Source organism: Halomonas sp. BDJS001, from assembly GCF_026104355.1.
In the GTDB taxonomy this organism is placed as follows: domain Bacteria; phylum Pseudomonadota; class Gammaproteobacteria; order Pseudomonadales; family Halomonadaceae; genus Vreelandella.
The window spans coordinates 1-461,373 of sequence record NZ_CP110535.1 but is presented as its reverse complement, the minus strand read 5'-3'; the positions used below and the strand labels follow the sequence as shown (position 1 = coordinate 461,373).

The window sequence follows — 461,373 nt, the reverse complement described above, 5'->3', positions numbered from 1 at the left end:
CGCCTGAACCGCAAAACCACTGTCAGCTTGTGGAAGCATCGGATCATCGACGAGCGCAGCACTCTTAGTCTCAAGAGACGCTTCCTCTCTTGGCTCTGGAAGCGTCTCTTGAGACGTATCACTCTCTGGCACCACATCTAAATCAATCGTCATGCCTGAATTGGGTAGCACACTGCCGGACTCATCCATCGCTTCAATGCGCATCTTAAGCCTTCCCAACGCTGGCATAGGCAAGTTTTCGAAAACGAAGGGGCGTTCGAAACTCTCAAATACCGAGACTTCATTACGCGCATCTTCCCACGCCAAGCGTATGGCCTTGATAGACGACTCCCACGGGCTGGGATGTGGAACTACGTGTAACTGATGGTCATGAAACGTATCTCTACCCCAGCGCCCGCCTTCATGAACGGTTCCCAGTAAAGACTTCGCCTGACCGGAAACAAATGACATTGAAAACATGGTCCACCTCACGGTTTTCATTAGAATTTTGCAAACGCACCAGCGCGTGCGCCTGGGAGTAACCACCAACCTTTGTTACAACGATTGTTACAATATTCTCTTCCAACACCGCTTTGCAGGCAGCCTTAAACCGCTGACAAACCGGAGCGACACTTCGTGAGTCTAATCGAGCTTTTGGGGGTAGCAAGCGGTGGCGAGAAGCACCGTTTTGTATCTAATTGTTACAACAAGTCACCAAAATAATATTAATAAAGTCAATGTAATCAACCTCATATTAATAATCACATAGAAACACTGAGCGTTAAGCGGGGATATTGTGACAAAAAAAACAAGCGTTTTTCAGTAGAAAAATACCCCCTCGCCTGACGGTGAATCTCACCGATTAGAAAAAACGCACACTACTTATCACCTCAAACAAAACTAAAAAATTAATAGCTGCCTTTAAAAATAAACTGATACGATAAATAACAAATAAATTACATATTGATTACAAAAGAGTGGCATTGCTTTCAAGATAGGTAGGTGGTCAACAGGCGATGCCCCTTTCATGGTGACCCACATTACTGACTGACAAAGGTGCGGTTGTTAGTCATAGCTGGGCCTAAAGAACCATCCAACAATGCCCTGGAGCTCAGCCATGTTGAATTCACGCGAGGGGACAGATCTGCAGAAAGTGCTGAGCACCTGCCGAAGCAGTTTCCTTTACGTTGGCCTATTCAGTTTGTTTATTAACTTGCTGATGCTCGTGCCGCCCCTCTACATGCTGCAGGTTTACGACCGGGTCATCACCACACGAAGCCAGGAAACACTGCTGATGCTGACCCTGGTTGTGGTCTTTCTTTTTGTGGTCATGGGCGGGCTAGAGTTAATGCGTTCGCGCATACTCGTAAGGATCGGTAACAAACTCGATGTACAGATCAGTCAGCGTTTGTATTCGGCCATGTTTAAACGCTCACTGATGATGCCCGGCAAGCCCTCGGCGCAACCGTTGAATGACCTGACGACACTTCGTCAATTTCTTTCCGGCAATGGCCTGTTTGCTTTCTTCGATGCCCCTTGGGTACCGATCTATATCGGTGTGCTTGCGCTGTTCCATCCCTGGTTTGGGCTCTTCGCCTTGGGGGCAGGCATCATCCTGGCGACACTTGCCATCATTAACGAAGTCACCACCAAATCGCTTCTGAACGATGCCAACAGTCAGCATGTGATGTCCCAGGACTTAGCCAACAGCAATCTGAGAAACGCAGAGGTGCTCCACGCCATGGGTATGCTGCCCGGGATCATGGGGCGGTGGAGCGCTCGCCATCGCGAATACCTGGTTCTGCAATCCAGAGCCAGCGATAGAGCCGGGCTGATCACCAACACCTCCAAGGTGCTAAGGCTGATGTTCCAGTCGTTGATTCTTGGCTTAGGGGCTTATCTGGTACTTGGGGGAGACCTGACGCCCGGCATGATGATTGCCGGATCTATTCTGATGGGGCGGGCACTGGCGCCTATCGATCAAATGATTAACGGCTGGAAGGGGTTTGCTGGCGCTCGTACCGCCAAGGCGCGCCTAGGGGAGCTACTGGCGGCGATACCTGCTGAAGAGCCGCGCATGCCACTTCCCAAACCTAAGGGGCGTCTCGCGCTTGATGGCGTCACGGCAGCGCCGCCCGGACAGAAGCTGGCCACCCTACGCGATATCAACCTAACCATCGCCAAGGGCGAGCACATCGCCATCGTGGGGCCCAGCGCCTCCGGCAAGTCGACGCTTGCGCGTGTGGCGCTGGGTATTTGGCCGAGTCAGTTCGGCTGTGTTCGCCTGGATGGCGCCGATATCACCCAGTGGAACCGCATGGCACTGGGGCCCCACATTGGCTACCTGCCCCAGGATATTGAACTCTTCGATGGCACGATCTCGGAGAATATTGCTCGCTTTGACGAAGTCGACCCTGAAGCAGTGGTACTGGCGGCGCAGAGAGCCGGTGTGCATGACATGATTCTCGAACAGCCGAACGGCTATGACACTTGGCTCTCCCATGGCGGTAATGCCCTCTCCGCAGGCCAGCGCCAGCGTATCGGCCTGGCGCGGGCGCTGTATGGCCAACCCGTACTGATAGTTCTGGACGAGCCCGATGCCAATCTGGACGATGCCGGGGAGCACTCGCTTGCCCACTGTCTGGTTCGGCTGCGTCAGGAAGGCACCACAGCACTAATCATTACTCATCGCTCGCTCCTGCTGAGAAATGTTGATCGGGTATTAGTGTTGAAAGAGGGCCAGATCGCCTCACTTAAACCACCCACTAGAGTAGCGCCGGTGACCCAAATGACAGCTGACGGTGGCCGACCCGTGTCGCCCCAGCGCGTGACGTCGCTTAAACCCAGTGCACGCGGCCGCCATGGCGGCGAGGAGGCTCGGTCATGAACCTGCAAAAGTCACCAGACAACAATACCGCCGCTGAGAAACCCGATGCGCTGCCGGTTGAGGATACACGCTACCGCCGACTGGGGATCGCCATCCTGATTATCGCCGTGGGTGGCTTTGGCAGTTGGTCAGTGTTCGCTAACCTTGCGGTCTCGGTTGTGGCGCCAGGCTCCGTATCAGTAGAGAGCTTCACCAAGACCGTGCAGCACTTGGAAGGCGGTATCGTCAAAAGTATCGAGGTAGAAGATGGTGATCATGTTGAAACGGGCGATATCCTGATGGTGTTGGACGATACCCAGGTACGCTCACAGCTGCGGGTCACCCGCTCTGACTATCTCATCAGCCGAGCGACCGAAATCCGACTACTGGCTGAGTTGAGCGACGCCGAAACGCTCCACTTTCCCGAGGAGTTGACCACCTCGGACTATCCCCGTGTGAGGGAGGTGCTTGAAGTACAACGCCGTTTATTCGATTCCCGACGGGAGTCGCTCACAAGCACGCTTGCTTCTCTTGATGAACAGATGGTGCAAATGAATGAGCAGATTGAGGGGTTGATCAATACCCAGACCATCAATCAGCGCCGTATCAGCTCGCTTGAGGGCGACGCCGCCAACCACCGAAAACTGTTTCAAAACGGCATGATCAGCAGTCAGCGGATGCACGAACTGGAGCGCGAGAGCCTCGAATATCAAAGCATCAATGCCCAGCACGCCTCAGAAGTCGCCCGCCTGCATTCGCAAATCAGTGAAAATGCGCTGCAAAAACAGGTTCGCCTGCAGGAGTTTCAGCAGCAGGTAGGCGAAGCCCTACGCCAGACCCAAGCCGAAGTGGCCGACGCCGAAGAACGTCTCACCGCCCTAATGGATAAGGTGAACCGCACGGAGGTGCTGGCACCGGTGTCGGGAACGGTGGTAGGGCTGAAAGTGCATACGCTGGGCGGCGTTATCCGTTCCGGTGACCCTCTGCTTGATATTGTGCCAACCGATGTGGGCTTTATTGTAGAAGCCAAGGTGCCAGACCATGATATCGACCACCTTTATATGGGCCAGCCTGCCGAGATACGTTTCAGCGCTTTCAACCAGCGCCTTTCAAATATCATCGACGGCGAGGTTATCCACGTCAGTGCCAACAGTTTCGAGGATGAAGCGACCCGGGCCCGCTATTATAAGGTGCGCCTGCGCGTCACCACCGTAGGGCAAGAAAACATGACCGAAACCATGAAATTGCTCGCTGGTATGCCAGCTGAAGTGATGCTGCGTACAGGCGAAAGAAGTTTTTCGAGCTACTTGGCCAAACCCATCAACGACATGTTGGCCCGAGCCATGCGTGAAGATTGACGGTTTTTGCATGTGCAGTTGCAGGTTAAACGTTCTCAGACATCTTCTCTGTATTATCGGCGCTAATCCTGCTGTTCACGCCAGCGATCCCAATCTGGTGTAGACCCAACCATCTCAAAAAGGTGCTCCAGAAAAGCGCTTACCTTACGGTTGTGTAGGCGACGCTGAGCATAGAGCACGTGGATCTCGCGCCTGCCCGGCATAACTTCGCACTCCCACGCTTCGAGTATCGGCACCAGTGCGCCGGATGCCAATTCGTCAGCGATCAGCCAGGTGGGAAACATCACCAGCCCCTGCCCCATTAATGCGGCGCGCACCAAACTTCCGGCATCGTTGCTGTAGAGGCTGCCGTCGACTTTATAAGTGCAGGCTTGTGACTGATTAGCAGTATTGAAATACCAGCGCTGGCGGCCCATTTCGCCCTGGTAGAGTAAGCAGTCATGCTGGCTCAGATCGTCCGGGCGGGTGGGCGTACCACAACGTTGCAAATAGTCGGGCGCCGCGGCCACCACATAATTCATTGGCGCTAGGCGGCGCGCCACCAAGGTGGAATCCGCCAATGCCCCAACGCGAAAGGTGATATCGATGCCCTCGCGCACCGGGTCGGTCAGTTGATCGGTCAACATCAGTTCGGCTTTGATCGCCGGGTAGCGGCGCTGGAAGTGATGCAGGATCGGCACGATTTGGCGCTGGCCGAAAGCCACCGGGGCGTTGAGACGTAGCACGCCGCTAGGCTCGGTATTGGGCGCCATTAGCGCTTCGGTCGCCAGGTCGAGCCGCTCCAGTATCTCGCGAACTTCCTGATAGTAGCGCCACCCCGCTTCGGTCAGCGTCACAGCCCGGGTATGGCGGTAGAACAGCTGCTGGCCAAGCGCCTCCTCTAAAGAGGCAATCTGACGTGAGACCGACGACACCGCCCGATGAAAATGACGTGCAGTGACGGTAAAGCTGCCGGTCGCGGCGACGCGCTCAAAGATACGTAGCGCATTGAGATCCATCAAGTTGCTCCTCCCGCAATAAAGATTTCCGATTTTTCCAATTGTAGCAATGATCCTTGGAGACCAGACTGCTTTTCATCGGACACAAAGCACATGTCCGCTGCCCGTTCCGAAAAACTTGTCTGCAAAAGGAGTTAACCATGCGCAAAGGCACAGCATTAGTCGTCGGCGCTACCGGTATTACCGGCGGCAACCTAGCCAGCTACCTCACCGCTAGCGGGTGGAGTGTCTACGGATTATCTCGTCGCCCCTCTGATCAAGCAGGAGTCATTCCCGTCGCTGCCGATCTGCTAGATCGCGAGGCCACCTCTGAAGCATTGGCGGGGCTACCCATCACCACGTGTTTTATTGCACTTGGGTGCGTCGTGACAATGAAAAGGCTAACGTCGAGGCCAACGGCGCAATGATGCACAACTTGCTCGACGCTCTGCAGGGCGCAAGCTTGGCGCACGTCTCGTTGGTGACTGGCACCAAGCAGTACCTGGGTGCCTTTGAGAACTACGGTAGCGGTAAAACCGAGACGCCGTTTCGTGAATCAGCCCCCCGCGTCCCTGGCGAGAACTTCTACTACACCCTCGAAGACATCATGTTCGCGACGGCGGAGCGTGACGGCTTTAGCTGGAACGTGCACCGTCCGCACACGGTGATCGGCTATGCCCGGGGTAACGCCATGAACATGGGCGTGACGCTGGCGGTTTACGCCTCTATCTGCAAGGCAACGGGTAAACCGTTCACCTTCCCTGGCTCGCAGGTGCAGTGGAACGCCTTGACCGATCTAACCGATTCGCTGGTGTTAGCGCGGCAGATGGAGTGGGCGGCGACCACGCCCGGCGTCCACAATGAAGCCTTTAACACGGTCAATGGCGATGTATTCCGCTGGCGTCGACTGTGGCATGAAATTGGCGAATTCTTCGAGCTCGAAGTAGCGGACTGCCCGGAAACACCGCAGCCGCTAGAGACGCAAATGGCCGATATTGCGCCTACCTGGGCCGAGATTGCCAAACAAAAAGAGCTCGTTGAAGCCGATGTCACCCAACTGGCTTCCTGGTGGCACACCGATGCCGACCTGGGGCGCGAGCTTGAGTGCGTCAACGATGTCACCAAGTCCCGTGACTTCGGCTTTGACCACTTCCGCGAAACACGCGCAGCGTTTTTCGACCTGTTCGCCCGCCTACGCGCGGAGCGCATCATTCCTTAAGCAATTTCAGAAACAATCTCAGAAGCAGTGCCAGAAACAGTAGCTCCACCAGGGCGCCTAACCGCGCCCAGTTTCTGTTTTATCAAGTTCACGCCGCTTGAAACCCACTAGCAGTGAGTTTTATTTCCCTTCTTTTCCTTGAATCCACCGGCATATGCCTGCATATCATGGGGAACTATTGTTCATTTTTTGATGCCGAGTCTACCCATGCAGATTATTGATCCCCGCTCAGGTAAACCGCTAACTGCGGATACCGGAAATGCCGACGCTCCCGCGCCTGACGCTAACCAGGCAGCGGTGCGCCCTGAAGAAGTTATTATCGAGCTCAATGCTGGCAATATTCAGCAGGTGCTGGAAGCCTCCATGCAGGTGCCGGTGCTACTGGGCTGCTACTCGCCGTCCAACGCTAGCAGCAGCACTCTCCTCACGGTGCTAGAGAAGCTGGTGGTTGAGTACGCAGGCGCTTTTCTGCTCGGCAAACTCGATATTGAAGCAAACCCCGAAATCGGCGGCCAATTGGGCGTGCGTTCAGTGCCCGATGTGAAGCTGATTAGCCAAGGCGGCCTAGTGGATGGCTTCCAGGGTGCGTTGCCGGAGAAAGAAGTGCGCGAGTGGCTCAATCGCTACTTCCCAGCCACCGGTGAAGCGCCGCCCACCCCGGAAGAGCAGGCGGAAGAAGCGCTTAAATCCGGTGACACCGCCGCTGCCCACGAGATATATCAAACCCTGATGGGCCAGTATCCAGAGCACTATGCCTACCAGGTAGCCTTCGCACGGGTATTGGTGGCCGAAGGGCGCGGCAGTGAGGCCCGTGAAGTACTCGATAACCTGCCCCCGGAAGAGCGCGACGCGGCACCTGCGCGTGGCGTACGCGCCAGCATCGAGTTTAGCGAGCAGGCACTCTCAGCAGAAGAGATTGCGGCCCTGGGTGATCGTACCGATAGCGAAGCGCAGTACCAGCGCGCCCTGCGCCAAGTGGCCGACGGTCATTACGATGAAGGGCTCGAAGCGCTGCTGGCGCTGATGAAGCAGGATCGCGCCTATAACGATGACGCGGCGCGCAAAACGCTGCTGCAGGTGTTCGACGCCCTGGGCGCCGACCACCCGCTGACCGTAGCTTACCGCCGTAAACTCTTTGCAATGCTGTACTAAGATCTTCTGAAGGCTTTCAATTCCGCTTCAGCAGGGAATCCATACGTGACAGCGCTGCTTCCAGCTGGGAAGCGGTGGTACCAAAGTTAAGCCGCACAAAGCCGGGGCTGCCAAAGGCCGCCCCATCCGAAAGCGCTACTCCCGCCTCTTTTAGCAGCGTCTTATGCGGCGCATCGCCTAGCCCTACCTCGCGCATATCCAGCCAAGCTAGATAGGTCGACTCCGGCGCACTCCAGCGCACGCCCGGCCAAGCCGCTACGCGCGCCTGCAGCGTCCCACGATGTTCACGTAGCACGCTTAACAGTTCCTGGCGCCACGGCTCACCATGTCGATACGCTGCTTCCGCCGCGACCAAGCCGAGCACGTTTCCATCGGGAAGTAGCCCTTTGGTAGCCGCTGCAAACCGCTCACGCAGTGCAGAATCGGGAATCACCGCACAAGCGCTGGTTAAACCCGCTAGGTTAAAGGTTTTCGACGGTGCCCATAGTGTAATGGTGCGCTTCGCTAATAGAGGAAATGCCGCGGCTAACGGGCGGTGCTGGGCGCCTTCTTCTAATAAAAGGTCACAGTGCAGCTCATCGGAGACCACCCACAGGTCGTGGCGCTCAATCAGCTCAACCAGCGCAGCAAGCTCCTCATGCCGCCATACTCGCCCCGTAGGGTTGTGGGGTTGGCACCACAGCAGCAAGCGCGTACGCGGCGTAATAGCGGCCTCCAAGGCAGCAATATCGAGCTGCCAAGAACCATTGGGGGTTGAAGGCGCTGCTAGCATCGCTTGCTGGGGCAGTCGCCCGGTGCGCTTTGCAACCTCTAAAAATGGCGGGTAGATAGGCGCCACCGTCAATACACCGTCACCTGGTTCGGTCAGCGCTAACGCCGCCAGGTGCAAGGCCGGCACGACGCCCGGCAGCCACTGCTGCCACGCCGGCTGAATAGGCCAGTCATAGTGGTGTGCGCTCCACTGACACAGGGTTTCTGTTAACGTAGCAGGCACTTCGCCATAGCCATAGACACCGTGGGCCACCCTGGCCTGCAAGGCATCAATCACCGCGGGCGGGGAGCGAAAATCCATATCGGCGACCCAAAGGGGTAACACATCGTCGCCGTAACGGTGCCACTTTTGCGATGCCCAGCCACCTTCTGGGTGGCGTCGCTCCACAGGCGTGGCAAAATCGTAGGCCATGACAAATCTCACTCATTGAATAGGGGTTGTGCCAAGCATGCCGCAAGATGACTTTTATACCAAGATGCGCGCTGGGCTATCTGCGCTGCTGCGGCAATGGCGCTCGTTAGGCCAAGCGGATAGTGACCAACTAGCGCTTATTTTGGCTGAAACAGCGCGGGTAGCGAAATTAGGCACGCCTGATGCCACGCCCAGCGGCGCCACCCTTGAGCAGTGGAGCCAAGATGAGCTAGGGGAAATGCCGCTATGGGCGCCGCGCACGGCGGTTTTTCTGCTCAATCAAATGCCCGCTCGCCCAACCCCCGATAGCGACGCTGAAGCCTGCGCCTGGGCGTACTGCTGGCTGCGCAACCGTTCGTTTGATTCACTGCAAGCGGCGCATGAAGCGCTCCCTGCGCACTTAAAAGCGCCTCTGGAAGAGGCGCTAGAGGCCGCCTGGCGCGACCAACAGGGGCTGCGTTTAGTATAAGCAAGCACTTGACCAAGCGCTTGCTTGGGGTAATCCTGAATAACCCTGTGATGCCAATAACCACTCCTAACCCCGCATAACAATAAGGATACGTCATGTTTACCCGCACCATTGAGCCTGCGTTTTACGATACCGACGCTTTAGGGCATATCAATAACACCCGCTTGCCCGCATGGTTTGAGCTTGCCCGCAATGACCTGTTCAAACTCTTCACCCCTGACTTAAACCCTAAGCAGTGGCGCTTGATTATGGCCCGTATGGAGGTCGACTACCGTGCTGAACTGTTTTACGGTCACGATATCGAAATACGGACTTACTTAACGCGATTAGGCAATAGCTCGTTTACGGTGACCCAAGAGGCGCGGCAGCATGGCAAGCTCACTAACCTAGGGCATACCGTTATGGTGCAGTATGACCATCAGGCCAAGTGCGCCATGCCTATTGAGGGTGACCTGCGCGAGGCGCTAACGTCACATCTGCAAGACGCGCCTGAGCCCGCCTGATTGACGCTGCCCCGCGCTGACGGGGCAACAGGAGCCTGATAATGGCAATCCGCTACAACCTCTGGATAGACCCTGACAACGTCGCCCAGCATCGCGCCGTGGAGGCAGACCTTGAGCGCTATTTTATTGAGCGCTTTGCCGACTATCCGCATATCCGCTTGTTTGGTGCCGACCCCTACGATTATGATGCCCCCTTCAATCGCCTTTATGACGTGCTAATGGCACGAGCCGCTGAATACTGTGAGCGGACGTGGTGCTATGTCGCGTCGCCTGAACAGCTCAATCGCTGCTTTTTCCGTGCCGTTGGCCGCTCGACTAAATTTGTTCAAGACGACCGTTCGTGAGAGACCAACCCAATGGTGATACGCACCAACCAAGCGCCTGACGAACGTCAGCTCGCCATTATTGCCCAGCAGCTTGGCCGCGCACCGCGTGGCATCGAAGCGGTCGCCGCCACCGACGGTGAAGGTACGCCGCTAGTACTGCGCATGGCGCCGATTGTTGATAGTAAACCCTTTCCTACCCTGTATTGGCTCTGTTCTGATGTGCTGAAAGTTGAGATTTCCCGCATCGAAGCCGTTGGGGTTATCAAAGCACTCGAACAACGCCTACAGGAAGAGCCCGAATTTCTTGAGGCTTACCAACAGAGCCATCGCGACTATGTGACCGCCCGCTGGGACGCTATGAGCGATGCTCAGCGTGCAGAAGTCGCTAAGCTAGGTTACACCAAGGTGATGACCGAGCGTGGTATTGGCGGAATCAGCAACTGGCACCAGATACGCTGCCTGCACACCCAATACGCCCACCACCTTTGCGGTGACAATGTGATTGGGCAGTGGATGGATGAGCACTACCAGGTAGACCGCTGTTTACCCTAACCCCCTTGGTAAGCTCGTGGTCTTTTTGGCTACCATTTTAGCTACGCTCATTTTTTAACGATAGGGAATAAACGAATGGCTCGAATTTGCGTTTATCTTGGCTCCCGTGAAGGTAACAGCCCTGCCTTCCGCCAGGCGACCAATCAACTGGGACGCACGCTCGCTGAACGCGGCCATACTCTGGTATATGGCGGAGCACGTGTTGGCCTGATGGGCGAGCTGGCTAACGCAGCACTTGAGGCTGGTGGTGAAGTCATAGGTGTCATGCCCGACCACCTGGTGGAGCGCGAACAGGCCCACTTTGGCTTAAGTGATCTGATTCGGGTGCGCAATATGCACGAACGCAAAGCCACCATGGCGGCCAACGCCGATGCGTTTATTGCCTTACCTGGCGGGATCGGCACCTTGGAAGAGCTGTTTGAAATATGGACATGGGGCTATCTGGGCCTGCATGAAAAACCCATGGGGTTGCTGAACATTGACGAGTTCTATTCGCCGCTGCTGACTTTTTTAGACAGCACGGTTAATCATGGCTTTTTGGCATCTCCCACCCGCGAGATGCTGTTAGACGCGCCGTCACCCCATGACTTGCTTGAGGCGCTGGAAGCCAAACTATAAAGCTGATGAGAGGGAGAGTTACTAACGTCCCGGGTGCTCGGTGAGCTTGCGGGTATGCTGATAGGTAAGCTGCAGTAAGCGGGCATCTTCACCTGCCCGGTGGCGGTGAATACCCCGTGCGGCGATCAACGCTTCTTTGGTGTCGCTCCACACTGCCTGCTGCTCCTCGCTCAGCAAAATTCTTAACGCCTCAAGGCGAAACCGCGGCAGCATACCCGCGTGATGAAAGAGCAGCGATAGCCAGGTATTGTCGTAACCCCAGCTATCGCTGTACGCCTTACCCAGCTCGCGCAGCTCATCGTTCAGCCAGTGGGCGACCTGGCGTACCGGGTAGCCCTCTTGAACAAGGCGCTCACGCGTAATGCCGTGCAGCAACTCGGCTTTAGGATCCCAGTGCGTCCACTCCTCCAGCGGTTGAATGAGAAAAGCGCAGCAGCTTCCGTCGGCGCGGGCGATGCCTACTTCGATGGGGTAACTGCCACGCCCAAATCCGGACGCTTCAATATCTAGTACTGTGGGTAGCGTCTCGGACACAACCTTCCTCACTCAATCAAAACGCGGTAACGCTTCATGCAGCGGCCACATCATTTAGTGTCGACTGATCCGCCTGTCGCTGCCAGTAAGCCGCTCGCTCGCCATCTACCGCCAAGCCTAGCTCACCCAGACGATAAGCGCGGGCAAGCCGCTCCGCCGCTAGATAGTGCCCCGACTGAGCGGCACGGGCGTACCACGTGACCGCATAGTCTTCGCGGCGCGGGTATTGAGCACAGCCGTGCTCGTGGATTTGCGCCACCTGGTACTGTGACTTTACATCCCCGGCATGGGCCGCTTCCAGAACGTACCGCGCGCCGCGCGCTTTGTCCTGGGGCGTCTGACTGCGGTGAAACAGCATATGACCATAAACGGAGAGCGCGTCAGGGTGACCCGCCTCCGCACAGCGCTTAAACAAGCGCATCGTTAAACGCTGGGTGCGCGGTGAACGCGGCAGCAACCAGTGATTATGAAACAGCCGTTCAGCTAGGCGAAACTCTAGCCGAGTAAACAACGTTGATGCCTGCAGCATGGCAAACCACCCTGCCTATCTGTTGGAACCTTGGGCCAGCAGTCATGAGATAGCTGCCAACCACACGAGAAACCGGCCTTTAGCCGGTCGATGGGCTGGCAAGCATACGCCTGCCTTTGCGACGACTCAACCCCATTAATTTGCTGCTTGCAAAGAGCCTCGCTACCATGCCATGCAGACGCCGTTTACCAGCCTGGTAATGGTGGCTTATCTTATGGCAATTCCGCCTTAGTAAGGAGATGAACATGCAAACGCGCCCACTTGGCAGAACCGGCCTGGAGGTGAGTCGACTCTGCTTAGGCACGATGACGTTTGGCGAGCAAAATAGCGAAGCTGAAGCCCACGAACAGCTTGATAGAGCCGTGGCGTTTGGCATCAATTTTATTGACACCGCAGAAATGTACCCCGTTCCCCCCATGGCCGAGACCCAGGGCTTAACGGAACGCTATATCGGCAGCTGGCTAAAGCAGCGTGGCGCCAGAGACGATCTGATCATAGCCACCAAGGCAGCAGGCCCAGGGCTTGACCATATCCGCGGTGGCCCGCGTTTAACCCGTGAGCATATTCATCAGGCCATCGACACAAGCCTGGAGCGCCTGAATACCGATTATGTCGACCTTTACCAGTTGCACTGGCCCGACCGGCAAACTAACTTCTTTGGCAAGCTAGGCTACGTACATAGTGAAGACGAAGACGCGACGCCGTTAGAAGAGACGCTCACGGCGCTGAAAGAGCTGGTTGATGCCGGGAAGGTGCGGGCGATAGGGCTCTCTAATGACACCCCTTGGGGCGTAATGCGTTCACTGCAGCTCGCCGACAAGCTCGATTTACCCCGCGTAGCCTCTATTCAAAATCCCTATAACCTTCTCAACCGCTCTTTTGAAGTTGGTTTGGCTGAAATCGCCCACCGTGAAGATGTCGGCCTACTTGCTTATTCACCGCTAGGGTTTGGGGTACTCTCAGGTAAATATCTGAATGGCGCGCAGCCACCTAAAGGCCGCTTGACGCTGTATGAACGCTTCAAGCGCTACACCTCGCCTGAAGCCGAAGCCGCCACCCAGGCTTACGTTGCGCTCGCTGAAAAGCACGAGCTAGATCCTGCGCAAATGGCGCTGGCGTTTGTTAACTCGCGCAGCTTCTTGACCAGCAATATCATTGGTGCGACCACCATGGAGCAGTTGGAAAGCAATCTTGCCAGCGAGAGCCTCAAGCTGGACAACGAAGTGCTAGAGGCAATTGAAGATATTCACCGCCGTATGCCGAATCCCTGCCCTTAACAACAGCCCTTAAAAAAAACAGCCGGCTTTCACAAGGCTATCACCGCTATAGCCTCGACCTTTGCCGAGGCTTGGTATACTGAGCCAACTTATATCAGGCTTTTATTTATCAGGGCACGACCAGGAGCATGCGATGCTGAGTGTTATCTCTCCCGCCAAAACGCTGGATTTTGAAACCCCACCGACCACAGAGCAAGTGTCACAACCCGACTTTCTGAAACACAGCCAAGCGCTTATCACTATTTTGCGCGACTACTCGCCGCAGCAAATCAGCGAACTTATGGGTATCAGCGATAAACTGGCGGGGCTTAATGCGGCGCGTTTTGAGGAGTGGCGCCCTCCTTTCACGCTGGGCAATGCCAAACCCGCTGCGCAGGCTTTTCAGGGCGACGTCTATACCGGCCTGCAAGCAGAAAACTTCAGCGAAGCGGAGAATCGTTATGCACAGTCACATCTGCGCATACTTTCTGGCCTATATGGCCTGCTACGGCCGCTGGATTTGATTCAGCCCTACCGGCTGGAGATGGGCACCAAACTGCCTAACAGTGCCGGTAAGGATCTGTATGCCTATTGGAAGCCCATCCTGACGCCCGCACTCAACGAGGCCATTGCGGAAAGCGGCTCCAACGTGCTGGTTAATCTCGCCTCCAATGAGTACTTCAAAGCGGTAGATACCAAGCAGCTTAATGCCCGGATCATTACGCCGGTGTTTAAAGATGAGAAAAACGGCACCTTTAAAATCATCAGCTTCTACGCCAAAAAAGCACGTGGACTGATGAGCGCTTGGCTTATCAAGGAACAGGTCAACGATCCAGATGGGCTCAAGGCGTTCGATGTGGCAGGCTATCGTTTCGATGCATCGGCATCCCAGGGGGATACCTTCGTTTTCATTCGTAAAGAAGCCGATCGCTAAAGGGAATGGCCTAATAGAAGCGTACGGGGCGTGATGCGCGCGGCTTTAAAAAGCGCTGGTGCGCCTCTTTAAACAGCGCTGTATCGCAGCGGTGTAGCCACTCATAAGCCACCATATCCGCTGTCACCGCCACAGCACCGCTTGCGCAAGCGCGTTCACGGGCAAACGCAGCCTCTTGCGGGCGGCGGCTGGCAGAGGCTTCGCTAAGCCAGTACAGCTCGTAGCCTGCCTCTAATAGCCCTAATCCCGTTTGCAGCACGCAGATATGCGCTTCTGTTCCACACAGTACAATCTGTGTTTTACCCGTTGCGTTTAGCGCTTCACGAAATTCAGTTTCCGCCATGGCCCCAAAATGCTGTTTCTGCCAGAGCTGATAGTCATTTAGGCGGGCGAGCAGTGACGCTGAGGAGCCCCCCAGTTTTTCTGGAGACTGCTCGGTTAACCAAACCGGCACCTCAAGCAGGCACGCCATTTCGCCTAGCCAAGCAGCCTCGTTAACGGCTTCTTGACCACCATCGATCACAGGTAGCAAACCGGCCTGGAAATCGACCATTAACAGCAAGCTTTTATCGCGTTGTAGTAGCACGTTGCCACCTCATTTTTATCGTTATTTAGACTAACCATAATAGACGCGATACAAACAATAAAGCAGCCGCTTTTCAGCGACTGCTTCGGTTAACTCATCAAACAAATGCTTGGCCTAGTTCTCGGCCGCCTCTTCCATATCTTCGCCGAGCTCTTCCATGCTCTCACCGGCATCTTCTGCGGCGTCATCAATGTTTTCACCCGCTTCTTCAGCAGGGCCTTGATCGTCACAAGCGATCAGTCCGCCCGCCATCAAAGCCATAAATAGAGCGATTGCTAACTTCTTGGCTACTTGCGTCGTCATACCGTTTCTCCTCCTGAGATTTTACTTCTGGGCACGTGCAGCATAATACTAGATGCTGCGTGGCAACAATACCATGCCGAATGCACAAGCTATTGTTATTCTTGGCATAAAATGCCGAAAAATCGCACGTTAGTGTGAGGTGTGAGGCAAAAAAAATCCCCCAAGGCGCAAGCCCCGGGGGATTTTTCATAATAAGTGCCTGACGATGACCTACTCTCGCATGGGGAGACCCCACACTACCATCGGCGCTAAGCGGTTTCACTTCTGAGTTCGGCAAGGGATCAGGTGGTTCACGCATGCTATGGTCGTCAGGCGTAACTGTTAATGCATATCATACTGACTAGGGCTAAATTGTGCTCGTCTCATTGCTTGCCGCCCTGGCGTTATGTCGCTGGGGCCACACGCTGCATATCCGGCTTTCATTGACGTCATCATCACGACCAGACCCCTTGGGTGTTATAGGGTCAAGCCTCACGGGCCATTAGTACACGTTAGCTCAACGCCTTGCAGCGCTTCCACACCGTGCCTATCAACCAGCTGGTCTCGCTGGGCCCTTCAGGAGGCTCTAGGCCTCAGGGATGTCTCATCTTGAAGGGGGCTTCCCGCTTAGATGCTTTCAGCGGTTATCCCGTCCGACCATAGCTACCCGGCAATGCCACTGGCGTGACAACCGGAACACCAGAGGGTCGTCCACTCCGGTCCTCTCGTACTAGGAGCAGCCCTTCTCAAACATCCAACGCCCACGGCAGATAGGGACCGAACTGTCTCACGACGTTCTAAACCCAGCTCGCGTACCACTTTAAATGGCGAACAGCCATACCCTTGGGACCGACTTCAGCCCCAGGATGTGATGAGCCGACATCGAGGTGCCAAACACCGCCGTCGATGTGAACTCTTGGGCGGTATCAGCCTGTTATCCCCGGAGTACCTTTTATCCGTTGAGCGATGGCCCTTCCATACAGAACCACCGGATCACTAGAACCTGCTTTCGCACCTGCTCGACGTGTCTGTCTCGCAGTCAAGCACCCTTATGCTCTTGCACTCATTGCACGATGTCCGACCGTGCTGAGGGTACCTTCGTGCTCCTCCGTTACTCTTTAGGAGGAGACCGCCCCAGTCAAACTACCCACCACACACTGTCCTCGATCCGGATAACGGACCTGAGTGAGAACGCCAATGATGCCAGGCTGGTATTTCAAGGTTGGCTCCGCCCGAACTGGCGTCCGGGTTTCTAAGCCTCCCAGCTATCCTACACAGGCAACATCAGCGTCCAGTGTGAAGCTATAGTAAAGGTTCACGGGGTCTTTCCGTCTAGCCGCGGGTACACCGCATCTTCACGGCGATTTCAATTTCACTGAGTCTCGGGTGGAGACAGCGTGGCCATCATTACGCCATTCGTGCAGGTCGGAACTTACCCGACAAGGAATTTCGCTACCTTAGGACCGTTATAGTTACGGCCGCCGTTTACCGGGGCTTCAATCAAGAGCTTCGCCTTGCGGCTAACACCATCATTTAACCTTCCGGCACCGGGCAGGCGTCACACCCTATACGTCCGCTTGCGCGTTAGCAGAGTGCTGTGTTTTTAATAAACAGTTGCAGCCACCTGGTATCTTCGACCGGTTCGGGCTAGGAGAGCAAGTCTCTTCACCCTACGCCGGCGTGCCTTCTCCCGAAGTTACGGCACCATTTTGCCTAGTTCCTTCACCCGAGTTCTCTCAAGCGCCTTGGGATTCTCACCCTGACCACCTGTGTCGGTTTGGGGTACGGTCGCACATGATCTGAAGCTTAGAGGCTTTTCCTGGAAGCGTGGCATCAGTGACTTCCTGACCGTGGTCAGTTCGTCTCGTGTCTCGGCCTTAAAAGAGTCCGGATTTACCTAAACTCTCAGCCTACTCACTTTCACCAGGACAACCAACGCCTGGCTCACCTAGCCTTCTTCGTCCCCCCATCGCAACCATGTCCGGTACGGGAATATTGACCCGTTTCCCATCGACTACGCCTTTCGGCCTCGCCTTAGGGGCCGACTCACTCTGCTCCGATTAGCGTCGAACAGAAACCCTTGGTCTTCCGGCGAGGGAGTTTTTCACTCCCTTTATCGTTACTCATGTCAGCATTCGCACTCGTGATACCTCCAGCAGACTTCTCAATCCACCTTCATCGGCTTACACGACGCTCCTCTACCGCTCATCCGAAGATGAACCCGTAGCTTCGGTACCTGGTTTAGCCCCGTTACATCTTCCGCGCAGGCCGACTCGACTAGTGAGCTATTACGCTTTCTTTAAAGGATGGCTGCTTCTAAGCCAACCTCCTAGCTGTCTGAGCCTTCCCACATCGTTTCCCACTTAACCAGGATTTCGGGACCTTAGCTGACGGTCTGGGTTGTTTCCCTTTTCACGACGGACGTTAGCACCCGCCGTGTGTCTCCCACGCGTTACTCACCGGTATTCGGAGTTTGCCTCGGGTTGGTAAGTCGGGATGACCCCCTAGCCGAAACAGTGCTCTACCCCCGGCGGTACTACGTGAGGCGCTACCTAAATAGCTTTCGAGGAGAACCAGCTATCTCCGAGCTTGATTAGCCTTTCACTCCGATCCACAAGTCATCCAAATCTTTTTCAACAGATCCTGGTTCGGGCCTCCAGTTGATGTTACTCAACCTTCACCCTGCTCATGGATAGATCGCTCGGTTTCGGGTCTATATCCAGCGACTGTGTCGCCCAGTTAAGACTCGGTTTCCCTACGGCTCCCCTATACGGTTAACCTCGCCACTGAATATAAGTCGCTGACCCATTATACAAAAGGTACGCCGTCACCCAACAAGTGGGCTCCGACTGCTTGTACGCACACGGTTTCAGGATCTATTTCACTCCCCTCTCCGGGGTTCTTTTCGCCTTTCCCTCACGGTACTGGTTCACTATCGGTCAGCCAGGAGTATTTAGCCTTGGAGGATGGTCCCCCCGTCTTCAGTCAAGGTTTCTCGTGCCCCGACCTACTCGATTTCACATGATCAGATTTTCGACTACGGGGCTATCACCCGCTACGGCCACGCTTCCCAGCGTGTTCGCCTAATCAGTCTCATGCTTAAGGGCTGGTCCCCGTTCGCTCGCCGCTACTGGGGGAATCTCGGTTGATTTCTTTTCCTCAGGGTACTTAGATGTTTCAGTTCCCCTGGTTCGCCTCGTACCCCTATGTATTCAGGGCACGATACTCATCTTATGATGAGTGGGTTTCCCCATTCAGAGATGTCCGGGTCACAGGTTGTTGCCACCTCACCGAACCTTATCGCAGGCTACCACGTCTTTCATCGCCTCTGGCTGCCTAGGCATCCACCGTGTGCGCTTCATTGCTTGACCCTATAACCCGAAGGAGTCTGGATGTCGCAATGATAACGTTCTATTTTGCCGGATACGCTTGAGACGTATCACAATTTAAGAAGCACACCTTACGGTGTGTTCTTGTCAGCATGATATACATTGTTAAAGAGCAGCTGTTCAATGAACAGTGATAAGACGACGCTTAGCGTACGACTTATCAATGGTCACGAAACATCAACAAACGGCATGTCAAATAAGAACTTAATGGTGGAGCCAAGCGGGATCGAACCGCTGACCTCCTGCGTGCAAGGCAGGCGCTCTCCCAGCTGAGCTATGGCCCCATTGATACGCTATTTTTCCGGGAAATTTGTGTGAGACTAGGCGCTTCAGTGCGACGCATAGCCTGCTATGCGAGTAGTGAAGCAACGACGTATCACGCAAATTTGGTGGGTCTGGGCAGACTTGAACTGCCGACCTCACCCTTATCAGGGGTGCGCTCTAACCAACTGAGCTACAGACCCGGTTAATTCAGCCATCCCCAAGAATCTCAGGCTCACCAGCTGACCTCACCCTGCTTTCCATTTAAGGTCAGGGGGTGCGCTCTAACCAACTGAGCTACAGACCCAAGAGGGAATCGTGCTTAAACCGTTTGCTCTATATCTGATCAGGTAATTCATTGTGGACGCTTACTAACTGTGACGCATCGTTTAAGGAGGTGATCCAGCCGCAGGTTCCCCTACGGCTACCTTGTTACGACTTCACCCCAGTCATGAACCACACCGTGGTGATCGCCCTCTTGCGTTAGGCTAACCACTTCTGGTGCAGTCCACTCCCATGGTGTGACGGGCGGTGTGTACAAGGCCCGGGAACGTATTCACCGTGACATTCTGATTCACGATTACTAGCGATTCCGACTTCACGGAGTCGAGTTGCAGACTCCGATCCGGACTGAGACCGGCTTTAAGGGATTCGCTGACTCTCGCGAGCTCGCCGCCCTTTGTACCGGCCATTGTAGCACGTGTGTAGCCCTACCCGTAAGGGCCATGATGACTTGACGTCGTCCCCACCTTCCTCCGGTTTGTCACCGGCAGTCTCCTTAGAGTTCCCACCATTACGTGCTGGCAAATAAGGACAAGGGTTGCGCTCGTTACGGGACTTAACCCAACATTTCACAACACGAGCTGACGACAGCCATGCAGCACCTGTCTTACAGTTCCCGAAGGCACACCAGAATCTCTTCCGGCTTCTGTAGATGTCAAGGGTAGGTAAGGTTCTTCGCGTTGCATCGAATTAAACCACATGCTCCACCGCTTGTGCGGGCCCCCGTCAATTCATTTGAGTTTTAACCTTGCGGCCGTACTCCCCAGGCGGTCGACTTATCGCGTTAACTTCGCCACAAAGTGCTCTAGGCACCCAACGGCTGGTCGACATCGTTTACGGCGTGGACTACCAGGGTATCTAATCCTGTTTGCTACCCACGCTTTCGCACCTCAGTGTCAGTGTCAGTCCAGAAGGCCGCCTTCGCCACTGGTATTCCTCCCGATCTCTACGCATTTCACCGCTACACCGGGAATTCTACCTTCCTCTCCTGCACTCTAGCCTGACAGTTCCGGATGCCGTTCCCAGGTTGAGCCCGGGGCTTTCACAACCGGCTTATCAAGCCACCTACGCGCGCTTTACGCCCAGTAATTCCGATTAACGCTTGCACCCTCCGTATTACCGCGGCTGCTGGCACGGAGTTAGCCGGTGCTTCTTCTGCGAGTGATGTCTTTCCTAATGGGTATTAACCACTAGGCGTTCTTCCTCGCTGAAAGTGCTTTACAACCCGAGGGCCTTCTTCACACACGCGGCATGGCTGGATCAGGGTTCCCCCCATTGTCCAATATTCCCCACTGCTGCCTCCCGTAGGAGTTCGGGCCGTGTCTCAGTCCCGATGTGGCTGATCATCCTCTCAGACCAGCTACGGATCGTTGCCTTGGTAAGCCATTACCTTACCAACTAGCTAATCCGACATAGGCTCATCCAATAGCGGGAGCCGAAGCCCCCTTTCTCCCGTAGGACGTATGCGGTATTAGCCTGGGTTTCCCCAGGTTATCCCCCACTACCGGGCAGATTCCTATGCATTACTCACCCGTCCGCCGCTCGTCAGCGGGTAGCAAGCTACCCCTGTTACCGCTCGACTTGCATGTGTTAGGCCTGCCGCCAGCGTTCAATCTGAGCCATGATCAAACTCTTCAGTTTAAAATCATTGTGATCCTTACTCGCTCTCTAAGGACTAGCCGAAGACAGCAAAAGCGGATCAAACTTGGCTCAAGGTTCAAACGAATTCATTCAAAACAGATCCTAAAGGACGAATCCTTTAAAACCCTATTGCTTGAGTCGCTTGCCTTGATATTTGGTGATTTGCCACCAACATCAGCAAGCGCCCACATGAATTACCTGATCAAATTGTTAAAGAGCTGTTTCGCTGTCACGATCACTTTGAAAGTGATCTGCCCGCCGTTGAACCGGCTTGCCTCAGCGAGGAAGGCGTATTCTACGCATTTCCTGATGGTTGTCAATCGCTGTTTTTTTAGCGACTGAGGCGAGCGATACAACTTGCTCTAACCTCCTGACAAACCAAGGCTTTTACACCTTATGCACCGCTGGTAACGCTTGGCGTCCCCGGCAGCGGATGCGTACTTTACGGGCTCAAAGCCGGGTTGGCAAGCGGTTTTTAATATTGACCTTAATTGAAGCACAAACGCTGCCATTAGGCACCGCGTATTGAGTCTGGCACCAGCGAATCCAGCCCAAGCTCGGCAATACTACGTGCCCCAGTTAGCGTCATTGCTACCCGCATCTCTTTTTCGAATAACTCGAGTAGATGGGCAACACCCGCCTCTCCGGCAGTAGCCAGTGCGTATATGTAAGCACGCCCAAGCAATACGGTATCGGCCCCCATGGCAACCATACGCACAACATCGAGCCCGCTACGCACACCGGAATCAGCCAGAATGGCCAAGTCACCTTTTACTGCATCGGCGATAGCAGGCAAAGCACGTGCAGTAGAGGGAACACCATCAAGCTGCCGCCCACCATGATTGGAGACAACAATGCCATCCGCGCCGAAGCGAACCGCATCACGAGCATCTTCAGGGTCGAGAATCCCCTTAATGATCATCGGGCCATCCCACTGCTCGCGAATCCACTCCAGATCTTTCCAAGAGATGGACGGATCAAAGTTATCACCCAGCCAGGCAATGTAATCCTCAAGCTCCGTTGGCTTACCGCGATAGTCAGACACATTGCCCAAATCATGGGGCCGACCATTAACACCTACATCCCAGGCCCAAAAAGGGTGTGCCGCTGCTTGAAGCATGCGCCGCATTGGGCCTCGCTTACCACTCATACCTGAATGCGCATCGCGATAACGCGCTCCCGGCACGGGCATATCGACGGTAAAGATAAGCGTCTTGACGCCCGCGGACTTGGCTCGCTCCAGAACATGCTTCATAAACCCTCTGTCTTTCAACACATAAAGCTGAAACCAGATAGGTCGATCCACTGCAGATGCCACTTCGCCGATTGGACACACCGACACTGTCGATAGTGTAAACGGTATACCTTTATTAGTAGCCGCCCGCGCCGCCTGTACTTCGCCGCGTCTAGCGTACATACCCGCCAGCCCCACCGGCGCCAAAGCTATCGGCATGGCAAGTGTTTCACCGAACAACTCTGTCTCTAGTGATAGCGACGACATATCCTTCAATACACGTTGACGCAGCGCGATACCGACCAAGTCCTCGACGTTACGACGCAATGTATGCTCCGCGTAAGATCCGCCGTCGGCATAATGAAAGAGAAAGGGCGGGATACGACGTTTAGCGGCTTGACGGTAGTCCGTGGATGCAGAAATGATCATGGATAGCCCTGTGTGATAGCCCTGTTTGATAGCCCGATACACTGGGCGCGCTAGACACCGACGCCCGAAGCGGGAAATTGGTTTTACCAATTTACAAAAAAACAGCATCAACAGTAGTGAGCCGCACTAAGCGTGTCAAATACTGATGCCGATTTGAACGTTCAAAAACGCCATACTTTAGTTCAAAGGCACTATGTAGTATGTGCTATTAACTAAATCCTACTCTGCCAAATATCAGTCCCTAACTGCTTGAGAAAAGATTCGATAGCTTTTAATATTGGTCTTACCAATTACAGGGCCTTATAGACATGAGCTATTCACTATGAGCTATCCACCGCTCCGCCAACAGCGCTTGGCCGATGTTATTACTGAGCGCTTAGAAGCCATGATGCTGGAAGGCAGCTTAAAGCCAGGCCAGCGCTTACCCCCTGAGCGTGAATTAGCTGAACGGTTTGGCGTCTCGCGCCCCTCGCTACGAGAGGCCATCCAGAAATTAGCCGCTCGTGGCTTACTCACCAGTCGACAGGGCGGCGGTACTTTCGTAAACGACGACCTTAGCAATGGCTATACTGATCCGCTGCTGGAAATGCTTTCTCGCCACGATGAGTTTAACTTAGATTTGCTTGAATTTCGTGATGCCATGGAAGGAATATCCGCCTACTACGCCGCTCTTCGCTCTACACCTGCCGACAAATCCGTTTTGATTCAGCGTTTTGAAGAGCTCGATGGCGGTTTTGCCGGCGCGGATCCTATTCAGGAAGCTAAACTAGATGCGGCGTTTCACCTTGCGATTGCCGAGGCGGCTCACAATGTTCTACTACTGCATACCATTCGTGGCATTTTCCATCTGCTCGAGAAGAGCATTGTAAATAACTTGGCCCATTTATTCGCCAAGGAGGGTTCGCGCAGCCAGTTGATGCAACAGCACCGCGCCCTGCTCAATGCCATTTTGGAGGGTCGCGCGGAGGATGCACGGGCTCGCGCCCATGAACACCTGGTATTTGTTGAAGAGGGACTGCTTGAGATGGCCCGTGCAGAGACACGGGCTCAGCGCGCCCTCCGCCGCGCTCAAGGCAGTAGCAAGACGACAGCATGAACAGCGCTGGCGTGAATAATCAAGTTCCTGCGCCTTTACCTCTGCGATGGCGACGCCTATGGCTGCTGGTCATTTCGCTTGGCTTGCTATTGTGTATGTGGCAGGCAGCCCAACTGGCGCGGGAACAAGCGCTGTCTAACTTACAGGACGATGCCGAAAACGAGTTGCGCCTCTCTGCTGCAAACTTAAACGGCTATTTATTGCGCTACGACTACCTACCGCAAATGCTGGCCACTCGGGAAGGCGTGCAGCGCTTTTTGGCCTCTCCCGACAGCCAAGACCCCATGCCGCTCAATATGCTACTGGATCGTTTCCGCTTTACAGCGGGGGTTTCAGATGTCTATTTACTCAATCGTGAGGGTGACACAATAGCCGCCAGCAATTGGCACCGCCCAAACACCTTTATTGGCCAGAATTATGCTTTTCGCTCCTATTACACCGATGCCATCGCCGGCGGCCAGGGGCGCTTTTTTGGCTTAGGCATCAAGTCGCTTGAGCGGGGCTACTACTTTTCATCGCCCGTGTGGCTAGACGACACCTCACCGGACGCACAGCCAGATGGCGTCCTTGTGGTGAAAGTACTCTTAGATGATGTTGAAGAGAGTTGGGCAGAGCAGGATGCCGAGCTGTTTGTCACCGATAGTGACGACATTATCTTCATGGCCAGCCACCCCGAGCTGCGCATGAACGCCCTCTATCCGCTGACCGACGAGCAACGACAAAGCCTGCGGGCAACGCGCCGATACGCCATGGAGCCGTTGACCCCTTCGGGCATTGAAGTCAATGCACCGTACCGCCAGGGTAGCCAGCTGGTCAGCTTCTCCCAGGGCCCTCTGAGCGGCGGCGACTACCTAAGCTTGACCCGGCATATTCCTGAATTTGGCTGGCAAATGCACATTTTAAAACCGCTAACACCGGTGATTAGCGCCCAATGGATTGCCGCTCTCATGGCAGGCGGCCTCTACGGCGTTGTCACACTCGGTGCAGGTATTGGCTGGCAACGCCTGAGGCTACGCCGTGAGCGAGAAGCGTTTGCCCAACGTGAACGCAACACCCTGGCCCGCGTGCGCGACGAATTAGAGGTCAGCGTGGAACGACGCACCCGCGACCTGGTGGCCAGTAACCAGCGCCTTTCAGATGAAATCGAAGAGCGTCGCCGTGCTGAAGCCAGCTTGCGCCAAACCCAGGACGAACTGATCCAAGCGGCCAAACTTGCTGTATTGGGGCAACTTGCTGCGGGTATTAACCATGAGCTTAATCAGCCGCTGGCGGCTATTCGCGCCTACGCTGAGAACGCCCGTCGGTTTATGGAACTGGCCCGTCACGACAAGGCGGATGCCAACTTGGAGCAGATTGTTGAACTCACCGAACGTATGGCGGATATCAGTGCCCAGCTGCGTCAGTTTTCGCGTAAGAGCAGCGAGCGCCAGGAGACTATTTCGGTACAGGCCTGCATCGACTACGCCCTGCGCTTATTTCAAAGCCGCCTGCGCGAAGGCCATATCACCATTGTACAGAACTGGCCTGCTGAAACCTTATGGGTAAAAGGCGACCTGGTGCGCCTGGAGCAGGTATTAGTGAATTTAATCGGCAATGCGCTCCAGGCGATGAAAGGCGTACCTTCCCCACAACTCACTCTGGGCGCCCATACTCACCAGCAGCAGGTCATTATTAGCGTTAGCGATAATGGCCCCGGCATCCCCGAGGAGCACTTAGGACATATTTTTGAACCCTTTTTTACCACCAAAGCACCGGGAAGTGGTTTAGGCCTGGGGCTCTCGATCTCGTCGCGGATCATGGATGATTTAGGCGGCAAGCTGCAGGCTGCAAATCAGCCCAATGGCGGTGCTAGCTTTACCATTACACTGCCCCACTCGCCCCTAACCCACAACCAGGAGAGCCCCTCTTATGCATGAGCCGTCGACGCTGCCGGTCATGGTGATCGACGACGAACCGCACCTGCGGATCACCGCCAGCCAAACCCTTGAACTCGCGGGCTACACGCCTTACTGCTTTGAATCAGCAGAACAAGCGCTGGCGGCATTGACACCTGACTTCCCAGGGGTAATCGTCAGCGATATCCGCATGCCGGGTATGGATGGCATGGCACTGCTCCATGAGCTACATAGCCGCGACGCCACTCTGCCCATTATCTTAATCACTGGCCACGGCGACATTTCCACGGCCGTAGAAGCCATGCGCGCTGGGGCCTGGGATTTTCTTGAGAAGCCGTTTGCCGGTGATCAGTTGCTGGATGTGGTGCGCCGAGGCATAGAGAAGCGCCAGCTCAGTCTGGAAAACCACCGTCTTAAAGCCGAACTGGAAGTGCAACAAGCAGCGCTTGGCCCGCGCTTAGTTGGCCGCACAGCGGTCATTTCGCGGCTGGCCGCCATGATTCAGCGCATCAGCCAAGTCGAAGCCGATGTACTACTGTTTGGTGAGACGGGAACCGGAAAAGACCTGGTGGCCCGTGCGATTCACGAGCGCAGCGGGCGCCGTAACAGCCCCTTTATGGCGATTAACTGCGGCGCAGTGCCTGAAAACACCATTGAATCGGAGCTGTTTGGGCATGAGAAAGGCGCCTTCACCGGTGCCGTCGAGCGGCGCATCGGCAAGTTTGAGCACGCCAACGGCGGCACGGTGTTTCTGGATGAGATCGAGTCAATGCCCATGGCACTGCAGGTCAAATTGCTGCGGGTACTGCAAGAGCGCAGCGTCGAACGGCTGGGCGCCAATGAAACCGTGCCGCTCGACATCCGCGTTATCGCGGCCACCAAGGTGGATCTCAAAGCCGCCTCCGAAGAGGGGCATTTCCGCGAAGACCTTTACTACCGGCTCAACGTAGTCACCCTGCCGCTACCTGCGCTGCGCGAGCGGCGTGAGGATATCCCCTTGCTGTTCCAGCACTTTGCCGTGGTCGCGGCCAATCGCAGTGGGCTGGAAGCACCGACCCTCGACAGCCACGCCATTGCGGCTCTACTAGCCCATGACTGGCCCGGTAACGTACGCGAGCTGCGTAACCTTGCCGAGCGCTACGTGCTGCTTGGGGCCGCCTTTGATTACCGCCTGGATGCGCTGTTGGAAGGGGTCAATGCCGACACCGAAGAACCTACCCTGCCACGCCAGGTAGAGCTGTTTGAAAAGAGTCTGATCAGCCAATCACTGTCACGCTACCACGGCCGGGTAACCGACGTTTGCCGTCACTTGGGTATCCCACGCAAAACCTTCTACGACAAACTGAAAAAGCACGGTCTCAATGCCGACGACTACCGCCATAGCAGTGAGCCCTGATGCAGCAACTCACCCAAGACAGACCAAGGAGGCGCCCAGGGTATCAACGTTAATGTGGCAATCAACATTAGCAAGTTGGACATCGGTCGACGGCTATCGCCTAGCTTAAGCGCGGTACCAAAGGAGCGCTTGAACCGAGCGCCTTCGAGGTCAACGCTGTATATCTCATCCAAACTCAAGTGGATCAAAAACCCGACCAACGTAGCAGCACCGTGAAACCACGCCAGCCCTTCAGGCTGGTTGAGTAAATTAAAACTTAACGCGGCGGTGAGTAGACTACAAAGCCCACCCGCTAGCAGCGAATGCCAAATACCGCGGTGCACGGTGAAACGCGAAAATAGAATGCCGGCCAAATAACGAACGCAGAAGTAAATTCCCCCGCAGGCAATCAATAATGCTCCCGGCGTCAGCCACGGTTGAAGGAGAAGCGCCCCCAACACCAAGGCAGGCACTGAAAGTAAGTTAAATATCAAACGGATAGAGTGTGATCGGTCAGCATCAATATCAGGCAGAATACCGCCGAACGTGACTAATGCAATCATCACCACCGCTTGGGAGGGCGGCCAAAGCTGGCCTTTCCAGCCTGCGTAAGCTATCAGCATGCCGCCCGCCGCTGCCACCGTAATATGCGTGCGAAAATTAGCCATGACGCGGCATCCCAAAGTCTGCAAAACAGAAAACTGTATAAATTAACAGACTTTTAGCGTTCGCGACATGACTAATTTAAGAAAAAAGGTTGGCTTAGCAATCGCTTAGGGAAAACCTGGATAAAGTCGCTAGCGGGTGACTTCGGCCAGAAAGCGGTCTTTCAATTTAACGTAGTTGCCAGCGGTGTAAGGAAAGAAAGCACGCTCTTTATCTTTGAGTGGCCGCAGTGCTTTAGCTGGGTTACCGGCATACACATAGCCACTTTCCAGATGCTTACCAGGCGTTACCACGGCGCCAGCGGCGATAATGACTTCATCCTCGACGACCGCGCCATCCATCACAATTGCGCCCATACCGACAAGTATTCGGCTTCCCAGTGTGCAACCGTGCAAGATCGCTTTATGGCCGATGGTCACATCATCGCCAATGGTGAGCGGAAACCCTTCCGGGCTGAAGTCACTGGCGTGTGTGATATGCAACACGCTGCCATCCTGCACGCTGGTACGCGCACCGATACGAATACGGTGCATATCGCCACGAATCACCGTCATTGGCCAGACGGAGCAGTCGTCGCCCATCACCACATCACCAATGACCACACTGGCCGGATCAATATAAACGCGCTCGCCCAAGTGGGGCCTTATACCTTGATGCGCTCGTAAGGCACTGCTCATAACTCGCTCCTAGAAGACTCATCGACAGTGGGAGAGTTTCATTCCGCACTATAGCAACCCAGCCATCAAAACAATAAAGGTCAGAGGAATCGACACCCAGCGGATGATATTACGCCACACAAGGTAACCGCTTTCACCAACGCCTAACGCACTGACCACTTTTTCACGGGGCATTACCCAGGCAGCAAACGTCGCGATCAACAGGCCGCCCAACGGCAGGAAAACATCTGGCGGTATACTGCTGACAAGCTCGAAAACATTGCGACCAAATAGCGGCCGAAACTCGGCCAGGGTTGAAAAAGAGAACGCCGATAGCAGCCCGATCAGCCAGACGCTAATAGCCACAATCGCTGTCGAGATACTGCGTCGCAATCCTAAGCCCTGCAGCGTGGCGACCATAGGCTCCGCGAGGTTAATGGCCGATGTCCAGGTGGCCAGCAGCAACAACAAAAAGAACACACTGAGCCATACGGTGCCCCAAGGCAGCTCAGAGAACGCAATGGGGAGAGTCACAAACATTAACCCTGGGCCGTCGGTGGGATCCATGCCCTGGGCAAATACCACCGAGAAAATCGCGATCCCCGCCAGTAACGCCACGCTAATATCGAGCACGGCGACAGCAACCGCTGCTTTCGGCAGGCTCTGCTCTTCCGGCATATAAGCGCCATAGGCCATCAAGGCACAGGCTCCCACCGCCAGCGTAAAGAACGCATGCCCCATGGCATGCACCACCACTGACGGAGTCAGCGCTTCGAAGGAGGGCATGAACAGCCATGACAGCGCCGGGGCAAAGCCATCAGTGGTCGCGGCATAGCCCGCTAATAGCAGCAGCAATAGGTACAGCAGCGGCATTAACAGGTTATTGAGCCGCTCGAGCCCCTTGGCAACGCCTGCCGCCACCACGGTCATGGTCATAAACAGAAACAGCGAGTGATTAAAGATCAGCAGCCCTGGGTTGGCCAAAAAAGCATCAAAACCAGCGCCAATCTCAGCGGCACTGGCACCATTAAAGTTGCCGTTAACAGAAGCGACCAAAAACTCAATCGACCATCCAGACACCACAGAGTAGAACGACAAAATACAGAACACAGTGAACGCACCGAAAAGGCCCAGCCAGCGCCAGTGAGGTGAAGCCCCCGCCTCAGCCGCCAGGGCACCCAAGGCTTGCATCGGCCCGCGCCGACCAGCACGCCCAATCAGTATCTCCGCCATCATCACGGGAATACCCAATAGAAGTACAAAGGCCACATAAATTAGCAAAAAGGCCGCACCGCCGTTCTCTCCGGCCACGTAAGGGAAGCGCCAAATATTACCTAACCCCACCGCAGCACCTGTTACCGCCAGGATAAAGGCCCGCTTTGACCCCCAGCGCTCCAGCGTTTCGCTCATCACATGCTCCTGCCATTGGTGGCATTAAAAGGCGGCAAGACTAGCAGGCGCTTGCGTGCAGGCCAAACCTTGACCGTAAAACCCGACATTCAACATAGTTGTTGAAGCTAACATTGAAACACGGCTCCACCGCCCGCACTGTGTCATTATTATTGCGCTATTTTGCGCACTCCTGACGTTTTAACACCTGTATTTTTAGAACCAGGTCTTTAGAACCAGTGTTTTAGAACCAGGTTTTTAAAAAGCCTGCTACCCGAGGTGCCTATGTCCTCCAATCCCGAGTCCTCCACCACCAATCCGCTGCTTGAAAGCCACGAACTCCCCCCCTTTGGCGAGATTCGCGCCGAGCACGTGGAGCCTGCCGTGGAGACGCTGCTAAGCGAAAGCCGAGAGGCCATTGACCGCCTCGCCGAGCAGGCAGCCGCTACCCCACCTAGCTGGGACACTTTTGCAGCGCCCCTTGAAGCAGTGAATGACCGGCTCACCAAGGCGTGGTCACCGGTCTCGCACCTCAATGGCACTATGAACTCCCCGGCATTACGTGAAGCGTACCAGGCATGCCTTGAGAAACTCTCTGAGTTTGGCACCTGGGTAGGCCAGCACGAAGGGTTATTTCATGGCTGGCAAGCTTTGCAAGAAGGCCCGGCCTGGGAAACCCTAAACGCCGCTCAGCGGCGCACTGTTGAGCATGCCCTGCGTGATTTCCGACTCGCCGGTGTCGACCTTCCCGTGGAAAAGAAAGTGCGCTACGGCGAGATTCAGTCGCGGCTATCACTGCTGTCAAATCAGTTCTCCAATAACGTGCTGGATGCCACTCAAGCTTGGCACAAGGACATCGATAGCCAAGAGACGTTAGCAGGGGTGCCGGAGAGCGCGCTCGATACACTAAAAGCCACCGCCGAAGCGAAAGGCGTTGCGGGCTACCGGATTACCTTGGATTTCCCCAGCTTCTTCCCTGTGGTTAGCTACGCTGACAACCGCGAGCTGCGCCGGGAGGTGTATACAGCCTTTGTTACCCGTGCGTCTGATGAAGGCCCAGATGCGGGTAAATTCGATAACGCTGAGATCATGGAAGAGATCCTGGCGCTGCGCAGTGAAATGGCCCAACTGCTCGGTTTTGCCACCTACGCCGATTACTCTCTTGCCACCAAAATGGCGGAATCCCCCGGGCAGGTACTCGACTTTCTCAACGACTTAGCCCGCCGTGCGCTGCCTCAGGCGAAAGAGGAGTTTGCAGAACTCGCTACCTATGCCAGAAATGAACTCGGCCTGGCGACGCTGGAGCCATGGGACGTTGCCTATGCCAGTGAAAAGCTTCGCGAAGCGCGCCATTCGATCTCCCAGGAGCAGTTGCGGCCTTATTTTCCGGCTCCCCAGGTCGTCGATGGCTTGTTTCAGGTGGTTGAACGCCTTTACGGCGTGCGCTTTGAAGAGGATACCGAGGCACCCCGCTATCATGATGACGTGCGCTATTTCCGCATCACCGAAAACGGCTTGCCGATAGCCGGTTTTTATCTCGATCTCTACGCTCGGGAAGGCAAGCGTGGCGGCGCCTGGATGGCCGACTGTCGAGTACGCCGCCAAACCGAGCAGGGTCTACAACTGCCGGTCGCCTTCCTTACCTGCAACTTCACTGCCCCGGTAAGTGGCCGCCCTGCACTGCTCACCCACGACGAAGTCACCACTCTATTCCATGAATTTGGCCATGGTCTGCACCATATGCTGACCCAGCAGCAGATCGCCGATATTTCCGGCATTAATGGCGTGGCCTGGGATGCTGTCGAGCTGCCCAGCCAATTTATGGAGAACTACTGCTGGGAACGCGAAGGGTTAGACCTACTTGCCAAGCACGTGGATAGCGGTGAACCACTGCCAGCAGAGCTGCTTGAGCGACTCCAGGCGGCCAAGAATTTCCAGTCGGCCATGGGTATGATGCGTCAAATCGAGTTCTCGCTGTTTGATCTGCGCCTGCATCATGAAGTCAGTGCTCCCAGCGCCAGCGACGTGCAAGCCTTGTTAGATGAGGTGCGTGAGGCAGTGTCTGTACTGCCTAAAGTGCCTTTCAACCGCTTCCAAAATAGCTTTGGACACGTATTTGCGGGTGGCTACGCTGCTGGCTACTACAGCTACAAATGGGCGGAAGTGCTCTCGGCAGATGCTTGGAGTGCCTTTGAAGAGGCCGGTATCTTTGATCCTGAAACGGGACAGCGCTTTCGCCGTGAAATTCTTGAGCAGGGCGGCGCCCGTGACGCCGCTGACCTGTTTATCGCCTTTCGTGGCCGTGAGCCGAGCGTAGAGCCACTCTTGCGCCATAGCGGCATCCGCGCCGCTTAAGGCATTTTTAAACACGCTTTTCCATGCGCAGCGCCTTGGGCGCTGCGCGCTAGGAGTCTGTAATGTCAACGGTTAAACGCTTTATTGCCGGTGTCACCTGCCCGCGCTGCGCGGCAATGGATCGTATTCGCGCCTGGGAGCAAAACGGTATTCGCTACCGGGAATGCGTCAGCTGCGATTTCTTCGAGCAACTTCCCATTGAGGAAGACGCGCTTACCGAAATGGCCACCCGAGTCAACCAGGTACGCGAAGATCAGAAGCAACAGGATGTCCAGCCCGTACGTATTCTGGATCCGGGCAAACCCTCGCATTAACCCTCCCAACCGCCAAGGATGGCATGTTCAGTCTTTGCTTACCGTCCCACGGCCAATCGCGAACGAAAGAGACAATTTGTGTGCGGTTATCCACACACCCTAAAGCCGTCATCGTGCGAACACCCGGACACTCCGGCGCTTAAGGCTTGCCACCAAAGTTGAATAAAAAAATTACAAGCAACTGATTTTAAAGTTCTAAACTTTAAATGGCACGACTATCGCTGTTATATACAGGCATACCTGCTTAACGCAGTATCGACTGGCGGTGTTAATTGAAGCCGCCAGTATATAACCCCAATAACAGCTAGGAATTTTCGCCATGCGCAAACATATGCCTAAAACGTTCACGCTCCTCGCCAGCAGCGCCCTGCTTATCGCAGCGGCCAGCAGCGCCCAGGCTCAAGACCGTTCCGATTGGCCCGATAATTTTACCGTGGGTACCGCTAGCCAAGGCGGCACTTACTTCGTTTACGGTTCAGGCTGGGCAAACTTTATCGCTGATGAGTTAGGCGTATCTGGCGGTGGCGAAGTCACCGGCGGCCCAACTCAAAACCTGGCGCTTGTGCACACAGGCGATATGGCGTTTGGCTTGACCACCATGGGCCCCGCGTCTGATGCGGTTAAAGGCGAAAGTCCGCTGGCGCCGGGCATGAAGATGGATAACGTTTGCGCCATGTTCCCCATGTACGAAACGCCATTCTCGATTACCGCGCTTGCCGACAGTGGTATTGAAACAATTTCCGACATTCCTGATGGTGCACGCATCGGTTTTGGTCCGGCTGCCTCAACCTCGGATACCTACTTCCCGGCCATTTTAGAAACCCTGGGCGTTGACTTCGAACGCCGTAATGGCGGCTGGTCAGACCTGGGCGGTCAGTTGCAGGATGGCCTGCTTGACGTTGTTGCCTTCGCGGCCGGTATTCCCATCCCCGCCGTTAGTCAGTTGGAAGTACAAACTGACGTCAACATCATCGAATTTAATGAAGAAGAGCTAGCCACGGTGCTGGAAAACTTCCCCGTTGCTGAGTTTATGATCCCAGCTAGCACTTATGAAACACTCGAAGATGACGCGCGCGCCGTCTCCATGTGGAACTTCGCTATTGCAGGCTGTGATTTACCGGAAGACTTCGTTTACGAAGTGACCAAAGCCACCATGGAAAACAATGACCGCATGCAATCTGTGCATCGCAGCGCGGCGACCACCATCCCAGAAAACATCAAGCACAACACTGTACTGCCGTTCCACCCTGGCGCTGCACGCTGGTACGAAGAGAACGGCTATGACATTGCTGATGACATGATCAACTAAGCAATCGTTACCGTTCTGACTGCCCCGTTTCCGGCCTCGCCGGGCGGGGCAGTTTTCGCTGCTCCTCCCCCTTTGTATGCTTTTGCTGTGAGGGTGAACTCTAATGAGTCACAAAACCGACCAAGACCCCAATGACCTCAAGGACGATGCCCACGCGGCGTCAGCGATACCCGAGTCCATTGCCGATGGTGTCGATGAAGACGTTGTTGAACCCAATCGCCGCCTGTTTACGGGCTGGCAGTTCCTGTTATTTGCGGCATTAGCGATCGCTTACTCAAGTTTCCATCTGATTTCACTCAACGTGTATCCGATGGAAACCTGGTCGTTTCGCATCGTGCATATTGCCGGTGCGCTTATTCTCGGTTACGGACTATTTGCCGGCGCCCGTTTCGCCGATGACGATCACCAGGCATCAGGTGACTGGATAAAGTGGCTTAGCTACGCGTTACTAATCCCCGCCGCCTATTCCCTGGCGCAGGTCTTTTTGATGTATCAAACGCTCAGCGGTGGCGCTATGCGCATCGACCCAAGCGTTGAAAATTGGCACTACGGCTATCCGCTAATGGCGACAACGGCAGCGGCGGTTGTGGTGTCATGGTTTTATCGTCAGGCACAGCATCGCTTCAATCCTGCCGATTTGGTACTGATGGTCTGCGCGTTAGCTAGCGCTGGCTATTTACTGGTGGCTTATAACACCAGTATCCGTATGTCGACGGGCACCTCTTTCGCGCCATCAGGCATTTCCTGGGCGGCTATTGCGGGCTCCCTGCTGATTCTGGAGCTCACCCGTCGGGTAGCCGGTCTAGCACTGGTGGTTATTTCTGCGGTTTTCCTGACCTATGTATTCGCTGGCCCTTATTTACCAGGCTTTTTAGGCTATCCAGGGCTCTCACTACAGCGCTTCTTTAGCCAGGTGTACACGGACGCCGGTATCCTCGGCCCCACCACCGCGGTGTCATCGACCTATATTATCCTGTTCATTATTTTTGCCGCTTTCCTTCAGGCCTCTAAAGTTGGCGATTACTTCGTAAACTTTGCCTTTGCTGCAGCAGGCCGTGCTCGTGGTGGCCCCGCCAAGGTGGCCATTTTTGCCTCTGGCTTGATGGGTATGATTAACGGCACCTCGGCAGGTAACGTGGTTTCCACCGGCTCATTGACCATTCCGTTGATGAAGAAAGTCGGCTATCCCGCACGCAGTGCGGGTGCCATTGAGGCCGCTGCCTCTACCGGTGGGCAAATCATGCCGCCTATTATGGGCGCAGGCGCGTTCATCATGGCTGAAGTGACCGGTATTCCCTATACCGAAATTGCCCTTGCCGCTGTCATTCCGGCAATTCTCTATTTCGCCTCTATCTACTTTATGGTCGACTTTGAAGCCGCCCGTAAAGGCATGCGTGGCATGCGCAAAGATGAGATCCCGCTGTTTTCAAAGCTGGTCAAACAGGTTTATTTGTTTGCGCCGATTATTATCCTCATTGTTGCTCTGTTCATGGGTTATTCGGTGATTCGTGCCGGCACCCTGGCAACGGCGTCGGCCGCGGTAGTTAGCTGGCTCTCACCTAATAAAATGGGCTTTCGTGCAATTCTTAAAGCCCTCCAGATAGCAGGCACCATGTCGATTCAGATTATCGCCGTGTGCGCCTGCGCGGGCTTAATCGTCGGGGTTATCTCATTGACCGGTGTAGGCGCGCGTTTCTCATCGCTGCTGCTTGGTTTAGCCGGCGTGAGCCAGCTGCTGGCACTCGTATTTGCCATGCTGATCAGTATTTTACTGGGAATGGGGATGCCTACCACCGCCGCCTATGCGGTCGCCGCTTCTGTGGTCGCGCCAGGCTTGATCAATATCGGCATTGAGCCGCTGATTGCTCACTTCTTCGTGTTCTACTTTGCGGTCGTCTCGGCGATTACGCCGCCCGTTGCCTTGGCATCCTATGCAGCCGCCGGTATCTCTGGGGACAACCCCATGGGCACCTCGGTAGCGTCATTCAAGATTGGTTTGGCCGCCTTCATCGTGCCGTTTATGTTCTTCTACAGCCCGGCTATGCTGATGGAAGGCTCACCAATGCAGATTTTACGCGTTGGGTTAACTGCGACGCTGGGCATTGTCTTGCTCTCAGGCATGGTACAGAAGTGGTTCTTTGGCCCCGTTAACCTGATGCAGCGTGTCGTCATGCTGGTAGGCGCACTGTTTTTAATCTATGGCGGTATTTATACCGACATTGTCGGCCTTGCGATCGGTACCGTGTTATTCATAATGCAGCGTAAGGCGCACGGAGGGGGTAATAAAACGGCACAAGCTAGCTGATTGATTTAAAACGCTAAGTGCTAAGCGAGAAACCCCGCTCAACCATCGTTGGGCGGGGTTTTTAGTGCGCACAAGCTAGATCAATAAACCGCCTAAGTTAATCGGTCAGATTATCGACGATCTTGAGCACCGGCGCTGCTTGGTTAAGCGTATAGAAGTGCAGGCCTGGGGCACCGCCCTCCAGCAACCGTTGACAGAGGCGGCTCACCACATCGGTGCCAAAAGCGGCAATCGCTTCGCTGTCGTCGCCATAGGACTCCAACTGCTTACGAATCCAACGCGGGATCTCGGCACCGCAGGCGTCAGAGAAACGCGCCAGCTTGGTGTAGTTGGTAATCGGCATGATGCCGGGAATAATCGGCTGTTCGACGCCCAGCGCACGGGCTTTATCAACGAAATTGAAATAGGCATCCGCGGTAAAGAAGTACTGGGTAATGGCCATATTGGCTCCTGCCTTCATTTTACGTGCGAAGTTCTCCACATCCTTATCAAGGTTAGGCGCCTGTGGATGAGATTCAGGGTAAGCCGCCACCGCGATGTCGAAATGGTCACCGGTTTCCGCGCGGATAAACTCAACCAGTTCGTTGGCATAGCGCAGCTCACCAATGCTCCCCATCCCCGAGGGCATATCACCTCGCAGCGCGACCAAGCTATCCACGCCCTCCTCACGATATTGCAACAGCAAGTCACGTAGCTGGGCTTTTTCACTGCCGATGCATGAGAGGTGTGGCGCGGTGCTGATACCGCTCTCGCTGACCTCGCGCACCACCTGACGCGTACGCGCCTGGGTAGACCCGCCAGCACCGTAAGTCACCGAAAAAAACCGTGGTTTGCGTGCGGCCAGTTCATCGCGAACACGGATCAGCTTGTCGCGCCCGGCATCGGTATTGGGCGGAAAGAATTCAAAGCTGATACCTAGCGGATGCTCATGGCTGCTCATGGGACTTCCTTATGAGTGATTAATAATGGTGATATTTTGGGGTATTCTCGCTGTTCCATCGCGCTGGGGCTAATGAAAGATTCCACGCTTGGCCTTTAATTCGGCTCATGTTAGCCATTCATACTATTTTATCGGGAGCCATCATGGATTTAGCACCCAGCGCCTTAATGGGGCCACTGCTGATGTTATTGGGGTATGTTGGGCTAGGCTGGATAGCCGCTCAACGCTTAAAAATAGACCCCCGCCCGATTGCGACACTGCTGGTCTACCTGATTGCCCCCTTTACGATTTTTCGCGCGCTGATGAACGGCGGCCCGACCCCTGGCTACCTTTTGCTCACATTAGCGCTGTTCATTGTGGCAAGCCTGATGGCTCTGGTGGTACAACGCCTCACTCGCCACCGTTTTGGTGAGCAGGAAGCGGCCCTGTTGGCGTTCTCTTCGGGAACGGGCAATACCGGCTACTTTGGCCTACCGATTGCGTTGATTTTGCTGCCCCCCGAAGGTGTCACTCTCTACCTCTTCTGTATGCTGGGGATTAATATCTACGAATTTACCGTAGGCTTTTACCTTAGCGCACGCGGGCGTTTTTCAGTACGTGAGAGTCTGATCAAAATTTCTCGCTTACCGCTTATCTATGCGTTCCTGCTAGCGCTGCTGCTTAGCACGCTCGACGTCGCTATACCCGCTGCGGTAATGAGTTCGCTGGCGGTGTTCCCTGCCACCTATACGCTGCTGGGGATGATGATTATTGGTATGACGCTTAGCCAAGTGACGCTTTCCGCCTGGGATACGCGCTTTGTGGCCACTTGTTTAGGGCTACGCTACCTAATGTGGCCATTGGCCATGCTAGGGGCCGTATTAATCCTGCAGTGGGTCGCGCCACTTTCCACAGAGCTGGCCTTAGCACTGCTGTTAATGGGCGTGGTGCCCATGGCTGCTAATGTGGTGGTGGTTGCGATGGAACTGGGTATACAGCCGCAAAAAGGCGCGTTAGCGGTGCTGGTAACGACACTGCTTGCGCCGCTGCTGATTCCGTTTTATCTCGGTTTAATGCTGCGCCTCACCGGGTTGGGCTAAAAACCAGCAACCCCCGCTTGGCTAAGCTGTGCGGCCATGCGCTGCACTTCCGGGTGGCTGAAAAACGCGACCAGCGCCTCAGCACGCACCGGGCCAACGCCTGGAACGGCTTGCCACTGTTCGCGCTGGTAACTCGCTAACTCATACCACTCCCCGTGAACCGCCTCACTCCCCGGCGGCGCGCCCAGCGCCTTTAGCCAAGCCGAAAACGGCTGACTAAGGGCGACTTGAAATTGCTCAGTGAGCGAGGCGGCGGTGGCCTCGCCAATACCGTAGGCTTGCTGCAGCTGGCGTGGTTCAACGTCCAGCCAGTCGAGTAACTGCGTGACCACACCCGCTTCCATTAGTGCTTGCCAGGTACCTTCACCGATACCCTGCATAGCTAACTGCTCGCCCAGGTAGCTAAGCCGCGCCAGCAGTTGGCTGTCACAGCCGGGGGTTAACTCAAAACAGCTCAGCAGATGATAGCGCTGGGGTGGCGGCGGAGAGAGAGGCGAGCGCTCCTGGGCGTGCCACACCACGTCGCTTAGCTGGGGGATCGTTAGCCCCGCTAGCGTAATCGCCACTTGGTCGCCGGGACGAACATCCAGCGACTCCCAGCGATCCAAGGAGCCTAGCGAGACGCGGCTAATGCGCCGCCCTTCTAACACCACTGGGTTAAGCCACACCAGCGGCGTTACTCGCCCGGTGCGCCCGACGCGAAACTCGATACCGCGCACTTCTGCCAGCGCCTGCTGAGCGGGGTATTTCCAGGCAATGGCCCACTCCGGTGGCGACGATGACCAGCGGCGCACGCCGGGGCGCTCAGCCTGTTTAATTACCACACCGTCGGTGGCAAACGGCAGCGGGCCATTGAACCAGCTGTCGCGCCAGTAGGCGGCATCACGGCGATCATCCAAGGGATGGGTGTAGTCGGCGCTATCAAAGCCCAGCGCACTCAATTGGGCTAAGCGGCTTTCCATGTCGGTCGGGCCATCAGGCCAGCCCCAGACAAACAGGCCAATACGCTCGAGGGTGGCCGCTTCAGGCGAAGATTGTGCCATAGCGCCTGCCACGGCGCCCCGGGCCCCCGAAGAGGGTGAGCGCGACTGAATGTGCTCATCTAACCGCCAATACAGCTCGCCTTGGAGTAGCGCAGACATCGGCTCGGGTAGCGTATTGGGAACGGCGGGGAGCTGTCGGGCACGGGCTGTCCAGTCTTGCCCACTTTCGCCATCGCCACGGCTAACGGCTTCGACCAGCTCACCGTCGGCATAGCGCAGCGTCACCGCGACACCGTCCACTTTGGGTTGAATCCAAAGGTCTTCGCGGCGGCTGGTAAAGCGCCTGACGCCCTCGTCATCGGCTTTATTGAGGCCGCGCTGGGCCGCTGGGTGCGCACGGATGCCGTCGCTACTGGTCACACGGGTGAGCGGACGATGGGGCGTCGTGTCACCCAGGCAGGCCTGCCAACTTTCCAGGCGCGCCAGCGCCTGATCGTACAGCTCATCGGCAATCAGCGATTCACCGCCATCGTGGTAAGCGCGATCCCACTCCTGGATATGTTCGGCAAGCGCCTGGGTCTCCAGCGCTAGCTGCTCCTGAGGCCAGTCGGGGCACTCTTCTGCCTGCGCCGTAAACGCCATGACTAACAGGCCACTCAGCAACCCCACTTTCATCACCCATCGCCCACCCAGCATATCCGCACTCCCTTGATGACAAGAAAAGACACAGTGCCTGCGCCGCCATGCTAAGTTTAACTTAATTCAAAGTATGAACGATGCAATACAAGGCAAATTTTTAACGCGCGAAATGAATATGCAGCCGATCATGGTGAGGGGAGGTTTCTATATGGGCATCTACCGAAAAGACATCACGCAGCAGACGTTGGGTCAACACCTCTTCAGGCGTACCGGCAGCCACGATCTTACCCGCCTGCATAACCAGCAGTCGATCACAGTACATCGCGGCGTGGTTGAGATCATGGAGTGCCATGATACTGGTCATCGGCAGGCTGGAGACCAACCGCAACAGGTTGACCTGATGCTGCACATCCAGGTGGTTGGTGGGTTCGTCGAGAATGAGTTCTTTGGGTGATTGAGCCAGAGCCCGCGCCACATGAGTGCGCTGTTTCTCACCCCCGGAGAGGCTATGCCAGGCATCGTTGCGCTTTGCGCTCATACCGGTTCGCTCCAGCGCTGCGTTGACCGTCGTATCGTCCTCGCGTGTCCAGCCCGATAGCATCGAACGGTGTGGGAAACGGCCCAGTTTGACCACATCGATCACCTTGAGGTTGGCATTGGTCGTGGCGTGCTGTTCGATGAAGGCCACGCGCTGGGCAATGGTTCGGCGGCGAAAGGTTGAAAGCTCCTGCCCATCCAGCAGGACACGTCCGGCATGCGGTCGCTTGAGGCCGGCCAGCAGCCGTAACAGTGAGGTCTTACCAGAGCCATTGGGGCCCAGCACCCCCAGTAGCTTCCCCTGTTCGGCTTCGAAGGAGACACCATCGATCACCGTCTTGGTGCCGATTTTCCAGATCAGTTTGTCGGCCTTGATGCTCATGATGCGCGCTGTAACCGGTAAAGAATGACAGAGAAGAACGGCACGCCCACAAGCGCCGTGACCACACCAATCGGCAGGGATTGCTGCGGAATCAGCACGCGGGAGGCGATATCCGCTACCACCATAAAGATCGCCCCTACGATGGCACAGGCAGGCAGCAGGACGGCGTGGCGTGGCCCCACCACGAAACGCGCCGCGTGGGGAACCACCAGGCCAACGAAGCCAATGGTGCCCACCATGCTGACGATGGTAGCGGTAATGACGGCAGTGAGTGCGAACAGGACGATTCTCGTTCGGCCGACATTGACGCCCAGGGAAGCGGCGGCCTCATCGCCGAAGGCAAAGGCATCCAGCACACGTGCATAGCACAGACATGCGATCAGCCCCAGCCCGACCACGACCAATACCAGAAAAAAATCCGGCCAGCGCACGCCGCCAAAGCTGCCGAGCAGCCAGAACATCACATCCCGCGCCTGCTGAGCATTGCCCGCCGTAGTGACGAAATAAGAGGTTACGGCGTTGAAAAGCTGCGACGCCGCGACCCCCGCCAGAATGGTGCGGTCAGCACCACCGCGCGCACCGTTCGACAGCAGCGCCACAAACAAAAAAGCGGCAAAAGCGCCGATAAAGGCACCCGAGGAGAGCGATACCGCGCCAGCGCCGAGCCCCAAGATTACGATCAGTACGGCGCCCGTGGATGCCCCCGCGGAGATACCGAGTACATAAGGCTCTGCCAAGGGATTACGCAGCATCGACTGCATGATGGCGCCCGCCAGTGCCAGTCCGGCACCGCAGAAGGCGGCCACCAGCGCTCGGCTCAAGCGATAATCCCAAACGATGGCTTCGTGAATACGATTGAGCTCGAACGACGACCAGCCGAGCTTGTTGGTGATCACCGCGTAGGTCGTCGTCAACGGGATTGGCATATCGCCAATCCCGACGCTGATCCCCACCACCAGGGCAATCGCTACAAGCGAAGCAAGCAGCAGGGCTGGTACCCATACCCAGTGTGATAGCCGCTCAGTTGATTGCGGCATCTCAATTGTGACACTCATCTCAGGCCGAGCGCCTCAAGCTGTTCGGCTACCTCTTCGGCACCGAAGATCGTCCTCATTGTCGGATCCATGGCATGTCCATCCATGACCACGATCGCGCCGTTTTTAACCGCCCTCATCTCGCGGGTCGCCGGATCCGAATTGAGAAACTCGATCTTGGCCTCCGAGTTGTCTAAATCCCAGCGATTACGTTCGACGCGAGCCACCACAATGACGTCTGGATCGGCCGCGATGATGCTTTCCCACCCAAGTGCCGGCCACTCCGCATCGGAGTCGATGGCATTGGTTCCCCCGAGCACATCGGCAATAAAGCCGGAGGCACCGTTTTTTCCGCCAAGGTAGGCATCGGCAGACGGCGACGGGCTGGAGAACCAGAAGACAAAGGAGAGCGGGTCGCTATCGCCAGGAGTCTCTTCCCGTAGCACCGCTTCACGCTGCTTTAGATCTTCGATCAGTGCCTGGCCTCGCTCGTCGACGTCGAATATCCGAGCCATTTCGTCGATCTCCTGATACAGGCCGTCCATACTCCAGCGCTGCTCGCGACTGCCGTAACCGAACTTGTCCTTGGCCGCGTCTTCGGCAACGCAGGTGTTGGGGGACAAATAGGTCGTCACCCCCACGTTATCGAAGTCCTCCCGCGTCGCCACTCTGCTGGAGGGGCCGATCAGGCTAGGTAGCGCGGCCGTGACGAGATCCGGATTTTTGGCCAGGATGGATTCGAACGTCGGAAACTCGACCGTCAAGACCTCCACCTTGGCATTGGCCTCGGCCAACTGCGGCAAGACCTGATTGGGCCAGAAGGCAGTGCCTACCATCCTCTCTTCGAGACCGAGCATCAGCATGATCTCCGCACTGGCTTGCCCCAGGCCGATCGCCCGCTCGGGTGCTTGCTCGAAAGTCACCTCCACGCCGCAGTTGTTCAGTGTCAAAGGGTATTGTGTGTTATCCGCCAGCGCCAAGGACGAAGCCAGGCCCAGCAGGGTGGAGAATCCCGTCACAGCAAGAAGACGTGTCATGGAGCACCCATCACTATAGGTAGAGGTGTAACGATTACAGGGGCTGCACTGATCAGATAACGCTAGTAGTGATACGCATTTACCAGCGCGCGCACTATAATCGAAAACCATTCTCATCACAACCTTCATCCATGCGCCCCAACAAAAACGCCCCCTGCGTAAAGCAGGAGGCGCTGAGGGTTGGCTTCAGGCGGCTAAGCGCTTACAAACCGGCAGCCTTACGCAGCGCTTCAGCTTTATCGACCTTTTCCCACGGGAAGGCGGTAAAGGTTTCGGTATGCGCTTGGCCTTTATCGTCGCTCCAGGTGTAGCTGTGTTCGAACGGCGCCCGGCCAAAGTGGCCGTAAGCGGCGGTGAGTTGATACATGGGGTGAAGCAGGTCAAGCATTTTGGTGATCGCGTAGGGGCGCAGGTCAAAGTGCTCGCGAACCAGCGCTACGATCCTGGCATCGTCAATTTTACCCGTGCCGAACGTGTCGATGGAGACAGAGGTCGGTTCGGCAACACCAATCGCGTAGGAGACCTGAATCTCACACTTGTCAGCCAGGCCCGAGGCCACCACGTTCTTGGCCACATAGCGGCCCGCATAAGCAGCGCTGCGATCCACTTTAGAGGGGTCTTTGCCCGAGAACGCGCCACCACCGTGACGTGCCATGCCGCCGTAGGTGTCGACGATGATTTTACGTCCGGTCAGCCCGCAGTCACCTACCGGGCCGCCAATTACGAATTTACCGGTGGGGTTGATATGGTACTGGGTACTCTCATCCAACCACTCAGCGGGGATCACCTGCTCGATGACCTCGCGCTTGATCATTTTGCGCAGGTCTTCTTGGTCAATGTCGGGATCGTGCTGGGTAGACAGAACGATGGCATCGACACCACAGGGCTGGCCTTCGGCGTTATAGCGGAAGGTGACCTGGCTCTTGGCATCCGGGCGTAGCCATGGCAGCAGGCCATTTTTACGCAGCTCAGCCTGACGCTCGACTAAACGGTGGGAGTAGTGGATTGGCGCAGGCATAAATGAATCGGTTTCGTTGGTCGCATAGCCAAACATCAGGCCCTGATCGCCAGCGCCCTGATCTTCCGGCTTACTGCGGTCAACGCCCTGGGCGATATCGACACTCTGCTTGCCTATCAGGTTAACCACGCCGCAGGTCGCACCGTCAAAACCGACGTCAGACGAATTATAGCCAATGCTGATAATCACATCGCGTACGAGGGTTTCTAAATCGACCCAGGCGGAGGTGGTAATCTCGCCGGCAATAATCGCCACCCCGGTTTTCACCATGGTTTCACAGGCAACACGCGCCTGTTTATCCCGGGCGATAATGGCATCTAGCACCGCGTCAGAAATCTGATCGGCAATCTTATCGGGGTGACCTTCGGAGACGGACTCGGAGGTAAACAGGGAATATTCGCTCATCGCGCACTCTACCCTCTGTATGACGGCTGTATAGTAGTCCACAGCATCAGCAGGAAATCATGGCAGGTGACCCCTGCCCGTATTAGTGAAGCGGCAGCATTATTTTTCTACCGCTTCGGGAGGCAGAGTCTACACGCTGTGGGCGATGCTTCCCAGAACGTGATCCTCAGAATTTGCCGCTAGATTTGCCGACACATGGGAAGTCAGCGACAATAGCGCCTTTATAATTTCTGTTTTCAGGCGAGGAGCACCCCCATGCCGTCCCGTTTTGAGCTAGCCAATGCCATTCGCGCCCTCTCCATGGATGCCGTTCAGAAGGCCAAGTCCGGCCATCCCGGCGCCCCCATGGGCATGGCTGATATCGCTGAGGTGCTATGGAATGACTACCTCAAGCATAACCCCGAAGACCCCAAGTGGGCCGATCGTGACCGCTTTGTGCTCTCCAATGGCCACGGCTCCATGCTGCTCTACTCGCTGCTCCACCTGAGTGGCTACGAGCTGAGCCTGGAACAGCTGCAGAATTTCCGCCAGCTTCACTCCCCCACCGCAGGCCACCCGGAATTTGGCTACGCACCGGGCATCGAGACCACCACTGGCCCGCTGGGTCAGGGCTTTGCCAACGCAGTGGGCTTCGCCATTGCCGAAAAAACCCTGGCAGCGCAGTTTAACCGCCCTGGCCACACCATTGTGGATCACCACACCTGGTGCTTTTTGGGTGACGGCTGCTTAATGGAGGGTATCTCCCACGAAGCCGCCTCGCTGGCCGGTACCCAGCAGTTGGGTAAGTTGATCGCTCTATATGACGACAACGGCATCTCTATCGATGGTGAAGTGGAAGGCTGGTTTACCGACGATACCGCCAAGCGCTTCGAGTCCTACGGCTGGCACGTGGTGCCCAATGTGGATGGCCACAAGCCTGAAGAGGTAAAAGCCGCTATTGAACTGGCCAAGAGCCATGATGACAAGCCGAGCCTGATTATCTGCAAGACCATCATTGGCTTTGGTGCGCCCAACAAGCAGGGCAAAGAGGACGCCCACGGAGCGCCCTTAGGCGACGACGAAGTGGCGCTGGCACGCACCCAGCTCGACTGGCCTCATGCGCCGTTCCATATTCCTGAACCGATCTACTCGGCTTGGGATGCCCGCTCTGAAGGCAAGGCTCGCCAACAAGAGTGGGAAGCTCGCTTTGCCCGCTATGCTGAAGCCTTCCCCACGGAAGCGCGTGAATTCAAGCGCCGCATGAAGCGCCAGCTGCCAGCAGAGTTGCCTACCGAAGCCTTGATCGAGCAGGCCCAGGAGCGCGGCGAGACCCTTGCTTCGCGCAAAGCCTCCTTTGAAGTGTTAAATGCCATTGGCCCGAAAATGCCGGAGCTGCTGGGCGGCAGCGCCGATCTGGCGCCGTCGAACCTGACCTTCTGGAAAGGCGCCCAAGCGATTACCCCGGAAGACGCCAGCGGCAACTACCTGCACTACGGTGTCCGTGAGTTTGGTATGGGGGCGGTTATGAACGGCATCGCCCTACACGGCGGCCTGGTACCTTATGGCGCCACCTTCCTGATCTTTATGGAGTACATGCGTAACTCGATCCGCATGGCGTCGTTGATGGGCCAGCAGGTGATTTACGTGTTTACCCACGACTCCATCGGCTTGGGTGAAGATGGCCCGACCCACCAACCCATTGAGCAGCTCACCAGCCTGCGCACCACGCCTAACCTGAACACTTGGCGCCCCTGCGATGCGGTGGAAACCGCCGCGGCCTGGGATGCGGCGATCAAGCGTCACTCAGGCCCCACGGCACTGGTGCTGTCACGCCAGAACCTACCCCATCAGCAGCGCACCAAAGCGCAGTTGGCGTCGATTCAAAACGGGGCGTATGTCCTGAAAGATAGCGAAGGAACACCCGAGCTGATTCTGATTGCCACCGGTTCTGAAGTGGCCCTGGCGATGGACGCCGCTGCGGAGCTTGAGCAGCAGGGCAAAGCGGTGCGGGTGGTCTCTATGCCCTCGGCCTACCGCTTTAACGGCCAGGACGCCGAGTACCGCGAAAGCGTACTGCCCAAAGCGGTCACCAAGCGTATCGCCATCGAAGCCGCCCACGCCGACTACTGGTACAAGTATGTGGGGCTGGATGGCCGCGTCATTGGCATGACCACCTACGGCGAATCTGCGCCAGCGGGGGATCTGTTCAAGCACTTCGGCTTTACCGTCGACAATGTGGTCAAACAAGCCAACGAACTACTCGGCTAAGCCATGCCAGCACTCAGTGGCTTTCTATGGTTGATTAGCTACTGGCTGATCGGTGAAGTGGTGATCCACTTCACCGCTTTGCCGATCTCTTCAGGCGTGATTGGGATGCTGCTGCTCTGCGCAACGCTCGCCGTGCGGGGCCGTGTTCCTAACAGCATTGCCGCTGCCGCTCAGCCGCTGATTGCGCTACTCGCCATGCTGATTATGCCCGGCGTTGTTGGGGTGTTTTTTATCATCGGCGAGCTGGCTGGACAGTGGACGGCTATCCTTATCGCCTTAGTGCTGGGTACGTTACTCAGTGTGGTGACCACGCTGTGGTTGCTCAAGCGGCTAATCGGGCAACCCCATGTCCGGTAACTCCTCGTTGCTCACGCTATTAACCACCACCCCGCTGTTTGCAGTCGGGTTAACGCTGGCTGCCTATTTGCTCGGCAGCCTTCTGTTTCAGCGTTTAAAGCGCCCCTCATGGCTGCCCGCTATCTTGATCGCAGCGCTGCTGCTAGCGGGGGCGTTGGCGCTAATAGGGCTGCCGTACGCCACCTACCAGCAAGGGGCCACATGGTTAACGGTGCTGTTGGGGCCCGCCACGGTGGCGCTGGGCATGCCGCTCTATCAACAGTTGCCGCGGATCGTTGAGCTGTGGCGTCCACTGACGATTTGCTTACCCCTCGCGGCGACACTGGCGGCTTGCTACTCGCTGGGCATTGCCTGGTTACTGGGCAGCTCGAACAACGTACTCGCTTCCATTGCCGCTAAATCAGTGACCGCGCCAATTGCGATCGGCATTACCGAGCAGCTCGGTGGCACCACCGCACTGCTACTGGGTGCACTGCTGGTCACCGGGGTGATTACCATTCCCTGTGTTAGCTTGGCAGCGCGTTGGCTGGATATCCAAGATGATCGCTTGATCGGTTTTGCCCTGGGTCTCAATGGCCACGCCATCGGCACGGTAAGGGCGTTTGAGATCAGTCCTACGGCTGGCGCTTTTGCCTCACTGGGCATGAGCCTGACGGGTATTTTCACTGCGCTGCTGCTGCCACTGGCCTGGCGATTGATCGGCTTGGTCAACTGATGGGCAACGGCAGTTGATGAGAATCGCCCGCTAAAATACGTTATCATCGCAAAGCGTTCTCGACTTTATCGATCATCGAAACACTTTTAAGAGCCACTCCCCCGCATGGCTAATTCTGCTCCCAGGTATCGCATCGCCATTAACGGTTACGGCCGCATCGGCCAGTGCGTCTTACGGGCGCTCATTGAGCGGCACCACCCCGAGCTTGAAGTGGTGGCCATTAATGAATTGTCTGATCTGGCGACCATCACGTACCTGACCCGTTACGACACTACCCATGGTCGCTTTCCCGGTGACGTCGATAACGACGGCCAGGCCCTTATCGTTGACGGCCATCGCATCCAGGTACTCTGCGAGCAAGACCCACGCAAGCTACCCTGGAAAGCGCTTGATGTGGATCTGGTGCTGGAGTGCTCCGGAAGCTTTAAAGATCGCGCCACCGCCGAGTTACACCTGGAAGCTGGCGCCAAGCGGCTACTGTTTTCCCAGCCAGCGGAGAACGATGTCGATGCCACCATTGTGTGGGGCATCAATGAGAACGAGCTAGCGCTGCCTCAGCGCATTCTCTCTGCCGCTTCCTGCACGACCAACTGCCTGGTGCCACTACTGACCGTCCTCGACGAAGCACTCGGCCTGGAGCATGGTGTGACGACGACGATTCATTCGGCGATGAACGACCAGCCGGTGATTGATGCCTACCACCAGACCGACCTGCGTCTTACCCGCTCGGCGATGCACTCTATTGTGCCGGTGGATACCGGCTTGGCGCTCGGCATCAGCCGCTTGATGCCCCATCTTGCGGGCCGCTTTGAGTGTCTGCACGTACGTGTACCCACGATCAATGTCTCGGCCATGGACGTGGCGCTCACCGTCAGCCGGGATACCCACCGGGACGATGTCAACACACTGCTGCTGGCCGCCAGCCAGCAGCGCTTAAAGGGTGTGCTTGGCTATACTGAAGCCCCTATGGCGTCGGTTGATTTTAATCACGACCCTCTCTCAGGCATCCTGGACGCTACTCAAACCCGGGTCGCTGGCAAACGCCTTATCAAGTTGCTGTGCTGGTTTGACAACGAGTGGGGGTTCGCTAACCGTATGCTCGACATAAGCCAGCGACTGGCCAGACTTTCAGCTCAGACATGACCTGTTACAGTCGTTTTTTATATTAGTTATTTCTATTTAACTCAACGACATACACACGAGGATACCGCATATATGAACGTGAAAAAGATGACTGACCTTCCCCTGGAAGGGCAACGCGTGCTGATCCGTGAAGATTTGAATGTGCCTATCAAACATGGCCGCGTCTCCAGCGACGCCCGCTTGCGGGCCGCGCTGCCAACGATTCAAGCCGCCATGCAGGCGGGCGCGAAGGTGATGCTGATGAGCCACTTGGGGCGCCCTACCGAAGGCGAACCCGCTGCTGAATTCTCCCTCGCGCCGGTGGCTGAGCACTTAGGCGAACTATTAGGCCGCCCTGTGCCGCTGATCAAAGCCTATCTCGGTGAAACGCTGGATCTCGCCAATGGCGACGTCGTACTGCTGGAGAACGTGCGCTTTAATAGCGGCGAGAAAAAAGACGATGAGCAGCTGGCAAAACAGTACGCCGCACTGTGCGATCTCTTTGTCATGGATGCGTTTGGCACCGCCCACCGCGCCCAGGCGTCCACCCATGGGGTAGCGCGTTTTGCCCCCAGCGCCTGTGCGGGGCCTCTGCTGGCCCAAGAGTTAGATGCCCTTGAAAAAGCGCTGGCGCATCCCGCCCGGCCCATGGCCGCCATCGTCGGTGGCTCGAAGGTCTCTACCAAACTGGATGTACTCACCGCGCTGGCGGAAAAATGCGATCAACTGATTGTCGGCGGCGGTATCGCCAACACCTTTATTGCCGCCGCGGGATACAATGTCGGCAAATCGCTCCATGAAGCCGATTTGGTGGGCCAAGCGAAAGCGCTGATGGAGAAGGTCTCAATTCCACTCCCGACCGATGTGGTCGTCGCCACTGAATTTTCTGAATCGGCCAAAGCGGTGGTCAAGCCCGTCGATCAGGTGGCTGACAATGAGATGATTCTGGATATTGGCCCAGACACCGCTGCACATTTGGCCAGCATGCTCAAAGACGCCGGCACTATTTTATGGAATGGGCCGGTTGGCGTCTTTGAGATCGATCAGTTTGGTAAAGGCACTCAGGTGCTTGCTCAAGCCATCGCCGATAGTGCAGGTTTCTCTATTGCCGGCGGCGGCGATACCTTAGCAGCCATTGATAAATATGCCATTGCGGATCGCGTTTCATATATTTCTACTGGCGGCGGTGCCTTTCTTGAGTATGTCGAAGGCAAGCAGTTGCCAGCCGTTGAGGCACTCGAAGCCGCCGCCAAACGCGGTTAACATTGTCCGACCTGAAACAGTACGATTTGAACCTGAACGCTCATCACCGTTCAAACTGACAGCTCAATCTTGACAACCCAGTCTCTACCACATAGATAAGGTAATTTCATGGCTTTGATCAGCATGCGCCAGATGCTCGACCACGCCGCCGAATACGGTTACGGCATTCCGGCGTTTAACGTCAATAACCTTGAGCAGATGCGCGCCATTATGGAAGCCGCTGATGCCACCGATTCGCCGGTCATCGTGCAAGCATCTGCCGGTGCACGTAAGTACGCGGGGGCCCCTTTCCTGCGCCATCTGATTTTGGCGGCCGTGGAAGAGTTTCCACATATTCCTGTGGTCATGCACCAGGATCACGGCACTAGCCCTGCAATCTGCCAACGCTCTATTCAGCTCGGCTTCTCCTCGGTGATGATGGATGGTTCGCTGGGTGAGGATGGCAAAACCCCCACCGACTACGACTATAACGTCAACGTTACTCGTCGCGCGGTGGAAATGGCGCACGCCTGTGGCGTTTCCGTCGAGGGCGAGTTGGGCTGCCTGGGCAGCCTGGAAACCGGCATGGCCGGTGAAGAAGACGGCATCGGCGCGGAAGGCAAGCTGGATATGGAGCAGCTGCTGACCGACCCGGAAGAAGCCGCCGAGTTTGTTAAAGCCACCCACGTGGACGCGCTGGCGATTGCCATTGGCACCAGCCACGGTGCTTACAAATTCACCAAGCCGCCTACCGGCGACACGCTCTCCATCCAGCGTATTAAAGAGATCCACGCGCGCATTCCGGATACTCATCTAGTCATGCACGGCTCCTCTTCTGTTCCCCAGGAGTGGCTGGAAGTGATTAACCAGTATGGCGGTGAGATCCCCGAAACGTACGGCGTTCCCGTCGAGGAAATCGTTGAGGGTATCAAGCATGGCGTGCGCAAGGTCAACATTGATACCGACCTGCGCTTGGCGTCTACCGGTGCAGTGCGCCGCTTCCTGGCGGAGAACCCGTCTGAATTCGACCCACGTAAGTTCTTGAAAGAGACCGTTACCGCCATGCGCGATCTATGTATCGCTCGCTACGAAGCCTTTGGTACGGCGGGCAATGCCAGTAAGATTAAACCGATCAGCCTGGAAGAGATGTTCCTGCGCTATGAGCGCGGCGAACTGGCTCCTAAGGTAAAGTAAGCGTATTAATGCCACACTTTCGAAAAAGACGACCAATCGGTCGTCTTTTTTTGTGGCTAATTAAATAGATGTTGCAATGCAGCATTGATGCACCAACACTGGTGATGAGGCCACGACATCTCGTGTTCCAGCAAGGAGGCCACAACGCTGATGAAATCGACAACTCCCCTGTCCCTAATGCCGACTACCCCAGTCGCGATGTTCGATATATGGAAAGTCGGCATCATGGCCTTTGAGCTATGGTCGACGTCTTTATCGACAATCACTATGCGACAGCATTTATGGCAAACACAGCCGTTTTTCAGTCCCAAAATGATGCAAGAAAACCAACGCATGGTCACCGAAAAACTCGAGGCCAGCATGGAGGCTGGCCTCGCCATGCAAAAAGCGCTGCTTAACTCAATGAGCGGTAAGCAAGCCCCCTGGTGGGTTACCAGCCAGCGCACAATGAAGCCTTACCACCAGCGTAGTAGCGCTAACTCGCGCAGGCTCGCCAAGTAGCGCTTAGGCACTGACGTTACTCACTGTCGTCGGTGCCATCCTCGTTATCTTCACTATTTTCCTCTTCGCTGCTATGGATAGCGTCTTCCGGGCTGCCAGTGCCACCCGTACCAGCTTCGGGATTGCGTTCCTCACTCTTACCAGGCTCTAGTTCTACGTCAGCCTCGCCCTCGCTGGAGGCTACCCCTTCATTTTTCTCTTCTTCCTCCTCCTCTTCACGGGCGCGGGCCTGTTCATCAGTGTCATCGGCATCACTGGATGACATATCCTCGTCGCGTTTCACCGACCCCGCTTTAATACCGTACTCCTCTTCAAGTGCTGCATCATCCAAAGGCTCATGCTGCTCACCCTCTGACTCATGGCTATCGGCCAATGCATAGCCCGTCGTCGTTAGTAAAGCAGCGCTGAGCGCAAAAGGTAGCATCCAAGGGGTTAATCGCATTAGGCATTCTCCATGTTGTGTTTATGACTCGATAGTGTATCCCTACCGTCCCTTCGGCGCAGCTTGGCCATTTCCAACGCTTGCACAACTGCACCACTGACGCTAGATGGCTTATAAAAGAAGCCAGAAAAATGAGCGTAGCCGTTTAAGCTGGCTCAAGAGTCGTGTTCAGGCAAGCAAAAAATAACAAAACAGTGTTCACAAATGACGTAAAATCCCGTTCAATAGCAGTATGGATGGCTTCAACTAATACTGGCAGTGCATAAGCCGCTGCAAGGAACCACAATGCCGCTCCCACTTTTGCTGTTTGATTGTGATGGCACTCTTGTCGATAGCGAACCGCTTCTGGCCGAAGAGATGGCTACCGGTCTTAATTCAATCGGCCTGCCTTTCGCGTCTAGTGATTATCTTGGCGAGTTTCGCGGAGCGCGCTTTCGGCGCATCGTTGCTGAACTGCAACAACGCTTTGGTGAGGTTGACCCTGAACAACTTGACCGCATGGAAGCCTCTATGCGGGCCAATCTAGCCACCCGGCTTGCCCAGGAGCTGACTACGATACCCGGCGCCCAAGAAGCGCTGGATACTTTATCGGCGTATCCCAGCGCAGTGGTTTCTAATGGGCCTGAAAGCAAAATTCACACGGCTTTAGAAGCGACCGGGCTTAGCCGCTACTTCGGCAAGCGTTTTTTCAGTGGCTATACCGCCAATTGCTGGAAGCCCGAGCCCTGTCTACATCTACATGCAGCGAGTATCATGGGCTATTCAGCGCATGACTGCATTGCCATAGACGATGCCTTGGTAGGTGTTCGCGCAGCGCTTCAAGCGGGGATGACGGTGATCCATTTAAACCGTTTCCCAGATGCTGAAACAACGCCTGAAAACGCTATTATGATCAGTAATATGTATCAGCTACCCGCTGTGGTGGAGCGACTCACGCGTGAGTACTGGCACACCCCTGTGCCTCAACACTCAATGGGAGGAGGATGATGGGCTCTTTACGCGACCAGCTCGGTGGTCTGGTTTACTCCACCGAACATGGCAAAACTTGCCCTACCTGCCGGGAACCACTTGATACCTGCCACTGCGATGAGCTGAGTGAGCAGCAGCGTCTAGCGGCACTGGATGGCGTTGTACGCATTCGCCGCGAAACGAGTGGCCGGAAAGGCAAAGGCGTGACGACCATTAGTGGCATTCCACTGCCTAGCGAAGAGCTTAAAACCTTGGCAAAAACGCTTAAAAAACGCTGTGGAACAGGTGGAGCCGTTAAAGAGGGTGTTATTGAAATTCAAGGCGATCATCGCGATACCCTGCGTCAAGCATTAAGCGATCTGGGTTACCAGGTTAAACTCGCTGGAGGTTAGGCCTCTACACCACTATGACTTATCGTCAGAGCTTACTACTGGATAAGTCTCTATAGAGCAAGGCACTGCAATGGCTTGGCTGGAATACGTGCTACCCCTGATCTTTCTATTCCCCATGGCAGCAATGGCCAGTATTGTCCTTGCGCTGCGCAGCCTGCATGATGCTCGCGTTCACTCCCCTTTCAACGCTCCCCTTCATGAACCGGGCCAAGCGCTGCGACAGCGTCTTGACAAAGCGTTTTCCAACCTATTTTTAAATGGCGCATTAGGGCCCATTATCAGCCTCGCCCCGCTTGTTTACGGGATGGGGCGCATGCTGTTTGTAGAGCGGCAAGACTGGGTCGAATGGGCACTGTATGGTCTACTCAGCACCTTACTTGTACTGGCGTTTTCACTGCTGCTGGTACGCGACTATCAGCGTATTCGACGCTTAAAATTAGGCTTAGCCTGCGAACTCGCCGTTGGTCAGGAACTTGAGCGCTTGGTTCGCCCGGACGCCCACCCTTACTACGTATTTCACGATGTGCCCACCGATAGCTTCACGATTGATCACGTCGTCGTAACACCTCATGGCGTATTTGTGGTCGAGACACGGGCAAGGACACTTGCCATTGGTACCGATGGCAATGAGCTCAACACAGTGGCAGTGGAGCGCGAACGCTTGCGCTTTCCACACTGGCAAGAGCGTCGACCGCTGCATAAAACGCGTCAGGGAGTTAGCTGGCTAACTCACTGGCTTGAGCGACGCTGCGGTGTGCCCGTGCCCGTACGGGGCGTATTGGTGCTGCCGGGTTGGAAAATAGATAACAGCGAAGCCGCCCCGGACATTCTGGTAGTTAGCGGTGATACGCTTGCAAAACAGATAACCGAGCTGACCCCAGGCCCGCTCAACGATGCCATCCATGACAAGGTCATTAATGTGCTGCTTGAGCGCGCTCAGTTGATGGAGTTGAAGCACCTGAGCCAACCTTCGGTTTAACGCAGTACTCAATCACCGCGCAGACGGCCGCCCATCTCCTGGGCTAGATCCACCGCGTAGTGGTCTGTCATCCCACCGATAAAGTCCAGCATTCGCCGATAGCTATCGTAGAGCGGCCAAGATGGCTGGGGAGTGTTTTCTCCTATCAGGGCCAATACACGCTGGTGTTTAAACGATGAATGCCCTGTATGGTGAAGCTCGTGCGCAGCGCCAATAAAGGCTTCCAACAGAATACCCAGCGTCGTATAAGCGCCTATCTCCAGCTTTGCCTTACGCTCATTCTGAAAAATGCGCTCTCGAGCCAACTGCTTCGCCGCCTGAACGCCCCACCCCAGATCAGGGTGGCACAGCTCTAAAAGGTCATCGCTGAGCGTGCCGCTCAGCAGAGCCTGCTCATGCTGCACGAACACCGCGCCGACATCATTAACCGCGCGCTCCATGGCCGCGCCTCTTAGTAGCGCAATACGGCGACGCTGGGACACATTGCGGGCCTGCATATCGGCATATTCGGGCGGAAACTCGCCGGCAATCTGGCGAAGTATTTCGACTACTTCTTCATAACGCAGGATGCCCATTTCCAAACCGTCTTCCAGATCCAGGAGGGCATAGCAGATATCATCAGCGGCTTCGACAAGCCAAGCCAGTGGATGGCGACACCAGCGCTGTTCGCCCTGGGGTAATAAGCCTACCGCTTCAGCCACCTCTTTGAGCAGCGCCTGCTCTGACTGGTAGGCGCCAAACTTGCCTGCACGCCCGCTGTAGCGAACGGTCCAAGGATATTTAAGCAGCGCCCCCAGTGTGGCCGCTGATAGCCGCATGCCGCCATTAAACTGGTTATATTCGATCTGGGTAATTACCCGAAAGCCTTGGGCGTTACCTTCGTAGGTCAGCAGATCCTCGCGCTCAGCGTCTGAAAGACCTTCTAACAGCCCGCTGCTTTGAGCTCGCTGAAACCAATCGCGAATAGCATACTCGCCGGCATGACCAAAAGGGGGATTACCAATGTCATGGCCAAGGCATGCCGTTTGTATAATGACGCCAAGATCCGCAGGGGTGATCCATTCAGGCAAACGATCATGCAGCAGTTCACCCACAATCATCCCCAGAGAGCGGCCTACACATCCAACCTCTAGCGAGTGAGTTAAGCGAGTATGGATATGATCGTTTTCGGTCAGCGGATGCACCTGGGTTTTGCGCCCAAGGCGCCTAAACGAACCGGAGAAAACAATTCGGTCGTGATCCTTATGAAACGGACTACGGCCGATTTCGCGGGTGCTTGTTGAGCGTTGGTCGTGAAGACGACGTGGGGAAAGCAACTGCTCCCAGCGCATCTGAGTCATGGGCATTCCTCCTAGAGGAGTGCATTCTGACATAAAACGCCGGAAAACCGTACGTTAGGGTGAGGTGAGCGGTGTGAGGTGTGAGGTGTGAGGCAAAAAAATCCCCCAAGGCGCAAGCCCCGGGGGATTTTTCATAATAAGTGCCTGACGATGTCCTACTCTCGCATGGGGAGACCCCACACTACCATCGGCGCTAAGCGGTTTCACTTCTGAGTTCGGCAAGGGATCAGGTGGTTCACGCATGCTATGGTCGTCAGGCGTAACTGTTAATGCATATCATGCTGACTATTAAATTGTGTGCGTCTCATTGCTTGCCGCCCTGGCGTTATGTCGCTGGGGCCACACGCTGCGTATCCGGCTTTTTCATTGACGTCATCATCACGACCAGACCCCTTGGGTGTTATAGGGTCAAGCCTCACGGGCCATTAGTACACGTTAGCTCAACGCCTTGCAGCGCTTCCACACCGTGCCTATCAACCAGCTGGTCTCGCTGGGCCCTTCAGGAGGATCAAACCTCAGGGATGTCTCATCTTGAAGGGGGCTTCCCGCTTAGATGCTTTCAGCGGTTATCCCGTCCGACCATAGCTACCCGGCAATGCCACTGGCGTGACAACCGGAACACCAGAGGGTCGTCCACTCCGGTCCTCTCGTACTAGGAGCAGCCCTTCTCAAACATCCAACGCCCACGGCAGATAGGGACCGAACTGTCTCACGACGTTCTAAACCCAGCTCGCGTACCACTTTAAATGGCGAACAGCCATACCCTTGGGACCGACTTCAGCCCCAGGATGTGATGAGCCGACATCGAGGTGCCAAACACCGCCGTCGATGTGAACTCTTGGGCGGTATCAGCCTGTTATCCCCGGAGTACCTTTTATCCGTTGAGCGATGGCCCTTCCATACAGAACCACCGGATCACTAGAACCTGCTTTCGCACCTGCTCGACGTGTCTGTCTCGCAGTCAAGCACCCTTATGCTCTTGCACTCATTGCACGATGTCCGACCGTGCTGAGGGTACCTTCGTGCTCCTCCGTTACTCTTTAGGAGGAGACCGCCCCAGTCAAACTACCCACCACACACTGTCCTCGATCCGGATAACGGACCTGAGTGAGAACGCCAATGATGCCAGGCTGGTATTTCAAGGTTGGCTCCGCCCGAACTGGCGTCCGGGTTTCTAAGCCTCCCAGCTATCCTACACAGGCAACATCAGCGTCCAGTGTGAAGCTATAGTAAAGGTTCACGGGGTCTTTCCGTCTAGCCGCGGGTACACCGCATCTTCACGGCGATTTCAATTTCACTGAGTCTCGGGTGGAGACAGCGTGGCCATCATTACGCCATTCGTGCAGGTCGGAACTTACCCGACAAGGAATTTCGCTACCTTAGGACCGTTATAGTTACGGCCGCCGTTTACCGGGGCTTCAATCAAGAGCTTCGCCTTGCGGCTAACACCATCATTTAACCTTCCGGCACCGGGCAGGCGTCACACCCTATACGTCCGCTTGCGCGTTAGCAGAGTGCTGTGTTTTTAATAAACAGTTGCAGCCACCTGGTATCTTCGACCGGTTCGGGCTAGGAGAGCAAGTCTCTTCACCCTACGCCGGCGTGCCTTCTCCCGAAGTTACGGCACCATTTTGCCTAGTTCCTTCACCCGAGTTCTCTCAAGCGCCTTGGGATTCTCACCCTGACCACCTGTGTCGGTTTGGGGTACGGTCGCACATGATCTGAAGCTTAGAGGCTTTTCCTGGAAGCGTGGCATCAGTGACTTCCTGACCGTGGTCAGTTCATCTCGTGTCTCGGCCTTAAAGGATCCCGGATTTACCTAAGATCCCAGCCTACTCACTTTCACCAGGACTACCAACGCCTGGCTCACCTAGCCTTCTTCGTCCCCCCATCGCAACCATGTCCGGTACGGGAATATTGACCCGTTTCCCATCGACTACGCCTTTCGGCCTCGCCTTAGGGGCCGACTCACTCTGCTCCGATTAGCGTCGAACAGAAACCCTTGGTCTTCCGGCGAGGGAGTTTTTCACTCCCTTTATCGTTACTCATGTCAGCATTCGCACTCGTGATACCTCCAGCAGACTTCTCAATCCACCTTCATCGGCTTACACGACGCTCCTCTACCGCTCATCCATAGGATGAACCCGTAGCTTCGGTACCTGGTTTAGCCCCGTTACATCTTCCGCGCAGGCCGACTCGACTAGTGAGCTATTACGCTTTCTTTAAAGGATGGCTGCTTCTAAGCCAACCTCCTAGCTGTCTGAGCCTTCCCACATCGTTTCCCACTTAACCAGGATTTCGGGACCTTAGCTGACGGTCTGGGTTGTTTCCCTTTTCACGACGGACGTTAGCACCCGCCGTGTGTCTCCCACGCGTTACTCACCGGTATTCGGAGTTTGCCTCGGGTTGGTAAGTCGGGATGACCCCCTAGCCGAAACAGTGCTCTACCCCCGGCGGTACTACGTGAGGCGCTACCTAAATAGCTTTCGAGGAGAACCAGCTATCTCCGAGCTTGATTAGCCTTTCACTCCGATCCACAAGTCATCCAAATCTTTTTCAACAGATCCTGGTTCGGGCCTCCAGTTGATGTTACTCAACCTTCACCCTGCTCATGGATAGATCGCTCGGTTTCGGGTCTATATCCAGCGACTGTGTCGCCCAGTTAAGACTCGGTTTCCCTACGGCTCCCCTATACGGTTAACCTCGCCACTGAATATAAGTCGCTGACCCATTATACAAAAGGTACGCCGTCACCCAACAAGTGGGCTCCGACTGCTTGTACGCACACGGTTTCAGGATCTATTTCACTCCCCTCTCCGGGGTTCTTTTCGCCTTTCCCTCACGGTACTGGTTCACTATCGGTCAGCCAGGAGTATTTAGCCTTGGAGGATGGTCCCCCCGTCTTCAGTCAAGGTTTCTCGTGCCCCGACCTACTCGATTTCACATGATCAGATTTTCGACTACGGGGCTATCACCCGCTACGGCCACGCTTCCCAGCGTGTTCGCCTAATCAGTCTCATGCTTAAGGGCTGGTCCCCGTTCGCTCGCCGCTACTGGGGGAATCTCGGTTGATTTCTTTTCCTCAGGGTACTTAGATGTTTCAGTTCCCCTGGTTCGCCTCGTACCCCTATGTATTCAGGGCACGATACTCATCTTATGATGAGTGGGTTTCCCCATTCAGAGATGTCCGGGTCACAGGTTGTTGCCACCTCACCGAACCTTATCGCAGGCTACCACGTCTTTCATCGCCTCTGGCTGCCTAGGCATCCACCGTGTGCGCTTCATTGCTTGACCCTATAACCCGAAGGAGTCTGGATGTCGCAATGATAACGTTCTATTTTGCCGGATACGCTTGAGACGTATCACAATTTAAGAAGCACACCTTACGGCGTGTTCTTGTCAGCATGATATACATTGTTAAAGAGCGACTGCTATACGCAGTGATAAGGCAACGCCGAAGACGTCTGGCTTATCACTGCGCATCAACAGCTATCTGATCAGGTAATTCATTGTGGACGCTTACTAACTGTGACGCATCGTTTAAGGAGGTGATCCAGCCGCAGGTTCCCCTACGGCTACCTTGTTACGACTTCACCCCAGTCATGAACCACACCGTGGTGATCGCCCTCTTGCGTTAGGCTAACCACTTCTGGTGCAGTCCACTCCCATGGTGTGACGGGCGGTGTGTACAAGGCCCGGGAACGTATTCACCGTGACATTCTGATTCACGATTACTAGCGATTCCGACTTCACGGAGTCGAGTTGCAGACTCCGATCCGGACTGAGACCGGCTTTAAGGGATTCGCTGACTCTCGCGAGCTCGCCGCCCTTTGTACCGGCCATTGTAGCACGTGTGTAGCCCTACCCGTAAGGGCCATGATGACTTGACGTCGTCCCCACCTTCCTCCGGTTTGTCACCGGCAGTCTCCTTAGAGTTCCCACCATTACGTGCTGGCAAATAAGGACAAGGGTTGCGCTCGTTACGGGACTTAACCCAACATTTCACAACACGAGCTGACGACAGCCATGCAGCACCTGTCTTACAGTTCCCGAAGGCACACCAGAATCTCTTCCGGCTTCTGTAGATGTCAAGGGTAGGTAAGGTTCTTCGCGTTGCATCGAATTAAACCACATGCTCCACCGCTTGTGCGGGCCCCCGTCAATTCATTTGAGTTTTAACCTTGCGGCCGTACTCCCCAGGCGGTCGACTTATCGCGTTAACTTCGCCACAAAGTGCTCTAGGCACCCAACGGCTGGTCGACATCGTTTACGGCGTGGACTACCAGGGTATCTAATCCTGTTTGCTACCCACGCTTTCGCACCTCAGTGTCAGTGTCAGTCCAGAAGGCCGCCTTCGCCACTGGTATTCCTCCCGATCTCTACGCATTTCACCGCTACACCGGGAATTCTACCTTCCTCTCCTGCACTCTAGCCTGACAGTTCCGGATGCCGTTCCCAGGTTGAGCCCGGGGCTTTCACAACCGGCTTATCAAGCCACCTACGCGCGCTTTACGCCCAGTAATTCCGATTAACGCTTGCACCCTCCGTATTACCGCGGCTGCTGGCACGGAGTTAGCCGGTGCTTCTTCTGCGAGTGATGTCTTTCCTAATGGGTATTAACCACTAGGCGTTCTTCCTCGCTGAAAGTGCTTTACAACCCGAGGGCCTTCTTCACACACGCGGCATGGCTGGATCAGGGTTCCCCCCATTGTCCAATATTCCCCACTGCTGCCTCCCGTAGGAGTTCGGGCCGTGTCTCAGTCCCGATGTGGCTGATCATCCTCTCAGACCAGCTACGGATCGTTGCCTTGGTAAGCCATTACCTTACCAACTAGCTAATCCGACATAGGCTCATCCAATAGCGGGAGCCGAAGCCCCCTTTCTCCCGTAGGACGTATGCGGTATTAGCCTGGGTTTCCCCAGGTTATCCCCCACTACCGGGCAGATTCCTATGCATTACTCACCCGTCCGCCGCTCGTCAGCGGGTAGCAAGCTACCCCTGTTACCGCTCGACTTGCATGTGTTAGGCCTGCCGCCAGCGTTCAATCTGAGCCATGATCAAACTCTTCAGTTTAAGATCTATGCGGCTCTTACCTGCCACCCGTAAGTGACAGAAGCGAACCAAACTTGGCTCAAGGTTCAAACGAATTCATTCAAAACAGATCCTAAAGGACGAATCCTTTAAAACCTTATTGCTTGAGTCGCTTGCCTTGATATTTGGTGATTTGTCACCAACATCAGCAAGCGCCCACATGAATTACCTGATCAAATTGTTAAAGAGCTGTTTCGCTGTCACGATCACTTTGAAAGTGATCTGGCCGCCGTTGAACTGGCTTGCCTCAGCGAGGAAGGCGTATTCTACGCATTTCCTGGTGGTTGTCAATCGCTGTTTTTTAGCGACTGAGGCGAGCGATACAACTTGCTCTAACCTCCTGACAAACCAAGGCTTTTACACCTTATGCACCGCTGGCAACGCTTGGCGTCCCCGGCAGCGGATGCGTACTTTACGGATTCGCTGCCGGGTTGGCAAGGGCTTTTTGACAGAAAGTTCAAATAAGCGTCACACGGGCGTAACGTTTCTTACCCGCTTGGATAACATAGCTCTTACCTGTCGCCAGCATGGTGTCTTTGGCAACGACGTCGCCATCGACTTTGACCCGGCCATTACCCAACATGTCTTTGGCTTGGGCGCTGTTGTTCGCGAGCTCTGCTCGATTGAGCACTGCTGCAATCGGTGCTTGCTCACTGCCCTCAAAATCAACCGTGACTTCGGGCAGGTCTTCCGGCAGCTCGCCATCGGCCAACTGATTACCCGCCGACTTATGCGCATTGGCGGCCGCTTCGTCCCCGTGGTAACGGGCAATCAGCTCACGCGCCAGCTCCATTTTGATATCCCGCGGGTTCGCGCCCTGCTCAACGCTCTGCTTGAGCGCCTCAATCTCTTCATTCGATTTCAAAGAGAGCAGCTCAAAGTAGCGCCACATTAAGCTATCCGGCATGGATACCAGCTTGTTGAACATGGAACCCGGTGCTTCATCGACACCAATGTAGTTGCCTAGCGACTTCGACATCTTCTGCACGCCGTCCAGCCCTTCCAACAGCGGCATGGTGATGACCACCTGGGGCTCCTGGCCGAAGTGCTTTTGAATCTCCCGCCCCATCAGCAGGTTGAACTTCTGGTCGGTGCCGCCAAGCTCCACATCCGCTTCAAGGGCTACCGAGTCATAGCCTTGTACCAGTGGGTAGAGAAATTCGTGGATCGCAATGGATTGATTGGCTTTATAGCGCTTTTCAAAGTCATCCCGCTCCAGCATACGAGCGACGGTGCTTTGGGCAGCCAGCTCAATCATTTTGGCAGCGGAGAGCTCGCCAAACCATTCGGCGTTAAAGCGCACCTCGGTTTTCTCTGGGTCGAGAATTTTAAACACCTGCTCTTTATAGGTTTCGGCGTTAGCTTTCACGTCCTCTTCGGTGAGCGGTTTGCGCGTCACGTTTTTGCCGGTGGGGTCACCAATACGCCCGGTAAAGTCACCGATCAAAAAGATAACCGTGTGCCCCAAATCCTGAAACTGGCGCATTTTGGTCAGCAACACGCTGTGCCCCAGGTGCAAGTCAGGGGCCGTGGGATCAAAACCCGCTTTGATACGCAGTTTGCGGCCTGAAGCCAGCTTCTTTTTTAACTCATCCTCTACCAGGATTTCATGCGTACCCCGCGACAGCAGCGCTAAAGCCTGATCCACCTCACTCATTGCCTCTCTCCACTATAAAGAACCGCCCATACCGGGCTCAGGTGATAAATAACCGACGATGTTACCATGCTCGTTCGCCTTGGTTGAGCCTTGGTTTAGCGCTGACCCTGGTTTAGCCTCAGCCCCGCTTCGTACGAGTTCGCTTATGAAAACGCCTATCGCTTCGCCGCTTTACTATATTGGCCTGATGTCCGGCACTAGCCTGGACGGTATTGATGCGGCACTTATCGCTATCGAAAATGGCTCGCCGCCGCGTTTATTGGCCACCCATGCCGAACCCATGCCAGATGAGCTACATCGCCTGCTGCTCACACTGTGTCATGCGGAGCAGGTGAGCTTTGCCCAGCTCGCAGCAGCGGAGCACGCGTTCTGCCAATGCCAGGCCCAAGCCGTGCAGCACTTATTAGCGCCCCTTTCAGTGGGTATAGAACAGATCAGCGCCATCGGCAGTCACGGCCAAACCATTGAACACGCTCCCGCAGGCCACAACGGTGGGCCGGCGTATACGCTTCAGTTGGATAATCCAAGCCTGCTGGCAGAAATTACCGGCTGCACGGTGGTCGCCGATTTTCGTCGCCGCGACTTAGCCGCTGGGGGTCAAGCGGCACCGCTGGCACCGGCGTTTCATCAGGCGCTATTTGGGCGAGCAAACGCGCATCAGTTGGTGCTTAATTTAGGCGGCTTTGCCAATCTCACCTGGCTCTCTAGCCAGCCGACCGATCCAGTGATCGGTTTTGATACCGGGCCCGCAAATGTATTGCTGGATGGCTGGTTTGCCCTGCACCAGGGGGGTCGCTTTGACCGAAACGGCGATTGGGCCGCGAGCGGAGAAGTAGACCAGGAGCTGTTGGCTCGATTGTTATCCGAACCTTTTTTCCAGCAGCCGCCGCCAAGAAGTACGGGACGAGAGCTATTTCATATGGATTGGCTACAAAAATATCTCAGCGGTCAGGAAGCCGCCGCCGACGTGCAGGCGACGTTGGCTGAACTTACGGCGGTCAGTGTCGCGCAGGGGATTGAACAACTGAGGATCGATAACGGCCCGCTCACGCTGATCACCGCTGGCGGCGGTGCCCACAACGGTTATTTAATGCAGCGGCTTGCCTATCATCTCCCGCATGCAACGTTCACTTCCCCAGCGGCCTACGGCTGGCCTGAAGACTGGATTGAGGCGGGGGCTTTCGCCTGGCTGGCTCATCAGCGCTTGAACCACCTGCCAGGCAACTTACCTTCGGTCACCGGCGCAGCAGGCCCACGAGTGCTTGGCGGCATTTACGCTTGCTAAGCGATGAGTTTGCGCTGGCGACTAATTTCTTGAGCAGCGGCCGCTCATCTCTCAATGTCATCTTTCAATGCCAAGGTGCCCTTCGCGCTCATTTGCGCTTCTTGCAAACTCACCACGCCCTCTTTCACTAGCCGAGTGAGCGCGGCATCCAGGGTTTGCATACCCAGGCTGCCGCCGGTTTGAATGGCAGAGTACATCTGCGCCACTTTGTCTTCGCGGATCAAGTTGCGCACTGCAGAAGTGGCAATGAGGATTTCGTGGGCCGCTACGCGCCCGCCGCCCTGACGTTTAAGCAACGATTGCGACACCACTGCCTGGAGCGATTCCGACAGCATCGAGCGCACCATTGCTTTCTCTTCGCCGGGAAAAACATCAATGATCCGATCGATTGTCTTGGCGGCAGAGGTGGTATGCAGCGTTCCCAGCACCAGGTGGCCGGTTTCAGCCGCGGTCAGCGCTAAACGAATGGTTTCCAGATCGCGCAGTTCTCCGACCAGAATCACATCCGGGTCTTCACGCAGCGCGCTACGCAACGCATCGGCAAAGCTATGGGTGTCGCGATGCACTTCGCGTTGGTTAATCAAACAGCGCTTGCTGGCGTGGACAAACTCGACGGGGTCTTCAATGGTGAGTATATGTTCGTAACGATGATCGTTAATGTAATCGATCATCGCGGCCAGCGTCGTGCTCTTACCCGACCCCGTTGGCCCAGTCACCAGCACCAGGCCCCGCGGCAACATCGCCAGACGCTCGAACACCTCACCGAGCCCCAGGGCTTGCATGGAAAGCACTTGATTGGGAATGGTACGAAATACCGCCCCCGCCCCGCGGGCCTGGGTGAACGCATTAACACGAAAGCGCGCTACCCCAACGATTTCAAAGGAAAAATCAATTTCCAGGTGCTCTCCGTAGTCGCGCCGCTGTCGATCATTCATGATGTCGTAGATCAATTTGCGCACTTCATTATTATCGATAGCGGGCACATTGAGCCGACGAATGTCGCCATCAACACGTATCATGGGTGGCAAACCGGCCGAAAGGTGCAAGTCAGAGGCATTCTGCTTTGCCGAGAATGCTAGCAGTTCGGTAATATCCATCTCTCTTCCCAGCTGCGGTAAGGTGCTTGAGTATGACAGACATCGCGCTTAACGAGTCACTCGACTCTTCATACGCTCAGGCGCTTAAACGCCTGCGTGATGCATTAGAAGACGCGGGGCGTGCCCAGGACGCCGCCAAGCTACTGGCGGTCAGCAAAACCAAGCCAGCGGCGATGATTCGTCAGGCCTGGCAGTTGGGTCAGCGTGAATTTGGTGAAAACTATTTGCAAGAAGCGCTGGAAAAGCAGACCGAGCTTACTGACCTTGACGGCATTGTATGGCATTTCATTGGGCCGCTGCAGTCCAACAAAACCCGCTCGGTTGCCGAACACTTTGACTGGGTGCACAGCGTCGACCGGCTAAAAATTGCCAAGCGCCTGAGCGAACAGCGCCCAGCGCACCTTGCACCGCTCAATATCTGCCTCCAGGTTAATATCAGCCGCGAAGAGAGCAAAGCCGGTGTGCTGCCCGAGGCGTTAAAGGAATTGGCCAAAGAAGTGGCCACGCTGCCGAATTTGCACCTGCGCGGTTTGATGGCGATCCCCGCACCGGCAAAGGATATCAGCGCCCAGCGCCAGCCATTGGCTGCACTTCGCGAGGCATTCACCGCCTTACAAAGCAGCTTGCCAGACGCGCCCCTTGATACGCTCTCGATGGGCATGAGCGACGATTTAGAAGCGGCGATACAGGAAGGCGCCACGCTGGTGCGTTTGGGCACCGCGATTTTCGGCGCTCGCCCATCAGCTTAGACGAAAAGTAGCCCGCTTTTTTACGTAGAACACTTTTACTAAAGGGACACCTACCATGGCGAATAAGATTACCTTCATTGGGGCCGGCAATATGGCCAGCGCCATTATCGGCGGCCTAATCGACAGCGGCGTCGAGCCCGCTACGATTACCGCCACCGCACCGAATGACGACGAACTGGCAGCGATTAAACAACGCTTAGGCATCAATACCGACACCGACAACAACGCGGCGGTGGCTGAGGCCGATGTGGTGGTGCTCGCGGTGAAGCCACAAATCATGCGCAACGTATGCGAAGCGCTGCGCGACAGCATTCAGCAACAGCAGCCGTTGGTGATCTCGATTGCGGCAGGCCTTTATGCTGACACTATCGACCAGTGGCTGGGTGGTCATAATGCCATGGTTCGCTGCATGCCTAATACACCTTCGCTGGTCGGTTATGGCGCCAGCGGCCTCTATGCCAATGCGAAGGTTAGCGATGCCCAGCGCGAGATCGCCACCCAGCTTATGGAGGCAGTAGGTATTGTCGAGTGGGTGGAAGAGGAAGCCCTGTTAGACGCAGTGACCGCTGTTTCTGGTAGCGCCCCGGCCTACTTCTTTCTGATGTTTGAAGCCATGGAGGAAGCCGCGGTTAAACTCGGCCTACCTGCCGCCACTGCGCGCCGCCTGGCGATTCAAACCGCGCTGGGTGCCGCCACGATGGCGCAGCAGAGCGATAAAGACCCGGCCACGCTGAAACAGAACGTTATGTCGCCGGGCGGCACCACCGAACGTGCTATCCACCATATGGAAGAGGCACAACTGCGCACCATCATTGCCGACGCCATGCAGGCCTGCGCAGACCGCGCCCAGGCAATGGCCAAGGAATTGAGCGGCAGCTAAACACAGCCATTCGGCGAGCACAGCCGTTAAGCGACGAATCATCAAGGAGACATAATAATGGGCAATGAATTGGGCAGTGCAGGGTTAATGCTGGTAAATACCCTCATCAATATTTACCTTTTTTTACTCATGCTACGCTTTCTGCTACAGGCGTCGCGGGCAGATTACTACAACCCGTTAAGCCAATCGGTGGTCAAGATCACCCAACCGGTGGTGGGTCTGTTTCAAGGCTTTTTAGGCCCCGTTGCGGGTCGCTTCGACCTCGCTACGTTAGCGGCAGGCTTTGTGTTAAAAGTAGTCAGCATCATCGCCATCTTTATGGTCATTGGCGTGGGCATGCCCCCCATTGCCGGGTTGATGATTGCCGGTGTAGCGGCCCTGGCGAATGCAATTTTAAAAATCTACTTCTTCGCCATGATTGTGATGATCATCTTAAGCTGGGTAGCGCCCAACGCCAGCCACCCAGGCGCGCTGCTGGTGATGCAGCTGGTGGAGCCCATTATGGCGCCGGTACGCAAAGTGATCCCCCCGCTGGGCATGATTGATCTCTCGCCTATCGTGGTGTTTATCGCCATTAATCTGGTCGATAGCTTGGTGGTCGGCGCACTGATTCGTGCGGCGGGCATTTCCGGGGCACTGGTCGGGCTCTGATCACGGCTGTCTGCCAGCTCTTTGTGCAATGGATCGCTTCGGCTTGATTCATTTAGACGTACTTTTTAGCAGGACTCGCGCCTTCAATGCCTGATTCAGATACGCATGCGTTTGCAGATCGACCGGCGGGTTCCGTCGGCCTGGTCACTCCGCACGTGGCACGCTTCGACACGCCGCTCGCCCTCGCCTGCGGCAAAGTGCTGCCCGCCTACGAGCTGATTTACGAAACCTACGGCACACTTAACGCTGATCGCACCAACGCGGTGCTGATTTGCCATGCCCTCTCAGGCCACCACCACGCCGCGGGTTATCACAGCGAAGAGGATCGCAAGCCCGGTTGGTGGGATGCCCATATTGGCCCTGGTAAAGCAATCGACACCAACCGCTTTTTTGTGGTTTCGCTCAATAACCTGGGCGGCTGCCATGGCAGCACCGGGCCGGTCAGCCATAACCCCGAAACCGGTCGCCAGTGGGGGCCTGAATTCCCCATGGTCACGGTGAGCGATTGGGTGGCCAGCCAGGCACGGCTTGCCGACCACCTGGGGATTGAGCGCTGGGCCGCCGCGGTGGGCGGCAGCCTGGGCGGCATGCAGGTCATGCAGTGGACAATGACTTACCCAGAGCGGGTGGCCAACGCCGTAGTCATTGCTGCCACGCCGCGGCTCTCGGCGCAAAATATCGCTTTTAACGAGGTGGCTCGCCAAGCGATTCGCTCTGACCCGGAGTTCTTTGACGGCTGGTACGCTGAGCACGACACCGTGCCCAAGCGCGGGCTAAAGCTAGCGCGCATGGTGGGGCATATTACCTACCTCTCGGAAGACGCCATGGGCAGCAAGTTTGGCCGCGACCTGCGCAGCGACGACCTTAACTTCGGTTTCGACGTTGAGTTTCAGGTGGAGTCCTACCTGCGCTATCAGGGCGACACCTTCTCCACCGCCTTTGACGCCAATACCTACCTGCTGATGACCAAGGCACTGGACTACTTTGATCCTTCCGCCACCCAGGGGGGCGACTTAGCCAAAGCCCTGGCCCCCGCGCAGTGCCCGTTTTTGATTGTCAGCTTTACCACCGACTGGCGGTTTCCGCCCTCCCGCTCCAGGGAACTGGTCGATGCGCTTACCCGGGCAGGCAAGTCAGTCAGTTATGCCAACATCGAATCACCCCATGGGCACGATGCTTTTTTACTTTCAGCACCGCGCTACGACGCCATCTTCAGCGCCTTTATGACCCGCGCTGCTCGGGAGCTAAAGCTCGCTGAAGCGGGCGATGACCAAGCGGGCAACGTGGGAACGAGCTCAGAGGAGACGCCATGATGCGCGCCGATCTAGAATTGATATACGACTGGGTACCCGAAGGCGCCCACGTGCTCGACCTCGCCTGTGGCGACGGCGAACTGCTGGAAACACTGGCGAATAATAAGAACGTAACCGGCTATGGCTTAGAGATCGACCATGACGGTATTAATGCCTGCGTGGCCCGTGGCGTCAGCGTAATTGAGCATAACCTGGATGACGGCTTAAGCAGCTTTTGCGATAACAGCTATGACCAAGTGATCATGACTCAGGCGCTGCAAGCGCTGCGCCGCCCGGACAAGATGCTCGATGAAATGCTGCGCGTCGCCGAAGAGGGGATTATCACTTTCCCTAACTTCGCCTACTGGCGCCACCGTGTGCACTTGGGCCTGCGCGGCTATATGCCGGTCTCCAAATCGCTGCCTCACGCCTGGTATGACACGCCCAACATCCACCTGTCTACATTTAATGACTTTGAGCATCTATGCCGGAAAAAGGGCTTGGTGATTGTTGATCGTGCGGTGGGCGTGGGAGATCATCAAGGTCACTGGAAATCGCGGCTATGGCCCAACCTGTTTGGTGAAATTGCCATTTTCCGCGTTCGCCGGCGCTAGACGTCAACACTCCATTGATAGGTCATCCAAGGAGCCTCACCATGTTACGCAGATTAATGATCGGTGCCGCCCTTGTCGGCACGCTGTTCGCCGCCGCTGGGGCCCACGCGGAGCAGTTCGTCAGCGTGGGCGATTACGAGATTCACTACAGCGCGGTGAACAGCAGTTTTTTGACCCCAGAGGTGGCCCAGGCGAACAACCTCCAGCGCAGCGCTAACCGCGGCCTGGTCAATGTAAGCGTTCGCGAACGTCAGGACGATGGCACTACCCGTCCCGTTAACGCCAGCGTCCAGGGTCACGTTAGCGGCTTGACGGGTACCCAAGAGTCGCTCAGCTTTCGCACCGTGCACGACGGTGATGCCACCTACCATCTAGCGCCGTTTACCCTGCGCGACGATGAGAACATGCACTTTGAGCTAAGCGTGCGCTACGACCGCAACGCCGCCCCCGAGCCGGTGAATTTTATTCAGCGTTTTTATATTGATCGCTAGGCACTACTGTATAGCTCTCGACATGCCGTGGGCAGATTGTCGCAAGGGCGCTGTAAACCCATCCTTGGGCGCTACTTTCGCCATCTGATCGCCATGGATGGCGTGAATGCCGGAATTGAAGGGAATAGTTTCCGGCCATGGCGAAAGACCCTTGCTTACAACTACCCACGGCCTCTGGTTAAATTCCAACGCAGACAAACTATCTACAGTCGCACAGGCAGGTGGCGGGTTAACCCTACGCCGATGGGGCGCCCCTGCTTCCGCTCCACGTCAATGCCATAGGCCAGCACTTCCACCCCGCAGGCAGCGGCCTCCGCCAGGGCTGCCGAGTAAGTGGCATCAATATGCGCAGCGGCGGCCACGTCAGCAATACCTTCGTGGGCGACACAAAACAGCAGCACTGCCCGTTCACCCTGCTCTGCCAACACACGCAGCGAATGCAGATGCTTGGTGCCGCGCACGCTTACCGAGTCCGGAAAGTAGCCGTGGCCGTCCGGCTCTTTGAGGGTGACCTGCTTCACCTCGATATACGCCCGTCCTCGCTCTGGATCGTCCAGCCTAAAATCGAGCCGGGCATCGGCCACTTTCACCTCTCGACGCAGCGTGGCGTAGCCTGCCAAGGGCGCTAACTCACCCGCCTCCAACGCCGCCTCCACAATGCGGTTAGCGCGGCCGGTATGCACCGAGGCGAGCGCCAACTGTCCATCGGCTTGGGGTAGCTCGATAAACTCCCACGTCCAGGCAAGCTTGCGTTTAGGGTTGTCACTGGGCGACAGCCACACGCGGCACCCCGGCACGTTCACCGCCTTCATGGAACCGGTATTCGGGCAGTGGGCCACCACCTCGCGGCCATCGTCTAAACGAATATCGGCTAGAAAGCGTTTGTAACGTTTGAGTAGCGTGCCTGGCACAAGCTCGGGGTAGCTGAGCATCACAGCCTGCCCACAAAGCGGGCAATCCGCGCTACCGCCTCTTCCAGGCGGGCAACGTCATTGGTAAACGCAATGCGCACATGGTGCTCACCGCCACGTACGGCAAAATCAATACCTGGGGTAATCGCCACGTTCTCCTCCTGCAATAAGCGATCGCAAAAGGCCTGGCTGTCGCGGCTATAGCGGGAGATATCCAGCCACAGATAGAACGCGCCCTGGGGTGGTAGATCCGGCGCCAGCCCCAAGCCTGCCAGCCCCTCCAGCAGCACCTGGCGGCGCTCTTTTAGGGTTTCACGGCGCTGTTCAAGAATATCCCGACACTCGGGCGTAAACGCCGCCAGGGCGGCATGCTGCGACGGCGTCGCCGCGGCCAGAAACATGTTCTGCGCCAGCCGCGTTAATGGCTCCACCGCATGCTCCGGCGCCACCAGCCAACCCAGGCGCCAGCCGGTCATGCCAAAATATTTGGAGAAACTGTTGACCACAAAGGCGTTGGCTGAGAGCGAGGTCGCCGACAGCGGTGACTCGTCGTAGTTAAGGCCCTGATAAATCTCATCGACGATCACCTCGCCTTCGCGCTCAGCGACCGCTGCCAGTACTGCAGAGAGCTGTTGCGCGCTCAACGTGTGGCCGGTGGGGTTAGAGGGCGACGCCAACATCGCCAGACGAGTATCCTCACGCCAGTGCTGGGCGACCAGTGCAGCGTCCAACTGCCAGCCGCTCTCACGACCCACGGACACCGCATCAATCTCGGCGCCCGCCAGGGCCATAAAGTGCCGGTTACAGGGGTAGTTGGGGTCAGCCATTAACACCCGTGAGCCACTTTCGACGAGTAGTTGGCTAGCCAGCAGCAGTGCGCCCGACGCGCCGGGCGTTACCAAAATGCGCGCCGGATCAACCGTAGCGTTAAAATGCTCGGCGTAATGCCCGGCGATCGCCTCGCGCAGCGCAGGGAGCCCAGCCGCTGGGGTGTAGCGGGTATGGCCACTGGTCAACGCCTGCTGCCCGGCCGCGATAATCGGCTCGGGGGTAGCAAAATCCGGCTCGCCCACTTCCAGATGAATCACATCGTGCCCGGCCGCTTCCCGTGCCTGGGCCATTTCCAGCAAATGCATGACCCGAAAAGGGGCAACGTGATCGACACGCGAATTCCAGGCCATAACGGCTCCTTCATCAATTCATTTTTAAAACGGGGTAAATATTGAAAAACTAACTAAAACATGGCGCTAGTCATATTCAAGGCCAAACAATCGTCGAAAGCTCACCATTATGCTTGCAACCCAGCCATTTTTCAGCTAAACAAGCATCCCTTTGGCGTGAGATCGTGACAATCGCTCATGGTCGATCAGTAGTCACATATGTAAGGGGCAGTCCCATGCCAGTAGCAGAAAAGAAACCGGAAGCGTCCAAGTCCTTCACCCCGTATGAGCCAGCGCCGGGTGAAGAGTATATGAACGAGCAGCAGCTAGCGCACTTCCGTCAGCTGCTGCTGGATTGGAAACAGGATCTCATGGAAGAGGTGGATCGTACCGTACGCCACCTGCAGGAAGATGCGAATAACTACGCCGACCCCGCCGACCGCGCCACCCAGGAAGAGGGCTTTAGCCTGGAACTGCGCACTCGGGATCGCGAGCGTAAGCTGCTCAAGAAAATTAACGAAACCATCGATAAAATCGATGATGATGACTACGGCTTCTGCGAAGCCTGCGGCGTTGAGATCGGCATTCGCCGTTTAGAAGCTCGCCCCACCGCCACCCTCTGCGTGGACTGCAAAACCTTGGCAGAACTCAAGGAGAAGCAGCTCGGCGGCTGAGCACTAACACAACGTTCTACTTGAACGCGGGCACCTTAGGGTGCCCGTTTTTGTTGGCAGCGCTTGCCTGAACCACCAAGGACGACGCTACAATGAACGACTCAATTGGCTACCGTGGCCGCTTTGCACCTACGCCCTCAGGCCCGCTGCACTTTGGCTCTTTGGTCGCCGCTTTAGGCAGCTACCTGGACGCCCGTGCGGCACAGGGGGAGTGGTTGGTACGCATTGAGGATATCGACCCGCCCCGCTGCCCCGATGGCGCGGCGAGCACGATCCTGCGTCAGTTGGAAACCTTTGGCCTGGAGTGGGATGGGAGTGTTGTGTGGCAGCACACCCGTGATGCGGCTTATCAAACTGCCTTAGACCAGCTGATCCAACTCGGTATTGCCTACCCCTGCAGTTGCTCCCGTAAGCAGTGGCAGGCGTTTGATATCTACCCCGGCTGGTGCCGCGATGGCGTTTACGACCCCACCAAACCAGTGGCCTGGCGGCTACGCAGCGACCTTGGCGAGCGCCCTATTCAATGGCAAGACCGGCTATTCGGCGCGCAGCAGTTTGACCCCGCTGAACTGGGCGATGTGGTATTAAAGCGCAAAGATAATCTATGGGCCTACCAGTTGGCCGTGGTAGTCGATGACGCCGAACAGCAAATTACCGATGTGGTGCGCGGGCTCGACCTGCTCGATAACACCCCCTGGCAGCGCCAGTTGCAGAGTGCGCTTGGGCTACCGCAACCACGCTACCTGCACTTACCACTGATCGTCACTGCTGAAGGTCAGAAGCTCTCGAAGCAGAACCTGGCCCCCGCCCTGGCAGAAGATGAGCGGGGAGTACGGCGGCAGCTCTTTCAGGCCCTGGCAGCACTTGACCAAGCACCGCCTCAGGCGCTTGCTGCTGAGTCCCCGGCGACTCAGCTACACTGGGCGGTAGACAACTGGTCACTTGAACAACTGCGCCCAGCGAAGCACCGTTCAATACCGCCCTCCTCATCAACAGGAGATTGATATGTACGTCTATCGCATCATGCTGTTTCTGGTGTTTGGTGGCTATCTGCTCTCTCCGCTACTGATGAATGGCTGGAGCGACCCGGAGGCCGCCTGGTACCGGCCCTTTGCGATTTGGGGTGGTTTAATTGCGTTAACCCTCTGGCTGGAGCAGAAGAGGAAGCTTGATGAACGTTGAGATAGTCGGTGTCCTACTGCTGGGGCTGGGCTATTTAGCGCTGCTGTTTGGCTGCGGTTTTGTAGTAGAACGCGGCTGGATACCGGTGCGCATTACCCGCCATCCCATTGTCTATACCCTTGCCCTGGGGGTTTACGCCAGCGCCTGGGCGATTTACGGCAGCGTGGAAATGGCCGCCCATGCCGGGTTTGGCTTCCTCGCCTACTACCTGGGCGCAGCGGGTGCCTTCTTGCTGGCCCCCGTGCTACTCGTGCCTATCCAGCGCATCACCCGCACCTATCAACTAACGTCGCTGGCGGATCTGTTTGCTTTTCGCTTTCGCTCCCGCTGGGCGGGCACGCTGGTCACCCTGGTCAGTCTGCTGGCAGTGCTGCCCCTACTCGGTATTCAGGTACAAACCCTCAGCGAAGCCATCAATATCATCACCGTCAGCCAAGCGGGGGGCAGCGTTGCACTGCTTTTTTGCGCGGTAATCGCCGCTTTCGCGGTGATTTTCGGCGCCCGCCACAGCCAGTCTCATGGCCGCCACGATACCCTGCTAAGCGCCATCGCGTTTGAATCGATTGTTAAGCTGCTGGCGATGCTGGGACTAGGGGCTGTTGCCATGTGGATGGTGTTTGACGGCCCCGGCGACTTACAGCGTTGGCTGGAAGGCCCTGGCGCAATCCTCCAGCAGCAGACGCCCAAACTTGACCCTGCTCAGTGGCGCACCCTGCTGCTGCTGTTTTTTGCCGCAGCCTTCATGATGCCGCATCTGTTTCATATCAGTTTTTCAGAAAGTCTATCGCGGCACACCCTGCTACAAGCAAGCTGGACGCTGCCGCTGTTTCTGCTGCTCATGGCGCTGCCCGTGCCGTTGATTTGGTGGGCGGCACAATCGATCAACCCTGACATTCCCATCGCCGCCTATGCCGCCTACCTAATGAGCGAGCACTGGTGGGTGGGGGCAGTGGCATTTATCGGCGGGTTAGCCGCCGCTAGCGGCACCATGATTATAATTGCGTTGGCGCTTTCTGGCATGGTGCTTAATCATATTGTGCTGGTAGCGAGGCCCCCGGAAGCACGCAGTGATCTCTACGGCTGGTTGCTGTGGCTACGCCGTGGGCTCGTGGTCGCGGTGATTATCGGCGGCTGGGTGTTTTACCAATGGGTGGGGCGCCATCATGGCCTCATCGGCTTGGGGTTAGCCGCCTTTGTCGGCATGGCTCAGTGCCTGCCCGGCATGCTGGCACTGCTCTATTGGCCGGGAGCTAACCGTAAAGGCATGGTGATTGGCCTGATCGCCGGTGTCGGCGTATGGCTATGGGGCCTTTGGCTGCCGCTTATGTTTTCGCTCCCCGTACCGACGCTACCCATTACACCGCTTACCGACACTGGTGCACCGGTTTGGTACAACGTCACGTTGCTGTCGTTAGCGGTCAATATCCTGCTGCTGATTGTGATATCGCTGTTCACGCGTATTTCTGAAGGTGAGCAGTCCGCCGCAGAGGCGTGCTCGGTGGATGCCGTTATCCGCTCCAAACGCTTTCCACTGGAAGCCGCCACGGCCAGCGACTTTTCTACCCACTTAGCCCACGCACTCGGCGATGAAGCAGCCAGCCGCGAAGTGAACAGGGCCCTGCAAGCGCTCAACTTAACGCCCCAGGAGCGCCGCCCCTATGCCCTGCGCCGCTTACGTGACCGAATTCAGGCAAACTTGTCTGGTTTGATGGGGCCTTCAGTGGCTCGGGACATCGTCGATCGCTACCTGCCCTACCGCCATGACGACACCCCGGAAACCGACGATATTCACTTTGTCGAGAGTCGACTGGAAGCTTACCGCTCGCGACTAACAGGGCTAGCCCGTGAGCTCGACGGCTTGCGCCGTCACCACCGGCAAACCCTGGCCTATCTGCCTGTCGGGCTGTGCGTTCTGGGGGATGACGATGAGCTCTTGATGTGGAATCAGGCGCTCTCGCAGCTCTCGGGAATTAGCGGTGAAAGTGTGATCGGCTCACGCCGCGATAGCCTGCCAGCCCCCTGGCCCAGGCTCTTGGGCAGCGCGTTAGATGCCACGCCAGGCCCGCTCTACAAGCAAGCGGTGGCGCTGCACGGCCGGGACTACTTCCTGACCCTGCACAAAGCCATTCTCAGCGGCAATGACAGCCGTGGCGGCAGCGTCATCCTGATTGAAGACCACACCGAAATGAAGTGGCTGGAAGATGAGTTAGTGCATGCCGCGCGGCTCGCCTCTATCGGCCAGCTAGCCGCCGGGGTCGCCCATGAAATTGGTAACCCGATTACCGGCATCTCATCTCTGGCGCAAAATCTCCGCTACGACACCAACGATCCTGCCCTGCTGGAGACCGCCGACCAAATCCAGCAGCTTACTCAAAGGGTCACCAAAATCGTTAACTCATTGGTTGGCTTTGCCCATGGGGGGCGCCAGTCGGTGCCGCTGCCCGCCTCGCCGGTGGCGCTTGCATCGATTAGCGAAGACGCACTGCACTTGATCCATCTCGCCCGCTCGGGAGAGGATGTTATCCTAACCAATGAGACACCCGACGATGTGGTGGTGCGTGGCGATGCCCAGCGATTAACACAAGTGATGGTCAATCTGCTCAGTAATGCCAGGGATGCCTGTGGTCTGGGAGGAGAAGTTCACATTACCGCAGGATGCCAAGGGCAGCTTGCCTGGTGGCGGATAGTCGATAACGGTCAGGGCATCGACCCACGGGTACGAGACCACTTATTCGAGCCCTTTACCACCACCAAACCCGCCGGCGAGGGCACCGGCCTGGGCCTTTCTCTGGCCTACCAGATTATCAATGAGCACCAGGGTAAAATAGACGTGGCCTCGCCACCCCCGGGACAGCCTCGCGGCACGGCCATTACGCTATGGTTGCCGCTTTACCAACAGGATGATCAGCCAACCCATGCCCAGGATTCTGATTGTTGAAGATGAAGCGATTATTCGCAGCGCATTGAAGCGGCTGCTGGAACGTCACGACTATACGGTCAGCGAAGCAGGCAGCGCTGAGGAGGCCTGCCAGCTTGAGCTCACCGGTTTCGATCTCATTATTAGCGACCTGCGCCTACCGGGCGAACCGGGCACGACGCTGATCGCGGCAGCCGTGCCCGTACCGGTATTGATCATGACCAGTTATGCGAGCATGCGCTCGGCGGTAGAAGCACTCAAACTAGGCGCGGTGGACTATGTCGCCAAGCCCTTTGACCACGCGGAGCTGCTTGAAACCGTTGAGCGGATCCTGCATAAGCAGTCCATGCAACAGAGCCCTCCGCCGGATATCACCGATGCAGGCGGCAGCCGACAAACCATGATCGGCAACTGCGTCGCCATGCAGCAGGTCTACACCCGCATCAGTAAAACCGCCCCCGCCGATGTCACCGTACTGATTCTCGGCGAGTCCGGCACCGGTAAAGAACTGGTGGCACGCGCTATTCACCAGCAGAGCAAACGCGCCAAGGCACCGCTGATCTGCGTCAACTGTGCAGCGATTCCTGAAACGCTGATCGAATCCGAACTGTTTGGTCATGAGAAAGGCGCTTTTACCGGCGCCAGCGCTGCGCGCACCGGGTTAGTCGAAGCCGCTGATGGCGGCACGCTGTTTTTGGATGAGATTGGCGAGCTTCCATTGGATGCCCAGGCACGCCTGCTACGCGTTTTGCAAGAGGGTGAAATCCGCAAAATCGGCTCGGTCGAAACCCGCCACGTTAACGTCCGTCTCATTGCGGCCACTCACCGTGATCTGCGGGCGCTGTCGAAAACCGGCGAGTTTCGCCTCGACCTTTACTACCGCCTGAACGTGATGCAGATCGAGCTGCCTCCCCTGCGCGAGCGTGAGGATGACGTGCTTGAGATCGCTGACATCCTGCTCGACAAAGCGTGTAAACGGCACGAGCGCACGGGGCTGCGCCTATCCCGCGCAGCCCGTCAGGATCTGCGCGACTACCCATGGCCGGGCAATGTACGCGAGTTGGAGAATGCCCTTGAGCGCGGGGTAATTCTTGCCGAAGGACATCTGATCCACCCGGATGATCTGGGACTGGCACCGGCTACCCCTCGCCCCCATACACCGCCCGTTAATGCCTCAGTTAGCAGTGGCAGCGGGGATAAAAACGCCGAAGAGAATGAAGACGACCTCTCTTTAGAAGATTACTTCCAGCACTTTGTGCTTGAGCACCAAGACCAAATGAGTGAGACCGAACTGGCACAAAAACTGGGTATTAGTCGTAAAAACCTCTGGGAGCGGCGCCAACGTTTGGGGATACCGCGCAAAAAAACCGCCCGTCGCCCAGGCTAACCCCCTGGGCAATGCTATCCGCTCATGCCATCACACACTTACGACTATCGTCTAATATACTGATTTAGATAAGAAATATCCTGCCTGACGCTACCCAGGCACTGTTACCTTCCCACACAACACCGCGCACAAACGGACGCAAAAGGGGTAACACTTCTCGCGCTACAAAGTTCCGCGGTGACTTAAAAAACTCCAACCTTCTGAAATTTATAATTTATTAAATAGGTGGCACAGGGTCTGCAGTATTACTGGGTAAGAAAAACAAACTGGGCATAGCGGTAGGTCGCCAATAAAAACAACATGACCTCACCCCCACCTGAGCCACAACAAGAACAACAGGGCCAGGTAGAGATAACGGTACTAATAAAAACAACAGGCTTGAATCTCATTACTTGCTTGCGCAGGCAACACAGGCGCAGCGAACAATAATAAAAGCAGCAAGTGGCCCGATAAGGACGCGACGTACAACGTGACTCGGCATCCTAACAACAACAATAGCTGTCAGTGTGTGCACCCCGGCGCCAATAATAATTCCCCGGGGGGAGAAAAGTTCGCGGTTGGATTATTGTTTTGAATACGAGGCGGTCGGAACTACCGTGCTCCTCACGCCTACCGACTGTGGTGCGTATTCAGGGCGATGTGCCATCATGAAGAAAAATAGCAGCACGGACGCTGATTGATTGCTTGATAGGGGAGGCTCTCTTAGCCTCCCCTTTCCGTGTCTGTCCACTATAAAACTCGATGCAAAAGGCTGTGAGCATCACGCGCTGGCGTCAAGTGCTTTGCAAGCCGCTCTTTGCAAGCCATAGAGGGTCGGCTACACTCAGCCATTCGTGGTTTATGTTCAGTACTCGTTTGAAGTGTTTTCTAACGACTATGTTTACGACCATTTTTTCGTATCCTGCGAGTTGAAATCGTCGCATGTTTAAAGGATTTACCCGTTTCCTACACAGCCCGGGGGAGCAATTGAAAACCTTGCTTGATCCCCAAGAGAGCAGCACCAGCGCCCTTGCTCCGCGCAACATCCCTCGGTCCGAGCACCCTGTTTCTCGCCAGCATATTAGTGATGCCGCGTTAAAAGTGCTTTATCGCCTTAGCGGTGCCGGTTACGACGCCTATTTAGTAGGCGGCTGCATACGCGATGCGCTGCTTGGCAAGATGCCCAAGGATTTTGACGTCGCCACCAACGCCACTCCCGAGCAGGTTCGCGATCTATTTCGTAATTCGCGCCTGATTGGCCGCCGTTTTCGGATTGTCCACGTGCGCTTTGGCCGCGAGGTCATTGAGGTCACCACTTTCCGTGGCAAACCCCAAGACGAGCATGGCGATCACATTGCCCACCAGTCCGATGAAGGGTTACTGCTACGCGACAATGTGTGGGGCAATATTGAAGAGGACGCGCTGCGCCGCGACTTCACCGTTAATGCGCTCTACTACAATATCGCCGATTTCAGCATCACCGATTTTGCCAATGGTGCCGAAGACATCAAGACCCGCACCCTGCGTCTGATTGGCGATCCGGCGACACGTTACCGCGAAGATCCGGTCAGAATGCTACGGGCGGTGCGCTTTGCGGCTAAGCTCGACTTTACGCTAGACCCCGCCACCGAAGCGCCAATGTACGATCAGGCGCCGCTGCTGCTGCAGATTCCTCCTGCACGTCTATTCGATGAAGTGCTCAAGCTGTTTATGTCGGGACACGGCTTGGTCACCTTCCGACTGCTTAGCCACTACGGCCTGTTTGGCATGCTGTTCCCCGAGGCTGAAGAAGCCATGGCCGATGCCGCCTGGGCCGAAGAGCTGATTGAGCAGGCGCTGACCAACACTGATAAACGTATCGCCGAAGAGCGCCCGGTTACCCCGGCCTTTCTATTGGCAGCCTTCTTATGGGCGCCGGTCAAGCATCGTCAGGAAGCGCTGGAGCAAGAGGGCATGCCCCCTATTCCCGCCCTGCAAGCAGCAGCTCAGCAGGTGGTCTCTCGTCAGTTAGAGTTCACCTCGATCCCCAAGCGCTTTGGCATTCCCATGCGGGAAATTTGGGAATTACAGCAGCGTCTGCCCCAGCGGCGCGGTAAAAAAGCCTTTCAAACCCGGGAGCACCCGCGCTTCAGGGCCGGCTATGATCTGCTGCTGCTACGCGAACAGGCAGGCGAAATACCCAGTGGTTTAGGCGAGTGGTGGACGGCATTTCAGCGCGGCGATGAGCACGAACAGCGTCGCTTACTGCAAAAAGTGGGTGGCGACCCCGCCAGCCAGGGTGATCGTCGTCGCAAACGGCGCCGTAAGCCGAGCGCGCCAGAGTAGTGGGTGCTTCTCCCCAGCTCGCCTATATTGGCTTGGGTAGCAATCTAGAGTCGCCTATCGAGCAGGTTCGCGAGGCCCTCAACGAGCTGGCAATGCTACCACTAAGTCGATTGGTGGTAGCCTCATCGCTCTACGCCAGCCGCCCTGTGGGCCCACAGGATCAGCCGGACTTTATCAACGCCGTAGCGGCGCTGGAGACACACCTCTCGCCACTGGCACTGCTTGATCAGCTTCAGGCGTTAGAGCAGCAGCATCGCCGCCGCCGCCAGCGCCACTGGGGGCCTCGAACGCTCGATCTGGATCTACTGCTCTACGCCAACGACGCTATCGACACGCCTCGGCTACGCGTCCCCCACCCGCAAATGACTGCCCGGGCCTTTGTACTGCTCCCCCTTGCCGAGATCGCCCCCTCTCTAGATCTGCTCCAACAGCCGCTATCCACATGGCTTGAGCAAGTTGAAAACCAAGGCTTGGAACGCTTATCTAACGCCTAGTGTGCGGCTAACGCTACCTTTTGACACAAATCTCGACACCGACACCCCATTCAGGTAACAATCACCGGTTACGCCACTTCGCGCATGCAGGGATGCAGCATCAATAATGGTCGGCTGCCTATGTCGCAGCGGCCTCACGTAAAACATGAGAGCACGCCATGAAAACCGTCACCCTAAGCACGCTGCAGGCCTATAAGCAGGCTGGCGAGACGTTCAGTTGCCTAACCGCTTACGATGCCTCCTTTGCCCACGCGGCAAGCCAGGCGGGCATTGATGTCCTGCTGGTCGGTGATTCGCTGGGCATGGTGCTACAGGGCCATAACAGCACTCTCCCCGTCACCATTGACGATATCGTTTACCACACCCGCTGCGCGGCACGTGGCAAAGGCCACAGCCTGCTGATGGTGGATCTGCCGTTTATGAGCAACGCCACCACCGAGCGCCTGTTGGAAGATGCCGGTGCCGTGATGCGCGCGGGAGCGGAACTGGTCAAGCTGGAAGGTGAAGCGTGGATGGCCGATGGCATACGTGAACTTACCCGCCGCGGCGTACCGGTATGTGCACACCTTGGGTTAACCCCGCAAACCGTGCATCAGCTAGGTGGCTATAAAGTGCAGGGCCGCGATGCCGCTCATGCGGAACGCATCATTAATGACGCAAAAGTACTTGTCGAGGCAGGCGCTTCGGTGATTCTGCTCGAGTGCGTTCCTGCCAGCCTGGGCAAAGCGGTTACCGCTGCGCTGGATGTACCGGTGATTGGCATTGGCGCAGGGCCGGATACCGATGGCCAGATCCTGGTAATGCACGATGTGCTTGGCGTTACCCATGGCCGTACGCCGCGCTTTGTAAAAAACTTCATGGCTGAGGCTGATAGCATTCAAGCGGCTTTCCAGCACTACCACGAAGCCGTCAAAACCCGCGCCTTCCCGGCTCAAGAGCACTGTTTCTAAGCACCGTTTCTAAAAACCGTTTTTAAGAACCGCTTTTAACAGCCGTTTTAAGACAGCTCGACTATCGCCCATTTTTTGTTATTGACACGAAACGACTATGCGCACTTTGCGAGATATTGATCAGCTACGCAGCACGCTGCGAGATTACCGCCAACGGGGCCAGCGTATTGCCCTGGTACCCACCATGGGCAACCTACATGCCGGGCACCTGGCACTGGTCGCCTGCGCGCGCAAGCACGCCGACATTGTGGTCGCAAGCCTGTTTGTCAATCCGATGCAGTTTGGCCCAGGCGAAGATTTAGACGGCTACCCGCGTACCTTTGATGCCGATCAAGCGCAGCTTATCAAAGCCGGTTGCGACGTGCTGTTCGCCCCGGCGGTAAGCTCGCTCTACCCCAACGGCTTGGACGCCCAGACCCGCGTGCATGTGCCCGTGGTGGGCGAAGGGCTGTGCGGCGGCTCACGCCCCGGCCATTTTGACGGTGTCTCCACCGTGGTCAGCATGCTGTTTAATCTGGTACAGCCAGACGTCGCCTGCTTTGGGGAGAAGGATTACCAGCAGCTGGCGGTGATTCGTAAGCTGGTGTGTGATCTGCATATGCCTATCGAGATTATCGGCGTGCCCATCGTGCGCGCAGAAGATGGCTTGGCACTGTCATCACGCAACGGTTATTTAAGTAGCGAGGAGCGTGCAATCGCCCCTGCGCTTTATCGCACGCTGTGTACGCTTCGCGATGCCTTAGCGCGCGGGGAACCTATCGAAAAGGTACTACGCCAGGGCCATACCGCGCTGTATGATGCGGGCTTTACGCTGGACTATCTGGAACTGCGCGATGCCACGCTAGGCCCCATTAACCTAGCAACCCGCCATGCGGTACTGCTGGTCGCCGCCAAGCTGGGCCCGGCGCGATTAATCGACAACCTCACTGTTCAACTCCCGGCCAGCGCTGCCAGAGAATAAACAAACAACGGGTAACAATAGGAACTCACATGCATACCATCATGCTCAAAGCCAAGCTGCACATGGCACGCGTCACTCACGCGGTACTCAACTACGAAGGCTCCTGCGCCATCGACGGCGACCTGCTGGATATGGCGGGCATTCGTGAAAATGAGCAGATCCAGATTTACAACGTCGAGAATGGAGAACGCTTCACCACTTACGCCATTCGCGGCGAGGAAGGCTCCAAGCTTATATCGATCAACGGCGCTGCGGCCCACCTCGCCGCGCCGGGCCACCGGATCATTATCTGCAGCTACGCCCACTACTCTGAAGCAGAGCTGGAAAAGCATCAGCCCGCGCTGGTGTATCTCCAGGAAGGCAACCACGTCAGCCACACCAGCAATATTATCCCGGTGCAGCTGGCCTGATCACAACTGGCCTAATCTTAGCACCTCTAATGCTTTCTTCTGACGGGCCACATGTTGGCCCGTTTTTATTTGCCCATAAAGGTTTATTGCCGCAACGCATCACCATCCCCTATGCTGAAGGGACGGCTGACAGAGTAAGAATAAAAGAGAACGGCTGACAGAGCAGGCCTATCGGGCATCTGGCATCAGACTGTCTGTTAATCACTTCAGGAGTCATTTTATGCAAGAAGTAGTCATTGTTGCGGCACGCCGCACCGCTGTGGGCGCTTTCGGTGGTTCCCTCGCAGGCATTCCCGCGAGCGATCTGGGCGCTCTGGTGATCAAGGATATCCTCGCCTCCACCGGCGTTGCTCCCGATCAGGTTGACGAAGTGCTACTGGGTCAGGTGCTCACCGCAGGCGTTGGCCAAAACCCAGCGCGACAAGCGGCCATCAAGGGCGGTCTGCCAGACTCGGTACCGGCCATGACCATCAACAAAGTGTGTGGCTCAGGGCTTAAAGCACTGCATCTCGCCACTCAGGCAATCCGCTGCGGCGATGCCGAGCTGATTCTGGCCGGCGGCCAGGAGAATATGTCCGCTTCGCCTCACGTACTGCCCAATTCCCGCAACGGTCAGCGCATGGGCGATTGGAAGGCGATTGATTCCATGGTGCACGACGGCCTGTGGGATGCGTTCAACAACTACCACATGGGCATTACTGCCGAGAACTTAGCCGAGAAGTACGGTATCACCCGCGAAGCGATGGACGAGTTCGCCGCGGCGTCACAGCAGAAAGCCGCTGCCGCCATCAAAGAAGGTAAGTTCAAAGGCCAGATCGTGCCGGTGGAAATTCCCCAGCGCAAAGGCGATCCGGTGGTATTCGACACCGACGAAAACCCACGGGAAGTGACCGCCGAGAAGCTTGGCGGCATGCGCCCTGCGTTTAAGAAGGACGGTACCGTTACCGCCGGTAACGCCTCGGCGCTCAACGACGGCGCGGCAGTGGTGATGCTCTGCTCCGCCGAAAAAGCCAAGCAGCTGGGGCTAGAGCCGCTGGCACGCATCGCCGCTTACTCCAACGCAGGCGTTGACCCCGCCATTATGGGTATCGGCCCCGCACCGGCCACCCGCCGCTGCCTGGAAAAAGCCGGCTGGAGTCTGGACGATCTGGACTTGGTGGAAGCCAACGAAGCGTTTGCCGCCCAGGCGCTATCCGTCAATAAAGAGCTCGGCTGGGATACCTCTAAAGTGAACGTCAACGGCGGCGCGATCGCCCTGGGCCACCCCATCGGTGCCTCCGGCTGCCGCGTACTGGTCACGCTGCTCCACGAAATGATCGCCCGCGACGCCAAAAAAGGCCTCGCGACGCTGTGTATCGGTGGCGGTCAGGGTGTTGCGCTGGCTATCGAGCGTCCTTGATTATTGTCTGAGGTAACGCCAAACCAATGCCCCCGCTGCTTACGGGGGCATTTTTTTGTGCCTCCTGGTTCAACGCGTTTTCTGGCCAACTACCTTGGCTGGCGTGCTTAGTACCAACAGCGCCCCCAGCAGGAATAATCCTGATGCGGCCCACATGGCGATGGGTAGGCTAGTACTGTCAACGATACGCCCGCCGACCATCGCCCCCAGGCCAATGGACATATTGAAGGTAAACGCCATCAACGCTGTAGCGGCTTCGGTATTGGGTGCGGTGCGTAGAATCCAGGTTTGAATGCTGACCGAGACGCTGCCGAACACGGCGCCCCATACCATAAGCAGTATCACGCCACTACTCGGCTGCACCCCTAGCAAAGGAAATACGGCCACGACAAGGAGCAGCAAGCTGGGAATCGCCAGCACTGCGCGGTAGGGGTGCCGCCCGGCAAACATACCCGCCGCGATATTACCCACAATGCCCGCCGCCCCGTAAAGCAGCAGCAGACTGCTCACATGGCGCTGGGAAATACCGCTGATCTCTTGCAGGATGGGGCTAATAAAGGTGTAGGCAGCAAAGTGGCCAACCACCACAAAAGCCGTGGTTAACACCGCTACCCGCACGCCACGATTTGTAAACTGCTGGGCGAGGACTTTAAGCCGCACAGGCTCCCGTGGCGGTAACGGTGGTAGCCAACACCACAGCGCAGCGGCCGTTAACAGGCTTAGGACACCCAGCGCCCCAAAGGCGACTCGCCAGTTGCTGAGATCCCCCAGCAGCGTGCCCAGTGGCACACCCAGCACCGAGGCCGCCGCGACACCACCAAAAATCATCGTCATCGCTTTTGGCACCTGAGCCTCTGGCACCAGGCGTGGGGCAATGCTGCCCGCCACCGCCCAAAAGCCACCAATACTAAGCCCCACCAGCACGCGGGCGGCAAGTAACAGGATAAAGCTGCTGGCCAATGCCGATAGCAGACTCCCGGCCACCATTACGGCCATCAATACCGTGAGCATAATGCGCCTGTCCAAGCGCCCCACCGCTACCGGCAACAAAGGGGCTGAAAAGGCAGCGACCACACCGGGCACGGTGACCATTAAGCCTGCCATGCCTGGGGTAACGCCCATTGAATCGGCCACTTGAGAGAGCAACCCAATCGGCAGCTGCTCAGCGGTCACCAGTAAAAAAATGCCGATCATCACGGCCACCACCGCCCACCAACGCGGCGCTTGTTGCTGCTCCATCTGCTGCTCCCTGACTGTCTAAATCCCGGCGCACAAAGCGATACCTAATCACAAAACAATTCTTTGCTAAAATAGTATCTAGCAAAAAAGTGCTTTGCTAAAACAGCACCTAGCAAAAGCATTACCTAGCAAAAACAGTTCTTAGCAAAAACAACGCCCCCGCAGCCAGAGGCTACGAGGGCGGTATCAGAAACCTAGATTACGATTTAAATCGTCGCTTCGGTTTCCGCTGCTTCCGCGGTAAAAGCGGCTTTCTCTTCTTCGGTGATCTCTTTCATCGACAGCTTAACGCGGTTGCGGTTGTCGATATCCAGAACCTTAACGATCACTTCATCGCCTTCGTTCAAGAAGTCGCGCACGTTGTTAACGCGTTCGGCAACGATTTGCGAGATGTGCACCAGGCCATCGGTACCCGGCATGATATTAACGAAGGCACCAAAATCGGCAATACGCACGACCTTGCCCCTATACAGCTTGCCGATTTCCGCTTCAGCGGTAATCGCCAGTACGGTGTCGATGGCGCGCTTGGCGGCGGCTTTATCTTCCGCGTAAATACGCACGGTGCCATCGTCGTCGAGATCAATAGAGGCGCCGGTGTCTTCGCAGATTTTGCGAATGGTTGCGCCACCTTTACCGATAACGTCACGGATCTTGTCCGGATCGATTTTGATCGTTGCCATGGACGGCGCGTTGTCGGAGACATCGCTACGGCTCTGGCTGATAACGACATTCATCTGCTCGAGAATACTCAGTCGCGCAGTCAGTGCTTGCTGCAGCGCGAGCTCCATAATCTCTTCATTGATGCCTTCGATCTTGATATCCATCTGCAGGGCGGTAATGCCCTCTTCAGAACCAGCGACTTTAAAGTCCATATCGCCAAGGTGATCTTCATCACCCAGGATATCAGTCAAGACGGCAAAACCGTCATCGTCTTTCACCAGGCCCATGGCAATCCCGGCGACCGGTGCTTTCAACGGCACGCCTGCATCCATCAAGGCCAGCGAAGAGCCGCACACAGAAGCCATGGAGCTTGAGCCATTGGACTCGGTAATTTCAGACACCACACGAATGGTGTAAGGGAAAGCTTCTTCGGATGGCAGCATCGCCTGGACGCCACGACGCGCCAAGCGACCATGACCGATTTCACGACGTTTCGGGCCACCTATAAAGCCCGCTTCGCCTACTGAGAAGGGAGGGAAGTTGTAGTGCAGCATAAAGCGGTCTTTACGCTCGCCTTCCAGGGACTCGATCAGTTGGGAATCACGCAGGGTACCCAGCGTCGCCACGGCAATCGCTTGGGTCTCACCACGGGTAAAGATGGCGGAACCGTGGGCTTTGGGCAGCACACCGACTTCGATGGCCAGCGGGCGAACGGTCTGGTTGTCACGACCATCAATACGCGGCTCGCCTTTGATAACCCGTGAACGCACCACGCGTTTCTCCAGGCCCGCAAAAGCACCTTTCACTTCGTCGCGACTGAATTTGTCATTCACCGGCTCGCCTTCGTCGGCAGCCAGTAGCTCAATCGCCTGCTCTTTCAGCTCAGCCAGTGCATCCTGGCGCTGCATTTTGTCGGTGATGCGGTAAGCATCGCCCACTTTCGCTTCAAAGGCATCGGCCATGGCGGCTTTCAGCGCCTGGTTCTCTTCGGCAGCCTGCCACTCCCAGCGCGGCTTGCCCGCTTCGGCAACCAGCTCGTTGATCGCCGTAATGGCAACCTGCATCTCTTCGTGCGCGAACAGTACGGCGCCCAGCATTTCGTCTTCAAGCAGCTCTTTAGCTTCAGACTCAACCATCAGCACGGCTTTTTCAGTACCGGCGACGACCATGTCCAGCTCAGAGGTGGCCAATTCTTCAACCGTGGGGTTGAGGAAGTAGCCTTTGTCTTCGTTAAAACCAACGCGGGCTGCGCCAATCGGGCCACTAAACGGCACGCCAGAGATGCTCAGCGCCGCCGAGGTGCCAAGCAAAGCAGCGATATCCGGATCGTGGTTGCGGTCGGTGGAGAGAACGGTACAGACGACCTGCACTTCGTTCATAAAGCCTTTGGGAAATAGCGGACGAATCGGGCGATCAATCAGCCGCGAGGTCAGCGTCTCTTTCTCAGTGGGACGACCTTCGCGCTTGAAGAAGCCGCCAGGAATCTTGCCCACTGCGTAGGTTTTCTCTTGGTAGTGTACCGAGAGGGGGAAAAAGGGTTGGCTCGGGTTAGCCTCTTTACGAGCAACCACGGTACACAGTACAACGGTGTCATCCATGGTAACCATGACAGCGCCGGTGGCCTGGCGAGCAATACGCCCGGTTTCGAGCGTGACGGTGCTACGACCGTACTGGAACGTTTTCTTTACCGGATTCACAGCGACTTCCTTCAGCATTATCAATATCTACTTGTCTATTCGTTTAGGTCGTTTTGACTCGTAACCATTCTAGGCGCTGGAGCGCCATAGGGCTACCAGTTCTCTATTTGCTGTTAAACAGGAAACATAAAAAAACGGGCAGCCCACAAGGAGCTGCCCGCTTCTAATCGTTGCCGTTAACGCTTAACGACGCAGACCCAGACGCTGAATCAGGGACTGATAGCGTTCGAAATCTTTACGCTTTAGGTAGTCCAGCAGCTTACGACGCTGGTTAACCATGCGGATCAGACCACGACGAGAGTGGTGATCCTGTTTGTTGGTCTTGAAGTGATCCTGCAGGCCATTGATGTTGGCGCTCAGCAGGGCAACCTGCACTTCAGGGGAACCCGTATCGTTATCGCCGCGGCCGTATTCGGTGACGATCTCGGCCTTCTTCTCAGCGGTTAAAGCCATCTGTATCTCCAGTAAGCAATATGCCTAAAAATGAATGGGTGAGACCACGCATATTTGCAGTCTCAAGCTACTATTTTACGTCTTGCATCTTACTATTTTCACGTAGGCTGCGGCTTCCTTGCAACTAGCCTTACGAGATAGCGACAGTACTTAACAGCCGCTTTGGTGCCACTTCCTGGGCACCTTTCACTACGCCAAGGCCGATAAACGTCTCGGCGTAATAAAGTCGGGCTACTTCGTCCGGGGCTAATGCGCCGGTTTCGAGAGCAGCGGGCTGGCCGTGGGCCAAACGAGAATGGGCGGTGTCGTCTACCGTCAGTAACGGCAAATGATCCACCAGCACATCCACGGGCATAAGCTCAGCTTCCAGTGCCGCTTGGTCGGCCAATGCTTCCAAGGCCTCTAGCGTCCACATCGCGTCGGCTAAAAAGGGCCCCGTTTTGAGCCTTCTTAGTTGACTGATGTGCGCGCCACAGCCAAGCGCTTGGCCAATATCTTCGGCTAACGTGCGGATGTAAGTGCCTTTACTGCAGCTTACTTCCAGCTCGAAAGCAGTGTCTTCAAACGCTAGCAGGCGCGCATCATACACGCTTACGCGCCGGGCTGCACGCTCTACCTGCTTGCCTTCACGGGCCAACTCGTAAAGTTTTTTGCCGTTATGCTTTAAGGCCGAGTACATCGGCGGCACTTGGTCAATCTCACCGCGAAAACGGCTAAGCACAGCCTCCACGTCATCGACGCTTAGGCTGGGAACCTCGTGCTGCTCCATCACCGTACCTTCCGCATCGCCGGTATCGGTGATCACCCCCAGTTCAATCCGGGTGCGATACACCTTGTCGGCTTCCAGCAAGTGCGACGAGAACTTGGTCGCTTCGCCCAGGCAAATCGGCAATAAGCCGGTTGCCATTGGGTCTAGCGTGCCGGTGTGCCCGGCTTTTTGGGCCTGGAACAGTCGGCGGACTCGCTGCAATGCATGGTTACTGGAAACGCCCTTGGGCTTATCCAGCAGCAGTACGCCATTAACCGGCAAGCCGCGACGTTGACGCGCCACTAGCGAGTTTCCTCACTCTGCTCGGCATCGCTGTCACCCTTATCGTCTTGATAGCGTGCACGATCCGTCGTCACCGCCTCATCAATCAATGAAGAGAGTTGCTGACCGCGCACCACGCTTTCATCGAAATGAAAACGCAGCTCCGGTACATGACGTAGCTTGATGCGCTTGGCAATCTGACTTCTTAGAAAACCGGCGGCGCGCTTAAGCACCTGCAGATTCTCTTTAATACGCTCGGGCTCTTGCTCACCCAACAGCGTGACATAGACATCAGAGTAGCCAAGGTCGCGGCTAACGGTGACACCGCTGACCGTGACCATGCCTAAACGTGGGTCTTTCACTTCGCGTTGGATCAATACCGCCAGCTCCTTCTGGAGCTGGTCGGCTACCCGGTCGGTACGCTTGAATTCGCGCATGTTTAGCTCCTCGCAGCCTTACAGGCTACGCTCGACCTTCACTTGGTCGAAGACTTCGATCTTATCGCCGACTTGGACATCGTTGTAGTTCTTCACGCCGATGCCACACTCCATGCCGTTGCGCACTTCCTGTACATCGTCTTTGAAGCGGCGCAGCGATTCGAGCTCGCCTTCGTAGATCACGACATCGTCACGCAACACGCGGATCTTCTTATTACGATGCACGCTGCCTTCAATCACCATACAGCCGGCGATGGCACCAATCTTCGGTGCACGGAACACATCGCGCACTTCGGCAATACCGACGATCTCTTCTTTCCACTCAGGTGCGAGCATACCGCTCATCGCCTGCTTGACCTCGTCGATCAGCTGGTAAATAACGCTGTAGTAGCGTAGATCCAGACCTTCGCGCTCAACGATCTCGCGGGCAGCAGCGTCAGCACGGACGTTAAAGCCGACCACGATGGCTTCTGACGCAAGCGCCAGGTTGGCATCGGTACCGGTGATACCACCGACACCTGAAGAGACCACGGCCACTTCCACTTCACCGGTAGAGAGCTCTTCCAGGGCGCCTTTGATCGCTTCCAAAGAACCTTGAACGTCGGCTTTGAGGACGATGTTGACCTTGGCCACTTCGTCTTGGCCCATCTGGCTGAACATGTTCTCCAGCTTGGCCTTCTGCTGACGCGCCAGGCGCACTTCGCGGTATTTGCCTTGACGGAAGTTAGCCACTTCGCGGGCTTTCTTCTCGTCGGCCACGACCATAAAGTCATCACCGGCGTCCGGGGTGCCGCCCAAGCCTTGAATCTCTACCGGCATGGCCGGGCCAACCTCGTCTACTTGCTGGGCAAGTTCGTTGGTCAGCGCACGCACGCGGCCGTAGTGCAGGCCAGCCAGGACGATATCACCCTTTTTCAGCGTACCGTTCTGAACCAGTACAGTAGCGACCGGACCACGACCTTTATCAAGGCGTGACTCAACCACTACGCCTTTACCCGGCGCAGACGGAACGGCTTTAAGCTCAAGCACTTCAGAGACCAGTTGGATCGCTTCCAACAACTCTTCAATACCTTCACCGGTTTTGGCGGAAACGTGAACAAACTGGGTGTCACCGCCCCACTCTTCCGAGATCACGCCGTGCTGCGAAAGCTCGTTCTTGATGCGGTCAAGATCGATGCCAGCTTTATCGATCTTGTTGACCGCTACCACCATGGGTACTTCAGCGGCTTTAGAGTGCTCAATCGCTTCAATGGTTTGCGGCATCACGCCATCGTCGGCAGCCACCACCAGAATGACCACATCGGTCGCCTTGGCACCGCGGGCACGCATGGCGGTAAACGCCGCGTGGCCTGGGGTATCCAGGAAGGTAACGCCACCGTGGTTATCTTCCACGTGGTAGGCACCGATATGCTGGGTAATACCACCGGCTTCACCGGTGGCCACCTTCGCTTTACGGATATAATCCAGCAGCGAAGTTTTACCGTGGTCAACGTGCCCCATTACAGTAACAACGGGTGAGCGCGTGATCTCTTCGCCTTCATAGGAGATGCCTTCGAGCATTTCCGTTTCCAGCGCATCGTCTTTTACCAGCTTCGGCGTATGGCCCATCTCTTCTACCACGATCGCAGCGGTATCCTGATCGATGGTTTGGTTGATGGTTACCGCCGCGCCCATGTTAAACATGGCCTTGATCACTTCGTTGGCCTTGATCGACATTTTGTCGGCCAACTCCGCTACGCTGATCGACTCAGGGATCGATACTTCACGCACGATGGGCTGAGTTGGCTTCTGGAAAGCGTGCTTTCCATTGCCGCTCTGGCTGCCACCACGGCGACCACCGCGACGCTGCTCGGCACGTTTCACCTTCTTGCCGCCACCGCGTTTGCGCTCTTCGCGATCACCCCGATCTTCATCGTCGCGACGACCTTTATTCTTCGCTGCCGTCTTCTTCGGCGGAGCGGTACGACGGTCAGTGCGGCCCTCTTTGGGCGGCGCTGGCGGCATATCGTCACCGGAAGGCGTGTCGTCGATCTCAAGATCGGGCACTGGGATATCCGGCGCTGCAGACGCTTTTTCAGCTTTTGGCTTGGTCTCAGCCGGCTTCTTAGCGGCTGCCTCTTTCTTTGCCGCCGCCTCTTCAGCTTCCTTAGCTGCCTGGGCCTTCTGCGCAGCCGCTTTTTCTTCGGCTGCACGCGCATCGCTTACTTTACGCTCTGCTTCGGCTTCCGCCATATCGCCCACTAGCTGGCGCGGGCCGGTGTAACTAGGCTCCGGCGCTTTCGGCTTTTCCTCTTCGGCGCTTTTGACGTAAGTCTTTTTCTTACGTACCTGCACTTCAATGGTTTTACCGCGCTCGCCGGTATTGATACGGCTACGGGTTTTGCGCGTCAGCGTGATGCGGTTTTTACCCGCTTCAGCGGTGTCGCTACCGCCGTGGCTCTTCTTCAAAAAACTCAGCAGCTTCTGCTTATCTTCTTCAGACACGGCATCACTTTCTCGAGCGTGCTTTAAACCCGCTTCCTTCATTTGCTCTAGCAGGCGAGGCACATCACGGCCCACCTTTACTGCGAAATCTTTAACTGTCATATCTGACATATTGACCCTCCTCAGCCCGTGACCTGTTTACTGTGTGTTCGAATCCGATGCGTCATCGATTTCAAACCAGGGCGCACGGGCAGTCATGATCAGTGCCGCTGCGCGCGCTTCGTCCAACTCCTCGATATCGACCAGATCGTCGACAGACTGCTCGGCGAGATCTTCCATAGTGACAATGCCGCGGCTGGCGAGAATGAAGGCCAAGTGGCGCTCCATGCCATCCATCTCCAGCAGATCAGCTGCTGGCTGGGCACCGTCTAGCGCTTCTTCCGAGGCAATGGCCATCGTCAGCAGCTCGTCTTTCGCCCGTGCGCGTAGCTGCTCGACCAAATCTTCATCGAACTCTTCGATTTCGAGCATCTCTTCCATCGGCACGTAGGCGACTTCTTCCAGGGTAGTGAACCCCTCTTCCACCAACAGGCGAGCGACATCTTCATCCACATCGAGGTGCTGGATAAAAGAGTCCACCAGGCTATCAATCTCTTGATCGCGCTTAGATTCCGCTTCCTCTTCGGTCATGACATTAATTCGCCAGCCGGTAAGCTCAGAAGCCAAACGCACGTTCTGCCCGCTCCGGCCAATGGCCTGAGCAAGGTTATCTTGCGCCACGGCCACGTCCATTGCGTGGGCGTCTTCGTCAACAAGAATAGACCCAACATCGGCAGGCGCCATGGCGTTAATCACTAACTGTGCGGGGTTATCGTCCCAAAGCACGATATCGACACGCTCGTTTTGCAGCTCCGAAGAGACTGCCTGCACACGCGAACCGCGCATACCCACACAGGCACCCACAGGATCGATGCGACGATCGTTGGTTTTTACCGCAATTTTGGCCCGTGAGCCGGGGTCCCGCGCAGCGCCTTTGATCTCAATCAACTGCTCGGCGATCTCTGGCACTTCAATTTTGAACAGCTCGATGATCAGCTCCGGGCACGTCCGCGATAGCTGCAACTGGGCACCGCGTGCGTCTGGATCCACTTTGACCAACAAGGCGCGTACCCGCTCGTTCATGCGGTAACGCTCGCCGTGAATCATTTCATTGCGCGGCAGGAACGCCTCAGCGTTTTCGCCCAAATCAATGATCAGGCCATCACGGGTGGTCTTTTTAACGATGCCCGCCACCAGCTCGCCTTCACGATCAGCATATTGGCGCACCACTTCAGCCCGCTCGGCTTCGCGCACTTTCTGTACGATAACCTGCTTGGCGGTTTGTGCAGCGATACGGCCAAACGAGGCATTTTCGATGCTTTTTTCCACCACATCGCCCAATTTCAGCGGTGGGTCGCGCTGTTCGGCAATGCTCTGTTTAATTTCGTAATCTGGCGTTTCGAATTCGTCATCTTCCACCACTGTCCAGGTGCGGAAGGTTTCGTATTCGCCAGTGCGACGGTCAATATGCACGCGCACATTGGCTTCTTCTCTTTCAAAACGCTTGCGTGACGCGCTCGCAAGAGCGGCTTCTACCGCCTCGAAGATGACATCACGCGGGACGCCCTTCTCATTGGAGATCGCGTCAACGACCATTAAAATTTCTTTACTCATGCGTATGCCTCGCCAGAAAACCTATCCTTATGTGCATCACCCCGGCAGCCTGCCGGCAGCGCCGCCACTCGGTCAATCGTCGAACTGCGGTACAATGTGAGCAGAATCAATACTCTCAATTGGAAAGCAGTACTCTTCGCCATCCAGTTGCAGGAGCACTTCATCCCCCTCTACACCGACCAAAAGCCCCTGATACTTGCGCCGCCCATCAAAGGCAGTGCGCAGTTTCAGCGCGACGTGATGACCTTGAAAGCGGGAAAACTGATCCAGGGAATACAAGGGGCGTGCCATACCGGGCGAAGAGACTTCCAACCGGTACTCACCGGCAATGGGGTCTTCTACATCCATAACGGCACTGACTTGGCGGCTAATATCTGCGCAGTCTTCCACGCTGACGCCACTCTCGCGCTCAATATAGATCACCAGACGCGAATTTTTGCCCTGGGAAAGATGCTCAATGCCCCATAGCTCAAAGCCCATGGCAGCAACAACAGGTTCTATCAGCGCGTGAAGCGCAGCGTGTTTAGTGGCCACAGACAAAGCTCCTATAGCCGTTGCATCAGGCACCTGGCCAGGAGTTATTAGATAAGCTAGGTGGCTGATTGGCGTTACTCGGGAATGTGTCTCCGTTTTCCGGACGACATCCGCTATTAAAGTGTTCGTGCTAACGCTATTCTTACTAACAAGGCGGCGCCAATAGTCCGCGCACAAGCGCACTTGCCAGTCAAAAGCTGCTAACAAAAAGCCCCTTCACTGGAAGGGGCTTTTTGAAAGAAACCTTGTGTACCATTTCTTAAGTACTACTTCCAGTACTGTCTTAGCAACATGCAGCAGGCTGTGCCTGAAGCGACTGTTATTTTCTATACAACTTCAGAATAACAATCTAGAACACGTTACTAGAAAATGGTAGCGGGGACCGGATTTGAACCGATGACCTTCGGGTTATGAGCCCGACGAGCTACCAGACTGCTCCACCCCGCATCAATCTAGGTCGACGATAATAGACACAAACACTACTTACGTCAAGAACTTCTTGCGTCAAGCTGTCTTTTTCGCCTCAGGTGCCAAACTTGGCATTCTGGCAACAAAAGAAACATTCTGGGAAGCTGGTGAACCAGCAAAACAGATGGTGCCGAAGGCGGGACTTGAACCCGCACGACCATACGGTCACTACCCCCTCAAGATAGCGTGTCTACCAATTCCACCACTTCGGCAACAGGGGAGGCTAAAAAACAGACAGCTACTTACTCGCTGCTTTCCTCTAGCACTGGCGCGGCATTATCCACGTCTGCTGGCCTGTCGTCAAGCGTTGGAACGCTTTGCTGCTGCTCGATCAGGCGCGAGTCGGGAATCCCGGCTTCTGGCGCTTGGCCTGCCTGGGTAGCAAAATAAGCCAACGCCATCGAGGTGACGAAAAAGCCCGCCGCCAACACAGCCGTCGTGCGCGACAGGAAGTTACCGCTACCCCGCGAGCCAAATACCGTTTGTGAAGCACCGCCCCCGAAGGCAGCGCCGGCCTCGGCACCTTTACCCTGCTGAAGCAGAATGAGTACCACCAGGGCGACCGCAATCACCACATGGATCATAAGAATTGCAACTTGCATGGCGTTATCCTGCTGACTGACAAATGGCATAAAAATCATCGATCTTGAGTGAGGCTCCGCCCACTAGACCGCCGTCGATATCGGGCTGAGCGAGCAGCTCAGCCGCATTGCTTGCGTTCATGCTGCCACCGTAAAGCAAGCGCAGTTGCTCAGCGAGCCCCTTATCGAAGCCCGCTTGGTAGGCACGGATGCCTGCCATCACTTCCTGGGCCTGCTCAGGGCTGGCCGTACGCCCAGTACCAATGGCCCAAACGGGCTCGTAGGCAATCACGACCTGCTTGCGCTGATCGGGCTCTAGGCGAGACATTACATAGCCCACTTGACGAAGCACTACATCCATCGTGCGGCCTGCGTCGCGCTCCTCTAGAGACTCACCTACACAAAGGATCGGCTTGAGATCAACATTTAAGGCTGCCAAAAGGCGCGCTAAAATTTGTTCATCGTTCTCTTTGTAGAGCTGGCGTCGCTCGGAGTGCCCCACCAACACATAAGAGACCGCAAACTCTTTTAGCATGCGACCACTGACTTCGCCGGTATGCGCCCCAGAGTGAATGGGGTTCAATGTTTGTGCGCCTAACGACAGCACCGTCCCTTCAAACGCGTGTCTCGCCGCATCCAAATAGGGGAACGGCGGAATAATAACCACATCCAAGTTCGTTGGCGATACGGCGGCAGAGAAGGCCTGACCGAACTCATTGATCAACGCCACGGAACCGTTCATTTTCCAGTTGCCGGCGATTAAAGGCGTACGCATCGACTCTCCTCACTCATGGTGGAGCGAAATGGTATAGGAGCGGCCTTGTCAAGACAACCGCTGTTATGCTTACAGGCTGGGTTTACCCAACCTGTTTACTAAACCTATTTATTAAACCTGCTGGCGGAACCGGTTTTCTGTGCTACTTGGTGGTACTTAGCTAGTTAAGCAGTGCCTGTACCTGGTCAGCTAGGGTGCGCGCCAGTTGATCGACATCTAAATGGGCGCGCCCTTCCACCATTACACGGATGAGCGGCTCAGTGCCTGAGGGGCGCAGCAACACCCGGCCCTCATCGCCTAGCTCATGCTCTAACGCAGCTACCGCCTGTTGGAGTGGCGCAGAAGCCATTACCTCTTTGGCGTTGGCATGGGCGGGTAAACGTACATTAACCAGCGCCTGGGGTACTTTTTCCAGCTCTTTTAACAGTGTCGGCAGGCTCTTCTGCTCGCGCATCATCAATGCCAGTACTTGTAGCGCAGAGACGATCCCGTCACCGGTGGTCTGCACGTGGGCGCACACGATATGCCCCGACGACTCTCCGCCTAACTCCCAACCATTAGCGGCCATACGCTCCATCACAAAGCGGTCACCCACTTTAGCGCGTTCAAAGGGGATCCCCAGCTTTTCCAGCGCCATCGATAGGCCAAAGTTTGACATCAGGGTGCCCACCACGCCGCCTTGAAGCAAACCACGCTCGTGACGATCTCGGGCAATCAGATAGAGAATATCGTCGCCATCGACTTCACGCCCGTCGCCGTCTACCAGCAACACGCGGTCGCCATCGCCATCAAAGGCAATTCCCAAATCAGCATTTTGCTGAATAACAGCGGCACGCAGAGCCGCGGGATGCGTTGACCCCACCTGCTGGTTAATGTTTAACCCATCAGGCGCAGAGCCAATGGTGGTGACATCAGCCCCCAGCTCGCGAAAAACATTGGGGGCAATATGGTAAGTAGCGCCGTGAGCACAATCCAGAACGATTTTGAGCCCGTGAAGGCTAAGCCGATCGGGCAGCGTCGATTTGCAAAACTCGATGTAGCGACCCGCGGCGTCGTCGATGCGGGTTGCCTTACCCAACTGTGCGGCCTCCGCCGTGGTTAACGGCGCCTCCAGCATCGCTTCAATGCGATCTTCCGTCTCATCAGGGAGCTTCTTACCCTCGGCGGAGAAGAACTTGATGCCATTATCGTCAAAGGGGTTGTGCGATGCCGAAATGACGATGCCTGCATCAGCCCGAAATGTGCGCGTTAAATAAGCGATCCCTGGCGTGGGCATTGGCCCCAGCAGTGATACATCGACACCCGCGGCCGAGAGCCCAGCCTCCAGGGCGGACTCGAACATATAGCCGGAGATCCGCGTATCCTTACCGATCAGCACCCGCGTTCGCCCTTTATCTCGGCGCAGTACCTGTCCCGCCGCCCAGCCCAACTTGAGCATAAAGTCGGCGGTAATCGGCGTTTTTCCCACCGTCCCGCGAATACCATCTGTCCCAAAATAGCGCCTTGTCATGCGTCAAACTCCTTGTTAAGCGGCGGCTCGCAGCCTTCTTGTAGTACCGCCCACGCCATATTGACTGCGTCGACCGTTGCAGCCACATCATGCACGCGCAAAATATTTGCCCCACGCTCAACCGCCATGGCAGCGAGCGCCAGACCACCAGAGAGACGCTCCTCCACTGGGCGGCCCAACACTTTTCCAATCATACTTTTGCGTGACATACCCACTAGCACCGGGAGCTCCAGCGATTGCAGAGACTCCATGTATTTGAGTAAGCGTAGATTGTGTTCAACGGTTTTGCCGAAGCCAAAACCAGGGTCTATCAATAGACGATTGCGGCGCAGACCGGCCGCCTCGCACTCGGCAACCCGACGGGACAAATACGCCGCCACTTCATCTTCAATCGGACGCTGATAAGCAGGTGCCTGCTGCATATCCTGAGGTTCGCCCTGGCGATGCATCAAGCAGACAGGTAAGCCACTCCCTACTGCGGCCAACAGGGCACCTTCGCGCTCTAATGCGCGGACATCGTTAATCATGCCCGCGCCCAACTCGCTCGCCTCGCGTATCACCGTCGGGCAACTGGTATCTACCGACACCAACGCATCCAGCTCGCGCACCAGAACTTCCACTACAGGCGCGACCCGATCCAACTCCTCCTGGGCACTAACCGGGCTAGCCCCAGGGCGGGTAGACTCGCCGCCCACGTCTATCATTGCCGCCCCTTCAGCCAGCATCCGCTCGGCGTGGCGCAGCGCGTCATCCAGCGCTACATGCTGCCCACCATCGGAAAAGGAGTCAGGGGTGACATTGAGAATACCCATCACACGGGGAAAGGAGAGATCCAACAGATGGCGTCCGCAACGCAGCTGGAACGCGCTTTCTGCGCTTCGTGCCAAGGACGTGTCCAGAATTGATTTCATGCTGCAGCTGATCAAGAAAAGAAACATTGCAGTGATGTGTACACAGCATACCAAAAAAGGCGCCCCATGACGGGGCGCCTTTTCTCATAGGGGGTGACTGGCGGTTATGGGCCAGCAGGGCCGCCTAGCGGGTCGGAGGGGCGACGACGCGGCTCGTCGTCATCCTCTTCGCCATCACCACCTCCAGAAGCATCGCTGCCTGATGTGCTAGAGGCATCGTCTTCCGCCTTTGTCTTCTGCTTATCATCATTGACGGGCGTACCACCACCGGATGAGTCACCGTCGTCCCAGCCTTCCGGCGGGCGCGGTTCGCGACCTTCCATGATGTCCTTCAACTGCGCGGCATCAATGGTCTCGTACTTCATCAGCGCTTCGGCCATGGCATCCAGCTTATCGCGATTATCGGTCAGGATCTGGCGCGCCTGCTCGTAGCAATCGTCGATAATTTTGCGCACTTCCTTATCAAGACGCGTGGTGGTATCACCCGACTTCATCTTGCCGCCACCCTGGCCGGGGCCACCGAGGAACTGATGCGACTCGTCCTCGTCGTACATGATCGGCCCCATTTCCTCAGACAGGCCCCACTTGGCGACCATGTTGTGAGCCAGCTCAGTAGCGCGCTTAATGTCGTTAGAGGCACCCGTGGTCACACCGTTCGGGCCTAGCGTCATCTCTTCGGCAATACGGCCGCCAAACAGTGAGCAGATTTGCCCCAGGATTTGCTGGCGGGAGAGGCTGTAGCGATCCTCTTCCGGCAGGAACATGGTGACCCCCAAGGCGCGGCCGCGGGGAATAATCGTGACTTTATAGACCGGATCATGGGAAGGCACGACCAGACCGATAATGGCGTGGCCTGACTCATGATAAGCCGTATTGAGCTTCTCTTTATCGGTCATGACCATCGATTTGCGCTCAGCGCCCATCATGATCTTGTCCTTGGCGAGCTCTAGCTCTTCCATGGTGACCAAGCGCTTGTTACGCCGTGCGGCAAACAGGGCGGCTTCGTTAACCAGGTTGGCCAAGTCAGCCCCGGAGAACCCCGGTGTACCACGCGCAATCAGCTGCGGTTTTACATCATCACCCAGCGGCACTTTACGCAGGTGAACACCCAGAATGTGCTCACGGCCACGGATGTCCGGCAAGCCGACGGTGACCTGACGGTCAAAACGGCCAGGGCGCATCAAGGCAGGGTCAAGTACGTCCGGACGGTTGGTCGCGGCGATAACAATGACGCCTTCGTTGGCTTCAAAACCATCCATTTCAACCAGCAACTGGTTCAACGTCTGCTCGCGCTCGTCGTTACCGCCACCCATGCCAGCACCGCGTGAGCGGCCTACCGCATCGATTTCGTCGATAAAGATAATGCACGGCGCCTGCTTCTTGGCCTGTTCGAACATGTCGCGCACACGGGATGCACCAACACCAACAAACATTTCAACGAAGTCAGAACCCGAGATGGAGAAAAACGGCACTTTCGCTTCACCAGCTATGGATTTTGCCAGCAGCGTTTTACCAGTACCCGGAGGGCCTACCATCAACACGCCGCGGGGAATCGTGCCGCCCAGGCGCTGAAACTTAGTCGGATCACGCAGGAAGTCGACCAACTCTTCGACTTCCTCTTTGGCTTCATCACAGCCCGCCACGTCGGCAAAAGTGGTTTTGATCTGATCCTGAGAGAGTAGCTTGGCCTTCGACTTACCAAAGCTCATCGGGCCGCCTTTACCACCACCGGCACCGCCCTGCATTTGGCGCATGAAGAACATAAAGATGCCCAAAATCAGCAGAATCGGGAAGCTGGCGATAAGCAGCCGCGTCCAGATACTTTGCTGTTCTGGCTCTTTACCCACTACCGTCACATTGTTGCTCAGCAGGTCGTCCATCAGCTTAGGATCTTCCGCCGCAGGGCGGATGGTCTGAAACTGAGAGCCGTCCGTGCGCTCACCACGGATGGTATAGCCATCAATGGTTACGCTACGTACCTGCTGATTTTGCACCTGCTGCACAAACTGAGAGTAGTTTGTGTTTTGCGGTGCGCTTTCCGTACTGAAATTATTGAACACTGTCAGTAGGACGGCCGCGATGACCAACCACAGAATCAGGTTCTTCGCCATATCGTTCAAGGGGCTACCCTCATTACAAGAATCTGTCAGTTAAACGCTGATGCGTCATAAAGCCTTCTACCCATAAGCTTAGTATTAAGACATTACATCAACATCAAGCGTTCAACCATTGCCAAAGCGTCTTATGCCTCGGGCCATCTGCGTCACGCGCACTTATGGCGACTAATGTGACACACGTTGCGCATGCCTGTCTGGCAATCGCGCTGATAAATCTTGGCTATGAACCACGCGGGCAGTGTCCGCTCTCAAGACCCATTTCAAACACCCTCTTGAGAACCGTCACCCGCGAAACCCTTCAGCCAGAAAATAGACCTCACGGGAACGTGCCCGGGAGGCATCTGGCTTGCGAGTCACCACTTTGTTAAAGCTGCCACGCAGCTCTTTCAAATAGGCGTCAAACCCTTCCCCCTGAAACACTTTAGCTAAAAATCGACCACCAGGTGACAACGTTTCGCGGGCGAGCTCTAACGCCAGCTCCACTAGGTACATCGCCTGAGGCTGATCAATCGCTGCCATGCCACTCATATTGGGGGCCATATCCGACATCACAAGGTCTACCCGGCGATTATCCAGGCGTTTTAGTATCGCCTCTAGCACCGCCTCTTCAGTGAAATCACCTTGAATAAAGTCCACACCTGCTAGCGCATCCATCTCCAGGATGTCAGAAGCAATCACCACCCCTTCAGGCCCGACCCTCTCTGCCGCAATTTGGCTCCACCCGCCGGGGGCGGCCCCTAGATCAATCACCGTCATGCCAGGGCGCAGCAGTTTATCTTTTTCATCCAGCTCAATCAGCTTATAACTGGCTCGGGAACGGTAGCCATCTTGCCAGCTCTGCTTCACATACTGGTCGTCAAAATGCTCCTTCTTCCAGTTATTGCTGGTCTTGCTGACGGAATGTTTTCGGTTCGGGGGCTTTTGCTGCATGTGGGAATCTAACACTGGAATAAGAGATGGGCGCATTCACGCGATCGCTTTCACTCGGTGGCGTTTCACCGTAAGATGGAGCGTTAAGCGCTAACCGGGATACCGCAAGATACCATGAGCTTGTCACAGGCACAAAAGAAAGCATTTCGTAGCATAGGCCACCATCTTAACCCAGTGGTCACCGTTTCTGAGAACGGCGTCTCCGAAAATTTGCTCGCAGAACTCAACCGCGCACTCACCGATCACGAATTGATCAAAGTGAAACTCGCCATTCCTGAGCGTGACGATCGCGCGGCCATAATAGCCGAACTGATCGCCAACAGCCGCGCAGACCTGGTGCAAACCATTGGCAAAATGGCGCTACTGTACCGCAGAAACCCACAGGTGAATCCAAAGCTTTCCAATGTTACCCGCTTTGAGAACCACCACGGCCGCCATTAAGCGTTAAATGAAACGCGGGCCAATAACGTCTCGCCTCACGAAAACGCCCCTTCAACCAACCCATTGGGTCAATTGAAGGGGCGTTTTTTTATTACACGTGCTCGACGCTACCTACTTCGTACTCCACATCACCGCCGGGGGTTTTGACCACCACGACATCACCCTCCTCTTTGCCGATCAGGGCACGGGCAATCGGAGAGGTGACCGAGATGCGACCAGACTTAATATCGGCCTCATCTTCACCGACGATGCGATAAGTCACCTCTGCATCGGTATCCAGGTTCATCAGGGACACGGTCACACCAAAAATCACTTTGCCGGTTTTCGGCAGCTTAGTGACATCAATCACTTGCGCAACGGAGAGCTTACTTTCGATCTCCTGAATGCGCCCTTCGATGAATCCTTGCTGCTCGCGAGCGGCGTGGTACTCGGCGTTTTCTTTAAGATCGCCGTGCTCCCGCGCTTCGGCGATGGCCGCGATCACCTGCGGACGAGCTTCGCTTTTAAGGTGGTCGAGCTCTTCACGAAGGCTTCTTTCTCCCGCAACTGTCATCGGGACCTTGTTCATTGACTTGCTCCTGCATGCAGATCCTGAAGGCGCCGCACCGTAATCTCCCTACCGTACTCAAGCGCCATGCAAACAGCATTAGCGCCCGCCAAGGTGGTCGCATAGGGCACCTTGCGCGAGAGAGCAGTACGGCGAATGACCGAAGAGTCGTTAATAGCCTGACGACCTTCAGTAGTGTTCACAATGTAGGCGATTTCGTCGTTCTTAAGCAGATCGACGATATGGGGACGACCTTCGTAGACTTTATTGACGTGCTCAACGGCAAGCCCGGCAGCTTCCAAAGCAGCCGCTGTTCCCCGTGTTGCACATAGCGTAAAGCCTAATGCTAACAGAGAACGACCCACTTCGATAATCCCCGTCTTATCCGGCTCGCGCACAGAGAGGAACGCCTTACGCTCCCCCGTCAGCGCAGGAATCGCCTCACCAGCGCCCAGCTGGGCTTTAAAGAAGGCCTCTGCGAAGGTATCACCGGATCCCATTACTTCGCCGGTAGACTTCATTTCCGGCGACAGAATCGGATCGACACCGGGGAATTTATTAAACGGGAAGACCGCCTCTTTAACACTATAGAAGTGCGGCACGACCTCCTTCTCAAAGCCCTGCTCAGCCAGGGTTTTACCGGCCATGCAGCGAGCGGCAATCTGCGCCAGCGAAGTGCCGATACACTTGGAGACAAACGGCACCGTACGCGAGGCACGTGGGTTGACCTCAATCACATAGATCTCGCCATCCTGCCAAGCGAGCTGAACGTTCATTAAGCCTTTCACGCCCAACTCAACGGCCATCTGCTTGACCTGATGGCGCATCTCGTCCTGCACATCCGCAGGCAGCGAGTAAGGTGGCAACGCGCAGGCGGAGTCGCCGGAGTGAACGCCCGCTTGCTCTACGTGCTGCATAATGCCGCCAATCACGACCTGCTGACCATCCGATACTGCATCGATATCGATCTCGATCGCGGCACTCAGGAAGTGATCCAGCAGCACCGGCGAGTCGTTGGAGACTTTCACCGCGTGGGTCATGTAATTCTCAAGCTCGGAGGCGTCGTAGACGATCTCCATGGCCCGGCCACCCAGCACGTAGCTGGGGCGCACCACCAGCGGGTAGCCAATCGCCTCGGCTTTATCGAAGGCTTCCGCAAAGCTGCGCGCGGTGGCATTGGGCGGCTGCTTCAGGCCCAGCTTGTCGATCATTACCTGGAAGCGCTCACGATCTTCAGCGCGGTCGATGGCATCCGGCGTGGTGCCAATAATCGGCACACCGGCGGCCTCCAGCTCACGGGCCAGTTTCAGCGGCGTTTGACCACCGAACTGAACGATCACGCCTACCGGCTTCTCTTTGTCGGCGATCTCCAGCACGTCTTCCAGCGTTACCGGCTCAAAGTAGAGACGATCAGAAGTATCGTAATCGGTAGAGACGGTTTCCGGGTTGCAGTTGACCATGATGGTTTCATAGCCGTCGTCGCGCATGGCGAAGGCGGCGTGAACGCAGCAGTAGTCAAACTCGATCCCCTGGCCGATCCGGTTGGGACCACCGCCCAGTACCATGATCTTCTGGCGATCAGAGACATCCGCTTCGCACTCCTCTTCGTAAGTGGAGTACATATAGGCGGTATCCGAGGCGAATTCCGCCGCACAGGTATCAACGCGCTTATAGACCGGGCGAATACCGGCGGCCTGGCGGGTCTGACGAAACTCTTTTTCAGTCACGTTCAGCAGCTTGGCCAGGCGCGCATCGCCGAAGCCTTTGCGCTTGAGCTGATAGAGCTCACGGGCTGAGAAATCGCCCAGCGTGCGTTTGGCGACGCTGTTTTCGGTGAGCACCAGATCTTCCAACTGCACCAGGAACCAAGGGTCGATATTGGTCAGTGCAAAGACGTCCTCAACGCTCATGCCTGAACGCATGGCATCCGCCACATAGAAAATGCGCTCGGCACCGGCGGCCTGTAGCTCACCCTGGATAATCGCCATGTTGTCGGGCGTAAAGTCGGTAATCACCGGATCAAGGCCGTCGTTGCCGGTTTCCATGCCGCGCAGGGCTTTCTGCAGCGACTCCTGGAAGGTGCGACCAATGGCCATCACCTCGCCCACCGACTTCATCTGCGTCGTCAGGCGGTCATTGGCCTGAGGAAACTTCTCGAAGGTGAAGCGTGGAATCTTGGTCACCACGTAATCGATAGACGGCTCAAACGACGCCGGGGTGCGGCCACCGGTAATATCGTTCTGCAGCTCATCCAGGGTATAGCCCACCGCCAGCTTGGCGGCGATCTTGGCAATCGGGAAGCCAGTCGCTTTAGAGGCCAGCGCCGAGGAACGCGACACCCTTGGGTTCATCTCGATAACCACCAAACGACCGGTCTTGGGATCCATGCCAAACTGGACGTTAGAACCACCGGTTTCGACACCAATCTCGCGCAGTACCGCGAGGCTGGCGTCACGCATGATCTGATACTCTTTATCGGTCAGCGTTTGCGCCGGAGCCACGGTAATGGAGTCACCGGTGTGAACCCCCATGGGGTCGAAGTTCTCAATCGCGCAGACGATGATGCAGTTGTCGTTCTTATCACGCACAACTTCCATCTCGTACTCTTTCCAACCCAGCAGCGACTCATCAATGAGCAGCTCGTGGTTGTTGGAGAGCTCAAAACCGCGGGTGCAGATCTCTTCGAACTCTTCTTTGTTGTACGCCACGCCGCCGCCGGAGCCGCCCATGGTGTAGGAGGGACGAATAATGGTCGGGAAACCAAGCTCAGCCTGAATCTCCCACGCCTCATCCATGGTGTGGGCCACTTTCGCTTTCGGGCACTCCAAGCCAATACGCTTCATAGCCTGATCGAACAGATCGCGGTCTTCGGCCATGTTAATCGCATCGGCGTTGGCACCGATCATCTCGACGCCGAACTTCTCCAGCACGCCATGCTTCTCTAGCTCCAGAGCGCAGTTGAGCGCTGTCTGGCCACCCATAGTGGGCAGAACCGCATCCGGGCGCTCAGCTTCGATGATCTTTTCCACCGCCTGCCAAGTGATCGGCTCGATGTAGGTGGCATCGGCCATGGCCGGGTCGGTCATGATGGTGGCAGGGTTGGAGTTAACCAAAATCACCCGGTAACCCTCCTCGCGCAGCGCTTTACACGCTTGGGCGCCGGAGTAGTCGAATTCGCAGGCCTGGCCGATCACAATCGGGCCAGCGCCAATGATCAAAATAGAGTTGATGTCGGTACGCTTAGGCATAACGGTTCCCGCAAAATTGGTGACGATGAGCGACAAAAAATGACGATAAGGCGATCTGACAGCGCAATGCGCTAGCTTCGGGTCTGCATCATCGCGACGAAGCGATCAAACAGCGGTGCCACATCCCGCGGGCCTGGGCTCGCTTCCGGGTGGCCCTGAAAGCTGAACGCCGGTCGGTCAGTGCGCTCAATCCCTTGCAAGGTGCCGTCGAACAGCGAGCGGTGCGTTGCGCGCAGATTGGCAGGCAGGGTCGTTTCGTCTGCCGCAAAGCCGTGGTTCTGGCTGGTGATCATCACCGTGCCAGTGTCCAGATCCTGTACCGGGTGATTGGCACCGTGGTGGCCGTGGCTCATCTTGACTGTCTTCGCACCGGAAGCCAGCGCCAGCAGCTGGTGGCCCAGGCAGATACCAAACACCGGAATATCGGTTTCCAGTACTTCCTGGATAGCTTTAATCGCGTAATCACAGGGCTCCGGGTCTCCTGGGCCGTTGGCTAAAAAGATGCCATCCGGGTTCATCGCCAGCACCTCAGCAGCAGGTGTTTGTGCGGGTACCACCGTCAGGCGGCAGCCACGAGCGGCCAGCATGCGCAGGATGTTGAATTTCACCCCATAGTCGTACGCCACCACATGGTAGGGGCGCTCGCTTTTAGTCGCATCGGCGTAGCCTTCACCCAACGTCCACTCACCTTCCGACCACTGGTAAGCCTCTTTACATGACACCTCTTTGGCTAGATCCATGCCCTTCAGGCCTGGGAATGCCTTGGCGGCTTCCAGCGCCCGCGCCACCGCATCATCGCCCTCAGCGTCGGCACCGGCCAGAATCGCCCCGTTCTGAGCGCCCTTATCGCGCAAAATGCGCGTTAGGCGGCGGGTATCAATATCGGCAATGCCCAGCACGTTCTGGCTTTTCAGGTAGTCCGACAGCGACTGCTCAGAGCGGAAGCTGCTGGCCATAAGTGGCAGATCGCGAATCACCAAGCCAGCTGCGGCAATAGAAGCGGACTCAATGTCTTCAGCGTTAATGCCGGTATTGCCAATATGGGGATAGGTGAGGGTAACGATTTGGCGGGTGTAGGAGGGGTCGGTGAGGATTTCTTGATAGCCGGTCATGGCCGTATTGAACACCACCTCACCACTGGTTAGTCCGTCCGCGCCAATGGCGATACCGTGGAACACGCTGCCATCTTCCAGGGCCAATATTGCGGGTTTGCTCAATGCGGGGTTATTCAAAACAAGATCCTCCCATGCTGGTGGGAGCCTGTGGGGCGCAGGCTCAGCAATTTCTTGATTATCCACGACGTAAAACTATCGCCAATAACATCTATCACTAGTAAAACTGGGGTCGTAAAAAAGCGGGACGAAGCCGATAAAAAGAATCGGTTTCATCCCGCTTGTTGTTCGATGCCCTTCAGAGCCGCTCGCTAACCATCAAAACTGCTAGCGGGCTCGGGGCAGGCTTTGGGCTGGCCAACGCAACAAGCGCGCCGTCTAGGATTTCCAGGCCACCCGGCCAAAATTTTTGAAATGTTACAGGAATTCTCGCCCCAAGACTACCCCCTAAAGCGCATGTTGACACTCACTGGTCAGACGTTGAACATGGGTACCTGCCTAAGGTTTCGCAAGGGAAACACGAGTGAGTACCCACATCAGCATCGAAGATGCCGCGTTAATGCTTGGAGTAAGCCCCCAGCACGCTAGATCCCTTTGCCGGAAACAGACACTAAGGGCAGAAAGAATCGGCAGCACCTGGGTGGTCGATGCTGAAAGCGTCCAACGGTATCAGCAGGAAGCCGAGCAGCGCATCGCACAGGATCACCCCGCCTACTTTGACACTTCCGCCAACATGGATAAGCCAGTCGCCTTGAGCTTTTTTTCCGGTGCCATGGGGTTGGATTTAGGCATTGAAGCCGCAGGATTTGATATTCGTCTGGCCTGCGAATTCGACAAATACTGCCGTCAAACGATTCTGCTCAATCGCCCCAATACAGCCTTACTCGGCGACATCAATGATTACACAGCCGCACAAATTTTAGCCGCGGCGCAGCTCGATGCAACGAGTATTGACTTGATGGTTGGCGGCCCGCCCTGCCAGGCGTTTAGCACCGCAGGCAAACGAAAAGCCTTTAACGATGATCGCGGCAACGCCTTCCTAAAGTTTATCGATCTCGCCATCGAGCTACAGCCACGCTTTCTGGTCATTGAGAATGTGCGCGGGCTACTCTCCTGCCCGATGGATCACCGTCCCCATAGCCAGCGCGGCCCTGGCTTCCCCGACCTCTCACTGGACGAGATGAAAGGTGGAGCGCTTAATTTCGTGCTCTGCCTACTGCAGAAAGCCGGTTACTCATGCAGCTTTAATCTGTATAACTCGGCGAACTTTGGCACCCCGCAAACCCGTGAAAGAGTCATCATCATCTGCTCACGGGATGGCAGCGCAGCACCCTTTTTGCAGCCAACCCACTCTGAGCACGGCAGCCATGGGTTACCTAAGTGGAAAACCTTCAAAGAGGCGGTCACGGGTCTACAAAGCCACACCCACCTTAACTTTCCAGAAAAACGCTTAAAGTATTATCGTCAGCTGAAAGCTGGGCAGAATTGGCGCGCGTTGCCCCTCACTTTGCAGCAAGAAGCATTGGGTAAATCCTTTTTTTCCGGCGGTGGCAAAACCGGCTTTTTAAGGCGCCTAAGCTGGGATAAACCCTCTCCCACCCTGGTGACCCACCCCGCCATGCCTGCGACAGATCTGGCCCATCCAGAAGAAGACCGCCCCTTATCCATAGAAGAGTACAAACGCATCCAGGAGTTTCCCGATAGCTGGCAATTGGCGGGGCCGTTGGTGCAACAGTATAAACAGGTGGGCAATGCGGTTCCCGCCAGCTTAGGTTACGCGGTCGGCAAGCTGGTGAAAGACCTGCTCGCCAACAGCGCAACGGCACCGCCTGAGGATTTTAAGTTCTCACGCTACCGGGAGACCTCTCACTACGAGTGGCGCCACGCCTTCGAGCGGCAGCAAAAGGCACGGCAGCCCAGCCTATTTTGAAGAAGCGCCTTAGCCTGCTGGTTAAAAAGCTAGGGCGCTATCAATCGCCCCGCTAGCTCAGCTCCAACACATCCTGCATATCGTAGCGGCCACGCTCTTTGCCCGCGACCCAGCGCGCGGCACGTACTGCGCCTTTGGCAAAGGTCATGCGGCTGGAGGCTTTATGGGTGATTTCGATGCGCTCGCCTTCGGTGGCAAACATCACCGTGTGCTCACCGACAATATCGCCCGCGCGCACGGTGGCAAAACCGATCTCTTTATCGCTGCGCGGGCCGCACTGCCCGACTCGTTCAAACACACCGTGCTCTTTTAGGTTACGACCAAGACTGTCGGCAATGACTTCGCCCATTTTGATCGCGGTGCCGGAAGGCGCATCAACCTTATGACGGTGGTGGGACTCGATCACTTCAATGTCATAGCCTTCATCACCCAGCGCTTTAGCAGCGGTTTCCAGCAGTTTTAGGGTTAAATTAACCCCTACGCTCATATTGGGCGCGAACACCATGGCCACCTTATCGCGGTAGCTATCAAGCTGGGCCAGCTCATCATCGCTCATGCCAGTAGTGCCAATCACGATACGCTTACCGTGCTCGGCGCAGAACGCCAAGTTACCAAGCGTGACCTGGGGAGCGGTGAAGTCGATCAGCACATCAAAGTCATCGACAATCGACGCGAGGGAGTCGACCGCGACAACGCCACGCTTCCCCATCCCGGCAAGTTCGCCAATGTCGGCGCCCGCCAAAGAGCTGCCTGGCTCCACGATTCCACCGGCTAGCGTTGCCTCAGCCTCTTGCTCTACAGCATTTACCAACGTCCGGCCCATGCGGCCAGCCACGCCTACAATGGCAATTCGGGTCATGCGAACTCCTGCGCTCTCGGTTTCGGTGCGTAAGACTTGTGTTTTCAAAATCAGCGCGATTATAGCAGACCAGCCATGGTCTAGTTCTCCCAAACAATTGCCAGCTCTTCGTCACCGGCCATACGCACCAAGTGGCGCTCGACAACCCCCTCCAGCTCGTCCAAATGCTCCTCTTCGAGGGTTTCCAGGGCGACCACTAACTTATCGGCCTCAGCCACCATGACGCAGGTGCCAGTGGCAAACGTAATGGTCGCTTGCTGGTCGCTCTGTTCGACCTCCAGCTTATGCGCCCAGTGCTTGCAGAGCCGATTGATCAAACGCTCGGCGGAAGGCGTGACAATTTCAACTCGAGATAAAGGCATGATGACTCCTCCAGAAAAGCATTCATAAAATACCTACCAGCGTAATGCCCGCAGTGACCAGCACCAAGCAGCGATTGGCAATAGACTGGAACGGCACGTTTCCGCGCAGCTGCAGCTTATCGACTAAATAGCCATTTAAGCCGTCGCCCCTCCATCGCCGCAAGTGCCACCCCTGACAACATAAGCGGTAGCGCGAGCAGGAAGCCACTGGAGACCGGTATGCCAAACAGCACCCAATCGGCAATCACAGGCCAGACCAGCGCCACATACTCAAAGGGAGCCAGCCGAGAGACTTCGGCATAGCGAAACGCCAGCGTCATGGCGATGTGCCCCGCCCCGCCAAACAAACCCGAAAGCACCAAAAGCGCAAACTGGGTGTGATTAAGCGAGGCCCAACCCAGCGGCAGCGTTGCCAGCCCGGCTAGCGCTGCCACTACGATAAAGTAGAAGGCTATAGAACCGGCGGTTTCGGTGCGTGAGATACGCCGAACGGTCAGCAGCGCTCCGGCGGTCAATAGCGCCCCAAGCGTCCCCAGCACATACCCCAGCAGCCGCCCATCGCTTTCGCTTGAGTTAAGCCCAGGGAACACCAGCACAGCCATACCCGCAAGGGCCAGCACAACAGCGCCAGCACGATAGAAGGAGAACTTTTCGCCCAGAAGCAGCACGCCACCTATCGCCATTAACACTGGCGCCAGCTGAATCAACAGCGTCGCCTCAGCCACCGGCAAGAACGCCACGGCAGAAAACGAGAAGAACATCGCCGCCGCGCCCAATCCAGAGCGCAATAAATGACCCAGTGGTCGGCGGGTAGCCAACGCTTTGGGAAACTCCTGGCGGAGCATTAAAAAGATGACGATCGGGAAGAGGGCAAACAGCGAACGAAAAAATATCGACTGCCCCACTGGCACTTCGTCACTGACGGCTTTAATACACACCAGCATGCCGGTAAACAGGGCACCTGACAGTATCCGCAACCCAATTCCCTTTATGGGCTTATCCTGAAGGTTATCCATCGCGCGCCGCATCCCCTAAATAGCAAAAACCCCCGGCGAACCGAGGGTTTTTGAACAAAACAACTAACTGCTTACCATTATTACAGCTTTACGGCTTCATATCTTCAAAGAAGCTCTTCACGCTGTCGAAGAAGCCGGTTTTCTTCGGCGAGTGGTTGTGGCTGTTGCTGTCGTCGAAGCTCTTCTGGAGCTGGCGCAGTAGGTCGCGCTGCTCGTCGTTAAGCTTGACGGGGGTTTCCACGACCACTTTGCACAGCAGGTCGCCGGGCATACCACCGCGTACAGGTTTCACGCCTTTACCGCGCAGGCGGAACAGCTTGCCGGTCTGGGTTTCCGGCGGAATCTTCAGCTTCACGCGGCCGTCGAGCGTCGGCACTTCAAGTTCGCCGCCTAGCGCTGCGTCGACAAAGTTGATTGGCACTTCGCACTGCAGGTGCTTACCGTCACGCTGGAAAATGTGGTGCGGCTTAATGGCCACCTGCACATACAGATCCCCTGGCGGACCACCGTTCACGCCGCTTTCGCCTTCGCCATTCAGGCGAATACGATCACCGGTATCGACGCCAGGCGGAATCTTAACGGACAGCGTGCGCGTCTCGCGTACGCGACCTTCGCCATTACACTTATGGCAGGGCACTTTGATGTGCTGGCCAGAGCCATGACAGGTCGGGCAAGTTTGCTGCACGGCGAAAAAGCCCTGCTGCATACGCACTTGGCCGTGGCCGTGACAGGTCGGGCAGGTCTCTTTCGAGGAGCCTGGCTCGGCGCCACCGCCATCGCAGCGGTCACACTCGATATGCCGCGGCACGCGAATATCCACCGTGGTGCCTGAAACGGCGTTCTCTAGATCCAGTTCTAGGTTATAGCGCAGGTCGGAGCCACGTGCCGGGGCATTGGGCCCACGGCGGCGACCACCACCTCCGCCAAAAATATCGCCAAACACATCGCCAAAAATGTCGCTGAAATCGCCAGCGCCTGCGCCGCCGAAGCCACCGCCACCACCTTGGCCATCAACGCCTGCATGGCCGAACTGGTCATAGGCAGCGCGCTTTTCGCCGTCACTAAGCACTTCATACGCTTCGGACACTTCGCGGAATTTTTCCGCAGAGGTTTTATCGTCCGGGTTTCGATCAGGGTGGAATTTTTGCGCCAGACGGCGATAGGCCTTCTTGATCTCTTTCTGATCGGCCCCTTTTTCGACACCCAGGACTTCGTAATAATCGCGTTTGGACATGGGCCCTACGCCTCCTGGTTAGCTACGCACTCAACTGCACTTTAGCGACATACACATTTAGCTACGTACTTAGCTAAATACCTAATTACGTGCGTCTTTATCCCGGAAACAGCAACGCGGGAGTAAGCTCCCGCGTTACCGCGTTCCTTGGCAGAAAGAGGATGTTACTGCTTTTTCTGATCGTCGTTGACTTCTTCGTACTCGGCGTCAACCACATCTTCTTCAGGCTTGGCACCGGCATTCTCGGCACCTTCACCGCCCTCTTGCTGCGCTGCTTCTGCCTGCTCGGCGTACATTTTCTGGGCAAGCTTGCCAGAGGCTTCGGTCAATGCATCCAACTTCTTCTGGATGTCATCCTGGTCGTCTGTTTTAACGGCCTCTTCCAGCTCGCTGATGGCAGTTTCAATCGCCTGCTTCTCGTCGTCAGTGGCTTTATCACCAGCCTCTTCCAACGTTTTGCGTGTGGCGTGAATCATGCCATCGGCTTGGTTACGCAGCTGTACCAAAGCCTCGAACTTTTTGTCCTCTTCCGCGTGGGCTTCCGCGTCGCGAACCATCTGTTCGATCTCTTCGTCCGACAGACCGCTTGAGGCCTTGATAATGATGGACTGCTCTTTACCCGTCGCCTTATCTTTTGCCGATACGTTCAGAATACCGTTGGCATCCAGGTCAAAGGCGACTTCGATCTGCGGCACACCGCGCGGTGCAGGCGGAATATCGGCAAGGTCAAAACGACCCAGCGATTTGTTCTGCGCAACCTGCTTGCGCTCACCCTGGACGACGTGAATGGTCACGGCCGTCTGGTTGTCATCCGCAGTTGAGAAGGTTTGGGTCTTCTTGGTCGGGATGGTGGTGTTCTTGTCGATCAGCGGCGTCATCACGCCACCCAGGGTTTCAATACCCAGGGTAAGCGGGGTAACGTCGAGCAGCAGCACGTCTTTAACGTCACCGCCAAGTACGCCACCCTGAATCGCAGCACCCACAGCCACGGCTTCGTCCGGGTTAACGTCTTTGCGTGCTTCTTTACCGAAGAAGTCAGCCGCTTTCTTCTGCACCATCGGCATACGCGTCTGACCACCGACCAGGATCACCTCGTCGATCTCAGAAGCAGACAGGCCAGCGTCTTTCAGTGCCATTTTGCACGGCTCAAGCGAGCGCTGAACCAGCTCTTCTACCAGCGACTCCAGCTTGGCACGGGTCACCTTAACGTTAAGGTGTTTCGGGCCAGTGTTGTCAGCGGTGATGTACGGCAGGTTCACATCGGTCTGCTGGGCACTTGAGAGCTCAATCTTGGCTTTCTCAGCAGCTTCTTTGAGACGCTGCATGGCCAGATTGTCGCCGGACAGGTCAATGCCGCTATCAGACTTAAACTGGTCAACCAGGTAGTTGATCAGCGCCAGGTCGAAGTCTTCACCGCCCAGGAAGGTGTCACCGTTGGTGGCCAACACTTCAAACTGGGTTTCGCCGTCAACGTCAGCAATTTCGATAATCGAGATATCGAAGGTACCGCCACCCAGGTCGTAAACCGCGATGGTTTTGTCGCCACGGGTTTTGTCCATACCGTAAGCCAGTGCAGCAGCGGTCGGCTCGTTGATGATGCGCTTAACATCCAGACCGGCAATGCGGCCAGCATCTTTGGTTGCCTGACGCTGGCTGTCATTGAAGTAGGCCGGTACGGTAATGACCGCTTCGGTGACCGCTTCGCCCAGGTAGTCTTCGGCGGTCTTCTTCATTTTCTTCAGCACTTCCGCGCTTACCTGCGGCGGTGCCATTTTTTTACCTTTTACTTCAACCCAAGCGTCACCGTTGTCAGCCTCGCTGATTTTGTACGGCACCATCTTGATGTCTTTCTGGACGACGTCGTCTTTAAAGCGACGGCCAATTAGACGCTTGATGGCGTACAGAGTGTTTTCTGGGTTAGTCACAGCTTGGCGCTTAGCCGCCTGACCAACCAGCGTTTCACCATCATCGGTATAAGCGATGATAGACGGCGTCGTACGGCCGCCTTCGGCGTTTTCGATAACTTTAGCGCTGTCACCATCGAGCACGGCCACACAAGAGTTAGTGGTGCCCAGGTCGATACCAATTATACGTCCCATAGCAATACCTCGAATTCGGTTGTTACAAAACTGAAAATTTAGTCTTTAAAGCTTGTCTGCGGGCTTCCCCGCGGGGTTGCCCTTTATTTGGGGGCCGCCGCTGACATTTCAAGGGCTTTTTTTCACACTCTTATTTCACACTCTGTGCCGCCAGTGGCTTAATCGGCTTTTTTGCTGACGACGACCATCGCCGGACGCACCAGGCGGCCATTGAGCAAATAGCCTTTCTGCATAACATCCATCACGGTGTTCGGATCGAGATCCGGGTTAGGCACCATGGTCATGGCTTCGTGTACCTGCGGGTCGAAGGGTTCACCGTGTGGCTCAATGCTTTCAACGCCGAACTTATTGAGCACATCCAGCTGCATTTTCAAGGTCATGGAGACACCTTCGCGGTGAACTTCCGATGCCCCCTCTTCCATGGTTTCAAGAGCCTTTTCCAAGCTATCCACCACGGGAAGCAGCTCTTTAACGAACTTCTCCAGGGCAAACTTGCGCGCCTTTTCCGCTTCCTGCTCGGCACGGCGGCGCACGTTTTGCGCTTCAGCGGCGGCGCGCAGGGCTTGGTCTTTGGCGTCGGCCAAGCTCTGCTCTAACTCCTCTACCTGGGCAGCCAGCATTTCCGCTTCAGGGTTATCGGAACTGCCTTCCAGCGGCTCTTCGTCATTGATCAGCCCTTCCAGCTCGCCTTCCATCAAGCGCTCTTCCGCCACTTTCTCAGCCGCTTGTTCAGCGCCCTCGGCTTCATGCTCGTGGCGTGTGAGTTCGTCATCCAACGGAGTTTGCGGTTCTTTCGCCATGTTTTGCTCCTAAAAAGTAGGGCGCGGCCATGCTGGCGGCGCGCGAAGAAGTAAGCTTCAAAATCACTCGCTTTAACTATCTATGCACGCTATATGGGGGCCATAAATTCCATCTCAAGAGGTGCATTGAAGTGAGTTATTAACTACTGTATAAATCAACAACTATTGGATAAGTATCCAGCTTCTGTGCTGAACCGCCTCGGGAGGCGCCATGCTTACTCAGCTAGCTATTCAAGATTTCGCCATTGTCGATCACCTGGAACTCGACTTGTCCGGCGGCATGACCGCGATTACCGGAGAAACCGGGGCGGGCAAGTCGATTCTATTAGGCGCCCTTGGGCTTTGCCTGGGCGAGCGCGCCGACGCTGGCAGCGTGCGCCATGGCCGCGAGCGTACCGATCTCTCCGCACGTTTTGACATTCAGCACCTGCCCGCCGCCGTCGAGTGGCTAACGGCCCGGGAACTGCCGACAGAGGAGTGCTTGCTGCGCCGCGTGGTCACCGCCAATGGCCGCTCCAAGGCGTGGATCAACGGCCAACCCGCGACGATCTCCGACCTCAAATCTCTCGGCGAGCAGCTGATTCAGATTCATGGCCAGCATGCCCATCACGCGCTGATGCGCGAAGAGACCCATCTCGCCCTGTTAGACGATTATGCAGGCTTAAGCGGTGCCACCGCTCAATTAGCCGATACCTTCCGCGAGTGGCGCAATGCGCGCCGTCAGTTGAAGAAGCTGAGTGAAGAGGGCAGTGAAGTAGAGGCCAAACGGCAGCTGCTGCGCTACCAGGTAGAGGAGCTGGATCAGCTCGGTTTAGCGGAGGGTGAGCTAGCCACGTTAGAGGAAGAGCAGCACAGCCTGGCGCATGCGGAGGAGACCCTACGCGAAACCCAGTTTGCCGCCGACTGCTGCGCCAGCGACGAGGGCGGCGCACTCTCTTTGCTCAATCAAGCGTTCGCCCACCTAAGCGCGCTGCCAGGCAGTGATAAAGGCACCCTGGCCAATACTCTGGCCATGCTGAGCGATGCGCGCATTCAAGTGGAAGAGGCTGCCAGCGAACTCAACCGCCTCGCCAGCACTACCGAATTAGACCCTGAACGGCTCGCCTGGGTGGAAGAGCGCATGAGTGACGTCCATCGCATCGCCCGCAAGCATCACATTGCTCCTGAAGAGCTATACGCCCTGCATGCGGATCTGCAGCGTGAAGTCGCTCAGCTCGAAGAGGGTGGCAATGACCTGGAGGCCCTTAGTGCACGGGTCGTCGAGTTACGTGAAGCGTACCGCCAAGAGGCAAAAAAACTCACCGAGAGCCGTCAAAAAGCCGCGCTTCGCTTGGGCAAAGAGGTGCAGCAGCAGTTGGGCTTCTTGGCCATGGGCAAAGCTCGTTTTGAAGTGGAGGTCACTGCCAAGGACGCCCCCTCCCCTGAAGGCCTTGACCGCGTGCAGTTTTTGATTAGCGCCAACCCTGGCCAGCCCGCGCGCCCATTGACCAAGGTCGCCTCCGGCGGCGAATTGTCGCGGATCAGTCTGGCCATTCAAGTCGTCGCAGCGACCCACTCAACGGTGCCCAGCCTGGTATTTGACGAAGTAGATGTGGGTATCTCGGGCGCCACCGCAGAGATCGTTGGCCAACTGCTGCGCAAACTGGGCGAAAACGGTCAGGTCATGACCGTGACACACCTGCCTCAGGTGGCGGCACAGGCCCACCAGCATCTGCATATCGCGAAACAGGCGAAGCGCGACACTACGCTAACTCAGATGGCACTACTTGATGAGCAAGGACGCATCAGCGAACTGGCGCGCATGCTAGGGGGTGTGAAGCTTTCTGACCAAACCCTCGCCCATGCGCGCGAGATGCTCCACGCTAGTCAGCGCCCGCCACATTGAAACGCCCCTAACCCACTGGCCGAATGCACTAAGCGAATTCGGCCCAGTAGATGAGGGGCGCTTACATTTCAAACAGCGACTAGCGTTTTCGACTAGCAGCGACCTGAGAACGTTATTTCTTGTTCGTCGGCCCACTGTCCTGGCGCGTTACGTCGGAACCGCGCGGGCGCACATATAACACCAGGGCATGATCCACTAGTTCGTAGCCGTGCTCTTCAGCAATTTCTTGCTGACGTCGCTCGATGATCTCATCAACAAATTCAATGATTTCACCGCTTTCAAGGCACACCATGTGGTCATGGTGATCCTCTTGGGTCATCTCGAATACCGCATGTCCTCCGTCAAAATTATGACGAATGACCAAACCCGCCGACTCGAACTGAGTCAATACGCGGTATACGGTTGCCAAGCCAACATCTTCGCCCGCGTCAATCAGTGTTTTGTACACTTCTTCCGCGCTAAGGTGGTGCTGACCCGAAACATTTTCGAGAATTTGAAGTATCTTGACGCGCGGCAGGGTCACTTTCAGACCGGCTTTGCGCAATTCATGGTTCTGATCGGCCATGGTCGCTCTTCGCAGTAACTGGTTAGGTCGGGTATGATCAACCGAAACCACGATAGTGAAGAATAGGCCCAAATGCAAAAATTGACTCAAATCATCACGCTCTCCGTTGCCCTTACTGTCATTAGCGGCTGTAGCTACGTAGGCGTGTACAAGCGCGATATCCCCCAAGGCAACCTGGTCACCCAGGAGATGGTTAGCCAGCTTCAGCCAGGCATGACCCAAGAGCAGGTGACTTATGTGATGGGCAGACCGCTGCTGGAAGCGCCCTTTGACGCCAGCCAGTGGGATTATGTATTTCGTTTAGATAAGGCGTATGGCGATGTAGAGCAGCGACGCGTAACACTCACCTTTGACCGCCAGGGGCGCCTAGCGAACATTGAGCAAGAAGGCGATCTATCCAAACCACTGCCACTTGAAGGTGAGAGCGGCATGGGGCCTGCAACGGAAGGGGTTGACCCAATGGATGCGCTCCCTGAAGAGAGCACCCAGACGCGACCGCCCGAGGGCACGCAGCCTGTTCAACAGCCTTAACGCTTCGGGTCGCTCGCTTGGCGCTTAGCGCGTTCCAGGCGAGCGGCCTTGGGGTCGATCGCTAACGGGCGGTAGATTTCGACCCGATCCCCGTCGCGTAATAGATGGGTATCAGGTTCGCGGATCGCTTTACCGAAGATGCCTAGCGGTGCTTCAGCAAACGTATCGCCGGGCACCTCAGGAAAATGCTTGGGCAAATCGGCCAAGGCAACAGCCTGTCGTGCGGTAGTGCCCTCAGGGACGCGTAGCGCCACTATGCGCTGTTTAAAAGGCAACGCAAAGGCGACCTCAACTGTAAGCGCTTCAGCGCCCATACAGCTCGTTTGCGCGCTTGGTGAAAGCATCGACTAGCTGGCCAGCGATTTGCTGAAAGAGTTTTCCGAACGCCATACCAAGCAACCGGTTGGCGAACTCAAACTCCATCTCAAGGCTCACTTTGCAGGCGTCCTCTCCCATGGGGATAAATAGCCAGCGACCTTTTAGCCGTTTAAAAGGCCCTTTTACCAGCGACAGCTCAATACGTTCCGGCGCAAAAAGTTCGTTGCGCGTGGTAATGGTTTGTTCGACACCGGCGCGACCCAGGGTCATTTCGCCGATCAGATGCACATCATCATGCTCAAGCAGACGCGCCTGACGGCAACCTGGCAAAAATTCCGGGTAGCGTTCGAAGTCGTTGACCAGGTCGAACATTTTCTGGGGGGTGTGCCGCACTAAGGCGGAACGATTGACGGTTGGCATTGACCTCTCCGCTGACTTCACAGTGCCCAAAGCGTATCATGGGAAACATTTTTCAGACCCTAAATGGTATCACGCCTCCCCAAATAACGAAGGGGAAGCCACTGACAGATTAATTATGAGGTTCCATGGCCACTAAGAAAGGTAACAGTAAGGGCCCAGGTAGCAGCGTTATTGCCCAGAACAAGAAGGCACGGTTTGAGTACCACATCGACGAAACCTTCGAAGCGGGCCTGGCGCTGGCAGGCTGGGAAGTGAAAAGCCTGCGCGCGGGCAAAGCTCAGCTCACCGATACCTACATTCTGGTTCGTAACGGCGAAGCGTTCCTGCTAGGTAGTCATATCATGCCGCTCAATACGGCCAGCACCCACGAGATTGCTGACCCGACCCGCACCCGCAAACTGCTGCTGCATCGTAAAGAGATCGCCAAAATCTTTTCGATCACCCAGGACAAGGGCCACACCTGCGTGCCCCTTAAGCTCTACTGGAAGCGCAATAAAGTGAAGTGCGAACTGGCACTGGTGACCGGTAAACAGCTGCATGACAAACGCGCGACCGAAAAAGATCGTGACTGGAGCCGTCAAAAAGGTCGAATTATGCGGGAACATAATAAGGCATAACTGGTCAATCAGATGTGAGCACGTTAGAATGCTCACCTGAAATAAGGGGGCGACATGGTTTCGACGCCGGTGACAACCCTTGCGGTGCATGCCGAGAGCGTGATGTATCTCGTAAATCCCACATCACGAAAAATAGTCGCAAATGACGAAAACTACGCTCAAGGCGCGCTAGCAGCTTAAACACTGTTAGCTTCTTGTCTGGCCCCAAGGTGATGTGCCTATTCATCGCTGAGGGGATACGAGCTAAAGCTGATAGGATCGCGTTTGGTGGTGTCTTCTCGCCAAGCGCTAAACTTTAGAAGACTCGCGTGGCTGAATCCTGACCGTCGGAGTCAGTCGCGCTAAACTAAATGACGGAATCTAAGCATGTAGAGCCAATAGGCGCGTGCTGGCGGACGCGGGTTCAATTCCCGCCGCCTCCACCAGACACCCCTACAAATCAAGCACCTTCAGGTGCTTTTTTTGTGCCTGTGGGTTGAAAAGGGCTAACCAAGCACGCTTTTTAGAGGATATATTGACTCTCCGAAAAACGGACTGACTTTGGTCTAGTGATCCCAGCCCATAAGTTGCCAAGACTAGACCTCATTATCGCCAATCCACGCTCCATGCACACCGGCGGGCACCCAGGCAGGCAGTTCGATCGCAGCGACAGGGCCCGCGCCGATCTGTATTGCGTCCAGGATCCACAGCTCCGCTACGTTACTACGCAGGTCAGTGACATAGGTTAATAACCATCCGTCATCTTCGCCACGACCCTGTGGGTCGGGAACGAAGCAGGGCTCACCCGCATACACACCTACAGGAAGGTCAAGCACCCAGCGCCGATCGTACTCCATGTCATATTTGACGATACCGTAACCGGCGCGCGCCGCGTCAGGGAAAACCACCGCATAAGCGAAGCGGTTTTGCCGCCCTGTGAAGCCAGGATGAATCATAGGAAATTCAATCGTAAGGTCATCGAGCAGCCCAACACTCGCCGCTCCTTGTTGCAGATCGATTGTCCAACGGCTGCGCTTAGCCCCACTGACAGGCGCGGCTCCCTGAGGCGCGGTACCATTGATAAAGGCTGAGGCTTTCCCCCAAGCGGCTTCGTCAAAGAACGGCCCCTCGACCACAAGGAGGCCATCTGCGTCTTCCCAGGCATTGGAGAAGTGCAGCATGTAATAGGGATCAACGTCGATCCATTGCACTCCCCCTTTGCTGCGGTCACGCGGCATAACGCCTATCCGGCCGCGGTACTCCCTCTGCCACGTATAGGGAAAAGCAAGCTCGGAATGTAGATCAAGCGCGACGTTGGGGTCGAACCAAATCACATAGTTCTCAGTGATGGCGAAGTCATGAATGACAGAACCATTTGGCCCTTCAATCACCTCGCTATGTACCAGCCGCCCCGAGGCATCCGCCACGTGGTAGGTCAAGTACGGCGGGAGAGGCGAATTGCCGAAGAACAGCATCTCGCCTGTGCGGGGGCAGATCTTGGGATGGGCAGTCATCATAGTCTTTAAAGCACCGCCAAAATCGTAGGCGCCGATCGTTTCCAGTTCAGGCGTGATCTCGAAGGGTAAGTTGACCTCTTGAAGGGCCAGAATACGCCCCGCATGGGCGATCACGCTGGTACCGGCTGCACTCGCATGGAGGTTGATCGTCTCGTGATCGACAAACAGCGGCTCCCCCTCCAGCGCTGCGTTTTGACCCAGCGATTGCGGTACCACTCAGCGCGCCCGCCCGAGATGCGTAACCCGTGGATCATGCCTGAACCATAGAACCAGGCGCCTGGATTGATGCCGTCCTTCGGGTTATGACCATTGCGGAAGTAGCGCCCTGACAAAGTGGGCGGGATGGCGCCGCGTACCGGCAGGTCAAAGGCCGTCGTCTCCCTGTTAACGGGGCGGAAATGCCCGTCGAGAAAGCCTGGAACGGGGCCGGGGCTGCTGCCACTCTTGGCTAACGCTTCGAAGCTCAGGATGGAGGTTGCGAATGTGCTTGCCGCGAGGCCGCTTGCCATACGCAGTATATCGCGTCTGCTGTAAGTCATTGAGCTGCTCTCCTTGGCTCAAGCGCTTTCACCCCGAGCGCTGTACTGCTTACGATCCAGCGCTTGAGTGTGGCGGCATACTCGATCGCAGCGGCATCAAGCGCTTCCGCTGACAGCTTGTTGGCCTGATAGAGAACAAAAGGCTCGGCCCAGGGCAGGCCACAGCGATGCGCAGTGGCCTGCAGCGGGGCGAGAAGCGCATTCATTGTGAACATGTTGCGCCCGCCGGGACGGTAGGCGTCTGGTATATTGCCAGCCGTTGCGGCCACCATGAGCGGCTTGCCTTCCAACATACGCCCTTCAGACTCGTAGGCGATGTAGAACATCCTCGTCAGCACGGCATCCTGCCAGGCTTTCAGCAGCGGAGGCGTGGAGTACCACTGGATGGGGAACTGCAGCACGATACGGTCGCATTCAAGCAGCCGCCGGGCCTCGCGCTCGCCGTCTTTGGATAGATCGATGCCACGGGGATAGATGGCTTGCATATCGACGAGCTCCACGGCGGGTAGCTTGGCCGCTGCCGCAGCTAGCGCAGCATTGGCCTTCGAGTGCGCAAGATCGGGGTGGAACAGAAGAATAAGCGTCTTAGTCATGGGGGTCTCGCCTCCTTTAGGTAACTGCAGGGAAACGATGCACCCACGACAAAAATTACTCCAATCGATTAATAATATGTTCTATTATTTGTTTCATGAATCTTCGCTCTCTCGACCTCAACCTGCTCGTTGTCCTTGATGCGCTTCTGGATGAGGCGCACGTCAGTCATGCTGCCGATAAGCTGGGTATGTCACAGCCTGCCGCCTCCGCCGCACTGCAGCGCTGCCGTTATCTCTTCCGTGATGAGTTGCTGGAGCGCGGCCGCGGTACAATGCGCCTAACCCCAAAGGCCGAGGCGCTGCGTGCGCCGCTGAAATCGCTACTTGCGGAGGTGGTGAATCTTGTTGACCCACCCAAGGTGCCGCTGGCTGAAATACGCAAAAAAGTGCGGGTCGCCATGGCAGACTATCCGGCGGTGTTCGTAACCGCGCCCTTGCAGCAGGAACTGCAGCGCTCAGCTCCTGGCGTCGATATAGTGATCCAGCCCTGGCATGGCGCCGAGGCCGCACGCCAGGCACTCATCGACGGTTCGACAGACCTCGCCATCTCCGTTTTCCCATCTGTCGAGGAAAAATTGCATCGTGAAGAAGTGTTCGTTGAACACTATGTCGTCGCCATGCGCGCCGGACACCCTGCCGCCGCCGATTTCAACCTGAATACCTGGCTGAAATACTCGCACATCATCGTCTCCGGGCGCGGTGAAACACGGACGTCGCTGGATACGGAGCTGGCCAGGCTAGGCAGCTCACGTCGGGTTGGTGCGGTGGTACCAAACTTCCAGATGGTGCCTGCGCTGCTGCAGGGATCCGATATGATCGCCATGCTGCCTTCCCGTGTCGTAGCTGACTTCACAGCCCTGATCTCTCTACCGCCCCCGGTGCAGGTACCCGGCTTTACCCTGCACTTGGCATGGCATCTGCGCCATGAGAAGGATCCTGTCGTTCGACACGTTGCTGATATTCTTATCGAACTGCTTCAGTGATGCCACCAGGCGATACCCAACCCGCAATCTGGGAGAGAATGTTCCAGACCACAGTGGTTATAGCGATTTCTGTAGCTGACATGAGGCTACTACGTCGACCAGAAAGCGCCTAGCGCTGAGCTTAGCGGTGACCTTGTACGGGGACGAAGCCGCAATAGAGTAGACGTCGCCGTGCCTGTGATTGTTAGGAACTGCCAATTCCTCTTGTAGCGAGATGATGTCCGCTACGCCACCGGCAATGAGTCACTGCTGCCCCAGTCGGCCCAGGAACCGTCATACAGCGACAGCTGAGTATACCCGGCCAGCTCGGCTGCCAGTAGGATGATGCAGGCGGTGATGCCGGAACCACAGGAAAACACCAGTTGGTGACCGTTGCTGGGCTGAAGGGAGGGAGCGAGGTGGGCAAACGTTGACGCCAGCTGGCTGGCTGGCTTGAACCGATGACCCTCCAGCACCTCTGTAAACGGCAGGTTGAGGGAATTGGGGATGTGACCACCGCGCACACTAGGCCTGGGTTCTGGCGCTTGCGCCAGGAAACGTGCCTGTGATCGCGCATCGATGACCGTTACTCGCTCGTCCTCCAGATGCTGGAAAACGTAGGCAGAATCTCGAACCAGGGTGTGGTCGAGCTTGCCAACCACGCTGCCATGCTTGGCCGCATCTGCCACCGAAGCAGAATCGATGTCCCGCCCTTCTGCCAACCACTGCGGCAGGCCGCCATCTAGAACAAACACCTGTTTGAGGCCCATAGCCCGCATAATCCACCAGGCTCGTGGTGCCGAGTAGATACCCTGATCGTCGTACAACACCACCAAGCTCTCGGGCTGGATGCCCAATCTACGGGCCTCCGCCGTGAACTGCTCTTCCGTCGGGAAGGCGTGAGCTTGGGGAGCCCCGGTATCGCAAAGTGCTCCTTCCAGGTCGATCCGGAAACTTCCCGGGATCAACATCGGACGGTCATAAACGATCGGCTCCTTGCCAACGACATTGGCCATACTAGCGTCGATCAGCACCAAATGTTCGTTATCCAGATTGTCCTGCAGCCAGTCGGTGGTCACGAGGGGGGAAGGCATGGCGTTCTCCAGTCTAGGTCGACATGCAACAGTACATGATCGCGGACGGGCGAGACCAGCAAGTTGACGCGGATCGCGTAATCCGCAGTATGCTGATCGACGAGCTGCAGAGCACCGGGCATGCCGATTGGATCAGGTGCGGGAGCCGAGTCCATATCGCCTTTTTCTCCAGTGATGGTGGTAGGCTGATTAACGCTTTTTACTCCACTTACGAGGATCAATGCGCCCTTCGTACATGGGTAATTCCAGCACCGGGTCGTCCTCCCGGAATTGAGACCACATTCGGTTCAAGCCCGCAGTCCCGAAGGTACGCACACGCTCGACCTCATCAATGTTGAGTACATCGGTGAGAATGCCCGAAGTCGCTCCGGACATCCGCGCGCGGATGCGGCCTTCGGGATCGACGATTAAACTCTGACCCTCCCCCGCAGGCGCGGCTGAATTAGCGCTGACCATATACACCTGGTTGAAAATAGCATTGGCTTGCACAAGGATTTGCTCTTGAGCGCGGTCGCAGGTAGTGGTGGCCACTTGGTTGATGATCACTTCCGCCCCCAGCCAAGCGAGCTGGCGCACCGTCTCGGGAAACCAGATGTCGTAGCAGATGGCCAGGCCGACCCGGCCTATGCCCGGCACCTCGAACACTTCAAAGCGATCTCCCGGTTGATAGGGCTCGTAAGGTCGCCAGGGGAAACACTTACGGTAGGCAGCCACTCGCTCACCTTCGGGCGAATACACCGGTGCGGTGTTGTACAGATGCCCGTCCTCTCCCCGCTCGCATACTGTGCCGGGCAGCAGCCATACCCCCAGGTTGCGGGCGATACGTGATAAGTGCTGGTGACGGGGGCCATCAATTGGTTCAGCCGCGGCTTCCAGTTGCTCCTTGCGCTGCTGAGGCGTACCCGTGGCGCCGCATAAATAGAGCTCCGGATAAACCACCATCCTTGGCGGTTCAAAATCAGCCCCGAAGTCGCTCAGATGTACCGCCAGCTCGGCCTCGAAGTCCAGCAGTTCGGAGTCAATGCCGTGCGGCCGCGAGGCTTCCTGCACCACAAGGACAGGCAAATTTCTGGACATGGTAGATCTCCGTTTACAGGGTTGCTTTTGCCGAAGCGGGCGCTGACTCGGACTCTGAGTCATCAAAGGCCACTTCCGGCGGCTCGCGACGGAAGAAACGAGTCAGATAAGCCAGCTGGGCGAGGCCAATGGAAAGCCAGATCAGCCCAAGAATAAAGGCGTTGATATCCAGCTTACTCATCAGCCAAAGGTTGACCAGGGCACCGATGAGCGGCACTAACATCCCTCGAATCACACCATACTGGCGCTTTGCATCGGCGTCTTTGCTCACCAGAAAGATCACTGACAGGTTAACCATCGTGAAGGCGATGAAGGCGCCGAAGTTGATAAACGAGGCAGCCGATAACACATCAAGAAACAAAGCAATAATGCCAATGGCGCCCGTTAACACGATGTTGAATACCGGCGTATGAAAGCGCGCGTGCAGCCCACCGAACAGCTTCGGCGGCAATACTGCGTCCCGCCCCATGGCAAACAGCAGCCGAGAGGCGCTTGCTTGGGCGGCCAGGCCAGACGTGAACTGAGCGAGCACCATACCGGCCAAAAAGATAGCGCCAAAGAGATCTGCACCGATGGTCGTGGCAATTTCGAAGGCGGCTGAATCGGAATTTACGAAGTTGCTGCCAGGATGCACCAGCTGCGTTGTGTAACCCACTAGCACGTAGATACCGCCGCCGATCAGAGCGGTAAGCATAATGGCCTTGGGGATATTGCGCTTTGGATCGATGGTTTCTTCGGTCAGTGTGGTGACGGCGTCAAAGCCAAGGAAAGAGTATGCGGCCACCGCTGCGCCCGCGGCAATCGCGGTGAAACCAGCCTCTTCACCCAAGAACGGCCCCAGGCTAAAAAGCGAATCAGTGCCACCAGTCGCAAATACGTGACGAATTGAAAGCAGTACGAAGAACGCGATCACCAGTATTTGGAAGACCATCAGCAACGAGTTCACTTTGGACGCAAGCTTGATGCCATAGATATTCAAAAAGGTGGTGATCCCGATGAAGCCGAGCAAGAATATCCAGCTCGGTACTTCCGGAAAACGCGCGTTCAGATAAGCAGCGCCGATCAACCATATCACCATCGGCAGAAAGAAATAGTCCAGCAGCACGCTCCACCCCACCATAAAGCCAACGCGCGAATCGATGGCTCTGCGTGCGTAGGTGTAGGCAGACCCGGCTACCGGATAGGTGCGCGCCATAATGCCGTAGCTGTAGGCCGTGAAGAGCATAGCAGCGGTGGTAATAAGATAAGCGGTGGGTACGGCGCCATTGCTAGTGCTGGCAATTACCCCGAAGGTGCCTAGCACGATCAATGGCGTCATATAGGCGAGGCCAAACAGCACCACCGCTTTAAGGGATAGGGTTCTTTCCAATTTGATATTGTTATCCGTCATGATCCATCTCCAGGAAACGCTGCAACCGACAGCGGACAATCGCTGAGCCGGCACAAAACGAAGAGGTGGTTGATCAAGCCAGCCGCCGGAGCTAGACCAGCTTGCTACCGTTAATGATCGGCTAATACCCTCAGTTGCTGGCGTTGCAGCTGTCCAGCTAGACTGAGAGGCTTAGTAGCCGACCTATCTAGAACGGTATTGGCAGCTCATCGGATCGTATATAACCCCAGCGTGGTATGGGTCTGCAGATGTGAAATGGGTGACGCATAGCGAAATTGACGAAGTACTGGCCAATACCCTCATGGCGTTGGCAACCCCTGCATTGCCGCAACATTTCTCCGGCTTGGTGAAACACCTAGCGGCATTCGATAACTTGATCATCATCGCCTATCACGGCGAACAGCGGCCAGCTGTGCTCTATCGGGAATACACTGACCCTGTCGTTTATCTACCCATGGATAGCCAATATCTAGGGGGAGATTACCTGCTGGATCCGTTTTACCGCGAGCACCTCAGAGGTGGTGTGCAGGGCATACGTCGATTGAGGGACATAGCACCCGATCACTTTCGACGCACGCATTACTATAAGAATTACTACCAGCAGACCACGCTGCTAGACGAGGTGGCGGTGTTCGCCAACATCAACACGGATATTACGCTAACCGCTTGTTTTGTTAGAGATCGATCAAGTGGAAGGCCCTTCAATAGGCGTCAACTTGAGTCGCTGCAACAGTATGAGGCTACACTCAGCACTCTACTGAAAAAGCACTGGCAAGATTACCGCTTTGAAGGTGTGATTAAAGCGGCTCCAGCGCCGCTAGAGGAACGCCTAAGGGAGGCATTGGTTCAACAACACGACATTCGGCTGAGTCCACGTCAAGCGGAAGTGGCTCTGTTTATTCTAAGAGGCCACTCATCCCTATCCATCAGCCTTCACTTAAACGTCAGCCTCCAGACGGTTAAGGTCTTCCGCCGCCAGCTCTACGCCAAGTGCTGCATTTCGTCCCAAGCGGAACTTTTCGCGCTACTGATGCCGCTGTTCGCACAGTTAACAGGACATAAATGAGCTATGGCCGTTGCTGCTATTATCTAGCAGCTCAATTGAGCCACTTTAGATTCTGCTTATCATCCTCAATAACTTTGAAGTGATCGTGCTTTAGGTTCAGCACATAGCTATCTCGGGCATTACCCTGTTTGTCGTTAGTGCGCTGTAAATACGCATGAAGATTTTCAGGCGTACACATGGCTTTTATTTTATTGATAGTGGCCGCCCAAATTCCTTCCATTGCTTTTACTTCCGCTGTTTTCCCATAACCACTTACCATTTTTACCGCTATCCAGTTCACATGGTAAAGAACGATGATGCCGGGATATAACTGATAGTACCTATCCACATCGATTTTATTTAACGTTACTGCGTACTGAGGATCAACGCCGTACTTGTGTGATTGGAAAAACGGTGTCGTTTGGCTTTTAAGGTCGACGTACCTGCCTGATTCAGTATGAATAAAATCGGGTACTGTTGGGTCACGTAACTTTTCTTCATTGAGCCTCAAGCCCAATTTTTTACCATACAGCGCTAGGAAACGCGTTTCCAGACGCTCTCCGTCTTTACACCACTCTTGTTTTTTTTGTAAATCGTTGTGGATAAGTTCATTGCCATCTTTGTCATAAAGCGTATAGGTGGCCATACCCGCTCCTATATTTCCGTCACTTTATTATTGGGCAGCTTCTTAACCCTCCCTGTTGAGAGCTTCAGGCGCCACCTTAAATTAATTTAGAAATAAAATCATATCTGCCGAAATGGAGCAATAGGCGCACCTATATCCGGTGTCGCCAGTAGGCCATGCAGGAGGGGTTCAGCACTGGAGGTGGTGAGAAAGCAAAGCGTCGGCACCTGGCCAGCGCTTTGCTTTTGTTATTAAAAGTGACACGAAAGTATTTGAAGGTGTATTCGTATCAACCGATGCAGCTTAATGCGCTACCATTTCTTCAACAATCTCCTCACCGCTCAGCGCCGATGGGTAATATGTCGGCCAGTGGGTAACTTCGTCTAAAAGGGCTTCGCGATCATCGCCCCAGTAGAGATGGTAGTGATGAGCATCGGTGGGATAGATACTGTGGTCGCTAAACTGGATATATTGGGGCAGATCGTCGGATGCTCCTTCCAACTCGAAAATAAACCGTACGCCGCGATTCCCCGCTTGATAGGTTAAAATTTCATAGCCATCGTATTGGTATTCGCCTGTTCTCTCTTCGCCGTTTTCAAAGAAGGTGACGCTGCTTCCGTCAATGACGATACGCTCCACATCCGTTTGATACCCGGTGTCGTAGTACGCTTTGTACTCTTCAGCCGTCTTGTCACCATTGTCTGCTTTATGCGCAAACACTTCGTCGAGGGTGCCGTCTTGCAGGTAGGGATAAACGGACTGCCAATCGCCTTCCCAATCAGAAAGCGCACGATCCTTAACCTGATCATCATCAAAATAGCCTGAGTAGATATCGCTATCGTGGTCGTGGTCGTGGTCGTGGTCGTGGTCGTGGTCGTGGTCGTGGTCGTGGTCGTTATGAGTATGGTCGTGATCATGCTCATGGTCATGATCGCTGGCGTTAACGCTCTGAATGCCTGTCAGTATCAAAGCACTCAGTACCAATACGCTGGCGCCCTTAAGTGGCAATGCTGTCATATCCGATCTCTCCTTTTGCCGATTGCAAAGTAATGCATCTTCGCCATAAAGGTATATTATAACATCACAACAATCAAACCCATTCTTGCCTCAACCTGACTCCAGCACACAGAAGGTACGTCTAAAGGGAGGAAACACTTTTAACAGGCGCAAACGCATCGGGCCCCGCCAAAGCGGGGCCCGATCATCGAATCTAAACGATTCGAGAACTTAAATAATCGCTAGGATTAAGAAAGCAGCTTGATGTTTGAAGCTTGAAGGCCTTTCTGACCTTGGGTAACGTCAAAAGAGACGTTAGCGCCTTCAGGCAGAGTTTTGAAGCCATCAGACTGAATTTCAGAAAAATGAGCAAAAACGTCATCGCTGCCGTCAGAAGGAGCAATGAAACCGAAGCCCTTAGAATCGTTGAACCACTTAACTGTGCCAGTTGCCATGATATTAAATCCTTTTCGCAAGTCGCGAATTGTAGAAATCCTGGTATTACCCAGATAAATAGTGAGTAGAACAAGGAATACAATTACAGACTACCGAAAGAATTCGAATGTTTCTGGAACCATGCTTGCTTGCTAACTTACTAACTGCGCACATCCTGTCACGTCGTCAACAGCAGGTCAAAGCCTTTATGTTTTTTATTTTGTTGTTCTGCTGTCATCAGCATTCAAAAATCGCGCAAATTATCAAAAATAGCCTTAATCTTGCCAGTGAGCTAGGCACTACTAATTCGTCCGCCTAGCGCGCTTGGCTTTCCCGGCAAAACCGTGTCATTCGCGGCCTGGCGAGCACTTTAGAAGAGGTTTTAACATGCTATATGGTCTTAGTTTGTTGGCAGGTATTGCGCTATTGACTCTCGGAGGGGAGTCGCTCATTCGCGGCGCGGTGGCTGGGGCGCGAAGAGTCGGCGTTTCGCCACTGCTAACAGGGCTTGTGGTGGTGGGGTTTGGTACTTCGGCCCCTGAACTCGTCGTTTCGATTGATGCCGCGATGAACCAGCAGCCTGACATTGCGGTTGGCAACATTGTGGGTAGTAATATCGGCAATATCTTATTGATTCTGGGCATGTGCGCGGTTATTTGCCCGATGGTGGTTCAACCATTAGCGCTGCGCCGGGATGGCTTTGTGATGGTGCTGGCTAGCCTGCTGTTTATTGGACTCTCCTTCGGCGGTGCGCTAGGGCGTATAGATGCGGGAATTTTTATAACAGGGCTCGTCGGCTATCTTATTTGGGCCTATGTCAGTGAAAGCCGCCACCACATTCCAGCCGCGGAGATGCACGCTTCAGAAGCGGAGGAGATGACGAAGCTGCCCACCACAGGCTGGATGATCGCCGTAGCGCTAGTGGTTGGTTTAGGCATGCTGATTGGCGGCTCACAGCTACTCTTGTACGGCGCCATTGGCTTGGCCCAGGCTATGGGTATTTCCGAAGCGGTGATCGGCTTAACCATCGTCGCCGTGGGTACCTCACTGCCGGAGATGGCCGTATCGGTCATCGCTGCACTGCGCCGTCATGCAGATGTTGCCGTTGGAAATATTCTGGGCAGCAATATTTTCAACCTGTTAGGTATTCTGGGTATCTCCGCGTTTTTACAGCCGTTGCCCCTTGCGCCACGCGTGGCCCTGTTTGACCAGTGGGTAATGCTGGGCGCTGCGGGCATACTGGTGCTGTTTTTGTATACCGGTATGCGCCTGTCTCGCTGGGAGGGAGCCGTGCTGCTCGCAGGCTACGCCGCTTATATAGCGTTAAGCTTTACAATCTTTTGAAGTAAGTTGCTTTGTGGGCCGGTTGTCGGGGAGCTAAAAAAGTTAGCGCACAGCGTCAGCTATCTCGCTCCCCGCTTCCTGATAGTAACGCAGCGCCCCTGGATGAAGGGTATCGGCCATGTTTGCCAGCATTTCGGGGCTAATACTGCTCCACCATGGGGCGTCCTCCGCCAGGGTTTCATGATGCTCCCAAAACGTTTTGGTAAGCGTATAGGCCGTCTCTTCGTCCATCGCGGTTGTGGTGTAGGCAATCACGGGAAGCGACGTCGTATGGACATCGTTGTTGATACCAGGATAAGTGCCGCCGGGTATCGTTTGGCGTGACGCCCCGGTTTGCTCAATTTGTTCGTCGGTCAGGCTGACCAACGAGATAGGCAGACTGCTGGCCGCCTCAAGCACACTGGGAGAGGGATAGGCACTTGCGGTAACAAAACCATCAATCTGTTCGTTTTTAATCGCATCAGGCCCGCTATTAATCGCCGCATCCGCGATGCGTACGCGGTCTTCCAGGCCAAACAGCGTCAGGTACCGAGTGGCCTCACGGGCACTAAAGGTGCCGCGTCCAATCAATATATGTTTATCTTCTAGCGCAGAAAAATCGATGCTGCCTTTATCGCCTGCAAGCACAAAGTGCATGGTCATCGAGGGCAGCGGAAACAGGCCTCGGATCTCCTGGAAACGAGGGTGCGGATGTTCTGCAAACGCCCCCTCACCAGCCATCGCCTGCTCAATTAAAACGGCCGGGGAGGTAAACACGTAATTGCCTTCGCGAGCCGATACTTCCATCACGTTTTGTATAGAACCCTGGCTCTCTTCGAGGGTGAGGATAATGGCTTCGCCAGTCCCCTCGCGAATGGCATCAGAGAGCTCTACGCCCATTAGGTAGTAGGCCGTACCCGCCGCGGCTGACTTATAGGTCACACGAGTTTCAGCCTGGATATCGAAAGCGACACATAAAAGAGCCAGCGTCGCTATCGATGTACCAAGTGCGCGGCACTGGGAGGAGAAGAGGTTGCGCATCGTGTTATTCCTTAGCGTATCCAATGGCCGTCGCTGACAGGCCTCGTTTTATCGTCACCCGCTGTTTTTGAGCAAACGCTTGGTGAACAAGCTTTTCAGTCTGAGTGGGAGCGTGGCGCAACTCAACATAGCACGACTGGCTTCAGGCGGGCACTTGCGGCCCTTCCTTCATTGTCTGCCCCGATCCACGGAGATATTTTCAAAAACAAATATTAGCGAAAAAAGATATAAATTATGGATCTTATTCAATAATGCTATGCGGCAATAGTATAATACCAAACCCACTGTTAGCTTTTTTTATAAAACGAATACTAAAGATTTTACCATTACCTAAAAGATTAATTTCCTAAAAAAAGATGCTATTACCTTAAGAAGAACTCCTTTCGTTCGTTTTAATAAGGTATTGCGGCGCAATATAGACTGATAAAATAAGGCCGTTTTTACACCACTCCTGACAACTTGACCATGAGGAAGAACGTCACATGCCTACGTTGTGCCAACCCTCTTGCCAGCCTCGATTATATCGTCGCTGGCTTTTTTTGTTAGCGGCCTTACTATTAGGCGTAAGTCCCAGTGCTTTTGCAGTAACCGGTGAGCTGGATCTTACCAGCTCTACCGTGGGCTTTTTCGCTGTAGCGATCTTCGTCCTGGCCTATGCGTTGGTCATGGCGGAAGAAAAGATCCATATGCGCAAGTCTAAACCGGTGTTAGTGGCAGCCGGTATTATCTGGAGCCTCATCGGCTGGGTGTATGTCCAAAACGGCATGTCGGAAGCGTCCGAGTACGCTTTCCGCGTTACGCTTTTGGAGTTCACCGAGCTGATGCTGTTCTTACTTGTGGCCATGACCTATATCAACGCCATGGAAGAGCGCCGAGTCTTTGATGCGCTGCGCTCCTGGATGCTGCGCAAGGGCTTCAACTACCGCACGCTGTTTTGGCTAACCGGCGGCCTCGCCTTTCTACTCTCACCGATTGCCGACAACCTCACTACCGCACTGTTGATGTGTGCGGTAGTAACCAAAGTGGCCGAAGGGGATCAGCGGTATATCAACTTAGCCTGTATCAATATCGTCGTGGCGGCCAACGCCGGGGGCGCGTTTAGCCCTTTTGGCGACATTACCACCCTAATGGTATGGCAAGCGGGCATGGTGGAGTTCCAGGAGTTCTTCATTCTGTTCTTCCCCGCCCTGGTCAACTTCCTGATTCCCGCCTGCATCATGAGCGTGTTTATCAAGGATGAAAAACCCTCCAGCGTTTATGAAGATGTGTGGCTAAAGCGTGGCGCCCGGCGCATTGTGTTGCTGTTTTTACTGACGATTGTCACCGCCGTGTTATGTCACGTTGTGCTCCACCTTCCCCCGGTGCTTGGCATGATGACCGGCCTGGGCTACTTGCAGTTCTTTGGTTACTACCTGCGCCGCAGCCTGCCTCGATCCCTGGAGCGCAAGCGCGAACGCTATAGTCGCCGTGGCGACAACAAGAAGCTTGAGCAATTGGGTGGCGTGGTGCCGTTCGATGTGTTTAACCGGGTGGCGCGAGCCGAGTGGGACACACTGCTGTTCTTCTATGGGGTGGTAATGTGCGTTGGCGGACTGGGCTTTATGGGCTATCTCGGCTTGCTGTCCGAAGCGCTGTATACCGGTTGGAACGCCACCGCCGCCAACATCGTATTGGGTGTCGTTTCGGCCGTGGTGGATAACATTCCGGTGATGTTTGCGGTGCTGACCATGGAGCCGGATATGTCCCATGGTCAGTGGCTACTGATTACCTTAACGGCGGGTGTCGGGGGCAGTTTGTTATCGATTGGCTCCGCGGCCGGTGTGGCGGTAATGGGTCAGGCAAGGGGCTCCTATACGTTTATGGGTCACTTGCGCTGGTCGCCGGTTATTCTGCTCGGCTACATCGCCAGTATTTTGGTTCATATGTGGCTTAACGCCGACAGCTTTGCACTGTTCAGCTAAGCCAGTCGCCCAGTTAAGCCAGACACATTAATAAGCACCACCCTCGCCCCTTTTCAGCATTCTGGAAAGGGGTTTTGCTATAACCCCTTAATAAGTCTCGAACAGATACTCAATCGGGGTCGGGCGGCCAAATAGGTAGCCTTGATAGCGATAGCAGCCGTGGCCTCTTAGCCAGTCAAGCTGCTCTTTTTTCTCCACCCCTTCGGCGACCACGGTCAGGCCCAAGCTCACCGCAAGCAGAATCGTGGTATCGACAATCGCGGCGTCTGTCTTATCGGTAAGCAGCTCGTGAATAAACGATTGATCAATTTTTAACTCGTCCAGCGGCAATCGCTTCAGATAACTCAGCGATGAGTAGCCCGTGCCAAAGTCATCCAATGCAAAACGAATCCCCTTGGCCCGCAGTTGCAACATCGTGTTGCGGACTCTCACCGGCTCTTGCATCAACAGGCTCTCGGTGACTTCGAGCACCAGGCGGTTCGGCGGCGCCTGAGTTTCAGCCAACAGCGCTTCAACATCACGCACGAACTCCGGCTGCTGAAACTGCACTGAACTTACATTGACGGAGATACTTAACGGCGAATAGGCGGCTTGACGCGACCACTTCGCCAGCTGTTCGCAGGCGGAGCGCATTACCCAATAACCGATCGGCACAATCAGCCGATTCTCCTCCGCAAGCGGAATAAACGTCGCGGGCGATACCCAGCCGCGCTGAGGGTGAAACCAGCGCAGTAAGGCTTCTACGCCGATGGTGACGCCCTGATGGTCAACCTGCACCTGGTAATGCAGCGCCAGCTCGTTGCGTTCAAGCGCCTTGTGCAGGTCGGCTTCTAAGCTCGCTCTTTCCAGCACGCTGGTTTGCATATCGGTATTAAAAAAGCACAGCCCATTACCGCCCGCTCTTTTCGCCTGCTGCAACGCCATATCAGCCTGCTGCAGCACGCTATCCATACTGTGCTCACCTCCTCCCGTAAACAGTGAAATACCAATACTGGCACTGATCGGCAACGAATGGCTGTTTCTTAATTGCGCAATCGTCTCTAATAGTTGGCGCGCCACACGCTCGGCTTTTAGCGCAGCGTTCGCCTGTTGCTCGCCCAGATTATTGATCAGCACCACAAACTCATCGCTGCTAAAGCGAGCCAGCGTTTCCTCTGCGTCAAGCCGCTGGCGTAACTGTTCGGCAACGCTAATCAATAGCTGATCGCCACTATCATGGCCCTGGATGTCATTCACTAAGCGAAAGTTATCCAGATCAATGACCATTACCGCGCTATAGGATGCCGCCCACTCTTCATGGGCAATAGCAGCCGTTAAGGAATCCATCAGCAGCCGCCGATTGGGCAGCCCGGTTAGCGAGTCATAGAAGGCCAGGTAGTGAGTGCGCGACTGCATTTCCAGGTAGTCAGTCAGTTCGGTCGATATACCGCACAGGCAAGGGGCTGCACCGGGCGACATGGAAAGCGGCATTTTAATTGATAAGAAAGTTCTTACCCGGCTTTCGCCTTGCAAGACATTGCTCTCCTCTACCGTCACTTTTTTACCTGACGCCAATACGTTGCGATCAATCTGCTTGATCTCGGCGGCGCTTCCGGCGTCAAAAAAGGCTTCATCGCGCTTGCCGATGATTTTGTCTGCGGGCAGGCCAAATAGCTCGCTGATGCGGCGATTAACGTATTGGTACTCTAAGGTGGGAGACTTGATATAAATAAACGCATCGACACTATCCAGGATAGTCGCCAGCATCTCTTTATTGGTTTGCAGGAGCGCCCGGTTATGCTGCATACGCCGCTTGAGCAATAGATTGCCCAGCAGCGCCAAAAGGAGAAAAACAAGCAGCAAGGCGATACCCCAACGCCCAAGGTAGTCGTCAATGCTGCGTAGCAGCTCCACCGGAAGAGCGGCAGATGAGGCGAAATAGTACATAGCGACTGTTCACTGACCAGGCATGGTAAGCGGGCCTGCCCGCTCTACCACCCGTTGCCAAGCGGCGTCTTGCTCAATGCGTGACACAAAAGCGGCTATGGCAGGATGCTGTTCCAGTGACTGTACGGCGGCCACTGCCTGGAGCGGAAAGCTCATTTGCATATCGGCGCCGCTAGGCCACGGCCCGGCAAAATTACCTTGCGCCAACAAGTGTTGGTTAATAAAACTCAGGTGCTGTTTAAGCTGCGGCGTGAGGAAGCGCTTACTTACCGTATCGCTGATTCCCTTGGCCAGTGGCTTAATCAGCCAGGGTGACTGTTTGGGAATTTGGCTAAACACCAGCTGCATCACCAGCAGCGGCATGAGTGACCCTTCGGCATAGTGCAACCAGTAGCGGTAATCCACCCACTCAGGCATATCATCCGACGAAGGTTGGCAGCGGCCCTGCCCGTAGCGCTGCAGAAGGTAATCAATGATCGCTCCCGACTCAGCCACGGTGAAATCACCATCGGTAATCACCGGCGATTTACCCAGTGGATGGATTTTTTTCAGCGAGTCTGGCGCTTGCTGTGTTTTGCCATCGCGTTGGTAAACCACCAATTCATAGTCCAGCTCAAGGGTTTCAAGTAGCCATAGGGTACGGTGCGAACGAGACTTTTCCAGATGGTGAACGTGAATCATAAACACTCCATGGGCTGAGTTGTACGCCAGCATTGCACTGGCGTCACTTATCCTTTTCTATAGGCACATTTAGCTTAGTACCATAAAGCCCATCATCATAGGATCAATAGTATCAACGCAGCATTGATCGCTATGAAGGCGTGAACAAAAGCAAGTTTATTAATCAGTTACGTTATGATCGGTGTGCGTGACGCCACCGCGCCAGCAGATCCAGCGGTGACCACTTCCCCTGCAGCCAGGGCGCTAGTAAACGCATAGAGAGTGGAATAAACACAAACACCATCACAGGCGTGAGCATTAGAGTGCTCACTACTACCCGCGGCACCAGTGTCCAATCGGCCAAAACGCCGCCGAATACAAATTGAAAAATCAGCGAGATAGGAAAGAACGCCAGCCATACCGCCACGGCCTGCTTCCAGCGCGGCGGTGCGCTGCTACCGGTTTGAAACCACGCATCCAACCCGGTGGCCCGGTGCTCGTGAGGTGCTTCGTATAAGCCTTTGCCGCGCGCCAACCAAGCATGGCGTGAGGCGGAGTGCTCCCAAGCGGCTAAGGTTTCGCTGCTGCTAAAGCGGAATATGATCTGGTATTCATCGTCGTCAGCCGGAGGCGCCAAGACGCCGGAGCCTAGGTAGCCCGCAAAATCGGCGGCCAGTTCGCGCCCTTCAGTAAGCCAACGATTAAAATCAGCGTAGCGGCCGTGCTCAACGCGACGAGCCACCATCAATGTGACAGGTGAGGCAGACATGGTATATCTCCAAATGTGTCCACAGCCAGCGCCGGGTAGGCAGGCTGTTTGCTTTCAAGGGGGTAACCCTGAAAGTCAGAATGGCCACATTATACAAGCAATGTTGATGCCAGGTGTGAATGCTACGCTATGGCAGTTTAGGCGGCGTAGATTCTCGCCGAGGCACGGGGCTGGGACGCTCGCCGCGTTGAAAAGCGCATACATGAATATAAATATCCACAGCACTGCGAATGGCATCTGCTTCTTGGGGGTCGGGGTCTACTACCGGGCCGGTATACTCACCTTCGCTGCGTAGTACGACTTCTAGCTCGGTTCGGTAACGGTCGAGCAGGTGTTCCAGGTTGATGCGTATACGATGAACTTCCAGACTAAACGCCTGACGTTGATCGGTGCGCTTAAGGATGTCCAGAGGGTTTGAAGCAGTTTCAATCAAGCTCTCTAGCGTAGCGAAAACTAACTTTTCAGCACTGTTTAAATTGGGAATAATGGAATAAATGAGGTCATTTAAAGTGATCGGTGTTCCATGGCGGTGCATAGGCAGCTCAACGTCCGGTTAAGGGGTCAATGCTAATCAATCGGCCCTGCTCAGAAAAACTTAATCGATAAATACCGTGCACACCGTCACGACCGACTATGCGCCTAATCGCCTCGGCGGGAAATATTACCCAGCGGCCATCCACACTGCGGGCACGTACGCGGGCGATGCGCCCCTCATAATGAGCCAAGCACTCCTCATAATTAAGATTAATGACTACATCAATGGTTTGCATAGGGTTGGCAATAAGATAGGGCTGGCATAAGAGTGTCATCGTGCCGGAAAAGTAGCGGTATAACACTGCAAAAACTTGCACTGTCGGTATCGCTCGCTAATACTTCATGGTATCCCAACTCGTACTTAGTCGGTAATGACCTATGGCCGTTTCTTCCATTAGCACCGTTTCCCACGCTGCCTGGACATATCCTTCAGCGAATACAATGTCCCCGCGCGTTGAGCAAACCGCCAAAGGCCGTGCACTTGAAGAAGATACGGCGTCTACCGATGATCCTAAAACGACTAGCACTAGCGAAGAGAGCAGCAGCGCCGAGGCTGGCCCCAAACGGGCGGACGGCACGCCCATGGCGCCGGAAGAGATTCAGCTACTCGAACAGCTTAAACAGACAGACCGCGAAGTACGCCAGCATGAGATGGCCCACCAAACAGTGGGCGGCGCCTATGCGGGCGGTGCCAGCTACGAATATGAAGTCGGCCCTGATGGCAAACGCTACGCGGTAGCAGGCGAAGTGCCGATCGATTATGGCCCGGTGCCCAACGACCCCCAAGCCACTATTGAAAAAATGCAGACTGTGATCGCCGCGGCCATGGCGCCTGCCGACCCGTCCCCTACCGATTACCAAGTGGCTGCCCAAGCGCGTCAGTACCTGCTCGAGGCCAAGCTGGAAGCCTCCATGCAGCGCAGTGAAATGAACCAAGCCCGCAGCGACGGCGCCGCAGCGACATCCTCCACTGCTACACCTTCCACCACACCCTCCGCGGATGAATCAGCCGCTGGCGAGCTAGCCGCCTAAGGGTTCGCCTCTGCGAGAGAGTTCCACTCTTCACGGCTGGGCCAATTCGCCAACCAGGTAGGCAGCGACTCGGCGGGCATTGGCCGAGCAATCCCGTAGCCTTGGGCTAATTCACAGCCTAGCGCCATCAAGGCTTTGGCATGCTCTAAGGTTTCTACACCCTCCGCCAGCATGGGCCGCTTAAAGCGATTCGCCATGTAAATGACGCTCTCCACAATCGCCATATCGTCTTGATCACTGAGCATATCGCGGACAAAACTCTGATCTATTTTGATCAGACTGACCGGCAGCTGCCGCAGGTGGGTTAACGACGAAAACCCGGTGCCAAAGTCATCAATAGCAAAGCTCACTCCCAGTGCCTGACAGCGCGACATATTTTGCAGTGCGGCCTGAATATCATGCATCGCCGCACTCTCCAGCACTTCGAGTTTGAGCATCGCTGGCGATACATTGGGATGACGTGCCAAGAGCTCGCCCAGCCGCTGACTAAAATTGCTCACCAACAGATGCGTAGGGCTTATATTCACATTGATGGGTAGCGCGATGCCTTGAGCCTGCCATATGGTCAACTGGCGCAGCGCCTGCTCAATGACCCACTCGCCAAGCTCCACTTCCAACGGCGTGGTATCGATGGTGGGTAAAAACTGCCCCGGCGCAAGCAACCCCTCTTCCGGGTGCTGCCAACGAATCAGCGCCTCTAGGCCGACCACTTGACCGCTGCGCATATCGACCTGAGGCTGATAATAGAGGCGCAGTTCATGGTTATTGAGGGCATCAATAAAACGCTGCCGCTGCTCATGGCGCACCTGCAGCAAGCGGTCATGGTTGGGATCAAACAAATGAAAGGTATCGCGGCCACGCTGCTTGGCACGGTACATCGCCTGATTGGCATGCCGTAAGAGCACATCGCCCTGAACGTGGTCATTGGGGTAGAGCGTCACTCCCAAGCTTGCCGTCAGATGGATGCTCTGCCCCTCTATCATCAGCGGCTGGCGGATAGAGGCTAGCAGCTTCTCAAAAAAATCGTCGTCTACGACATGATGGAGTAACAGCACAAACTCGTCACCCCCCACCCGCGCCAGCACATCATCGCCAAACAGCAGATGACTTATACGCTGGGAAAAAGATGAGAGCAGCGCATCACCCACAGTGGCGCCAAGACGGTCATTGATATTCTTGAAGAAATCGATATCCAGCGAGCACACCGCCAAAGGTAGCTGTTTGGCATCTGCATGCTGCATCGACTCGTGGATCAATTGCGTCAACAGTTGCAGGTTGGGCAGCCCGGTTAGGGCATCGAAATAGACTTCCCGATTAAGGTGTCGGGCATGAGCGGGAATGGCCGAAAGATCCGCCAGCACAATCACATGATGATCGACCTCTCCGTGCTCATTGCGCACGCGATTAATCGACATCATCCCAGGATAAAACTGCCCATCGTGGCTACGGTAACTCACTTGGCTTTTACTGCGGTCACGCAACTGAAATTCTTCACGCATCAAACGCGTGGTGCGGCTATCATCCAGCGGTAAAATACTGAAGGCTTCCGGTGTTTTGCCCTTTACATCCCCCTGGGTAAACCCCGTTAATTCACAAAAAGCGGGGTTGACCTCCACCACCCTATTTTCCGCATCGGTGATAATGATCGCCTCATTGGCATAGCAAAATACCGATTCAGCGGGCGACACTGTTTGGCTGACGGATGCTGTCGGCATCATGTTCGAGCTTGGCAGTGAAGATGTTGGCTGGGAGTAGTGTTGAGACAAAGACTGTTCCTTCGATACCTTCGAGGATTTATACATACGTCTTTGCTCTCCTCATCATTTTATAGAGCCTTCGCCAAATAAATTCGTTGTTAAATAGAGCCGTTATTAGGTAAATAGAGTCGCTATTATGAAGGCAGTGGTGCTGCTAGCCATAATAACACCCTATGACGGCGAAGGTACTTTGCGCTGCAAAGTACCTTATCGGCTGACGAGGAAATAAGTTAAGGGGCAGGGCTGGCGGCGCCCAAAAAGCGCGCCTGCCAGTAATCGATCTCTAACGGCACGCTGACTACTGCACGGCCCTTACCAGGTGCATGAATCATTTGGCCATTGCCACGATAAATTCCGACGTGGGTCGCTTTGCGACGGTCGCCAAAGAAAAGCAGATCTCCAGGGCGTGGGGCGTTAGCGCGTGGCAAAGCGCGAAACTGCTCATCGGCGGTACGCGGTACACGAATACCCGCCGCCCGGTAGGTCATTTCCACTAAGCCAGAGCAGTCCAGGCCATCGGGGGTATTTCCCCCCAAGCGATACGGTGTGCCAATAGCCTGCTGTGCATGGGAGAGAATCAACGCACGCTCCATTGAGAGCCCTGCGCGGTTAGGCGGCGCCTCAATGGGGGTCAGTTCGCGACTGGCACAACCCGCCAGCATCAGTATCAACAGGCTGGTAAGCAGCCCCCTTCCCGATAGAGCCAACCCGCAAGGTAGAAGCCACAGACGAACCGATATCATGGACAACCGCTCCGATAAACCCGCTTGCCTTCATGATGGCGCAAAGCCTGCCTAGCCGCCAATGATTAACGGCCGATCCACTCCACAAAGCTGGTTGCCCCCAGCGCATGGCGCTCATGGCGCACCCGGCTCATTGCCGCGTAGGGTAAATCCATTGTTAATACCCGCGCAAGCGGCTGCTCGATCACCTGACGCAGCAGCCCATTGCAGACAAATAAGTGCGCCACCACCAGCACATGCTTGCCCGGCGGATTACTTAACAGCTGCTGCCAGGCCTCGGCTAATCGCGCGTCGAAGGCTTGAAGGGTTTCGCCACCGGGGGGAGACACCGCGGCAGGATCGAACCAAAAGGCACTCATTCGCTCGGTGCCCTCTTCGGCAAACACCTGGGCGTGGGTTTTGCCTTCCCACCGCCCCAAGTGCAGCTCGGCAAAAGCCTCCTCCAGTTGAACAGGCAGCCCAAACTCTTCGCCCAGCCATAGGGCAAATTCACGACAGCGAGTTAACGGCGAGGTCACGATCGCATCGTAGGGCAAATGCCCGTCGACCGTCTGCCGCATCACGGCATTGGTGACCTGCTGCCAGCCGGTTTCACTCAACGGGTGGTCGGTGGAGCCGCGCAGCATACGCCCGCCTACCGGTTCACCGTGGCGCAGTAAATCAATCGTCGTGATCTCCGCGTCGGGAAAACGCATACTCGCCTCCTGGGTGGCTAAACTCAGTTAAATAATTCAGTTAAATAATTGCGTGACGAACCCGTGCGGAGATCCACTCGGAGATCAACACAGTAGCGAAAATCATAATAAAAATGACGCTAACCTGATTCCAGGCGAGGCTGTTGATCGAGGCATTCAACTGCAGGCCAATCCCGCCTGCGCCCACCAAGCCCAATACCGTCGACTCGCGAATATTAATGTCCCAGCGGTAAACGCTAATCCCCGCAAACGCAGGCATCACCTGGGGCAGCACGCCATAGTTCATCACCTGCATGCGGCTCGCGCCGGTCGCGCTAATTGCCTCGACGGGGGTGGGGTGGATCTCTTCAATCGCTTCGTAAAGCAGCTTGCCCACAAAGCCGATAGAGCGTAGGGCGATAGCGATAATCCCTGCCAGCACGCCAGGGCCGAGAATGGTCACCAGCAGCATTGCCCAAATCAACGAGTTAATGGAGCGCGATGAGACAATGATGACCAGGGCGGCGCTGCGCACCAGCGGATGCGGCGTGGTGTTACGGGCGGCTAAAAATGCCACCGGAAACGCCATCATAATCCCTAGCGCGGTGCCCAAAGTGGCGATATTGATGGTGTCCCACATGGGCTTCCAGAGCACATTGGCGTAGCCCCACTTGGGAGGGGTCATGCGGCTGATCAGATCGGCGCCCTGGCGGCCGGCATCTTCCACAAACACCCACATGGTGTTGTCGGAAATCATCTTCCAGCAGAGCAGAAACAGGCTGACACCTGCCAGCCAAGCCAGATACTGTAGCCATTGAGCGTGGGTGGTGCGCCGCCGCCAAACCGGCTGACCCTGGGGTGTAGTGGAAACAGGCATGTAAACTCTCGACAAATTAAGGGGCCAGAAAAGGCTGATCTAGCAGTGACTGAATCAGCGTTTACTGAGTCCAGCGGCGAACATGACTAGAGCTATATTCACATAGCAGCACGATAGCGATGATGATCAGCAGAATCGCCGCGGAAGTGTCGTACTCATAGCGGCTCAGCGAAGTATTCAACGTGGCGCCAATGCCGCCCGCGCCGACAATGCCGATTACAGAGGACTCACGGAAGTTGATATCCAGGCGGTACATGGAGAGCCCGATCAAGCGCGGCATCACCTGGGGCTGCACGGCGTGATTCATGGTCTGCCACCAGCTGGCGCCCGTGGCACGCACCGCTTCCACCTGACGCCAATCCAAGTCTTCGATATCTTCCGCCAGCAGCTTGGCCATAAAGCCAATCGTCGCGAAGGCCAGGGTGATCATGCCCGCAAACGGTCCAAAGCCGAACATCACCACAAACAGAATGGCGATGATGATCTCCTGGAAGGTGCGCGAAACGGCGATAATGCCGCGACACACGAAATAAACCGGTAGCGGTGAGATATTGCGCGCCGCCCCTAAGCCCACGGGTATTGCCAGCAGTACACCCAGTACCGTGGAGGTGAGCGTCATGGTCAAGCTTTCCAGCAAGCCCGCGACGATATCGTCGTAGCGGCTGACAAAGTCAGGCTGCATAAAGGCGCCTAAAAAATTAACCGCCCTGCCCGCACCTTCCGCCACCCGCGCCCAGTTCACCTCTACCGAGGCTAGCGCCAAAAACAGATACACCACCGCGCCGATGACCAGCCCCCAGCGCAGGCGGGGACTTTCGATCAGCGGGAGTCGCCGCCACTCACCGTGCTGGGCCGCCTGCTGACGTGCCTCCTCGTTCATCGTACTGCCCCCGCTTCGATTGACGACATCACCCGTGCATACGGAGGATCAACCGGTGCATCATCTGCCGCTTCATCGTCCATAGGCTCCGGCGTGGTGTCCCACTCCTCTTCGCCATAGATCGTGGTGAGCATCTCGCTGTCGAGTTCGCTGGGCAGGCCATCAAATACGATTTCTCCAGCGCGCAGGCCGACAATACGGTCGGCAAACTGCTGGGCCAGAGCCACGTCGTGAATATTGATAATCGCTGCCAGTTCACGCTCTGCGCATAGCTCGCGAATCAAGCGCATGATTTGGCGCGAAGTTTTCGGGTCGAGGCTGGCGGTAGGTTCATCCACCAGCAGCAGCTTGGGGCTTTGCAGTAACGCCCTGGCGATACCGACCCGCTGGCGCTGGCCACCGGAGAGGGCATCGGCGCGCTTGTCGATGGCATGGGTCAAGCCTACCCGCTCTAACAGACGGAAGGCTTCGACCACGGCCTCCTGGGGGTAGCGGCGCAGAAAACTGCGCCAAAAGCCTACATACCCAAGCTGACCGGAGAGCACATTTTCCATCACGGTAAGGCGGTCTACTAACGCATACTCTTGAAAAATCATGCCCATGGAGCGGCGAGCATGGCGCAGTTTATGGCCCGAAAGTTTGGTCAGCTCGATGTCTTCCAGACGGATGCTGCCCTGAGTAGGCTCGACCAACCGGTTAACGCAGCGAATCAGCGTGCTTTTACCCGCGCCAGAAGGCCCGATCAGCGCCATCACTTGGCCTTTGGGCAGCGTGAGTTCAATATCCTTCAGCGCCCTATCCCCGGTAGGGTAGCGCTTGCCTACGCCACTAAGTGTCAACATCGTTCCACCTCATATGTATAGCTAAACGGCCAGAAGGTGAGCCCTCCTGGCCGAATAATTGCAGATTGCAGATTGCCGACTGATTAATCGCAGTCGTAGGTCACACCGTTGGCGTCGGCGATAGTGCGAATAACGGCCCAGTTTTCCTGGTAAGTAATCGGAATAAACTGCGCTTCGCCAGAGTTGGCGAACTCCGCCTCAAGGGGCGTGCCTTCCCAGTCGTAGCTAAAGAAAGCGTCCTGAATTTTCTCGGCAAGTTCCGGGTTCAGGTTATTAGCCAGACCGTAGGCAGTGGTGGGGAAGGTATCGGAAGTATAAATAATCTCGTAATCACCTTCGTCAACCACTCCGCGGGAAATCATCCGCTTGCCAACGGAGTTAGCAATGGCTGCCGCGTCGTAGTCTTCGTTGACCACGCCGAGAATGGAGTTGTCGTGAGAACCAGAGAACGCGGTTTCAAAATCTTCACCCGCTTCCATGCCGTACTCAGAGCGCAGCAGTGCAGAGGGGGCGCGGAAGCCTGAGTTAGAGGTCTCGGAGGTAAACGCTAGCTGACGCCCCGCCACGTCTTCAACAGATTCAATGCCGCTTCCTGGGTAGGTGATGATCTCCATCTCGTAACCAAAGCTGCCATCTTCAGCGGCCATCATGGCGAAGGGACGGAAGCCACCGCAGTTAACCGCCACCGGTACGCCGCCGGTATTAAAGCCAGCGACGTGCAGGCGTCCAGCGCGCAGTGCTTCCTGCTGGGCAGCGTTGGATTGTACCGGGAAGAATTGGACTTTTTTGCCGGTGGCTTCGCTCAGGTGATCCAGAAAGTCAGACCAGACATCCGCGTAAACCGCGGGATCTTCAACCGGGGTATAGGCAAACACCAGGGTATCCGGGTCAACCCACTGTGACTCGTCGCTGGGAACATCGGCGATCATGTCGCCATCACTATCCACATAGCGTGATGAAAGATCCGCAGAGGCGTTTACAGCGGCCAAGGCGAAGGCACTGGCAACGGCGGCACTGAGTAACGTGCGGGAGAGGGATAATGTTTGCATGGGTCACCTGTAACGTTCTGTAGAGTTGTTAAAAGATGACAACATCCTGACGACTCCAGATGACAAAAATGGGGCACTTATATGACCACTTCGTGACGTTTTGACGCAGGCATCTTTAATGTGTGGCTTGAGCAGCATCGTGACCGCGACGCTCCACGAACAGACTGTTGCCAGGGATTTTTTTGGCTTGATGCTTCAGCTCGGAAAGTTCACCCGCTATATCCAGCGATCGACAGTTGGTCGCATCGGGGATGGGCTTCACCGCAATCGAGACACTGACAAAAGGGTAAAACGTCAGTCTATTTTGTCGGTTTTCGATGTAAATCCCGCCCTGAAGGCGGTCGGCTTCTTCATAGAAACCCGGTGCCATCACCTCGAATGAGTGCAGAATTTGCTTACAAACACTTTCCCAGTGCTCAAGCGGCAGCAGCATCATGAAATCGTCACCGCCAATATGGCCGATAAATCCCCCGGCGTTCTCTACCTGGGCTTGCAGCAGCCGCGATAGCGAAATAATGATGTGGTCACCGCGGGCGTAGCCATAGGCGTCGTTAAAGGCTTTAAAGTTATCCAAATCAACGTAGGCCGCGGCAAACCCGCGTTCGGCGGCTAAATAGGCAGCCAGGGTTTCATTAATCAGAATATTCCCCGGTAGGCCGGTCAGTGGGTTGGCATGCCGCGCTTGGCGCACCTGAATCGCGGTAATCTCACGTAACAGGTCAACGATATTGCCCATCCCCAGGTAGTCACCGTTAGCCTTAACGATAACAAAGTCCTCCTGCTCGATATCCCGGCTATCGGTCAGCTTCTGGCTCAAAACCTCAAGCGGGGTATCCGCTTCAGCCACCAGCATGCGTGCATCAGCAACGTCCAGCACACGGCGCTTGGCATAAAGTGAATGGCTGTAGGGGTTGGTAAACAGGGTTAAAAATGCATTGCGGCGCACCACCGCTACGGGCTTGCCATTCTCCAGCACGGCCACACAGCGCAAGCTGGGCTGTTGACGAAATCGTTCGGAGATATACGGCACTGCGCAATCCGTGGTGATGGCCTCGGTAGCCCGCAAAATTGAGCGGGCGGTGCGGCCAGCGGGACTTTTTAAATGGGTGGTCGCCGGCAGCAGCATATTGAGTTCCAACGGCGGCTGCTGGGTGGGTCGGGCAAAATAGAAGCCTTGCAGCAGCGCGAGGCCGCGGTCGAGCTCCCACAGGCAGAGGTGCTCGGCGGCGGTCTCCACACCTTCGGCAATGACCTGGCAATCCAGACTACGGGCCACATCGAGGATCGAGCGTAGGAATTCTCGCTTGGCAGGATCCTGATCGATGCCGGAGATAAAGTGGCGATCGAGCTTAACGAAATCGGGGCGCAGCTCAGACCAGTGGCGCAGGCTTGAGTGCCCGGCACCGAGATCATCCAGCGCCACCTGGAAGCCCATGGTGCGGTAGTGATCCACCGCCTGGCGCATTAGCTCATAGTCATGGATGGGCACATGTTCAGTGAGTTCGATCACCACCCGCTCTGGGGGCAAACCGCTGTCACGGATAAAGCCAAGGGTTAAGCCTTCGCGAAAGTCGCGCTCCACAATCGTCAGCGGCATCACGTTAAGAAACAGCAAACCGGGCAGGTCGAGCTCTGCAAAACGCTGTATGGCGAGGCGCCGACAAAGCAAATCTAACTCGACTAACTTCCCGGCCTGGGTAGCCACCTCAAACAAACGTAACGGGGAGTACAGCGGCGAGGTTTTAGGCCCTCGGATCAGTGCTTCGTAGCCATAAATCGCCTGCTGGCTGGCATCCACAATGGGCTGAAAAAGCACATGCAACTCTTCTTGTGCAATGATTTTTTTTAGCCACTGCGCTTCTTGTGCGGTCATTTGCCTGCTGCCCTCTGCTGCCACCCTAATCACCAGCGGTGGTGTCGATGATGCGTCACCTTCCCTGGAGGCTGTTGATAAGCTGCAAGCGTGCGTCATTTTTGTGACGCTATCATGACAAACATCAAGGACGTCAGGCAGTTGGCGCTAAACAGAGGTCATGAAAGGATCTTCTCGGGAGCAGGAAAGAGAACCTCGCCGCCGTCAGCGTCGAGCTGACGGATGTTGATCGGGCGGCCTTTCTCGTCAAGGGTCACTAAGCCAATGCCGCTGGCATTCCACAGCCGTTCACCGGCGCTGGCGCGATCGGGATCACGGGGGTGAACGCTTAGCTTACGGCGCTTGGTAAACCAGTTAAGCGGTGACCACGGCGCGTAGAGCCAACGGTTGAGCCGATCAAAGGTATTGAGTAGCTGCTTGGGAAACGTATTCTTGATGCCGCTGGAGGTAATCTGCCACAGGTGAGGAGCGCTTTTTCGCCGACGTACCAAAATGTCGTAGACAAACGAGTAGTGCACATCTCCGGATAAAATCACATAGTTGCCTGGGGTCTTGGAGTGCTGCCAAATCTGCAGCAGCGTATTGGCTGCCCCGCGGTGGGCCATCCAGTTTTCAGCATCCACCACCAGCGGCTTACCGGCAAGGGTGAACAGCTTTTGAATTCCCTCTATCAACTTGACGCCGAACATCGGCGCGGGAGAGACAATCACCGCGCTCTTGAACCCCATTAGCGCCTGTTGCATCTCCATTAGCGCCTCCCAGTCCATCAAGCCCGAAGGCCGGTGGGGGCTGCGCTCACTGCGCCAGCGGCGGGTGCGGGTATCCAGCACAATCAGCGCGGGGGTGCCCGGCACCTGAAACTCCCAGCCCTGAAAACGCAGCAGCTGTTCAATCAGCCCATCCTGCTCGGCACAGACTAGCGGCTGGTCGCCATCGCCCAGCAGAGTGGAGGCGTGGTGGACTAACGGGTTCATTTTACCCGGGTCGTTACCCCAGGCTTGGCAGAGCAGATAGGCCACCAGGGCATTACCGATAATGCGTTTAGAGAACGGGTGACCGTAGGCGGCGCGCTCCCAGTCGGAGGTTAAGTTCCAGTCGTCGGTGACATCGTGGTCGTCAAAGATCATCAGGCTGGGCAGGTGCGCCATCAGCCGTGCGCACTGGGGCAACCCCGCAACAAAGTCATCGATCACCGCCTGCTCCTGACGATACAGCTCGGCATCTTTGTCGTTTAAGTCAGGCGGCGTAGGCGCAATCACTTGCCAGGGCGTCGGCGACCACACCAGGCAGTACATGGCGAGCATTTCGGCTAGTGTCATCAAGTGGTTATGGGCATTCGCCGAGGTAAACACGGGCTTTTTGACACCGCCGAAGAAGCGTTCGCGCAGCGCCACGTTGCTGGTCACATCCGGCAGTAGCTCTGCACGGCGATAGTAGCTATCCGGCGAGCGGTAGAGCGCTTGGCTATCGTCGACCGTCGCGCCTTCCAGCCACTCATCCACCAGCCCTAACCGTTCAATCAACGCATGCACTGCCCGCAGCATCGGCCCGGCCACATCGTCGGCGTACACCTGATCACCGGTCATCAGCAGCCAAGCGGGCCACTCGGTGGGCGCTGCCTGCTGCTCAGACAGCCAACTGTCGGCGCGCACCAGGCCATCGGCACTGGCGTGATGAGGCTTGCGGCAGGAGCCGTGCATCAGGCGGTGATGGCGCGAGGCAACCACAAAGGCGGGATAGGCGGCACCGTCATAACACAGCCACGGTGCCCACTCGGGCAAAGAGCGCCACTCGCCCTGTAGAGTTTCCACCTGCAGGTCATACTCGATGCGCTCGTCGCAGGGCAGCGGCGATTCAAGCCCACAATCGATTAGGTAGATAAAGGCCCGCTGGCCGATGGGGATGCACTGCTGGTGATGCGCCAAGCCAATCGACTGGCTATCGGCGTGCCCTGGGCGCAGCACCAGTGTCATGTTCAGTGGCCGAGTGGCGACGAGCCAAAGTACCAGCCGTGCAGCGCTGATGCGTCTTAATAGGGGGCCGGCGACTATATCGGGCAGCGTATCTGTGCGATTCATTCGGTGCGGTCTCCATTATTTACACGCGACGATTACCCGCGACGACGGGCAGTGCCACCGCCACGTTTAAACCGCCAGTGCTGGCGCGGCTAAGGTGCAGTTGGCCGCTGTACAGGGCAACAAGGTCAGTCACAATGGCCAAACCCAAGCCACTGCCCGAGCGCTGTTCATCCAACCGTTTGCCGCGCTGCACCGCCTGCTGGCACTCTGCTTCCGACATACCAGGGCCATCATCGCTAACGGTCAAGGTTAACTGCTGCCCTTCACTCTCTACCTGTAGCTGCACATCGCTATGCGCCCAGCGCAGCGCGTTATCCATTAGGTTACCCACCAGTTCTTGGATATCCTGCCCATCCATGTGCACATTAATCTCACCCGTCCAGGTTTGGCGCAGCGCAATGCCACGCCGCTGGGCAAGCCTGGCCAACCCATTGAGCAGCGGCGCCAGGGTGGCATGTAAATCGATGGGCGCAAAGCGTATCCCCTCTCCCGCTGCCGATGCCCGCGCCAGATGATGGCGTACCGCGCTATCTACGCGTTCTAGCTCAACCTCCCAGGCGGCGCGGTTCGTTTCCGGCAGTTGGCGTAGCTGCAGGCGCATCACGCTCAGCGGGGTTTTCAGCGCATGGGCTAGGTTGCCAGCGGTATGGCGGCCGCGCTCGATCAAGCGCTGATCGCGTGCCAGCACCGCGTTCATTGAGGCGGCAAGCGTCGCCAACTCGTCAGGCAAACGGGTGTCTAACTGCTCGGCACGCCCCTGCTCTACCTCATGCAGGTTGGCGTGCATGCGGCGCAGTGGCGCTAGCCCCCAGCGTACCTGGAGCGCCAATACGCCAAGTAACAGCACGCCCAGGCCGACTAAACCGCCCCACAGCAGGCGTTGAAATTCGCCAATATCGCGGGTCAACACATCGTCCCGGGCGGCGACGCTAATATGCAGCGGCGCTTCTAACGGCGCCAAATAGATATCGCGCTCCACCACTCGCAGCGATTGCCCCGGGGGCCAGGTATCGAGCGAGCGCTAAGGGTGTCGCTATCAATCACCGGCAGGCGCTGATCCCACAGTGAGCGCGAGGCGAGGGTGCTCTCCTCGCCATCGGTGATTTGCCAGTACCAACCGGAGTAGACGTTGTCAAAACGCGGGTCGCCCAGGGCCCAGTCGTGAACAAGCTGTTGTTCTACACGGTCGTAGGTAACGCCCGCCATAATGACGTTGAGAGTAGCCTCCAGACGCTCGTCGAACGCCTGGGTGGCTGAGGCGCGGTAATGGTGGGAGAGCAGCGTGCCCGCAACAGGCAGCGCCAACCCCACCATCACTAGTACGGCCAGCAGCAGCCGCACGCTGATAGAACGTTTTGCCCAGCGATCTTTCCATGCGGTGGTGTCTTGTCTCATTCGTTAGCAGGCTCTTCTGCTAATAGCCGGTATCCCTGGCCACGCAGGGTGGCAATGCGCCAACTGCCCAGCTTGCGGCGCAGGCGGCTGACCTGAACATCGATCACGTTGGAGTCCGGCTCGTGGTCGCGGTCATAAACGTGCTCCGAGAGTTCGGTGCGGCTCACCACCCGCGGTGCGGCGTGCATTAAATAGCCGAGCAGGCGGGCCTCCTGGGCGGTTAACCCCACCGGTCGACCTGCCAAGGTAACGTGTTGGGTGTGGGTATCCAAACTCAGCTCACCCACTTTCAGTACTGGATGGGCGTGGCCGTGGCTGCGACGCACAAGGGCACGTAGGCGAAACAGGACTTCCGCGGACTCAAAGGGTTTTGTGACGTAGTCATCCGCCCCGGCAGTAAATCCGGCCGCTTTATCGGCCCAGCGCTCCCGGGCGGTAAGGATCAACACTGGCAGGTCGATACCATCTTCCCGCCATGCCGAAAGCCAGCGGGTGCCATCGCCATCGGGTAGACCGACATCCAGAATCAGCGTGTCGTAGGCTTCCGTGCGCACCAGAAAATCGGCTTCCTGGCCAGTCGCCGCATGCTCTACCAGCCAATCTCCGTCGCGCAACGCTTGGCTAAGTTCACGGGCAAGCGCTTGGTCATCCTCTACCAACAAACACTTCATCGGCTAACTACCCTTTTTTGGCAAGTGACATCAACAGGCTAGCGGCGCATATCATTGATACGCACCCCCTCAATGGCCATCAATTGGCCGTTATGACCATCAAACTCGAACTCGACAACCTGGCCCTGGGGGCCAAGCAATTTGATCTCATACTCGACGTACCCCCCTTCGCGCTCCACCTCAACCTCCAACACTTCACCGATGTAGTTAGCTTCCAGCCAATCCAAAATAGTGTCGAGGGGCACGACCTCGCCGCGGCGTACTTCTCCGTGTAGTGACTCCCAATGCTGGTCGCCCACCGCGCTACCCGCCAGCAACAGCACCAAGGTTAACCCAGTGACGTTGCAGCGAGAGCCACGCGGGACGCTGCGCAGTAGCTTTTTGAAGTGGCGTAGGATTTTACTCATAGCGTCAGCATGCCAAAGGCAACATGAACGTTAGATGAACAGCTTTGTCAGCTTAAGGAAAGTATCGTGGTGATATAAATCCACTGTCGCATTCGCTGAATGCCGTTCATTCAATCTCGTACAGATACGTAAAGAAGGAATTTGCTATGAACACCATGAAAAAAATGCTGCTGATCCCGACCTCTGCGCTGCTGCTTGCTGCGGCTGCCGGTAGTGCCCAGGCCGATTCACTGCCGATGGATCGCATTGATGACGTATTGAGCCACGCCAATGAGTACGGTTTCAGCCACTACGAAGAAATTAGCATTGAAAGCCGGGGCCGCTTAGAAGTGGAAGGTTGGCTGGACGATGAGTGGTACGCCGACGTGGAATTCTCACTCGATAACGGTGAGACCCTACAAGAGAAACGTGAGCGCCTGATTAGCGGTGCCTGGGGTATGAGCGAAGACGATATCCGTCAAGCACTGGACGTGGCTAGCCAGGAGGGTATGGTTGAATTTGAAGATCTCGATATCGATAAGAGCGGCATCATCGATATTGAAGGCCGCGGTGAAGATGGCCGTGAGCTAGAAATCAGCGTGCGTCAGGGCTCTGCCGAAGTGACGCAAATTGACCGCGATTAATTTTTCCAGCTAGTCGCTTTGCGGGCTCCCCACGGGGAGCCCGCTGCGTTTATGGTAGGCTGATAAAGCATGTCGCTAAATTGATAGTGCCGACCTTATCAGGGTATTGAGGAGAAATCTGTGCTGAACGAAGGCGTTAACGGTGCGCTGGAGAGTGAAGAACTCGGCTCGTCGGCGCTAGCTTCAGGCGTCGGCAACTCAGTGCCGTGCAACCCCGAGCTGGGCGATTCAGCGCTATTCAGTTCAGCACTATTGAGTTCCGTGCTACGCGACTTAGCCTGGCTGGTCGCCACACCTGACCTTGTGGAGCTGCCACCACCGATTCCCTGTGGAGGCCGGCCAACACTTAAAGAACTGGGATTAGTGGGTGCACTACTGCCCTGGCTGGGTCAACTTGGCCGGCCACCGCTAACGGCCCTGAATGGGAGCCGCGCGACGCGTATGGGGCACTACCACGAACGCCTGTGGCATACGTTGTTGGATCACGCACCCAATACGCGATTGCTCGCCCGAAATGTCCGAATCACCCGACAGCGCAACACCCTGGGCGAGCTGGATATGCTGTACAGAACCCGCGACAATCCAGCGCCGATCCATTTAGAAGTCGCTATCAAGTTCTACCTGGGGCTGCCCGAAGGGCCTGGAGCAGCCAATAGCCAAAGCCGCTGGATTGGCCCCGGCGGGTTAGACAGCCTGGCGCTTAAGTGCACTCATCTGCAACGTCACCAACTCCCCCTTTCCACCACGGCGCCCGCACTGGAAACCCTCGCGCATTGGCTTACGCCACGGGATCTGGGTGGTTCTGATCTGCGTTTAGGCGAACAGTTAACTCAGCGGCTGGCGATGCCCGGCGTGCTTTACTACCCCTGGCATGCCGCTATGCCAGCACCGGAAGGCGCGACGGCAGATCATCGCCGCGGTATCTGGTGTTACTTGCGTGACTGGCCGACCCTATCAGCCAGCTTTTCCGCCATGCCGAGTATGGTAGGGCTGGAAAAGCCCCACTGGCTGGCACCGCCGCCAGCCAGCGTTTTTCGCCCTGCGGCAGAGGTACTGCCAACCGTGATTGATCGGGTCAATACCTGGCGCTCCCCCCAGCAAGTAATGCTGTGTTACCCAACGAGAGAGCACGGTGAACAACGCTACCAGCGGCTATTTATAGTGCCCGATGACTGGCCTCGACAAGTGCCTCTGCCGCCCCGCGTTCGCGACTAAATAACAGTCAGAGCCCCCTAGATAACCACTAGATTATCGCGATGGATCAGCTCATGGGCTTCTACGTAGCCCAGGATAGCCTCAATCTGGTGACTTGGCTGACCGGCCAACTGGCGCGCTTCATCAGCGCCATAATTCACCAACCCTTTGGCCACAGACGCACCCTGCTCATCCACACACACCACCATATCGCCGCGCTTAAAGCTGCCCTGCACACTGCGCACACCCACTGCCAACAGGCTAGAGCCTTTATCGCGCAATACTTTGACTGCTCCCGCATCCAGCACCAGTGTGCCGCGCACCTGCAGTTGACCCGCCAGCCAGCGCTTACGCGCCGCCATGGGCACTTGGTCAGGACGCAGCAGCGTGCCCAGAGCTTCGCCCGCCATTATCCGGTTGATTACGTCGGGCTGGCGGCCACTGGCAATCACCGTGACCGCCCCGGAGCGCGCCGCTAACTGCGCCGCGCGTACTTTGGTACTCATACCGCCCCGCCCCAGCGCGCCACCGCTGCCTGCCACGGCGGCTAAGCGCGGATCGTCGGCGCGCCCTTCGGCAATCATTTGGGCATTGGGGTTGTGGCGGGGGTCGGCGTCAAACAGGCCTTCCTGGTCGGTCAGCAGCAGCAGCGCATCCGCTTCCAGTAGGTTAGCCACCAGTGCGCCAAGGGTGTCATTATCGCCAAAGCGAATCTCATCAGTGACCACGGTGTCGTTTTCATTGATCACCGGCACCACGCGCATCTCTACCAGCGTACGCAGCGCCGAGAGCGCATTCAGGTAGCGTTTGCGGTTGGAAAGATCATCATGGGTAAGCAGAATCTGCGCGGTGAGTATACCGTGGCGGGCAAAGTGCTGCTCGTAGCATTGAGTCAGGCCATTTTGGCCTACCGCCGCTGCTGCCTGCAGCTCATGCACCGCGCTGGGGCGCACCTGCCAGCCAAGACGCACCATGCCCGCCGCCACCGCGCCAGAAGAGACCAGTACCACTTCAATCCCCTGCTGGTGCAGAGCGGCAATTTGATCTACCCAACCACCGATAGCGGGTTCGTCCAGGCCGCGGCCATCATTCGTCAGCAGCGCACTGCCAATCTTCACCACGACCCGCCGCGCGCGGATGAGCGCGCTGCGCCCCAGGATTTGCTCGTTACTTTCCATGCGACCCCCCCTCAATCAGACGCTGGCAACTTAATCATATACTTACAATTTGATCAGACGCCCATAAAAGAGGCCGCGCGAACGCAGCCCTTTTAAGCTTACTACCTTACTGACAACCGAGTGCACCCGCTCAATATCACTAAGGGGCGTACTCGACTTCAACATCATAATCATCGTCATCGAAGTCTTCGTCATCTTCATCGTCGCGCTTACGCCGACGACCCAGACGCGCTTCCGTACGTGCGACCGACTCCTCTTCCATGCGGCGGCGCATCTCTTCTTCGCGTGCCAGCGCTTCTTCATCTTCGTTTTCAAGACGGCGCTGTTCGGTCAACCAGCGGTAGGCCGCTTGCACCAATTTATCGGTGCCGTCGCTGCTGATCGCCGAAATACGGAATACCGGGCCTTCCCAGTTGAGCGCCTGAATAATCTTCTGGGCGCGCTCTTCACGCTCATCTTCCGGCAGCAGGTCAAACTTGTTCAGCACCAGCCAGCGTGGCCGCTCAGAAAGCGCCGGAGAGAACTGCCCCAGTTCATGGACAATCGCCTTGGCTGCTTCAACCGGGTCAGACTCATCAAACGGCGCCACATCGACCACGTGGAACAGCAGTCGCGTACGGGTAAGGTGCTTCAAGAAGCGCAACCCCAAACCGGCACCGTCTGACGCCCCTTCGATCAAGCCTGGCACATCGGCCATTACGAAGTGCTCATGCATCCCCAGCTTTACCACGCCCAAGTTGGGCACTAGGGTCGTAAACGGGTAGTTGGCGACCTTGGGCTTGGCAGCAGACACCGAGCGAATCAGCGTCGATTTGCCCGCGTTAGGCATGCCCAGCAGGCCCACATCGGCCATTACCTTCATTTCCAGGCGCAGGTTACGGCGGTCACCTTCGGTGCCTGGTGTCGTGCGACGCGGTGCGCGGTTGGTCGAGGATTTAAAGTGGATATTACCCAACCCACGCCGACCACCTTCGCCTACCAGCACCACCTGACCGATTTCGGTGACATCGGCAATGACTTCCAGGGTGTCTTCATCGATCACAGTGGTGCCCACCGGCACTTTGACGTGCAGGTCTTCGCCGGCCTTACCGCTCATTTGACGGCCCATGCCGCCCTGCCCATTCTGGGCTTTATAGAAGCGCTGGAATTTAAAATCGATCAGGGTATTAAGGGCATCGTCACCAATCAGGTAAACGCTGCCACCGTGACCGCCATCGCCCCCGTCGGGGCCGCCCCTGGGCACATATTTTTCGCGGCGAAAGCTCAGACAGCCATTGCCGCCTTTGCCCGCCTCAACAATAATCGAGGCTTCATCGACGAACTGCATTGGATTCTCCCGGCCGCTTCCGCCGCCCTAATATGCACTGCTGTTTACCAAATCTTTTTCCAACCCTTTATTGCCACCCGAATACTGATAAAGACATCGTGGTAGAGGGTACTGGAAAAGAGATTTGACCGACAAAAAAGCCCCGCCATAGCGGGGCTTTTTCTCTCGCAACCGCGAGCATAGCTCTAGCCGCTTAGGCAGAAACGATGCTAACGAACTTGCGGTTTTTCGGGCCTTTGGTCTCAAACTTCACAAAACCGTCGCTCAGTGCGAACAGCGTGTGGTCACGACCAAGGCCAACGCCTGTGCCCGCGTGGAAACGCGTGCCGCGCTGACGCACGATGATGTTACCCGCAGTCGCCGCTTGGCCACCGAAGAGTTTTACACCTAAGCGTTTGGACTCGGAATCGCGACCGTTACGCGTGGAGCCTGCTGCCTTTTTATGTGCCATTGCAAAATCCTCCTAAGGGAATTGACCGCTTACGCAGAAATTCCGGTAATTTTGACTTCAGTGAACCACTGGCGGTGGCCCTGACGCTTCATGTGGTGCTTACGACGACGGAACTTGATAATGGTGACTTTATCGCCACGGCCGTGGGAAACCACTTCGGCGGAGACTTTAGCACCACTGATCATCGGCGCACCGATGTTGAAATCATCGCCGTCAGCGACCATCAGCACTTCATCAAACTCAATCGTTTCGCCGGTAGCGACTTCGATTTTCTCGAGCTTGAGGGTTTGACCTTCTTGAACGCGGTACTGCTTACCACCGCTTTTGATAACTGCGTACATGTCGCTCTCCGGACTGTCGTTAATGCCGTTCTAACGTTTAAACGGCACTCATCTCCTACGCTCTTTCGAGTCGTGCTCTTATCGACCTGCTGCGAGTGGCGCCCCTTTTGGAGCCATCTGACAGGGAGCAAGATGAGTGGGTCGCGGATTATAACGACTATCGTCTCTTACCACAAGACCACCGGCCGTTGTCAATTGTCACTACCCTCCGTTTATAACGGCATATAATAGTGCGGCCACCGTGCGTGTCTTGACGCCTAACAGGCAGCCCCATAGCATGACCCCCATTATGGGCGGGACTTACCGCCTCAATCTGCCGCGATGAACGTATCCCATGACCGCTAACGTCTCCTCAGCACAGCCTGACAGCCCCACGCCTTCACCGCTGCACGCCGTGGTGGCCGATGATTTTGCAGCCGTCAACCGGACAATTGTCGAGCAGCTCAACTCTAAAGTGCCCTTGGTTGAAACAATCGGCCAATACATTACCGAAAGCGGCGGCAAGCGCCTGCGCCCTTTATTGGCACTCCTGGCCGCCCGCTCACTCGACTATACCGGCGACAAGCATATCCCGCTGGCTACATTGATTGAGTTTATGCACACCTCCACGCTGCTCCACGACGATGTGGTGGATGAGTCGCATATGCGCCGGGGCAAGAAAACCGCCAACGACGCCTGGGGCAATGCGCCGTCGGTACTGGTCGGCGACTTCCTCTACGCGCGCTCGTTTCAGATGATGGTCGATGTGGGCTCAATGCGCATTATGGCGATCCTGTCCGGCGCTACCTGCATCATCGCGGAAGGTGAAGTGCTGCAGTTAACCAACATCGGCAACCCCAGCATCTCCGAGGCAGATTACTTCGAGACCATTCTGGGCAAAACCGCCATGCTGTTCGAAGCGGCTTCCCATAGCGGTGCCGTGCTGGCAGAGGCAACGCCGGAACAGGAGCGCGCGCTGCAGTATTATGGCCGCTACTTAGGTCTTGCCTTCCAGTTGATTGATGACCTGCTGGATTACCAGGGCGACGCCGATGCCATGGGCAAAAACGTGGGCGACGATCTCGCCGAAGGCAAGCCGACGCTGCCGCTGATCCACGCTATGGAGCAAGGCACGCCGGAACAGGCCAAGCTGATTCGCCAGGTGATTCGCAATGGCGGGCTTGAGCAGCTCGACGCCGTACTGGACATTATTCACGCCACAGGCGCACTCGACTATACCCGCCAGCGCGCCGAAGAGATGGCCGACAAAGCCCTGCAGCAGTTGGACGCCCTACCGCCCAGCACCTACCGCGACAGCATGGCCCAACTGGCCCGCTTAGCGGTTGATCGCCAAGCATAAAAATTGCTAGAACACACCGCCGGGGACTTGAAAAAACACGCTTGGCTAAGTATTATCCACCTCCGTTGTTGGGCGCAGACAAGCACGGCTCGGCAGCTATCGGAATATAGCTCAGCTTGGTAGAGCGCTGCCTTCGGGAGGCAGAGGTCGTAGGTTCGAATCCTGCTATTCCGACCAAAAATTCCAGAAAAAACGGCCACTTAGCAAATACAGCAAGTGGCCGTTTTTTGTTGGTAATGGCTCTAGGTAGCAAATAGGTAGCAAAATAAAAACATTGGAAGGGAGGTAGCTAATGGCAATGTCATCGCAAAAGTTCACCCGCTTCACCTACCGCCTACGCCAGGATAAGAACGGCGACCATTACGCCTGGTTTGAAATCCGCTCACAGAACCGGCGCGCCAAGATCGGCTTACTACCTTCAGAAACCGATGAGCTATGGATTACCTACGCTGAAATGCCTTATTCCATGGCGCATCTGGTCGATGATCGAACCTGGGATGCCCACCGAAAACCCATCTTAGAAATGCTTGCCGCTCACTACCTCACGCCGTTTAGCTAGGCACTGCAAAACTGCATAAATCTGCGTGAAAACGCATAAAAACAACACCCCTTATAGCCACCCTGCCGCCCAGCACTGGCGCGGTCTGAGTGCCTGCCGCAGGGGTGCATAAAAACCACTACATTTAGCGCGCGGGCGGGGCGGGGTGACGATGGCGCGGCGTGGGTAATGAAGACCTAGTCTGGCGTCTGGTTAAGCATCCCCTCTAACTCAAGAACCTTAGCATCACTTTCTAAACTGCCGATCAAACTCCAGCCAAGGTGAGTAAACATAGCTCCAAAAATTGTCGCCCCGAAACCCATTAGGCTTGACTGAAAAAGTAGAGCAAACCCTTTTAACCCTGTGTCATAGAGCGTTTTAATATCATTAAAATAAATGTGTCCTACTAGCAGGTACAACGTGTATGTTCCTAAAAAAAATAACGCTACACCTGCTAAAAGAATAAAACGCCGCTTAGAAACTCTATACCCATACGCCATTCCTCTGGCAATTTTATCCTTCTATGAATTTTCATTTCGTGTGTAGTGAAATCACATGTCACTGCTGGGGAGGCTTGACCAAAAATCATCAACGATTCCCTAGGCCCCCAATTAGTTGAAGCAATTTTCTCAATTAACTTAGCCGATACTTTCTTTTTGAATGCCTTGTAAAAAGCATCCTCAAGCCTCAATTGAGAACAGAGTTTTCTCCGATCATTTTGATAAACACTTAACGATTCAATCACTTCGTCGAGCTTTGGCTTTCTGTTTAAAAGCCTAGGAATCAAGGTAAGCAATACTTCAACCATTGTTTGTTTCCATCCAAAAGACAATGAATAAGCCGCCCCTTTCGGAGCGGCTTGGCGTTGGTTAGATAGCTGGCTAGAGGTTTAGCGGTTAGTGATGATGAGCTCTCCGCGTGGCTCGGTCGCTTGCTGCCCCACAGTATACCTAATTAAAGTTGTTTGTAGAGTTAGCCCTTTGAAAGCATCGCGCATCTCCGGCGTGTCGTTGACGCTGATCACAAACTGACCCTGCCCTGTTCGGGCGAGCTCGCCCATGCGGTAGTACTCTTCCAACGGGAAGTCGCAGCCGTATCCGGCGGTGCCCCAGTATGGCGGGTCGAGATAGAACAGCGTGCCTTTCCGATCATAACGCCGGATGCACTCTGCCCAATCCAGATGCTCGACTACCGCCCTGGATAAGCGTAGGTGGGCATCGCTGAGATCTTCCTCAATGCGCAGTAGGTTCATGCGCGGCGGTGATACCGCCGAGGTGCCAAACGTTTGGCCGCTGACCTTGCCGCCAAAGGCCAGCTTCTGCAGGTAGAAGAAACGCGCTGCTCGTTGGATATCGGTTAGGTGGCGTGGGTCGATCTCTTTTTGAGTGAGGTACTCTTCGCGGCTAATCAGCCCCCACCGGAACTGCTTCACCAGTTCATCAGGGTGGTGCTTCACGATGCGGTAGAGGTTAACCAACTCTCCATGCGCATCGTTGATCACTTCCACTTTGCTGGGTGCTTTCATAAAGAAGAGCGCTGCCCCACCGCAGAATGGTTCCACGTAGGCAGTATGCGGTTTAAACAGCGGTAAGATCTGTTTGGCCAAGCGGCGTTTGCCGCCCATCCAGGGCAAAATCGGTCGATTCATCATCCTTGAATACCTGTTCATACATACAGTTTTAGGGTATAGTTTTTTTATCGCTTGCGGGGCCGGATGCTCCCTTTGTTTTCAAGGATGAAAGAGCGATTAGCGCCTGGAATGCCAGGCGCTTTTTTATGCCTGAAGATCCAGCAAATACGGATCGAACCTCACCACCTCTTCCCCCACATGCTCGTTTATCTCTTTAAAAGTGGCTTGGAGTGGTTCTAGCTCGTTGGCCACATACACCTTGGCGGCTTTTTCCGCATCGCCAAATCCGGCGGCGTTTTGAGGCACCACGCCCATTAGCTGTGGCGGGATTCGATGCCCAGCCAATTGGTCGTCTCGGGTGATGTTTTTGATGTTGTAGAACTCGTCTTTGGCCGCGACCTCTGAGACCGGGATGATCTGCACACCGTCCTTTTTGCCCCTGGGGGAGTAAAGGAACAGGTTGCGGAAGTTGCCCGGGCCTTTGCTGTTTTTCAGCGCCTTACGCATGTCGTCGATGTCTTTTTGATCGTGAGCCGGGTCGTTGACGTACATGATGAAGCCCGCGTGGCTGCCGTTCAGGTAGTAGCGGCGGCGGAAAAGGGTGGCGGATTCGTTAAGCCAGGCGCTTTGTAAGCTGCCGATATAGTCCGGTACCCCGTAGATGGTTTGATCGATATCCGGCTCTAATAGGTGAACGGTTCGCCCGGCGGGAAGCTCTACCCGTTCCATATAATTGGGTACCCACCAATAGCGGTCATTCTCACCGCGACGCATATACTTAGCGCCGCGATGCTGCAAACCCAGCCGCCTCCCTAACCGCCCGCGCACGTCCTCAAGGTAGCCGTTACCAAACACCAAGTAGTCGAGGGCCAGCGAGCTAAAGGTACGGCGATTCAGCAGCGGGTGGGGAATAAAGGTTTTCAGCAGGATATTGCGCTTCACCTGCAAGGCGCTGCCGTGGTGGGCAGTGGCCCGGTAGCTCTTGGCCAACACGCTTAGCGGGATCGGTGGCTCATACCACTCATCAGGCGTTAGCCACACCCCTTCGTACCAAACATCACGCATGCTGGTGACCGGCTCGGGGTCGCCAAAGGTGAACGCCTCCATCCGCCCGCTGCCGGTGGCCACCGCCGGGGCGGTATCGTTTTGAACCTGATACGCAGGCACGCGAATGCGCGGCTTGGCCGCCGCGGTGTTAATCGTCATCGTCGGAAAACTCCATGATGGAACGCCCAGCGCCTTCACTGGCTGGGCCGTCGAGTGGCTCAAAATGTAGGGCGTGCATGGTGGCCCACGCGAGATCCGCGTGGCCGGTCGCTTTGCTGCGGCCGGAAACATAAGTGAACTGGCGGCCACTGCCGGTCAGCTCTTTTTTGATCGCCATAAAGGAGGCGGCCAGATCCGACCAGCCCGCATCAAACTCCAGCCGGTCTTTACGAATGATCTGCTGGGCCTGCAGCACCATTGAGGTTTTTAGCGAAACGTCATAGCGGTAGCGCACCACCGTGGGGAACCACTTCTCGACGTACTCGGCCACCGCGCCGCCAATGCCGGTGGTGTCGATACCGATGTGGCCAATGTTGTATTTGTCGCGGAAGGATTCGATAAAGGCGGCCTGATCCTCGTAGTCCTGGCCCTTCAAGCGATGTCGCTCCAATACCCGGTGCTTTTCGTTGCTCGAGCGCGCGGGAAGCACCACCACCAGCCCCGCGCCGTCACCATCTTCACCGGTACCGGTGGGGTCGTAGCCAATCCACACTTCCCGATCACCCACCGGGCGAGGCGCAAAGGGCCGGTAGTCGTCCCACACTTCCCAGCTATCGACCATGCAGGCTTTCATCACCGCCAGTGGGAAGGCGCTTTGGCTGTCATCGACAAAGCCACACATCAGCAGGTTGTCGAATTCTTCCGGCGAGTACTCCATGCGCAGCTGCTCAAGATCGAACAGATCACAGCCGCCCTCGATAGCATCCAGCACCGTAACGATCTGCCGCCAATGGCCATCCGGGCACAGCTTGCCGTTCTTCAGCGCCTCATGGCTGACATCAAACTCGGCGCGCTCGGATTTTTTACGCCGCTTATTGAACAGCTCACCGTTCCAGAACGGGTACCCCTCATGGCCAACGCTGGAAGGCGTACTGAAATACGTCTGCCGCCACTTTTTATGCATGGCCATGCCAGACGTAACCTTCCTGAACTCGGCAAAGCGGTGAATCCAGAAGTACTCATCCAGATAAACATCACCGTGATAGCCCTGAGCGGTTTTCGAGTTGGTACCCAGGAAGTGCAGCTCGGCGCCGTTATCTAAAACAATCGGGTCACCTTTAAGCTCCACATCGCACACCTCTTTAACGAACTGCACGATGTAGTTGCGGAAGATATGCGCCTGGGCGCGGCTGGCAGAAAGAAAGATCTTATTGCGCCCGGTTTTGAACGCATCGACGATCGCCTCCCGGGCAAAGTACCAGGTGGCCCCAATCTGGCGGCTTTTGAGAATGTTACGGATGCGGTGCTTCTGACCCGCTTCCAGCCACACCGCCTGGTACTCAAACAGCGATTCCAGAAACGCCGCATTCAGCGCCTCGACCTGCTCTTCTTCCAGAGCGTTACGCCGAGGCTTCTTCTTCGGCCCGGCATTACGGCGTTCGATGTTGGGATTTAGATCCGCCTCGCTGCCGGTGTCGTGATACTTGCGAATCCTGGCCAGCCGCTCAATCTGCCGACCCAGCAAGTCAATTTCCTTGTAATCGACCGGCTCTTTTTTCGGCTTGGTGATGAGCTGCACCATGCGCGCTTCAAGCGAATGCTCTACCCGCTCGGTGGGCGTTAGATCGTCCCACCGATCGCGCGCTTTCCAGCTGTGAATGGTGGCGGGCTTCTCACCAATCAGCTTGGAAATATGCGAAACCCGCCACCCCTGCCAATACAGGTGGCGGGCGGCCATACGTGGGGATTCTTTAAGTTCGATGGGGGCTGTCGTCGTCATGTCGCCAGCGTACCCGCCGCGCGCGAAGCCCACGCCTGCCGCGCCTTGTGCTAGCCCGCCCGCACAACGCGCAACCGTTGAGCCAAAACGCTTACACGCGGAACCTGAGCGCACATCAACCGCCGCCCCGCTCAGGAAGCCCAACATGTCTGGAAAAACTAAAAAATTCCGCGTCGCCACCGAAGGCGCAACCACAGACGGCCGCGAGATCCAGCGCGAATGGATCGAGCAGATGGCTGCCAACTACGACCCCAATAAGTACGGCGCCCGCGTCTGGATGGAGCACATCCGCGGCATGACGGCCGACAGTGTTTTCAACGCCCTCGGCGATGTGCTCTCGGTAGAAGCCCGCGAAGTCGAAGACGGCAAACTGGCCCTGTTCGCCGAGATCGATCCCACCGACGAACTCAAGGCCATCAACAAAAAGCGCCAAAAGGTCTACAGCTCCATTGAGGTCAACCCCAAATTTGGCGACACCGGCGAAGCCTACCTGGAAGGCCTGGCGGTCACCGACTCCCCCGCCTCGCTGGGTACCGAGATGATCAAGTTCAGCCGCGAAGCGGGCAGCGCCTCGCCACTGGCCAGCCGCAAGCAGCACGCCGAGAACGTATTCACCGAAGCGGTAGAGATTGAACTCGACTTCAGTGAAGAGAAGCCACCGGCTGCCGAGGGCCTGAAAGCCAAGATCGCCGCACTGTTCAACCGCCAAGACACCAAAACCGCCAAAGGCTTTGAAACCTTCCGCACCGAACTGGAAGGCACCTTGGAAGTGGTCGCTGAGCACTACAACGCCCTGGCCGACGAACTGGAAGCGCGCCCCACCGCCGACCAGTTCAGCCAGCTGCAAACCGCCCACGACGATCTTAAAAAACGCTTCGAAGAGCTCTACACCCAGCTCGACAACACGCCGGACACCTCACGCCGCGCCCCCGCTACCGGCGGCGATGCCCAGCTAACCGACTGCTAAGCGCTGGCCACACCCTCCAACGCCACCACTTCAAGGAAACCCAATGCGCAACGATACCCGTAAAGCCTTTAACGCCTTCAAAACTCGATTAGCCCAGCTTAACGGCGTCGACAACACCGGCGAACAGTTCAACGTCGAGCCCAGCGTCCAGCAGACGCTGGAGAGCAAGATGCAGGAATCCAGTGCCTTCCTGGGCCAAATCAACGTCATTGGCGTGGATGAGATCAAAGGCCAGAAAGTCGGCCTGGGCGTCTCCGGCCCCATCGCCGGACGCACCAACGTCGATGAAAAAGACCGCAGTACCCGCGATGTCACCGAGCTAAGCGATACCACTTACGAATGTGTCAGCACTGAATTTGATACCCACATTCGCTGGGCACAGCTGGACGCCTGGTCACGCTTCCCGGATTTTCAGGCGCGCATCCGCAACGCCATCATCAAACGCCAGGCGTTGGATCGCATCATGATTGGCTTTAACGGCACCAGTGCCGCAACCGAGACCGACCCCGTTGCTAATCCGCTGCTTCAAGACGTCAACAAGGGCTGGCTGCAGAAGTATCGCGAACACGCCCCCGCCCGCGTACTAACAGGAGGAAAGACGGCGGGGAAAATCGTCATCGACAAGCGCAAACAGGAAGACGGCGATGGCAAGGTCGTTGGTATCAAGGGCGACTATGCGCATTTGGATGCCTTAGTAACCGATGTGGTCAACGAAATGATCGACCCCTGGTACCGGGAAGACACCGCCCTGGTGGCCATCATGGGCCGCAAAATGCTGGCCGATAAATACTTCCCCATGATCCAAGAGTTCGCTGAAACACCCAGCGAAGCCCGCGACCTGGATATGTTGATCAGCCAAAAGCGCGTCGGTGGCCTGCAAGCCGTGCGCGCCCCCTTCGTGCCCGACGGCTCCCTGCTGATTACCTCGCTGGCCAACCTCTCACTGTACTGGCAGTTGGGCAGCCGCCGCCGTCATGTCATCGACAACCCCAAGCGCAACCGCATCGAGAACTACGAATCCAGCAACGACGCCTACGTGGTTGAGGATTACGGCTTCGGTTGCCTGGTCGAAAACATCGAATTTGCAGAGTAAGGGGAACCGATGAAAAGCCCAGCCCGTAAACACTACGAGCAAGTGACCGCCGCGAAAGCGGCGGGCGCTGCCACCCCCGGTCAGCAGCAAGCAGGTGAGCAGTACGAGCTCCACGCCGCGGCGCTTTATGAAGCCACGCGCACGCTGAAAAGCATCAAATCGATCCAAGCCAAAATCGAGAAAAAGCGCGAGCTGCTGCCCGACTTTCTGCCCTATGTGGAAGGCGTGTTAAGCGAAGGCAACGGCGCCAAAGACGACGTGCTCATGACCATGATGGTCTGGTGCATCGACGTGGGCGATTTTGAAAAGGCGCTCGCCATTGGAGCCTATGCCGTGAAGCACAACATCGACACCCCCGACCGCTACGCTCGGGACACCGTCAGCATCCTGGCCGAAGAGATCGCCGAAGGCGTTAAAAGCGCCTTGGCCAAGGAAGATGCCGACGCCGATGCCCTCGCCAACGTCATGGCCCGCGCCGCCGCCATCGTGGATAACCACGATATGCACGATGAGATCAAAGCCAAGCTGCACAAGACTTACGGCTACGCCCTGCGCGCCGCCGAAGATGCTGAAGGCGCGCTTGATCAACTCAAGGCCGCGTTAGCGCTGGATGAACGTATTGGCGTCAAGCAAGACATCCAAAGGCTGGAAAGCCAACTCAAAAAACAGGGTGGCCAGGCCAAGGCCTGACACCAACCGAGTCGCACCCCGACGGCAAGGGGGCACCGCCCAGCAAGGGCTTTTAGCCTCGCGCGAAGCGGTCCACCCCCTTCTTTAACAGGTCGCCAACATGAACATGCTAGGCCACGCCACCAACCCACCCAGCCCAACGCTGGAAATCATCATCAACAATGGCTTCTGGCCGGATATCGACCCTAACGACTTCCGCGAAGAGGAGCGTGTGAGCGGCATCACGCCGCCGCGCATCCGCCAATCGCTGCGCGCCGCCGTGGCCGATGTTAACCGCCAGTTGGCCAACTACCAGCACGCGCACCAACAAGCGGGCCGCATGGCCTGCGATGCCATACCGCCGGAACCCTGGCAATCGCCCGGCGATATTCAGCTGCTCTACCTGCGCGCGGTTTACGCCCAAGCCCAGGCGGATCTTTTGGAGCGCTACCGCGACGCCTCCGCTACCGGAAAAGGCGACGAACGCGGCGAAGCCAAAGACCTGGCCGCCGATGACTACCGCGCCGATGCCCGTTGGGCCATCGCTGAATTAGTCGGCCGCAGCCACACCACGGTCGAGCTGATATGAAGCGCACCGTGTACGCCCACCAAGGGGAAACGCTAGACGCTCTGCTCTACCGCGTATACGGCAAAACTGCCGATATCACCGAGCAGGCACTGCGGCTAAACCCGCACCTGGTGAATCAAGGGCCAGTGCTGCACGAAGGCACGCCGGTCACGCTGCCGCCGCCACCGGAAGCACGCGACACCACCCAACCGCCACTCCAGCTTTGGAACTGAGGAGCTCATGAGCCAACCGTATGAAATCACCACCGAGAGCGTCAAAGTCGCCCCGCCGGCCATTGTCTCCCTACTGCATATGGGCGGCATGACACCCGCCGATTGGGTCACGGTGTTAACGCTGCTCTACTTGGCGCTGCAAATCGGCCTGCTGCTGCCGCGCTACTTAAAACGCATCCGTAACTACCTAGAGGAGCGCCGCCGTGAGTCTTAAACGTCGCCTTACCATCGGCGCGACGGCTGGAGCGCTGAGTATTGCCACCGCCGTGGTCTCCTACTACGAAGGCTACCAGCCCACCGCCTACCGCGACCCGGTCGGTGTGGCCACTATCTGCTATGGCCACACCGCCACGGCGCGCATGGGGCAAACGCTTAGCCAGGAACGCTGCACTCAGCTTCTGCAGGCAGATCTTGGCCACGCCTTTACGGCGGTGGATCGCCGTGCCCAGGTGGATCTGCCGCCGCCCACCCGCGCCGCGCTGGCCTCCTTTGTTTACAACGTGGGGGAAGGCGCCTTTGCCCGCTCCACCCTGCTGCGAAAACTCAACGCCGGGGATCTACGCGGCGCCTGCCATGAGCTAAGCCGCTGGGTCTACGCCGGTGGCAGAAAGCTAAACGGCCTGGTCAAACGCCGCGCCACGGAACGCGAACTGTGCTTGAAAGGCATCGAGCAGGAGTCCGCGTCATGACCCGCCTACTCACTGCCCTGGCCATTCTGCTGTTGGTGGTGCTGGTCACCTGGGCGCTTTGGCAGCGCAGCAACGCCGCCGATGCCCGCGCCGAACTGGCCGAACAGCGGCTGGCTGAATCCCACTACCGAGAACAAAAAAGCCTGGTGATTATTGATGCGCTTTGGGAAAACGCCCGCCGTCTGGAAGCCCAACGCCGCACCCTGGCAGAACAGCAGGCCGCGCTTAGCCACACCGCCGCCAACCGCTTGGCCACCATCGAGGAGCTACACCGTGAAAATGAAACACTTCGCGCTTGGGCTACCGCTCCCTTGCCTGATGCTGTTAGCCGGATGCGCCGCCGCCCCGCCGTCACCGGCGCCGACGCTTATCACCAATCACTGCGCGACGCCGAGCCCCTGCACGCTCCCCGCGAGTAACCCAGAAACCAACGGCGAACTAGACCTGCAGCTGGAACGCACCGAAGCCGCCTGGGCACAGTGCGCCGCCGAAGTGGATGCCATCATCCTTTGCCACAGCGAAGCACCGCAATGATCAAACTCCAGTCCCTACGCCAACACCTGCTCGCCTCGATCCCTGAACTAAAGCGCAACCCCGAGCAGCTGCACACCTTCGTAAACGACGGCAAGATCAAGTTCGCGCGCGGTACCAACCTAAGCCACCAATACACGGTCGACGCGCAAATCATCATCACCGACTACAGCGGCAGCCTAGACACGGTGATGATTCCCCTACTGCAGTGGCTTAACAGCTACCAGCCGGATCTCGATCCCGACGAAGCCGTCCAGCTCGAAGCCGAGATCCTCAATAACACCAGTTGGGACTTGGCCATCACCGTGCGCCTAACCGAGCGCGTCGTCGCCAAGGTGAACTGTGAAACCGGCCGCATAGAATCCGAACACCGTATGCCGGAATACCCGGTGGACGCCTGCCCGGCGAAAAGCTGGCAGTTGTACGTCAAAGGCCCAAGCGATGCGGAGCATGTGCTGAAGAGCGAATGGCAAAGCCCAGGCGGCGGCGAATGAGTGACGACCTCCAGCAACTGGAAAGCTGGCTAACGCCGCTCATCAACAAGCTCAGTCCTAAAGAGCGCCGCGTGCTGGCTCGGGAAGTCGCGCGAGATCTACGCATCGCCAACCGCGAACGCATCAAGGCCCAAACCAACCCCGACGGCACGCCGTTTGAACCTCGCTCCGAAATACGTGGGCGAAGCGGCCGCATCCGCCGAAAAGCCATGTTCACCAAGCTACGCACCGCCAAATACCTGCGCATCAAAACTACGGCAGACACCGCCGAAGTGGGTTTCCTTGGTCGCATTAACCGCATCGCCCGCGTACATCACTACGGCCTCCGCGACCGAGTCGAGAAAGGCGGCCCACAACACCAATACGCCCGGCGTGAGCTGGTGGGTATCACACCGGCCGACCGTGAACGCACCGCTGAGAACGTTCTCAACCACCTAATGCCTCCCAATCGCTAGGTTGCGTTTCTTGTGCGTGGTACTACAATTCAGTATCATTTTAGTATGAAACGAAAACACGCCAAGACACTGGCTGCTATTTTTAGCCGACCCACTCCCGGCACCATTGCCTGGAGTGATATCGAATCGCTATTCAAGGCGATGGGGGCAGAGATCCAGGAGCGGGAAGGGTCGCGTATTGCCGTTGTATTGTTTGATGAAGTGCGTGTTTTTCATCGCCCGCACCCATCACCGGATACCGATAAGGGCGCAGTGGCCAGCATACGCAAATGGTTAGAAGAGAACGGAGAGACGCCATGAATAACATCATGATCATTGACGGCTATCGCGCCGTCATCCAGTACGACCCCGACATTGAAATGTTCCGTGGCGAATTCATTGGGCTGAGCGGCGGAGCCGACTTCTACGCCGACAGCGTTGCCAAACTACGCGACGAAGGCGAAATCTCGCTGCGTATTTTTCTGGAGGAGTGCCAGAAGCGCGGCATTAAACCCACCAAGACCTACTCTGGCAAGTTCCAGGTGCGCCTACCGGAAGACCTACACAAACACGCCGCCGACGCCGCCACCGCCAAAGGACAAAGCCTTAATCAGTTTGTGGCCACCGCTATTGAGCACGAACTTTCTGTGTGACTGCGTCGGTTTTGGCCCCAAGGGCGTAGCCCTAATCAACGAACCAGACCCATAAAAGCCTAACGCCCCCAGCCAAGCCTGGGGGCGTCACTTGTCCTATCCTCCCCGCACAACGCCCGCCGCTACCCATCCGCGCGTAACGCCACCACCATTAGCGGCATGACTAACGCCGCCGAACTACTCCGCCTAATACATAACCTGATCCGCTTTGGCACCATCGCCGAGGTGGATCACGGCAATCCCGCCGCCGACCCGCCGAAACCGCCGCGCGTGCGGGTAGACATTGGCGATATGAAAACCGGTTGGCTGCGCTGGATCGAAACCCGCGCGGCACCACACGCACCTGGTGCCCGCCAACGGTCGATGAGCAAGTCATCGTTATTTCCCCCGGTGGGGATCTCAATGCAGGCGTGGTGCATACCGGCTTGTTTCGTGACCTGCACCCGGCTCCCAGCGATAACGGCGACCACTTCCACGCGGTGATGCCTGACGGCGCGGTGATCGACTACAACCACGTTGAGCATCATTTGAAGGTCGACATTCCTGGCGACATCACCATCAACGCCACCGGCGAGATCCGCATTACCGCCAGCGGCGATATGCACCTCAAGGGCCGCAATATTTATGAGAACTAAGTCTGTAAAAGCCAGGGGGCTATCACATGGGCGTTAAAACCAGCGATGAAAACGCTATCAACTACACCGACGACTTCGCGCAAATGATCGCCGTCGGCGAGCAGATCCGCGACGAACTTACGCTGATTCGTGAGGCGCTTTATGCCGGTAAGCAAGCAGACGGCAATTCACTGGCCACCAGCCAACACGCCATTGCCCAGGCCATTGAGCATATCCGGCAGCGGGCCAGCCAAGAGCAGCTGGGCATTTTCACGCGCCCCATCACGCAAGGCGATGGCGGCCTAAGCCGCGCCGCGATGATCAACGCGCTCAAACAGTCAGACCAACTCGACAACGTTCGCCAGGAAATGGCGGCCCCCACGCCGCTATAGGAGAACACCATGCCCGCTGCTACCCGCCAAGGCGATATATGTACCGGCCACGGCTCATGCTCACCACGGCCGTCAGTGTCAGGATCACCGAATGTGTTTGTGAACAGCATCCCCAGCCACCGCGTGGCCGATGCCTGGGCGCGTCACTGCTCCCATGAATCCGTACTAGCAGCGGGCTCCAAAACGGTCTTCGTAAACGGCCGCCCCAAAGGCCGCGTTGGCGACCCGGTCGCCTGCGGTTCGCTGGTGGCCACCGGCTCGCCCAATGTGTTTGTAGGGGGCTGACCATGGCAGGCATGCGCACATCAAACGGCCACTTAGTTAGCGGGCTGGCCCATATCCAGCAAAGCATCCGCGACATTCTCACTACCCCCATTGGCACCCGCGTGATGCGTCGGGAGTACGGCTCACTGCTGCCGGAACTGATCGACCAACCACTTAATGACACCACCTTGCTGCAAGCCTACGCCGCCAGCGTGATGGCCATTACCCGTTGGGAGCCAAGAGTGCGCGTGCTGCGCGTTAACCGGCAAGTGGATGCCAGCCAACACGGCCGCGCCCTACTCGGGATCGATGCACAAACCCACGATGGCCAGCGCCTACACATCGAGGTGCCATTCTCATGAGCACGCCGATAGATCTCTCTCAGATCACACCGCCTAACGTCATCGAACCGTTGGACTATGAAGCACTGCTTAGCGAGCGAAAGGCGCGACTAATCGAGCTCACGCCCATTGATGAGCGCGACGATCTCGCGGCCACACTCGCGCTTGAAAGCGAACCGCTTACCAAGCTGCTGCAGGAAAACGCCTACCGCGAACTGCTACTGCGCGAACGCATTAACGACGCCGCCCGCGCCGTCATGCTTGCCTATGCCGCCGGTGGGGATCTCGATCAGCTAGGTGCTAATTTCCAAGTCACGCGTCTAATGCTCGACCCCGGCGACCCCAACGCGGTGCCGCCGGTACCGCCCACCTACGAACACGACCGCGACTTTCGCGCCCGCATCCAATTAGCGTTTGAAGGGTTATCCGTGGCTGGCCCCATCGGCGCCTATCAATTCCACGCCGCCGCTGCACACCCAGATGTGCGCGATGTCGCGGTGGAAAGCCCCGAACCTGTGGATGTGGTGCTCACCGTGCTATCCCGTAAGAACGATGGCATCGCCACACCTGCATTGCTCGATACCGTGCGCGACTACCTGGAGCCTTTCCGGCCGCTGACCGACCGGCTCACCCTGCAGCCCGCTGATCGTACCGACTACACCATCAACGCCACGCTGACCTTGCGCCCCGGCCCCGATGCCGAGCTGGTGATCGAGGAAGCCCGCCGAGAGCTAAACACCTACACCGACGCCCGCTACAAGCTCGGCACCTGGGTGACCCGCTCCGGCATTAGCGCCGCGCTCACCGTGCAAGGCGTCGAAAACGTCACCCTGCATAACTGGCAGGATCTACGCAGCCAACCCCACCAGGCGCCCCGCTGCACCGCGATTCACCTCGCCACGGAGCGGCTGCCATGATGCACCTGTTACCGCCTAACCGTAGCCTACTGGAAGCCCGCGTTGCCGCCTCGCACCCGCTGGCTCTACCGGTACCGCTGCGCACGCTCTGGAACCCGGCCACCTGCCCGGCGGAACTGCTGCCGTTCCTCGCCTGGGCGTTTTCCGTAGATGTATGGGAAGCCGACTGGCCAGAGGCCACCAAGCGCGCCGTGATCGCCGAAAGCTTTGCCGTGCACCGCATCAAAGGCACCCGCTTAGCCGTGGAAAAAGCCCTCGCCGCCATGGGCATCAAAGTCACCCTAACCGAGTGGTTTGAACAGCAGCCCACGACCCGCCGCGGCACCTTCCGCGCCCGGCTGCACCTCAATGACAACCGCGAAGTCGCCGACCAGCTCAGCGGCACCTTTTACCAGCAGATTCACCACGCCATTCAAAGCGCCAAGAACCTGCGCAGCCACTACGATTTTTCGCTTTCCGCTGACTTCGGCCCTGGCCGTGTTGGCGTGGCCAGCGCCCAAAGTGCCGCCGGTTTAGCCCGCAACGATGCCCGTCCGACCCAACCACCACTTGAGATCGCCGCCAATGTGGCCGTGACAGCAACGCATGAGGCCGGTGCACTGACTCGCCGCGCGGCACAGGTAACGGCTGACGCCACGCTTTCACCGGCATGGCTCGCCATTATCGGTGCCTGCCGTGGGTTGGCCGTTACTCGCAGGCTCATGGCCAACGCCCCCAATACCGACCTACCCGATGCTGTGGCCCAGGCCAACCTCCCGGCAGCGTCGCTGTTAGTCGCCGGTGCCTATCGCGGGCTGGTCGTCACTCGTCGGCTCATGGCCAACGCACCTGATACCGACCTGCCCGATGCCGTGGCCCAAGCCAACCTCCCGGCGGCTTCGCTGTTAGTCGCCGGTGCCTGTCGCGGATTTGCCATTACTCATCACACCATGGAGAGCACCACATGACAGCTCTGGTACCCGTTATTACCACGGCGGGCCTCGCCGCCGTATTCAATGCCGAGAACGATGGCCTCGCCGCACGTATTACGCATATCGCCATTGGTGACAACGCCCGCAATCCCGGCAAGAACGAATTCAAGCTGGTTAACGAACGCAGGCGCGTCAGCATCGCCGATGGCCAACGCGTCAGCCCCCATCAAATTCACCTCACCGGCGTAGTGGATGGCGATGGCCCCGAGTTCTGGGTGCATGAAGTGGGGTTCTTTCTGGAAGACGGTACCCTGCTCGCCGTCTGGTCTGATTCCCAGCCGCTAGCCTACATCTCCAACGCGGTACCGCTGCTGCTGGCGTTCGACCTGCGCCTCGATGCCCTGCCCGCTGAATCCGTCACCGTGGAAGGCACCGGCGCGAACCTCTCGCTGGCGGCATGGGGTGAGCAGTACACCGCCAACGCGGCGGCCATCGTTGAGAACATGGCCCGGCAAGTGAATCTTCTCTTCCGCGTGCAAGAGTTAGAGAAACGCGCATGAGTACTCAGGCCCCCACGCTCTCCATGGTCGCCGGTACCACCTTCCGCTTTAGCGCGACCTGGGCCAGCGACGACCCCAACTCCGCGCCGGTGGATCTCACCGGCTGCGAAGCCACGTTCGTGGTGGCCACGACTCAGGGCGCGCCGCTGCTAACTTGCGAAACCGATAACGGCATCGAGCTGACACCCAGCGAAGGCGGCATCAACGTGCACATCCGACCCGAGCAAACAGCGGGCGCCGTATCGCCCGAGTGGTCGGGCGCACGTTATGAGCTGCGCATCACGTTCCCGTCCGGTGATGTGTACAGCCTGTTACGTGGCCACTTTCAGCTAACGCCGGGGGTGATCCATGGCTAACGCCACCCGCTTAACCATCACCATGCCCGCTCGTTCGGTAACGGTTCGGTTGCCCGCGCCGCAGCGTTTCCAATTGATCAGCCACGGCACCCAAGGCCCGCCCGGTACCCTCTCGCCAGAGATCCTGGCCCAAGTCGCGGAGGCTCGGCAAGCCACTCACCAGATCGATAGCGTCTTGGCCGCACTCACCGACGCCATTAGCTACCACGGCGGCATGATCGCCGCCCAGGAGGACGCCACCCCATGAGCTTTGATGAAAATCTCATCGCCCTGCGCCAAGCCGTCACCCACACCCTGGGAGTGATCGACGGCAAGCTGCGCAACAAGGCGAATAAGGCAGACGTGCCCACCACGGCGCAAATTGACGAGCGTGTTCAAGCGCTGATCGGCAGCGCGCCGGAAACCCTGGACACCCTCGCCGAGCTGGCCGAAGCCCTGGGCAATAACCCCAACTTCGCCACCACCATCACCGAAGAGCTGGCCAAGAAAGCCACCAAAACCCAGGTCGGTGAAATGGAAACCCAGTTCGGCGAAGCCCTTACCGCACTAACCGACGCCTTCACCCAAGGCGCCGCCACTATTCAAAACAGCACACCAAGCGAACAGGAGGCCACATGAGCCTAGAAAGCCAAATCACCGCGCTGGTTAGCGCCGCTAATAAGTTGACTACTGAAGTCGCCAATAAGATGAAGGGGATTGATCAGAAGGTTGATAAAGCGGAGAGTAAATTCAAAAACTTTATCGATGTAGACTTTCCGAAGCACATTACCTCTTCGCTTGAAAGATCTATTTATATCAATCCAATAGATGGCAATGATGCCAATGACGGTAAATCGCAAGGAGAAGCCATAAGAACGTTGAGCAGGCTAACGGAACTAGCTAGCCCACAAGGATTTGTTTACAAAACGCTTAACTTACGCTTTTTGCGCGGTCAAACCTACTTTCTCGAAAGCGGTACCGCAACGGCACAAGAAACTATCGATGTACGGTTTTTTGGTAATTATAGTGATGATGCGACCACTGAACTGATACAAAGTAAAAACTCAGCAGGCGTCGCTGATTCAGTTTTCCGATGCAGCCATTTCACCCTCATCGGAAGTGATATCGACGGGGATAAAGCATTTTTACGCACAGCAATCATCACGAGAAGCGACGATGAAAGCGGTTCTTTTCATAGTGGAGTCACATCGTCTGTTGGGGGTGGTAGCCAGGGACACTCAAGAGCCTTCTTGAAATCTCAGGACAGCCAGGGAGGGGACTTTGGATTCATTGAGGTGTCAAACTGCACGGTTGAAATAAACAGCTGCCCCTTCCTTAGTTACAGAACGACTCTTTCTGACAATACAAACACTCGCATTCCCACTATTAAGCTAACGCGATACGGAAGAGTGTTGAGGAATAATAACCTTTCACCTTTGCAGAGATTAAAGCACCACCAGTACTTTGTTAGTTCAAACGCTAGCTATCTCGACTTTGCTATCGACTTTAGGGCCAGTGGCGCTGTGATTTCCGGCTTCGGCTCGGCAGGCGAGCTGTTTAACACAGAAATAGAAAAAAGGTATTTAATTCTAACTTCCGCTGACCTTAGTGCTTAACACTTAGCACTTATTCAGCCGTATGGAGATCAGATATGATTATTAAAAAGTTACATGTGGGCGATGACTTGCTGCTTGACTATGATACTCAGAGTGAGACGCAGCCCCTAGAAAAGGTCATTGAGGCAGCAAGGCTGCAACTTGGCCGCAAAATCGACACCGCCGCAGGCAACGCCCGCGCCGCCTTCGTCAGCCCCGGTAGCTATATCGATCAGGAGTACCTGCTGGCCAAGCAGGAAGCCAGCGAGTGGTTAGCAGGCGGCAAGGATGAAACGGCCATCCCTTCCAGCGTCAGCGACCACATGGCCATGTTTGAGGTCAGCGCCGAAGCTGCCGCCACAGAAATCATCGCCACCGCCGAGCAATGGGAAACCGCCCTGCGCGACATCCGCAACCTACGCCTGGGCGGCAAAGCAGTGGTCAGCCGAGCGGAAACCATCGAAGCGGCAGAGGCCGCCGCCCAGCAAGCGATTGAGCAGCTCAACCGCTACCGGCCGCCGGAGGATTAAGTAAATCGCTATAGAACACGAAGCCCACCAAATGGTGGGCTTTTCTTGATATTTTCAAAAATCACTAGTCAAGACCGCTATTACAGCAATGTCAATCTTTTACCAACTCCGCATAATACTTAAAAACTTCTCCTATAGCCGGTATTAAAAAGAAATGAATAAGCCACATTAAAACCGCAGTAACAAATACAAAAACAAACCAGAATAGCCAAGAACTAGCAACCCTCTCCCTCAAAAACCATTTACATAATCGCTTAGCTTATATGTACTAAAAATAACCTGAAGAACAATCAAGCTAAATAAAACGTAAGCAACCACTTTAATTGTAGTATTCCCTACAGTTTCTCCAATTTGATTTAACAACCCCGCAAGAGTTATTCGAGTTACATAATCGAACACTGATTTATTAATTTTGGAAAGCTTTTCAAATATTAATAACTGATGATCTATTTCTTTTTTATCCATAGCATAATTACTCATCTAGTTAAAATTAATGGTGGCTGATGTTACACCTTTGGTTTGTCGAAACCAATCGGCACAACGCCCGCCACTACCCTCCCGCGCGAAGCCTGCCCACCATAGCAGCACACCTCAACCGTACCCGCTTGAACCTGCGCAGGAGACAAGCATGGCCCAGGATTACCATCACGGCGTCCGCGTCGTCGAAATTAACGAAGGCACTCGCCCCATCCGCACCGTGGCCACCGCCGTTATCGGGCTGGTGGCCACTGGCCCGGAGGCGGATGCCGAACGCTTCCCCCTCGATACGCCGGTGCTGGTCACCGATATTTATAGAGCCATTGGCGACGCCGGTGCCACCGGCACCCTGGCCCGCTCGCTGCGCGCCATTGTCGAAGAAACCCGCGCCCTGTGTGTGGTGGTGCGCGTGGCAGAAGGCCAGGACGAAGGCGAAACCACCGCCAACGTGATTGGCAGTGTCACGCCCACCGGGCAAAAGACCGGCATCCAGGCACTGCTGGCCGCCGAGCAGCGCTTTGGTGTGAAACCGCGCATCCTCGGCGTGCCGAATCTGGATAACGAAAACGTCGCCACCGCCCTGATCAGTGTGGCCATCAAGCTGCGCGCCTTCGCCTACGTGGCCGCCCACGGCTGCGAAACCAAAGAAGAAGCGGTGATGTACCGGGAGAACTTCGGCGAACGTGAAGCCATGGTGATCTGGCCCAACTTCCAGAACTTCGACGTCAACGCCCAGGAAAGCCGCCCACTCTCCGCCGTTGCCAAGGCGCTCGGCCACCGCGCACGGTTGGATAACGAAATCGGCTGGCACAAAACCCTATCCAATATGCCCGTGAACAGCGTCACCGGCATTACCCACGATGTGTTCTGGGATCTCCAAGATCCCGCCACCGATGCTGGTTACCTCAACGCCGCCGAGGTCACCACGCTCATCAACAAAAGCGGCTTCCGTTTCTGGGGCTCCCGCACCTGCACCGAAGACCCACTGTTCGCGTTTGAATCCTACACCCGCACCGCCCAGGTGCTGGCCGACACCATCGCCGAAGCGCATTTGTGGGCAGTGGATAAGCCGATGCACCCCAGCCTGGTGCGCGACATTATCGAAGGCATCAATGCCAAGTTCCGCGAACTCACCCGCAAAGGCTACATCCTGGGCGGTGAAGCCTGGTTCGACCCCGAGTTGAACAGTAAGGAAGTGCTGAAGAGCGGCAAGCTCTACATCGACTACGACTACACGCCGGTGCCCCCGCTGGAAAACCTCATGCTGCAGCAGCGCATTACCGACCGCTATCTGGTCGATTTTGCCGACCGCATCAACGCCTAACAGGAGCAACTGACCATGGCACTCCCTTACATTCTTAAAGACTTCAACCTGTTCGGCGACGGCAACAACTGGCAGGGCCAAATTCCCGAACTCACCCTGCCCGAGCTGGCCCGCCGCATGGTCGAGTACGAAGGCGGCGGCATGGAAGGCCCGATCGAAGTCGACCAGGGCAACGAACTGCAGGAATTCGAGTGGACGGCCGGGGGCATGATTGTCGATATCTACGAAAGCTACGGCAGCCCCATCCACGACGCCGCCATGCTGCGTATGACCGGCTCTTACGAATCCGACGAAGACGGCGGGGTTATCCCGGTCGAGATCGTCATGCGCGGCCGCCACAAGACCATCAACATGGGTGACGCATCAAAGGGCGACAACAACCAAATCAGCGTCACCACCACCCTTTCGTACTTCAAGTTAATCGTCGATGGCGAAGAGGTCATCGAGCGCGACGTGCCTGGCTTCATCTTCAAAGTTCGTGGCAAGGATCGCTTGGCAGAGCGCCGCGCCGCCCTGGGTGTGTAAAGCACCTCCACCCAACGGCCACCCCGGTGGCCCTACCCCTTTTCTTTTATAGGACACGACCATGATCGATAAGACCGAAAACCAAAGCACCGACACCCAAGCAGTTGAGAAACACGAAGAGCAAACCACCGCTGCCGCCCCAGGCGTGCCGACCGAAGTAGTGCCACTGGAAACCCCGCTGCAGCGTGGCAAAACCACGGTAAAAGAAATCACCGTGCGTAAACCCATGTCCGGCGGTATGCGTGGCGTCAGCTTGGTCGACATCATGAACTTCGAAGTTACCGCCCTGCATAAAGTGTTGCCCCGCATCACTACGCCACCGCTCACCGAAGCCGAGGTGAAAACGCTCGATATCGTCGACCTCATTCAGCTCGGCACGGCGCTCAACGGTTTTTTGATCCCAAAGAAATTCAAGGAAACCGAGGCCTAGCCCTTCAAAAAAGAGCCCTTCCCGAGTTCGTAGAAGACGCCATGGCGGATCTCGCCATGGTGTTCCACTGGGAACCCAGCGCCATGGACAACATGGAACTCGAAGAACTCATGCAGTGGCGCGAACGCGCCCGCAAACGCCACGAAGGCAGCAAGCCAAACGGTAAACGCAACAAATAGGAAAACAGCCGATGTCGCGTAATCTACGCCTGCAAGTCATGTTGAACGCGGTAGATCGCGTCACCGGCCCCCTAAAGCGAATGCGCCAAGGTGCCGGGCAAACCGCCCAAGCCATGCGCGAAACCCGCGACCAGTTAAAAGACCTGCAGCGGCAACAAAGCGACCTCACCAGCTACCGCAAAGCCAACGCCGCTCTGCGCACTAACACCCGCGCAATGCGCGACGCCCGCGAACGCAACCGCCAGTACACCCAGGCGCTCGACCAACAGCGCGAAGCCCACGCCGGTATTAAATCCGGCCTGACCGTTGCCCGCCGGGAATACGACCGGCTAGCCCGCGAGCTACTCAAAACCAAGCAGCCCAGCGACCAGTTGACCGCCTCGCTGGAACGCGCCCGCGTGCGCCTCCACGGTCAGCAGACCGAGTTCGACCGCTCCGCCCGCGCGATGCGGGAATACCGCAACCGAACCCGTCATGCGGGCGAAGAGATCAAGCGCCTTACCCAAAACCACGCCACCCAAACGGAGCGAATCCGCGGGCTAAAAACGCGGCTTGATGAAGCGGGCATCAGCACCGACAACCTCGGGCGCAGCGCCCGGGAGCTGCGCACCAAAGAGGAACGCTTAAACACTGCGCTGCAGGAACAGAAGCGCCACCTTGCCGAAGTTGCCGAACGCCAGCGGCGCTTAACCCAGGCCCGCGACCGCTACCAAAACGGCATGGCCAACGTCGCCCGCGCCCAAGGCGTGGGCATGGGCATGTTCGGCACCGGCATCGCCCAAGGCTACGCCGCCTCTCGCCTGTTAACGCCTGGCGTTGCCTGGGCGGAACAGATGAGCACCCTACAGGCCGTTGGCCGCTTTGATGCAGACGACGAACGTTACCAAGGGCTACGTCAGCAATCCCGCGACCTGGGGTCAACCACCGCCTTCAGCGCAACCGAAGTGGGTGCAGGCCAAGAGTTTCTACTACGCGCAGGTATGAGCGCAGGGGCCATTCAGGCCTCAATGAAAGACGTGCTCGCGCTATCGCTGGCCAACAATACCGAGCTGGCCCGCGCGGCGGACATTGCCTCCAACATCGCCGGGGCGTTCAAGGTCGATATGGAGGCGGAAGGCGCCATGGCCCGTGTCGGGGATATTCTTTCCGGTACCGCCAGCCGCGCCAACGTTAACCTGGAAATGCTCGGCGAAACCATGAAGTACCTGGGCGGCGCCGAAGACCTCAAGCTCACCATGGAACAAGCCGCTGCCATGTCGGGCATTCTCGGCAACATCGGCATTCAGGGTAGCCAGGCCGGTACCACCATGCGCGCCATGATGAACCGGCTCACCAACCCCGCCGCCAAGGGCGCGGCCGCGATTGAAAACATCGGCCTGCAAATATCCGACGCCAACGGCAATATGCGCGCCATGCCCGATATTCTGCGTGATATCAGCCAAGCCACGGCGGATCTGGGCAACGTCGAACGCAAAGCCATCATGCAGGACATCTTCGGCGTAGAAGCGGGCTCCGGCATGGCGGAACTGGTCGACGCCATGGGCGGTGGCCAGCTGGATGACATCATCAATGCCCTGGGCGACAACATGGGCGAAAACGCCCGTATGGCCGAAGTCATGGCCGACAACATCGGTGGCGATTTAAAGAACCTGCGCAGCGCCTGGGAAGAAGTTGGCATCAGTATTACCGACACCAACGACGGCCCCCTGCGTGACCTGGTGCAGAACATCACCGCCATCACGCGAAGCGTCGGCGACTGGATCAAAGCCAATCCCGAGCTGGCAGGCACCATCGCCAAAGTCGCGGCGGCCATGATCGCCCTGGCCACCATCGGCGGCGCTGTCACCATGACGTTTGCCAGCATTCTCTCCCCGCTGCTGTTCGCACGCTTTGCCATGTCCACCCTGGGCATACAAGCAGGCGTGCTAGCCCCGGTGTTAAAAACAGCGGGCGCCGCCCTGTTTGCCGTAGGGAAAGCGCTAACCATCGGCCTACTCGGCGCACTCAAAGCAACGGCGGTATTCCTCGCCACCAACCCGATTGGCTGGGCCATCCTGGCCATCGCCGCCACCGCGCTGGTGATTTACAAATACTGGGAACCCATCAAAGGGTTTTTCCTGGGCCTATGGCAGCAAGTGAAAGACGCCTTTGGTGACGGCATCGGCGGCGTTACCCGCCTGCTGGTCAACTGGTCACCGCTTGGCTTGCTCTATAGCGGCATTTCATCCGCGTTAGGCCGCCTGGGGATTGAGCTGCCCGACTCTCTGGCCGAGCTGGGTAGCAAGATGATCGGCGGCCTATCCAACGGCATGAACAGCGCCATGGGCTGGGTGCGTCAATCAGCGGGTAGCGTATGGTCAACGGTTAACGCCGCCTTTGGCGATGGCATCGGCGGCGTGTCGCGCCTGCTCATCAACTGGTCACCGCTTGGGCTGCTGTATAGCGCCTTCACCAATACCCTCGAACGCCTGGGCATTTCAGTGCCGGAAAACTTCCGCAGCCTGGGCGGCTTTATTTTCGACGGCCTGCTGGGCGGGCTGACCGAAAAGCTCACCGCCCTGCGCGAGCGGATAACCAACATCGCCTCCAGCGTGGCCAACTGGTTCAAAGGCGTGCTCGGCATCAACTCCCCCAGCCGTGTGTTTGAAGGCTTCGGCGTCAATATCGTTGAAGGCATGATCAACGGCATCGGCAGCATGATCGGCGCCTTGCGTGACCAAGTGATGGGCATGGCGGGCAATATCGCGGGCTGGGTGCAAGACGCCATGGGTAGCGCGCTGGACTCACTCAGCAGCGGTGCCAACCGTGCTATCCAACTAGGAAAGGATACCGCCGCAGGCTTAGGGCAAGGCATACGCGACGGCGCCAATCGCGCCACGGAAAGCGCCGCCAATCTCGCCAACGACGTCACCAGCACCGTGCGCGGTTGGCTGGATATCCACTCCCCCAGCCGCGTGTTTGCCACCATTGGTAACTACGTCTCCCAAGGCCTGGCCAACGGCATTGAAGCCGACGCCGATGGCCCCGTTAAACAAGTGCGCAGCCTCGCCAGCCATATGCGTGACGCCGCCGCCGGGCTAATGCTGGGCGCCGGGGTCGCATCCCCCGCTATCGCCCTGGAAGTGGAGCGGCCAACACTGCCCGAACTTCCCGAGCTGGGCGCATTAGAGATCCAGCGCCCCGAGCTACCCACGCTCTATAGCGAGCTGGCCAAGCCCGAAACGCCCGCCCTTGATGCGCTACGCATCGAGCGGCCCACGCTGCCCGCATTACCCGAACTGGGCGCGTTAGAGATCCAGCGCCCAGAGCTACCCACGCTCTATAGCGAGCTGGCCAAGCCGGAAATGCCCACGCTTGATGCCCTTCGCATCGAGTGGCCAGAACTTCCCCAATTCGACCCGCTACGCATCGACACCAGCGGCATACAGGTCGACGCCCGGCCGCCGCTGCAAAGCCACGCCAGCCAGCCCAGCGGCGGGCTAGTGATTCACGGCGGCATCAATATCGAGATCAACGCAGCCCCCGGCATGGATGAACAAGCCCTGGCACGGCTGGTAAACGCCGAAGTACAGCGCGCCCTGCGCGATGCCGAACGCCGCGCCCAGGCAAACCACCGCAGCGCCTTCCACGACATTGATTAAAGAGCAGTGAGGAAATATCACCATGATGATGATTTACGGCATGTTCGTGTTCGCCCTAGACACCGCCGCCTATCAAGAGCTGCAGCGGCAAACCCGATGGCGGCAGGAAGCCCAAGGCCGCGTCGGCCTGCTGCCCGCCCGGCAGTTTCTCGGCCCAGGGGAAGACACCTTCACGCTCACCGGCACCCTTCACCCCCAATTCACCGGTGGCCAACCCCACCTCGATCAGGTGCGCGACATGGCCAGCCAGGGACACGCCTGGCCATTGATTGAAGGCACCGGCAAAAACTACGGTTTCTTTGTGATGGAAAGCCTAAAGGAGCGCAAGGTCGCATTGATGCGCGACGGCGCCGCCCAGCAAATTGATTTTGATATGGTGCTGCATCGGGTAGAAGACGATAACGGCAACCTGCTGGCCATGCTCGGCCCGCTGGCCGGTATGGCCATGCGCGCCGTGCCGAGGCTCGTGTAATGATTCCTGCTCGCCGACCCGCCTATTCAATCGGCGGCATGGCCGCCACCGGCCGCCTGCAAAGCCTGACTATCACCGACCGGCGCGGTACCACCACCGACGAACTCACCATGACCCTGGAAGACCACGACGGCCGCCTCGCCATCCCCCCGCGCGGCAAGATCCTGACCGTGGCCCTGGGCTGGGAAGGTGAAGCCCTGGTGGATCGCGGCAGCTTTACCGTGGATGAAGTCGAACACTCAGGCGCGCCGGATGTGCTCACGATCCGCGCCCGCAGTGCCGACCTGCGCAAAGAGAACCCCGCCAAGCGCTGTGAAAGCTATCACGAGAAAACACTCGAAGAGATTGTGGCCACCGCCGCCGGTCGCCTGGGGCTGGCTCCTAATATCGCATCGGCGCTGGCGGGAATATTTATTGATCACATAGACCAAACCGACGAAAGCGACCTGCACTTTTTGCACCGCCTGGCTGAACGGTTTGATGCCCTATGCATGGCCAAAAACGGCAACTTACTGTTTATGCCCATGAACGGCGGCGTCACCGCAGGCGGCACGCCCATCCCCATGCTCACCCTCAAGCGCGGCGTGGGCGACACCCACCGCTATCTCATCGCCGATCGTGAAGAGTTCACCGGCGTGCTGGCTTATTGGAGCGACTTGGAAAGTGCCGAAAGAAAAGAAGTGCTGGTGGGCAGTAGCGACAATACCAAGCGCCTGCGCCACACCTACGCAAGTGAGGCCCACGCCATTGAAGAAGCCAGCGCCGAACTCAAGCGCCTACAGCGCAAGCACTCCGAACTCACCCTGGAACTGGCCGAAGGCCGCGCCGACATCTACCCCGAAACCCCGGTCACCGCACAGGGCTACAAGCCAGAGATCGACGCCACGCCCTGGATCATTGATGAAGTGACCCATAATTTCACGGAGCGGGGGTATACCTGCAGTATTCGGATGGAGACGCGGTGAAATGTATCGCGCTCAATATCAGTCCGCCAAGGTGAGCACTGTGGAAACAAAGCAAAACTTGTAGTTAATAAAAATTAGCAATACCATCAAATTTAGATACTTTTGTATAGCAGTACTTAAAATCTCCAATGTTGCTCAATATATTCATACTGACCCAACCTTGGTGAACACGCTCTTATGCCTCATTAACACGATATGAGTGGATACAATGCAAGCGTTCAGATTGGTCAGTTACACATTATTAGCGTTGGTTCTCATAGGATGCCGGAATGATTCTTCCGATAGCCAAGAAAACAATACAGAGTCGAGCTCAAACGAGAACACTGCATTATTAGCAGATGTGGCTACCAATGCAGAGATCCCCGCAGCATGCGGTAATGGCGGGTTAGCGCTAGGTGATGTCGTGGCCGTCACTGGGGAGCATGACGTTCATGAGGAAGCAGACTTATCTTCTCCTAAAATCAGGAATGACAAGGCCTCTGAAATATTAGGCAGAGATCACTATCATGTGATCGACAATTCAACGACTGTACGTCGCCTATGTGTACAAAGCGATTGGACTGAGGTTCAGATCCAAACCCCGGATTGGCTAACGCATGTAAAAGGCTGGGTTCCCAATGCGGTTCTACGGGAAATAGAGCGCCATGATGATGGTGGTCGCATCTATGTAGAAGACGATTTTTTATGGGACAATGATACTTCGCAGTTTAAACAACAAATTATTGCAACCGTAAACAAGATATCAGTTGAAAACCAGCACTGCAGCCAACTCGACACCGCCTCAATTGCGAAGTCATCTTCTCGCAGTACAACGGGCGACCCCGTCTTTTTTGTGACATGTGGTTCTGGGGCAGATGCATTCAATGTATGGTTCAGGCCCACAGATGCCCAAGATGGAGAGGCTTTTGCAGCACGAGTACCCCTCGAAAAAAATGCGGCTGCTGATGCTTGTGAGCTTGCCGCTAAGCAAGCAGCAATCAATCCCTCTACAGTCAGCTTTTCCCGAATTTGGGATCTAGCATATATTCCCCATGTATCTGGTAGGGCGCGCGTTGTCTCGTCATTCACAGCAAAAAATGCTCTAAATTTAGAATTAAAGTACCGGATTGACTGCCTTTTTGATGGCCCGACTTTGATCGAAACAAATATCATTGAAAGCATGGAGTAAGCCAATAGCGCTAGTTTAGCGCGTCATAACTTACTCCCAGACTCACTTCTCTTATATTTTTAAAGCATAAATTCCTCCGGCCACATCACATGGCCGGGGGATTCAGCATAAGCTTTATTAATAATTACTGTTCTACCCATCCCATCATGATCATTAGTAACGCAGCACTTTCACCCACCTTCATATTAGAAAATAAGCGACGATTCTCTGCTGGATCCGGATCTGGTTCAAAGGCATCATTAAGCTGATTAACCAATTCTTGTGCCAACGGACGCAGGCTATTAACGTCACTAATTTGTCGGCTGATAGCAGCTTTAAAATGTCCGCCTTGATGCATGGTGCTTACAAAATCAGCTGCTGTTGCCAGCTTGTTAGCGTCACTCGCTTGCTGCCATTCCAAAGCACTTGCGCCGTGTAGGTCACCGCCTGAGTACCAGTTAGCCTGGGCAACTAATGAAACACATAAAAGCCAGCCTAAAACGGCAGCTAACGTTACCTTTCTCATTCCCTATCCCCTTTTAATTTTTTGATGAAACAAAACCCCCGGCCACTCCAAATAGCCGGGGGTTTTTATTGCCGCAATCTTCTGGCGAAGCGTTTCCGCCACGCGTGCTATTAAGCGACCACACCACTATGCCAAATTAACTGAGCAACGCATGTAAGCATTTTGCCATCTGTTTGTAAGAAATAACCTACACCGCCCAACACCTAGCCTGTCTCACCACCACCCCGCGATACTGCTTAGCGGTGATAAAACACCCCTGGCCACCAGCAGTGGGCAATAACCGGCAACGGCTACCCACGCGGTGGGATTTAAACAATCGGTACTCCCCTTCCACCTCTGCCACCACCAGATCCCCATGGCCGAACGAACGCGCCTCATCCACCACCAGCACATCGCCTTCCATCCAAAGCCCGCCTGGGCGTGCATCCTCACTGATCTCAACCAGATAGCAGCTGGGTGGAAATTTTCGTCTGTCCATTTCGGCCACTGCTGGGTGCTCCACGCCCACCACTGCTGGCCCCAAGTAATTCACTCGCATGCTATTGCCCTGTGCTTGCCCCACATTAAGCGACGACAATTAATATTTGCCAACCGCCTCCTTAGCGCTAATACTGTATAAAAACACATAATCAAGCAATACATTAGCAAAAATGAATTGCCATAACGTGGCAAGGGCCATAGGCCTGAAATCCACCTTCAACGTGATACACTGTTGATCAAAATCGAGTAGCGCACGGCTCCCACCGTCGCTGCTCGATCGTTTTATTAGTGAGGATATTATGGGCCGTTTCACTTCCCTTGAAATGTGTGCGGGCGCAGGCGGGCAAGCGCTCGGCATTGAGCTGGCTGGCTTTGAACATGAAGCACTCGTTGAAATCGAGCCGCCCGCTTGTGCAACGCTGCGGTTAAATCGCCCACAGTGGAATGTCAGGGAAGAAGACTTACGGCTCTTCAATGGGCTTCCGTACTACGGTGTCGATTTAGTAGCAGGTGGTGTTCCTTGCCCTCCTTTCTCCAAGGCAGGCCAACAACTTGGCGAAGCTGATGAGAGAGACCTCTTTCCCGAGGCAATTCGTCTTGTTGATGAGTGCCGCCCCAAAGCCGTAATGCTTGAAAACGTTCGCGGCCTGATGGATGCACGGTTTGCCGACTACCGCCGCAAAGTAGAGGAGCAGCTCAACGTACTTGGTTATGAAACCGGTTGGCGTCTGCTCAACGCATCTGACTATGGGGTTTCGCAACTTCGCCCCCGAGTGGTGTGCGTTGGTATTCGCAAAGAGCTCTCCGAACACTTCTCATGGCCAGAGCCTTTAAAAGTGGCTCCGCCTACTGTGGGCGAGTTGCTGCTTGACCTGATGCAAGAAGGTGGATGGGAAGGCGCCGAAGAGTGGGCGAAACAAGCCAACACCATCGCGCCCACGTTGGTAGGTGGCTCCAAGAAGCACGGCGGGCCAGACCTCGGCCCCACCCGTGCGAAAAAAGCCTGGGCCGCCTTAGGCGTGAATGGGCATGTCTTGGCTAATGAGCCTCCCGAAAAGGGCTTCGTGGGCATGCCAAAACTCACTCCCAAGATGACCGCCAGAATTCAAGGCTTCCCCGATGATTGGGAAATTTTCGGCAAAAAAACGGCTGCATACCGCCAAATTGGTAATGCTTTCCCTCCCCCTGTGGCAGCAGCCGTCGCATCACAAATCTTTCACGCACTATCGGCCAAACGTATTTACAAGGTAGCGTAATGGGAACATCGGCAGAATTTGGACACCTACGGAAAGCATTTCATGCCGAACTGCTTAAAGCCACACTGACCACTAACGACAAAGGAGTGGTAAGTAACGCCGATAGCAGCAACCGAACCAGTAAAGCCATCGCCAAGGGAATAGCCGATCTATTAAAAGCAGAAACTATTGGCGAACGAATTGCTGGGCAAACATCCGGCAACCAGTTTGAAACCATCTGCGCCCACTTCGTTGAAGCGGCCTTCCTTAAGCTTCAACACCTGCGGCCAGGCACCTGGGATATTCACCAGGTCGGTGGCCGCAACCGTCTCGAAATTGCCCGCTACGAGCAATACGCCCACTTGGTAGCGCTCGATAAAGCCGCAAAGGCAGATAGCGAACTCGCCGCAGCGCTGGGTAGCGATTACACGATTACGCCGGATATCGTCGTGGTGCGTGAAGCGGAAGACGATGAGACCATTAACCGCCATAGCCACCTTGTTGATGATGAGGTCACCACGTTATCCAGCCTTCGCAAGCAAAACGGCGGCCTTCCACTACTGCACGCGAGTATTTCCTGCAAGTGGACAATCCGCAGCGACAGAGCCCAAAACGCCCGTTCAGAAGCGCTTAACCTCATACGCAACCGTAAAGGCAGGTTGCCACATGTGGTGGTCGTCACCGCAGAACCCACCCCAAGCCGACTCGCTTCGATCGCGTTGGGTACCGGTGATATCGACTGCGTTTATCACTTTGCGCTCTATGAGCTTCAAGAAACGTTAGCAACACTGGGCATGGACGATGCGGCGGATCTGTTGTCTGTGATGGTAGATGGAAAGCGGCTTAAAGATATCAGTGATTTACCTTTGGATTTGGCGATCTAATAAGGCGCGTCCATGGGTTCATGGACGCGTTGAACAAAAAAACAGGAAGAGACTGATAAGCATGAGAAAGCATTTTTAACCAGGTGATTTTAAAACAGCATCTGGCACATCAAAAGGACGATCTTGATAGTGAGATAAAAGCCTATGCTCAAGTAAAGCTTTGAATATATCAGGGCAAGTCATTTCACAAGGGTATATTTTACCATCATCCCCAAAATTGATATCCAGTTGAAGCCTATCAATATTTCTTCTTAAGCTTTCTATAAAAGCGTGATCTCGATAGTACCCTTTTTGCTGTATAGCAGCTGCTCGTCTAAGCTGCATTTTGTTGTTATTTACATAATTACTTAAAGGCCCAACATCAGAAAAAATATCTAAAAACTCAGGCTCGGCACATAATTCACTAAAGCTCTCTATATGAGCCTCTTTATACTTAAATACTGACTCGAATTTTGATTTCTCTCTTAACGCTAAAACATGCTCTCCCCAAAAAACAGCATCAAACGTTTTTGCCAGCTCAAACGACTCATCGTTATTTAGCTCAACTGACTCACCTGTATAGCTAAATGACTCATAACTTCTTCTTTTTTTAATAGACCAGCTTTGAGGTGTTTTTTTTAACACCATAAATAATTTCACCCATATGAACAAACTTAGCTATATATAGGTCATTATTCCTCAACTCCTTAATTCTTTTTATCCTATTTTTTTCTTCTTCGTCGGCACAAGAGGAAATTATAATATCGGCATGCGTTAGCTCCAAAGGTATATGTAGCGCACTACACTCATTGTTTTGAGCTAGCAAAGTATATTCATTAATCTCACTAATTCTATCTACTTCACTGATGGCTATTCTCTTGAGCTCTTGCACAATTTCTGGGCCAGTTCTAACCCAACGCCCTGTATACCTCGGGATTTTTTTATCCCTCGCATTTTGGCCGGTTTTAAAAACCCAAAAATGAACATTGGCGCTTTCAAAGTCAAAGCCTTTTAATTCGTTTAATGCTTGATCAATCATTTAGCCCCCTTGACTACCATGACCTCTTGAAGAGATTGAGATTCGAAAAACTCACCTGAAGTTATAGTTATATTGGATAAAACGAGCCCCTTCTTCTGCTCTCTCATGTTTCTAGGAGTTGAACTTTCCTCATAAGAAACCTCATAGAGACGCCAACCCAAAATTGTTAGCATGGGGTTGAGAATAATTCGACCAGATTTATAAGTAATAAAGAAAAGCCAAAAAAAGAATAACAAATAGGCAATTAGCTTTTTTGTATCTTGATAATCAATACTAATAAAAGAAACAACGTATGGTAAAACGTAATTCATTAAGTCAACTGGTATATGCTTGGAGTCTAAGATTTTTATTTCTCTTTCATTCTCGCTTTTGCCAATTAAAAAAAGCGCAAGGCAGAAAGATAAAAGACAAGCCAATAAAACTGGGATACTAATCAAAGGCGTCAAAAGAGGGATAGAACATTCACTACGAGAAAAAAAGAAACTCCAGCAAATTTTCCATGTAAAAAGAGTTGAGTCAAAATCTTGAACAAGCAAGATAATACTTAGCGGGAAATAGGAGCCCATAAAAACTAGTAGCGCGGGTAAAAATTTAAATTGCATTTATCCACCTATTAGAATTCATGAGCCAAAGAAAGGGTTAAATTACAACGTTAAACCACCCGCCCAATCCGAATCTCACACCGCCCCAGAATCTCCACATCATGCATATCCTGAGGCTTGATCATTTCCGGCTGGTAGTGCTCGTTATCACTAATCAAGTACAGCGCGCCGCCCGCCAAGCGCTGCACCCGTTTAATCCGGCGCTCGCCGCTAACCAGTAACAAAAACACGCCTTCCTGTTTCGGATCACGGTTACTGCGATCCACTAACACCCAATCGCCATCGGCCAGGGTGCCATCCATCGAATCGCCACGCACTTTGATGCCCACCACCTGGGCAGGGTCTAGCCCCTGTTCGGAAAGCTCAGCCGTCGAAAAGTACAGCGTGGTTTTTACCGGCTCGCCTTCAAAGCTTCGGCCAGCGCCCGCTGCCGCTTCGATGTCGTACATTTTGACCGGCGAGAGATCTGGCCCTGGCTCCCTTAATGGCATGCCCAGAGGCTGCGACTCAGGAACCGAACGGTTTCCAGTCAATACGTATTGAACATCAACTCCCTGCTCAGCAATGACCGTTAGGTAATCTGCTTTCGGGCTACGTTGACCGCCCTCGTAGAGCATTTGAGTCTTTTTAGTCACTTGGGCAAGGTCACCGAAGAGGGTTTGTGACAACCCTAGCCGCTCCCTTTCCTCTCTAAGCCTTTCACCCAATGAAACCATTTAGTCCTCACAAACCCTTGACATGGAAACCGTTCGGTACCATTCTATTTATGTCTTTTACTTCACTACACAACGCAAGGGAGCCACTGCCATGGCCACACCTGCTGCTAGTCAACCAACGACACTGCCTATTAGGCATACCACGCACAAAGGGCGCTCAACGGGGTGCACCATATTTGCGCGCCAACGCGGAGCCAATCTCTGCCATCGCATCCTCTACTTCCGTCAATCCTTCAGGGGCCTCAATTACACCGTGCTGATCGGCCAGATCACCTTCGTTCAGCAATTCGAAGTGCCGATTACCCAGCCCTATAAAGCGTTCGATCAACGGGTCGGCTCGCAGCGGCTTGCGGATGTTATCGATCTGACGTCCTTCGTAACGGCGATTCGGGTCTTCGATGAAGGCAATCTTGCGGAGTCCGACGGGGCGCGGCGTCACGTCGAGCAACTTACCGTCCGGCGTACGGATAACGGTATGGAACTCGGCCTCAATCATGACTCGTGGCCACTCCCAGATAGCCCAGCCGAACACCTGTTCGCCGCCTATAGCCTCCAGTGCCTCTGGCACGACGACGAAACATTCATTTTCTTCTGCATCCGCCAGGGGCTCATGAGGAACATTTACTGGCTTCCCTCCAGGAACAACCTCCTGGCAGAACACTAGCGTATGCGGCTTACGAATATTGGCTGCTTTCACCCTGCTCCACCTCTAACCCGACCCTTTTAGAGTCTTTTACTTCATTAAGGAAGCCTAACCCATGGCCACCGCTAACACCATTGCCCCAAAGCCGATTTATGCCCCCAAAGGGTGTAATTCGCCAATCATGACCTACCTCACCGAAGCCGAGCGCGGCAGCCTGGAACGTATTACCCAGCTGGAGATGCGTTCGATGTCGGCCACCGCTCGCATGCTCATGCTGCGCGGCATCGCCCAGTACGACCAAGAAACCCTTTCCGCCGATTAACCCGTTGTTCGTGCTTCTGCATAAGGAACGCCGTCATGCACCAAGACACCCGTCGCATCCGTCAACGCTATGCCGCCATCAATTTGGACGACTACGAAGCCAAGTTGATTGACGCCCTGGTCGACTACACCGGCATGTCGAAAGCCACCTTGCTGCGCCAATTGGTGCTGAAAGAAGCGCTCGAAACACTCGGCGTTAGCGACATCGTGAATACCAGTATGGGCCAGCGTGCGTCGTAAAAGCAGCACAAAAAAGGCCCAAAAGGAGCACCCAAAATGCCCCATGAGTTTCGCTTAGCACTGGATGAAGAGCTGGACACCCAGCTGGAGGCAGTGCGGCAACAGCAAGGGCTTGAAACGCTCGACCAAGCCGCGGAGTGGCTCGCCCGCCGACGACTGCGCAAGGGCACGGCCAGCCTCACCGGCCGAGGCCGCGCCCTCTACGAAATAAGGGGGCGCAGTGACTGAACCAGAAGAGCAAGACGATGAATTAGAAGGTGTGCCCACGAACGAAGTCAGTCGGTTGCGAATCGGCTGCCCTCACTGCGGTAGCTACATGAAGGTGCGGACTTCGAAGACGCATCTACCTGACTACCGCGAACTGTATCTGAACTGCACCAACGAGTTCGCCTGTGGGTTCCGCTGTAAGGCCAGCCTAGGAATTATCGAAGAGATCGTTCCGAGCTACCAGCCAAACCCAGACGTGAACATCAAGCAAGGTGCATGGCTAAAGCGGCAGATACGGCTAGAAGAACAAGGCCAGATGCGCCTGGGCATAGAAAACATCACCAAGCCAATAGGTAACCACCATGAACGTCGCACCCATTAACGCTGCAAAAAAACCCTTCGATATCGCCACCGAAGTGCTCTGGCAAAACCGCTGGGATAGCCGCGCCGAAGCGCTGCGCATCACGATCGGCACGCTAGTTCATGACTACGGCATCAGCGAAGCCACCGCCGAAGTGGCCGCCATTCAGGCCTTCGCGGATCTGGATAGCGTCAACCTGGACGCATCCATCGACCTAAACGCCAGCACCTCCCATGTAGTGGTGCTACGTACCCGCAACGGCTGCCCGGTGGTGTTCACCGCCCGCGACCTCGACCGCATGATCCAGCAGGCCCGCGATGCTGGCCTAGCCCAGGTGGTCGATGCCGATACCCGCCGCCCTATCGTTCTCGAGCACTGAGCTGAAATACTGAGAGAGTCCACCATGGCCAACGTGACCCCACTCCCCACACGCAAAGCACCGCCCCGCGTTCACTCAGACCGGGCGGGCTTTGGTGAACTCCGCGCCGAGCTGCACAGCCGCGCGGCGGATCAAGACTTGATCAGCGTCTGGGCGGATCTCCCCTTTCCGGAACGCCGCTTTGTGCTGAAAAGCGCCGGGCTAACCGCGGATGCCACCCAACAAATCAGCCAACTAGCCAAGCCGGAACGCGCTGCCGTGCGTGCCGCCATCCACCGCATGAGCGACTACGCCAGTGGCCTGAAAGATCAACTGCGCAACCGTGCCCAGCACCCCAGCTGTGAGCTGGCCAGCCACGCCCGCCAAGCTCTGGCGGAAGGCAACACCAAGGCCGCCCTGCACTGGCTAAGCCTGATCGAAAAGGGGGTGGCATGAACACTTCTAGCGTTATGCAAAGCCTGTATGAAGTGAAAGCGCGTTTCGACGCTTTGGCAAAACAGCTTGAACAAGCTGGGTACCGAATGGCTGCAGAAGAGTTAAAGCGCGAAGCTGGAAAGTTTGGCTGCCAGCTAACTCAGCTAGAAAGCGTATGTGATGACTACCGCATCGAGATTAGCACTGCGTATGTAATTTCAGAGAAAGGTAGTTTCAAAGCCAGTAAGTACTTGGCAACGCTAGATGCAGCGACACGCAGAGAGGTGATGAAGAGAGAAGCGTATGACTATTGGAAGCGCTTAGAGAATAAAAGGCGTGAGGAATTTTTTGGTGAGCAACGATGACGGCATTGGAACTCGCCTTTGGCCACAGCTCTGGCACCAAAGACTGCTACCTGTACTTAAAGGGCCACTTTGCGCGCCTGCCCTCGCTGGCGGAAAAGCTGGCGGGTGGCTATGTGCACGTTTCCAAACGCCACGGCCACGCCGCTGCTAACCGCTGGTTAGCCCGCAACACCCGCGAGCTCATCGACCCGGCCAACGTTTACCGCCGCTTTCCTGCCATCGCCAAGGATCTGGAGCGCGGCTTTAACGGGCTGGTCAAACGCGCACCCACCACCATCGAAGGCCTACAACAGGGCTGCCGCTGGCTGGCCAGCGTGGAAAAGAATCTGGTGCTGCACGGCCTAAACGTGACCCACGACGATGAAGCGGTCATCAATCACGCCGACGCCCAGGCCACAGCCATCGAGCGCGAACGCAGCAAGCTGATCGGCGGCATCGCCGAGCATAACCGCCGCCTGCGCCTGGGCTTGCTACCGCCACCGCTGAACCTGAAAACACCCAAGGCGCGCACCCTTTCCGGCCAGGCGCGGGAAGTCGCTCTGCAAATCGCGGATTCCCGCAACCCGTTAAGCCCGCCGCTGGGCGTCATTCCATTGATGGCAGTGTTCAACTGGCACCGTGCGCCGGTCATGAGCCTATCCGTCGTCAATGAAATGGCGCTCGTCAAAGCCCGCCACCGTGCACGCCTGCACGGCATCAACCCGCCCAGCCTCAAGCTGAAAAGCGCCGTGCAGTTGGCCAAGCTCACCGACCCTATTTGGTGGCGTCGGCAGCTGCGCCGCCTGGGCGGCCGCCGGTTGGAACAGGTGCAGCGGGAAGCCCACCGCGTGCACAAGCGCGCGGGCATCTACTGCAGCAACGTCACGCTCGACCGCCGCCGCGCACAGAAGAACCGTAACCGCGCCCTGCTCGAGGCATTGGAAGCGATCAACCAGGAAGGCCAGGTTTACACCCTGGCCGAACTCGCCGAGTTGGGCTTATCGAACCCCGACCACCGCCGTGCTGAATTGATGCTGCGTATCAGCGACACCGAAGCGGAGTCCCGCCGCATGGGCCACGTGGGCATGTTCTACACCATCACCGCGCCCAGCCGTTTCCACCCGGTGATATCCGAAAACAGCGTCAGCAACCCGAAGTATGACGGCAGCACCCCGCGCGAAGCCCAAGCCCACCTGCAGCAGGTATGGGCACGCGCCCGGGCTGCGTTGGCCCGAGAGAACCTGGGTATTTACGGCATACGCGTGGTGGAACCCCACCACGACGGCACGCCCCACTGGCACCTGTTGCTGTGGATGAAGCCGGAGCACACAAAGCGCGTAAACGAGATATTGCGCAGCCATGCGGAAGCGGACACCCCCGAAGAGCTGTTCGACCGTCGCGGCAACAAGACCACCGCCCGCTTCAAAGTGGAAAAGATCAACTACGCGAAAGGCACCGCCGCGGGCTACGTGGCCAAGTACATCAGCAAGAACATCAACGGCGAGCAGTTCGTCCGTGATGGCGTGCAAAACGATGACAAAGACCGCTATGGCCATGAGCTAAACAGCGTCGCGCCACGCATTGAGTCTTGGGCGGCGGTGTGGGGCATTCGCCAGTTTCAGTTCGTCGGCCTGCCCAGCGTCACCGTGTGGCGGGAAGTGCGCCGCCTGAACGAAAAGCACATCGATGAGTTGGAAAGCTGGGAGCAAGCCACCCGCCCAGATAAACGCATCGCCGGCCGTTTGGAACAGATTCGCAAGGCAGCTAACGCAGGCCAGTGGGATCAGTTCCTGCGTTTGATGGGCGGCCCCAATCTGCCCCGCAAACAGCGTCCCGTTAAACCCTGGACGATGCCCCGCGTGGATCTCGAACGGGCTGAATTTAGCCACGCCACAGGCGAGGTGCGGGAAGGCGTAGAGGCCAAAGGCCGCCACGGCGAAAGCAAGCTAGGCACCTTCGGCATCGTCGTATCCGACGGCCGGGGTAACGAACACGAATACCTGACCCGCTTCTACCGCTGGCAAGTGCGCGGCAAGTCGCAGCGGCACCAGGGGGTTTCGGGAGGCGGCGAAGCCGCGTCCCCTTGGACTCGTGTCACTAACTGTACGCAGGGGCCGGATATCCAGCCCCGAGAGCCATCCCCCCACGAGAAAAAAGCCCAGCGCGAACGTCTCGAAGAGTGGAAGCGCTCAGAAATTTACCGGGCCGAAGCGGAAGACGCCCATCGCGAAGCCCAGGAAGCCAGAGAAGCCGCGCGAAAACTTTTCGCGCCGTCCAAACCTACCCAGCAGGAAGAGTACTTCCCGCCCGAACTTTGCTAACCGAAGGAAGAACGATGGCAGATAACGCCGACCGCGCCGCGGTCACCATCCAACAAAGCCTGGAGGCCACGCTGGCACGCCGCGCCACGCTCGCCACCCAGGCCGCCAACGATGACTGCGAAGATTGCGGCTACGTGATCCCCGCCCAGCGCCGCAAAGCCGCGCCCTGGGCCACCACCTGCATCGAGTGCCAGGGCATTCGTGAGCTGAAAAACAAGCAAGGACGGTAAACGATGAAAAACCCAATACCCGTCAACCATCGTTTGGCCATTACCTTGCTCGCCGCAGGTTTTGGCCTGGGCGCCGCTTTCCAGCTAGGCGTGAGCACCGTTAGCCACTTCAAACCCCGCGTTGAGGTGATCGAGATCCGCACTCAAGCAAAAGCGGTGCCCAAGGGCATCGCGCAGCGGATCGAGTTTTAGGGGGAAGCATGGAGAAAAATCACGCACCACCCAAAGGCGGCACCGTGGCAAGGCAAGCCGCCATGCTCTGCCAGGATCAAGCCTTCCAGCTCTACCTAGATCGCCGCCGCCGGGCCAAGTTTGGGATTGATGTAAGCGCCCTACCCGACGGTACGCATAACGAACAGGACGCCCGGGATTGGTTAATCGCGGCCTGCCAAATCAACAGCCGCGCCGAGCTGGACAGCAACCCAGCCGCACGCCAAACGTTTCGCATCATTCGCAACCGCTTCAACCGCTGGCGGGCTAAACAGAAAGGAGAAAAGAACCAATGAGTATTAACGATCAACGTGATATCGATAAAGAGCTAGCTGATGCTTTGGCCCGCGCAAAGGCAGGGGTAGACCTGGCAATGATCGAGCTGCCAGATATCGTGGTTTTCCCGCGGCTAATTCCGGCAATGCCCGCGACGGCGCGAAAAGCACGCAGCACCGGCATCCTACTCGGTAGGCCTGGGCCACGATTCGTGAAGCGTGGCCACCATGTGCGCTATCGCTTATCTGACGTATACGCCTGGCTGGAATCAAGCGAGAGCTATTCAAGCACCGCTGAAGCGTCAATGCGCACCGCTACTTCCATCGCTTCGTAACTCCTTGCCTATGACCTCTTTCCCCTGCCCGATCTGAGCAAAAAGCTGTACCGCGTTACGCTTATGGTCGGGCTGGAGGTGGGCATAGTATTTAATCGTCGTCTGAATATCCGAGTGAGCCATCAGCTTGCTCACCGTGAGAAGATCCACTCCCGCCATGACCAACTGACTCGCAAAGTTATGGCGCAGCGTATAAAGCACCATTCCATCGTTAAGCCCTGCCAACTGACGCACCCGCTTCCACGGTTTCCGCATTGCATCTTTGCCCAGCCGTTTGCCCGTAACGGGTGATGAAAACACATAGCCGCTGCTGGGCTTCCCTTGCTGTTCCCACCAAGTTTCCAGCACCTCCAAGGCCGGGTCTGAAAGCGGGAAAGTCTGCGGTTCGGGGGATTGGTGCGCGGTTTTTTCGATGATTTTGCGAATGCTCTTAAACTCGAAACTCACGTGTGGCCAACGAAGGCCAAATAAATCACCTGGTCGAAACCCGGTGTAATACATGAGCAGTAGCCACGGCGCGGCATGATCGACATAGGCTACTCCATCCAGGTCGGGTAAATACCGCTTACCATGAGCCCGGCTGCTTCTGCGTTGCGCCCGCTTTTCCTCTTGGTAAGCGTCCAGACCTGCAAAAAAGGCTTCACGCTCACTAGCTTCCAGGTAACGGCGCCCCTCATCCGCTTCAAGCTGATCGTCCGTAAGCGCTGGCTTTTGGAGTTTGATATCTTTTAGCGGGTTTAGAGTAATGACACCGCGCTTAGCCGCGTGGTTAAGCAGTGTCTGTAGTGCCCCATAGGAACGTTTCAGGGTTTGGTAAGCCTGGGGTTTTACCGGTGGGTCTGCATCTGGGGCTCCCGCCTCTTTTTGAGACTGCCAGCGCTCAACGTCAGCCAGGCCGAGTGTATCCATAGGCTTATCAAGCCACTCGGGAAAGCTATTTTCGATACGTCTTAGGGTAGCGTCGCCATCCTTGCGGCGCTTCTGGTGATCGGCATAATCAGTATGCAGGTAAGATCTAAGCGTTTGTTGCTGCTGGTGTTGCGCTTCGGCTTTCGTCTCTTCAATCACCGCGCGGGGATCGCCACCTTGGGCAACGACAGCCAACGCCTCGCGCGCGGTTTCTCGCGCTTGAGTAGCGGTGAAGACACCATATTTGCCAATGGTGAGCATGCGTTGGTTGCCCGTCTTAGTTCGATAGTAAAGACGAAACGACAACCCCCGCTGGCCGTGGCGAACATGAAAGCCTGCCAGCTCGGTATCAAAAACATCATTGCCAGGTGGTGATTTACTAAGCTCTAATAAAAAACGCGCAGTCAGCTTAGCTTTCTCAGTGCTTTTGCCCACTCCATACTCCGATCAGTCGAAAAACTAGGTAGCAAATAGGTAGCAAGATGAGGATAAAGGGGGTCAACGCCAGCAACAAGTCGAAATGAAAAACACCAAATAAGCCATTGATTTAAATAATATATACTTACCCACAAGTTTCTGGGGATATATCGAGTTATCTTATCCACAGGCCTTCGGGAGGCAGAGGTCGTAGGTTCGAATCCTGCTATTCCGACCAAAAAATTTAGAAAAAACGGCCACTTAGCTAATACAGCAAGTGGCCGTTTTTTGTTGGTAGCAACACTAGGTTCCATATAGGTTCCAAGCTGAAACACAAAAGGGCTAGCAATAAATGACAATGTCATCGTAAAAGCTTACCCGTTTCACCTACCGCCTACGCCAGGATAAGAACGACGACCATTACATCTGTTTTAAAAAATATAACCCCCGGCCATCCGTTGGCCGAGGGCTTTTGGTATCCGTCTCCTTACAGAAAAGCTGATTCCTTCCAGCTCGCGCATCCAAGCGTCCTAAGCAGCATGGCAGATAAATGATCCCGTTTATGTAAGACATTGCCGACAAGATTTGTAAGAAATCTCTTACAACTTTATGGCTAGGATCTTTGATACAGTGGCCTACAATTTCATGGAACGGGGATATAACCTGCAGTATTAGGATGGAAACGCGGTGACGCACGCCATAGCGTTGCCTAGTGAAAGGAAAGCAGGGCATTTCCATGCCATAATGTTTGGCTCTTTTGTAGGAGGCGGCATGGGCATGATTTTTGGTAATATTACTGTAGTCCCAGCTCGTCAACGGGGGCTCAATGACTTTTAATGCTTAGGGGTAAACCTTAATACGAAGCGTGATAAATCCGCCTGCTGATCAGGGGGCAAATCTCGATAACTCGAAAAAGGCGCAGCCTGTATGATGGCTAGTAGAGCTGAATCATTTAACTGGCGGTAATTACTGGCTTGCATAATTTCTATCTTTTTAACCACACCACCATCACTTAATTCTACTTCAACCGTAACAAACTCGTCATTTGACACACCTTCCGGCTGCACCCAAATATGTTCCACCTTCGTGCGCACTTCTCTTATAAAACCTGTAGCCGCGGTGTCGCTATCAGTCATATTAAGCCGATGCATTTGGGCTTCAGCTGGTTCCTGCGAAAGTTGACGTTGCATAGTTTCTGAGGCTAGTGTTGAACTCCCTAGCGTCGAAAAGACAACAGCAGCAAAAAAAGATACATTTCTACTTAAGCTCACATTCCTTCCCCTAGTATTTTTAATATATTAATTCACTTAAAAGTTTTCCTTTTTCTACGTTTTTTTACGTTCCCCACGATCCTCTTCAGAGCTTCGCTGGCACTATTAAGTTACCACTCACGCTGCATAAAAAAAGCATTTGCGGTGGAATCCAGAATTCATAGAGTCAGCGCAGCACTTTGGATCACAAGGTAGAGGCAGGAGAGCCAGTGCCGGTACTCTTTCTGCCTTACCTACCAAAGCGAAGCATGGGATACCGACAACTGAATCAAGTCCAACGATACCAAATTTTGCCTATCTTGAGACAGGCATCAGCCAGTGAAAAATAGCTAAGGTCATTGGCGTCCACAGCAGCATATTAGCCGCGAATTAAAGCCCAACGAGCTGACCAGTGATTATGCACCTGCACAGACTCAATCAGTAAGTGATCCGCGCCGACGTACCACTTCACCGATCCCCCCATAGCGCTCAACTGTTCATGGCCGAACCTGGCTGTTTGAGAAGTAGATAAAAAAACACAAACATAGCATGCTAACAAACATGCTACGATATGCGCTTATGCTTTTCACTCTCCCTCCTTCTCTTGATATGGACAAGACTATTAGCCAATTAACACATATTAAGGCCGTACTGCTGTTTGCCAGCACCATGACCGTGATGTCAGGGGCAATTATCGCGCCTGCACTGCCGGGTATTAGCCGCCATTTTCCCGACCAGCCCCAGGTAGTGATTCAACTGATTCTGACTCTGCCTGCGCTTATGATTACGCTGTTTAGCCCGCTAATGGGCTACTTGGCTGACCGGTTTGGCCGCAAAAAACTGCTGCTGATGATGCTTGGCATCTACGGTTTTGCCGGGGTCGCAGGCTTTTTCATTGATCGCGTGGATCTACTACTAAGCTCCCGCGCGCTGATGGGGATTGCGGTAGCCGGTATTCTGAGTATCAGCACCACACTGGTGGGGGATTATTTCGATAGCACCGAACGCGCCCGCTTCTTGGGGCTGCAAAGTAGCTGCATGGCACTGGGAGGGGTGATCTTTATCAATCTGGGCGGGATACTTTCCGACTGGAGCTGGCGTGGCCCATTTCTACTCTATATTACTGGCGTTTTGCTGCTGCCCTACGCCTGGGCGATTCTTCAAGAACCCAAATCCAGCGGTAGCGTCAGCGCTGGTACAGACGGTGCGCCGGTGAAGGTGGATATCGGGCGCACTGGCCTTGCCTACCTGATCGCCATGATCAGCATGGCAATGTTTTATATGTTTCCCGCCCAACTGCCCTTTTTGCTTTCTCAGCAAGGCCAAGTCAGCGGCATGGCGATTGGCATTGCGCTTTCCATGGCAGCCCTAACGGCCAGTATCGTGGCGTTTTGCTACGGCTACTACAAACCGTTTCTGTCGGTGATGACGATATACGTTTTAGGGTTCCTGCTGGCGGCCGCTGGCTTTTTGATTGTTGGGTTCACCCAGAGTTACGCCATGGCAATCGTGGGTGCGGCGATCTCCGGTTTTGGACTTGGCGCCTTTATGCCCAACACCACCACCTGGCTGATGCGGATCACGCCTCAACGGGTGCGCGGCCGAGTGTTTGGCGGTTTTACCTCGACCTTCTTTTTCGGCCAGTTTATCTCCCCAGTGGTAGTCTCCCCGGCGGTAATTTGGCTGGACTCGCTGCGTAATGTGTTTACCGCCATGGCGGTCGTGTGTGGAGTGCTGGCAATCGTACTGATCATTCTGGGCAAAACAACGCTACAGGCGGACAGTAAGCTTTAAAGGTAGCGCCCCGCTAGCCAGGTGGATGAATCAACCCTACCACGCTAACCAATATCAGCACCGCCCCCAGAACACGGAAGAACAGCCCGGTGTCCGCTTTGAGCATATAGCGGTGGGCTTTCTCGCCTGCCAAATGGCCAATAAAAGCACAAGGCAGCAGCCACAGCTGGTGGATTAACTGTAGATCCACCCCTGCGATAACGAACGACACCATCTTGATCACCACCAGGATAAACCACAGCACGAACATGGTATCCCGCAGTTGCTCTTTGGCCACGTGCGCAGCGAACACCGCCACAATCAGCGGCGCGCCAATCAGTGAGGTACCGCTGACATAGCCGCCTAGCGCCAGCAGCACGTAGTCCACGTATTTGTTTTTACTTTTGAACGGTTTGTTGAGCACATAGCCAATGGCATAGATGAATACAATGCCGAAAATGATGCTGGTCATGACCTGCGCAGGCAGCGTTAACAGCCCTACCACCCCAATTAGCTTGGGGATAATCATGATTTTTAAGGCTTTGGTTAGATAGCCCCAATCGATATTACTCTGTGACGAGGAGCCTCCTGCCCCCTGTTTCTGCAACTGTCGATGCCCGTTCCAAGCAATCCAGCTAGAGAAAATCAGCAGGTGAATGGCGATAATCGGCAGGAAAACCAATGGCTGATTGGTCACCAAGAGCAGGAAGGGCAACGCCAGCACGGCACCACCAAAGCCCAGGCTCGTCCTCACAAAGCCGCTCCAGGCAAAAATCAGCCCGATCAGCACGTACTGGTACCAGAGTAAATCCGTCATTGGCTCGCCTAACCATCGTCGTTATTGAGTAAGAGTGTCCACCGTCCACCAGGGAGGTAGTAGCGCACGTACATTAGATTGTGCGAAACGATCATCCATTAATACCACAACCCCTTCATCTTCTGGACTGCGAATCACCCGCCCCGCCGCCTGCACCACTTTGATCATGCCAGGAATGCGGTAGGTGTAGTCGTCGCCCTGGCCAAAGCGCGCGCTTAAACGTGCCTTAAGCGCTTCGTTGAAGTCGTTAAACGGCGGCAGGCCCAGGGTGGCAATAAAGGCGCCGATTAGCCGGTCGCCGGGCAGGTCGATGCCTTCCGCAAAAGCGCCGCCCAGCACTGCAAAGCCAATGCCTTTGCCACCGGGGGTAAAGCGCGCCAGAAACGCCTCGCGCTGCGCCTCCGGCATCCCGCGGGTTTGGCTGAACACGGGCACGTCTGGGTGCGCTTCGCGAAACCGCGCCAGCGCTGCCGCAAGGTAAGCAAAGCTGCTGAAGAACGCCAAGTAGTGGCCCGGCCTGCGCTGATACTGCTGAACCATGGTCGCTACGATGGGCTCAATGGAGGCATCCCGATCACGGAAACGGGTGGAAATATCGCGCCGTATACGCACCTCAAGCTGGCGGGCAGCAAACGGCGAGGCCACTTCGCGCCAGACCGTATTGTCCGGCAAACCGAGCAGATCCCGGTAGTAGTGAGCGGGCATTAGCGTTGCCGAGAACAGCACCACAGAGTGCGCGGCGTTAAATCGAGCGGCCAGAAAATCGGCGGGTATCAGGTTGCGTAACCCCAGCACCGCCCGGCCACGACCATGACGGGTAAGGTCGCATAGCGAGTGTTCGCCAAAGCGCTCCGCCAAGCGGCAAAAAGCCAGCGCTTCAAACAGCAGTTCCTGGAGCTCAAGCGTCGCATCCTCTGGGTGTTCACCCAAATGATCGGTAATCGACGCGCCCACCTGCTGAGCGGCGGCCACCAGCTTATCGGGCAGCGTCGTGACCAGCCGATAGCCTGGCTTACCCGGCTCGCCTGCCTCCTCCAACCCTGCCTCTTTAATAACGGCCTGCCACTGCCTAGCTAAACGATTCAAAGGGCGGGAGAGCGATGTTGGGGCAGAGCGGCGCACCCGATTGAAACGCTGCTGGTCGAGTTCGGCGCTGTACATGCCCCGAGCGCGCTCCACCAGATTATGTGCTTCGTCGACCAGCACGCCCGTTCGCCATTCATTCGCCTGGGCCAGGCCGTGCAGCAGCGCATGACTATCGAACCAGTGGTTAACGTCGCCGACGATCACATCCGCCCAGCGCGCCAGCTCCTGGCCCAAATAATAAGGACACACATCATGTTCAAGGGCCACCTCGCGCAGCGCTTCCCGATCCAGCCATGCCTGCTCTACGGCGGCTTGGCGGGCCGCAGGCAAGCGGTCGTAGAAGCCCGCCGCCAACGGGCAGGACTCGCCATGACAGGCGCGGTCGGGGTATTCGCAAGCCTTCTCCCGCGCTACCAGTTCCAACACGCGAAGCGGCAACGCCTCCTCATTGTCATGACGGGTACGCAACGTCGTCAGGGCATCCAGCGCTAACCGGCGACCGGGGGTTTTCATGGTCAGAAAAGCGATTCGGTCAAGCTGTTGCCGCGGCATGGCTGAGAGCATGGGGAACAGCGTACCCAGCGTTTTGCCAATACCAGTGGGGGCCTGAGCGAGCAGGCAGCGCCCGGTGCTGGCGGCTTTATATACGTATTCGGCGAGTTCGCGCTGACCGCTGCGAAACGCAGTGTGGGGAAAATGCAGCGAGTGTAAGGCGCGATCGCGGTGCAGGTGATGCTCAGCCTCCTGCTCCGCCCAGGCGAGAAAGCGCTGGCACTGGTCGGCAAAAAAATCCTGCAGTTCCTTGGCGCTGGCCTCCTGACTGAGCAGTGTCTCCTTGCCGCTGGCAATATCCAGATAAACCAGCGTTAAGGTGATACGTTCCAAGCGCGCTCTGCACATAGCAGCGCGCCGTAGACATTCACCTGTGCCCAGTGCAGAGCACGCTGGTTATCGGCCATGCGCTCAAGACTGCCGCGGTAGGTTTTGACTTCTTCCAGGCGGTTGGCCGTGGGGTCAAAGCCATCGGCGCGGCCTGTCACGGTAAGCCCTGCAAAGCTGCCCGACAGCGGCAGTTCTGCAAGATAATCCGCACCGCGTCGGCTAGCCACCAGCGTATGCCCTTGTATGCCTTCCTGGGCACTGGGCGCCGGGGTAAAGCGGTGATCGAGGTCACCTTCACGGGCGGTGAATTCGCACAGCGCCCGCACGGCTACGCGATAGGCCGCACTCATGACGTCGGCTCGGCGCTATCTGCCCAGCGTACGTAACACACCGCGACGGGCATCTCATGACGATGAAAGAATGTGAGCCAGCGGCGCTGGTTATCCTGTAGCCGGTCACCGGGGCCTTTGACTTCGATCATCCGGTAGCGCGGCTCACCCGCGGGTGCGTCGGGCATAAACTGAATCAAATCCGGCAGCCCTGCCCGGTTGGCTTTCAAGTCACCCAGCAAGCGCTCGAAACAGGCCCGTAAATGCTCAGCGGGGAGACACTTGAGCGCCAGCTCAACCAGCGGCTCATCGACAATTGGCCAGTGCACAAAGGGGGAGGCCAGCCCCTGTTTCTCCCGCCATGTCGCCCGAATCACCTCACGATAGCTACCGTCTTCCAGCTGCGCCAGGCAGGCGTCGAAGGCATCGCGCCGCCGGGACACAAAATCGTCGCGGTACAAGTCCGCCGGGCCGTTGTGAAAAGGGTGAAAGAAGGCGCCGGGGAGCGGGGCGAAAATAGCCGACCAGCAGAGCAATCCAAACAGCCCGGTTAGCAAGCTGTTTTCCACGTAGTAGATCGGTGCCTGGGGCTCGCTAAGTGCTTGAACCACGGCGCGCTCCACGCCCTGTGGCCCGGGCAGTAGTAAATCCCAACGCTCATGGGTGGGCTCTGGCTCACTCGGTACCACGGGTAGTTTAAGCCGCCGCTGCAAACGGGGCAGCAGCCGCGCCAGGGCCTGGTGTTCGGTCTCGTTAGGGCTGCTACCCAGCGCCTGGATCACCCGTTCCAAAGCCGCTTGATGTTCGCCCAATCGCTCCAACACACGTAGCTGTCGAATGCGCGCTTCGCTACTATTTGCATCGCCATAGAGTGTCAGCGCAAGCGCGGAGTCACCGCTGCGCTCAGCCTCGCGGCCCAGTTGCAGCAGTAACCGGGCCCGCCGCGTGGCCAGCCAGCGGTTGTCCGACGCTGGCGGCAATTCAAGGTACAGGTCGGCGGGCAGTTCCCCTGCATCAAGGCGTTGGCGCAGGCGGTGGAGTGCTAAATAGGTATCGACCTCCTGGCGCGATTGGAAAGCACGGGAGTGCGGCGTGAACGGCACCACTTCAAAACGCTGCAGACCCAGCTCGGTCAGCACGAACTCGGCCCAGTCCTGGCGCAGGTTGCCAAAGAACATCAGCCGCAGCCGGTCACAGGTCTCCATGACGGTGAGACGCACCACACAATCAGGCGCATTGGGCCACCAGGTATGCAGCGGTACGGTGTGGGTAAGTCGGCCTGCCAGGGTGTCGTAGAGCGCGGTTTTGGCGCTAGTTAGGCTTAACCCAGCGGCGCGAATATCCTCTGCCAATAGCTGACGCAACTCGCCGAGGCGAAGTTGGTTAAATAGCTCTTCAATACTCAGCCCAGGATCACTATCGACCCAGCCAAGCGCGATCAAGGGCGCCATCGCTTCGGCGCTGTCACCTACCTCAGCATAACTGAGCTTGCTGAGCCGAAACAGTTCTCCCTTGCGCATTACCATGCGCACCAGGAGCGCTTGAGAGGCCTGCGGCAAGCTTTCAAACTGTTCAACAAAAGTGAGCTCGCCTGCCGCGAGCAGATCAGCATGGCGCTCCCCCACCCAGGCCAAAACGAAGCGAAAGTTCGTCAGGTAGTAGAGGGGGTCATCGAGGGAGGCGGTCGGTGTCGCGAAAGCACTGTTCATTTATCCATTGTAACAGCGCGACGCCATTGTGACAGTCTCGCCATCATGGAGATTAACCACTTAGTGAGAGCGTTTGAAAGGCGTTATAGGCCGCCACCACCGTTGCCATTTGCGCGGTATGTGCCTGTACAAAGGGCTCGCCGGTTAGGGTTTCATCAGGGTATTCAGTGATCAGCATCAATGGCGTTAATTGATCGGCGTCTTCCGAGCTTAAGTAGGGGAAGCCATTCAACATCGGGAAGGTTAACGCCCCCGCATGGATCTCAAATAGCGCAATTTGCGCGGCATTAAATTCAACCAGCCCAGGCACTTGCGCAAGCTGCTGGGTAACAGCTTCCACCAACTGCTCGGCGGCTGTTTCATAGCCTGGTTGATAGCGCATGATCAAAAAGAATCCCTTGGGAATCGTCCACATCTCAAAGCCGCGGGGCACGTAACCGCTTAACGGCCGCGTCCACTCATGGGCGGGGTAGCCGTGCAGATTGATATTTAGTCCGGCATTACTGAGAGAGAATGCCTGTTCACGAATAGCATGTTCAAATGGCTGCCCAAGCGGCTGGCTCTGGAGGTCATTACCAAAGGCGGTATAGCGCGCCGCGTGGTGCATATGCCGCGGCTGATCGGCGACGAGCCGGCCTTGCAATGCGTAGCCATCAGGGTTTTCCAGCGGCGAGATGACAAAGTGGGCCTCTGGATCACCGTCAAGCTGCCGAGCGGCACGTAAGGCCCCCACTACGCCGGAGGTCTCGTTGGCATGCTGCCCAGCACTGATCATCACGGCACGGTCACCGCCGACGATATAACGCGCCTCTACCGCTCTCCCCGCCCGTGTCTTGGCCTGTAACGCCTGACCACCCAACGCTGCCAATAACGCCTCTATTTGCTCAACGCCGATAGCCTGTTGAGCGCTCTCCAGCTCCACCTCGGCCCGTGGTAGTTGGGAGGCATCCAAAGGCCGTAGGCTGACTTTCAAATAGGCTTGCTCCCCCGGAGAGGAGACTTCCGGCACAATCTGCCCCGGCTGAATGGATCGATCCCCCAGCGCCAACCCTGCTCGCCGCTGAAAATACTCCAGACTAGAAAAATAGAGTTCCTCATGAAGCGCCTCGGCAAGGCTAATATGCTCATCGCCCAGCACTAGGCGGCGGTCGCTACAGGGCAAATGCACCGTAAAATTGAGCTCTTCGAAGTAGGGAGATGCTGCCTGCCACTGGGTTGAGGATAACGTCGCCATCGCCGCTTGAAACAGCGCCTCAAAATCCGTCTCAACAATCGACTCGCTCACCTCTCCACTGGGAGAAATGAGCCGCAGCCAGCCGCAGGGTGAACACTGTGCTTCGTCTACATGATCCAGATGTTGGCGATTAGGCGCTTCAACACAATACGTTTCCACCTCCCCGGTGCTACGCTCCACACGGACACGATAATAAAAAGGCGTAGAGATAGTGGTGGCCGTGGTATCAACTTCCCAGCGTAGCGATACACCTGGCGGAAGTAGCGCCGCCAGCGGGTAGGCTTCCAAAAGAAAGCGACGCGGCGCATGTGCTAACACCGGGTACTCAATGACCAACGACTGCAGCGACGCCCACGAGAACTCCTCTAAAAAGAAATGCACCAGGGGCTTATAGGCACTGCGCAGCCGCGCACTAATACCAGCAGCCTTGAAGGCCGTTTCTGTGGCTTGGCGTTCGGCCTCATCGTCAAACACCCACGCCTCCAACAGATACCCTTGATAGGCAGGTGCGGCATACTCATCAAGCAAGGCATTGGTGGTGCGTGGAAAAGAGCGTTCCAACAAAATCTCGGTAGGGGGAGTGTTGGTCATAGGGAGGTACGTCCAGTCGGATCCAGGGCATCACGTAGCCAGTCACCCAGCAGGTTCAGCCCCAGCACGGTTAACAAAATGGCCACACCAGGAAATACACTAACCCACCATGCTGTCTGCAGATACGTACGCCCTTCCGCCAGCATGCCGCCCCAGCTGGGAATCACCGGATCGACGCCTAGTCCTAAAAACGTCAGGCTGCTCTCAAGCAGAATATTATTGGCGACATTAAGGGTCATCAGCACGATGACGGGGCCAATTAGATTAGGCAACAGATGCTGGAACAGAATACGGATATCCTTCACCCCAATCGCTTTAGCCGCCAGAATAAACTCCCGGTCGCGCAGCGATAGCACCGAGCCGCGTACCAAGCGCGCGTACTGCACCCACTGGGAGATAATCAACAGAATAATCATATTGGTTAGCCCGCCACCAATCACGGCGATAAAGGTAATTGCCAGCAGGATAAAGGGCAGCGCCAGTTGCACGTCGGCAAAGCGCATCACGATCATATCCAGGAACCCACCGTAGTAGCCGGATACCAAGCCCATAATGATGCCGATCACCACCGCACCGAGGGCTGAATAGACGCCGACTTTTAACGAGATTTCACCACCAATAATCACCCTCGCTAGTACATCTCTGCCTAACGGATCAGTGCCTAGCGGAAAGCTGGGCTCTACCAGAGGCGGCGTTAAGCGGTAGGCTAGATTTAGCTCCGAACCACCGCCGGGAAATAGCCAACCCGAGAAGATCACGGCAAATCCGATGCCGCCCACGAGCAGCACGCCAAGGATAAACTCAAGGTTCTTAAAGCGTTTCAATTTGTCGGTTTTGATAGCTGCCGTCATGGTTATTCCTTGCGCACCCTGGGGTCGACCAGGCCATAGGCGATATCAACGAGAAGGTTGATGGAGATGATCATGAACGAGAGCACGGTAATAACGCCTTGTAAGACAGGGTAGTCCCTGGCCGACACGGCTTCGAAAGCCAAGGTGCCTAATCCCGGCCAGTTAAAGACACGCTCGACAACCACGATACCGCCCAGCAATCCACCGAACTGCAAACCAAAATAGGTGATCAGCGGAATGGAGCAGTTACGCAGCGCATGTTTGTAGAGTACGACCGTGTTGGAAAGACCTTTTGCCCGGGCCACCATGATGTACTGAGAGCGCAGGGTGTCCAACATAGTGGTTCGCACTAGGCGCACGTTGGTGGCGGTTAAAATGATCCCCATGGTCGCAGCGGGCATAATGAAGCTGGAGAAGCCCTCCATGCCACTGGGCGGCAGCAGGTTAAAAGTGATGGAGAGCAGCAGCACCAGCATGATGGCCAGCCAGAAGTTAGGAAAAGAGAGCCCGATCAGGGAAAAAATCCTGATCATCTGATCGGGCCACCTTCCCCGCGATACCGCTGCTTTAATACCCAGCGGGATCGATACCACGATAGACACAAACAGTGAAGCAAAAGCCAGCGCCAAAGTGGCGGGCAAGGCCCGACCGATTAGATCGCTGACGGGTGTACCGCCCATAAAGCTACGACCAAAATCACCCACTACTAGACCTTGCAGGAAGCCGACGTATTGAGCCAGGAAGGACTGGTTCAAGCCGAGGGCTTCACGAATCCTTTCCAGATCCGCCTCGGTAATACTTCCCGCCCCTTGGGCCAGCATAACCGCCGGGTCACCGGTTAACCTGATCGCAAAAGAGACGATCAGCGTCACGGCGATTACCACAAAGATGGCCTGCAGTATTCGATAGAGAAGAAATTTTGCCACTATGACCCCAAGCCCGTAACGCTTACATGAAGCTTTTGTAAAATGTCAGCGTAAAGAACCGGCCACCCTTTCAAGCGGCCGGATGACGCTAAGTTTATTCAGCAACGTCCACGTCGGTTAAACGCATGCGGTTATCTGGGGCAGGTTCAAAATTCTCCACCCGGTCACTGACACCATAGAGAGCATTGATGCTATAGAGCGGCATTTCCAAGGCGCGATCCTGGGTATACTGCGCAATCGCCTGGAGCAGCGTTTCTCGCTCTTCCTGATCAGTAATGCTGCGCTGGGCTTCGAGCATTTCATCTAACTCAGCGTCGCTGTCATAAGGATTCCAGCGTTCGCCCGTGTGGTACATCAGGTAAGCGGTATTGTCGAAGTCGAACGTCCAACCGCCCCATTTCTGCTGGAACATCTCCCCAGTGCGGCCTGCCGGGATAATGTCGTTAAGTAGCACATTGGTTTCATATGGCTGGATCGAAGCGGTAACCCCCACCCCCTGTAGGTAAGACGCCACTACCTGGGCCACCTCACCAAAGGTGGCGTCGTTACCGCGCACATCAATCTGTACTGTTGCGCCTTGCTCGACCCCCGCTTCATCCAGCAGTTGACGAGCCTGCTGCGGATCGTACGGCAGGGGCTCCATATCAGGGTCGTTGCCGAAGGACTGGGCACCCTGGAAGCTGGCGATCATTTCGCCCTCACCCGCCAGAATGGAGTCGATAATCGCCTGTCGATCCACGGCCATGATCAAGGCTTTACGCACGCGTTCGTCGGCGGTAATACCGGATTGGGTGTTGAAGCGAATCGCTTCCACCGTCGGCGAAGCCACGCTGACGATGCTGGCCCCGTCGTGGTTATTGATGGTGTCGATCATGCCAATTGGAATCGTCGGCGGAATAACGATATCGACCCGTCCAGCCTGCAGCTCAGCCACGGCGGTGGAAGGCTCTGAGATAAAGCGGTAAGTCACTTCGTCAAGTTTCGTGCACCGCCCCAGTGCTCGGCAAAGGCCTCAAGCTGAACGTCTTCGCGAGGATTATATTCCACTACTTTGAAAGGCCCGGTGCCTACAGGATGGGTATTGAAGTGGTCATCGCCATGCTCAGCTAGATACTCCGGTGGCACGATCATGGCGCCGTAGCCCGCCAGCTTGGTAAGCAGTACCGGGTCGGGTTCGCTGAGGTGAAAATCGACCGTATAGTCATCGATCACTTCCACGCTTTCAATCGCCGTATAGTTGGAGCGCTGAGGGCCTTGGGCCCCTTCATCGCCCAGCAGGCGATCAAAGGTGAACTTTACCGCTTCCGCATTGAAGGGCTCGCCGTTATGAAAGGTGACACCTTCGCGCAGAGTGAAACGGATACGGGTACCGTCATCCAGCTCCTCCCACTCGGTTGCCAAGCCAGGCACTAGTTCTAAATCAGGGCCTCGATAAGTCAAACCATCGAAAATATTAGTGGTGACCGATGCCCAATTCACCAAAAAAGTATCGATGGGATCCCAACTGCCGGGATCTTGCGGCGAAGCAATCGTTAATGAACCAGCCTGCGCAGAGGCAGAAAAGGCAACGCTCAGAGCCATACCGGCGATGGCACCATTGAGCACGCGTTTGTTTTTCTTCATGAAATTACTCCTGTTGTTGTCTCACAGCTTGTGTACCATCAGGCAACTTACTATGACGCCAAACGCTCGGCGCTGCCTACTTCCTGGGCAACGAAATGACCGCTAGCCACCTGCACTAATGGCAAATGTTCTGGCTCATCACCGACTTTACGGATGGGACTAAGAATATCGCCCTGCAGCAACACCCGCTCCCGCCGCTGAGCCGGGTCGGCCACTGGTACAGCGCTTAAGAGCTTGCGGGTGTAAGAGTGCTGAGGCGAATCAAACACCGCCCGACGCTCGCCTAGCTCAACGACTTGGCCAAGGTGCAGTACCGCCACTCGGTGGCTGATCTTTTCCACCACCGCCATGTCATGACTAATGAACAGATAGGCCAAGCCCTCGTCTTGCTGCAACTCCATTAGCAGATGAATGATCTGCGCCTGGATAGAAACATCGAGGGCAGATAACGCTTCATCAGCAATGATCAACTTAGGCTTGGAGGCCAGAGCGCGGGCGATACAGATTCGTTGGCGCTGGCCACCGGAAAACTCATGGGGATAGCGCTCGGCTTGGTCAGCACTCAAACCAACGCGTTCCAGTAACTGGTCTACCCGCTGGCGAATCGCTTTACTACCGTGCAATAAATCGTGCGTACGGATGGGCTCGGCTATCGAAAAGCCAACGGTTTTACGTGGATCCAAGGAGGCAAACGGGTCTTGAAAAATGTACTGCACTTCTTGGCGCAGGCGCATTTTTTCTGCCCGAGACATATCGGCCACGGCCTTGCCACCAAAGCGTATCGTGCCACTGGTGCTTTCCTGCAACTGCTGAATGGTGCGCCCGATGGTCGACTTGCCGGAACCCGACTCTCCTACCAGTGCCAGCGTTTCACCCGGAAAAATAGTGAAACTGACATTTTCCACCGCATGGACACGATGGCTAATCCCCCCAAAGAAGCCTTTACGAATATCGAAACGGGTGACTAAATTTTCAATCTCCACCACCGGGGCTGCATCGGTTCTAGCGGTATCCTGCTGACGACTTTCACCCAGGGTGCGCGCAACATTTCCCTCCAGCACCACTAATGGATCCATGCGTGGAAGGGCTTCGCCCTGCATGCTGCCAAGTTTAGGCACCGCCGCTAACAGTGCTTGGGTATAGGGGTGTTGGGGGCGGGCGAAAATCTCCTCCACTGAGCCCTCCTCGACCTTCTCCCCATGACGCATGACCACTACCTGATCGGCCATCTCCGCCACCACCCCCATGTCGTGGGTGATGAAGATAACGGCCATGCCCAGTTCCTGCTGCAGATCGCGCATAATGGTAAGAATTTGCGCCTGAATGGTGACATCCAGCGCAGTGGTGGGCTCATCCGCTACCAGCAATTTAGGACGACAGGCCAGCGCCATCGCTATCATCACTCGTTGACGCATACCGCCGGATAGCTGATGGGGGTAGCGTTTTAATAGCGATTCGGCATCGGCCAGCCGCACCAGCTTCAAAAGTTTTACTGCTTCGACACGAGCAGACTCTGTCGAAAGCTTTTCATGCAATACCAGTACTTCGGTAATCTGATCACCAATGGTGTAAACCGGATTCAGTGACGTCATTGGCTCTTGGAAAATCATGGCAATCTCTTTGCCACGTATCTTACGCATCGCCTTATCCGAAAGCTGGGTAAGATCTTGTGGTGGGGAGCCATTGGTCTCACGGTAGAACGTTATGGTGCCACTGGTAATCTCAGCATTCATGTACTCCACCAAGCGCATAATCGCCAGTGAAGTTACCGATTTACCCGAGCCAGACTCGCCAACGATTGCCGTCGTTTTACCGGGGTAAACATCAAAACTCAGGTTTTTAACAACCTGGTTGGAGCCAAAATTTACCCCCAAGGAACGAACCGATAGCGCTGGTGTAGTGGTCACAAGATGTATTGCCCCCTGCCCTTAGATAGCGTTTTTGTAAAACGTTAGTCGAGTAGACATATCCTTTCAAACTACTCATCTTGCTAAACTTTTGTCAACATATCGTTATTAAGCACCTACTAATTCGCCTGTCATTAAAAATTCGACCTCCTGCTAAGACATGCATTTCGCGCACAAAAAAAGCCCCATTGCAGGAGCTTTCGACCGCGTTTCGTGTTGATTGGCGTGGTTACCCCACCCGATGCTGCTTAAGCACGGCAAGACTTCGCTCCTCCTCGCTTTGCGGCTGTGAAGGGGCTTGGCGGGTGCCGACCAGTACGTACCACTCGGTTTCGGAAAGGTAGGATTGGCACCAGTGACCGAGATCTGCAGCGCACTCTTCGCGGGTGAGTTGGCCGCTGCGATAGTCGTGGGCGAGGAGTAATAAGTTCTGCCGGGCAGTACGCGCACGGGCATTGCCACCATGCACTTTTACCAACGGGCAGCGTCGATCATAGGCGGCGTTGGTTAACGCATTAAGCCAACGTTCCAGTTCATGTGCCTGAATTCCACCATACACTGCCACGCTTGAGCTCCCTGCCCCGTTGAAAGGGCATTAGCCTGCCCGATTTAGGGGCCGCTGTCACGGTTAACCTTTACCCTTGTTTAGATGCAGTTCAAGACTTTTTATAGCGCTTGTTCAAAACCTTGTAACACGTTGACTACATTGACACCTATTTCATCAACCGCATAGCCCCCTTCCATCAGAAATACGCTGGGTAGGCCTGCTTGGGCCAGGCGCTCACCTAGCGCTGTGAAATCTGCGCTGGTAAAGGTGAAGGCACTTATCGGGTCACCTTCGAAAATATCGACCCCTAGCGATACGATCAGGTATTCACACTCCGCGGCTTTAATTTGCGCCAAGGCTTGTTCAAGTGTGGCCATCCACGTGGTAACACGGGTGCCCGGCGGCAACGGGTAATTGACGTTAAAGCCCTCGCCTTGCCCTTCGCCGTTTTCATCAGCGTAGCCCAAATAGTAAGGAAAGGTAACTTCGGGGTCGCCGTGCAGAGAGATAAACAGCACATCGTCACGCTGGTAGAAAATCTGCTGAGTACCATTGCCGTGGTGAAAATCGACGTCAAGAATAGCGACCCGGCGCTTACCTGCATCCAGCGCCCGCTGGGCGGCAATGGCGGCATTATTGAAGAAACAGTACCCGCCAAACTGATCATAGGCAGCATGGTGGCCCGGTGGCCGACATAGCCCAAAACTGGGTTCACCGGTTTGCAGCGTATGCTCTAGCGCACCTAACGCTACGTCTTTACTCGCCATGGCGGCTTCAAAGGTGCCTTCTGAGATCGAGGTTTCCGCCGCCAAGGCGTAGTAGCCTAGCTGGCCGCTGATAGAGCGCGGAATGCGGTCACTGCGCATGGTTCGCGCTGGCCAAATATTGGGAATGGCCTCACCTTTATGCCCAGCCGCCTGCCACTCTTGCCAACAGTTGGCTAGAAACGTCACGTACTCTTTGTCGTGCACCGCCAACACCGGGGCTAACCCATAAGCGCTGGGGGTACGAATATCGCCAAGCCCGGACTGGCGAAGATGCTTAAGCACTAGATCCAGCCGCTCAGGACACTCAAACGGGGTTACCAGCGCGCCGTCATGCAACTCCGTGCGCGCTTGGCGCAAACGGCTATCCTCTGAGTAAAACGTCAGCATGTGGGCTCCTTAATCGGCATCTAACTGAACAGGCCACTGCTTGGCCCAGCGGCGCTTTTGGCTTGGCGTTTGTTGCTTTAACTGGTATTCAGCCCGGCTTGCGGCCGCGCGGTCATTAAACGGTTCGGCACCCAGCAGCGCAACGGGAGGGTTGGCACGGGTGTAGCGCGCCCCTTTACCCGTACAGTGCGCCTGGTAGCGCTTCGCCAGGTTGTTGGTAATCCCCGTATAGGTGCCGCGCTGGCACTCCAACAAATAAAGATACCATTGCGGTTCGGCTTTCTGAGGCTGAACGATGTCGCTATTCACCGCAACATACCTTTAATTTACGCCCACTACCACATAAGCACGGGGCGTTTCGGCGTGGTTTCAGTCGAGTAAGCGTGGGTGTTCCGTCTATATACCACCAGCGTTGCTGCTCGTTAACGAAGCGGGAGACCTCTTCTAACACGTGCCATCCTTTTTGCACGCGCCCCCTTTCATAAAAACAGGCACGAAAATGCACGTAACCGATATTCTCAATCGGCGGTTCTGCGGAGATGATGAATAGCGACTTCCACTTAGCGTCAGGATCCGGCGCAAGCTCTGCAGGGCGGGTAGAGGGATGCCATGTCGCCAACAGGTAGTCGCTAAGCCCTAGCACAAAAGCCGCATAGCGAGAGCGCATCAAAGCTTCAGGCGTAGGGGCAAGTTCGCCTTGGTGATAACGGCCACAGCACTTATCAAGCGTTAATGGGCTACCACAGGGGCAACTTGGGTCAGTTGTGGAGGTCATAGAAAAGCTCGTTAGTCACATCTTTTATAGCCTAACCGATACGCCCTATGCGCGTCGCCCGACGTGTATGACTATTGTTCGATATTTATGCTGCGTTAGGTATATAGTGGTGGGGCAATACATTCAGACGATGGGGTACGAAACACGATCGATCATTCTTTCCAAAATTTTTGGAGGTTCTCCTATGAAGGTCTTTAAACCGGAATGGCAGTGCACGTTTAGCGTAAACGAAGGCGCGGAAGAATCAGCAACTTGGAAAGAGAAAATCGCGTGGCGACTCAGGGGAGTTGCGGATCGGCTGGAAGGTGGCGGGCGCACGGTAAAAATCGATTACCGCGTGACGCCAGCGGTTAGCCAACAGGAAGTCGATACTTGCTTAGGCAAGGGCTTTGAAGTAACTCAACGCCTGCTAACGCAGTTAGCCCAACAGCAGGCGTGCGAAGATGTGATGCGCCATGCCAAAGCTGAGCTGTTTGAACAACATCCTCAGCACTGAAATGGTAACGCCAGAAATCCCACCCCTTTAACCGGGTGGGATTTTTATTGTGTGGCCATTAACTTGCTTCAGCGGGCCTTTCCAGCGCCCTGCCCATTTTGGCTAGAAAATCCTCGCACGCTTCAAGCTGCTCAATATCGACATATTCATCGGGCTGATGCGCCTGGGCGATGCTGCCAGGGCCAAGAATTATTGTCTGCAAACCCTGCCCCTGAAACTGCCCCGCTTCAGTGGCGTAAGCCACCGCATGGTCGCAGCAACCTGCTGGCAAATGGTCTTTGGCTAAGCGAAGCACCTGATCATTATCGCGATCGGCCAAGCCCGGCACGGTAACGTTAAGCGGCTCGGTGGTGATTTCAACGTGCTTGCCTTTGTCCTGCAGCTCAGCGCTTAGCTGGGCGCAATAGGCCTCAAAGCGCGCATATATTGCGTCGAAGGTGTCCGTGGGCAGATGGCGAATCTCCCACTCAAACTGACACTCCCGGGCCATGATATTGATCGCCGTGCCGCCTTTGATCTTGCCAACGTGTAGGCTGGTATGCGGCACGTTAAAGGCTTCATCGACGCGCCCCTCTTCCACCAGCGCCGCCATAGTGTTCTCAATAAAGGTCACCAACCTTGCCGCTACGTGGATGGCTGAGGTGCCTTGATTGACCTGGCTGCTGTGTGCTTCCTGACCAATCACTGTGGTGCGTAGGTTGGTCGCCCCTTTCTGCGCGACCACTGGCTGCATGCTGGTGGGCTCACCGACAATCACATGGGCGGTGTTGGAGTAGTGCTCGTAAAAGCGCTTAATAAGGCTTGGCGCCCCCACGCAGCCGATCTCTTCGTCATAAGAGAAACCCAGATAAATCGGCTGCTGCAGAGGCGCTTTCGTCCAAGTGGGTACCATCGACAATACGCAGGCGATAAAGCCTTTCATATCGCAGGTACCGCGCCCGTATAAGCGGCCATCGCCACCATCGCGCAGGGTGAACGGATCGCTCGACCACGGCTGCCCCGCCACCGGTACCACATCGGTATGCCCGGAAAGCATCACACCGCCCGGCGCCGCTGGGCCAACTCTTGCGATCAGGTTGGCTTTGGTACCGCAGGGGCTCATCACCCGCTCGGCGCTTACGCCATACTCGGCCAAGAAGCCTTCCACATACTCAATCAGCGCTAGATTGGATTCACTGGAAGTGGTATCGAATGACACCAGCTTCGTCAGTAACGTGATCACGTCAGTCATGCGGCTCTCGTTAGTTGAACTCTTCATATCACCCTACTTTATACCACCCTATCATCGCCCTCCTCCTTTTCCTACTCAGTGGGCCTGCTGGCGGAGAAATGCTGACTGTCACGGCAGGTTCATCGTGCATTCACTAAAACGTCATCTACACTTCTTAATGTTCAGTGCATCCAAAAATCTCAACAAACGCATTGCACGCCTGACTAAGCTCAGGCCCACAAGGAGCTTCTTTATGTCTCGTTTTACACTGCACGCGCTTGCCGTAGGGGTGGCGACGGCAAGCCTAAGCCTGTCTGCTCAGGCGGCAACAGAGATTAGCTGGTGGCACGCCATGGGCGGTCAATTGGGCGAAATTCTCGAAGAAATGACCGAAGAGTTTAACGCTTCACAGGACGACTATCACGTCACACCCAGCTACCGCGGCACTTATACCGAGACGATGACTGGCGCCATTGCCGCCTTCCGCGCCAATGAGCAGCCGCATATCCTGCAGGTGTTTGAAGTCGGTACCGGCACCATGATGAACGCCAAAGGCGCCATCTACCCAGTGTACGAGCTGATGGAAGCGCATGGTCGCGCTTTCGATAACGAAGCTTTCCTGCCCGCCGTCGTGGGTTATTACACCGACACCAACGGCAATATGCTGTCGTTCCCGTTCAACTCCTCTACACCCATCATGTACTACAACCGCGACATGTTTGAGGAAGCGGGCCTGGATCCCGAGCAGCCCCCCGAAACATGGGAAGAAGTGGCCGATTTTTCACGCCAAATCGTCGAATCAGGTGCGGCCCGCTGTGGCTTTACCACCTCCTGGCCTAGCTGGGTGATGCTGGAAAACTTCTCCGCTTGGCATAACGTGCCGCTGGGTACGCTGGAAAACGGCTTTGGCGGTATGGAAACCGAGTTTACCTTCAACAATGAGCTGGTCGCTCGCCATTGGGACAATCTCCACGACTGGCAGGAAGAAGGTGTCTTCAAATGGGGCGGCCCCGGTTCCGGCCCCGACTCTGAGCCGATGTTCTACTCCCAGGACTGCGCGATTTTCTTCGGCTCTTCTGCTTCACGTGCGGATGTCGCCGCCAATTCAGAATTTGAAGTGGGCTTTGGCATGCAGCCCTACTACGACGACGTAGACGGCGCGCCGCAAAACTCGATTATCGGTGGCGCCACCCTGTGGGCACTGCAGGGCCATAGCGACGAAGAGTACGAAGCCGTTGCAGCCTTCTTCGAGTACCTCTCCCAACCCGAAGTGCAGGCGCAGTGGCATCAGCAAACCGGCTACTTGCCCATCACCCAAGCCGCTTGGGATCTGAGCAAAGAGCAGGGCTACTACGATGAGAATCCTGGTGCGGATATTTCGCTGAAACAGATGACCCTTAACGAGCCAACCGAAAACTCTAAGGGCCTACGCTTTGGTAACTTTGTCCAGATTCGCGACATTATCTCCGAAGAGATGGAAGCGGTGATGACCGGTGACAAATCGGGTCAGGAAGCAGCGGATGAAGCAGTCGCACGCGGCAATGATCTGCTCCGTGACTTTGAAGCTGCCAACCAGTAAATAAGCACTCACCTCGCCGCTTGCCCACTTGGGCAGGCGGCGATGTCGTTTATTGATGCTTATATTTACTCACCATTCGCAGAGCTGCCCATGCAAACCAAACGCATGACTTACCCTGGTCGCTTTTTGCCCTACGCGCTGCTGGCGCCCCAGGTGATTGTAACGCTGATTTTCTTTATCTGGCCTGCAGGTCAGGCGCTGTATCAGTCGCTGTTGCGCGAAGATGCCTTTGGCCTTAAAACGACGTTTGTAGGCCTCGAGAACTTTGCTCGACTGTTCCGCGACGGTAGCTATCTCAACTCTCTGTCGGTGACCGCGGTATTCGCCATCGGTACCACACTGCTATCAATGACGGTGGCACTTTTAATGGCCAGCACCGTCAACCGAATGATTCGCTCACGGACGACCTACACCACGCTACTGGTATGGCCCTATGCTATTGCCCCCGCGCTTGCCGGGGTTTTGTGGTGGTTTATCTTCAACCCCTCCATCGGCATTGTGCCCTATATGCTGGAGATGGTGGGTTACCGGTGGAACCACCGTAACTCCGGCAGTGATGCCATGCTGCTGGTAATTTTTGCCGCCGCCTGGAAGCAGATCTCCTATAACTTTTTGTTTTTCCTGGCGGGTTTACAGTCCATCCCGCAATCACTGATTGAAGCCGCCTCCATTGACGGCGCCAGCCCGACGAAGCGCTTCTGGACGATTATTTTCCCGCTGCTCACGCCGACCACCTTCTTCTTGCTGGTAGTTAACGTGGTGTACGCCATGTTCGACACCTTCGCGATCATCCACGCCACCACCGCAGGCGGCCCCGCTCAGGCGACCAATATTTTAGTGTACAAGGTCTACGCCGATGGTTTTGTGGGCCTCAACCTGGGTTCCTCGGCAGCTCAGTCGGTGATTCTAATGGTGATTGTGGTGGCATTAACCATGATTCAGTTCCGCTTTATTGAGCGCCGAGTTAACTACTAGAGAGAACGTTAATGGTTGAAAACCGCCCTTGGGCAAACCTGATAGCCCATATCGTTTTGATCTCTGGCGTCGCGCTGGTGGCTTTTCCGGTGTATGTCGCGATTATTGCCTCGACCCACTCACTCTCGGGCTTGTTGCAGGGCACGCTGCCACTGCTACCCGGCGGTCATGGGATCGAAAACTACACACGCATGTGGCAATCCGGCGTTTCCAACGCCGGCGCACCGCCCGCCGCCCAAATGCTCTGGAACAGCTTTATCATGGCCATGGCAATCACCGTAGGTAAGCTGTCGATCTCACTGCTTTCCGCCTTTGCCATCGTCTACTTCCGTTTCCGCTTTCGGATGTTCTTTTTCTGGATCATTTTCGTCACGTTGATGCTGCCGGTGGAAGTGCGCATCATTCCGACGTTTCAGGTGGCTGCGGATCTTAAAATGCTCAATAGCTTTGCCGGGCTGTCGATCCCACTGATCGCCTCGGCCACCGCGACCTTCCTGTTCCGCCAGTTTTTCATGACCATCCCCGAAGAGATGCTCGAAGCCGCCCGTGTCGATGGCGCCGGACCGCTTAAGTTTTTTAAAGACATCCTGATGCCGCTGTCGGTGACCAATATCGCTGCGCTGTTTGTGATCATGTTTATCTACGGCTGGAACCAGTACCTCTGGCCACTCATTATCACCACCGACCCTGATTACTACACCATCGTGATGGGCATTCAGCGCATGACCTCGGAAGAGAACCCCCAGTGGCAACTGGTGATGGCAGCGGTGGTGATGGCAGCGCTACCGCCGGTGTTAGTGATTCTGTTTATGCAACGCCTGTTTGTGAAAGGCCTGACCGAGACGGAGAAATAAGATGGCCAGCATTACCTTGGAAGGGCTCAAGAAAACCTATAGCGGCGATGTTCAGGCTGTTAAAGGCATCGACTTACAGATTGAAGATGGCGAGTTTGTGGTGCTGGTGGGGCCTTCCGGATGCGGTAAATCCACCCTGCTGCGCATGGTGGCAGGATTGGAAACCATTACCGAAGGCACACTCAAAATCGGCGAACGGGTGGTGAACAAGCTCGAACCCGCCGAACGCGATATCGCCATGGTGTTTCAGAACTACGCGCTCTACCCGCATATGACGGTGTACAACAACCTGGCCTATGGCCTAAAAAACCGCGGCTTTAAAAAAGACGACATTGAAAAACGCGTGCGTGTTGCCGCCAAAATGCTGGAGATCGAAGAGTTTTTGGAGCGCAAACCACGCAAGCTCTCCGGCGGCCAGCGTCAGCGGGTAGCCATGGGCCGTGCCCTGGTGCGCGAACCGGCGGCGTTTCTATTTGATGAGCCGCTCTCCAACCTGGATGCCAAGCTGCGGGTGCAGATGCGGGTGGAGATCAAGCAGCTGCAGCGGCGGCTGAAAACCACCAGCCTGTATGTGACCCACGACCAGCTGGAAGCCATGACACTGGGTGACCGCTTGGTGGTACTGAACGCCGGACAGATCGAGCAGGTGGGCACCCCGATGGAGATCTACGCCCGCCCCGCGTCCATGTTTGTGGCTGGGTTTATTGGCTCCCCCGCCATGAACATGCTGCCGGTGGATTACTTGAACGAACAAGGCGCTAACGGTCTACTGGATAACCTGCCTGACGGCACCGATGTTGTCGGCATTCGACCGGATGATATGCATCTAGCGCCACCCGCAGTCCCCCATCTAATTGTCGACTCTACGCTTGCGCTGTTTGAGGCCGCCGGTGCCGAAAGCCATCTGTACGTGACCCTCGCCGATAGCGACCAGCCCACGGTGATTCGCGTTGCGGGGCAGCCGCCGGTTGCCGAAGGCGAAACCCTGCGGTTTTTTGTGACCCGCGACGCTCTGCACCCTTTTAATAGCACCACGGGTAAACGCACCGGGGATTGAACGCCTGCTCCAAAAAAACAAGACAATAAAAACAAGTCAACGGAGAAACCATGCGCTACGTTTGAGATAGCGAGCATGACGCATTTCTGCGCCTTCAGCCCTTTCTCCGAGTCGCGTACGGATCTCCCTTGATGAGTACTGAATCTTTATACGTTGATGACCTGTATCGTGATCACTCCCGGCGCGTTCAGGCGACGCTGATCCGCCTGCTGGGGGATTTTGAGCTAGCCGAAGAAGCCATGCAGGATGCCTTTGTGGCAGCTGTTCAGCAGTGGCCGGTTAGCGGCCAACCTGACAACCCCACCGCATGGCTGATTCGCACCGGCTACCACTGCGGAATAGACCAAATTCGCCAGCGTAGTACCGCACGCCGAAGGGCTCACTTACTGTTACCCACAGAGCTGCCTACAGAAGAGGCGTTGGATCTTGAACCAACGACTATTGAAGACGACGCCCTGCGGCTGCTATTCACCTGCTGCCACCCAAGTTTGAGCATGGAAGCACGGACTGCCCTGACGCTTCGCGAGATGTGCGGTTTGACCACCGAGCAGGTTGCCAGCGCGCTACTGATGAAGCCTACAACGCTGGCACAGCGTATCGTACGCGCCAAACGCAAAATTCGCGATGCGCATATCCCTTATGCCGTGCCGACCCAAGAGGAACTGCCCGAACGCTTGCCGGATGTACTCCAGGTGATCTATCTGGTCTTCAATGAAGGCTACTCACGTAGCACGGGCGCCAGCGTGGTCGATATCAGCCTGACCCAAGAAGCCATGCGGCTGGGCAATGAGCTGGCACGGTTACTACCCCAGGGTGAGGTATTTGGGCTGATGGCCTTGATGCTGCTTAACGATGCCCGCCGGGATGCGCGCCAGGATAACGACGGCGAGCTGGTAACACTGGATGCTCAAGACAGACGCCTATGGCGCCAAGAGGATATCCAAACCGGCATTGCATGGCTGGAACAGGCGCTGGCGCTCACCCCCGCCGGGTACTACACCCTACAAGCCTCGATTGCCGCCGTACACGCCCAGGCTAGCCGCGCCGAGCTGACTGATTGGGGGCGCATCGTCAGGCTCTACGATGCGCTCTGCCGACGCTTTCCTTCGCCAATCCTGACGCTGAATCGCGCCGTTGCCATTGCCATGAACGGTGCGCCCGACACCGGCCTGAAGTTGCTCGACGACATCGCTCATCACCCGCAAATCAGCCGCTATCATCTGTTCTATGCCGCTAAAGCGGATTTACTGCGCCGCCAAGGCCAGCATGAGGCCGCGCGCAATGCCTATCACCAGGCGCTGCAATTGGCCACCCTGACGCCCGAAAAACGCTTTTTGCAAAAGCGGTTAAACGAACTAGAGCCAACTCCATAAACGACAGCGGGCATTTGGATTAAATAGTGGATAGGGCATTGCTGCCCCGTCCGCTACTGAGATGAACAGTTACCGGCAGTCGTGCCCAAAAACATGCATTAGCCACGCATAGAGATCGACATGCCGCCATAGATATTTGCCTGAACCGCCGGGCGCCGCAGGTACTCATGGGGAAATCCTAGAGGCACCGCGCTGACCTCGTCGAGGCGTGCCAATTGGTCACCCGTCAGTTCCAGTTCGAGTGCGGCCAGGTTGGCTTCAAGCTGACTTATCGAACGCGCGCCAATGATCGGTGCAGCCATATCAGGACGGGTAAGCAGCCATGCTAAAGCCACAGTGGCAGGTGATGTATTTTGTTCTGCAGCGACCCGTTTCACTTCATCAATAATGCGAAAGCTGCGCTCTGGTACGGGCCCCGCCTCGTTTACGATGGCTGCACGGCTACCCCTGACCACGTTTTCGGGTGCGAGTTCGGCACGCTTGTACTTCCCCGTCAGCAGTCCACTCGCCAGCGGTGACCAGGGCATGATACCCATCCCCATTTCACGCGCCATCGGAACCAAGTCACCTTCCACGCTGCGCTCAATCAGATTGTACTCCAGCTGCATTGCAACCATGGGCGACCAGCCCCGGAGATCTGCGATCGCCTGCATCCGTGAGGCCTGCCAGGCAGGGATATCCGACATCCCCAGATAAACGACCTTTCCCGCGGCTACCAAATCATCCATGGCGCGTAGAATCTCCTCCACGGGGGTGGTGAAATCCCAGGCGTGCAGATACAGCAGGTCGATATAGTCGCTGCCCAGGCGAGTCAGGCTGTCTTCTACCGAACGAACCATGCTACGTCTACTGTTGCCTCCAGAATTGGGGTCATCACCGCGCATCGGCAAGGTGTATTTTGTGGCGATGACCAAGCGATCCCGTTTCCCCTGGGCAAAGCGGCCGACAAAGGACTCGGAAGTGCCACCCGTATAGTAATTCGCCGTATCAATGAAGTTGCCGCCATGATCGACGTAGTGATCAAAGAGCGCGCGGGAGGTCGACTCGTCGGCACCGAAGTTCCACTCCGTTCCGAAAGTCATGGTGCCTAGCGCCATAGGCGATATTTTCAGGCCCGAACGGCCCAGCAAGCGGTAATGGTCGAGCTGCATGGGATTCTCCCTTAGCGGTTGGTTTCCGCAATGGTAGGCCTGTTCTTAAACTGACAGAATACACTGATATATTCATGGACTATGAAGCGGAAATAAACAATGAAAGGTAGCGATGTGGCGGAATTGCGCGCCTTTATGGCAATCGTCGAACGTGGCAATTTCGCACGCGCGGCGGGATGGCTAGGCGTTTCGCCCTCGGCACTCAGCCAGACGATCCAGCGGCTAGAGGCACGCTTGGGCCAGCGCCTTTTGAACCGAACCACCCGAACCACGCGGCCAACGGAAGCGGGTCAACAGCTGTACGAGCGAGTTCGGCCCGCTCTGAAGGAAATTTCAGCGGCTCAAGCGCAGCTGCTGGAGCAACAGGACGCGCTTGGCGGCCGGTTGCGGATCAATGCGTCGCGCACAGGGGCTGCTTATGCGCTGGCACCACACCTGGCTAGCTTTGCCGAGACTTACCCTGGCATTGAAGTCGAGATCGTCATCTCGGATCGTTTGGAAAATGTGGTGGCGAGTGAGTGTGATGCCGGGCTACGGCTCGGTGAGAGCCTGGAACAGGATATGGTGGGCGTGCCAGTGAGCGAGCCTCTGCGTTGGATTGCAGTGGCATCGCCGCGCTATCTGGCTCGGGCAGGCACTCCGGAGCATCCCGCGGCTTTGAAGAATCATACCTGTATCAATATGCGCTGGCCCAGCGGAGGGCACCTGTTCCACTGGGAATTCGAGCGCGAAGGGCAGTCCGTACGGGTGGCTGTGACCGGCCCGCTGTGTACCAACGATGTGGCAACGCGGCTGCGTGCGGTCAAGGATGGCCTAGGTATTGGTTATTTCCTTGAGCCGGAGGTGAGGAGCTTGCTGTCGGCCGGCGATGCCGTTGAGGTGCTGGAGGCTTGGTGCCCTAGGGAGCCTGGGTTCTATCTCTACTACCCAGGCAACCGACTGGTTACTCCTCAGCTTCGGGCTTTCCTGGATCATGTCATGGCACGCCGAGAGGAAGTCGTTGCTACGTAATAAGATCATTTAACCTGCCTTCGATAGCAGAAGGAAATCAACCAGATATGCCGATTAACAAAAATAATATCTAGGCTGTGTCGATTTGCGAGCACGTCAAACGACTAGAGAGAGTCACTATCAAGCCTGACTACCCAGGAGGCTCTCAATGAAATTTATGCTGATACGCCGCGCCGACGCCGACACCGAGAACGGCGCTATACCATCTCAGGAAATGCTTGCCGACATGGCCGCTTATAACCAGCGAATGATCGAGGCAGGCGTGTTTTTGAGCGGCGATGGCTTACATCCGACCAGCGACGGATGTCTGATCCGTTTCAAAAACGGTGAGCCCACCCTCATCCCAGGGCCGCTCTCTCCAGCCAGTGAGCGTATTGCCGGTTACAGCGTGTTGGAGGCACCTTCCCTTCAGGCGGCCATTGAGTGGGCCCAGCAGTGGCCCACTCGAGACGCCGATGGCAACGTGACTCTAGAACTACGGCGTTACTTCTCACTGGAGGATTTCGAGCCCGGCGCTGGAATTGAGCAGCATCGTAACCTTGCTCGAGTCCCTGATGCCATGAACGTGCACGTTGCCTTTCCCGGCACCTGCCGGGAGGCCATGCAGTTCTATGCTGATGTCACCGGAGGGCATCTGGAGTGCCTGTTGACCTACGCTGAAACGCCCGCCGCTGAACACTCACCGCCGGAACTCCATGACCGCATCATCCACGCCTCGCTGAACCTACGTGGACGCCGCTTGATGGGCGCCGATATGGCGGCTGAGTGCTATACACCGCCCCAAGGGGTAGAGGTTCAATTGGAGTACCAGGATATCGAGCAGGCCGCACGCACCTTTGCCCAGCTAGCGGAGGGTGGAAAGATCATCATGCCGTTCGAAGCGACCTTCTGGTCACCAGGGTTCGGCATGACGATAGATCGTTTTGGCGTCGGCTGGATGGTAAACGTTCCGTCAGACAACTGCCCCTTGGCCACAGAAGGAGACTCCCCATGAAGTACGTTGCGCTGGTGTATTACCAGGAACAGATTATCAACGCCATGAGCGAACAGGCGTGGCACGACCTCAACCAGGAATGCATTGCTGGGGTTGAGCGCCTGAGCGCCAGCGGCCACTACCTGGGTGGGCAGCCATTACAACCGACAGAGACCGCCACCACCGTACGCGTGCGCGATGGCGAGACGTTAATCTCCGATGGCCCCTTCGCAGAAACCAAAGAGCAACTGGCGGGCTTCTACCTGCTCGAAGCCCACGACTTGAATGAGGCGCTCCAGCTGGCTAGCCGTATCCCACCCGCCCGGCTGGGTAGCATTGAGGTACGCCCCGTTCGAGAACTCCCCCCTAAAGCAGAATAAAACAGTAATAGGAGAACAGCCATGAGCAAGCTTACCCACCCTTATGTCGATGGTTTCGTCGCTGCCGTGCCCACCGCTAATAAAGCCGAATTTATTGAGCATGCCCGCGCCGCGGCCGTTGTTTTCAAGGAGCACGGCGCACTGCGCGTCGTGGAGTGCTGGGGAGACGACGTCCCCGAAGGAGAAGTGACCTCCTTCACCATGGCGGTCAAGCGCAGGGATGACGAAAGCATCATCTTTTCCTGGATAGAGTGGCCATCCCGCGCCGTGCGCGACGAGGGGATGTCCAAAGTCATGGAGGATCCGCGCTTGCAGATGGACGTTAACCCGATGCCGTTTGATGGCAAGCGGCTCATCTTTGGGGGCTTTGAAAGCATCATTGATGAGTAAGCGCTATTTGTGGCCCGGAACTCACTGCGACGCTTCCTGGGCCACACCCTCTTGCGCCACACTCTCTTCAGCGACATCCTCTTCAGCTACATCCTCGTGAGCTATATCATTCATCCGCCCTTCAACCTGGTAGAACACTTCTTTGCGTTCCACCATATAGTCGCGCAGCATCTCCCAATCTGTATTGCCAACGATGGTGTTGCGACCATCTTCATAGGCCGCGCCAAGTACCGTATGCCCGTCGCCGCCAGCAGCGGTAAAGTTATTGGTGGCAATGGTGTAAGTCCGTTCGGGGTCAATCGCCTGCATCGCTCCCTCCTGGGCAACGCTTAGACTAACTACCCGCTCGCCCGACGGCTTGCTGCTGTCGTATACCAGCTCAACACCAGCTGATACCTGCAGAAAACCGCCATCCTCGCCGGGTGCATTGGCCAGGGCGATTTCGAAGGTTTCCAACAGCTCAGCGCCGGTGACGTCAAGCAGCGTCAGGCGATTGCCAAATGGCTGTACGGCGATTAGATCGCCTACGGACACATCACCCCTTTCAATCGCTTCACGGATACCGCCGCTATTCTGAATCGCCATGATCGTCTCGGGGGCTACCTGCTGCGCGGCATGCAGCTGGGCATCGGCGATTAAATTACCCAGCGCTGTTTCATTGGCACGCACGCTCCGTTCATCGCCGCTGCCGTGGCGGGGATTGGGCAGATCGGAGATCGCCTTAGCGCCGATCAAGGTATCCCGCAATGTTTCAATTTCCGCGGTATAGGGTTCAAGCCGCTGAGCCGCGTCAGAATCCGCTTCGCGGTCGTCGGCGGCCAGCAGCTCACCACTGGCATCCACCACCACGCCATTCTCGTCGAAGGTAACCTGCATAACGCCTAGGTGCTGGCCATACTCGCCTGCCTGGCCAATCACCGTCGGTGATGGGAGCTCCTCACCAGTACGGGCCTCACTTAACAGCCTGGGGGGCGACACTTGGGTATGACTGTGACCACCAATAATAATATCGATGCCTTCGACGTGTTCAGCCAGCAGCAGGTCGTTACCCACGCTGGGGTCGCTGTCGTAGCCCAAGTGGGTAAGGGCAATAATCTTGTTAACGCCCTGCTCTTCAAACGCCGCCACCATGGCTTCAGCCGCTTCACGATAATCGCTAATGGTGATGTGTCCAGGGCTGGAGATCGTCTCACTGTCCTGAGTGCTTAACCCAAAGATGCCGATAGGTTCGCCGTTATGTTCAACGATAATACCGTCATAAAGCGCCCCCGCCTGGGGGTCAGCGCTGATTGACTCGCCCAGCATATCAGCAAACTCCGGGCCCTCTGAGAAGTCCAGGTTAGCGCCTACAACAGGAAACTCGGCGCCCGCAAAAAACGCCGCTAACGCTTGATGCCCCTCTTCCAGATCACCCAAATCGAACTCATGGTTGCCCGGCACAAAGGCGTCGTAGCCCATCATATTCATGAATTCGAGGGCATCCTGGCCCTGAAACTCAGTGAAATAGAGCGTGCCTGAGAAGATGTCACCCGCATCCAGCAGCAACCCTTCGCCAAAGCGCTCCTGTGCCTCTTTCAGCGTAGTAACTAGATAGGGGTACTGATCGGTTCGCCCATGCAAATCGTTGGTGTGAAATAGCGTCAGGGTATAGTTATCTGCCAAGGCGGGAGGAACGGTGGCGAATAACGCTGTCCCTAGCGCCATGCCATAGCGGTGAAAACGCATCTAAATGACTCCTTTCATAACGGTGTTAGGACACCTTAGCAGTAAAGATAGACTACCTGCGACATTTCGTCTCCATGGCAAAATTATTACCTTCTCTCCTCTCTTAAGTTTACGGTTAGATAAATAACTCGCCAAGAACAAAGACCGCCTCTTTGAAGACAGCCAAATAAAGCATAAAAAACAAAAACGCTAAAAACCGGTGTGGAATTAACCACACCGGTAAAGATCGAAACATGCGAGCTAACTAAAAGCTAAAGAACTAACGTAAAAAACTAATACAGCACTACTGCTACCATCACCCGACTAATTAGAAGTGATAGCGGGCACCCAGTGCGTAATACACATCTTCCTCAAAATCATTAACAGCATCCAGATTACGATCGTTAAATTCGAGGAACATATCGAAGTTGCTAGACAGCTTGTACATGGAGCCCAGCGCCCAAGCGTTACGCTCGTCGCTTTCGCCATCTACGTCGATGTTGTAGTAGTCGGCGAAGAACTTCCAGGAATCGATAGCGTACGTAGCGCCAACACCGATTTTATCGAAGCCACCACCGTTAACATCATCATCACCGCGGGTTTCATAACCTACACGAGCAGCGAAAGCATCCGTAATAGCAAACTCGCCCGTAGCGCCATAACGCACTTCACCGTTACCGCCACCGCGTACCGTATCTTCCACGTAACCAAGCGCTAAACGAGCTGGGCCTGTTTCGTAAACAACACCACCCTGAGTGGCGATAACCGATCCTTCGGAAGTCTGCTCGGCTTCAGTCAAACCACGCTCAGAGAAGTGCTTGGCAGAAATAACAGCCTGGAAGCCACTCATTTTAGGCGTTTTATAACCAATCGAATCGCCGCGTGCCTGTAGGCCGCCACCCGCAAACTCGTAGCCGCGCTCAACGTAGACATCGAACGGCGTCATTACGTTTTTGTCGTAGAAGCTATCGTAGTTACCGGCCATAAAGGTACCAAACTGCTGGCTTTCCAGACCCAGGTAGCTGTTACGCACCTCATCGAAACCAGAAGAGGTATTACGCTCATCACCTGTAAAGCGCCACTCTACACGGGCGAATGCACGCAGGTCAGAAGAGATCTGGTGGCCAGCGGTAATCCGTAAACGCGAGCCGAAATTACGGAACTCTTCGCCATTATCAACACCGTTATCAATACCGCCACCTTCAAGCCCCATAGCGATACGACCATAAATTTCAAGATCGGTACCGTCTTGATCATAAACAGTGGCAGCTTGTGCTGCGGAGGCGGCCAATAAACCGCTAACGGCTAATGCCAGAGTCGTTTTTTTAAACATGATCGTTCCCATTGAAGTAGTTAATACTTGCGCTTTGCGAAGGCACAATGAAGGACGAATAACGCCTCAACGCAGGGAACCTTAAAGGAGTTATATTTCATTTACTTTAAAGTTTTATTTTTTTGGGAACTTATTTTTTTATTCTTTATTAAACAAAATTGCCATCCAAATTTAACATTGAACTGATAAAGAGGTAGGCAACTCCAGCACTTTATCGCTTAGCCTATTTATTCAGGCGTGTCATCACTTATTCACCTGTTTGTCTCGGCAGTGTCATTCGCCCCGCCCACACTGTAGGAAAACGTGATAAAGGGATGAATCGCTCATGCGGCTCTGCATCGTTAGTGAAACATGGTCACCGGACATCAATGGCGTTGCCCATACATTGAGCCGGTTAAGCTGTGAACTTAACCGGCAAGGAGTGCCGGTTGATGTGATCCGTCCGCGCCCCCGGAGCGCAGGTAACGCAACTGGTATTAACCGGGAGTTACAGGTGCAACGCTTTGCCTTACCTGGTTACACCGATGTCCAGGTGGGGCTGGTCAGGCCCGCTACGCTGCGCCGCTTTTGGCGTAAGCACCGACCAAACATCATCTACGTAGCGACCCAAGGCCCTCTCGGCTGGGCAGCACGCCAAGCAGCGCGGCAACTCAATATTCCCCTGGTAGCAGGCTGGCACACCAACTTCGACCACTACTGTGAAGATTATGGCGTCAATTGGCTGGCTTCGACCACACGGCGCTACCTGCGCTACTTCCATAACGGCTGCGACCTGACGTTAGTGCCTACCCACCAGCAGGCAAAAGCACTGCAGAGTCAGGGCATTCGGGACGTCCACGTTCTTTCACGCGGGCTGGACGGGGAGCGGTTTTCACCTGCCCACCGAGATCCTTCATTGCGCCAACGCTGGGGGGTAAGCGAGCATCAGCCGGTGGCGCTTTACGTAGGCCGATTAGCCGCGGAAAAAAACCTCACCTTGCTACATGAAAGCCTTCAAGCCATGCGCGAGGTACGCCCCGATATCGCCCAGATCATCGTCGGCGATGGCCCCGCACGGGCACAGCTGGAAAAGGCTCTGCCTGATGCACACTTCACCGGTTTCGTGGGGCAGGAATCGCTCGCTCGCCACTACGCCAGTGCCGACCTGTTCATCTTTCCCTCGCTTTCAGAAACCTGGGGGAATGTGGTGGCGGAAGCCATGGCCAGCGGCTTGGCCGTAGTGGCCTACGAGCACGCGGCCAGCGCTGAACTGATTAGCAGCGGCCACAACGGTGTCACCGTACCCGCTGGTAACAGCGCCGCTTTTCAACAGGCAGCAGTTGAGTTGTGCCAACACCCCGCTGACTACGCTCGTTTAGGTCGCGTAGCGCGCTTACGCGCACTTGAGCAAAGCTGGACGAGCATTGCCGAGCAGTTTTTGAATTACCTACACCAAGCCCAGGAGGCCCATCATGCGCCCGCGTCCGCTTGTCGTATTCGATCGTCTTGACCTGCTGGAGTGGCAGTTCTGCCAGCGTATATCTCGGCTATCGATCTACCGCCCCTGGCGCATCACGCTTCAGGCTGCCAGCCGCTTAGGCGACTGGCCTGTCTGGGTGTTACTCATCCTCGCCCAGCCCTGGCTGCAGCCAAACGGCGCCTGGCGTGTCTTGCAGTACAGCGTGCTTGCGCTGTTTGCCGTGGCCATTTATCGGCTGGTGAAGACCCGCTTGTGCCGTGAGCGGCCATTTATTACTTATGGGGAAGGCATCGAGTGCTGTGAGCCGGCCCGCGACCGTTATAGCTTCCCCAGCGGCCACACCATGCACGCGGTGATGTTTAGCGTGTTAGTCGCCGCCCACACACCCTGGCTACTGCCGGTGGTATTGCCATTAACGCTGCTGATAGCGATCTCACGGGTGGGCTTAGGGCTCCACTACGTAAGCGATGTAGTTGCAGGGGCAGCGATGGGCTACGCGTTTGCCTTGGCCAGCCTCTATTGGATGGGATAACCCCCACCGGTTTTCCCATAACTGTTTTCGCGTAATCGATGACTAAGCGCTATGGTTAATCCAACCTTGTCTTTTTTGAACGCACCTACTTATTAGCGGCAGTAGCGGTGCGCCAGCATCAAGGAGTGATGTGATGACCATGACGGTTGGTGAATTATTTATAGCATTAGTCCTCATCGGGTTAGTTCTGTTAGCCAGCAATGCCCTGCGTCTATGGCTTCCCTGGTTAAGACGCCTCTTCCTACCCAGCTCGGTAATCGGTGGTTTGTTACTCTTACTGATGGGCCCTGATGTACTAGGCAAAGCCCTGCCTACCTTTTTTGAAGAAAGTCCCGGCCTGTTTCCTGCTTATGTTCAAGAGAGTTGGGCAGCTCTACCGGGGCTGTTGATTAATGTTGTCTTCGCGGCGCTGTTTATTGGTAAAGCAATCCCTGGGCTGCGCACTATTTGGCTGCGCGCAGGGCCGCAAGTCGTCGTCGGGCAAACCATGGCATGGGGCCAATATGTTGTTGGGTTGAGCCTGGCACTGCTGGTGTTAGTGCCGGTGTTTAATATGAACCCCATGGTGGGGGCATTAATCGAAATCGGCTTTGAAGGCGGCCATGGCACGGCGGCGGGCATGGCCGACACCTTTGAAGAGCTAGGTTTCGAAGAAGGCGCCGACCTGGCTTTGGGGCTGGCGACAGTAGGCATCGTAGCAGGGGTGCTGATAGGTACGGTACTGATCAATATTGCTGCGCGTCGTGGGATTATTAAACTTCAGGATGGGGGGAACCAACCAGAGGATCCCGATGAATTGATGCGTGAAGACGAGCGCCCTTCTACCGCAGAATTCAGCGAATTTAAAAAAGACCTGGAGCAAGAGGCAGGCACCACCGATCCGCTAAGCCTGCATATCGGTTTAGTCGGTATCGCCATTGTGATCGGCTGGTTAATCCTGTCGGGCTTGCAATGGATAGAGCAAGTCACCTGGGCACGCGACGGCGGCCTGGAAATCCTCGCCCATGTACCGCTTTTCCCAATCGCCATGATTGGTGGGGTAATTGTGCAGCTGATTGTGATGCGATTTGGGTTAGAGCGTCACGTATCCAGCCGCACCATGTCACGAATTGCCGGCACCGCGCTGGACTTTACTATCGTGGCTGCGCTCGCCACCCTTTCGCTGACCACCTTAGGTGAGCACTTCCTGCCCTTCTTGCTGCTCGCTGTGGCGGGGATTGCCTGGGGGCTGTTTGTGCTGATCGTTATCGCGCCCCGAGTGATACCGGAAAACTGGTTTGAACGCGGGGTGGGCGATTTCGGCCAATCCATGGGGGTTACTGTGACTGGCCTGCTGCTGATGCGCATGGCAGACCCCAAAAACGAGTCTGGCGCACTAGAGAGCTTTGGTTATAAACAGCTGATGTTTGAACCGATTGTGGGGGGCGGACTGTTTACAGCCGCCGCCTTACCGCTAATTGCCGAATTTGGCGCCTTGGCCGTACTGATTTTGCCGCTCTACTAACCGTGGGATGGCTAGCGTTTGGCTTGCTCTACTTCGGGCGCATGGTGCCAGAACGCGGTAAAGGCCGCTGGAAGAAGAGCTAACGCAACCCAGTGGCTCTACCCAAAAACCGCTACGCCCGCATCAGCGGGCGTAGCGGTTTTATAATTTAAAAACAGAAACTTAAACATCGGGCGGCATATCATCACGCTCATCTATTCTTGCCATAAATGATGTCTTAAACATCATATAGACACCTACACCTGAAAATCCTAAGAACAAAACAAACATGCATAACATCAATGCCATCGCCATAATCTTGTCCCTGATAGTGAGCGGTCGTTACGTTTGCGTTTTCTAACCGCTGCATTTTGATTTCATCGAAGGATAGACCAAAACAATGCATTAATCTGTGCGGTAACGGTGTATGCGAGTTCTGCACAAGCAGATAAAGAATAAAATATTGTTAAATATCAAATACTTAATAAAAATTCAGCACGCAAAAAAACCACCTCATTTTCATGAGATGGCTGTTTCGCATCGCTCCACTCCCTAGTTTGATGAACAACGCCTCCTTGCGCTGCAACCAGTGAGTGGGCTGATTGTCCTTTCACGTCCTGTTAACTTACTTATTGGCTCCCTGCCTTCCTTCTGCCCGTCAGCCCACTCACTCAGTTTTGCTGACACCCAACCTGTCGTTTACCTCTAATCAACTGAAACTTTAAACTACTGAATAATGAATAAATATCTACGCTGCTACTTAGTACCTGCAGGCCCTGAGCCAAACCATGCCAAAATAAAATAATTTTATTTAATAACAATAGCTTAAAAAATTAACAGGATGCCAAAATTCCCTCCTCGACGCTCATCTCCATGTATCGAACTGGCACATGCGACATAAGCATCCCCGGTTGAGACACACTGCAACGCTCCTTGAAACGAAACACATTGAAAAGCGTAGCGAATCGTCACCGTTGGGGGTATTTTGCTTCTATCTACTCACTTGCCTTCAAGGAGACCACTATGAAACGCTCTATCGCTCTTGGCATCGTAATAATGGTGACACTGCTGCTGGTCAGTGGCTGTAATACCATTCGTGGTGCAGGTGAAGACATTCAGCAGGGTGGCGAAGCTATCCAGCGCGCAGCGAGCTAAACATCATGATGACTGTGTATCTATCCCATGGTCTTGAGAGCGGGCCGGGAGCGCTAAAAACCCAGGCGCTTAAAGGCGTTGCGGAAAAGCTGGATGACTGTGAACCGGTAGTTATGGACTATCGAGACATAGCTGAGCCTAAGCTGCGCCTGGAGCATCTGCTGGGGGTATTAGCCAAGCGCGGAGACGACCCTGCCCAGTGTGTGCTGGCAGGCTCGAGCTTAGGAGGCTGGCTAAGTGCGGCGGTTAGCGCTCAACAGCCGGTGTTGGGCTGCTTTCTGCTGGCTCCCGCACTGGGACTAGCCGACTACCCGGAAACGTCACCGATTATTCAGGCGCAGCACACCCATATCATTCACGGCTGGCGGGATGACGTCGTTGCCCCTGAGCCCGTGATCGAACGAGCCCGTCTGCAGCGCTTATCGCTACGCATGGTGGATGACGACCACCGCCTGCACGCCAGCCTGGAGACTATTTTGTTGGATTTTGAGCGCTTTTTACGCCAATGCAGCGCGCCCGCACAGAACCATTAGCAAGCCTAGCTAAAACAAACATTCGACACGCGCCCTCAAAACCTATACAAATGGTGTACACCATAGTGTGGATAGCGAGGAGATTGCTCATGTTAGGCATGTTTAAGCGCGACCCAAAAAAGAAGCTGCAGCAAGAGTATGAGCGCAAACTTCAAGCCGCCATGGAGGCTTCACGTAATGGCGATATGCGCGCCAACGCCACGCTTACTGAAGAAGCGGAAGCATTGCTTGCCGAGATCAGGCGCATTGAGGCGGCAGAATAGCCTTTTCGCCAATAGGCACACATGGCTCACTAGTGGCTTTAGCGCTTTTAGCCTGCTGCACTGGCTATGGAGCTGGCGTACCCTGCCCTCGCCGATACGGTATATATACTCGCTGGCGAGCAGCGATTACTCGTCAGCGAGTGCCGGTAGCAATGTCTTCAATTTACGCGTGAGCGTATTGCGCCCCCAGCCCAGCAGCTCGGCGGCTTCCCCTTTGCGCCCGCCGGTATGTTTAAGCGCTGTCTCGATCAGAATCCGCTCAAAATCGGGCACCGCTTCTTCCAGCAGGTGGGTATGGCCTTCGGCCAGGGCATGATCCGCCCAATCACGAAACGCCGTGCGCCAATCGCCGTGGGCGCTGCTTTCCGAAGCGCTGGGTGAACGCAACTCCGGCGGCAAATCTTCCACCAAAATTTCCCGCCCCGACGCCATGACGGTGAGCCAGCGACAGATATTCTCTAACTGGCGCACGTTGCCGGGCCATGGCAAACGCGTTAGGTGCGCCTCTGCTTCGCTGGTCAATACTTTGATATCCGTGGTCAGCTCTTTCGCCGCTTCGGCTAAAAAGTGCCGAGTTAAGCGGGGGATGTCTTCACGCCGCTCGGCAAGCTTGGGCAGGTGGATACGGATCACGTTCAAACGGTGAAACAGATCCTCCCGGAAGCGGCCATCATCCACCAACACTTCCAGGTTTTGGTGGGTGGCAGCGATGATACGCACATCCACTTTGACTGGCGTATGGCCGCCAACGCGATAGAACTCGCCATCCGCCAGCACCCGCAGTAGCCGTGTTTGCGTTTCAGCGGGCATATCGCCTATTTCATCTAAAAACAGCGTACCGCCATTAGCTTGCTCAAAACGCCCCTGGCGCTGCTGGGCCGCCCCGGTAAAAGCGCCCTTCTCGTGGCCAAACAGCTCTGACTCAATCAAATCACGCGGGATCGCCGCCATATTGAGGGCAATAAATGGCTTGCCCGCCCGCGGGCTATGCTGATGAAGCGCCTGGGCAACGCGCTCTTTACCGGTACCCGACTCACCGTTAATCAGCACTGTGATATGGGAGTGGGAAAGGCGGCCAATGGCGCGGAACACCTCCTGCATGGCGGGTGCTTCACCAATGATCTCGGCATTCAGCCCTTCCGGCACGGTGACCGGACGCTGGCGTTCACGGGCGTGGGCCACGGCGCGACGCACCAGCGCCAGGGCCTCGTCAACGTCAAACGGCTTGGGCAGGTACTCAAACGCCCCGCCCTGATAAGAGGCCACGGCGCTGTCCAGGTCAGAGTGCGCGGTCATCACGATCACCGGCAGGTCGGGGTGCGCCTCACGTACCCGGGACATAAGATCCAGTCCATCGATACCCGGCATACGAATATCGGTGACCAGTACGTCGGGCGGGTTTTCCAACAAACGGGGCAAGGCAACGTCGGCGCGCTCGATACACTCAACGTCCAGGTCAGGTTGCGCTAAAGCGCGCTCCAGTACCCAGCGGATAGCGCGGTCATCATCGACAATGACCACCCGCGCAACATCATTACGTGCAGCCTCAGTCATGACGCTTCTCCGGTGAAATTAACAACCATGGGAATCAGTAAACGAAATTCGGTGTGTCCAGGGCGTGAGTCGCACTCGATCAACCCTTGATGCTGGTGCAAAATCGACTGGGCAATAGAGAGCCCAAGACCACTGCCCTCCGCGCGCCCCGACACCATGGGGTAAAACAGCGTTTCCTGCAGCGCAGGAGGAATACCTGGGCCGTTATCGACCACGGCGACTTCGCTGACCAGCCGGTGGCGTTCAGCCCCCAGGGTGAACTGGCGGCGAGCGCGGGTACGCAGTATTAAAGAAGGCTCCGGTGTTTGCGCATCGCTCATGGCCTGCACCGCATTACGGGCCACGTTGAGCACCGCCTGAATCATTTGCGACTCATCGCCGGAAAGGTCGGGCAAGCTGGGATCGTAATCACGGCTAATCGTCACGCACGGGTGCTCGGCAATCAGCAGCGCCCGCACCCGCTCGAGCACTTTGTGAATATTGACCGGCTCATGTTTAAGAATGCGGTTAGGGCCGAGCATGGAGTCGACCAGGTCGCGCAGCCGATCCACTTCCTCGACGATGATATGGGTATATTCGCGCAGCGCGGGGTCGTCTAGATCCCGCTCCAATAGCTGTGCCGCCCCGCGGATGCCACCCAGGGGGTTTTTGACTTCGTGGGCGAGCCCCCGGGCGAGCACCTTGATGGTCTCCTGGCGGGTGGTGAGCGCCTCTTCCCGGGAGATCTGCATCAACCGATCCCGCGGCTCTACTTCCAGTAACAGCTCATCGTCTGATAACGGCGTCACCGTGTAGTCAACCGTCAGTGGTTCGCTATTCAGCGGCGTAATGCGCGCTTCGCGCTGGGTATAAGGGTGAAACGCATCCCGCGCCTTGGCCAATACATCGTCAATGCTCTCATCCCCGCCAAGTAGTGTATCCAGGCTGATCCCGTGAACACGGCTAAGGCTGACGGCTAACAACGCTTCAGCGGCAGGGTTCATCCAGCGCACGCGCAGCTCGCCGTCTAGCAGCAATACGGCTGTGGTGAGATGCTCAAGCAAACGCTGATGCATAGTGGTGTCCTGAAAAATCACGTCTTCCATCGCCGATACAGACCTACAGGTGGATGCTCCATGAGGGAACTGCAAAAAGCGCGCCAACTACGCTTGCATGCCCATTTGCACGGCTTGCGGGCATTGCAGCGGAAGAGGGTGGATCGTTTTAGCGCACTTGTCGCGCCAAATGCCTCTGACAATGCACCACTTTAGTGCATCCAGATTTTGGAAAGGAGTATATCGAGCTATTTTTTCTGGTAGCGCTTTGCTAATTGCGTCTATGAAAGTGCTTTTAAGGAACCGTAATCGTCACTGTTGCCGTGCGGTGCTGCAAACGTTGGCTGCTATCGAGCAGCTCCGCTTGAAGCTCGTGCCGCCCTGAGGCAAGCCCCGTTAGCCAAAACACATCGCTGTGTAGCGCCGTCTGGCTAATCTCGCCATTCACCAACAGCCGCACCTGATGGTCATCGCGCAACGGTGGCGCAATAGCCACCTCCACCGCGGTCATTCCCTCTTCCATCCGTGCGCCTTGCTGGGGCAGAGCGATCGAGAAGTGGTCATAAGGCATAAAAGGCTGCCCCGGTTTGCCGCTTGGCCGTGTAACGGCAGGTGTTGTGGTGCTGAAATCAGTCGTGCTGGAATTAGCCGTGCCAGTGCGGGTGAGTGCAGCGCTTAGCGCAGGCGGCAGGACAGGCAACGGCGCTAACTCCAAGGCCTCACCACCACGGCCGGGGTTATCGGTGAAGGTAACGTTGCCGTGCTCATCGGTCACCCGGTAAACCGTCTGCCCCCACGCTGGGCCAGCGGCTCCCCCCAAGCCTAGGGCAGCAACCAGTACGCTACTCATGGCCACTGTATTGACCTTGCTCATCGCCGCACTCCTCAGCCCCAACAAAAAAACCCCGCCGTAGCGGGGTTCATTAACCATCGTTGTTACCACCGCTTGCCTGACAGTAACAGCCAGGGGGTGCGTAACGCTGATTAGCAGCTGTACTTAACAGCTGTACTTAACAACTGTAGTACATATCAAACTCGATGGGGTGAGTGGTCATACGAATACGCTCCACTTCTTCCATCTTGAGTTCGATGTAGGCATCGATCATTTCGTCGGTGAACACACCGCCTTCAGTCAGGAACGCACGGTCAGCGTCGAGAGCTTCCAGGGCTTGATCCAGGCTGTGCGCCACTGTCGGTACTGACTTGCCTTCTTCTGGCGGCAGGTCGTACAGGTTTTTGTCCATGGCATCGCCAGGATGGATCTTGTTCTTGATACCGTCGATACCTGCCATCAACATGGCAGAGAACGCCAGGTAGGGGTTGGCAGTCGGATCAGGGAAGCGCGCCTCCACACGCTTGCCTTTCGGGCTAGCGGTGTAAGGAATACGGATTGAAGCCGAGCGGTTGCGGGCGCTGTAAGCCAGCATAACCGGCGCTTCAAAGCCAGGCACCAGACGCTTGTACGAGTTGGTAGAAGCGTTAGTAAAGGCGTTTAGGGCACGGGCGTGCTTGATGATGCCGCCAATGTAGAAAAGCGCCATTTCAGACAGGCCAGCATACTCATCACCGGCAAACTGATTGTTACCATCTTTCCAGAACGACTGGTGAACGTGCATACCCGAACCGTTATCACCGACCAGCGGTTTCGGCATAAAGGTCGCGGTTTTGCCGTAAGCGTGAGCCACGTTGTGGATCACGTACTTCATTTCCTGAACTTCGTCAGCTTTCTTCACCAGCGTGTTGAATTTAACGCCGATTTCGTTCTGACCCGCGTTGGAAACCTCGTGGTGATGAACCTCAACGGTCTGACCAATCGCTTCCAGGGTATTACACATTGCGCCACGAATATCGTGGAAGCTATCGACCGGAGGAACCGGGAAGTAGCCGCCTTTAACGCGCGGGCGGTGGCCCAGATTGCCGCCTTCAACGACACTGTCGGTTGCCCAAGCGCCTTCGTCGGAAGTAATTTTGTACATGGAGCCCTGGATATCAGACTTCCAATGCACTTCGTCAAAGATAAAAAATTCAGGCTCAGGACCGAAAAACGCGGTGTCGCCCAGGCCGGTTGACTGCAGGTAAGCCTCTGCACGCTTGGCAATAGAGCGCGGGTCACGATCGTAACCCTGCATAGTGGCCGGCTCGATGATGTCGCAGCGCAGCACCAGCGTCGCATCTTCGGTGAAGGGGTCGAGGTAACCGGTACCATCTTCCGGGCGCAGAATCATGTCGGATTCGTTAATGCCCTTCCAGCCTTCAATCGAAGAGCCATCGAACATTTGGCCATTCTCAAAGAATTCTTCGTCTACATCGCGGGCAGGCACGGTCACGTGCTGCTCTTTACCGCGAGTATCGGTAAAACGCAGATCTACCCATTTAACATCGTGTTCTTCAATTAGCGCGAGAGTCTTGGCTGACATAGTGTCCTCCGGTATGAGCGTGGCTTAAAGCTAACGACAGTAAGCTACCGATAAAAGTGTTGTTCGACAAAATACGTGCTAAACCGCACGTTTGTCATTCTTGTTCGCTCAACGTTTGCCTGACTTTTTTAACAAATCGCTCAGCGAGCATTTCAGACCGGCTATCGTTTTAGCACGCCGCAAGGCTTATGCCTACGACCCGCTAGCCGCTTGCAAATACAATGCAGAGAGCATGCCAACACTGCACCAATATGGCATCAAAAAACAACAACTGTTTGTTTTATAAATAATAAAAAATGGATTTGAATGCCTCTTGATGACGCATAACGGCTAAAAACGGCCTTAGAAGTCACCTCAAAACCTTATAGCGCACCAAAATAGAACAAAAATAACGACCAATGCTCTTTTATAGTGCAAGCAATGCGCTGAGCACTCTTTTCTGGCCCGCAAGTTTTTTTACTTGCTACTCAAATAAACCAGCTACTACAATAAATTACAAATTGATAGATTTGCTCACAAATGGAGTCGGCAAATGGGGTCGGTCTGCTTTATCGTTGATGCCATGGTGACGGGTGAGATGTTGCCACGCCACTTAAAATCCATACGTGAGTCTGGTGTGGCCGATCACTTACTGCCTATTTTGGTAACGACCACTCAAGCCCAGGAGCGCCTCAGTGCTATTGAACAGCGCTACCACGCGCACTCGCTGATTACGCCAGCGCGGCCCCTGGGCGCCCGCCTCAATAAAGCTGCATCTGCCAGTCAAGCGGAGTGGCTCATCATTGCGCTGCAAAAAAAGCCGCTATCTGCCGACCTCTGGGGCGCACTCTACCCACAGCTCAACACGTATACCCTTGATGCCTTGATCATCGGCTTCACCCGGCCAACGCTGTCGGAACGCATCCTGCGGCGCTTATTAGCAAGTGCTTTGATCTTGCCGCCCTATATTGCCGTTAGACGCGCCTGGCTAGAGCGCTTGGGAGGATTTGACCCAGAGCTTGACGATAACAGCGCGATAGACGATTTTCTGCAGCGTTTGCACGCCTGCCCCACCCGCTTGAAAACCTACAGCGGGCACTTGCTTAGCCAAATGGATGAACCAGACGACGACCCTATGCTGCCTAACCCCGAAGCGGCGGTCACGCCACGTCCCTGACACCCTTTCGGCCAGTTCCTGCTAGCGCTTGCCTTATTGCCGTCGTCAATTTACTTACCTTTAATGGCTTACCTTCAACTGCTTGCCGAATAGCATCGCGCCTGCTGTAGTGGTATTCGCCAGTTTATTAAGCCCCACTGACCCCACCACCCCAACCACCATAAGCAACAGCGCGTAGACGCCAACGGGCAACGATAACGGCTCGACAGCCAGATCGGTGAGCACAAAGAACATGGGGTGAGCCAGATAAATACCGAACGAATATGCATTGACGTGGCGTACCCACAAAGGCGCAGGACGCCCCGCCAAGTAGCGCATGGCGCAGAGTGTAAACAGCACGAAGAAGGGAATGACCCACACCTCTTTGGAAGAGAATGCCAGCCAGCCCGCGAAGGTCGCCGCAATAATCAGCGCCACCATCAGCCCCAACCACAGCGGGCGAGCCATTTGCTGCATCCAGGCGGGGCGTGCCAGCAGCACGCTCTCAGGAGCTAGCGGGTAGTAGCGCACCAGTACCAGCGCCAGGAAAAACACATAGATCCACCCCAACGGCGCGATCCACAGCAGGTAGCCGGGCAGATCGACGTCAAACCAGTAGGCCAACCCCCAATACCCCATGCTGATAATACAAGCGCCCCACAGCCACGGCACCGGGTTCAAGCGCCACAGCTGCCAGCGGGTAAACAACCAGTAGGCCACATAAAACTGCATCGCGATAATCAAAAAATAGCCATGCCAGCCCGCGTAGACATAATACTCAATAGCGTTGGCTATTAACCCCACCGGCTCATCTGATGTCTGCAGCCTCGCCCATTCAGCCGTCGAATAAATAAAGCCATACACAAAATACGGCACCATCACATACTTCACGCGCTGGGCAAGAAAACCTTCCGGCACAGATTTATCGTAGCGAACGGCGAACACAAAAACGGCAATAAACAGGAAAATCGGCGTACCCAAGACCAGTGGTATACGCATTAAATCGGTCGCGACGTTATCGAGGCGTTGATTGACGTGATCTAATAAATGAAACAAAAAAACGGCTATACAGCCGTAAGCACGCAACCAATAGATCTCTTCAATTTTCCGCATTGGGCCTCCCGCCGCTACCTACTCCTACCTTGGTATTTTGCATGGCGATAATGAGTGACGTTGCTGTCTGTCGTATTCGTATATGGCTATGATGAACAATAAAAGCCTTCGCGCTGTCCGACCCCATTGAACAGTTTTAATTCCCGGAGGAGACGTGTTCATCCCCAAGCCACCAGTATTCTCGTACCGATTTCACGCCCTACTCACCGCGTTTATTGGCTGGCTGACGTTCAGTGGGCATTCATTCGCCAGCGAGGTCGAGCACCATCAGTTTTTCTCGCCCACGCTAGGTTACGACTACCCCTACAGTGTCTATTTACCCGATCATTATGACGACCAGGCGACAGATGCTTATCCGGTCGTTTATATGTTGCACGGCTCTTTTGGCACCGACCGCGACTGGGTTTCTCGCGGCAATTTACAGCAGGTGGCGGATAGGTTAATCGCCGCCGGGCATATTCCTCCGGCCGTGTTCATTATGCCCGGCAGCCGCAGTTGGTGGGTGGATGGCCACAACGAACCCGCCCGTAGCGCGTTTTTTAACGACCTAATGCCCCATGTGGAAGCGACCTACCGAGTGGGCCAAGAGCGACATCTGCGCGGCATAGCAGGTCTCTCCGCCGGTGGTTACGGCGCGCTCAATTTTGCCCTGGAGCGACCTGAACTGTTTGCCGCGGTGGCCGCGTTAAGCCCCGCCAGCTACGCCCCCCTGCCACCACGCAACTCCTCCGCCTGGCGCCACCCGGCCTTTCGCAATGAGCAGGGCCAGTTTGATCGCGAGCTATGGCAAAACCTTAACTACACCGCCTATTTGGAAGCGTATCGCCTGCGCGTAACCCCCCGCGGCACTGAAGAAGAGGGCGACCTCTCCCCCGTACCGCTGTATATCAGCGCCGGGCGTAGCGATGTCTATGACGCGGAATTCCACGCCCGCATCCTGCGCCAAACCATGGAGCGCATTCAGCCCAATGACGTGCGCCTCGACCTCTACCCCGGCGGCCACACATGGCAGGTATGGCGGGCCAGCCTACCGGCAGCACTCAACTTCCTGTTTCAGTACGTGGGGCAACCGGTAGTTGAAGCACAAACTGAAGCAGACTCGGAGGAAGTAAGCGGTTGAACGCACTACACTAAAGCAACACCCTTCAAAGCACTTTCCAACACAAGGAAGACAGCGATGCACCAGCATATCGAATGGGACGAACCCGGCAGCGCCAGCGTAGCGGAGTACTTTAAAAACGACCCTGATCACAACGCCCCCGACCCAGGCGACATTATTTCCGCCCGTTATCAAGGCGCCATGGTGCGCATCAAAGTAGAAGCCTACCGAGAAGAGGACGCCGTCAGCATCGGCGAAGTCGCCGCCATCATCGACACCAAAGGTGGCCGCCACCAAAGCCACCACAAGCTGGAAGTCGGCCACATCGTCCGCGTACCTGACGACAAACGCGCCATGGAAAACAGGAAAGACGACGAAAAAGAGACATGAACGATTGAGCAGTTTACAGAGTAGCGTCCACAGCGCCTACTGGCAGATCACCTGCAAGGACGCCCATTCGGTTGGCGTTAGGATAGCAGTGGTCTCGCCTTGGTTGTCTGCAAAACGCTGGGCCTGTGCACCGCGCCAGCTGGAAGCAGGGTGTGTAGACAAACGCTCAGAGAGAGCAATATCACCCGCTTCCAGCCCCTCAATCCGGGCAAAAAAGTTGGCAAATCCTGCCGCATCAACGTGCGCCGCAGCGAGTGTTTCTAAAGCAAAACGGTCTGCCTCGACTTCAGCCTCCCGGCTATAGGCAGCAGTTAGCAAATGCTCACTCACCACTGCGGCGCCCGCCAAGTCACCAAACACCATGGTGAGCAACCCAGTTGCTCCCGCCGCACGTAATGCCTGCCGCATGGGATCTCGTCGCTCTACATGGCCAATTTCGTGCGCCAGCACGCCCGCCACTTCCTCAGGGGTCTCAGCCTCTTCCAGCAAGGCACTCAAAATAACCACCTGCCCACCCGGGGCGGCAAACGCATTGACGTCAGAATGATCAAAAACCTGAACGGCGATTTCGTAGTGCATATCACGCTTAGCTGTCAGCCTTTCCAGCATCGTATTTAGCGCCCCCATCCCCTCAGGAGAATCACAGCGCTGCGTGCTTCCGCTTGAACTGTTTAGCACCCACTCGATTTGCTGGGTAACGGCTTTGCCAAAGGCAACTTCACGCTCGATCGGAATAGCCTCAGCCAGGATATTGGCCATGCTCGGCAAGATAACGAACAGCATCAACACAATGGCCGCCACCGCGCCCGTTCCCCATCCCGCCATGCGCAGCCAGGTTCTCTTACGGACATCGCGGCGGAAAAGATCAGGCTGTGTAGCACGCAACCTGGCAATGAAGTCGTTATCAGTGACGATAAGCCGTGCAGGATCTCTCTCGTCAATAGACGGGACATAACGGGTCAAGGTTAGCTGCGCTTTACTCGAACGATCACTAAGAGCACGAAGATCGGCGAGTTCCCAGCGAACAGGTTCAGCGAGTGAGTCTGCGTGGATGACCAGCACCTGCTGGTCATCAAACACCGTAATGCACACCTCATGGCGATAGGCCGTCACGCCATCAAAGAATTGCCCCTGCAACATTAAAATGCGCCAGCGACATCAAGTGCATCAGCCACGCCCTCAGCACCAACGGCCTCATCTGCCTGACGCTGCTGGATTTGACTTAAAGGCTCGGGATTTATAATGCTGAACGTCTGAACATAATGACCCAGTATAGGCTGAGTAATCATCACCATTTTCATTGCCTGAAACAGCAAAAATAAAAAGATATAGCTCAGCGCAGCACCAATGAATCCAACCGTGACTGACGAGATACCAAAATCAAAAATGGCCGTCATGACACTTACTATAAATATTATAAATAACGACATCACCCCCATCCCGACACTTGCAATTAAGTAGATCCGAACAATCTCCCCCGTTCGTGGCTCAGCCTTAAAGCCAACCTCCTCGCCTAACGTCTTGTGGGATGTCATATAAGCAAAACTCTTAACCTGGTAATGCACAAAACCGATAGCCACCCAGATGCTACCAACAAAAAGAATGGCTGACGCCAAGCCGTCATAACCCCAGGAAAAAGCACCTACGCTTACCAGTAGAATGACGACGCCAATAAACAAATGTATTAGCGCTGAGTAAAGACGCGTCCAAGTTCCACCCTGCTTAATACCAACATCACCATAGTAACTCCGCTCGGCCATATACTGCTCTAACTTGAACGTCGCTAACGGGGCAAGCGCCCCTAGCGTGACGACCGTAAGCAATCGGTAGCCAATGGCACGGATCACATAGCCCCACGCGCCTTTTTCCATACTAAAACGAATGCCGCACCACCGCGTTCGACTCATCATGTATCGGCGCTTCTGATAACTGGCATAAAAGAGAAGAGGCAAAACAGCCAGAATATTTATATACACAACAACCAGATAACGGGTTTGCTCCGCAGGATTAGTAGCACTCGACGAGACGTTAAACATCGAAAGGCCGAAGTAGAAGAGTAACATCTGAAACACGCCGAGATACAATGCCAGGATAACCAGAGCAATGAGGAAGCCAATAAACTTCTCAAGCCCTGTTCCCGTGTACTCCAGAGCAGAATTATTGGCGCTTGTAGAACCCCAAAGATACTGACGGATGCGCGTCGTTTGCCAGAAACGGTAAATCCCCAGAGTAAGGACAGTGAGTAAGCCGGTTTTAAAAACCAGAAAAAAAGCGAAAGACTATCAGGCTCTTGACGAGCGACCACGCTTTGCTGTTCAGGCTCGAAGCGATGAGTATCCATGCAGGAAAGATCCATGTCTTTTAACGTTAGTGATATAGCTTAATTTGACGTCTAGCTTAATAAGTATACCTCAACCCCGCATGGAAGCTAAGTAGGATTTGCCATTAATTGCGATTAGACAACCAGAAATCGAAGAAGGACTCAATGCACGCCGCTTATTACGGTTCATGCACATTTCAAGTAGCCGTGATAAGCCTCAAGCGCAGCTGTGCCAAGGACACATATCTTTAAGTGCACTGCTAATGGGGAGACTCGAACTCCCACATTTTTCCGAGCTACCTGAACGGCAATACCCACATTGCCACTCATTACGGATCATGCACTTTTCGAGTAGCGCGGCGTAAGCGTTAGCGCACCCGCGACGGCGGCCCGGCGCGAAAGCACCGCGCAGCGGTGCCAAGGGCATTTACCTTAAATCTAACTCCCGACCATTTAAATGAGCTTTTTTACTCCACTTTTAACGGTTCATCCCCGCCCGTGCGGGGATCGGATCATCACGCTGCCGCTCACTGCGTGCTGCCGCGGTTCATCCCCGCCCGTGCGGGGATCGGGCGGCTTCAACAGTGGCGCGGTAGTCGTCCCACGGTTCATCCCCGCCCGTGCGGGGATCGGGGAGGTGCCACTTTCATTATTTTCAGTTCCCGCGGTTCATCCCCGCCCGTGCGGGGATCGGGTTCACGTAATCCGCAAACCGCGTCTCTTTTTTCGGTTCATCCCCGCCCGTGCGGGGATCGGCGAGATCTACCCCGACCTAGGCCGTGCGGCACCGGTTCATCCCCGCCCGTGCGGGGATCGGTGATCGAGTGTATATGGAAAATGCCTGGGATACGGTTCATCCCCGCCCGTGCGGGGATCGGGCATGGCCGACGATGCCGCCAAGCTGTTCGAGCGGTTCATCCCCGCCCGTGCGGGGATCGGGGCGGGTATTTCTCAAAGCGGTATCCGAAGATACGGTTCATCCCCGCCCGTGCGGGGATCGGTTTGCGACTTGCGCTCAAACGCATCCCATAGGCGGTTCATCCCCGCCCGTGCGGGGATCGGACGCTGCTTCTACCGCCCATAAGTCAGGTTGACGGTTCATCCCCGCCCGTGCGGGGATCGGTCCGAAGACATGGATGCTAAGACCTTTTTCAACGGTTCATCCCCGCCCGTGCGGGGATCGGCTGACGCTTGACCGCGCTGATTACCTGCCCTGCGGTTCATCCCCGCCCGTGCGGGGATCGGTCGGTCGCTTGGATACGGACGACATGGCCCGCCGGTTCATCCCCGCCCGTGCGGGGATCGGATGGCATGCACCACATGCTCTATTTGCGACGGCGGTTCATCCCCGCCCGTGCGGGGATCGGTGGATTGTGACGGTCTGGATCTTCCCGGCCAGCGGTTCATCCCCGCCCGTGCGGGGATCGGCAGCTACGCGATACGCGATTCTGACGCGATTGCGGTTCATCCCCGCCCGTGCGGGGATCGGCGCGCAAAGAGCGATTGAACGTATGGGTCAGGCGGTTCATCCCCGCCCGTGCGGGGATCGGATTACCGTCCCACTTGAAACCGTAGGGCTCATCGGTTCATCCCCGCCCGTGCGGGGATCGGACTTGTTGTAGACAGTTGATCTACAAGAAGAAAATAGCAGATAAAAAATCTACCAGCTATTTTGCTTACTTTTTAAGCATATCAAATTGTTAAAGAACCAATAAAATCAGCTAGTTAACTTGTGGTGGTAAAAAGCGCACCAAACGTAGTCCGTCATGGTCGACTGGCTCTCGGCGGTTTTCTCCATAGGTTTGAAATTCAAAACCGGATTCATGGTTGCTGGCCCAGGCCATAGCTACGTTGCCATCTTCGGCTAGGGCCTCGACCTGCTCCCAAATCATTTCACGAATACGCCTGCTAACATCGCCCACGTAAACTCCGGCTCTAATCTCCAAGAGCCATACTGCCAACCGGCCACGTAGACGAGGCGGCACGGCTTCTGTAATTACCACGAGCATCGCCATTTATCCGCTCCTATGACCGGCATCGCCGACCGAAGGTGGTTCGGGAATCGCAGGCGGTACTGCATCGGGTGCTGGTGGCGGCGGCTGAATATCACCAGCGGCAAGCACATCTTCGATCATGGGGATTAAGCGTTGGAGTATGTGGGATTGCTTGAATGCATCGCGGCAGGCGATACGAACCTCTCTTTCCGGCATAGGCGGATTGCGCGCCGCGACTCTAAAGGCCGCGGGTACCACCGTTTCAAACTTCACGATGTCGGCAATGTCATAAACAAAACTCAATGGCTTGCCGGTGTGCAGATACCCGATGGCGGGGGCGTAGCCTGCTGCCAAAATAGCCGCTTCGGTAATCCCGTATAGGCAGGCGGTTGCTGCTGATAGGCATTGGTTTGCGACATCCGAGGCGTCCCACTGTTTAGGATCGTAACGACGTCCGTTCCATTTAACGCCATACTGTTTGGCTAATAGTTGGTAGGTTTTGCGCACCCTTGCGCCTTCCATACCACGCAGTTGCTCGATGCTGCGACGCGAAGGCGGCTCTTCACCAAAACGCAGCTCAAACATTTTGCGTACTACTTTAAGGCGCAATTTTTCATCTAGCGCTAGCTGCGCTTGGTACAACAACTTGTCTGATCTCGCACCGCCTGGTTGGCCTGCGCTATATAGCCTTACACCAGCATCACCCACCCAAATCAGTAAAGTTCCGACCGTAGCCGCCAGCTTAATGGCGGCATGAGAAACTCGGGTACCCGGTTCAAGCAACAGGCATGCGACCGAGCCCACCGGGATGTGCATACGCTCGCCATTAACGTCGTCAATGACGACGAAAGCGCCGTCGCGCACATCTATCTGCCCCATCCCGATAAAGATCATCGACATTCGGTCTTTTTCGGGAATGGGCTTTAGTGGAATAAAGCCCATATAGTCTCCTAAGGTCGGCGCAGTAGTAGCAAACCACCGCCAAATGCCTTGGCCCGACCAATACCATGGGCCATGGTTTCGATAAGTTTCCCAGGGTTTGTTACTTCCAGCAGGCCTTCGTAATCCATCGTCGAGAACTGAACCGGCTTGCCGCTGCCTTTGTTCAGCACATGTTGGCGGTAGGCGCCCAGCTCTGGCGTCACCGGCAGGCTAAAGCCCCATGTTTCAGCGCGACTTTCGAGCCACTCACGGGCCTTGCCATTCATAGCATCAACACAGGCTTGGCTGGTGCGTTGACCTGGCGGGAATGGCTTTTTGGCTGCCATTAACACATCCGCGCGCTGGCCGCGCTTCCCTGGCACAGAAACCGCTATCGTGGGGTTAGCGCGCAGGCGAAATGCCAGTCTCTCGCCCGCTTTGAGCTCTGGTGCGTAGGGTTTGCTCTCGGCGGTCAGCAAGCCAGGCACTGATGAGGGTTCACGGTCTGAAAGAAGGTAAAATAGCGGTAGCCCTTTAGGGCCTTTACTCTCTTCGGCTTCTTCCAGCTCTTGCCGAAAAATAAATGGCCTTGGCCCTTCGTAGCCGGGGAATAGCTGCCATAAAAGCTGGTGAGCCGTATAGGCTTCCGCGTTCATTACATCAAACAGCTTTTCGCGGGAGAGCCCGTTCAGGTCAACACGAACGCGTGAGAGATACATTAGCGCGCCTCCTCTGCTGCTATGGCCCGACGAAACTCTAACCGAGGGCCAAACTGCCAGCGGCGGCGATTCAGCGGCAAATCCCACACATCATTGTACTCTGCCGCCTGGCCATCGCCGTCTAACCTACTAGCCTCACCCTCCCAGGCGTATAACGCTTCATCGGGAAAACGCAGCGCCACTTTGTCATTGCCGTAGCGTTTGTTTAAAGGTGGGAAGTCAATATCAAGCGCTTCTTTGAGCGTGCTGCATTCTCGCCGTTGGGGTGCAAGCGGCGCAGCGGGCGGGCAGGATTTGCGCCCTAGATAAAGTGGGTAATAGGGCGTTTTGAGCGCTTGCTCAAGCTCAGAAAGCGTCAGGGTTGCCGCTGGCGTTAGCCAGACGGCCACTGTCCATAGACCATCACAGCGATAATCCCGGCTGGAAAGTATGGTTTTTAGCGCATCGCGCGGCCCGCTTAGCTCTTCTTTGCGGGTGTGATAGCTCACTTTTGACTGCGCAGCGGGCATCTGCACGGTGTGATAGTCACGCATCAGCATACCGGGGGTGTACTGTTTTACGCCCATGGCAATGCTCTCGCGCAGTTGCGTTTGGCCTGCATCGTCATCCCGGCGAACACCTAGTGCGGCCCCAAGCAAACCAAGCACGGCACCTTTACCTGGGTAAGTCGCTATAGGACGCGTTTCACCAACCGCGGCTTCGCCCCAACTGGCAAGCGGCGCATAGAGCCGAAAAATAAGATAGTCGGTCATGCCGCCTCCTTACTGGTCGGTTTTTAAGAAAGCGGCCAATTCAGCAAGATTGCCTTTCTTTACATCACCTTTTAGCTGCGGCCCTTCATAGTCAGGCTCGGCACTGATGACAAAACGGCTATCGGCACCTGGTTCATAAGCATCATCAAACGCTTGTGCTTGGCGCTCCAGACATTTGATCGCATCAAGCGTTTGATCCTGCCCCGTCACGGGCCGCAGGTACGCGGTAGAAAGCGAGCGCGGCTGCTGGTTGCCTTTTTCAGCGAGCACATAGCTTGCATGAGCGCGGGAACCGAAACTATTTTGCTTACCTTTTGGGGAGGTTTTGACAGCAGCTTCCACCAGTGCTGCAATCGCTTGGTCGGCTAATTCACTGTTGCCCTGCAAGTTCTCAACCAACTGCTGACGGTCAATGCAGATATACAGGTAGAACAGCCCGGCACCAAAACCAGATTCACCAATATGTGCAGCACCACGGTCTTTATCACCGCTGTTTAAATCATCGACAGCGGTAAAATAATCATCTTCTACTTCAGCAGCGTGTACGGTGATTGCATGGGCCACTTGGCAGGCAGCATCAACGTTATATTCAGGCACGGCAGCCAGCATACGGCCAAACAGCGCTACATCGGCGGCGGCAGGCTTGTGGCGTAAGAGTTTTAATTCATCATCGTTGGGCTCGCGCTTCTCTGCCGCCAGTGTCTCCACCAGTGCGCTAATTGCTTGGCGTTCTTCCAAGCCAACGTGCACTAGCTGCTCAATCTCAAACTCTTTAGGCTCGCCCTTTTCTACTTTACGCAGCTTGCCAAACACGCCCGCTATTTTTTCTGCGCAAGCCCCCGCCATTTTTTGATCAACACCTTTTTCTACTAACTGATCGTAAGCTTCTTTGCCCAGACGCTTAGTACGCGTGCCCACATGCCCAGCCAGTGCTTCTTCAAAGAGCGCAGAGGTACGCCAAGTACGCTTAAGGCTTTGTGACGAGACACGTAGACGCTTAGCACCACCCATCAAGGCAGTTTTGGGGCGTCCCAAATCATCGCGGTTCAGGTTGGCGGGCGGATAAGAGGTCAGCAGGTGCAGTTGAATAAAGTGGCTCATGGATAACTCCGTTAGTGATTTCCATATAAAACTAGAAAGGGTGATAGTCAGTCGAAAAAATCAGTCGCTGCGATGGCTATAGCGAGACGTTGCCGCGAAATAGTCATTTGCCAGTACAAATCCAAGCCGCTGGGTAGGCTTGGCAGACAAACGTCCACGATGCTCGCGCCACCAAAGTGAGATAACACTCGCCAGCAGTACGACACTGATATCTTTCTTATCCGCAAGCGCCAGCGCACGGCGTAAGCGCTGTATAAACTCCTCAGGCGTACGGCAGGAAAGTAACTGTTGAAAGCGCAGCTCGCTCATCAGCGGTTTGCCGGTTTGCTCTTTTTGCTGGCCAAGGCGTGAGGCTAACGACGCGCTCTTCTTTTCTTCGCGCAACTCCGCTGCGATTAACGCGATGCATGACCAAACTTGCAGCTTTTCATCGCGATAATCCGTTTGTTTCGTCGTCTCCGGCAGCATCGCCCATAGCTCGCGAAAACCTTGGGTTAACATCGCGGCCTCCGCGCTATCACAGCGGCGCAGTACCGCTCGTACACCACGGGGTAGCGGTGGCTGAGGTGTCAATGCTTGCAAAACCTGCGGCGGCAGCGTCAACCGCTGCCACCAACGGCGTAGGGCGGCGGCTTCATCCCGTTTCAAAGCAACGAGTGACTTTTTCTCCGCCTCGGTCAATAAATCTTCTTTCTCGGTTGTGTCCGGCGTTAACACATCACTCATCAGGTGTCTCCTGTCGTGGATGCAGCAGAGGCCGCGTTACGTTTGGCCTGCGCGGAGGGGTCAAAATCACCCTGTTGGATAAAGTCACTCACCACTTTGCTACCTTTACTCTTGCCGCCAAGAAAGCTTTGCAACTGCCTATGAGCAGCGGTGGCACGTTCAAGATCCATGCTTTCCTGGGCGCCGCTTAGTGCCAGTTCTTCAAATACGCTCATAGCTTCATGCTTAAGGGCGAAGTACCAACGCTCTGCGATATCGGGAGGAATATGCGGTGGCGGCGAGTCTTGTTGCAGCACCTGCTGAAGGGCTAGCAGCGCTTTAAAAAACTCAGGCTGGGTTGCATCGTAAAATTGGTTATCAATGGCGCTCATATCGCCTTTGGCATCCGATGGCCGCGAAAACCAGGCGTTTTTGACTTGGGTACGTACCATCCAGGCGATGTTGCGCGAAAGCTCTGTCAGTTGATGAACCCAGGTGCGGAGCCTTTCCTGCTGGCCTCGTGGAATTGCTACCAAGGGCATTTCGATGCTGTACCAACCGCGCGGCTTCATGTTGTCCATGTCGTAGCCAAACACCCATAGGCGCGCCTCTCTCAGCAACGCCTGGATGTCTTCGCCATGCGCTCGCTCTTGTGTCACTAGCTTTTGTTTGTGGATATAGCTTTTCAGCACCGCTGCCGCGATTGCACCACTGCTTTCTTCATCATTCAGCACAAAGCCTGACCAGTGCCGATAGCCAAGCCCACCCGGCTGACCTTTGCTAGAAAGTGGCAGTTCATTGGGCTTTTTGGGATCACGTCGGTAGGGGGTTAGCGGATGTAACCATGGGCCGTCGTAGTTGGCCCCCTGTTTTTTAGCGCGTAATTCGCGCACGACCCGCTCTGTTTTTCGTCCGCAAATATCGCACGGGCATTCATCTGCGTCTTCAAATAGCAGCCGGAAGCGACGCGGCATTGACCAGTAAGCATGCAGGGGGTGGGTGTCTTCAGGTAGCACCTCGGTGCCTTTTTTATCGCTTACCCGCGTATCAGCCATCCAGAAAAATAGTGAAGGTTCTTCTGGATGCGGCGTCGACCACTGTTGCCTTTTCCGGGTGGCTTCTTTCTGCGTAATGACGTTTAGCCATAGGCGCTCCCACAGACTGGCATCTGATGACTCCGGCATTACCAGTGTTGTCAGTGGCCCACCGCCACGCAGGCCCACGCGGATACCGGCACCGCCCGCAGGTGCGTTAATCTGCATGGTGTACAGCGCTATGGCCGCGCAGGCGTCACACATCACCTCAACACGGCCGCGCTTTACGAAAAAGTCAGTATTATTTTTGATGCCATTAGCGCCGGGGGCATCAATTAATAAACCGCTGACGGTGGCGTTGTTTACATCCTCAAGCGGATCAAGATCCTGCATAAAGCGAGGGCTGTCGCCATCCAGTTCAAAAGCGCGACTGAAAGGGGCGAACGCTTTCTCCAACGCCTCAACACTCGGAGGCTCCATTAACCAATCAAGCCAGTCGTCATGAGTTTTCGGCGGCAGTGCGGTTTGCAGCAGACCAATCAGGAACTGATAGGCTGCTCCTTGAAAGTCCGCTCGCGGCAGAGCGAGGTTAATAACATCAGGGTCAGCCACGGCTGAGGGTGGGCGATTCTCTACCTCTCCATCTTTTAACAGGAAGGGTAACCATGGGTCGTTAAGGAGATTCATGTACACCTCGATAGTGTCGTCTGGTGTCGGCGCTTCGTTTACACTGAAAAATATTAGGGTTAGTCATAAGGCGGGGAGGATCAGAACAATGGCGATTCATTATGAGCAGGATGCCTACGCCTGGGCGCTTGAACAGGCGGGGCTGCTGCGGGCTGGAAAACTGGACAAGCTGGATCTGGAGCATCTCGCCGAGGAGATTGAGAGCATGGGGAAAAGCGAGCGACGCGCCTTGATTAGCCAACTGGCCCGCTTGCTGATGCACCTGCTGAAATGGGATCACCAACCGGAACGGCGTTCGCGGAGCTGGCGATTGACGATTCAGGATGCTCAAAGCAAGGTGCAGCGCTTGCTGAAAGACAACCCCAGCCTGAAGGCATCGCTGCCTGAACTGATGAACGACGCCTACGATGACGCCCGCCGGGCTGCGGCTATCGAAATGGATCGGGAACCTCAGGAGTTTCCCGAGCATTGCCTTTACAGCTTTGAAGTAGCGATGGACTTTCAACCCAACGAACATTGAACGCCTCATGGCGTTTGCTCCTTACTACCTAACCTTACGCCCCACTGGGTGTCGTAGTCGCACTCAGGGTCGTCGCTGGGCAGCCAAGGCTGGATGTATTTCAGGGCTTTATAGCGTTCTTGAGTGGCAAGCCACTGGCTTTCATAACGGCTTGGTAACGCTGCCAACTTGGCAGCTTGGCTTTGGCGTAGCTTCACCTGACTGAGCATATCAGCATGGCGGCGCTCACCCGCCCAGAGCGCCAGCTCGTTATCATCGGTCAGTGACAGCAGCACCACATTGACCGTGGGCTCCTCCATCAGCCGTGTGCCTATCTCTTGCTCTTCCTGCCACTGATCGCTTTTTACATAGCCCTCTTCAAGGTTGAGTGCGTTGAAGTTTGCCATCGAGCCCGCCGTTCTCTGCATTCCTTTTTGTTCGTAGCGCGCTGCCTGCAGAGCATCAGGAATATAGTCAGATACGGGCCCGTAAACGCCTTCGATAAGATCTCTAGCCTCCTCGGGCATGCGGATTGCTTCCAAACGACGCAGTACCCGCTGGGTTAACCAGCTTAACGATGTGTCACGGTAAACCGCCTGGGTACCTGGCAGCGTACGCTTGAGCCAATGCTCATCGGGATCTTCCGCCCAGGGCGGCGCTAGTACCAGCAGGCGTGGCAGACAGCGCTCCCCACGCTGATGGCGTTGTAACCGCCCTGCCCGCTGAATAAGCAGATCAATGGGGGCAATATCGCTAATCATCACATCGACATCGCAGTCGAGAGACTCCTGAAATACCTGAGTACTGATCAACACTTGACCCTTGCGTTCTTCAGGCGTTGAATCTTTGCCTAAACGCTCAATGACCTGGGACTCAATGCGTTGCCTATCCACCATGGCAAAGCGGCTGTGGAACAGCAGGCAGCGTTCAGGATCAGGGTGCCGGACTTCGATGGCTTCGAATGCACGAATAGCGTCATCTACCGTATTGCGCACCCAGGCGATGCACTCACCGGCCTCTACTGCTGCCAGCACCGCCTCTATCGCCTGTTCTTCTTCGGTTAGCCAAGCGACTTCAACACTCCTGGACACCTCTTTGCGCGAGCCCAGCGGCAGCTCTAACGGTTGCCCTTCGCTCACATGGGTCAGTAAAGGAAAGTCCTCTTTTTGTGGTTTAGTTTTCGGCAGCCCAAGCCCCGTTTGCCAAGCAGCCATTAGGGCGCTGCGCATAGCACGGGGTAGCGTGGCTGTTAGCAAAATAGCACTACCGCCCTGTCGAGCGTGATAGCTAAGCAGTTGGCTCAGCAGGGTCTGCATGTAATTGTCGTAGGCGTGAACCTCGTCAATCACTAATACCTTGCGCGCCAGCCCATACAAGCGCAGCGACTGGTGGCGAAACGGTAAAATGGCCATCAAGGCTTGGTCGATGGAGCCTACGCCCACTTCCGCCAGCAGCGCCTTTTTACGCGAATCCGCTAGCCATTGATTGCAGCGACTAGTCGCCGATAGCTCGCTGGCGGTGTAATCCAAATCAGCAGGCTGAGGCGCGGCAACGGCGGCGACAAAGTCGTCGTTTAAGTCCCGCGCACCGTGGGCAAGGACAAAAGAGGGAGAGGATTCAGCGGTATAAAAGCGGCGATGCAAATTTCCCAAGCGTGAATACATGGCGTTAGAAGTCGCCATGGTAGGCAGTGCGAAATAGAGCCCATCGCCGTGGCCTGCCGCTAATAGGCGCTGAGTCAAAATACAGGCGGCCTCGGTTTTTCCTGACCCGGTGACGTCCTCCAAGATAAACAACTGCGGCCCATCCGTGAGCGCTACTGTCTCGGCGGTATGCTGCAAGGGCGTTGGCGTAATGGATTGTTTGCCAAACCACTCGGCCATGCCGGCGTAAGGCAACGGTTCGGAAACCTTGTTAAACCCTGTTTCTTCCAATGCTTTCTCAGCATTGTGTAAAGCAATTTGCCAATAATCGGAGAGAGGTAGCTGATCTTGAAGGTAGGGAAAGTGATCCTGGTTCGAGCCCAGCCAGTCGCTTAAGGTTGCCCAGCCTGCGATTGACCAGCTTAGCGTCTGCAGGGCATAAACCCACTGTTCGGAAAACAGCTGCTCGATAGGCCACTCTGGTGGAACAACGTTGGCCCAATCGGCAATAAACTGCCGCGTTGCTTCTACATCATCAGCATGTTCATCACGACAGAAGAACCTCTCTATGTCGATATTGCCTGCGCTTACTGGCTGACCGTGATGGCCAAAAAAGGGTGGCGAGAGAACAGAAAAAGCTGCGCGAAGCGCTTTTCGCTCAGCGCGCGTCAAGCTTGTTGACCACTGCAACGTGCCATCTTCAAACCAGTCTAGCCATTTAGCCTCCCAAACCACGTCACCCAAGCGATCATGGCGCTCGGTATAGGCATATTGCGCAGAGGGAGGGACTAATGCCAAGTTTGAGGTTGGTTGAAAAAGTCCCTGAAAGGCTCGGGCGAACTTACCGATATCGTGTAAACCCAACCAAAAAACCAATAGATTACGTAGTGCATCAGGCTCAAGACTTAGTTGCGCTGCCAAGCGTTGTGTCAGCGGTCTATCCGGCGAAAGTAGCAACCAGCCCACCGCCGCAACATCCAGGTTGTGATACGGCAGTAGATGGCACTCCACATCCTGCCCTTTAGCCTGCGCTTTGCCCCAATAGTGATAGTAACTCACCGCCTCCCCTCCACCGTGTTACCAACACCTCATCTAATCATTCTTTATGCTTAAGCGCCATTGACCTTAGTCATACTTCGCCCCTTAAATCCAACCTCGTCTGATGGGATTTGCGTGCTACGCTTAGCGCTACCGCTCCCCGATATAGGCACTTCTTCATGCATGCTTTTCGTCTTTTTGCCGCGCTGGTAACCACCCTGGTGGTCGTTCTGCCTGCCTCTCTCCAGGCACAAGCCCAGGCACCCACCGGTGGCAGTGGAGTGAGTACGATGAGGTATTTGAGAACGGCGCCAGCCACGCCACTGTTTGGCAGTGGGGGTGGACGGGTATTTACGGCACCAGCCTGGCGGTGAACGCTTACCAATCCAGCGAAGCGAGCGACCCGGATGACCGCTTTGATGCCCGGGTGGGCGTGGTGAAATCCGCCCTGGCCGTGGCTGGCATGCTGACCGACCGCCAGCCGCACCCAGCGGCGCTGGCAGAGTATGAGCGCTTGAAAGCCAGCGGCGATTTAAGCGGCGTGCAGGCGCTGGGCTTGCAGCTCGCCCAAGCCGAACGTGAGCGGCGCGGCTGGGGTGCCCGGGTGAATTCACTCGTGGTGAATGGCGTGGCGGGCGCGGTGATTGCCGCCGATGGCCGGGAAAGCGACGGCGCGATCAACTTTGCCACCGGCATGCTGGTCAACGAGTTGCAAATTTGGACACAGCCCCATCAGGCGTCTTCGGCGATTAATCGCTTCCAACCCGCTAATCTATCACTTGGGCCGATCACGATCCCCGGCGAGTACGCGCTGCATGTGGCGCCTCAACAAGTTGGCGCTACCTGGCGTTACTAGGCTTTTTTACCAAACGGCCCACTTCCTCTCTTATGACATGCCTCTCAAGCGCTGATGGCGGTTTGCCCCCAGCGCTTAATCGTTGCCAGCAAGTTGTGAAAGAGTAAAATAATCAGCAATTTTTTAGCGTTTCTAAACGTTATGTTATAACCTATTTGATACGATACGAGGCCACTTGATGAGTGAGCATACGCACCGCCACAACAAGGAGGGCCCCTGCCACTTCTCCCTGATGTCGCTATCGGCGGTTAAACGACTGCTGTTTGTTGCCGTACCGCTGTTGGCGCTTTGGGTTCTAGTGGTGTGGGCTGGTGGGTGGCTGGGATGAGTCAGCGCTCTTTATCACGTTTACAGCTGCACAACCTGCACTTGGCCCAGGCGCGCCGCACGGTACTGGAACATATAGAGGGCGACTTTAAACCGGGAGCCATTACCGCGCTGATCGGCGCGAACGGTGCAGGCAAAAGTACGCTCATTCAGGCCATTATGGGTGAGCTTCGGCCGATTAGCGGCGAAGTGGTCTGCACCGTCGCGAAAGAGCGCCGGGCCTGGCTGCCCCAGCAGCTGGCGTTAGACCTGACCTTCCCCATGAGCGTGGAAGAGCTGGTGATGACCGGCAGTTGGCCCAGCCACGGTGCATTAACCGGCTACTGCGCGGCGCACTACCGCAAGGGGCGCGAGATTATGGCGCGGCTGGGTATTTCCCACCTGGCCCACCGCCCGCTGGGCGAGCTTTCCGGCGGCCAGCGCCAGCGCGCACTGATTGGCCGCACGCTGATGCAGGAAGCCGAGCTGTTACTCCTGGATGAGCCGTTTGCCAACGTGGATAGCGAAACCGTGGATATTTTGATCCGCATACTGCGACAGATGGCGGATGACGGCGCGACGATTATTGTCGTGCTCCACGATATGGATCATCTGCGCCGCCTGGCCGACGAAGTGCTGATGCTCAACGGCGGCCATGGCCGCTGGGTCGCGCCCAGTGCGCTCAATCACCAACATGCACCCGCTCAGGTGGTGCCGTTTACTCTGGGAGGACGCCATGCTGGATCTGCTTAACGCCTGGTTTGTCAGCCCGTTCGATTACGGCTTTATGCGCCGCGCCGTGGTGGGTGGTTTGGCGCTTTCGCTGGCCGCCCCGCCGCTGGGGGTGTTTTTGGTGCTACGCGGCATGAGCCTGATTGGCGACGCCATGGCCCACGCGATTCTGCCTGGCGTTGCGCTGGGTTTCCTGCTGGCGGGGTTTTCGCTACCGATTATGAGCATTGGCGGGGTGCTGTTTGGGCTAATGGTGGCGCTGCTGGCGGGGGCGGTCTCGAAAATGGGCGGCCAGCGGGAAGATGCCGCCATGGCGAGCTTTTTTATTATCTCGCTAGCCGCCGGTGTGATGCTGATTTCGCTGGGCGGCAGCAGCGTTGATCTTACCCACGTGCTGTTTGGCTCGATTCTGGCGATCAACTCCACCGCGCTGCTGCTGATCGCGGGCATCAGTACGCTGATTGTATTGACCCTGGCGGTGGTGTTCCGCGCCTTGGTGGTGGAGTGTTTGGATCCGCTGTTTTTGCGCGGTCAGAGTCGCCGCAGCGGCTGGGTGCACAGTGTGTTTTTGGGGCTGCTGGTGCTGAACTTAACCGCTGGTTTTCAAACCCTGGGCACGCTGATGGCGGTGGGTTTGATGATGCTGCCCGCCACCTCGGCACGCTTTTGGAGTAAGCGCTTAGAGGGCTTGATCGGCATTGCGATTGTGCTGGCCATGGTGGCGAGTACCGGCGGTCTGCTGCTCTCGTTTCATCTGGATATCCCCTCGGGGCCGAGCATTATTCTGCTGGCGGGGTTTGGTTATCTGTTTTCGGCCCTGTTTGGCCGCTACCACAGCTTGGCAGCCAAACTGCGGCGAAAAACCACGCCGTTAACTGTTGAGCACGGAACCTAATTTTTTAGCCTGCATGTTCCCACGTGAGGCTTAACTGTAAGGAGTGTTGTATGTCGCTTGGCTATTTATCATCCTGGTCGTCGCGTTGGTTGGTGGGCGTTTCCGCTCTGCTGACGCTGCCTGCTGCCATGGCTAATGAGCGCGTTCAGGTGGTAACCAGTTTCTCTATCCTGGCGGATATGGTGGAAAACGTAGGCGGCGACCACGTTGACGTAACCTCCCTGGTGGCTGCCGATGGCGACGCCCACGTTTACTCCCCCAGCCCCGGCGATGCACGCTCCCTGGCCAATGCTGACTTGGTGGTCTTTAACGGCCTGCTGTTTGAGGGCTGGATGGAGCGCTTGATTAGCGCCAGCGACTATTCCGGGGCGGTGGTTACCGCCACCGATGGTATTCAGCCGCTCTCTTTTGCTGAACACGATGACCATGACGGGCACGACCATGAGGGCCACGGGCATGACGAGCATGCTCACGAAGAGCATGGACATGAGGAGCATGGCCATGAGGAGCATGGCCACGACGACCACGATCATGAAGAGCACGATCACGCAGCGCATGCGGATGAGCACGCGGGGCATGAGCATGGTGATGAGGATCCCCACGCCTGGCAGGATATGCAGCAAGCTAAGGTGTATGTGGCCAATATCCGCGATGGTTTGATCGCCGCCGATGCCGATAATGCCGACACCTACCGCGCCAATGCGGAGCAGTACTTACAGGAAATGGCCGAGGTAGACGCCGAGATTCGCGCGCTGATTGACGAAATTCCGGCCTCCACCAGCGTGATTACCGGCCACGACTCCTTTGGCTACTTCTCAAGCGCCTACGGGGTGACCTTCCTCTCCCCGGTGGGGCTTTCCACGGAAGCCGACCCCAGCGGCGCCAGCATGGCGGCATTAGTGGATGTGATTGAGCAGGAGAACGTGAAGGCGCTGTTCCATGAGAACATGACCAATCAGTCGATCATCACCCAGCTCGCCGAAGAGACCGGCCTGCCGATTGCGGGCACGCTCTACGCCGATGCACTGGCATCAGAGGGCGAAGCGAGCACTTACCTTGGCATGATGCGCCACAATGCTCAGGTGCTGCACGATGCACTGGCCCAGCCTGGTCATGAGGAGTCCGGACATGACGACCATGAGCATAGTCACGATGACCATGACCACAGTGAGCATAGCCACTAAGCCGTTGGTACTTAATTGTTGATTGCCGTGAGCAGCCACTCCCGGAAAGAGGCCATGGCGCGGGTTTCCGGGCGTGTCTGCAGGCGCGTCAGCCAGTAACCGCCCAGACTGACCGCGGTGTCGAAAGGCTGTACCAGCGCACCACTGTTCAGTTGGCGGGGGAACATTAGCGGGGGGGCCAGCGCCAAGCCTGCCCCTTGTAACGCGGCCTCCACCATGGCGATTGAGGAGTCAAACACAATGCTATTGGTCATCGGAAAGCTGCCTGGTAGCCCCGCCGCCAATAGCCACTCTGTCCATTCGTCGGCGCGATATGAGCGCAGCCAGGTCTCGCCTAGTACATCCGCGGGGGTGTTAAGCCGGGTGGCGATCTCAGGGGTGCACATTACCGAGAGCGACGCCGGTAGCAACGGCTGCGCTGCCGTACCGTGCCACGCCCCGGTGCCAAAGCGGATCGCAAAATCGAGGCCTTCGCCAGCCAGGTCTGCCCGGTTGTTATGGGTGGAGAGGCGCAAATCGGCATAAGGGTATTTGGCCTGAAAATCCGCCAGCCTTGGCAGTAGCCAACCCACGGCAAAGGTGCCCACCACTCCGACGTTCAATACTTCCCGGTAGCTACTCTCGCCCACCCGATTCAGTGTGTGGGAGATCTGGTCGAATGAGCTCTTCATCACCGGCAGCAGCAGCTCGCCCTCCTGGGTAAGCATTAGCCCCCTGGGCAAACGTTTGAAAAGCGGCACCTTCAACTGTGATTCGAGCAGTTTGACCTGGTGGCTAACCGCCGCCTGGGTAACGTGCAGCTCTTCTGCCGCGCGGGTAAAGCTTAAATGCCTGGCCGACGCTTCAAAGGCGCGCAGCGCCTTCAACGGCAGGTAGGGACGCACCACCTTGACCCCCAAATTTTTCTAATGGCTTATGCAAAATTTCACTGTTTGTGGATTGCCGCAGCGCCCCGTAAGTTAACCACTGTCATACGCTTTGCGGCTGGACATAACGCCCAGCATTTTCCCAGCAATCATCACAACAGGATTTTGGTATGCGTAAGATGTTAGCAGCAAACTGCGGCCTTATCATGACAGGTTCGCTTCTATTCAATAGCTCTGCCTGGGCATCCGACACGCCTGAAAGCGCCGACCTTGAGGCGCTGGTGAACGATACTATCGCGCCGTTGATGGCCGAGCACCGTATCCCAGGGATGGCGATTGCGCTGAGCATCAACGGTCAGCAGCACTATTTTAATTATGGGGAAGCCGATCAGGAAGCGGGTACTCCAGTCACAGAGGAGACGCTGTTCGAACTCGGCTCGATCAGTAAGATCTTCACGGCGGCGTTAACAGGCTATGCCCAGTCCAGCGGTGCGCTCTCGCTTTCCGACCCGGCCAGCCAGTACCTGCCTGAACTGGCAGGCAGCGCCTTCGATGAGATTAGCCTGTTGGAGCTGGGCACCTACACGGCAGGTGAGCTTCCACTGCAGTTCCCTGAGGGGGTACAAAACGAAGAGCAGATGATCGACTTCTATCGCCAGTGGCAGCCTGAGTCCCCCCCTGGCAGTCACCGGCTCTATTCCAACCCGAGCATCGGGCTGATGGGCTATTTAACCGCCCAACGCCTTGGCCAGCCCTACGACACCTCGATGGAAGAAGCGCTGTTCGCGCCGTTGGGGCTCGAACATAGTTTTTTCCAGGTGCCTGACGCACAGCAGGCGAACTACGCCTACGGCTACTCGAAAGAGGACGAGCCCATACGGGTCAACCCTGGCGTGCTGGATGCTCAGGCCTATGGCCTGAAATCCACCGCCGCCGATGTGCTGACGTTTGTGGAAGCCAATATGGGTGCAACGGCGCTTGATGAGCCATTGAGCCAAGCCTTGGCGACTACGCGCACAGGCTACTTTGAGGTTGGCAATATGACGCAGGGCCTGGGCTGGGAAAGTTACGCCTACCCGGTGGCGCTTGAGCAACTGCTAGAGGGTAACTCCCTTGAGATGATCCTGGAGCCCAACCCCGTCGACCGCCTAACCCCGCCGTTAGCCCCCAGGCAGCAGGCACTCTACAACAAGACCGGCTCGACCAACGGTTTTGGTGGCTATGTGGCCTTTGTGCCCAGCGAGCAGGTCGGTATTGTCATGCTGGCCAACCGTAACTACCCCAATCAGGCGCGTATCGAGGCAGCCCACCACCTCCTTTCCGAGCTGACTGAAGCGCCCTAAGTAGGCCACCCGACCACCTAACGCCGCCTGCGGGCGGCTTTTTTATGGCCATATAGCGAAGATCAAACAACCGAAAGTTGCATTTTTTGCTATCAATAAGGAGACTAGTCCCCCTCCTCCCCGTCACTTACCTTCACTGCGAAGAGCCATTCCCATGCGTCTAAACGCCGATTTTAGCCACTTTGCCTGTGTTACCCCGGAAGAGTACCAGTGGGTCGACTCCCCCAGCGCGGGGGTAGAGCGCATGATGTTTGACCGAATTGGTGACGAAGTTGCCCGCGCGACCAGCCTCGTTCGCTACGCCCCCAACACCCAGTTTGAGCGGCATACCCACGGTGGCGGCGAAGAAATTCTGGTACTGGAAGGTGTGTTCGCCGATGAGCATGGGCGCTACGCCGCCGGCAGCTACTTACGCAACCCCATCGGTACCGGCCATACCCCGCAGATTGGCGAAGAGGGCGCGCTGATTTTTGTCAAACTGCATCAGTTTGATCCTAACGACACGCTCCAGCTGGCGGTGCCCGCCCACCGGCTGCCCTGGCAGCCAGACCGGCGCCCGCGCATCGCCTACAAGATGCTGCACACCTACAAACAAGAGCGCACCAGCCTGGAACGCTGGTCGGCGGGCACTTCCATTACCTACCCCACGCTGCTGGGCGGTCTCGAGTTTTTGATTCTGGAAGGCACGCTAAGCGATAGCGAGCAGAGCTACACTGCGGGCACCTGGTGCCGCTACCCGAGCGGTGCAGCGCCAGCGCTAACGGCTGGTGAGGATGGGGTTATGATGTACCTCAAACGGGGGCACCTGCCGCCCGCTTGAGCGGTTAGATTCAGTGTCAGGCGCGGGACAAGCCTAAAAACGGCAGTAGCGTCAGGGCAGCAATAAGTCCCACGGCGAGTAGCACTAGCACGACCTGCAACGGGTGAGCGGCCAAGCGACTCCACAGCGTCTCGGCGTTACCCCGCTCAACCGCCGCCTGGTGCTCGCGTTGGGCGCGCTCAAGGCGTTCCGCCTGATAGGCCTCTAACGCCGCAATGGCAGCGTCATGTTGATGCGGGTTGCGCAGCCAAATAGCATCGACCCCCAGGCGAAAAAAGCCCGCCTGGGTCTCATAGGTATCAAAGCCATGGGCGGCGAGCAGGTCACGCACCTCCATGGCTTCTTCGTCGGTCACATGGCGCAGCCGGAACAGTAGTTCAGCCATTGGCGTGCCTCAGTCGCTTTTCCCTACCATCAGGTCTGCCTGAATCACTTCGATCCAGTAACCGTCCGGGTCTTTAACGAAGATAACATCTTTCATCTTGCCCTGGTCAGCGCGTTTCACAAAGGTCACGTCGTGCTCGTCGAACCACGCCTGGGCCGCTGCCAAATCCGGTACGTTAAAGCAGATATGCCCGAAGCCCTGGGGCTGCGCGTTGCCATCGTGGTAGGCAAAATCTTGCTGGTCTTCAGTGCCCCAGTTGTGGGTCAGCTCTAGCAATCCTTTCTGGCTAAACGTCCAGGCGGTACGCGCTTGGGCATCTTCGGGCACGCTGTCGCTGGGCTCTACATTGGCCAGGAAGTAGAGCGAAAACTGCATCTCTTCGAAATCCAACCGCCGCATTACCTGCATACCAAACACTTTTGAGTAGAACGCCAGTGCTCGCTCAGGGTCTTTCACTCTCAGCATGGTGTGGTTTAAACGAAACCCTTGGGTTTGGGGTGGTGTGGCCACAACGCCGGGATGCTGCTCGCCTTGAAAACTCATTTTGCTCTCCTGTCGCTGATGCTGATCATTAGATCCATTCGCCTCACGTCCCGTTTACCATGGGGGCTTTAGGGCCATAATACCAGCCCTTACAAGCATGTAGGATTCACCAACTCAGTATCACATTAGGCGCACTGGCAATACTAAACAGAAACCCTACACTTATTATTCATAAGCTCTACAAAAAGCAGTTTCCGCAACATGAGTGATGCCCCACCTTTGAGGCGTCCACAGGAGTTTTTCATGAGTGCGATCGATATGACGCTGGGTGACCGCCTGACGCTAAAACAGCTTTCCAATGCGCTTCATAACGGTTTTTCGCCAATTGTTGAAGTCGAGTCGATGGATGGAATCTACAAAGTACGTTTTCATCATGCTAACGGCGTGTCTGAGCTTAGCGATAACAAGGGCCACGTCAGCACTTTCCTGGGCACCGGTGAAATCCGCGATACCCTGGGCCAACTGGGCTTGACCCACGGCGTGCTGACCTTCGCCGACCAGTGTGGTGACGAGATGATTGGGGTAGAGGGTAAAGCGATGACACCTGATGAAATGCTTACCTACGGTACACGTATTTCGTTTCGTTAGATGCCAGAGACCCGGCAAGGTTATCCAATAACGGATACGAGGGCAGGTTGAAGCGAGGGCCTTTCGACCAGGGCCGGAAAAAGTTTCATACATTTCCGGCATTTCCACCCTCCATGGCGGTCAGATGGCGAAAGTAGCGCCCAAGGACGGGTTAACAGCGCCCTCGCGTAAACCTGCGCTCGATAACGAGATGTGCGATGGCGTAGGAGGGCTTTACAGGGCGACTTCAGGCAAGGATAGTAATCCCTCGACAGGGGCGCCCTTCGTTACGGTTGGGCTGAGAAGCACCCTTTGAACCTGAACCGGATAACACCGGCGTAGGGAGTCGTGGTAACGCTTACCACCTCCCTGCCGGGAGGATGCTATGACTCTACGCCCGCTTGGCGATTACCTTGCGACGCTGCGCGCAGCCACACCGCTGGTTCACTGTATGACCAACTATGTGGCCATGAACAGCACTGCCAACCTGCTGTTAGCCACCGGCGCGTCGCCCGCCATGCTGCATGCGCCTGAAGAAGTGGCTGAATTCACGGCTATTTCCGCGGGGCTTTCGATCAATATTGGCACGATCTCCTCCCACTGGGCCGATGCGATGCTGACCGCCACAGCGACTGCTGATCAACACGCAATTCCTTGGGTACTGGATCCCGTCGCCGTTGGCGCCACGCGCTATCGCCAAACGCTGTGCACGCAACTGCTGGCCAATAAACCCAGCGTGATTCGTGGCAACGCGTCTGAAATTCTTGCCCTTAACGGTTTAGCTAGCCAAGGCCGCGGCGTGGACACCACAGCCGCCACCGACCAAGCCGTGGATGCTGCGATAGCGTTAGCGCAAAAACACGGCTGTATTGTCGCGATGACCGGTGAAAGCGACTGGGTGACGGACGGCAAACAGCACTACCGCATTAACGGTGGCCACCCTTTGATGCCTCGCGTAACAACGCTTGGCTGTGGGCTGAGCGCGCTAGTGGCGGGATTTGTGGCTGCCAGCCGCGATGCCCCACTGGGTGCAACGGCAGCCGCACTGGCCTGCTTTGCGGTCACAGGGGAGCGTGCAGGCAGCCACGCCAACGGACCTGGTAGTTTTCAAGTGGCACTACTGGATGCGCTTTATCAACTCACTCCTGACGACCTCACTACTTATGCCCAACTGGAGGCAACCCATGCCGCTTGATCTATCGCTCTATTTGGTCACCGATGCCCCGCTCTGCCGAGAGCATGGTTTGGAACAAACGGTTGAGGCAGCGGTAAGAGGCGGCGTCACCATCGTGCAGTTGCGTGACAAGCATGCCAGCGATGAACAAATGACCGCCCAAGCCAAACGGTTAAAAGCACTTCTGGCGGGCACCGGCGTGCCGCTGATCATTAACGACCGCTTGCAGGTGGCATTAGAAAGCCAGGCAGATGGACTGCATGTCGGCCAGAGCGACGTCGCCGTTCAGGAAGCGCGCCGGGTGTTAGGTGAGCAGGCGATTATCGGCTTGTCGATCAATACCATCGCCCAACTGCAAGCCACGCCGTTTGAGCTGCTTGATTATGTCGGGATTGGCCCGGTGTTTGCCACCCAGAGCAAGCAGGATCACGCCCAGCCCATCGGCTTTGGTGGCTTGGCTGCGCTGGTCAAGGCGTGCCCACTGCCCAGCGTGGCCATTGGTGGGCTGAAAGCGGATCATGCGATTAGCGTACAGCGGGCAGGAGCGAATGGTTTAGCGGTGATATCGGCTATTTGTGGTCAGCCCGACCCTTACCAGGCAGCGCGCGCTTTTCAGGTTTTCCAAGCTGCTTCGGCGTCATGAATCAGTTGGAGCATATCGTCGCTTTTGTGCGGGTAGCCGAGCTGGGTAGCTACACCCGCGCTGCCGAAGCGCTGGATCTTTCCCGCACGCGGGTATCCCGTCAGGTCATGGCACTGGAAGAGACGCTGGGGGCGCGTCTGATACAGCGCACTACGCGACGGCTACACCTCACCGAAGCCGGGGAGCGCTATCTGGTTCGCGCCCAAGGGATTCTGCAAGCGCTCGATGAAGCCGCCGCCGAGGTGGGCCAAGGTACCAGCGATGTGCGCGGGCGGCTGCGGGTGAATGGGCCGATGAGCTTTGGCACCCGCTACCTGGCGCCACTCGTCGCTCAATTTATGCAGGCCCATCCAGCGCTTGAAGTGCGTCTGGATCTGAACGACCGCCGCGTCGACCTGCTGGAAGAGGGGTATGACTTGGCCATTCGTATCGGCAGCCTGCCTGATTCCAGCCTGGTGGCACGACGTCTGACCCGCTGCCGACTGCTGTTTTGCGCCTCGCCGGAGTACCTTTCCATCCACGGTGAACCCCGCAGCGTTAAAGACCTTGCCGAGCACCGCTGCCTGCGCTATCGCAGCGGCCAGCAGAGCGCTGACTGGCAGATTGCCACACAGTCGTTGACGGTCAATGGCCCGCTGGAAAGCAATAACGGCGATGTACTCACCCACGTCGCGGAAGCAGGCCTGGGCATCGCTCAACAGCCCAGCTTTCTGGTTACAGAGAGTATCGCCAGCGGGCGTTTAGTGCCCATTTTGGCCAATGAGCCACCGGTGAGGCTCGATGTGCACGCGCTCTACCCCGCCCGGCGCTACCTGCCCGCCAAGGTGGAGCGCTTTATCGACCTGCTTACCGAAGCATGGGGCGATCCGCCGGTTTGGGAGCAAAACATTGGATTGTCGCCAATTTCGCAACAGTGATGTGCAAAATAAGCTGATTATCTCGATCTTATCCGGCTGTAAAGTAGCGTCATCAACCACTCGATGGAAGCTACTCCTATGACAACGTATACTCACTCCACTCCCGCTTTACAGCCCTCTCTACAGCCCCATGCCATCTCGCTACTGCGTGTTGCGTTGGGTGTGATGGCGCTGGCCCACGGTTTGCTCAAGGTGTTTGTGTTTACCCTGCCCGGCACCGTCGGCTATTTTGAATCACTGGGTTTACCCGGATTTCTGGCCTACTTGACCATTGCAGCCGAAATCGGCGGTGGAGCCGCCCTGATTCTGGGTGTGTACACCCGTTGGGTGAGCCTGGCCCTGGTGCCGGTACTGCTTGGCGCTGCCTGGGTGCATCTTGGCAACGGCTGGATGTTCTCAAATGCCGGCGGCGGTTGGGAATTCCCGATGTTCTGGACGCTGGCGTTAATCGTGCAAGCGGGCCTGGGCAGCGGCCGCTGGGTGTTAAGCCCCCGCTTCGCCTAACACCTAACCCTATTGCCAGCCCTTGCCTCACCGCCAGCGCTGGCAATGCTGCTGTGGAGACTTACTCATGTTACCTAGCCTATTTATCTCCCATGGTTCACCCATGCTGGCGCTTAATAAAACCCCGGCTCACGACTTCCTCCGCGAACTGGGCACACAGCTGTCACCCAAGGCGGTGGTCGTGGTGTCGGCACACTGGGAGAGCCTGGCGCTCAAGGTTAGTACCAGCGCCAAGCCGGAGACCATCCACGACTTTGGCGGCTTCCCACGGGCGCTTTTCGAGTGCCAGTACCCCGCCCCTGGCGAACCTGAACTGGCTGAACGGCTGGCCCTGTTACTGGGCGCCGAGCGGGTAGAGCGTGGCCTTGATCACGGCGCCTGGGTGCCCCTTTCGTTGATGTTTCCTGATGCCAATGTGCCGGTTGTTTCACTTTCGCTACCGGTGCGCTGGAGCAATCAGGAACTGGTCGCGCTGGGCGAGCGCCTGTCGGCACTGCGGGGAGAAGGAGTATTAATTATCGGCTCGGGCAGCCTGACCCATAACTTGCGTGAACTCATGCCCCAGGCGAGCCCTATGCCCGCCTGGGTCGATGAGTTCGCCACTTGGGTAAGCGAGCGTCTTATCGCCAATGATCGCGACGCACTGCTTAGCTGGGAGCGCGCACCCAAGGCCCAGAAGAATCATCCCACCCCAGAGCATTTCCAGCCGCTGCTGGTGGCTATGGGGGCGGGAGGCGAAGCTAGCCAGCTGCACCACAGCGTGGAGCACGGGGTGCTTGCCATGGACGTTTATGCCTTTAGCTGATCGCTACCCCTAACGATTCAGGTGGTTCTGCTTTGGAAGGCGTGAGATCACGCATTAACAGCGCAAACTCAAGCTGTTCAGGAGTGATGCTGATCTGGGGGAGGGGGATTCGTACGCGATGTCCCGAGCCAGGCGCTGCGTTTTGCGCTTCGCCTTGTAAGCTCTCGATATGCTCGAGCACGAAGCGGTGATTGCCACCTGGCAGCATAAGCTCCATGCCATCCCCCACTTCAAAGCGATTTTTAACCTCGACTTCCAAGGTGCCACGAGTCGGATCAAAACCCAGCACTTCACCGACGAACTGTTGGTGAACGCCAATGGAGTGCCCCTGCTCATAGCGCTGGAACTCGCCGTGAACATGGCGCTGATAGAAGCCCTCGGTGTAGCCTCTATTCGCCAGGTTTTCCAGCTCATCCATTAACCGTTTATTAAAGGGACGCCCAGCGACGGCGTCATCAATAGCCTGCCGATAGACTTGCGCAGTACGCGCGACGTAATAATGGGACTTGGTGCGTCCCTCGATCTTTAGCGATGCCACGCCCATTTGCGTCAGCCGAGCCACATGCTGCACCGCGCGCAGATCCTTCGAGTTCATAATGTAGGTGCCGTGCTCATCTTCATAGACAGGCATCAGCTTGCCGGGGCGGGAAACCTCCTCAATCAGCGCCGAGAGCTCGTTCTGGGTGTCGGCGGTTGCGGTGCCAACTCCCTGGGCGGCGATCAATTCGCCGTTGTCATCTTGGGTCGCCGCTATGGTGTTGTACTTCCAGCGACACGCGTTGGTGCAGGTGCCTTGGTTAGGGTCGCGATGGTTGAAGTAGCCCGATAGCAGGCAGCGCCCTGAGTAGGCGATACACAGCGCGCCGTGAACAAAGGTCTCGATCTCTAAGCCTGGGCACTTGTCACCTATTTCACCGATCTCCTCCAGTGACAGCTCCCGAGACAGAATGATGCGGCTAATACCCTGCTGCTGCCAAAATTGGGCGGCAGCCCAGTTGACGACATTCGATTGCACCGAGAGGTGGATGGCTTGTTCCGGCCAACGTTCGCGTACCATCATAATCAGGCCGGGATCCGACATAATCAGCGCATCGGGCCCTGCCTCAATTACCGGCGCCATATCCTGTAGGTAGGTTTTCAGTTTGCTGTTGTGAGGGGCAATGTTGGATGCCACGTAAAACTGCTTGCCCCGGGCATGGGCGTACTCAATCCCGCGATGTAAGTTATCAATTTTAAAATCGTTGTTGCGCACCCGCAGAGAGTAGCGCGGCTGCCCCGCGTAAACTGCATCAGCGCCATAGGCAAAGGCGTAACGCATGTTCTTGAAGGTACCGGCGGGGGAAAGCAGTTCGGGAGCTTGCTTCAGTCGTTCGGGGGCTTGCATAGAGGGTCACCGCGATCAGGACGATGGCACGCAGCGGGCTGCGCCGAAAGGGCTGGATTATAACCAGCCCAAACCCGCCGTTTTGGCAAGCTCACGGCTTCCGTGACCTGGATCAAAAAGTAACCTGTGTTTACGCCGTTGGACGACGTTTCAGGGTCGTGCGCCGGTCATGATACGCCACCGCTAACCCGCTGCCCATTATCAAGGCGCTGCCTACCCAGACCCAGAGATCCGGCATTTCACCCCAAAACCACCAACCCAACAGTACCGCCCAGAGCATAGCAGTGTAATCAAACGGCGCGGCGATGGCCGCAGGGGCAAACCGAAAGGCCAGAGTGATAAACGCAGTGGCCGCAACGCCCAATATGCCCGAAGCGAAAAAACCTACCCAGTGCCAGGGGTGGGGCGTCTGCCACACCCAGGGCAGCGTTAGTCCGGTAATCACCAATGGCACAAAGGTCATATAGAACAGCATCGCCCAGAGGTGTTCGCGGGCGCCGTAGCGGCGTGCGGTAATCATCATTAAGGCATAAAACAGCGCCGCGGCTACCAACACCAGCGCGCCCACCTGGAAGGCGTCACCATTAGGACGCACCACGATCAGCACACCGACAAACCCCACGAGTGATGCAATAAGTACCGGTGGATCAATCCGCTCACCCAATAAAGGCACTGACAACAAAGTGACAAAAAGCGGCGCCACAAAGGCGATCGCTGTGGCTTCTGCCAAGGGTAACAGCGTTAGCCCCCATACGAAGCAGGCCATGGTGGCGGTATAGATCAGCCCGCGCAGGAGATGGACGCCCGGCCGTTTTGTGCGCAGCTTGCGTAAGCCACCGGCAAAATGGGCAAGCAGTGCAATCAGCGGTAGCGATACCAAGGTACGGAAGAAAATAATCTGCAGCGGCGAGTGTACTTCCCCTAACCATTTGGAAACCGCGTCGCCCAGGGCTAAAAACAGAACCCCCAAACACATGCAGAATATGCCTTTCAGTGAGGTTGTCACCGCGATCTCCCTGTCCACTGTTCAACACCCAAAAAAAACAAAAACCCCGCCAATTAGCCATTGACGGGGTGATGACGGCCCATCCTTTTATAAGCTGGCGTTAACGACCATACAGTCCATGCCTTGGGAGTGCAGCTCTCGGCAGGCCTGGCGAGCGCGCTGCTCGTCCAACGCCATTAGCCGGGCGCGATAAACCGGGTTTTGGCCCTCTACCGTGTCCACAGCGACGCGTCCGCCTAAACTCTGGGCGATGCGTTGAGCCGCTTGCTGGGCCAATTGCCGCGCTTGGGCTTCGCGACTAAACGCGCCGACTTGCACACCCCATCCGCCACCCGCTTCGTTATTGGCGGCGGCCATCTGACGTTCCCGCTCAATAAACGCTTGTAGAGGGTCAGGCTGCGGCTCTTCGCTGACGGCAGGGGGGCGCTGAATGGTGACTATATCGGCTAGCTGCTCTTCAAGGTCAACCACCGGCGTCGAGGGGGTGGCGTTGGCCGCTGGCGACAAGGTAGTGGTTTCGACCACCGCTAATAGGGGTTGCTGGGGTGCGGGCTGCGGTGGTGCAACTGGCTGTGCAGGGGGCGCAAAGGCCATAAATTCCCGCGAGAAATCCGTGTCACCCATCCAGTTTCGCTGGTCACGCAGCGATGCGCGCAGGAAGCTGCGGTCGAGTAGGTTGGCCATGTGGGTATCCCGGGACTGGGATGAAAAACCGCCCATCACCACACCGACCAATCGCCGGTTACCGCGCATTGCGGTGGTCGCCACGTTAAAGCCAGAGGCACGAATAAAACCGGTTTTTAGGCCATCGGCGCCCGGGTAGTCACGCACCAGGCGGTTGTGGCTGGTATGCCGGGTGCCGCGGTAGGTGAACTCTTGCAAGCCGAAGTAGTGGTAGTATTGGGGAAAATCCTGCATTACGCGTACCGAGAGCGTTAGCATGTCACGGGCCGTGGTGATTTGGCCATCATCCGGCAAGCCGGAAGCGTTGCGAAAGGTGGTGGCGTGCATGCCCAGCTCGCGCGCCTTGGTGGTCATCATTTGCGCAAAATTCGCTTCGCTGCCGCCGAGGGCTTCGGCGACCACGGCGGCAACGTCATTCGCTGAGCGAACTGCGAGTGCACGAATGGCGGTGTCCACAGGAATCGAGCTGCCGGCAGCCAGCCACAGTTTAACAGCGGGCTTGGCGGCCGCGTAAGCGGAGACAGGCAAGGGTTGATCCAGGCGCAGCGTACCCTCTTCTAACGCTTCAAAAGTGAGATAGAGCGTCATCATTTTGGTCAGCGACGCAGGGTAACGCTGATCGTCAATATTCTCGGCGTAAAGCACTTCGCCATTGTCCAGATCCACGACGATACCCGCGTAACGCGGGTTGTCGGCATGCGCAGTGGTGACCATCGCGAGTATGAGCAGCATTAGCATACTCAAAAACCCTATTGCCGACGCTCCCCCGACAGCGCTTTTTATCCTCGCATACATACCTGCCCCTTGCTTGTTATCAATGCGCTAGTACTAACTACTGTTTGAACACCCTGCCACAGCTTCACTACCATGCCACACTCTAGGGACAACGCAAGGCTTGGGCAGGCGGAATAGCACCGCTCACTACGTTTAATAATATGCCGAGTATAGGTGATTAACAGGCAGTTAAGCGCAGAAAAAGAGAAGATTAATGCGTCCATAAAAAAACCGACCCTCTAGGGGTCGGTTTTCATTCGCTACCAAAGAGGCTCTGGCGCAGAGGATTACTCTTCTGCAGCGGCTTCTTCAACAACCGGACGGTCAACTAGCTCAACGAACGCCATAGGCGCGTTGTCGCCGGTGCGGAAACCGCACTTGAGAATACGGACGTAACCGCCCGGACGCTCGGCATAACGCGGACCTAGTTCGTTGAACAGTTTGCCGACGGCTTCTTTAGAGCGCGTGCGGGCAAACGCCAAACGACGGTTTGCAACGCTATCCTGCTTAGACAAGGTGATCAGCGGCTCGATGACGCGACGCAGCTCCTTGGCTTTCGGCAGGGTTGTCTTAATGACTTCATGCTCGACCAGCGAGACAGACATGTTCTTGAACATGGCCTGACGATGCGAGCTGGTGCGATTCAGATGACGACCACTCTTACGATGACGCATGGTTGTAATTCCTTACCAAACTGGGACTCAAGTCGACGCTCACGCGGAGGCCTTGTCGTCCTTCAGGCTAGCGGGTGGCCAATTTTCCAGCCGCATACCGAGGGACAAGCCACGCGCCGCCAATACGTCTTTGATTTCATTCAAAGACTTTTTACCGAGGTTCGGTGTCTTCAACAGCTCCACTTCTGTGCGCTGAATGAGATCACCGATATAGTAAATATTCTCGGCTTTTAGGCAGTTCGCGCTGCGAACGGTCAACTCAAGATCGTCTACGGGGCGCAATAGAATTGGATCGACATGATCCTCTTCCTCTTCGACTTCCTGCTCTTTATCAGCTTCCAGGTCGACGAAGGCGGCCAGCTGCTCTTGCAGGATGGTCGCACTGCGACGGATAGCCTCTTCCGGATCCAGGGTACCGTCGGTCTCCAGATCGATAATTAACTTATCGAGATCGGTGCGCTGCTCGACACGAGCAGCTTCAACCGAGTAGGAAACACGGCGGACAGGGCTGAAGGTGGCATCCAGCTGCAGGCGGCCAATGGCACGTGTCTCTTCATCAGAGCCGCGCGCGTCAGCCGGCTCGTAGCCACGACCCAGCGCTACCTTAAGCTGAATTTTCAGCTCGGCACCTTCATTGACATGAGCAATGATGTGGTCCGGGTTGACGATTTCGACGCTATGATCAAGCGCAATGTCGCCAGCAGTGACGACGGCTGGGCCCTGCTTGTTCAGCGTGAGCACCGCCTCATCGCGGCTGTGCATCTTGATCGCAACATCTTTCAAGTTCAGGAGGATCTCAATGACATCTTCCTGCACCCCTTCGAGCGCACTGTATTCATGCTCGACGCCGGCGATTTCAGCCTCTACCACGGCACAGCCGGGCATAGAAGAAAGCAGAATGCGACGTAGTGCATTCCCCAGGGTGTGACCAAAGCCACGCTCGAACGGTTCGAGCACGATTTTGGCGTGATGTGCGCTGATTTCTTCGACCTTGATGTCGCGAGGACGGAGAAACTCTGTCACTGAACGCTGCATATGAACACCTTTCAGGCTGCCAAACGGATACTTGGTACTCGGTACGATCTGGCGCGGGGGTTAAACCGCCACCAGATCGACAAGAAACAGAAATGCTGCTTACTTGGAGTACAGCTCGACGATCAGGTTTTCGTTGATGTCGGCAGACAGGTCACCGCGTTCAGGCAGAGCCTTGAAAGTGCCTTCCATCTTCTTGGCGTCGATTTCGATCCAAGCGATATCGCCACGGTTGGCCGCAATGGACAACGCGCTTTGAATACGAGCTTGGTTTTTCGCCTTCTCGCGAATGGAAACAACGTCACCCGGCTTCACTTGATAGGAAGCTACGTTAACGGTGCGGCCGTTCACGGAAATCGCCTTGTGGCTGACCAGCTGACGCGCTTCAGAGCGAGTCGAGCCGAAGCCCATGCGGTAGACGACGTTATCCAGTCGGGATTCGAGCAACTGCAACAATACTTCACCGGTCGCGCCTTTCAGGCGAGCGGCTTCTTTGTAGTAGTTACGGAACTGTTTTTCGAGTACGCCATACATGCGACGTACTTTTTGCTTCTCGCGAAGCTGCAAGCCGTAGTCTGAAAGACGCTGACGACGCTGGCCGTGTACACCCGGGATCTGCTCGGATTTACACTTTTTCTCGAAGGGAGTCACACCACTCTTTAAAAAGAGGTCGGTGCCTTCACGACGAGACAGTTTGCACTTAGGTCCAATATAACGAGCCATGAATCTGTCTCCTTAAACGCGGCGTTTCTTAGGCGGACGGCAGCCATTATGGGGAATGGGCGTCGCGTCTACGATGCTTTGCACGCGGAAGCCGGCGGCATTCAGTGCGCGCACGGCGGATTCACGACCGGGACCTGGGCCTTTAACCAGTACATCTACGTTTTTCACACCATACTCGGCTGCAGCAGTTGCTGCACGTTCGCTTGCCACTTGAGCAGCGAACGGGGTGCTCTTGCGAGAACCACGAAAACCCGAACCACCGGCAGTCGCCCAAGAAAGAGCGTTGCCCTGGCGGTCTGTGATCGTCACGATCGTGTTGTTAAAAGAGGCATGGATATGCGCAATCGCATCCACTACCTGCTTTTTAACCTTTTTACGGTTACTACGCGGGTTAGCCATGTTGATGTCTATTCCTGTCTTTACGCCAGAACGTGCGTGTTATTTGCGGATCGGCTTACGCGGGCCCTTACGGGTGCGCGCGTTAGTCTTGGTCCGCTGACCACGCAGCGGAAGACTACGACGATGACGCAGACCACGGTAGCAACCTAAGTCCATGAGACGCTTAATGTTAAGCGTAACATCACGACGAAGGTCACCTTCTACGGTGTACTTGCCAACTTCAGAACGCAGGGTGTCGACTTCTTCAGAAGACAGATCCTGGATCTTGGCAGTAGGCGCGATACCGGCTGCTGCACAGATGTGCTCAGCACGGGTACGGCCAATCCCGAAGATATAGGTCAGCGAGATCGCCGCATGCTTGTTGTCCGGGATATTGACGCCTGCAATACGGGCCATCAGCTTACTCCGAAATTTGAGCGGCTTGCTCGTTTATTCATCTACAAAAGGCGCAACAGCATACCCCATCAATTGCCCTAAGGCAAGGGGTATGCTGGCACCCGCTTAATACAACCCAGGCTATTAACCCTGGCGCTGTTTGTGCCGTGGTTCGCTGCAGATGACGCGGACAGCGCCATTGCGACGAATGATCTTGCAGTTACGGCACATTTTCTTTACGGAAGCTCGAACTTTCATCGATCTTTCTCCAAAAACCGGCTCGCGGCGCGCCCTCTCTAACTTAATAGGGTTGGACGGCGCCTCAGCGCATGATACCGCCGCTACCGTAGCCTTTCAGGTTGGACTTCTTCATCACTGAGTCATACTGATGCGACATGAGATGCGACTGCACCTGGGCCATGAAGTCCATGATGACCACGACTACGATTAACAACGAGGTACCGCCGAAGAAAAACGGCACGTTCCACGCCACAATCAAGAACTGGGGCATCAAGGAAACCGCAGTGATATACAAGGCACCGAACAGGGTCAAACGTGTCATGACCTTGTCGATATAGCGAGCGGTCTGCTCGCCGGGGCGAATGCCCGGCAGGAAAGCGCCTGACTTTTTAAGATTGTCAGCCACATCCTTGGGGTTGAAGACCAGCGCTGTGTAAAAGAAGCAGAAGAATACCACTGCCGCCGCGAAAAGCAAGATGTAAAGCGGTTGACCTGGGCCTAATGCCTGAGATGCACGCTGCAACCACTCCATACCTTCACCGGCACCTACCCACTGACCAATAGAGGCCGGGAAGAGCAGGATACTGGAGGCAAAAATAGCCGGAATAACACCGGCCATGTTGACCTTCAAAGGCAGGTAGCTACTTTGCCCTGCATACATCTTATTGCCCACTTGCCGCCGCGGGTAATTCACTTTAAGGCGGCGTTGGCCGCGCTCAATGAACACCACAAAGGCGACAGTCGCAATCCCTAACACCGACAGCGCTAACAGCGGCAGAACATTCCAGGCCCCTTCATTACGGGCAAGCTCAAAGGCTTGGCCCACGGCGCTGGGCAGTCCCGCGACAATACCGGCGAAGATCAGCAGCGAAATACCGTTGCCGATACCCTTCTCGGTAATCTGCTCACCTAGCCACATCATAAACACCGCGCCCGATACGAACGTAATCACGGCGGTGAAATAGAAGCTGAAGTCAGCAGTGTACGCGATGCCTTGGCTAGCCAGACCGACGGACATGCCGACTGCCTGGACAAACGCCAGTATCACCGTGCCGTAGCGGGTGTACTGGCTAATCTTGCGGCGGCCAGCCTCACCCTCTTTCTTGAGCTGCTCAAGATGAGGGGAGACCGCAGTCATGAGCTGCATGATAATCGACGCCGATATATAGGGCATGATACCCAGGGCGAGGACACTCATACGCTCCAGGGCGCCACCCGAGAACATGTTAAACATGCCCAGGATGGTGCCCTGTTGCTCCCTAAACAAGGCAGCAAGCTGGTCAGGATTGATACCGGGAACGGGAATGTGGGCACCAATACGGTACACCACGATGGCGAGGAGCACGAAGCGCAAACGCGCCCACAGTTCACTCAGACCGCTGCCCATCGCCGGCATGTTTCCTGACTTGGCCATTTAGTCCTCTACCTTGCCGCCAGCGGCTTCGATCGCTTCACGGGCACCTTTGGTGACCTTGATTCCGCGAACGGTAACCGCTGTTTTCAGTTCGCCAGAAAGGATGATCTTCGCGTGTAGCGTAGCATCCTTCAGCACGTTGGCTTCTTTCAAAGATGCCATGGTGACTTCGCCACCGGCAACTTTAGCAAGCTCAGCCAGGCGCACTTCTTCAGAGACCAGAGATTTTGCAGACGTAAAGCCGAATTTCGGCAAACGACGCTGCAAAGGCATCTGACCGCCTTCGAAACCGGGCTTAACACTGCCGCCACTACGTGACTTCTGACCTTTGTGACCACGGCCACCGGTCTTACCAAGACCGGAACCGATGCCACGACCAACGCGCTTTGCAGCGTGTTTGGAGCCCGGAGCCGGGCTTAGGTTATTGAGTTTCATGGATTACTCTCCCTCAACGCGCACAAGGTAGTTCACCTTGTGGATCATGCCGCGTACGGCAGGGGTGTCTTCCAGTTCAACCGTATGACCGATGCGACGCAGACCCAAGCCTTTAATAGTAGCCTTGTGCTTGGGCATAATGCCGATGGTGCTGCGGATCTGGGTAACCTTGATCGTTGCTGCCATGGTGCCTTACCCCGTGATCGCTTCGACAGACAGACCGCGCTTGGCGGCCACGTCTTCCGGTGCTTGCATGGAGGAGAGACCTTTAACAGTCGCTCGAACCACGTTAACCGGGTTGGTGGAACCGTAGCACTTGGCCAGTACGTCGTGGACACCGGCAAGCTCTAGTACAGAGCGCATGGCGCCACCGGCGATAATACCGGTACCTTCGGAAGCCGGCTGCATGTACACCTTGGAAGCACCGTGACGGGCTTTGACCGGGTACTGCAGCGTATGGCCAGCAAGGTTCACCTTGACCATGTTGCGACGAGCTTGATCCATCGCTTTCTGGATTGCGACAGGCACTTCACGCGCCTTGCCACGACCGAAACCGACACGACCTTTACCATCACCAACGACGGTCAGTGCGGTGAAGCCGAAAATACGACCACCTTTGACCACCTTGGCGACGCGGTTGACCTGCACTAACTTCTCTTGCAGATCACCGCTTTGCTGTTCGTTCTTCGCCATCGTAAAACCCTTTAGAATTCCAGGCCGCCTTCACGTGCGGCGTCGGCCAGCGCCTTAACGCGGCCGTGATACTTAAAGCCAGCACGGTCGAAGGCCACCTGGGTGATGCCTGCTTCTTTAGCGCGTTCAGCAATCAGAGCACCTACTTTAGAGGCCGCATCTGAGTTGCCGGTCGCACCCTCGCGCAGTGCTTTATCCAGCGTAGAAGCACTGGCTAGCACTTTGCCACCATCCGGCGAGATAATCTGCGCATAGATGTGACGCGGGGTACGGTTGACGCACAGGCGATACACGCCCAGCTCGCGGATCTTTGCGCGAGCGCGGCGGGCACGACGGAGACGAGATTCTTTCTTCGCGTTCATAACCCTGCCTTACTTCTTCTTGGCTTCTTTGCGACGCACCTGCTCGTCGGCGTACCGAACACCCTTGCCTTTATACGGCTCAGGGGGACGGAAGGCGCGGATTTCCGCGGCGCACTGGCCGAGCTGCTGCTTATCGGCGCTTTTCAGCACGATAACGGTGTTCTTCGGCGTTTCCGCTGTAACACCTTTAGGCAGTTCGTAGTCGACCGGGTGCGAGAAGCCCAGTGAAAGATTGAGCGTCTGGCCCTTAGCTTGGGCACGATAACCGACGCCAACAATTTCGAGAGTTCTTGTGAAACCCTCGGATACGCCCGTTACCAGGTTCTGAACTAAGGCGCGGGTAGTACCGGCCATGGCCCAGCTCTTGGCAGACTCACTCGGGGCGAAGGTCAGCTGGCCATCTTCTTGACCGACCACTACATCAGAGTGGATGGTCATAGATAGCGTGCCCTGGCCGCCTTTGGCGGTCAGCTGGTCAGCATTGATTTTAATATCAACGCCGGCAGGCACTTTAACCGGATATTTCGCTATGCGGGACATTCCAGCCTCCTAGAATACGGTGCAGATGACTTCGCCACCGACACCCGCTTGGCGCGCGGCACGATCGGTCATGACACCATTGGATGTGGTGACAATCGCGATACCCAGGCCATCGGCAACCTTAGGCAAGTTATCCTTGCCCATGTAGCGGCGCAGGGACGGCTTGGAAACCCGCTGAATGTGCTCAATGACCGGCTTACCCTCAAAGTACTTGAGAGTTACGGTTAGCTCAGGCTTAGTGCCCTCCGCTACCGCAAAGTCGGCAATGTAGCCTTCTTCCTTTAGCACTCGGGCCACTTGCACTTTCAACTTGGAGGACGGCATGGTTGCCGTCTCCTTGGTGGCCATCTGCGCATTGCGGATACGGGTAAACATATCCGCCAGAGTGTCTTGCATGCTCATTTAATGTGCGCTCCTGATAATTCTACGTGGCGTTACCAACTGGACTTTTTCAGTCCTGGAACGTCGCCACGCATGGCGGCTTCACGCAGCTTGTTACGGCCAAGGCCGAACTTGTTGTAAAAACCGTGCGGACGACCGGTAATACGGCAGCGATTACGCTGACGCACCGGGCTTGAGTCGCGCGGCAGTTGCTGCAGCTTCAGCGTCGCCTCGAAGCGGTCTTCCTCAGTCGTGTTCACGTCTGAGATGATCTTCTTGAGTTCAGCGCGCTTGGTCGCGTACTTCGCAACCAGCTGAGTACGCTTAAGCTCACGCTCTACCATACTTTTCTTAGCCATGATCTCGCCCCTATTTCTTAAACGGGAAGTTCAGCGCGGTTAGCAGCGCACGACCTTCCTCGTCGGTGTTGGCGGTCGTCGTGATAGTGACGTCCAACCCCCGGATGCGATCGATTTTATCATACTCGATCTCCGGGAAGATGATCTGCTCACGCACACCCATGGAGTAATTGCCACGACCGTCGAAAGACTTCGGGTTGAGACCACGGAAGTCACGCACGCGGGGAATCGCGATGTAAACCAAACGATCCAAGAAGTCCCACATACGCTCAGCGCGCAGTGTTACCTTGATGCCGATGGGCCAACCTTCGCGCACCTTGAAGCCCGCGATGGACTTACGTGCTTTGGTCACCAACGGTTTTTGACCAGAGAGTTTCTCTAGGTCACCGATGGCATTGTCAATCAACTTTTTATCGTTGACTGCTTCGCCGATACCCATGTTCAGAGTCACTTTAGTGATCCGGGGTACCTGCATAACGTTGGCATAGCTGAACTCTTCTTTGAGTTGAGCTGCTACCTCGTTTTGATAACGTTCTTTCAAGTTCGCCATTTTGCTACCCGACTCGCGTTAGGCGTCGATCTGCGTCTGCGTCGACTTGTAGATACGTACCTTGGTACCGTCTTCCTTCACTTGGAAGCCGACGCGATCCGCCTTACCGGTCTCCGAATTGAAGATGGCTACGTTGGACGCGTGAATCGGAGCCTCACGCTCGACGATACCGCCCTGATTACCCGCCATGGGATTTGGCTTGGTGTGACGTTTAATCATGTTCACACCGGACACCAAAAAGCGGTTATCTAATACCCGCTTAACGGTGCCACGCTTGCCTTTATCCTTCCCGGCGATGACGATGACTTCATCGTCACGTTTGATCTTTTGCATATCCGCCTCGCTCCTTACAGCACTTCAGGCGCTAAGGAAATGATCTTCATGAACTTTTCATTACGAAGTTCACGAGTCACCGGCCCAAAAATACGGGTACCGATGGGCTGTTCGTTGGTGTTATTCAACAAAACTGCCGCATTTCCATCGAAACGGATGAGCGAACCGTCGGGACGACGGACGCCACTACGGGTCCGGACCACGACCGCTTTTAGCACCTGGCCTTTTTTGACCTTGCCACGCGGAATCGCTTCCTTAACCGTGACCTTGATGATATCACCAACGCGAGCGTAACGACGATGTGAACCGCCTAACACCTTGATGCACTGCACCCGGCGCGCTCCGCTGTTGTCGGCGACATCCAGCATTGTCTGAGTCTGAATCATCGGTTTTCTCCAAACCTAATCTGACTGCACTGATTGACAAGCCAGGGGGTTAACCCTTGGCGTGTTCAACCACCTCGACCAGCGTCCAAGCTTTTTTCTTGGAAAGCGGACGGCACTCTTGAATAGAGACCGTATCGCCTGCCTTAGCCTGGTTCGCCTCATCATGGGCGTGCAGCTTGGTGGAGCGCTTAACGTATTTTCCGTAGATCGGGTGACGCTCGCGCCGCTCGATCATGACGACGATGGACTTGTCCATCTTATCGCTCACCACTTTACCGGTGAGCGTACGCTTTGTGTTTTCTTCGGCCATCTCAATCACCTGCCTTCTCGTTGAGCAAAGTCTTAACGCGGGCGATATCCCGGCGGACCTGCTTGAGCAGATGAGTCTGGCTCAGTTGGCCTGTGGCCTTCTGCATGCGCAGGTTAAACTGCTCGCGGAGGAGTTCGAGGAGTTGCTCCTGGAGCTCTCCTGCGGACTTTTCACGAATTTCCTGGGCTTTCATCACATCACCGTCCGTTTCGCAAAGGTGGTGGATAAGGGCATTTTCTGTGCGGCAAGCTCAAACGCTTCACGTGCGAGCTCTTCCGACACGCCTTCAATTTCATACAGGACCCGACCCGGTTGGATCTGGGCAACCCAGTACTCAACAGAACCTTTACCTTTACCCATACGAACTTCGAGCGGCTTCTTGGAGATCGGCTTATCAGGGAAGACGCGGATCCAGATTTTACCGCCACGTTTTACGTGACGTGTGATCGCACGACGGCCTGCTTCGATCTGACGCGCAGTGATGCGGCCGCGACCAGTAGCTTTAAGGCCGTATTCCCCGAAGCTGATCTTGCTTCCGCGATGCGCCAGGCCACGGTTGCGGCCTTTCATCATCTTGCGGAATTTCATACGCTTGGGCTGTAACATCGACTCGCTCTCCCCTTACCTGGAACCTTTCTTCTTGGGCGCGTTGCCGGCAGGCTGCTGTTGCTTAGCCTTGGCACGTACTTCCTCGATACCGCCGAGGATTTCACCCTTGAAGATCCACACTTTGACGCCGATAACGCCATAGGTGGTGTGAGCTTCGTAAGTGGCGTAGTCGATATCCGCACGCAGTGTGTGCAGCGGAACGCGACCCTCGCGGTACCATTCGGTACGTGCGATTTCAGCGCCACCAAGACGACCTGACAGCTGAATCTTGATGCCACCAGCGCCAAGACGCATTGCGTTCTGTACCGCGCGCTTCATCGCACGACGGAACATGACGCGACGCTCAAGCTGACCCGCTACGTTAGCAGCGACTAGCTTGGCATCCAGCTCCGGCTTGCGAACTTCTTCGATGTTCACATGCACGGGAACGCCCATCATCTGGGTGAGATCGCGACGCAGACGGTCGACATCTTCACCTTTCTTACCGATCACGATACCCGGACGGGCAGTGTGAATGGTGATGCGGGCATTGTTCGCCGGACGCTCGATGTGGATGCGGCTAACAGAGGCGCTTTTGAGACGCTCTTCCAGGAAGCTACGCACTTCGAGATCGTTATTGAGCTTATCGGCGTAAGCGCCGCGCTCAGCATACCAGACAGAAGCATGGTCTTTGACGATGCCCAGTCGAATGCCTGTTGGATTGACTTTCTGACCCATCGGTCGACTCCTACTTCTCGGCTACCTTGACGGTGATGTGGCACGTGCGCTTCAAGATACGATCCGCACGCCCCTTGGCACGCGGCTTGATACGCTTGAGCGTCATGCCCTCATCGACGCAGATGGTCGAGACACGCAGCTCGTCAATATCCATGCCGTTATTTTCTTCCGCGTTTGCAATCGCGGATTGCAGCACCTTCTTAACCAGCTTGGCAGCCTTCTTCGGTGAGAAGGTCAGCAGGTCGAGTGCCTCGGCGACAGGTTTACCGCGCACCTGGTCAGCCACCAAACGGGCCTTCTGGGCGGATAAACGAGCGCCAAGCAGCTTAGCTGTGACTTCCATCTCTCAATCCTCTCTGGCTTACCGTTTGGCTTTCTTATCCGCCGCATGCCCGCGATAAGTGCGAGTAGCAGCGAATTCGCCCAATTTGTGGCCAACCATTTCCTCGGATACGTGCACCGGGACGTGTTGGCGACCATTATGGACCGCGATAGTGAGGCCTACCATATTGGGCAGGATCATAGAACGACGCGACCAAGTCTTGATCGGTTTGCGATCGTTCTTCTCCACTGCAGCCTCTACCTTCTTCAAAAGATGAAGGTCAATGAAGGGACCTTTCTTTAGTGAACGTGGCACAGCCGTTACCTCTTAATGTCTTGGCAATTTAGATCAACGCGTCTTATTACGACGACGAATGATCAGCTTGTCGGTGCGCTTGTTCTTACGCGTCTTATGACCCTTAGTCGGCACACCCCATGGGGATACCGGGTGACGACCACCACTGGTGCGGCCTTCGCCACCACCGTGCGGGTGATCGACTGGGTTCATCGCGACACCGCGAACAGTCGGACGCACACCTCTCCAGCGCTTCGCACCGGCCTTGCCAAGTTGACGCAGGCTGTGCTCAGAGTTGCTCACTTCACCCAAGGTCGCGCGGCACTCGGCCAACACTTTACGCATTTCGCCAGAGCGAAGACGCAGGGTGGCATAGTTACCTTCACGAGCAACCAACTGGGCGCTTGTACCGGCACTGCGAGCAATCTGCGCACCTTTACCCGGCTTGAGTTCGATGCAGTGCACCGTAGAACCCAACGGGACGTTACGCAGCGGCAAGGCATTGCCTTTCTTGATTGACGCGTTTACACCAGATTCCAGCACGTCACCCGCGCTGACACCTTTCGGTGCAATGATGTAACGACGCTCACCATCGGCATACTTCAGCAGCGCAATGTGCGCACTGCGGTTGGGATCGTGCTCAAGACGCTCAACGGTGGCAGGAATGCCATCCTTGGTGCGTTTGAAATCGATCAACCGATAGTGGTGACGATGACCACCGCCCACGTGGCGGGTGGTGATACGACCGTAGTTGTTACGGCCGCCGGACTTGGACTGTTTTTCTAACAGCGGTGCATAGGCACGGCCTTTAAACAGTTCCTCACCAACGATCTTGACGACGTGGCGACGACCGGCGGAAGTGGGTTTGGTCTTGACGATTGCCATTATCCGTACTCCTGCCCTTATTCGGCGCCAGAGAAGTCTTCGAGCGTTTCACCCGCAGCCAGGGTCACATACGCTTTGCGGTAACCCTTACGCAGGCCAACGCCGTTCGCAGTACGCTTCGTTTTACCCTTCATGTTCAGTACCTGAACACTGCCGACCTTCTTGCCGAAAAGTGCTTCAACGGCTTTCTTGATCTCGGGCTTGGTAGCATCAGATGCCACCTTGAAAACGTACTGGTTGCGCTCGGCTGCCATTGCGGCCTTTTCGGTCACGTGCGGCCCAAGCAGAACCTTAAATACGCGTTCCTGGTTCATGCCAGCTTCTCCTCGAATTTACGCAGGGCGGAGACGGTAATCAGCACCTTATCAAAGGCGACCAGACTTACCGGGTCAGCTGCCGCGACATCCACCACGTCAACGTGGGGAAGGTTGCGTGCGGCCAAATAGAGCTTTTCGTCAACTTCTTCAGTGACGATCAACACTTTCTCAAGGTTGAGCTCTTTTAGCTTGGCAGCTACCTGCTTGGTCTTAGGCGCATCGACGACGAACTCTTCAATCGCGACCAAACGCTCTTGACGTACCAGCTCTGACAAGATGGAGCGCATCGCTGCACGGTACATCTTGCGGTTAACCTTCTGGGTGTAGTCTTGCGGACGCGCCGCGAAGGTTACGCCGCCGCTACGCCATAGCGGAGAGCGGATGGTACCGGCACGTGCACGACCGGTGCCTTTCTGACGCCACGGCTTTTTACCACCACCACGAACGTCGGAACGACTCTTTTGTGCGCGGGTTCCCTGACGACCAGCCGCCAAATAGGCAGTGACAACCTGGTGAACGAGCGCTTCGTTGAATTCTTTGCCAAAAGTGGCGTCGGCTACTTCAACGGTACCCGCGCCTGCAGCAAGATTCAGATTCATTGGTAATTATCCCCTTCAGCCTGCTTTCACGGCGCTGCGAACGATAACGTCACTACCGGGAGCACCCGGTACGGCGCCTTTAATCAGCAGCAGGTTACGCTCGGCGTCGACACGGACGATCTCAAGGCTCTGCACGGTGCAACGGGCGTTACCCATTTGACCGGCCATCTTTTTGCCTTTGAAAACGCGACCCGGTGTTTGACACATGCCGATAGAACCCGGCGCGCGATGCGACAGAGAGTTACCGTGAGTCATATCTTGGGTACGGAAGTTCCAGCGCTTAACAGCACCCTGGAAGCCTTTACCCTTAGAGGTGCCAGTCACGTCAACCATTTGACCAGCTTCGAAGAGGGATACGGTGATTTCGCCGCCCACTTCAGGAATCTCTTCGCCTTCTGCAAGACGAAACTCCATCAGTGCACGACCAGCTTCAACACCCGCCTTGGCAAACTGACCAGCCTGCGCTTTTGTGAGGTGCTTAGCTTTGCGAGAGCCAGATGTGACCTGAATCGCTGCGTAACCGTCAGACTCGACAGATTTAACGCGTGTAACACGATTAGGATCAACTTCAATAACGGTTACGGGCACAGACGCGCCGTCTTCGGTAAAGACACGGGTCATCCCGGCCTTTTTACCGACTAAACCGATAGTCATACTCAGTCTCCTATAGTGTACGGGGCTATCACCCGCTATGGCTGCCCTTTCCAGAGCATTCCACTAGCACATTGTATGGCGCCTCACGGCGCGGCGGCTGCTGCTCATGCTAACTCTTTACGAAGAGCGATGAACGCTGGGCCGCAAAGTGACTAGTGTAATTAGTTGAGTTTGATTTGCACGTCTACGCCTGCGGCGAGATCAAGCTTCATCAAAGCATCAACAGTTTTTTCGGTCGGCTCAACGATGTCGAGCACACGCTTGTGCGTACGAATCTCATACTGGTCACGCGCATCTTTGTTGACGTGCGGCGAGATCAGAATGGTGTAACGCTCGCGATTGGTCGGCAGCGGAATCGGACCACGAACCTGAGCACCAGTACGCTTAGCGGTTTCAACAATCTCCGCTGTAGACTGATCGATCAGGCGATGGTCGAAAGCTTTCAACCGAATGCGAATCTTTTGGTTCTGCATTTGCCCTAAACTCCAATGGATGTCGACGGCGCGAGCCGTCTACCCACGCATTCAAAGGATGCGCATTATAGGCACGCCAAAAGCCCATGTCAAACATTTGCTGTTGGTGCGCAGAAAAGGGGGCTCATCAGAGCCCCCTTCTTCATTCAAGCATGCACCTTACTTGATGATCTTGGCTACAACGCCAGCACCAACAGTACGGCCGCCTTCACGAATGGCGAAGCGCAAACCTTCGTCCATTGCGATCGGAGCGATCAAGGTAACAACCATTTGTACGTTGTCACCCGGCATGACCATTTCAACGCCTTCCGGCAGCTCACAGGTACCGGTTACGTCAGTGGTACGGAAGTAGAACTGCGGACGGTAGCCCTTGAAGAAAGGCGTGTGACGACCACCCTCTTCTTTGGACAGGATGTAGACTTCTGATTCGAAAACGGTGTGCGGAGTAATGGTACCGGTTTTCGCCAGAACCTGACCACGCTCAACGTCATCACGCTTAGTACCACGCAGCAGGGCACCAACGTTCTCGCCTGCACGACCTTCGTCAAGCAGTTTACGGAACATTTCAACGCCAGTTACGGTCGTCTTGGTGGTGTCGCGGATACCCACGATTTCCACTTCTTCGCCCGCTTTAACGATACCGCGCTCTACACGACCGGTAACAACAGTACCGCGACCAGAGATAGAGAATACGTCCTCGATCGGCATCAGGAACGGCTGGTCAATAGCACGCTCCGGCTCAGGGATGTACTCATCCAGCGCTTTGATCAGATTGGCAACGGCGGTGGTTCCCATGCCTTTATCATCTTCACCATTCAGAGCCATCAGCGCTGAACCAGTGATGATCGGCGTGTCGTCACCCGGGAAGTCGTACTGGTCGAGAAGCTCACGAACTTCCATCTCAACCAGCTCGAGCAGCTCTTCGTCATCGACCATGTCCGCTTTGTTCAGGAACACAACGATGTACGGTACGCCAACCTGACGAGACAGCAAGATGTGCTCGCGCGTTTGCGGCATCGGGCCGTCAGCGGCAGAACACACCAGGATTGCGCCGTCCATCTGCGCAGCACCGGTGATCATGTTCTTGACGTAGTCAGCGTGCCCCGGGCAGTCAACGTGAGCGTAGTGACGCTCTTCAGACTGATACTCCACGTGGGAAGTAGCGATGGTGATACCGCGCTCACGCTCTTCAGGAGCGTTATCGATGGTATCAAACTCACGCCAGTCGCCGCCGAAAACCTCAGCAGACACGCGGGTCAGGGCCGCCGTCAGAGTCGTTTTACCGTGGTCGACGTGACCAATGGTGCCGACGTTGACGTGCGGTTTGGAACGTTCAAATTTTTCCTTAGCCACTGCTATAACCTCTTTACGTTAGCTAACGGTTAACCGTTTTGATTGATGACGGCTTCAACGACGCTGGAGGGCGCCTCGTCGTACTTCGAGAACTCCATAGAGTAGCTCGCACGGCCCTGGGTTTGTGAGCGCAGATCGGTTGCATAACCGAACATCTCACCCAATGGCACCGTCGCACGGATGACTTTACCAGAAGAGGAGTCATCCATACCCTGCACCAGGCCGCGACGACGGCTCAGGTCACCCATGACGTCACCCATAAACTCTTCGGGGGTCACGATTTCGACCTTCATCACCGGCTCCAGCAGCACGGCCTTGGCCTTCCTGGCACCTTCTTTTACTGCCATAGAAGAAGCAATCTTAAACGCAGTCTCGTTAGAGTCCACGTCATGGAAGGAGCCATCAAACAGCGTTACTTTAACGTCGATCATCGGGTAACCCGCGATGACACCGTTTTGAGCTGCTCAAAAGCACCCTTTTCAACCGCAGGTACGTATTCCTTGGGAACCGTGCCACCCACGATTTCTGAGTTGAACTTGAAGAACAGTTCTTCTTCGCCTTCACCCTTCTCTTCTGCTGTCAGCGGCTCGATACGCAGCCAAACGTGACCATACTGACCACGGCCACCGGACTGACGTACGAACTTGCCTTCTTGCTCAATGCTGCCGCGAATGGTTTCACGGTAGGCAACCTGCGGCTTACCGATATTGGCTTCAACCTTAAACTCGCGACGCATACGGTCAACGAGGATATCCAGGTGGAGCTCACCCATACCAGAAATAATCGTCTGGCCGGTTTCTTCGTCGGTTTTGACCTGGAAAGAGGGGTCTTCTTGAGCAAGCTTGCCCAGGGCAACACCCATTTTCTCTTGGTCAGCCTTAGATTTAGGCTCTACGGCAACCGAGATAACCGGATCCGGGAACTCCATACGCTCGAGAACAATCTTGTTATCGATGTCGCACAGGGTATCACCGGTAGTCACGTCTTTCAGACCGATACAAGCGGCGATGTCGCCCGCCAGTACTTCTTTGATCTCTTCACGGGAGTTGGCGTGCATCTGAACGATACGACCAACACGCTCTTTCTTCTGCTTAACGGAGTTGTACACACCGTCACCAGATTTTAGAACGCCCGAGTAGACGCGGATAAAGGTCAATGTACCAACGAAGGGGTCAGTGGCGATTTTAAACGCCAAGGCCGCAAAGGGTGCGCTGTCGTCAGCTTCACGGGTATCGACGGTACCGTCTTTATCGTCGAGCTCACCTTCAATCGCTTTAACTTCCGTCGGCGAAGGCATGTATTCGATAACGCCATCCAGCACTGCCTGAACGCCTTTGTTCTTAAAGGCAGAACCACAGGTCACCAGAACGATATCGTTAGCCAGGGTGCGCGCGCGCAAGCCAGCTTTGATCTCTTCAATCGAGAGCTCACCGCCTTCGAGGTACTTCTCCATCAGCTCGTCAGAGCCTTCGGCAGCGGCTTCGACCATCTCTTCGCGATACTTCTCAGCCGTATCTTGCAGCTCAGCAGGAATATCCACGAGTTCATAATTCATACCCAGGCTTTCCTCATCCCACAGGATAGCCTTCATCTGAATCAGATCGATAACGCCCTTGAAGTCCTCTTCTGTGCCCCAGTTAATCTGGATCGGCACAGCGTTGGCACCCAAACGCTCTTTCAACTGGTTGACAACCATAAAGAAGTCAGCGCCGGTACGATCCATCTTATTGACGAAAACCATGCGCGGAACTTCGTACTTGTTGGCCTGGCGCCATACTGTTTCAGTCTGCGGCTGAACGCCGGAAGAGCCACACAGCACAACGACCGCACCGTCGAGTACACGCAGCGAACGCTCAACTTCGATAGTGAAGTCAACGTGCCCTGGCGTGTCGATAATGTTAATACGGTGTTCAGGGAACTGCTTGCTCATGCCCTGCCAGAAACAGGTAGTCGCAGCGGAGGTGATAGTAATACCACGCTCCTGCTCCTGCTCCATCCAGTCCATGGTCGCAGCACCGTCGTGAACTTCACCCACTTTGTGGGAGAGGCCGGTGTAGAACAGTACACGCTCGGTCGTCGTGGTTTTACCCGCGTCAACGTGAGCGACGATACCGATATTACGGTAGCGATTTAGTGGAGTCTTGCGTGCCACGGTGAAACTCCCGTTTGTTGGCGATGCTCGTTAATTTAGCGGCGTATGCAAGCGAGGCTTATGCGACCGCCGCCACCCCACAAGGGTAGCGGTTAGGTATTACAACTAATCTGTTGTAACGACGCGACTCAGCAAACACTTCGCCATGCTGAACAACGTGCATATAAAAACCATAAAGCCGTACTTAAAAACGCCGTACTCAGGAACGCCGATCTTAGAAACGGTAGTGCGAGAAGGCCTTGTTGGCTTCTGCCATACGATGCACGTCTTCGCGCTTCTTAACGGCAGAACCTTTACCTTCAGCGGCATCCAGCATTTCACCCGCCAGACGCTGCACCATGGTTTTCTCACCGCGACGACGCGCCGCGTCTACCAGCCAGCGCATTGCCAGCGCTTGACGACGAGACGGACGTACTTCAACCGGCACCTGATAGGTCGCACCACCTACACGGCGCGACTTCACTTCGACCATGGGCTGGATGGCTTCCAGCGCCTTGTCGAAGATCTCCAGCGGATCTTCTTTACTACGCTCGGCAACCTTGTCCAACGCACCGTAGACGATACGCTCAGCTATGGACTTCTTGCCGCTGACCATCAGGTGGTTCATGAACTTCGCCAGACGCTCACTTCCGAACTTAGGATCCGGCAGAATCTCGCGTTTAGCTACTACTCTTCTTCTAGGCATGATAAGCCCTCAATTAAGGATCTTTCAGGTAAACCCGGAACTCCTGCAACCTGTGTACGCTTCTCAAACTCCACAAGCGCTGCCCGACCTTACTCTTATCAGACCGTCAAATTCGTAAAAATCGTTACTCAGCATGCCCGATCAACGGACGACGCCGTACAGCCGACCTAGCCCCAGGACTTAAACTTAGGACTTAGGACTTAGGACGCTTAGTACCGTATTTAGAACGACCCTGACGACGATTCTGAACGCCGGAGGTGTCAAGGGCGCCACGTACGGTGTGATAACGCACACCTGGCAAATCCTTTACACGACCGCCGCGAATCAAAACGACAGAGTGTTCTTGAAGGTTGTGACCTTCACCACCGATGTACGAAGAGACTTCAAAGCCGTTGGTCAGGCGCACACGGCAGACCTTACGCAGGGCCGAGTTAGGCTTCTTCGGGGTGGTGGTGTAAACGCGCGTACATACGCCGCGTTTTTGCGGACAGGCCTGCAGCGCTGGCACGTCACTTTTGGTGACGGGGCGCTTGCGCGGCTTGCGCACTAGCTGATTAATCGTTGCCATGGTGTTTAGCTGACTCCAATGGTTGCCTTGGCCTTTTAACAAATACATGCAGTGGATGCGGGCGCACCCACCCCACTGTTAAAGGCTGCGCATTCTAAAGGCTGACCCTAGGTTTCGTCAAGCCTTGCCGGCGGTTTTACCGGCAAGGTGACGCTTTTTCAGGTCAGCTACTCATTTTACTTACTCATGCTACCTACTGCGTTGGGCGCCAGACCTACAGCTCATCGTCAGAGTCGAGAGCGGTCAACTGAGCACCCAGCTCCTGTTCGACTTCGGTAGCCGAAGGATTGAACAGTTGCTCTACGTCTTCGCGCTTGCGACGACGCTCTGCGTGGTGAGTCAAGCCCGTACCCGCCGGTATCAGGCGTCCAACCACCACGTTCTCTTTCAGGCCGCGCAGATAATCGCGCTTGCCGGTCACCGCTGCCTCGGTCAGTACGCGGGTTGTCTCCTGGAAGGAGGCCGCGGAAATGAACGACTCGGTGGCCAGGCTAGCCTTGGTGATACCCAGCAGCATACGCTGATACTTGGCTGGGAATTTCTTCTCTTTTTCAAGCCGCTCGTTCTGCTCCAGTACGCGAACCAGTTCTGCCTGATCGCCAGTAATGAAGTCGGAGTCGCCTGAATCGGTGATCTCTACCTTGCGCAGCATCTGACGCACGATCACTTCGATGTGCTTGTCGTTGATACCTACGCCCTGCAGACGGTAAACGTCCTGTACTTCGGCAGTGATGTACTTGGCAAGTTCCTCAACACCCAGCAGGCGCAGGATATCGTGAGGATTGCTCGGACCATCGGAAATCACTTCGCCCTTCTCGACAGTTTCGCCTTCGAAGACGGCGATTTGACGCCACTTCGGAATCAGCGCTTCAAACGGATCGCCAGACTCCGGAGTAATGGTCAAACGACGCTTGCCTTTGGTCTCTTTACCGAAGCTAACCACACCGCTGATCTCGGCCAGGATCGAGGACTCTTTCGGCTTACGTGCTTCGAACAAGTCAGCAACCCGCGGCAGACCACCGGTGATGTCTTTGTTCGCCGAGGCTTCTACCGGGATACGGGCAACCACTTCACCCACCCCGATCGTCACACCATCGTCGACGGAGATAATGGAGTTACCCGGCAGCAGGTACTGAACCGGGGTGTTAGAGCCCGATACAGAGACGTACTCGCCAGCGCTATCTTGCAGCATCACCATTGGGCGCTTGTCGCGACCAGCCATGGGGCGGGCCGCCGACTCGATCACCTCAATGGAGGAGAGGCCGGTCATCTCATCGACACTGCGGTGCATGGTGACACCCTCGTCGAGATCGATGAACTGCGCCTTACCTTCTACTTCGGCAACGATCGGATGGGTGTGCGGATCCCATTTGGCAACGGTCGCACCGGCGTCGACCACGTCGCCGTCACGTACGGAGAGCTCTGCACCGTAGGGTAGCTTGTAGTACTCACGCTCACGGCCATGGTCGTCGGCAACGGCCAGGGCGCTAGAGCGCGAGACCACGACCAGCTTGCCGTCGGCACGCTCAACGTGCTTGATGTTGTGCAGGCGAACTTTACCGCCGTGCTTAACCTGTACGCTATCGGTCGCAGAGGAGCGCGATGCCGCACCACCGATGTGGAAGGTACGCATGGTCAGCTGGGTACCCGGCTCACCAATCGACTGAGCAGCGATAACACCAACGGCTTCACCGATGTTGACCTGATGTCCGCGAGCGAGGTCACGACCATAACAGGACGAACACACGCCGTGCGGGGTATCACAGGTAATGGTGGAGCGCACGACAATTTCATCCACGCCCATGGTATCGAGCTCGGCACACCACTTCTCGTCGAGCAGCGTATTGCGCGGAATCAAGACTTCCTCGCTACCTGGATCGACGACATCCTGGGCCACGACACGACCAAGCACACGCTGGGAAAGCGGTACGATAATATCGCCACCTTCGATGATCGGGTGCAGGGTCAAGCCATTTTCGGTACCACAATCGACTTCCGTGATTACCAGGTCTTGCGCCACGTCTACCAAGCGACGGGTCAGGTAACCGGAGTTGGCGGTTTTCAACGCCGTATCCGCAAGACCTTTACGTGCACCGTGGGTCGAGATGAAGTACTGCAGTACGTTCAGGCCTTCACGGAAGTTAGCGACGATTGGCGTTTCGATGATCGAGCCATCCGGCTTGGCCATCAGCCCCCGCATACCCGCCAACTGGCGGATCTGGGCGGCACTACCACGGGCACCGGAGTCGGCCATAATGAAGACGCTATTGAACGAGTCCTGCTCAACTTCGTTACCATCACGATCAACGACGGTCTCTTTCGAGATACCGACCATCATCGCCTTGGCAACTTTATCGTTGGCCTTGGACCAGATATCGATAACCTTGTTGTACTTCTCACCTGCAGTAACCAGGCCAGAGGAGAACTGGTCTTCGATCTCTTTAACTTCCGCTTCCGCCGCGTCAACGATCTCGGTTTTTGCTTCGGGGATAACGAAGTCGTTAACACCGATAGAGGCGCCGGACCAGGTTGCCAGACGGAAGCCGGTATACATCAACTGGTCAGCGAAGATGACCGTGGGCTTAAGACCAGCGCGACGGTACACTTCGTTGATCAGGCTGGAGATCGCCTTCTTCTTCATCGGCTGATCGATCAGCTCGAAGGGTACGCCTTCGGGCAGAATGCGGAACAGCAGCGCACGGCCGACGGTGGTATCGTAAATACGGCGGTGGAAGCTGCGCTCGCCGCTCTCTTCTTCGATATCGACCTCGTCCAGACGCACTTTGACCCGGGCGTGCAGCGACACGGATTGGGTTCCAAACGCACGCTCAACCTCGTTGAGGTCGGAAAAGACCATGCCTTCGCCTTTGGCGTTGATCTTTTCGCGGGTCATATAGTACAGACCCAGAACAACGTCTTGCGAAGGCACGATGATCGGCTCGCCGTTAGCGGGCGACAGCACGTTGTTGGTGGCCATCATCAGCGCACGCGCTTCAAGCTGCGCTTCCAGGGTCAGCGGTACGTGTACCGCCATCTGGTCACCGTCAAAGTCGGCGTTGTAGGCGGCACACACCAGCGGGTGCAGCTGAATGGCTTTACCTTCGATCAACAGCGGCTCAAACGCCTGGATGCCCAAACGGTGAAGTGTGGGTGCGCGGTTAAGCAGTACCGGATGCTCGCGGATAACATCGGCAAGGATGTCCCACACTTCCGGCAGCTCGCGCTCGACCATCTTCTTGGCGGCTTTGATCGTTGAGGCGTAGCCCAGCGACTGCAGCTTGGAGTAGATAAACGGCTTGAACAGCTCAAGAGCCATTTTCTTGGGCAGACCGCACTGGTGCAGACGCAGGGTCGGGCCTACGGTGATGACCGAACGACCCGAGTAGTCAACGCGCTTACCCAGCAAGTTCTGACGGAAACGCCCCTGCTTACCCTTGATCATGTCGGCGAGCGACTTCAGCGGGCGCTTGTTAGAGCCGGTGATCGCGCGACCACGACGACCGTTGTCGAGTAGCGCATCGACCGCTTCCTGGAGCATACGCTTCTCGTTGCGCACAATAATATCCGGCGCATTAAGATCGAGCAGACGCTTCAGGCGATTGTTACGGTTGATCACACGGCGGTAAAGGTCGTTAAGATCCGAGGTCGCGAAGCGGCCACCGTCCAGCGGTACCAGCGGACGCAGATCCGGCGGCAGCACGGGCAGCACTTCCATGACCATCCACGCCGGTGCGTTACCGGAGTGGTAGAAGGCTTCAAGCAGCTTCAAGCGCTTGGAGAGCTTCTTGATCTTGGTTTCGGAGTTAGTCTGCGGAATCTCTTCGCGCAGGTGGTTAATCTCTTCTTCCAGATCGATATCTTTGAGCAGCTCTTGGACAGCTTCGGCACCCATTCGGGCATCGAAGTCGTCGCCGAACTCTTCCAGTGCTTCAAAGTACTGCTCGTCGTTCATCAGCTGACCACGCTCCAGCGTGGTCATGCCTGGATCGATAACGACAAAGCTTTCGAAATAGAGCACGCGCTCGATATCACGCAGGGTCATATCGAGGAACATGCCGATACGCGACGGCAGTGACTTCAAGAACCAAATGTGCGCCACCGGCGAGGCGAGCTCAATGTGCCCCATGCGCTCACGGCGCACGGCGGCTTTGGTCACTTCTACGCCACACTTTTCGCAGATGATACCGCGGTGCTTCATGCGCTTGTACTTGCCGCATAGGCACTCGTAGTCCTTTACCGGACCAAAGATCTTGGCGCAGAACAGGCCGTCCCGCTCCGGTTTAAAGGTACGGTAGTTGATGGTCTCAGGCTTCTTCACCTCGCCAAACGACCAGGAGCGAATCATGTCCGGCGACGCCAGGGTAATCTTGATCGCGTCAAACTCTTCGGACTGAGACTGCGATTTGAGTACTTTCACCAAATCTTTCATGGGACGGCTCCTAGCTCTCTAACTCGATATCGATGCCCAGCGAGCGGATTTCCTTCACGAGTACGTTGAAGGATTCCGGCATGCCTGCCTGCATGGTGTGGTCGCCATCCACGATGTTTTTATACATCTTGGTGCGGCCTTCGACGTCGTCCGACTTGACGGTGAGCATCTCTTGTAGCGTGTATGCAGCGCCGTAAGCTTCCAGCGCCCACACTTCCATCTCACCGAAGCGCTGACCACCGAATTGCGCCTTACCACCCAAGGGCTGCTGGGTAACCAGCGAGTAAGAACCGGTAGAACGCGCATGCATCTTGTCGTCTACCAAGTGGTTAAGCTTCAGCATGTACATGTAGCCAACGGTGACCGGACGGTCAAAAGCGTCACCGGTACGGCCATCGAACAGGGCCATCTGACCCGACTCGGGAATGTCCGCCAGCTTCAACAGGTGCTTGATTTCGTGCTCTTTGGCACCGTCAAACACCGGCGTTGCCATCGGCACACCGCCTTTTAGGTTCTTCGCCAGGGCGATGATTTCGTCGTCGCTCAGGGAGTCGAGATCTTCAACACGCGTCCCCTGGGTATTGTAGATCTGGCCCAGGAAGTCACGAATCTCGGCTACTTGCTGACCGCGTGCATCGCGCAGCATGGCTTCGATCTTGACGCCCAAGCCACGTGCCGCCATACCCAAGTGCGTCTCAAGGATCTGACCAACGTTCATACGTGACGGTACGCCCAGCGGGTTAAGCACCACGTCAACCGGCTCACCCTTCTCGTCAAACGGCATGTCTTCGATGGGCATAATCGCCGAGATAACACCTTTGTTACCGTGACGACCGGCCATCTTGTCACCCGGCTGGATGCGACGTTTCACGGCCATGTAGACCTTGACGATCTTCAGCACGCCCGGCGCGAGGTCGTCGCCCTGGGTCAGCTTGCGCTTTTTGTCTTCAAAGCGCTCGTCCATCTCTTTGCGACGGGTTTCCAACTGCTCGTCGGCCTGAGCCAGCAACTCGTTGTAGGACTCATCCTGCAGACGCAGCTTGAACCACTGCTGACGCGGCAACTCATCCAGGTACGCCTCGTCGAGCACATCACCTTTCTTGAGGTTCGGGCCGCCGTTAACGGCCTGGCCTTCAAGGGTGCGCTTTAGACGCTCGAAGGTGGCATCTTCAGCGATACGATAGGTCTCCTGAAGATCCTTACGTACCTCGTCAAGCTGGGTGCGCTCGATCGACAGGGCGCGTGAATCCTTCTCCACGCCGTCACGGGTAAACACCTGAACGTCGATGACCGTGCCTTTCATGCCGGTGGGGGCACGCAGTGAGGTGTCTTTAACGTCAGACGCTTTCTCACCGAAGATGGCACGTAGCAGCTTCTCTTCAGGCGTCAGCTGGGTTTCACCCTTCGGCGTTACCTTACCGACCAGTATGTCGCCGGGGCCAACTTCGGCACCGATGTAGACGACACCCGCTTCATCCAGCTTGGAGAGCGCAGACTCGCCCACGTTGGGAATATCGGAGGTAATCTCTTCAGAGCCCAACTTGGTGTCGCGGGACACACAGGTCAGTTCCTGAATGTGAATCGTGGTGAAACGGTCTTCTTGAACGACCCGCTCTGAAAGCAGAATCGAGTCCTCGAAGTTGTAGCCGTTCCAGGGCATAAAGGCGATACGCATGTTCTGACCCAATGCCAGATCGCCCATATCCACCGACGGGCCGTCGGCGAGAATATCGCCACGTGCCACGCTGTCGCCAGGCCGCACGATGGGGCGCTGGTTCATACAGGTATTCTGGTTCGAGCGGGTGTACTTGGTCAGGTTGTAGATATCAACCCCGGCTTCACCGCCGATGATTTCATCTTCATTAACCCGCACCACGACACGGCGCGCATCAACGGAATCAATCACGCCGCCGCGATTAGCCACCGCACAGACGCCGGAGTCACGGGCAACAAAGCGCTCCATGCCGGTACCTACAAGCGGCTTATCAGCACGCAGGGTCGGTACCGCCTGACGCTGCATGTTAGAACCCATCAAGGCGCGGTTGGCGTCATCGTGCTCCAGGAACGGAATCAATGCCGCGGCAACAGATACAACCTGACGTGGCGATACATCCATTAGCGTCACTTGCTCAGGACGCATAAAGGTGGTTTCACCGCGGTGACGCACCTGCACCAGGTCATCACTCAGCTTGTTGGACTCATCTACCGCCGCTGACGCCTGGGCGATAATGTAGTCGCCCTCTTCGATCGCGGAGAGGTGGACAATGTCATCCGTCAACTGACGGTCAACCACTTTGCGGTATGGCGTCTCAAGGAAACCGTAGCTGTTAGTGTGGCTGTAGGTGGCCAGGGAGTTGATCAGACCGATGTTCGGGCCTTCTGGCGTTTCGATCGGGCATAGACGCCCGTAGTGCGTGGCGTGGACGTCACGTACTTCGAAGCCAGCACGCTCACGGGTCAAACCACCGGGGCCGAGTGCAGACACACGACGCTTGTGGGTAACCTCTGAGAGCGGGTTGTTCTGATCCATAAACTGCGAAAGCTGGCTGGAACCGAAGAACTCCTTCACCGCCGCCGCCACCGGCTTGGCGTTGATCAAGTCTTGGGGCATTAGGCCTTCGCTTTCCGCCATGGAGAGACGCTCTTTGACCGCGCGCTCTACACGCACCAAGCCAACACGGAACTGGTTCTCGGCCATCTCGCCAACGCAGCGAATACGGCGGTTACCCAGGTGATCGATATCGTCAACGTCACCGAAGCCGTTACGAATATTGATCAGCTCGCGCAGCACGTCGAGGATGTCTTTGCGATCCAGCACACCTGAGCCCGTATCGGTATCACGACGCAGGCGACGGTTGAACTTCATGCGGCCAACGCCCGACAGGTCGTAGCGATCCTCAGAGAAGAACAGATTGTTAAACAGCGTCTCGGCAGACTCTTTGGTGGGCGGCTCGCCGGGGCGCATCATGCGGTAGATTTCCACCAGGGCTTCAAGCGCGGAGTTCGTCGCGTCCAGCTTCAAGGTGTCGGAAATAAAGGAACCGCAGTCAAGATCGTTAGTGTAGAGCGTTTCCACCAGGGTAATGCCACCCTGAGCCATACGCTCAAGCACTTCAGGCGTGATCTCGGTATTGCAGGGGCAGATCAGCTCGCCAGTCTTGGAATCAATCTGATCTTTGGCCAGGGTTTTGCCGAACAGGTACTCCATCGGCACATCCAGGCGCTCAAGGCCGGCTTTTTCAAGCTGACGAATGTGCTTCTGGGTGATCCGACGCCCCTCTTCAACGATCACATTGCCTTCGCCATCCTTGATGTCAAAAGTGGCTGTTTCGCCGCGCAGGCGCGACGGAACCAGCTCCACAGAGAAACCGGATTTCTCAATGTGGAAGACGCTGGTTTCAAAGAACTCGGCGAGGATCTCTTCGGTGTTCATCCCCAGGGCACGCATCAGTACCGAGGCCGGCAGTTTGCGGCGACGGTCAATACGTACGAAGACGTTGTCTTTAGGGTCAAACTCGAAGTCCAACCAGGAGCCACGATAAGGAATCACGCGCGCTGAGTAGAGCAGCTTGCCAGAAGAGTGGCTCTTGCCTTTATCGTGATCGAAGAACACACCGGGCGAGCGGTGGAGCTGGGAGACGATTACCCGCTCAGTACCGTTAATTACAAAGGTACCGTTCTCAGTCATCAGGGGGATCTCCCCCATATAGACTTCTTGCTCTTTGATATCCTTGATTGCTTTGTTCGAGGAGTCGCGATCATAGATGATCAAGCGAACCTTGACGCGCAGCGGGGCTGAGTAAGTCACGCCGCGCAGTTGGCACTCCTTAACATCGAACGCCGGCGTACCAAAGCGGTAGCTGACATACTCAAGCGCTGCATTGCCGGAGAAGCTCTCAATCGGAAACACGGACTTGAATGCCGCGTGCAGACCGACCTCGTGACGCTCGTCGGGCGAACGATCTTGCTGGAGGAAGTCGTAATAGGAATCAAGCTGGATCGCCAGCAAGTAAGGCACATCCATCACTTGGGGCAGTTTGCCGAAATCCTTGCGGATGCGTTTTTTCTCAGTATATGAGTAAGCCATCTGTATTCCCCAGCTTGTTCACCATGGGTGACCGATGCGTGGTCATCTGCCCTGCGAGCTTCGTCAGACACAGACAGCAAGCTCCTAAATCGGTAGCTCGCCGTCGAAAATCTAGTTCGATAACTCAGTCGTCGATAACACTGTAGTCGATAACACTATCTTCAATAACGCCATCTTCAATAACGCTTTTACGTTTCTGTCGTGGCCGCTCTCAATGAGCAGTACTGCTGTCGTTCAATATCATCGAGTGTTCGACACCAGCTACAACAGAAAAAGGCCGGCAGCGGGATATCCCGCCGCCAGCCGTGGAAGCTTACGCAGCGCGTAAAGCCGTCCGCACAAGAATTACTTGAGCTCGACGGTTGCGCCCGCTTCTTCCAGCTTGGCTTTAGCTGCTTCAGCGTCGTCTTTAGACATGCCTTCTTTGATGGTCGCCGGAGCGCCGTCAACAGCACCTTTAGCTTCTTTCAAGCCAAGGCCGGTGATCTCACGAACTGCCTTGATCACGTTAACTTTCTTGTCGCCAGCAGACGTCAGAACAACGTCAAACTCAGTCTGCTCTTCAGCCGCCTCGCCACCACCAGCAGCCGGACCAGCCATCACAGCAGCAGCGGCAGAAACGCCGAATTTCTCTTCCATTGCTTCGATCAGCTCGACAACTTCCATTACGGTCATGTCGGCTACAGCATTGATGATATCGTCTTTAGACAGTGCCATTGTTTCATTCCTAACTTTGCGGGAGTCTCGGTCAGCCGAGGACTCAGGATTCATTGCTCGGTTCAGGCAGCGCACTGGTTAAACCATTGACGCCACCTGCAAGAAAACCTGCTTAGGCGGCTTCTTGCTTCTGGTCGCGCAGTGCGGCCAGAGTACGAACCAGCTTGCCAGCGGAGGCTTCTTTCATTACCGACATCAACTTGGCAATTGCTTCGTCGTGAGTCGGTAGGGTTGCCAGACGGTCGATGTCAGCAGCCGGAATCAGCTCACCTTCGTAGGCCAACGCTTTTACTTCGAAGTTTTTGTCCGTTTTAGCAAACTCTTTGAACAGACGAGCGGCAGCGCCCGGATGATCAGTAGAGAAGGCCAACAATGTAGGACCAACGAAGCTATCGTTCAAGCACTCCCACTGAGTGCCCTCGAGAGCGCGGCGAGCCAGCGTGTTACGTACAACACGTAGCTCTACACCATTCTCGCGCGCCTGCTTGCGCAGATCGGTCATTTTACCGACCGTAACGCCGCGAGAATCAGCAACTACGACGGAGAGTGCGCCCTTGGCCGCTTCACTGACCTCGGCAACAATCGCTTTCTTGCCTTCAAGTGCTAGTGGCACAGTGATCACTCCTTCGTGCCGGAACCCAAGAAGGTTCCGGTGGTTACCATCTCTCCCCGCTGTGCTTTACAAAATGCGCTGCAAAGCGGGAAGCCTTGGGGATGGTGCTCACCAGAAAGCCGTTTAAAGCTTAACCAACTGGCGGCCACACCATCTGCGCAGGCGCTTCTGAGGCAATTAAGCCGCGCTGCTGAGTACGAACAAACGTACTGGTCAAGCGCGGCACCTGCGGTCTTTGACGATGCCCAGTCCAGTGATAGCCACTAAACGGGGGACCGCAAAGTTCTTGCTCGGTTCCTACAAAAAATCAACGATGACTCGCTTACGCGAAAGCAGAGTGATCGATTGTCAAACCCGGGCCCATGGTAGTAGACAGGGTCATTTTTTTGAAGTAAATGCCTTTAGACGAGCTCGGCTTGAGGCGCTTCAGGTCAGCAACCAGTGCTTCCAGGTTGCCGTTAATCGCTGAGGCGTCAAAATCCACTTTACCCAGGGTAGTGTGGATAATGCCGTTCTTGTCGGTACGGAAACGCACCTGACCCGCTTTGGCATTTTTAACCGCGGTCGCCACGTCGGGCGTTACGGTACCAACTTTCGGGTTAGGCATCAGGCCACGCGGGCCTAGAATTTGACCTAGCTGGCCTACAACGCGCATAGCATCGGGCGAAGCGATAACGACGTCAAAATCCATCACGCCTTTTTTCACTTGCTCAGCCAAGTCGTCCATACCCACGATGTCGGCGCCAGCTTCTTTAGCGGCATCGGCATTAGCACCCTGAGTAAAGACAGCAACGCGTACATCTTTACCGGTGCCGTTAGGCATAACAGTAGCGCCTCGCACCACCTGGTCGGATTTACGCGGGTCAACGCCCAGGTTGATGGCGACATCAACGGACTCTTTGAATTTAACAGTAGACAGCTCGGCGAGCAGCGCTACCGCTTCTTCAATAGAGTAGGCTTTGGTAGTGTCTACTTTTTCGCGAATAACTTTCGCACGCTTAGACAGTTTAGCCATGATCAGAGACCCTCCACGTTTAGGCCCATGCTGCGAGCACTGCCAGCAATGGTGCGTACAGCGGCATCGAGATTCGCAGCCGTCAAGTCAGGCTCTTTGGACTTGGCGATCTCTTCAAGCTGTTCACGCGTTACGGTGCCGACCTTCTTCTTGTTCGGCTCACCAGAACCGGACTTGATGCCAGCGGCTTTTTTCAGCAGCACGGCAGCAGGCGGCGTTTTGGTAACAAACGTGAAGCTACGGTCAGAGTAGACAGTGATCACGACTGGCGTCGGCAGGCCCGGCTCAATTTCTTGAGTCGCGGCGTTGAACGCCTTACAGAATTCCATGATGTTCACGCCGTGCTGACCCAGCGCTGGCCTACCGGCGGACTTGGATTGGCTTTACCTGCAGCAACCTGCAGTTTGATATAAGCCTGTACTTTCTTGGCCATCTTTAACACTCCAGTTGGGTAATAGCGCCCGAAGGCTCCCCGGTACCAGTGAAACAGCTGACTAGCCATCCCACACGAATTAAAACCTACTGCTTACTCACTACTACTAACTATTCGCTACTAACTATTTACCACTCACCCGTCACTCTTTCTCAACCTGAGAAAACTCCAACTCAACAGGTGTAGAGCGCCCAAAAATCAGCACACTGACATGCAGACGACTCTTTTCGTAATTCACTTCCTCGACGACGCCGTTGAAATCGGCAAACGGCCCGTCAATAACACGCACCGACTGGCCCGGCTCAAACATCGTCTTGGGCCGCGGCTTATCGGTACCATCTTTAACGCGCATCAGAATTGCATCTGCTTCGCGTGACGTAATCGGTGCTGGCTTCTCTTTTGTACCACCGATGAAGCCCATAACACGGGGCGTCTCATTGACGAGGTGCCATGTTTCGTCGGCCATCTCCATCTCGACCAGCACATAGCCAGGATAGAACTTACGCTCACTTTTGCGACGCTTGCCGTCACGCATTTCAACGACTTCTTCAGTCGGCACCAGAATCTCGCCAAAGCGATCCTCCATACCGTACATTTTCACACGCTCGATCAACGAGCGCATGACATGCTTTTCAAAGCCAGAATAAGCGTGAACGACGTACCAACGTTTGGACATGAAAGCTCCTAACCAATGACGCCGGACATCGCCCAGCCAAGAAGAGTGTCGATCAACCACAGCATTAGCCCGACCACCAGAACGGCCACCAACACAATGGCGGTGGTCTGAATGGTTTCGGGACGGGTCGGCCATACAACGCGCTGAATCTCTTTCTTGGCGCTTCTGGCAAGCTCTACTAAATCACGACCCTTGGTAGTGGTTAGCGCGATCAAACCCGCAATCACACACAACACCACTACACCAAGCACGCGGTAGAGCAGGCCAATATCGGCGAAATAGGTATTACCAACAACAGCAACGACAAGCAGCGCTACGACCGCCGCCCACTTGAGCCCGTCATGGCGCGTCTGTTGCACCTCGGCGCCATGTTTTACAGAACCAGGCTTCATAAAAACGAGACTCCTCAGGGTACGGCGAACGATAAAAGAATTTTGGAAAAAGACATACCAACCTGGGGAAGGTTGGCAGGCCAGGAGGGAATCGAACCCCCAACCTGCGGTTTTGGAGACCGCTGCTCTGCCAATTGAGCTACTGGCCTGTATCGTCGTACTGACTTTCTACATTCTACATTTGCTTCTTACTTCTGCCGACAAGCGTCTTTCCAATCGCCTATACAACAGCGGGCGCCATGGTAGCGGAGAAACCCACCCCTGACAACCCCCTCTTTACGCTCAAGCGTCGTATAAACCACCTAAACGCAGAGACAAAAAAAGCGAGCTTCGCTCGCTTTATCTGCAATATGGAGCTCATGGACGGAATTGAACCGTCGACCTCACCCTTACCAAGGGTGTGCTCTACCCCTGAGCTACATGAGCCAAACACATCAACTGGAGCGGGCGGCGGGAATCGAACCCGCACCATCAGCTTGGAAGGCTGAGGTTCTACCATTGAACTACGCCCGCAGAACTTGCCTATAGAATGACAATCCGCTGCACGAGAAACAGTAGCTAACGCCCGCTTACCGGCTTTTCATTCCCAAACACCGAGAAGCTCAGCGCCTGATAAATCTGGTGGAGAGGGAAGGATTCGAACCTTCGAAGCTTTCGCGGCAGATTTACAGTCTGCTCCCTTTGGCCACTCGGGAACCTCTCCAACTGTGGCGGCACATTATGCCAGCCTTCAAAACAGTGTCAAGCTAGATATTTACTTAATTTATCGTAGCTTGCGATGCCAGGGCACCTTCTGCCTGTCTTGGAACGCGCTGCATTCTGTCAAAGCAGCATGGAGAATGCAAGTGCCGCGCGAATCTTTTCTAGCGCCACAGGTTCAGGCACCCGCGGTGCGCCCGACATTTTACCCGCTCGCTCGGCGAAGGTCATCGGAAAGCACGCCTCCAAGCCGCCGTAAACCATATCCGGCCACACCGCATGGGGCACCTGTACGCCTCGCGAAACAACTCGCGCATCGCCCCCTGTCAACAGCATTGGCAGCGCCACACCCTCTTGATCACACACTTCGCTATAAATGCGATTAATGGCACTGACGGCGGCCATATAAATACCGTGGTTAACCGCATCAACGGTTCGCCGCCCCGGCTCTAACAACTCATCGGCCTCGCTTTCAGGATCAATGGCCACATTGCGAGTGCCAAGCTTCAGACTCTCTTTCATCAGCCGCAGGCCAGGAATAATAAAGCCACCCAGGTGCTGGCCGCCTGGCAGCACAAAGTCGATCGTTATCGCGCTGCCGCAATCCACCGCACAGCAACCGCCCGCTAACTGATACCCCGCCAGCGCCCCCATCCAGCGATCAACACCCAGACGCCCCGGCTCTTCGTAGCCGTTAACCACGCCTAGCGCCTCTTGGGTAGAGTGCGCCACATGAACATGGCGCACCCGGCGTCGCAGCAAGGCGACCGTTTCTTCCAGTACTGCCGCCCTGGCAACGCTGGATATCCGCACCGCCTCGACCACGTCAAGATCGGGAATATCGGCCCCTGGACGCCACTCTTCCCGGGTCCACACTGCCCCCCGGGAGCGTATCTCGCTACTCTCGGCATCCTTGAGCCGCCACTTGGACAGCGTGTTGCCGATATCAAGATCCAGAATCATAAACGCCTGCGCACGCTGATCTCACCGCCGGCTAGGCGTCGCGAGTGACCATTTTCGGTAACCCAGAGGTTACCACTCTCATCCACTTCTCCGGCAACGGCATCGCTGACCTGCTCTCCCTGAATCACCCGAATCGGCAGCCCGGCATAGGCGTGGCGCTCATTCCAGGCATCACGCCAGGCGCCAAAACCATCCTGCTCAAAGGTAGCCAGCATGGCCAACAGACCTGCCACCTCCTCTGAAGCCAACTGATTGCGCGAGATATCCGGCAGTCGCTCGAAAAGCGCCGCCACGGGCTGGTCGATAGCGGCTCGTTGCGCTTCGGGCAACCAGAGGTTCATACCAATACCGATAACCACCTCGCAGGGGCCTGCCGCATCCCCAGTTACTTCGATAAGAATACCGGCCAGCTTGCCTAACTCATCGTCAGGCTCATCCCCCTGCTCAGAGAGCAGAATATCGTTTGGCCACTTAAGCTTCGGCGCCACACCATGCCGCTCAAGCACTTGGGCCACCACAACGCCCACCGCCAAACTCAAGCCTTCCAGCACGGCGATACCCGACTCAAAGCGCCAGCCCAGCGAAAGCATTAGGCTCTGCCCCCAAGGCGTCGACCAGACACGCCCGCGGCGTCCACGCCCCGCTGTCTGCAGCTCAACCAGACACACTTCGCCATGCCCTGCGCCCTGCTCAAAGCGTTGGCGCAGATACTCATTGCTGGAGGGTAACTGATCTTCAACAAACAGCCGCGCAAGGTGGTGGCGCGCCTGAGCGGGCAACTGTGCAACGATTTTGGCGCCCTCCAAGGGCTCCAGTCGTTGCGCCAGCTGGTAGCCACGGCCTTTCACCGCGACAATCTCCACCCCAAGTGCTTCCAGTTTTTTTAACTGTTTCCACACCGCCGCACGAGAAATACCCAGCGTTTCACCCAGTTGCTCGCCAGAGTGAACCTCGCCATCGCTTAACAAACGCATCAGGTTGCCGATGGTCATGCTCCTGCCCCAGTGGGAAAAGCGCTAGTCTAGCGGATGCTGGATCATGGCGAAAACATTCCTAGACCAAGGTTGATATGGGAGGCAGTAATATCAGCGAAGCCTTTGGCATGGTAGAATGACTATTGGACGCAAGCCCTGAGCCAAGATGGTCGGCAAATTGCCAGCCCTTGCGACCCGCATTTTCCGACCCGTGGACAAACGGGTGTTCACAAGAGTTCTCTCTCAGCATGCAAAACCAGCAAAACTCCAGCGCGGTTAATAACCTGCGCAACGTCGCGATCATAGCCCACGTTGACCATGGTAAAACCACACTGGTCGACAAACTCCTGAGCCAGTCCGGCACCCTTGACCGTAAAGCAGAAGGTCAAGAGCGCATCATGGACTCAAACGATCAGGAAAAAGAGCGTGGCATTACCATTTTGGCCAAGAACACGGCCATTCAGTGGCAAGACAGCCAGGGTAACGGTTACCACATCAACATTGTGGATACACCTGGGCACGCCGATTTCGGTGGCGAGGTTGAGCGCGTTATGTCGATGGTCGATTCGGTGCTACTGCTAGTAGACGCCGTTGATGGCCCGATGCCGCAAACCCGCTTTGTGACCCAGAAAGCCTTCGCCCAAGGCCTGCGGCCGATCGTGGTGGTCAACAAAATTGACCGCCCCGGCGCACGTCCTGACTGGGTAATCGACCAGATTTTCGATCTGTTCGACAATCTTGGCGCGTCTGATGAACAGCTCGATTTCCCGATCATCTACTGCTCTGCCCTAAACGGCATTGCCGGTATGGATCCTGAAGAGCTGGCGGACAACATGGATCCCATGTTCCAAGCCATCGTCGATATCGTTGAGCCGCCCCAGGTTGAGCTCGATGGCCCCTTCCAGATGCAGATCTCTGCACTGGATTACAACAGCTACGTAGGCGTTATCGGTCTTGGCCGCATCAAGCGCGGCGCGGTGAAACCGAACCAGCAGGTGTCGGTAATCGGCGTTGACGGCAATGTGCGTAAGGGCAAAATCGGTCAGGTCATGACCCATATGGGCCTTGAGCGCGTGCAGACCAACGAAGCCACCGCGGGCGACATTGTCTGCATCACCGGCATCGATGACCTGTCTATTTCCGATACGCTATGCGATCCAGCCAAGGTCGAAGCCCTGCCGCCGCTGTCCGTCGACGAACCGACCGTTTCAATGACCTTCCAGGTCAACGATTCACCATTCGCCGGTAAAGATGGTAAGTTTGTGACCAGCCGTAATATCAAGGATCGCCTTGATCAAGAGCTGATTCACAACGTGGCACTGCGCGTTGAACAGGGCGAAACCCCTGAGAAGTTCAAGGTTTCCGGGCGTGGCGAACTGCACCTTTCGGTGCTGATCGAAACCATGCGCCGTGAGGGCTTTGAGCTGGCCGTAGGCCGTCCTGAAGTCATCATCAAAGAGATCGACGGTGAGAAGCAGGAGCCCTACGAAGAGGTCATCATCGACTGTGAAGAGCAGCATCAAGGCTCGATCATGGAAGAGCTCGGCTACCGTAAAGGCGAGATGACCAACATGCTGCCGGACGGTAAAGGCCGGGTTCGCCTGGACTTCATCATTCCTGCCCGCGGTTTGATCGGTTTCCGTGGCCAGTTTTTGACCCTGACCTCGGGCACCGGCATCCTGACCAGCCGCTTTGATCACTACGGCCCGCTGAAGCCTGAAGCCTCTATCGAGCGTCGTAACGGCGTACTGGTTTCGATGGTCGACGGCAAAGCCCTTGCCTATGCGCTGTATGCGCTGCAAGAGCGCGGCAAACTGATTATCGATCACGCCACGGAAGTCTACGAAGGTATGCTGATCGGTATCAACAACCGCGCTAACGATATGGTGGTTAACCCCACCAAAGGCAAGAAACTCGACAACATGCGCTCCACCGGTAACGATGAAAACATCGTGCTAACCCCGCCGGTTAAGTTCTCTCTGGAGCAGGCCATCGAGTTCCTCGACTCTGACGAACTTGTCGAAGTCACGCCGGCGCATATCCGTCTGCGCAAAAAGCTGCTGAAAGAGACCGAGCGTAAGCGTTTTAGTAAGAAGTAAACCGCTCCAAGCAGTTAGCTACCAAGAAACCCGCGCAAGCGGGTTTTTTTATGCCCTCCCGCTTCTGCACTCACATCAGCCCTCTGCGCCCACCCTTTTGCCATAATCTTTGCCAAGATAGCCCCCTAAACGCAGCCTAAACGCTAATACGCTGGAAAGGCGGCGCGTTCTATCGCACAGTAACGCTAATTTCAGCGCGTCCAAGGCACGCTGACATCGCCACATTCATACAGGCGTTTGGATACTTACCCCCATCCTGACGCCCAAACACGGACACTCTTACCCATGAGCGGTCATAACGTCTGGACGCATAAAGGCACTTTTCTTCTCGCCGCGGTTGGCTCCGCCGTCGGCTTGGGTAATCTTTGGCGCTTCCCCTACCTCACCGGTGAAAACGGTGGCGGTGCCTTTATACTGGTCTACGCGCTGACGATCTTCGCCGTCGGCATCCCGATTCTGATTGCCGAGATCATGCTGGGTCGCACCAGCCGCCAGAGCCCGATTATGGGCATGCGGCATCTGACCAAAACCCATGGCACCTCACGGGCCTGGGAAACCATCGGCTGGCTCGGCGCCGCCTCGGCGTTTTTGATTTTAAGCTTCTACTCGGTGATCGCCGGCTGGGCAATTCACTACACCTGGCTGATGCTGACCGGCTCACTGGTCGGCGCCGATGCACAGACCATTAGCACTGGCTTTGACGCTCTGCTGGCCGCCCCTGGCCTAATGACCCTCTATCACACCCTTTTCATTGCCGCGTCCGCGCTGATTGTCGGTATGGGTATTCATAAAGGTATCGAATCAGGCCTGCGCATTATGATGCCCGCGCTGTTTGTGATTCTGTTGGTGGTGCTGGCCTACGGCGTGATCAATGGCGATATAGGCGCCGCCGCCAGCTTTCTATTTACCTTTAATATCGCCGACCTCAGCCTCGAGGGCTGGCTACAGGCTATGGGCCAATCATTCTTCACCCTGAGCCTGGGGATGGGGGCCATCATGGCTTACGGCGCCTATATGCCCAGCGATGTATCGCTGACCCGCACCGCCTTTGCTGTGGCTATTGTCGATACCGCCGTGGCCATGGTGGCAGGCCTGGCCATTTTTGCCCTGGTGTTTGGGGCTGGGCTGGAAACCGGGCAAGGACCTGGCCTGATGTTTGTTACCCTTCCGCTAGCATTTGCCGAGATGCCGTTTGGCGCTTTGGTAGGCGGTGTGTTCTTTATCCTGGTTCTGGGCGCCGCTATCAGCTCCTCTATTTCGCTGATCGAACCCGTCGCCGCCTTCCTGGTGGAGCGCTTTGATATGACCCGGCCGCAGGCGGTCACGATCATGGTGACCGCCGCCTGGGCGATGGGCTTACTGACAGTGGTTAGCTTTAACCTCTGGGCCGAAGGAACGATCTTCCACACCCTCTTTGGGCGCACGGCTTTCGACTTTATCGAGCTACTGACCAATATCTTTATGCCGGTAGGCGGTCTGCTCATAGCGCTATTTGCCGGCTGGGCGCTAACCCAGAGCGAAGTGATGAAGGAGTTGGGCAGCAGTGTCGCCTGGTTTAAGGTATGGCGTTTTCTAGTACGCTTTGTGGCGCCTGCTGCCGTAGCCTTTGTGTTTTTACGCACCCTTCCTCAAGTGGAGGGCTACCTTATTCCCACCCTTGGCGCACTGCTCATTATCGGTGCCTTTGCAGCCAGCCAGCGGTGGCTAAAAAAACCACGACAAACAACTTAATAACAGTGCGCAGGCGGCTTTGTAGCCGCCTGCATCGCGTGGAGACACCATGACCCCTCTTATTGATGTACAGCACGTCAACAAAGCGTTCGGCGGCCTGCAGGTGATTAACGACTGCTCCATTCAGGTGGAGAAGGGTTCTATTACCGGCATGATCGGCCCCAACGGCGCGGGAAAATCAACCCTGTTTAACCTGATTGCCGGTGCGTTGACCCCGGACAGCGGCCGTGTCCTGCTTGATGGTGAAGATATCACCTCACTCAGCGCCGACCAGCGCTTTCATCGCGGACTTCTGCGCACTTTTCAGATCGCCCACGAGTTCAGCCAGATGAGTGCGCTGGAAAATCTGATGATGGTGCCGCCCAAGCAAGCCGGTGAAGACCTTTTTAGCGCCTGGTTAAAGCCCGGTAGGGTTCGGCGGGAAGAAGCCGAGGTGCGCCGCCGCGCCCTGGAGGTGATCGACTTTGTCGGCCTGCACCACGTGCGTAATGAGCTAGCGGGCAACTTGTCCGGCGGCCAGAAGAAGCTGCTGGAGCTTGGCCGCACCATGATGACCGACGCCAAGGTGGTGCTCCTTGATGAGATCGCCGCCGGGGTAAACCGCACCCTGTTGGGCGATTTGATCGGCAATATTGAGCGCCTGAACCGCGAGATGGGCTACACCTTTCTGGTCATTGAACACGATATGGAGATGATTGCTCGCCTGTGCGATCCAGTCATTGTGCTGGCTCAGGGCAGCGTGATGGTGGAGGGTCATATCAACGATATCCAGAACAATCCTGAAGTCATCGAGGCCTACTTCGGTACCGATGCCGCTTAAGCGTGGCGCTTTCTCCCATTAGCCAATGACTATAATAATGTCGCTGCAACGCGACCTTGCTGGAATACTTTGCTTATGTCATCAACAACCAGGCCATTAATCGACGCACGGGATGTGCACGGCGGCTATGGCGGCATGAATATCCTTAACGGGGTGAACATGACGCTGGAGGCCGATGAGGTCGGTGTGATAGTCGGCCCTAACGGGGCGGGCAAATCCACCATGCTGAAAGCAGTGTTTGGCCTGCTGCATGTCAATCAGGGCGAGATACTGCTTAACGGTCAGCCGATTCAAAACTTACCGCCTAACCAATTGGTACAGCGAGGCATGGGCTTTGTGCCCCAGGAGAAGAACGTTTTCCCCAGCCTTTCGGTGCAGGAAAACCTCGAGATGGGCGCCTTTTTAAAGCCGCAAAACGTCAAGCGTATGCTCGCTCAGGTGTATGAGTTTTTCCCCCCCCTGTATGAAAAGCGCCGCCAGCCCGCCGGCGAGCTCTCCGGGGGGCAGCGCCAGATGGTCGCCATGGGGCGCGCCTTGATGGCCGAGCCCAGCCTGCTATTGCTCGATGAGCCCACCGCGGGGCTCTCGCCGCTTTACATGAATGAAATCTTCGACCGCGTCAAACAGATCAACGCCGCTGGCGTGGGCATTTTGATGGTAGAACAGAACGCCAAACAGGCACTCGCGATAGCCGATAAGGGCTTTGTGCTGGCTGCTGGTCAAAACCGCTTTACCGACACCGGGGCGGCACTGCTCGCCGACCCCGATGTCGCCAAAAGCTTTTTGGGCGGCTAGCCCCAGGGAGATAGACGTGAACGAACTGGTTTTTTTATCAATAATGTGGTGATCTCGGGCAGCGTCAGCGGCTCTATTTATGCCATCGGGGCGATTGGCGTAACGCTGATTTTCAGCATTATGCGCTTTGCCCACTTCGCCCATGCCGACATGATGACCTTCGGCGCCTTTATGGTACTGCTGCTCACCACGCTGTTCCCGGCAGCGGGTGCCAGCATTGGCGTGCCGACCGCGGTTCTGATGCTGCCGCTGGCCATACTGTTGACTGCCGCCCTGGCAGTGGGGATCGACAAAACCTTTTACAAGCCACTACGCGCCCATGGGGTCAAGCCGATCGTGTTGGTAATTGGATCACTGGGGGTCACCTTGATTCTCCAGGGCTTGATCCGCCTGTTTGCGGGCACCGGTGGGCAAAGCCTCTACGTAGATGACCGCAAGGAGATTTTTCGCCTTACCCTTCCCTTTGAGGGCGCCCGCGCGCCGATTGTAGTGACCGAACCGCAAATTTATCTGTTTGTGATTACCATCGTCGCGGTCATCTCGCTACACCTTTTCCTCAATCGTTCGCGGCTAGGCAAAGCCATGCGTGCCATGTCGGATAATCCTGAGCTCGCCCAGGCATCGGGTATTAATACCAATACCATTGTGGCGGTGACCTGGGTGATTGCGGGGGCTTTGGCCGCTATTGCTGGAACACTGCTCTCCCTGGATGTCACCTTCAAGCCCGACTTGAGCTTCTTCCTGCTACTGCCCATTTTCGCTGCCGCCATTGTGGGCGGCGTTGGCCACCCTTACGGCGCCATTGCCGGTGGCTTTGTGGTCGGCTTTGCCGAAACCCTGGCGGTGTTTAACTGGAACGTGCTGCTGCGCCCCTTCCGCGACAGCCTGCCCACCTGGTTAGAGCTACCCTCCAACCTGTCCTTTGTGGGCACCGAGTACAAAATTGTGGTGCCGTTTTTCATTCTTGTGGCCATTCTGGTGTGGCGCCCTACCGGACTCTTTAAAGGCAAGGTGATTTAATGACCAACTCAGAAAATACCCGCAACCCTGCCTACACCCCTGAAGACGCAACGCCTGTCCGTCGCTTCCCGCTACGCGAGCTGATCCTGTTTGGTGTGCTGCTGGTGGCGATTCTGGCGGTCTACGCCATCATGGGCGCCGCCTACAGCACGCGCATGCTGGTTGAAGCCGCCTGCTACGCCATCCTTGCCCTGGGCTTAACGATCCAGTGGGGTTACGCAGGACAGTTCAACGCCGGGGTGATGGGCTTTGTCGCCCTGGGCGGTTTCTCTGCGATGCTGTTCAGCGTGCCGGTCAATGATGCGTTTTGGGGAACCGAACTGCCCGGCGAGCTGGGCCGCGTTTTACTCTACGGCGTGGCAGCGACGCTGCTGGTGATCGGTGCCAGCAAACTGGATCGCCTGGGCGTTCCCAAAAAACTGCGCACGCTTATCGCCGTGTTATTGGCGTTGGTGCTCTATCTGGTAGTGATCAGCTTGCTGCGTGAAGTGACCAGTGAGATACAATCCCGGGCAGGCTTTGTCGGTGGGTTTGGGCTGCCCGCCTGGATCGGCTGGATTGTGGGTGGTGCCTTGGCCGGTGGCGTTGGCTACTTTATTGGTCATATCTGCCTGGGCTTACGCAGCGACTACCTGGCTATTGCCACCCTGGGCATAGCCGAGATCATCAAGGCATTTTTAAAGAACTCTGACTGGCTGACCCGCGGCACCGCCACGGTCTCCCCGCTCCCCTGGCCCACGCCGGGGCCTGCCGAGCTGGGTTTCACCCTCGCGCGCGCGATCTACCTGTCGTTTACCGCAGTGATCATTGCGGTGATCTTCTTTCTGCTCAATCGCGCCTACAACGCCCCTTGGGGCCGCATGATTCGGGCCATTCGTGATAACGAAGTGTCTGCGGCCGCCATGGGTAAAGATATCAACAAGCGTCGCCTGGAGATCTTTGTGCTCGGCTGTATATTGATGGGCTTGGGCGGCGGCATCATGGGCACGTTTAACAGCCTCTTTGACCCTCAGGGCTATCTACCGCTGAACCATACCTTCCTGGTACTGGTGATGGTGATCCTCGGCGGGCCGGGCAATAACCTGGGCACCATTTTTGGCGCCGTGGCGGTGTATATCATCTGGATTATGTCCGAGCCGCTGGCACTCTATTTAATGCAGTTAGCCGTCGCCTTCGGCGAAGGTGCGTTCGGTTGGGATGCACCGGGCAATATGGATAGCCGCGCCCTGCAGGCTCGGGTGCTGGTCATTGGTGTGCTGATCACCATGGTACTGCGCTTTGCCCCCAAAGGCCTGCTACCCGAGAAGATCAAAAGCCACAGTTGATGGGGCAGCTTGGTTGGAGCAGATTGGTATGACTCTGCCGGACTAAGCCCGGCAGGTGGCAGCGGTTGCTGCAAACCACACGCAGTCGCGGGCGCCAAATCTGGCGCGATAGTGAATGCTAACGACCACACTACTTCGCTGACTGCGCCTCCAGCGCTTCAAACAATCGTGCCACTGCTTCAGCGCCGGGATCAATATGCCCCCGGAGCTGTTCGGCGTTGATATAGGCGGCACGCCCCGCGCTGGCCTTTACAATGGTAGCGGTATGCATTGCCCCTGTACGTGCTGCTCTAGCAGCGGAGGCAGTGCTATCGTCGAGGGCATCCAGGGCGGGTTTGAGGGCATCCACCAGGGTTCTGTCGCCTAACTTCGCGCCCCCAATTTGCTGCATCCGCTTGAGCCCCTCCTTCAGCGCAGCAACCCTGGGTAGTCCGCTGGACGCAGCCTCTCCTGCCGCGGAGAAGAAGATAGCCAGCAGCACACCAGAGGAGCCCCCCATGGTCTGGCTAAGCGCCTGCCCTATGGCCCGGTAAAGCTGGGAATGATCGGCCAGAGGCATTCTATCCAGCGCGTTTAACAAGGCTCTGGCGGCTCCAGCGAGGGTTGAGCCGGTATCACCGTCACCGGACTTGGCATCCAGTGCATTCAGATCCGCTTCGGCGTCGATCAGTACCTGGCACCACCTCGTCAGCAAGGTGGCGGTCTGATCATGCCAGGATGGGATAGGTTGAATAGGCAGTAAGCCATCGGGAAGCGGTTGTAGGGTGATTGGCTGGATACTCTTGCAGCCAGGCCAGGCCGTGGGGCCGCAGGCGGCGGCTAGTAAGGCCTCATCATCCCGGGTGAGCGGATACACCGATACAGAAAACCCCTGCATGTCCAGCGACGTCATCATGGGCGCTGGCCCGACGATGAGTTTCAGGCGGCTGGCAATGGAAGACGTCAGAAGCTCGTTGGCGAGTACCGCCATTTCCAGTGACGACGCGCCACCGAGGTTGTTCAGCAGTACAGCATGTGGCTGTTTATCCATGACGGTGGCCAGCTTTGCAGCGACGGCAGCCATGGCGTTTTTCGCGCCGTCGTAAGCAATCTGCTCAACACCCGCCTCGCCATGGATGCCAAGCCCCAGCTCCGCCATCCCATGGGGAATGCGCTGCTCTTTGGGCGAGCCGGGCACGCTACAGGTATCCAGTGACATACCGATGCTGTGGGTGTTTGCGATCACCCGCTTAGCGGCACTGGTCAGGGTTTCAAGCTCGGCACCCTGTTCGGCCAATGCCCCGGCTATCTTATGCACAAAGAGTGTGCCCGCCACCCCCCGAGCTTGTGGAAGGTCGGGCAAGGCAATATCGTCGTCGACCACCACCATGCTCACCTTGTGCCCTAAGGCACGGGCACGCTCGGCGGCCAGCCCGAAATTCAGCCGGTCACCGGTGTAATTCTTGACGATCAGCAAGCAGCCCGCCGATCCGGTAACCGCCAGTATTGCGGCCAGAACCGCATCGACCGAGGGTGAGGCAAAGACGTCACCGCAGACAGCCGCGGTTAGCATACCCTTGCCGACGAAGCCGGCATGGGCCGGTTCGTGACCAGAACCACCGCCAGAAACCAACGCCACTCGGGACTTATCCCAGTCGGCCCGCACCACCACGCGAATATGAGGATAGCCATCCAGGCGTGCCAACTGGCCACCGGATGCCCTGATAAGACCGTCGATCGCGTCAGTGACGGCGTCTGCTTTGTTGTTGATAAATTGCGTCATGATCTCGTCACCTCTGGTTGCTCGTACAGCCTCATCCCGCCCCTACCCGATATAGCCAGATAGCGCACGGTTGGCGCTCTGGGGGCTTGAAATTTTGTCGTTTGCCACCAGCTATTTTTTTATCAAGGGGCAACCCGAGACGTTGAGTATTTCGATTTACGTCATAGGTAGCAAGATCAGATAGGAGGTGACGTATGAATTTGCAAAAACTCTCTCCCTGGAACTGGTTCAAGAGCGAAAATGCCGATACACCGACTCCGCCATCCAGCGTGGAGCCGCGCCGCAGTGAGCTCTCCCCCTTCATGGGTATGCATCAGGAGTTGGATCGCTGGATGGACAGTGTCATGCGGCAGTTCGGCATGCCCTCCCTGGAAAGTCGCGCTGGTGACCTGCCGGGCCTTCTGCAGCCGCGGCTCGATATTGCCGAACACGACAGCGAGTATGTGATCAGCGTCGAGGTGCCGGGGGTCGAGGAGAAAGACCTCGCTATCTCCCTGGATGATAATCGTCTGGTCATTGAAGGTGAAAAGCGCCAGGAGAGCCATAGTGAAGATAATAAGCTCCATCGTATCGAGCGCTCCTATGGTCGGTTCCAGCGCGTACTGGATCTGCCTGGGGATGCCAAGGACGAGGATATCAAAGCCTCTTTCAAGAATGGGATTCTGACGGTACGGGTACCGCGTAGCGAACAGGCCAGGGCGGCTCGCCGTAAAATCCCCATTCAGTAAAAGTGGTTGCTGACGTTATGGGGCTCGCCGACTGGCGAGCTTTTTTTTGCTGCGCCAGGCATGGCGCTGGATGGATTACCTGTAGTGTCGGCTATTTAAGCGATAAACGACCACAAGGTGGGCCATACCAAATAAAAAATGCCCGGCTGAAACCAGCCGGGCACTCTTTCAATCCCAAGCCTTAGAATTAAAGATCAACCTGACCTTTGCTGGTAAAGGTGCCGTCTTCTACAGCCATCTCGACCACTACGCCAGGCACGTCGCCGTTATCATCGAACTCGTGGGAGCCAGAGGCGCCTTCGTAGTTGATCTCGGTGCCTGCGGCAATCAGTTCAACCGCTTTTTCCCACTCGCCAGGCAGAATCACTTCGCCAGGGGCGCTGGAAACGCTGCGCAGGGCTTCTGAAAGTCCTTCGCGCTCGGCGCTGCCGTTCTGCTCAATCGCCAGCGCGATCAGGAAAGCGGCATCGTAAGCCTGGGCAGCAAACACAGCGCTGGGGTCTAGATCAGCAGCTTCGGCAGCTTCAATGAAAATATCGGTACCGGGCAGGTCTGGGCTGCCAGGACGGGTGGCTATCATGCCATCCAACACGTCTGCGCCGATGGCATTGATCAGACTATCGCCCACCATACCGTCAGCGCCAACGTACTGGGTAAACATGCCGCTTTCATAGGCTTGGCGCAGCACGGTCTGACCCGAGGTGTCGGCGTAGGCCAGCACGACGAGAGTATCCACGCCACTGGCTGACAGTGAGCCTAGCTCAGAGCGATAATCCGCGCGGTTATCTTCGTGGGCAAGGTTTTCGGCAATCTCACCACCGCCGGCTTCAAAAGCAGCGCTAAAGGCGTCTGAAAGCCCCTGACCATAATCGTTGTTGACGTAAGTGACCGCCACAGCGTCGATACCTTTTTCAAGCAGCAGCTTGGCGAGGATCTCCCCTTGAAAAGCATCCGACGGCACGGTACGGAAGACCAGATCATTATCGTCCAGCTCCGATACCGCGGGGGCAGTAGAGGCAGGCGATACCATCAACACACCACCGGGGATGGCAGCATTATTAGCCGCGGCAATGGTCGCACCGGTACACAGCGCACCGACGATCGCGGTGACATTTTCCGAGTTGACCATGCGGTCGGCGGCGTTGGAGGCCGCCGAGGCATCGGAGCAGGTGGTATCACCAGACGGCATCACCAGCGTTTGGCCATCTAAAATACCGCCCTGCTCATTGATCTGCTCAACGGCGAGTTGCGCCCCTTCAAAAATCGGTGGTGTTAAACTCTCAATTCCCCCCGTAAAACCGCCCAAGAAGCCAACTTTGACCTCTGCCTGTGCGAACCCGGTCATTGCCAGGGTTGAGGCCGCCACAGCGGTGGCTAATGCGCGTTTATTGATCATGTTATTGGTCGCTCCCAGTGAGATAAGGTTTGTGCATTTTTTTAGTGTGCCCCAGCGGTTAATCGTTAAGGCTGCTATTAATCTGGAACTGGAACGGCAAAAACACAAGCACCGGTTTCTAACGCTAGTTTGCACAATGCACTATAACCAGCGCTCAAGCTTAAGCGTATGGCTTAACCAGGCGTTGAAATGGCGCCAAAAACCCCCTGGTTCAGTGGTTAAAACGTCCATTGCTCCATCGCGCTCCAGATGCCAGTTAAGCTCACCTTCTGGGGTAAGTTCGATACGATAGCTCAGCGCAGGCTCCTGCCCAACGGTCACCAGGTCGTTAAACGCCTTTATAAGGGTGTCACTTCGGGCCAGCACGCCAATTTCAGTATTCCAGTAGATCGACCGGGGATCAGCGTTAAACGAGCCCACGAACAGTTGATCGTCAAAGCTCAATGCCTTGATATGCAGCGCGGAAGCCGAAGCGCCGGGCACACGCATGTCTTCATCCGGGCCCGCTTCCTGTTCGGGGCGCAGCTCATAAAGGGCGATACCGTGGGCGAGCAGCGTTTCACGCCAGGGGGCATAGGCGCCATGCACCACGGCCGCGTCTGTCGACTCCAGTGAATTGGTAATGATCTCGACCATGACACCCTGATCGGCAAGCTGCGTTAATTTTTTCACCCCTTGCTCGGTGGGCACAAAGTAGGCAGAAATAATCACTAGACGCTGGTTAAGCTCGGTGGCATCGGTTAAATCACCTAGCAAGGTATCCCGCCACTCGGGCGTTCCAGCCGTCAGCTTGCCGGGGGCATCCCACATCGCCAGCCCTTCGCCCCAATGCAGGGTCTCCCATGGCGGCGCGCTGCGTGGCTGGCTGCGCAACTGGGTAAAGTATTCCGAGTCGGCATTATCGTCCAGCCACTCTTCCAGCTCCGTGGCAAGGGTTTGCCAGGCGTTATCGGCGACTTGATGATAGCGTTCAATAGGCTGCGCCAAGCCATGGTTCCAATACAGATCAAAACTGCGCGAAAGCTCAGGCACTACTTCGCCGATGGTCGTAAAGTCCAAATCGGCAAAGTTGCGCGAGTCGTTGGCATCGAAATACTCATCGCCCAGATTGCGCCCGCCTACAATGGCGACGCTGTTATCGGCTATCCATAGTTTGTTATGCATACGACGGTGCTGCTGAGCAGGGTTGACCACCGAGGCCAAGACGCGTGTGAACATATGCCCACGGCCCACCGGTAGCGGATTATAAACCCGCACATGGATACTCGGGTGGCTCGCCAGTGCTGCCAAGCGATCACCTTGGCCAACAGCACCGAAATCATCGACCAGCAGGCGCACCCGAACGCCCTCCTCAGCGGCATTCAGCAACTGAGACAGGATGAGCCGCGTCGTTTGTCCCTCACCCAGTAAGTAGGTTTGGATATTCAGTTCTCGCTGGGCTTGGCGAATCAATCCCACCCGAGCAGCAAAAGCTTCCTGCCCATTGGCCAGCAGCGCAAAACCATCGGGTTCTGTCTGTTCCGCTAACGCCTGATAAGCCTGTTCACCCAGCCAAGTACCGCGCCCCTCCTCCAAGGCAAGGGTGGTATGGTGTTCACGCGTCACCGCATGAGTACACCCCGCCAGTAGGCTGCACAGTAACAGTACGCTCAGCCATTGAGTCCAACGGCAAGCCTTAGTCATTGTCATTAAGACGTTCGGCCCAGCGCTTGCGAGCTAAGTTGCGTCGATAAAGACGCACGAGGGCGATGGTTAATGCAGTCGCGACCATCGCCGCAAGCACCACGCCCTGCCAGGGGCGTGCACCGTCCCCCATGACCGTTTCCAGGGTAATAATCAGTATTAAGCCAATCGCTTGGGAGCCGATCGCTAGCGCGCGCAGCTTATCGAAAGCGGGTGGGGGCATAACGTCTCCGTAATTTTCAGCTCGCGTGATATGGTCTCCCAGTGTACCTGCTTCACGGCTTGCTTAAGTGTAAACTTGAATTAAAAACTGAACTGGAAATCCATGAATGCCATCGCCCTCGGCCCGCTACTGATTTCGCTACCACGCCTTTACGCGGTTGGCTGCGCGCTGCTACTGCTACTCTGCGCGCGGCTTTTATTAGGTCTGCCCCGCCCGGCTCAACAGCGCTGGTTTACTGGACTTATCATTGTTTGGCTAGTCGGCGCGCGGGCCGGCCATATTATGCTCAACCTGGAGAGCTATAGCCCCAACCCACTTGAAGCGCTCAAAGTGTGGCAACCCGGCTACCAGGGCCTATGGGGAATGGCGGCAGGCTTGGTATGGACGGCCTGGACGCTACGCGCGCGGTTATTAGCGATGGGCGGTGCCATGGCTATGTTAGTGGCGGCCTCCAGTCTATGGCTAGTGTTGACCACCCTGGCGCCCCTGGGCGATGACTTTGCCGTTGAAACACTGCCGGAGATAACGCTTGAGGATATCGAGGGAAATCAGGTGTCTCTGCCAACGCTAACCGAAGAGAGTGACCTGATTATCGTCAACCTATGGGCCACCTGGTGCCCGCCCTGCCTGCGTGAAATGCCGCTGCTTGAAGAGGCCGCACAGCGCGACGGCGTTAGCGTAGTGGTCGCCAACCAGGGCGAGGATCTGCTACCCATGGTGCGCTACCTGGATGAGCAGCAGCTTGAGTTTCGCTATGCCCTGCGTGACCCCAGCCAGCAGTTGATGGCGCTTTTTCAGGCGCCGGGATTGCCCACCACCGTGCTGTTTGATGGCCAGGGCAACACCCTGGATGTCCACGTTGGCGAACTTACCCGCGCCCATCTGGATCGCTGGTTACAAGATTGATGCCGATACACCTTAATCCCCCCGCTGCTTTGCGTTAGAATCCCCCGCCCTGTTGCCGCCGGTGCTCACTACCGGTGGCATAAGACCCGTTTTGCAGACTCCCCCGAGGCATCATGAGCGATTTTTCTCCCGGCCAACGCTGGATTAGCGACGGCGAAGCTGAGCTTGGGCTCGGCACCGTGCTTAACTGCGACGCCCGTAGCGTTACCATTTTGTTCAGTGCCAGTCAGGAAACCCGTACCTACAACACCCGCCAGGCCCCGCTTACCCGCGTTATGTTCGGCAGTGGCGACCGCGTACTCTCCGCCGACGGCTGGCAAATCGTCGTCGATGACAGTAAAGAGTCGAATGGCCTGATCACCTATATCGGTGAAGACAAGCAAGGCAATCTGCGTGAACTGCCCGAGGCCAAACTCGCCGACACCATGCAGTTCGATCAGGCCCGCGACCGCCTGCTGACCGGCCAGGTCGATCGCAACGACTGGTTTGACTTGCGCTTTCGCACCCTGCACCACTATCAGCGTATTGAGCAGCACAGCGCCCTGGGCTTCTCCGGGCCGCGCATCGATCTGATTCCCCACCAGCTCTACATTGCCAACGAAGTCGCTAGTCGCCACGCCCCACGCGTGCTGCTAGCAGATGAAGTCGGCTTGGGTAAAACCATTGAAGCAGGCCTGATTCTGCACCGCCTACTGCTCAATGGCCGCGTTGAGCGAGCGCTGATTCTGGTACCCGACAGCCTCACCCATCAGTGGCTGGTCGAGCTGCTGCGGCGCTTCTCGCTTAACGTCACGCTGTTAGATGAAACCCAAAGCCAGGCCCACGGCAGTTACAACCCCTTTGAGAGCGCCCAACTGGTGTTAGCCAGCCAAGGCTGGCTGTTTGCCAACCCCCAGCGTCAAGAGCAGGCACTGGCCAGCCAGTTCGACCTGCTGATTGTTGACGAAGCGCACCACCTCGACTGGAGTGAAGAGGGCAGCGGCCCCGGCTACCGGTGCGTCGAACAGCTTTCGGCGGTGATTCCCGGCCTGCTGCTGCTCACCGCGACCCCCGAACAGATGGGCATCAAGAGCCACTTTGCCCGCCTGCGGCTGCTGGATAGCGAGCGTTATCACGACCTTGAGCGCTTCAAAGCCGAAGAGAGTCACTACACCGAAGTGGCCCGCGCCATTGATGCCCTGGAGGCCCTACCGGACGAGCCCAGCGCTCGCGCCCACGTCTCCGCGGTGGCCGATGACCGCGACAGCCAGGCGCTGCTGGCCACGCTATGCAACGATGAAGCGAGTAAAGAGCAGCAGAATACTGCCCGCGCCCAGCTAAGCGAAGCACTGCTGGATCGCCACGGCACAGGCCGGGTAATGTTCCGCAACAGCCGCCGCCACGTGGGGGGGTTCCCTGAGCGGCGTTTAAATTTAGCCCCGCTGGCGCTACCTTCGGCCTACCGCCGGGTAGTGCGCCGCCTGGAGCGCGACGACGACTACCTCGACGAGCTGCTGATCGAGACCGGCATGGATCACCCCGACGTGCTGATCTATCCCGATGCGGCCTATCGCGAGCTTAAAGATGACCCGCTCAACGGCGAAGAGTGGTGGCACATCGACCCGCGAGTCAACTGGCTACTGGAGAAACTCAGCGACGACAGCGAGAGCGGTTTCGCCAACGAAAAAGTCCTGGTCATTGCCCACCACCGGGAAACCGCCGAAGGTCTGGCCGAAGGGCTGCGGGTGCTGGGCGGCTATCATGCGCCAGTGTTCCACGAAGACCTCTCCCTGATCGAGCGTGACCGCGCGGCGGCAGCCTTTGCCGATGAAGACGAAGGCGTACAGGTACTGGTCTGCTCGGAAATTGGCTCTGAGGGGCGCAACTTCCAGTTCTGCCGCCACCTGGTGATGTTCGACATGCCCCAGCACCCGGATCAGCTCGAACAGCGAATTGGCCGCCTGGATCGCATCGGCCAACGCCACGCCATTGAGCTGCATATTCCTACCTTCGAAGGCAGCCCCGGCGAGCGCCTGCTGCGCTGGTACCACGAAGGTATGGATGCGTTCAGTGCCCCGCATGGGGTCGGCAACGAGCTGTTTGATGCCTTTGGTGACGCCCTGGCTGACGCCTTGCTGGATGATGAGGCACTTGAGGAAATTATCGCCGAAACCCGCGCCATGTTTAGCGCCAAGCTGGCAGAACACGATGCGGGCCGCAACCGGCTGCTTGAGCTCAACGCCTGCCGCCCCGCCCGTGCACAAACAGTGATCGACGCGGTGCAAGAGCTGGATGATGACGCAGCCCTACCGCGCTACCTGGAACGGGCGCTGGATATTTTCGGCGTGGATAGCCAGGAGATTGGCAAGGGCTTAATGCACCTGCAGCCCAGCCAACATATGCTCGACGGCCTGCCCGGACTGATCAAAGGCGAAGAGGGCTTTACCGCCACCTACAGCCGCGCCCAGGCGCTGGCCCGTGACGATGTCCAGCGACTCTCCTGGGAGCACCCACTGCTGCGCGAGATGATGGGCCGCGTGCTGGATGGCACCATGGGCAACTCGGCGCTCGCCCTGCTGCGCCACGACGCCATTCCCAGCGGCCGCTTGATGGCCGAGCTGGTGTTCCGCACCCACTGCCCGGCGCCCAAGAAGCTGCACCTTAACCGCTTCCTGCCGCCCACTGCGGTGCGCCTGTTGCTGGATGAATCGGGCGCCAACCTGACCAGCAAGATCTCCTTCACCGGCTTGGGCAAAAACCTCCAGAAGGTTAACAAGTCGCTGGCTCGGGACTTAATCAAAAGCCGCCACGACCAGTTGCGCGAGCTGCTGACCCAGGGTGAAGGCGAAGCCGAGCGCCAGTTGCCCAGCATTGTCGAAAACGCCGAAGCGCGCATGCGCGCTCAACTGGATGCCGAGATTGCCCGCTTAACGGCACTTGCCGAGCACAACCCAGCGGTACGCAGCGCCGAAATCGACGCGTTGAAAAGCGAACGCCAGGCGCTTAGCGAAGCGATTGAGAACACCCGCCTGCGGCTTGATTCAGTACGGGTGATTATCACCGTTGATGCTGACCGCTAAGCTATTGTTGCTTAAAGTATGGCCTCAAGCGCCTTGTCGAGAGTGGGGTATTGAAAGGTAAACCCTGCCTCTTCAAGGCGTGCGGGGCGCATATCGGCGCCGGTCAGCAGCAGCCGCGACATTTCTCCAAAGCCCGCTTTCAGTACAAAGGCGGGTACTGGGAAAATCGCTGGACGGTTAAGCTGCTTGGCCAAGGTCTTAGTAAAGGTGGCATTGGTCACCGGGTGCGGAGCGCTGCCATTGAAAGCGCCGCGCAAGCCCTCTTGATCGATGAGAAACAGGATCGCCGCAACCAAATCGTCGCGGTGAATCCACGGCATAAACTGCTCGCCGCTGCCAAAGCGTCCCCCCAACCCCAGCTTAAATGGCGGCAGCATCTTCTCCAGGCTGCCGCCGCCCGCTTCCAGCACCAATCCAATGCGCACGATTGCCAGCCGCACGCCCATGGCCTCGATAGGTTTGGCAGCGGCCTCCCACTGCTTGCACAGCCGATGAGCAAACTCATCGTTGGGTATTGTTTCCTCGGTTACCACGCGCTTGCCTTGATCGCCGTAGTAGCCCATTGCTGACCCCGATACCATCACCTTAGGCAGCGGCTGGCCGTTAGCTTTGAGCTGTTCGCAAAGCGCCACCAACTGCTCGGTCGCCGCCACCCGGGAGTTAATCAGTTTGGCTTTCTGCTCATCGCTCCAGCGCTTGGCAGCAATCGGCTCACCGGCCAGGTTAACCAAGGCGTCCGGCGGCGACTCAATAAACGCCTGGGCGCTATCGCGAATATCGCAATTGCTCGGCAAACGATCCCGCACCTGATGAGGCGAGCGGGAAACCACCTGCACCTCATGGCCCTGTTCAACTAACTGGCGGCATAGTCGCTGGCCGACAAAGCCGCTGCCTCCGGTGATTAATACGCGCATGGGGTTTGCTCCTGTTGGGTGACATCGTGGCATGCCTTCATGGCGGCACTGTTTATAACTGCTTTAATCACTGCGCTTTATAACTGCTCTATTTATAACGGTTTATAGTTGCATGCTTGAAAAAGAGGCAGATTAGATAAGAAAACAGCGACCAAATTGTACGATTTTTATACAAAACTGCTACAATGCACCTCAATAAAGATTAATTCGAGCGTTTTTACACGTTGCGAGTGCTCATGACCAAACCGCTACCGCCGCTTCCTGACCACCACTCGGTTGCTATCATCGGCGCGGGCATTGCAGGGCTTGCCTGCGGGCAGGTACTGGCCAGTAGCGGCGCCAGCGTCACGCTCTTTGATAAAGCCCGCGGCCCCGGTGGGCGTATGTCGAGTAAACGCCGATCTGTCGCCGTAGTTGACGTAGGCGCTCAGGCATTTAGCGTGCGCGACGCAGCATTTCAACACGCCGTCGATGAGTGGCTTGAGGCTGGCTGCATAGCCGCCTGGCCCACATGTACCTATCAGGCTAGCTCACGGGGCTGGCAGGCGCACGATGATGGCCAAAAACGCTACACCGGGGCGCCCAGAATGAGCGCTTTGACGCGATATATGGCTGATTCGCTAACGGCCATGCCCAATGCCGAGCTGCATACCGGCACCCCCATCGTAGCGCTGGAGCAACCCCCCAACGGCTGGCTGCTATTAGCTGCTGATGAGACTCACCACGGGCCTTATGACCAGATCGTGATTAGCGCTCCGCCTCCCCAAGCCCATGCGTTGGTCAAACCCTGGGACAACGCTTTGGCAGCAGTCTGTACCACCCGAGAGCAGCGTGCCTGTTGGGCGGGATGGGCGCTGTTTGACGGGCCGCTTCCCGCCCTAACCGGAGTTAATCCAGGCTGGCAGATGGCGCGGCTAGACCTCCCGATGCTTAATATAGTATCCCGCAATCAAACGAAACCGGGCCGAGAAACACAGTCGGAGAGTGTCAGCCTGCTAGCGCAACTCGATTGGAGCGAAGCCCACTTAGAACAGCCCGCCGAGTGGGTGGCAGAACAACTACTCACCGCTTTCAAGCGTACTTTCCCCCCTGCCGCCACGTTCCCCAAGCTAATAGAAACGGGCGCGCATCGTTGGCGCTATGCGCAGCCAACAACCCCCTGCGAGTATGATTACTTATACAGTGCGAATGGTTTGGCCCTTTGCGGCGACAGTTTTCGCGGTGGCCGTGTCGAGGATGCCTGGTTATCCGGCCACCGCTTGGGAGAGGCACTAATAGGCCGGTCGGTTCGATAAGCACGAAACTTAAATGATTAAGAAGGATTCTTATAAAGGTTGTACCGGGTAGCGACAAGTTGTACAAATGAGCATACAGTATCGTGCTAATGTTTAGTTTTTAAATCAGGCAATCTTTAAATGGAATATGAATCACCTTCGCTGCGGCGAACAATGACATACCCCTGCAGCGCCGTGCTGCAGATAACGAAGAGGTATTGGCGCCCATGAGTCTCAAGGCGACCCACCCACCCGATACGCCACTCTATCCAATACGCGAGGTTTCTCGCTTAACAGGGGTGAATTCGGTCACGCTACGCGCCTGGGAGCGACGCTACGGACTCATTCGACCCCAGCGCACGCCGAAAGGCCATCGCCTTTACGCCCAGGACGACATCACCCGTATCGAACGCATTCTGCAGTGGCTCAATCGTGGTGTGCCGGTCAGTCAAGTCGCCGACTTGCTTGACCAGCCAGAAACAATTGAGACACCGACACCTGATGCCGGTGACTGGGCCAGCCAGCGCCTGCAGTTGCAAGCGATCACCGAAGCATTGGATCTTGCCAAGCTGGAGGCGTTTTACCATCAGAGTTTGGCGCTCTATCCGTTAAGCGTGGCCATTAATGAACTCTGGCAACCGGTGATCTTAACGTTAGAGGCCAAGTGGGCCGTTCAAGCGGATCAGTTAGTTCGCCGCACCTTGGAAGCGTTTCTGCGCAGCCAGGTGGGCATCCGCTTGCACTATGCCAATCAGGCCACCCGTGGCCCGCTGATTCTGCTCAACGCCATGCCCGACGACCCCGGCCCACTGTGGGTGCTAATGTCGGCGCTAATGGCCAGCGAACAGGGCTACCGGGTGCAGATGCTTGACCACTCACTGCCGCTGGAGGATCTCCCCCAGGCAGTGGCGCGGCTGCATTCATCCATGGTGCTGCTCTCTAGCGGCCAACGGGAGAGCGATAGCTACATAAACCATGCGCTGCCTAAAGCGGCTGAAGCGCTGAACGTACCTATCGGCGTATGCGGCGAAGTGGCCCGTCTGCGTGAAAACGATTTGCGCGATGGGCCGGTTCACATGCTGGGCGATGACCTGCCCCAGGCGATTGCCCGCTTGCGCCCTCTACTGCGCGAGTCTGGCGTACTCTAACCAGCGCGCTTTTATCCTGGCCGTTCGCCCTCCGGTGATCGGCCATTTTTTTGTGCCGCAGGAGCCCCTAGGGGAGGAAGCCTATGAAACGTCAGTTGGTTTGGCTGCGCAGCGATCTGCGCATTGACGACAACAGCGCCCTCGCTGCTGCCGCCGCAAAAGGGCCTGTGATAGCGGTATTTTTACGCAGCATTCCCCAGTGGCAGGATCACGGGCATGGCGCCAATAAGCTGGATTTTTGGGCGCGGGGTGTTGCCGCCGTCCAAACAGCCCTCAACGGTTTGAATATCCCGCTGCTGCATCGTGATATTGAACGCTATGACCAGGCGCCCGAGGCACTGCTTGAGATCGCTCGCCAATATGATGTTGAGCAGTTGCACTTCAATCACGAATACGCCCTCAATGAGCGCCGCCGCGACCAGGCTGTGCAGGACGCCTTTAAACAGGCTGGCATTGCCGCCCATGGCTACCACGATGCAGTAGCGTTTGCCCCCGGCAGCCTGCTAACCGGCAAAGGCGACTACTACGGGGTATTTACGCCGTTCTCCAAAGCGTGGCACAAACAGGTCAGCGCCGACCAGCTGGCGCTACGCGAGACGCCCAGCGTACAGGCTTCATTGGATATTAAAAGCGACCCACTGCCTGCACTGCCCAAATTTGAAAACACCCCCGTCGATGGGCGGCTCTGGCCAGCCGGTGAAAATGCCGCGGCGGATAACTTAGCGCGCTTCCTCCGCTTTCGTGGCCGTCACTATAACGCCCAGCGCGACCTACCCAAGGTGCGCGGTACCAGTGAACTCTCGCCCTACCTGGCGCTAGGTATGATCTCCTATCGCCAATGTCTGCAAGCGGTGATGAGCGAAAATGGCGGTCACCTGGCCGACGGCGATATCGGCCTTACCACCTGGGTCAACGAACTGGTGTGGCGGGAGTTTTATCAGCACGTAGCGGTGGGCTTTCCCCAGGTGTGCCGCTACCAACCCTTTCAGGAGCACACCAAGCAGTTAGCCTGGCGCGACGATGAGGAAGGCTTTCAAGCCTGGTGCGAGGGGCGAACGGGCTACCCTATCGTGGATGCTGCCATGCGCCAGTTAGTGACGACCGGCTGGATGCACAATCGGCTGCGCATGATCACGGCAATGTTTTTAAGTAAGCACCTGCTGATTGACTGGCGGCGCGGAGAAGCCTTTTTTATGCGCCACTTGGTTGACGGTGAATTCTGCGCCAACAACGGCGGCTGGCAGTGGGCAGCCTCAACGGGCACCGATGCCGCCCCTTACTTCCGCATTTTTAATCCCACCACCCAATCCACCCGCTTTGATGCTGAAGGTGAGTTTATTGCCCACTGGCTGTCTGAACTGGCCCACCTGCCCGCAAAAGCACGCCATGCACCGCCCCAGGATCTGCTTAGCGACGTTGATTATCCGGCACCGATTGTAGATCACAGAGCGGCTCGCCAGCGCGCCTTGGAAGCATTTAAGTCGCTGTCTAAATAAATCTATTGTTAACCACTGCTTAAGGAGACCGTGATGGCTGAGCCTGCGGCGTTAGAGGCGTTCTGCGCCTTTTTTAATAAACTAGACAATACCTGTACAGAAAAGCTGTACGAGGTATATACTGGTGATGTTACTTTTAGCGATCCGCTGCATAAGATTGAAGGCCGCGAAGCGTTAGCACGCTACTTTTCAACCCTGTATGAAAATGTTGAGAAGTGCCAATTCCGTTATCACACTCAGCAGTTGCAGGGGCAGCAAGCGTTCGTTACTTGGACCATGACGTTTATTCACCCGCGTTTGGCAGGTGGTAAACCGGTAGAGGTTGAGGGCTGTAGTGCGTTGACCTTTGCTGAAGACGGGCGGGTTCAGCGCCATCGCGATTACTTCGATGCGGGCGCCATGCTCTACGAACAGTTACCACTGATGGGCAGCGTCATTCGCTGGTTAAAAAAACGCTTGGCTTAGGATGAGGAGAGGTTTGATGAGCACCTGGAAAACGCCCCAACGTATCTGGTTAACCGGTGCCACCTCGGGTATTGGCGAGGCCCTGGCCCGTAAGCTCATCGCCCAGGGCCATCAGGTGGTGCTTAGCGCACGCAACGTTGAAGCACTCGAAGCGCTGTGTCAGGGCCACTCTAATGCCTACCCTCTGCCGCTGGACATCAGCGACCGCCAAGCAGTGCTCCAAGCGGGTAACGCCATCCGCGAGCAGCTCGGCGCGTTAAATTTGGCGCTCTTTAACGCTGGCACCTGCGAGTACCTGAACGCTCAGCGGTTCGACATGGAGTTAGTCGAGCGTGTGTTTCGGCCCAATCTATTCGGCACTCTGTACGGCGTTGAAGCCGCACTGCCGCTGTTGCGCGAAGCGCGCAAAGAGGGCCTCCCGGCTAGGTTAGCCGCCACCTCCAGCGCTTCGGCTTATTTACCGCTACCCCGCGCGGAAGCCTATGGGGCGTCTAAAGCCGCGGTCAGTTACTTTTTGGAGTCACTGCGCTTAGACCTTGATCAGGAAGGGATAGATGTCAGCCTGCTTCATCCCGGCTTTGTTAAGACACCGCTCACCGAGCGCAACGATTTTCCCATGCCAATGCAGGTGACGGCAGAGCAAGCAGCCGATGCCATTATCGCAGGGCTGGTGAAGGGCCGGCTGGATATCCACTTTCCGCGCCGGTTTACCTATCTGGTCAAATTGTTGGGCATATTGCCCCCCGCTATGCGCCGTCAGATAGGCCTGCGCATGACCCGCCACCAGCAGGAGTCATCATGAGCGCCCCGGTATCATTAAACGTTGGGCCATCACAGCGTATTGCCATTATCGGTAGCGGCATCAGCGGCATGGCCGCCGGCTGGTACCTCTCCGCCCAGCATGAAGTCACCCTGTTTGAGGCGGATTCACGCTTGGGTGGCCACACTGCCACCATGGACGTGAACGTTGCGGGGCGCTCCTACGCTATCGATACCGGCTTTATTGTCTTTAACGACTGGACCTATCCGCACTTTCAGCGCTTGATGGCCACTCTAGGCGTCGCTTCACAAGCCACCGAAATGAGCTTCTCGGTACACGAGACAGCTCGGGACTTTGAGTACAACGGACATACCTTGGGCTCGCTGTTTGCTCAGCGACGCAATTTATTTAATCCCTCTTTTTACCGCCTGCTGGGCGACATTCTGCGCTTTAACAAGCAGGCCACCAAAGCCCTTGAAAGCCAACAACTGCCCGACAATATGACGCTGGGAGAGTACCTGGATCGCCACCACTACAATCGCGATTTTCAACAGCGCTACTTACTGCCCATGGGAGCTGCCATTTGGTCGGCCAGCATTAGCGATTTACGCGCCTTCCCGCTGGCTTTTTTTGTGCGTTTTTTCCGTAATCACGGCCTTCTATCGGTCAACCACCGCCCTCAGTGGTACACCCTGGTGGGTGGTTCGAAAAGTTATATCCCCCGTCTGACCACGCCCTATGCATCGCGTATTCACCTCAATTCGCCGGTCACCCGGATCATCCGCGACAGCACGGGCGTTGTGATCACCACGCCCTCCGGTACCCAGCGCTTTGACCAGGTGGTGCTCGCCTGTCACGCCGACCAGGCACTCGCCATGCTGGGCGACGCCAGCAGCGCCGAGCAGGAGATTCTTGGCGCCATGCCGTACCAGAATAACGAGGTGGTGCTACACACCGATACCGCCCTGTTGCCGCGCCGCCAGCGCGCCTGGGCGAGTTGGAACTACCGCCTGGATCAGCGCGATAGCGAAGCACGGGTCTCCGTCACTTACGACATGAACATTCTCCAGCGCATAGAGAGCGACACGACGTTTTGCGTAACCCTGAACGACAGCGCCAGCATTGATCCAAACAAGGTGCTTGGCCGCTATACCTACGCGCACCCCCAATTCACTTTGGCAGGTCAGGAGGCCCAGGGGCGGCACGCAGAAATATCCTCTACGGCTTATCGCACCCACTTTTGCGGTGCCTATTGGCGTAACGGTTTCCATGAAGATGGCGTATGGAGCGCACTGCGTGTGGCGCAGGCATTGGGCTGTGATGAGTCGGCCCCGCCGCCCAGCCAGCCATTGGCGTTGCCTGCCCATGAACTGCTAACGCCCCAGGGCGTTGAGGGGCTGGGGTGATGGCTAGCATGATGAGTGAGATAAGCGCTGGAATTTCAACTCAGCCGCGCTCGCGTATTTATCGTGGCACCCTACGCCACCGGCGTTTTACGCCCAAATCCCACACCTTTAGTTACCAGCTGTGGATGGCGTGGCTGGATCTGGATGAGTTACCCGAACTGTTTGATAAGGTGCCCGGCTTTAGCGCCCGCCGCCCTGCACTGGCGCGTTTTCGTCGCGAGGACTATCTGGGCCCGATTGACCGCCCGCTGAAGACCGCCGTGCGGGAAGAGCTTATTCGACAACTGGGCAGTGCACCTAATGGCCGCATCTGCGTGCTTACCCAGCTACGCACACTGGGCTGCGTGTTTAACCCTATTTCTGTCTACTACGCCTACGATCATCTTGGGCGTCTAACAGCAGTATTGAGTGAGGTCACCAATATGCCCTGGCGCGAGCGCACCCGCTACGCCAGCGCGGTGGATCCCCTACGCCATAGCCACCAGGCACATTTTGCTAAAGACCTCCACGTATCGCCGTTTAATCCCATGGAGATGACCTACCGCTGGAAGTTCAATGCCCCCGGCGAAAAGCTCTTTCTGCATATGGAGAACTGGCAGCACCAGCAGTGCCATTTTGATGCCACGTTAACCCTGGATGCCTCTCCTGCCACCCGTGGTGCCTGGCTAAAGACCTTGGCCCGCCAGCCATGGATGAGTCTGAAAACCATCGCGGGCATTCATCTTGAAGCGCTTCGCTTGTGGCTTAAGCGCGTTCCCGTTTATAACCACCCCAAGCGCAAGGAGACTTCAAAGTGACGACCCTGCGTTCCACACCACCTAACCTTCAACCGGTTACCGAAGGCCGCTTAACCAAGTGGTTAAAGCCACGCCTGATGGCCCAGCTGGACGCCTTTCGCGGCGGACGTATCACCCTAATTGAGGGCAATCAGTGTTATCACTTAGGTCAGCAAGGCCCGCTGCAAGTGACCGTGGTGATACGCCACTCCCGGGCCTGGAAGCGTCTCGCCTTTGGCGGCACCGTGGGGGCTGCCGAATCGTACATGGATGGCGATTGGGATGCTGACGACCTGGTCGCCCTGGTGCGCCTGTTCGCCGCCAATCTGGAGCAGGTGAATACTAAAATGGAGAACGGCAGTGCCCGCTTTGCCCGCTGGTTACTGGGTGCCGCCTACCGCTTTCAGCGCAACAGTCTAAGCGGCTCAAAACGCAATATTGCCGCCCACTACGATATCGGCAACGATCTGTTTTCGACGTTTTTAGATCGCCACCACTGGATGTATTCAAGCGCCGTGTTTCCCTACCCGGAAGCCAGTCTGGAAGAGGCCTCTACCTATAAGCTCGATTTGATGCTGGAAAAGCTCGATGTGCAGCCCGAGCATCACCTGCTAGAGATTGGTACCGGTTGGGGAGGACTGGCGATTCATGCTGCCAAAACCCGCGGCTGCCGCGTTACCACCACCACGATTTCCGATGAGCAGCACGCTCATACCGCTCAGCGTATTAAAGAAGAGGGGTTAGAAGATAGAATCACCCTGCTTAAGCAGGATTATCGTCAATTGACCGGCCAGTATGACCGACTCATTTCAGTTGAGATGATTGAGGCGGTGGGGCATCAATATCTCGACACCTACCTCAATAAACTGGATAGCCTGCTGACCGAGGATGGGCAGGTCATGCTGCAAGCCATCACTATCCGCGATCAGCGCTTCGAAGAAGCGAAACGCGATATGGATTTTATCAAGCGCTACATTTTTCCTGGCGGTTTTCTGCCCTCGCACCACGCCATGTTAACCAGCGTTATGCGTAAAACGTCGCTAAACATCGTCGCGCTGGATGAAATTGGCCCGCATTACGCGCGCACGCTGCGCGAGTGGCGTCACCGCTTTGAAGCCAGCCTGGAGCAGGTACGAACGCTGGGCTACGACGAGCGCTTTATCCGCATGTGGCGCTACTACCTGTGCTACTGCGAGGGCGGCTTTATCGAGCGCTCCATTGGCACCTGCCACCTACTGCTGGCCAAGCCCGCGGCAAAACCTACTCCGCTCACAGGCGCACTCTAAATGGCATCACCCAAGTGGCAGGCACTGGTGTTAAATGCACTACGTTTCGAAGCCGGGTGGCTATTGTGTGTCTTGGGCGGTTCGTGGGTTGCTGCGGTGGCTGGCAGCAGCCTGCTAGCTTGGCACCTGTGGCGTTGCGCACGGCCCGGCGAGTGGCGTTTTATCGCTGGATTTGCGCTACTCGGACTGGTCATTGACGGTGGCCTGCAGCTGCTGGGAGGCTTCGATTTTAACGATCAAACCCTGGTATTGGGCCTACTACCGCTCTGGCTGTGGATGCTTTGGCCGCTGTTTGCCACCCTGGTCTATCACTCGCTTGCCTGGCTATGGCGCTACCCGCTGCTCGCCGCGCTGTGCGGCGCCATTAGCGGGCCTCTCTCTTATTACGCTGGTGCGCTGCTGGCAGAGGTGAGTCTTGCTGTCTGGCTACTCCCTGTCCAGGCACTCGTTTGGGGCATGCTCTGTGTGGGAGTTAGCCGTTTTTACCGCGCCTGATTTTCTGCTAAGAAGCGGAGGGAACAATGGCTGGCGCGGGCACCAGACGTTTTTCCAACTCAGCAGCGGCAAGCGGTCGGGCAAAGTAGAACCCCTGCACGGACGTGCAGCCGGCCTTGACCAAGAACTGACACTGCTCTTTGGTTTCAACACCTTCAGCAATTACCCCTAGCCCCATGCCTTCTGCCATCGCCAATACCGCCTTAACGATAGAGGCGTCCGCCTGATCGTGGGGCAACTCTTTAATGAACGCCCGGTCGAGTTTTATTTTGTCCACCGGTAAGCGCTTCAAGTAGCCAAGGGATGAATAGCCGGTACCAAAATCGTCGATGGCAATCGCAAAGCCTTGGTCACGCAGCGCCTGCAGCCGTGGCCCCATATCGCCCGCACGCTCGTCAAGTAACACCGACTCCGTCAGCTCTAAACCAATTTGCGAAGGCTTCAACTGGTAGCGCTTTAGGCAAGTGGTCAGTTGGCTCTCCAGATCGCCTTGAAACAGCTGTAGCGCCGAAATATTGACCCAAATCGTCAGCTTGGGCATAGCGCTATTACGCCAGTGCGCCTGCTGGGCACACGCTTTTTCGATCACCCAGGCGCCCAGTTGGCTCATTAGCCCGTGCCGCTCGGCTAACGGAATAAAGTCGCCTGGGGAAATCATTCCATTCTGTGGATGGCGCCAACGCAGCAGCGCCTCCATGCCGACCAGTTCGCCGCTGCCAGGCTCATGCTGGGTTTGATAGTGCAGTTCCAACTGGTCACCGGAAATAAGCGCGGCGCGTAGGTCACTGAGTAGCGCCAATTGAGGGTTATCCTGCTTATCCAGCGCCGGTCGAAAGCGCTGGCTTAAGTTACGCCCCAGCCGTTTGGCGCTGTAAAGCGCCGACTCCAAGCGCTGGAACAGCACGCCTGAGTCGTTTCCATCTTCGGGCACGCGGCAACTGCCAATCGTCAGCCCTAAGCGCAGCGAGTGGTCGTTGATTTCAAATGGTCGGCTCATATGCTCACGCAGGGTTGCCACCCACTGGTCATGATCGTCAAAGGTGGTAGTACGGATGACCATAAACTCATCGCCACCCAGGCGCCCTACCACGCTCCCGGCCACATAACTGTTTAGCCGCTGGGCAAAGCGAGCTAACAGACGGTCGCCCTGCTCAACGCCCAGACTATCGTTCACCGACTTTAAGCCATCGATATCCACCAGCGCCATATCCAGACTCTCACCAGCGCGCAAATGGCGCAGCCTCGAGGCAAGCAGGTCATGCAAGCGCCGACGATTGGGCAATCCAGTAAGAGGGTCTTCATAGCCGAGACGACGCAGATCGCGCTCACGGGCTTTTTGTGCCGAAATATCGGTAAACAGATTAATAAAATGGGTAATGTTGCCACGTTTATCGGTCACAGCACGGACTTTCAGCCACTCGGGGTACTCATCGCCATGTTTGCGGCGGCTCCACATTTCCCCTTCCCAGCGGCCGGTACTTTTCAGCGTGTTCCAAAACGATTGATAAAAGACTTTGTCGTGGCGCGGGGCTGCCAGCGTCTCCAGCTTCAGCCCCTGAACTTCCTGGCGGGTGTAGCCGGTAATTTCGGTAAATGCTGGGTTTACCACCATAACGCGATTTTGCGCATCGGTGATCACCATGGCATCACTGGCGAGCCTCAATGTATCTTGCGACAGGCGCAAACGCAGCCGCTGTTGACGCATTTGTTTCCAGGCGTCCCAAAGCCCTAGCGCAACTAGCGTGGCAGCCACCATGCGTAGCATCGCATCAGGTATCCAGACACCCGCTGGAAGCGCCGTCAGTGCGACCCAAACTAACGGACGATTGAGAGAAACAGGAAGCCACATGGCGATTCGCTATACCCTATACAAATTAACCTAGATAAAAATTAGCGTTAGGTGCCATGCTGATCATGCCGCCTAATCAGAAACTTGGATACTCTATATTACGGCACTGGGAAATTTATTGTGCATAATCGGCTGTGGATAGAGCCAATCCGCTCACTATAGTGCTATCGGCCAATCCGCTAAAATCTCCAGCAATAGGCGATAAATAGCCAGTTACGTGCATTCAGCGGTTTCGGGAAGTAGACTAGCCTCACAACCAATTTGATATTCGGAACGATTCAGTGACCAAGCAACACTCCTTTGATCGCGAAGAACTGCTGGCCTGCTCCCGCGGCGAGCTATTCGGCCCCGGCAATGCACAGCTTCCGGCGCCTAACATGCTGATGCTTGATCGCATCAAGCACATCCATGAAGAGGGTGGTGAGCACGGCAAGGGCGAACTGATCGCCGAGCTGGATATCACGCCTGACTTGTGGTTCTTTGATTGTCACTTCCCTGGCGACCCCGTCATGCCTGGCTGTTTAGGGTTAGACGCTATGTGGCAACTCGTCGGGTTCTATTTAGGCTGGTTAGGCCACCCTGGCCGCGGGCGAGCACTGGGCTGCGGCGAGGTGAAATTCAGTGGACAGATTCTGCCGGATGCACAAAAAGTGACCTATAGCATTAATATTAAGCGTATTATTACCCGACGTCTTATCTTGGGTATCGCCGACGGCACAGTATCCGTTGACGGACGCGACATTTATCAGGCTAATGATCTGCGCGTTGGCCTATTTACCTCCACTGCGAATTTCTAATCAGGAGGCTCCCATGCGACGAGTGGTAGTCACCGGCCTTGGCATCGTATCGTGCCTCGGCAACGACCAACGACAGGTTCTCGATGCGCTCAAAGCGGGGCGTAGCGGTATTCGTTTTAAGGAAGAGTATGCCGAGCGTGGCTTTCGTAGCCATGTGGCGGGCAGCGTCGATATCGATCTTGACGCACTCATTGACCGCAAACTGCTCCGCTTTATGGGCGACGCGGCGGCCTATGCTTACGTTTCTATGGCCCAAGCCATCGAAGACTCAGGGCTAAGCGAAGAGCAGGTCTCCAACGAGCGTACGGGGCTTATTGCGGGCTCTGGCGGTGCTTCAAGCGCTAACCAGGTTGAAGCCGCCGACGTACTGCGTGAAAAAGGCCTACGTCGCGTTGGCCCGTACCGCGTTACTCGCACCATGGGCAGCACCGTTTCAGCGTGCTTGGCGACGCCGTTTAAGATCAAAGGCATCAACTACTCTATCTCCTCTGCCTGTGCGACCTCTGCACACTGTATTGGCAGTGCGATGGAGCAAATTCAGCTTAACAAGCAGGATGTGGTGTTTGCCGGTGGCGGTGAAGAGGAGCACTGGACGCTCTCTTGCCTGTTTGATGCCATGGGCGCGCTCTCTACCCACTATAACGACACCCCTGAGAAGGCCTCGCGTCCTTACGACCAAGCCCGTGACGGCTTTGTTATCGCTGGCGGTGGCGGCATGCTGGTATTGGAAGAGCTGGAGCATGCCAAGGCCCGCGGCGCCAAGATCTACGGCGAACTGGTGGGTTACGGCGCCACCTCTGACGGCCATGACATGGTCGCTCCTTCGGGCGAAGGGGCTATGCGCTGCATGCGCCAGGCAATGGCAACGGTCGATGGTGATATTGACTACATCAATACCCACGGCACCTCGACGCCCGTAGGCGATGTTGCCGAGCTCAAAGCAATACGCGAAGTGTTTGGCAATACAACACCCGCCATGAGCTCGACCAAATCCCTCACCGGCCACTCCCTGGGGGCTACCGGTGTGCAGGAAGCGATCTACTCGCTGCTGATGATGCAGCACAACTTTGTTGCCGCTTCAGCGAATATCAACGATTTGGATGAGCAGGCTGACGGCTTCGATATTGTCACCGAGCGTCGTGATGACGTGACGATAGAGCGCGCGTTGTCCAATAGCTTCGGCTTCGGCGGTACCAATGCGTGTCTCGTGTTCCAGCGCTTTAACGATTAAAGCCGTTGCAGTGACAAGCATGTGAAAAAGCAGCATGAAAATGGCGCCCTTGGGCGCCATTTTCGTATTGCAAGAAGTCACATCACGCGGCTAGCGAGAGGTAGGCCTAGGCACGTCTGAAATTTCTTGTAGCTGGGCTTCAATCCACGCCTCAACATCTGCAAGTACTTCATCGGGCATACGCCCCTCTGTCTCAATCGGCTTACCAATGCGCACACGCAGAACGCCTGGTTGCTTAACCCAGTGGCGTCCTGGCCAGCGTTCACCAGCATTATGCGCCACCGGCAAGACCGGCACCCCTGCCCGACACGCCACGACGCTGCCACTTTTGTTATAGCGTTTGCGGATGCCTGGATCTACCCGTGTCCCTTCAGGAAAAATCAGTACCGATAGCCCCGAACCCAAACGCTCGACACCCTGAGTAAGTACTTGCTTCATCGCCCGCGCAGGTTTTGAGCGATCCAGACTAATCGGGCGCAGCAAGCGCAACCCCCAGCCAAAGATCGGTAAGCGCAGCAATTCCCGTTTCAGGACAGTACACACCGGTGGCTTCATTACCTGCAGAAATACGGTTTCCCACTCACACTGGTGGTTAGCTTGGATTACACAGGGACCGCTAGGCAGGTTTTCCCGCCCTTGGATGTCGTAACGCACCCCGCAGGCGATACGAAACCACACCATTAAAAAGTAGTTATACAAATTGAGTAATCGGTAGCGACCAGACAGCGGCAGAAACGGGGCAATGGGTAGAAACAGGACGCCGATCATTAGCATGGCCAAAAAGTAGCCAGCGTAAAAAATCAAGCTGCGAACCACATTTATCAAGCCGACGCTCCTGTATCGCTGAGACGATTACTCTCACGGGTTAAACACCACGCATCTAACATACGCCCAGCCTCTAATCGCCACGGTTTCTGATGAACGCCAAACACATCCAACACACGGCGACAGTTTAAGACACGCCGCAGCTTAGCATCATGGTGGTGTTTAAGCGGCTGCACCTCGCCGAGAGTAATCTGCTCGCCGCGCCCCTCCAGGTGTGTTAACAGTTGGGTACGCACCATGGAGGTAAAGGTAAAGGCACTGACCGGTTCGGTGCCAGCAAGATGATAAGCCCCCCAGGCATTGGCCCCGCTGACCTGCTGCTGCAGCATGCCAATTAACGCCATGGCGACGGCATCGGCAGAGGTCGGGCAAAATATCACATCCTCTGCGGCGCGTACCGCCTTACCGACCACCAAGTTACCAATAATGTCATTAAGCCACGCATGACTGCCTTCCAAAGCAAACAGCGGGCCCAAGCGCACAATTAAATGGCGCTGAAACTCCGCGCGGATGCGATCACCGGTCTGAACCAAACGCCGCAAGCTATCATCCCGCGGCGCAGGTACCACATGCTCATCAATAGGTACTTCCAAACCGTCTTCGTAAAGCTGGTCAGAGACACACCATATCAACGCCACATCTTGTGATTGGCAGGCATCCAAGCAGCTATCTACCGCATCGGCATGGGCCGTCACATCCGCTGGCGCCATGTTTAGTGGATGGGCCAACGGTGGAATAATCACGGCGTCAGGCGCTATCGCCTCAAGGCGCGACGCGGTGATGGTCGTCCCTTGCTCTATGACTAACTCTGTATCAGCGCGACGGCTTGCTTCCCGGGCCAATGCCAAGCTTAAGCAGTGTCCGGCATCCAGTATTAGCAGCTTCAAGACCCCTCTCCCTTATCACGCACACTTCCACGCTGCGCGACGACTAGTACGCTCAGAACGGAATCTCATCGTCGAAGTCGTCAAAATTACCCGGATCCGGGCGCCGTAACTGCTGTTTTGCTGGTTGGGCGGTGGCGGTTGATTGCCCTGCTGCGGCGCTGGCTGAGCGGGACGAGGCGGTTGCGGACTCTGCCCGCCGGGGTAATGATTACCGCCTTGGGGTGCGCCACCCTGCGGGGGATAGCCGCCTTGATGATGAGCGGCAGGACTATTTTGAGCCGGTGCATTTTGGGGGGCGTTCTGAGGAGCGTTCTGAGAATAGTTATTCTGCGGAGCGCCGCCGCCCTGGAAGTCACCGCTGCGACCGTCGAGCATCTGCATATCGTTGGCGACGATTTCCGTCGAGTAGCGATCCTGACCGTTCTGGTCTTGCCACTTACGGGTTTGCAGACGCCCTTCAATATAGACCTTGGAGCCTTTTTTCAGGTACTGCTGGGCGATTTCGGCGGTTTTATTGAACATCACCACCCGGTGCCACTCGGTACGCTCTTGGCGCTGACCGCTCTGACGATCCATCCAGGTATCGGTGGTGGCCAGGTTCAGGTTGGCCACGGCGGTGCCGCTGGGGGTGAAACGCACCTCTGGATCCTGTCCGAGGTTACCAATCAAAATGACCTTGTTAATGCCGCGAGCCATAAGGCACTCCTTTAATAGCTGTCATATAGCGTTTATTGCCAGCCGCCGTTGCACATTCATCGGGGACGACTGGATTAAGATTTAGGCGGTGCCATAAGCTTGTTCAACGCCGCCTGATCGAGCTGCTGGCGGTTCACCTTTAAATAGACCAAACGCTCTTCTGGCACCACCATGACGTCTTCGACGCCGACCACATCGGCTAAATGTTCCATCAACAGGTCGAGCGCATCTGCCTGAGTCTCGTGCAGCACCACCACTTCGCTGGAGAGCGGAGGCGGAGAGGGCATCCGCCACATGGCAACCCACCAGCATAGCGCAAGCCCGGCACAGCCAATAAAGACTGCGTTAAGGCCACCGTAATGCGCCAGTAAACCACCTAGCGTACCGCCTAAAAAAGCGCCTAAAAACTGGCTGGTGGAGTAGACCCCCATGGCGGTACCTTTGGCCCCTGCCGGGGCCAACTTGCTGAGCATGGAAGGTAGCGTCGCTTCTAGCAAGTTAAAGCCGGTGAAGAACACAAACAGCCATACAAACAGCCAATAGCTTGGCGAGAGTGGCAGCCCTAGCCCGGCCAGACTAATCACAATAGCGCCGATCGCCATCAGGCACATCAAGCGCATCTGCTGCCGCTTCTCGGCAACAATGATCAGCGGCACCATGGCTACAAACGATAGCGCCATAATGCCAAGATATGCCAACCCATGATACTCAATCGCCACACCGGCGTTTAGCAGACGAAAAGGAACCGCGACGAATATCGCCATCAGCACTAAGTGCAGGGCAAAAATCGACAGATCCAGCCGCCATAAATCGGGGCGGGTGATCACGCTTTTAAACTGCTGGCGATCCATGCCCACATCGCGGTGGCGTCGCCGCCGAGGTGCAGCAGGCACCCAACGCCATAGCACCAGCAGCCCCACCAGGGTCAGCAGTGCGGTAAACCAGAAGATTCCCGCAAGCCCTGCCCAAGCGGCAAGCCAGGGGCCTAGCACCATGGCAATGGCAAACGATACGCCAATGGAGAGCCCTATCGTGGCCATGGCGGCCGTACGAATCTCCTCGCGGGTTTGATCTGCCAGCAGGGCCATAATCGCCGCGGCCACAGCCCCCCCACCCTGCAGTGCTCGCCCGGCAATAACGCCAATAATGGTATCGGATAGCGCGGCAACCACGCTGCCAAGTGCAAATATCACCAACCCCATGGCAATTACCCGCTTACGACCAATACGGTCAGAGAGTAAGCCAAACGGGATTTGCAGCGTTGCCTGGGTTAAGCCATAAATGCCCAGCGCCACGCCCACCAGTAGCGGGGTCGAACCCTCAAGAGTCTCGGCATACAGCGCCAACACTGGCAGCACCATAAACAAACCCAGCATGCGCGATGCGTAAAGCCCGGCCAGACCACTGATCGCACGACGTTCAGAGGCCAGCAATAGTGCGGAAACCTTGCGCATAATTCCCTTTTCTATGGTGGTTAAGCATGGGGTGAGTCAGTTTGGACTTAGACAGCCCCCTATTCTAGCGGTTTGGGCTGGCGCTGGAAACGTCGCGAGTTGCCGCAGGTTATCTTGGGTTATGAAAGCTGTTTTGCCGGGAGGGTGCAGACAAACGTATAATCACGCTTTTGCCGCGCGATTCGAGGTGTTGATGGACAGCATTCTGGTCAGGGGTGCCCGCACCCACAACCTCAAGCAGATCGATGTGGAACTGCCCCGTAACAAGCTGATTGTGATTACCGGCCTCTCCGGCTCGGGCAAATCGTCGTTAGCGTTCGACACCCTTTATGCCGAGGGGCAACGCCGCTATGTGGAATCGCTCTCCACCTACGCGCGCCAGTTTCTGTCGATGATGGAAAAGCCCGATGTGGATCACATCGAAGGGCTATCACCTGCGATCTCTATTGAGCAGAAGTCCACCTCCCACAACCCACGCTCAACCGTGGGCACCATCACCGAAATTTACGACTACCTGCGCCTGCTGTTTGCCCGTGCCGGGACACCCCGCTGCCCAGAGCATGGCGAAGACTTGGAAGCACAGACCATCTCGCAGATGGTCGATCAGGTCATGAACCTTGCCGAAGGCACCAAGCTTATGCTGCTGGCGCCGGTGGTCAAAGGTCGCAAAGGCGAACATTTACAGCTACTGGCCGAGCTGCGTGCCCAGGGCTTCGTGCGCGCCCTGGTCGACGGCCAGGTGCTCGAGCTGGACGACATCGCCCCGCTGGATAAGCGAAAAAAGCACGATATCAGCGTGGTGGTCGACCGTTTCAAGGTGCGTGATGATCTCGCCCAACGTCTGGCGGAGTCCTTTGAAACCGCGCTGAACCTCGCCGACGGCACCGCCATGATCCACTTTATGGACGGTGAACGCGACGATATTGCTTTCTCGTCACGCTTTGCCTGCCCGGTATGCGGCTACTCGCTGGCTGAACTCGAACCGCGCATGTTTTCGTTCAACAACCCGGCGGGCGCCTGTCCCACCTGCGATGGCCTGGGTGTACAGCAATACTTCGACCCCGATAAGCTCATCAGCCATCCTGAGCTATCGCTTGCCGAAGGCGTCATCAAAGGCTGGGATCGGCGCAATATTTACTACTTCACCCAGCTCCAGGCGCTTGCCAAGCACTACGGCTTTGAGCTGGAAACGCCCTGGCAAGAGCTCGCCCACCACCAGCAGGAGGTTATCCTCAACGGTAGCGGCAATGAGCAGATTCCGTTTGTCTATGTGGGCGACCGGGGCCGTAAAGTCACCCGCGAGCACGCTTTCGAAGGCGTTTTGCCCAATATGCAGCGCCGCTATCGTGAAACTGAATCCAACATGGTGCGCGATGACCTGGTCAAATACATCGCCGTGCAGCCCTGCGCGACCTGTAACGGCTCGCGACTGCGTAAAGAGTCGCGCCATGTCTACGTGGACGATCACAATATCGCCGAAATAGTGCGCTTCCCGATTGGTGAAGCGTGGCGCTACTTTGCCGATCTAAGCCTGCCGGGCCGCAAAGGTGAGATCGCCGATAAAATCGTCCACGAGATTCATGCCCGGCTGGAGTTTCTGGTCAATGTGGGGCTGGACTACCTCAATCTGGAGCGCAGTGCCGATACCCTTTCTGGCGGTGAAGCCCAGCGTATTCGTTTAGCCAGCCAGATTGGCGCTGGCCTGGTCGGGGTCATGTATATTCTCGATGAGCCGTCGATTGGCTTGCACCAGCGCGACAATGACCGACTGCTGAAAACCCTTGAGCGGCTGCGGGATTTGGGCAATACCGTGATTGTGGTCGAGCACGATGAGGACGCCATTCGCGCCGCTGATCACGTCCTGGATATCGGCCCAGGTGCCGGCGTCCACGGCGGTGAAATTGTCGCCCAGGGCACCCCGCAAGACGTGATGGACAATCCCAGCTCGCTGACCGGGCAATATTTATCCGGTACCCGGGAAATCGCCGTACCGCCCTACCGCATTCCCGGCAACCCGGAAAAGCAGTTGATCCTGCGCGGCGCCACCGGCAACAACCTGCAGAACGTCACGCTGAGCCTGCCCCTGGGGCTGTTCATCGCCATTACCGGGGTTTCGGGCTCGGGTAAATCGACGCTGATCAACGGCACTTTAATGCCGATTGCTGCCCGCGAATTAAACCGTGCCACCACGCTGACCGCCGCTCCTTATGAAAAGATCGAAGGGCTCGCCCAGCTCGATAAAGTGATCGATATTGATCAGAGTCCGATTGGCCGCACGCCGCGCTCCAACCCGGCCACCTACACGGGTATATTCACCCCCATTCGCGAGCTGTTTGCGGGCACCCAGGAAGCGCGCTCCCGGGGCTATAAGCCTGGCCGTTTTAGCTTTAACGTTAAGGGTGGGCGCTGTGAGGCGTGCCAGGGCGAAGGTATGATCAAGGTAGAGATGCACTTTCTACCGGATATCTATGTGCCCTGCGACGTGTGTAAAGGCAAGCGCTATAATCGTGAAACCCTGGATATCCACTACAAGGGGAAAACCATTCACGAAGTGCTGGCCATGACCGTGGAAGATGCGCTGGAATTTTTTAGCCCGGTACCGGCCATTGCCCGTCGCCTGCAAACCCTGCTGGATGTGGGACTCTCCTATATCCGCCTGGGACAGAGCGCAACGACCCTTTCCGGCGGCGAAGCGCAGCGGGTTAAACTCGCCCGTGAACTGGCCAAGCGTGATACCGGTAAGACGCTATATATCCTGGATGAGCCGACCACCGGGTTACACTTTGAAGATATTCGCCAGCTGCTGACGGTACTCCATCGCCTGCGTGATCATGGCAACACCATTGTGGTCATTGAACACAATCTGGATGTGATCAAAACCGCCGACTGGATCGTCGATCTTGGCCCCGAAGGGGGGTCAGGTGGTGGGCAGATCATCGCCGAGGGCACGCCGGAGCAGATCGCCAAACAGGACGTCTCGCATACTGGCCGCTTCTTGGCACCACTGCTGGCGCGAGGTAATCGAGCGACGAAGCGCGAACCTGCCCACCCTCAGACTAATTAGCAGGGCTATTTAGTAATTTTGGGCAACGTAGTAGGTGGCCACACGGTTTATAGTGGCGAGCAGATAATCGTTAGCAGTATTATCCAATCTTCTGCTGGAGGAATATGTCGTGGGCCAGGAAAACAGCTGTATTATTAAGCACTTTAGTCACTACTGTTCGCTAAGCGAAGATGAGAAAAAACTGCTCATAACACTAGAGGAGAGCCCAACCGATATTAAGTCGGGCACCATTCTGTGGGAAATGGGTGCGCCAGCTAATGAATTCTGTACGCTGAAAAGTGGCTGGGCCTACTCCTACCGTCATCTGGAAAACGGCGATCGTCAGATTCTGGAGGTGTTCCTGCCCGGAGATATTATCGGCCTGCGCGAGTTTGCCTTTTCGCAGCGGCTTGAGAACGTGCGAATGATTGATGACGGCGTAATTTGCCACTTCCCGCACAAACGTATGCTGGAAATATTCCGCCAATCGCTCCCGCTCACCTCGGTTATGTTTGCGATTGGCAGCCGCCAACAGGCGTTAATGACCGAACGGCTGGTTACCTTGGCCAGGCGCAGCGCCCGGCAAAAAATGGCGCATTTCCTTTATGAGATGTATTTAAGGCTGCGCCAAACCAACCCGGATATTAGCAACCAGTTCCGCTTGCCGCTCTCCCAGGAGCAGTTGGCCGATGTGCTGGGGCTTAGCCCGGTTCACGTTAGCCGCACCTTTACCGCACTCAGCGAGGATGGGTTGGTGTTTCGTGATCGCCACCACTTAACGATTCCTGACTTATCAGCGCTAAGTGCCGAAGGGCAGTTTGACGACTGCTATCTCACCGATAACGTTCGCCCCCTATTAGGTGACAGTGAGCAAAAAGCCGCGTGCTGATAAGGCACGCGGCGTCGTTGTAACTGTTGCAACCTTCAACCACACTTAGACCAGCCGCAGCCGGCGTAGCAGGTGGGGCAACCGTCCATCATGATGAGTTCGCCGCGGCACTCGGGGCAGTTACCCACGGTGGCTGGGCCACTGCCTTCAGACTTTTTTCCCGTCTGAGCCTTCTCGCCGATAGGCTCCGCCGCCTCTGTCTCAACGGGAGCATCGGTAGCCTCCTCCTCTTCTGGTTGCCAAGCATGACCATGGGTCATACGGTGAGCATAGCGCTCTACCAGCTGTTCAACCGGCACTTGATTGCCCTCCCGATCCAGAAAACCGCGGCGATAAAGAATCTGCTGAATCGACCAGGCGATTGCCGCGACTTCCGAGTCGTGGAACATTGGCTTGTTCCAACGGTTCATACCGCAGCGCACCAGACCTTTGTCCCAGGCTACTTTGCGCAGGTCTGCCACCGCCTGGGTGACGTAACCACCACGGGCCGCCAGTGATAGACTGCGCATGGTGGCAGTGATCCACTGGTGCTCACTGGAGAGCTGGCCCGATGGGAAGAAAAACTCCACCGGACGCTCAATCACCACGCGCTTACCGCCAATCACGCCCTCCACCGGCATAAACGACACCAGCAGATAAACTTTCTTGCGCCCTTCCGCCCCTACATACGAGATTTTTTCTGATACGGCTTCCAGAGTACCTTCTGGGCGGGAAGGAATCCGCACCGTCAGCGGGTTTTCGTCCTGAAGCTCAGGAACCGGTACGGCGGGCTCCTGCTGCTTAATCCGGTAACCGACAATTTTGGAGGTAATTTCAACAGCCATGGGGATATCTCTCCGTTTCGCATCCGTTTAGCAAAGGTGTGCGTTAATGAATAGGTGGCCCTTAACGCGGCATCACCATTTGCCGTAGGTGCCTTCTTTCAAACCATCGAACAGATTGGCCGCATTATGCTCTTCGCCGTCGTAAACCACCTTCTCATCCCCGGCCAGCTCCAGGGTTTCACCATTTTCTAGCTCAAATACGTAGGTGGTGTTCTTAAGATCATCTTCGCGCACCAGAACGCCCTGGAAGGCTTCCGGGTTAAAGCGGAAGGTCGTGCAGCCCTTCAAGCGGCTTTCATAGGCCTGCAAGTAGAGATCCTGGAACTGTTCGAAGGGGAACTCGGTGGGCACGTTAACCGTTTTCGAGATCGCCGAATCGACCCAGTGCTGGGCGGCAGCCTGAACGGCGACGTGCTGCTCGGGCGAAATGGCATCGGCGGTAACAAAGTAGTCCGGCAGATCGCTGTCCACTGCGTCAGAGGCGATAAAGTGACGGTAAGCGGCCAGCTCAAACGACACCACCTCGACCTGCTCTTTGGTCTTTTTACCCGACTGGATAATATTGCGGAAATAGCGGTGTGAGAACGAAGGCTCGATACCGTTGGAGGCGTTGTTACCCATGGAAAGGCTGATCGTACCGGTCGGCGCGATTGAGCTGTGATGGGTAAACCGCGCACCGTGCTCGGCCAGCTGGGCCACCAGCTCCGGCTCAAGCTCGGCCACTTGAGCCATGTACTGACTATAACGGGCGTGCAGGATACGTCCCGGCACCTGATCGCCTACTTCATAGCCATCTTTGGCCAGCTGAGGCCGCTCGCGCAACATTTTGGGAGTAATGGTGTGCTCCTGCTCAAGCACTGGCGCCATGCCTTTCTCTAACGACAGTTCCAGCGCCTGCTTCCAGCCCTCAATGGCTAAATGGCGACTCACCTCATCGGTGAATACCAGCGACTGCTTGGAACCGTAAGGGATTTTGAGCATGGTGAGCGTTGAACCCAAGCCTAAAAAGCCCATACCGTGGCGGCGCTTGGCTTCGATTTCACGTTGCTGCTGGGGCAACGGCAGGCCAGCAATCTCGACCACGTTGTCGAGCATACGGGTAAAGATCGCCACCACTTTGCAGTAGCGCTCCCAGTCGAAGCGCGGCTCATTGCCAAAGGGGTCAATCACGAACTTGGTCAGATTGACTGAGCCTAGCAGGCAGGCGCCTTCCGGCGGTAACGGCTGTTCGCCACAATTGTGCGCATGAAAGCCATTAGCATCGAATGTATTGATTCCAGGTATCTGGACATCGTAAACCTCTTCAACGCCTACTTCTTTATGCCCCACCACCCGAGCCACAAAGCGCTCGCGATTCAACTCACGTTGATAACTACCTAGCAATTTTTCCAACTTACTCTGCTTATCATGATCGCCAAAACCAATAAGGTCTGCAAAGCGCCGGAGGTTATCACCGCTTATCATTAATTCATGTTGAGGCAAGGTGTTATATGAACGATGACCCCCCTTACCATCAGGAAGATGTCGCTTCACTGCACTACGCCTGTCTTGATATAGAGTGGCGATAACGCCCAAGCGCTGCAGCATCCGCTGAACAGCTTCAAGGCGAGCAAGATCGGACTGAGCCAAGCGAACACTCACACCTTTTTCTTGAGTACCTTGAACCGATCCATCTGCATCAAAAAAGCCACGCAAAAAGCCCACATAACCTTCCGACGACGCCTGTTCCAGCTCAGGTGTAATCGCCTTATTGCCGGGCTGCATGCCCATTTCTATCGCCAGATTTCGTAGTGCCGCGGTTGAAAGACGGTATTCGTTACGGCCACTTACCTTCTGCCAACCTGCGAAATCCGCACGATGAGGAAGGCTTTTTGCAGCCTCTTCTGCTAGCGCCATTATGGAACTGACAGCCTTCCCGAAAAAGTTGTCGCTACCGTTAGCAACCGCTGCTTGCGGCCACACAGATAAAACCGCTTTGTCAGCTTTGAGCGTGCCATCACCGACGAGCAGCCCCAACAGATACCCTTGTGCTTCATTAAGCCTGCCCCCCCACTCGGGAGCATCGCGATGATCATTGAGTAGCACGCGATCACCAACCTGCAGATCGCCTGCGGCACACCACTCGGTTTCTGTGCGATATCTAGTAAAGGCTGACACACGACGCACCCGATGGTCACTGGTCAACTTGAGCGCATAACCTTCAGCCGTTTGCAGACGAATCACAGGTTTTTGAGCTGTTAAAAAGAAGCCATCAGAGCCACTTTGATAAGCTTGGCCATCAATGATTGCCGTAAAAGGCTGGCCAATAAGCTGCGAAACCTGACGCGGCCCCTCCGACGTATGAATCCAAGTATCCGCTGTCACACAGGGGTTGGTGGCACGAATATCTTCGCAGAACCAGTTATTGTTCATGCGGTTGACCTGGTCGATCAGGATAAAGCCCGGCTCGGCGTAGTCGTAGGTGGAGGACATAATGGTGTCCCACAACTCCCGCGCTTTAATCACTTCCACTATGCGACAGGCAACTCGGCCCTCAGCGTCTACCGTGTAGCCTTCTTCAACCACCGGCCAGTCTCGGTAGACCAGGTCTTCCGCTTTAACGTCCTCTTTCTCACCGGGGTGCAGCGGAAAAGCCAGCGGCCAGTCGGTATTGTTCTTGACCGCTTCCATAAACTCATCGGTGATCAGCAGGCTAAGGTTGAACTGGCGTAGGCGCCCCGACTCGCGCTTAGCCTGTATAAACTCGCGCACATCCGGGTGGCCCACATCAAAGGTGCCCATCTGGGCGCCACGGCGGCCACCGGCAGAGGCGACGGTGAAACACATCTTGTCGTAGATATCCATAAACGCCAGTGGGCCGTTAGTGCCCGCGCCAGCGCCGAAGACGAACGCGCCTTTGTGGCGCAGCGTCGAGAAGTCGTAGCCGATGCCTGCGCCGGATTTCAGCGTCATCCCCGCATCAACCACCGAGTCTAGAATATCGCGCATGGAGTCGCGGATGGTGCGGGAGACGGTGCAGTTAATCAGGCTCACCGCAGGCTTATAGGACTCAGCCCCCGCATTGGAAAGAATACGACCGGCAGGAATGGCACCATTTTCCAGCGCCCAACGAAATTTGGGCAACCACTCTTCCGCTTTATCGCCTTCAACCGCTGCCAGCGCACGCGCAACCCGTTCAAACGTAGCACCGACGTCCTGGTCGACGGGTTGGCTATGACGATCCTTAAGACGGTATTTGGCGTCCCAGATCTCCCGCGAGGGGGCCTGCATGGGAACATCGTTAGAGGTCTTCATAGCCTTGGCAGCGGTGCTCATATCGCGAAACTCCTTCACAGCGGGGTGACTATTGGGCTCAAATCAAAGCCACTATACGTGGCATCGGAGTGAAGTATAGACCCGACTTCCAACCACATACGGCACTTTTTTCAAAATTTCCTACCATATATAGAAAAATCAGCGCCTTACACTTTTGTCATCGAGTAACTCGCTATAGACTGTTTTTTTTCGACTATTCGCCCAAGGATTTTGGTTAGATGGCTCAGATCATAACGACGACTCGCGCTCTGCATTTCCACTCGCCTTGGTTAGTCGCGATGGTCATCGCCGTCCCCATGATGGTCGCAACATCCATGGCGAACGCGGCCACGTTTAATACCGACGATGTGGTCATCCACGACCATTGGCAGTCAATGACGCTTTCACTGGGGGGGGAGCGCCACTACCGCGCAGTGGAAACCCACAGCTACTCGGATGCGACGCTAAGCCTGAATGCCACCTCGGGCGTTTGCGATTTACCCTGGCTGGAGATGCGCGTCACCCTTGAACAGCAGCAGGGGGAAAGCCGCGCAGTCAACTTAGTACCCGCCAGGCTGCGCATTGATGAGCAGCCTGTGATTGATACCATGGCGGAGTTTATTACTGAGCGGGGGGATGACGGCTTTTATGCCCACTTTTACCTCAGCGATATGCAGCCCCTGCTAGCGGATATGCGCCAGGGTGAGCAACTGTTTCTTGGCTTTGACCAGGAAGAGCGTGACCCCTGGTATATGACGTTTAGTCTGCAGGGCGCCGACGCGGCGATTAACCGGATGCTCACCCAGTGTGAAGGTAGCGGGGCTCACTAAGGTGCGAGTTTTAAAGCGCCGTAGCAGGCTCTAGCACCACCTCAACGCGATTGCGCCCACCATGCTTAGCGCGATACATGGCATTGTCGGCCCGGGAAATAAGGGTTTTACAGCTGTCACCCGGCTGCCAAACGGCGACACCGATACTCACCGTAATCGTTTGATCAAGCCCCTCTATACGCAGCTCTGCTACCAGCGAGCGCAGCCGCTCGGCCAGGCCAATGGCGGCGCCAACCTCGGAATGGGTCGCCAGCACAATAAACTCTTCGCCTCCCCAGCGCCCCAGATGGTCGCAACCCCGCAGCGAGCTTTCCACTAAGCGCGCCAGAGCCACTAGCACCTCGTCCCCCACGCTATGGCCATGGGCATCGTTGATCTGCTTAAAGTTATCCACATCGAACAAGAGCAGGGCAAAGGCGGCGGCGTAACGCTTGGCAGCTACCAGCTCGGCATTGATCGCCTCTTCAATGCGGTAACGGTTCCACACCTGGGTGAGCGGATCAAAGTGGGCTAATTGCTCAAGGCGCTGGTTGGCCTCGGCAAGGGCTTTGCGCTCGTGTTCCAGGTGCATATTCAATGAGCTAATTTCATAGGCCGAAATCGCCAGCGTCAGGTCTTCCCCCAAGTCTACCGCCGCTAAGCGCTCTACCCGCAGCCACGCTTCACTTCTGCCGACTACCTCTTCAGACCAAGCAACGGAGCCAGTATCACGGCCGGTTTAGGGTTGGTTGTAGGCTGCATCGCCCAATACAGCGTTTCCACCTGCTCAGGGCGTAAAAAAAACAGCCAGGCGCGCTGGGTCGAACTCATTGGCAGCGGCACTGCTAGAGCCCCACACTGCTCGGGCATGGCTAGCGAAGCGGTTAACGTCTCTTTGCCGATTTCGCGCGTGCACCAAGGACCGCTATGTACATGAGTTCTTTCCAGGCGCAGCACAAACTGGCTTATCGCTTCTGGAGTCGGCGTCACACCCGCTTGATAAGCGCCACCATTCACCCACAGCACCACGCCATGGGCGCGAAACAGCTTCATCCAGATAGCCGCCTGCTCATGAAGTAACTGTTGGGGACTTTGCGGCTCGCTGCGCGCTCGCGCACTGAGCACCAGACTATCCTGAACCCGTTGTAGGTAGCGGGCTTCTTGACGCGCCCGTAGCAGCAGCATGCGTTGGGTGGCCATTTGTACGAGGGTGCGAACAGCATCACGCACGGGGGGCTCAACCGAATGCGGCGCAGGTGAGTGGCAAAACACTAGCCCCCATAAGCCGGTATCCCCCTGAATGGCTAAACTGAATGAGCCCCGCACGCCCAGACGGTTTAAATAGCGCTGCCGTTCTGGCGCAGGTGCGCGTAAAAAACTACCGTTAAGGCTCGCTCCCGGGACGGCGGGGATCAGCGTTTCAGTAGGAGCATTAACGTCTTCAATTAACCGTACAGGGGAGTGTTGGTAACTTTTGCGCAAGGCGACAGGGAAGTCGCTGGCAGGAAAGCGTTGACCTAACAGCGAGGGCAGCCGTTTTCCCAATGCTTCTGCGACCATCAAACCATGCCAATCGCTATCGAAATGGCACACGGTGACACGATCATGACCGGTGAGCTGTTGAACAGCGTTAACCAGGCAGTCGAGGAGTTCTTGCTGATGCGTCGCTTCAACCAAATGCCTCAGCCGCTCAGTCACCGTACCCAGCAGACGACGCTTACTACGGGGGTTGAGTGGCTCAATCTCGACAATGACCTGCTCACCCGCTCGATAAGCGTGGATTTGAAAACGTGCGTGTCGGTGCTTGGAACGAATAAACATTAAAGGGCCTGGAAGCCGCTGCTGCCCCTGCAATTCACGACGCACCCGCTGACTTAGCCGTTTCCCCAACACGCAGGCTAGCGTAAGCTGCCCATGTTCAGGGCGCTCAAAACCAATTAAGCGGGTTAAGTTAGTACTAGTAGTTTGGATGCAGCGACAATCGGCATCGACGACCAGCAGGGCTCCAAACGACTGCAATCGCGGGTGGTACATGGACACAAACGTGGCCTCGAAATCTATTCACCCTCGACCTGCTGCCTTAGCAACAGCTCTACGCGACGGTTGGCAGCGCGGCCCTCCGCCGTTGCGTTTGGTTCCATGGGTTGGGTGTCGGCATAACCGACGGCCCGCATACGAGAGATATTGAACCCTTGGCGCTCTAAATGCCTCACCACAGCAATAGCACGCGCTGATGAGAGCTCCCAATTAGAGGGGAAGCGGGCCGTTGAAATAGGCACGCTGTCGGTGTGGCCTTCCACCGAAATCTGACCGTCAAAACGGGTCAGCACATCGATAAGGCTTTCTATCACATCTTGCCCACGGGACGTCAGTACCGCTTGGCCGCTGGGAAATAAAAGGCTGGTATCAATGCGGAGCGTGAGCCCTTCGCGCCCTTGGGAAACGCTGACACCAGGGATATCGAGCCCGTCAAACTGGGGTTGAACCCCTGAATGGCGGGGCTGGATACCGGTGGCCAGAGACGCCAGAGGCAGTGATGATACAGCGCTGGCTGAACGCATGAAAGCAGTATCAGCCGCTTCACCGCCGCCCGGCGGCGTCAGGGAAAGCAGTAGCACAAAAAGCGTGATGAGCAGCGTCAGCACATCTAAATAGCTGGTTAGCCAACCCTCATCGCCATCGCCTGGCGATGGCGTCATTTCCAGTGCATGGCGTGTATCACGGTCAAGCATCTGGTCTTACCCCTTCACCGCCGAACTAACCGACGAATCAGGCCTGGGTTTGACGCTGTTATCACGGATCTCATCGTGGTAATTAGCCACAAAGGAGTTGAGGGTCTCTTCAATAAACGACGGTAGGCGACGCTTGGTAATCAGCGAAATACCCTCCAGTACCATGTTCATGGTAATCAGCCGCTCTTCGGTGCGGCGCTCTAGCTTCACCGCAATCGGCTTAAACACCAAGTTGGCGAGTAAAATGCCGTAGAAGGTGGTGAGCAGCGCCACTGCCATGCGCGGGCCAATGACCTGTAAGTCGCCAGCGTCCATGACCTCCAGCATGTTGACCAGCCCCACCAGGGTGCCGATCATGCCAAAGGCAGGTGCATAGGTCGCCATGGTACGGAAAATTTGTGCTTCAGCATGCTCACGGGCTTTAAGGCGGGCAATGCGCCAGCGCAGCATGTCAAAAATTTCATCCTCTTTGGTATTGGCAATGACCAGTTGGATCCCGGTACGTAAAAACGGATTGCGGGTATGCTCCAACTCGCGCTCGACCGCGCGTACATCGCCTTTAAACCACAGCCGGGACATATCGACCAACTCGCGGATATCGTCACGCATGTAGGTATTTTCACGCCTGAAGACCAGGCCTACCAAGCGTACAACCCGGAGCACCTCTTTCAGTGGATAGCTAATAAAGGTAGCCGCCAGGGTTCCGGTCACCACGATGGCAAGCCCCGGAAAATTGATAAAGCTTTCCGGGGACTCTGCTGTGAAAAACAGCACGCTCACCAACAGCAGTATGCTGGCAAATATGCCTATCAACGTCGAAGGATTCATCCACGGCTCCTTGCCGGTCACAAGTGAGTAAAAAAAACGTTGGCGTTATGCCGAGTCGTGTAAACGCGCGCGTAAACGACTCACGGCTTGGCTGTGCAGTTGTGAAACACGTGATTCCGTCACGCCCAGCACAGCGCCTACTTCCTTGAGGTTGAGTTCTTCTTGGTAGTACAGCGCCATGAGCAGCTTTTCACGCTCGGGAAGCGCTTCAATCGCTTCAATCAGCGTTTGACGCTGCTGACCGTCCAGCAACTGCTCGAACGGTGAATTGCCCAGTTCATTACTGACAGGCTCTCCGCCATCAGCCACTAGTTCTTCAAACGGCAGCAGTTGTCCGCTGTTAGTGTCATTGAGAAGCTGCTGATACTCACTCAGCGGCATCTCAAGGTGTTGAGCGATTTCGTTCTCTTCCGGGGCGCGCCCTAACAATTGCTCTAATTGGCGAACGGCGCTGTCCACCGCGCGCGCTGAACGGCGCACGCTGCGGGGCAGCCAGTCGCGGGTACGTAACTCATCCATCATGGCGCCGCGAATACGCTGACTGGCAAAGGTCGCGAACGTCGCGCCCTGGGTAGCATCGAAACGGCCCAGCGCCTCGAGCAGCCCCACCATCCCGGCCTGAATAAGGTCATCGAGCTCAATACTCGCCGGCAATCGAACCTGTAATGTTAAGGCCTGACGTCGCACCAGTGGCATGTATTGCGTCAACAGCTCATTTTGTTTAATCCTGCCCTGTGCTGTGTACATATTCTCGCCTCGCGGCTAATCAGCCTTCACTGATAGTTCACAATCAATTGCAACCCCTGCACACGTACAGGCCGCTGGCCTGGGCGCAAGGCGAAGCGAAAATGCAGTGGCGCATCGGCAGCCCGCCCCTCAAGCGCAGTGGTAGAACCCCGCATACCAGTTAATGCAACACACTGCTCAGGATGGCAGAGCCAAGCGTTTAATAGTGCACCGGGTGGATGCTGAAATTGCCACTGTATACGCCCAAGCTGGCCTGATTGAAGGTTTCCGACAGCGGGTGGGGAAGCTGTTTTACTACTGCTTGCCCGATCACTCATTGCCACCATCAGCCCTGGTATCTGGCTGCTCCAGCTACCGGGTGCCGCCTGGGCACTCCCTGTTAATCCTGCGATTAGCCCCCCTGCCATCAGTACTAAGACCCGTGGCAGCCTCACTCTTAATAGCCAGCTTAGCATGCTTAGTCTCCTCGGCAGAGTATGCTCATCGTGCAAGTACCAGTAACTCCATATTTAAGTAGTAATCAGCAGCTTCACGCAAGTTATTGAGCAGCCCTTGACGCGGCAAGTGCGGCTCATGGAGCGCTAGTAAACGACGCGGTCCGCCACGTTCATGGAGCTGTCGCAAGGTACGGAACATGACAGCGAAGGTATCGGCATCGCTACTGATCCATAGCGCCCAACGGCTGTATTGCTCGCGAAGCTGAGCAAGGTCGGACGTTTCCGCCATGACGATTCGAATGTCCCAATCATCAGGGTGACCGGCCCAGTGGCGACCTAGCGCTGACCACTGACCGAGGCGTGCTTTAACCTTATTAACGTGCACGGCACCACTACCGGGTAGTCCAACCACCACAAGTGGGATTTTAGGTTTGGGCGGCGCCAACGTTGTTGGCGCTTCCACCGCGGTGGTCGTTGGCATTAAGAAAGATGAGGACTGCTCAGGCTCGGGGACATGCTCTGCTGCCGCCGCATCAACAGCACCCTCCGCCTGCTGCTGTTGGCGCTGCAAGTTTGCCCACTTGCGCAGTCCCGAGGCTTGATCCTGTTCGCTCACGCCACACCCTCTCGACTCACACTGCCCATTTGACGAATCGCATCCCGCGCCATAAAGGCATAGATCAACGCATCGAGCATGCCGGTATCGCGGCGACGGCGACTAGCCCCTAGTAGATTGAGGAGATCGCCACGCAGCGTCTGCGCCTCCTCATCATCGGCAATATCGAGATGGCCGGCGACTGACGCCACACCGCTGGCCATTAACAGGCGAACTTCCGCATTTAAATCACCGCTATCAGCCTCTTTTAGCTGCTGCCACGCGCGCCGGGTCAAGGCAGCCAAGCCTTCGCTTTGCAGCTGGGTTAACAGCAGTGAGAGCACCTCGGCCCCTAACCGAGCTGGGGTAAGCCAGTAGCGGCGCACCACCACTTTGGCGCTTTCCGGATCGCGTACCTCCCCGTACCAGGCGAGCAGAGCACAGCCGCTGGCGTCCTCAACTTCAGCGTAGGCGGTCCATAGCTGCACCGATTGGCCGCGAAAACGTACGCCCACATGGTGCGTAAGCACACTGTCATTAAACAGCTGACGGATCGTCTGGCGCTCGTGGTGAAAGAGTACCCGATGACTGGGGGGGACTTGGCTGACCCAGGTCAAATGCTCGGCTTCTAGCCACGCTAGCGCATCCGATTCGGGAAAACGCGGTAGCAAGTGCACCGCGACACCGCTTGATGAAGACAACGCGGCCATGCGCGGTTGCCACCCTGCAGGATGGCGATGCTGCAGCCAGGGTAGCGCTAACCAGGCACCATTTGTGTCCAGCCCAATGTCGGGCATTGCCCAATCGCAGCCGCGCTCATTACGCCGAGGAGCCCATGCCATGCCTAAGGTGGTATCCGTCGCTGGGTAACCGGCGAGCAGCGCGTCCAGGCGCGTTTCCTGCACACGGCTAGGTAGCGAGGCTAAGTCCCAGATCTCTTCTAATGCCGCAAACCCTGTGACGCGTTGGCGCAATCTCGCCAGTAACGATGATAAACGACGCCCCTGTCCCAGCACATCCCGCGACCAGCGCGGCATCCCCATCGGGACATCCGCACGTTGCGCCCCCTCACGCTGTGGTGTTGCCGTACTCAGTGCTTGATCCACTAGCGCGCCAGGGGCTGCTATCACCATATCTTCGGGCACCTGCTGACCATTGGAACCGAACAGCACGCGCATCCCGTGGCGCATAATAATGTCTAACACTGGTGCCAGACGCCCCGCCTCATCCTGCTTGGTAATAATGCAGTCATCTAACTCTGCGCCCGCCGCTCGCGCGGCTTGACGATAGCGCAGCACAACTTCCTCGAGGGTTTCCGGCTGGCTGGCGGCATTAAGCAGCAGCACCAAACGCACCCGCGAACGTCCGCCCTGGAGGTGGGCAATCTGTTCGATCACTCGTTGGTCACGCTGACTCATACCTACGGTATCGATAATCACCCACTGCTTGCCCTGCAGGCGGCCCAGCAAATCGTCGATGGGTTGCTCTGCATCCAGCGCGTACATCGGGGTGTCCAGCAGGCGTGCATAGATGCGCAGCTGCTCATGGGCACCAATCCGGAAGCTATCAGTGGTGACCAGCGCTACCGGGCGGGTACCGTGACGCATCACAAAACGGGCGGCAAGCTTGGCAGTGGTAGTGGTTTTGCCCACCCCCGTGGGCCCCACCAGGGCGACAATCCCGGTTTGATCAAAAAAGCTTGGCTCATCGCTCAACACGCAGAGACGATCCATCAATTGCTGGCGCAGCCACTGCAGCGGCGCTTCACTGTTGCCGTCTAATCTGGCGAGCGATCCGGGCATTCCCACCAGCAGCTCATCGGTGAGCTCACTGCTAAAACCGACATTCCATAACAGTTGGCGCAGCCTCGCAGCCGTACCGGTGGGCGCCGCTGGCGTTGGTGAAGCAGCATGGGCTGACTGGCTGTTTGCCAGCAGCGCTCGCATATCCTGCATTTCCCGTAGTAAGCGCTCACTCATCGCCTGCATGGGGTCTTGTGTCGGAGGTGGCGGCGTTTCGGTGGGTGCGGGTTCCGGTGAAGGTTCAAAGTGGTCAATGGCTTCATCCGCCATGGCCAAAATTTCAACGCCCCCTTCGGTACGCCGATTGGCCACAATCAAGGCGTCTTCTCCGAGCGTTTCACGCACTTGGCGCATCACATCACGACTATTGGCTCCCACGAAACGTCTAACGCTCATGATTTACCTTTTGCCTATTCTGGAAATGGTCAACGCTAGCCTACCACGGCGTGTCGTCATTAACGTCCGCCGACTATTGTCGTCACTCTTAATGTGCGGTCATCAGGGATTTCAGCCTGGGACAACACCGACATATGGCGTAGACGGCGGCGCAAAAAGCGCGAAAGCACCGCCCGCAGCGAGTGCTGCACAACCAGCACCGGCGGCTCGCCGGAGCTTTCGTGACGCTCCAGCGCCTGCTGCGCCTGAGTCATCAGCGTTTCTGCCAACCCGGGTTCCATGGCGCCGTTACCGTTCATGGCCTGTACCAGCACCTGCTCCAGCTGGGCATCCAGGCCCATAACATTAAGCGTCTCCTGCCCTGCAAACCACTGCTGGACAATGGCCCGCCCCAGAGAAACACGCACCAGCGCCGTCAGTTCGTTAGGATCTTTTTGCTGGGTGGCATACTCCGCCAGGGTATCGAGAATAGTGCGCATATCGCGGATAGAGACATCTTCATCGAGCAGATTTTGCAGGATACGCTGCAACACCGTCAGCGAAATAGCTTTCGGGATCACCTCTTCGACCAGGGCTTTCTGATCATCACCCATTTTATCCAGCAGCTTCTGGACTTCCTGACGGCCCAGCATCTCGGGCGAATGGCGGTGCAGCAGATGGTTCAAGTGGGTCGCTATGACGGTACTGGCGTCCACCACGGTGTAGCCATACACCTGAGCGTGTTCACGCTGGTTGCTATCAATCCAGACAGCGGGCAAACCAAAGGCAGGATCCTGGGTATGGGTGCCCTGCAGCTCACCGGAAACCTGCCCTGGGTTGATCGCCAGCCATTTACCCGGCTGCGCCTCGGCGCGGCCAATCTCGGCGCCTTTCATGGAGAGCACATAGGCGTTAGGCGGCAGCTCCAAATTATCGCGTATATGCACCACCGGCGGCAGGAAGCCTACTTCTTGAGCGAATTTCTTACGCACGCTCTTAATCCGCCCAAGCAACTCGCCTTTTTGGCGCGAATCGACCAGCGGGATTAAGCGATGCCCCACTTCCAGGCCCAGGGTATCGACCAGTTGCACATCTTCCCAACTCGCTTCGGGGGTCTCTTGCAGAGGCACAGGGGCCGCGGCGATCTCCTCTTTGACCAACGCCTTTTCCTTGTGGCGCATAAGAAACCATGCCAAGCCCGCCAAGAGCGCAGTAAAAAATAGAAATACTAGATTGGGCATACCAGGCACCATGCCCAACAGGCCCATCACCACGGCGGCCAAAATTAGTACCTGCGGATTAACGAACAGTTGGCTGAGCATTTGTTGGCCAATATCTTCGTTCGTCTCGGTACTTACCCGGGATACCGTGACACCCGCTGCGGTCGAGATCACCAGGGCAGGAATTTGCGCCACCAGACCGTCACCGATGGCCAGTAACATATAGGTCTGACCAGCAGCGCCAAAGCTCATATCGTGCTGCAGCATGCCAATCATCAGCCCGCCGATGATATTGACCACCATAATGACCAAACCGGCAATGGCATCACCACGGACAAACTTACTGGCGCCGTCCATCGAGCCAAAGAAATCAGCCTCTTGAGCAACCTCGGCACGGCGCTTTTTGGCATCTTCTTCGCCGATTAAGCCGGCATTCAGATCAGCATCGATGGCCATCTGCTTACCCGGCATTGCATCCAGGGTAAAACGTGCACCCACTTCAGCAATACGGCCAGCACCTTTGGTGATAACCATAAAGTTGATGATGACGAGAATCAGGAAGACCACCAGACCCACAGCGAAATTACCGCCGACCAGAAATGCCCCGAACGCTTCAATGACCTTACCCGCCGACGCACCGCCTTGATGGCCCTCCATGAGCACCACCCGGGTAGAAGCCACATTGAGAGACAGACGCAGCAGCGTGGTGAATAGCAACACGGCAGGGAAGGCCGCAAAGTCCAGCGGCTTCTGGGTAAACATGCTGACCATTAACACCATAATGGCCAGCGCGATATTGAAGGTGAAGAGTAAATCCAGAGCAAAGGGGGGCAAGGGCACAATCATCATGCCCAAAATCATTAGGATGAGCAGCGGGCCGACCAGCAGCTTCATGCGCACATCGCTCATCCAGTCACGCCGACCTACTAGCTGACTCAAGCCTTTCATGGTTGCGCCTCATTACCACCGGCGCCTTGCCCGGGGCTTTCCATCTCCGGTGGTACCGGCAGGTTATCGGGGATTGGGGGCACCTCGCCTCCTTGTTTTGCGACTTGCTTGAGGCGATAGGCCCAGGCCATTACTTCCGCCACTGCGGTATACAGTTCAGCCGGCACCTCCGCCTCTAGATCCACGTGATGATAGAGGGCACGTGCCAATGGCGCCGCCTCCAATCGCGGTACACCGGCCTCTTCACCAATTTCGCGAATACGCGCGGCCACCGCATCGGCCCCTTTTGCCACCAGCCGCGGGGCACCCATGCTGCCTTCCTGATAAGTCAGTGCTATCGCGTAGTGCGTGGGGTTGGTAATGATGACGTCCGCATCGGGTACCTTGCTCATCATCCTGCCCCGCGCCATGGCCTGTTGCTGCTGGCGTATGCGCGCTTTCACATGCGGGTCGCCTTCAGACTCCTTATGCTCACGCTTGATCTCTTCCTGACTCATGCGCAGCTTCTTGGCATTATCCCAAAGCTGGAAAGGGACATCGATCAAAATGACCACTATCAATACCATCACCATGAGCCCAGCTGCCTGCGCCGCCATGGTTAGAGCGTTGGTCAGCGCTTGCTGGATAGGCTGATCCATTAGCGCCATAAATTTGCCGATGTTGAAATACAAAAAGGTCGCAGCGACGCCCCCGACCAGAGCCGACTTGGCGATCGCTTTGGCCAATTCGATCAATGCCTGGGTGGAGAAGATGCGCTTTACGCCCTTAATAGGGTTTAGCTTGGAAAATTTGGGCTGCATCGATTTAGCCGATATCAGCCACCCCCCCATCAGCCCGGGCGCAACCAACGCAATCACCGCTAACAGTAAAAACAGCGGCATCATGGCAAATAGCGTGCGCTGACCAAGATCCAGGGCGTTGACCAGCATCGGGGTACTTTCCATTGCTTGGCGACGCTCAAACAAGAAAGCCTGCTCCATCACCGCGCCCAACTGGTCGTAGAGCATTTTGCCCATGCTGTAGAGGCCAACCACACCACCCAGCAGTAGCAGAAACGTGTTTAACTCGCGGGAACGGGCAACCTGGCCCTCTTCACGGGCTTTCTCTTTGCGCCTGGGCGTGGCCTCTTCAGTCTTTTCCTGGTCGCTATCGTTATCTGCCATACGGGTATCCGGCCAGGTGAAGCGAAGCTTATCACGTATTCAGCGTCCATAGGGACGGCTGAATAGCGTGCTTGCACGCCCAGGGGGCGTTTAATAACGCGCGTTAAAAGCCTAATTCGTCCAACAAATCGTCTACCTGGTCTTGTCCAGAGACGGTATCCGGAACATTATCCTTCACTTGCGGCCCATTCAAAAGGTCTTCGTTACGCCGTGCATTGTCGCTTTTCCACTGATCCTCGGCCTTGCGCTGCAGCGTTTCTCGTGCATGGGCGCCCGGCGCGTTATCAATGAGCACCTGAACCAGCTGATGCTCGATCTCATGGATTACGTCCATCATCTTCTTAATCACTTGGCCGGTCAGGTCTTGGAAGTCCTGGGCCATCATGATTTCCATCAGTTCTTTGTTAGTGGCTGACACCACATCGGGCACATCGCTGAGATAAGTGCGGGTCTCGACGACGAGTGCTTTCGCCTCATCCAGCTCTTTCGGCGCTTCAAACCACTCGGCCCAGCGCTTATCCAGCGCCTCCGCCCGGTCTGACAATTGATCCTGCAGCGGCTGCGCACGGTCAACGGCATTGAGCGCTCGATCTGCTGCCTGCTCCGTCATGGTAGCGACATAGTGCAGGCGGTCGCGTGCATCGGGGATGGCTTCAGCCGCTTTCTCAATCTCTTTATCAAGCCCTAATTCACGCATGTTCTCGCGCAGCATACGCGTCAACTTGCCGATGCGATGAATTAGATCTTCAGCGGCTTGTTCGGACGATTGGGCAGAATCGGACTGCTCATTCTGGCTCATAATGTTGTCTCCTCGTTAACCAAGCACATAGGCCCAGTCACTCACATACCCAGTTTGTCGAAGATCTTGTTGAGCTTCTCTTCAAGGGTAGCGGCAGTGAACGGCTTGACGACATAGCCGTTAGCGCCCGCCTGAGCGGCCGCTATGATGTTCTCTTTCTTCGCTTCTGCGGTCACCATCAACACGGGCAGGTCTTTCAGCGCCTCATCCTGGCGGATCTCCTTGAGCATTTCCAAGCCGTCCAGATTCGGCATATTCCAATCGGAAACGACGAATTCAAAATTGCCTGAACGCAGTTTATTAAGCGCATCTTGGCCATCTTCGGCTTCATCTACGTTGGTAAAGCCCAGCTCCTTAAGCAGACTACGCACGATCCGACGCATAGTGGGAAAGTCGTCTACAACCAGGAAACTCATATTCTTATCTGCCATGGGTCATCCTCTAATCAATCAGTATATGGCACGGAGGCGACTGAAAAGTACAGTCAGGGGTTTAAAACGGTCTCTTAGAACTGTTTCTACAGCTGTTCTTCAAAATTCTTCCCACTCTTCATGTTCGTTACGCTTGACGCCGGCCGACTCGTCTGCTGTTGGTCAACCCTGGGAGCAGGCATCGCGTTCGTTATGGGTGACGAAGCGGGTAGCGCCTGATGTGATGCACCTTGCACACCTAATAGCTTAAAGACAGCTACCGCTTGTTCCAACCGGTTGGCCTGCTCCTCAAGCGAGGCCGCCGCCGCAGAGGCTTGCTGTACCAGTGCAGCGTTTTGCTGGGTGACTTGATCCATCTGCCCCACGGCCTGACTCACCTGCTCGATGCCGTCACTCTGCTCCTGGGAAGCAGCAGAAATTTCATCCATGATATCGGTGACGCGGCGTACCGCAGTCACCACATCCGACATCGTGGTGCCCGCCTGCTCGACCAGAGTAGAACCTTGCTGGATCTGGGTCACCGAGGCATCGATCAGGGTTTTAATCTCTTTGGCCGCATCCGCACTACGGCTGGCCAAATTGCGTACTTCCCCCGCCACCACCGCAAAGCCCCGGCCCTGCTCGCCGGCACGGGCGGCCTCTACTGAGGCATTGAGTGCCAAAATATTGGTTTGAAAGGCAATCGAGTCAATAACGCTGGTAATATCAGCGACTTTTTTCGAGCTGGTGGAAATGCCGTGCATGGTCTGCACCACCTGTTCCACCACTTGACCACCGCGTTCAGCCGTGGTGGAGGCGTCAGCTGCCAGGGTGCTGGCCTGGCGAGCATTATCAGCGTTCTGCTTAACCGTCGCGGTCATCTCTTCCATGCTGGCCGCGGTCTGCTGAATCGATGCCGCCTGCTGCTCCGTACGTGAAGAGAGGTCAGCGTTGCCGCTGGCAATCTCACGGGTGCCATGGTGAATTTCGTTACTGCCTTCACGCACCCGACCAACGATATTGATGAGGTTTTGCTGCATTGTGCCCATCGCGCCAAACAGACGACCAATTTCGTTTTTACCCGCTTCTGGCACAGGATTGGTTAAATCCGCCTCGGCTATCGCATCCAGGCGTTGAACCGCTCCTCTTAACGGCGCAATCACCGTGCGGCGTAACCCAAAGTAAATGACCAGGGTCATCGCTAGAACAAAGAGCACCGCCGCAGTTTTGATAATATTAAACAGATGACTCTGGGCTTGCGCATCGGCTCGAATGGTATCTACCCGCTGGAAGCCATAACCAACAAATGCGGTCATACTTTCAGACAAACTCATTAATGGCTCCTCCAACTCCTCGCGCAGGGTGTTGTAGCTGGTTAAATCCATATACTCAAAGGTTTCATGCTGCTGCTTAACCAACCCCATAACAGCATTGAAATCTTCAATAAGGGGTTTTGCCAATGCCTCGCCCTGTGGAGAGAATGAATTTGCCGCAAAGCGCGCAAATCGCTGTTCAGCACGCTCTATACGATTGCCCGCTATATCAACCTGTTCATTGGACTGCCGGGTTTGGCCCACCATCAGGTAGTTAGAAGCCGTTTCCATCGCCAACATGGCCTGGTTTAGCAGCGAGTCAGCGCGGTTAATCTCATTGAGTTGTGCGCCGCTAATATTGCTCAGTGTATCAAGATTGTTTTGTGCATCGCGGTCGGCCACAACACCCAAGCCCGCAATCACTAAAATAAGCACGACAAAGCAGCTAAGTGCCGCAACCACAGCGGCGTGAATACTCAAGTTGCGCAGTAAACGATTCATTGTGAGTTCCCTTGCGAGCTTATTAAGTTTTTATGATTAGTTCTTATACAAACGGCACACTACACACGCTGAGCGCGGCCAGAGGCGGCGATCAGCGCCATCATCCGCGAGGGGATCTCATCCAAAGCCACCACTTCCACCGCCCCCCCCATCGCAATGGCTTCTCGCGGCATACCGAAAACCACGCAGGACTGCTCATTCTGGGCAATGGTGGGCGCACCCGCTTGGCGCATCTCAAGCAGCCCTGCCGCGCCATCCTTGCCCATCCCCGTCAGAATCACGCCGATGGAGTTCTTACCCGCATGCTGAGCCGCTGAGTGGAACAGCACGTCAACGGATGGGCGGTGGCGGTTAACCGGTGGGCCGTCGTCTAAGCGTGCCACGTAGTTAGCACCACTTCGCGCCAGCTTGAGGTGCTGATCGCCCGGTGCGATATAAGCATGCCCAGGTAGGATTCGCTCGCCATCGGTAGCTTCTTTAACGGTAATCCTGCATAGCCGATCCAGTCGTTCGGCAAACGAGCGGGTGAAGCCGCCAGGCATATGCTGGGTAATCAAGATCGCCGGGGCATTCGCCGGTAGCGGCTCAAGCACCGCTCGAATGGCTTCCGTGCCACCAGTGGACGCGCCGATAATAATCAACTTTTCACTCGATACCAGCGGTGCCTTCAAGGCAGCTGGCGGCGGTGTATTTTTATGCCGCGCCTGACGGGGGCGGGAGCGCGCCGCAGCACGCAGCTTTTCGGCAATTTCGTCGGCGTACTCCATCATTCCGTTGCGGATGCCCAGGCTCGGCTTGGCGACAAAATCCAGCGCTCCCAGCTCAAGTGCACGCAGGGTGATTTCTGAGCCGCTTTGGGTGAGTGACGACACCATTAACACCGGCATAGGCCGCAGACGCATTAAACGCTCGAGAAAATCCAAGCCGTCCATACGCGGCATTTCCACATCAAGAGTTAACACATCAGGATTGTGTTGCTTGATCAAATCCCTGGCGGCAATGGGGTCGGGGGCTACCGCAACGACTTCCATATCGGGCTGAGAATTAATAATTTCTGTTAACAAATCGCGGATTAGCGCCGAATCATCGACACACAATACTTTGATCTTGGCTGCGCTCAAAGCACGCCTCCTCTTGCTATAGACGCCTGATGTGTGATTGCAACCGCCGGAGCCACAGCGCCTAAAGCGATCTTAAAGACACGATATTTGTTCATTTTTTGACCACGGTATAAACAGTCTGGCCACGCAGTTTGAACGCATCGCTGATATACGAGAAGTTTTCTGAGTGACCTGCAAACAGCAAGCCATCGGGCTTCATCAGTGGCGCAAACCGTTTAAGAATTTTTGATTGAGTATCTTTATCAAAATAAATCATGATGTTTCGGCAGAACACCGCATCAAAAGGGCCTTTAATCGGCCATTGCGGTGCTAGCAAATTAAGTGGCAGAAACTCGACTAAGGCAGAGACTTCCGGGCGGATCCGGGCAAAGCCTGCATGATTGCCCGTGCCTTTCTGAAAGAACCGCTTGACTCGCGCCTCATCAATTTTGCGTACCTGTTCCAGGGGGTAAACGCCTGCACGCGCCCTGGCCAATGCGTCAGTATCAATATCAGTGGCGATCACTTTGGCTTGTGACGCCTTCGGGCCCAGCGTTTCCAACAACGTCATTGCCAGCGAGTAGGGCTCCTCCCCGGTGGAGGCGGCTGAACACCAAATAGCCACCGGGTCTTGCTTGTTCTTTATATGCTCAGCCAGCAGCGGAAAATGATGCGCTTCACGAAAAAAGGCCGTGAGGTTAGTGGTTAGCGCGTTGGTAAACGCTTCCCACTCTTTAGCTTCTGGCTGGCGCTCAAGGCGTACCAGATAATCGGTAAAGCGCGTCATGCCATGGTGGCGCAGCCGCTTTGCCAAGCGGCTATACACCATTTCACGCTTATGCTCTGCCAACACAATACCTGCGCGCTGATAAATCAGCTCGCGAATACGCGTAAAATCTGCATCAGTCAGTACTAGATCGCGCTCAATCTGGCTGCTTGATGTCCACTGACCAGCGTCTACAACCCGTTCACGTTGTTCGGTCAAAACTCTTCCCACTCCTCTATTGAGGCTGTTTGCCGTTTAACGGGCGACTTATTCGACGGCGCGGTGCTAGGCAGTTGAGCAGCGTGCTTGGTTGCTGTATCTGCTGGCGGACGTAACGCCCCTTGACTATTTAATCGAAATGCTTCCACTGACAGCGCTAGTAACCCTGCCTGCTTCTCCAGGGAAACCGCCGCACGTGCGGTTTCCTGCACCCGCACAGCATTGCGCTGGGTGCCTTGATCCATCTCTGCCACTGCCTGGTTAACCTGGGCAATGCCATGGCTTTGCTCTTCAGAGGCAGCCGATATCTCGTGCATAATTTGGGTCACGCTACGTGCGGCTTCCGCCACTTCGCTAATCGCGGCTTCAGCCTTGGTTACTAAACTAGCCCCCGCGCTCACTTCATGGTTAGAACCATCGATCAGACCACGGATTTCTTGAGCAGCGCCGGCGCTGCGGCCCGCCAGATTACGCACTTCTTCAGCTACCACGGCGAACCCCCGCCCATGCTCGCCTGCACGTGCCGCTTCAACCGAGGCATTCAGCGCCAAAATATTGGTCTGAAACGCAATTGAATCGATCACATTGATAATATCGGCCATCTGCTGGGAGCTTTGAGTAATCCGCTGCATACTATCAACCAGCTGCGTCATCAACTCGCCAGTATTCGTCACCTGGATAGCATTATTATCGGCTAGACGACGGGCTTCTTGAGCGTTTTCGCTGTTCTGCCGCACGGTAGCGGTCATCTCCTCCATGCTGGAAGCAGTCTGCTGCAAAGAGGCCGCCTGCTGCTCGGTACGCGACGAGAGTTCTTCGTTACCACTAGCGATGTCCTGAGCAGCCGGTGTCACCACGTCAATGCCGCTTTTAACGTCGGCGATGATGCTGCTTAGGCTTTTACGCATGGTGTTCAGTGAGTCCATTAACTGACCCACCTCATCGCGGCGCATGGCAGGCACTTTAGCGGCCAAATTACCGCCAGCAATTTGCAGCGTAAAACCTGCAGCGCTTTTTAATGGTCGGGTAATCGCCCGCAAGGTAACCACGCCAATCAAAATAAGTAGCAGCAGGCCAATGCCAAGGACGATGGCCTGGGCGCCCAGCATCGTGGTTTGACCTTGCTGTGCTTCATCGGCCATGGCTTCAGCTGCTTGCTGTTTCTGGGCAATTAGTTGATTCACCATGCCTGAGAGGACGCGGCCCTCGTTGGTCATCACAGCGATTACCGCATCCAGACCGGTAAAGGCTTGGTAGGTCTCTTCCGCCTGCAGGACGCTAGCGGCTTGACCCATACCATTTTGCAAAAATGCCTGTAGCTGTTGATCGAACTCGGCAGCCAGCTCCGTCGCATTGACCTCCCGTGAGTAGTACTCCTGCCAAGCCTCAGCGACCGTCGCAGCATTCTCCTGTACACTTTCTCCCATCTCAAAACGTTGATTGATCAGTTCCATACGCTCCGGCTCAATCATCGCTTGGCGGGTCTGAGCAATGGTTTGGTCGATTTGTTGAAGGCGAATAACGTCACGCAGACCGTCATTATTCAGCTGCCCCAAGCGTTCACCCGATACATTCAAGCCATACAAGCCCAGGCCTCCGCTGATTAACAGCAGAAGTCCAGCCACGACAATCATGCCGACCAACTTGGCACGAATGGTATCCAGGCGAACCCGGGCCAAACGCTTAATCACCCCTTTCTGGCGTAACCGGCCTTTATCTAAGTAGAACCGCTTGTTGCGACCTTCGCGTATGTCAGCGTACGCCTGCTCCGCCTGGGCAATCGCTTCACGACTTGCCTGCACGCGCACCGAGGTGTAGCCCACGACTTGTCCATCTTCGACAATCGGCGTCACACTGGCATTTACCCAGTAGTGGTCGCCATTTTTACAGCGATTTTTGACCAGCCCGCGCCACGTTTCACCCGTTTTGACCGTTTGCCAGAGATTTTCAAAAGCCGCTGGCGGCATATCCGGGTGGCGTATTAGGTTATGCGGCGCACCTATCAACTCTTCATGTTCAAAGCCGCTAATGTCGATAAACGCAGGGTTGGCATAGGTGATGCGACCCTTGGTATCGGTACGGGAGACTAAGAAGTCATCCTCTTTTAGCTCAATTTCACGCTGAGAGACTGGCTGGTTATTACGCATGGTGTTCCCTTATTAGTGTTTTATTGTTAACAAAGAGTTTGTTTGCCCTACCAAACAACTCAAAATGATGCCCACTCCTCGGCCGCTTCTGCTGGCTGTTTGTGTCGAGTGGGAAGGCTTGGCGCTGCCGAAGGCATAAGGGCCGGGGTTGCTGGAGCGCGCTGGACGGAGGCCTCAGTGACCCGAAAGCGCTCCACAGCCTCGCGTAACCGTGCCGCTTCACTTTCTAGTTCGTTGGCGCTTCGCGCGGCCTGCTGAACCAACTGGGCATTCTGTTGCACGACCTGATCCATTTGTGCCACGGCCTGGTTCACTTGCCCTATACCACTGTTTTGCTGCTCAGAAGCGGCGGCGATTTCATCCATAATATCGCTGACGCGCTGCACAGCGCCCACCAGATCTTGCATGGTTTGACCGGCTTGATTGACACACTGGGTGCCGATATCCACCTTGCTGAGCGAGGCATCAATCAGTGTGCGAATCTCTTTTGCGGCAGCGGCACTGCGACTGGCTAAGCTGCGTACTTCCTGTGCCACCACGGCGAACCCCCTGCCATGCTCGCCAGCACGCGCCGCTTCCACCGACGCATTCAGCGCTAGAATATTGGTCTGAAACGCAATATTGTCGATAACGGTAATAATGTCAGCAACTTGATGCGAACTTGCGCTGATATCCTGCATGGTACTGACGATTTCACCGACCTCTTCCCCGCTGCGGCGGGCCGTCAGAGTGGCGCTTCCAGCCAGCTGGCTGGCCTGGCGCGCATTTTCAGCGTTATGGCCCACCGTGGAGGCGAGCTGCTCCATACTGGAAGCCGTCTCTTCTAACGAGGTCGCCTGCTGTTCCGTGCGCGAAGAGAGATCGTTATTACCACTGGCAATTTGCTGTGACCGCTCATAGATTGAGGTACCGCTGGTACGCACGGTGCCTACCGTTTGTGACAGCGAGCCCTGCATATGGGCCATGGCGCTATAAAGCCGCCCTATCTCATTATTACCCGGTGAGGTGATCGCCTGGCTTAAATCCCCTTGCGCCATGCGCTCAAAATAGCCCACCAAACGGTCTAACGGGCGCAGGACATTGGCCGTTACTCCCCAGATAACCACGATAACCGTGGCAATAGTCATTACCACAACGCCGAGTAGCGCCCAGCGAACCGATGCGGCAAAAGCGCCAAAAGCAGCCTGTTGCGCCTGAATATCGTTAGATGCTTGCACGATTGATGCACCATGGTGCAGGGCATAAAGGCCGATACCACTGGCAATTAAGACAAGTACCGAAAGGGTCGCTAATACTAAGCCCCAACTTAAACGTACCGTCATATTGTTCATTAACTGCCGCATTAGCTGTGTCACGCCCTTTTCTCCACGCACAAATGGCACTCGCAAGCACCTTCCGTAGCGCGAGAATGCATCATTAGGTAAAACGGATCAGGCACGCTCCCTGTGCCATGCTTGGGCAGTCTTACTGGTTGCTGGTGCTCTCCACCAGCGCCATCTCGTCGCTGGTGAGCAGTTTATCGATATCCACAAGTACCAGCATGCGGTCATCCAGACTGCCCAGCCCGCTGAGAAAATCAGACGAAAGGGTAACGCCAAATTCCGGTGCTGGCTTAATCTGATCGGGGGTCAGTGTCATCACGTCAGAAACCCCATCTACGACGATGCCAACCACCCGGTCTGCAACATTGACGACGATCACCACCGTCTGGCCGCCATATTCGACCTTATCGAAATGAAACTTAATGCGCAGATCCACGATCGGTACGATAACGCCACGTAGATTGGTAACGCCTTTGATAAAATCTGGCGCATTGGCAATTCGCGTTACGTTTTCGTAGCCACGGATCTCCTGCACTTTCAAAATATCAATGGCGTACTCTTCATCACCCAGTGAGAACACCAGGAATTCGCGATTTTCGGCTTCTGCGGCTAGCACCGCACCATTTTTGGCTTGACTCATGACGGCTCAGCCTCCTTAAAAGATGAAAGGTTTTGATTGTTTACTACTTTTTTGCCTGCCTCTTTTTTATATCGGCTCAGGCGGTGTAAACCAGTAATATCCAGAATCAACGCAACACTACCGTCGCCTAAAATGGTCGCGGCCGAGATCCCAGGTACTTTGCGGTAATTGTCTTCCAGGTTTTTGACCACAACCTGCTGCTGCCCAATCAGTTCATCGACCAACATGGCGTAGCGACGGCCTTCGCCCTGTACGATGACAGCGATGCTTTTGGTGGGATCGGTAATCGCATTCTCGACATTCAGCACTTCGTGAATGGCAATCACGGGCAGATATTCGTCACGTACTTTGATCACCACGTCGTCACCGGCCATGGCGTACATATCGTCTTTAGAGGGCTGAAGCGACTCAAGCACAGTGGAAAGCGGGAGGATAAACGTCTCGCCACCGACCTTAATTGACATACCGTCCAAAATCGCCAGCGTCAGCGGCAAGACGATACGGGTATTGGTGCCCTCCCCCAGCTTCGACTGAATTTCAACGCGACCGCCCATGCTCTGGATATTTCGCTTCACCACATCCATGCCCACGCCACGTCCAGATACGTCGGTCACTTCTTTTGCGGTTGAGAAGCCAGGCGCAAAAATGAGCTGGAACACCTCTTCATCGGTCATGGTGTCCGATACGCTGAGGCCGTTTTCACGCGCTTTGGCAAGCAGCCGATCACGATCCATGCCGGCCCCATCATCGCGCACCTCAATCAGGATATTGCCGCCCTGATGCCGTGCAGAGAGGGTCAGTTTACCGATCCGCGGCTTACCAATGGCTTCGCGCACATCAGGCATTTCCACGCCGTGATCAAGGCTGTTACGTACCAAATGCGTTAACGGATCGGTGATTCGTTCCACCAAGCTCTTATCCAGCTCGGTCGACTTGCCTTCAGTAATTAACTCGATCTCTTTGCCCAGCTTACCGGCCGTGTCACGTACTACGCGCGGGAAGCGGCTGAAGACAAACTCCATGGGGATCATTCGAATCGACATGACCGCTTCCTGGAGATCGCGAGCATTCCGCTGTAGCAAGCTCATGCCATTTTGCAGCGAGGCATTGCCAACTGACTGATCTTCTAAATCGCTAACCGTTTGATCGAGCATCGACTGAGTGATGATCAGCTCACCCACCAGGTTGATAATCTGGTCAACTTTATCTACCGATACGCGAATTGACGACGACTCAGCGGCGGCTTTTTTCGGTTTCTCTTTAGCCGCTTCTTTCGCCGGAGCTTTCTTCGCAGCGGGTTCTGCCAATTTTGTTTCTGGTGCTGGTGCAGATGGCGCTGGTGCTGGCGGCTCGGCCGTCACCTTGGGCTCAACAGCGGCACCCTCTACCGCCGAAATTTCAATCTGATCCGGCTCGATAATAAAGCACATGACAGCTTCAATATCGTCAGCACTGTCGCTACTTTTGAGGATAACCTCGTAGCGCTTTTCGTCGCCGGATTGAGACTGCACTTCGCCGAGCTGCTCTAACTCCTCAACCAGCAAGGCACGGTCTTTATCTGCAACGTTAAGTAGCGCTACTAACAGATGTCCGGCTGCGCCACTCTGTGCGTTAGTGTTTGCTTCAGCGCTTTGTTCCGCACTGACCTCAGGCGCTGGTGGTGCCTTGGTTTCAACAGCAGGGGGAGCCGGCCCATCTAACTGCTGACCGATTTCATCCAGGGCAATTTGTTGCAGCGTTTGGCAAATGCGCTCAAATGCCTCTTGATTTGGCTCCTCTTCGCTGCGATAGGCGTCGAGTTGCTCATGCATGATGTCTTTAGCCTCTAAAAAGGTATCCACGAGATCGGCTCGCAGCGTCAGTTCACCCTTACGTGCATAATCAAGGAGGTTTTCCAAAATATGCGTGGTTTTCTGTAGCACGGTAAAACCAAAGGTTCCCGCTCCCCCCTTGATCGAGTGGGCGGCACGGAAAATAGCATTGAGCTGCTCACTGTCTGGATCGTCAACATCCAGCTCCAGTAAGTGCTGTTCCATATCCGACAGCAGCTCTTCAGCCTCTTCAAAAAAGGTGTCAAAAAAATCCGCTATATCCATGCACCGCTCCACCTTAACGTCGCTTTTATGTGAAAGGCTATGACAGGCTCAGGGTTACTCTTGCGCCTGAGGCTCGTCTTGTTGTGTTGATTCAATTGGCACTTCGGTTGCAGCTTCTAACGCTTCGATTGAAGCCTCCGGCGATGCAGTTCCGGGTTCCATTACCGAGGGATTGCGAATCGCATCAGCAATCTCAGGGAAGAGCACCACCAGCTCTATGCGTCGGTTAATCGGGTCGGTTGGCTCAGTCTCGGGCAACAACGCGCGATCCGCAAAGCCCGATACACGCAGTAGTTGATCTGGATCAAAGCCACCCGCAATAAGCTCACGGCGCGATGCGTTAGCGCGGTCATTGGAAAGCTCCCAGTTACTGTAGCCGCGATAGCCACCCGCATAGGGAACGCTATCGGTATGGCCACTGATACTTAGCTCATTGGGAAGCTCGTTTAACAGCGGCGCAATAGTGCGTAACAGGCTACGCATATAAGGGGCGACCTGATCGCTACCTAACTCAAACATGGGACGCTGATCGGTATCCAGCAGCTGTATACGTAGCCCTTCGCGGGTTAAATCAAAACGCATTTGATTGCGCAACTGGCGCAGCTCGGGATCTCGCTCAATGGCTCGCTCGATACGCTGTTGCAAATTCCTGAAGAAGTTGCGCTCCTGCATGCTTGGGCGAGTGCGCTGAGCGCTATCAATGCGTGCCCGCTCCCCATCGCTATGGGTAGGATCCGGCCCGCCGCCAGGAATTGCACTGGTACTACCAGAGCGATCCCCGCCGGTGATAGCACTGACGAGGGGGGTGCTAAAATATTCCGCTACGCCCCGCCGCTCTTCTTCACTGGCGATACTTAAAATCCACAACACTAAAAAGAAAGCCATGAGAGCGGTCATAAAGTCCGCTAGGGCTATTTTCCAAGCGCCACCGTGGTGGGCATGGACGACTTTTTTGCGCCGAATGACGATCGGACGCTTGTCACCACCCTTACTCATGCGCTACCGGCCTTTTTTGCATCCCTCACGTACTCTTCAAGCTCGATAAAGCTTGGGCGCTCGGCAGTAAATAGTGCCTTGCGGCCAAACTCAACCGCCAACTGCGGCGCGTAACCATGCAAACTGGCCAGCAGCGTGATGCGAATACACTGGAGCATTTTTTCAGCTTCTTTAGCCTGCCGGTCAATGTAGCTTGCAAGGGGGCTGACAAAACCATAGCCCAACAAAATACCCAGGAAGGTACCTACCAGCGCGTGAGCAATCATCTCGCCCATCTGGCTCGGTGAGGCGTCGGCATAGGTAAGTGTTTTAACAACCCCCATCACCGCCGCCACGATGCCGAAAGCCGGCATTGCATCGCCCACTTTGGCAATCGCGTCAATGGGCACATGAGCCTCCTGCTCAAAGACTTCAATCTCATGCAGCATTAGCTCATCGATTTCCATGGGCTCCATACCACCACTAACCATTAAGCGCAGGTAATCCGTTAGGAAATTCATGATATGAGGATCAGCCAGTACTGTAGGATGCTCCTGAAATAGAGGGCTCTCTTGCGGATTATCAATATCCCGCTCAATGCCTAACATCCCCTCACGACGAATCTTGGACAATAATTTGAACTGCAGAGCCATTAGCTCCATATAAAGTGTTTTGTTATATTTTTTTGCGCGCTTGAGCCGGGGCAGAATTTTAAATGTGGCTTTAATCGCCTTGCCATTGTTCGCTGCAATGAATGCACCAACACCAGCCCCGCCAATGATGAGGAGTTCAAGGGGTTGGTACAGGGGGCCTAAGCTGCCACCTGCCAGCACATAGCCACCAAAGACGGACAGCAATACGATTACATAGCCTAGAGGTATCAGCACAAGCAGAGTCCTTGCGGTATTCAGTATTAATGTAAGGGAACCAAAACTTAGCCACCTGTTCTGATGTTTAAGAGTTGTTCCATCCCAAGCATCACTTACACCCGATTATACTAGGGCTAAGCTATTGTCTAATTAAAAAGTATCGCTAACTTTTGCAGCTATCTACGCCGATACGCTCACACTTTACGACCAAGTACTCATCACTACGTCTTATACCCTAATTTTTGCTATTGGTGGCGAGGTCGATGAGGTTGTTACATTTTTTCACTATTCTCTTGCTGTGCTTTGCGTGTTTTCCCCGCCCGTGAAGGTGGCTGACATATGCCGCAGACGTAATGCTGAGCAGGGCTGTGGGCATGCGCCACAAACCGCCCGCCACAGCGTGTGCATAGATTAAGCTGGAGTAAATCACTCTCGAAAAAACGTATTAACGTCCAAGCTCGGGTCAGCCCAAGTACCGGCTCTACCTTTTCCAGCGACATTTGTTCGTCATAGAGCCGATACGCTTTGACAAAGGCATCGATTCGATCGCAACCTGCCGCGTCCTTGAGGCTTAAATAAATATTGTAAAACAGGGACGAATGAACATTGGGAAGCCAGGTAATAAACCAGTCAGTGGAAAAAGGCAGCATCCCCTTGGGGGGAGACATACCCCGCACTTCCTTATAAAGCTTGATCAAACGCGTACGGCTCAATTCTGTTTCTGTTTCCAGCACCTGCAACCGTGCCCCCAGCTCAATCAATTCGATTGCCAACTGCACTTGGTGCATTTCATCGATCAAGCTTTTCTGGCTCATTTTGTGTCCTCCGATGGCATTGGCTCAAATGTTTCTCCAGCCAATAACAACGAGGCATGTAAACCAGCCAGGCCCTGATCGCGAGGATTATCAGTGAGCTGGCGAAGCCGCTCAGCACTCATTTGACTAAACCGGCACAGCAACTGACTGGTTCGCGCCAGCTTGGTCAGTTGGCGCGCGCTCAGCGACACAATCAGATCAGCGACATCGCTATCTATTTTTAATCGAAACATAGCAGCCTCACGATCTTCATCAAGCAAGCGCTGCGCCAGAAGCAAATAAGCTAAATTTATTTCCTGAATTTCATCGAGAAAGTTGGTTTGACTCATGATGTCCCATTAAACGACTCAGGCGCGATGTTGTGACCATTATACTGGCGCCGTTAATGACTTTTTATTACCGAACCTCATGGTTACACACAATGTCTGTAATTGGCTACTCAGGCATTTCACGATGACTTAGCCCTTCTTCTGATAACTCGAACACCCATACCAGCAGTTCTGCGACAATTTGATAAAGGCCCGGGGGAATTTCTGCGTCCAAGTCCAGTTGCATTAAAAGCGCTACCAGCTCGGGGGCATCATGCACATAAATACCCTGGCGATGTGCTTCTGCCATAATACGCTCGGCCAAATCCCCATAGCCTTTCGCCACTACACGAGGCGCGCGATCATTCTCCTGATAAGCCAAGGCAACGGCTTGGCGGCGACGCTCACCCGGCGTTACCATAGGCTGCCTCCGCTTCGATATGGCGTGCGCGAAGCTGCACTTTTTGCAAATCTAAAGCGCTTAGCCGCTTCTCTAGTGCGGGCAACCCGGCATCGATACGCTGATAAACCTCTGTGCTGTCGGTAGTGAAATCGATACTCAGCACATTTCGATAAAGCCAAAGGGATGCATTGAAGGCTCCCAAGTTGGGAACGTCTAGCTGCATATCAGAGCGCCACCCACCATCCTGCTCGCCCTCTTTCTCCTTGCCCTCCGCCCCCTCCTCGCGGGCAGGCAGGTTGATGACCAAGGCCATAAAAATGCCTGCCCAGACATCGCCTTCCCAGCGAATCGTCGGCATCACCAGCATTTCAAGCTGCTGGCGTACGAGACTCTGCAAGCTTTCGTGGACGACCTCGCGAGCTGGGCGATGGGCCATCAACTCTGCGACCTCCCGAGCCTGGCTTATCTCTGCCCTAGCCTGATGCCCGTCGCGCACCTCGGCGGGCGTTGCAACAGAACCAGCCTGGGCGGGGTTAGACGACACCGGCGAAGCCACAGCAGGAGCCTGAGTAGTAGTAGCCGACGCAGCCGTCGAACCAGTTGCTACAAAATGAGGCCCCCCTCCCGCCAAGCGGGCTGCTAAGCCCTGCTCATGGGCTACAGGTATTAGCGGCACATTAGGCAAAATCGTCATTCCCACGCCCTGCACCACTGGCGGAGCTGCCAACGGCGCCAGCGGCGCTGAAGCCAACGCTGCTGGGGAACCAGCAGATGGGGCAGCTGTAGACACAGCAACCGAGGATGCTGCTGTAGATGGAGGTGCAGAAGCTGGAGGCGCCTGCGCAGAGGGAGCCCCACTCAAGCTTGTCGGCAAAAGCGCAGCAAGTGAACGAGGGCCAGGCTGCATCTGCGGTTGGTTCATTAGCTGCTGGCGGGTTCCTTCCCCCTGAAACCAGCGCTTTAGGTGCGACTCATAAAACAGACCACTATCGCGAATACTGGCCTCTAAGCGCGTTGCTACCGCACTCGCCGTTGGGGTTTCCTGACTGCTAACAAGAGGCGCTTCTGGTCGCATTACCGAAGGAGGCGCGGGAAACCGCAGCAGAACATCAGCGATGGTTCTCGCTGCAGGGCTAAAATGTGTCTGTGTAGAGCCCGGGGGGGAGTTCGCCGCATCACCGCGGGGCTGCGTTCGCCCTCCTTCGGCGGGAAGTGGCAACCGTTTTAAATCGCTTAATGGTGACGCCCGCCCATCCAAATTCGCATCGCCCATCACTGCCCGCGGCCCCTGGCCTGGGTGAACAGGCTTTACGGGCTGATCCAGCGCCCGCTGCAACGACAACTCCCCTTGCCGCCCCAGCACCTGGTGCAAAAGCGTATCAATAAGGGGAGTGATACCGCTCACGATGACCTCGTAGCGTCAGGATCATCCGCCTCGTAGGCTACCGCAGTGCCTTGCTGGGGTGCATAAGCACGGTGCAAGTCTCGCTGACGCTGAGAAACTTCAATTAGCTTGCCCAACTCATCACGACGAGACACCAAACGACGCCGAATCTCCACATCATGCTCAAGAATACGCTCAATTAGCTCTACTTTCCGCTGCTGGGCAGCCGCATCAAGCTCAACGTTAGAATCCAGCTCACGCAGTTGCTCCACCAGCACCACATAGCTTGTACGCTGATCAATCAGCTCTGCCCACTGCTCGGCATTGGCAAGTTCATGCATATATTCAACGCGGCTCAATAGCGTTTCATAGCTAGCGAGCAACGTCTGTTGAGCATTTTTATCATGAGCAGGTGTAGATGCTGACATTATTGCCTCACGCGCTCTGCTGTTGACCGATATCACGCCAGGCTGAAGCGATATCTTCGAGAAGGCGCTCGGCCTGGTTTAAGCTCTCTTCATCATTACGCAGATTCGCCGCCAACAGCAGGCGAGCGATATAGTCATAAAGGGAGGCTAAGCGCTCGGCAATTTCGCCACCTTTCTCTTGATCAAGGGCGGCGGCAAGGCCGTTATTAACGATATCAAGCGCTTTCGAGATCGACTTCCCTTTCTCGACTGTATTGCCTGCCTGAATATGAATACGCGCAGCACGGATAGCAGCCTGGGCACCATCAAACAACATGACGATAAGCTGATGTGGGTCTGCCGACATCACTCCGCTTTCTACGCCGACACGCGCATAAGCGTTAGCTCCTCGCCCATAGGCGGCGCCACCGCGAGAGTAAGTCATAAGCGGAACTCCTGTGCGTGGTTTTATGCCCACCTTAGATAGTGAGAAACCACGGATAGTAAAAGACAAAAATAAACGACGTACTGCACTATGAGTAACTATCGGCGCGGATCCAGGTGACTTTAATGACACATAGCGCTTTTTTTTTCAGCATTACTATGACAACAACTAGCGCCTATTGCTCACTAACGCCCCGCTACCGCCCTCAGGTAGACACGGCGATCTCACCTACTGTTCGACCCAGTCGCTCAGCAATATTATCCCGTACAACCACCCCCACATTGTCACGCATGGGCGGCTCAACCTGTGGCGCAAGCAATACCTCAGTGGGGTTGCCCTTAGCATCAATGCGTAATATCCAACCCTGCTGCTGACTGGAGAAGCGCGCCAGCGAGCCCACTGGCAGCCCCTTAAAATGATCGATGTAGCGCTTGATCCAGCGCGTATCAAAGTGGTGGGGGTGCTGCAATAAATGACGATAAATTTGCTGCGCTGTTTTAGCAGACCGATCTGTACGGTCACGACGCATTGCCTCTACGACGTCGACAACAGCACTCGCTTTAGCCAATTCACTGAGGTCAGCCCCACTCAGCCCACCTGGATAGCCGCTACCATCCATGCGCTCATTAATCCCACCAATCACCGCCTGAGCCACTCCTGCCGACAGCCATTGACAGCCCTGCAAACGATCAAGTAGCAATGGAACATGCTCACTGATCGCTTTTCGATGACTCGCTTCAAAGTGTGGCGCTTTAAACAGAACCTGAGGAACCAGCGCTTTGCCAAGATCATGTACGAGACCGCTAGCCACTATCGCCTTGCGCAGCTCGCGGGGCATGCTGGCACCTACAAAATCGAGCAAATGAATGGCTACCGCAATACCGTGGCGCACGATTAAAGGCTCAGGAGATAAACAGCGTGATGCGAATAGCAGCGCTTCGCGATCCTCTTCGTGAAGATCAAGTATGCGATCCGCATAGCGGGAGAGTTGGCGCCCATCGATATCACTACCTTGCTGTAATGCCAGTAATTGCGCATCCAAGTAGGCAGCAACTTTTACCAGCCGACGCGCCATAGGGGTAGCGTAGCGCCTGACGTCACGGCGCCCAAGCAGCTCTCCAGCACCCGATCGCTTGCTTGGCAGGGCGAACAGTGGAGAGGGCTGACGCTCGCCCTGCTCCTCTTTTTTATAGCGAGCCGCCTCGCGCTCTATTTCACATACGAAATACCAAATTTGCCGCTCTTGCTCCGCGCTACACTCAACGAAGCTGAAACCAACACGAAGCAAGTGCCGCTCAGCATCTGTCTTTTGATGACGAGCTTCTCCAAGCACTTCGAAATAAGTCCCATCAGGGAAGGTAAACGCCATCTTCAGAGGATTAGCGGCCTCGGCCAACAGACCGCTGGCCGCCAATGGCAACTCAAGTTGGCAGCCATCTTGGGACAAATCCCGCAGCTCACCCTCTATCTCAACATCATCACCATATAAACCTGCCGACACCACCATCCCCATGCGCAGCTCAGCGCGAAAGGACTCACGACGCTGCAACACGTCCAAGGATGCAGGATAATCGCTGCAACATAAAAAGCGCCCTCCAGCCTGGCGCGTCTCCGTCAGGTGCAGCAGCGGCGTCTGGATTACTTTACCCTGCGCCTGCCCGCGCAAATAGAAAGCAGCCCCACCCTGAAGGTGGTGAAGCAAATAATCAACCGATGAGAGATCCATCACCAGAACCTGCCCCAGGTGCTGCTCCATCAACACAATAGGCTCTGGGCGTGCACCCGGAGCGGCAAGGCAGAGTGACACACCGCCCGTCTCTATCAAGGCATTCAGCAGAGACTCGATCACTGTTGTGCTTGCTATTGTTTCAAACTCATCCTGCTGCGCCACCATTCTCGCCTCACTTACTCTTATGCGTTAATCAATTCACCGCAAAGCGGAGAAGCATATCAGATGCCACCAGCGCGGCGTATGCACAAAAAGCCACTGTTTTCATACTTATCAGGCAGGCTATAGCAAGCAGACACAGGAGGTTATATAGTCGGTACCGACAACAAGCAAACACAACGCCATGCCGGTAAGTGTAAAGTTTTTTAGCATCCTGCCGATAACAGTGTAGAAACGCTTATTAACTAGCAAAAATCCGAGCTATGGCTGCCGTTTCACGCTATTGCACCACTAACTGGCTGCCAAAGCTGACTTTAAAAAGGAACGTGCCCATGAGCTCCCTACCTACCGAAGCAATTCCGACACTGTCATCGACCCTAAGCCATTTAAACCCACGTCAGCGGCTAGAAAACACACTGGCTCAGCTAGCCCCAACGAACACCCAGCTTAAAAACACAGAAACAACCGAGCAGGAAACATCTGCTGACGAACTCGTCCAACCCATTCAGCGCATTAACGAGATTATGCGTCCACATGGCTTAGAGTTCGAATTAAGCGAAGAGACCTCACGCGTGATTACGCGGGTTATAGACAGGGAGTCTGGAGAGGTCATACGCCAGATACCAGCAGAAGAAGTACTCGCCATTGCAGAGCGATTAGAAGAGATGAACGGGCGAATCATTTCCATTGAGGCTTGAGACCAAAAAGCCTAAACCTGCATGTTCATAACATCACGATATGCAGAAACCAAGCGGTTGCGAACCTGAAGCCCCATTTGAAAAGCAACGCTAGCCTTCTGCATATCGACCATTACGTCATTGAGCTGCAAATTGGGATCACCTGCCTGAAAGGCCATCGCCTGACTATTCGCCGTTTGCTGAAGCCGGTTAATACGCTGGATCGACGCCTGCAGCTCGCCGCCAAACCCTCCTTGACCAACAGCGGCTGACGCCTGAGCACCACTAAGGGGCTGCGTGGATGCCGCTTGGGTCGCCATGCCTTGCATCTGTTGTAGCGCAGCCTGTATTGCGGGAGTACTCATACGCTCACCTCAATTCGCAAAAAAGATCTAATGCAAAAAGCCTAACACCAAAGCAACCCACCTCATACGGACAAATGCGCATAAAAAGCGGATCTTATCTTTCCTTTAGGCTCGACTAGCCACCGGATAATGGCCGTCATCACAATTCCGCCTCATCTTTTAGGCGGATAACCGCGATTGACGGATATAGCCTATGCCTTCTTTGGTGATGCGCCTGGGCCGACGCCAGTTTTGCTTGCCCCTTTGTTGGAGGGACGCATGAGCGAAACTGGTGCAACGGCAGGCCGTCAAAACAGTAAGAATCAAGCCGCTCCCCGCAGTGGAAGCACAGGTAGTGGAAATAGCGAACGCGATACCGCCAGCGGCTCGGCTTTTGAGCGAACGTTGAGTCAGTTGCGTGGCAATCCACTCGTCGCACTGCTTATTGCTGGTGCCGCCTCAATTGCTATTGTGGCGGCTCTCTTTATGTGGGCCAGCAGTCCTGATTACCGCGTGCTTTACAGCAACCTGAGCGAAGCTGATGGTGGCAGCATCATCAATGAACTCGACACGCGTGGTATTCCTTACCGGTTCAGTGAAGGCGGCCAGGCGTTAATGGTGCCTAGCGACCAGGTTCATACGCTACGCCTACAGCTTGCAGAGCAGGGTCTTCCACGCGGCGGCAATCTTGGTCTGGAGTTAATGGATAGCCAGGCGTTTGGGATTAGTCAATTTGCTGAGCAGATTAACTATCAGCGGGGCTTGGAAGGCGAGCTGGCCCGTTCAATTGAATCGCTAGGGCCGGTAGAAGGCGTGAGAGTTCATCTCTCCATGGCTAAACCATCGGTGTTTATCCGTGATCGAGAGCCAGCGAAAGCCTCCGTTGTTCTGACCCTTTTACCTGGCCGCGTTTTGGGTGAAGGCCAAGTCAGCGCGATCGTCCATATGGTCTCAGGTAGCGTGCCAGAGCTTGCCGCTGAAGATGTCACCGTGGTGAATCAGGATGGCCGACTACTGTCTGCCGAGACAAGTAATGGAAACGACCTGGATGGGTCACAGCTTGAATATATTACCGAGGTTGAGCGCTCTTACCAGCAGCGTATCGAGCATATTTTAACGCCCATTCTGGGGCGCGATAACGTGCGCGCCCAGGTTGCAGCACAAATAGATTTCTCGCGGCGCGAGCAAACCTCTGAGCGTTACGGGCCAAATCAACCGCCTAATGAAGCAGCCGTGCGTAGCCGCCAGCTAAGCCTTGCTTTTGATGGTGAAGACCCTCTGTCCACAGGCATCCCAGGCGCACTCAGCAATACACCGCCGGGCGCCATACCCTCCCCTATCAACCAACAGGAAGGCGAGCAAGAAGGCGACCAACAGGAAGATGCCCCCCCAGAAGCGTTGCGCAACTTACGTCAAGACGACGTTATCAACTACGAAGTTGATCGCAGTATTGAGCACGTCCAGCACCGGCTCGGCCAAATAGAGCGACTCTCTGCGGCGGTCGTCGTGAACTATCGCACAGAGATGAACGATGAGGGCGAACCCGTGGAGGTTGCCCTAACAGACAACGAAGTGGCTCAAATTGAGCGTCTGGTTCGTCAAGCAATGGGCTTCTCGACCGTGCGCGGCGATGAAGTTGAAGTCGTCAACTCTCCCTTTGCGCGCAGTGCTGAGGAGAGCGTAGAGGTCGATTGGTGGAAAGACCCCAGCGTGCTTTCTCTTGCTGGCAAGGTGGGTCGCTACCTACTGGTTGCGCTAGCGATTTTATTGCTTTACCTGCTGATTTTGCGCCCTTTAATCAAGCGTTATACCCAGCCACCGGTGATGGCGACCGCAACGCCTGGCGGCACGCTGTCTGCTAGCGTAGGCGAGGAAGACGACGAAGACTTAGAGTCGTCAGACGAGACTGATGAGACCTACGCCAAGCCCAAGCGTCGGCGTAAAACCTCACTCTACGAGCATAACCTCAACGACCTGCGTGAAATGGCGCAGGAAGATCCCCGCATGGTCGCGATGATCATTCGTAGCTGGATGAATGCCAATGAGTAGTTCAATTGCTGAAATGAGCGGAGCCCGCAAGAGCGCTGTGTTGTTACTGGCGCTCGATGAAGACAGCGCCGCCGAGGTGTTTAAGTATCTCGGCGCTGCTGAGGTGCAAGAAATTAGTATGGAGATGGCCAAGCTCAATCAGGTCTCACACGAAGAAATGAAAGCGGTGCTGGAAGCTTTCCATAAAGAGACCGAAGAGTTTGTTGCGCTGAACCTCAACTCCAGCGACCACATCCGCTCGGTGCTGACCAAAGCACTGGGTAGCGAGCGCGCGACCAGCTTAATTGAAGATATTCTGGAGACCACAGGCAGCAACTCGGGTATCGACGCACTCAACCTCATGGAAGCGTCCATGGTCTCCGAGCTAATCCGCGACGAGCATCCGCAGATTATTGCGACAATCCTGGTTCACCTGGATCGTCATCAAGCCTCAGATATTCTGGAGCTGTTTGAAGAGAAATTGCGTAATGACGTGGTACTACGTATCGCCACCTTTAGCGGCGTTCAGCCTGCAGCGTTACAAGAACTGACCGAAGTACTCACCAGCATGCTGGATGGCCAGAACCTCAAACGCAGCAAAATGGGCGGCGTAAGAACGGCTGCAGAGATCCTCAACTTGATGAACTCCTCTCAGGAGGAGACAGCTATCGAAACCGTGCGTGCGCACAGCGAAGATCTGGCTCAGAAGATTATCGACGAAATGTTCCTGTTCGAGAATCTGCTGGATCTCGACAACCGCGCTATTCAAATGGTGCTGCAGGAAGTCGATACCAACTCGTTGGTCGTGGCACTCAAAGGGGCTCAGGACGCTTTGGTCGACAAATTCCTGCGCAACATGTCACAGCGCGCCGCCGATTTAGTGCGCGAAGATATGGAAGCCCGAGGCCCCATCCGCGTCTCTCAAGTTGAAACCGAGCAGAAAACTATCTTGCAGGTCGTGCGGCGTTTAGCCGATTCAGGGGAAATCGTTCTGGCTGGCGGAGACGACGAGTATGTCTAATACTCACTCGCCTAAATTTGATCGCCATGGGGATTGGCGCCGCTGGCAGATGGATGAGCTGGCGACCACAAAGAGCAGCCATGCCCCTGACGGCGAAGTGCCAACAGCTCACCAGCGCAAAGTACAGGCGGCACAAAAAGCGGCCGAGCTGGCACGCCAGCGTGAAGAGAGTGAACGCCAGGCACTTTATGAGCGTATTCGCCAGCAAGCACAAAAAGAGGGGTATGACGCTGGCTTTGAACAAGGCCACAAAGAGGGGCTTGAAAAGGGTTTAGAGGAAGCTGCCGAACAGGCAAAAACGGAGTTGGAAGCACAGATTCGCAAAACCGTTGCACCGCTGGAAACGCTGGGCAAGCAGTTTGCGGACGCCCTTGAACGTCTTGATGACACGATTGCCTACGACCTGGTCGAGTTAGCACTCGCCACCGGCAAACAGCTTGCAAGCGATGCCTTACGGGATACACCTGAGCAAATTTTGACCATTGTCCGCGAGCTGCTGCACACTGAACCCCCTCTGGTAGGCCAGCAGAGGCTTTGGCTCAACCCCGATGATCATGCGCTAGTAGAAGAGCACCTAGGCAATGAACTCAGGGCTGCCAATTGGAAACTGCAGCCCGATGACCAACTTGCCCGTGGCGGCTGTCGGGTCACCAGTGCCCAGGGGGAAATTGACGCGACCTTCGAAAGCCGTTGGCATGCTATCCAAGCCCAATCGCGCAAACGCGGCCTCAATTCCCCTCCCTCTTCTAACGTTCCTTCATCGTAGGCGGATACCCATGGCAGAGACCACCTGTCCCCATCAACATCGCTGGAATAAGGCATTGCGACGCACGCAGCAGCGTGTCAGCCATCTGCCTCGCTACCGCAATAGCGGTCGCGTTGTTCGCGCGACGGGGATGGTGATTGAGGTGGTAGGGCTGCGTGTGGCGGTGGGTAGCGCCTGCCGGATTGAATTACCTGGCAGCGATGGTCGGCTGACAGACAGCGATAGGCATGCAGAGGCAGAGGTCGTCGGCTTTTCTGGTGACAAGCTATTCCTGATGCCTCTCGAAGAGGTTATAGGATTAATGCCTGGCGCTCGCGTCGCACCTCTTGATGAAAGCGGCAACAACAGTGCCCGCCGCTTCCCGATGGGTGATAGCCTGCTTGGGCGAGTACTGGATGGTAACGGCAATCCGCTGGATGATCGGGAGAATATAGATGAAATACCCCGAGCAACACTCAGCTCTCCGCCGCTCAATCCGCTTTCTCGGGCGCCCATTGATGCGCAAATTGACGTCGGCATTCGCGCTATCAATGCCCTGCTTTGCGTAGGTCGAGGTCAGCGTATGGGGCTCTTTGCAGGCTCCGGCGTGGGTAAGTCCGTTCTGCTAGGTATGATGGCACGCTACACCAAGGCCGATGTGATTGTGGTGGGTTTGATTGGTGAGCGAGGCCGTGAAGTACAAGACTTCATCGATAATATTTTGGGCCCTGAGGGACGTCGGCGTGCTGTTGTCGTCGCCGCTCCCGCTGACACATCACCGCTGCAGCGCCTACAGGGCGCCGCTTATGCGACTCGCCTGGCAGAAGGTTTTCGTGACGAAGGTCGCGATGTCCTGCTGATCATGGATTCGTTAACCCGGTACGCCATGGCCCAGCGGGAAATTGCCCTGGCCATTGGTGAGCCACCCGCTACTAAAGGTTATCCGCCGTCGGTTTTTGCAAAGCTGCCCGGCTTAGTGGAGCGCGCAGGTAATGCTGAGCGTGGTGGTGGTTCCATTACGGCGTTTTATACCGTACTAACGGAGGGCGACGACCAACAGGATCCTATTGCTGATTCTGCTCGCGCCATTCTAGACGGGCATATCGTGCTGTCGAGAACATTAGCGGAAGCAGGTCACTATCCGGCCATCGATATTGAAGCTTCAATTAGCCGCGCAATGACCTCCATCGCCTCAGCCGATCAGCTTCAGGAAGCACGAGTGTTCAAACAGCTCTTCTCGCGCTACCAGCGTAACCGGGATCTTATCAGCGTGGGGGCCTACAGCCCGGGCCATGATCCCCAGCTCGACGAAGCAGTGAAACGCTTTCCATCGTTGGAAAACTTCCTTCAACAGAATATTGATGAGTGTGCAACGCTTGCGGATGCTCGCCAAGCGCTGCACGCACTGGTAGGAGGACGCACATGAGTACTTCCCAGCTCGAAATGTTAACCGACTTAGCCAGAGGTGCCCGCGACCAAGCGGGTAAAGTACTGGCACAAGAGCGACAAACGGAGCAACAAACGACCGCTCAGTTACAGTCGCTACTGAGCTATCGGGCGGAGTACGCTGAGCGCTTACAGAAAGCGATGCGTGAAGGCATTGACCCTGCCACTATGTACAACTATCAGCAGTTCTTAGCCTCTTTGGACGCGGCCCTAAGCCGCGCTCGACAAGCCTTAGCTTCCCAACAGGCAAGCGTTGAGCAGAGTAAAAAGAACTGGCAACAAGAGCAGCGAAAGCTCTCTTCCTACGATACACTGGCGTCGCGTCGACTATTAGAAGAGCACCGCCGCAGTGAGCGTCAGGAACAAAAAACGAATGATGATCTGGTGACAAGCCGTGCGGCTCGTCAACATAACGACACTCCGCATTAGCGGTGCCAGGGAACTGAATATGAACATCCACCAGTTGCTTTCGGTCAGCCAAAGTTCACCTCAGACACAGTCTCAAGGTGCTTTTAACCGTCAAGACCCAGTCAACGGCTTATTTCGCCAGGCGCTGTTACAAGCGTCTGCTACTCAGCGAAACCCGTCGTCATCTGGGCTTGGTGACATTAGCGCTTCTCAGGCGCCCTTACAGCAAAAACAGCTCGATGCCCTCGGCAATCTTGTATCCGATACATTAGAAGTCGACGCTGAACGTTTGAGTACGGCCCTTGAAACCCTGGGGATTGATGTCAGTGAGAGCGATTTTTCTGAACTTCTCGCCCAGCTACATCTGTCGAACTCAGACATCAGCGCACACACTCTAGGTTTAGGGGGTGAGCAATTCTCTACGCCTCTTGACGAGATTGCTGGCCGTCTCGCACTCATGGCTTCATTTACTGACAGCAGTCTCATATCACAGCAGGCATTGCCGGTTTCTCCAGCAGGGCTCGAAGCGATCGCTGAACAGCTAAATATTAGTCAAACGGAAGCTGCACAGCTGGTCGATACACCTGCGCTTAAAACAATTATCCAGTCTCTCAGCATGGATAACAGCGGGTCTGTGCCGTCTTTCGACGCAGCAGCACTGGAAGCCATTGCTGATCAGTTAAATGTTAGTCAAACGGAGGCTGCGCAGTTGGTGGATACACCAGCGCTCAAAGCAATTATCCAGTCTCTCAGTATGGGGGGCGGTGGGTCTGTGCAGCCTCTCGATCCAGCAGCGCTGAAAACCATTGCTGAACAGTTAAATATTAGTCAAACGGAAGCTGCACAGCTGGTCTCCGCGTTAAATGGCTTGGTTGGACAACAGCAAGGTGCTCAAACATTGTCCGCTGGTTTAGCTCGTTCAACTGATACACGCTCGCCTGTGGCGGAGCTTCAGATGCCCTCTAGGCCACAGCCAGATACTTTTAACACCCAAAATATTAACAACACCATCAACGCAGCCACAAACGTCAGTAGCGAAGCTCTCATGGGCGCTCTACTGGCCGCCGATGGGACACCGAAAGGAAGCCAAAGTGGTGAACAGTTACCAACAGGTTTTGCTTTAAATACTGGCAGTAACTCGCTAGCAATGCCGCAATCCACTCAAACGTATACGCCTGCGTCTACCCCGACAGCTGCCACGTTAGCAACACCTTTTACGAGTCCTGCCTGGTCGCAACAACTAAGCCAACAGTTGGTGCAGATTTCACAGCGGGGCGGCGATCAGCATGTCCAAATGCAGTTGAATCCAGCAGAACTGGGGCCGCTCTCTATCTCACTAAAATTTAGCGAGCAAGGCGCTCAAGCTCACTTTTTGTCAGCCCATGCACAGGTGCGGCAAGTGCTGGAGCAGGCCATCCCCCAGCTCAGGGAAGCCTTGGCGGAGCAAGGCATATCACTGGGTGAAACATCTGTTGGCGAACAGCGCGACCCCAATGACCAAGCTTTTGCCCAGTCAAGCAGCAAGAACGGCACTAAAACCGGCAGCGACAGCGGCGAGATTGGTTTAGATGATGCGACTCGCCAGAACTCCGGAAGTAATCCGCAGGTACTGGATGGGCGGGTAGATCTTTACGCTTAAGTGGCGACACCAGAATTTGTATGGCCTTTCTGGTACTACACATTAGTACGCTAATGAAATAGCTAAACCAAAAGATAGGCTTGCCAAACGAGCCTGTTCATTTCATCACCAGCATGTGCTTTTGGCATAATACTTTGCTAGTGATATGCATGGAGTTCACAGGAATCGCAAATGGCTGAAAAAACCAGCGGGTCAAAAAAACTGCTCTGGATAATGATCATCCTGGTCTTGCTGTCGTCAGCGGGAGCTGCAGCGGCTATTTATATGGTCATGGATCAGCGTGATGGCGGTTCAGAAGATGCTGAAATGCAGCAGGCTATGGAGCGCGAGCCGCCTATCTTCATGCGGATTGAACCTTTTACCGTCAATCTTGCCGATGATAGCTACGGCTCACGCTTACTCTATACAGGCGTGACTCTGCGTGTGGGCAATGAGGAGAGTAAAGCGATTCTAGAAGAGCATATGCCCCAAGTGCGTAGCCGTCTGCTGATGCTGCTATCGGGCAAGCAGGCTGATGAACTTACTTCCCCGGAAGGTAAGCAACAGCTTGCACAGGCAATTGTTGAGCGACTCAACGTCCCGCTGACGGAAAATCAGCCACCGCTTGATTTGCGTGAAGTTTTATTCACCGAATTTATTGTGCAATAACCTCGGGAACTGGAGCCGTTCATGTCACAGGACGATCTACTGTCCCAGGAAGAAATTGATGCCCTGCTGAAGGGCGTTAGCGGAGACGATGAGCCATCGGCTTCATCGTCCAAAGCGCAAGACGAAGCGCGCGTTCGACCTTATGACCCGTCAACTCAGCATCGCGTTATTCGTGAGCGTTTGCATGCGCTTGATTTCATCAATGAGCGTTTTGCACGCTATTTCCGTACTGGCCTGTTCAACCTATTACGGCGCAGTGCAGACATTACCGTAGAGTCGGTGCGTTATCAAAGCTTTAGCGAGTTCTCGCGTAATGTTCCCGTACCAACAAACCTGAACATCGTATCCATGAAGCCGCTGCGTGGCTCAGCGCTGGTGGTATTTCCACCTAACCTCGTTTTTATGGTAGTGGATAACCTCTTTGGGGGTGACGGTCGCTTTGTTACCAAATCGGATGGTCGAGAATTCACGAACACTGAGCAACGTATTATCCAGCGCCTGCTTAATCTCGCCATAGATGCCTACCAAGAGGCGTGGAAAGTCGTTCATCCCCTGGATGTCAGCTTTTTACGTTCAGAAGTGCAATCAAAGTTTGCCAACATCACCAATTCACCCAATGAAATTGTGGTGAATACCAAGTTCAATATCGAAGTCGGCAACCTTTCGAGCAATTTTCAGATATGCATGCCTTACGCAATGATCGAGCCGTTGCGTGACTTGCTGGCCAACCCAATCAATGATAGCAACCACGACCAAGATGGCAGTTGGTCTCGTCGAATGGCGAGTGAGCTACGTCAGTCAGAGGTAGAGTTGGTCGCTGAATTTGCCCAAATACCGAGTCGTATTGCCCACGTAATGGGATTGAAAAAAGGCGACGTGCTACCGTTAGATATTCCAAGCTCCATCACAGCAAGTGTTGACGGGGTTCCCGTCATGGAGTGTGAGTACGGTAGCCAACGCCAGCAGCATGCACTGAGAGTGCTCCATATGATTGACCATGCCGCTATGAATAACGCATCGTCCAAGGACTTCATTAAAGGGTCTACGCGACAGAAAGCCAAGGAATCCAAAGCATGACTGATCCCAATAAGCCTGATCAGAACGTCTCTGACGACGATTGGGCAGATGCCATGTCCGAGCAAGAAGAGCCCACAGCCAGCACCGATGCTGCTAGCGAAGAGGATGATCCTTGGGCGGCTGCAATGGCAGAGCAAGAATCTGCTGAAGCGAGCGAAGAGGAAGATCCTTGGGCAACAGCAATGGCAGAGCAAGAGTCTGCTGAAGCGAGCGAAGAGGAACCCGCCGCTTCACCCACGCCAGCAGCGAAGTCAGCAAGTGACGATATATTCCGCCCGCTAAGCCCGGACAGCGGCTCCTCTCAGGCACGCGAGCTTGAGATGATTATGGATATCCCGGTGAAACTCACCGTGGAATTAGGCCGCACAAAGTTAACCATTAAACAGTTGCTTGAGTTAGCGCAAGGGTCTGTCATTGAGCTTGAAGGCCTCGCCGGCGAGCCAATGGATATCTTGATTAATGGTTACCTGATCGCTCAAGGCGAAGTCGTTGTGATCGAAGATAAATACGGTATCCGTATAACTGAAATCATTACGCCTTCTGAACGTATTCATAAATTGAACCGATGAGCGTTGCAGCTTCCTCAACGCAGAACGGTTCACTCGATGCACTGGGGAACGGTGGCGAGGCACTAATAGGCATGGCTGTTCTAGGTAAGACAGCTGCAGCCTTAGCTCTCGTTATTGCGATCATCCTTATCTGCACAGCGCTTTTAAAGCGCTGGGGCAACCATACCACACGCAATGGCGCCCACCTGCGGATTGTGGGCAGCACTTCCGTAGGTAACCGTGAGCGTATTGTGGTTGTTGAAGTGGAAGATACCTGGTTAGTCGTTGGTGTCGGGGGCGGACGCATCACTAAACTACACGAGCGCCCGGCCCCAGAAGAGCGTACGCCAACCACACCGGCTCCGCCTGCCTCACGCTTTTCGCTTCGCCTATCAAAAGCGCTAGCTGCCGGCCGTCACCGCGACTCATCCTCGCCCACCGATCCACGTCAGACGCCATGAGGCAATGGATGCACCTTTCTTGGCCCTGTGTTTTGAAGAGCTGTGCTTTGAAGAACAATCTCGCTAAGCCACTTTCACTTTGGCTGGTTTTTCTTGTTGCCTGTTTCATAGCAGGCCCGCTGCATGCACAACAGATACCTGGCATTACTTCACAACCGCTAGAAGACGGCGGCCAGCAGTGGTCTCTCTCTCTGCAGACACTGCTCTTTTTAAGCTCGCTAGCGTTTTTACCCTCTATGCTGCTAATGATGACGAGCTTCACGCGCATCATCATTGTGCTCAGTTTATTGCGCACGGCAATGGGTACCCAGGCAACGCCGCCCAATCAGGTACTCTTGGGTGTAGCGCTGTTTTTAACCTTTTTTATCATGTCACCAGTATTGGCTCAGGTATACGACAACGCCTGGGTACCGCTGACGAATGAAACGATTAATTTTGAAGAGTTTTTGCTACTTGCCCAGGAACCCTTTCGCGAGTTTATGCTGGCCCAAACTCGCGAGCCTGACTTAGCCCTGTTCGTACGCTTGGCGGATGTCGGGCCGATGCAAGGCCCAGAAGAGTTACCCATGCGTGTGTTATTACCCGCTTACGTCACGAGTGAGCTTAAGACTGCCTTCCAAATTGGCTTTACTATTTTTATCCCGTTTTTAATCATCGACCTCGTCGTTGCCAGTACACTCATGGCGCTCGGTATGATGATGGTTCCACCCATTACGATTTCGTTACCATTTAAGCTAATGCTATTCATTTTAGTGGATGGATGGCAGCTTATTATCGGCTCGATGGCAGAAAGCTTTTATATGATATAGCGCTTCATTGAGTCATTTTCACATATGACAAGCCGCGTCATTTTATACGGCACACAGGATTCCAACTATGACCCCTGAAATGGTGATGAGCATTGCTTACCAAGGTATGCGTGTAACGCTTCTCCTTGCTGGTCCAATGCTGCTGGCGGCGCTGTTCACTGGTCTAATCATCAGTCTCTTCCAGGCCGCAACGCAAATTAACGAAATGACGCTCACCTTTATTCCTAAGATTCTGGCCGTTTTTACAGTACTGGTATTAGCTGGCCCTTGGCTGATTGGGCTGATCACCGACTTTACCCACCGCCTATTTACCAACATCCCCAGTATGGTGATGTAGCGCTATGGTGGAAGTCACTTTCGCACAACTGCAGGGGTGGTTAGTGGCTTTTTTATGGCCGTTTGCGCGCATTACTGCTTTTATGGCGGCGTCACCTCTATGGGGCCACTCCAGTGTACCTAATCAGGCCAAAGTCGGTCTGGCTGCCCTAATTTCCATTGTCATTGCACCGATTTTACCGGCCATGCCTGATATTGCCATCATGTCATGGGCTGGGATAGGGGTTATGATCGAACAGATCCTTATCGGCTTAGCGATGGGTCTCGTCATGCATATCATGTTCGCGGTCGTTCAAGCCGCAGGGGACTTTATCGGCCTGCAAATGGGCTTAGCATTTGCGAGCTTTTTCGATACATCGAGTGGTACCAATATCATGGTGCTATCACGTATCCTCTATATGATAACGCTGCTCATGTTTTTGGCGCTGAATGGCCATCTGATGGTGCTTGAAACCCTGATCATGAGCTTCCAAACGCTGCCCATTGGCATTGGAACCTTTAACCCGGGTGCTTTTGAGTTACTCGCCCGGTACGCAGGAACAATCTTTGCCTCGGGGATGCTACTGGCGTTACCGCTGGTGGGCTCCCTGCTGACCATCAACCTAGCCCTCGGAATACTCAACCGTTCGGCTCCGCAGCTTACGGTGTTCAATATCGGCTTCCCTACCTCTCTCATCGTGGGTCTTATACTGATGATGGTACTCATGACCGACATTAATCGCTTTTTACAGCGGTTATTTACCCAAGGGTTGAGTTTTATGCAGGGACTAATCGAAACGATGGCACCTTTAAACTAAATATCCCCATGTTTTCGTGAACGACGTTTCACAAAAACACAGGGATCGTTAGAGTTGAGGAGGCTACTTACGCCATTGAAGCGTTAGGCACGTAGCAAAGCCGTTACATATAGTTAAATAGCGATAAGCCTTTAATGTCTACAAAAGCTTTTTGTGCCGCCTGCATACCAATTTGTCGCAAACTATACTCAGAAATTGCTTCGGCGTAATCCAGATCGACTAAATCCGATAACGTTTGATCGTAATTGAGCATTCGGTTACTGCCTACGGCATCGATTACATCAAGCTCATTCAAACGCGCCCCTGCAGAAGCACGCACGGTCAGAACATTATCTAAACTATTGTCCAGATCGCGCATGGCAGTGTTAAGAGTATTGCGCATCTCGGCTTTTTTGGTGGCATTATCAGCAGGGCTTTCTAATACGCGAATAGCTTCTTCCATGGTTCGGAAAAGATCAGGTTTACGCTGCTCGCCATCAGCTTGCGCCACCAGGATTGAATCATCCGCAGCTGGCGTTCCTTCTAGGTTGACCGAAACCCCGCCAAAGCTTACTTGCTGGGCGGTGCCATCTTGATTCCCCGTGTACTCCACACCTGTTAGAGTTGGATCAGCGGGATCAGCAAGTACCCAGTCATTACCATCGAATGTTTCGACATTAAATTCACTGTCACTCGTAAAGGTGATGCGGAAGTCTGTTCCGTAATTAGCATCATTTACATTGTTTATTTGCGGCCCACGAAATGTCACATCGCCTTCATTGAGATCGCCACTTTTTTGCTTTGCTTCTACCACGTATCCAGCACCGCTGGGAACACTTTTAAATATAGTCTCGCCGTTGTCGGCGACTGGCATTAAACGTGTGGCGTCAACACGTTGCTCGCGTACATTACTATCGCCCTTATATTGCACACTGCCATTACCATCTTTGGCGAAAGGGGGTTGGCTATCTTTATAGCCACCAAACAAATAGCGACCATTACCATCGGTAGAATTCGCTTGGCCTATCAGAGTCTCATAAACGCCTTTAAGCTCGCTAGCAATGGACTCGCGGTTTTCGTTAGTTAGCGTGTCGCTAGACGCCTGAATCAACAATCCTTTGGCACTGGTTATCGCATCACTGACGCTGTTAATAATGCTTTCCGTCTGCGACAGCGAATTACGGGCAGATACGCGTGAATCTGAAAACTGCTCAGTCACCGCTTTTGCCTGATCAACACCAATCGCCCGCGAGGCGGCCTGTGGGTCGTCGGATGGATTAACCACGCGGCGGCCACTGGCGATCTGCTGACTCACCCTCATCAGGTCGCTCTGCTGACGGTTCATGGACGCCGTGCTCTGCTCGAACATGGTAACGGTACTAATACGCATCACTTAAGCTCCCGAATTAACCGCGCAGGTTCAAGATGGTGTCCATCAGCGTACCAGCGGTGTCAATCACACGCGCATTGGCCTGATAGTACTGTTGATAGCGAATCAAGTTAGCGGCTTCTTCGTCTAGATTAACCCCTGACTCAGATTGCTGTACGGCACGTAATTGATCGGTCAAGCCCTGACGGGCGTCCAAATTCACTTCTGTGATATTGGTTCTGTTGCCAACATCACTAACGATGGATGCATATGCACCGGTGACCGTTGCCCTACCGCCAACAATTGATTCGGCTTGCAAGTTTTGTAGCGCCAGAGCATTGCGGTTATCACCCGAGTTAGCGTCACTCCGGCTGAGACTTAGAGTGGCAATATCACCAGCGTCGGGAAGCGTATTCAGAGTGAAACTAAGGCCGTCAAAAGTGACCCGATCGCCTTCTTCCAATTCATCTGTAGCCGGATTAAAGGGTTCACCATTTACCGAAATCGCCGTTGCGGGAGTAACAGTCAGCGTCCCATTTTCATCGACTTCCAGCTCATAATCTTCATTGGCAGAGAAAGCACCGCTTGCCGCAGATAGCTGACCAATCTCTAAATCACCTCCTCTTTCAACCAAGCTACTCGCCGCAATTTTGTCTACATCAGCAATATTCACGTCCATTCCATTGGCAGCTCGCCGAACCGGTTGAACTTCAAAGCTATCGCCATCTTGCGGCACACCGCTGAACTGAATGCTGACTCCACCAAAATTTAATTCTTCATCGTCATTCCAGGCGGCTTGATCGAAATCGACAACCTGGCCGTTATCTTTACGGGTCACCACGGGCTCACCAGCCTCAAAACGGACGGTATAATCAGTCGCTCTAAGGGCATCAATCTGGTCAGGGTCAAATTCAGCGCTAGTAATGGTGACGGCGGGCAAGCTATTACCATTATCAGCATAGGTTTGTGGGGCGCGCACTGCAAAGAACTCTTCGCCCTGGTCACCGTTAAGATCCACGCCTAACTTATGCTGCTCATTAAAGGCCATCGCCAATGACACAGACAATTGGCCAATTTGGTTCTGTGTCTTATCTAAGGTTTCTGAACGGAAGGTCATTAAGCCCCCCAATGCTCCGCCTTTGATCGTGGACTCATCTAGCTGAACGACGTTACCACCACCATCCCGATACCCCACCACCGTTCGCTGAGGGTCATAATCGGCTTGTACTGCTTCAAGCTGGAATGAATCAGTGCCTGTTACCAGCGGCTGACCATTGGGCAGGCTAATATTGTAGGTTTTGCCATCCTGAATATTCAGGCGCAAATCCATGCGCTCATTAAGCTCTGATACCAATTGATCACGCTGGTTGAGCAGGCTATTGGGCGCCTCGCCACTGCGCGCACGCGCCAAAGCAATCTCTTTATTTAAGCCAGCGATCTGTTCGGTGGTGTTATTAATCTGGGTAATCTCATCCTTGATCTGGCCATTAATATTGCCCTGCATATCTTGCAGGTAGCCATCAAAGGAGCGGAACTGTGAACTTAGTGTATTGGCTTGGCCAAGCACGCCCTGTCTAGCCGCTGGATCAGAGGGCGAGGCTGCCAGGTCTTCTAGCGATGAGAAGAACCCTTGCATCAGAGGGGCTAGGCCTGCCGCACGATCAGCTAACAGGTTATCGATTTGGGTAACCTGGCCATAGTAAGTGTTTAAAGCACTTGACTGGGTTTTGGCGCTATTTAATTGCTCAGCAACATACGTATTGAACTGGCGCTCGATATCATTGACACGAACCCCACCACCTACGCGACCTTCACCCAACTGAGCCAATTCACGGTTATAACCTGGGGTAAAGATATTACTAATGTTATTACTGCTTGTATTCAGGGCATTCTGCGCCGCATTGAGGCCGCTTAAGCCGATCGAAAACATGCTCATGGTTCAATTCCTTAGGCCGATACCTATCTATTTTTTAAGTATCGGCACTGCGCAGAAAAACTTGAGGATAGGATTAGCGAGAATCGGCTAGCAAGCTGCCGGCTGCGTTAAGTGGGCCCATGGTATTCATGACCGCTACCAGTTTGTCAGCATAGCGTGGATCAGTCGCATACCCCCCGCGCTGCAGCTCTCTCGCCGCCTGTTCAGCGGTAGGGGCCTGCACCACACCGGCATAACGCGGATTGTTGCCAATTAAGCTGGCATAGTCCGTAAAGGCGTGTTCGAACGAATCGTAAACGCGGAAGGTATCGACAACCTGCGTGCGACGTCCATTGATATATTCGTGAGTCACAATATCAGTGGTTTCGCCCTGCCAATGACTGCCGGCTTTGATACCAAACAGGTTGTGACTATTGTTGCCATTACGAGTAGTAATTTCGTGCCGCCCCCAGCCTGTTTCCAACGCTGCCTGAGCAAGGATTAATTCAGCAGGCACGCCGGTAGTCGCACTGGCCGCCTGGGCAGGGGCTGCCAGCGTTTGCATAAATTGACCGATATGGCCGCCCCCATGCTGCTCTCGCTGGGTTAGCGAAGGGTTCTCGACGACACCTCCCCGCTCCACGCCTTGTCGAATAGCCTCTAGCTCGGCTAGGAATTGCCCCTTACCTTGCGCATTAGAAGCTTCGACCGTTCCAGCATTCACCGTATATGAATCGTCAAGCGTACGTGGGGTGCCACGGGGGATACCAGCGATTAATGCTTGTAGCTCTTGATCGGCATTTGGCTGCGCTTTAGAGATGGCACCTTGGCGCTCCAACTGCTCAACCAAAACATCAGCAAGGCCCATACCACGCGAAGCCATTACCTGTGACCACTGTTGATCCAGCATTGATTGATAGGTATCCGTCGCGCTGCTGTTCATCAGCCCTGAACTGGGCGTGGCATCGCGCATACTTTTCATCATCATCTGAATAAAAAGCGCCTCAAACTGCTGGGCTGCGCCATTCACACCCGCCTCAGGGTCGACGCGTGCGGTGTGCTGAAGGCGCTGGAAACCATTCATATCCAGAGCGAATTGACTGGTCATATCACTCGCACTCATTAAATCACCTCTAGCTCAGCACGCAGTGAACCCGACGCTTTTAATGCTTCCAGAATCGACATCAAGTCTTGGGGGGTCGCGCCTAAGGCATTCAAAGCATTGACTACTTCATTGAGCTGCGCGCCCTCTACGATCTGTAGATAAGCCTCTTGCTGCTCAATGTCGATATCCGAGTCGGGAACGACAACCGTCTCGCCCTCGCCAAAGGGGTTAGGTTGGCTAACGCCAAACTGGGTATCAATCATGATTGACAAGCTGCCATGGGCTACCGCCGCCTCTCGTAACGTGACGGCGCTGTTCATTACTACCGACCCGGTACGTGAATTCAGCACAACACGGGCTGGCGCTTCCGTAGGCGTTACCTGAACATTCTCAACACGGGCCATAAAATTGACCCTGGCATTTTCATCATTAGGTCCATCCAGAGCGATTACCCGACCATTACGTGCATAGGCTACCGACTGGCCAAACTCGTTATTAATCGCCGTTACCATACGCTGAACGGTGCCAAAGTCAGAGTCGTTGAGCTGTAATTCAAGCATCCCGCCGTTACCCCCAAGGTTAAGCGGCACTTCTCTTTCAACCAGCGCACCATTGGGGATGCGTCCTGATGCCTGCTGGTTGATCTGAACACTGCTGCCTCCCGCTTGTGCGCCAGCGCCACCTACCAGCATGTTGCCCTGGGCAATGGCATAGGTATCACCATCAGCACCTTTTAAAGGAGTCATTAGAAGTGTGCCACCACGCAGGCTGCGTGCGTTGGCAATAGAAGAAACCACTATATCTAAGCGCTGCCCCGGTCTTGAGAACGGCGGTAGGTCAGCTGTCACCATCACCGCTGCCACATTGCGTAATTGTAAGTTCGTACCAGATGGGACGGTTACTCCCAGTTGAGAGAGCATGTTGGTCAGGCTTTGGCTAGTAAACGGTGCTTGGGTCGTTTGGTCACCGGTACTGTCCAGACCAACCACTAGACCGTAGCCTACCAGTTGGTTATCGCGGACACCGGCAAAGCTTGCCAATTCACGAACGCTTTCCGCCTGGGTGGGTAATGAGAATAGAGCCATTAGCACTATGGCGCCCAGTTGGACAGCCCAAGCACTCATTGTTCGACAACCATTTACCCACAAACGATTAAACCGCATCGCTATAGCGCACTGGCGCTCTTTCATTGGGTGACCCGTCATTGGCAGCTCTGCCATTAGTAGCTTCCCCTAACGTTAGAAGGGTGAGACGTTTAAGAAGAAACGTTGTAACCAGCCCATGTGCTGCGCTTCGTTAATATAACCGTCACCCACATACTCAATACGCGCATCCGCCACCTGTGTGGAAGGGACTGAGTTCTGGGCGGTAATCGTACGAGGGTTAACTACACCAGAAAAACGTATGAACTCGGTGCCCTGATTAATGGCAATTTGCTTTTCTCCACGCACGCGTAGGTTGCCGTTATTCATCACCTCCAATACTGATACCGTAATGGTACCGGTAAAGGAGTTATTGGCCTGCGAACCACCACTACCGGTGAAGTCGTTCTCACCTGAAACATCAAAGCCATACTCTGCAAGCGTATCCAGAACATCAGGCAGCTGTGCTAGTTCCAGACTGGCGCTGCCGCTGCGCCCCGCATTGGATTGCGAGTTTTTACTGGCACTGACTTCTTCATCCAGCACAATGGTCAGAATATCGCCAATGGCACGCGGCCTGCGATCTTCAAAGAGCGGCTGATAACCTTGCCTAGCTTGATAAATAGAGCCATTGGGGATGGGAGGCGGGCGATCAACAATGCTGATCTGCTCTTGTTCACCTACAACCGATGCTCTGGGAATCTGAGCGCACCCGGCAACAACAAGCATTAAAAGCACCAGCCCCGCTAGCGCAATACGACGTGACATGTGGTGCAACTCCAGCATAACGCAACCTATAAAAATTAAGCCCGGTAAGTAACAACCGTTACAGCTGGCTTAAGCGTGCCAACATTTCATCGCTGGTGGACACCGCCTTACTATTGATTTCATAGGCACGCTGGGTCTGAATCATATTGACCATCTCTTCAACAACGTTGACGTTGGATGTTTCGACATAGCCTTGGAACAGGCGGCCTGCACCATTCATACCCGGCATATTCTCATTGGGTGCACCTGAGGCTCCCGTCTCCAGATAGAGATTGCCACCAATACTTTGTAAGCCTGCTGGGTTAATAAAGGTGCTGACGCTGATCTGTCCCACCTCATTATCTATCGCAACGCCCGGCTGGCGTACACTCACCGTGCCATCTTCACCCACATTTACCGACAGCGCGTTGGGTGGTAAGAAAATGGCAGGCTCAACGGGGTATCCATTGGCGGTTACCATTTGGCCATTCTCATTGAGCTGAAAACTACCGTCGCGGGTGTAAGCCGTCGTACCGTCTGGCATTAATACCTGAAAGAAGCCTTCGCCGTTAATCGCCAAATCGCGTGAGTTTTCAGTCTGCTCTAGCCCACCCTGGGTATGCAGACGCTCAGTGGCCACGGCACGTACGCCAGTACCTACCTGCATACCGGACGGCAGCCGATCCTGAATATTGTTTTGAGCGCCGGGCTGACGCATGTTCTGATACAGCAAATCTTCAAACACTGGGCGTGAGCGTTTGAAACCATTGGTGCTCACGTTGGCGAGATTATTTGAGATCACGTCTAGCTTGGTTTGCTGAGACTCCAAACCCGTTTTAGCTGTCCATAAGGACTTAATCATCGTTATGCTCCCTTGACCGACTGACTAACATCAGTTTGGAATGGTCAACATCAACCTTGAATAGATAATATGCCGTTGGCGCGCTGAGCATTTTCGTCAGCCGTACTCAGCACTTTCATCTGCATATCATAGCGTCGGGCCACATCAATCATGGAGACCATGGCATCGACAGCACTGACATTACTGCCCTCCAGGGCGCCACTCACCAACTTGGCGTTTTCGTCAGCAGGCAAGACTCCTGGCTCCCCCTCTTCATTAGGGGGGGCGCGAAAAAGACCATCTTCGCCGCGTGTTAACGCGCCAGCGTCAGGCGTCACCAGTTTAATACGCCCTACCTCGACCAGGGCTTCCGGCCCTACGCCTTCGGGAATGGCACTAATCGTCCCATCAGCACCAATTGATACCTGTGCCCCTTGCGGGATGGCGATGGGGCCGCCTTCGCCCATCACCGGTCGTCCAACGCTTAGCAGCACCCCGTCGCTGTCAATCTGAAGGTCGCCACGTCGAGTGTAGGTTTCAGTACCGTCATTCGCCTGCACCGCCATCCAAGCGTCGTCCTGCATCGCGATATCAAGGGTTCGGCCAGTATATTCAACGGGCCCCTGAGAAAAGTCGCTGCCGGGCGTAGTCGTTACCGCTGAGGTACGCGTTGCCAGTAGCGCTTCGCCCTGAACAGGCACCGCTCGGGCAGCCTGGAGCTGCGCGCGAAAACCAGTAGTGCTCACATTCGATAGGTTATTACTCACTACCGACTGCTGATCCATACTATTCTTGGCACCACTCATGGCGGTATAGAGCATTCGATCCACGGTACTTACTCCTTACCAATATGACCAATCATTAAAGATTAATAATGGTCTGCAGGAGCTCGTCCTGGGTACTGATGGTCTGTGAGTTTGCCTGGTAAGCGCGCTGAGCAACAATCATATCGACAAGCTCACGAGCCATATCAACATTGGAAGTTTCAACTGCACTCGGCTCAATTAAGCCACGCTGTCCGGTACCAGGTGCACCCACTAGTTCTTGGCCTGAAGCACCGGTGGCAGTCCAAAGGTTATCACCGTCTGGCTTCAAACCTTCCGGGTTACGGAAGCTCACCAGTGCTATTTGACCCGCAGCGCGCGACTCTTCGTTGGAGTAGTTACGCATAATGGTGCCATCGTCTTCGATGGTAACGCCTACTAAGGAGCCAGAAGTGTAGCCATTCTGCTCTATATCATTAACCGTGGAGTTATTAGCAAACTGCGATGAGCCAGTAAAGTCTACGTCAATTGCCAGATTTTCAAGTTGAGCCCCATCAAACTCATCTGTATTAAACGTAAATGTAGCTTGCCCACCCGCTTCAAGCCTACCGCTTGCATCAAAATCAAGCGTCGTCAGTCCCGCCACAGCGTAGGTTCCAGCGCCTTCAGGCCCACCTGACATTCTAAGACTGACATCCCACTGATTAGCTGCTGCATCAGTTTTAGTAAAATAGTATGTCAAATTACGCGCATTACCTTGAGAGTCGTAAACAGTGGCATTGGTTGAATAGGAGTAATCATCCGCATCTAAGCCTGCCAAAATTTCCGCTTCGGTAGGAGCAACCAACTCACCTTCACCCGAATCTAAGTTCAACGACACATTTAGCTCAGTAGTAGCGCTTGCAGGTAAATCACCAGATTCGACCCTTAAAGGGTTTACATCGCCACCCGCCTGCACCACACCGTCGGCGTTGGCTGCATAACCCATAATCTGAGCGCCCTGGGCATTCACTAAACGTCCATCAGCGGTCATGGTCAGTTGACCATTACGCGAATAACCCACTTCACCGTTGGGCTGTTGAAAGCGGAAAAAGCCTTCACCGGCAATGGCTAGATCCATATTGCGGTTAGTGGATTCCACATTACCCTGGCTAAAATTCTGCAATACCGTAGAGGTGCGAACACCAAGACCAATACGCGACTCGGCATATACATCGGCGAACTGGACGTTGGAGCTTTTAAAACCAACCGTCTGCGAGTTGGCAATATTATTACCTACCGCACCTAACTTTTGTTGCTGTGCGCTTAGACCACTGAGTGCTTGCGAAAAACTCATGATGTTCCCCTAAGAAAGCTGTGTTTAATCAAATGCTGTGTTTAATTGATAGTTAAAGAATTTGTTTAACGTCATTCAGGCTGATTTGGCCATAGATAGCGCCCAAATCCAGCCTGACGCCGCCACTGCCGTCGTTAGGCGTCACACGGTTGACCACAGCATACTGCAAAGCTGTGGATTCAATCTTTTCACCTTCACCGTCGGTTGCCTCTAACTGCACGGTATAACGGCCACTGGCAGCCGCTTCACCCTGTTCGTTTTTACCATCCCACTCGAAAGACTGAACCCCGGCATCTACTGAGCCCAGATCAAAGCGCCTGATGACTTGGCCACCATCACCCACAATTGTTGCTTTAACGTTCTTCGCCGGTTCGGCAAGCTCTACACCGAAGGGCGTCGTGTACGAATTACCGTCGCTATCTTGCTCCAGCAATACATGCTTGCCGGGCACCATAACGCCTTTGCCAATTAAGCCGCTCGCCTGTAATGCCTGATTGGCATCCATCTGGCTGGTAATGCCCTCTAGCGTGCTATTCAACTCTTCAATACCGCTGACCGTGTTAATTTGCGCTAACTGTGAGGTCATCTCCGAATTTTCCATCGGATTGAGCGGATCCTGATTCTGCAATTGCGTAATCAGCAGCGTCATAAAGCTTTCACGCAGCTCATCGGACTGTCGGGCGGAAAGGCCGTTAGATCCGCCGCCATTGATGTTATTCAATACACTCGTATCAACATTCATGGTTTACCCCTCTCCCAGCGACAGCGTCTGTATCAGCATCTGCTTACTGGTATTAAAGACTTCAACGTTGGCTTGGTAGGAGCGCGAGGCAGAAATCATATTGACCATTTCATGCACGGGCTCAACATTGGGCTTTGCTACATAGCCCTCTTCATCTGCCGCTGGGTGATTGGGCATGTACTCCATGCGCAGAGGCGAGTCGTCCTCCACTACCTCGGTTACACGCACACCGCCAACGCCATAGCGATTACTTTGCGCCTGAGTCTCAAACATCACCTGTTTCGCTCGATAGGTTTCACCATCAGGCCCGGCGATACTGTCGGCATTGGCCATGTTGCTTGCGGTGACATTCATTCGCTGGGACTGGGCGCTCATTGCCGAACTGGCAATATCAAACGCAGAGAACATTGACATCGTTGGTTAACTCCTCACTAATTTGGCCTGGATTATTCGGGCTGCATAGCATTTTTCAGCCCCTGGATACGGCTGTTGAGCATCGTGAGACCGGCTTGATAACGAACAGCGTTATCGGCAAACTGCGTGCGCTCACGATCCATATCAACCGTATTTCCATCCAAACTAGGCTGGTCGGGAATACGGTAAAGTAAATCGGCGTTACCCGCTCCACGCCATGCGGGGCCTTCTCCAGCAATATGATTCTCAGCGGTACGTGCCAATGTTAGACCGCCGCCGGTATTGCTAGAGGCACTTTGAGTACCGTCTACTGCTTTTTTCAACTCACTAGCAAAATCGATGTCGCGCGCTTTATAGTTAGGCGTATCGGCATTGGCAATGTTAGCGGCCAAGACGTCGTGGCGTGCCTGGCGTAGACTCACTGCTTGCTGATGAAAATTAAAGGCAGATTCCAGTTGATCAATCATGCCGACCCTCGCTTGAGGCATAAAATAAAATGGATTTTGTTGATGATGAAGAATACGTTTGGAACTGTCAGCCTAAAGCATGGAACAGCTGGCGTTTCTGCCAGCATTTCGCGTGATACGGCTGCTACCTTTTCGCTACACTGGGCCATGACTCCTCTTCTTATGCCCTCCTTTACTAAGCTCCAAAGCAAGTGACTCCCCATGCTACGACAGCGCTTTACTAAGCCAAGCACGCTTCGCTACTGGCAAGTGATTGTCTTGTTGGCAATCCTAAGTATCTCTGCGTTAGCCAACGCTCAGGCTGATGACGACAACCTTCTTCAACAAGTGCACCAGTTTTTGTACGAGGAGACCCGAGCTTTAGGCGAAGAAGTGGTGATTGACTTACGCCCACCGTCCCCACATTTACCGGAATGCGTCCAACCGGAGCCTTTTTTACCCAATGCCAATCAAGCCCCCTTGGGCCGCGTTTCCGTTGGAGTACGTTGCGGTGAAAACAGTCGGCAAGTCCGCTACTTGCAGGCCCAAATTGATGTCATCGGCAATTACGTGGTGGCCGCTAGAGATATTGAGCGGGGCACACTGATCACCTCAAATATGCTAAGCGAACGCGGTGGCAATCTTGGTGACCTGTCAGCTCAGGCCCTCACTGCGGAAGAAGATATTGTGGGAAAAATAGCTCAGCGCCCCATTCGCAGTGGCAGCGCCTTTTTAGCCCATTATTTACAAGCGCCTCACTTAGTTGAACGCGGGCAGCGCGTTACTGTCATAGCACAAGGTTCTGCTTTCCGCGTTTCACGCGAAGGCGAAGCGCTTGAAAATGGCGCGCTTGGTGAGCGGATCAGGGTTCGTTTTGGTTCGCGGGAAATTCTGACTGCCCGCGTCACTGACCGGGGTACTTTAGTGGTGGATTTTTAACTTACCACCTAAAGTTATACTCAGCCCTGCCGATAGTTATCTTCATACAAGCTACACTAAACGCAAAGCGCATCGACGCTGACGATGAGGCAGACGACGTGAATATTGATAACATTAATTCGCTGTTACGCTCTAACCAAGCCCAGCAGCGCGATGAAACGCAAAAGGCTAATAGCGTGACTCCGGCAACGCCCGGCGGTACAACGCGCGAATCGACTCAATTGAGCCAAACAAGCATCGATGAATCTCAGGATATCGATAGCGCCAAAGTTGAAGAAATCCGTGACGCTATTCGCGAGGGCCGCCTTGAAATGAGCGCTGATCGCATCGCCGAGGGCCTTATTGCAAATCTTAAAGAACTTTAAGGAGACGCTTTAAATGAGCCTTGCATCCTTGCTGACCGATCAACAACAGCGACTTGATGAATTAATTTCGCTGTTGTCCAGCGAGCAAAATTTATTGACGCAAGGAGACATTGACGGTGATGCACTATCAAAAGTCGCACTAGATAAGCAATCGCTACTGGCTGAATTAGAGCGCATAGAGATTGTGCGCCGCAATGTACAAAAACGTCTTGGCTATGCCGAAGGCGCTGACGGCGCCAAAGCGGCAGCCCGCGATGCCCACTGCCTGACAGCCTGGAATAGCTTACTAGAAAAGAGTGAGCGAGCTTCGCGTATGAATGAGTTAACGGGCCAGATGCTGTCTGTTCGAATGAAACATAATCAGGCGATGCTTGACTACATTCGGCAAATAGCAGAAAAAACACTCTATAAGCCGGATGGTCGTAATAGCTCCCAGCCGGGCAGAATCAACGCTTCGGCCTGATCTCCCTCGACAAGTCTCCAACATAGCGTTTCAATGAAAGCCTTCACTAGCAGGATTGCAAAGGCTTCTCATGTTCAGTCTACTGCCTCATCATTTTACTGCGTTGGTCATCGGCGCATCAGGGGGAATAGGGGCTGCCGTTGTTCAGCAGTTACTCTCTTGCTCTCAAGTCGGCAACATAATTGCGGTAAGCCGCCAACCAGCACGGTTTGCCCATCCCCGTCTTACTCATCTAATGCTCGATGTCTCCCAAGAGCAGGATAGGCATGCACTTAAGAAAGAGTTAGCCGCCCAGCCAATTCACTTCTTTTTTAATGCCATCGGCATACTTCATGATGACACACAGCAACTCTTCCCCGAAAAGCGCCTCGATCAGCTTAGCGCCGAAAACCTAGCGCAAACAATGAACATCAATGCCTTTGTGCCAATCTTACTGCTAGCGGCACTAAAAGACTCTTTCAAAGGAACACACCCTGCAGTGATTGCCAGCCTTTCCGCTCGCGTTGGCTCAATCGAAGATAATCAACTAGGAGGCTGGTACAGCTATCGTGCCAGCAAAGCAGCGCATAACATGCTGTTTAAGACAGCATCCATTGAACTCAAGCGGCTGAATAAGCAATCGCTAGTGCTTTGTCTTCACCCTGGCACAACCGACACAGACCTCTCTAAACCTTTTCAAAACCGAGTACCTAGCGAAAAGCTATTTACACCCGCATTTGTAGCAGAGAAGTTGCTAGCAGTCATCGCTCAGCGAACGCCTGAAGATAGTGGTACCTTCTGGGCCTGGGATGGCAAATCTATCGACTGGTGAGGTGGTGTGAGGTGTGAGGCAAAAAAAAATCCCCCAGGGCATCAGCCCTGGGGGATTTTTGGTATAAGTGCCTGACGATGACTAGGGCGGCTCCCCGCTACTCTACATGGGAGACCCCTTGGTTTTCTTCCACACAAACAAAAAACCCAGCCGGATGGCTGGGTTCTTCGTTAAATAAGTGCCTGACGATGACCTACTCTCGCATGGGGAGACCCCACACTACCATCGGCGCTAAGCGGTTTCACTTCTGAGTTCGGCAAGGGATCAGGTGGTTCACGCATGCTATGGTCGTCAGGCGTAACTGTTAATGTACATCATGCTGACGATGGCTAAATTGTGCTCGTCTCATTGCTTGCCACCCTGGCGTTATGTCGCTGGGGCCACACGCTGCATATCCGGCTTTCATTGACGTCATCATCACGACCAGACCCCTTGGGTGTTATAGGGTCAAGCCTCACGGGCCATTAGTACACGTTAGCTCAACGCCTTGCAGCGCTTCCACACCGTGCCTATCAACCAGCTGGTCTCGCTGGGCCCTTCAGGAGGCTCTAGGCCTCAGGGATGTCTCATCTTGAAGGGGGCTTCCCGCTTAGATGCTTTCAGCGGTTATCCCGTCCGACCATAGCTACCCGGCAATGCCACTGGCGTGACAACCGGAACACCAGAGGGTCGTCCACTCCGGTCCTCTCGTACTAGGAGCAGCCCTTCTCAAACATCCAACGCCCACGGCAGATAGGGACCGAACTGTCTCACGACGTTCTAAACCCAGCTCGCGTACCACTTTAAATGGCGAACAGCCATACCCTTGGGACCGACTTCAGCCCCAGGATGTGATGAGCCGACATCGAGGTGCCAAACACCGCCGTCGATGTGAACTCTTGGGCGGTATCAGCCTGTTATCCCCGGAGTACCTTTTATCCGTTGAGCGATGGCCCTTCCATACAGAACCACCGGATCACTAGAACCTGCTTTCGCACCTGCTCGACGTGTCTGTCTCGCAGTCAAGCACCCTTATGCTCTTGCACTCATTGCACGATGTCCGACCGTGCTGAGGGTACCTTCGTGCTCCTCCGTTACTCTTTAGGAGGAGACCGCCCCAGTCAAACTACCCACCACACACTGTCCTCGATCCGGATAACGGACCTGAGTGAGAACGCCAATGATGCCAGGCTGGTATTTCAAGGTTGGCTCCGCCCGAACTGGCGTCCGGGTTTCTAAGCCTCCCAGCTATCCTACACAGGCAACATCAGCGTCCAGTGTGAAGCTATAGTAAAGGTTCACGGGGTCTTTCCGTCTAGCCGCGGGTACACCGCATCTTCACGGCGATTTCAATTTCACTGAGTCTCGGGTGGAGACAGCGTGGCCATCATTACGCCATTCGTGCAGGTCGGAACTTACCCGACAAGGAATTTCGCTACCTTAGGACCGTTATAGTTACGGCCGCCGTTTACCGGGGCTTCAATCAAGAGCTTCGCGCCCTCTACAAGAGAGGGGCTAACACCATCATTTAACCTTCCGGCACCGGGCAGGCGTCACACCCTATACGTCCGCTTGCGCGTTAGCAGAGTGCTGTGTTTTTAATAAACAGTTGCAGCCACCTGGTATCTTCGACCGGTTCGGGCTAGGAGAGCAAGTCTCTTCACCCTACGCCGGCGTGCCTTCTCCCGAAGTTACGGCACCATTTTGCCTAGTTCCTTCACCCGAGTTCTCTCAAGCGCCTTGGGATTCTCACCCTGACCACCTGTGTCGGTTTGGGGTACGGTCGCACATGATCTGAAGCTTAGAGGCTTTTCCTGGAAGCGTGGCATCAGTGACTTCCTGACCGTGGTCAGTTCATCTCGTGTCTCGGCCTTAAAGGATCCCGGATTTACCTAAGATCCCAGCCTACTCACTTTCACCAGGACTACCAACGCCTGGCTCACCTAGCCTTCTTCGTCCCCCCATCGCAACCATGTCCGGTACGGGAATATTGACCCGTTTCCCATCGACTACGCCTTTCGGCCTCGCCTTAGGGGCCGACTCACTCTGCTCCGATTAGCGTCGAACAGAAACCCTTGGTCTTCCGGCGAGGGAGTTTTTCACTCCCTTTATCGTTACTCATGTCAGCATTCGCACTCGTGATACCTCCAGCAGACTTCTCAATCCACCTTCATCGGCTTACACGACGCTCCTCTACCGCTCATCCATAGGATGAACCCGTAGCTTCGGTACCTGGTTTAGCCCCGTTACATCTTCCGCGCAGGCCGACTCGACTAGTGAGCTATTACGCTTTCTTTAAAGGATGGCTGCTTCTAAGCCAACCTCCTAGCTGTCTGAGCCTTCCCACATCGTTTCCCACTTAACCAGGATTTCGGGACCTTAGCTGACGGTCTGGGTTGTTTCCCTTTTCACGACGGACGTTAGCACCCGCCGTGTGTCTCCCACGCGTTACTCACCGGTATTCGGAGTTTGCCTCGGGTTGGTAAGTCGGGATGACCCCCTAGCCGAAACAGTGCTCTACCCCCGGCGGTACTACGTGAGGCGCTACCTAAATAGCTTTCGAGGAGAACCAGCTATCTCCGAGCTTGATTAGCCTTTCACTCCGATCCACAAGTCATCCAAATCTTTTTCAACAGATCCTGGTTCGGGCCTCCAGTTGATGTTACTCAACCTTCACCCTGCTCATGGATAGATCGCTCGGTTTCGGGTCTATATCCAGCGACTGTGTCGCCCAGTTAAGACTCGGTTTCCCTACGGCTCCCCTATACGGTTAACCTCGCCACTGAATATAAGTCGCTGACCCATTATACAAAAGGTACGCCGTCACCCAACAAGTGGGCTCCGACTGCTTGTACGCACACGGTTTCAGGATCTATTTCACTCCCCTCTCCGGGGTTCTTTTCGCCTTTCCCTCACGGTACTGGTTCACTATCGGTCAGCCAGGAGTATTTAGCCTTGGAGGATGGTCCCCCCGTCTTCAGTCAAGGTTTCTCGTGCCCCGACCTACTCGATTTCACATGATCAGATTTTCGACTACGGGGCTATCACCCGCTACGGCCACGCTTCCCAGCGTGTTCGCCTAATCAGTCTCATGCTTAAGGGCTGGTCCCCGTTCGCTCGCCGCTACTGGGGGAATCTCGGTTGATTTCTTTTCCTCAGGGTACTTAGATGTTTCAGTTCCCCTGGTTCGCCTCGTACCCCTATGTATTCAGGGCACGATACTCATCTTATGATGAGTGGGTTTCCCCATTCAGAGATGTCCGGGTCACAGGTTGTTGCCACCTCACCGAACCTTATCGCAGGCTACCACGTCTTTCATCGCCTCTGGCTGCCTAGGCATCCACCGTGTGCGCTTCATTGCTTGACCCTATAACCCGAAGGAGTCTGGATGTCGCAATGATAACGTTCTATTTTGCCGGATACGCTTGAGACGTATCACAATTTAAGAAGCACACCTTACGGCGTGTTCTTGTCAGCATGATATACATTGTTAAAGAGCGACTGCTATACGCAGTGATAAGGCAACGCCGAAGACGTCTGGCTTATCACTGCGCATCAACAGCTATCTGATCAGGTAATTCATTGTGGACGCTTACTAACTGTGACGCATCGTTTAAGGAGGTGATCCAGCCGCAGGTTCCCCTACGGCTACCTTGTTACGACTTCACCCCAGTCATGAACCACACCGTGGTGATCGCCCTCTTGCGTTAGGCTAACCACTTCTGGTGCAGTCCACTCCCATGGTGTGACGGGCGGTGTGTACAAGGCCCGGGAACGTATTCACCGTGACATTCTGATTCACGATTACTAGCGATTCCGACTTCACGGAGTCGAGTTGCAGACTCCGATCCGGACTGAGACCGGCTTTAAGGGATTCGCTGACTCTCGCGAGCTCGCCGCCCTTTGTACCGGCCATTGTAGCACGTGTGTAGCCCTACCCGTAAGGGCCATGATGACTTGACGTCGTCCCCACCTTCCTCCGGTTTGTCACCGGCAGTCTCCTTAGAGTTCCCACCATTACGTGCTGGCAAATAAGGACAAGGGTTGCGCTCGTTACGGGACTTAACCCAACATTTCACAACACGAGCTGACGACAGCCATGCAGCACCTGTCTTACAGTTCCCGAAGGCACACCAGAATCTCTTCCGGCTTCTGTAGATGTCAAGGGTAGGTAAGGTTCTTCGCGTTGCATCGAATTAAACCACATGCTCCACCGCTTGTGCGGGCCCCCGTCAATTCATTTGAGTTTTAACCTTGCGGCCGTACTCCCCAGGCGGTCGACTTATCGCGTTAACTTCGCCACAAAGTGCTCTAGGCACCCAACGGCTGGTCGACATCGTTTACGGCGTGGACTACCAGGGTATCTAATCCTGTTTGCTACCCACGCTTTCGCACCTCAGTGTCAGTGTCAGTCCAGAAGGCCGCCTTCGCCACTGGTATTCCTCCCGATCTCTACGCATTTCACCGCTACACCGGGAATTCTACCTTCCTCTCCTGCACTCTAGCCTGACAGTTCCGGATGCCGTTCCCAGGTTGAGCCCGGGGCTTTCACAACCGGCTTATCAAGCCACCTACGCGCGCTTTACGCCCAGTAATTCCGATTAACGCTTGCACCCTCCGTATTACCGCGGCTGCTGGCACGGAGTTAGCCGGTGCTTCTTCTGCGAGTGATGTCTTTCCTAATGGGTATTAACCACTAGGCGTTCTTCCTCGCTGAAAGTGCTTTACAACCCGAGGGCCTTCTTCACACACGCGGCATGGCTGGATCAGGGTTCCCCCCATTGTCCAATATTCCCCACTGCTGCCTCCCGTAGGAGTTCGGGCCGTGTCTCAGTCCCGATGTGGCTGATCATCCTCTCAGACCAGCTACGGATCGTTGCCTTGGTAAGCCATTACCTTACCAACTAGCTAATCCGACATAGGCTCATCCAATAGCGGGAGCCGAAGCCCCCTTTCTCCCGTAGGACGTATGCGGTATTAGCCTGGGTTTCCCCAGGTTATCCCCCACTACCGGGCAGATTCCTATGCATTACTCACCCGTCCGCCGCTCGTCAGCGGGTAGCAAGCTACCCCTGTTACCGCTCGACTTGCATGTGTTAGGCCTGCCGCCAGCGTTCAATCTGAGCCATGATCAAACTCTTCAGTTTAAAATCATTGTGATCCTTACTCGCTCTCTAAGGACTAGCCGAAGACAGCAAAAGCGGATCAAACTTGGCTCAAGGTTCAAACGAATTCATTCAAAACAGATCCCAAAGGACGAATCCTTTAAAACCTTATTGCTTGAGTCGCTTGCCTTGATATTTGGTGATTTGCCACCAACATCAGCAAGCGCCCACATGAATTACCTGATCAAATTGTTAAAGAGCTGTTTCGCTGTCACGGTCACTTTGAAAGTGATCTGCCCGCCGTTGAACCGGCTTGCCTCAGCGAGGAAGGCGTATTCTACGCATTTCCTGATGGTTGTCAATCGCTGTTTTTTTAGCGACTGAGGCGAGCGATACAACTTGCTCTAACCTCCTGACAAACCAAGGCTTTTACACCTTATGCACCGCTGGCAACGCTTGGCGTCCCCGGCAGCGGATGCGTACTTTACGGGCTCAAAGCCGGGTTGGCAAGCGGTTTTGTAGAAAAATTACAAATTCCCTGTCTTGGAGGAATGAAACCCCTTCGGCACCAGCCTGATTGACGGTTACACTAGCGCTATCTACCGCTCTTTCCACCACTGTGCCGAGGATCGCTATGAGCCACCACTTATTAACTGTCGACTCATTAAACCGCGAAAGCGTAGACCACTTACTGCGTGTGGCTGCGCGCATGGAGCCGATTGCTCAGCGACGCCAGGTAACCCGAGTATTAGAAGGCGCCGTACTCGGTAATCTGTTTTTTGAAGCGAGTACCCGGACGCGAGTAAGCTTCAATGCTGCCTTTTGCCGCTTGGGAGGCAGTGTGTGCGATACCACGGGCTTTACCTTCTCTTCCATGGCGAAGGGTGAGTCGCTATACGATACCAGCCGCGTGATGAGTGGCTACTGCGATGCCATTGTCATGCGTCACCCTGATCAAGGTTCGGTGGCGGAGTTTGCCGCGGCGACCAATGTACCGGTGATTAATGGCGGCGACGGCCCTGGGGAGCATCCCAGCCAGGCACTGCTCGACCTGTATACCATTGATAAAGAGTTTCAACGCCTGGGTAAATCGCTGCCCGGTGCACATATCTTACTCACCGGCGACTTGAAGTACGGCCGTACCGTACATTCACTGATTAAGCTTTTATCCCTCTATGACCCGCTGCGCATTACCCTGGTGTCGCCGCCGGGCCTTGAGATGCCTTCCAAGCTGATTGACTTAGTAGCCTCTCGCGGCCACCGCATTGAGCAGCGCGATTCTCTCGCTAGTGATTTTGCCGATTTAGATGTGGTGTACACCACACGGATACAGAAGGAGCGCTTTACCGACGAGATGAATGAGAGCTTTCAGGGGCTCTCTGACGACTTTATGGTCAATCGTGATTTCCTAGACTACCGCTGCAGTCAAAGCACCATTGTGATGCACCCGCTGCCCAGGGATAGCCGCCCCGGCGCCAATGACTTAAACGTCGACCTTAACGGCGACCCCCGTCTGGCGATTTTCCGCCAAACCGATAACGGTATCCCCGTGCGAATGGCGATTTTCGCGACGCTGCTCAATGTCGATGAACTAATCGAAAAAGAGCTACGCCCCGTACGCTGGTACGTGCCCACCCAAACGGGCACGTTGGATCGATAAAACGCAAAGGTTAAGGAGAGGAATTCAAGACAGACATTATAGAGAGAGGCGCCCGCCAGGTAGGCCTTCCTGGTGGGCGAACCAGCCCTCAAGAATAAGAATAGCCGCGATGCCATCGACACTGTCCTGACGATAGTTGCCTTTATGCCCCGCCTCGCGAGCGATCATTTTTGCTTCCCGCGTGGTGCCACGCTCGTCAACCATTTCACACGGTTTGCCAAAACGGCCATGTAGACGATTACCAAACTTGCGCGCACGAATACTCATATCTGACTCGCTACCGTCCATATTTAGCGGCAGCCCCACCACTAACAGATCCGGCTGCCACTCGCTGAGTAGCCGTGACACGACATTCCAGTCGGGGATTCCATCCCGCGCCGTCAGGGGGGGGAGTTCACGGGCGCTGCGCAGCAGCTCGTTGCCCACCGCTACACCGATACGCCGGGTGCCGTAGTCAAAGGCCAGAATTAAGCGCTGTCCCGCTGCGGCCATCAGGCGTGCCCCGCGTCTCGGGTCATTAGGTTGAGGTCAACACCTAGTAAACCAGCCGCTGCGGTTAAGCGCTCAACGGGTGGGGTGTTGAAGAGCACGCTACTCTGTGCTTCTACCGTTAACCAGCTGTTCTCCTTCAGCTCCTCTTCCAACTGCCCAACTTCCCAGCCTGCGCAGCCTAAGCAGACTAAAAAGTGCTCAGGCCCCTCACCCGCAGCAAACGCTTTCAGAATGTCCAACGAGGTGGTGAGCGCAATACCATCTTCCACCTGGATACTGGAGTCCCACTGTTGGCTATCGCCCACATGAAGAATAAAGCCACGGTCTTTATGCATCGGTCCACCGTAATAAACCGGCGCATTGCGGTATGGGCTTGTCTCTCCACCCAACTCCAGTTGGTCAAACAGCGCTTCAAGGGTGATCTCTAATGGTCGATTAGTGACCACGCCCATGCAGCCGTTGTGATCATGATCGCAAAGATAGATGAGGGTACCGGCAAAATTAGGGTCTTCTAAATGTGGCATCGCCATCAAAAAGTGATGTTTCAAACTTTGCATGCGTCTCCCACTGCCTGCTGGCATCTCAGCAGGCATAGTGTAATGAGTGTAGTTATCAGTAAAGCCGTGCCTAGGCTAATCGACGCTCAATAGCGTCCAGCAATAAACCGGCAATATTAGTGCCCCGCTGATCATCAATTTCACGCACGCAGGTAGGGCTGGTGACATTGATTTCCGTAATATAGTCACCGATCACGTCGAGGCCGACAAACATTAAGCCTTTTTCACGAATCATTGGCTGTACCTGTTGGATTAACCAGCGGTCGTGATCAGTGAGTTCGCGACTCACCCCCCGCCCACCGGCAGCTAGATTGCCACGAGTCTCGCCCGCCGAGGGTATTCGCGCCAACCCAAAGGGAACGGGCTCACCATCGACTAACAGAATGCGCGTGTCGCCATCCTTAATTTCTGGCAGATAGCGCTGGGCCATAATTTGCCGCTGGCCGCGTAAGGTAAGCTGTTCAATGACCGCGCCGATATTGCGACCTTCCGGGCCAATGTGAAAAATACCGGTGCCGCCCATACCGTCCAGCGGTTTAAAGATGACATCGCCATGCTCAGCATGGAAGGCGCGCAGCACATCATCACGGCTGGCGACCAGCGTAGGCGCACAGCACTGGGGAAACTGCTGGGCAAACAACTTCTCATTACACTGCAATAGTGCCGCCGTGGGATTGACCACCAGCACACCTTCGCGCTCAGCAAAGCCCAGCAAATGCACAGCGTTGGTAAAGTCGGCGTCCACGGGCGGGTCTTTGCGCATCAACACAACGTCCAGCTCTACCAGCGGGCGCGCAGAGGGTTCGCCTAGGTCGTACCAGTGACTTGGATCACGATGCACTTTTAGTGGCCGCATTCGCGCGTAGGCCTGCCCTGCGTTCAAGAAAAGATCCTCCTGCTCCATATAGTGCAGGGCGTATCCACGCTCCTGGGCGGCCCATAGCATGGCCATGGTGGTGTCTTTCTTGTAAGCGATGTCGCTGATGGGATCCATCACAACGCCGAGGTGCAGATTTGATTGGCTCATCGGGGGCACTATCCAAACATGAACAATTGATGCTCAGTATGCCGCACTGCCCGCTAGGCTCCAACTGTCCTAGCGAGTGAAACATCAACAGACCCTAGCTAACTACTCGCTGAGCGCGCCGGGCACCAAACGAATAGCATCCGGCTCTAGGGTGATCAACTGCTGCTTATAGAGTCGCCCAATGGCCTGTTTATAGGCGCTTTTACTCACCCCTAAACGGGCTTTAACTTCATGGGCAGGGCTTTTATCCCCCAGCGCCAGATAGCCACCGCTTTCCCGTAGGGCTTGCATTATCTTATCGCCCACCACATCCAAGCGAGCGGCGCCGGGCGGTAGTAGCGAAATATTTAGGCGACCATCATCACGGCGCTGCTTTACATAGCCCTTGACTGATTGGCCACGGCGCAATGGCTGAGTGACGTCGTCCTGGTAAATAAGGCCCCAGTAGCGGTGATTCACCACCACCTTCATACCCAGGTCAGTTCGCTCCGCCACTACGACGGCGACTTCGTCACCCTTCTCCATGGCCCAGGCGTCATCGGTCAAAAAACGATCCAGCTTCATCGACGCTACTGGCCGCCCCTGGTCGTCGCTGTACAGCATGACCAACACACGTTTGCCGGGATCAGGTCGAAAGTGCTGCTCGCTAAACGGCAGCAACACATCTTTCGGCTGCCCCCACTGCAAAAACGCGCCGATATTATTGACGGCCGTGACCGTTAGGTACGCCACTTCTCCCAACTGGGCGGCTGCATCGCTGGCGGATCGGGGGGATGAGTGTGACTCACGCACCATGGGTAACGTCCTTCAAGGAAATAGACCAACATTATGGTGCCTGACACCCACAGGGCAAAGCGGGATAGCATTTTTAGTGGTTGAAAACATGCTATCCCGCCTGAAAAAGCAAACACCGCACAACCTGCTACTATCAAAACACTAGACAAAATTAGGCGTAGAGGAGCGAACATGGAAGGGTTCACGCTTTTTGATACGGTCGTTTTGATTGGTTACATCGGTTTAATCGCCTGGATCGGTTCGCGATTCGGTAAAGATCAGCATAACCCCGAGGACTATTTTCTAGGCGGGCGCAAAATCCCCGGCTGGGCCATTGGCCTTTCGGTCATGGCGACCCAAGCCAGCGCCATCACCTTTATTGGGGCGCCGGGCTGGGGCTTCGAAGGTGGTCTTGAACGCTTGGTGACCTTTATCAATGTGCCCCTAGCCATGATTGTATTGATTCTGGTGCTGGTGCCTATTTTTCACCGTGCGGGCATCTATAGCATCTACGAACTGCTGGAGCGGCGCTTCGGCCCGGCGACTCGCACCCTTACTGCCCTGCTGTTTCTGATTGCCCGCGGTCTCGCTACTGGCGTGGTGCTCTATGCGCCAGCGCTGGTACTCGCAGTGGTCACCGGCTGGAGCGTTAACCTCACCATTATCATTATGGCGGTACTGGCCATCACCTATACCGTGATGGGCGGTATCAGCGCGGTAATTTGGACCGATGTGGTGCAAATGTTCGTACTCTGGCTTGGTGCACTGTTAAGCATCTTCTTTTTAGTGACCAGCCTACCTGGCGGTTGGGGCGATGTCTTCGACTTCGGCGCGGCCAGCGGCATGTTCAACGCCATCGATTTGTCCTTCAACCCCAGCGTGACCTACTCACTATGGGCCGGGCTGTTCGGCGGCTTTTTCCTGCATGTGGCCTACTTCGGCACCGACCAGAGCCAAATCCAGCGAGTGCTCTCCAGCCCATCAGTGCTCGATGCTCAACGCTCACTGCTGATCGGCGGCTACCTGCTAATTCCCCAGATGCTGCTGTTCCTGTTTATTGGCGTTATCTTGGCCACCTATTACCAGCAGCATGGGCTAACGCCCCCCGAGGATCTCAATGAACTGCTACCCCGCTATGTCGTCAACGCTTTTCCCTCAGGCATGGCGGGACTGGTGATTGCAGGGGTGTTTGCCGCGGCAATGTCGAGTCTCGACTCGGCGCTCAACTCACTTTCAGCGGTGACCGTGCGGGATTTTTATAGTCGCTATATCAAACCTAATGCCAGCGATGCTCACTATCTGAAAGCATCACGCATGGCCACTATATTTTGGGGGCTTTATGCCACCCTGTTTGCTTTCTTTGCCGGTAATCTTGGCCCTGTGATCGAGGCGGTCAACCAAATCGGCTCGTGGTTTTACGGGGCGCTACTGGGCACCTTCCTATTGGCTATTTTTAGCCACCGCTCCAACGCACGTGGGGCAATGGCTGGGCTGATTGCCGGTATGCTCTCCGTATGGTGCGTCTCTTCGCTACTCGATATTTCGTGGCTGTATAACAACACGGTCGGTGTAGCAGTTTCGATGAGCGTTGGCTATCTCGTTAGCCTGTCAGCACCTGCACCCAGCCAAGATCAGTTAAGCGATGTGATGATGGCCGAAGCGGCGCCGGATATGCAGGCCGTACTGGCGGCCAGAGCCGATAATGCCGAGGTGATTGGCAAGGAGGCGCGGTTAACCCGTCGTCGCTGTATCGGTCTATTCGCTTGGTTTTGCCTTATGCTGGGCATGCTAGCGCTGCTGCAGGGGTGGGCAAATGGCTGAGCCTCTAATACTTTCCAGACAGATTGACGAAGAGGCCGCCAAAAAGCGACTACAGCGCCTGGGCGCAACGGCCTGCGAGCCTGCTTGGGTCAGCCTCTGGGCGGCAGCGTTAGGGCTGCCAAATGGCACACCAGGTGCTTGGTTACTCTCCGCACAGAAAATGCGCCGGGCGCTGCTAATGGTGGGTGCTGAACTACCCGCTCAGACCACTGCCATTGATACTGAGCTTAGAATTGAGAGCGGTCTGCCGCCAACACCAGAAGCGCTGAACCGACTGTGGCTATGGGAGCGCATGGCGACACCCCGCCATTGGCGAACTCAGGTACTGGATAGCGCACCAACGCCGATATGGTTGCCCTGCTGGCTGGGCTATGCGCGAGGTCGGCAACACCGCTTGCTGGTGATCAGTGGCCTGTCAGGTGAACCGCTGCCGATGCTTAAACCCATCGTGCTTAAGGGTCTTGAGCAGGCATATCGAAAGGGGCCGGAATCAGAGACAAAGAGTCCAGGGGCAATCGAACAAAGGGAAAAAGCAGTTTGATAAAGCTTCAATTGGTAGTAAGTACTTACAAATCGCCAAAGTAGTGCTGTAGCAAGGAAAGCGCCACCACTGGTGCCGTCTCTGTACGCAAAACCCGTGGGCCGAGAGTCAGCGGCGTAAAGGCAGCGGTTTGAGCGGCGGTGATATCGGCTTCGCTTAAACCGCCTTCCGGGCCGATCAGCAGCGCTACCGAAGCGGGGCGATCTTGGCGATCAAACGCATTGCCGGTCGCTAGATGCAGCATCAAGCGCAGCGGTTCCTGGCGCGCTTCAAGCCATGCTGATAACGGCATCGGTGTATGCACTTGGGGCACCACCGCACGACCACTTTGCTCGCAGGCGCTGGCCGCCACTGCCTGCCAGTGAGCAAGTTTCTTCTCTTCCCGGTCGCCTTTCAAACGCACATCGCCACGCTCAGTATACAGCGGAGTAATCGCCGCAACGCCCAGCTCGACGGCCTTCTGAATGGCGTAATCCATTCGGTCGCCTTTTGAGATGGCCTGACCCAAATGGACAGACAGCGGCGATTCACCACTGCCCGACCATACCGCTTCGACCCGTGCGAGCGTCTGTTTGCGGCTAACGTCTGCCAAACGCACCCCCGCCTCAAGACCTTGGCCGTCAAATAGCACCAGCGGCGCGCCTTCACCCATACGCAGTACACGGGTGATGTGGCGCGCAGGGCCGTCAGGCAATGCAACGTCGCTGCCTGCTACGAATGCAGCAGGCACGAAGACGCGTGGCATCTTGCCATGCAGGGCGTACCAATCAGCGGCTTGCGTTTCTGGCATGGCTTCCGACATCGCTTAATGGGTGCTTTCTTCGGCTTGCTTGGCTTCGCGCTGCTTACGCTGGGCGTACATGGCTTCGAAGTTAACCGGCGCCAGCATCAGCGGCGGGAAACCGCCACGGTTGACCAGGTTATCCACGCACTCACGGGCGTAGGGGAACAGCAGATTGGGGCAGAAGGCGCCCAGAGTTTGATCCAGCTGCGCCCCTTCAATACCCGCGATACGAAACAGACCCGCCTGCTCGACTTCCGCCAGGAAAGAGGTCGTACCGGTTTCACTGTCATTCACCTGAGCAGTCACCTTGACCACCACTTCATACTGGTCATCAGCAATTTTTGTGCTGGTGGTATTAAGATCCAGGTTCACCTTGGGTTTGAACGCCTGCTTGAACACCGAGGGCGAATTGGGCGCTTCAAAGGAAATATCTTTTACATAAATACGCTGCAGCGAAAATTTGAGCTGCGGTTTTTCGTCCGCCGCGGCGCCTGCCTGCGGGGTGTTGTTATCTTCCGCCATGAGAAAACTCCTGATTGTTGATTAAATAAAGCTAGCGTTGATTACTTTTTAACCACCGGAAGGCCGTCGCCTTGCCACTGCGCCATACCGCCTCTCAACTTGTAAACGCGTTCAAAGCCTGCTTTGGTGAGCTTGGCCTGTGCGGCGCCAGAACTCTGGCCGTGCTTGCATACCACGATGATCGGCTGGGCTTTCACTTTATCCAGTTCGTTCATGCGGCTATCGAGGTTGCTCTGCGGAATGTTGCGCGCCCCCGCGATATGCCCGGCTTTGAAGTCTTTGTTTTCACGGATATCCAGCACCACCGCGTCTTCGCGGTTGATAAGCTGAGTGGCCTGCGAGGCGGTCAGTGCATTTGTGGAGGCGCTGCGCGTTTCATAAATAATCCACGCTATCAGCACCAGCAAAAATGCCCCAACTAGCAGGGGATGGTTCTGTATGAATTCGAACACCTGATCGATCATCGCGAACACAATCTCTTGGTCTATGCAGAAAAAAGCGGCCTAACCGCTGCCAAAACGCGACAAGTATACACGTCAGATAGCTTCCCGCGCAGGCCTGGGAGCCTGTCCGGCTTGACCGATCGTTGCGAGAAGCACGGATTTTGAGCCAAATTTATCGATCGATTGAGGCGAATAGCGCGCTATTTAACGAAATTGATCGACTAAAGTTGGCCAAAATACCGGGATTCGCAGTAGATCCGTGTTAAGCCGGGCAGGCTCCTACATCATGACGCCTGGCAGTTGCCTGCGTTATGATGCCCCAAGCGTGCGCCTGTCGCGACCCCGAATTTTCGAGTTGTTCGGGTTGCCAATCTTAACGAGGTTTTTTTATGGATACTTCTCGCACTCCGCGCCCCGTGGCGCTGATTATTCTCGACGGCTACGGCCACAACCCCGAGAGCGCCCATAATGCGGTGGCCGCAGCCCACACCCCGACAATGGATAAACTATGGGAGAGCTGCCCTCACGCCTTCGTTCACACCGATGGGCTTAACGTTGGCCTACCCGACGGCCAGATGGGCAACTCTGAAGTCGGCCATATGAATATTGGTGCCGGGCGTATCGTTTATCAGGACTTCACCCGTATCAGCAAGGCGATTGAAGACGGCGACCTGGATGTTAATGACAACCTCACCCTGCCGATTGATGAAGCTGTCGCCAACGGTCGGCCGGTGCACTTAATTGGCCTGCTCTCCCCCGGTGGCGTTCACAGCCATGAAGACCACTTTATTGCTCTGGCCGAATTGGCCGCACGCCGTGGCGCCCAGCGTATTTTTATTCACGCCTTTCTTGATGGTCGCGATATGCCACCGCAAAGTGCATTGGCCTCCATAGAGCGCGCCAATGCTCGCCTGGCCGAACTGGTGGGCGCTGATAACGGCTTTGTGGCCTCGATTATTGGCCGCTTTTACGCCATGGATCGCGACAATCGCTGGGAGCGCGTTGAACAAGCCTACCGTCTGCTTACCGAGGGTCAAGCGGAGTACTACGCCTCTAGCGCTGAAACCGCACTGCGTGACGCCTATCAGCGTGGTGAAACCGATGAGTTTGTGGCGGCGAGCAGCATCCCGCTTGGCGAAGCCCCTATTACCCTGCAGGATGGCGACGCTGCGATTTTCCTCAACTTCCGCTCCGACCGCGCCCGGGAGCTGACCCGCGCCTTTGCCGAGCCGGATTTCAACGGCTTCGAGCGCCGGGTATGTCCCAAGCTTGCCGGTAAAGGGCTGGTAATGATGACCCAGTACGCGGCCGACATTCCTACACCTGCCGCCTTCCCCCCATCGGATCTTAATGACACTCTTGGGGAAGTCGTCGCCAAGCGCGGCTTGAAGCAGCTACGCATTGCCGAAACTGAGAAGTATCCCCACGTAACGTTCTTCTTTTCGGGCGGCAATGAAGCCGAGTACGAGGGTGAAGAGCGCATCCTGGTGCCTTCACCCCGTGATGTGCGCACCTACGACGAAAAGCCTGAAATGAGCGCCTTTGAGATTACCGATAAGCTTGTCGACGCTATCGATGGCGGCAGCTACGATCTGATCGTTTGCAACTACGCCAACGGTGACATGGTCGGCCACACCGGTGATTTCGACGCCGCGGTAAAAGCCATTGAGACCGTCGATACCTGCGTGGGTCGTGTCGTGGAAGCCATCGAACGTGCAGGCGGCGCCTGCTTGATTACCGCCGACCACGGTAATGCCGAACAGATGGTTCATCCCGAAACCGGCGCACCGCAAACCGCCCACACCACCTTTGTGGTACCGCTTATTTACGTTGGCGAACGCACGGCCTCGCTTGAGGAGGGCAAGCTATGCGACCTGGCCCCCACGCTGCTGGCCATGATGAATCAGCAGCAACCCGAGGCGATGACGGGTAAACCATTGATTCATTTCAAGTAGTGCCCATGCGGCCATATATAGCAATAGCGCTCCTCCTGGCGTTAAGTTATGCGCCAGCAGGTTTCTCTCAGCAAGATGAAGGGGCGGCGCGCCAGCAGTTGGATGCGATTGGCCAAGAGATCGAGTCCGCTGCCCAGCGCCTCCGTGCGACTGGCGAGGCCCGGGACAGCGCTGAACGCGAGCTTAAGGAAGTTGAAACCCAACTGGCCGAAACCCATAAGCGCCTAGACGCTCTACAAGCTGAGCGCCGCCAGTTGAATGATGAAATTACCCAGCTGCGCCAGCATCGTGACCGGTTGGAGAGCGAGCGCGCCGATCAATACGCAGCGCTGGGCCAGCAGCTATCAGCGCTTTACCGCCTTGGCCCAACGCCGCAGCTCAAACTGCTCCTTAACCAGGGTGACCCTGCCGAGCTGGATCGCATGCAGGCGTATATGAATCGGCTGACCGAAGCACGTAATCGCCGCTTAAATACAATCGCCCGCCTCGATACAGCGCTCGCCGATACCCAGAAGGAGCTCAGCGAGCGCCAGACCCGTCTGAATACGTTGGCCGATGAGCTAGAAGAGCAGAGCGCGCTGCTAGCTCAGCGCACTTCCGAACGACGCGGCGTTGTTGCCAACCTGGATGACCGCTACGGCAGTGAAGAGGAGCGGTTGGCTGACCTCAACCAGAGCCGCGAAGAGGCCGAACGCATGCTGCGCAATATCCAGGCGGAGATGGCAAGACTTGCCGAACCCACGCCCACTACGCATATTGTCAGTACTCAAGGCGACTTACCTTGGCCGGTACAGGGATCCATCAGTAGTAATTTCCATCATCGCGACGGTGTGCATTACAACGGTATAGTGATTCAGGCCAGCGCAGGCACGCCGGTCACCGCTGTACACACTGGCCGCGTGGTATTTGCCGACTGGATGCGAGGATTTGGCAACTTGCTGATTATTGACCACGGCGACCAGATCATGACGCTGCATGCCCACCTGCAGCAGTTCAGCGTCAGGCCAGGACAGCAGGTCAGTCGCGGCGATGAAATTGGACGTGTCGGCGATAGCGGCGGCCAAAACCGTGCGGCGCTCTACTTCGAAGTTCGCCGCGGCGGCGAACCAATTAATCCTCAGCGTTGGATTGCGCGCCGTTGACGGGATAAGCTGCACTACTATGCATGTGCACTACGATGCATGATTAATGTCTCAACGTTTATTGTTATTACAAACTTATGTTCCAACTAACGGGTGACGCGCACTGACGCCACCTATCGCCCTGCGGAGTCTGCATGACGCTATCTGTTACCGGGGTATCAGCCCCCGCCAAGCGCTTCTTGGCTACCCTGCTGCCGATTGCTTTACTGTCGGCCCCGCTACCGCTGCTCGCCCAACCAGCCGGTAGTGGTGCGGCGGGTGAGCCACCCTACGACCAGCTACCCCTGGAAGATATTCAAACCTTCGCCGAAGTGTTTGAGCGTATTAAGCGTGCCTATGTTGAGGAAGTCGATGACAGCACGCTGCTACGTAACGCTATGCGCGGCATGCTCAGTGAGCTCGACCCTCACTCCGCCTATTTGGATGAGGAGGAGTACCAAAGCCTGCGTGAGTCGACTCAGGGCGAATTTGGCGGCATCGGTATCGAGGTAGGCACCGAGAATGGTCAGCTCATGGTGATTACACCTATCGATGACACTCCCGCCTCCCGCGCGGGGTTGCTTTCTCGCGATATTATCGTCGCCATTGACGGCACCCCCACCGACAGCATGTCCCTACAAGAAGCGGTGACCCTAATGCGCGGCGAGCCGGGTACCGATCTGCGTATTAGCATACTGCGCTCAGGCGAAGATTCGCCGCGGGAATTCACCCTGACCCGAGAAATTATTCGCAGCGAAAGCGTTAAACACGAGCTGCTTGAGCCCGGTTACGGCTACCTGCGCGTCAGCCAATTCCAATCGCGCACACCAGAGCAGGCCCGGGAGGCGCTTGAGCGCATGAGCCGAGAGCAACCTCTAGAAGGGTTGGTACTCGATTTACGTAATAACCCAGGCGGTGTTTTGCAGGCCGCGGTAGGCATCGCCGACCTGTTCCTGGATGAAGGTTTGATTGTGTATACCGAGGGGCGCCTCTCGGATACTGAGATGTCGTTCTCAGCCTCACCCAACACGCCCGCGGCCGATGTTCCACTGGTAGTGCTGATCAACGGCGGTAGTGCTTCAGCGGCGGAAATTGTCGCTGGCGCGCTCCAGGATCAGCGTCGCGGCGTGATTATGGGCACCGATAGTTTTGGTAAGGGATCCGTGCAGCAGATTATGCCAATAGGCAATGGCGAAGGGCTCAAACTCACCACCGCGCTCTACTATACCCCCAACGGGCGATCTATTCAGGCCCAAGGCATTGAGCCCGACGTGGATGTAGTGCGCGGCCGTTTGGAAGTGGCCGAGAGTCGGCGTGAAATACGCGAAGCCGACCTCGAGGGTCACCTAAGCTCTCAGCAGGCGCCCCGGGATCGTCAGGAAATGGCTGAGCGGCTACTCAATGATTACCAGCTCAGCGAGGCGCTTAATCTGCTTAAAGCGCTCAACGTCGTTGATCGACAGCGACGCTAATGACAACCTGTTTTAGCAACAACTGAGTGGCAGGCGGCCGCGCTCTCCGGTCGCCTGCCGCATCAGTACCCGCTTCAATGGCACCAACTGGTTCATTCCGCTCATACCCAGATTGCGCGCCAGGGTAAGAGCTAGGTCATGGCTGCCAAACAGCACTTTAAACCCCTTCATTAACCCCAACATGGCGCTGTTATCAAAGCGCCGACGACGCTCATAGCGCCGCAAGGTGCTTAACTCACCCCAAGGCGCGCCGCGCTGCCAAGCATGCACCACTTCTTCCGCCAGCACCGCCGCATCCATTAGCCCTAAATTAGCCCCCTGGCCCGCCAGCGGATGGATACTGTGGGCAGCATCCCCGACCAATGCGAAATGCGGCTGCACATAGTGGCGGGCATGGCGCTGTACCAAAGGGAAACGATGGGCCTTATCGCAGACCGTGACCTCACCTAGGCGGTGGCCAAAGGCTTTACCCAGTGCCTCCCCAAGGGCTTCACGGGGCAATTCACTAAGCTCCGCGGCATGCTCAGGGGTGGTCGACCATACGATGGAGCAGTAATGATCACTACCCTCCACGGTTAAAGGCAGAAATGCCAAAGGGCGGCCATCGATAAATGCTTGCCGCGCTATGCCGCCATGGGGTTTCGCACACTGCACTGTCGTTACCACAGCCTCCTGCCGCATATCGTCACAGGCCACCTCAATACCCGCCATTTCCCGCAGCTCCGAGCGGGCGCCATCAGCAGCCACTATTAATGGCGAGTGGAGTTGGCGACCATCATCAAGTACCAACCAATTGCCACTGCTACCCTGCAGTGCCTGCAGGCGAACGCCAAAATAGGTGGTGACGTTGGGATCGCCAAACACGAGGTTATTCAGTGCGGCCAGCGTGACCGTATTCTCAACAATATGGCCGAGCACTGCCACTCCGGCCTCATCCGCGGAAAAAGCGATCTCCCCACTCCCTTCGGCATCCCATACGTGCATACCTCTATAGGGCGTGACCCGGTTTTTTGCATGGCAGACCAGGCGCCTAGATGCGTTAGCAAACGCTGGGAGACGGGCGTTAGCGCGCTTACCCGTGGGTTGGGCTGCTTTCTCACAGCACTTTCGAGGGTAAGCGGCGCAGGCTGAGCCTCCACAAGTGCCACCCGCATACCCGCTTGAGCTAGTAGAGCGCATAGTGCGGTGCCAACCATACCGCCGCCGACAATGACCGCCTCAAAACTTTCCACCGACGGTGTCGCTGATGATGAGCTCATATCTATAGCGTTCCTGTTGTAGTGGCCATAAGCGTTAGCGTTCCAAACCCATCGCGCGTCGAGCCAGCCCTCGCCGCAGCGGCCCCACCAGATTCAGGCCGATTAACCCCGCGGCCCGAGCATGGGGGAGCAGGGGGAAAGAGAGCCCAAACAGCCGCACCAGGCCGTCGCTAAAGCGGATGACGTTAGCGCGATCTCGGGAGCGCTGCTTCTCAAAGGCTTGCAGCGTGGTCATATCACCTAGCGGCCGTTTGGCCTGCTCGCCCTGTTCCAGCGCTTCGACAAGATCCATTACTCCACGCAGCGCCAGGTTAAACCCCTGCCCCGCGACTGGATGCAAGGCGTGGGCCGCGTTGCCTAATACTGCCAGCCCTGGCCGAACCGGCTCTTCAGCGGTAACCAGTGAAAGCGGGTAGGTGTGTCGAGTGCCCACCCGGGTAAACCGCCCCACCCGATCACCAAACGCACGCTGAAGTTGCAGTAGAAATTCACGCTCAGGTAGCGCCATGCGCGATTGTTCACTGCCAGTCGGGTGCGTCCAGATCAACTCCATGGCCTGGCCCGGCAGTGGCAGTAGCGCCATTGGCCCTTGTGCAGTAAAGCGCTCGTAAGCCACCCCACCATGGGGCTGGCTCACGCCAATATGAGCGATAAGCGCTGTTTGCTCGTATGATTCACGACGACTGCCAATGCCTAGCTGCTCCTTAAGTCCTGAGCGCCCTCCATCGGCTAATACCGTTAGCCCTGCGGTTATCTGACTACCATCTGAGAGTTGAAGATGGTGCCCACCGGCCACAGGCGTAAGCTGTTCGACTTTTGCCGGGCAGTGCCACTCCAATGGCAGCTGGGCAAGCCGTTGGTGCAGCACCCGCCCCATCCACGCGTTGGGAATAACATGGCCCAGCGCCGCAACACCTAGCTCCTCAGCACTCAGCCGTGTCGCGCCTAAGCGGCCACGTTCACTGATATGAATGCGCTTGATGGGCGTGGCCTCGTCGCGCATTGCCTCCCACACACCCAACTGCTGGAAGCGCTGGGCTGAACCTTCTGCAATCGCACTGGCCCGGGCATCAAAACTGGGCTGCCAGGTAGTTTCCTGCGCCTTAACAGTCACAGGCGCCGATTCAATGATTGCCACTCGCCAGCCATAGCGCTCAATCAACGGTGCCAGGGCGCAACCTAAGCTGGCGCCTACCAGTCCGCCGCCCACTATCACAATGTCATGGGTCAGTGCTCCTTTAACCGCATGATTAGACTGCTGCATTGGCTTCTCCCGAACGCGGCACCACCTCATAAAGAGGTAATAATAATTTCGTAACGTAATTTACATAAAGGCCACTGCAGACATTGAGGGTGTGGTTACTTTTTAGCCATCAGTGCCTCGATTTCGTCGACCTGCTTAGGCACACCTGCGGTCAGTACTTCATGACCCTCATTTGTGACGACCACATTGTCTTCAATACGAATACCAATACCCTGATAGGCGTCAGGAATATCGTCATCGCTAGGGATATACAGGCCGGGCTCTACGGTGAGCACCATGCCTGAGACCAGTGGCCGAGGTGTTTGCTCATCCAGCCGGTAAGTACCGACATCGTGCACATCAAGCCCCAACCAGTGTGACGTCGAGTGCAGGTAGAAGCGCCGATAACTCTCGTCATCGATGCGCGCCTGAACCTCGCCTTCCAGCAGGCCAAGCTCAATCAGCCCGGCGGTTAAGTCGTACACCACGCCCTGGTGAATATCAGCCAGGGTAGCCCCCGGCTGGACGGCGCTAACAGCGCGCTGCTGGGCATGGAGCACTACTTGGTAGAGCGCTCGCTGGGCATCACTAAACCGCCCTGAGACCGGGAATGTGCGAGTGATATCACCGGCGTACAACTCAAACTCGGCCCCCGCATCGATAAGCACCAAGCCGTTGTCACTCAGCGGCGCGCTATTTTCAATATAGTGCAGTACGCAGGCGTTGGCACCGCTGCCCACAATCGTACTGTAAGCGGGGCCGCTGGCGCCTTGCCAAACAAACTCATGCTCTAACTCGGCCTGAAGCTGAAATTCGCACAGCCCAGGGCGCGACAGCTGCATAGCACGGCGGTGAGCCTGGGCAGAGATCAGCGCCGCATGTCTGAGCAGGGCAATTTCTGCGTCGCTTTTGATTAGCCGCATGGCGTGAATCAACGGGGTAACATCCAGCCAACCTTTTAGCGGCGGCCGACCGCGTCTAAGCCCAGCCTGAGCTTCGCGTAACGCATCTTCTGCCATGCTGACGGCCTCGACGTTGTCTAGCGGCAGATAAAGCAGCTCACGACCTGCCAACAATTCGCTCAGCCGCTCATCGCGTACTGCGTTTTCAAATGCCTGATCAATGCCGTGCTCCGCCATGACTCCCTCAGCGCCCAAGCGGCGACCAGTCCACGCTTCCATAGTGGGGTCACGATCCTGGCAGAACACCACGCTTTCACCCTCAGCGCGCCCTGGAAGCAGCACCAGTAGTGCGTCCGGTTCGCGGATGCCGGTCAGGTAGTAAAAATCACTACTCTGGCGGAAGGCAAATTCACTATTCCGTGAACGCGTTATCAGCCCGGCTCCGGGAAGCACCACCGCGGCGTTATCCGGCAGTTGGGCCATTAAGGCGTCACGGCGCTGGCGATACTCGGCCACGCTGATCGCAGGGGGGCGAGGTAACATTTCTGGCCGCATAGAGGCTCCTAGCATAGAGGTTCAGACAGAGGCAATTAATGAACGGGGGCGTCGGTTTGCTCGACTTGCGGCATCCCTGGATGCTGCTCTGTATACAGCAGCATTGCCGCCATACGGGCGTGCTCGGTCAGCGCAAACAGATCGTTTTCGTTTTCGGGGCTGTCGTCGATATCAGTATCTATCCGGCCCAGCGCCTGCAAGTCATCAATCGCCTCACGGAGCGACTGAGACCAGCGCTCGCGCAGCTCGTTGTCAGCCACTTCATCAACCATCTCAATAAAGCCCAGCGTCCACTCTTTCAGACCCTGCGCCTGCTCCCCCAGGGAGAACAGCTCGTCGGGTAGCAGCGGCGTATAGTCCAAGTCGCTGGCGCTTAGCGCCTCCAAGGTTTGCCGCCGCCAGCCTAACAGCCGCTCGGCACTTGCCTGATCGCGGGGCTGCTCAACGCCAAGACTCTGGCAGACTTCGTCCAACCACGCCTCTGCACTAACATCGCGCAGCGCTAACAGTGCGCATAGACGGCCATCCAAAAAAGCCGGTGACTGCATGCTGCCATGCAGAAGAAAAACATCCGCCACGTCAGAGAAGTCCTGGCGTTCATCAATCAACGACATAGTATTTAATAACCTCGTATTCATTGGGCATGAGGGGGATAGGGTGGCGTCAAGGGTACGAGATGCACTCACCGCGCGTTGACCGCGCACAAGCGCCTCTCTTATAGTGAGCGAGACCTATCTTCCTATGCTGTGATGTTAACGCATTGGGCCCCTTGCTGGCCCGTGCTGGAGTCTTTGATGAGCAACGCCAAGCGGCCAACCAAAGAAATAACCCTTTTAGGGCGCGGCTATATCATTGCCTGCGACACGGGCGAAGAAGCCAAGCTTGACCGTGCCGCGCGCTACTTAGACCGCGCCATGCAGGGTATCAATGCCCAGAGCAGCGTGCTGGGGAGTGAGCGGGTCGCGATCATGGCGGCTCTCAATATTACCCACGAGCTGCTTGAAGCCATGGATGAACACCGTGCCGGAGAAGAGAACCTGAACCGGTTAAATGAGCGACTAGAGCGGGCACTGGCTAAAACACGCCACTCTTAGTCCGAGTTTTAAAGCGCTGTCTAGAACCTATAAGCCCTGCGAACGTTTAACCCAGCCCTTTGGCATTAGCCGTCGCTCTGTTAGGATGGCGGGGTTCTCTGGGGTGTACGCCAGTCATTATAGTCCCTCGAGCCTATGCGTAATACCCAGGGGGCCAAATGCTAGCCAGGCCCGTGTGCATGTCCGTGCGTCGGAAAGCCTGACGGTCTGGCTGCGGCCACCCACCTGAACCAGTAGGTTCAGGGCCAGAATGACAGCGGCACTCTGGAGAACACCCAACCTATAGGGTATGAGAGACCATCTGCATGGAAAGCCTCCATCGGGACGTCGATAAGCGCGCACTGCGCCGTTTTCTACGTCATCAACGCCGAGCCCTTTCTCAGCATGAGCAGCGCCTTGCGGCTCAACGTTTGTGCAGGCAATTAAAATCCCTACCTGAGATTCGTCGTGCACGACGCTTAAGCCTTTATCTACCTGTCAACGGTGAAATTGACCCTACGCCGTTACTTCCCTGGCTGCGTCAACGTAATGTCGATATTTATCTGCCGGTTTTGCGCCCATTTAGCGCTAATCGCCTGTGGTTTGTAGCCTACCGACCTGACACACCCATGGTGAAAAACCGTTTTGGTATTTGGGAGCCTGACGTTCGATTCAGCGCAAAGCGACGTAATAGGCTACCTACCTGGGCACTGGATACGCTAATTGTGCCACTAGTTGGGTTTGATGCTAACGCTAACCGCATGGGGATGGGGGGAGGGTTTTATGATCGCAGCTTAGCATTTATGCATCGGCCCGGCCCGTCGCCTACCTTGATTGGCGTCGCCCATGCCTGCCAGCAAGTGGCTTCGCTGCCTGTGGAGCCATGGGATGTGCCCTTACAGGTCGTCGTCAGTGACCAAGGTTGCTTTCGCCGTCAGTAGCTTTCTTAAAACTGGCCATAAAAAAGGGCCGACCCAATAAAGGATCAGCCCCTTTCGTCTGATATCTGTCACCTTATCGGTGCTAACGTATAGTGGCAAACCAACAGGGTTTAGCTTCCCGATAACGCCTGCGCGTAACCGGTAGCAAGCACCCCTAATGCAAACACCACCATCAACGCCATTACCATATCAGGCTTCTTCCGCCGCATGCCGCTTCTCCAACACCTATATTGTTGCCGAATGTGCCAAACCCGCCACTCTTTGATGTTTTCTAAAGATGGCGAATTTGCTTAATTTCGCTCACGACTATAGAGCTATAAGGCCATCATTGACAACTGGTTTAGCGGCATTTTTTAGCCTCATTTCTAAGGATTAAGTTACGTTGCGTTACTAGCAGCTCTGACTTTTAAGGTGAGCAAGCACTTACATACAGTAGTGAACGATTAAGCCATAAACAGTCGATAGGCTGGATTATCGCTCTCGCGCCAGTAACGGTAACCGATGGCATCTAAATACTCCGCCACATGGGTTCGGTCACCGTTAGGCACTTGCATACCCACCAGTACTCGACCATAGGCCGCACCATGGTTGCGATAATGAAATAACGAGATATTCCAGTCGTGGGGCAGTTGGGTCAAAAAGTTCATCAACGCGCCTGGGCGCTCGGGGAACTCAAAGCGGTACACTTCTTCTTCGAAACGCTCGCTGGGACGACCGCCGCTCAAGTGGCGAATATGCAGCTTCGCCAACTCATTTTCAGTGAGATCTTCCACTTGGTAGCCGCCTTCACGCAGTTTGTCGATCACTGCCTGGCGGTCTTCACCACCGGGCTTAACCTGGACGCCTACATAGATATGCGCTTCACTGCTGTCAGCGTAGCGATAGCTAAACTCGGTCACCATGCGCTTGCCTAGCGTGCGGCAAAACTTCTTAAAGCTGCCGGGTTTCTCGGCAATAGTCACCGCCAGGATCGCTTCACGCTGCTCGCCTAGCTCCGTGCGCTCGGCAATGTGCTGTAGGCGATCAAAATTGGTATTGGCACCTGAGTTAATGCACAGCAGCGTCTCGCCTTCGGCACCGGTCTGCTGCACGTATTTTTTTAGCCCTGCCAGCGAGAGCGCGCCAGAGGTTTCCGCCACTGCACGGGTATCGTCAAAAATATCTTTCACCGCTGCACACATTTCATCGGTATTGACGGTGATAACGCCGTCAATCAGATCTTTGATCAACGAAAACGGCACCTCGCCAATTTGTGCGACCGCGACGCCTTCGGCAAATACACCCACTTGCTCGAGCACCACACGCTCACCCGCCTCTAAGGCGGCTTTGAGGCAGGCGCTGTCTTCGGCTTCGACACCGATTACTTTGATATCCGGACGCAGGTACTTCACATAGGCCGCTACACCTGCGATTAATCCACCACCGCCGACCGGTACGAAGATGGCATCCAAGCGTCCAGCGTGCTGGCGCAGAATTTCCACGCCGATGGTGCCTTGTCCGGCCACCACATCAATATCATCAAACGGCGGAATATAGGTGTAGCCGTGCTCTTTGATCAGCTCTTGAGCATGCTCGGCGGCAGCGGCGAAAGCATCCCCTTTGAGGATGACCTTGGCGCCCCGGGCGCGCACCGCCTGCACTTTGATATCCGGCGTGATCCGCGGCATCACGATGACAGCTTTGACCCCCATCAGCTTTGCAGCCATGGCCAGCCCTTGGGCGTGATTACCGGCGGAGGCGGCGATCACGCCTTTCTCTTTTTGTTCCTGGGTGAGCTGCGCCATTTTGTTGTAGGCACCGCGAATTTTGAACGAAAACACCGGCTGTAGGTCTTCGCGCTTAATCAAAATCTGGTTATCAAAGCGACGCGACAAAAAGGGTGCAGGGGAAATCGGGGTCTCACAAGCGGCTTCATAAACGCGGGCTTGGAGGATCTTTTTGACGGTGGCTTCTAGCATGCGGGTATCCCAAGGGAAGAACGTGAACGGACAAAGCTTTTATTGGTAGCAGATTACGCCTAGCGGCGTCTAGCCGGGTTGCCATCGGCAGGCAGCGTTTAGACCGCTATACTAGCGCCACGAGCACTTCTCTGACTAACTCTCTTGTAACTAACCATACTTTGACCCACTAGGCTGACTATGAACCAGGATGAACTGAAGGCCGCCGTAGCGGACGCAGCGATTGAAGAAATTAAAGCTCAGTTGGAAAAGGATACCATCTTAGGTATTGGCACCGGCTCTACGGCGAATCTGTTTATTGATCGCCTAGGATCATTGCGAGACCGCTTTAAAGGCGCAGTAGCGAGCTCTAAGGCGAGCGCCGAGCGTCTTGAGAAACTGGGCATTGAGGTGTTTGAGCTTAATAGCGTCGGCACAGTACCCTTTTATATTGACGGTGCAGACGAAGTTAATGCTCACTTACATATGATTAAAGGCGGTGGCGCTGCGCTTACCCGCGAGAAAATCGTGGCTGCCTGCGCCAAACGCTTTATCTGTATCGCCGATGGCTCAAAGTACGTGCCCCAGTTAGGCCATTTTCCGCTACCGGTAGAAGTCATCCCCATGGCTCGCTCCTATGTCGCCCGCGAGCTTGTCGCGCTTGGCGCCGAGCCGGTCTATCGCCAAGGAGTGGTCACCGACAATGGCAACCAAATTATCGACTGCTATGAATTTATGATTGCAGACCCCGTGGCCATGGAAGCACGCATCAACGCTATCGTCGGTGTTGTCACCAATGGCCTGTTTGCCGCACGCGGCGCGGATGTTCTACTGCTAGGCAAAGAAGATGGCGTAGAAAGGATTGCGCTTAAATAAAGGTTCTTAGATAACGTTACTGGCTAACAAGATAGCAGTGAAGCCAATCCTGTCAGGGTACGATCAAGTGCGCCTCTGTGTGCCTCAATTACCGCGCACCCTGCTTGCCCCGCCTGCAGGGCACGCTCAGGGTTAACGAAATAGCCTGCTACGGCGTCTGCCAGCGCCTCCGGGGTATCGACCAGGGTTAGCGCTCCTGCCGCTTGCAGCGGTTCAGCCACATCGGCGAAGTTCTCAATCGAGGGGCCACTAAGCACCGGCCTGCCTAGCGCCGCCGGTTCAAGTATATTCTGTCCGCCCAGCGCCACTAGGCTGCCCCCGACAAAGGCCACACGGCCCGCTGCATAGAGCATGGCCAGTTCACCTAACGTATCCCCCAGGTAGACCTGCGTTTGTGCCGTCACGGGCTGCTGCTGGCTACGGCGGCTTAGGATCCAGCCTTCGGTTTGACAAAGCTTGGCGACATCGTCAAAGCGCTGGGGGTGGCGGGGCACGAGTACCAGCAGCGCATCAGGGAAACGGTTCAGCAGTTTGCGATGGGCGTTAAGCAGTAGCGCTTCTTCGCCGTCTCGGGTGGAGCCCGCTACCCAAACCGGACGTCCTCCCCATGCTTGAAGTAAGTGTTCACCCTCTTCAAGGGGCTTATTTTGGCTAGCTATTTCAAATTTTAGTGACCCAACGACGCGAGTGATCTCCGTGCTGCAGCCGAGGGTATTAAAGCGTTCGGCGTCTGCTGATGATTTTGCAGCGAGCCAGCTAATCTCGGCGAGGGTACTGGCCATTAGCGGGCGCAAACGTTGGTAACGCTTAAAGGCGCGAGGAGATAAACGCCCGTTCACCACCGCGACGGAGACACCCTGCTGTCGACAGGCGTGGATCAGATTAGGCCACAGCTCGGTTTCAAACAGGATGGCAAGCTCGGGGTCAACACAGCGCACAAAACGTTTGGAAGCACCTGGAAAGTCCAGCGGCAGAAAGCGGTGAGAAAGTCTTGCCTGATCGGCTGGGGGGTGCTCGCTAATGAGCGCTTGAGCCTGCCCGGCACCGGTCGCGGTCATGGTGGTGAGCAGCAGGCTATGGGCTGGAAAATCCGCTAATAGCCCCTCAATCAGCGGACGCGCAGCGCGTACTTCCCCCACCGAGGCACAGTGCAGCCAAATGCGTGGCGCTGGGGGAAGCGGCTGAAGGCGCAAACCCAGCCGTTGAAGGCGTGAGTATGTGGGTACTTGCTCACGCCAGATACGCCAGCCAATCAGTAGCGAGAGTGCATACAGCGCCGCTGAGTAGGCAAGCCGAGGCCAGGCAGGTGAAGACATCAGAGGTTTCTTAGCGCTCACGATCTAGAATCGAACTAATCATCGCCGAGGTCGACACGCCATCTTCAAAGCCCAGTACTTTAACCTCGCCACCATTAGCGATAACGGCCGCGCCCCCGGCGATATCTTCTGGCCGGTAGTCGCCACCTTTGACTAAAATATCGGGTAGCACCGCTTCGATCAGCGCCTGAGGGGTGTCGTCACTGAACGGCACAACCCAATCGACAGCCCCTAACCCCGCCAACACCTGCATACGCCGGTTAAGCGGATTAATCGGCCGCTTGGGCCCTTTCAGGCGAGCAATGGAGGCGTCGTCGTTAACCGCGACAATTAAACGATCGCCCAGGCGCTTGGCCTGCTCCAGATAAGCGACATGGCCTGCGTGCAGGATATCGAAGCAGCCGTTGGTCATGACCACCCGCTCACCGCGAAGTTGAGCAGCGCGCACCGCCTCGATCAATATATTCGGCTCAATCACACCAAACTCGGCCAGCTTATCGCCATGCAGCGCAGTGTAGAGCTCGGCGATGGAGAGCGTTGCCGTACCCGGTTTGGCCACGACCAGCCCGGCCCCCAGGTTGGCCAACATCATCGCTTCGGGAAAAGCGTGGCCCGCCGCAAGCGCCAGCCCCATCAGGCCGATAACGGTATCCCCTGCCCCGGTTACATCGAAAACCTCCTGAGCGCGGGTAGGTAAGTGCAGCGGCGCATGCCCTTCGCGGATCAGCGTCATGCCCTTTTCGCTGCGGGTAATCAGCAACGCTTCCAGCTCCAACTCTGCGCGCAGGGCTTCGCCACGACTCGATAACTCGGCATCCGTCGCACAGGAGCCAACCACGGCTTCAAACTCGGTTAGATTGGGGGTGATTAAACTAGCCCCACGGTATTTGCTGAAATCCTGCCCTTTCGGATCGATCAGCACTCGCTTGCCCTCGGCCCTTGCGTTGGCAATCAGGTTTTCCACCTGATTCAGGGTACCTTTGCCATAGTCGGAGAGTATGACGACATCGCATTGGGGTAGCGCCTGCTCTACCTGCATCACTAGCTCGCTGGTATCAACTGTGTCCAACCGCTGCTCGAAATCCAGGCGCAGTAGCTGCTGGTTACGACTCATCACTCGCAGCTTCGTGATCGTCGGTACCTGAGCGCTACGCTGGAAGTAAGTACTTACACCCGAGGCATTCAAACTAGCTTGTAGAATCTGTGCGTTGTCATCGTCGCCGAGCACACCCGCCAGCACTGCATGGCCGCCCAGGGAGGTAATGTTCAGCGCCACATTGGCGGCCCCACCTGGGCGGTCTTCGACATCTTCCACACGCACCACCGGCACCGGCGCTTCAGGAGAAATGCGCGAGGTACCGCCATGCCAGTAGCGGTCTAGCATCACATCCCCGACAACCAGAACGTGGGCATGCTCTAAGGCGGTTAAATCAATCTTCATCAGTGCTGCTCCCTGCGCTGGCGGTAGAGGCGGTATGCGCCAACAGTGTGTCCAGTTTAGCGATAACGTCGTCGGCTTTAATCAGCATCATGGCACTGGGGTGACGCACCCGCTGGCCCCAACTCACCTCCTCTACCGACTTATGCAGATAGGTACGTACCGCTTCAGGGTATGCGTTGACCACAAAATCACGCCACAAATAGGGCGCCGCACGCTGGGGATTGGTCGAAGCATAGAGTCCTAACGCCGGGGTGCCCATGGCATTGGCCATATGGATAGGTCCGGTATCCGGCGCTATTACCGCTTGGGCTTGATCAATCAGCGCTAAAACCCCTTTTAGCGAGGTGCCGCCAATGGCGTTAATCACGCTTGCGGGCTGGCACAGCGCTTCAATTTGATCGCCTATTTCCCGTTCCAGGGCGCTACCACCGCCGGTTAATACACTTTTAAGACCGTGCTGCACCCAAGCGTGTTCAATCACGCTTGCGTAACCCTCTACCGACCAATTACGAAAATTACGCAGGCGCACGTTGCTGCAAGGGTTAATGACCAGATAAGGCACGTCACCACTGATGACTTGGGCTTCATTGCGTGCCGTATCGGGCACCGGCAAATCCCACGATAGGTGGTCATCGTTTACACCGAGCACCCGAGCGAAGTCCATAAAGGACTCCAGTACGTGGGCATTGGGGTGCGGCGCGAGCTGATGCTGGGTGAACCAGTGCTGAGCGTCTTTGGCGCGCGCCCTGTCATAGCCCACGCGGACGTCGGCCTTCAGCCCCAGAGAGAGTACGCTGGCACGGATGGCCTGCTGCATATGCAGCAGTACATCGAAACGCGTATCAGCAAACTGCCGCCATAATGCGCGCATACCGGCAAAACCGGTCGACTTGTCGTAAACAACGAACTCGACCCCGGAAAGCCCCGCCAGTAGACTGTGCTCCCCCTTACCGATAATCCAGGTAATGCGCGCATCGGGCCACTGACGCTGCAACGCCCGTACCGTGGGCACGAGATTGCACACATCTCCTAGGGCGGAGAGGCGCAAAATGGCAATGTGGTTAGGCTGAACAGGCAGAGAGGGCTTCATGCGCTTAGCGGCACTCCAGCAGAGAAATTGGCTGATTTTACATGATGTAGACAGTTTATGTGACGCGCCGGGAACACACCAAATTGATCCCGACCTATTCACTCGCGACTACTGGTGTGAACGCGGATTAATTGTGGGCGAAGCACCTGGCCGGGGCAGTAGCCTGTTTTTACAGGCAACGCCGACCGAGCAGTGGGTATTAAGGCCCTATCGCCGGGGGGGCATGGCAGCCAAATTCAGTGAGAAACGCTATTTATGGAGTGGCGCTGAGCGCACCAGGGCATTTCGTGAACTGCGCTTAACCGCCAAGCTTTTTGAGCAAGGGCTGCCGGTACCCCGCCCCGTAGCGAACTGCGTTACCCGCTATGGGCTTACTTATGAAGCCGCGTTGATTACCGTGCGCATTGCTGGCGCCAAGGCATTCGCTGAGCTACTCGTCAACGATCTGGCGGATGAAGCGTTATTAAAGCGTATAGGTGCTATGATTTACCGCTTTCATCAAGCGGGGCTTGACCATGTTGACCTGAATGCCCGCAATATTTTGATCGACCCGAGTGGCGAGCCTTGGCTGATTGATTTTGACCGCTGCAGGCTACGGTCTCCAGGGAAATGGGAGAAAGAAAATTTAGAGAGACTGGAGAGGTCTGTACACAAATTTAAACCTGCTACGCCAACCTCTCTTATCATTCAAGGATACAGAGCAGCAAGCTGACTTACTCATTGTTGAACTTGGTTACAGTTTTTAAATTATGAGGTCTAGACCTGGGTTAATCGACGACGACGACGAATCTTAGGCTGCTTGAGTGCCATACGGATGCGTTCCCTCCACGATAGCGAGGACGCCAATGTCTTGCTATCAATAGGCCAAGCAGTATGGCGAGAATAGGCAATAAAGTCTTCCTGGAAAGGATGCACACATTTGGCATGCCATGGCTTGACCGATCCAATGAAATGCACGATACGCGGATGGTGAATAGCTGTTTCCAGAGAGGCCATATGTGTAACAAGATGCGGGTAACGCTTCTCTACAGCCGCATAGGCCGTCGGTTGAAAGTTCCACTCCACCGGTAACCAGCACCAATCCCCTTCCAGCACTCGATTCAGGGCATCCTGATCTGGATACCGAAAGTTGTCGCCCTCTCTGTCAAGGCATGCCAAAGCCCTTTCACCCACACACTTTTCACGCCAAGCCGTCATATCGACAAGCATTACCCCTGAGTTGAAGTAGTCATCCGGTAACTTTCGAGCCCCCCTGCTGGAAGAGCTATATAGGTTAATAGTAGCCGCAGCGGTATGACCATTGAGCGGCATAGACCATAACTCGGAGAGGTCACTACGAACTAATAAATCACAGTCAAGGTAAATGATGCGCTTACAATCGGCAGGCAGATAACGATGCATCAGCAGGCGAAGCAGCGCTGCGATACCAAAGCGACCAGCCTTGAATCCTTGCAACGCCGCTACGTCGACGTCGATGATATCAAGGGCAGCACCGGATCGCTCAACGGATTCACGTAGGCTATTTTTAGTCTCCTCGCTCATACCTGGCGTCAGCATGAAGAAGCGGATCTGCTCAATATTAATGGCATGGGCGATAACCGAGGCCATAACCACAGAACCATACCGAGCATAGGATTCATCTGCACACAGAACAATATTCATTGTGCCTCTACACTGATCGTCCGATTTTCACCGAAAAGGTAGGAGGACATCCCGACCCCACCGAAAATGATAAAAAAATACATACCAGAACTGAAAATCAGATAGGACTCAAACAAGTTTATGATGAAGAAAAATACCCACGACACGAGTATTCCCATTCCCAAATATTGGTGCCCCCTCCCAAGTAACATAATCGTTCCCCTGAGAATCATCACTGTCAGCGCAGCTAGTGCTGCCAGCCCTGACACACCATATGCCAATAGGATTTCCAGGTAGACGTTATGGAAATGGCCAAACATGTCTTTCAGCCAATCGGGGAAAGGCCCTTCATCAATCAGCGAGTTCCGGCTCTTAGGCCCCCATCCCGTCAGAGGTCTTTCCTTAACTTTTTCCCATCCATATACCCAGGTATGAATACGTATACCAATACTACTGAGAGGGACATCATCGAGGTTGCCTTGCCCGATAGTTTCGATCACATCCTGCTCATCTAACAGCCGCTTTTCAATAACCGGCACCATCGTGATCACCGTAAGTGTGAGCACGCCGACGAGGGCAACAACTGGAAACAGCAGTTTGGGGCGCAACCAGCGTCGTTGTCTTTGCTTAATGAAACGACACAAGCTAAAGACTATCAAACTTAGCAGTATCACGGTCAGGGCTAACCAGACCGCCCGAGTTTGGGTTACGACAACGCCCACCAAACCAAGTAGTGTCAAAGCCAACGCCAGCCCCCACTCGGGCTTATTAGCGCCGCAACGCAGACATCTGACTAGCCAGCCCCCCCCCATAATCAGTAGTAGGCCCAAGTAAAAAGCCGTATGTTGGGCATTGGTGTACCCAAAATCGACCCGCTTGCCTGACAGACCCGCCATCCAAGTTTCAGTGTTTGAATTAATAGCTAAAGAAGTGACGATTCCCGCTAAAAAGATAAACAGTAAATACTTGGCAGCATTTATAGAGCCTCTCAGCCACCAAGCCACTGCAATACAAAGAAAAAGTTTGGTCATATGCCGTGCAGCTTTGATCTGCCCATCGGCAACCTCCGGGAAGCGTTCTATAGCAAAGAAATACACCCAGACCTGAAGTGCAACAAAAGCGATGAAGAGCAGAAAAACCTTATTCCACTTAACTGCTGGGTCAGGCTCCTTGAACCAAGCAATGACAAAACATAGAAGAAATACTGACTCCGCCGCACGAGAAACGTCAAAATTGATAAGCCACGAAAAAGCATAAACAGATAACGCAATCCAACCAACGGCATTATTTTTTGTCTTCCAACCGCATTGCGGCTCTTCTCTACCCCGTTCCATCTATCCGCCTACTCCTGATGTGAGTTCTCCGCCCGCCCCGAAATACCCAGCGAGTCGCTCGACACTCACCAAGTGTTATCAATTGATTTTTCAAGGACGTTAGGATATCAGAAACCACACCGGTGCTAGCCTAATTCATATGGGGATAACCTGCTGCGCAATCTTAGCAGGGCATCAACAGAGCGGTTGCAAACAGATGGCTAGGTGGATAAGGTCTTGAGCATCATGACCTTTTTTTAAGCCATAAAAATGGTGTAATTTATTGATTATAAACAATATTATTGTTTATAATCTGCCTATACTCTTTCTCTTTCAGACCTGTTTCAGAAATAACGCGGGCCCATTCGCTAACGAAAACCATGGCACATCGATAACCTTCACTCACTTGCCTATTACGTGTATAGGCACTTTCACTCATTAATGTCATGAAATCATTCATATCTCCTCAGCCATCCTGTCATAGCGTCTGAAGCATGCGCTATCCTGGTTTCATAATCGGCACCAGCGCGACTAAACAACCCTGTGATACAACTTCCGCCCCACCAAAAGGACTCGCCCACATGAAGGTATTAATTGTTGTGCGTACGTTAAAAATTGGCGGCATGGAGCGAGTGGCGGTGAACCTTGCCGACGCTTTTGCTGAACAGGGTCATGAGAGCCATTTAATGTATTTTAAGCCGCGTCCGCCTCAGTTAGCACCGAGCAATGAGCGGGTAAATGTCCACCATTTCGCACTGTCTCGTGCTATGTGGACATCAGGTGTAGGTGGCATTATCGAGGTGGTGGCACGCTTGCTCAATAGCGTGTTAAGGAAGAGCTACTTTTTATTGTCGGGCTGGTGGGGTGGCAAACTTTTTCGCCGTGAAATACGTCGCCTTGAGCGTCAATATGGCACTTTTGACCGGATCATTTTCCGCGGTATCGGTACCTTTGAAACGGTATGGTCTTTCCAAGATCCCCGTGCCTGTTATGTTCTGGAGAATATCGTTAAAGCGCCCCCTGACCATGCCGCCTGGCTAGAGCGGCTAAAAGCACGCTGCCTTTTTCATAACAAACACTTAGTTACAGTATCCCACGGTGTTGAACAGCAAGTCGCCACTGCTCTGCAAACGCTACAAGTCAAGCCGCTCTCGCTGAGAACCATCACCAACCCATGCCCTTTAGCGACCATTCGCAAAGCCATGCGCGAAGATATTCCAGAGCGGCCCCCTTCCCCGTATTTACTCAACGTAGCACGCTTGGTGCCGCAAAAAAATCACCACCTACTGCTACGAGCATACGCCAAGATGCACACCACCCTTCCGCTAGTAATTGTCGGCGAGGGGCCACTGCGTGCAGAGCTGGAAGCGCTAGCCGGTGAGCTGGGTATTGCAGCGCGGGTGACTTTTGTCGGTCGCCAATTAAACCCTTATCCTTGGATGCATCATGCGCGCCTATTCATCTTGAGCTCTGCCCACGAAGGGCTTGGCATTGTGCTGCTTGAAGCGCTGGCTTGCCAAACGCCTATTGTCTCGGTCGATTGTCCAGGTGGGGTACGTGATATTATGGCCGGAGAGCTGGAAGCTTACCTTTGTGACATGACGCCGGAGGCCTTAGCAGACCGTGTCGATGCCATTCTTAATGCTGACGGCTACGCTATTGATGAACGTTGGCTGGAACGCTTTTCTCCAGCGCACATTACGACTGCCTTTTTGCAAGAGATGCCTGCACAATGATATCGGCTAATATTATTACCTTTAATGAAGAAGCCAATATTGCGGACTGTATTGCTTCCGTTCGCCAGGTATGTGACGACATCGTTGTAGTGGATTCAGGCAGCCAAGATCGCACCACTGCTATCGCGCACGAGTTAGGTGCCCAAGTGGTTCAACAGGCCTACCTAGGCGACGGCATTCAAAAAAATATCGCGCTAGCGCATGTAAAATATGACTGGGTGCTCAGCTTAGACGCCGATGAGCGTCTAACGCCAGAGATGGTCGAAGCGATCAGGCAGCTCGACCTTTCTGCAACCGAACATGACGCCTTTGCCTTTCGTCGTCGCAATATGATTGGCTCACGCTGGATTAGAGTCTGTGGATGGTATCCGGATTACTGCATTCGACTCTACAACCGACACCATGCTCGCTTTGCTGATGTAAAACAGCACGCCAGCATAGGGGCTTCTAACCCCAAGCGACTTAATGCAGATATAGTGCATTACTCCTTTGCTAACCTAGGCCAGTTATTTGCCAAGCCAGGACGCAATTTCAGCGGTCGTGCGGCCAAGATCATGTTTCAAAAGGGGAAACGGGCTAACGCTTTCTCGCCATTTACCCATGGCCTGAATGCCTTTATTCGCAAATATATTTTTCAGCGAGGCTTCATGGGCGGGGTCGATGGCATGACCGTTGCGATCAGCGCAGGACTCAATAGTTACTTAAAGTATGCCAAGCTACTCGAATATCAGCGCGACCCAAAAGTCCTCGAAGCCGAAGACTTTAAAAAGGTTTGGTGATTGATGCATATTACCCATGTCAATTTGGCGCGCGGTTTTCGAGGCGGCGAGCGCCAAACTGAGTTATTAATTAAGACGTTAGCAGAACAGCCTGAATACGATATTTCACAAACACTGGTTTGCCGTCGTGACTCTCCCATGCGCCAACACCTGCAGGGTGTAGCGCGACTCGATTTCCAGACAGCCAATCATCAGTTAGCAGGGCATTTTCATTTCGGCGCGACATCGGCCAACAAGTCACAGCTGGTGCACGCCCACGATGCAAAAGGCGTTCATTGGGCTTACTTACACTACCGTTTGAAAGGCACGCCCTACTTAATTACACGCCGTGTCGATTCACCCGTCAAACGTAAGTGGTTTAACCAGCAGTGTTACTCTCATGCATCCGCCAGAGTTGCCCTTTCCCACATTATAAAAGGGCTTCTGGAAGATAATCAGTGTGGCGACGTTACTTTAATCGCCAGTGCTCATGCCCACTTAATACCCTCGTCTGAAGCGACCCACCATTCCGTGATGATTTTACCGGTAAGTTTTTGGTTGGCCATGCGGGCGCAGTGGTTGACCGTCATAAAGGCCAACGAGTGCTCTTACAAGCTGCTCAAAAGCTTGAGCATCAAGCACCTGATATACAGTTTATTTTGCTAGGCGATGGTGAAGATACGGAAACGCTAAAAACAGAATACTCGTCGCTTGGCAATGTTTCCTGGCTGGGGTTTAAAAGCAATATTGCCGACTATCTGGCTGGCCTGGATGTGTTTGCGTTTCCTTCACGCAATGAAGGCTTGGGCTCTGTGTTACTGGACGTCATGCAGCTCGGTGTTCCTGTCATTGCTACCAACGTTGGCGGCATACCCGATATCGTTAAGCATGAACAGACAGGGTTACTGATACCGTCCGGCGACGCCGATGCACTGGCTAGCGGTATTATGCGATTAAGACAGGATGTCGCTCTTCGGCAGCGATTGGTTCAAGGAGCCACTGAGCGTTTAGATCATTATAGCCCGCAGTCAATGACTGCATCGTACTGGCACCTCTATCAAACCATAGTGAGCGAATAATGATGTTTGCGGCTTCTGCAAAAGCGCATAAAAACCTTCATAAGCTGGGCTTTTATGCGCAGCATACCGTTCACCGCCTGATTCCCAGTACGTTTCTACAACGGCAAAGAATCAGCTTACTTCACTCATTAAAGCGTCTGCCGGAAGAGGAGCAGCAACACTTACTTTTCCGAGTTAACTACTGTAACCAATTGAAAGACACTGTTGAGTTGCCGGGTTCAGCAAAAAGCTTATCTGGATTCAAGCGCGAGAAAAGCGGCACTTATTATTTGGACTTACTCAGTATATTGCGCTACTTCCCGCCTGAACTACGCTTCTGCCATCGCTTTGGTGATGTAACCACCGTGCCAGACGCGCCGACTTTGGTGAAAAGCCGCCCCATTAATGACCACAATCAAAACTCGGTTTTACTTAAGTTAAACCGTGTTCGCCATTACTACACGGTGAAAGATCCTTACCGCTATGATGACAAGCTTGACCTTGTGGTATGGCGGGGTTCTTGTCATCAAGAACACCGGCGACAATTCGTTCGAGATTTTTATGATCACCCGCTATGCAATGTGGGTGACATTCACAAAAATGCCCATGGCCAGCCCTGGCATCGCCATTTTATGTCGGTACAGGAGCAACTGAAATATAAATTCGTGCTCAGTATAGAAGGCAAAGATGTTGCAACAAATCTCAAATGGATAATGGCCTCCAACTCACTCTGTTTTATGCGACAGCCGCGCTTTGAAACATGGTTTATGGAAGGCACTTTGTTACCTGACTATCACTATGTGAAGCTCAAGGATGATTACTCAGATCTGGAGGAAAAAATCATCTATTACCAGGACAACCCCGCGGCGGCCAAAAAAATTATCGGTAATGCCAACCGCTACTTCGCTCAATTTATGAATACGGGCCAGGAACGTTTGCTAGGCCTTTTGGTGATGCAGAAATATTTCGAGCGCACCCATCAACTTCTTCCTGAGTAGCCGTTATCATCAGAGCCATCTATTTTTCTGTCATAGCCATTTTCACTGTTTATATTAGGTAATAGTCATCAGAAGTTATCGCTCTTTCATTGCATGGGATACCGCGAGGCTGGCCACCATAGCACTGACGCTAATTGGCCTCTGCATGGGTTATGCCACCACGGTCATGACCCGCTTGCCCTGGTGGACGCTATTTTTTGTAGCGGCCGTGTGGATTGGCGTGGGCTTAAAGTTACGCTGGGGCCATCCTGCGAACGCTCGTTATCGTAAAATGTGGCCCTGGTCGCTGTTACCGCTAAGCCTATGGGGTGTGTACGTTTATCTGGCGGATAGCTTTGGCATCGTCGACCTAGGCGCGGTGTTTTTTCACCTTCAAGCCGGTATGGCCGAACACGGTGGCGCAGGCAAAATGATTTCCGCGCTACTCTATACGCTGATAATGATCGGCGTACTGGCAGCGGTAACGTGGCTGTCACGTCATGACCAGCGCTGGCGCTTAGCTGAGCGTTTTTTCGCTATTCTGTTATTGGCTAGCAACCCGCTGCTTTATGGCCTAGGCCAACGCAGCGCGTCGATTGTCACCGATGATGGAGCCTGGCTGGATCGCCGCTACAAGCCCCCCCCCACTGAAGAGCTAAGGGATGCACCTAACTTACTCATTCTGTACCTGGAAAGCATTGAGCGCACCTACTCCAATGAGCTATTTGGGGATGCCTACGCCGACCTTAACGCCCTGGGTGAACAAGGTGCTGTTTTTGAGGGCGTGCGCCAAATGGACAACACGGGGTGGACGATGGCTGGCATGATTGCCAGTCAGTGTGGAGTGCCGCTGATGCCCGCCGGGCTTCTCCACGATAGCCAGTTTGAGCCGCTATCGAAGGTTGTCCCTGGCGTCGATTGCCTGGGAGACATCCTTGCGGAACAGGGCTACCAACTAAGCTATCTAGGCGGTGCTAGCACACAGTTCGCCGGCAAAGGACTGTTCTACAGCGGACATCAATTCACTACGGTCAAAGGCCGTGAAGATTTAGAGCCCGATCTAGAGGATCCTGAGTACGTTAATAGCTGGGGGCTGTATGACGATACGCTGTATGACATCACTGCCGATGAGATCAGACGATTAGACAATGAAGATAGCGGCCCCTGGGGCGTGGTTAGTCTTAATTTGGCAGGCCATGCGCCAAATGGCTACCCTTCCCAGTCCTGTGTGGAAGAGCAGGGAGAGTTCGATGGGCAAGATATTCTTTATTCGGTGAAATGCTCTACTTGGCTTGCACGAAATCTGGTTGAACGCTTGGAATCTGAGGGGCTTCTCGATAACACCTTAGTGGTCATACTTAGCGACCATTTGACGATGCGCGTTTCTGTCTGGGATCAACTGACCGCGTTAGACCGCGACAATACGCTCATCATGCTGAGTAACGGTATCAAGCCACAGCGTATACGGCGCGACGCTACCATGCTGGATGTTTTCCCCACGATACTCGATGCGTTGGGCTTTAAATTGGAGCGCGACCGCGCAGGCCTAGGCACTTCGCTTTTCAGCAACAACCGAACGCTGGTAGAGGCGCATGGTATCGAAGTGCTTAATGAGCGCTTGCGAGAGGAGACAGCGCTGCAGCACCGCCTTTGGGAGGGCATCTCCCCGCAGCGGCGCGAGCCCGATGAATCTTCTCAAGCCCCCTCTCAAGAACAAACTCTGGAGACGCCTGCTGATGTGGCAGACGAAGTCGAGCTCATCCATTAACGATCACACTCTCCCAGTGATGAGTCGCATGAATCTGTCGATAGACTTGCTCAACGCTGAGCTGATTAAGGCAGTTGGTGTGCCCCAATGGGCAGGTACGTTGAAAGCAGGGAGAGCAAGAGAGCGCTAGGTAATGGATGACGGCGTTATCGGTCAATGGCGGCGTGTAGGCAGGCGATGAAGAACCGTACAGTGCATGGATGCGAACGCCGACCGCGGCAGCCACATGCATTAACCCCGAGTCATTGGTAACGACCTGCCGGCAATCCGCCAGCAGATCAACCGCATCGGCCAGCTGGGTTTTGCCACACAGGTTATGGGCATGGGAAAGTCCCTGCGTGATCTGTTCTCCCGCCGGATGATCCTTTGCCCCACCGAGTACGCGGACTTCAAAGCCCTCTTTCACCAGTCGTTTGGCTAATGTATGAAAATAACTCACCGGCCACTGCTTGGCGGGGCCATATTCAGCGCCCGGCATCATGCCAATCGCCGTGCGCGAAGAGAGCGAGTGTGTCAGGCGTAAATTGACCAAGTTATCTCGGTCTATCTGGAGGCGTGGCTTGGGCAGCGCAAACTCACCGCTGGCTGCCTCTTCCAGGGGGAGGCCCAGCGATACAAAGCGTTTCACCGTTTGATCCAGCACTTGCTTGTCGAGCTTGCGGCGCTCCTTGAGAAGCCCATAGCGGTGCTCACCTAGAAAGCCTATACGCTCTGGAATACGTGCCATAAAGGGCACCAGTGCAGCTTTCCAAGAGCGAGGCAGTACAATGGCGCGGTCAAAACGCCCGCGCAGCCGGTTAGCGAGTTCGCGGCGGCTGGACAGGCCAAACTCACCGTGCCCCACTGCCAACGGCAGTACTTCGTCCACTTCAGGCATACGCTCTAAAATAGGCTGAGACCAGGCTGGTGCCACCACCGCGATTGTCGCCCCTGGCTGACGGGCTTTTAAGGTCATGAACAGGCTCTGTGCCATGACCATATCCCCCACCCACGAGGGGCCAATCACCAGCAGTCGCTGTGCTGAGTTAGCCATTAAGCCACTCCAGGTAAGCATTCACCCCTTGAGCAACGGTTTTAAACTCAACATCGCAGCCACTCTCACGTAGTCGGCTGATATCAGCTCGGGTATAGCTCTGATAGCGCCCTTTAAGCTCTTCGGGAAACGCAATGTAGTCAATCTCGCCCTTGCCGTAAAAGTCGATGACCGCCTCGCCAATCGCTTTAAAGGGTTCCGCACGACCAGTCCCCAGATTAAAAATGCCGGACTGTTCGGGATGATCCAAAAACCATAGGTTTACATCGACCACATCGCCGACATAAACGAAGTCACGGCTCTGCATACCGGCTTCAAAACCGTCGTAGGCGCCAAACAGCTTGAGCGTTTCACCATTACGAATTTGCAGATGGTTGTGATAGGCCACGCTGGCCATTTTGCCTTTATGCTGTTCACGGGGGCCGTAGACATTAAAGTAGCGGAACCCCACCACCTGGGTGGTTAATTCACTCCAGCGCGAACGCACGTGCTGATCGAACAATAGCTTTGAGTAGCCGTATACGTTAAGCGGCTTTTCGCACTCGGGCGCCTCTCTAAATATCTCGCTACCGCCATAGGTGGCGGCTGACGAGGCGAACAAGAAGGGGATATTCTGCTGCTCGCAGTAATTAAGCAGTACTTTGGAGTACTCGAAATTATTCTCCATCATGTAGTGACCATCCCACTCGGTGGTATCCGAGCAGGCGCCCTCATGAAAAATAGCATCGATCTTGGGTAGGTCGACGCTATCACCGCGCAGGGCAGCTTTTACCCTGGCAAGGAAATCGTCCTTATCGAGGTAATCCGCCAGCGTGCAGTCGGCCAAATTGACGAATTTGGTACCATCGCGCAAATCGTCAACGACCATCACATCGTTTCGCCCACGGGCATTCAATGCTTTGACTATGTTGGCTCCGATAAAACCGGCACCGCCTGTTACCACAATCATACTGTTCTCCTTACCTAAAGCGGCTTGTTGGCCTATGTGCCTATAACCCATCTGTCTAGGATTGTATACTTGACGCCTTATGAATTCATGGCCAACGGTGCTTTCCGCGATGAGTGTCTCGACAAACCAATCGACACCCGATGTGTCGACCTTTCAAGGCTTGATCCTTGCTCTGCAGCAGTACTGGGCAGAACAGGGTTGCGTCATCCTGCAGCCGCTCGATATGGAAGTCGGCGCGGGCACCTTCCACCCCGCCACCTTTCTGCGGGCGATTGGTCCCGAAACCTGGAACGCTGCCTATGTACAGCCTTCCCGACGTCCTACTGATGGCCGCTATGGCGAAAACCCTAACCGCCTTCAGCACTACTACCAGTTCCAGGTAGTGATGAAGCCGTCGCCCAGTAACCTGCAGGATCTTTATCTGGGCTCGCTCAAACGCCTTGGACTTGATCCGCTGGTTCACGATATCCGCTTTGTCGAAGATAACTGGGAATCCCCTACCCTAGGCGCCTGGGGCCTGGGCTGGGAAATCTGGTTAAACGGCATGGAAGTCACCCAGTTTACCTACTTCCAGCAGGCAGGTGGCATCGAATGCTACCCAGTCACCGGCGAACTGACCTATGGACTTGAGCGTATTGCCATGTACCTGCAGGACGTCGACAGCGTTTATGATCTCGTTTGGGCCATTGCCCCCGATGGCAGCAAAGTGACTTACGGCGATGTTTACCTGCAAAATGAGCGCGAACAATCCGCCTACAATTTTGAGCACGCTGACGTTGATCAGCTGTTTGCCAACTTTGATCACCAGGAAAAAGAGTGTGGCAAGTTGCTCACTGCCCGCCTGCCGCTTCCGGCCTACGAGCAAGTCCTGAAGGCATCACACACCTTCAACCTGCTGGACGCCCGTCACGCTATCTCGGTCACCGAGCGTCAGCGCTTTATCCTGCGCGTACGCACGATGGCCCGGGATGTCGCCACTGCTTACTTTGAGTCGCGTAAGGCCGAAGGTTTCCCCATGGCGCCAGAAATACTTCGCCGAGAACTGTTACAAGAGCTACTCGCCGATCAGGGAGACAACTAATGGCTGTAAATACCCTTTTACTGGAACTCGGTACAGAAGAGCTTCCTCCCACGGCCCTGGACGCGCTTTCCGATGCGTTTGCCGCAGGAATAGAAAAAGGCCTGCAAGAAGCGGATGTTCCCTTCGCTAGCGTTACCGCTTATGCAACGCCACGCCGTTTAGCGGTTCAAGTGCGTGAGCTGGCTGATAAGCAGCCTGACCGCGACGTTGAGCGACGTGGCCCAGCGCTGGCGGCTGCCTTTAAGGACGGTGTTGCTACCAAAGCTGCGGAAGGCTTCGCCCGCTCCTGTGGCGTCAGCGTCGACGAACTGATTCACCTGGAAACCGACAAAGGCACCTGGCTAGGTTTCCGCGAGCAGCAGCAAGGGGAAACGATTCAAGCGCTGCTACCCGAGATTATCCGCAAGTCCATCAGTGCTCTACCTGTGCCTAAAAACATGCGCTGGGGTGCTTCACGGGTTGAGTTTTCCCGCCCCGTTCACTGGCTGGTAGCACTTTATGGTAGTGATGTAGTGGCCGCTGAGGCGCTGGGCCTAGAAGCTAGCTGCACCACCTATGGCCACCGTTTCCACGCCCCTGATGCCCTCCAGTTGGCTCATGCCGACGAGTACGTGACTGCGCTGGAAAATGCCTATGTACTGGTGGATCGAGAGCAGCGCCGCGAGCGCATCCGCGAGCAGGTGTTGGCAGAAGCTGAGGTTCAGGAAGCCAATGCGGTTATCGACGAAGATCTGCTGGTAGAAGTGAGTGGCTTGGTAGAATGGCCGGTCGCCCTCACGGGTAGCTTCGATGAGCGCTTTCTGGAAGTCCCCGCTGAGTGTTTGATCTCCTCAATGAAGGCTAACCAGAAATATTTTCACCTGTTGGATGACGCTGGCAATTTGAAGCCGCTGTTTATCACCATTGCCAATATCGACAGCGCTGACCCCGACCAGGTCATTGCCGGTAACGAAAAAGTCATTCGCCCGCGCTTGGCCGATGCAGCGTTTTTCTACGACACCGATCGCAAGCGCACATTAGCTTCGCGCATACCACAGTTAGAGAGTGTGGTGTTCCAACAACAGCTAGGCACCTTAGCGGATAAAGCGCGCCGCAGTTCGGCTATTGCGACGTTTATTGCCGAACGCATCAATGGCGACGAAGCTCACGCCCAGCGCGCCGTGTCGCTCGCCAAGTGTGACCTTGTGACGGAGATGGTGCTCGAATTCCCTGAACTCCAGGGCATTATGGGACGCTACTACGCCAAGCAGGATGGCGAACCCGCGGAAGTTGCTCAAGCCCTTGAGGAGCAGTACCTGCCCCGCTTTGCGACTGATGCGATACCCCAAAGTGCTACAGGCAAGGCCTTAGCTCTGGCGGATCGACTGGATACCCTAGTGGGCATCTTCGGGATTGGTCAACGTCCAACCGGTGCGAAAGATCCTTTCGCTCTACGTCGTGCTTCGATTGGCGTGCTTAACATTCTGGTCAAAGGTGAGCTGGATCTTGACCTGCGTGAGCTACTTACGGTTGCCTCTGAGCAGCACCAGAGCCTCCCCAAGGCTGAGGGATTGGTTGAGGACGTGCTGACGTATATGCTGGATCGCTTCCGCGCCTGGGGCCAGGAAGAGGGCATCAGCGCTGAAATGTACCTTGCCGTACGTGCGCGCCCAGTCACTAACCCGCTAGACTTCGCGCGCCGCCTCCGCGCTGTTAAGGCCTTTGCTCAGCGTGACGAAGCATCTGCGTTGGCGGCTGCTAACAAGCGCGTTTCAAATATTCTAAGCAAGCAGAAGCATGACGCTAGCACGTCGGTCAATCAAAGCTTGCTACAGGAAGATGCCGAACGAGCGTTGTTTGATGCTGTAACCGGTTGCCAGGCACAGGTGGCGCCGCTATTTGCTGCCGGTGACTATCAGCAGGCACTCGACGTACTTGCCACACTCCGCGATCCCGTGGATGCCTTTTTTGACCAAGTAATGGTGATGGCAGACGATCCGACTATTCAGCGTAATCGATTGACGCTTCTTGCAAGCCTTCAAGCACTGTTTCTAGAAGTCGCCGATATCTCGCTGCTCCCTCAGTAGTCGTCGACTAATTGTTCGCAACCCAAGCCCAGCCCCAGCGGTTGGGCTTTTTGTTGTTTGACGGGAGTATGTGTTTCACGTGAAACACTTTTGCCAGATCAGGGTAAGATAGTTTGAAAACTGGCGGGCAGAAAGCACCACCTGGCAACCGTAACAATAGGATCTCTATGCTAAATGCCGAGAAACTTGTCATCCTGGATCGAGACGGCGTCATCAACCATGACTCTGATAACTACATCAAATCTCTCGACGAGTGGGTGCCCTACCCCACTTCAATCACTGCCATTGCCCGCCTTACTCACGCGGGATACACCGTTGCCGTTGCGACAAATCAATCGGGCATTGCCCGTGGCTATTATGATGAGGCAACCCTCCATACAATGCATGAACACTTAATAAGGTTAGTAACATCGGAAGGTGGTCATATCGCACATATCGTTTACTGCCCCCATGGGCCAGGTGATAATTGCCGATGCCGTAAACCCTTGCCAGGAATGCTGCGAAACATACAACAATACCTGGGGTTAGAAAGCTTAACAGGAAGTTGGATGGTCGGTGATAGTCTACGGGATCTTCAGGCGGGCGAAGCAGTAGGCTGTAAAACAGCACTGGTCAGAACAGGAAAGGGAGTTAAGACGGAGCAAAAAGGCGTTGGCCTTGAAAAAGCCAAGGTCTTCGATGATTTAGCGCAATTTGTTGAGTGGCTCATTAAATAGCTAACCGACACCGAGTTGGAGAGTCTAAACGCTTTGCGTTGCTTGGGAAAATTTGACTGAAACGAAGTACCCTCTCCTGCTCTAAACGCATCCTGCCACTTTATCTACCAATAAAAGCGCGCTATGGAATACATAGCGGCGCTTTTTATAGTGACATTAAATCATGCAAAGGCAAGGCTCGTTAACGTAGTGTTCACGTGAAACACTTACGAGCACATCCATATCTTACACGTCTAAATTTGCCACCAGTGCGTTGGTCTCAATAAAGTCACGACGCGGCTCAACGTCATCACCCATCAAGGTATTGAACATCATATCAGCACCAACAGCATCTTCGATCGTTACGCGCAGCATGCGGCGGCTATCGGGATCCATGGTGGTATCCCAGAGCTGATCCGGGTTCATTTCACCCAGGCCTTTATAGCGCTGTACGGATAGCCCACGCTGCCCCTCTTGCATCAGCCAGGCAAGTACTTCCGAGAAGTGCGATACAGGCTTCTGGCGCTCGCCACGGGCAATAAAGGCACCCTCTTCCAGGAAGCCATCCAGGGTTTCGCCCAGTTCAGCAATGCCGCGGTAGTCGGCGCTTTCAAAGAAGTCGAGACCCCACATATACTCAGTCGTGACCCCGTGAGCAACCAGAGAAACCGTAGGTAAGAACAGCCCGCGCTCAGAATCTTCTTGAAGATGGAAGTGATAGCGCGGCCCGCCTTCATAAGCCACCATATCGTCCATAACCTTCTGCAGTTCGGCTATCCAGTTCTCCATGGTCACACGGTCTTTCAAACTCTCTTCACCTTTCAGCGCCGACACATGCACAATTTGCTTGAGTACTTCATTGGGATAAACCCGTGACAAACGATCAATCCGCTTCATTACGTTGCGGTACTGATTCACAAGTGCTTCAAGCTGAGAACCCGAAATACCGGGTGCGTTGGCGTTTACATGCAGGCCTGCGCCGTCTAAGGCTGTGGTGGTTAAGTAATCCACCATCGCCTGCTCGTCTTTCAAATAGAGCTCTTGCTTACCGCGCTTAATTTTATACAACGGCGGTTGAGCGATGAAGATATGGCCACGCTCAATCAATTCCGGCATCTGACGGAAGAAGAACGTCAACAGCAGTGTGCGGATGTGCGACCCATCGACGTCGGCATCGGTCATGATAATAACCGAGTGGTAACGTAACTTATCGGGGTTAAACTCTTCACGGCCAATACCACAACCCAGTGCCGTGATTAGCGTACCCACTTCTGCAGAGGAGAGCATTTTATCGAAACGCGCTTTTTCGACGTTCAGGATTTTCCCTTTGAGCGGCAAAATAGCCTGAGTGCGACGATCGCGCCCCTGTTTGGCACTGCCACCTGCCGAGTCACCCTCCACCAGGTACAACTCCGACTGGCTAGGATCTTTTTCCTGACAATCCGCCAACTTGCCAGGTAACCCGGCAATATCCAGCGCGCCTTTGCGTCGGGTCATATCCCGCGCTTTCCGAGCTGCTTCACGGGCACGTGCCGCGTCCAGCATCTTATTAACGATTGCCTTGGCTTCGTTAGGCTTTTCAACAAGATACTCGGAAAACTGGCGGCTCATTTCCTGTTCAACCGCTGTTTTCACTTCACTGGAAACCAGCTTATCTTTGGTTTGAGAAGAGAATTTTGGATCCGGCACTTTAACCGAAATAATCGCGGTCAATCCTTCACGCGCATCGTCACCGGTGGTATTAACCTTGGCTTTTTTGAGCAGGTTTTCCGCTTCAATATAGTTGTTGAGCGTACGGGTAAGGCCAGCACGAAAACCCGCCAAGTGGGCGCCACCATCTCGCTGTGGAATATTATTGGTGTAGCAGAAAATATTTTCAGTGAAGGCTTCGCTCCACTGCATGGCCACCTCAACCTCAACGCCATCATCTCGAACAGCGTTAAAGTGGAACACAGGGTTAATTACGCTCTTGTTCGTATTGAGATGATCAACAAAGGCTCTTAAACCGCCTTCGTAATGGAACAGCTCCTCTTTACCGCTGCGCTCATCCATCAATCGAATGGCCACGCCAGAGTTCAAGAAAGAGAGCTCACGCAGCCGTTTAGCTAAAATATCAAAATGAAACTCGATATTGCCAAACGTTTCTGCAGATGGACGAAAATGAACACGCGTACCGCTTTTTTCGGTTTTGCCTACAACTGCTAATGGTGCCTGTGGGACACCATGATGATACATTTGCTCAAACACTTCACCTTGGCGCCAAATCGTCAAGCGCAGCTCTGCAGATAGCGCGTTGACAACGGAAACGCCTACACCGTGTAAGCCACCGGAAACCTTATAGGAGTTATCATCGAATTTACCGCCGGCGTGCAGAACCGTCATGATAACTTCAGCAGCAGAAACCCCCTCCCCTTCATGCAGTTCGGTAGGTACGCCACGGCCGTTATCGCTAACGGTGACCGACTCATCCGGGTGAATGACAACGCGAATTTCGCTGCAATGCCCAGCCAACGCCTCGTCGATGGAGTTATCCACCAATTCGAAGACCATGTGGTGCAGCCCGGTACCGTCGTCGGTGTCACCAATATACATACCTGGCCGCTTACGCACCGCGTCCAGTCCCTTGAGCACCTTAATGCTTGATGAATCGTAAGCCTGCTCGCTCATTGACCACTCCGTCGTGAAGTCTGCCTCATCCCGTATCGCCTACCCCTTACTGCGCTGGCATTATACCGCGGCAGCTTGCTTGACCACACGTTTAGCGGCCTACAACTAGCTATCGCTTAACAACTCACTGAGCCCCTCTTTGGTATGTTTCACGTGAAACATTCCTACAGGGGTTCCAGTTCGCCAGGCATTTTTTAATGCAGAAGGTTCGACACTGGTAATAAATGCTTGGCACTGCATATCTTCGAGTAGCTCACAAAACTGTTGCCTATTCTGCTCGTCAAGCTCTGCTGGCAAATCATCGATAAGATAAATACAGTGCCGCTGTGCTGTTCTTTCCAGAAACCGCCCCTGGGCGAGCTTTAACGCACTCACCACTAACTTTTGCTGGCCTCTGGAAAGCACTTCAACAGCAGGCTGTTTATTTATCCTGATGCGTAAGTCTGCGCGCTGTGGCCCTTGCTGAGTAAACCCCATCTGCTGATCGGTTGGCCGACTATCATGTAACACCGCCGCAAGAGATCTCTCTTTGTCCCAACCTCTGGCGTAATGGAGCGACAAACCCGGCAAGGGAAGTAGCACTTTAAGGGTCTCTTCAAAGACCGGTAAAAAGTTGCTGAACCAATCTCGACGTAGCGTATCCATCTGCTCGCCCCAAACGGCTAGCTCATGCTCCCACACCGCCATTTCCTGAGGATGTATTCTACCACGCCTGAGCAGCGCATTCCGATGTTTCAACGCACGCCGGGTATGCTTCCAGATTGCTAAAAAATCGTGTTTCACGTGAAACACACCCCAGTCAAGAAACTCACGCCGACCGGCGGGAGAACCTTCAAGCAATCGAAAAGCATCCGGGTTAATTAACTGAAGTGGCATCGCCTCTACCAGCTCCGCCAACCGAGCGTGCTTGTCACCTTTCAAACGCAGCTCAAGCTCCCTCTGCGCACGTAACCGGCGTACGCCAAGGGTAACCTCAGGCTCACCACTTAAACGCCCATACAGCGTCATATACGGCTGATCCATTTGGATCACGTGTTTTAACTGGCGCGTGCGAAAAGAGCGCCCCATTCCTAGGATATGGATACCTTCCAATAGGCTGGTTTTTCCGCTTCCATTGGCACCACTAATAACATTGACCCGCGAAGAGGGCGTCATCTCAACAGGTTGCAGGTTGCGCACAGCGTGAAAATTAAGCAGTGTCAGGCTCATCCTATTATCACCACTTAAAAAGTCCTCGAAAGCGAGTATTCAAACGCGTTAGCGGCGCTTCTGCTACCAGAAGCGCCGCTAACATGGCTGCCGTATCGATTGTCATGCCTCTATACAAAACCGTTTACAGGCGCATAGGCATAACAACATAAAGCGCATCGCCACCGCCGGGCTCTTCCAACAAAGCACTGCTGTTGGGGTCAGCCAGAGTAATTTGTACGCGATCTTCATTAAGTACGGTTAACACATCAACCAAATAGCCAACGTTAAAACCAACTTCCATCGCCCCACCGTTATACTCGACGGCGATATTCTCCTCGGCCTCTTCTTGCTCCGGGTTGTTAGCCATCACTTTGAGGTTATTCTCCTCAAGATAAAGACGCACACCGCGGTACTTCTCATTAGAGAGAATGGCAGTACGCGAAAGCACCTGACGCAGCTCGGCACGCTCTGCAATCAATACCTTATCGCCATTACGTGGAACGACGCGCTCATAGTCAGGAAATTTACCGTCAATTAACTTGGAGGTGAAAGTAAAGTCACCGGTATGAGCACGCACATGGCTGGAGCCAAGCGTTAAACTGACAGGCTCATCGCTATCATCTAACAGGCGTGATAGCTCTAAAATGCCCTTGCGCGGCACAATCAGCTTTTGAGACTGGCTAACAGAGACTTCGATTGGGCGCGAACACATCGCCAGACGGTGCCCGTCAGTGGCAACCGTGCGTAGTAAATTACTTTGAATTTCCAGTAGCATACCGTTGAGGTAATAACGCACATCCTGCTGCGCCATAGCAAACGAGGTAGCTTCGATCAGGTGCTTTAAGGTGCCACGTGGAACACTAATCTCCTGACTACCGTCTGCATCCTCAATATTGGGAAATTCAGCTACTGGGAGAGTCGAAAGTGTAAAACGCGAACGACCACTGCGAAGTACCGCACGCCCCTCTTCCACACCTAGCTGAATGTCCGACTGATCGGGTAGTGATTTACAAATATCCATCAACTTACGCGCGGGCACTGTCGCCGAACCTGCCTGATCGACCTGGCTTGCCACCGTGCGACCAACGAGCTCAACTTCTAAATCAGTGCCGGTGAGCGACACTTGGTCACCCTCAACCTGAATCAGCACATTAGACAGTACTGGCAGCGTTTGACGGCGCTCAACAACACCAGCGACCAGAGTCAGCGGACGTAGCAGCGCCTCTCGGGAAATCGAAAATTTCATCAATACTCCGGTTCTATAACCTGAAAGACCTGCGCGTAACAGGCCCGTCCCATGGGTGATTAACTGGTCAACAGGCGCAGTAAATTCTTGTAATCCTCACGAATATCCGCGCTCTCTTCCTGCAATGATTTCACTTTTCGGCAAGCGTGCAACACCGTTGTGTGGTCACGCCCACCAAAGGCATCGCCAATCTCAGGCAAGCTGTGATTGGTGAGCTCCTTAGCAAGCGCCATCGCCACCTGACGAGGGCGAGCAACTGAGCGTGAACGACGCTTGGAAAGCAGATCCGCCACTTTAATTTTGTAATATTCGGCAACCGTACGCTGAATATTATCAACCCCTACCTGCTTATCCTGAAGGGCTAACAGGTCTTTCAGGGACTCTCGAATAAAGTCTTGGGTAATCGTTTTACCCATGAAATGCGAATCAGCAATGACTTTTTTCAATGCCCCTTCCAATTCGCGCACGTTGGAACGAATTTTCTGGGCAATAAAGAAAGCCGCATCATGAGGTAAATCGACCTTAGCTTGGTCGGCCTTTTTCATCAAGATAGCCACCCGGGTTTCAAGCTCTGGGGGCTCTATCGCGACCGTAAGACCCCAACCAAAGCGAGATTTAAGGCGCTCCTCTACTCCACTGATCTCTTTAGGATAACGATCAGAGGTCAGGATCATTTGCTGACCACCTTCTAATAGCGCATTGAAGGTATGAAAAAACTCTTCTTGAGAGCGCTCTTTTCCCGCAAAAAATTGAATGTCATCGATAAGTAACGCATCAACACTGCGGTAAAAGCGTTTAAAGTCATTGATGGCGTTAAGCTGGAGCGCTTTCACCATATCAGCGACAAACCGCTCGGAGTGCAGGTACACCACCCGGGCGTTTTCACGCCGAGTTGCCAAAGCATTTCCCACTGCATGCATCAAGTGGGTTTTACCCAGGCCGACACCGCCGTATAAAAATAAGGGATTATAAGCACCACCGGGGTTTTCAGACACCTGTCGAGAGGCCGCACGAGCTAATTGGTTCGACTTACCTTCTACAAACGTATCGAAAGTAAAATTCGGATTAAGCCCGCTGCCATGTTTCAGGCTGCCTTCCACCTGCACCTGACGTTCATTATTGCGCCGGCTCGGCGCTTCATCACGCAACCTGTCGATTTCGCGCTCATCGGCAATATCGCCACGGGGTGGCGTATGTACCGCTGGCGATGACGGTCGCGAAGATGAAGCCGATACAGGATTACCTAAATCACGATGCTGAGGGGCCTGGGTTGCCAAGCGCCGACTGCCCACCGTCAAGCTTACCTTGGGCGGTTTGGCTGGTGCGAGTTCCCGCATCAGCTCACTAATCCGCTTGGCATACTTATCGCTCACCCAATCGCGCACGAAGCGGTTCGGCGCCAATAAGCGCAGCTCGTTGGACTCTCCTTCTTCTGCCTGCAGCGGGCGTATCCAGGTATTGAACTGTTGTGAATTCAGCTCATCCTGCAGGTTGTCCAGGCACTGTTGCCAAAGCGTCAGTGACAC

Annotated in this window: 442 protein-coding genes, 9 tRNA genes, 9 rRNA genes, 2 other RNA genes, 9 pseudogenes, 1 CRISPR repeat array and 1 riboswitch (1 of these 473 only partly in view); of the genes and pseudogenes, 205 read left to right on the top strand and 266 right to left on the bottom strand. The window is 55.6% G+C overall.

Translation table 11 applies throughout. The features are described 5' to 3' along the window. On the bottom strand, window positions 1-459 hold the 5' portion of the coding sequence (locus tag OM794_RS02350) for a carbohydrate-binding protein (protein WP_226250060.1). It extends 13,506 nt beyond the left edge of the window; 459 of the gene's 13,965 nt are visible here — the first part of the coding sequence; the start codon lies at window positions 457-459; its stop codon lies beyond the left edge, outside the window. Window positions 460-1,096: 637 nt separating this feature from the next. Here OM794_RS02350 and OM794_RS02345 point away from each other — a divergent pair. Continuing rightward, a complete protein-coding gene (locus OM794_RS02345; protein ID WP_226250059.1) occupies window positions 1,097-2,866 on the top strand; it encodes a type I secretion system permease/ATPase in 1,770 nt (589 codons plus the stop codon). Further along, window positions 2,863-4,203, top strand: a complete 1,341-nt coding sequence (locus OM794_RS02340; RefSeq protein ID WP_226250058.1) for an HlyD family type I secretion periplasmic adaptor subunit — start codon at window positions 2,863-2,865, stop codon at window positions 4,201-4,203. The genes OM794_RS02345 and OM794_RS02340 overlap by 4 nt, the downstream gene beginning before the upstream one ends. Before the next feature lie 62 nt (window positions 4,204-4,265). Here the strand turns inward: OM794_RS02340 and OM794_RS02335 are convergent, their stop codons facing one another. Next, window positions 4,266-5,201 (bottom strand): LysR family transcriptional regulator, encoded by a 936-nt coding sequence (locus tag OM794_RS02335; protein ID WP_226250057.1) that lies wholly within the window; start codon window positions 5,199-5,201, stop codon window positions 4,266-4,268. 140 nt (window positions 5,202-5,341) lie between these two features. Between OM794_RS02335 and OM794_RS02330 the strand changes: the two genes are divergently transcribed. The 3 genes from OM794_RS02330 to OM794_RS02320 all read left to right on the top strand — a co-directional run bounded on the left by OM794_RS02330 (window position 5,342) and on the right by OM794_RS02320 (window position 7,551). Continuing rightward, window positions 5,342-5,608 carry an NAD-dependent epimerase/dehydratase family protein gene (locus OM794_RS02330; protein ID WP_265154235.1) on the top strand — a complete coding sequence of 89 codons (267 nt, stop codon included), beginning with the start codon at window positions 5,342-5,344 and terminating at the stop codon, window positions 5,606-5,608. Next, window positions 5,542-6,399, top strand: coding sequence for an SDR family oxidoreductase (locus OM794_RS02325; RefSeq protein WP_413927725.1), 858 nt, complete (start codon window positions 5,542-5,544; stop codon window positions 6,397-6,399). The genes OM794_RS02330 and OM794_RS02325 overlap by 67 nt, the downstream gene beginning before the upstream one ends. 207 nt (window positions 6,400-6,606) lie before the next feature. Then, window positions 6,607-7,551, top strand: a complete 945-nt coding sequence (locus OM794_RS02320; RefSeq protein ID WP_226250055.1) for a co-chaperone YbbN — start codon at window positions 6,607-6,609, stop codon at window positions 7,549-7,551. Window positions 7,552-7,567: 16 nt separating this feature from the next. Here OM794_RS02320 and OM794_RS02315 read toward each other — a convergent pair whose 3' ends face one another. After that, entirely contained in the window at window positions 7,568-8,734 is a 1,167-nt protein-coding gene (locus tag OM794_RS02315; protein WP_226250054.1) for a MalY/PatB family protein, read from the bottom strand. Window positions 8,735-8,771: 37 nt separating this feature from the next. Between OM794_RS02315 and OM794_RS02310 the strand changes: the two genes are divergently transcribed. From OM794_RS02310 to OM794_RS02290, 5 genes are all read left to right on the top strand, one after another. Then, window positions 8,772-9,203 (top strand): hypothetical protein, encoded by a 432-nt coding sequence (locus OM794_RS02310; protein WP_226250053.1) that lies wholly within the window; start codon window positions 8,772-8,774, stop codon window positions 9,201-9,203. Between the two features lie 95 nt (window positions 9,204-9,298). Further along, a complete protein-coding gene (locus OM794_RS02305; protein ID WP_035576454.1) occupies window positions 9,299-9,706 on the top strand; it encodes an acyl-CoA thioesterase in 408 nt (135 codons plus the stop codon). A gap of 41 nt (window positions 9,707-9,747) precedes the next feature. After that, window positions 9,748-10,050, top strand: coding sequence for a hypothetical protein (locus OM794_RS02300; protein ID WP_007111787.1), 303 nt, complete (start codon window positions 9,748-9,750; stop codon window positions 10,048-10,050). Window positions 10,051-10,062: 12 nt separating this feature from the next. Further along, window positions 10,063-10,584 (top strand): DUF501 domain-containing protein, encoded by a 522-nt coding sequence (locus tag OM794_RS02295; protein ID WP_226250052.1) that lies wholly within the window; start codon window positions 10,063-10,065, stop codon window positions 10,582-10,584. 75 nt (window positions 10,585-10,659) lie between these two features. Then, entirely contained in the window at window positions 10,660-11,202 is a 543-nt protein-coding gene (locus OM794_RS02290; protein ID WP_226250051.1) for a TIGR00730 family Rossman fold protein, read from the top strand. Between the two features lie 21 nt (window positions 11,203-11,223). Here the strand turns inward: OM794_RS02290 and OM794_RS02285 are convergent, their stop codons facing one another. Together OM794_RS02285 and OM794_RS02280 are read right to left on the bottom strand one after the other, a co-directional pair. Then, the gene (locus OM794_RS02285; RefSeq protein WP_226250050.1) at window positions 11,224-11,736 is read right to left on the bottom strand and encodes a hypothetical protein; all 513 of its coding nucleotides are present in this window, start codon (window positions 11,734-11,736) and stop codon (window positions 11,224-11,226) included. Window positions 11,737-11,770: 34 nt separating this feature from the next. Next, entirely contained in the window at window positions 11,771-12,265 is a 495-nt protein-coding gene (locus OM794_RS02280) for a tetratricopeptide repeat protein (RefSeq protein ID WP_226250049.1), read from the bottom strand. Between the two features lie 245 nt (window positions 12,266-12,510). Between OM794_RS02280 and OM794_RS02275 the strand changes: the two genes are divergently transcribed. Next, a complete protein-coding gene (locus OM794_RS02275; RefSeq protein ID WP_226250048.1) occupies window positions 12,511-13,542 on the top strand; it encodes an NADP(H)-dependent aldo-keto reductase in 1,032 nt (343 codons plus the stop codon). A 133-nt stretch (window positions 13,543-13,675) separates the two neighbouring features. Next, on the top strand, window positions 13,676-14,455 hold the full coding sequence (gene yaaA, locus OM794_RS02270; RefSeq protein ID WP_226250047.1) for a peroxide stress protein YaaA: 780 nt from the start codon (window positions 13,676-13,678) through the stop codon (window positions 14,453-14,455). Between the two features lie 10 nt (window positions 14,456-14,465). Here yaaA and OM794_RS02265 read toward each other — a convergent pair whose 3' ends face one another. From OM794_RS02265 to lldD, 8 genes are all read right to left on the bottom strand, one after another. Beyond that, a complete protein-coding gene (locus OM794_RS02265; protein ID WP_226250046.1) occupies window positions 14,466-15,041 on the bottom strand; it encodes an isochorismatase family protein in 576 nt (191 codons plus the stop codon). A gap of 114 nt (window positions 15,042-15,155) precedes the next feature. Further along, window positions 15,156-15,344: a hypothetical protein gene (locus OM794_RS02260; protein ID WP_088698775.1), complete on the bottom strand. Its 189-nt coding sequence runs from the start codon at window positions 15,342-15,344 to the stop codon at window positions 15,156-15,158. Between the two features lie 197 nt (window positions 15,345-15,541). Next, window positions 15,542-15,657, bottom strand: a 5S ribosomal RNA gene (gene rrf / locus OM794_RS02255). A gap of 147 nt (window positions 15,658-15,804) precedes the next feature. Beyond that, a 23S ribosomal RNA gene (locus OM794_RS02250) occupies window positions 15,805-18,694 on the bottom strand. Window positions 18,695-18,920: 226 nt separating this feature from the next. Beyond that, window positions 18,921-18,996, bottom strand: a tRNA-Ala gene (locus tag OM794_RS02245). Between the two features lie 103 nt (window positions 18,997-19,099). Next, a tRNA-Ile gene (locus tag OM794_RS02240) sits at window positions 19,100-19,176 on the bottom strand. Window positions 19,177-19,363: 187 nt separating this feature from the next. Continuing rightward, window positions 19,364-20,896, bottom strand: a 16S ribosomal RNA gene (locus OM794_RS02235). Together the 16S, 23S and 5S rRNA genes with 2 tRNA genes alongside form the textbook arrangement of a ribosomal RNA operon. A gap of 511 nt (window positions 20,897-21,407) precedes the next feature. Then, a complete protein-coding gene (gene lldD, locus OM794_RS02230; RefSeq protein WP_226251430.1) occupies window positions 21,408-22,559 on the bottom strand; it encodes an FMN-dependent L-lactate dehydrogenase LldD in 1,152 nt (383 codons plus the stop codon). Window positions 22,560-22,881: 322 nt separating this feature from the next. On the opposite strand from lldD, the gene OM794_RS02225 reads away from it, so the two are divergent. Genes OM794_RS02225 through OM794_RS02215 form a run of 3 tightly spaced genes read left to right on the top strand, consistent with a single transcriptional unit; the run spans window position 22,882 to window position 26,946 of the window. Continuing rightward, window positions 22,882-23,655: a GntR family transcriptional regulator gene (locus tag OM794_RS02225; RefSeq protein WP_088700298.1), complete on the top strand. Its 774-nt coding sequence runs from the start codon at window positions 22,882-22,884 to the stop codon at window positions 23,653-23,655. Continuing rightward, window positions 23,652-25,571, top strand: a complete 1,920-nt coding sequence (locus OM794_RS02220; protein ID WP_226251429.1) for a sensor histidine kinase — start codon at window positions 23,652-23,654, stop codon at window positions 25,569-25,571. Before OM794_RS02225 ends, OM794_RS02220 begins: the two co-directional genes overlap by 4 nt. After that, window positions 25,564-26,946 (top strand): sigma-54-dependent transcriptional regulator, encoded by a 1,383-nt coding sequence (locus tag OM794_RS02215; RefSeq protein WP_088700300.1) that lies wholly within the window; start codon window positions 25,564-25,566, stop codon window positions 26,944-26,946. The genes OM794_RS02220 and OM794_RS02215 overlap by 8 nt, the downstream gene beginning before the upstream one ends. Here OM794_RS02215 and OM794_RS02210 read toward each other — a convergent pair. The 3 genes from OM794_RS02210 to OM794_RS02200 form a co-directional block, all read right to left on the bottom strand. Further along, window positions 26,922-27,593: a metal-dependent hydrolase gene (locus OM794_RS02210; RefSeq protein ID WP_226251428.1), complete on the bottom strand. Its 672-nt coding sequence runs from the start codon at window positions 27,591-27,593 to the stop codon at window positions 26,922-26,924. The two genes, OM794_RS02215 and OM794_RS02210, sit on opposite strands and share 25 nt — an antisense overlap. Window positions 27,594-27,722: 129 nt before the next feature. Continuing rightward, the gene (locus tag OM794_RS02205) at window positions 27,723-28,268 is read right to left on the bottom strand and encodes a gamma carbonic anhydrase family protein (RefSeq protein WP_226251427.1); all 546 of its coding nucleotides are present in this window, start codon (window positions 28,266-28,268) and stop codon (window positions 27,723-27,725) included. Window positions 28,269-28,316: 48 nt separating this feature from the next. Further along, window positions 28,317-29,657: a sodium-dependent transporter gene (locus OM794_RS02200; RefSeq protein WP_226251426.1), complete on the bottom strand. Its 1,341-nt coding sequence runs from the start codon at window positions 29,655-29,657 to the stop codon at window positions 28,317-28,319. Between the two features lie 264 nt (window positions 29,658-29,921). Here OM794_RS02200 and prlC point away from each other — a divergent pair, with 264 nt between their 5' ends. The 4 genes from prlC (at window position 29,922) to OM794_RS02180 (ending at window position 35,919) form a co-directional block, all read left to right on the top strand. Further along, entirely contained in the window at window positions 29,922-31,991 is a 2,070-nt protein-coding gene (gene prlC, locus OM794_RS02195; RefSeq protein WP_226251425.1) for an oligopeptidase A, read from the top strand. Window positions 31,992-32,053: 62 nt separating this feature from the next. Continuing rightward, the gene (locus OM794_RS02190) at window positions 32,054-32,305 is read left to right on the top strand and encodes a YheV family putative zinc ribbon protein (RefSeq protein WP_226251424.1); all 252 of its coding nucleotides are present in this window, start codon (window positions 32,054-32,056) and stop codon (window positions 32,303-32,305) included. Between the two features lie 319 nt (window positions 32,306-32,624). Then, window positions 32,625-33,614: a TAXI family TRAP transporter solute-binding subunit gene (locus OM794_RS02185; protein WP_226251423.1), complete on the top strand. Its 990-nt coding sequence runs from the start codon at window positions 32,625-32,627 to the stop codon at window positions 33,612-33,614. A 103-nt stretch (window positions 33,615-33,717) separates the two neighbouring features. After that, a complete protein-coding gene (locus OM794_RS02180) occupies window positions 33,718-35,919 on the top strand; it encodes a TRAP transporter permease (RefSeq protein WP_226251422.1) in 2,202 nt (733 codons plus the stop codon). A gap of 97 nt (window positions 35,920-36,016) precedes the next feature. Here the strand turns inward: OM794_RS02180 and metF are convergent, their stop codons facing one another. Continuing rightward, window positions 36,017-36,859: a methylenetetrahydrofolate reductase [NAD(P)H] gene (gene metF, locus OM794_RS02175; RefSeq protein ID WP_088700308.1), complete on the bottom strand. Its 843-nt coding sequence runs from the start codon at window positions 36,857-36,859 to the stop codon at window positions 36,017-36,019. Window positions 36,860-37,002: 143 nt separating this feature from the next. On the opposite strand from metF, the gene OM794_RS02170 reads away from it, so the two are divergent. Further along, on the top strand, window positions 37,003-37,938 hold the full coding sequence (locus OM794_RS02170) for an AEC family transporter (protein ID WP_226251421.1): 936 nt from the start codon (window positions 37,003-37,005) through the stop codon (window positions 37,936-37,938). On the opposite strand, the gene ligB is transcribed toward OM794_RS02170, so the two are convergent. The 5 genes from ligB to metK form a co-directional block, all read right to left on the bottom strand. Next, complete coding sequence (gene ligB / locus OM794_RS02165; protein WP_226251420.1) at window positions 37,935-39,617, bottom strand: NAD-dependent DNA ligase LigB; 1,683 nt, start codon at window positions 39,615-39,617, stop codon at window positions 37,935-37,937. The two genes, OM794_RS02170 and ligB, sit on opposite strands and share 4 nt — an antisense overlap. Window positions 39,618-39,717: 100 nt before the next feature. Then, window positions 39,718-40,479: an ABC transporter ATP-binding protein gene (locus OM794_RS02160; RefSeq protein ID WP_226251419.1), complete on the bottom strand. Its 762-nt coding sequence runs from the start codon at window positions 40,477-40,479 to the stop codon at window positions 39,718-39,720. Further along, entirely contained in the window at window positions 40,476-41,534 is a 1,059-nt protein-coding gene (locus OM794_RS02155; RefSeq protein ID WP_226251418.1) for a FecCD family ABC transporter permease, read from the bottom strand. Before OM794_RS02155 ends, OM794_RS02160 begins: the two co-directional genes overlap by 4 nt. Then, window positions 41,531-42,550, bottom strand: coding sequence for an ABC transporter substrate-binding protein (locus OM794_RS02150; RefSeq protein WP_226251417.1), 1,020 nt, complete (start codon window positions 42,548-42,550; stop codon window positions 41,531-41,533). The genes OM794_RS02155 and OM794_RS02150 overlap by 4 nt, the downstream gene beginning before the upstream one ends. Before the next feature lie 202 nt (window positions 42,551-42,752). Further along, a complete protein-coding gene (metK, locus tag OM794_RS02145; RefSeq protein ID WP_226251416.1) occupies window positions 42,753-43,973 on the bottom strand; it encodes a methionine adenosyltransferase in 1,221 nt (406 codons plus the stop codon). Window positions 43,974-44,228: 255 nt separating this feature from the next. Here metK and tkt point away from each other — a divergent pair, with 255 nt between their 5' ends. From tkt to OM794_RS02110, 7 genes are all read left to right on the top strand, one after another. Next, the gene (gene tkt, locus OM794_RS02140) at window positions 44,229-46,220 is read left to right on the top strand and encodes a transketolase (RefSeq protein WP_226251415.1); all 1,992 of its coding nucleotides are present in this window, start codon (window positions 44,229-44,231) and stop codon (window positions 46,218-46,220) included. 3 nt (window positions 46,221-46,223) lie between these two features. Next, entirely contained in the window at window positions 46,224-46,577 is a 354-nt protein-coding gene (locus OM794_RS02135) for a CidA/LrgA family protein (RefSeq protein ID WP_088699559.1), read from the top strand. Continuing rightward, on the top strand, window positions 46,567-47,292 hold the full coding sequence (locus OM794_RS02130) for an LrgB family protein (RefSeq protein WP_226251414.1): 726 nt from the start codon (window positions 46,567-46,569) through the stop codon (window positions 47,290-47,292). The genes OM794_RS02135 and OM794_RS02130 overlap by 11 nt, the downstream gene beginning before the upstream one ends. A 105-nt stretch (window positions 47,293-47,397) precedes the next feature. Continuing rightward, window positions 47,398-48,435, top strand: coding sequence for a type I glyceraldehyde-3-phosphate dehydrogenase (locus OM794_RS02125; RefSeq protein WP_226251413.1), 1,038 nt, complete (start codon window positions 47,398-47,400; stop codon window positions 48,433-48,435). A 72-nt stretch (window positions 48,436-48,507) separates the two neighbouring features. After that, entirely contained in the window at window positions 48,508-49,677 is a 1,170-nt protein-coding gene (locus OM794_RS02120; protein WP_226251412.1) for a phosphoglycerate kinase, read from the top strand. 108 nt (window positions 49,678-49,785) lie between these two features. Beyond that, window positions 49,786-50,850 carry a class II fructose-bisphosphate aldolase gene (gene fba, locus OM794_RS02115; RefSeq protein WP_226251411.1) on the top strand — a complete coding sequence of 355 codons (1,065 nt, stop codon included), beginning with the start codon at window positions 49,786-49,788 and terminating at the stop codon, window positions 50,848-50,850. Between the two features lie 150 nt (window positions 50,851-51,000). Then, a complete protein-coding gene (locus OM794_RS02110; RefSeq protein WP_226251410.1) occupies window positions 51,001-51,351 on the top strand; it encodes a hypothetical protein in 351 nt (116 codons plus the stop codon). Between the two features lie 16 nt (window positions 51,352-51,367). On the opposite strand, the gene OM794_RS02105 is transcribed toward OM794_RS02110, so the two are convergent. Then, window positions 51,368-51,793 carry a hypothetical protein gene (locus OM794_RS02105; RefSeq protein WP_226251409.1) on the bottom strand — a complete coding sequence of 142 codons (426 nt, stop codon included), beginning with the start codon at window positions 51,791-51,793 and terminating at the stop codon, window positions 51,368-51,370. Window positions 51,794-52,078: 285 nt separating this feature from the next. Between OM794_RS02105 and OM794_RS02100 the strand changes: the two genes are divergently transcribed. From OM794_RS02100 to OM794_RS02090, 3 genes are all read left to right on the top strand, one after another. Continuing rightward, a complete protein-coding gene (locus OM794_RS02100; protein WP_088699554.1) occupies window positions 52,079-52,780 on the top strand; it encodes an HAD family hydrolase in 702 nt (233 codons plus the stop codon). Beyond that, window positions 52,780-53,154 (top strand): translation initiation factor Sui1, encoded by a 375-nt coding sequence (locus OM794_RS02095; RefSeq protein ID WP_226251431.1) that lies wholly within the window; start codon window positions 52,780-52,782, stop codon window positions 53,152-53,154. Before OM794_RS02100 ends, OM794_RS02095 begins: the two co-directional genes overlap by 1 nt. Window positions 53,155-53,224: 70 nt before the next feature. Beyond that, complete coding sequence (locus OM794_RS02090) at window positions 53,225-54,133, top strand: nuclease-related domain-containing protein (RefSeq protein ID WP_226251408.1); 909 nt, start codon at window positions 53,225-53,227, stop codon at window positions 54,131-54,133. A gap of 8 nt (window positions 54,134-54,141) precedes the next feature. On the opposite strand, the gene OM794_RS02085 is transcribed toward OM794_RS02090, so the two are convergent. The 5 genes from OM794_RS02085 to tyrS all read right to left on the bottom strand — a co-directional run bounded on the left by OM794_RS02085 (window position 54,142) and on the right by tyrS (window position 62,222). Further along, window positions 54,142-55,473 carry a deoxyguanosinetriphosphate triphosphohydrolase gene (locus OM794_RS02085; protein WP_226251407.1) on the bottom strand — a complete coding sequence of 444 codons (1,332 nt, stop codon included), beginning with the start codon at window positions 55,471-55,473 and terminating at the stop codon, window positions 54,142-54,144. 142 nt (window positions 55,474-55,615) lie between these two features. Next, a 5S ribosomal RNA gene (gene rrf, locus OM794_RS02080) occupies window positions 55,616-55,731 on the bottom strand. A 146-nt stretch (window positions 55,732-55,877) separates the two neighbouring features. Further along, window positions 55,878-58,767: ribosomal RNA gene (locus OM794_RS02075) — 23S ribosomal RNA — on the bottom strand. Between the two features lie 247 nt (window positions 58,768-59,014). Next, window positions 59,015-60,547 (bottom strand): 16S ribosomal RNA (locus tag OM794_RS02070). A gap of 475 nt (window positions 60,548-61,022) precedes the next feature. Then, a complete protein-coding gene (tyrS, locus tag OM794_RS02065; protein WP_226250362.1) occupies window positions 61,023-62,222 on the bottom strand; it encodes a tyrosine--tRNA ligase in 1,200 nt (399 codons plus the stop codon). 145 nt (window positions 62,223-62,367) lie between these two features. On the opposite strand from tyrS, the gene OM794_RS02060 reads away from it, so the two are divergent. Then, window positions 62,368-63,507, top strand: a complete 1,140-nt coding sequence (locus OM794_RS02060) for an anhydro-N-acetylmuramic acid kinase (protein ID WP_226250361.1) — start codon at window positions 62,368-62,370, stop codon at window positions 63,505-63,507. 44 nt (window positions 63,508-63,551) lie between these two features. Here OM794_RS02060 and OM794_RS02055 read toward each other — a convergent pair whose 3' ends face one another. Continuing rightward, on the bottom strand, window positions 63,552-64,604 hold the full coding sequence (locus OM794_RS02055; RefSeq protein WP_226250360.1) for a type IV pilus twitching motility protein PilT: 1,053 nt from the start codon (window positions 64,602-64,604) through the stop codon (window positions 63,552-63,554). A gap of 32 nt (window positions 64,605-64,636) precedes the next feature. On the opposite strand from OM794_RS02055, the gene OM794_RS02050 reads away from it, so the two are divergent. The 6 genes from OM794_RS02050 to OM794_RS02025 all read left to right on the top strand — a co-directional run bounded on the left by OM794_RS02050 (window position 64,637) and on the right by OM794_RS02025 (window position 69,281). Then, entirely contained in the window at window positions 64,637-65,353 is a 717-nt protein-coding gene (locus OM794_RS02050; RefSeq protein WP_226250359.1) for a YggS family pyridoxal phosphate-dependent enzyme, read from the top strand. A 55-nt stretch (window positions 65,354-65,408) separates the two neighbouring features. Then, a complete protein-coding gene (proC, locus tag OM794_RS02045; RefSeq protein ID WP_226250358.1) occupies window positions 65,409-66,233 on the top strand; it encodes a pyrroline-5-carboxylate reductase in 825 nt (274 codons plus the stop codon). A 57-nt stretch (window positions 66,234-66,290) separates the two neighbouring features. Continuing rightward, on the top strand, window positions 66,291-66,884 hold the full coding sequence (locus OM794_RS02040) for a YggT family protein (protein WP_088702216.1): 594 nt from the start codon (window positions 66,291-66,293) through the stop codon (window positions 66,882-66,884). An 86-nt stretch (window positions 66,885-66,970) separates the two neighbouring features. Continuing rightward, on the top strand, window positions 66,971-68,197 hold the full coding sequence (gene metX, locus OM794_RS02035; RefSeq protein ID WP_226250357.1) for a homoserine O-succinyltransferase MetX: 1,227 nt from the start codon (window positions 66,971-66,973) through the stop codon (window positions 68,195-68,197). Continuing rightward, window positions 68,197-68,790, top strand: a complete 594-nt coding sequence (gene metW / locus OM794_RS02030) for a methionine biosynthesis protein MetW (RefSeq protein WP_226250368.1) — start codon at window positions 68,197-68,199, stop codon at window positions 68,788-68,790. The genes metX and metW overlap by 1 nt, the downstream gene beginning before the upstream one ends. A 41-nt stretch (window positions 68,791-68,831) precedes the next feature. Next, window positions 68,832-69,281, top strand: a complete 450-nt coding sequence (locus OM794_RS02025; protein WP_226250356.1) for a DUF4426 domain-containing protein — start codon at window positions 68,832-68,834, stop codon at window positions 69,279-69,281. Window positions 69,282-69,484: 203 nt separating this feature from the next. On the opposite strand, the gene sfsA is transcribed toward OM794_RS02025, so the two are convergent. Together sfsA and OM794_RS02015 are read right to left on the bottom strand one after the other, a co-directional pair. Continuing rightward, window positions 69,485-70,213, bottom strand: coding sequence for a DNA/RNA nuclease SfsA (gene sfsA / locus OM794_RS02020; protein WP_226250355.1), 729 nt, complete (start codon window positions 70,211-70,213; stop codon window positions 69,485-69,487). Beyond that, window positions 70,213-71,373 carry an aminotransferase class I/II-fold pyridoxal phosphate-dependent enzyme gene (locus OM794_RS02015; RefSeq protein ID WP_226250354.1) on the bottom strand — a complete coding sequence of 387 codons (1,161 nt, stop codon included), beginning with the start codon at window positions 71,371-71,373 and terminating at the stop codon, window positions 70,213-70,215. Before OM794_RS02015 ends, sfsA begins: the two co-directional genes overlap by 1 nt. A 215-nt stretch (window positions 71,374-71,588) precedes the next feature. Here OM794_RS02015 and dksA point away from each other — a divergent pair, with 215 nt between their 5' ends. The 11 genes from dksA (at window position 71,589) to OM794_RS01960 (ending at window position 84,030) form a co-directional block, all read left to right on the top strand. Next, window positions 71,589-72,026, top strand: coding sequence for an RNA polymerase-binding protein DksA (gene dksA / locus OM794_RS02010; protein WP_088702211.1), 438 nt, complete (start codon window positions 71,589-71,591; stop codon window positions 72,024-72,026). A 92-nt stretch (window positions 72,027-72,118) separates the two neighbouring features. Next, window positions 72,119-73,030: a tRNA glutamyl-Q(34) synthetase GluQRS gene (gluQRS, locus tag OM794_RS02005; protein WP_226250353.1), complete on the top strand. Its 912-nt coding sequence runs from the start codon at window positions 72,119-72,121 to the stop codon at window positions 73,028-73,030. 1 nt (window position 73,031) lies between these two features. After that, window positions 73,032-73,208, top strand: coding sequence for a hypothetical protein (locus OM794_RS02000; protein ID WP_007111811.1), 177 nt, complete (start codon window positions 73,032-73,034; stop codon window positions 73,206-73,208). Further along, window positions 73,198-76,146, top strand: a complete 2,949-nt coding sequence (locus tag OM794_RS01995) for an ATP-binding protein (protein ID WP_226250352.1) — start codon at window positions 73,198-73,200, stop codon at window positions 76,144-76,146. Before OM794_RS02000 ends, OM794_RS01995 begins: the two co-directional genes overlap by 11 nt. After that, window positions 76,124-77,512: a sigma-54-dependent transcriptional regulator gene (locus OM794_RS01990; RefSeq protein ID WP_226250351.1), complete on the top strand. Its 1,389-nt coding sequence runs from the start codon at window positions 76,124-76,126 to the stop codon at window positions 77,510-77,512. The genes OM794_RS01995 and OM794_RS01990 overlap by 23 nt, the downstream gene beginning before the upstream one ends. A 921-nt stretch (window positions 77,513-78,433) precedes the next feature. Next, window positions 78,434-79,816, top strand: a complete 1,383-nt coding sequence (gene pcnB, locus OM794_RS01985) for a polynucleotide adenylyltransferase PcnB (protein WP_226250350.1) — start codon at window positions 78,434-78,436, stop codon at window positions 79,814-79,816. Next, window positions 79,816-80,310, top strand: a complete 495-nt coding sequence (gene folK, locus OM794_RS01980) for a 2-amino-4-hydroxy-6-hydroxymethyldihydropteridine diphosphokinase (protein WP_226250349.1) — start codon at window positions 79,816-79,818, stop codon at window positions 80,308-80,310. Before pcnB ends, folK begins: the two co-directional genes overlap by 1 nt. Window positions 80,311-80,468: 158 nt before the next feature. Next, on the top strand, window positions 80,469-81,260 hold the full coding sequence (panB, locus tag OM794_RS01975) for a 3-methyl-2-oxobutanoate hydroxymethyltransferase (RefSeq protein WP_088702205.1): 792 nt from the start codon (window positions 80,469-80,471) through the stop codon (window positions 81,258-81,260). 97 nt (window positions 81,261-81,357) lie between these two features. Next, a complete protein-coding gene (panC, locus tag OM794_RS01970) occupies window positions 81,358-82,221 on the top strand; it encodes a pantoate--beta-alanine ligase (protein ID WP_226250348.1) in 864 nt (287 codons plus the stop codon). 29 nt (window positions 82,222-82,250) lie between these two features. Next, complete coding sequence (gene panD / locus OM794_RS01965; protein ID WP_088702203.1) at window positions 82,251-82,631, top strand: aspartate 1-decarboxylase; 381 nt, start codon at window positions 82,251-82,253, stop codon at window positions 82,629-82,631. Between the two features lie 220 nt (window positions 82,632-82,851). Beyond that, entirely contained in the window at window positions 82,852-84,030 is a 1,179-nt protein-coding gene (locus tag OM794_RS01960) for an acetyl-CoA C-acetyltransferase (protein WP_088702202.1), read from the top strand. A 69-nt stretch (window positions 84,031-84,099) separates the two neighbouring features. Here the strand turns inward: OM794_RS01960 and OM794_RS01955 are convergent, their stop codons facing one another. From OM794_RS01955 to rlmE, 16 genes are all read right to left on the bottom strand, one after another. Next, window positions 84,100-85,269: an MFS transporter gene (locus OM794_RS01955; RefSeq protein WP_226250347.1), complete on the bottom strand. Its 1,170-nt coding sequence runs from the start codon at window positions 85,267-85,269 to the stop codon at window positions 84,100-84,102. 206 nt (window positions 85,270-85,475) lie between these two features. After that, window positions 85,476-87,644: a polyribonucleotide nucleotidyltransferase gene (gene pnp, locus OM794_RS01950; RefSeq protein WP_226250346.1), complete on the bottom strand. Its 2,169-nt coding sequence runs from the start codon at window positions 87,642-87,644 to the stop codon at window positions 85,476-85,478. Between the two features lie 165 nt (window positions 87,645-87,809). Then, a complete protein-coding gene (gene rpsO, locus OM794_RS01945) occupies window positions 87,810-88,079 on the bottom strand; it encodes a 30S ribosomal protein S15 (protein WP_007111823.1) in 270 nt (89 codons plus the stop codon). Between the two features lie 130 nt (window positions 88,080-88,209). Then, window positions 88,210-89,130: a tRNA pseudouridine(55) synthase TruB gene (truB, locus tag OM794_RS01940; RefSeq protein ID WP_226250345.1), complete on the bottom strand. Its 921-nt coding sequence runs from the start codon at window positions 89,128-89,130 to the stop codon at window positions 88,210-88,212. Further along, window positions 89,130-89,546, bottom strand: coding sequence for a 30S ribosome-binding factor RbfA (gene rbfA, locus OM794_RS01935; RefSeq protein ID WP_226250344.1), 417 nt, complete (start codon window positions 89,544-89,546; stop codon window positions 89,130-89,132). Before rbfA ends, truB begins: the two co-directional genes overlap by 1 nt. Before the next feature lie 18 nt (window positions 89,547-89,564). After that, window positions 89,565-92,141: a translation initiation factor IF-2 gene (gene infB / locus OM794_RS01930; protein WP_226250343.1), complete on the bottom strand. Its 2,577-nt coding sequence runs from the start codon at window positions 92,139-92,141 to the stop codon at window positions 89,565-89,567. A gap of 27 nt (window positions 92,142-92,168) precedes the next feature. After that, window positions 92,169-93,683 carry a transcription termination factor NusA gene (gene nusA / locus OM794_RS01925; RefSeq protein ID WP_226250342.1) on the bottom strand — a complete coding sequence of 505 codons (1,515 nt, stop codon included), beginning with the start codon at window positions 93,681-93,683 and terminating at the stop codon, window positions 92,169-92,171. A 72-nt stretch (window positions 93,684-93,755) separates the two neighbouring features. Further along, window positions 93,756-94,217 carry a ribosome maturation factor RimP gene (gene rimP / locus OM794_RS01920; RefSeq protein ID WP_226250341.1) on the bottom strand — a complete coding sequence of 154 codons (462 nt, stop codon included), beginning with the start codon at window positions 94,215-94,217 and terminating at the stop codon, window positions 93,756-93,758. Between the two features lie 370 nt (window positions 94,218-94,587). Next, window positions 94,588-94,664, bottom strand: a tRNA-Met gene (locus tag OM794_RS01915). Between the two features lie 146 nt (window positions 94,665-94,810). Beyond that, window positions 94,811-94,897 (bottom strand) — tRNA-Leu (locus tag OM794_RS01910). A 30-nt stretch (window positions 94,898-94,927) separates the two neighbouring features. After that, the gene (secG, locus tag OM794_RS01905; protein WP_226250340.1) at window positions 94,928-95,287 is read right to left on the bottom strand and encodes a preprotein translocase subunit SecG; all 360 of its coding nucleotides are present in this window, start codon (window positions 95,285-95,287) and stop codon (window positions 94,928-94,930) included. 4 nt (window positions 95,288-95,291) lie between these two features. After that, window positions 95,292-96,041 carry a triose-phosphate isomerase gene (tpiA, locus tag OM794_RS01900; protein WP_226250339.1) on the bottom strand — a complete coding sequence of 250 codons (750 nt, stop codon included), beginning with the start codon at window positions 96,039-96,041 and terminating at the stop codon, window positions 95,292-95,294. Window positions 96,042-96,201: 160 nt separating this feature from the next. Next, on the bottom strand, window positions 96,202-97,551 hold the full coding sequence (gene glmM / locus OM794_RS01895; RefSeq protein WP_226250338.1) for a phosphoglucosamine mutase: 1,350 nt from the start codon (window positions 97,549-97,551) through the stop codon (window positions 96,202-96,204). Beyond that, entirely contained in the window at window positions 97,548-98,462 is a 915-nt protein-coding gene (gene folP, locus OM794_RS01890; protein ID WP_226250337.1) for a dihydropteroate synthase, read from the bottom strand. The genes glmM and folP overlap by 4 nt, the downstream gene beginning before the upstream one ends. A gap of 104 nt (window positions 98,463-98,566) precedes the next feature. After that, entirely contained in the window at window positions 98,567-100,582 is a 2,016-nt protein-coding gene (ftsH, locus tag OM794_RS01885) for an ATP-dependent zinc metalloprotease FtsH (RefSeq protein ID WP_265154227.1), read from the bottom strand. A gap of 279 nt (window positions 100,583-100,861) precedes the next feature. Next, window positions 100,862-101,509, bottom strand: coding sequence for a 23S rRNA (uridine(2552)-2'-O)-methyltransferase RlmE (rlmE, locus tag OM794_RS01880; protein ID WP_226250336.1), 648 nt, complete (start codon window positions 101,507-101,509; stop codon window positions 100,862-100,864). Window positions 101,510-101,623: 114 nt separating this feature from the next. Between rlmE and yhbY the strand changes: the two genes are divergently transcribed. Continuing rightward, entirely contained in the window at window positions 101,624-101,950 is a 327-nt protein-coding gene (gene yhbY, locus OM794_RS01875; protein ID WP_226250335.1) for a ribosome assembly RNA-binding protein YhbY, read from the top strand. Between the two features lie 91 nt (window positions 101,951-102,041). Here the strand turns inward: yhbY and greA are convergent, their stop codons facing one another. The 3 genes from greA to carA all read right to left on the bottom strand — a co-directional run bounded on the left by greA (window position 102,042) and on the right by carA (window position 106,962). After that, window positions 102,042-102,518 carry a transcription elongation factor GreA gene (gene greA, locus OM794_RS01870; protein WP_009287920.1) on the bottom strand — a complete coding sequence of 159 codons (477 nt, stop codon included), beginning with the start codon at window positions 102,516-102,518 and terminating at the stop codon, window positions 102,042-102,044. Then, on the bottom strand, window positions 102,515-105,745 hold the full coding sequence (gene carB / locus OM794_RS01865; RefSeq protein ID WP_226250334.1) for a carbamoyl-phosphate synthase large subunit: 3,231 nt from the start codon (window positions 105,743-105,745) through the stop codon (window positions 102,515-102,517). The genes greA and carB overlap by 4 nt, the downstream gene beginning before the upstream one ends. Window positions 105,746-105,816: 71 nt before the next feature. Then, the gene (carA, locus tag OM794_RS01860; protein WP_226250367.1) at window positions 105,817-106,962 is read right to left on the bottom strand and encodes a glutamine-hydrolyzing carbamoyl-phosphate synthase small subunit; all 1,146 of its coding nucleotides are present in this window, start codon (window positions 106,960-106,962) and stop codon (window positions 105,817-105,819) included. A 418-nt stretch (window positions 106,963-107,380) separates the two neighbouring features. Between carA and OM794_RS01855 the strand changes: the two genes are divergently transcribed. Beyond that, window positions 107,381-108,787: a DNA cytosine methyltransferase gene (locus tag OM794_RS01855; RefSeq protein WP_226250333.1), complete on the top strand. Its 1,407-nt coding sequence runs from the start codon at window positions 107,381-107,383 to the stop codon at window positions 108,785-108,787. A gap of 52 nt (window positions 108,788-108,839) precedes the next feature. On the opposite strand, the gene dapB is transcribed toward OM794_RS01855, so the two are convergent. The 6 genes from dapB to grpE all read right to left on the bottom strand — a co-directional run bounded on the left by dapB (window position 108,840) and on the right by grpE (window position 115,157). Next, window positions 108,840-109,646 (bottom strand): 4-hydroxy-tetrahydrodipicolinate reductase, encoded by an 807-nt coding sequence (dapB, locus tag OM794_RS01850; RefSeq protein ID WP_226250332.1) that lies wholly within the window; start codon window positions 109,644-109,646, stop codon window positions 108,840-108,842. An 80-nt stretch (window positions 109,647-109,726) separates the two neighbouring features. After that, window positions 109,727-110,008 carry a DUF2218 domain-containing protein gene (locus OM794_RS01845; RefSeq protein ID WP_226250331.1) on the bottom strand — a complete coding sequence of 94 codons (282 nt, stop codon included), beginning with the start codon at window positions 110,006-110,008 and terminating at the stop codon, window positions 109,727-109,729. A 116-nt stretch (window positions 110,009-110,124) separates the two neighbouring features. Next, window positions 110,125-111,024, bottom strand: coding sequence for a DMT family transporter (locus tag OM794_RS01840; protein ID WP_226250330.1), 900 nt, complete (start codon window positions 111,022-111,024; stop codon window positions 110,125-110,127). Between the two features lie 88 nt (window positions 111,025-111,112). Continuing rightward, window positions 111,113-112,258, bottom strand: a complete 1,146-nt coding sequence (gene dnaJ, locus OM794_RS01835; protein WP_226250329.1) for a molecular chaperone DnaJ — start codon at window positions 112,256-112,258, stop codon at window positions 111,113-111,115. Window positions 112,259-112,422: 164 nt separating this feature from the next. After that, window positions 112,423-114,357 (bottom strand): molecular chaperone DnaK, encoded by a 1,935-nt coding sequence (gene dnaK, locus OM794_RS01830; protein WP_226250328.1) that lies wholly within the window; start codon window positions 114,355-114,357, stop codon window positions 112,423-112,425. Between the two features lie 158 nt (window positions 114,358-114,515). Beyond that, entirely contained in the window at window positions 114,516-115,157 is a 642-nt protein-coding gene (gene grpE, locus OM794_RS01825) for a nucleotide exchange factor GrpE (RefSeq protein WP_226250327.1), read from the bottom strand. A gap of 211 nt (window positions 115,158-115,368) precedes the next feature. Here grpE and recN point away from each other — a divergent pair, with 211 nt between their 5' ends. Next, complete coding sequence (gene recN, locus OM794_RS01820) at window positions 115,369-117,042, top strand: DNA repair protein RecN (RefSeq protein ID WP_226250326.1); 1,674 nt, start codon at window positions 115,369-115,371, stop codon at window positions 117,040-117,042. Between the two features lie 112 nt (window positions 117,043-117,154). Here the strand turns inward: recN and fur are convergent, their stop codons facing one another. Continuing rightward, the gene (gene fur / locus OM794_RS01815; protein ID WP_007111850.1) at window positions 117,155-117,607 is read right to left on the bottom strand and encodes a ferric iron uptake transcriptional regulator; all 453 of its coding nucleotides are present in this window, start codon (window positions 117,605-117,607) and stop codon (window positions 117,155-117,157) included. A gap of 72 nt (window positions 117,608-117,679) precedes the next feature. Here fur and bamE point away from each other — a divergent pair, with 72 nt between their 5' ends. Then, window positions 117,680-118,138, top strand: a complete 459-nt coding sequence (gene bamE / locus OM794_RS01810; protein WP_226250325.1) for an outer membrane protein assembly factor BamE — start codon at window positions 117,680-117,682, stop codon at window positions 118,136-118,138. Here bamE and OM794_RS01805 read toward each other — a convergent pair. Both OM794_RS01805 and OM794_RS01800 read right to left on the bottom strand, forming a co-directional pair. Further along, window positions 118,135-118,452: an RnfH family protein gene (locus tag OM794_RS01805; RefSeq protein ID WP_226250324.1), complete on the bottom strand. Its 318-nt coding sequence runs from the start codon at window positions 118,450-118,452 to the stop codon at window positions 118,135-118,137. The two genes, bamE and OM794_RS01805, sit on opposite strands and share 4 nt — an antisense overlap. Further along, complete coding sequence (locus tag OM794_RS01800; RefSeq protein ID WP_088702172.1) at window positions 118,442-118,876, bottom strand: type II toxin-antitoxin system RatA family toxin; 435 nt, start codon at window positions 118,874-118,876, stop codon at window positions 118,442-118,444. Before OM794_RS01800 ends, OM794_RS01805 begins: the two co-directional genes overlap by 11 nt. Before the next feature lie 125 nt (window positions 118,877-119,001). Between OM794_RS01800 and smpB the strand changes: the two genes are divergently transcribed. Then, window positions 119,002-119,493, top strand: coding sequence for an SsrA-binding protein SmpB (smpB, locus tag OM794_RS01795; RefSeq protein WP_087108742.1), 492 nt, complete (start codon window positions 119,002-119,004; stop codon window positions 119,491-119,493). 45 nt (window positions 119,494-119,538) lie between these two features. Continuing rightward, window positions 119,539-119,918: a transfer-messenger RNA gene (gene ssrA / locus OM794_RS01790) on the top strand. Between the two features lie 150 nt (window positions 119,919-120,068). On the opposite strand, the gene OM794_RS01785 is transcribed toward ssrA, so the two are convergent. Genes OM794_RS01785 through OM794_RS01780 form a run of 3 tightly spaced genes read right to left on the bottom strand, consistent with a single transcriptional unit; the run spans window position 120,069 to window position 122,121 of the window. Next, the gene (locus OM794_RS01785; RefSeq protein WP_265154224.1) at window positions 120,069-121,205 is read right to left on the bottom strand and encodes a carotenoid oxygenase family protein; all 1,137 of its coding nucleotides are present in this window, start codon (window positions 121,203-121,205) and stop codon (window positions 120,069-120,071) included. After that, complete coding sequence (locus tag OM794_RS23295) at window positions 121,100-121,498, bottom strand: carotenoid oxygenase family protein (RefSeq protein WP_413229692.1); 399 nt, start codon at window positions 121,496-121,498, stop codon at window positions 121,100-121,102. The genes OM794_RS01785 and OM794_RS23295 overlap by 106 nt, the downstream gene beginning before the upstream one ends. Window positions 121,499-121,524: 26 nt before the next feature. Next, the gene (locus OM794_RS01780) at window positions 121,525-122,121 is read right to left on the bottom strand and encodes an NAD(P)H-dependent oxidoreductase (protein WP_226250323.1); all 597 of its coding nucleotides are present in this window, start codon (window positions 122,119-122,121) and stop codon (window positions 121,525-121,527) included. 95 nt (window positions 122,122-122,216) lie between these two features. Between OM794_RS01780 and OM794_RS01775 the strand changes: the two genes are divergently transcribed. Beyond that, window positions 122,217-123,104: a LysR family transcriptional regulator gene (locus tag OM794_RS01775; RefSeq protein ID WP_226250322.1), complete on the top strand. Its 888-nt coding sequence runs from the start codon at window positions 122,217-122,219 to the stop codon at window positions 123,102-123,104. A gap of 224 nt (window positions 123,105-123,328) precedes the next feature. On the opposite strand, the gene OM794_RS01770 is transcribed toward OM794_RS01775, so the two are convergent. The 3 genes from OM794_RS01770 to OM794_RS01760 all read right to left on the bottom strand — a co-directional run bounded on the left by OM794_RS01770 (window position 123,329) and on the right by OM794_RS01760 (window position 126,644). Then, window positions 123,329-124,177, bottom strand: a complete 849-nt coding sequence (locus OM794_RS01770; protein ID WP_226250321.1) for a sulfurtransferase — start codon at window positions 124,175-124,177, stop codon at window positions 123,329-123,331. A 189-nt stretch (window positions 124,178-124,366) separates the two neighbouring features. Continuing rightward, window positions 124,367-125,254: a carbon-nitrogen hydrolase family protein gene (locus OM794_RS01765; protein ID WP_226250320.1), complete on the bottom strand. Its 888-nt coding sequence runs from the start codon at window positions 125,252-125,254 to the stop codon at window positions 124,367-124,369. Between the two features lie 13 nt (window positions 125,255-125,267). Beyond that, a complete protein-coding gene (locus tag OM794_RS01760) occupies window positions 125,268-126,644 on the bottom strand; it encodes an APC family permease (RefSeq protein WP_226250319.1) in 1,377 nt (458 codons plus the stop codon). A gap of 250 nt (window positions 126,645-126,894) precedes the next feature. Here OM794_RS01760 and OM794_RS01755 point away from each other — a divergent pair, with 250 nt between their 5' ends. After that, on the top strand, window positions 126,895-127,710 hold the full coding sequence (locus OM794_RS01755) for a helix-turn-helix transcriptional regulator (RefSeq protein ID WP_226250318.1): 816 nt from the start codon (window positions 126,895-126,897) through the stop codon (window positions 127,708-127,710). A gap of 31 nt (window positions 127,711-127,741) precedes the next feature. Here OM794_RS01755 and OM794_RS01750 read toward each other — a convergent pair whose 3' ends face one another. The 3 genes from OM794_RS01750 to OM794_RS01740 form a co-directional block, all read right to left on the bottom strand. After that, entirely contained in the window at window positions 127,742-128,335 is a 594-nt protein-coding gene (locus OM794_RS01750; protein ID WP_226250317.1) for a hypothetical protein, read from the bottom strand. Window positions 128,336-128,617: 282 nt separating this feature from the next. Further along, entirely contained in the window at window positions 128,618-129,331 is a 714-nt protein-coding gene (locus tag OM794_RS01745; protein ID WP_226250316.1) for a metal-binding protein ZinT, read from the bottom strand. A gap of 227 nt (window positions 129,332-129,558) precedes the next feature. Then, window positions 129,559-129,765, bottom strand: coding sequence for a cold-shock protein (locus tag OM794_RS01740; protein ID WP_007111857.1), 207 nt, complete (start codon window positions 129,763-129,765; stop codon window positions 129,559-129,561). Window positions 129,766-130,132: 367 nt separating this feature from the next. Between OM794_RS01740 and OM794_RS01735 the strand changes: the two genes are divergently transcribed. Beyond that, a complete protein-coding gene (locus OM794_RS01735; protein WP_226250315.1) occupies window positions 130,133-131,089 on the top strand; it encodes a calcium/sodium antiporter in 957 nt (318 codons plus the stop codon). A gap of 42 nt (window positions 131,090-131,131) precedes the next feature. On the opposite strand, the gene OM794_RS01730 is transcribed toward OM794_RS01735, so the two are convergent. Next, window positions 131,132-132,109 (bottom strand): TAXI family TRAP transporter solute-binding subunit, encoded by a 978-nt coding sequence (locus OM794_RS01730; protein ID WP_226250314.1) that lies wholly within the window; start codon window positions 132,107-132,109, stop codon window positions 131,132-131,134. 482 nt (window positions 132,110-132,591) lie between these two features. Here OM794_RS01730 and nhaD point away from each other — a divergent pair, with 482 nt between their 5' ends. Then, on the top strand, window positions 132,592-134,070 hold the full coding sequence (gene nhaD, locus OM794_RS01725) for a sodium:proton antiporter NhaD (protein ID WP_226250313.1): 1,479 nt from the start codon (window positions 132,592-132,594) through the stop codon (window positions 134,068-134,070). 87 nt (window positions 134,071-134,157) lie between these two features. On the opposite strand, the gene OM794_RS01720 is transcribed toward nhaD, so the two are convergent. The 5 genes from OM794_RS01720 to OM794_RS01700 form a co-directional block, all read right to left on the bottom strand. Then, a complete protein-coding gene (locus tag OM794_RS01720; RefSeq protein WP_226250312.1) occupies window positions 134,158-135,996 on the bottom strand; it encodes a putative bifunctional diguanylate cyclase/phosphodiesterase in 1,839 nt (612 codons plus the stop codon). A gap of 9 nt (window positions 135,997-136,005) precedes the next feature. Then, window positions 136,006-136,677 carry a glutathione S-transferase gene (locus OM794_RS01715; RefSeq protein ID WP_226250311.1) on the bottom strand — a complete coding sequence of 224 codons (672 nt, stop codon included), beginning with the start codon at window positions 136,675-136,677 and terminating at the stop codon, window positions 136,006-136,008. A 172-nt stretch (window positions 136,678-136,849) separates the two neighbouring features. After that, on the bottom strand, window positions 136,850-137,425 hold the full coding sequence (locus OM794_RS01710) for an antibiotic biosynthesis monooxygenase (RefSeq protein WP_226250310.1): 576 nt from the start codon (window positions 137,423-137,425) through the stop codon (window positions 136,850-136,852). 127 nt (window positions 137,426-137,552) lie between these two features. After that, window positions 137,553-137,858 carry a hypothetical protein gene (locus OM794_RS01705; protein ID WP_226250309.1) on the bottom strand — a complete coding sequence of 102 codons (306 nt, stop codon included), beginning with the start codon at window positions 137,856-137,858 and terminating at the stop codon, window positions 137,553-137,555. A gap of 109 nt (window positions 137,859-137,967) precedes the next feature. Beyond that, a complete protein-coding gene (locus OM794_RS01700) occupies window positions 137,968-138,276 on the bottom strand; it encodes a DUF2835 family protein (protein WP_319001095.1) in 309 nt (102 codons plus the stop codon). Between the two features lie 61 nt (window positions 138,277-138,337). On the opposite strand from OM794_RS01700, the gene OM794_RS01695 reads away from it, so the two are divergent. After that, window positions 138,338-138,991 carry a putative metalloprotease CJM1_0395 family protein gene (locus OM794_RS01695; RefSeq protein ID WP_226250308.1) on the top strand — a complete coding sequence of 218 codons (654 nt, stop codon included), beginning with the start codon at window positions 138,338-138,340 and terminating at the stop codon, window positions 138,989-138,991. On the opposite strand, the gene OM794_RS01690 is transcribed toward OM794_RS01695, so the two are convergent. From OM794_RS01690 to OM794_RS01635, 12 genes and pseudogenes are all read right to left on the bottom strand, one after another. Next, complete coding sequence (locus tag OM794_RS01690) at window positions 138,988-140,709, bottom strand: putative bifunctional diguanylate cyclase/phosphodiesterase (protein WP_226250365.1); 1,722 nt, start codon at window positions 140,707-140,709, stop codon at window positions 138,988-138,990. The genes OM794_RS01695 and OM794_RS01690 overlap by 4 nt on opposite strands. Before the next feature lie 269 nt (window positions 140,710-140,978). Beyond that, entirely contained in the window at window positions 140,979-141,491 is a 513-nt protein-coding gene (locus tag OM794_RS01685; RefSeq protein WP_226250307.1) for a C40 family peptidase, read from the bottom strand. A gap of 65 nt (window positions 141,492-141,556) precedes the next feature. Next, window positions 141,557-142,186, bottom strand: a complete 630-nt coding sequence (locus OM794_RS01680) for a histidine phosphatase family protein (RefSeq protein ID WP_226250306.1) — start codon at window positions 142,184-142,186, stop codon at window positions 141,557-141,559. A gap of 40 nt (window positions 142,187-142,226) precedes the next feature. Then, on the bottom strand, window positions 142,227-143,042 hold the full coding sequence (gene phnE, locus OM794_RS01675) for a phosphonate ABC transporter, permease protein PhnE (RefSeq protein WP_226250305.1): 816 nt from the start codon (window positions 143,040-143,042) through the stop codon (window positions 142,227-142,229). A 61-nt stretch (window positions 143,043-143,103) separates the two neighbouring features. Continuing rightward, window positions 143,104-143,922: a phosphonate ABC transporter, permease protein PhnE gene (gene phnE, locus OM794_RS01670; RefSeq protein ID WP_226250304.1), complete on the bottom strand. Its 819-nt coding sequence runs from the start codon at window positions 143,920-143,922 to the stop codon at window positions 143,104-143,106. Next, window positions 143,919-144,764 carry a phosphonate ABC transporter ATP-binding protein gene (gene phnC / locus OM794_RS01665; RefSeq protein WP_226250303.1) on the bottom strand — a complete coding sequence of 282 codons (846 nt, stop codon included), beginning with the start codon at window positions 144,762-144,764 and terminating at the stop codon, window positions 143,919-143,921. The genes phnE (OM794_RS01670) and phnC overlap by 4 nt, the downstream gene beginning before the upstream one ends. Before the next feature lie 83 nt (window positions 144,765-144,847). Further along, window positions 144,848-145,813: a phosphate/phosphite/phosphonate ABC transporter substrate-binding protein gene (phnD, locus tag OM794_RS01660; RefSeq protein WP_226250302.1), complete on the bottom strand. Its 966-nt coding sequence runs from the start codon at window positions 145,811-145,813 to the stop codon at window positions 144,848-144,850. A 115-nt stretch (window positions 145,814-145,928) separates the two neighbouring features. Next, entirely contained in the window at window positions 145,929-147,686 is a 1,758-nt protein-coding gene (locus tag OM794_RS01655; RefSeq protein ID WP_226250301.1) for a bifunctional diguanylate cyclase/phosphodiesterase, read from the bottom strand. Between the two features lie 158 nt (window positions 147,687-147,844). Further along, window positions 147,845-149,764, bottom strand: a complete 1,920-nt coding sequence (locus OM794_RS01650; RefSeq protein ID WP_226250300.1) for an alkaline phosphatase D family protein — start codon at window positions 149,762-149,764, stop codon at window positions 147,845-147,847. 19 nt (window positions 149,765-149,783) lie between these two features. Then, window positions 149,784-151,159: pseudogene (locus OM794_RS01645) on the bottom strand (ATP-binding protein). Then, window positions 151,156-151,830: a response regulator transcription factor gene (locus tag OM794_RS01640; protein WP_226250298.1), complete on the bottom strand. Its 675-nt coding sequence runs from the start codon at window positions 151,828-151,830 to the stop codon at window positions 151,156-151,158. The pseudogene OM794_RS01645 and the gene OM794_RS01640 overlap by 4 nt, the downstream one beginning before the upstream one ends. A gap of 38 nt (window positions 151,831-151,868) precedes the next feature. Beyond that, window positions 151,869-152,237 carry a PepSY domain-containing protein gene (locus OM794_RS01635; RefSeq protein WP_226250297.1) on the bottom strand — a complete coding sequence of 123 codons (369 nt, stop codon included), beginning with the start codon at window positions 152,235-152,237 and terminating at the stop codon, window positions 151,869-151,871. A 146-nt stretch (window positions 152,238-152,383) separates the two neighbouring features. On the opposite strand from OM794_RS01635, the gene OM794_RS01630 reads away from it, so the two are divergent. Together OM794_RS01630 and OM794_RS01625 are read left to right on the top strand one after the other, a co-directional pair. Beyond that, entirely contained in the window at window positions 152,384-152,860 is a 477-nt protein-coding gene (locus OM794_RS01630; RefSeq protein WP_226250296.1) for a PepSY domain-containing protein, read from the top strand. Window positions 152,861-153,079: 219 nt separating this feature from the next. Beyond that, on the top strand, window positions 153,080-154,075 hold the full coding sequence (locus OM794_RS01625; protein ID WP_413229691.1) for a DUF1853 family protein: 996 nt from the start codon (window positions 153,080-153,082) through the stop codon (window positions 154,073-154,075). Window positions 154,076-154,092: 17 nt separating this feature from the next. On the opposite strand, the gene proB is transcribed toward OM794_RS01625, so the two are convergent. The 4 genes from proB to rplU form a co-directional block, all read right to left on the bottom strand. Continuing rightward, entirely contained in the window at window positions 154,093-155,232 is a 1,140-nt protein-coding gene (gene proB / locus OM794_RS01620; RefSeq protein ID WP_226250294.1) for a glutamate 5-kinase, read from the bottom strand. Between the two features lie 139 nt (window positions 155,233-155,371). Next, window positions 155,372-156,559: an Obg family GTPase CgtA gene (cgtA, locus tag OM794_RS01615; protein WP_088702139.1), complete on the bottom strand. Its 1,188-nt coding sequence runs from the start codon at window positions 156,557-156,559 to the stop codon at window positions 155,372-155,374. Window positions 156,560-156,752: 193 nt separating this feature from the next. Then, complete coding sequence (gene rpmA, locus OM794_RS01610; RefSeq protein ID WP_008957069.1) at window positions 156,753-157,010, bottom strand: 50S ribosomal protein L27; 258 nt, start codon at window positions 157,008-157,010, stop codon at window positions 156,753-156,755. Between the two features lie 29 nt (window positions 157,011-157,039). Beyond that, window positions 157,040-157,351: a 50S ribosomal protein L21 gene (gene rplU / locus OM794_RS01605; RefSeq protein WP_022520761.1), complete on the bottom strand. Its 312-nt coding sequence runs from the start codon at window positions 157,349-157,351 to the stop codon at window positions 157,040-157,042. 334 nt (window positions 157,352-157,685) lie between these two features. On the opposite strand from rplU, the gene ispB reads away from it, so the two are divergent. From ispB to OM794_RS01590, 3 genes are all read left to right on the top strand, one after another. Further along, entirely contained in the window at window positions 157,686-158,690 is a 1,005-nt protein-coding gene (ispB, locus tag OM794_RS01600; protein WP_226250293.1) for an octaprenyl diphosphate synthase, read from the top strand. Window positions 158,691-158,790: 100 nt separating this feature from the next. Further along, window positions 158,791-158,867: transfer RNA gene (locus OM794_RS01595), tRNA-Pro, on the top strand. Between the two features lie 115 nt (window positions 158,868-158,982). Beyond that, the gene (locus OM794_RS01590; RefSeq protein ID WP_226250292.1) at window positions 158,983-159,249 is read left to right on the top strand and encodes a hypothetical protein; all 267 of its coding nucleotides are present in this window, start codon (window positions 158,983-158,985) and stop codon (window positions 159,247-159,249) included. Window positions 159,250-159,425: 176 nt separating this feature from the next. Here OM794_RS01590 and OM794_RS01585 read toward each other — a convergent pair whose 3' ends face one another. From OM794_RS01585 to OM794_RS01565, 5 genes are all read right to left on the bottom strand, one after another. Continuing rightward, window positions 159,426-159,647, bottom strand: coding sequence for a hypothetical protein (locus OM794_RS01585; RefSeq protein WP_265154211.1), 222 nt, complete (start codon window positions 159,645-159,647; stop codon window positions 159,426-159,428). A 35-nt stretch (window positions 159,648-159,682) separates the two neighbouring features. After that, window positions 159,683-160,036 (bottom strand): hypothetical protein, encoded by a 354-nt coding sequence (locus OM794_RS01580; RefSeq protein ID WP_265154209.1) that lies wholly within the window; start codon window positions 160,034-160,036, stop codon window positions 159,683-159,685. Between the two features lie 81 nt (window positions 160,037-160,117). After that, window positions 160,118-160,879 carry a DNA adenine methylase gene (locus OM794_RS01575; RefSeq protein WP_226250290.1) on the bottom strand — a complete coding sequence of 254 codons (762 nt, stop codon included), beginning with the start codon at window positions 160,877-160,879 and terminating at the stop codon, window positions 160,118-160,120. 123 nt (window positions 160,880-161,002) lie between these two features. After that, window positions 161,003-162,064, bottom strand: coding sequence for a phage portal protein (locus tag OM794_RS01570; RefSeq protein ID WP_226250289.1), 1,062 nt, complete (start codon window positions 162,062-162,064; stop codon window positions 161,003-161,005). After that, window positions 162,054-163,844, bottom strand: a complete 1,791-nt coding sequence (locus OM794_RS01565) for a terminase large subunit domain-containing protein (RefSeq protein ID WP_226250288.1) — start codon at window positions 163,842-163,844, stop codon at window positions 162,054-162,056. Before OM794_RS01565 ends, OM794_RS01570 begins: the two co-directional genes overlap by 11 nt. Window positions 163,845-163,989: 145 nt before the next feature. Between OM794_RS01565 and OM794_RS01560 the strand changes: the two genes are divergently transcribed. From OM794_RS01560 to OM794_RS01445, 25 genes are all read left to right on the top strand, one after another. Further along, entirely contained in the window at window positions 163,990-164,811 is an 822-nt protein-coding gene (locus OM794_RS01560) for a GPO family capsid scaffolding protein (RefSeq protein WP_226250287.1), read from the top strand. Between the two features lie 43 nt (window positions 164,812-164,854). Continuing rightward, a complete protein-coding gene (locus OM794_RS01555) occupies window positions 164,855-165,904 on the top strand; it encodes a phage major capsid protein, P2 family (protein ID WP_226250286.1) in 1,050 nt (349 codons plus the stop codon). A 9-nt stretch (window positions 165,905-165,913) separates the two neighbouring features. Continuing rightward, the gene (gene gpM, locus OM794_RS01550) at window positions 165,914-166,594 is read left to right on the top strand and encodes a phage terminase small subunit (protein WP_226250285.1); all 681 of its coding nucleotides are present in this window, start codon (window positions 165,914-165,916) and stop codon (window positions 166,592-166,594) included. Between the two features lie 100 nt (window positions 166,595-166,694). Then, window positions 166,695-167,162, top strand: a complete 468-nt coding sequence (locus OM794_RS01545) for a head completion/stabilization protein (protein WP_226250284.1) — start codon at window positions 166,695-166,697, stop codon at window positions 167,160-167,162. Next, window positions 167,159-167,374, top strand: a complete 216-nt coding sequence (locus OM794_RS01540) for a tail protein X (RefSeq protein ID WP_226250283.1) — start codon at window positions 167,159-167,161, stop codon at window positions 167,372-167,374. The genes OM794_RS01545 and OM794_RS01540 overlap by 4 nt, the downstream gene beginning before the upstream one ends. Before the next feature lie 7 nt (window positions 167,375-167,381). After that, the gene (locus tag OM794_RS01535) at window positions 167,382-167,588 is read left to right on the top strand and encodes a hypothetical protein (protein ID WP_226250282.1); all 207 of its coding nucleotides are present in this window, start codon (window positions 167,382-167,384) and stop codon (window positions 167,586-167,588) included. After that, the gene (locus OM794_RS01530; RefSeq protein ID WP_226250281.1) at window positions 167,578-168,063 is read left to right on the top strand and encodes a lysozyme; all 486 of its coding nucleotides are present in this window, start codon (window positions 167,578-167,580) and stop codon (window positions 168,061-168,063) included. The genes OM794_RS01535 and OM794_RS01530 overlap by 11 nt, the downstream gene beginning before the upstream one ends. Then, window positions 168,060-168,482: an Rz-like lysis system protein LysB gene (gene lysB, locus OM794_RS01525; RefSeq protein WP_226250280.1), complete on the top strand. Its 423-nt coding sequence runs from the start codon at window positions 168,060-168,062 to the stop codon at window positions 168,480-168,482. Before OM794_RS01530 ends, lysB begins: the two co-directional genes overlap by 4 nt. After that, on the top strand, window positions 168,382-168,597 hold the full coding sequence (lysC, locus tag OM794_RS23290) for an Rz1-like lysis system protein LysC (protein ID WP_413229687.1): 216 nt from the start codon (window positions 168,382-168,384) through the stop codon (window positions 168,595-168,597). The genes lysB and lysC overlap by 101 nt, the downstream gene beginning before the upstream one ends. After that, on the top strand, window positions 168,594-169,088 hold the full coding sequence (locus tag OM794_RS01520; protein ID WP_226250279.1) for a phage tail protein: 495 nt from the start codon (window positions 168,594-168,596) through the stop codon (window positions 169,086-169,088). Before lysC ends, OM794_RS01520 begins: the two co-directional genes overlap by 4 nt. Then, window positions 169,085-169,543, top strand: a complete 459-nt coding sequence (locus OM794_RS01515; RefSeq protein ID WP_226250278.1) for a phage virion morphogenesis protein — start codon at window positions 169,085-169,087, stop codon at window positions 169,541-169,543. The genes OM794_RS01520 and OM794_RS01515 overlap by 4 nt, the downstream gene beginning before the upstream one ends. Before the next feature lie 45 nt (window positions 169,544-169,588). After that, window positions 169,589-169,843: a type II toxin-antitoxin system HicA family toxin gene (locus OM794_RS01510; protein ID WP_138800211.1), complete on the top strand. Its 255-nt coding sequence runs from the start codon at window positions 169,589-169,591 to the stop codon at window positions 169,841-169,843. Further along, window positions 169,840-170,175 carry a type II toxin-antitoxin system HicB family antitoxin gene (locus tag OM794_RS01505; protein ID WP_226250277.1) on the top strand — a complete coding sequence of 112 codons (336 nt, stop codon included), beginning with the start codon at window positions 169,840-169,842 and terminating at the stop codon, window positions 170,173-170,175. Before OM794_RS01510 ends, OM794_RS01505 begins: the two co-directional genes overlap by 4 nt. Window positions 170,176-170,477: 302 nt before the next feature. Further along, complete coding sequence (locus OM794_RS01500; protein ID WP_265154204.1) at window positions 170,478-170,810, top strand: phage baseplate assembly protein V; 333 nt, start codon at window positions 170,478-170,480, stop codon at window positions 170,808-170,810. Between the two features lie 26 nt (window positions 170,811-170,836). Beyond that, the gene (locus OM794_RS01495; protein ID WP_226250275.1) at window positions 170,837-171,181 is read left to right on the top strand and encodes a hypothetical protein; all 345 of its coding nucleotides are present in this window, start codon (window positions 170,837-170,839) and stop codon (window positions 171,179-171,181) included. A gap of 9 nt (window positions 171,182-171,190) precedes the next feature. Further along, the gene (locus tag OM794_RS01490) at window positions 171,191-171,466 is read left to right on the top strand and encodes a PAAR domain-containing protein (RefSeq protein WP_226250274.1); all 276 of its coding nucleotides are present in this window, start codon (window positions 171,191-171,193) and stop codon (window positions 171,464-171,466) included. A gap of 2 nt (window positions 171,467-171,468) precedes the next feature. Next, the gene (locus OM794_RS01485) at window positions 171,469-171,807 is read left to right on the top strand and encodes a GPW/gp25 family protein (protein WP_226250273.1); all 339 of its coding nucleotides are present in this window, start codon (window positions 171,469-171,471) and stop codon (window positions 171,805-171,807) included. Next, the gene (locus tag OM794_RS01480) at window positions 171,804-172,703 is read left to right on the top strand and encodes a baseplate J/gp47 family protein (protein ID WP_226250272.1); all 900 of its coding nucleotides are present in this window, start codon (window positions 171,804-171,806) and stop codon (window positions 172,701-172,703) included. Before OM794_RS01485 ends, OM794_RS01480 begins: the two co-directional genes overlap by 4 nt. Next, window positions 172,700-173,650 carry a phage tail protein I gene (locus OM794_RS01475; protein ID WP_226250271.1) on the top strand — a complete coding sequence of 317 codons (951 nt, stop codon included), beginning with the start codon at window positions 172,700-172,702 and terminating at the stop codon, window positions 173,648-173,650. The genes OM794_RS01480 and OM794_RS01475 overlap by 4 nt, the downstream gene beginning before the upstream one ends. Then, window positions 173,647-174,174 (top strand): phage tail protein, encoded by a 528-nt coding sequence (locus tag OM794_RS01470; RefSeq protein WP_226250270.1) that lies wholly within the window; start codon window positions 173,647-173,649, stop codon window positions 174,172-174,174. Before OM794_RS01475 ends, OM794_RS01470 begins: the two co-directional genes overlap by 4 nt. Further along, a complete protein-coding gene (locus OM794_RS01465; protein WP_226250269.1) occupies window positions 174,171-174,530 on the top strand; it encodes a hypothetical protein in 360 nt (119 codons plus the stop codon). Before OM794_RS01470 ends, OM794_RS01465 begins: the two co-directional genes overlap by 4 nt. Then, window positions 174,523-174,777, top strand: coding sequence for a hypothetical protein (locus tag OM794_RS01460; protein ID WP_226250268.1), 255 nt, complete (start codon window positions 174,523-174,525; stop codon window positions 174,775-174,777). Before OM794_RS01465 ends, OM794_RS01460 begins: the two co-directional genes overlap by 8 nt. After that, window positions 174,774-175,148, top strand: a complete 375-nt coding sequence (locus tag OM794_RS01455; RefSeq protein WP_226250267.1) for a hypothetical protein — start codon at window positions 174,774-174,776, stop codon at window positions 175,146-175,148. The genes OM794_RS01460 and OM794_RS01455 overlap by 4 nt, the downstream gene beginning before the upstream one ends. Next, window positions 175,145-176,125 carry a hypothetical protein gene (locus OM794_RS01450; protein ID WP_226250266.1) on the top strand — a complete coding sequence of 327 codons (981 nt, stop codon included), beginning with the start codon at window positions 175,145-175,147 and terminating at the stop codon, window positions 176,123-176,125. The genes OM794_RS01455 and OM794_RS01450 overlap by 4 nt, the downstream gene beginning before the upstream one ends. A gap of 35 nt (window positions 176,126-176,160) precedes the next feature. Then, entirely contained in the window at window positions 176,161-176,634 is a 474-nt protein-coding gene (locus OM794_RS01445; RefSeq protein WP_226250265.1) for a hypothetical protein, read from the top strand. A 231-nt stretch (window positions 176,635-176,865) separates the two neighbouring features. Here the strand turns inward: OM794_RS01445 and OM794_RS01440 are convergent, their stop codons facing one another. Further along, entirely contained in the window at window positions 176,866-177,099 is a 234-nt protein-coding gene (locus tag OM794_RS01440) for a hypothetical protein (protein WP_265154203.1), read from the bottom strand. 163 nt (window positions 177,100-177,262) lie between these two features. Here OM794_RS01440 and OM794_RS01435 point away from each other — a divergent pair, with 163 nt between their 5' ends. The 8 genes from OM794_RS01435 to OM794_RS01400 all read left to right on the top strand — a co-directional run bounded on the left by OM794_RS01435 (window position 177,263) and on the right by OM794_RS01400 (window position 185,815). Further along, the gene (locus OM794_RS01435; protein WP_226250363.1) at window positions 177,263-178,435 is read left to right on the top strand and encodes a phage tail sheath protein; all 1,173 of its coding nucleotides are present in this window, start codon (window positions 177,263-177,265) and stop codon (window positions 178,433-178,435) included. A 15-nt stretch (window positions 178,436-178,450) separates the two neighbouring features. Beyond that, window positions 178,451-178,960 (top strand): phage major tail tube protein, encoded by a 510-nt coding sequence (locus OM794_RS01430; protein WP_226250263.1) that lies wholly within the window; start codon window positions 178,451-178,453, stop codon window positions 178,958-178,960. 61 nt (window positions 178,961-179,021) lie between these two features. Further along, complete coding sequence (locus OM794_RS01425) at window positions 179,022-179,390, top strand: phage tail assembly protein (protein WP_226250262.1); 369 nt, start codon at window positions 179,022-179,024, stop codon at window positions 179,388-179,390. Window positions 179,391-179,431: 41 nt separating this feature from the next. After that, window positions 179,432-179,569, top strand: coding sequence for a GpE family phage tail protein (locus OM794_RS01420; protein WP_226250261.1), 138 nt, complete (start codon window positions 179,432-179,434; stop codon window positions 179,567-179,569). A gap of 11 nt (window positions 179,570-179,580) precedes the next feature. Further along, window positions 179,581-183,210, top strand: a complete 3,630-nt coding sequence (locus OM794_RS01415; RefSeq protein WP_226250260.1) for a phage tail tape measure protein — start codon at window positions 179,581-179,583, stop codon at window positions 183,208-183,210. A 22-nt stretch (window positions 183,211-183,232) separates the two neighbouring features. Then, window positions 183,233-183,682, top strand: coding sequence for a phage tail protein (locus OM794_RS01410; protein ID WP_226250259.1), 450 nt, complete (start codon window positions 183,233-183,235; stop codon window positions 183,680-183,682). Then, a complete protein-coding gene (locus tag OM794_RS01405; RefSeq protein WP_226250258.1) occupies window positions 183,682-184,647 on the top strand; it encodes a contractile injection system protein, VgrG/Pvc8 family in 966 nt (321 codons plus the stop codon). The genes OM794_RS01410 and OM794_RS01405 overlap by 1 nt, the downstream gene beginning before the upstream one ends. A 208-nt stretch (window positions 184,648-184,855) precedes the next feature. Next, window positions 184,856-185,815 (top strand): hypothetical protein, encoded by a 960-nt coding sequence (locus OM794_RS01400; protein WP_226250257.1) that lies wholly within the window; start codon window positions 184,856-184,858, stop codon window positions 185,813-185,815. 124 nt (window positions 185,816-185,939) lie between these two features. On the opposite strand, the gene OM794_RS01395 is transcribed toward OM794_RS01400, so the two are convergent. Both OM794_RS01395 and OM794_RS01390 read right to left on the bottom strand, forming a co-directional pair. Beyond that, entirely contained in the window at window positions 185,940-186,320 is a 381-nt protein-coding gene (locus OM794_RS01395; protein ID WP_226250256.1) for a hypothetical protein, read from the bottom strand. A gap of 187 nt (window positions 186,321-186,507) precedes the next feature. Beyond that, complete coding sequence (locus OM794_RS01390) at window positions 186,508-186,858, bottom strand: S24 family peptidase (RefSeq protein WP_226250255.1); 351 nt, start codon at window positions 186,856-186,858, stop codon at window positions 186,508-186,510. Between the two features lie 241 nt (window positions 186,859-187,099). Between OM794_RS01390 and OM794_RS01385 the strand changes: the two genes are divergently transcribed. Next, window positions 187,100-188,056 (top strand): DNA cytosine methyltransferase, encoded by a 957-nt coding sequence (locus tag OM794_RS01385; RefSeq protein WP_226250254.1) that lies wholly within the window; start codon window positions 187,100-187,102, stop codon window positions 188,054-188,056. After that, on the top strand, window positions 188,056-188,919 hold the full coding sequence (locus OM794_RS01380; protein ID WP_226250253.1) for an NgoMIV family type II restriction endonuclease: 864 nt from the start codon (window positions 188,056-188,058) through the stop codon (window positions 188,917-188,919). Before OM794_RS01385 ends, OM794_RS01380 begins: the two co-directional genes overlap by 1 nt. Before the next feature lie 75 nt (window positions 188,920-188,994). Here the strand turns inward: OM794_RS01380 and OM794_RS01375 are convergent, their stop codons facing one another. From OM794_RS01375 to OM794_RS01355, 5 genes are all read right to left on the bottom strand, one after another. Continuing rightward, the gene (locus tag OM794_RS01375) at window positions 188,995-189,546 is read right to left on the bottom strand and encodes a Kiwa anti-phage protein KwaB-like domain-containing protein (RefSeq protein WP_226250252.1); all 552 of its coding nucleotides are present in this window, start codon (window positions 189,544-189,546) and stop codon (window positions 188,995-188,997) included. Continuing rightward, complete coding sequence (locus OM794_RS01370; protein WP_226250251.1) at window positions 189,509-189,937, bottom strand: hypothetical protein; 429 nt, start codon at window positions 189,935-189,937, stop codon at window positions 189,509-189,511. Before OM794_RS01370 ends, OM794_RS01375 begins: the two co-directional genes overlap by 38 nt. After that, window positions 189,934-190,539: a hypothetical protein gene (locus tag OM794_RS01365; RefSeq protein WP_226250250.1), complete on the bottom strand. Its 606-nt coding sequence runs from the start codon at window positions 190,537-190,539 to the stop codon at window positions 189,934-189,936. Before OM794_RS01365 ends, OM794_RS01370 begins: the two co-directional genes overlap by 4 nt. 50 nt (window positions 190,540-190,589) lie before the next feature. Then, window positions 190,590-191,207 (bottom strand): LexA family transcriptional regulator, encoded by a 618-nt coding sequence (locus OM794_RS01360; RefSeq protein ID WP_226250249.1) that lies wholly within the window; start codon window positions 191,205-191,207, stop codon window positions 190,590-190,592. Window positions 191,208-191,412: 205 nt separating this feature from the next. Next, window positions 191,413-191,823, bottom strand: coding sequence for a hypothetical protein (locus OM794_RS01355; RefSeq protein WP_226250248.1), 411 nt, complete (start codon window positions 191,821-191,823; stop codon window positions 191,413-191,415). 190 nt (window positions 191,824-192,013) lie between these two features. Here OM794_RS01355 and OM794_RS01350 point away from each other — a divergent pair, with 190 nt between their 5' ends. The 12 genes from OM794_RS01350 to OM794_RS01295 are packed head-to-tail and all read left to right on the top strand — an operon-like array spanning window position 192,014 to window position 197,535. After that, on the top strand, window positions 192,014-192,220 hold the full coding sequence (locus tag OM794_RS01350; protein ID WP_041158942.1) for a hypothetical protein: 207 nt from the start codon (window positions 192,014-192,016) through the stop codon (window positions 192,218-192,220). 35 nt (window positions 192,221-192,255) lie between these two features. Continuing rightward, window positions 192,256-192,459, top strand: coding sequence for a hypothetical protein (locus OM794_RS01345; protein WP_041158941.1), 204 nt, complete (start codon window positions 192,256-192,258; stop codon window positions 192,457-192,459). Between the two features lie 36 nt (window positions 192,460-192,495). Continuing rightward, window positions 192,496-192,687: a hypothetical protein gene (locus OM794_RS01340; RefSeq protein WP_226250247.1), complete on the top strand. Its 192-nt coding sequence runs from the start codon at window positions 192,496-192,498 to the stop codon at window positions 192,685-192,687. After that, on the top strand, window positions 192,680-193,048 hold the full coding sequence (locus OM794_RS01335; RefSeq protein ID WP_226250246.1) for an ogr/Delta-like zinc finger family protein: 369 nt from the start codon (window positions 192,680-192,682) through the stop codon (window positions 193,046-193,048). Before OM794_RS01340 ends, OM794_RS01335 begins: the two co-directional genes overlap by 8 nt. Continuing rightward, window positions 193,029-193,406 (top strand): hypothetical protein, encoded by a 378-nt coding sequence (locus tag OM794_RS01330; RefSeq protein ID WP_226250245.1) that lies wholly within the window; start codon window positions 193,029-193,031, stop codon window positions 193,404-193,406. The genes OM794_RS01335 and OM794_RS01330 overlap by 20 nt, the downstream gene beginning before the upstream one ends. A 24-nt stretch (window positions 193,407-193,430) precedes the next feature. Continuing rightward, window positions 193,431-193,841 carry a hypothetical protein gene (locus tag OM794_RS01325; RefSeq protein WP_226250244.1) on the top strand — a complete coding sequence of 137 codons (411 nt, stop codon included), beginning with the start codon at window positions 193,431-193,433 and terminating at the stop codon, window positions 193,839-193,841. After that, window positions 193,838-194,185, top strand: coding sequence for a hypothetical protein (locus tag OM794_RS01320; RefSeq protein ID WP_226250243.1), 348 nt, complete (start codon window positions 193,838-193,840; stop codon window positions 194,183-194,185). The genes OM794_RS01325 and OM794_RS01320 overlap by 4 nt, the downstream gene beginning before the upstream one ends. Next, complete coding sequence (locus OM794_RS01315; RefSeq protein WP_226250242.1) at window positions 194,182-196,485, top strand: replication endonuclease; 2,304 nt, start codon at window positions 194,182-194,184, stop codon at window positions 196,483-196,485. Before OM794_RS01320 ends, OM794_RS01315 begins: the two co-directional genes overlap by 4 nt. 14 nt (window positions 196,486-196,499) lie before the next feature. Continuing rightward, window positions 196,500-196,715: a TraR/DksA C4-type zinc finger protein gene (locus tag OM794_RS01310; RefSeq protein WP_226250241.1), complete on the top strand. Its 216-nt coding sequence runs from the start codon at window positions 196,500-196,502 to the stop codon at window positions 196,713-196,715. 3 nt (window positions 196,716-196,718) lie between these two features. Beyond that, window positions 196,719-196,907, top strand: a complete 189-nt coding sequence (locus OM794_RS01305) for a hypothetical protein (RefSeq protein ID WP_226250240.1) — start codon at window positions 196,719-196,721, stop codon at window positions 196,905-196,907. Window positions 196,908-196,915: 8 nt separating this feature from the next. Beyond that, the gene (locus OM794_RS01300) at window positions 196,916-197,221 is read left to right on the top strand and encodes a hypothetical protein (protein WP_052475671.1); all 306 of its coding nucleotides are present in this window, start codon (window positions 196,916-196,918) and stop codon (window positions 197,219-197,221) included. Next, window positions 197,218-197,535 (top strand): hypothetical protein, encoded by a 318-nt coding sequence (locus tag OM794_RS01295; protein WP_226250239.1) that lies wholly within the window; start codon window positions 197,218-197,220, stop codon window positions 197,533-197,535. Before OM794_RS01300 ends, OM794_RS01295 begins: the two co-directional genes overlap by 4 nt. Here the strand turns inward: OM794_RS01295 and OM794_RS01290 are convergent. After that, the gene (locus tag OM794_RS01290) at window positions 197,503-198,879 is read right to left on the bottom strand and encodes a site-specific integrase (protein ID WP_226250238.1); all 1,377 of its coding nucleotides are present in this window, start codon (window positions 198,877-198,879) and stop codon (window positions 197,503-197,505) included. The two genes, OM794_RS01295 and OM794_RS01290, sit on opposite strands and share 33 nt — an antisense overlap. Before the next feature lie 815 nt (window positions 198,880-199,694). Beyond that, window positions 199,695-200,132, bottom strand: a complete 438-nt coding sequence (locus OM794_RS01285; protein WP_226250237.1) for an energy transducer TonB — start codon at window positions 200,130-200,132, stop codon at window positions 199,695-199,697. A 558-nt stretch (window positions 200,133-200,690) separates the two neighbouring features. On the opposite strand from OM794_RS01285, the gene OM794_RS01280 reads away from it, so the two are divergent. Next, a complete protein-coding gene (locus OM794_RS01280) occupies window positions 200,691-201,905 on the top strand; it encodes an MFS transporter (protein WP_226250236.1) in 1,215 nt (404 codons plus the stop codon). A gap of 13 nt (window positions 201,906-201,918) precedes the next feature. On the opposite strand, the gene OM794_RS01275 is transcribed toward OM794_RS01280, so the two are convergent. The 12 genes and pseudogenes from OM794_RS01275 to OM794_RS01220 form a co-directional block, all read right to left on the bottom strand. Then, window positions 201,919-202,701, bottom strand: a complete 783-nt coding sequence (locus OM794_RS01275; protein ID WP_226250235.1) for a sulfite exporter TauE/SafE family protein — start codon at window positions 202,699-202,701, stop codon at window positions 201,919-201,921. A 21-nt stretch (window positions 202,702-202,722) separates the two neighbouring features. After that, window positions 202,723-205,019: pseudogene (locus OM794_RS01270) on the bottom strand (ATP-dependent DNA helicase). Then, the gene (locus tag OM794_RS01265; protein ID WP_226250233.1) at window positions 205,016-206,707 is read right to left on the bottom strand and encodes a VRR-NUC domain-containing protein; all 1,692 of its coding nucleotides are present in this window, start codon (window positions 206,705-206,707) and stop codon (window positions 205,016-205,018) included. Before OM794_RS01265 ends, OM794_RS01270 begins: the two are co-directional and overlap by 4 nt. A 52-nt stretch (window positions 206,708-206,759) precedes the next feature. Beyond that, window positions 206,760-208,532, bottom strand: coding sequence for a peptidase M14 (locus OM794_RS01260; protein ID WP_226250232.1), 1,773 nt, complete (start codon window positions 208,530-208,532; stop codon window positions 206,760-206,762). Further along, on the bottom strand, window positions 208,529-209,383 hold the full coding sequence (locus OM794_RS01255) for an ABC transporter permease (RefSeq protein ID WP_226250231.1): 855 nt from the start codon (window positions 209,381-209,383) through the stop codon (window positions 208,529-208,531). The genes OM794_RS01260 and OM794_RS01255 overlap by 4 nt, the downstream gene beginning before the upstream one ends. A 2-nt stretch (window positions 209,384-209,385) precedes the next feature. Continuing rightward, the gene (locus OM794_RS01250) at window positions 209,386-210,309 is read right to left on the bottom strand and encodes an ABC transporter permease (RefSeq protein WP_226250230.1); all 924 of its coding nucleotides are present in this window, start codon (window positions 210,307-210,309) and stop codon (window positions 209,386-209,388) included. A gap of 94 nt (window positions 210,310-210,403) precedes the next feature. Further along, a pseudogene (locus tag OM794_RS01245) lies at window positions 210,404-211,932 on the bottom strand (ABC transporter substrate-binding protein). 50 nt (window positions 211,933-211,982) lie between these two features. Further along, entirely contained in the window at window positions 211,983-213,839 is a 1,857-nt protein-coding gene (locus tag OM794_RS01240; protein WP_226250228.1) for an ABC transporter ATP-binding protein, read from the bottom strand. A gap of 229 nt (window positions 213,840-214,068) precedes the next feature. Continuing rightward, window positions 214,069-214,404 (bottom strand): cellulose biosynthesis protein BcsE, encoded by a 336-nt coding sequence (locus OM794_RS01235; RefSeq protein ID WP_226250227.1) that lies wholly within the window; start codon window positions 214,402-214,404, stop codon window positions 214,069-214,071. A 101-nt stretch (window positions 214,405-214,505) separates the two neighbouring features. Beyond that, on the bottom strand, window positions 214,506-215,540 hold the full coding sequence (locus OM794_RS01230) for a histone deacetylase family protein (RefSeq protein ID WP_226250226.1): 1,035 nt from the start codon (window positions 215,538-215,540) through the stop codon (window positions 214,506-214,508). A gap of 9 nt (window positions 215,541-215,549) precedes the next feature. Beyond that, window positions 215,550-215,849, bottom strand: coding sequence for a GIY-YIG nuclease family protein (locus OM794_RS01225; RefSeq protein ID WP_226250225.1), 300 nt, complete (start codon window positions 215,847-215,849; stop codon window positions 215,550-215,552). Then, complete coding sequence (locus tag OM794_RS01220) at window positions 215,842-216,315, bottom strand: YchJ family protein (protein ID WP_226250224.1); 474 nt, start codon at window positions 216,313-216,315, stop codon at window positions 215,842-215,844. Before OM794_RS01220 ends, OM794_RS01225 begins: the two co-directional genes overlap by 8 nt. A gap of 184 nt (window positions 216,316-216,499) precedes the next feature. Between OM794_RS01220 and OM794_RS01215 the strand changes: the two genes are divergently transcribed. Then, window positions 216,500-216,811, top strand: a complete 312-nt coding sequence (locus OM794_RS01215; RefSeq protein ID WP_022520780.1) for a hypothetical protein — start codon at window positions 216,500-216,502, stop codon at window positions 216,809-216,811. Window positions 216,812-216,869: 58 nt separating this feature from the next. Here the strand turns inward: OM794_RS01215 and argE are convergent, their stop codons facing one another. Further along, the gene (argE, locus tag OM794_RS01210) at window positions 216,870-218,042 is read right to left on the bottom strand and encodes an acetylornithine deacetylase (protein WP_226250223.1); all 1,173 of its coding nucleotides are present in this window, start codon (window positions 218,040-218,042) and stop codon (window positions 216,870-216,872) included. Window positions 218,043-218,274: 232 nt separating this feature from the next. Here argE and ugpB point away from each other — a divergent pair, with 232 nt between their 5' ends. The 5 genes from ugpB (at window position 218,275) to OM794_RS01185 (ending at window position 223,859) form a co-directional block, all read left to right on the top strand. Further along, the gene (ugpB, locus tag OM794_RS01205) at window positions 218,275-219,600 is read left to right on the top strand and encodes a sn-glycerol-3-phosphate ABC transporter substrate-binding protein UgpB (RefSeq protein WP_226250222.1); all 1,326 of its coding nucleotides are present in this window, start codon (window positions 218,275-218,277) and stop codon (window positions 219,598-219,600) included. 90 nt (window positions 219,601-219,690) lie between these two features. Beyond that, window positions 219,691-220,575: a sn-glycerol-3-phosphate ABC transporter permease UgpA gene (ugpA, locus tag OM794_RS01200; protein WP_226250221.1), complete on the top strand. Its 885-nt coding sequence runs from the start codon at window positions 219,691-219,693 to the stop codon at window positions 220,573-220,575. 11 nt (window positions 220,576-220,586) lie between these two features. Then, window positions 220,587-221,429 carry a sn-glycerol-3-phosphate ABC transporter permease UgpE gene (gene ugpE, locus OM794_RS01195; RefSeq protein ID WP_226250220.1) on the top strand — a complete coding sequence of 281 codons (843 nt, stop codon included), beginning with the start codon at window positions 220,587-220,589 and terminating at the stop codon, window positions 221,427-221,429. Window position 221,430: 1 nt separating this feature from the next. Beyond that, complete coding sequence (locus tag OM794_RS01190; RefSeq protein WP_226250219.1) at window positions 221,431-222,486, top strand: sn-glycerol-3-phosphate import ATP-binding protein UgpC; 1,056 nt, start codon at window positions 221,431-221,433, stop codon at window positions 222,484-222,486. Between the two features lie 131 nt (window positions 222,487-222,617). Continuing rightward, window positions 222,618-223,859: an RNA polymerase sigma factor gene (locus OM794_RS01185; RefSeq protein ID WP_226250218.1), complete on the top strand. Its 1,242-nt coding sequence runs from the start codon at window positions 222,618-222,620 to the stop codon at window positions 223,857-223,859. 98 nt (window positions 223,860-223,957) lie between these two features. On the opposite strand, the gene OM794_RS01180 is transcribed toward OM794_RS01185, so the two are convergent. Further along, entirely contained in the window at window positions 223,958-225,010 is a 1,053-nt protein-coding gene (locus OM794_RS01180) for an aldo/keto reductase (RefSeq protein ID WP_226250217.1), read from the bottom strand. 99 nt (window positions 225,011-225,109) lie between these two features. Here OM794_RS01180 and OM794_RS01175 point away from each other — a divergent pair, with 99 nt between their 5' ends. The 4 genes from OM794_RS01175 to OM794_RS01160 all read left to right on the top strand — a co-directional run bounded on the left by OM794_RS01175 (window position 225,110) and on the right by OM794_RS01160 (window position 227,764). Further along, window positions 225,110-226,021, top strand: coding sequence for a LysR family transcriptional regulator (locus OM794_RS01175; RefSeq protein ID WP_226250216.1), 912 nt, complete (start codon window positions 225,110-225,112; stop codon window positions 226,019-226,021). Window positions 226,022-226,169: 148 nt separating this feature from the next. Further along, window positions 226,170-227,015 (top strand): YciI family protein, encoded by an 846-nt coding sequence (locus OM794_RS01170; RefSeq protein WP_226250215.1) that lies wholly within the window; start codon window positions 226,170-226,172, stop codon window positions 227,013-227,015. Then, entirely contained in the window at window positions 227,012-227,374 is a 363-nt protein-coding gene (locus OM794_RS01165; RefSeq protein ID WP_226250214.1) for a YciI family protein, read from the top strand. Before OM794_RS01170 ends, OM794_RS01165 begins: the two co-directional genes overlap by 4 nt. A 21-nt stretch (window positions 227,375-227,395) precedes the next feature. Continuing rightward, entirely contained in the window at window positions 227,396-227,764 is a 369-nt protein-coding gene (locus OM794_RS01160) for a DUF1428 domain-containing protein (RefSeq protein ID WP_211594857.1), read from the top strand. Window positions 227,765-227,785: 21 nt separating this feature from the next. Here the strand turns inward: OM794_RS01160 and OM794_RS01155 are convergent, their stop codons facing one another. Together OM794_RS01155 and OM794_RS01150 are read right to left on the bottom strand one after the other, a co-directional pair. Then, on the bottom strand, window positions 227,786-229,489 hold the full coding sequence (locus tag OM794_RS01155; protein WP_226250213.1) for a bifunctional metallophosphatase/5'-nucleotidase: 1,704 nt from the start codon (window positions 229,487-229,489) through the stop codon (window positions 227,786-227,788). A gap of 307 nt (window positions 229,490-229,796) precedes the next feature. Beyond that, entirely contained in the window at window positions 229,797-230,801 is a 1,005-nt protein-coding gene (locus OM794_RS01150) for a porin (RefSeq protein WP_226250212.1), read from the bottom strand. 325 nt (window positions 230,802-231,126) lie between these two features. Between OM794_RS01150 and OM794_RS01145 the strand changes: the two genes are divergently transcribed. The 6 genes and pseudogenes from OM794_RS01145 (at window position 231,127) to OM794_RS01120 (ending at window position 236,226) form a co-directional block, all read left to right on the top strand. Next, complete coding sequence (locus tag OM794_RS01145; protein ID WP_226250211.1) at window positions 231,127-232,290, top strand: glycosyltransferase family 4 protein; 1,164 nt, start codon at window positions 231,127-231,129, stop codon at window positions 232,288-232,290. Beyond that, on the top strand, window positions 232,253-232,792 hold the full coding sequence (locus OM794_RS01140; RefSeq protein ID WP_226250210.1) for a phosphatase PAP2 family protein: 540 nt from the start codon (window positions 232,253-232,255) through the stop codon (window positions 232,790-232,792). The genes OM794_RS01145 and OM794_RS01140 overlap by 38 nt, the downstream gene beginning before the upstream one ends. A 133-nt stretch (window positions 232,793-232,925) precedes the next feature. After that, window positions 232,926-234,379 (top strand): annotated as a pseudogene (locus OM794_RS01135) (sodium/glutamate symporter). 919 nt (window positions 234,380-235,298) lie between these two features. After that, window positions 235,299-235,430, top strand: a complete 132-nt coding sequence (locus tag OM794_RS01130; protein WP_226250208.1) for an entericidin A/B family lipoprotein — start codon at window positions 235,299-235,301, stop codon at window positions 235,428-235,430. Window positions 235,431-235,435: 5 nt separating this feature from the next. Further along, complete coding sequence (locus tag OM794_RS01125; protein ID WP_226250207.1) at window positions 235,436-235,963, top strand: YqiA/YcfP family alpha/beta fold hydrolase; 528 nt, start codon at window positions 235,436-235,438, stop codon at window positions 235,961-235,963. Between the two features lie 89 nt (window positions 235,964-236,052). After that, entirely contained in the window at window positions 236,053-236,226 is a 174-nt protein-coding gene (locus tag OM794_RS01120) for a DUF6435 family protein (RefSeq protein ID WP_141101346.1), read from the top strand. A gap of 126 nt (window positions 236,227-236,352) precedes the next feature. On the opposite strand, the gene ntrC is transcribed toward OM794_RS01120, so the two are convergent. The 4 genes from ntrC to glnA form a co-directional block, all read right to left on the bottom strand. Then, on the bottom strand, window positions 236,353-237,780 hold the full coding sequence (gene ntrC / locus OM794_RS01115; RefSeq protein ID WP_226250206.1) for a nitrogen regulation protein NR(I): 1,428 nt from the start codon (window positions 237,778-237,780) through the stop codon (window positions 236,353-236,355). After that, the gene (glnL, locus tag OM794_RS01110) at window positions 237,777-238,835 is read right to left on the bottom strand and encodes a nitrogen regulation protein NR(II) (RefSeq protein ID WP_226250205.1); all 1,059 of its coding nucleotides are present in this window, start codon (window positions 238,833-238,835) and stop codon (window positions 237,777-237,779) included. The genes ntrC and glnL overlap by 4 nt, the downstream gene beginning before the upstream one ends. A 274-nt stretch (window positions 238,836-239,109) precedes the next feature. Continuing rightward, a complete protein-coding gene (locus OM794_RS01105) occupies window positions 239,110-239,688 on the bottom strand; it encodes a DUF4124 domain-containing protein (protein WP_226250204.1) in 579 nt (192 codons plus the stop codon). A gap of 136 nt (window positions 239,689-239,824) precedes the next feature. After that, window positions 239,825-241,231, bottom strand: coding sequence for a glutamate--ammonia ligase (glnA, locus tag OM794_RS01100; protein ID WP_088702103.1), 1,407 nt, complete (start codon window positions 241,229-241,231; stop codon window positions 239,825-239,827). A gap of 532 nt (window positions 241,232-241,763) precedes the next feature. Here glnA and OM794_RS01095 point away from each other — a divergent pair. Continuing rightward, complete coding sequence (locus tag OM794_RS01095) at window positions 241,764-242,387, top strand: glycosyltransferase family A protein (protein WP_226250203.1); 624 nt, start codon at window positions 241,764-241,766, stop codon at window positions 242,385-242,387. Between the two features lie 60 nt (window positions 242,388-242,447). Here the strand turns inward: OM794_RS01095 and OM794_RS01090 are convergent, their stop codons facing one another. Then, window positions 242,448-243,479 carry an acyltransferase family protein gene (locus OM794_RS01090; RefSeq protein ID WP_226250202.1) on the bottom strand — a complete coding sequence of 344 codons (1,032 nt, stop codon included), beginning with the start codon at window positions 243,477-243,479 and terminating at the stop codon, window positions 242,448-242,450. Between the two features lie 154 nt (window positions 243,480-243,633). Here OM794_RS01090 and OM794_RS01085 point away from each other — a divergent pair, with 154 nt between their 5' ends. Continuing rightward, window positions 243,634-244,599, top strand: a complete 966-nt coding sequence (locus OM794_RS01085; RefSeq protein WP_226250201.1) for an alpha/beta hydrolase — start codon at window positions 243,634-243,636, stop codon at window positions 244,597-244,599. 57 nt (window positions 244,600-244,656) lie between these two features. Further along, on the top strand, window positions 244,657-244,968 hold the full coding sequence (locus OM794_RS01080; RefSeq protein ID WP_226250200.1) for a hypothetical protein: 312 nt from the start codon (window positions 244,657-244,659) through the stop codon (window positions 244,966-244,968). 36 nt (window positions 244,969-245,004) lie between these two features. Here OM794_RS01080 and OM794_RS01075 read toward each other — a convergent pair whose 3' ends face one another. The 9 genes from OM794_RS01075 to casA form a co-directional block, all read right to left on the bottom strand. Beyond that, window positions 245,005-246,108 (bottom strand): M48 family metallopeptidase, encoded by a 1,104-nt coding sequence (locus tag OM794_RS01075; protein WP_226250199.1) that lies wholly within the window; start codon window positions 246,106-246,108, stop codon window positions 245,005-245,007. Then, a complete protein-coding gene (locus OM794_RS01070) occupies window positions 246,108-247,232 on the bottom strand; it encodes a YjgN family protein (protein ID WP_265154620.1) in 1,125 nt (374 codons plus the stop codon). Before OM794_RS01070 ends, OM794_RS01075 begins: the two co-directional genes overlap by 1 nt. A 538-nt stretch (window positions 247,233-247,770) precedes the next feature. Beyond that, window positions 247,771-248,899: a CRISPR direct-repeat array (repeat unit 29 nt; unit sequence CGGTTCATCCCCGCCCGTGCGGGGATCGG). Between the two features lie 110 nt (window positions 248,900-249,009). Next, entirely contained in the window at window positions 249,010-249,303 is a 294-nt protein-coding gene (cas2e, locus tag OM794_RS01065) for a type I-E CRISPR-associated endoribonuclease Cas2e (protein ID WP_035564117.1), read from the bottom strand. Further along, window positions 249,304-250,224 carry a type I-E CRISPR-associated endonuclease Cas1e gene (cas1e, locus tag OM794_RS01060; protein ID WP_226250619.1) on the bottom strand — a complete coding sequence of 307 codons (921 nt, stop codon included), beginning with the start codon at window positions 250,222-250,224 and terminating at the stop codon, window positions 249,304-249,306. A gap of 8 nt (window positions 250,225-250,232) precedes the next feature. Continuing rightward, entirely contained in the window at window positions 250,233-250,922 is a 690-nt protein-coding gene (cas6e, locus tag OM794_RS01055; protein ID WP_226250618.1) for a type I-E CRISPR-associated protein Cas6/Cse3/CasE, read from the bottom strand. Continuing rightward, window positions 250,922-251,674: a type I-E CRISPR-associated protein Cas5/CasD gene (gene cas5e / locus OM794_RS01050; RefSeq protein ID WP_226250617.1), complete on the bottom strand. Its 753-nt coding sequence runs from the start codon at window positions 251,672-251,674 to the stop codon at window positions 250,922-250,924. Before cas5e ends, cas6e begins: the two co-directional genes overlap by 1 nt. 9 nt (window positions 251,675-251,683) lie before the next feature. After that, on the bottom strand, window positions 251,684-252,775 hold the full coding sequence (gene cas7e, locus OM794_RS01045) for a type I-E CRISPR-associated protein Cas7/Cse4/CasC (protein ID WP_226250616.1): 1,092 nt from the start codon (window positions 252,773-252,775) through the stop codon (window positions 251,684-251,686). 60 nt (window positions 252,776-252,835) lie between these two features. After that, a complete protein-coding gene (casB, locus tag OM794_RS01040; RefSeq protein WP_226250615.1) occupies window positions 252,836-253,501 on the bottom strand; it encodes a type I-E CRISPR-associated protein Cse2/CasB in 666 nt (221 codons plus the stop codon). Continuing rightward, window positions 253,501-255,201 carry a type I-E CRISPR-associated protein Cse1/CasA gene (casA, locus tag OM794_RS01035; RefSeq protein ID WP_226250614.1) on the bottom strand — a complete coding sequence of 567 codons (1,701 nt, stop codon included), beginning with the start codon at window positions 255,199-255,201 and terminating at the stop codon, window positions 253,501-253,503. Before casA ends, casB begins: the two co-directional genes overlap by 1 nt. An 88-nt stretch (window positions 255,202-255,289) precedes the next feature. On the opposite strand from casA, the gene OM794_RS01030 reads away from it, so the two are divergent. Next, window positions 255,290-255,721 (top strand): DUF29 domain-containing protein, encoded by a 432-nt coding sequence (locus OM794_RS01030; RefSeq protein WP_226250613.1) that lies wholly within the window; start codon window positions 255,290-255,292, stop codon window positions 255,719-255,721. A 5-nt stretch (window positions 255,722-255,726) separates the two neighbouring features. Here the strand turns inward: OM794_RS01030 and cas3 are convergent, their stop codons facing one another. Further along, complete coding sequence (cas3, locus tag OM794_RS01025) at window positions 255,727-258,402, bottom strand: CRISPR-associated helicase Cas3' (protein ID WP_226250612.1); 2,676 nt, start codon at window positions 258,400-258,402, stop codon at window positions 255,727-255,729. 158 nt (window positions 258,403-258,560) lie between these two features. Here cas3 and OM794_RS01020 point away from each other — a divergent pair. The 5 genes and pseudogenes from OM794_RS01020 (at window position 258,561) to OM794_RS01000 (ending at window position 262,354) form a co-directional block, all read left to right on the top strand. Beyond that, window positions 258,561-259,237 (top strand): annotated as a pseudogene (locus OM794_RS01020) (hypothetical protein). 178 nt (window positions 259,238-259,415) lie between these two features. Beyond that, window positions 259,416-259,565 (top strand): hypothetical protein, encoded by a 150-nt coding sequence (locus tag OM794_RS01015; protein WP_170938615.1) that lies wholly within the window; start codon window positions 259,416-259,418, stop codon window positions 259,563-259,565. Continuing rightward, the gene (locus OM794_RS01010; protein ID WP_226250610.1) at window positions 259,562-260,296 is read left to right on the top strand and encodes a metal ABC transporter ATP-binding protein; all 735 of its coding nucleotides are present in this window, start codon (window positions 259,562-259,564) and stop codon (window positions 260,294-260,296) included. The genes OM794_RS01015 and OM794_RS01010 overlap by 4 nt, the downstream gene beginning before the upstream one ends. Continuing rightward, window positions 260,280-261,170, top strand: coding sequence for a metal ABC transporter permease (locus OM794_RS01005; protein WP_226250609.1), 891 nt, complete (start codon window positions 260,280-260,282; stop codon window positions 261,168-261,170). The genes OM794_RS01010 and OM794_RS01005 overlap by 17 nt, the downstream gene beginning before the upstream one ends. 50 nt (window positions 261,171-261,220) lie before the next feature. Further along, window positions 261,221-262,354, top strand: a complete 1,134-nt coding sequence (locus tag OM794_RS01000; RefSeq protein ID WP_226250608.1) for a metal ABC transporter solute-binding protein, Zn/Mn family — start codon at window positions 261,221-261,223, stop codon at window positions 262,352-262,354. 11 nt (window positions 262,355-262,365) lie between these two features. Here the strand turns inward: OM794_RS01000 and OM794_RS00995 are convergent, their stop codons facing one another. Beyond that, window positions 262,366-263,241, bottom strand: coding sequence for a LysR family transcriptional regulator (locus OM794_RS00995; RefSeq protein WP_226250607.1), 876 nt, complete (start codon window positions 263,239-263,241; stop codon window positions 262,366-262,368). A gap of 149 nt (window positions 263,242-263,390) precedes the next feature. Here OM794_RS00995 and ampC point away from each other — a divergent pair, with 149 nt between their 5' ends. Both ampC and OM794_RS00985 read left to right on the top strand, forming a co-directional pair. Beyond that, window positions 263,391-264,563, top strand: a complete 1,173-nt coding sequence (gene ampC, locus OM794_RS00990) for a class C beta-lactamase (protein ID WP_265154184.1) — start codon at window positions 263,391-263,393, stop codon at window positions 264,561-264,563. Window positions 264,564-264,717: 154 nt separating this feature from the next. Continuing rightward, entirely contained in the window at window positions 264,718-265,383 is a 666-nt protein-coding gene (locus OM794_RS00985; RefSeq protein ID WP_211594845.1) for a cupin domain-containing protein, read from the top strand. A gap of 16 nt (window positions 265,384-265,399) precedes the next feature. Here OM794_RS00985 and OM794_RS00980 read toward each other — a convergent pair whose 3' ends face one another. Beyond that, window positions 265,400-265,768 (bottom strand): DUF6164 family protein, encoded by a 369-nt coding sequence (locus tag OM794_RS00980; protein ID WP_226250606.1) that lies wholly within the window; start codon window positions 265,766-265,768, stop codon window positions 265,400-265,402. Between the two features lie 9 nt (window positions 265,769-265,777). Beyond that, window positions 265,778-266,311: a lactoylglutathione lyase gene (gloA, locus tag OM794_RS00975; RefSeq protein ID WP_226250605.1), complete on the bottom strand. Its 534-nt coding sequence runs from the start codon at window positions 266,309-266,311 to the stop codon at window positions 265,778-265,780. A 243-nt stretch (window positions 266,312-266,554) separates the two neighbouring features. Between gloA and OM794_RS00970 the strand changes: the two genes are divergently transcribed. The 6 genes from OM794_RS00970 to OM794_RS00945 all read left to right on the top strand — a co-directional run bounded on the left by OM794_RS00970 (window position 266,555) and on the right by OM794_RS00945 (window position 270,921). After that, window positions 266,555-266,899 (top strand): hypothetical protein, encoded by a 345-nt coding sequence (locus tag OM794_RS00970; RefSeq protein ID WP_226250604.1) that lies wholly within the window; start codon window positions 266,555-266,557, stop codon window positions 266,897-266,899. A 242-nt stretch (window positions 266,900-267,141) separates the two neighbouring features. Continuing rightward, a riboswitch (TPP riboswitch) is annotated at window positions 267,142-267,240 on the top strand. A gap of 23 nt (window positions 267,241-267,263) precedes the next feature. Further along, window positions 267,264-268,073 carry a hydroxyethylthiazole kinase gene (gene thiM / locus OM794_RS00965; protein ID WP_226250603.1) on the top strand — a complete coding sequence of 270 codons (810 nt, stop codon included), beginning with the start codon at window positions 267,264-267,266 and terminating at the stop codon, window positions 268,071-268,073. Continuing rightward, window positions 268,063-268,695 carry a thiamine phosphate synthase gene (gene thiE / locus OM794_RS00960; protein WP_226250602.1) on the top strand — a complete coding sequence of 211 codons (633 nt, stop codon included), beginning with the start codon at window positions 268,063-268,065 and terminating at the stop codon, window positions 268,693-268,695. Before thiM ends, thiE begins: the two co-directional genes overlap by 11 nt. After that, on the top strand, window positions 268,692-269,612 hold the full coding sequence (locus tag OM794_RS00955; RefSeq protein ID WP_226250601.1) for a LysR family transcriptional regulator: 921 nt from the start codon (window positions 268,692-268,694) through the stop codon (window positions 269,610-269,612). The genes thiE and OM794_RS00955 overlap by 4 nt, the downstream gene beginning before the upstream one ends. Before the next feature lie 78 nt (window positions 269,613-269,690). Continuing rightward, window positions 269,691-270,116: a DoxX family protein gene (locus tag OM794_RS00950; protein WP_226250600.1), complete on the top strand. Its 426-nt coding sequence runs from the start codon at window positions 269,691-269,693 to the stop codon at window positions 270,114-270,116. A 67-nt stretch (window positions 270,117-270,183) separates the two neighbouring features. Continuing rightward, window positions 270,184-270,921 (top strand): DODA-type extradiol aromatic ring-opening family dioxygenase, encoded by a 738-nt coding sequence (locus OM794_RS00945; RefSeq protein ID WP_226250599.1) that lies wholly within the window; start codon window positions 270,184-270,186, stop codon window positions 270,919-270,921. On the opposite strand, the gene yegQ is transcribed toward OM794_RS00945, so the two are convergent. The 49 genes and pseudogenes from yegQ to OM794_RS00700 all read right to left on the bottom strand — a co-directional run bounded on the left by yegQ (window position 270,914) and on the right by OM794_RS00700 (window position 308,619). Then, a complete protein-coding gene (gene yegQ / locus OM794_RS00940; protein WP_226250598.1) occupies window positions 270,914-272,305 on the bottom strand; it encodes a tRNA 5-hydroxyuridine modification protein YegQ in 1,392 nt (463 codons plus the stop codon). The two genes, OM794_RS00945 and yegQ, sit on opposite strands and share 8 nt — an antisense overlap. A 130-nt stretch (window positions 272,306-272,435) precedes the next feature. Then, entirely contained in the window at window positions 272,436-273,311 is an 876-nt protein-coding gene (locus tag OM794_RS00935) for a DMT family transporter (protein WP_226250597.1), read from the bottom strand. 87 nt (window positions 273,312-273,398) lie between these two features. Continuing rightward, window positions 273,399-274,733: a D-alanyl-D-alanine carboxypeptidase gene (locus OM794_RS00930; protein ID WP_226250596.1), complete on the bottom strand. Its 1,335-nt coding sequence runs from the start codon at window positions 274,731-274,733 to the stop codon at window positions 273,399-273,401. A gap of 323 nt (window positions 274,734-275,056) precedes the next feature. Then, on the bottom strand, window positions 275,057-275,443 hold the full coding sequence (rplQ, locus tag OM794_RS00925; RefSeq protein ID WP_008959150.1) for a 50S ribosomal protein L17: 387 nt from the start codon (window positions 275,441-275,443) through the stop codon (window positions 275,057-275,059). Between the two features lie 39 nt (window positions 275,444-275,482). Next, entirely contained in the window at window positions 275,483-276,478 is a 996-nt protein-coding gene (locus tag OM794_RS00920; protein WP_008959151.1) for a DNA-directed RNA polymerase subunit alpha, read from the bottom strand. A 99-nt stretch (window positions 276,479-276,577) separates the two neighbouring features. Further along, window positions 276,578-277,198, bottom strand: a complete 621-nt coding sequence (gene rpsD, locus OM794_RS00915) for a 30S ribosomal protein S4 (protein ID WP_008959152.1) — start codon at window positions 277,196-277,198, stop codon at window positions 276,578-276,580. Between the two features lie 12 nt (window positions 277,199-277,210). After that, the gene (gene rpsK, locus OM794_RS00910) at window positions 277,211-277,597 is read right to left on the bottom strand and encodes a 30S ribosomal protein S11 (RefSeq protein WP_007111985.1); all 387 of its coding nucleotides are present in this window, start codon (window positions 277,595-277,597) and stop codon (window positions 277,211-277,213) included. A gap of 39 nt (window positions 277,598-277,636) precedes the next feature. After that, window positions 277,637-277,993 carry a 30S ribosomal protein S13 gene (rpsM, locus tag OM794_RS00905; protein WP_022520863.1) on the bottom strand — a complete coding sequence of 119 codons (357 nt, stop codon included), beginning with the start codon at window positions 277,991-277,993 and terminating at the stop codon, window positions 277,637-277,639. Between the two features lie 123 nt (window positions 277,994-278,116). After that, the gene (rpmJ, locus tag OM794_RS00900; protein ID WP_008959154.1) at window positions 278,117-278,230 is read right to left on the bottom strand and encodes a 50S ribosomal protein L36; all 114 of its coding nucleotides are present in this window, start codon (window positions 278,228-278,230) and stop codon (window positions 278,117-278,119) included. Window positions 278,231-278,294: 64 nt separating this feature from the next. Next, window positions 278,295-279,626, bottom strand: a complete 1,332-nt coding sequence (gene secY / locus OM794_RS00895; RefSeq protein WP_071695006.1) for a preprotein translocase subunit SecY — start codon at window positions 279,624-279,626, stop codon at window positions 278,295-278,297. Beyond that, window positions 279,627-280,061 carry a 50S ribosomal protein L15 gene (gene rplO, locus OM794_RS00890; protein WP_101147111.1) on the bottom strand — a complete coding sequence of 145 codons (435 nt, stop codon included), beginning with the start codon at window positions 280,059-280,061 and terminating at the stop codon, window positions 279,627-279,629. Window positions 280,062-280,064: 3 nt separating this feature from the next. Further along, a complete protein-coding gene (gene rpmD / locus OM794_RS00885; protein ID WP_226250595.1) occupies window positions 280,065-280,247 on the bottom strand; it encodes a 50S ribosomal protein L30 in 183 nt (60 codons plus the stop codon). A 6-nt stretch (window positions 280,248-280,253) separates the two neighbouring features. After that, a complete protein-coding gene (rpsE, locus tag OM794_RS00880; protein ID WP_007111990.1) occupies window positions 280,254-280,754 on the bottom strand; it encodes a 30S ribosomal protein S5 in 501 nt (166 codons plus the stop codon). Between the two features lie 11 nt (window positions 280,755-280,765). Further along, window positions 280,766-281,116 carry a 50S ribosomal protein L18 gene (gene rplR / locus OM794_RS00875; protein ID WP_008959159.1) on the bottom strand — a complete coding sequence of 117 codons (351 nt, stop codon included), beginning with the start codon at window positions 281,114-281,116 and terminating at the stop codon, window positions 280,766-280,768. A gap of 9 nt (window positions 281,117-281,125) precedes the next feature. Beyond that, the gene (rplF, locus tag OM794_RS00870; protein ID WP_088702077.1) at window positions 281,126-281,656 is read right to left on the bottom strand and encodes a 50S ribosomal protein L6; all 531 of its coding nucleotides are present in this window, start codon (window positions 281,654-281,656) and stop codon (window positions 281,126-281,128) included. Between the two features lie 9 nt (window positions 281,657-281,665). After that, window positions 281,666-282,058, bottom strand: a complete 393-nt coding sequence (gene rpsH, locus OM794_RS00865) for a 30S ribosomal protein S8 (RefSeq protein ID WP_088702076.1) — start codon at window positions 282,056-282,058, stop codon at window positions 281,666-281,668. Window positions 282,059-282,090: 32 nt separating this feature from the next. Then, window positions 282,091-282,396, bottom strand: a complete 306-nt coding sequence (gene rpsN, locus OM794_RS00860; protein ID WP_040479530.1) for a 30S ribosomal protein S14 — start codon at window positions 282,394-282,396, stop codon at window positions 282,091-282,093. 10 nt (window positions 282,397-282,406) lie between these two features. Next, window positions 282,407-282,946 (bottom strand): 50S ribosomal protein L5, encoded by a 540-nt coding sequence (gene rplE, locus OM794_RS00855; RefSeq protein ID WP_035582688.1) that lies wholly within the window; start codon window positions 282,944-282,946, stop codon window positions 282,407-282,409. A gap of 18 nt (window positions 282,947-282,964) precedes the next feature. Beyond that, window positions 282,965-283,279 (bottom strand): 50S ribosomal protein L24, encoded by a 315-nt coding sequence (rplX, locus tag OM794_RS00850; protein ID WP_088702075.1) that lies wholly within the window; start codon window positions 283,277-283,279, stop codon window positions 282,965-282,967. Between the two features lie 14 nt (window positions 283,280-283,293). After that, the gene (gene rplN / locus OM794_RS00845; protein WP_008959163.1) at window positions 283,294-283,665 is read right to left on the bottom strand and encodes a 50S ribosomal protein L14; all 372 of its coding nucleotides are present in this window, start codon (window positions 283,663-283,665) and stop codon (window positions 283,294-283,296) included. 49 nt (window positions 283,666-283,714) lie between these two features. After that, complete coding sequence (gene rpsQ, locus OM794_RS00840; protein WP_007111998.1) at window positions 283,715-283,975, bottom strand: 30S ribosomal protein S17; 261 nt, start codon at window positions 283,973-283,975, stop codon at window positions 283,715-283,717. 1 nt (window position 283,976) lies between these two features. Then, window positions 283,977-284,168 carry a 50S ribosomal protein L29 gene (gene rpmC, locus OM794_RS00835; RefSeq protein WP_007111999.1) on the bottom strand — a complete coding sequence of 64 codons (192 nt, stop codon included), beginning with the start codon at window positions 284,166-284,168 and terminating at the stop codon, window positions 283,977-283,979. Continuing rightward, a complete protein-coding gene (gene rplP / locus OM794_RS00830) occupies window positions 284,168-284,581 on the bottom strand; it encodes a 50S ribosomal protein L16 (protein ID WP_007112000.1) in 414 nt (137 codons plus the stop codon). The genes rpmC and rplP overlap by 1 nt, the downstream gene beginning before the upstream one ends. 15 nt (window positions 284,582-284,596) lie before the next feature. After that, window positions 284,597-285,301, bottom strand: a complete 705-nt coding sequence (rpsC, locus tag OM794_RS00825; protein ID WP_088702074.1) for a 30S ribosomal protein S3 — start codon at window positions 285,299-285,301, stop codon at window positions 284,597-284,599. Between the two features lie 10 nt (window positions 285,302-285,311). Next, window positions 285,312-285,644 (bottom strand): 50S ribosomal protein L22, encoded by a 333-nt coding sequence (gene rplV / locus OM794_RS00820; RefSeq protein ID WP_007112002.1) that lies wholly within the window; start codon window positions 285,642-285,644, stop codon window positions 285,312-285,314. An 18-nt stretch (window positions 285,645-285,662) separates the two neighbouring features. Next, window positions 285,663-285,938: a 30S ribosomal protein S19 gene (rpsS, locus tag OM794_RS00815; protein ID WP_009098993.1), complete on the bottom strand. Its 276-nt coding sequence runs from the start codon at window positions 285,936-285,938 to the stop codon at window positions 285,663-285,665. A gap of 33 nt (window positions 285,939-285,971) precedes the next feature. Beyond that, a complete protein-coding gene (gene rplB, locus OM794_RS00810) occupies window positions 285,972-286,802 on the bottom strand; it encodes a 50S ribosomal protein L2 (protein WP_008959166.1) in 831 nt (276 codons plus the stop codon). Between the two features lie 17 nt (window positions 286,803-286,819). Then, window positions 286,820-287,116 carry a 50S ribosomal protein L23 gene (gene rplW, locus OM794_RS00805; RefSeq protein ID WP_008959167.1) on the bottom strand — a complete coding sequence of 99 codons (297 nt, stop codon included), beginning with the start codon at window positions 287,114-287,116 and terminating at the stop codon, window positions 286,820-286,822. After that, window positions 287,113-287,718 (bottom strand): 50S ribosomal protein L4, encoded by a 606-nt coding sequence (gene rplD, locus OM794_RS00800; RefSeq protein WP_007112005.1) that lies wholly within the window; start codon window positions 287,716-287,718, stop codon window positions 287,113-287,115. Before rplD ends, rplW begins: the two co-directional genes overlap by 4 nt. A 15-nt stretch (window positions 287,719-287,733) precedes the next feature. Continuing rightward, window positions 287,734-288,372, bottom strand: a complete 639-nt coding sequence (rplC, locus tag OM794_RS00795; protein ID WP_035582685.1) for a 50S ribosomal protein L3 — start codon at window positions 288,370-288,372, stop codon at window positions 287,734-287,736. 161 nt (window positions 288,373-288,533) lie between these two features. Further along, on the bottom strand, window positions 288,534-288,845 hold the full coding sequence (gene rpsJ / locus OM794_RS00790; protein WP_007112007.1) for a 30S ribosomal protein S10: 312 nt from the start codon (window positions 288,843-288,845) through the stop codon (window positions 288,534-288,536). 159 nt (window positions 288,846-289,004) lie between these two features. Then, a complete protein-coding gene (tuf, locus tag OM794_RS00785; RefSeq protein WP_211594844.1) occupies window positions 289,005-290,198 on the bottom strand; it encodes an elongation factor Tu in 1,194 nt (397 codons plus the stop codon). A 29-nt stretch (window positions 290,199-290,227) separates the two neighbouring features. After that, window positions 290,228-292,350, bottom strand: a pseudogene (fusA, locus tag OM794_RS00780) (elongation factor G). Window positions 292,351-292,564: 214 nt separating this feature from the next. After that, the gene (gene rpsG, locus OM794_RS00775; RefSeq protein WP_009288145.1) at window positions 292,565-293,035 is read right to left on the bottom strand and encodes a 30S ribosomal protein S7; all 471 of its coding nucleotides are present in this window, start codon (window positions 293,033-293,035) and stop codon (window positions 292,565-292,567) included. 193 nt (window positions 293,036-293,228) lie between these two features. After that, complete coding sequence (rpsL, locus tag OM794_RS00770) at window positions 293,229-293,603, bottom strand: 30S ribosomal protein S12 (protein WP_008959173.1); 375 nt, start codon at window positions 293,601-293,603, stop codon at window positions 293,229-293,231. Between the two features lie 214 nt (window positions 293,604-293,817). After that, window positions 293,818-298,032, bottom strand: a complete 4,215-nt coding sequence (gene rpoC, locus OM794_RS00765; protein WP_226250593.1) for a DNA-directed RNA polymerase subunit beta' — start codon at window positions 298,030-298,032, stop codon at window positions 293,818-293,820. Window positions 298,033-298,042: 10 nt separating this feature from the next. Beyond that, window positions 298,043-302,119 (bottom strand): DNA-directed RNA polymerase subunit beta, encoded by a 4,077-nt coding sequence (gene rpoB, locus OM794_RS00760; protein ID WP_226250592.1) that lies wholly within the window; start codon window positions 302,117-302,119, stop codon window positions 298,043-298,045. Window positions 302,120-302,464: 345 nt separating this feature from the next. Next, window positions 302,465-302,836 (bottom strand): 50S ribosomal protein L7/L12, encoded by a 372-nt coding sequence (gene rplL / locus OM794_RS00755; protein WP_226250591.1) that lies wholly within the window; start codon window positions 302,834-302,836, stop codon window positions 302,465-302,467. A gap of 112 nt (window positions 302,837-302,948) precedes the next feature. After that, window positions 302,949-303,449 (bottom strand): 50S ribosomal protein L10, encoded by a 501-nt coding sequence (gene rplJ, locus OM794_RS00750; RefSeq protein ID WP_088702069.1) that lies wholly within the window; start codon window positions 303,447-303,449, stop codon window positions 302,949-302,951. Between the two features lie 322 nt (window positions 303,450-303,771). After that, window positions 303,772-304,464 (bottom strand): 50S ribosomal protein L1, encoded by a 693-nt coding sequence (gene rplA / locus OM794_RS00745; protein WP_226250590.1) that lies wholly within the window; start codon window positions 304,462-304,464, stop codon window positions 303,772-303,774. A gap of 2 nt (window positions 304,465-304,466) precedes the next feature. Beyond that, window positions 304,467-304,897: pseudogene (gene rplK / locus OM794_RS00740) on the bottom strand (50S ribosomal protein L11). A gap of 142 nt (window positions 304,898-305,039) precedes the next feature. Beyond that, a complete protein-coding gene (gene nusG, locus OM794_RS00735) occupies window positions 305,040-305,573 on the bottom strand; it encodes a transcription termination/antitermination protein NusG (RefSeq protein WP_022520873.1) in 534 nt (177 codons plus the stop codon). 8 nt (window positions 305,574-305,581) lie between these two features. Then, window positions 305,582-305,965 (bottom strand): preprotein translocase subunit SecE, encoded by a 384-nt coding sequence (secE, locus tag OM794_RS00730; RefSeq protein WP_022520874.1) that lies wholly within the window; start codon window positions 305,963-305,965, stop codon window positions 305,582-305,584. Window positions 305,966-306,038: 73 nt separating this feature from the next. After that, window positions 306,039-306,114 (bottom strand) — tRNA-Trp (locus tag OM794_RS00725). 202 nt (window positions 306,115-306,316) lie between these two features. Then, window positions 306,317-306,391 (bottom strand) — tRNA-Thr (locus OM794_RS00720). 13 nt (window positions 306,392-306,404) lie between these two features. After that, window positions 306,405-306,478 (bottom strand) — tRNA-Gly (locus OM794_RS00715). 106 nt (window positions 306,479-306,584) lie between these two features. Next, a tRNA-Tyr gene (locus OM794_RS00710) sits at window positions 306,585-306,668 on the bottom strand. Window positions 306,669-306,787: 119 nt separating this feature from the next. Further along, window positions 306,788-307,627 (bottom strand): type III pantothenate kinase, encoded by an 840-nt coding sequence (locus OM794_RS00705; RefSeq protein ID WP_088702066.1) that lies wholly within the window; start codon window positions 307,625-307,627, stop codon window positions 306,788-306,790. Further along, complete coding sequence (locus tag OM794_RS00700) at window positions 307,624-308,619, bottom strand: biotin--[acetyl-CoA-carboxylase] ligase (RefSeq protein ID WP_226250588.1); 996 nt, start codon at window positions 308,617-308,619, stop codon at window positions 307,624-307,626. The genes OM794_RS00705 and OM794_RS00700 overlap by 4 nt, the downstream gene beginning before the upstream one ends. A 230-nt stretch (window positions 308,620-308,849) precedes the next feature. Between OM794_RS00700 and typA the strand changes: the two genes are divergently transcribed. The 6 genes from typA to OM794_RS00670 all read left to right on the top strand — a co-directional run bounded on the left by typA (window position 308,850) and on the right by OM794_RS00670 (window position 316,391). Further along, window positions 308,850-310,700 (top strand): translational GTPase TypA, encoded by a 1,851-nt coding sequence (typA, locus tag OM794_RS00695; protein ID WP_226250587.1) that lies wholly within the window; start codon window positions 308,850-308,852, stop codon window positions 310,698-310,700. Between the two features lie 285 nt (window positions 310,701-310,985). Continuing rightward, window positions 310,986-312,431 carry a sodium-dependent transporter gene (locus tag OM794_RS00690; RefSeq protein WP_226250586.1) on the top strand — a complete coding sequence of 482 codons (1,446 nt, stop codon included), beginning with the start codon at window positions 310,986-310,988 and terminating at the stop codon, window positions 312,429-312,431. Window positions 312,432-312,480: 49 nt separating this feature from the next. Further along, window positions 312,481-313,251, top strand: coding sequence for an ABC transporter ATP-binding protein (locus OM794_RS00685; RefSeq protein ID WP_226250585.1), 771 nt, complete (start codon window positions 312,481-312,483; stop codon window positions 313,249-313,251). Between the two features lie 75 nt (window positions 313,252-313,326). Then, entirely contained in the window at window positions 313,327-314,046 is a 720-nt protein-coding gene (locus OM794_RS00680; protein WP_088702061.1) for an ABC transporter ATP-binding protein, read from the top strand. Between the two features lie 48 nt (window positions 314,047-314,094). Next, complete coding sequence (locus tag OM794_RS00675; RefSeq protein WP_265154163.1) at window positions 314,095-315,066, top strand: branched-chain amino acid ABC transporter permease; 972 nt, start codon at window positions 314,095-314,097, stop codon at window positions 315,064-315,066. Further along, window positions 315,066-316,391, top strand: a complete 1,326-nt coding sequence (locus tag OM794_RS00670; protein WP_226250583.1) for a branched-chain amino acid ABC transporter permease — start codon at window positions 315,066-315,068, stop codon at window positions 316,389-316,391. The genes OM794_RS00675 and OM794_RS00670 overlap by 1 nt, the downstream gene beginning before the upstream one ends. A gap of 130 nt (window positions 316,392-316,521) precedes the next feature. Here the strand turns inward: OM794_RS00670 and OM794_RS00665 are convergent, their stop codons facing one another. Next, complete coding sequence (locus OM794_RS00665; RefSeq protein ID WP_226250582.1) at window positions 316,522-318,153, bottom strand: dihydroxyacetone kinase subunit DhaK; 1,632 nt, start codon at window positions 318,151-318,153, stop codon at window positions 316,522-316,524. 194 nt (window positions 318,154-318,347) lie between these two features. Between OM794_RS00665 and OM794_RS00660 the strand changes: the two genes are divergently transcribed. Next, on the top strand, window positions 318,348-318,881 hold the full coding sequence (locus OM794_RS00660; protein WP_226250581.1) for an Hsp20/alpha crystallin family protein: 534 nt from the start codon (window positions 318,348-318,350) through the stop codon (window positions 318,879-318,881). 187 nt (window positions 318,882-319,068) lie between these two features. Here OM794_RS00660 and OM794_RS00655 read toward each other — a convergent pair whose 3' ends face one another. The 3 genes from OM794_RS00655 to OM794_RS00645 form a co-directional block, all read right to left on the bottom strand. After that, window positions 319,069-320,277, bottom strand: coding sequence for an ABC transporter substrate-binding protein (locus tag OM794_RS00655; protein WP_226250580.1), 1,209 nt, complete (start codon window positions 320,275-320,277; stop codon window positions 319,069-319,071). 141 nt (window positions 320,278-320,418) lie between these two features. Then, window positions 320,419-321,966, bottom strand: a complete 1,548-nt coding sequence (locus OM794_RS00650) for a phospholipase D family protein (RefSeq protein WP_226250579.1) — start codon at window positions 321,964-321,966, stop codon at window positions 320,419-320,421. Beyond that, a complete protein-coding gene (locus OM794_RS00645) occupies window positions 321,953-322,183 on the bottom strand; it encodes a hypothetical protein (protein ID WP_226250578.1) in 231 nt (76 codons plus the stop codon). Before OM794_RS00645 ends, OM794_RS00650 begins: the two co-directional genes overlap by 14 nt. A gap of 102 nt (window positions 322,184-322,285) precedes the next feature. On the opposite strand from OM794_RS00645, the gene OM794_RS00640 reads away from it, so the two are divergent. Together OM794_RS00640 and rapA are read left to right on the top strand one after the other, a co-directional pair. Then, window positions 322,286-323,089: a TlpA disulfide reductase family protein gene (locus OM794_RS00640; RefSeq protein ID WP_226250577.1), complete on the top strand. Its 804-nt coding sequence runs from the start codon at window positions 322,286-322,288 to the stop codon at window positions 323,087-323,089. Window positions 323,090-323,202: 113 nt separating this feature from the next. Then, window positions 323,203-326,148: an RNA polymerase-associated protein RapA gene (gene rapA / locus OM794_RS00635; RefSeq protein WP_226250576.1), complete on the top strand. Its 2,946-nt coding sequence runs from the start codon at window positions 323,203-323,205 to the stop codon at window positions 326,146-326,148. 11 nt (window positions 326,149-326,159) lie between these two features. Here the strand turns inward: rapA and OM794_RS00630 are convergent, their stop codons facing one another. Then, window positions 326,160-327,062, bottom strand: a complete 903-nt coding sequence (locus tag OM794_RS00630) for a TIGR01777 family oxidoreductase (RefSeq protein ID WP_226250575.1) — start codon at window positions 327,060-327,062, stop codon at window positions 326,160-326,162. A gap of 236 nt (window positions 327,063-327,298) precedes the next feature. Here OM794_RS00630 and OM794_RS00625 point away from each other — a divergent pair, with 236 nt between their 5' ends. From OM794_RS00625 to OM794_RS00585, 9 genes are all read left to right on the top strand, one after another. Then, window positions 327,299-328,357, top strand: coding sequence for an NAD(P)/FAD-dependent oxidoreductase (locus OM794_RS00625; RefSeq protein WP_226250574.1), 1,059 nt, complete (start codon window positions 327,299-327,301; stop codon window positions 328,355-328,357). A 206-nt stretch (window positions 328,358-328,563) separates the two neighbouring features. After that, entirely contained in the window at window positions 328,564-329,484 is a 921-nt protein-coding gene (locus OM794_RS00620; protein ID WP_226250573.1) for a MerR family transcriptional regulator, read from the top strand. An 83-nt stretch (window positions 329,485-329,567) separates the two neighbouring features. Then, on the top strand, window positions 329,568-330,980 hold the full coding sequence (phrB, locus tag OM794_RS00615) for a deoxyribodipyrimidine photo-lyase (protein WP_226250572.1): 1,413 nt from the start codon (window positions 329,568-329,570) through the stop codon (window positions 330,978-330,980). Window positions 330,981-331,013: 33 nt separating this feature from the next. Then, entirely contained in the window at window positions 331,014-331,445 is a 432-nt protein-coding gene (locus OM794_RS00610; RefSeq protein ID WP_226250571.1) for a nuclear transport factor 2 family protein, read from the top strand. A 16-nt stretch (window positions 331,446-331,461) separates the two neighbouring features. Next, the gene (locus OM794_RS00605; RefSeq protein ID WP_226250570.1) at window positions 331,462-332,247 is read left to right on the top strand and encodes an SDR family NAD(P)-dependent oxidoreductase; all 786 of its coding nucleotides are present in this window, start codon (window positions 331,462-331,464) and stop codon (window positions 332,245-332,247) included. Continuing rightward, a complete protein-coding gene (locus OM794_RS00600; RefSeq protein ID WP_226250569.1) occupies window positions 332,244-333,611 on the top strand; it encodes an NAD(P)/FAD-dependent oxidoreductase in 1,368 nt (455 codons plus the stop codon). Before OM794_RS00605 ends, OM794_RS00600 begins: the two co-directional genes overlap by 4 nt. Then, window positions 333,611-334,408, top strand: coding sequence for a DUF1365 domain-containing protein (locus OM794_RS00595; RefSeq protein WP_226250568.1), 798 nt, complete (start codon window positions 333,611-333,613; stop codon window positions 334,406-334,408). The genes OM794_RS00600 and OM794_RS00595 overlap by 1 nt, the downstream gene beginning before the upstream one ends. Further along, window positions 334,405-335,673, top strand: a complete 1,269-nt coding sequence (locus OM794_RS00590) for an SAM-dependent methyltransferase (RefSeq protein ID WP_226250567.1) — start codon at window positions 334,405-334,407, stop codon at window positions 335,671-335,673. The genes OM794_RS00595 and OM794_RS00590 overlap by 4 nt, the downstream gene beginning before the upstream one ends. Further along, complete coding sequence (locus tag OM794_RS00585) at window positions 335,674-336,168, top strand: DUF2878 domain-containing protein (RefSeq protein ID WP_226250566.1); 495 nt, start codon at window positions 335,674-335,676, stop codon at window positions 336,166-336,168. Window positions 336,169-336,175: 7 nt separating this feature from the next. Here OM794_RS00585 and OM794_RS00580 read toward each other — a convergent pair whose 3' ends face one another. Then, on the bottom strand, window positions 336,176-338,017 hold the full coding sequence (locus tag OM794_RS00580; RefSeq protein WP_226250565.1) for a putative bifunctional diguanylate cyclase/phosphodiesterase: 1,842 nt from the start codon (window positions 338,015-338,017) through the stop codon (window positions 336,176-336,178). A gap of 281 nt (window positions 338,018-338,298) precedes the next feature. On the opposite strand from OM794_RS00580, the gene fabA reads away from it, so the two are divergent. Further along, window positions 338,299-338,814, top strand: coding sequence for a 3-hydroxyacyl-[acyl-carrier-protein] dehydratase FabA (gene fabA, locus OM794_RS00575; RefSeq protein WP_226250564.1), 516 nt, complete (start codon window positions 338,299-338,301; stop codon window positions 338,812-338,814). Between the two features lie 13 nt (window positions 338,815-338,827). Next, window positions 338,828-340,045, top strand: coding sequence for a beta-ketoacyl-ACP synthase I (gene fabB / locus OM794_RS00570; protein WP_226250563.1), 1,218 nt, complete (start codon window positions 338,828-338,830; stop codon window positions 340,043-340,045). Window positions 340,046-340,135: 90 nt separating this feature from the next. Here the strand turns inward: fabB and OM794_RS00565 are convergent, their stop codons facing one another. The 4 genes and pseudogenes from OM794_RS00565 to OM794_RS00550 all read right to left on the bottom strand — a co-directional run bounded on the left by OM794_RS00565 (window position 340,136) and on the right by OM794_RS00550 (window position 343,907). Beyond that, on the bottom strand, window positions 340,136-340,870 hold the full coding sequence (locus OM794_RS00565; RefSeq protein WP_226250562.1) for a lysophospholipid acyltransferase family protein: 735 nt from the start codon (window positions 340,868-340,870) through the stop codon (window positions 340,136-340,138). Continuing rightward, entirely contained in the window at window positions 340,867-341,757 is an 891-nt protein-coding gene (locus tag OM794_RS00560; RefSeq protein WP_226250561.1) for a sugar nucleotide-binding protein, read from the bottom strand. Before OM794_RS00560 ends, OM794_RS00565 begins: the two co-directional genes overlap by 4 nt. Window positions 341,758-341,809: 52 nt before the next feature. Next, a pseudogene (ssb, locus tag OM794_RS00555) lies at window positions 341,810-342,453 on the bottom strand (single-stranded DNA-binding protein). 74 nt (window positions 342,454-342,527) lie between these two features. Continuing rightward, entirely contained in the window at window positions 342,528-343,907 is a 1,380-nt protein-coding gene (locus OM794_RS00550; RefSeq protein WP_226250559.1) for an MFS transporter, read from the bottom strand. 193 nt (window positions 343,908-344,100) lie between these two features. On the opposite strand from OM794_RS00550, the gene uvrA reads away from it, so the two are divergent. Next, window positions 344,101-346,971: an excinuclease ABC subunit UvrA gene (gene uvrA / locus OM794_RS00545; protein WP_226250558.1), complete on the top strand. Its 2,871-nt coding sequence runs from the start codon at window positions 344,101-344,103 to the stop codon at window positions 346,969-346,971. Between the two features lie 109 nt (window positions 346,972-347,080). Next, window positions 347,081-347,839, top strand: a complete 759-nt coding sequence (locus OM794_RS00540) for a Crp/Fnr family transcriptional regulator (RefSeq protein WP_226250557.1) — start codon at window positions 347,081-347,083, stop codon at window positions 347,837-347,839. 35 nt (window positions 347,840-347,874) lie between these two features. Here the strand turns inward: OM794_RS00540 and OM794_RS00535 are convergent, their stop codons facing one another. Together OM794_RS00535 and OM794_RS00530 are read right to left on the bottom strand one after the other, a co-directional pair. Beyond that, window positions 347,875-348,663 (bottom strand): ribonucleoside-diphosphate reductase, encoded by a 789-nt coding sequence (locus OM794_RS00535; protein WP_226250556.1) that lies wholly within the window; start codon window positions 348,661-348,663, stop codon window positions 347,875-347,877. 72 nt (window positions 348,664-348,735) lie between these two features. Next, window positions 348,736-351,978 (bottom strand): LAGLIDADG family homing endonuclease, encoded by a 3,243-nt coding sequence (locus tag OM794_RS00530; RefSeq protein WP_226250555.1) that lies wholly within the window; start codon window positions 351,976-351,978, stop codon window positions 348,736-348,738. 218 nt (window positions 351,979-352,196) lie between these two features. Between OM794_RS00530 and OM794_RS00525 the strand changes: the two genes are divergently transcribed. After that, a complete protein-coding gene (locus OM794_RS00525) occupies window positions 352,197-352,787 on the top strand; it encodes a hypothetical protein (RefSeq protein WP_413229702.1) in 591 nt (196 codons plus the stop codon). Window positions 352,788-352,797: 10 nt separating this feature from the next. Here the strand turns inward: OM794_RS00525 and OM794_RS00520 are convergent, their stop codons facing one another. From OM794_RS00520 to OM794_RS00380, 28 genes are all read right to left on the bottom strand, one after another. Then, window positions 352,798-353,412, bottom strand: coding sequence for a GGDEF domain-containing protein (locus OM794_RS00520; protein WP_226250554.1), 615 nt, complete (start codon window positions 353,410-353,412; stop codon window positions 352,798-352,800). A gap of 50 nt (window positions 353,413-353,462) precedes the next feature. Next, entirely contained in the window at window positions 353,463-354,800 is a 1,338-nt protein-coding gene (locus OM794_RS00515) for a GAF domain-containing protein (protein ID WP_226250553.1), read from the bottom strand. Between the two features lie 23 nt (window positions 354,801-354,823). Further along, window positions 354,824-355,498, bottom strand: a complete 675-nt coding sequence (locus tag OM794_RS00510) for a flagellar motor protein MotB (RefSeq protein WP_226250552.1) — start codon at window positions 355,496-355,498, stop codon at window positions 354,824-354,826. 6 nt (window positions 355,499-355,504) lie between these two features. Continuing rightward, window positions 355,505-356,326, bottom strand: a complete 822-nt coding sequence (locus tag OM794_RS00505) for a motility protein A (protein ID WP_226250551.1) — start codon at window positions 356,324-356,326, stop codon at window positions 355,505-355,507. 45 nt (window positions 356,327-356,371) lie between these two features. Then, window positions 356,372-357,073 carry an RNA polymerase sigma factor FliA gene (locus tag OM794_RS00500; protein ID WP_226250550.1) on the bottom strand — a complete coding sequence of 234 codons (702 nt, stop codon included), beginning with the start codon at window positions 357,071-357,073 and terminating at the stop codon, window positions 356,372-356,374. Window positions 357,074-357,099: 26 nt separating this feature from the next. Further along, window positions 357,100-357,528 (bottom strand): flagellar protein FlhE, encoded by a 429-nt coding sequence (locus tag OM794_RS00495; RefSeq protein ID WP_226250549.1) that lies wholly within the window; start codon window positions 357,526-357,528, stop codon window positions 357,100-357,102. A gap of 25 nt (window positions 357,529-357,553) precedes the next feature. Further along, window positions 357,554-358,126: a hypothetical protein gene (locus tag OM794_RS00490; RefSeq protein WP_226250548.1), complete on the bottom strand. Its 573-nt coding sequence runs from the start codon at window positions 358,124-358,126 to the stop codon at window positions 357,554-357,556. Beyond that, the gene (gene flhF, locus OM794_RS00485) at window positions 358,123-360,303 is read right to left on the bottom strand and encodes a flagellar biosynthesis protein FlhF (RefSeq protein ID WP_226250547.1); all 2,181 of its coding nucleotides are present in this window, start codon (window positions 360,301-360,303) and stop codon (window positions 358,123-358,125) included. The genes OM794_RS00490 and flhF overlap by 4 nt, the downstream gene beginning before the upstream one ends. A gap of 59 nt (window positions 360,304-360,362) precedes the next feature. Then, window positions 360,363-362,450: a flagellar biosynthesis protein FlhA gene (gene flhA, locus OM794_RS00480; protein ID WP_226250546.1), complete on the bottom strand. Its 2,088-nt coding sequence runs from the start codon at window positions 362,448-362,450 to the stop codon at window positions 360,363-360,365. Beyond that, entirely contained in the window at window positions 362,447-363,613 is a 1,167-nt protein-coding gene (gene flhB, locus OM794_RS00475) for a flagellar biosynthesis protein FlhB (protein ID WP_226250545.1), read from the bottom strand. The genes flhA and flhB overlap by 4 nt, the downstream gene beginning before the upstream one ends. A 103-nt stretch (window positions 363,614-363,716) precedes the next feature. Continuing rightward, window positions 363,717-364,412 carry a protein phosphatase CheZ gene (gene cheZ / locus OM794_RS00470; RefSeq protein ID WP_088702022.1) on the bottom strand — a complete coding sequence of 232 codons (696 nt, stop codon included), beginning with the start codon at window positions 364,410-364,412 and terminating at the stop codon, window positions 363,717-363,719. Between the two features lie 41 nt (window positions 364,413-364,453). After that, window positions 364,454-364,843 (bottom strand): chemotaxis response regulator CheY, encoded by a 390-nt coding sequence (gene cheY, locus OM794_RS00465; RefSeq protein WP_088702021.1) that lies wholly within the window; start codon window positions 364,841-364,843, stop codon window positions 364,454-364,456. A gap of 86 nt (window positions 364,844-364,929) precedes the next feature. Further along, window positions 364,930-366,636 carry a methyl-accepting chemotaxis protein gene (locus OM794_RS23225; protein WP_320442897.1) on the bottom strand — a complete coding sequence of 569 codons (1,707 nt, stop codon included), beginning with the start codon at window positions 366,634-366,636 and terminating at the stop codon, window positions 364,930-364,932. 59 nt (window positions 366,637-366,695) lie between these two features. Then, window positions 366,696-367,757: a protein-glutamate methylesterase/protein-glutamine glutaminase gene (locus OM794_RS00450; RefSeq protein WP_088702019.1), complete on the bottom strand. Its 1,062-nt coding sequence runs from the start codon at window positions 367,755-367,757 to the stop codon at window positions 366,696-366,698. Between the two features lie 91 nt (window positions 367,758-367,848). After that, window positions 367,849-368,721 carry a CheR family methyltransferase gene (locus OM794_RS00445; protein ID WP_226250544.1) on the bottom strand — a complete coding sequence of 291 codons (873 nt, stop codon included), beginning with the start codon at window positions 368,719-368,721 and terminating at the stop codon, window positions 367,849-367,851. Next, on the bottom strand, window positions 368,718-370,868 hold the full coding sequence (locus OM794_RS00440) for a PAS domain-containing methyl-accepting chemotaxis protein (RefSeq protein ID WP_226250543.1): 2,151 nt from the start codon (window positions 370,866-370,868) through the stop codon (window positions 368,718-368,720). Before OM794_RS00440 ends, OM794_RS00445 begins: the two co-directional genes overlap by 4 nt. A 59-nt stretch (window positions 370,869-370,927) precedes the next feature. After that, entirely contained in the window at window positions 370,928-372,211 is a 1,284-nt protein-coding gene (locus tag OM794_RS00435) for a methyl-accepting chemotaxis protein (RefSeq protein WP_226250620.1), read from the bottom strand. Between the two features lie 121 nt (window positions 372,212-372,332). Next, window positions 372,333-372,830, bottom strand: a complete 498-nt coding sequence (gene cheW / locus OM794_RS00430; protein ID WP_088702016.1) for a chemotaxis protein CheW — start codon at window positions 372,828-372,830, stop codon at window positions 372,333-372,335. Next, entirely contained in the window at window positions 372,827-374,926 is a 2,100-nt protein-coding gene (gene cheA, locus OM794_RS00425) for a chemotaxis protein CheA (RefSeq protein WP_226250542.1), read from the bottom strand. Before cheA ends, cheW begins: the two co-directional genes overlap by 4 nt. 54 nt (window positions 374,927-374,980) lie before the next feature. Further along, a complete protein-coding gene (gene motB / locus OM794_RS00420) occupies window positions 374,981-375,922 on the bottom strand; it encodes a flagellar motor protein MotB (protein ID WP_226250541.1) in 942 nt (313 codons plus the stop codon). Continuing rightward, window positions 375,919-376,788 (bottom strand): flagellar motor stator protein MotA, encoded by an 870-nt coding sequence (gene motA / locus OM794_RS00415; RefSeq protein ID WP_088702013.1) that lies wholly within the window; start codon window positions 376,786-376,788, stop codon window positions 375,919-375,921. Before motA ends, motB begins: the two co-directional genes overlap by 4 nt. 254 nt (window positions 376,789-377,042) lie before the next feature. Then, the gene (flhC, locus tag OM794_RS00410) at window positions 377,043-377,585 is read right to left on the bottom strand and encodes a flagellar transcriptional regulator FlhC (RefSeq protein ID WP_088702012.1); all 543 of its coding nucleotides are present in this window, start codon (window positions 377,583-377,585) and stop codon (window positions 377,043-377,045) included. Then, a complete protein-coding gene (gene flhD, locus OM794_RS00405; RefSeq protein WP_226250540.1) occupies window positions 377,582-377,914 on the bottom strand; it encodes a flagellar transcriptional regulator FlhD in 333 nt (110 codons plus the stop codon). The genes flhC and flhD overlap by 4 nt, the downstream gene beginning before the upstream one ends. A 106-nt stretch (window positions 377,915-378,020) precedes the next feature. Then, window positions 378,021-378,314 carry an EscU/YscU/HrcU family type III secretion system export apparatus switch protein gene (locus OM794_RS00400; protein WP_226250539.1) on the bottom strand — a complete coding sequence of 98 codons (294 nt, stop codon included), beginning with the start codon at window positions 378,312-378,314 and terminating at the stop codon, window positions 378,021-378,023. Beyond that, window positions 378,298-379,701: a flagellar hook-length control protein FliK gene (locus OM794_RS00395; RefSeq protein ID WP_226250538.1), complete on the bottom strand. Its 1,404-nt coding sequence runs from the start codon at window positions 379,699-379,701 to the stop codon at window positions 378,298-378,300. Before OM794_RS00395 ends, OM794_RS00400 begins: the two co-directional genes overlap by 17 nt. Continuing rightward, a complete protein-coding gene (gene fliT, locus OM794_RS00390) occupies window positions 379,698-380,108 on the bottom strand; it encodes a flagellar protein FliT (protein WP_226250537.1) in 411 nt (136 codons plus the stop codon). Before fliT ends, OM794_RS00395 begins: the two co-directional genes overlap by 4 nt. Window positions 380,109-380,115: 7 nt before the next feature. After that, a complete protein-coding gene (gene fliS / locus OM794_RS00385; protein ID WP_088702008.1) occupies window positions 380,116-380,532 on the bottom strand; it encodes a flagellar export chaperone FliS in 417 nt (138 codons plus the stop codon). Between the two features lie 205 nt (window positions 380,533-380,737). After that, on the bottom strand, window positions 380,738-382,426 hold the full coding sequence (locus OM794_RS00380; protein WP_226250536.1) for an HD domain-containing phosphohydrolase: 1,689 nt from the start codon (window positions 382,424-382,426) through the stop codon (window positions 380,738-380,740). 326 nt (window positions 382,427-382,752) lie between these two features. Here OM794_RS00380 and OM794_RS00375 point away from each other — a divergent pair, with 326 nt between their 5' ends. Then, a complete protein-coding gene (locus tag OM794_RS00375; protein WP_226250535.1) occupies window positions 382,753-383,118 on the top strand; it encodes a flagellar protein FlaG in 366 nt (121 codons plus the stop codon). 11 nt (window positions 383,119-383,129) lie between these two features. Here the strand turns inward: OM794_RS00375 and fliE are convergent, their stop codons facing one another. After that, on the bottom strand, window positions 383,130-383,462 hold the full coding sequence (gene fliE, locus OM794_RS00370) for a flagellar hook-basal body complex protein FliE (RefSeq protein WP_022520939.1): 333 nt from the start codon (window positions 383,460-383,462) through the stop codon (window positions 383,130-383,132). Window positions 383,463-383,720: 258 nt separating this feature from the next. On the opposite strand from fliE, the gene fliF reads away from it, so the two are divergent. The 13 genes from fliF to fliR all read left to right on the top strand — a co-directional run bounded on the left by fliF (window position 383,721) and on the right by fliR (window position 395,404). Further along, complete coding sequence (gene fliF / locus OM794_RS00365; RefSeq protein ID WP_226250534.1) at window positions 383,721-385,490, top strand: flagellar basal-body MS-ring/collar protein FliF; 1,770 nt, start codon at window positions 383,721-383,723, stop codon at window positions 385,488-385,490. Further along, entirely contained in the window at window positions 385,483-386,490 is a 1,008-nt protein-coding gene (gene fliG, locus OM794_RS00360) for a flagellar motor switch protein FliG (protein ID WP_088702004.1), read from the top strand. The genes fliF and fliG overlap by 8 nt, the downstream gene beginning before the upstream one ends. Then, the gene (locus OM794_RS00355) at window positions 386,483-387,256 is read left to right on the top strand and encodes a flagellar assembly protein FliH (protein ID WP_226250533.1); all 774 of its coding nucleotides are present in this window, start codon (window positions 386,483-386,485) and stop codon (window positions 387,254-387,256) included. Before fliG ends, OM794_RS00355 begins: the two co-directional genes overlap by 8 nt. A 10-nt stretch (window positions 387,257-387,266) precedes the next feature. Beyond that, complete coding sequence (gene fliI, locus OM794_RS00350; RefSeq protein ID WP_226250532.1) at window positions 387,267-388,661, top strand: flagellar protein export ATPase FliI; 1,395 nt, start codon at window positions 387,267-387,269, stop codon at window positions 388,659-388,661. Further along, window positions 388,658-389,110 carry a flagellar export protein FliJ gene (gene fliJ / locus OM794_RS00345; RefSeq protein ID WP_226250531.1) on the top strand — a complete coding sequence of 151 codons (453 nt, stop codon included), beginning with the start codon at window positions 388,658-388,660 and terminating at the stop codon, window positions 389,108-389,110. The genes fliI and fliJ overlap by 4 nt, the downstream gene beginning before the upstream one ends. Window positions 389,111-389,129: 19 nt before the next feature. Next, window positions 389,130-390,728, top strand: a complete 1,599-nt coding sequence (locus tag OM794_RS00340; RefSeq protein WP_226250530.1) for a flagellar hook-length control protein FliK — start codon at window positions 389,130-389,132, stop codon at window positions 390,726-390,728. 171 nt (window positions 390,729-390,899) lie between these two features. Beyond that, the gene (gene fliL / locus OM794_RS00335; protein WP_226250529.1) at window positions 390,900-391,376 is read left to right on the top strand and encodes a flagellar basal body-associated protein FliL; all 477 of its coding nucleotides are present in this window, start codon (window positions 390,900-390,902) and stop codon (window positions 391,374-391,376) included. A gap of 21 nt (window positions 391,377-391,397) precedes the next feature. Further along, complete coding sequence (gene fliM / locus OM794_RS00330) at window positions 391,398-392,453, top strand: flagellar motor switch protein FliM (RefSeq protein ID WP_226250528.1); 1,056 nt, start codon at window positions 391,398-391,400, stop codon at window positions 392,451-392,453. Further along, window positions 392,450-393,022 (top strand): flagellar motor switch protein FliN, encoded by a 573-nt coding sequence (gene fliN / locus OM794_RS00325; RefSeq protein WP_226250527.1) that lies wholly within the window; start codon window positions 392,450-392,452, stop codon window positions 393,020-393,022. The genes fliM and fliN overlap by 4 nt, the downstream gene beginning before the upstream one ends. Beyond that, on the top strand, window positions 393,019-393,462 hold the full coding sequence (gene fliO, locus OM794_RS00320; RefSeq protein ID WP_226250526.1) for a flagellar biosynthetic protein FliO: 444 nt from the start codon (window positions 393,019-393,021) through the stop codon (window positions 393,460-393,462). The genes fliN and fliO overlap by 4 nt, the downstream gene beginning before the upstream one ends. A gap of 8 nt (window positions 393,463-393,470) precedes the next feature. After that, window positions 393,471-394,271 (top strand): flagellar type III secretion system pore protein FliP, encoded by an 801-nt coding sequence (gene fliP / locus OM794_RS00315; protein WP_413229701.1) that lies wholly within the window; start codon window positions 393,471-393,473, stop codon window positions 394,269-394,271. 67 nt (window positions 394,272-394,338) lie between these two features. Then, window positions 394,339-394,608: a flagellar biosynthesis protein FliQ gene (fliQ, locus tag OM794_RS00310; RefSeq protein WP_007112097.1), complete on the top strand. Its 270-nt coding sequence runs from the start codon at window positions 394,339-394,341 to the stop codon at window positions 394,606-394,608. A 4-nt stretch (window positions 394,609-394,612) separates the two neighbouring features. After that, on the top strand, window positions 394,613-395,404 hold the full coding sequence (gene fliR, locus OM794_RS00305) for a flagellar biosynthetic protein FliR (protein WP_226250524.1): 792 nt from the start codon (window positions 394,613-394,615) through the stop codon (window positions 395,402-395,404). Window positions 395,405-395,507: 103 nt separating this feature from the next. Here fliR and flgL read toward each other — a convergent pair whose 3' ends face one another. The 11 genes from flgL to flgB form a co-directional block, all read right to left on the bottom strand. Beyond that, window positions 395,508-396,773 (bottom strand): flagellar hook-associated protein FlgL, encoded by a 1,266-nt coding sequence (gene flgL / locus OM794_RS00300; RefSeq protein WP_226250523.1) that lies wholly within the window; start codon window positions 396,771-396,773, stop codon window positions 395,508-395,510. 16 nt (window positions 396,774-396,789) lie between these two features. Next, the gene (flgK, locus tag OM794_RS00295; RefSeq protein WP_226250522.1) at window positions 396,790-398,688 is read right to left on the bottom strand and encodes a flagellar hook-associated protein FlgK; all 1,899 of its coding nucleotides are present in this window, start codon (window positions 398,686-398,688) and stop codon (window positions 396,790-396,792) included. Window positions 398,689-398,761: 73 nt separating this feature from the next. Further along, complete coding sequence (gene flgJ, locus OM794_RS00290) at window positions 398,762-399,790, bottom strand: flagellar assembly peptidoglycan hydrolase FlgJ (protein WP_226250521.1); 1,029 nt, start codon at window positions 399,788-399,790, stop codon at window positions 398,762-398,764. Next, complete coding sequence (locus tag OM794_RS00285; protein ID WP_226250520.1) at window positions 399,790-400,896, bottom strand: flagellar basal body P-ring protein FlgI; 1,107 nt, start codon at window positions 400,894-400,896, stop codon at window positions 399,790-399,792. Before OM794_RS00285 ends, flgJ begins: the two co-directional genes overlap by 1 nt. Window positions 400,897-401,010: 114 nt before the next feature. Next, window positions 401,011-401,700: a flagellar basal body L-ring protein FlgH gene (locus tag OM794_RS00280; RefSeq protein ID WP_211594810.1), complete on the bottom strand. Its 690-nt coding sequence runs from the start codon at window positions 401,698-401,700 to the stop codon at window positions 401,011-401,013. A gap of 40 nt (window positions 401,701-401,740) precedes the next feature. Next, window positions 401,741-402,523, bottom strand: coding sequence for a flagellar basal-body rod protein FlgG (gene flgG, locus OM794_RS00275; RefSeq protein WP_226250519.1), 783 nt, complete (start codon window positions 402,521-402,523; stop codon window positions 401,741-401,743). Between the two features lie 50 nt (window positions 402,524-402,573). After that, entirely contained in the window at window positions 402,574-403,332 is a 759-nt protein-coding gene (gene flgF / locus OM794_RS00270) for a flagellar basal-body rod protein FlgF (RefSeq protein WP_226250518.1), read from the bottom strand. Between the two features lie 31 nt (window positions 403,333-403,363). Next, window positions 403,364-404,602 carry a flagellar hook protein FlgE gene (flgE, locus tag OM794_RS00265; RefSeq protein ID WP_226250517.1) on the bottom strand — a complete coding sequence of 413 codons (1,239 nt, stop codon included), beginning with the start codon at window positions 404,600-404,602 and terminating at the stop codon, window positions 403,364-403,366. Between the two features lie 52 nt (window positions 404,603-404,654). Further along, window positions 404,655-405,344 carry a flagellar hook assembly protein FlgD gene (flgD, locus tag OM794_RS00260; RefSeq protein ID WP_226250516.1) on the bottom strand — a complete coding sequence of 230 codons (690 nt, stop codon included), beginning with the start codon at window positions 405,342-405,344 and terminating at the stop codon, window positions 404,655-404,657. A gap of 3 nt (window positions 405,345-405,347) precedes the next feature. Continuing rightward, the gene (gene flgC, locus OM794_RS00255) at window positions 405,348-405,758 is read right to left on the bottom strand and encodes a flagellar basal body rod protein FlgC (RefSeq protein ID WP_226250515.1); all 411 of its coding nucleotides are present in this window, start codon (window positions 405,756-405,758) and stop codon (window positions 405,348-405,350) included. A 32-nt stretch (window positions 405,759-405,790) separates the two neighbouring features. Continuing rightward, window positions 405,791-406,225 (bottom strand): flagellar basal body rod protein FlgB, encoded by a 435-nt coding sequence (gene flgB, locus OM794_RS00250; RefSeq protein WP_226250514.1) that lies wholly within the window; start codon window positions 406,223-406,225, stop codon window positions 405,791-405,793. Window positions 406,226-406,426: 201 nt separating this feature from the next. On the opposite strand from flgB, the gene flgA reads away from it, so the two are divergent. From flgA to OM794_RS00230, 4 genes are all read left to right on the top strand, one after another. Continuing rightward, window positions 406,427-407,143, top strand: coding sequence for a flagellar basal body P-ring formation chaperone FlgA (flgA, locus tag OM794_RS00245; RefSeq protein ID WP_226250513.1), 717 nt, complete (start codon window positions 406,427-406,429; stop codon window positions 407,141-407,143). 98 nt (window positions 407,144-407,241) lie between these two features. Continuing rightward, window positions 407,242-407,508, top strand: a complete 267-nt coding sequence (gene flgM / locus OM794_RS00240; protein WP_226250512.1) for a flagellar biosynthesis anti-sigma factor FlgM — start codon at window positions 407,242-407,244, stop codon at window positions 407,506-407,508. 13 nt (window positions 407,509-407,521) lie between these two features. Beyond that, complete coding sequence (locus tag OM794_RS00235; RefSeq protein ID WP_226250511.1) at window positions 407,522-407,971, top strand: flagella synthesis protein FlgN; 450 nt, start codon at window positions 407,522-407,524, stop codon at window positions 407,969-407,971. 70 nt (window positions 407,972-408,041) lie between these two features. Then, entirely contained in the window at window positions 408,042-408,782 is a 741-nt protein-coding gene (locus OM794_RS00230; protein ID WP_226250510.1) for an SDR family NAD(P)-dependent oxidoreductase, read from the top strand. A 180-nt stretch (window positions 408,783-408,962) separates the two neighbouring features. Here OM794_RS00230 and rrf (OM794_RS00225) read toward each other — a convergent pair. The 3 genes from rrf (OM794_RS00225) to OM794_RS00215 form a co-directional block, all read right to left on the bottom strand. Next, a 5S ribosomal RNA gene (gene rrf, locus OM794_RS00225) occupies window positions 408,963-409,078 on the bottom strand. A 147-nt stretch (window positions 409,079-409,225) separates the two neighbouring features. Further along, a 23S ribosomal RNA gene (locus OM794_RS00220) occupies window positions 409,226-412,128 on the bottom strand. A 247-nt stretch (window positions 412,129-412,375) separates the two neighbouring features. Further along, window positions 412,376-413,908 (bottom strand): 16S ribosomal RNA (locus OM794_RS00215). Window positions 413,909-414,500: 592 nt separating this feature from the next. Here OM794_RS00215 and OM794_RS00210 point away from each other — a divergent pair. Then, window positions 414,501-415,526 (top strand): aspartate carbamoyltransferase, encoded by a 1,026-nt coding sequence (locus OM794_RS00210; RefSeq protein WP_226248790.1) that lies wholly within the window; start codon window positions 414,501-414,503, stop codon window positions 415,524-415,526. Between the two features lie 36 nt (window positions 415,527-415,562). On the opposite strand, the gene ruvX is transcribed toward OM794_RS00210, so the two are convergent. The 4 genes from ruvX to OM794_RS00190 all read right to left on the bottom strand — a co-directional run bounded on the left by ruvX (window position 415,563) and on the right by OM794_RS00190 (window position 418,397). Next, on the bottom strand, window positions 415,563-416,018 hold the full coding sequence (gene ruvX, locus OM794_RS00205; RefSeq protein WP_265154145.1) for a Holliday junction resolvase RuvX: 456 nt from the start codon (window positions 416,016-416,018) through the stop codon (window positions 415,563-415,565). Next, a complete protein-coding gene (locus OM794_RS00200; RefSeq protein WP_226248792.1) occupies window positions 416,018-416,575 on the bottom strand; it encodes a YqgE/AlgH family protein in 558 nt (185 codons plus the stop codon). Before OM794_RS00200 ends, ruvX begins: the two co-directional genes overlap by 1 nt. Before the next feature lie 70 nt (window positions 416,576-416,645). Beyond that, window positions 416,646-417,602 carry a glutathione synthase gene (gene gshB / locus OM794_RS00195; RefSeq protein ID WP_226248798.1) on the bottom strand — a complete coding sequence of 319 codons (957 nt, stop codon included), beginning with the start codon at window positions 417,600-417,602 and terminating at the stop codon, window positions 416,646-416,648. 102 nt (window positions 417,603-417,704) lie between these two features. Next, window positions 417,705-418,397 carry a S1 RNA-binding domain-containing protein gene (locus OM794_RS00190; RefSeq protein WP_226248799.1) on the bottom strand — a complete coding sequence of 231 codons (693 nt, stop codon included), beginning with the start codon at window positions 418,395-418,397 and terminating at the stop codon, window positions 417,705-417,707. Between the two features lie 171 nt (window positions 418,398-418,568). On the opposite strand from OM794_RS00190, the gene OM794_RS00185 reads away from it, so the two are divergent. Together OM794_RS00185 and OM794_RS00180 are read left to right on the top strand one after the other, a co-directional pair. Next, window positions 418,569-420,197, top strand: a complete 1,629-nt coding sequence (locus tag OM794_RS00185; RefSeq protein WP_226248806.1) for a sodium:solute symporter — start codon at window positions 418,569-418,571, stop codon at window positions 420,195-420,197. Continuing rightward, the gene (locus tag OM794_RS00180; protein ID WP_226248808.1) at window positions 420,190-420,738 is read left to right on the top strand and encodes a hypothetical protein; all 549 of its coding nucleotides are present in this window, start codon (window positions 420,190-420,192) and stop codon (window positions 420,736-420,738) included. The genes OM794_RS00185 and OM794_RS00180 overlap by 8 nt, the downstream gene beginning before the upstream one ends. A 25-nt stretch (window positions 420,739-420,763) precedes the next feature. Here the strand turns inward: OM794_RS00180 and OM794_RS00175 are convergent, their stop codons facing one another. From OM794_RS00175 to OM794_RS00165, 3 genes are read right to left on the bottom strand one after another with little or no spacing between them, the layout of a single operon-like run. Then, a complete protein-coding gene (locus OM794_RS00175; RefSeq protein WP_413229650.1) occupies window positions 420,764-421,528 on the bottom strand; it encodes a 16S rRNA (uracil(1498)-N(3))-methyltransferase in 765 nt (254 codons plus the stop codon). 15 nt (window positions 421,529-421,543) lie between these two features. Beyond that, on the bottom strand, window positions 421,544-422,044 hold the full coding sequence (gene secB, locus OM794_RS00170; RefSeq protein WP_035582485.1) for a protein-export chaperone SecB: 501 nt from the start codon (window positions 422,042-422,044) through the stop codon (window positions 421,544-421,546). A gap of 41 nt (window positions 422,045-422,085) precedes the next feature. Then, entirely contained in the window at window positions 422,086-422,508 is a 423-nt protein-coding gene (locus tag OM794_RS00165) for a rhodanese-like domain-containing protein (RefSeq protein WP_226248812.1), read from the bottom strand. Window positions 422,509-422,876: 368 nt separating this feature from the next. On the opposite strand from OM794_RS00165, the gene gpmI reads away from it, so the two are divergent. The 3 genes from gpmI to OM794_RS00150 all read left to right on the top strand — a co-directional run bounded on the left by gpmI (window position 422,877) and on the right by OM794_RS00150 (window position 427,035). After that, window positions 422,877-424,442 carry a 2,3-bisphosphoglycerate-independent phosphoglycerate mutase gene (gene gpmI / locus OM794_RS00160; protein WP_226248815.1) on the top strand — a complete coding sequence of 522 codons (1,566 nt, stop codon included), beginning with the start codon at window positions 422,877-422,879 and terminating at the stop codon, window positions 424,440-424,442. A gap of 5 nt (window positions 424,443-424,447) precedes the next feature. Then, entirely contained in the window at window positions 424,448-425,584 is a 1,137-nt protein-coding gene (locus OM794_RS00155; protein ID WP_226248817.1) for a murein hydrolase activator EnvC family protein, read from the top strand. A 134-nt stretch (window positions 425,585-425,718) separates the two neighbouring features. Then, a complete protein-coding gene (locus OM794_RS00150) occupies window positions 425,719-427,035 on the top strand; it encodes a S41 family peptidase (RefSeq protein WP_226248819.1) in 1,317 nt (438 codons plus the stop codon). Window positions 427,036-427,047: 12 nt separating this feature from the next. Here OM794_RS00150 and OM794_RS00145 read toward each other — a convergent pair. The 4 genes and pseudogenes from OM794_RS00145 to OM794_RS00130 form a co-directional block, all read right to left on the bottom strand. After that, window positions 427,048-428,294, bottom strand: a pseudogene (locus OM794_RS00145) (UbiH/UbiF/VisC/COQ6 family ubiquinone biosynthesis hydroxylase). 34 nt (window positions 428,295-428,328) lie between these two features. Continuing rightward, the gene (gene ubiH, locus OM794_RS00140) at window positions 428,329-429,558 is read right to left on the bottom strand and encodes a 2-octaprenyl-6-methoxyphenyl hydroxylase (RefSeq protein ID WP_226248825.1); all 1,230 of its coding nucleotides are present in this window, start codon (window positions 429,556-429,558) and stop codon (window positions 428,329-428,331) included. Between the two features lie 95 nt (window positions 429,559-429,653). Further along, window positions 429,654-430,994, bottom strand: a complete 1,341-nt coding sequence (pepP, locus tag OM794_RS00135; RefSeq protein WP_226248828.1) for a Xaa-Pro aminopeptidase — start codon at window positions 430,992-430,994, stop codon at window positions 429,654-429,656. Between the two features lie 35 nt (window positions 430,995-431,029). Next, window positions 431,030-431,608: a UPF0149 family protein gene (locus tag OM794_RS00130; RefSeq protein ID WP_226248830.1), complete on the bottom strand. Its 579-nt coding sequence runs from the start codon at window positions 431,606-431,608 to the stop codon at window positions 431,030-431,032. 180 nt (window positions 431,609-431,788) lie between these two features. On the opposite strand from OM794_RS00130, the gene OM794_RS00125 reads away from it, so the two are divergent. The 3 genes from OM794_RS00125 to OM794_RS00115 all read left to right on the top strand — a co-directional run bounded on the left by OM794_RS00125 (window position 431,789) and on the right by OM794_RS00115 (window position 433,008). After that, window positions 431,789-432,088 carry a cell division protein ZapA gene (locus tag OM794_RS00125; RefSeq protein WP_226248832.1) on the top strand — a complete coding sequence of 100 codons (300 nt, stop codon included), beginning with the start codon at window positions 431,789-431,791 and terminating at the stop codon, window positions 432,086-432,088. A gap of 92 nt (window positions 432,089-432,180) precedes the next feature. Beyond that, window positions 432,181-432,363, top strand: a non-coding RNA gene (gene ssrS, locus OM794_RS00120) — 6S RNA. A gap of 30 nt (window positions 432,364-432,393) precedes the next feature. Beyond that, complete coding sequence (locus OM794_RS00115) at window positions 432,394-433,008, top strand: 5-formyltetrahydrofolate cyclo-ligase (RefSeq protein WP_226248835.1); 615 nt, start codon at window positions 432,394-432,396, stop codon at window positions 433,006-433,008. A 443-nt stretch (window positions 433,009-433,451) separates the two neighbouring features. Here the strand turns inward: OM794_RS00115 and ilvA are convergent, their stop codons facing one another. After that, window positions 433,452-434,966 (bottom strand): threonine ammonia-lyase, biosynthetic, encoded by a 1,515-nt coding sequence (ilvA, locus tag OM794_RS00110; protein ID WP_226248838.1) that lies wholly within the window; start codon window positions 434,964-434,966, stop codon window positions 433,452-433,454. Between the two features lie 180 nt (window positions 434,967-435,146). Between ilvA and rpiA the strand changes: the two genes are divergently transcribed. Beyond that, complete coding sequence (gene rpiA / locus OM794_RS00105; protein ID WP_226248840.1) at window positions 435,147-435,821, top strand: ribose-5-phosphate isomerase RpiA; 675 nt, start codon at window positions 435,147-435,149, stop codon at window positions 435,819-435,821. A 23-nt stretch (window positions 435,822-435,844) separates the two neighbouring features. Here rpiA and waaA read toward each other — a convergent pair whose 3' ends face one another. The 3 genes from waaA to OM794_RS00090 are packed head-to-tail and all read right to left on the bottom strand — an operon-like array spanning window position 435,845 to window position 439,668. After that, complete coding sequence (gene waaA, locus OM794_RS00100; protein ID WP_226248842.1) at window positions 435,845-437,137, bottom strand: lipid IV(A) 3-deoxy-D-manno-octulosonic acid transferase; 1,293 nt, start codon at window positions 437,135-437,137, stop codon at window positions 435,845-435,847. A gap of 10 nt (window positions 437,138-437,147) precedes the next feature. After that, window positions 437,148-438,578 (bottom strand): bifunctional D-glycero-beta-D-manno-heptose-7-phosphate kinase/D-glycero-beta-D-manno-heptose 1-phosphate adenylyltransferase HldE, encoded by a 1,431-nt coding sequence (gene hldE, locus OM794_RS00095; protein ID WP_226248845.1) that lies wholly within the window; start codon window positions 438,576-438,578, stop codon window positions 437,148-437,150. After that, entirely contained in the window at window positions 438,568-439,668 is a 1,101-nt protein-coding gene (locus tag OM794_RS00090) for a glycosyltransferase family 9 protein (RefSeq protein ID WP_226248847.1), read from the bottom strand. The genes hldE and OM794_RS00090 overlap by 11 nt, the downstream gene beginning before the upstream one ends. Between OM794_RS00090 and OM794_RS00085 the strand changes: the two genes are divergently transcribed. Next, entirely contained in the window at window positions 439,667-440,380 is a 714-nt protein-coding gene (locus tag OM794_RS00085; protein ID WP_226248849.1) for a 3-deoxy-D-manno-octulosonic acid kinase, read from the top strand. The two genes, OM794_RS00090 and OM794_RS00085, sit on opposite strands and share 2 nt — an antisense overlap. A 44-nt stretch (window positions 440,381-440,424) precedes the next feature. On the opposite strand, the gene OM794_RS00080 is transcribed toward OM794_RS00085, so the two are convergent. Together OM794_RS00080 and OM794_RS00075 are read right to left on the bottom strand one after the other, a co-directional pair. Continuing rightward, window positions 440,425-441,330: a glycosyltransferase family 8 protein gene (locus OM794_RS00080; protein WP_226248851.1), complete on the bottom strand. Its 906-nt coding sequence runs from the start codon at window positions 441,328-441,330 to the stop codon at window positions 440,425-440,427. Next, entirely contained in the window at window positions 441,327-442,643 is a 1,317-nt protein-coding gene (locus OM794_RS00075; protein ID WP_226248854.1) for an O-antigen ligase family protein, read from the bottom strand. The genes OM794_RS00080 and OM794_RS00075 overlap by 4 nt, the downstream gene beginning before the upstream one ends. 560 nt (window positions 442,644-443,203) lie before the next feature. Here OM794_RS00075 and OM794_RS00070 point away from each other — a divergent pair. The 5 genes from OM794_RS00070 to OM794_RS00050 all read left to right on the top strand — a co-directional run bounded on the left by OM794_RS00070 (window position 443,204) and on the right by OM794_RS00050 (window position 448,919). Next, window positions 443,204-444,358, top strand: a complete 1,155-nt coding sequence (locus OM794_RS00070; RefSeq protein ID WP_226248857.1) for a glycosyltransferase — start codon at window positions 443,204-443,206, stop codon at window positions 444,356-444,358. Beyond that, the gene (locus OM794_RS00065) at window positions 444,355-445,137 is read left to right on the top strand and encodes a glycosyltransferase family 2 protein (RefSeq protein ID WP_088698223.1); all 783 of its coding nucleotides are present in this window, start codon (window positions 444,355-444,357) and stop codon (window positions 445,135-445,137) included. Before OM794_RS00070 ends, OM794_RS00065 begins: the two co-directional genes overlap by 4 nt. A 581-nt stretch (window positions 445,138-445,718) precedes the next feature. Beyond that, window positions 445,719-446,195: a glycosyltransferase gene (locus tag OM794_RS23220; protein ID WP_320442896.1), complete on the top strand. Its 477-nt coding sequence runs from the start codon at window positions 445,719-445,721 to the stop codon at window positions 446,193-446,195. Next, window positions 446,195-447,172, top strand: a complete 978-nt coding sequence (locus OM794_RS00055; protein WP_226248878.1) for a glycosyl transferase family 90 — start codon at window positions 446,195-446,197, stop codon at window positions 447,170-447,172. Before OM794_RS23220 ends, OM794_RS00055 begins: the two co-directional genes overlap by 1 nt. Before the next feature lie 145 nt (window positions 447,173-447,317). After that, entirely contained in the window at window positions 447,318-448,919 is a 1,602-nt protein-coding gene (locus OM794_RS00050) for a sulfatase-like hydrolase/transferase (protein ID WP_226248879.1), read from the top strand. Here OM794_RS00050 and waaF read toward each other — a convergent pair. Continuing rightward, window positions 448,909-449,952: a lipopolysaccharide heptosyltransferase II gene (gene waaF, locus OM794_RS00045; RefSeq protein WP_088698227.1), complete on the bottom strand. Its 1,044-nt coding sequence runs from the start codon at window positions 449,950-449,952 to the stop codon at window positions 448,909-448,911. The genes OM794_RS00050 and waaF overlap by 11 nt on opposite strands. Next, window positions 449,945-450,901: an ADP-glyceromanno-heptose 6-epimerase gene (rfaD, locus tag OM794_RS00040; RefSeq protein ID WP_226248882.1), complete on the bottom strand. Its 957-nt coding sequence runs from the start codon at window positions 450,899-450,901 to the stop codon at window positions 449,945-449,947. Before rfaD ends, waaF begins: the two co-directional genes overlap by 8 nt. 109 nt (window positions 450,902-451,010) lie before the next feature. Here rfaD and glyQ point away from each other — a divergent pair, with 109 nt between their 5' ends. The 3 genes from glyQ (at window position 451,011) to gmhB (ending at window position 454,764) form a co-directional block, all read left to right on the top strand. After that, window positions 451,011-451,982: a glycine--tRNA ligase subunit alpha gene (glyQ, locus tag OM794_RS00035; RefSeq protein WP_226248884.1), complete on the top strand. Its 972-nt coding sequence runs from the start codon at window positions 451,011-451,013 to the stop codon at window positions 451,980-451,982. After that, window positions 451,982-454,048: a glycine--tRNA ligase subunit beta gene (gene glyS, locus OM794_RS00030; RefSeq protein ID WP_226248888.1), complete on the top strand. Its 2,067-nt coding sequence runs from the start codon at window positions 451,982-451,984 to the stop codon at window positions 454,046-454,048. The genes glyQ and glyS overlap by 1 nt, the downstream gene beginning before the upstream one ends. 167 nt (window positions 454,049-454,215) lie before the next feature. After that, window positions 454,216-454,764 (top strand): D-glycero-beta-D-manno-heptose 1,7-bisphosphate 7-phosphatase, encoded by a 549-nt coding sequence (gmhB, locus tag OM794_RS00025; protein ID WP_226248890.1) that lies wholly within the window; start codon window positions 454,216-454,218, stop codon window positions 454,762-454,764. A gap of 225 nt (window positions 454,765-454,989) precedes the next feature. Here the strand turns inward: gmhB and gyrB are convergent, their stop codons facing one another. The 4 genes from gyrB to dnaA form a co-directional block, all read right to left on the bottom strand. Then, window positions 454,990-457,410, bottom strand: coding sequence for a DNA topoisomerase (ATP-hydrolyzing) subunit B (gene gyrB / locus OM794_RS00020; RefSeq protein ID WP_226248892.1), 2,421 nt, complete (start codon window positions 457,408-457,410; stop codon window positions 454,990-454,992). A gap of 105 nt (window positions 457,411-457,515) precedes the next feature. Then, on the bottom strand, window positions 457,516-458,619 hold the full coding sequence (recF, locus tag OM794_RS00015) for a DNA replication/repair protein RecF (protein ID WP_226248894.1): 1,104 nt from the start codon (window positions 458,617-458,619) through the stop codon (window positions 457,516-457,518). 124 nt (window positions 458,620-458,743) lie between these two features. Next, the gene (gene dnaN, locus OM794_RS00010; protein ID WP_088698234.1) at window positions 458,744-459,847 is read right to left on the bottom strand and encodes a DNA polymerase III subunit beta; all 1,104 of its coding nucleotides are present in this window, start codon (window positions 459,845-459,847) and stop codon (window positions 458,744-458,746) included. Between the two features lie 59 nt (window positions 459,848-459,906). Next, window positions 459,907-461,373: a chromosomal replication initiator protein DnaA gene (dnaA, locus tag OM794_RS00005; RefSeq protein ID WP_088698235.1), complete on the bottom strand. Its 1,467-nt coding sequence runs from the start codon at window positions 461,371-461,373 to the stop codon at window positions 459,907-459,909.

Bases quoted from the DNA above. Each gene is read 5' to 3' on its own strand.
- rplB (WP_008959166.1), bottom strand. From the start codon at position 286,802: ATGGCAATCGTCAAGACCAAACCCACTTCCGCCGGTCGTCGCCACGTC.
- rplV (WP_007112002.1), bottom strand. From the start codon at position 285,644: ATGGAAGTCACAGCTAAGCTGCTTGGCGCTCGTTTATCCGCCCAGAAG.
- OM794_RS01265 (WP_226250233.1), bottom strand. From the start codon at position 206,707: ATGAACAGTGCTTTCGCGACACCGACCGCCTCCCTCGATGACCCCCTC.
- OM794_RS02300 (WP_007111787.1), top strand. From the start codon at position 9,748: ATGGCAATCCGCTACAACCTCTGGATAGACCCTGACAACGTCGCCCAG.
- OM794_RS00435 (WP_226250620.1), bottom strand. From the start codon at position 372,211: ATGCGGCAGTTAATGAACAATATGACGGTACGTTTAAGTTGGGGCTTA.
- OM794_RS01145 (WP_226250211.1), top strand. From the start codon at position 231,127: ATGCGGCTCTGCATCGTTAGTGAAACATGGTCACCGGACATCAATGGC.
- fliG (WP_088702004.1), top strand. From the start codon at position 385,483: ATGAGTAGTTCAATTGCTGAAATGAGCGGAGCCCGCAAGAGCGCTGTG.
- OM794_RS01650 (WP_226250300.1), bottom strand. From the start codon at position 149,764: ATGAATCGCACAGATACGCTGCCCGATATAGTCGCCGGCCCCCTATTA.
- secE (WP_022520874.1), bottom strand. From the start codon at position 305,965: ATGAAGCCTGGTTCTGTAAAACATGGCGCCGAGGTGCAACAGACGCGC.
- OM794_RS01415 (WP_226250260.1), top strand. From the start codon at position 179,581: ATGTCGCGTAATCTACGCCTGCAAGTCATGTTGAACGCGGTAGATCGC.
- yegQ (WP_226250598.1), bottom strand. From the start codon at position 272,305: ATGCAAGCCCCCGAACGACTGAAGCAAGCTCCCGAACTGCTTTCCCCC.
- OM794_RS00620 (WP_226250573.1), top strand. From the start codon at position 328,564: ATGAGTCTCAAGGCGACCCACCCACCCGATACGCCACTCTATCCAATA.
- OM794_RS01220 (WP_226250224.1), bottom strand. From the start codon at position 216,315: ATGACCTCCACAACTGACCCAAGTTGCCCCTGTGGTAGCCCATTAACG.
- uvrA (WP_226250558.1), top strand. From the start codon at position 344,101: ATGGACAGCATTCTGGTCAGGGGTGCCCGCACCCACAACCTCAAGCAG.
- OM794_RS02330 (WP_265154235.1), top strand. From the start codon at position 5,342: ATGCGCAAAGGCACAGCATTAGTCGTCGGCGCTACCGGTATTACCGGC.
- ispB (WP_226250293.1), top strand. From the start codon at position 157,686: ATGACCGCTAACGTCTCCTCAGCACAGCCTGACAGCCCCACGCCTTCA.
- rapA (WP_226250576.1), top strand. From the start codon at position 323,203: ATGAGCGATTTTTCTCCCGGCCAACGCTGGATTAGCGACGGCGAAGCT.
- OM794_RS01190 (WP_226250219.1), top strand. From the start codon at position 221,431: ATGGCCAGCATTACCTTGGAAGGGCTCAAGAAAACCTATAGCGGCGAT.
- OM794_RS02260 (WP_088698775.1), bottom strand. From the start codon at position 15,344: ATGACGACGCAAGTAGCCAAGAAGTTAGCAATCGCTCTATTTATGGCT.
- OM794_RS01165 (WP_226250214.1), top strand. From the start codon at position 227,012: ATGAAGTACGTTGCGCTGGTGTATTACCAGGAACAGATTATCAACGCC.
- OM794_RS00050 (WP_226248879.1), top strand. From the start codon at position 447,318: ATGGGTTATGCCACCACGGTCATGACCCGCTTGCCCTGGTGGACGCTA.
- rpsK (WP_007111985.1), bottom strand. From the start codon at position 277,597: ATGGCTAACCCGCGTAGTAACCGTAAAAAGGTTAAAAAGCAGGTAGTG.
- rpsM (WP_022520863.1), bottom strand. From the start codon at position 277,993: ATGGCCCGTATTGCAGGCGTCAATATCCCGGACAACAAGCATGCGGCG.
- pepP (WP_226248828.1), bottom strand. From the start codon at position 430,994: ATGCGGCCAGAAATGTTACCTCGCCCCCCTGCGATCAGCGTGGCCGAG.
- OM794_RS01420 (WP_226250261.1), top strand. From the start codon at position 179,432: ATGGCGGATCTCGCCATGGTGTTCCACTGGGAACCCAGCGCCATGGAC.
- rpsJ (WP_007112007.1), bottom strand. From the start codon at position 288,845: ATGCAGAACCAAAAGATTCGCATTCGGTTGAAAGCTTTCGACCATCGC.
- cas5e (WP_226250617.1), bottom strand. From the start codon at position 251,674: ATGACCGACTATCTTATTTTTCGGCTCTATGCGCCGCTTGCCAGTTGG.
- OM794_RS01555 (WP_226250286.1), top strand. From the start codon at position 164,855: ATGCGCAACGATACCCGTAAAGCCTTTAACGCCTTCAAAACTCGATTA.
- OM794_RS01955 (WP_226250347.1), bottom strand. From the start codon at position 85,269: ATGGAGCAGCAACAAGCGCCGCGTTGGTGGGCGGTGGTGGCCGTGATG.
- OM794_RS01365 (WP_226250250.1), bottom strand. From the start codon at position 190,539: ATGCAATTTAAATTTTTACCCGCGCTACTAGTTTTTATGGGCTCCTAT.
- panB (WP_088702205.1), top strand. From the start codon at position 80,469: ATGAAAACCGTCACCCTAAGCACGCTGCAGGCCTATAAGCAGGCTGGC.
- cheA (WP_226250542.1), bottom strand. From the start codon at position 374,926: ATGGATATAGCGGATTTTTTTGACACCTTTTTTGAAGAGGCTGAAGAG.
- OM794_RS00500 (WP_226250550.1), bottom strand. From the start codon at position 357,073: ATGTACACAGCACAGGGCAGGATTAAACAAAATGAGCTGTTGACGCAA.
- OM794_RS01325 (WP_226250244.1), top strand. From the start codon at position 193,431: ATGGCCAACGTGACCCCACTCCCCACACGCAAAGCACCGCCCCGCGTT.
- OM794_RS01320 (WP_226250243.1), top strand. From the start codon at position 193,838: ATGAACACTTCTAGCGTTATGCAAAGCCTGTATGAAGTGAAAGCGCGT.
- OM794_RS01845 (WP_226250331.1), bottom strand. From the start codon at position 110,008: ATGCCTTTATCTCGAGTTGAAATTGTCACGCCTTCCGCCGAGCGTTTG.
- gshB (WP_226248798.1), bottom strand. From the start codon at position 417,602: ATGAGCCAATCAAATCTGCACCTCGGCGTTGTGATGGATCCCATCAGC.
- cheW (WP_088702016.1), bottom strand. From the start codon at position 372,830: ATGAGTCAAGCCAAAAATGGTGCGGTGCTAGCCGCAGAAGCCGAAAAT.
- OM794_RS01515 (WP_226250278.1), top strand. From the start codon at position 169,085: ATGAGTGACGACCTCCAGCAACTGGAAAGCTGGCTAACGCCGCTCATC.
- OM794_RS00680 (WP_088702061.1), top strand. From the start codon at position 313,327: ATGTCATCAACAACCAGGCCATTAATCGACGCACGGGATGTGCACGGC.
- OM794_RS01960 (WP_088702202.1), top strand. From the start codon at position 82,852: ATGCAAGAAGTAGTCATTGTTGCGGCACGCCGCACCGCTGTGGGCGCT.
- dapB (WP_226250332.1), bottom strand. From the start codon at position 109,646: ATGACCCGAATTGCCATTGTAGGCGTGGCTGGCCGCATGGGCCGGACG.
- metX (WP_226250357.1), top strand. From the start codon at position 66,971: ATGCCTGATTCAGATACGCATGCGTTTGCAGATCGACCGGCGGGTTCC.
- fba (WP_226251411.1), top strand. From the start codon at position 49,786: ATGGCTTTGATCAGCATGCGCCAGATGCTCGACCACGCCGCCGAATAC.
- fliQ (WP_007112097.1), top strand. From the start codon at position 394,339: ATGACCCCTGAAATGGTGATGAGCATTGCTTACCAAGGTATGCGTGTA.
- cas7e (WP_226250616.1), bottom strand. From the start codon at position 252,775: ATGAGCCACTTTATTCAACTGCACCTGCTGACCTCTTATCCGCCCGCC.
- OM794_RS01570 (WP_226250289.1), bottom strand. From the start codon at position 162,064: ATGACGATTAACACCGCGGCGGCCAAGCCGCGCATTCGCGTGCCTGCG.
- folP (WP_226250337.1), bottom strand. From the start codon at position 98,462: ATGAAATCAATTCTGGACACGTCCTTGGCACGAAGCGCAGAAAGCGCG.
- OM794_RS00495 (WP_226250549.1), bottom strand. From the start codon at position 357,528: ATGCTAAGCTGGCTATTAAGAGTGAGGCTGCCACGGGTCTTAGTACTG.
- ugpA (WP_226250221.1), top strand. From the start codon at position 219,691: ATGCAAACCAAACGCATGACTTACCCTGGTCGCTTTTTGCCCTACGCG.
- rpsG (WP_009288145.1), bottom strand. From the start codon at position 293,035: ATGCCTAGAAGAAGAGTAGTAGCTAAACGCGAGATTCTGCCGGATCCT.
- gyrB (WP_226248892.1), bottom strand. From the start codon at position 457,410: ATGAGCGAGCAGGCTTACGATTCATCAAGCATTAAGGTGCTCAAGGGA.
- OM794_RS01180 (WP_226250217.1), bottom strand. From the start codon at position 225,010: ATGCAGCTCGACCATTACCGCTTGCTGGGCCGTTCGGGCCTGAAAATA.
- OM794_RS01450 (WP_226250266.1), top strand. From the start codon at position 175,145: ATGAGCCTAGAAAGCCAAATCACCGCGCTGGTTAGCGCCGCTAATAAG.
- OM794_RS00285 (WP_226250520.1), bottom strand. From the start codon at position 400,896: ATGAGTGCTTGGGCTGTCCAACTGGGCGCCATAGTGCTAATGGCTCTA.
- OM794_RS01425 (WP_226250262.1), top strand. From the start codon at position 179,022: ATGATCGATAAGACCGAAAACCAAAGCACCGACACCCAAGCAGTTGAG.
- rpmC (WP_007111999.1), bottom strand. From the start codon at position 284,168: ATGAAAGCCCAGGAAATTCGTGAAAAGTCCGCAGGAGAGCTCCAGGAG.
- motB (WP_226250541.1), bottom strand. From the start codon at position 375,922: ATGAGTAAGGGTGGTGACAAGCGTCCGATCGTCATTCGGCGCAAAAAA.
- OM794_RS01440 (WP_265154203.1), bottom strand. From the start codon at position 177,099: ATGGATAAAAAAGAAATAGATCATCAGTTATTAATATTTGAAAAGCTT.
- OM794_RS02160 (WP_226251419.1), bottom strand. From the start codon at position 40,479: ATGAGCATCAAGGCCGACAAACTGATCTGGAAAATCGGCACCAAGACG.
- OM794_RS02040 (WP_088702216.1), top strand. From the start codon at position 66,291: ATGGGCAATGAATTGGGCAGTGCAGGGTTAATGCTGGTAAATACCCTC.
- OM794_RS00670 (WP_226250583.1), top strand. From the start codon at position 315,066: ATGACCAACTCAGAAAATACCCGCAACCCTGCCTACACCCCTGAAGAC.
- rpsQ (WP_007111998.1), bottom strand. From the start codon at position 283,975: ATGGCCGAAGAAAACACAAAGCGTACGCTCACCGGTAAAGTGGTGAGC.
- pnp (WP_226250346.1), bottom strand. From the start codon at position 87,644: ATGCTGAAGGAAGTCGCTGTGAATCCGGTAAAGAAAACGTTCCAGTAC.
- OM794_RS01410 (WP_226250259.1), top strand. From the start codon at position 183,233: ATGATGATGATTTACGGCATGTTCGTGTTCGCCCTAGACACCGCCGCC.
- OM794_RS00280 (WP_211594810.1), bottom strand. From the start codon at position 401,700: ATGCTGGAGTTGCACCACATGTCACGTCGTATTGCGCTAGCGGGGCTG.
- OM794_RS01465 (WP_226250269.1), top strand. From the start codon at position 174,171: ATGAGTACTCAGGCCCCCACGCTCTCCATGGTCGCCGGTACCACCTTC.
- OM794_RS02320 (WP_226250055.1), top strand. From the start codon at position 6,607: ATGCAGATTATTGATCCCCGCTCAGGTAAACCGCTAACTGCGGATACC.
- hldE (WP_226248845.1), bottom strand. From the start codon at position 438,578: ATGAAGATTGATTTAACCGCCTTAGAGCATGCCCACGTTCTGGTTGTC.
- proB (WP_226250294.1), bottom strand. From the start codon at position 155,232: ATGGAAAGTAACGAGCAAATCCTGGGGCGCAGCGCGCTCATCCGCGCG.
- rplE (WP_035582688.1), bottom strand. From the start codon at position 282,946: ATGGCGAACTTGAAAGAACGTTATCAAAACGAGGTAGCAGCTCAACTC.
- OM794_RS00340 (WP_226250530.1), top strand. From the start codon at position 389,130: ATGAACATCCACCAGTTGCTTTCGGTCAGCCAAAGTTCACCTCAGACA.
- OM794_RS00200 (WP_226248792.1), bottom strand. From the start codon at position 416,575: ATGCAAAGTTTGAAACATCACTTTTTGATGGCGATGCCACATTTAGAA.
- OM794_RS00175 (WP_413229650.1), bottom strand. From the start codon at position 421,528: ATGCCAGAAACGCAAGCCGCTGATTGGTACGCCCTGCATGGCAAGATG.
- recF (WP_226248894.1), bottom strand. From the start codon at position 458,619: ATGAGCCTGACACTGCTTAATTTTCACGCTGTGCGCAACCTGCAACCT.
- thiE (WP_226250602.1), top strand. From the start codon at position 268,063: ATGCCGCTTGATCTATCGCTCTATTTGGTCACCGATGCCCCGCTCTGC.
- rpsH (WP_088702076.1), bottom strand. From the start codon at position 282,058: ATGAGCATGCAAGACACTCTGGCGGATATGTTTACCCGTATCCGCAAT.
- rplW (WP_008959167.1), bottom strand. From the start codon at position 287,116: ATGAACCAGGAACGCGTATTTAAGGTTCTGCTTGGGCCGCACGTGACC.
- OM794_RS02305 (WP_035576454.1), top strand. From the start codon at position 9,299: ATGTTTACCCGCACCATTGAGCCTGCGTTTTACGATACCGACGCTTTA.
- OM794_RS00655 (WP_226250580.1), bottom strand. From the start codon at position 320,277: ATGATCAATAAACGCGCATTAGCCACCGCTGTGGCGGCCTCAACCCTG.
- OM794_RS02190 (WP_226251424.1), top strand. From the start codon at position 32,054: ATGTCAACGGTTAAACGCTTTATTGCCGGTGTCACCTGCCCGCGCTGC.
- OM794_RS01505 (WP_226250277.1), top strand. From the start codon at position 169,840: ATGAATAACATCATGATCATTGACGGCTATCGCGCCGTCATCCAGTAC.
- rbfA (WP_226250344.1), bottom strand. From the start codon at position 89,546: ATGCGCGAATTCAAGCGTACCGACCGGGTAGCCGACCAGCTCCAGAAG.
- OM794_RS01340 (WP_226250247.1), top strand. From the start codon at position 192,496: ATGCCCCATGAGTTTCGCTTAGCACTGGATGAAGAGCTGGACACCCAG.
- OM794_RS01640 (WP_226250298.1), bottom strand. From the start codon at position 151,830: ATGAAGTGTTTGTTGGTAGAGGATGACCAAGCGCTTGCCCGTGAACTT.
- OM794_RS02105 (WP_226251409.1), bottom strand. From the start codon at position 51,793: ATGCGATTAACCCCTTGGATGCTACCTTTTGCGCTCAGCGCTGCTTTA.
- rplC (WP_035582685.1), bottom strand. From the start codon at position 288,372: ATGACTATCGGTTTAGTCGGTAAAAAGGCCGGGATGACCCGTGTCTTT.
- ruvX (WP_265154145.1), bottom strand. From the start codon at position 416,018: ATGGCCGCAGCGGGACAGCGCTTAATTCTGGCCTTTGACTACGGCACC.
- OM794_RS01460 (WP_226250268.1), top strand. From the start codon at position 174,523: ATGGCTAACGCCACCCGCTTAACCATCACCATGCCCGCTCGTTCGGTA.
- OM794_RS01715 (WP_226250311.1), bottom strand. From the start codon at position 136,677: ATGATTCACGTTCACCATCTGGAAAAGTCTCGTTCGCACCGTACCCTA.
- fliL (WP_226250529.1), top strand. From the start codon at position 390,900: ATGGCTGAAAAAACCAGCGGGTCAAAAAAACTGCTCTGGATAATGATC.
- OM794_RS00950 (WP_226250600.1), top strand. From the start codon at position 269,691: ATGACAACGTATACTCACTCCACTCCCGCTTTACAGCCCTCTCTACAG.
- OM794_RS01590 (WP_226250292.1), top strand. From the start codon at position 158,983: ATGGCAATGTCATCGCAAAAGTTCACCCGCTTCACCTACCGCCTACGC.
- cas6e (WP_226250618.1), bottom strand. From the start codon at position 250,922: ATGTATCTCTCACGCGTTCGTGTTGACCTGAACGGGCTCTCCCGCGAA.
- OM794_RS00595 (WP_226250568.1), top strand. From the start codon at position 333,611: ATGGCTAGCATGATGAGTGAGATAAGCGCTGGAATTTCAACTCAGCCG.
- OM794_RS00605 (WP_226250570.1), top strand. From the start codon at position 331,462: ATGAGCACCTGGAAAACGCCCCAACGTATCTGGTTAACCGGTGCCACC.
- OM794_RS01995 (WP_226250352.1), top strand. From the start codon at position 73,198: ATGAACGTTGAGATAGTCGGTGTCCTACTGCTGGGGCTGGGCTATTTA.
- rfaD (WP_226248882.1), bottom strand. From the start codon at position 450,901: ATGATTGTGGTAACAGGCGGTGCCGGTTTTATCGGAGCCAACATAGTC.
- flgJ (WP_226250521.1), bottom strand. From the start codon at position 399,790: ATGAGTGCGAGTGATATGACCAGTCAATTCGCTCTGGATATGAATGGT.
- OM794_RS02205 (WP_226251427.1), bottom strand. From the start codon at position 28,268: ATGAGCAGTGCCTTACGAGCGCATCAAGGTATAAGGCCCCACTTGGGC.
- tpiA (WP_226250339.1), bottom strand. From the start codon at position 96,041: ATGCGTACGCCTTTAATCGCCGGCAACTGGAAAATGAACGGTTCCGTG.
- OM794_RS01750 (WP_226250317.1), bottom strand. From the start codon at position 128,335: ATGGCCACCTATACGCTTTATGACAAAGATGGCAATGAACTTATCCAC.
- cheY (WP_088702021.1), bottom strand. From the start codon at position 364,843: ATGGCAGATAAGAATATGAGTTTCCTGGTTGTAGACGACTTTCCCACT.
- infB (WP_226250343.1), bottom strand. From the start codon at position 92,141: ATGTCAGATATGACAGTTAAAGATTTCGCAGTAAAGGTGGGCCGTGAT.
- OM794_RS00580 (WP_226250565.1), bottom strand. From the start codon at position 338,017: ATGTGGCTTCCTGTTTCTCTCAATCGTCCGTTAGTTTGGGTCGCACTG.
- OM794_RS01770 (WP_226250321.1), bottom strand. From the start codon at position 124,177: ATGCCTTCCCCCCTCGTGACCACCGACTGGCTGCAGGACAATCTGGAT.
- grpE (WP_226250327.1), bottom strand. From the start codon at position 115,157: ATGGCGAAAGAACCGCAAACTCCGTTGGATGACGAACTCACACGCCAC.
- glnL (WP_226250205.1), bottom strand. From the start codon at position 238,835: ATGCATCAGCGTTTGCTTGAGCATCTCACCACAGCCGTATTGCTGCTA.
- OM794_RS00150 (WP_226248819.1), top strand. From the start codon at position 425,719: ATGACGCTATCTGTTACCGGGGTATCAGCCCCCGCCAAGCGCTTCTTG.
- rpsL (WP_008959173.1), bottom strand. From the start codon at position 293,603: ATGGCAACGATTAATCAGCTAGTGCGCAAGCCGCGCAAGCGCCCCGTC.
- OM794_RS02090 (WP_226251408.1), top strand. From the start codon at position 53,225: ATGGCTTGGCTGGAATACGTGCTACCCCTGATCTTTCTATTCCCCATG.
- recN (WP_226250326.1), top strand. From the start codon at position 115,369: ATGCTTACTCAGCTAGCTATTCAAGATTTCGCCATTGTCGATCACCTG.
- OM794_RS01445 (WP_226250265.1), top strand. From the start codon at position 176,161: ATGATTATTAAAAAGTTACATGTGGGCGATGACTTGCTGCTTGACTAT.
- OM794_RS00400 (WP_226250539.1), bottom strand. From the start codon at position 378,314: ATGGTAACGCCGGGTGAGCGTCGCCGCCAAGCCGTTGCCTTGGCTTAT.
- OM794_RS02015 (WP_226250354.1), bottom strand. From the start codon at position 71,373: ATGGCCTGGAATTCGCGTGTCGATCACGTTGCCCCTTTTCGGGTCATG.
- OM794_RS00090 (WP_226248847.1), bottom strand. From the start codon at position 439,668: ATGAAGCCCTCTCTGCCTGTTCAGCCTAACCACATTGCCATTTTGCGC.
- OM794_RS02085 (WP_226251407.1), bottom strand. From the start codon at position 55,473: ATGACTCAGATGCGCTGGGAGCAGTTGCTTTCCCCACGTCGTCTTCAC.
- flhF (WP_226250547.1), bottom strand. From the start codon at position 360,303: ATGAGCGTTAGACGTTTCGTGGGAGCCAATAGTCGTGATGTGATGCGC.
- casB (WP_226250615.1), bottom strand. From the start codon at position 253,501: ATGAGTGATGTGTTAACGCCGGACACAACCGAGAAAGAAGATTTATTG.
- flgK (WP_226250522.1), bottom strand. From the start codon at position 398,688: ATGAGCATGTTTTCGATCGGCTTAAGCGGCCTCAATGCGGCGCAGAAT.
- OM794_RS00130 (WP_226248830.1), bottom strand. From the start codon at position 431,608: ATGTCGTTGATTGATGAACGCCAGGACTTCTCTGACGTGGCGGATGTT.
- OM794_RS00505 (WP_226250551.1), bottom strand. From the start codon at position 356,326: ATGAATCCTTCGACGTTGATAGGCATATTTGCCAGCATACTGCTGTTG.
- rplR (WP_008959159.1), bottom strand. From the start codon at position 281,116: ATGAACGCGAAGAAAGAATCTCGTCTCCGTCGTGCCCGCCGCGCTCGC.
- OM794_RS00355 (WP_226250533.1), top strand. From the start codon at position 386,483: ATGTCTAATACTCACTCGCCTAAATTTGATCGCCATGGGGATTGGCGC.
- fliJ (WP_226250531.1), top strand. From the start codon at position 388,658: ATGAGTACTTCCCAGCTCGAAATGTTAACCGACTTAGCCAGAGGTGCC.
- OM794_RS02200 (WP_226251426.1), bottom strand. From the start codon at position 29,657: ATGAGCGAAACGCTGGAGCGCTGGGGGTCAAAGCGGGCCTTTATCCTG.
- OM794_RS01015 (WP_170938615.1), top strand. From the start codon at position 259,416: ATGAGTGAGCATACGCACCGCCACAACAAGGAGGGCCCCTGCCACTTC.
- OM794_RS01280 (WP_226250236.1), top strand. From the start codon at position 200,691: ATGCTTTTCACTCTCCCTCCTTCTCTTGATATGGACAAGACTATTAGC.
- fliF (WP_226250534.1), top strand. From the start codon at position 383,721: ATGAGCGAAACTGGTGCAACGGCAGGCCGTCAAAACAGTAAGAATCAA.
- rpmA (WP_008957069.1), bottom strand. From the start codon at position 157,010: ATGGCACATAAAAAGGCAGCAGGCTCCACGCGTAACGGTCGCGATTCC.
- OM794_RS01005 (WP_226250609.1), top strand. From the start codon at position 260,280: ATGCTGGATCTGCTTAACGCCTGGTTTGTCAGCCCGTTCGATTACGGC.
- OM794_RS00080 (WP_226248851.1), bottom strand. From the start codon at position 441,330: ATGAATATTGTTCTGTGTGCAGATGAATCCTATGCTCGGTATGGTTCT.
- nusA (WP_226250342.1), bottom strand. From the start codon at position 93,683: ATGAGTAAAGAAATTTTAATGGTCGTTGACGCGATCTCCAATGAGAAG.
- OM794_RS02170 (WP_226251421.1), top strand. From the start codon at position 37,003: ATGGATTTAGCACCCAGCGCCTTAATGGGGCCACTGCTGATGTTATTG.
- smpB (WP_087108742.1), top strand. From the start codon at position 119,002: ATGGCCACTAAGAAAGGTAACAGTAAGGGCCCAGGTAGCAGCGTTATT.
- typA (WP_226250587.1), top strand. From the start codon at position 308,850: ATGCAAAACCAGCAAAACTCCAGCGCGGTTAATAACCTGCGCAACGTC.
- rplL (WP_226250591.1), bottom strand. From the start codon at position 302,836: ATGGCACTGTCTAAAGACGATATCATCAATGCTGTAGCCGACATGACC.
- cas1e (WP_226250619.1), bottom strand. From the start codon at position 250,224: ATGGGCTTTATTCCACTAAAGCCCATTCCCGAAAAAGACCGAATGTCG.
- OM794_RS01345 (WP_041158941.1), top strand. From the start codon at position 192,256: ATGCACCAAGACACCCGTCGCATCCGTCAACGCTATGCCGCCATCAAT.
- rplO (WP_101147111.1), bottom strand. From the start codon at position 280,061: ATGAAACTCAATAACCTAAGCCCGGCTCCGGGCTCCAAACACGCTGCA.
- flhB (WP_226250545.1), bottom strand. From the start codon at position 363,613: ATGGCAGATAACGATAGCGACCAGGAAAAGACTGAAGAGGCCACGCCC.
- OM794_RS00985 (WP_211594845.1), top strand. From the start codon at position 264,718: ATGCGTCTAAACGCCGATTTTAGCCACTTTGCCTGTGTTACCCCGGAA.
- OM794_RS01990 (WP_226250351.1), top strand. From the start codon at position 76,124: ATGCCCAGGATTCTGATTGTTGAAGATGAAGCGATTATTCGCAGCGCA.
- flhD (WP_226250540.1), bottom strand. From the start codon at position 377,914: ATGAGTCAAACCAACTTTCTCGATGAAATTCAGGAAATAAATTTAGCT.
- OM794_RS01580 (WP_265154209.1), bottom strand. From the start codon at position 160,036: ATGGTTGAAGTATTGCTTACCTTGATTCCTAGGCTTTTAAACAGAAAG.
- sfsA (WP_226250355.1), bottom strand. From the start codon at position 70,213: ATGCTCAGCTACCCCGAGCTTGTGCCAGGCACGCTACTCAAACGTTAC.
- rpmD (WP_226250595.1), bottom strand. From the start codon at position 280,247: ATGGCAGCAACGATCAAGGTTACCCAGATCCGCAGCACCATCGGCATT.
- OM794_RS02135 (WP_088699559.1), top strand. From the start codon at position 46,224: ATGCCAGCACTCAGTGGCTTTCTATGGTTGATTAGCTACTGGCTGATC.
- OM794_RS02345 (WP_226250059.1), top strand. From the start codon at position 1,097: ATGTTGAATTCACGCGAGGGGACAGATCTGCAGAAAGTGCTGAGCACC.
- OM794_RS01630 (WP_226250296.1), top strand. From the start codon at position 152,384: ATGAACACCATGAAAAAAATGCTGCTGATCCCGACCTCTGCGCTGCTG.
- OM794_RS01160 (WP_211594857.1), top strand. From the start codon at position 227,396: ATGAGCAAGCTTACCCACCCTTATGTCGATGGTTTCGTCGCTGCCGTG.
- glmM (WP_226250338.1), bottom strand. From the start codon at position 97,551: ATGACAAGGCGCTATTTTGGGACAGATGGTATTCGCGGGACGGTGGGA.
- OM794_RS01090 (WP_226250202.1), bottom strand. From the start codon at position 243,479: ATGCGGAAAATTGAAGAGATCTATTGGTTGCGTGCTTACGGCTGTATA.
- OM794_RS02120 (WP_226251412.1), top strand. From the start codon at position 48,508: ATGAACGTGAAAAAGATGACTGACCTTCCCCTGGAAGGGCAACGCGTG.
- OM794_RS01840 (WP_226250330.1), bottom strand. From the start codon at position 111,024: ATGGATAACCTTCAGGATAAGCCCATAAAGGGAATTGGGTTGCGGATA.
- OM794_RS23225 (WP_320442897.1), bottom strand. From the start codon at position 366,636: ATGAATCGTTTACTGCGCAACTTGAGTATTCACGCCGCTGTGGTTGCG.
- OM794_RS01230 (WP_226250226.1), bottom strand. From the start codon at position 215,540: ATGCTGACGTTTTACTCAGAGGATAGCCGTTTGCGCCAAGCGCGCACG.
- rpsD (WP_008959152.1), bottom strand. From the start codon at position 277,198: ATGGCTCGTTATATTGGACCTAAGTGCAAACTGTCTCGTCGTGAAGGC.
- OM794_RS01735 (WP_226250315.1), top strand. From the start codon at position 130,133: ATGCTATATGGTCTTAGTTTGTTGGCAGGTATTGCGCTATTGACTCTC.
- OM794_RS00055 (WP_226248878.1), top strand. From the start codon at position 446,195: ATGATGTTTGCGGCTTCTGCAAAAGCGCATAAAAACCTTCATAAGCTG.
- OM794_RS00945 (WP_226250599.1), top strand. From the start codon at position 270,184: ATGTTACCTAGCCTATTTATCTCCCATGGTTCACCCATGCTGGCGCTT.
- phnD (WP_226250302.1), bottom strand. From the start codon at position 145,813: ATGCAAACATTATCCCTCTCCCGCACGTTACTCAGTGCCGCCGTTGCC.
- OM794_RS01775 (WP_226250322.1), top strand. From the start codon at position 122,217: ATGAATCTTCGCTCTCTCGACCTCAACCTGCTCGTTGTCCTTGATGCG.
- OM794_RS01740 (WP_007111857.1), bottom strand. From the start codon at position 129,765: ATGGCAACTGGCACAGTTAAGTGGTTCAACGATTCTAAGGGCTTCGGT.
- gpM (WP_226250285.1), top strand. From the start codon at position 165,914: ATGAAAAGCCCAGCCCGTAAACACTACGAGCAAGTGACCGCCGCGAAA.
- rpmJ (WP_008959154.1), bottom strand. From the start codon at position 278,230: ATGAAAGTTCGAGCTTCCGTAAAGAAAATGTGCCGTAACTGCAAGATC.
- OM794_RS01495 (WP_226250275.1), top strand. From the start codon at position 170,837: ATGGGCGTTAAAACCAGCGATGAAAACGCTATCAACTACACCGACGAC.
- OM794_RS02130 (WP_226251414.1), top strand. From the start codon at position 46,567: ATGTCCGGTAACTCCTCGTTGCTCACGCTATTAACCACCACCCCGCTG.
- rplQ (WP_008959150.1), bottom strand. From the start codon at position 275,443: ATGCGTCATCGTAAGAGTGGTCGTCATCTGAATCGCACCAGCTCGCAT.
- OM794_RS00690 (WP_226250586.1), top strand. From the start codon at position 310,986: ATGAGCGGTCATAACGTCTGGACGCATAAAGGCACTTTTCTTCTCGCC.
- OM794_RS01130 (WP_226250208.1), top strand. From the start codon at position 235,299: ATGAAACGCTCTATCGCTCTTGGCATCGTAATAATGGTGACACTGCTG.
- fliT (WP_226250537.1), bottom strand. From the start codon at position 380,108: ATGTCAGCATCTACACCTGCTCATGATAAAAATGCTCAACAGACGTTG.
- OM794_RS01125 (WP_226250207.1), top strand. From the start codon at position 235,436: ATGATGACTGTGTATCTATCCCATGGTCTTGAGAGCGGGCCGGGAGCG.
- carB (WP_226250334.1), bottom strand. From the start codon at position 105,745: ATGCCTAAGCGTACCGACATCAACTCTATTTTGATCATTGGCGCTGGC.
- OM794_RS00235 (WP_226250511.1), top strand. From the start codon at position 407,522: ATGAGCCTTGCATCCTTGCTGACCGATCAACAACAGCGACTTGATGAA.
- metF (WP_088700308.1), bottom strand. From the start codon at position 36,859: ATGAGCAGCCATGAGCATCCGCTAGGTATCAGCTTTGAATTCTTTCCG.
- OM794_RS01140 (WP_226250210.1), top strand. From the start codon at position 232,253: ATGCGCCCGCGTCCGCTTGTCGTATTCGATCGTCTTGACCTGCTGGAG.
- OM794_RS01170 (WP_226250215.1), top strand. From the start codon at position 226,170: ATGAAATTTATGCTGATACGCCGCGCCGACGCCGACACCGAGAACGGC.
- OM794_RS00930 (WP_226250596.1), bottom strand. From the start codon at position 274,733: ATGCTAATGCTGCTCATACTCGCGATGGTCACCACTGCGCATGCCGAC.
- pcnB (WP_226250350.1), top strand. From the start codon at position 78,434: ATGTTTAAAGGATTTACCCGTTTCCTACACAGCCCGGGGGAGCAATTG.
- OM794_RS02310 (WP_226250053.1), top strand. From the start codon at position 8,772: ATGCCGCAAGATGACTTTTATACCAAGATGCGCGCTGGGCTATCTGCG.
- ubiH (WP_226248825.1), bottom strand. From the start codon at position 429,558: ATGCAGCAGTCTAATCATGCGGTTAAAGGAGCACTGACCCATGACATT.
- rpsN (WP_040479530.1), bottom strand. From the start codon at position 282,396: ATGGCTAAGAAAAGTATGGTAGAGCGTGAGCTTAAGCGTACTCAGCTG.
- OM794_RS01370 (WP_226250251.1), bottom strand. From the start codon at position 189,937: ATGATTGATCAAGCATTAAACGAATTAAAAGGCTTTGACTTTGAAAGC.
- OM794_RS01485 (WP_226250273.1), top strand. From the start codon at position 171,469: ATGGCAGGCATGCGCACATCAAACGGCCACTTAGTTAGCGGGCTGGCC.
- OM794_RS01185 (WP_226250218.1), top strand. From the start codon at position 222,618: ATGAGTACTGAATCTTTATACGTTGATGACCTGTATCGTGATCACTCC.
- OM794_RS00065 (WP_088698223.1), top strand. From the start codon at position 444,355: ATGATATCGGCTAATATTATTACCTTTAATGAAGAAGCCAATATTGCG.
- OM794_RS00920 (WP_008959151.1), bottom strand. From the start codon at position 276,478: ATGCAGCGTTCAGTGACAGAGTTTCTCCGTCCTCGCGACATCAAGGTC.
- flgB (WP_226250514.1), bottom strand. From the start codon at position 406,225: ATGATTGATCAACTGGAATCTGCCTTTAATTTTCATCAGCAAGCAGTG.
- OM794_RS00155 (WP_226248817.1), top strand. From the start codon at position 424,448: ATGCGGCCATATATAGCAATAGCGCTCCTCCTGGCGTTAAGTTATGCG.
- OM794_RS02155 (WP_226251418.1), bottom strand. From the start codon at position 41,534: ATGAGTGTCACAATTGAGATGCCGCAATCAACTGAGCGGCTATCACAC.
- OM794_RS01400 (WP_226250257.1), top strand. From the start codon at position 184,856: ATGCAAGCGTTCAGATTGGTCAGTTACACATTATTAGCGTTGGTTCTC.
- OM794_RS00380 (WP_226250536.1), bottom strand. From the start codon at position 382,426: ATGGTGGCGCAGCAGGATGAGTTTGAAACAATAGCAAGCACAACAGTG.
- OM794_RS00600 (WP_226250569.1), top strand. From the start codon at position 332,244: ATGAGCGCCCCGGTATCATTAAACGTTGGGCCATCACAGCGTATTGCC.
- OM794_RS01315 (WP_226250242.1), top strand. From the start codon at position 194,182: ATGACGGCATTGGAACTCGCCTTTGGCCACAGCTCTGGCACCAAAGAC.
- OM794_RS00665 (WP_226250582.1), bottom strand. From the start codon at position 318,153: ATGACGCAATTTATCAACAACAAAGCAGACGCCGTCACTGACGCGATC.
- OM794_RS02100 (WP_088699554.1), top strand. From the start codon at position 52,079: ATGCCGCTCCCACTTTTGCTGTTTGATTGTGATGGCACTCTTGTCGAT.
- OM794_RS00645 (WP_226250578.1), bottom strand. From the start codon at position 322,183: ATGCCCCCACCCGCTTTCGATAAGCTGCGCGCGCTAGCGATCGGCTCC.
- cas2e (WP_035564117.1), bottom strand. From the start codon at position 249,303: ATGGCGATGCTCGTGGTAATTACAGAAGCCGTGCCGCCTCGTCTACGT.
- flgG (WP_226250519.1), bottom strand. From the start codon at position 402,523: ATGATTAAGTCCTTATGGACAGCTAAAACGGGTTTGGAGTCTCAGCAA.
- OM794_RS23295 (WP_413229692.1), bottom strand. From the start codon at position 121,498: ATGGCAAGCGGCCTCGCGGCAAGCACATTCGCAACCTCCATCCTGAGC.
- OM794_RS02110 (WP_226251410.1), top strand. From the start codon at position 51,001: ATGAAATCGACAACTCCCCTGTCCCTAATGCCGACTACCCCAGTCGCG.
- yaaA (WP_226250047.1), top strand. From the start codon at position 13,676: ATGCTGAGTGTTATCTCTCCCGCCAAAACGCTGGATTTTGAAACCCCA.
- metK (WP_226251416.1), bottom strand. From the start codon at position 43,973: ATGAGCGAATATTCCCTGTTTACCTCCGAGTCCGTCTCCGAAGGTCAC.
- flhC (WP_088702012.1), bottom strand. From the start codon at position 377,585: ATGAGCCAGAAAAGCTTGATCGATGAAATGCACCAAGTGCAGTTGGCA.
- fliO (WP_226250526.1), top strand. From the start codon at position 393,019: ATGAGCGTTGCAGCTTCCTCAACGCAGAACGGTTCACTCGATGCACTG.
- casA (WP_226250614.1), bottom strand. From the start codon at position 255,201: ATGAATCTCCTTAACGACCCATGGTTACCCTTCCTGTTAAAAGATGGA.
- OM794_RS00625 (WP_226250574.1), top strand. From the start codon at position 327,299: ATGACCAAACCGCTACCGCCGCTTCCTGACCACCACTCGGTTGCTATC.
- OM794_RS01535 (WP_226250282.1), top strand. From the start codon at position 167,382: ATGAGCCAACCGTATGAAATCACCACCGAGAGCGTCAAAGTCGCCCCG.
- fliN (WP_226250527.1), top strand. From the start codon at position 392,450: ATGACTGATCCCAATAAGCCTGATCAGAACGTCTCTGACGACGATTGG.
- dnaN (WP_088698234.1), bottom strand. From the start codon at position 459,847: ATGAAATTTTCGATTTCCCGAGAGGCGCTGCTACGTCCGCTGACTCTG.
- OM794_RS01000 (WP_226250608.1), top strand. From the start codon at position 261,221: ATGTCGCTTGGCTATTTATCATCCTGGTCGTCGCGTTGGTTGGTGGGC.
- OM794_RS01470 (WP_226250270.1), top strand. From the start codon at position 173,647: ATGACAGCTCTGGTACCCGTTATTACCACGGCGGGCCTCGCCGCCGTA.
- OM794_RS01330 (WP_226250245.1), top strand. From the start codon at position 193,029: ATGAACGTCGCACCCATTAACGCTGCAAAAAAACCCTTCGATATCGCC.
- OM794_RS01565 (WP_226250288.1), bottom strand. From the start codon at position 163,844: ATGACGACGACAGCCCCCATCGAACTTAAAGAATCCCCACGTATGGCC.
- OM794_RS02280 (WP_226250049.1), bottom strand. From the start codon at position 12,265: ATGCTGCAGGCATCAACGTTGTTTACTCGGCTAGAGTTTCGCCTAGCT.
- OM794_RS01455 (WP_226250267.1), top strand. From the start codon at position 174,774: ATGAGCTTTGATGAAAATCTCATCGCCCTGCGCCAAGCCGTCACCCAC.
- OM794_RS02335 (WP_226250057.1), bottom strand. From the start codon at position 5,201: ATGGATCTCAATGCGCTACGTATCTTTGAGCGCGTCGCCGCGACCGGC.
- gmhB (WP_226248890.1), top strand. From the start codon at position 454,216: ATGCTAAATGCCGAGAAACTTGTCATCCTGGATCGAGACGGCGTCATC.
- rplN (WP_008959163.1), bottom strand. From the start codon at position 283,665: ATGATTCAGACTCAGACAATGCTGGATGTCGCCGACAACAGCGGAGCG.
- ntrC (WP_226250206.1), bottom strand. From the start codon at position 237,780: ATGACTGAGGCTGCACGTAATGATGTTGCGCGGGTGGTCATTGTCGAT.
- OM794_RS00440 (WP_226250543.1), bottom strand. From the start codon at position 370,868: ATGCGTAATAACCAGCCAGTCTCTCAGCGTGAAATTGAGCTAAAAGAG.
- phnE (WP_226250305.1), bottom strand. From the start codon at position 143,042: ATGCCTGTTTCCACTACACCCCAGGGTCAGCCGGTTTGGCGGCGGCGC.
- OM794_RS01805 (WP_226250324.1), bottom strand. From the start codon at position 118,452: ATGGGCGCTGAAGCGCTTACAGTTGAGGTCGCCTTTGCGTTGCCTTTT.
- OM794_RS01720 (WP_226250312.1), bottom strand. From the start codon at position 135,996: ATGTACTATTTCGCCTCATCTGCCGCTCTTCCGGTGGAGCTGCTACGC.
- OM794_RS02060 (WP_226250361.1), top strand. From the start codon at position 62,368: ATGAAAACGCCTATCGCTTCGCCGCTTTACTATATTGGCCTGATGTCC.
- OM794_RS01120 (WP_141101346.1), top strand. From the start codon at position 236,053: ATGTTAGGCATGTTTAAGCGCGACCCAAAAAAGAAGCTGCAGCAAGAG.
- fur (WP_007111850.1), bottom strand. From the start codon at position 117,607: ATGGCCGATCAGAACCATGAATTGCGCAAAGCCGGTCTGAAAGTGACC.
- OM794_RS01520 (WP_226250279.1), top strand. From the start codon at position 168,594: ATGATCAAACTCCAGTCCCTACGCCAACACCTGCTCGCCTCGATCCCT.
- OM794_RS01575 (WP_226250290.1), bottom strand. From the start codon at position 160,879: ATGATGAATCGACCGATTTTGCCCTGGATGGGCGGCAAACGCCGCTTG.
- OM794_RS00115 (WP_226248835.1), top strand. From the start codon at position 432,394: ATGGAAAGCCTCCATCGGGACGTCGATAAGCGCGCACTGCGCCGTTTT.
- OM794_RS01695 (WP_226250308.1), top strand. From the start codon at position 138,338: ATGGCCGTTTCTTCCATTAGCACCGTTTCCCACGCTGCCTGGACATAT.
- OM794_RS00125 (WP_226248832.1), top strand. From the start codon at position 431,789: ATGAGCAACGCCAAGCGGCCAACCAAAGAAATAACCCTTTTAGGGCGC.
- OM794_RS01405 (WP_226250258.1), top strand. From the start codon at position 183,682: ATGATTCCTGCTCGCCGACCCGCCTATTCAATCGGCGGCATGGCCGCC.
- OM794_RS01780 (WP_226250323.1), bottom strand. From the start codon at position 122,121: ATGACTAAGACGCTTATTCTTCTGTTCCACCCCGATCTTGCGCACTCG.
- waaF (WP_088698227.1), bottom strand. From the start codon at position 449,952: ATGGCTAACTCAGCACAGCGACTGCTGGTGATTGGCCCCTCGTGGGTG.
- OM794_RS02000 (WP_007111811.1), top strand. From the start codon at position 73,032: ATGTACGTCTATCGCATCATGCTGTTTCTGGTGTTTGGTGGCTATCTG.
- flgD (WP_226250516.1), bottom strand. From the start codon at position 405,344: ATGAATGTTGATACGAGTGTATTGAATAACATCAATGGCGGCGGATCT.
- OM794_RS01510 (WP_138800211.1), top strand. From the start codon at position 169,589: ATGAAACGAAAACACGCCAAGACACTGGCTGCTATTTTTAGCCGACCC.
- ampC (WP_265154184.1), top strand. From the start codon at position 263,391: ATGCGTAAGATGTTAGCAGCAAACTGCGGCCTTATCATGACAGGTTCG.
- phnE (WP_226250304.1), bottom strand. From the start codon at position 143,922: ATGAACGAGGAGGCACGTCAGCAGGCGGCCCAGCACGGTGAGTGGCGG.
- phrB (WP_226250572.1), top strand. From the start codon at position 329,568: ATGAAACGTCAGTTGGTTTGGCTGCGCAGCGATCTGCGCATTGACGAC.
- OM794_RS01275 (WP_226250235.1), bottom strand. From the start codon at position 202,701: ATGACGGATTTACTCTGGTACCAGTACGTGCTGATCGGGCTGATTTTT.
- lldD (WP_226251430.1), bottom strand. From the start codon at position 22,559: ATGATCATTTCTGCATCCACGGACTACCGTCAAGCCGCTAAACGTCGT.
- OM794_RS01635 (WP_226250297.1), bottom strand. From the start codon at position 152,237: ATGAGTAAAATCCTACGCCACTTCAAAAAGCTACTGCGCAGCGTCCCG.
- OM794_RS01655 (WP_226250301.1), bottom strand. From the start codon at position 147,686: ATGACCGCACAAGAAGCGCAGTGGCTAAAAAAAATCATTGCACAAGAA.
- OM794_RS01155 (WP_226250213.1), bottom strand. From the start codon at position 229,489: ATGCGTTTTCACCGCTATGGCATGGCGCTAGGGACAGCGTTATTCGCC.
- OM794_RS00610 (WP_226250571.1), top strand. From the start codon at position 331,014: ATGGCTGAGCCTGCGGCGTTAGAGGCGTTCTGCGCCTTTTTTAATAAA.
- panD (WP_088702203.1), top strand. From the start codon at position 82,251: ATGCATACCATCATGCTCAAAGCCAAGCTGCACATGGCACGCGTCACT.
- OM794_RS01075 (WP_226250199.1), bottom strand. From the start codon at position 246,108: ATGTTGCAGGGGCAATTCTTTGATGGCGTGACGGCCTATCGCCATGAG.
- dnaK (WP_226250328.1), bottom strand. From the start codon at position 114,357: ATGGGACGTATAATTGGTATCGACCTGGGCACCACTAACTCTTGTGTG.
- OM794_RS01730 (WP_226250314.1), bottom strand. From the start codon at position 132,109: ATGCGCAACCTCTTCTCCTCCCAGTGCCGCGCACTTGGTACATCGATA.
- OM794_RS02290 (WP_226250051.1), top strand. From the start codon at position 10,660: ATGGCTCGAATTTGCGTTTATCTTGGCTCCCGTGAAGGTAACAGCCCT.
- OM794_RS00085 (WP_226248849.1), top strand. From the start codon at position 439,667: ATGCGCTTAGCGGCACTCCAGCAGAGAAATTGGCTGATTTTACATGAT.
- cheZ (WP_088702022.1), bottom strand. From the start codon at position 364,412: ATGAGCCAGAATGAGCAGTCCGATTCTGCCCAATCGTCCGAACAAGCC.
- OM794_RS01175 (WP_226250216.1), top strand. From the start codon at position 225,110: ATGAAAGGTAGCGATGTGGCGGAATTGCGCGCCTTTATGGCAATCGTC.
- OM794_RS01475 (WP_226250271.1), top strand. From the start codon at position 172,700: ATGATGCACCTGTTACCGCCTAACCGTAGCCTACTGGAAGCCCGCGTT.
- rpiA (WP_226248840.1), top strand. From the start codon at position 435,147: ATGAACCAGGATGAACTGAAGGCCGCCGTAGCGGACGCAGCGATTGAA.
- OM794_RS01380 (WP_226250253.1), top strand. From the start codon at position 188,056: ATGGGAACATCGGCAGAATTTGGACACCTACGGAAAGCATTTCATGCC.
- rplD (WP_007112005.1), bottom strand. From the start codon at position 287,718: ATGAATCTGAATCTTGCTGCAGGCGCGGGTACCGTTGAAGTAGCCGAC.
- OM794_RS00585 (WP_226250566.1), top strand. From the start codon at position 335,674: ATGGCATCACCCAAGTGGCAGGCACTGGTGTTAAATGCACTACGTTTC.
- OM794_RS01680 (WP_226250306.1), bottom strand. From the start codon at position 142,186: ATGCGTTTTCCCGACGCGGAGATCACGACGATTGATTTACTGCGCCAC.
- gpmI (WP_226248815.1), top strand. From the start codon at position 422,877: ATGGATACTTCTCGCACTCCGCGCCCCGTGGCGCTGATTATTCTCGAC.
- ilvA (WP_226248838.1), bottom strand. From the start codon at position 434,966: ATGCTAGAAGCCACCGTCAAAAAGATCCTCCAAGCCCGCGTTTATGAA.
- flgE (WP_226250517.1), bottom strand. From the start codon at position 404,602: ATGAGTTTTTCGCAAGCACTCAGTGGTCTAAGCGCACAGCAACAAAAG.
- OM794_RS01435 (WP_226250363.1), top strand. From the start codon at position 177,263: ATGGCCCAGGATTACCATCACGGCGTCCGCGTCGTCGAAATTAACGAA.
- OM794_RS01490 (WP_226250274.1), top strand. From the start codon at position 171,191: ATGCCCGCTGCTACCCGCCAAGGCGATATATGTACCGGCCACGGCTCA.
- rpoC (WP_226250593.1), bottom strand. From the start codon at position 298,032: ATGAAAGATTTGGTGAAAGTACTCAAATCGCAGTCTCAGTCCGAAGAG.
- OM794_RS01385 (WP_226250254.1), top strand. From the start codon at position 187,100: ATGGGCCGTTTCACTTCCCTTGAAATGTGTGCGGGCGCAGGCGGGCAA.
- greA (WP_009287920.1), bottom strand. From the start codon at position 102,518: ATGAACAAGGTCCCGATGACAGTTGCGGGAGAAAGAAGCCTTCGTGAA.
- lysC (WP_413229687.1), top strand. From the start codon at position 168,382: ATGCTGTTAGCCGGATGCGCCGCCGCCCCGCCGTCACCGGCGCCGACG.
- rplU (WP_022520761.1), bottom strand. From the start codon at position 157,351: ATGTACGCAGTTATCAAAAGCGGTGGTAAGCAGTACCGCGTTCAAGAA.
- OM794_RS02220 (WP_226251429.1), top strand. From the start codon at position 23,652: ATGAACAGCGCTGGCGTGAATAATCAAGTTCCTGCGCCTTTACCTCTG.
- OM794_RS00970 (WP_226250604.1), top strand. From the start codon at position 266,555: ATGAGTGCGATCGATATGACGCTGGGTGACCGCCTGACGCTAAAACAG.
- OM794_RS01685 (WP_226250307.1), bottom strand. From the start codon at position 141,491: ATGATATCGGTTCGTCTGTGGCTTCTACCTTGCGGGTTGGCTCTATCG.
- fliI (WP_226250532.1), top strand. From the start codon at position 387,267: ATGGCAGAGACCACCTGTCCCCATCAACATCGCTGGAATAAGGCATTG.
- proC (WP_226250358.1), top strand. From the start codon at position 65,409: ATGGCGAATAAGATTACCTTCATTGGGGCCGGCAATATGGCCAGCGCC.
- glyS (WP_226248888.1), top strand. From the start codon at position 451,982: ATGGCTGTAAATACCCTTTTACTGGAACTCGGTACAGAAGAGCTTCCT.
- secY (WP_071695006.1), bottom strand. From the start codon at position 279,626: ATGGCCAAGTCAGGAAACATGCCGGCGATGGGCAGCGGTCTGAGTGAA.
- OM794_RS01710 (WP_226250310.1), bottom strand. From the start codon at position 137,425: ATGTCTGCCTCACCTGTCACATTGATGGTGGCTCGTCGCGTTGAGCAC.
- glyQ (WP_226248884.1), top strand. From the start codon at position 451,011: ATGAGTGTCTCGACAAACCAATCGACACCCGATGTGTCGACCTTTCAA.
- fliP (WP_413229701.1), top strand. From the start codon at position 393,471: ATGCACCTTTCTTGGCCCTGTGTTTTGAAGAGCTGTGCTTTGAAGAAC.
- OM794_RS01255 (WP_226250231.1), bottom strand. From the start codon at position 209,383: ATGACGGCAGCTATCAAAACCGACAAATTGAAACGCTTTAAGAACCTT.
- OM794_RS00515 (WP_226250553.1), bottom strand. From the start codon at position 354,800: ATGTACCACCCGCGATTGCAGTCGTTTGGAGCCCTGCTGGTCGTCGAT.
- OM794_RS00075 (WP_226248854.1), bottom strand. From the start codon at position 442,643: ATGGAACGGGGTAGAGAAGAGCCGCAATGCGGTTGGAAGACAAAAAAT.
- OM794_RS00685 (WP_226250585.1), top strand. From the start codon at position 312,481: ATGACCCCTCTTATTGATGTACAGCACGTCAACAAAGCGTTCGGCGGC.
- OM794_RS01690 (WP_226250365.1), bottom strand. From the start codon at position 140,709: ATGATGCCGACAGCATCCGTCAGCCAAACAGTGTCGCCCGCTGAATCG.
- rlmE (WP_226250336.1), bottom strand. From the start codon at position 101,509: ATGCAGCAAAAGCCCCCGAACCGAAAACATTCCGTCAGCAAGACCAGC.
- secG (WP_226250340.1), bottom strand. From the start codon at position 95,287: ATGCAAGTTGCAATTCTTATGATCCATGTGGTGATTGCGGTCGCCCTG.
- OM794_RS01310 (WP_226250241.1), top strand. From the start codon at position 196,500: ATGGCAGATAACGCCGACCGCGCCGCGGTCACCATCCAACAAAGCCTG.
- OM794_RS00165 (WP_226248812.1), bottom strand. From the start codon at position 422,508: ATGATCGATCAGGTGTTCGAATTCATACAGAACCATCCCCTGCTAGTT.
- OM794_RS01765 (WP_226250320.1), bottom strand. From the start codon at position 125,254: ATGTCCAGAAATTTGCCTGTCCTTGTGGTGCAGGAAGCCTCGCGGCCG.
- OM794_RS01305 (WP_226250240.1), top strand. From the start codon at position 196,719: ATGAAAAACCCAATACCCGTCAACCATCGTTTGGCCATTACCTTGCTC.
- yhbY (WP_226250335.1), top strand. From the start codon at position 101,624: ATGAGCTTGTCACAGGCACAAAAGAAAGCATTTCGTAGCATAGGCCAC.
- OM794_RS02185 (WP_226251423.1), top strand. From the start codon at position 32,625: ATGCGCAAACATATGCCTAAAACGTTCACGCTCCTCGCCAGCAGCGCC.
- OM794_RS01260 (WP_226250232.1), bottom strand. From the start codon at position 208,532: ATGACCAACACTCCCCCTACCGAGATTTTGTTGGAACGCTCTTTTCCA.
- OM794_RS02340 (WP_226250058.1), top strand. From the start codon at position 2,863: ATGAACCTGCAAAAGTCACCAGACAACAATACCGCCGCTGAGAAACCC.
- OM794_RS01350 (WP_041158942.1), top strand. From the start codon at position 192,014: ATGGCCACCGCTAACACCATTGCCCCAAAGCCGATTTATGCCCCCAAA.
- OM794_RS02225 (WP_088700298.1), top strand. From the start codon at position 22,882: ATGAGCTATCCACCGCTCCGCCAACAGCGCTTGGCCGATGTTATTACT.
- flgC (WP_226250515.1), bottom strand. From the start codon at position 405,758: ATGTCAATGTTCTCTGCGTTTGATATTGCCAGTTCGGCAATGAGCGCC.
- OM794_RS01560 (WP_226250287.1), top strand. From the start codon at position 163,990: ATGTCTGGAAAAACTAAAAAATTCCGCGTCGCCACCGAAGGCGCAACC.
- dnaJ (WP_226250329.1), bottom strand. From the start codon at position 112,258: ATGTCCAAACGCGATTATTACGAAGTCCTGGGTGTCGAAAAAGGGGCC.
- OM794_RS01430 (WP_226250263.1), top strand. From the start codon at position 178,451: ATGGCACTCCCTTACATTCTTAAAGACTTCAACCTGTTCGGCGACGGC.
- dksA (WP_088702211.1), top strand. From the start codon at position 71,589: ATGCCAGTAGCAGAAAAGAAACCGGAAGCGTCCAAGTCCTTCACCCCG.
- OM794_RS01030 (WP_226250613.1), top strand. From the start codon at position 255,290: ATGGCGATTCATTATGAGCAGGATGCCTACGCCTGGGCGCTTGAACAG.
- OM794_RS01300 (WP_052475671.1), top strand. From the start codon at position 196,916: ATGGAGAAAAATCACGCACCACCCAAAGGCGGCACCGTGGCAAGGCAA.
- flgA (WP_226250513.1), top strand. From the start codon at position 406,427: ATGCTACGACAGCGCTTTACTAAGCCAAGCACGCTTCGCTACTGGCAA.
- OM794_RS02050 (WP_226250359.1), top strand. From the start codon at position 64,637: ATGACAGACATCGCGCTTAACGAGTCACTCGACTCTTCATACGCTCAG.
- OM794_RS02315 (WP_226250054.1), bottom strand. From the start codon at position 8,734: ATGGCCTACGATTTTGCCACGCCTGTGGAGCGACGCCACCCAGAAGGT.
- OM794_RS00955 (WP_226250601.1), top strand. From the start codon at position 268,692: ATGAATCAGTTGGAGCATATCGTCGCTTTTGTGCGGGTAGCCGAGCTG.
- nhaD (WP_226250313.1), top strand. From the start codon at position 132,592: ATGCCTACGTTGTGCCAACCCTCTTGCCAGCCTCGATTATATCGTCGC.
- OM794_RS01010 (WP_226250610.1), top strand. From the start codon at position 259,562: ATGAGTCAGCGCTCTTTATCACGTTTACAGCTGCACAACCTGCACTTG.
- OM794_RS00375 (WP_226250535.1), top strand. From the start codon at position 382,753: ATGAGCTCCCTACCTACCGAAGCAATTCCGACACTGTCATCGACCCTA.
- panC (WP_226250348.1), top strand. From the start codon at position 81,358: ATGCGCACTTTGCGAGATATTGATCAGCTACGCAGCACGCTGCGAGAT.
- OM794_RS01545 (WP_226250284.1), top strand. From the start codon at position 166,695: ATGAACATGCTAGGCCACGCCACCAACCCACCCAGCCCAACGCTGGAA.
- rplA (WP_226250590.1), bottom strand. From the start codon at position 304,464: ATGGCTAAACTGTCTAAGCGTGCGAAAGTTATTCGCGAAAAAGTAGAC.
- gloA (WP_226250605.1), bottom strand. From the start codon at position 266,311: ATGAGTTTTCAAGGCGAGCAGCATCCCGGCGTTGTGGCCACACCACCC.
- rpoB (WP_226250592.1), bottom strand. From the start codon at position 302,119: ATGGCTTACTCATATACTGAGAAAAAACGCATCCGCAAGGATTTCGGC.
- OM794_RS01295 (WP_226250239.1), top strand. From the start codon at position 197,218: ATGAGTATTAACGATCAACGTGATATCGATAAAGAGCTAGCTGATGCT.
- tkt (WP_226251415.1), top strand. From the start codon at position 44,229: ATGCCGTCCCGTTTTGAGCTAGCCAATGCCATTCGCGCCCTCTCCATG.
- rpsE (WP_007111990.1), bottom strand. From the start codon at position 280,754: ATGGCGAAGAACGAACAGCAAAGCGGTGATCTGCAAGAGAAGTTAGTG.
- cgtA (WP_088702139.1), bottom strand. From the start codon at position 156,559: ATGCAGTTCGTCGATGAAGCCTCGATTATTGTTGAGGCGGGCAAAGGC.
- OM794_RS00185 (WP_226248806.1), top strand. From the start codon at position 418,569: ATGGAAGGGTTCACGCTTTTTGATACGGTCGTTTTGATTGGTTACATC.
- nusG (WP_022520873.1), bottom strand. From the start codon at position 305,573: ATGTCCAAACGTTGGTACGTCGTTCACGCTTATTCTGGCTTTGAAAAG.
- ugpB (WP_226250222.1), top strand. From the start codon at position 218,275: ATGTCTCGTTTTACACTGCACGCGCTTGCCGTAGGGGTGGCGACGGCA.
- fabB (WP_226250563.1), top strand. From the start codon at position 338,828: ATGCGACGAGTGGTAGTCACCGGCCTTGGCATCGTATCGTGCCTCGGC.
- OM794_RS02275 (WP_226250048.1), top strand. From the start codon at position 12,511: ATGCAAACGCGCCCACTTGGCAGAACCGGCCTGGAGGTGAGTCGACTC.
- OM794_RS00525 (WP_413229702.1), top strand. From the start codon at position 352,197: ATGGCTCAGATCATAACGACGACTCGCGCTCTGCATTTCCACTCGCCT.
- OM794_RS02180 (WP_226251422.1), top strand. From the start codon at position 33,718: ATGAGTCACAAAACCGACCAAGACCCCAATGACCTCAAGGACGATGCC.
- bamE (WP_226250325.1), top strand. From the start codon at position 117,680: ATGCAAAAATTGACTCAAATCATCACGCTCTCCGTTGCCCTTACTGTC.
- OM794_RS00705 (WP_088702066.1), bottom strand. From the start codon at position 307,627: ATGATTCTGGATCTTGATATCGGCAACACGCTGTCCAAGTGGCGGCTC.
- OM794_RS01080 (WP_226250200.1), top strand. From the start codon at position 244,657: ATGCACCAGCATATCGAATGGGACGAACCCGGCAGCGCCAGCGTAGCG.
- rplP (WP_007112000.1), bottom strand. From the start codon at position 284,581: ATGTTACAGCCCAAGCGTATGAAATTCCGCAAGATGATGAAAGGCCGC.
- OM794_RS01105 (WP_226250204.1), bottom strand. From the start codon at position 239,688: ATGAGCAAGGTCAATACAGTGGCCATGAGTAGCGTACTGGTTGCTGCC.
- OM794_RS01395 (WP_226250256.1), bottom strand. From the start codon at position 186,320: ATGAGAAAGGTAACGTTAGCTGCCGTTTTAGGCTGGCTTTTATGTGTT.
- secB (WP_035582485.1), bottom strand. From the start codon at position 422,044: ATGGCGGAAGATAACAACACCCCGCAGGCAGGCGCCGCGGCGGACGAA.
- OM794_RS00980 (WP_226250606.1), bottom strand. From the start codon at position 265,768: ATGGCTGAACTACTGTTCCGGCTGCGCCATGTGACCGACGAAGAAGCC.
- OM794_RS01760 (WP_226250319.1), bottom strand. From the start codon at position 126,644: ATGACGGATAACAATATCAAATTGGAAAGAACCCTATCCCTTAAAGCG.
- waaA (WP_226248842.1), bottom strand. From the start codon at position 437,137: ATGTCTTCACCTGCCTGGCCTCGGCTTGCCTACTCAGCGGCGCTGTAT.
- OM794_RS02210 (WP_226251428.1), bottom strand. From the start codon at position 27,593: ATGGCTAATTTTCGCACGCATATTACGGTGGCAGCGGCGGGCGGCATG.
- gluQRS (WP_226250353.1), top strand. From the start codon at position 72,119: ATGAACGACTCAATTGGCTACCGTGGCCGCTTTGCACCTACGCCCTCA.
- OM794_RS02125 (WP_226251413.1), top strand. From the start codon at position 47,398: ATGGCTAATTCTGCTCCCAGGTATCGCATCGCCATTAACGGTTACGGC.
- flhA (WP_226250546.1), bottom strand. From the start codon at position 362,450: ATGAAAGGCTTGAGTCAGCTAGTAGGTCGGCGTGACTGGATGAGCGAT.
- OM794_RS00660 (WP_226250581.1), top strand. From the start codon at position 318,348: ATGAATTTGCAAAAACTCTCTCCCTGGAACTGGTTCAAGAGCGAAAAT.
- OM794_RS00550 (WP_226250559.1), bottom strand. From the start codon at position 343,907: ATGCGCAAGGTTTCCGCACTATTGCTGGCCTCTGAACGTCGTGCGATC.
- fliM (WP_226250528.1), top strand. From the start codon at position 391,398: ATGTCACAGGACGATCTACTGTCCCAGGAAGAAATTGATGCCCTGCTG.
- OM794_RS00230 (WP_226250510.1), top strand. From the start codon at position 408,042: ATGTTCAGTCTACTGCCTCATCATTTTACTGCGTTGGTCATCGGCGCA.
- OM794_RS02095 (WP_226251431.1), top strand. From the start codon at position 52,780: ATGGGCTCTTTACGCGACCAGCTCGGTGGTCTGGTTTACTCCACCGAA.
- rpsC (WP_088702074.1), bottom strand. From the start codon at position 285,301: ATGGGTCAGAAAGTCAATCCAACAGGCATTCGACTGGGCATCGTCAAA.
- OM794_RS01150 (WP_226250212.1), bottom strand. From the start codon at position 230,801: ATGTTTAAAAAAACGACTCTGGCATTAGCCGTTAGCGGTTTATTGGCC.
- lysB (WP_226250280.1), top strand. From the start codon at position 168,060: ATGACCCGCCTACTCACTGCCCTGGCCATTCTGCTGTTGGTGGTGCTG.
- OM794_RS00650 (WP_226250579.1), bottom strand. From the start codon at position 321,966: ATGACAATGACTAAGGCTTGCCGTTGGACTCAATGGCTGAGCGTACTG.
- OM794_RS00180 (WP_226248808.1), top strand. From the start codon at position 420,190: ATGGCTGAGCCTCTAATACTTTCCAGACAGATTGACGAAGAGGCCGCC.
- prlC (WP_226251425.1), top strand. From the start codon at position 29,922: ATGTCCTCCAATCCCGAGTCCTCCACCACCAATCCGCTGCTTGAAAGC.
- ligB (WP_226251420.1), bottom strand. From the start codon at position 39,617: ATGCTGGGTGGGCGATGGGTGATGAAAGTGGGGTTGCTGAGTGGCCTG.
- OM794_RS00070 (WP_226248857.1), top strand. From the start codon at position 443,204: ATGAAGGTATTAATTGTTGTGCGTACGTTAAAAATTGGCGGCATGGAG.
- metW (WP_226250368.1), top strand. From the start codon at position 68,197: ATGCGCGCCGATCTAGAATTGATATACGACTGGGTACCCGAAGGCGCC.
- OM794_RS02055 (WP_226250360.1), bottom strand. From the start codon at position 64,604: ATGGATATTACCGAACTGCTAGCATTCTCGGCAAAGCAGAATGCCTCT.
- rplX (WP_088702075.1), bottom strand. From the start codon at position 283,279: ATGCAAAAGATCAAACGTGACGATGAAGTCATCGTCATCGCCGGGAAG.
- OM794_RS02215 (WP_088700300.1), top strand. From the start codon at position 25,564: ATGCATGAGCCGTCGACGCTGCCGGTCATGGTGATCGACGACGAACCG.
- OM794_RS01480 (WP_226250272.1), top strand. From the start codon at position 171,804: ATGAGCACGCCGATAGATCTCTCTCAGATCACACCGCCTAACGTCATC.
- OM794_RS02295 (WP_226250052.1), top strand. From the start codon at position 10,063: ATGGTGATACGCACCAACCAAGCGCCTGACGAACGTCAGCTCGCCATT.
- OM794_RS00190 (WP_226248799.1), bottom strand. From the start codon at position 418,397: ATGGTGCGTGAGTCACACTCATCCCCCCGATCCGCCAGCGATGCAGCC.
- fliR (WP_226250524.1), top strand. From the start codon at position 394,613: ATGGTGGAAGTCACTTTCGCACAACTGCAGGGGTGGTTAGTGGCTTTT.
- OM794_RS01375 (WP_226250252.1), bottom strand. From the start codon at position 189,546: ATGGTGTTAAAAAAAACACCTCAAAGCTGGTCTATTAAAAAAAGAAGA.
- flgL (WP_226250523.1), bottom strand. From the start codon at position 396,773: ATGCGTATTAGTACCGTTACCATGTTCGAGCAGAGCACGGCGTCCATG.
- OM794_RS01745 (WP_226250316.1), bottom strand. From the start codon at position 129,331: ATGACAGCATTGCCACTTAAGGGCGCCAGCGTATTGGTACTGAGTGCT.
- OM794_RS01095 (WP_226250203.1), top strand. From the start codon at position 241,764: ATGGGGTCGGTCTGCTTTATCGTTGATGCCATGGTGACGGGTGAGATG.
- OM794_RS00535 (WP_226250556.1), bottom strand. From the start codon at position 348,663: ATGGCTGTTGAAATTACCTCCAAAATTGTCGGTTACCGGATTAAGCAG.
- OM794_RS02025 (WP_226250356.1), top strand. From the start codon at position 68,832: ATGTTACGCAGATTAATGATCGGTGCCGCCCTTGTCGGCACGCTGTTC.
- rplF (WP_088702077.1), bottom strand. From the start codon at position 281,656: ATGTCCCGCATAGCGAAATATCCGGTTAAAGTGCCTGCCGGCGTTGAT.
- OM794_RS00210 (WP_226248790.1), top strand. From the start codon at position 414,501: ATGAGCCACCACTTATTAACTGTCGACTCATTAAACCGCGAAAGCGTA.
- phnC (WP_226250303.1), bottom strand. From the start codon at position 144,764: ATGTTGACACTTAGTGGCGTAGGCAAGCGCTACCCTACCGGGGATAGG.
- OM794_RS00640 (WP_226250577.1), top strand. From the start codon at position 322,286: ATGAATGCCATCGCCCTCGGCCCGCTACTGATTTCGCTACCACGCCTT.
- fliE (WP_022520939.1), bottom strand. From the start codon at position 383,462: ATGAGTACTCCCGCAATACAGGCTGCGCTACAACAGATGCAAGGCATG.
- thiM (WP_226250603.1), top strand. From the start codon at position 267,264: ATGACTCTACGCCCGCTTGGCGATTACCTTGCGACGCTGCGCGCAGCC.
- OM794_RS00700 (WP_226250588.1), bottom strand. From the start codon at position 308,619: ATGACCATCGGCAACCTGATGCGTTTGTTAAGCGATGGCGAGGTTCAC.
- glnA (WP_088702103.1), bottom strand. From the start codon at position 241,231: ATGTCAGCCAAGACTCTCGCGCTAATTGAAGAACACGATGTTAAATGG.
- OM794_RS00510 (WP_226250552.1), bottom strand. From the start codon at position 355,498: ATGCTTGACCGTGATACACGCCATGCACTGGAAATGACGCCATCGCCA.
- OM794_RS01800 (WP_088702172.1), bottom strand. From the start codon at position 118,876: ATGCCAACCGTCAATCGTTCCGCCTTAGTGCGGCACACCCCCCAGAAA.
- ugpE (WP_226250220.1), top strand. From the start codon at position 220,587: ATGGTTGAAAACCGCCCTTGGGCAAACCTGATAGCCCATATCGTTTTG.
- OM794_RS01215 (WP_022520780.1), top strand. From the start codon at position 216,500: ATGAAGGTCTTTAAACCGGAATGGCAGTGCACGTTTAGCGTAAACGAA.
- OM794_RS00530 (WP_226250555.1), bottom strand. From the start codon at position 351,978: ATGAGCACCGCTGCCAAGGCTATGAAGACCTCTAACGATGTTCCCATG.
- fliS (WP_088702008.1), bottom strand. From the start codon at position 380,532: ATGACTTACTCTCGCGGTGGCGCCGCCTATGGGCGAGGAGCTAACGCT.
- rpsO (WP_007111823.1), bottom strand. From the start codon at position 88,079: ATGGCTTTAACCGCTGAGAAGAAGGCCGAGATCGTCACCGAATACGGC.
- OM794_RS02150 (WP_226251417.1), bottom strand. From the start codon at position 42,550: ATGACACGTCTTCTTGCTGTGACGGGATTCTCCACCCTGCTGGGCCTG.
- OM794_RS00630 (WP_226250575.1), bottom strand. From the start codon at position 327,062: ATGCGCGTATTAATCACCGGAGGCAGCGGCTTTGTCGGCCAGCGACTA.
- argE (WP_226250223.1), bottom strand. From the start codon at position 218,042: ATGACTGACGTGATCACGTTACTGACGAAGCTGGTGTCATTCGATACC.
- tyrS (WP_226250362.1), bottom strand. From the start codon at position 62,222: ATGAGTGAGGTGGATCAGGCTTTAGCGCTGCTGTCGCGGGGTACGCAT.
- OM794_RS01390 (WP_226250255.1), bottom strand. From the start codon at position 186,858: ATGCGAGTGAATTACTTGGGGCCAGCAGTGGTGGGCGTGGAGCACCCA.
- OM794_RS01540 (WP_226250283.1), top strand. From the start codon at position 167,159: ATGAAGCGCACCGTGTACGCCCACCAAGGGGAAACGCTAGACGCTCTG.